Consider the following 430,755-nt stretch of genomic DNA (forward strand, 5'->3'; position numbering starts at 1 on the left):
GCGTCGCGTCCGAGCCTGGCGCGCCGTCCATGGCGAGGAACAGGAGGTCATCTTCCGGCAGGTTCACGTACCCGGGCGCATGGGATTGTCGGATTTCACCGACATGGCAGCCGCCGGCGTCACGATCGCGGGCCAGCCACTCGATCACCGGCTCTACCATTTCCGGCTCGCCTATTCCGGCTTCGAGCATGCGCATGTCGTGCTCGGTGGCGAGAGTTTCGTCGCTCTGGCGGAAGGCCTGCAGAACGCGCTGTGGTCGCTCGGCGGGGCTCCCCGCGAGCATCGCAGCGACAGCCTGTCGGCGGCGTTCCGCAACCTGGACAAGGACGCCCGGGAGGACCTGACGCGCCGCTACGACGAACTGTGCGGCCACTACGGCATGACCCCTTCCCGCAACAATCGCGGCATCGCGCATGAGAACGGCTCCGTCGAAGGCCCGCACGGCCATCTCAAGCGGGCGATCAATGACGCGCTGCTGATGCGGGGATCGAGCGATTTCGACGACCTGGCAGCCTACCGTCGCTTTGTCGACGAGATCGTCAGCCGCGTGAATGCTCGCAACTCCAAGCGCATCGACATCGAGCGGGCCGAACTCCAGGAACTGCCCGTCCGGCGCACTTCCGACTACGAGGAGGTCACCGTGCGCATAACGTCATCGGGCGGGTTCACGCTGCGCAAGGTGTTCTACACCGTGCCCTCACGCCTGATCGGCCACCGCCTCAGAGTGCGGCTCTTCGATGATCGGCTGGATATCTTCATCGGCGGCACGCAGCTCATGACGCTGCCGCGCGGGCGCGCCTCTTCAAACGGCAAGCACGACCAGGTCGTCAATTATCGGCATGTCATCCATTCGCTGCGCCGCAAGCCGATGGCGCTGCTCAACCTCGTCTATCGTGACCAGCTCTTCCCCCGCGAGGCCTACCGGCGAACCTTCGACGTGCTCATAGAGCGACTGCCTGAGCGGCAGGCCTGCCGCACCATGGTCGAGCTTCTCGCCATGGCGCACGAGCGCGGCTGCGAGAGCGAACTGGCTGATCAACTGACCGCCTCGCTACAGGCACGGCGATTGCCCAATATGGCTGCTTTGCGGGAACGGTTCGCGCCGGATCCCGCCCGGCTGCCGAGTGTCGTCGTGCGTCTTGCTCCGCTCAACGCCTATGAAGCCCTGCTTGGCGCCAACCTGACAGGAGATGCGGCATGAAGACGAACCCCGCTGTCGATTCCGCCAGGCTGGGCTTGCTCCTCAACGAACTGCGCCTGCCGGCCATCAAGGTTATGTGGCCGCAGTTTGCCGAACGGGCCGACAAGGAAGGCTGGCCGGCCGCTCGCTTCCTGGCTGCGATCATTGAACATGAACTGGCTGAGCGCGACCGGCGACGTATCGAACGCCATCTCGCCGAGGCGCGCCTCCTGCCGGGCAAGACCCTCGACACATTCGAGTTCGAAGCCGTTCCGATGATCTCCAAGGCCCAGGTGATGGCCATCACCGCCGGCGACAGCTGGCTCGAGAAGGGAGCGAACCTGCTTCTGTTTGGCCCGCCCGGCGGCGGAAAGAGCCATCTCGCCTCGGCCATCGGACTTGCCCTTATCGAGACCGGATGGCGGGTCATGTTCACCCGCACCACTGATCTCGTCCAGAAGCTTCAGGTCGCGCGCCGCGAACTCGGCCTCGAGGCCGCGATCAACCGGCTCGATCGCTTCCACCTGCTGATCCTCGACGACCTCGCCTATGTCACCAAGGACCAGGCCGAAACGAGCGTGCTGTTCGAGCTCATCAGCGCCCGCTACGAGCGGCGTTCCCTGCTGATCACCGCCAATCAGCCCTTCGGCGAATGGGGAAAGGTCTTCCCCGATCCAGCCATGACGCTCGCCGCGGTGGATCGCCTCGTCCATCACGCCACAATCTTCGAGCTGAATGTCGAGAGCTATCGGCGGCGCGAGGCCATCGAGCGAAAGCGGGGGCCAGGCAGGCCGGCGTCATATGCGACGCCCGCAAACGTCGCTCCTGATTGACGCGCCGCGACAATCAAACCGATAAAACCTCTTGCGCGCGACAATCAATGCCGAGATTATCACCATCGCCGCGACACCAGATTCTCATCCAGATTGTCGCGCGCTTCTCTCCCAGATTGTCGCGCTATACGGCTTGCGGTAGAGCGCCTCGATATCCATGCGCTTCATCAAGGTGCGCACATGCAGGCGACCCGTCTCATAGCCTTCGCGCTTCAAAAGCTTCTGCAACATGCGGCTGCCCGCGAACGGGTAATCCAGATGCAATTCGTCGATGCGCCGCATCAGCTTCAGGTCTGCCGCCGATGTCGGCTTGGGTAGGGAGTAGACGCTGCCGCGGCTGATCCCCAGTTCGGCCGCCTGCTTGGCAATCGGCAGTTCATGTTCCCGGTCGATCATCGTCTTGCGCTCCCCGACCAGCCGGCCTTGCCGAGCGCCGAGCCTAAAAAATCATTGGCCAGCGTCAGCTCTCCGATCTTGGCATGGAGGGCCTTTATGTCCACCGTCGGCTCCGATTTCTCCGCCGCGCCAAACACGTTCGAGGCCCCTTCCAGAAGCTGCTTTCTCCAATCCGTGATCTGGTTCGCATGCACATCATATTGCTGCGCCAGCTCGGCCAGCGTCTTTTCTCCCTTGATCGCCGCAAGCGCAACTTTCGCCTTGAAAGCCGGGCTGTGGTTCCGGCGTGGTCGTCTGCTCATTCGTGATTCTCCTGTTCCGGCACTCATGCCGATCTCAGGCAGAAATTCCACGTATCACCCTGTCCATTTTTGCCGAGCCACCTCTCAATGAAGCGCAAAAAGCAGAGTGGCTTCTATCCGCGCCTGGAACTTCAAAGAGACCATAACTTGTCGTCGGCCTTAGCGAACAAGATGGCGACCTGCCGACGCTTTGCTCCCGGTATGCAAGATGGCGGTCGCGAAGGATCCAGTGATTGGTGAGGTGCTGATGGTGCGATGGCGAACGGTCAGCCGGGGTCGGACTGTCAATCTTCGGCTTGGTCTGAGGCTTTTGGAATGATCGTGTCTTTGCTGAGCGGCCCGAGCGACGGCCGGCCTTCGACATGTAAGAAATGGCCTACCCGGAAAAATGACTGCGTGAGGAGAGCCGGGATCGCTCGTCTGACGCGGGATTCAGGCCGTCAGTCATGGGGCTGATCACCTTCAAAGCGGCTACGGCCCAGACTCGCATTGGCAGCTTCCGGGGCATGGTGGCTGCCTGCCTCCGAATGATGCACCTAGCCTAACTGCCATTTCATCTCGCGACCTTGCGCATATCGCTTAGTCAGGTAGATCGGCGAATGGCGCATGGCGATCATTTGACACGATTCGTCGAACTGTCGCGAGGCAATTGAGGACTTGGCCGGATACCTTCTCGTGGTTTTGATGAGTGACCGGTCATGACGATTGCAACGCCACGGATTGATGCGCATGCGCACTTCTACACAGCCAAAGACTTGACGCGCGTTAAAGGTGGACTGCCTTACACGTTACCAACTCCGAACCCTCTAAGCACATATCTTGCTACTTTGATCGATGCCGGGCTGAACCCCACCCTCCTCAACAATGTTCACTTGAGCATCCTGCCGGACTCCGAGAATGTGTTCGCGTCCTTTAACGAGCTGGCAGGTTTACAGGAGCGCGATCCCGTGCGCTACGGGAGCATCAGGTTGGTCGGAACGATCCTGGCCGATCCTCTATATGCCACCGCTGATCGATTGGCGCATCCGCAGGTTCAGGGTGTGCGTATCGTACTTCATGACGCCATTCCCGAGGCGCTCAGCCATGATGCCTATGCTAGTGCGGAGTGGCAGCAGCTTTTCGCGGGGTTGCGCGCTGACCAGCACGTGCATGTGTACGCGCAGAAAGCCGCGGTCAACTTGAAGGTGCTGCGGCAGCTTCCCAAGCGGGTTTCCGTGCTGATCGACCACCTCGGCACGTGCCATCCCGAGCGTGGCGTTGACGATCCCGCATTCGACGCTCTGCTCCGCGAGGCCAGCGAGCGTGGCAACGTCTACTTCAAGGGTCCCGGCTACCGTACAGCGATCGATACGGCCGCCGCATTACCATTCGCCGTTCGGATTGTCGAAAGGGTGGGCGCTCACAGGCTCTTGCTGGAGGCCAGCGACGCCCCCCATGTCGGCGACCGCGAGGGCCGGGCCTATGCCGATCACTTCACGCCTTTGGCCGCGTTCGACTTCGTCGCGCGGCTTGCTCGCGCCACCGCCGCGCTCACAGGTACCACGGCGGATGTACTGCTTCGTGGTGCATCCGCCGAAGTCTTCCCAACCTCCCCTTGAAAGGAAAAACATGACCAACCTGATTGAAGAAGATATCTCCTTCCCTGTGGCCTACCACGACGGCACCCATCGCCTGCGTGGACGGGTCTTCCGCCCTGCCAATCGGAGCGACGAGCAGCAGAAGCTCCCTCCGGTCGTCTTCAACTCGGGCTTCACCGGCGGCACCAGCATGTACGGCCAGTTGGTGGGCAAGGCCCTGGTCGGGCGCGGCTATCGCGTGATGACCTATGACGTCGCCGGTTTCTTCAAGAATAAGGACGTGCGCAACACCGTCAAGCGCGGCGACCTCACAATGACGAACGTCAGCCTCGAGGACCAGAAGGCCGAGGTGCTCGCTGCGACCACCTGGAGCAAGGAGCACTTTGGCCGCATGCCGGTCGTTGCTTCATGGGCGATGGGTTCGGTCGCCAGCTTGGCCGCCATTGTAGAACTGGCCCGCGCGGGCGGCGACCAGGTTCCGTACTACGTGCCGATGAACTACACCCGCATGACTTCATTGCAAAACCTTCGCGCTGACAAGACGGCCGCACACGCGGCGCTGCTGGAGTTGCCAGATGACGAACCGGTACCGTCGTTCGACACGGGGACCGAAGAGACGAGGCTTGGTTACTATCCCCTCGACTCGGCGACGCAAGCCTACGTCGATGAGCAGCTCGGCAGCTATACGGATGTCGACGGGGTTGATCGCTGGCCAGGTTGCAGCACCGTGAGTGCGAGGTCGTATAAGGAGTCCCTAGCATTTGACTCGGAGGCTGAGCTCGTTAAGGATTCAGGTCGTTTCCCGCCGACACTGATCATCCATGGGGCGGAGAACACGCTCCACATGCCCGAGGAGTCGATCCGGCTGCACCAGGTCTATCCGGGGCAGAAAACCAAGGCTCCGTTACTAATTGCCGGCATGGAGCATGGCCAGCAGATGAGCGCCGAGAACATTGTCTTCCGCTACATGATCGAGAACATCGACCTCGGAATCCGCGCGCACACCATGTAACCCTTCCGCCTCTTGAACCCGCGCGGCCCTGGCTGGAACAGGCCGCGCCCGGCCTCCTTGAGCAACATGATCCCTAAACTCCCATCCGAATCCGTCACGCTTCCGCTCTACCAAGCCTTCTGTGCCGAACTTCGGGCGCGCGGCTTTGCGGGCGAACTGTCGGCGGAGGCCGGCGACAGGACGGTCATGGCGACGGACAACTCGATCTATCAATTGACGCCGCAGGCGATTGCCTTCCCGCGCAACCGAGACGACCTAGTCCGGATTGCGAAGCTGCTCGCGGAGAATCGGTTCTCGGGCATTCGGGTCGCGCCGCGCGGCGGCGGGACCGGTACCAACGGCCAATCGCTGACGGACGGGCTTGTCGTCGATATATCGCGCCACATGAACCGGATCCTCGCGATAGACCCGGTGCGCCGTACGGCTCGGATGGAGGCGGGCGTCGTGAAGGACCAGCTCAACGCGGCCTTGAAGCGTTACGGGCTGTTCTTCGCACCCGAGCTGTCGACATCGAACCGGGCCACCATAGGCGGCATGATCTCGACCGACGCCTGCGGGCAGGGATCCTGCCTCTATGGCAAGACCCGCGATCACGTCCTGGAACTGACGACCGTCCTGCCCGACGGGACGGTTTGGGACTCTGCGCCCTTGGACGAAGAGGCGCTCACGGCCGCTAAGAGCCGCCCCGACCAAGCAGGAGCCATTCATCGCGCCGTCGACCATCTTGAGCGCGTGAACGCGGCGCTCATCACCCAGCGCTTCCCCAAACTCAATCGCTGCCTCACAGGCTACGACCTCGCTCATATCCGGCGCCCAGACGGCCGCTTCGACCTCAATGCTATCCTGTGTGGATCGGAGGGGACGCTCGGATTTCTGGCGGAGGCGACACTCAACGTCCTGCCGCTGCCGAGCCGGAGCGCGCTGGTGATCCTGCGCTACGGCAGCTTCGATGCCGCGCTCCGGGACACGCAGGCCCTCATCGCCTTCGGGGCGGCCTCCATCGAAACCATTGATTCAAAAGTGTTATCGCTCGCCCAGAGTGACCTGATTTGGGCGGGCGTCTCTAGATTCTTTCCCGAGGACGCCGGGGAACCGGCGCGTGGCGTTAACCTCATTGAGTTCGTCGGGCAAAGCGACGCGCAGGTTGAGGAGGCGCTGGGCCGGCTGACGGATGCGCTTGACACGGACAGACCCGTTGCCGGACGGCGCGGCTTCACGATCGCACGGGGGATCATCGAGGTCTCTCGCATCTGGGAGATGCGGAAGAAGGCTGTCGGACTCCTCGGTAACATGAAGGGCGACAAGCGCCCGATCCCCTTTGTGGAGGACACGGCCGTGCCGCCGGAGAACCTGGCTGATTTCATTGCGGAGTTCCGGGGGGGTGCTTGACCGGCGCGGACTCGACTACGGGATGTTCGGGCACGTCGGCGCCGGAGTGCTCCATGTCCGTCCGGCCATCGACATGAAGGCGGCGGGCGCCGAGGCGCTGATCCGGGAAGTCACGGATGAGGTCGTGGCCCTGACGCAGCGATACGGAGGGCTCCTGTGGGGCGAGCACGGCAAGGGTATGCGCTCTGAGTTCTCGCCCCGCTTCTTCGGGCCGCTCTACCCGGTTCTTCAGGCCGTCAAGGCGGCCTTCGATCCGCGCAACCAATTCAATCCCGGCAAGATTGCCGTCCCGGACGGCGGCGTGCTTCTGAGGGTCGATGGCGTGCCGACCAAGGGCCAGCACGACCGAACCATTCCGTCCGGCGTGCGGGCCGGCTACGACGAGGCGTTGCACTGCAGCGGCAACGGCGCCTGCTTCAGCTGGAACCCGGACGACGCTATGTGCCCGTCCTGGAAAGGCACGCGCGAGCGCCGGCATTCCCCGAAGGGCCGCGCCCAGCTCATGCGCGAATGGCTGCGGCGGCTCGCCGCGAAGGACATTGACCCGCTGGCAGAAGCGCGACGGCTGCGGGCCCGGCCCGGCTGGCTGACTTTTCCATCCCGGCTTCTCGCAACGCTCCGTCGGGACGACGACTTCTCGCATGAGGTCCACGAGGCCATGGCAGGCTGCCTCGCTTGCAAATCCTGCACGGCCCAGTGCCCGATCAAGGTGGACGTGCCCACGTTCCGGGCGAAGTTCCTCGAACTCTACCATGGACGCTATCTGCGGCCTCTGCGCCACCACGTGATCGGGCGGCTGGAGGCGATGCTGCCGCTCCTCGCCAGGATGCCGTCGCTCGTCAACCTGGCGACGGCCCTCGGCCTGATGCGGCCCCTCGGCCTTGTCAACACGCCGAGGCTGTCCGGGGTCGATCTCGGGCGGGAGCTGAAGGCAAGGAGCGTCGCCATGGCAACGCCGGACGCGCTCGGGGCCCTGGCTCCGCACGAACGTAGGCAGAGCGTCGTAGTCGTTCCGGACGCATTCACGACCTACTACGATACGGGAGTGCTGCTCGACACGCTCGACCTCCTCCGCGCCATCGGGATGAGGCCGTGGCTCGCGCCCTATCGGCCGAACGGCAAGCCGCTCCACGTTCACGGCTTCCTCAGTTCGTTTGAGCGCTTGGCGGCCAAGAACGCGGGTGCGCTTGGGCAGCTCGCCGCTGCCGGCGTCGACCTCGTCGGGCTCGACCCCTCTATGACGCTGACCTACCGTTCCGAGTACCCCGCAGCACTCCCGGGGCGGAAGCTGCCTTCCGTGCAACTCATCCAGGAATGGCTGGCCGCCCGGCTAGATGGGCTCCCCCGCGTCGCGGGGGCGCCCAACTACTTCCTCTTGCCGCACTGCACGGAGCGGACGAACGCGCAGGCGGCAGTGGCAGGCTGGCGCCACGTCTTTGACGCTTGCGGGATCGCACTCACCGTTCTGCCGTCCGGCTGCTGCGGCATGGCGGGCACGTTCGGTCACGAGGTCGAGCATCGCGCCTTGTCCGAGCACATCTATGCACTGAGTTGGGCAAGTCATGTGAACGCCGCCGGATCCTCGGGTCGCCTCCTCGCGGACGGCTTCTCCTGCCGGTCCCAGGTTGAGATCATCGACGGGGTTCGCCTCGCCCATCCTGTGCAGGCGCTCCTTGCCGAGCTCTCGAAATCGGCCCAAGTAAGCCAATCGGAATGCTCGGACAACCACGCCGTCGCGCCGACCGACTGGGTGTAGTTGCCCGAAGCGCGTATCGTGCCGTTGCGCAAGTGAGCTTGGTCGACGGGCGACCCGAACACCCAGTATTCGCGAGTCGGCCTGCGATAGGATGTGAATGACCAAACTTTTGCTAAAAGAGGGCAGCACGGCGACCGGCATCCCCGGGAGTGGATCCGTACCCACACGTATTGGGCTATTGGTTTTTCCGGAGTTCTGTATGCGCCGCCCACACCCCATTGATTTCGCTTGTTTCTGAACATTGAGGTTTCTGCCAGAAGGTTTTCGGCAGGAGCTGGAGATTTGGCATGGCGGATGGCGAGGGATTTGTTGGGCGATGCGAAGTTGTCGAGCCTCGTCGTGGAAACCGACGATGGCCTAATGATCTGAAGGCGCGGATTGTCGCGGAGAGCCTTCAACGCGGTGCGCGGGTTGTTGATGTTGCGCGTCGTCATGATCTCATTGCGCATCAGCTTTCGGACTGGCGACGGCAGGCGCGTCAGGGTCTTTTGGCGCTGCCTGCGGAACTGATGCCGGTGCCTTGCGAGAATAGCGGCCCATTCGAGCCTGCCTTCGTGCCCCTGGCGATTACGACGGAGCCGAAGGAGGCTGCCGATGCTTTGCCGGTTCCGGAGCCGGTCGAGATCACTTTGGGGATCATGACCGTGGAAATAGGCGCAGACCTCGTGGTGAGGGTTCCCGGCGATGTGCCGGTTGACCGGGTTGCGGCCTTGGTGCGTGCGATGCGCGGGACGGCATGATCGTCGCGGGCCAACGATTGCCGATCCTGATCGCGACGCGGCCGGTGGACTTCCGCTGTGGCCATCAGGCGCTGGCATTGATGGTGCAGACCGAGTTGAAGCTTGATCCGCATTCCGGGGTCACCGTGATCTTCCGGTCGAAGCGCGGGAATCGTGTAAAAATCCTGGTGTGGGATGGCACCGGAATGGTGCTGACCTACAAAATCCTGGAACAGGGCAGCTTTGCCTGGCCCAAAGTGCAGGATGGGACGATGCGGCTGTCGCGGGGGCAGTATGAAGCTTTGTTCGAAGGTCTCGACTGGCGACGCGTGGTAGCGCAGCGGGTAGCGCCGCCCGCTGCGGCAGGGTGACTCACCCGTTCGGTTTTGGCGTTGTTTTATTGGGCTTTTTTGCTTCGATTTGCTACGAAGGCGCATGTCTGCGCCCATTGATCTCAGCCAGTTCCCGGACCTGCCTGCAGAGGTGGTGAACGCCTTTGCGGCCGTACAGTTCGAGCTGTCGGTCGAGCGTGCGGCCCGTCAGCATGAGCAGGCGGTGGTGGCTGAAAAGGACGCCTTCATCACCGAGTTGAAGGAACTGATCGAGAAGCTGGAGAGCCAGGTTCAGGACTACCGCCGCACGAAGTTCGGGCCGAAATCGGAAAAGCTCGATCCGACGCAGATGGAACTGGCGCTGGAGGACCTGGAGACGGCAATTGCCGAAACACAGGCCCAGATCGCCTTCGTCGAGGAAAAGATCGCGGCCAGCACAGCCAATTGCGAAAAGACTGCTTCACGCAGGCAACGCAAGGCGCGTGCTCTGCCCCAGAGCCTGCCGCGCGTCGAACAGGTGATCGAGCCTGATAGCATTGCCTGCCCCTGTGGTTGCGGCAACATGGTCCGGATTGGCGAAGACCGGACGGAGCGGCTCGATCATATCCCGGCGCGCTATCAGGTGATCGTCGCGATCCGCCCGAAATATGCTTGCCCCAAGGGGCGCACGGGAGTGGTTCAGGCCAGGGCGCCGGCGCATTTGCTGGAAGGTAGCTGGCCGACCGAAGCCCTCTTGGCGCAGATCGCCGTGTCCAAGCATTCCGAACACATGCCGCTGAACCGGCAGGCCGCGGTCATGGCCCGACACGGAGTGCCGATCGACCGCACGGTCCTGGCCGACTGGCTGGGTCGGACGGGCGCCGTGATCGCGCCGGTGGTAGACCACATGGCCATGATCCTGAAACAGGGTAGCTCACGACTATATGTCGACGAGACCACGGCTCCGGTGTTGGATCCCGGGCGCGGCAAGACGAAAACTGGCTATCTCTGGGCTATTCTGCGCGACGACCGCGGCTGGAACGGATCTGCGCCGCCGGGCGTGGTGTTCCATTATCGGCCTGGGCGTAAAGGTGAATATGCCGCAGGTATCCTCGACGGCTTCAACGGCACGATCCAGGTCGATGCCTATGGCGGCTACTCCCACCTCGCAACGCCAAAACGCACGGGCGGCGATCCGTTGAGGCTGGCCTTCTGCTGGGCGCATGGCCGCAGAAAACTGATCAAGTCCCAGCCGAAGAAGGGTTTGCCCATCGTCGACGAGGCGTTGTTGCGCATCGCCGCCCTCTACAAGATCGAGGACAGCATCCGAGGTTGTGACCCCGATCATCGCCGGGCTGTCCGCCAGCACCTGTCCCGCCCCCTGGTGGACGAGTTCTTCACCTGGCTGACAGTTCAGGCCGCGCGCGTATCGCGCAAGTCCGACCTCGGCGAGGCCATGGCCTATATGCTGAAACGCCAGGTCGGCTTCCGGCTGTTCCTGAACGACGGCCGCGTCGACATCGACTCCAATCTCGTCGAAAACGCGATCAGAAGTCCGGCCATGAACCGCCGCAACGCTCTCTTTGCCGGCCATGATGAAGGCGGCCGTAATTGGGCCCGTTTCGCCAGCCTGATCGGCACATGCAAGATGAACCGCGTTGAACCATACGCCTACCTGCGCGATCTCTTCATCAGCCTCGCAAATGGCCACCTCGCCAAAGACATCGACGCCCTCATGCCCTGGGCCTATGCGCAACGGATCAGCGCATCACAATGAGCACGTCCGGGATTCCCCAACGTGCTCATAGGACCAGCTGCAAGCGCTCCACCTGACCGTTGCAACAAGAAAATCAATGGGGCGGAGACGTCGCATACGGAGTTCTCGATGATGGCGCTGGCCTCGGCAAGCGAACCTCTTCGTGCAGCCAACAGACTTTCTGGTCAATCACTCTACGAGTGGTATGTCCTATCATCGGATGGGACTCCCATTAGCTCGAGCAGCGGGCTTGAGCTACAGACCGTTTCGATCGACGACGCACCCGCGATCGATCGGCTCTTCGTAATCGCAAGCATGCAAACCGAGAAGTTGCATGATGTCCGTGTGGATCGTTTCCTCCGAAGATTGGCCGTCGCAGGTAAGCCGCTCGGTGCGCTCAGCACGGGAACCTTTGTGCTCGCCCGCGCCGGGCTGCTGGCTGGCTATCGGTGCACATTGCATTGGGAGTTGCTGCGCCAATTCGCGGAGGAGTTTCCGCTAATCGACGCCTGCCGTGAGCTCTTCGTGCGTGATCGCAACCGTTGGACATGCGCTGGGGGCACCGCCGCGATCGACCTGATGCTTGACCAGATATCCAGTGATTGCAGTGGACAGCTCGCTGCGGACATTGCTGAGCAGTTCCTCCATAGCCGCATCCGTCGGCCTCAAGAGCATCAGCGTATTGCCATTCAATGGCGCTACGGCGTGAATGACCCCCGTCTCACGGCGGGATCGCTTGCATGGAGCAGAACCTCGAAGATCTGGTCCCCATACAAGACATCGCCCAGCGTTGCAACCTGTCGCAGCGACAGCTCGAGCGTTTGTGGCACCAGCACTTCAACACAACCCCGCAGCGCTTTTACCTCGCCGTGCGCCTGAACGAGGCCCATCGGCTGCTCAAGGAAAGCACCGAGTCCATTGCCTCGATCGCGCTGCGCTGTGGCTTCGTCTCGGGTTCGCATCTTGGTAGCGCCTACCGCCACGCCTACGGGGTTAGCCCTGGTGAAGAACGTCGAAAACCAGACATGCGGTAGCAAGATAGCGAGCATCCAGGAGTTTCCACCTCCGAGGATGATATTCCACCGCATTGCCTTTTGTGCAACAGGCTATAGCAAACTGCGTCCGCCGTCTCGAACGTCGATGTCAACCTAGGCGGGCCGACTAGGTCGGCGCGTGCTCGGCGGCAATGCACCCACTGCATGCCCTAATCGAGGCGCATCCCCTCCCACCTCGTTTAAAGTCGAAGTTCCTCACGAATCGTGAAACTTCCGGTCAGTGCATCCCGATCGCCATCGCTACGACAAGGTCGCCAGCAACTCCCTTGCCGGCGTTCTCCTCGCAGCCGCAATCATCGCAATTTAGTTGAGTCACGACCTTAGCTTAGTCGACAAAACTGCAAATGAAGCGAATCTATGCAGGAAAACTGCGGCATGAGATGGAAGAGTCCGACCTTGGCAGTCGACGATCGCATAATTTGAACCTGCTCTGACCAACCAGACCTTAAGGGAACAAGGTGTGGACGGACTTCGGCACGCAGTGGATTGGTCTAAACGCAAGTCACAAATGGGAGCATCACGTGAACAGATTTAGGACGATTTTCGCATCTCTCGCTTTACTCGGCGTTGCGTCGATAGCTTTGTCGACCGAGGCCAATGCCGGCGAGGTGCTTGACCGAGTGCTTGCCACAAAGACACTGACAGCGGCAGTGGGCACCGACTGGGGGAAGGAGTCGTTCTTGAACGACAAAAGCGAGATCGACGGGCTTGATCCCGACGTCATCAAAGGCATCGCGAAATACCTGGGCGTCGAACCGAAATTTGTAACGCCGAGCTGGGAGCTTATGGTTGCAGGCGATTGGCAGGGCCGCTGGGACGTTGCTATGGGAGCGATGGTCCCGACGAAGGCTCGTGCAGAAAAACTTAGCTTCCCAGGGATATATTTCTACGCACGCTCTGTCGCCGTCGTTCACAAGGATAGTAAAGCGCAGAAGCTTTCCGATCTCAACGGCAAGACCATCGGCGCTAACGTGAGTACTACGGACGAATTCTACGTCAGACACACTCTGACGCCGGATTGGCCTGACGCAAAGCGCGTGGAATATAAGTTAAATCCAGGAGAAGTGAAGACTTACGAAAGCTATGCGATTGGATTGGCTGATCTACGCCTCGGCGATGGAGTTCGTTTGGATGCGCTTGTCGTATCAGACATAGCAGCGCAGGATGCTATTAAAGCGGGTAGCCCGATTAGGCAACTCGGAGACACCCTTTACGCGGCCCCCGGTGCTATAGCAACTCTTCACGGAGATAAAGAATTTGACGAGAAGATTGCCGCCGCGATAAAAAGCATGAGGGATGATGGGACGCTCTCGAAGTTAGCTACTAAGTGGTACGGTGTAGACGTCTCGACCGATTACTAAGGTGTCAGATGGCCCAGCTAAAACTGGGCCATCTATACTAATGGATGTTATCAATGCTCTATAGGGATACTGTCGAGTCCGAGGCGCTCGTTCATAAGTGGTGGTTTATCACCGCAATTTTTGCGGCAGTGTTTTTGATTTCTCTAGCGATTGACCTCACAGGCACTCGGATGGGCGAACTCATGCGGCCCGTGATTGGCGATCCGATAAAGAGTGGTTTGTTTGGTTCCTTCGCGATTGCATTTGTAATTGCAATTGTTTTCTGTATCAACTTGGTGCTGATCGGTTTTTCAACATTGAAAGTCCAAGTAGGCATTGTGTGGTTTGAATTGCTCCTACTTTTTCTTGCGTTCTTCAATTTGTTCGATTTGAGCTTACCGTTCATTTGGAAGAATCTGCCACGTCTGATCACCCAAGGAGTGGTAACCACAATATACATTTCTGCGATTTCGCTTGTGTTTTCGTCGATTATAGGAATAATTGCTGCAATCGCGAAGCTTTCAACTAATGGCTTCGCGTATGGGATCGCAAGCTTTTATACTTCGTTTTTCCGCGGCCTGCCCCTATTGATGCAGGTCTATATGGTATATCTTGGGTTGCCGCAGGTGGGTCTCGTGCTCGACGCGGTCCCTTCTGGAGTGTTAGCACTTTCATTGTGTAATGGTGCATACATGGCAGAGATCTTCCGCTCTGGGATCCAGAGCATCGACCGAGGTCAATGGGAGGCCTCTCGTTCGTTGGGTTTCGGCTTCGGCCTCACGATGAGAAAGATCATACTGCCGCAAGCGCTTCCGGTAATCATTCCACCAATGGGAAATTCTTTCATCGGGATGCTAAAAGACAGTTCGCTTGTCTCGGTCCTGGGAGTATGGGAATTGACGTTCCTTGGTCGCACCATCGGGGTTCCGACCTTCCAAGTGATGGAGATGTTGATAGCCGCGGCAATTTTATATTGGATTCTTTCGGTCTGCCTCGAGCTAATGCAATCCAGGCTTGAACGTTATTTTGCCAGGAGCAAGGTGCGATGACCTTCGAACGCATTGGTCAAGTGAAGGAAGGTCCAAGCTGGTACTCCAAGGCTCCTGCCTCTGTACCGTATGCTGAACCAAGTTCGGTTCGGAATTCATCGGGCGGGAGGCAAGCGGTAGTGAGTGACACGGTCATCGAAGCTAGCAACGTCTCGAAATGGTACGGCGGATTCAGAGCGTTGACTGGCGTCAACCTCAGCGTCCGCAGGGGTGAACGAGTCGTTATCTGCGGCCCCTCTGGTTCGGGCAAGTCGACACTGATCCGCTGCTTCAACCGGCTCGAAGCACATCAGGAGGGCGAGATTACAGTTAACGGGATCAGGCTGCACGGCAAAATGCGCAATGTTTCTGAGGTTCGCAAGAACGTCGGCATGGTGTTCCAGCACTTCAATCTCTTCCCGCACATGACAGTGCTCATGAATTGCATGTGTGGCCCGATGTGGATTAAAGGCATGTCCGAGCTCGAGGCTAGGAAGCTGGCTCTCAAATTCCTCGAGCGCGTGCGAATACCCGAGCAGGCCCACAAATATGCAGGTCAACTCTCAGGAGGCCAGCAGCAGCGCGTCGCGATCGCTCGTTCCCTCTGTATGGAACCTGCCGTCATGCTCTTCGACGAGCCGACCTCATCGCTCGATCCGGAAATGGTCGCTGAAGTGCTGGAGACGATGACCAGTCTCGCGCGCGACGGCATGACCATGGTGTGCGTTACGCACGAAATGGGCTTCGCACGTTCGGTTGCCGACCGAGTTATCTTCATGGACGCGGGCCAGATCGTCGAAGAAGGCAAGCCACGCGACTTCTTCACGAATCCAAAGCATGACAGAACAAAGTTGTTCCTCAGTCAGATCTTGTCGCACTAACTGGTGCTTTCCTTCACGAGAGACGCCCAACCCTTGTTCGCCATAAACGCTCATCGAAGAGCTGCGTGATTGTTCTTCCGAATAGAATGAGATCATCAGATAAATTGGACAAGCGAGCCGCTTAGCCCACCGCCAATTGCAGAGCGGCGGTGTAGCCTCCAGCTATTGCCGGTACGCCCCGCGACCGGACGAGCGGTGCCGGCGTTTCCGATGGCTGAGCGTCAAAGTGTACCGGCTAGGGAGCTTCACAATTGGTGCATCTTGCAGGAGCTAGTATCCAATGAACCGTCCATCCGACCTTCAGCATTTCCTCGACACGGCTGAACTGGCGATGTGTTTCTCACAGCGTCCGGTGGAGGAGCGCTGCGTGGTTCAGAGGGTCATTGCAAAATGCAGGAATTGGACGGGCGAGATCCATTCGGCAGGCGACTTCAGGCTGCCGGTAATGACGCATTTCGACGAGACGATTGCCCGTCGCGCCGCTGTTCCGCCGACCTGGTTAATGTTGCTGACACGCTATGCCGGCTAAATCCGCATCTTAAGTGGCAGTCTCGGAACCGTGTAGGCCCCGGAGCGAGCGACAATTTCCTCGATGGCAATGCCTCCGCCATGATCGTCGGGCCAGGCGGGTATGAGGATCGCGACGACGTGTGGATTGGTGCCAGTTTGCTCGGCCCTACGGTCACATATCCTGATCATACTCATCCACCCGAGGAAGCGTATCTTGTGTTGTCGTCAGGCTCGTTCAGGCAGAGCGAGGGTGACTGGCAGCGTAAGCGGGCGGGGGAGACCTTCCACAATCGTCCAGGCATTCTACATGCGATGCGCGCCGAAGCAGCGCCGATGCTCGCTCTTTGGTTCCTTTCAATTTGAAAGGAAGTGACTTATCTGGCATCGAACGAGCAGGATCGCTGACCAATCTACACGCCTTGGTTTGTCCTCTTAACTCTCGCTTCTCCATTGCGCAGCCCGGCGGTCATCTGCTCATCGCGACCTAATCAAAGACGTGGACGACGGAGGTGAAAGTCATGCCACGTCAAGTTCTGCCGTACCCCTCCGATGACGCTTTCGATTACCCACGTAGTCGGCGTGCCTAGGGCGATGTCATTGAGGCGGGTCAGACCGAGCCAGACAGCCATTTCTCCGGTGCGGATCTTGGTTGATTAGGTGGGCACTGCTGTTCAATGTTCTGAACAATGCACCTGCGTCGTCATCAACGCAGACCTCAGCTTCAGCGACATGCATGAAAGTCGGTCGCCTATCGGTGAAAGTTCCCTGGCGGAAATTAACACAGGCGACGAGATGAATTAGTGCACCCGTCGGTCAAGCGGCGCTGATTAGCTAGGCATATCGGCTCACGCTCCAATGAAGACGCGCGCACATCTCCTGAAACGGCTACTCGTGCTGAACAGATGCTTAAAACAGTCGCCGAGGGTCAAGAAAACGCTGGTTTCCTGCGTTGAGGCCGATCTGATTCACGCAAAGCGGCCCGGGCAACCCTGCTACATTTGATAGAATGGGCGGTGCTGCTGCGCGGTTCAGTAAACGGGGGCTATGTAGTCGCGATTTGAACCCGGCAAAGCGAAGGAGCCAGATTAACGTGTATAAATGTCAGTAAAACACGCATATTTCTTCGCCAGAGGTAACCTTGTGAGGGTGGACTGTGCTCGCAAACGCGGCCGGATTCGCTAGCCGTATATTCAACCGCGGGCTGCCGCTGCCACCACTAGTATGACAACTCTTAGGATCCAAATGAAGATAGTGACTGACTTCCCACGGAAGGTCCGTGAAATTGAGAACGTATTCATTCCGCTCTCCGACGGCACGCAACTGTCCGCACGTATTTGGCTGCCGGAGGACGCCGAAACCGATCCTGTGCCAGCTATTCTCGAATATACCCCGTATCGCAAGCGCGATTGGATATCCGCACGAGATACGGCTACGTATCGATATTATGCAGGTCATGGCTATGCCGGCGTCCGAGTCGATCTGAGGGGCACTGGCGAGTCGGACGGTTTGCTTGTCGACGAGTATGCAAAGCAGGAGCAGGACGACTGTCTAGAGGTTTTGGCCTGGTTGGCAAAACAGCCTTGGTGCACCGGCGCATGTGGTATGATCGGTATCTCATGGGGCGGTTTTAACGGATTGCAGGTTGCTGCAAGGAACCCCCCGGAATTGAAGGCGGTGGTTTCGCTGTGCTCCACCGACGATCGATATCGGGACGACATTCATTATATCGGTGGATGCCTGCTGCTTCGAAAAATCACCTGGGCAGAAGAGATGACCTCAGAGTTGACCTACGCGCCGGATCCGGCGCTGTTGGGAGAGCGTTGGCGCGAGATGTGGCTAAGGCGATTGGAAAACCTACCGCTGCTTCTCGATAATTGGCTGGAGCATCAGCGTCGTGATGCATATTGGAAGCACGGCTCGGTTTGTGAGGACTACTCCAGTATATCGTGTCCGGTCTACGCTGTTAGCGGCTGGACAGATGGATACACCAACGCGGTGCCCCGTCTACTTTCGAAGTTGAGTGTGCCCCGTAAAGGGTTGGTAGGCCCCTGGGGGCATCACTACCCGCATGTGCCTGAAGCCTTCCCGGGGCCGCAAATAGGGTTTCTGCAGGAATGCCTTAGGTGGTGGGATCACTGGTTAAAGGGCAAGGATACAGGGGTGATGGACGAGCCGATGTATCGGGCGTGGTTGTGTGAACCTGTCCGACCAAAGACATTCTACAGCGAGCGTCCCGGTCGCTGGGTCGCCGAACCCTCTTGGCCGAGTCCTCATATCCAGCCGCAACATTTCACCCTGAATGTAGGTACACTTTCCTCAACGCAGGAGCCTGAAGCCGAACTGCAAATCCGCTCACCTCTTCATACGGGTGCAGCGGCCGGTCGCTTTAGCGCGTGGGCCTATCCCGGCGACATGCCGGCTGATCAGCGCGAAGAAGACGGCAAATCTTTGTGTTTCGACAGTGAGCCGCTGGAAACCAGGATCGAGATTCTGGGGGCACCCGTCGTTGAGCTTGACGTTTCGAGCAACAAACCTGTTGCGCAGATTTGTATTCGCCTAAATGACGTAGCGCCCGATGGTGCCTCGACGCGGGTGAGTTACGGCTTGCTCAATCTTACGCATCGCGACGGACATGAAATGCCAACTGAGCTTGAACCCGGAAGGCGCTACAAGATACGAGTGCAATTGAAGGAGTCAGCTTACGCCTTCCCGCCCGGTAACCGAATTCGTGTTGCTGTGAGTTCGGCTTATTGGCCATTCGTTTGGCCAACTCCGGAACCCGCAACGGTCAGTGTTTTCGCTGGCGCGAGCAAGTTGGAATTGCCGACACGCCACCCCCGTCTCGAAGACGAACATTTGAAACCTTTTTTGCCTCCCGAAGCCGGCCCTCTCGAGCAAAGCACAGTGCACCGGGAGGGGTCGACACGTGAAACAACCACCCGCGACCTAGTGACAGGCGAAACGACGTATGTTCTCGCAAGAGATAATGGCTCTAAGACCATCGATCATATTGGACTGGAGATAGAAAGCGGCAAGCTTGACACTTTCAAGATCGGAGAAGACGATCCCCTTACTGCAACGATCGATATTGAGAATTGGCACCGCCAGGCTCGGGATGAATGGGAAGTTCACACCAAGTCTCATACCTCCTTTCGTGCCACTGAAACCGAATTTATTATCGAAGCGCGGGTAGACGCGTTCGAAGGGGGCAACCTTTTAGTTTCTCGAAAATGGAACATTAAGAAAAACAGAGATCTAATTTAAATGATGATTCAGACTTAGTTCTCCATAATGTGGAGGCCGCGAAATCACGATGTGTCGAATGCGCTTGCGGGACGTCGTCAGCGTCATACGCCATTGCCTGCGGACATTCGCAGCGTAGGAAACGATTAGATGTTTCACATAACAGAATGGGGTTGAGAATCATCAGACAAGCTAGCGAACTCGACGTTCCTTTTGGCGCTACGCCCTTGCGTAACGAGATCGTCCCCTTCCAGAGTTATCAGGTAGATGCGAAGATGCCCTTCGAAGTGCGAGAAGCCACAGTACTCGATATGCAGGCCGCCATGGCGTCAGGACAAATATCGTCTGCCGAGCTAGTGACTGCGCATATGGCGCGGATCGAGGCGTTCGATCAAAAGGGGCCGTGCCTAAACGCCATGATTTGCTTAAACCCTAACGCCGGTGAAGATGCAGTGACACGCGACGCTGAGCGACAGCGGGGGCATGTTCGAGGTCCCCTTCATGGAATCCCGGTTATCCTCAAGGACAACTACACTACAAGAGAGATGCCGACTACGGCGGGGTCAGTTTCACTCGCAACTTTGCAGACTACCGATGATGCATTCCAGGTGAAGAAACTGCGAGACGCAGGAGCGATCATCCTTGGCAAGGCGAACATGGATGACCTGTCCAACGGTTCTGTATCCATGAGTTCGGTGCGGGGGCAGACCCTGAACCCCTACGATCTGCGGTTTGTTCCTGGCGGGTCGAGCGGCGGGAGCGCGGTCTCTGTAGCGGCCAGCTTTGCCCCAATCGCATTTGGGACCGATACAGGTATCTCAATTCGGCTCCCAGCCTCCGCCAATAACCTATTTGGGCTTCGTCCGACCAAGGGACTGTCGAGTATAACGGGAATTGTGCCAAGGTCTCGGACACACGATACTGCCGGACCGATGGCCCGCAATGTAGCAGACCTGGCCATCGCGCTCGATGCTACCGTTGGATACGATCCAAAAGACCCCGCGACTAGGGCGGCGCCGAAAGGGTTGACGCCCAGGTTTTTGGCATCACTTAATACAGAAAGCCTGCGCTGTGCGAAGTTCGGACTGGTCAAGAATCTGCACGGAGCCGTAGCCTCCGAAGTGAGTGTGATAATTGCCGCTGCAACCGAAACCTTGAGAAAAGCGGGTGCTTCGACGGTTGAATTAGAATTGCCGCTTGCGGACAGCCTGAATGAAGCTACTGTTTGGAACATGGAGTTCAAGTTTGACCTCGCTGAATTCCTCGCTGGCATTCCAAGCGCCCCTGTTCAATGTCTGGCAGACATACTGGAGGGTGGCGAATATTACCTTCCTTTTGAAGAGGAGTTTCGCCTTTGTGAGACGAGCCTCAGCCTCGATACTGACACTTACCGTACGGCTCTTGCGGAGCAGGTTCGCATTCGCGCCGCCGTGGTCTCGAAGATGGACGAACTCCAAGTCGATGCTCTTGTATATCCGATCACGAGAGTTGGGCCGGTTGAGATCGGTAAGATACAGCCGGGCGACTGCAATGGTAACCTAAGCGCCGTCACGGGCTTGCCGGCCTTGGCTGTTCCGGCCGGGTTCAGCGCGACAGGGCTTCCGGTCGGCATGGAATGGTTGGGTAGACCATTCGCAGATGAGCTACTTGTGCAACTGGCCTACGGCTACGAGGTTGTTGCTCGTCCACGTCGCGTACCCAGTACGACGCCTGCCCTCTCATAGACTATTCACTTCCCAACTGCGGTCTAATCCACAATACTGGGCAAAAGGCTCATATACTCGCGGCTTGATGCGAAGTGACCTGAGACCCTGAACTTCCTCCAGATTTGGGTAGAGTGCGTCGATCACGGAGACGGACGATGCGACCATCACGGTTTACGGAAGAGCAGATCATCGGGATGCTGAAGGAGCAGGAGGCCGGCGCGAAGACGGCTGATGTCTGCCGCAAGCATGGCATCTCGGCAGCGACCTTCTACAAGTTCAAGGCCAAGTTCGGCGGGATGGAGGTGTCCGACGCCCGTCGCCTGAAGGGTAAGCGGTGCACCAAGGCACCTTTCCCGAAGCCGCCTGATGCGTGTATGGCGGTCAGCCGTTAGTCGGGGCGGCGGGGCGATCACTGCGGGTTATCATAACGGGTAACATAGTGGAGTTCGCGAAGGGCGGGGACGACGAGGGCGATATCTTTGTATGCTTCGTGCTCGATGAAGTGCGCGGTCTCGGGCCCCTGCCTGGGTTTGCCGAGGACGGGCCGCCCCTTTTTGTCGACGCAATAGATCAGGATCGGCAGCAGCAGACCGTGGTTGGGGTTCTTGAGGTCGAGTAGCCGTTTCCAGCGTTTGATGTTGAGATTCATGGCCGCGTAGAACCCCTGGCACCACGGTCGGGGGTCGATGCCGCCGGGCTTGGTGGCGAATCGGGGCGCATAATCCTGGGGTCTGTCGAAGAGCGTCTCGTTGATCCGGTTGTGGATCCTGGCGAGGCTGGCAAACACTGCGTGATCGGTTGCAGAGCCTTTGGCCAGAACGTCGCGCGGCAACCCCATGAGCGGGCACATCCAGTCTTGCGGGTCCGGGTAGCGCGGCCCGGTGACCGCCGCCGTTACGAAGCCATCCAGCGCCGACATGGTCCGCACCAGCGGGCGGGGGGCGGGCTTGACGGCCATCCAGGCATCGAGCGCCTCGTCCGACAGCGCCCTGTCATCGAGCGCGCTCATGCCGCCAAGGGGAGCGGCATCTCTTGGCGGCGCGCCCAGTTCCATGGCATCAGCTCGTCCCAGCGCGAGGCTGGCCAATCGTTTTGGATGCGCTCGGTGACATCGGCCATGTAGGCTTCGGCATCGACGCCGCAGAGCTTGCAGGTCTCGATGATGCTGAGCACGACCGCTGACCGCTCGGCCGCGGCGAAGCTGCCCGAGAAAAGCCAGTTGCGCCTGCCGACCGTAAATCCACGAATCGCGCGCTCCGCGATCAGGTTGTCGGGCTCGAGTTGGCCATCGTAGAGGAAGCGGTTGAACGCGCGCCATCGCTTGGCGCCGTAGGCGAAGGCCTTGGCAATATCGGCATGGCGCGACAAACCGTTGCCCTGGCGCATGAGCTGTCGTCGCAACGCGCGGACCAGTGGTCGGGTCCGCCTTCGTCGTGCGGTCAATCGCTCGGCGGGCGGGAGCCCCCGTATCTCTTCCTCGATCCGGTAGATCGCCTGGATACCAGCCATGGCCGTCGTGCTGAGCTCGGTCGGCTGGCTGTCGTGAACGTCGAATATCTTGCGACGCAGATGGGCCAGGCAGGCAGCTTCTCGAATGGCGCCGCCCTTGTAGATCTGGTTATAGCCGCTGAAACCGTCGGCCTGCAGCGTGCCGGCAAATCCGGCGAGCTCAGTCATCACGCTCTCGCCAGCGCGGCCCATGGTGGCGCGATACCAGGCAATCGGCGGCTCCTGCGAACCCGAGTTGCGGTCGTCGGCGACGTAAACCCAGAGCGCGCCCTTGTGTGTCTTGCCGTTGCCGGGCGCCAGGATCGGAAGCCGCGTGTCGTCGGTGTGGATCTTGGTGCGGGTACGGCCGATCTCACGGATGCGGTTGTAGATCGGATCGAGCAAGGCGGCGGCGTAGCCGGCGCTGCGCGCAAGCGTCGATCGCTCGATATCGACGCCCTTGGCGGCCATCATCTGGGCCTGGCGGTAAGATGTTGCGCACGGAATTATGCTGCGGAGGCTCCAGTTCTCCCTAAGTTCCAGGCGATTCCAGGGAATCTCCGCAACATAATTTTCTGAAGCACATCCGATGTCATGATCCAGGCGCCAACAACAAGGAGACCTGGATTATGTTTGAGGTTCTTTTTAGCCGACCGCATGCGATCGCACGGTATCGTTCCGCTCCATTGCTCAGGGAGCGGCTCCTCTATCTTGCCCATTGCAAGCAAATCGGCATCAAGCTTGAGACGCTGTGCAAGATCGCCGCCTCCCAGCTGGACCTGGTGCGCATTCTCGATTTGCACGACAACGACAGCTCGATCTTGCTCAAGGTTGGGAAAGCTTTCCGGCTTTGGTCTCTACCCGTCGAATGCAAATCACGACCTCGCGCGCGTCGACGATTCTTCGGGTACGCTGAGCGATGGATGCGCTTTATGGGTTGGCTTGGGGAGCACGAGGCGACACGCCACTCCCATACGCGCGAGGTCACTATCTTCGCGGCGCGCATGTCTTCTGAACATGGATGGGCGGATACCACGGTCGAAGGATGTTGCCGGACGATCAATTGCTTTTTCGACTGGCTGGAAGGGAGAGGCGTCGATCTAGCGTCGGTCGGGATCGACATGATCGATCAGTTTGTCGCGCGCTATCACGCACGCGGCTGCAGTCGATCAACCATCCATCTCTATGCGCAACAACTGCGTGGATTCGTTCGGTTCGCCGGACAGCAGGGCTGGTGCAAGCCGGGCTTGGCCGATGGGATCATGCCGCCGCAACGCTATCCCGGCGAGACAATTCCGAAAGGGTTGAGCCGGGACGAGGTCATCCGCCTGCTCGCCACTACTGAGGGCGACCGCCCTCATGATATGCGCGCCCGTGCCATCCTGATGCTGCTGATCACCTACGGTCTGCGCGCCGGTGAGGTTAGCGGCCTTCAACTCGGCGATTTCGACTGGGAGCAGGAGATGTTACGGGTGCGCTGCCCCAAGCCTGGACGTACGCATCTCTATCCGCTTTCACCAGGCGTGGGGCAGACGATCCTGCGTTACCTGCGCGAGGTTCGCCCCGCGCACCCCGACCGGAGGCTGTTCCTGACGATGAAGGCCCCGATCAGGCCGCTTAGCCGCGGAGTAATAAAGGGAATCGTCTGTACCCGTCTCGATAGTCTTGGGGTCACCGGCAAACGCCGCGGTCCGCATGCGCTGCGCCATGCCGCCGCCCAACACCTCCTCGATCAAGGTTTGTCGATGAAAGCGGTCGGCGACTTTCTCGGCCATCGAAGCACCGCAGCTACCTCAATCTACGCAAAGGTGCAGCTCAATATTCTTCGCGAGGTTGCGAAGATTGATCTGGAGGGGCTGCTATGATCCTCCGTGACGCGATCGACCACTATGTAGCGTGGCGGCGAGCCCATGGCGCCCGATTTTTTACCAGCGCAAACACATTGTACCAATTTTGCAAGAGCGTTCCTGAGCACCGGCGCTGCGATGCTGTTACAGAAAGCGAGGTGCGACGGTTCCTCGCCGGAACTGGTCCGCTCACCCGTTGGCGTGCTAACAAGTACGCTGCTCTCGCCGGATTTTACCGGTATGCGATCAGCCGCGGTTATGCCGCCCTGTCGCCGCTGCCGTCGGCGGACGAAGAGCCGAGAGACCCGCAATCGGCGCCGTCTTACATTTACTCTCGCGAAGAACTGGAGCGCCTGTTCGGCGCCATCGATATCAGCCGCAAGCGCGCCATTCGGCTCGATGCCGACACCTTCCGCACACTGCTGTTGATCCTGTACGGAGCTGGTCTGCGAACCAGCGAGGCGCTCCACCTGTCCATGAGCGACGTCGACTTTGCAGATGCCGTACTGACCGTACGGGACACCAAATTCTACAAAAGTCGCCTCGTTCCCGTCGCTCCGCAACTCGCCGGCGCGCTTAGTGCTTATGCCGAACGACGTTCGGACCGTCCGCTGCCACAAGGGATGGCGTCCGCCTTCCTTGCAAACCGCGATGGAACACAGGTGAGGAAGCACAATGTCGATCATGCATTGAAACGGCTGCTCGAGACCACCGGAATCGATCGCAAGGATGACGGCCGGCGCGCCCCGTGTCTGCACGCCTTTCGACTGCGGCGCGGCAATCAACGTGAGAGCGCAGCGTCAATCAGGATGAGAATGCCGGCGGATTGGAACGCAGGGAGGGCGTAGCCCGACCGGAGTTTCAATCCGCCGGCGGCGCGTTCCTTTTCGGGAGCGTTCGTCTGGTGATCACGGTCGACCGGGTATGCCGGTGGTTTTTCCTGTTGGGGAGGAATCGCTTTGTGCCCGGCCGCCACGTAACCGATCACCATATGAGGCTTTTCATGAAGTTCCGGCAGACCAATACGACGGCCGTCGCGGCGGCGAAGGCGTCGATCAGTATCGCCACGGCCTATCGCATCGAGAAGGATTCGAGACTGCCGTCACAAAAGAAGGCGCCGCGGCAACGGCGCCGTGCCGACCCTCTCGCCGATATTTTCGAAGCCGAGGTCGCGCCCATGCTGAGGGCAGCTCCGGGCATTCGGGCGATCGCCATCTTCGACGAGATGATCCGGCGTCATCCCGAGCTTGGAGCCGGCATTCGCCGCACGATCGAGCGTCGCGTCCGAGCCTGGCGCGCCGTCCATGGCGAGGAACAGGAGGTCATCTTCCGGCAGGTTCACGTACCCGGGCGCATGGGATTGTCGGATTTCACCGACATGGCAGCCGCCGGCGTCACGATCGCGGGCCAGCCACTCGATCACCGGCTCTACCATTTCCGGCTCGCCTATTCCGGCTTCGAGCATGCGCATGTCGTGCTCGGTGGCGAGAGTTTCGTCGCTCTGGCGGAAGGCCTGCAGAACGCGCTGTGGTCGCTCGGCGGGGCTCCCCGCGAGCATCGCAGCGACAGCCTGTCGGCGGCGTTCCGCAACCTGGACAAGGACGCCCGGGAGGACCTGACGCGCCGCTACGACGAACTGTGCGGCCACTACGGCATGACCCCTTCCCGCAACAATCGCGGCATCGCGCATGAGAACGGCTCCGTCGAAGGCCCGCACGGCCATCTCAAGCGGGCGATCAATGACGCGCTGCTGATGCGGGGATCGAGCGATTTCGACGACCTGGCAGCCTACCGTCGCTTTGTCGACGAGATCGTCAGCCGCGTGAATGCTCGCAACTCCAAGCGCATCGACATCGAGCGGGCCGAACTCCAGGAACTGCCCGTCCGGCGCACTTCCGACTACGAGGAGGTCACCGTGCGCATAACGTCATCGGGCGGGTTCACGCTGCGCAAGGTGTTCTACACCGTGCCCTCACGCCTGATCGGCCACCGCCTCAGAGTGCGGCTCTTCGATGATCGGCTGGATATCTTCATCGGCGGCACGCAGCTCATGACGCTGCCGCGCGGGCGCGCCTCTTCAAACGGCAAGCACGACCAGGTCGTCAATTATCGGCATGTCATCCATTCGCTGCGCCGCAAGCCGATGGCGCTGCTCAACCTCGTCTATCGTGACCAGCTCTTCCCCCGCGAGGCCTACCGGCGAACCTTCGACGTGCTCATAGAGCGACTGCCTGAGCGGCAGGCCTGCCGCACCATGGTCGAGCTTCTCGCCATGGCGCACGAGCGCGGCTGCGAGAGCGAACTGGCTGATCAACTGACCGCCTCGCTACAGGCACGGCGATTGCCCAATATGGCTGCTTTGCGGGAACGGTTCGCGCCGGATCCCGCCCGGCTGCCGAGTGTCGTCGTGCGTCTTGCTCCGCTCAACGCCTATGAAGCCCTGCTTGGCGCCAACCTGACAGGAGATGCGGCATGAAGACGAACCCCGCTGTCGATTCCGCCAGGCTGGGCTTGCTCCTCAACGAACTGCGCCTGCCGGCCATCAAGGTTATGTGGCCGCAGTTTGCCGAACGGGCCGACAAGGAAGGCTGGCCGGCCGCTCGCTTCCTGGCTGCGATCATTGAACATGAACTGGCTGAGCGCGACCGGCGACGTATCGAACGCCATCTCGCCGAGGCGCGCCTCCTGCCGGGCAAGACCCTCGACACATTCGAGTTCGAAGCCGTTCCGATGATCTCCAAGGCCCAGGTGATGGCCATCACCGCCGGCGACAGCTGGCTCGAGAAGGGAGCGAACCTGCTTCTGTTTGGCCCGCCCGGCGGCGGAAAGAGCCATCTCGCCTCGGCCATCGGACTTGCCCTTATCGAGACCGGATGGCGGGTCATGTTCACCCGCACCACTGATCTCGTCCAGAAGCTTCAGGTCGCGCGCCGCGAACTCGGCCTCGAGGCCGCGATCAACCGGCTCGATCGCTTCCACCTGCTGATCCTCGACGACCTCGCCTATGTCACCAAGGACCAGGCCGAAACGAGCGTGCTGTTCGAGCTCATCAGCGCCCGCTACGAGCGGCGTTCCCTGCTGATCACCGCCAATCAGCCCTTCGGCGAATGGGGAAAGGTCTTCCCCGATCCAGCCATGACGCTCGCCGCGGTGGATCGCCTCGTCCATCACGCCACAATCTTCGAGCTGAATGTCGAGAGCTATCGGCGGCGCGAGGCCATCGAGCGAAAGCGGGGGCCAGGCAGGCCGGCGTCATATGCGACGCCCGCAAACGTCGCTCCTGATTGACGCGCCGCGACAATCAAACCGATAAAACCTCTTGCGCGCGACAATCAATGCCGAGATTATCACCATCGCCGCGACACCAGATTCTCATCCAGATTGTCGCGCGCTTCTCTCCCAGATTGTCGCGCTATATTCGACACACCGCGGCCGTGCATCGGCTGACGTCCTGGTATCGCCAGGGCGCAGATGTGCAACGGCTGCTGCCGGCGCTCTCGACATATCTCGGCCACGCCAACTTGGACGACACAAGTGTCTACCTGTCCATGACGCCGGAGCTCCTACACGAGGCGTCGGTCTGCTTCGACCGCTACGTCAATGGAGGAGACCATGGGTGATCCCCGCACGCTCGGCCCCTGGCTCCGGCGCTTCCTGGCTGATTACATCGTCACTGAGCGCTGTCTCGCCCGCAACACGCAAAAGAGCTATCGCGACACCTTCACGCTGCTGCTGCCATTTATCAGCGCCAAGGTCCGCAAACCAGCGGACCGCCTAGATGTCGAGGATATCCATCCATCACGCGTGCTGCACTTCCTTGCCCATCTTGAGGAGGACCGCGGCTGTTCGGTGCAGACCCGCAACCAACGCTTGACAGCGATCCGATCCTTCGCCCGCTTCGTCGCCAGCCGTGATCCCGCCCGTCTCGCCTGGTGTGCGCAGATCCGCTCCATTGCAACGAAGAAGGCTGCACCGCAGCCGATCTCGTGGATGACCAGGAAGGAGATGGAGGCCCTGCTCGCGGTTCCCGACCGCCAGACGCTGCGGGGGCGGGCCGAACACGCCTTGTTGCTATTCCTCTACAACACCGGGGCGCGGGTCTCGGAGGCGACAAGACTGCAGGTCGACAATCTCCAGATCGGCCGACACCGCGACAAACATGCACTCGTCACCCTTTGCGGCAAGGGCGACAAAATCCGGCAATGCCCACTGTGGCCACGCACGGAAGAGGCGCTTGGCGAGCTCGTTCGAGGACGCGCAAACGGTGACCCCGTCTTCATCAGCCGCCATCGCAAGCGCTATACGCGGTTCGGTGTCTATCGGCTCGTCGAGCGATGCGCGGCGCGCGTACCAACGCTTGCCGCAAGAGCAATCACGCCGCACGTGATCCGTCACACAAGCGCCTGTCATCTGCTGCAGGCAGGTGTCGACCTCAACACCATACGCGCATGGCTCGGACACGTCAGCCTTGAGACCACCAACATCTATGCCGAAATCGATCTCGAGATGAAGGCAAAAGCGATGGCGCTGTGCGATGCAGCGGCTTCGGGGCCAGACCGGCCTTGGAAGCAGGACAAGGGTGTAATGGCGTTCCTGAATGCAATTTGACTTCAGAAAGTTATGTTGCGGAGATTCCCTGGAATCGCCTGGAACTTAGGGAGAACTGGAGCCTCCGCAGCATAATTCCGTGCGCAACATCTTATCGGCAGGCTCAGATCATGAGCCGAAAGGGCATTGATCTCGACAGGTCCACGCTTGCCGATTGGGTCGGTCGGGCCGCCTTCGAATTGCGTCCTGTCTTTGATACGCTGATCTCCGACCTGAAGCGTTCGAGCAAGCTCTTCATGGACGAGACCCGTGCCCCCGTGCTTGATCCCGGCTCCCGTAAAACGAAGACCGGATACTTCTGGGCCTTGGCTCGTGATGATCGTCCATGGGGCGGTGGTGCGCCACCAGGCGTTGCCTTCACCTATGCGCCAGGTCGCGGGGGCATTAATGCCGAACGGATATTGCAGGGCTTCTCGGGCATTCTGCAGGTCGATGGCTATGCCGGATACAACCGGCTGATTGCACGAGACCGGATTGGCGCGGACATTCGGCTTGCCTATTGTTGAGCCCATGCACGCCGCAAGCTGGTGGAGATCACCCGCAACGGAGCAGCACCGATTGCCGAGGACGGCGTCAAACGGATCGGCGAACTCTACCGGATCGAAGCCGAATTGCGCGGCCTTCATCCGGAGGCTCGCCTCGCCGGGCGACAGGAACGATCAGCCTCGCTGGTAGCCGAATTGGAAACATGGCTCGTTCATCACCGTGCCCGCGTCGCTGACGGCCGCATCGAAATCGACAACAACAGCGTCGAGCGAACCATCCGGCCGATAGCCCTCAATCGGAAGAATGCACTCTTCGCCGGCCATGACGCCGGAGCCGAAAACTGGGCCACCATCGCCTCGCTCGTTGAGACCTGCAAGCTCAATGCCGTTGATCCGCAGACCTACCTGGCCGCCACGCTTACCGCCATCGTCCACGGCCACAAGCAGAGCCGGATTGATGAGCTGTTGCCTTGGAAATATCCCGCCTTACAAAGCAATCCCCATCCGTCACGGCAGCCAGCCTAATCGGACGCTACCGGATTGCAGTGATAGCTACCCACGAGGTTGCCCTGCTGTCGTAAGCTCCTCCCAACCAGGACTCCATCTCGACATTGCGCCATGGTGCGGCTTCGCGCCAGACTGCGATCAATTCGTCTGCGGAAAGATAGTTGTAGTAACGGCCGAGAGCATCTGTGCCTTCACGGACTCCGGTTTTGAAGCTGGCCCAAGCGGCTCCGCCATGTGTCAAAGCTCGGTAGACTTTCTCGATTATTCCCTGGAGATTGGGTCTAGGGACATGGGTCAGAGATGCGCAGGCGTAGATACCGTCATAAGCGTCAATGGCATCAAGCTCGTCAAAGAGCATCGTTCTGACTGGCCGACCTAGTCGGCGCGTGGCTATTGCCGCGAGTTCCGAAGAGCCATCGGTGGCATCCAAGTCGAAGCCGCCTTTGATAATCGCGGCGGCATCAACGCCTCCGCCAGCTCCTAATTCCAGTACTTTGCCCGCTGCCTTGCAGCGTTGCAGAAAGGGAAACAGTCTAGGATTCGGTCCACGCTCACGGGCAGCGTAATCATCTGCATTGTCGTTGTAAAAACTTACCGTTCCGTTGGTCATCGAATGCGGGCCTGTCCTAACTCGATCTCGCTCTCAATGACGGTAACCATGAAGGCGTGACGACCGCAATTGTGCACAACTGCAGTGTCCACCAAGGCTATTACTCATCGACAACAAATCCATAATTTTATCTCCAGGTGCCAGCGGAGTACCGCTTACTGCGGATTCCGACGTGAAGCCGGCCGCCATTCCGATCAAACACCGGCCACCATTCCGGTATGAAGCCGGCCACCATTCCAACCAAAGACCGGCCGGTTTTCGGCACTGAAGATTACCTCCTGGGTCAGCAACTTTGGCATCAATTACCTCGCGATGAACGAGGACATTTTGATGCCGGCAAAGAGAAGGCTGACCATGAGACAGTTGAGACAAATGCTTCGGCTTGCCGGAAGCGGGACCAGCTCCCGCGAGATTGCGGTCGTGCTGGGAATAGCACGCAGTACGGTGCAGGATAATCTGCGGCGCGCAGCGGCAATCGGGTTGAGCTGGCCCCTGCCAGGCGAGCTGACCGATGACGCGCTTGAGAACAAACTCTTCGCTCGCAATGGCGTCAAACAGGGCACGCGGCGGCGCGCAGAGCCGAACTGGGCCGATCTTGCCGTCGAGCTCAAGAAGCCGGGCGTCACGCTCCTCATCTTGTGGGAAGAGTATCGAGGAAGTCATCCCGACGGATATGGCTACAGCCGGTTCTGCGAGCTCTTTCGCAGCTTCGAACAGCGGCTTTCGCCGACGATGCGCCAGGAACACGCCGCCGGCGACAAGGTCTTCGTCGACTATTCCGGCAAGAAGATCCCGATCGTTGATCGAGACACCGGCGAGCTCCGTGAGGCGGAGATCTTTGTGGCGGTCTTGGGAGCGTCCAGCTTCACCTATGCCGAAGCAACCTGGACCCAGACACTACCTGATTGGATTGGTTCGCACGTCAGGATGTTTCGTTTTTTTGATGGCGTTCCCCGACTGATCGTCCCCGACAATCTGAAGTCGGGTGTCAGCCGCGCCAGCTTCTACGATCCCGAGATCAATCGCAGCTACGGCATGATGGCATCCCATTATGGCGTCGGCGTTCTTCCGGCACGGCCGCGACGGCCGAAGGACAAATCGAAAGTCGAGAACGGCGTGCGTTTCGCCCAGTCATGCATTCTGGGGCGGCTGCGCAACCAGACCTTCTTCTCGCTGGCCGAGGCCAATGCCGCCATTCGCCAGGCACTCGATCGCATCAATGATCACGTCATGCGTCGGCTGGGCGTCAGTCGCCGGCAATTGTTTGAGAGCGTCGAGCGTGCTGCGCTCGCAAGCCTTCCGAGCAAAGACTACGAATTCGCCGAGTGGCGTTTGGCCCGCGTCTCGACGGATTACCACGTCGAGTTCAAGACCTTCTTTTATTCCGTGCCGCACAGCCTCATTCGCCAGCAAGTCGATCTGAGAGCAACGGCACGCACCATCGAGATCTTCCACCGCGGCAAGCGCATTGCCGTCCATCAGCGCCGCTATGGCGGCCCTCGTCATGGGACGGATCCGGATCATATGCCCAGCTCCCACCGGCGATATGCCGAGTGGACGCCGGATCGTTTCCGTCGCTGGGCCGCATCCGTCGGGCCCGAGACGGAAGGCTTGGTTGTCGCAATCCTCGCCAGCCGCCCACATCCTGAACAAGGCTTTCGGACATGCCTGGGTGTCCTTCGCCTGTTTCGCGATATCACACGCGACCGCGCCGAAGCCGTGTCAGCCCGCGCTGTCGAGATCGGTGGGCTGAACTGCAAGAGCATCGCCTCGCTTATCGCCAATCACAAGGCCGCAAGGCATTCCACCGAACCGACCGCCATCGTCGATCACGCCAATCTGCGTGGCCCCGATTACTTCCATTGAGGAGACATACCAATGCTCATCCATCCGACCATCGACATGCTGCGCGAACTCGGCCTTCATGGCATGGCCACCGCCTTCCAGGAGCTCGACGCACAATCCGAAGCACGCGGCCTCGAGCATGGCGAATGGCTTGCCATGCTGCTCGAGCGCGAGGCTACCATGCGCCGCCAGAAGCGTTTCGAAGCCCGCGCCAGGGCTGCAAAACTTCGCCATGACGCACAGATCGAGGATGCCGACTTTCGTGCCGCACGCGGTCTTGATCGCAATCTGTTCATGGCGCTCGCCGGCTGCGACTGGATCAGAAAGCATCACAGTCTTCTCATCACCGGGCCGGCGGGCGTCGGCAAGAGCTGGCTGGCCTGTGCGCTTGGCCACAAAGCTTGCCGAGAGGATTTCTCCGTCGCCTATCACCGCGTTCCCCGCCTGTTCGCCACGCTTGCCCTCGCGAGAGGCGACGGACGTTATGGCCGGATCCTCAAGCAACTCGCCAAAACCGACCTTCTCATTCTCGATGACTGGGGACCCGAAAAACTCAATGATGACCAGCGGCGTGATGTGCTTGAGATCATTGAAGACCGCTACGAACGCCGATCGACAATCGTCACCAGCCAGCTGCCCCTGGATCGCTGGTACGAGATCATTGCAAACCCAACTCTGGCCGATGCCATCCTGGACCGCCTCGTTCACAACGCCTATCGCATCGATCTCACCGGTGAAAGCATGCGAAAACAGCGCTCGCCAAGAGCCTCTGAAACAGCGCAAGCTTGACCTGAAACGAAACCCAATCCAAACATCAACGAGACCCAGGATCAGTCCGAAAAATGGCCGGCTTCAAATCGGAACACCGGCCGGAATGAAATCGGAATGACTGGCCGGCTTCAAATCGGAATCGATGGCCGGCTTCGTCGGAATACGCATAAGAACGCCTACTCTGAACATTGCCGGTGCACTGGACGCCTGTACGCCTCCCACCCAAGCGCTCGAATTTCATTCAGCACTGCGTGAGTATGGGATAGATTCGGTGGTCGTCGTCTACCCCGAGGAGGGGCATGGCGTACAAAGCTTTCCGGCCATCTTAGATTATGCGGCGCGAGTTGTTGGTTGGTTCGAGGAGCATATGCCATCCTCATCCCCTGCCGCCAAAAGATAAATGCCCTTGAGGCAAGGCACGCACAGCGCCATTTGGACGCCGCTGTGCCCCGTTTATGTATGCTTTGGGCGGGTGAAGCGACGCGCCGGCGCGGAGCTTTTGGCATTAGCGCAGCGCGAGCGAATCATCGAAGCTGACGTAGCTATAGTTTCGCCCGAAGCCGTCGGCCGGCCAATGCTCATGCTGGTGTATATCAATCTCGAACGCGATCGCACAGATATCCTTGATCGTTTCAAGCAAGCCGTTCGACGAACACCCGAGATTACGTGCGCATATAATGTGACGGGTGAAACCGATTTCGTTCTTGTAATCTCCGTAAGCGGGTATGGTGGAGTACGAGGCGTTGACCCGCCGCTTTTTTTTCGAGAATGCCGATATAAAGAAATTTAGCACGATGGTCGCTATGGAACGCACCAAGGTGCTGTGCCAATTGGCGAATAGGAGTCATGCCAATCACGCAGTTGTCTCGGATGCCAGGAGATTGTCTTCCCATTAGGCGGCATCAAATCCGGTTTGCATATTGGTCCAGTAGTGGAAGACCCGAATCAGGCAGCATTGGCGGCTGCTCGTCAAGGGAGTAGCCATGGCGCTGCCGTTTGCCGACACCGCGGCCATGCAGCTTCACCTCCACGAGATCAGCCGCCATGTGGCGCGAGGCGCACGCCGTGCTGCAGCTTACAAAAGCCGAGAAGGCACGCGCGAAGTATGAGCGCCAAACCAAGCTCGTTTGAAGTCCTCAACCGATAACGCTGATCAGAAAAAATCGCCGCTGCCGCCCTAATGTTTTATACGATACGTGATGGTTGAGCCACCCTGAAAGTATCTTCGCCCAGTATTTTTTCGACAAGGCTTAACCAGTAGGATGTCCCGTAAGCAGCCGACTCGTCATTGAAGTCAAACGACGGATGATGAAGTGCAGCGCTGTCTCCGTTACCACAGAACACGAAAGTGCCGGGCCGTACCTGTGACATTGTCGCAAAGTCCTCACCCAGGAGGGTCGGAGGGGTCTCCTCGATATTGTTGCCGACGATTTCCTGGGCAGCTGTGAGTGCAACTGCCGTCTGAGCCGGGCTATTGTAGACACATCCGTGGTCTGGCTCGAATTTCACGTCAATCCTTGCTCCGCTAGCCAGGGCGACGCCGGATGCCACTTCCCGCACCCGATTCTTGATCAGTTGATGTACATCCGGGGATAAGGTGCGCAAGCTACCACGCAGCTCCACTTTTTCAGCAATGACCCTGTGGGTGCCGCCGCCGTGTATTTCCTGAAACGTCATATTGGCGGCTTCGAGAGCATTTACATTCTGTGAGGTGATCTGCTGTAGCGAATTGAGAAGCTGAGCCGTCACCATAATGGCATCAATAGCCAGATGTGCCCTGCCCGGATGACCGCTGCGGCCTTCAATCCGTATTTCGATGCTGTCCGTTGCGGCCATTACAGCACCGGCCCTAATGCCGATCGTGCCAATCGGCAGTCCGGGCAATGTATGCATGCCGTAAATCTGCTCGATCTCAAACCGATCCATCAGGCGATCCTCGAGCATCGCGATAGCCCCTGCCCCAATCTCCTCAGCCGGTTGGAAGATCAACACAACAGTGCCCGCGAAATCTCTGTCTTGCGAGAGGCACTTTGCGGCGCCAAGCAACATAGCAGTATGCCCGTCATGACCACAGGCGTGCATTACGCCTTCATGCTTCGACGCGTAGGGCAGGTTGGTCGTTTCGTGGATAGGTAATGCATCCATATCCGCACGCAGACCTATGACCTTGGTCCTACCGTCGGGTACCGCGTGGTTGCCTCTGATAACAGCCACAACGCCGGTCTTGCCAACTCCGGTTGTCACTTCGTCGCAACCGAACGCGCGTAGCTGCTCTGCCACGAAAGTCGCGGTGCGGTTCTCCTCAAAGCCGAGTTCCGGATGGGCATGGAGGTCTCGGCGCCACTCCACGATGTCTTTTTGTATGGCGGCAACTCGGTCGAGAACTGGCATATTGGTCTAACCTTCTAATAGCGATCAGCTCATGTTCCCTCGACCGGCTGGAGCGTGCCGACCAAGGGAGATGGCGGGACCTTACAAAGCTTCAAACCTTTCGCGCGCAAGCTCGTCCATGACAGAGCGGGCAGCCATTTCTGCGATCGCGACAATCTCTTCCACTTCGCCCTTCGTCGCGACCAACGGTGGTGCGAAGCCCAGAATGTCACCGTGAGGCATGGCACGCGCAATCAATCCCCTCTCCCGGGCGGCTTTCGAGATCCGCGCGCCAATTTTCAGTGATGGGTCAAACCGCTTGCGGTTGTCACGGTCAGCAACGAACTCGACTGCGCCCATAAGCCCGACGCCTCTAACTTCTCCCACAATCGGAAGCTGCGCGAACCTTTCCTGCAACTGAGCCTGGAAGAAAGCGCCGACATCGCGGGCGTTGCCGGGCAAGTCTTCCTGCTCGACGATGTCGAGGACTGCATTGGCCGCGGCCGCGCCGATCGGATGTCCAGAGTAGGTATAACCATGGGAGAATGCTCCGACGCGGTCGGCGCCCTCTTCGAGCACCTTATAGACCTTTTCGCTGATGATCGCCGCGGAGAGCGGGAAGTAAGCTGAGGTTAAGCCCTTCGCTACCGTGATGAGGTCCGGCTTGATCCCGTAGTGGAGGCACCCGAACATCGAGCCGGTACGGCCGAACCCGGTAATAACCTCATCGGCGATCAGCAACACATCATGCTTGCTGAGTACCGGCTGAATCGCCTGCCAGTAACCTTCTGGCGGCGGCGTAATGCCGCCGGTCCCAAGCACTGGCTCAGCAATAAAACCGCCGACGTTGTCGGGTCCGAGCCGTTCGATCAGCTGGTCAAGTTCCTCTGCACGCCGCGCAGAGAATTCAAGTTCGGTTTCGCCAGGCTGGCCGCCCCAATAGTGATGCGGTACACCCGTATGGACGATTTGAGGCAACGGAAGGTCCATGTGGTCGTGGTAGAAGCTCATGCCAGTCATCGAGCCGGAAACCACGCTGCAGCCATGGTATCCGCGCTCACGCGATATGATCTTCTTTTTGGTCGGCTTGCCTCGAAGATTGTTGTAGTACCAGACAAGCTTTGCCTGAGTTTCGTTCGCGTCCGAACCCGACATGCCATAGAAGACCTTGCTCATTTTGCCGGGCGCCATTTTAACGAGCCTGTCGGACAGGATCGCAAGCTCGTCAGTGGTATGGGCGGCGTAGGAGTGATAGTACGCGAGACGGTGAGCCTGGCGTGAAATTGCATCCGCCACTTCCGTTCGGCCATAGCCGACATTGACGCAATAGAGGCCGGCAAACCCGTCGATGAGCTCGTTTCCGTGGGCGTCTTGGATTCTGATCCCCTTGCCGGTCTCCACGATTGTGGGCTCGCCCAGCTTACCGCTCGCGAAATCCTTGAGCTGTGTAAAAGGATGCAGAACGGCGTTTCTGTCCTTGCGACCAATTTCGAGGATATCCATCTCAATTCCTTTAAATGCTACCGACGATAGACTCCCCGGATCAATTTCTCGGTAGCTATCAAGTTCTTAGAGGCTAAACTGCAGCGGCGAAGGGCGGTAGAGGTATTCTGTCGGCCTCAAGCATAATTCCTGCAATTTTCGGGGTGTTTACGCATACCAAAGGTCAAAATGTCCGAATTTAGTCTCATACGCGGCGTGGGGCGCAGCTGCTAGATCAGTGCGGAATTTGGTTTCCGTAGGGCCGAGGCAGCGCGCGACTTCCTGGGCTCTCCCTGATCCCTGACCTCTTGTGCCTTCAAGAGCTTGTGGTTGCCGCGGCACCGTTCGCATCGCAGCATGGAGGCGCTGACCAGGCTGCATGCGGTCCGGCACGGTCGCCGCTCACACCATAGAAGCGTTTCTGGGAGCGAGCGTGGGCTTCGCCACCACATGTTGTCGAGCCCGAAAGCTGCTCGGGCTAAGGCCCCTCCGATGGCGCTCCCTAGCTTCTCAATGGCCGGAACCGAGGGGCCAGTCCACTCCAACGTGCTCGCCTAGGGGAGCAGTGCCTGGTATCGACCGCGATGTTGTTGTGTTCGCTGAACCCGTTTCTTCGCGGACTGGCAGCTGATGATCCGGTGAGTTCAGTCGGACGGTGATACCTATCAGAACGTAGGCTAAAACGATGACTCCCATCGCGGTTAGTCCGCTGATGTATTGCTTTGCAGAAGGTTTGGCCATAATTGGCAGTCCTTTGCGAGTTCAGGAAAGCCCGCTGTCATACAACAAGTTAGCGCGCGCCGATTTTACCCGACTACGGCTGATGCACCGGACTCCCGGCCGGAATTGCAATCCTTTGGCACGGCGATAGTGTGGCCGCCTTCCTACTGCTTTGTGTTTCTGGCGGCATGGGCGTAAAGCATATAGGAGTTTTTTCTCTTCATCGAGCAATTGCAATTTGCTGCCGCGAGGTTGAAGCAGATTACCGCGTCTGTCGGCTGAGCACTGCTTCCAAGCTATCAGATCCCGCCTATGCGGAGGTATTGCATCTCGAGGTAGTCCTCTAGGCTTGGACCTCGCGAAGAGCATCCTGCCAGCGGAGAGGAACTCTCCGGTAGGCGCGCCGTCGCGGTTTCCTTTACCACGAGCACTTTACGCTGCAGCCGCCGGTGCGTTTGTGTCAGATTCCTAGACGCCGAACACAAGCTGTGCATGATCAGTGGCGTGGAAAATAAGGCGTCGATTGCTCGGGCTTGCGAGTCTGGCCTGTGGAACGCTCGATCAAAAGCGTCTTCTGAGGTGGAAATTCGCCAATGTGCAAGTCCAGAAAACGCTTGTCCAATTCCTGATCCGCTGTCGTGAGGCGATGGTTCAGACGAAGGTAGTCTGTCCAGGTCGGCGTGCTAAATGTTTCTGTCCATTGCACGGGTCTCTGGAGGTTGCGTTGCAGTGTCCAATGCCTTGCGCCGACGCGGGTCTGCACGTGCCGACGCTCGCGCATGAGCTCCAGGAAGGCCCCGACGTTCTCTTCAGGGATCAAGTATTCTACCTTGACGACGATGGGACCGCTTCTCGGCTTAAGATGATGCGAGATTGCCGGTGCGTCGAATTCATTCAATGGATCGGGCTCGGGCCGCCGCGTTCGCGTAAAGGAAACAGGACGCCCGATGCAGCGACGAGCAACAGAGCACCTGCGGAACCCTCCAGCCCCAAGGTGAGGGAATGGTTCTGCGCCACCATACCCCACACCCAGCTGCCGGCGGCCATGCCGCCATCTGCCAAGGCATAGTAGATCGAGATGGTGCGCCCCACGACCCAGCGCGGGCTCGCCAGTTGCACACTCACGTCAAGCCCGGACCAGGCAGTGACCCAACCCGCGCCGCCCAAGGCGAGCGCAATTCCGGCCACTGCACTCGAAGAGGTCAACGCAAGGGAAAGGGAGCACGCCGCGCAGGCGACGCACGACATTCAAGTTCCGTCTCAATAGGCTATTTGAGATGCCGGCTATGACGGCGCCCGTCCCGAAGCCGGCCATTAGAGTGCCATAGGCGGGCGGTCCGCCTCCAAGCTGATCGCGGACAACCAGGGGCAGCAGCGCGAGTATGGCGACGCTCGCCAGGCCAAAGAGGGTTCCGCGGGCGATCGCCGCCTTGATCTCCGATGACATGGCCGTGAAGCGGAGCCCGTCATAGATCGCCGTCCTCATCGACTCACGCGGTAGAGGCGAGGAGCGAACCTTCCACTTGCAGTGCCATACCGTGCCTAGAGGTACCAGGTAGCTAAGTGTGGTTACGGCGAAAGCTGTCAGGAGGCCAAAAGAGGCAACCACGATGCCGCCGAGTGCCGGGCCAACGGTCCGGACAGCGTTAAAACCTACGGAGAGGAGGGTAACGGCAGCGGGAACCTCGCGTCGGCTCACCATATCGCCAACCGAGGCTAGCCAGGCGGGATCATTGAGAGCACCGCCGCACGCGATCAAGAAGGTCAAGCCGAGGATCATCCACGGACTGACAAAGCCCAGCGCCACAGCAGCGGTCAGCATCGCAGAGGCTATTACCATCAGGCAGCGGCCAGCGAACATCACCCGGCGACGGCTGAAATTGTCGGCGATGGCCCCGGCGAATACGGACAGAACGAAGGCTGGCAACGTCGATGACGCCGTAACCAGCGCTACCATCAAATCGGAAGTCGAGACCGTTGCCATCAGCCAGCTGATGGCAACAATCTGCATCAACCAGCCGAGACTAGAAACCTGGGTGGCGAGCCAGATAGAACGAAAGGTTCGATTTTTGAGCGGCGCAAGGGTCGTTGGATCCGCGTCTCGGCCCGCGAAACTGCTCATTCAATCTGCCCTTTGCTCATGTTACATTTGTCACATCGCTCTACAGCGAGGAGTTGCCGCCACTGCATGAAACCAGCCCGACAGGAGACCAAGCTCGCTGCCGGGCTGGCACGCCTTGGGAGGTGGCGTAAGTCGGGTCCTTTGCACATAAAGTCCCGGTTGTACCCGGGCAGCTTCTTGATCCTTGTCCCCCGCAACTACTCGTGCGAAACATCATTTTCGCCCCAACCGAATTTCGGGCGTACCGTCGTGACGGTCCCATTATCAGACCTTGGATCGCAACCTGCCGCCATCTGCGACGCCTCAAATCCGCTTGCAATACTCAACACAGTGTGGGTTCGACCGCGCGTAGCCGCGCATGACTGTCCGTCCACCTGGCTGCGGGGAACGAACCACTCAGCGCCCGCTTGGCGAAGATAGCAGCGTCGAACGAGCAGTTCGCGCGAATCTTCCGGGATAGACGCGGATATTCGGCGTTCGGTAGCTGTCTACGCAGAAAATCGGCATCTTCTTCGCCAACCTTAAATTAGAGCAGGCGAACACGTTGGTTCAGCCCTCTACTGCGCGAACCTGACTAATGTTGTCCCGCTAGGGTGAGCCACGCAAACTCGTATAAGGCGGTGCGGGTCGTACTCGATCCTCAATTCTTCGACGGTACGGCGTGCGGTGGCCGCGGAACAGATATCGAGGCATCCCTCGCGAAGCGGCCGTCAGGTCTTCACAAGGTGTTCTGGGCGGATTGCCTCGCACGATGTACTCCCGGTTTTCGGCCGCGATAGCTACGTGTCCGCCATCAGCAGCTGGTCGTCCGGTCGGCGAGGCATGGGGCTCCCGCGCTACCCGCATGCTGATCGCGATGTGTCCACTCACAAGTGAAGTCAATCTACTGCTGCTAAAAAACGGAACCGGCGGCCAGCACTTCCGACACGAACTCCACCCAGCGCTGGTTCGTCGAGGTACACATTGCCACGGCTCCGATGAGAGACCTGCGCCAGTGGTATAAGCCCCATTTCCGGGCGACGCGATCGATCATAGATGGCACAAAAAGAGTGCCGATCAGCGCCATCACTGAAATCACTGCATATAGCAACGACACTTGTCGCTCGCTACCCAGCAAGTCGTAAGCCTGGATCGGCATTACTTAGCACCAGCGCGCGTGACATTAGGAAGAGGGTCGCGAATGTCCGCAGTCCCCCGGTTTGACCCGGTCGATCCAAATTGGCCGTTTCACGCTGCTGGTTGCTGAGCATAAAAGCTCTCCCGCAGATCGTGCTCAGACCAGCGAGAGGTATCCAATTGGATGACGAGATTGCCTCCGCCAAGTGCGGCGGTCGTCGTGATGCTATCGAACGTAGAGCTTCCGTTCGTAGTTGGTGATCATCTCGCAGCCTGTTTCGGTTACGCGCACCGTTTCGCTGGTGCCGACATCCGCGAAGCCGAACGCCTTGACCATCGACGGAATGTGGAAGGTCATATTGGCTTGCAACAGCCGGGTCTCTCCGCGCTTGAAGGACAAAATGTGTCCTTCGCCCCAATCCGGTGGATAGTTGATACCTATCGAATATCCGGTACGCTTGAAGCGACCTTCGTACCCCCCCGCGTTGACCGTGTCAGACCAAATGCTCCAGACCTCGCCGAGCGGACGATCCGGTCGGATGCCATCGATCATGTTTTCCAGCGCGCGGCGGGAAACATCTTCCATTTTTTCCAGTTCACGGTTTGACGGACTGACTACCGAGGCGCGCATGAGCGCCGCGCTGTAACGCCTCACGGTTCCGGACAGCTCGAGGAACACCGGATCGCCTTCTCGGAGAACGCGCCCCGACCAAGTGCCGTGCGCATAGCTGGTTCGAACACCCGAAGTCACGAACGGCGGATAGCCGGGGTATTCACTACCTTTCAGCGTGACTTCTCGCTGGATCTCAGCGGCGATATCATTTTCATTGGCTCCTGCACGGATCTGACCGATGCCAGCTTTCATGCCAGCCTCCGCGATCCTGGCAGCCTGGCGGATGTACTGCAGCTCGGCGTCTGATTTGACTACACGGATCGCTTCGACGATCATTGATCCGTCTTCGAACTGAGCGTCTGGAAGTAGCGACTTGAGATTTTCATAATCCGCGATAGTGAAGAACCACGACTTTTTTTCGAACCCGATCCGTGATTTCGCATAACCCAGGTCACGGAGCGTCTGTGCAAGTAGTTCGAGCGGGACTTCGTGGTCCATGTAGCTCGCGCTTCTGTCGATCCAGGAAAAGGCCCGGACGTTAACCTCTTCGATGCCTCGGGTCAGGTGAAGCGGCTCATCGTCAATCGGGATGAGCAGGTATTGCGCCGAAGCGTAGCCCAGCGTGGTGTATCCGCTCAAGTACAGCATATTTTCGGGGACCGTCACCACGAGCAGGTCAAGGTTTCGGCTCAAAATACCTTCACGAACTGCCTTCAGGCGAGTTTGGTACTCAGTTACCGCGAACGCGAGGTCCTTCTCGACCCTAACGCTGTCAATGCCGGAGACTTTCATGGGTGCCTTTGTGGATAAATTGTTGAATTCGTAGTCAGAACAGTACCATTGGCGCCGACGCCGTCTTCAGTAAGATTGCCATATTCTTGCAGAAAAGCTGCGTTTCAGGCTAATTTTACGCATCAATGCTTAAATCTTGCTCCGATATACCGGGAAAGCATGGGGCGGGTCGCGGGCGGCTGCCTGCTGCTTTCGGGCGGGAAAAGAAAAAAGCTTGCGCAAGGACACCACCATTCCGTGTCAAAAATCGCAGCTCGTCTCGTGGTGGCCGGTAGCTTTGTCCATTACTTCCCAAGCGCGATTCGCTGAGAAAAACGATGATCAATCTCGTATTCCGCTGGATTAATCCGGCTGACTGGCCCGAGTTGGCCAACGGGCTAAGTTCTGTAGAGTGGTCGGTGGCTACCAATGCTTCAGGGAGGGGCGAAGCCGCTGAGGTGCGAAATGGGCGCGGCCCTGCGCTTTTCAGGCTGCACCCTGCTCTCCTTGATAGCAAGAGATCACTGAAGACGGGCGACCTCCACGGCGTATATCGACTATGACCCAACGAACAACCACACATCCAATCGCAAGGCATATTCCAAAGAGGCCCGCGGTCGCGAGGAAGCACCGGCGTCACCTCGTTTCGCCGCAAGGCGTTAGGTAAGGGGACCTATTCTCGAGAAAAGGTCCCCTTTGATAGCTGCTACGGCAACTCTAGCCATCTATCGGGATGGCCAGAGAGGTCTTAGTTCGGTCCATGACCACCATCGTGCTGAAACCTTTCACATCGCTGTTCTCGTAGAAAAACCGACGCGAGAAGGACTCGTACTCTGCTAAGTCGCGGACGGAAACGAGCAACACAAAGTCCGCGTTTCCAGTGACGAAATAGGCACTGACAATCTCAGGTGTCCTTCGTATCGCCTGCTTGAACCGGTCGATAATATCGTAGCGGTCGCGCTCGAGGTCGATCGACACCAGCAACATTAGTGGCCGGCCTACAGCATCTGGAGATATCACTGAGACGTCCGCCTGGATCACTCCTTCGTCACGAAGGCGCTTCAAGCGCCTTTGGCAGGCGGTTGCCGACACCCCTGCAAGACTGCCTAACTCTTCTGTCGTGAGCCGATTATTTTGCTGAACAGCGACGAGGAGTTTACGATCAATCCGGTCCAGTTCCACCCCGAAACCTCACTTATCACGACTGACACGCAGGTTTACTGCATGAGGGGAATTCTTACCGCTCGCTGCCTATTGGCGAAAGCCCAATCTGGGATGCGCTGCGGATTTCTCCTGAAAAAAACAAAGGTGGCATTTTAGGCACCGTCAACCGGAAAGGCATGGCTCTAATTCTATTAGCCGGCGCTCCAACTCATCGTATCGAGCTAAGGACTCGCGAACCACGTTTTCCAAAAGCCTTGAGATGTCGTTATCGTACTCATTGAATGGGAGACTTCCGCAGAACAGGATCGAGCCCGTCGAAAAGACAAAATTCCCCAGCTGCTTGGGAACGATGCACAAATCTGCTCGTACTTGGGCCGACTGCCACTCCGCCGTGTGGATTTCCGGCCAGAACGCCTTCTCCGGTGCGCAGAAATATTCCCCAGGAATACCTTCAGTGGTAGCAAGCACTACCGTCTCGGGAGGCGTACCGAGGCTTGCGTCGACGACATCGACCTCAAAACCTGCGGCGCCACCTCCCGAGTACCCGAAGCCACCGAATTCTTTGCTTTGGATGCCTTCGAAAAACCTTGCGAACCGCTCATCGTACGATGCCGGGGTCCGGACGAAGTGCGTACCAAGGAAGTCGCCATGCGCCGACATTCCTATTCCGAATATTCTTTGCGGAGGTCTGTCGTTCTTCAACCACAGCCCACCATTCTGGCCGTCAAATGCGTGGAAATACTCGCCCGGCTCACACTCCCATCCTCTTGCTCCAGCCTCTGCCCGTCGGATTTCAATGGCACCAGGAAACAGCTCGTTGGTTGCGATGCGCCAGTAAAAGCCATTACCTCCCAAATATCCGAAGCCTCCACCGCTGGAGATATAACTTTCGATAGCGTCGAGAGTCCTCTTCGTGTGGTATTCCGGATGCGTAACCGTGAGTACCAGCGAGTAGCCCGCTAACGCGGCCGTCCCTTCATCCTGCAAATCATGGTCCGTGACAATATCAACAGAAATGCCCTTGGCGTCGCACCAAGAAATTAGGTGCATATCAGCCGGGAAATGCCGAAGACCAGAGCCATAATGGTCTACATAGGCGAAATATCCGGGACGCATGTTGAGTTGCGGTCGAAGTATGGAACTGAACATAATACCAGTGCCATCGGCATGCAGATCATAAAGGGACCGACCGTATTGAGGATATTCCGCTGGATGGTAGGGGTATGATTTCCATTCGTCTCGGCGTTTGACATATTCGGCGCCGAAATTTGAACGAGGGTGATTTGCATAGGCAACGTAGGTGAAAGTCGAAAAAAGTATGGCAATCCTTGCCCTACAAGACTGCTTGGACGGCCGCACAAAGAATGGAATGATATCCTCGGCACCGCCGCATCTCAGTCGGATGCCGTAAACACCGCTGGGCAGGTCTGGCGCTGTATCAAAGGTGAAATCTGTGTCCCACTTCGCATCATAGAGATCGGTTTCATGGAAATGGACCGCCGCATACTCGTCGGGCGCGTGGCGCCAGCACATCTCCGTGCCCGACCAGTGCGAGCCTCGTACGGCTCTAGTGGGCAAGTTGAAAAGTTGTCCATCCAGCCTCAACGGGCCAGTGTCACGGATTGTCGGCGTCGACATTTCCAGACCAAAGTTCCAACATGCGAGCATCGCATCAGGCATTGGCTGTGTCCCGTCAAGCCTTTGCGGCAATTGAGACCCACGAAGGAGAGTAGGTGCTTCAAGCCGACCGTTGAAAAAAAATTCGAACATCGAGCAGTCAGCATCGCGCGGCGTCGCAGCCAGGACCACCTTTTCATTTGCGCTTTTCTGATTGTATCCGAAGACTTGGTGTCCGACGATTTGTAATCCGTCAGCTACATTGTACCCGACGACATCCAACGCATGGCCATGCACTGCAATGCGCAGTTCGTACCACTGGCCAATTCTTAAGCTGAGTTCCTTGAAACTCACTTGGGCTGGCGTGCGACAGACGAGCTGGGTATCTGTGATGGCGATGGAAACAGATATGCCCTCCAAGTCGGCGAAGGAGAACAAGGTCTGCGGAGACGAACGTAGCAGCCGAGGCTGAAACCGGATGGAGAACGTATTTTCCCTCAGATCTGCGCCTTGCAGAGGGATGACTCCATAAGAACCCAGCTGTATTTGCTTGGAGACCGAAGGATATGCCCCCTCAAAAGGCGAGGCAACCGGCCTTAGGTCCAAACCGGGTCCCTTTGGGTTAGGGTCTGCTGAGAAAATCCTCACTAGGTCTGCAGCGTAGTCCTGCGTAAAGCTGCTGGAAACTTTGACCTCGATGCTTTCACCCGCACGGACCGAGAGGCGGTTGGTATATCCAATCAGACAAGCGGTTTGGATATCCCCCGCGCGAGGTGAAAGCGACGCATTCATCAAAGGGTACCTGAGCCTTGCTGTGTCAACCGTACGTGTATGACAAGCGTTCTGAGTACGGTGTCTCTTCGTTCTTCAGATGTCACATTACCCAGGAATGGGTAGAACTTCGTCGGCTCTCCCGCTTTTCCAATCGGACCGCTCAAAGGCCATGATCAGCTCGTCGCGAAGCTTTCCGCGAAAAATAGAGCACCCCCGCGCCACGCTTTCAAGCTTGAAACCGATCGCCTCGTAACTTCTCCTCGCGTTCAGATTTTCGGGAAAACAACCAAGCCGAAGGCGGTCCACCAAAGATTCGGCAAATACAGTTTCGATTAGCGCAGACATCATGGCGCGACCGTACCCACCCCCTTGTTTCGTCACGGCGAGCCGCTTAACGAAAATCGAAGTTTCCGCTGCTCGCCAACCATTCGAGATCGCGAAGCCCACAGGGATGCCGTCAGATTCCGCCAGAAAATATCGATAGTCCGGATCAGCGATGGCGGTCAGATGCTGAGACTCGTTCCATTGGTCGATAAAATCCCTATACGCTGGGATCTGCTCTGTTCGGATAATGAACGAAATGTCGGTGGGCAAAGCCCGCCTGAGAAAAACGCACGGTCGCCTGTCCGCCATAGTACCCAAAGTTCCTCACCAATAGGCATCTGCGGGGTACGCAGGCTGCACCAGACGCAAGTTAGCGCCCGGTGCAACCCGTCCCTATTGAGCTGTTACAACAATGGAGCGATTTCCTGTTCCCACCGCTTTTGCCAAACGGCTTCCTGTTCAGACAGGTAGGCCCAGTCAGGGATGTAAGCATGAAGATTCATTTCCTCGCTATTGAGCGAGAATGGTTTTAACTCTTCAGAGACCACCGATTTGACGTTGGCGGGCAACCCAGCTCCTGAGATCTGGTTGAAGGTGGCGTCATTCTCCGGACTGATCGCAAAGTTGGCGAAATCGAAAGCAGCCTTCGTGTTGCCACCCTTAAGCACCGTCCATCCTTCCTGGTAGATGAACGTTCGGAAACCTGACGCTGTGTCCATCTTGTTCAAATAGTGGAGTTGGAAGTTCCTGGCGAGATCCTTAATGACAAACGCGGCTGCGAAGGCCATACTTGTTTCGCCGGTGCTTATCGAACTTGTCATGTCCTGATCGGAATTGGCGACGCGGCCGATATTACCGCTACGGGCGAGCTCTTTCACGAAATCCCATGCGGGCTCCAAGTTTCGTTCGTCGCCGCCTTTGTGAAGGGCCAGCATGACCATCTGAAGGTTTGAGCCGAGCGAGGGCACATTCCAGCAGATTTTGCCCTTCAGCCGCGGGTCTAGAAGATCTTCGACCTTCGTAATCTCAAAAGGGATGGTGTCCTTGCGGTAAATCCAGAACGTGGACGCAACGGTTCGCGGGATGTTGACGATATTGCCACCCCCGTCCTTCACGAGCAACTTAGGCGGGATGTCGGCGAGGTTGGGAACTTGTTCCAGTGTAACTGGTTCAGCCCATCCTTCTTTCGCGACCATCTGCCAAGATGGGTCCCATCCTGAAAGCAGATCGATTCCTGGCTTTGGCCATGTGGATTTGATCTTTGACATAATGACCATGGCGCCGCCCGCGTGACGCTGCCAGTTAACGTCCACATGCGTCTGCTTAGCTGCTATCGCTTGGCTGGCATCAAGATAGGTTCCCCCCCACTCTACAGCAGTGATCTTTTCTGCAGCCAAGGCTCGGCCCAGAGACAGCGGTCCTGCTGTAGACAATACAGCCGCCGATGAAGCCAGTTTGGTGAATTGACGCCGTGTCATTCTATTCATTTCAGGTTCCCTTTTTTATAGTTGATACATATTCGTAAGCGTCGATATGCTCGTCGCTTCAATGTCTTTGGGCGTATTACTGCCTCTCCTCTGCAACGAAGCAAAGTTTACGCTATCGTGTTTTAGACACGCGATCTGTCCTCCCTGCATCAATTTACTTACCGATTGCCGCTAGCATCATTCTGCAGAGCAAAGTGAGGTCGTATACTGGGAGGTTTGTGAGGCGGCGAATAGCCGGAGAAACAGCGGGGAAAACCGCACATTCGAACAAAATAGCCGCAATTTCCGGGTGCTCTTCCCGCAACTTCATCACACGCTCAGAGACGACTTTCTCCAGACCCACGACGTCAAACGGAGGCGCCGGCATCTTCAGCTCGTCGTGCCAAAACTGGCTACCCTCAATACCGCCGACAACAACCCTCGCCCGGTCTTGCGGGTCGCTCAAGCCGATCATATCTTCGCTTACGTAGTTTGAGTCGTACGTGAGAACGGCAATCTTCGCCGGCGCCGGCAGCTGCTTCAATAGCATCGGCAGCAGAAGCATGCTGGACATCGCCACCGGAACTTGGACTGAAGAGGCCACCGCACCTTGCAATCGTATTGTGAAACCGCAATTTGAACTGATGGCCACAGCGCCTTGCTCCACCAAGCGTCGCGCCGCTGCGATGTAGGAGGGCTCCAAAGCTGGGTCACCGCGCAAAACGCGCTCTCCAAAAGAACCTTCAGGCACCTCGGTGATCGTGGGGAAATCGATCGAGGCCGGGTTTTGGATAGAGCCGACTTCGTTTTCCCTGGCGGGATCGCGCGGTCCCTGGTCAAGCGCCAATACGCCAAGCGAAGGTGTGAGCTTAGATTCCATTGGTGATTAGATCCTAATCGTCGCAGTCGCCTGCCGCGATGGAGCAGCGGGGTACTGAGTATTCACGTTGGAACGATAGCAGTGGCAGTTTACGGGCAATAGACAATTTTGACCGCTTTCTGCAGGAAACCTGCATTCTCAAGCCAGCCGTGAGCGTTTTCATGCATCGAAAAGCCTACACGCAGTTTCGGGCATTATGAGCCGGAGGGTCGTCCAGCCCCAGTTGCGATAAGTGCTGAGCAAGACAACCTTGCGCGATCCCGTCACAACGGCTTTTGGCTAGGAAGTCTCCTGCGGGTTTCGACCAGCGCGTGCCAGATTGATTGTGCAAAGCTGCGTGGTGTCAAAACACTGATTCCGCCTGGTCGGCACCATAAAACCACACCGATCCCATGCAGTGGCGTCAATGCGACGCTGTCGACCGGAAAATGCTGCGGCACGAGATTCACACTCACAAACTGGTTCAGCAGTTGGGAGGCTATAGAGCTGTCGACCTGTATCGTGTGCCAGGCATGGGATAAATCCTGGACGCAGCCAATATCAGGCGGAAGGTCGGGTTTGACGTCCGGTGCGAGATCTCCGCCAACCAACCAAAGGCGTTGTGGGTGGACGCGCAGCAGGGATGCGTAGGCACCGCATACGGCCTTTCCCGGTGTTGGCGAAGTGGAAAGCTTGTACTGGGCCGCCAAAGTCCCAGCCATCTCAACATAACGTTGCGGCCAAGCATGGTATTGGACCACAGTTTGTGAAGGCTGGTAGGTGACCTCGGAAACTGTCGCCAAGCCCTCTGTTGGGTAAATGCGCTTAGCCATGGAGCCGTTTTCCTTCAGGGTCTATGAAGTGAGGCGAAACGACCTTCACGAGATAACGGACGCCGCGGATCGGATTGTCAGCCAGGAGCGTTCTACCTTCCCATTTGGAGAGGCCGCCATTCAGCATACCAATCCCGATCCAATGACCGAGAGAGGGACTTTCGATTGCAGAAGTCACCCAACCCAATCCATGGCCGCTGAGGTCCTGCTGCTGGCAGAGGATGGAGCCCACTTCAAACGTTTCACCATCCGTCACAGGCACCAATCCCACCAATTGAGCCCGGTTATCGTTGCATAGTTCGGGTCTGCGGCGCATGACGGATCCGACAAAGGGCTTTTTGCCGGATGCCATGCGCCCCAAGCCCAAGTCGTCCAGTGTTGAACGACCGTCCAGTTCGCCACCTACTATATGACCTTTTTCAATTGCCAGTGCGTCCAGAGTCTCAGTTCCGTACGGGCCTCCACCAAGACCTTTCACGCCAGTAAGCAGCAGGTTCCAGGTATTTTCCCCAAAATCCGCTGGCACGTAGACCTCATACCCGAGCTCACCCGAAAAGCTTATCCGAGCAACACGGCAGTCGACACCGTCGATTTTTCCTTCGCGGACCCCCATGAAAGGAAAGGCGTCGTTATCCAATTTCATGCCGGTGATTATCGGTTCCAACAATTCGCGCGATCGTGGCCCGGCGATAGATATGGCCGCCCACTGCTCGGTGACCGAAGTTGCGGAGGCTCGCAGGTCCGGCCATCGCGTCTCCAACAATTCTTCTAACCAAGACAAGACCTTGCCCGCGCAGGCGGTTGTGGTTGTCACAAGGTAGTCGAACTCACCAACGCGCCAGCAGGTCCCGTCGTCCATTGCCAAGCCGTCGTCGCGCAGCATGACACCATAACGTGCCTTGCCCACCGGCAATGATTTGAAGGCGTTGACATACACCCGGTTCAGAAATTCTCCCGCATCCGGGCCTTGGACCGATATTTTGCCGAAAGATGACACGTCGCAGATGCCAACGGACCTTCGGACCATTCGCATCTCCCGCTGGTAACCCGCCTCAAGGCTTTCGGCGCCTTGTGGAAAGTATTGTGAGCGCAGCCAGAAACCTGACTCTATCATGTTCGCGCCCTGGCTTATCGACGCATTGTGCACAGGAGAACGACGCGTGGGATAAAGACGTTGACCTGGGTCAGAACCCGCTAATACACCGATTGAAACCGGCGCAAACGGCGGCCTGAATGTCGTCGTTCCCACTTCACTGATCTGCCGCCCCCGCATTTTTGCGATTAGGGCTAAGGCATTGACGGCAGACGTTCGTCCTTGGTCTGTTCCCATACCCAGTGTCGTATAGCGCTTCAGCAGCTCCGGAGCGTCGTAACCCTCCGATGTGCTTAGGATAATGTCGCCCAGCGTTACGTCATTTTGGACGTCGACAAATGCTTTCCCTTTAATCGAATTCAACACATGATGGCGAATGGGGTTATCCCATCCGCCTGCTGGCGGGAAACCTGGCTTTACGATCGTTTTGCCTAGCGCAATCGCCGCCTCCGCTCCGCCAGCGCACCCAGAATCGCGGCATTCGTCATTTCCCCATACACCAGAAGCCGCGCCGACGCACCGGATAGGCTCTCGGGTCTCGCCGGGCAGAAAAGCAGCAAGCTCATCGCTCCACACGGGCCGGACGCCTCGCTGGCTAAGCAGATGTTGGGTAGGCGACCATCCGCCGGACATCCCGATAGCATCACAGCGAATGATCTCTGCATGGCCTCCGTTGGGGTCACCTATCTGTAACCCTGTGACGCCATTACGGCCTTTAGCCCTCAGCGGTACACGTCCAAAACGGACCTCGACGTCCGCGGCCAAGGCCGCATCGACCATGGAGCCGGACGCTTTCTCGCGAGCATCAACGAGGATCGTGACAATGCCCGCCTTGGCCAGATCGCGCGCTGCAATGTATGCGCTGTCATTATTCGTGACGATGACGGCGCTTTTGCCCGCAGCCACTGCCCACCGATTTGCATAGCTTCGCATCGACGAGGCCAGCATGACGCCGGGCCGGTCGTTGTTGCCGAAGATGAGGGGACGCTCGATGGCACCGGCTGCCACGACGACTCGCTTGGCCCGAATGGTCCACAGCCGTTCCCTGGCGGTATTGTCCAATTCTCCGGGGGAACGCTGCAGACGTTCAACTAAGCCGACGACCCCATGGTCATAAATACCAAAAGCAGTCGTACGCGTGAGGATACGAATATTTGGGGACGCTCGCAGATATCGTTCTCTTGACGCCAGCCAAGCCGACGCAGTCACATCTTCAATCGGGACGGTCTCCTGCAAGAGGTTTCCGCCCAGTTGAAAGTCGCGCTCCACCAATATCACATTGAGTCCGGCCCCAGACGCGACGCGTGCCGCTTCAAGACCCGCAGGACCAGCTCCGACAACGAGAAGGTCGCAAAAGCCTTCAACATTTTCATATCTGTCCGGATCAGGTTCGCGAGAGGCGCGTCCCAACCCGGCGGCCCTGCGAATGAAACGCTCGTAAAACATCCAGCTTCGCGACGTTTTGCCGGGGCCCATAAAGGTCTTATAATAAAATCCCGCGCCGAGAAACCGCGTGAACAGCTGGTTGAGGACGCCGATGTCGAAGCGAAGCGAGGGCCAGCAATGCTGGCTGTAGGCTTCCAAGCCTTGGCAAAGCTCCTCCGTGGTCGCGAGAGTGTTCGGGGTAGCGCTTGCCCCCCTTCCTACAGTCAGCAGCGCAGACGTTTCCTCAAGGCCTGCACTCATGATTCCACGTGGCCGATGATACTTGAAGCTACGGCCTACCAAGCACTCACCGTTTGCCAACAGAGCCGACGCCAATGTGTCACCCGTATAACCCTGGAGGCGGCGCCCATTGAACGAGAATTCGACCGGGCGATCCCGATCCAGCGCACCCCCAACTTCAAAGCGGAAGGCGGTCATTTCACGAGCTCCGAAATGGTGAGGCGCGCCGGCTCGACCTGGGAAATGGAGTGGGTCAAGGTATCGCGTTCGAGGACCAGCCAAATCCGGCAGCCACCAGAGTGATGCCACTTTTCGCGAAGCACACCTTTGGGATTTGACCTTATATAGACCGCGTCATTCCACTCCTCGAGTGACGCATCAAGTTCGGGAAACGTCACGCTAGCGTCGCCACCATACGTGAATTCACTGTGGTCGCGTTCGCCACAGAAAGGACAGCTGATGCGCATTAGTGAAGCCTTGGAATGGGGCCGGTGCCGGCCTCGTCGATAGTTGCGCCTCGCGCGAATCTATCGAGTGAAAATGGTGCTGACAGGCGATCATTCTCACCTCGAGCAATTAGGTGAGAAAAACACCAGCCTGACGCCGGCGTTGCCTTGAATCCGCTATAACCCCATCCACCGCTAAGATAGAGACCTTCGAGCGGTGTCTTTGAAATGATGGGCGAGCCATCCATGGTCATATCATTGATGCCACCCCAGTGCCGCACCAGACGGACCCTGCCTAGGCACGGCATTAGTGAAACCGCTAGAGAAGCTACGTCACGAACAGCCGGCAAATTGCCCCGTTGAGCGTATGAGTTGTACATGTCGAGATCGCCGCCGAATACCATCCCACCCTTATCTGATTGGCTGATGTAGAATTGACCGTGTGACACGAAGTCGATCACGTGGTCGAGAAGTGGCTTCAATGGTTCAGACACAAAGGCTTGCAGGAGATGGCTCTCTATAGGAAGCCGCAGACCGGCCATTTCGCCAAGCTGCGAGGTATGACCCGCCACCGCCATTGCCGTTTTCTTGGACAGGACGCGACCCCTGGTTGTTTCCACACCGGTAATGCGGCCGCCATCTCGGAGGAAACCGGTAACCTCACAGTTCTGAATTATGTCGACTCCGAGCTGTGATGCAGCGCGGGCGTATCCCCAGACGACCGCATCATGGCGGGCAGTCCCCCCGCTCGGTTGAAGCAACCCTCCCCAGATCGGAAAGCGTGCTGTCGGCCGATAATCCAGGTGCGGTACTAATTTCTGCATTGCCGCGCGGTCTAGCAAACGCGCATCAATGCCGTGGCGAAGCATTATGTTGCTACGCCTCACTGCCCCATCCACGTCCTCTGATGAATTCAGCAGAAGGATCTGCCCGCGCGGACTAAACATGACGTTGAAGTTCAGTTCGCTCGAAAGCGTATCCCAGAGCTTTTGAGAATGCCCATAAAACTCGGTCGAACCCGCCAGCAGGTAATTTGCCAGAATGATAGTTGTGTTCCGACCGGCATTGCCGGACCCGATGTGAGATTTTTCGAGAACTGCAACGTTACGAATACCGAATTCCTTGGCCAGGTAGTAGGCGGTGGCAAGTCCATGTCCGCCGCCGCCCACTATCACCACGTCATATTGCGACTTTGGTTCAGGATTGCGCCAAGCGCGGGACCATGGCCGACCCGAGACAGCGTGCCTTAATGATTCAAACGCAGAATAGTTTGTCATACAGCCTCAACTTGCCGCGAGCCAGCAGGCCACATACCAGGCGCACAATTGCGATGTTGTTGTCCCTGCCATCCTAACAAGGCTCAGGACGTAAAACTCGGGATTTCACCGTCCATAATGTTGAAGTCCGGCATATTTCGAGCGCTCTGCGCATGAAAGCCGCGAAGCCAAAGATTTTTCGGGTTCTTTTGCACCGAAACGGTTATGTTGGGCGGGGGCGGAGAGGACGGCGAGCTTACAACACAACTTGGTGGCGCCTAGCTGCGTCTGTGAACACCGCCGGGCGATGATTACAAAAGATCAGCAGCGTCCCTTCGCTACATTGGCCTGCGGCGCAGAAATTATGCGGCTCGCCGGCTCTCAAAGCTGCAAGACGGACGGGTGGGACGTGTAACCTGCTGGGGCCGCCCACGATGGCGTCTGGTTTGCTCAACTTTGGATTACGATCTTGAATCAAACAGTTGCGACTGAAAGCCCCCCCCCGTTTCTTGACGCCATCCGCAAAGATTTCCCGGCGACCAGTGAGTTTATCTACATGGATGTTGCGAACCAGGGCCTCATATCGCTAGCAGTCCGTGATTCCATCAATGAGCACCTTAACAACAGGCTCGTCGGCATCAATGACGAACTGCACCAGTTGGCTAAGGTAGAGGAGACCCGCGAGCTTTTCGCCCGCTTTATCGGCGCTCAGACAAATGAGATCGCCCTGACGAAAAACGCTTCGGAGGGGATTAACATCATTGCCAATGCATTCGCTTGGAAAGAGGGCGACAACATAATTCTCTGCCCGAAACTCGAACACGCCAACAACATTCTCCCATGGCTGCAATTAAAGGCTCGTCAGGGGGTTGAAGTCCGGACGATCGAGCCACTCAACGGGCAGATTGACGTCGAAGCTTTGGGTAAAGCCATCGACAGCCGAACCCGCGTTGTTACGATCGCCACGGTGACGATGGTGCCCGGCTTCCGGACCGAGGTCTCGGCAATTGCCAGGCTTTGCAACCAAAAGGGGGTCTTCCTCCTAGCAGACGCCACGCAATCAGTAGGCATTCTTGCCACTGATGTGCGCGATCTGGGCATCGATGGGCTGGCTGTCTCGACAGTCAAGGGCCTTATGGGTCTTTACGGATCCGGCTTTTTGTATTGCCGGCGGCAATGGGCCGACCGGCTTCTGCCGGCCTATCTTGCGAGATTCAGCGTAGATCTCGGCGAGGCTTTGGAATCTGCTCCGGTATCCGACACGTTTACTCTCCGCCCTGGCGCAACCCGCTTTGACATCGGGCACTATAACTTCCCGGGTCTAATCGCGGTAACAGCATCCATCCGGCAGCTGAGTGCCGTCGGAATGGAAAGGATCGAGCGCCACGTAACCGGTCTGGCGGCCCGTCTCGCAACCGGTCTTCATGGTCTGGGCATGCCTGTATGCGGGGGACTGCTTCGACCAGGCTCCAGCAGTATTGTGGCGGTAGGCGACATGTCACTGCTCGGCGGTCAATCATCACACCAGTTAGATGTGGCATCGTTGCGGGATCATCTGGCGCAGCACAAGATCATCGCATCCGCCCGCCGTGGGATGCTGCGGTTTTCACTTCATCTCTACAATACGGCCGATGAGGTCGATCAAGTTATTGACATAGCTAAGGGCTGGTTGACCCGCCCCGCCTGATCGCATTCTACCCCAAAAGAGGTCCATCATGCCTTCGCCCGATCCACAGCTGGTATCGCTCCTACAGGACTTGACGCGCATTGAGAGCGTCAACCCCTCTCTGTCCAAGACCGGGAGCGGTGAACGGGCTATGGCTCTTTACCTGCAGAAATATTGCGAGGAACGCGGGTTAGCTTGTGAGCTTCAGGAAGTGAAGGACGGGCGCCCGAATTTGGTGGCTTGGGTGCCTGGAACGGATCCCGACCGGCGCATCCTGTTCATTGCCCACACGGATACCGTGCCGGTTGAGAAATGGGAGGATAATCCGTTTTCGGGAGATATCCGAGACGGGCTTCTCCACGGCCGGGGCAGCTGTGATACCAAAGGCTCCCTCGCAGCAATGCTAAGGGCACTGTGCACGCTTGGAGCACGAAAACCGAAAGCCACGGTAGTCCTGGTGGCCAGTATTGACGAGGAATACCGCAAAATCGGCGCTCGCGCCGTAGCAGATTCCGGTGTTGCCTACGAAGCCGCCGTCGTCGGCGAGCCAACAAGCTTGGAATTGGTAGTAGCCCACAAAGGGTCAGTCCGCTGGCAGGTCGAAGTCGAAGGTATACCGGTTCATTCTTCGAGACCGCACCTGGGCGTCAACGCGATCACCGGGATGGCTCGGATCATATTAGCGCTCGAAGAGCTGAACAGGAACCTAAGCTTACGCGAAAATGCGCTCGTCGGCCCCCCTGCCCTGACCGTAAGCCTGATTGAAGGTGGGATAGAACTGACAACCGTTCCCCCGGCCTGCCGGATCTGGATCGACCGTCGACTAACTCCTGGAGAGTCTCCACAGGGAGCCATTCAAGAGGTCGAGGATATTCTCAAACACTTCCGTGAAAGCGAATACAAGATTATCGCCCGCTCACTCCTTCCGGCGCTGGAAGACCCCGCTCCCTTAAGTGCCGAAGGTAGCCGAATTGCGGAGGTGGCCTCCCTAATCTGCAAAGATGTGGCAGGAACTGGCAGGTTTACGGGTGCGCCTTGGGGAACGGATGCTAGCCAACTCGCTGGGGTATCCTGTGTAGTGATTGGCCCCGGTAGCATGGCTCAAGCCCATACCAGCAACGAGTATATTACCTTGGATCAGCTGGATTATGCTGTCCAAATCTACCAACGCATAATGCTGGAATATTGAGCTTCTGCCGGCAAAGGCGACCCATCGGTGGTTTTTTTGCGCAAGATCCCAATTTTCGCACGATGCTAAATAGTACAAGCCGATTTTTGCAGAATTTCGGCGCAAAAGACCGCAATTCAGCGACGAACGGTGAGGCGGCCTTGTTACGTTCAGCCAAGGGCAGCGCCTGACGTTTAGCGCCAGCGCCCTGTGTTCCCGGCCTTCCTTGTCTTGGGCCGGCCGTCAAAACAAGGATTCGCTATGAACAAGCCACTCACTCCCATCAATGACACGAGCCTGGAGCTATTTGATCGGCTCGAATCTGAAGTCCGCAGCTATGTCCGCTCCTTTCCGGTTTTATTCGACCACGCGTCCAACACAAAGCTGGTGGGCGCAGACGGTCGTGAGTTCATCGATTTCTTCGGTGGGGCGGGCGCTCTCAATTATGGGCATAACAATCCCGCTTTCAAACAGGCTCTGCTGGACTACATCGAGCGCGACGGCATCGTCCACAGTCTGGATCTCGCCACGACGGCGAAAAGGGCTTTCATGGAGGCCTTTGAGAAGCATATTCTCCTGCCGCGTGGGCTTAACTACAAGCTGCAGTTCCCGGGACCCACCGGCACGAATGCCGTTGAAGCAGCCCTGAAGCTCGCTCGCCTCGCGACAGGTAGATCAAACGTTGTGGCTTTCACCAACGGGTTTCACGGCGTCAGTGTCGGCGCCCTTGCGGCGACCGGCTACAAGGAGTTCCGCACGGCGGCCGGTATCTCACTCGCGAACGTCACGATGCTGCCGTACGATGGGTACCTCGGCGAAGGAATCGACACCCTAGATTATTTCGAAAACCTTCTCCTTGATCCGAACAGCGGCTTAGACAAGCCCGCTGCTGTCATTCTGGAAGCAGTTCAGGGCGAAGGTGGCATTAACATCGCCAGCACGCCTTGGCTGAAGCGGCTGCGCGAACTGACAACCCAGCATGGCATCTTGCTCATCTGCGATGAAATTCAGGCCGGTATAGGCCGCACGGGCAAGTTCTTCGCCTTTGAGACCTCCGGGATCATCCCCGACATTGTAACTCTGTCAAAGTCGCTGTCGGCTTATGGCACACCAATGTCTCTTATCCTGATGAAGCCGGAGGTCGACGTGTGGGCCCCAGCGGCACACACCGGCACGTTCCGGGGCAACAATCTGGCCTTCATCACCGCGCGCAGGGCAATTGAAGTTTACTGGTCAGACAACAAGTTTGAAAAGCAAATTGCCGAGAAATCAGCCGTATTGGCTGAATCTCTCAAAGCGATCGCCGAAGAATTTTCGGCCCTCGGACTCACCGTCCGCGGTCGTGGACTGATGTTTGGTCTTGTTTGCCAAAAACATCGCCACTTCGCATCCGCAGTGTCGAAGGAAGCTCTAAGCCGTGGCTTGGTGATTGAAACGGCGGGATCGTACGGAGAAGTGGTAAAGTTCATGACAGCGCTCACGATCACTGAAGAAGATCTCCGCCGCGGCCTTTCGGTCATTCGCGATAGTGTCGAAACCGTGAGCAAAACCCTCAACTAGGTCTTGCGTGAGGAAAACCCGTCATTTGGGTGCAAAAACGCGTTGGGGGCACGGTATGGCGTGCTCCCAATCGCAATCCCGCCGGACCTGACGGCCAACCATTAATGCGCATCGGCGACTGCCGAGACAATCCAAACATACAACGAAGGGATCGGGATACATGGCCGGCAGCGAGGTTCTTAAGAACTACATCGATGGAGAATGGCGAGACTCCTCCACCGGAGGCCGCATCGAGGTCGACGACCCCTCCACTGGGGAAGTTTTTGCAGTCGTTGCCGATGCAGGCCGTGACGAGGTCGAACTCGCCGTGAAAGCGGCCCAGCGTGTGTTCCGCGAACGGATTCTGATCGATATGCACCCCTATGATCGGGGAAGGATGCTTTTCCGCATCGCTGAACAGATTGAAAGCCGAAGTGCACAACTGGCGGAAATGCTCTGCGACGATACGGGGAAGGCCCTGAACGTAGCCGTATCGGAAGTCCAGACCACTGTAAGATATCTTCGCTATTACGGCGGCCTGGCGGACAAGCATGAAGGCCGGTCGATCCCGCGTGGCGCTAATCTTGTCGATTACACAATTCCCAGCCCGTTTGGGGTTTCAGGCCATATTGTTCCGTGGAACTTTCCACTGGAACTGACCGCAAGGTCCCTTGCCTGCGCCTTGGCTACGGGCAACTCGGTGGTCGTGAAATCGCCGGAACTTGCCCCCCTCTCGGGTGTCGCCATGGCTGTGGCCTGTGAGGCTGCGGGTGTGCCGGCCGGGGCGGTAAATGTTCTGAGCGGCTATGGGCACACTGCGGGCCAGTCATTGATCGATCATCCAGAAGTTCGGCACCTGGTCTTTACAGGTTCGATGGCCACTGGACAGAGGGTCTTGCGCGCTGCAGCAGAGCGTATCGTACCATGCATCATGGAGCTGGGCGGCAAATCAGCGGCGATTGTCCACGCCGATGCTGACCTCAATGCAGTATTGGCATCCATCCGGATCGGCACCTTCATGAACGCTGGACAGAATTGCAACGGCCTTACCCGACTATTGGTTGATCGCTCCATTGCCCAGGAACTCATCGAAAGGCTCAAGGATCGCGTTGAATCCTTGTCGGTCGGCCGAGGCCGCGACGATTGCGACATCACACCGCTGATCTCACGGAAACAACAGACTAGTGTTGCGCGAGCCTGCCAGACTGCCCAGCAACAGGGTGCTCGCACGGTTACCGGCGGAGCTGCCCTGTCGGACCGCAGCGGGTATTACGTGGGAGCCACAGTGTTCGCCGACGTCCGACCTGAAAGCGACCTCTTCCAAAAGGAGACCTTCGGTCCTGTGCTGGCGATCACAACTTTCGACGGTGCCGAAGAGGCAGTTAATTTGTCCAACGGGACTGACCAGGGACTGGCAGCAGGCGTTTTCACCCGAGATTTAGACAAGGCTCTCTGGACTGCAGAGCGGCTGTGGGCAGGGCACGTCTACGTTAATGGCTGGTACGTAAGCGGTGTGGAAACGCCCTTTGGCGGGATCAACAAATCAGGCTACGGCCGGGAAAAGGGCGTGGAAGCACTCGACGGTTACGTGCAGACCCGGAATGTGGGGATACAGGTTTCGAACCCCAATATCGTCGCCTGAGTTATCACCGGTATGAGAGGGCAGCGATCCCAGGAGCCAAATCCTCGGTCCGCTGCCCCCAATTTAGCCGTCTTGAGCTCAACGTCCAACGGGTTATCGGGTGGTCAGAAGATCGCCGTCCAATGTTGACGCCCCTTATGTAATGCGCGGCGGTCAGCGTTCGCTCGGGTGGAGCTGAGGCTGAGCCGATCTGGACCGAGGACCCGTCGTTGCCTGCGCGGCGTCAAGCTCGTCGTCTCCGATGCGCACGAAAGCCTCAAGGCCGCCGCCACCAAGCTGCTGTCGGCGACATGGACTGCCAGCAAGAGCGGCCGCAGGGTCGTCTCAGCCTTCATCGCCACCGCTCCGCCCAGGAGACGCGCGAGGCCGCGTCCGTACAATGGCGCGCCGTCGCCGACCAGCTCCGGCCGAAGGTGCCGAAGCTGGCGACAATCGGACGACGCCATGCCCGACGTGCTGGCCTATATGACCTTCCCGAAGGAAGATTGCGCTAAGCTTCACTCGACGAATCCGAACCGACCACCGCGATGGGAACCTCCATGCAAATTTTGCAGGGCCGTTAGATGCGGAGAGTATATACCGTTCCTTTGCCGGCACCAGCTGGTCACGTTTTCGCATGTGTGTGAGAGGTTCGCCCTCGACCCAGATTCACACCGCCAGGGTTTCCAAAGTCATCAACGTGCGCAGGACGGTAGTCTTGTCTGAGCCGGAGGGACCGATAACCGAGACCTTCTCGCCGCGCACCATTTAGGCGTCCTGCTTGGAGATAACCCCGGCGAGGCCGACAATCAGACGCAGCAACCTGCCCGGGACAAACTGAACAGTCCCGCCTTTAGCGCCTTAGTCTACGATTTGCACAGATCCGCTGTTTTTGTGCCATCTGGCAGATTGATTTTGGTGTAGCCGTACTTGCTGACCGCGTTCATCATCTGTTCCGTGCCCATATAGGCTTTCAGCGCGGCATTGAAAGCGTCCACGTCAGCCTGCTGGCTGGGGAGCAACGCCAGACCCGGATAGGCCCGACCGCCCGGTGCTTCGAAAGGTTCGGCGAGCTCGAGTGCAGGATCCATGTCGACTGACTCCTTGAGCGTAAAGTAGGAGCCGCTACCGGCTGAAGCGCGGCCCGACTTGACGGCCTGGACGACCTCGGGATTGCCGGCTACCTGCATCGTCCTGTCATCGGGTATGCCAGCATCTATCGCCTGCTTAACGAAGACTGATCCCGTGGCTATGACCAAGGTCAGACCCTTGTCGAGAATGTCCTTATAGGAGTGCAAGCCCTCAGGATTGCCCTTTGGCACCACCAGTGCATCAGAGAAGGTCCCGAGTGGTTCGGTGAACAGAACGTTGCGGCATCGCTCCGGGGTGATGTACATGCCGCCCGTAATCACATCAAAACGTCCGGCTTGGAGACCAGGAACGAGGGAGCCCCACTCAGTGAGGATGGGCTCCACCTTGGCCGTACCGAGCTTTTTCAGAACATCGATCGTAATGGCGTTCATAAAGCCGAGCGGCTCACCATTCTTCCCCGGGTACGCCCAAGGCAACTCGTTGGAAAATCCTATCCTGACCGGCTCGCCTTTCTTGATCTTTTCCAAAAGCGACTGCGCAGACGCCGGAAAAGCGTTTGCGACGACAGCCGCAGCCGCAATACCGGCCGCGACAAGAGTTTTGAAAAAGATGCCAGCAGCCGAGCGGGGCGACGATGTTCGCGAGCATTTTGCAGATTCCATTAATACCTCCTATTGAGTGAGCCATGAACCAAAGCGGTTTAGCCTCAACACCGATGGTATGGGCCGTTCACCGTTCCCCTCATTGCGGCGCCTACACTGGGCAGGGACGAGCATCTGTGTGCCGGGGACCAGGATGCCACCCCTATCGGTCCTTTAGCAGCGAACCTCAACGTTCAAACGCATGTTTCCTGCGTACTTTCCGGCAAATGGCCGGAAATCCGATTTTGCGGAATTCCTCTCGTCTGGGTGAGGGAAATTAAGGTCATTGCATTTGACAGGCGAGATGTCAGGACCGGTCATCGTGTCCGAGGCCTGCCGTGTTGCTGCGGGGGAAATTTCATTAGAAGCTTGCCGATCGCCAGCTTTCGCAGGCATTTTTCCCGAAATTCGCCGCAAACCTGCATGGATGTGCAAATTACGAGCTTTTTCCTTAGTCGCTCCCTGTTACCATCTCTAGAATTAGCGAGCCATTCCGAAATGCGGGCCCAGGCTTCATCGGCCGGCACGTACCAACTTCAATCTGAAAGGTAGAAGGGCTAGGCTTACGTAAAAAAATACCGTCGTTTGCTGCGAATGGGGCAGCAAGCAACCTTACGTCATTGTCATAAAAACAAACGGGAACCAAAAATGATCAACGCCGCATTCTTTTTTTGGCGAAGGCCGCAGGCTACCTGCTTACTGGCCGCCGGTGACGGGACAGACACAGCCGCGATGCCGTAAGCAAGGTTGCCGTAAGCATAGCGTCTACGCGCAGTCTTTTTCACAAGCTGATTGAGTCCTATGAAAGCCGACAAAAACCAAGGTATATTGCTTCTGCCAGCAGGGGCCCTGTTCATCTTCCTACTCGCGCTGCCCCTGGTTCTGGCAGGTGTCGAAAGCTTTCGTGAATTTACGCCTGGCCGCATCGGTTCGGTGGGTGGTGCGCCGTTGACACTTGCGAGCTATGCCGAGCTTTTGCATCCGGTTTACATCCAATATTTTGCGTTGACGTATGCACTCTCCTTTATTTCCTCCATTGTCGCCATTCTCGTCGCGTTTCCCATTGCCTACTACATAAGCCGCCGCAGCACGCCGACAGTCAGAAAAGGCGTAATCTTCATCACTGTGGGCCTGCTGTTCCTCAGTCATCTCGTTCGAATCTATGCGATTGAGCTGACGTTCGGATCGACCGGAATGTTCGCGCCACTTCTCACCGCCTTGGGAATTAGCATGAATAGCCGCGAGTACATCTACTTTATGATTGTAGCCGGTCTGCTGCAGTACTCCATACCTATGTCAATGCTCATCCTGATCGGTACCATTCAGAATCTCAATCCGCGTCTACTGGAGGCATCTCAGTCCCTAGGCACTTCCGCCTTTCGATCCCATGTCAACATCACAATACCTTTATGCGTTCGAGGCATTGTGTCTGTATTTCTAGTGTCTATGACTATGGGTATAAGCGCGTTTGCAATACCCTGGATACTCGGTCGCGGTCGCGTCCTATTCGTTTCAAACCTTATATACAGCCGATTCAATGAGGTTGCGAATTTCCCGAGCGGCGCAGCAATCTCCGTGATTATGATTATACTTTGCGTGGTTATGATCTACATTGTCTCACGTGTCGCAACACTAGCAGATCGGTCGTAATCCCATGTCACGGAAACAACTGGCTGATCGTTTGATGACGCTGGTGGTTGGACTAATTTTCCTCCTCACCGCGGTTTTCCTGATACTTCCCGTAGTGACGACGGTTCTAATGGCCTTCGACTCTCGTGATTATCTGGGTCCGTTTCCTCCTCAAGGCCTCTCGCTCCAGTGGTTCGACAAGCTATGGGATGAACAATACCTCTGGGCCGGGTTCTACACCAGCTTGATCGTGGCCTCGGCTGCGACGCTGATTTCTGCAATCGTCGGGACTCTTGCCGCCGTCGCAATGAGTAGGATGACCGGTGCAGCCCGGGACGTCTTGTCGTCCCTGTTCCTGTCGCCGCTCATCGTTCCCGGCGTGATTATCGGTTTCGCATTGCTGATGCTGTTTTCAGCACTTGGTATCGGTTCCCCCCTCATCCGACTGATCGCAGGCCACCTTGTAATCACCATTCCCTACAGCATTCGGATGGCGTTAATAGGCCTCCTCGGTGTCAAGAGCTCGTTGCGCGAAGCCGCGTTGAGCTTGGGAGCCAATGAAATTCAGGCATTTCTTACGATTAACTTTCCATTGGCCAAAAGCAGCATTGCAGCCGGAGCGGTGTTTGCGTTCGCTTTCTCCTTGGATGATCTCGCGATCAGCTTGTTTCTCAGCGATTTCAATACCTTCACCCTACCCGTCGCACTCGTTGGGCTTTTGCGGTCGAGTTTTGATCTTACCATTGCTGCGGCTGCAGTGGGTTTGATGGGCGTAACTCTCATTTTGCTGCTGGTTCTCGACCGGACCGTCGGTCTCGACCGTGTTGTCGGCCTCAGCGTTGATAAGGCGTAAATTCATGAATGTTCTTGAGCTGAAGCGGGTATCCAAGTCATACGGGAGTTTTCTGGCGGTCGATGATGTATCCCTCACTATCGAAAAGGGGGCGATACTATCGCTTCTCGGCCCCAGTGGCTGTGGAAAAACCACGACCTTGCGCATGATTGCTGGCTTTACAGCCCCTAATTCAGGCTCAGTCATCATCAACGGGTCTGATGTCGGTCATCTGAAGCCTTACGATCGCAACGTGGGTCTGGTTTTCCAGGACTACGCACTTTTCCCTCATATGACCGTGTTCCAGAACGTTGCCTATGGGATGAAGTACAGGGGGATCGCTGCCTCCGAGATTCCTGCTCGTGTTGCCAGAATGCTCGGGCTCGTAAGGCTCGGGAGCATGGAAGGGCGATATCCTCGCGAGTTGAGTGGAGGTCAACAGCAACGCGTCGCGCTGGCACGTGCCTTAGCCACTGATCCCCAGGTCGTACTACTAGATGAGCCATTGTCCGCCCTGGATGCCAAGCTGCGTTTGGAACTTCGCCTCGAATTGAAGGAAATTCTGAGGTCGGTGGAGGCAACTACAATCGTGGTGACCCACGATCAGGAAGAAGCGCTCAGTCTGGGAGACGAGGTCGTTGTCATGCGGGATGGACGAATTGCACAACGCGGATCCCCCACGGCGATTTACAACGACCCTGCGGATCGATTTGTCGCTGAGTTCGTCGGCAGATCAAATTGGTTTAACGCAAGCAACTGGCGCGACGCAGCTAATGGCTTTGTTAATTACGAAAGCGTCGCGGGCATCTCGATATGCGGCCAAGCCAAGCCAAACACATCCGGCAAGGTTGACCTTTGCATCAGGCCTGAAAACATCGACGTACTGGCCGCCGGAGAGCCGGCGACTATGGACGAAAACACCATGCCCGGTACCGTGGTCGACGTCGCTCCGTTGGGCGCCGATGTCCATATCGTCATCGATATTGACCACGGCCCAAGAGTCCTCGCCATTCAAAAGAGCGGCAGCCAACGGACAAGTTTCGGAGTAGGCCAATCCGTTAGGATCGGTTTCTCACCAGCCGATGTGCTGGTTTTCTGAACAGAGGCTGGATCTTGCGCCGGGCGAACTCCAGCCTGCCAGAAAGACTAAAATGCGGTTTTCCTGCGCATTTGATTGAATCTGCGGGATTTTTGCCCGGAGTGCTTTGCTAAAATCAGCGAGGGATCCCGCATACGCGGGCTTCCGGCCGGAAGCACGGGAGCAATGTGAATGCCTGCACAACAACTGAGTTTTGAGCTAAGTGAGTACCAGAGCCGGTTAGCGAAGACCCGTTCTGCAATGCAGAAACGGGGAATTGATACACTTCTGGTCAGCGAGCCGGCAAATATGGCTTGGTTGACCGGTTATGATGCTTGGTCCTTCTACAACCACCAAATCGTCGTTGTCCCGTCCGAAGGTGACCCCATCTGGTGGGGCCGGTGTTCCGATGAGAATGGTGCTAACCGGACTGTGTTCTTTTCGGAACAGAATGTGGTCAGCTACGTGGACGAATTCAACCAGACCCCTGACAGGCATCCGATGGAAGATCTGTGCAGGGTTCTGGGTGAGCGAAAACTCGACCGCGGGGCGATCGGCGTCGAAAAAGACAACTATTATTTCTCGGCTCTTGCCTTCGAGGTACTCCAAGCTCGGCTGCCGAACGCGAAGTTCGTTGATGCGACGGTCTTGGTAAACTGGCAGAGGGCTGTGAAAAGCCCCAGGGAATTGGACTACATGCGCCACGCGGGACGGATCGTTACCCGCATGCACGAACGAATACTGGATAAAATGGAACCTGGCTTGCGAAAGTGTGACCTGGTTGCGGACATCTATGATGCCGCGATTCGGGGCACTCCGGAAGCGGGAGGCGACTACCCGTCCATCGTTCCGATAACTCCATCTGGCGCCGATCTCTCCTCGTGCCATTTTACGTGGGATGAAAGGCCGCTGCTCAACAACGAGGTCACCTATTTCGAGATTGCCGGCGTGCACAAGCGTTACCACGTCCCGACATGCCGGACGTATTGCCTTGGCGAAGTACCTCAACATTTCATCGAAGCGGAGAAGGCCACGCTAGAAGGAATGGAGGCCGGTCTGCAGGTTGCAAAGCCAGGGGCGACCTGTGAGGATTGGTCCGAGGCGTTCTTCAAGGTTCTTAATAAGCATGGCCTGCACAAAACCACCCGCGCAGGCTACCCGGTTGGTCTGTCATATCCGCCGGACTGGGGCGAGCACACCATGAGCCTGCGGCCAGGTGACAAGACTGTTCTTGAACCGGGCATGGCATTCCATTTCATGACCGGATTCTGGTATGGCGACTGGGGATTTGAGATCACGGAAACCGTTCTCATAACTCCCGAGGGCAACGAATGCCTAGCCTCGGTGCCGAGAAAGCTTTTCGTGAAGCCTTAAATCTGTTCACACGAAACAACAAAGCCTTCCGCTGCACGTGGGAGGCTTTGTGTTTTGAGCGGCGTTTTCGTCAACTCCGGGTGACTGTCAGAAATAAATTTCGGATGGGAAAGCCGAAGTGAGCGGCCTCGACCACGGCGAACGGCTTGCGCCGTGGGCACCCTCGCACTTCGCTGCGCCGGCCGAGGCTCTAATCGCCACTGAATCAAGGTTCAGTGGCAGGTCAACTGCTCGCAAAATGAGGCGGCAAATCTCGCCAGTGCATTGCCCTCCGGCAAGATGGGGTGCTCGTGACGCTCACGGTTGATTCGCCCCTGCAAACCTATTCAGAGTTGCGGGCGCTTGTTGGCCCATGGCCTTAGCGTTTCGAAGGCTGCAGAGGCCTGTAAGACACCAAGATCATCGAAGCGCTTGCCAACGATCTGGAGACCGACAGGAAGCTCACTCTGGGTAAATCCGCATGGCACGCTTGCGGCCGGGTTCCAGGACATGTTGAACGGATAGCTGAACTCCGCCCACATAATCCAGTCCCATGGATGCGTAGGCCAGTGATCTGGCATCAGCTTCTCGGCGGGAAAGGCGGCGACCGAAACCGATGGCGTCAGCAGGAAGTCCCAGTCCTGGAACCACCGATGTATCTTCTCAACGTAGCGCATCTTCCGCTCACGCATTTCTTGATATTGCGAGATGGAGACATCCTTGGACTGCTTGATACAGGCGACTAGTCCGGGGTCCATATCGGCCTCCCATTGCGGAAGGTACCGGGCGAGGCCAGTTTGATGAGCAGACCAGAAGAAACGGATCAGCTCCGGCCCATCCTTCGCCCAAGGAGTGGCTACTTCCTCGACGATTGCGCCAAGCTCTTCAAAACGCGCGGCGGCGGCCTTCACGAGCGACGCGACTTCAGGATCGACGCGGGCGACGCCTAAATTCGGGCTGTAGGCAATCCGCCTGCCATTTACGCCGTCGTGCAGTCGCGCGAGATAGTTGGCAGGTCCCGCCTCAAGCGTCGTATGGTCCAGGAAGTGCGGACCGGCTATCACCTGAAGCATGAGAGCGCTGTCTGCAACGGTGCGCGTTATCGGTCCGACATGGGCACTGAAATCATCGACGCCGAGTGGAGAGTAGGGCACACGCCCGAAGCTGGGTTTTAGTCCAAACACCCCACAGAAGTGTGCAGGCATGCGGATTGAGCCCGCTCCGTCACCGCCTTGGTGCAACGGCCCGAAACCTGCCGCCGCCGCAGCGCCAGCGCCAGCCGAGGAGGCGCCGGCATTGTACCCGAGCTTCCAAGGGTTGCTCGTAATCCCGGTGAGCGGACTACGCGAAACGCCCGTCCAGCCGAACTCTGGTACTGTGGTCTTGCCGAGAATGATCGCACCCTCGTCCCGCAGGCGCGACACCACCTGTGTATCCTCGGCCGGCTGATGGCCGGCGAAGATCTTGCTGCCGTGCTGTGTCGGCATGTCCTTGGTGATGGAGTGATCTTTGATCGTGGCAGGCACACCGTGTAGCAGGCCGATCCTCGCGCCACTCGTCAAGGCGGCTTCAGCCTTTTTCGCGTCGTCCATTGCGCGATCTGCATCAAGATAGGCGAAGGCGTTCACCTTAGGCTCCAGCTCAGCGATACGAGCTAGCAAGGCGCTCATGTACTCTACCGGAGAAATCTTCCTGGTACGGATCAACTGGGCCAATTCGGCCGCTGGCATAAAGCCGATGCTCTTAGAGTCCATGCATTCAGTCCTTTGCTTTGCTTGTTACTTAGAAGCGCGGTTCGCCGTGTCCGCCATGTTCACAAAGCACAAGCCTTCGCGCCTTTGGTATGGTCGCCTTCAAATGCGCCGTTGGCCTGCGATCACCCCATAGCTGCGCCCGCAATCTGGTTGGGTCCTCAAAGCGCCTCTTCACATCCCGAAACTTGCAAACGATACACATGCACCTCTTCCTCAGTTCTTCCCAAGCTTCCTCCACAATTGCGCAATAGGTCCTCATGCGTGAGGAAGTGCCGAGGCTCCGGGTGCACTATCATCAACTGTTCCAAGTATATGACGATTTGAGGCGGCAAAGTCTTCGTCTTCTGTGTCGAGCTTCCAAAGATAATCTCTTTGGATTGGGTCGCCGGTGCGTCTAATCGTGACCGCTCCGAATGACGGCTCGTAAAAACCAGAAGGGTGCGTTTGGAGACGCTATACCTTAACGAAGAGCTTCCGAGGTACTTTCGATAGGCACTCATTACCATTGGGGGTGATGAGAACGGTTTCAGTGATTTCGAAACCAAAGTTGTCGTGCCAGAAACCAGTCATGAAGTGAAAGATCATGCCTGGCTTGAGTACTGTCCGGTCCCCTCGCCGCAAACTCATCGTGTGTTCACCCCAATCTGGAGGGTAAGATAGACCGACTGGATAACCGGCTCGTGTAATTTTATCCACGCCATGCTTCTCAAGGACATTGAAGAATGCCACCGCCCAGTCCTCGCAAGTTGCACCTGGCTTGGCCGCCTCGAGACCTGCGTCCATTCCCTCTAGAGTGACCTTCTCTGCATCCAAGAAATGCTGTGGCACTTCGCCAAGGCAATACGTCCGACAGAGCGGAACATGATAGCGCTTGTAGACACCAGCCACTTCAAAATAGATTCCTTCGTTGTTGCGAAGAGGTTGATCGTCCCACGTGAAATGACACGCCGACAGATTGGTGCCCGATGGAAGCATCGGCACGATGGACGGGTAATCACCTCCAAAGTCGCGCGTCCCGCGAATCGCAGCATCGTAAATGTCGGCAACAAGGTCGCATTTGCGCATACCAGGTTCAATCTTCTCCAAGATGCGCTCATGCATCAGGGTCACGATCTGTCCCGCACTACGCACGTACTCTAGTTCGCGGGGGCTCTTGATTGCTCGCAGCCAATTAACAAGCACCGTTGCATCAGCGAATTTGGCGTTGGGCATACGCGAAACCAACGTCTCAAATGCCGTTGCAGATAAATAGTAGTTATCCTTCTCGACACCGATAACGCCCTTGTCCAGCTTGCGATCGGCAAGAACTTTGCAAAGATCTTCCATCGGATGACAAACGGGAGTTTGAACGTATTTATCGGCATAGCTGAGGACATTGTCATCCGAAAAATAGACCGTGCGCCTAGCGCCGAATTCATCCGAACAACGAACCCATACGATTGGATCGCCCTCCGGGGGAACGATGACCGCCTGGTGATTGTAAAAAGACCAGCCATCATACCCGGTCAGCCAAGCCATATTCGCAGGCTCGCTAAGGATAAGAATATCAATACCGCGCCTTTGCATTTCCGACCGAGTTTTACCAAGTCGCGTCCGATATTCTTCCAAACTGAAATTCAATATTTTGTCGGCCACTTTTTAACTCCCCTATGAGACGCCCAGGGATGTCGATGCGGATCTTATAGAGTAAGGTGAGTGTCAGTGATGCTGTCCATCATCAGATGAGTCAGCTGCGGCCAAGTGACCCTCGCCAAACCCGAAAGATCCCGAAGTACGAAGCGTCTTCAACAATTCGTCTCGCGTCAACCAAACGAGCCATTCATCATCGTTTATCCCCTGCGCCGGTAAGTGCAGAATAGATCCGTGCGGCTCTCGATGCACATAGCCATAGCGATCGACTATGCCTTTTTCGATGTTCCAGCCCGCAACCAGCGCGTAAATGAAGTCTGGCGACCATTTGGCCCATGCCAATCCGAATGCAATGCGACCTATAAAGGTAGCGAGCCCGCGGCCTCTAAAGTCCTCGCGCAACCAAATGTCCCCATGATAAGCAACCAGCCCAGTGATGCTGGGAGCGCTCGGCGCGTGGCAGCGAGACGAGGAACCGGGCACGGCTTTGAGCTTCGGATCCGCGAAACAGGCTCTGAGCGATCTAAGGTGCTCAGCAAGGTTTGTGTTGTATAGATGATCAAAACGCATTGCCTGGACATGCGCTACTCTTCCTTCCGGATCCCGTCCGATGATCCAAAACGCCTTTCCAGGTGGAAGAAAAGAACAGTCGGGGCGGAAGTTTGGATAGGTCGGCGCCTTCCCGGGGAGCCTGTCGGTAATCCCCACATACTGCTCAAAATCGTCGCCCATTGTAATATGAAGGCCGGACCTGCGCCCCAGCTCCTCTGCTGCACAGATATACTTCGAAATGTGTAGCGTCGTCACGTCGCCTTGCATGCCGAGGCACCTCTTAATACGCTGGACCCATCCAGCTTCTAGGGTGTTCGGGCAAGCATCGATACTGCGCCATCTGGTAGTTGACGACCTCCGCTCGTGACCATAAGTGGCGCCCTGGCAGCCAATCAGACGCGGCAGTTGATGTCGTCGAGGAGCGCATGTCCCGACCGTCACCGCACGTAGGTTGAGCGAGAGCAGCAGCAGGATCGCACGGTCGCGGACGCCCCGCGGCGTCGTGATATCGCACCATGCAATCACCTGTCGGGTGAGGAAGCCCGCCTGGTAGGCTAAAATACTGTAACAGGAGGAAGGAATCGCTCGAGCCGCTGCTCAGTATTATCCTGCGCTCCACATGATTTCGGTGGTACTAACCCGCTACGCGATCGCGCAGCGCAAGGAGGGTGTGTGTCGACAGCGTGGTCTTGATCGAGTCTTCTGTCGCGCTGGTCATGTGTCCAACCAAGCTCCGAGCGCGTCAGCATGGAGTGGCTACTTGCAGCCCATTCCATCCGACAAAGGAGCTTGTCGTGACCCAACTTCGCCAGCGCATTAGCGAGGACATGGAGGTGCGCAACTTCGCGCTCAACACCCAGCTGTTTTATCTGCAACAGGTGTCGCTATTCGCCCGCTGTTTAGCAAGTCGCCGGACTTGCTCGGGCGCGAGGACATTCGGACCTATACGGTCTATCGACCAACGAGAAGAAGCTGGCGCCCGACTCGATCCACAATAAGACCGTATGTCCGCCTCTGCCGGTGAGGTGGCTCGCCCTACACTGCGCGTCCGAGGGTTGCTCGGGCGGTCCGAGCCGATCCTCATCACAGGAGGACGAGCCGTGGCAGATTATAGGGAAGCATTTGTCGGAATTGATGTCGCGAAGCTGAGGAACGCCATCGCAATTGCGGATTCCGGCCGGGAGGGAGAAGTTCGCTTCTTTGGCGAGGTCGACGCCTCGGATGAGAGCATGCGCCGAGTTATCCAGCGGATCGCCACCAAGTTCAACCGGGTGTATTTCTGTTACGAGGCCGGCCCGACCGGCTATGGTCTCTATCGGCTGATCCGTTCGCTCGGCCATGAATGCATGGTGGTCGCCCCGTCGCTAATCCCGAGGAAGCCTGGCGATCGGGTGAAGACGAACCGCCGGGATGCTCTTGCGTTGGCTCGACTGCTGCGCGCCGGCGAACTGACGGCAGTGTGGGTCCCAGATGAAGGTCACGAAGCGATGCGGGATCTAGTCCGCGCCCGGGCGGCGGCGGTCGAGACGCTTCGCGTCCACCGGCAGCATGTGAGCGCCTTCATGCTCAAGCACGGACGGATTTATCCTCGCAGGAAAGGCTGGTCGATGCGCTATCTGCGCTGGCTGCAGGAACAACCGTTCGATCACCCGGCGCATCAGATCGCGCTTCAGGAAATGGTTGAAGCAGTCCGCGTCTCGAAAGAGCGGGTCGAGCGACTTGAGGATGTGATCGAGGAGTTCGTTCCAACCTGGTCACTGGCGCCGATCGTGCGGGCTCTGCAGACGCTGCGCGGCGTAGAGCTGATCGTCGCCGTAACGTTCGCCACCGAGGTTGGCGACGTGCAGCGGTTCGAGAGCCCGCGCCAGCTCATGGGTTATCTTGGCCTCGTTCCCGGCGAACGATCGACCGGCGAGACCGTCAGACGGGGCGGCATCACCAAGGCAGGGAACGGTCGCGTTCGCCATATGCTGGTCGAGAGCGCATGGACCTACAGGCATCCGCCGAGGGTCGGTGCGAAGAAGCTGTACCGTCTGGAGCAGGCACCACCGAAGGTGCGGGAGATCGCCTGGAAGGCGCAGACGCGGCTGACCGCCCGCTATCGAATGTTGAGTGGACGGGGCAAGAGGACAACGGTGGTCTGCACCGCGATCGCCCGCGAACTGGTCGGCTTCATGTGGGCCGTTGCCCGGGAGGCGCAAGCAATCTGATCTGGTCGCCGCAGCGACATACATCATTCGCGCATGGGCGGAGGCGGGACCACGGCAGGGGAATGCCCGTCAGACGCTTTGTGGCCGGCAATGGCCGACGCCCGCAGTAAGATAGGAACAGCCCCGGACGCACAATCGGGAATGCGGAAGCCAACCCGCGCATCAGAGCTTGATCACCGACGTCCTTCAGTTCCGCCTCCACCCATGCGCGATCAGCAGAATGAGCAACCGTTCCTCGGATCGGTCGACCTCCTGTGTTCCAAACCTTGACAGCGGACATCAGAGCGGTGTTTCGGGACCACCTTTCGGGAGTGGTCGCGATCAGTGAGGTTGCCGGTTCTGCATTGGGATCGGAGATCGGCTTGTGTCTGGACTTGACCTTACGTTTGACCCGGAGCGGCAGCTTCGGCGTTTCGAGGTGATCAACGGTGCTGGCGGTCGGCGGCAGTGGTCGATGGATGACAAAGCGCGGATCATCGCGGAGACTGGAGCCGAATGCGATCATTTCCGAGGTCGCCCGCCCGTTAGGTCTCAGGCCGCAGCAGGTCTTCGCCTGGCGCCGCGAAGCGCGCAAACAGGTTGCTTCGGTGCAGCAAGATTCTCCTGCCTTCGTGCCGGCGGTTGTGGCGGCGCCGGAACCTGTAGCCAGGCATCCATCGAAGCAGCGGAAACGGCAAGCCACCCGAGACAGAGCGTCTGGAGCGCGCCAGGAAGTGCCGGACGAACCGCGGCGCGTTGCCACCCCATCTGCCGCGGGTGGAAATGATCATCGACATTGAGGACCATGCCTGCCCATGCTGCCGCAATGGCCTGCATCGGATCGGCGAGGACGTGAGCGAGCGGCTCGACATCGTTCCGGCGCAGCTGCGTGGCCCAAGCAAGCGTCGAGAGGCTGAGCGGCACGCCTTCGGGGGCATGGCGTTCAGCCTGGCGGCTGAGCGGCTGATGCTGGCCGAACTTCTCGAACAAGATCATCGCCAGCAAGCCGGGACCGGCCCAGCCTCGCGGGGTGGCTTGGAACGGCGCCGGAGCCTGGCTGATCGCCTCGCAGGCGGCGGCAGGTGAGCTTCTCCCGCACGTGCTGGATCACCTTCCATTGCCGCGGCACCACCTCCAGCGTCTCGGTGATATCCTTACCCCAGCTTGCGCAGCCGATTGACCGCCGCCTCTGACCATGCAGCGCCCGCTGCAGCTTCCGGATCGTCAGATGCTGATATGCTATCGGTGGCAACCATGCTCTGGAGTGCATCATAAAACGCCTCCGCTGACTCGCCTGAAATGACGCAAACAAAGCGTCTGACGGGCATTCCTGCCGTGGTCCCGCCTCCGCCCATGCGCAGGGTATACATTGACGCGCCGCGCCGATCAGGTGAAGCGTGCCTTCCCTGGGGAGCGACGGCCCACACGAGGCCGACCAGTTCGCGGACGATCGCCGTGTAGACGACGGTTGTCCGTTGTGCCCCGGGCGCTCAGCATGCGGTAGCGGGCCGTGAGGTGGACCTGACCCTTCCATGCGATCTCACGGACGTTCGGTGGTGCCTGCGTGCCTGCTCCAACCGGTACAGCTTCGCCTTACCGATCCGAGGCTGATGTCAATAGGTCAATAGGTCCGGGCGCTCTCGACAAGTATGTGGCGAACGCGGCCATTGCCCGCCTTGGTAATGCCGCCACGCCTGATTATTGTCTCTCCAGTCGACCGCTCGCCGGAAACGAGGCCGAGGCAGCCATGAGCTGGCGAGGGCTTTCAAAACGGCTCACTTCGACGACCTCGGCAGCGCGGTCACGGCGACGATCAGATTGACCCCACGCAATGTCTGGAGCGCTCGCACGATCGGGCGCCAGCGACTGTTGGGGATCTTCATTGCGAACCCAGACCACCGTCAGTTCGCCGGTGCACCGCAGCCTTGCCAATGAAAGCATCCCGGCGGTTCGTCTTCACCCGATCCGTCAACAAGTCGGCTCTGACTGGATCGGCCCCCATCAAAAAGCTCGAAAGTTGGGGCAACAAAGGCGGACTACAGCGTCGTTCGGCTGTAAACTGAGATATGACGTTTCGACCCCGCAGTGAAAGCGCCTCTCATCCAATCCCCCCAACGCTCAGCCAGCACCAGCCCTACGCATTCCGCCATTGTATCGACCTCCTGATGATAGACGTAACGAACGCGTTCTGGAAAACGTCTGACCGACGTACCGGAGAACCAGAGGACGCTTAGAAACAAGTTCTGGTTTACTGCATCGTGGATTTCCGTATTGACGAAGGTATTTTCGTTATCGACAAGCGCAGTAGTAATTTTCTGGCCGTTGACGAATCCCTCCAGGTCTGGCACACGCACCTCTAGCACCAAAACTCCGCGCTCATTTAGCACCTCGGCCGCACATCGCAGCCAAGCTATTTGCTCATCGCGGCTTAAGAGCCACATGAACGTGTCATAGACACAATAGACAAGATCGTAGCGTCGCTCTGAACTAAATTCGGCAATGTTCCCCTTCGAGGCCTTGACCATATCCGTCCGCATGGCGAGCAGTTTTAACATTTTTTCCGAGTTATCTATACCTTGGACCTTGACGCCGCGTTCACTCAACGGAATCGCCACACGCCCGTTGCCGATGCCAAGTTCAAGAGCACTCCCGCCGCGGGAATAGCGCTCAAGAAAGGTGGCGGTGGCAGCAGCCTCAGATACTCTGCCTAACTTTTCCGTATATTCTTGATATATTTGAGCAAATTCATCGTAGTATGCAACGTCATTTGCCATTTTTAATGTTCCTTCCGGCGTCGAGGTACATACCCGTTGCCCGGTCGAAAGGCCCCCAGCTTTGGTTATGCATTCTCGCGGGGTAGGACCTCTTTCTTAGATTGGCCAAAGGTCACGCAGCATTGCTGGAGTGGCAGCCTTTGCATCGTCAATCTTTGCTGCAGTCATACGGTCCGCAAATTGGGCTAGTATCGAGCGGGCAACCTCTTCCGGATCTAGTGCAGGGTCACTGTGGTCGCCAACGTGGATCCGGTCTAGAAATGAGTTCCGGCTTCTAATTATAGTTCGTCGGGCGGGATGCCAGCCCTCGTAATAAAAGCCGCGGAGTAAGGCTGGCAGCTGCGCGCCCAGGGAAACGGCCTGGTCGCGATCCACGCAATCGCGCAAGGCGTGCAGGGTCGCAATCAGGACTTGGTACACCTGCTCGCGATCATGCCAGCGAAGTCTCCACGCTAGATCGCTGATCCAATTATGGGCTCCTTGCAATGCGTTGTTGAGATCACGGCTCACGCACATGAGCATTCTCCTGTTCTCAAAGGTCTGTAAGGACCAACCTGACGCATTGCCTCAAGGAAAATGTTACCGCGCGGGTTCGTTGCCTCACCTAAAATGTTACCCGTGAAGGCGCATGTCGCCATGGTGCCTTCACTACCAGGGAGGCAACATGAAGACGAAGATGACACATGCCATGCGTATGGAACTGGCCAATGCGGTCAGGGATCGCTATGCGGCCGCAACGACCAAGGACAAGCGCCGGATATTGGAGGAGTTCATTGCGGCGACGGGGTATCACGAAAAGTCCGCAATCCGTGTCCTGAACAGCCACCCGGAGGCGAAGCACCGTCAGACCCGCCAACGCCCGTCGCTCTATGATGAGGCCGCTCGGGGCACGTTGATTGTGCTGTGGGAAGCTTCCGATCGAGTCTGCGGCAAGCGCCTCAAGGCACTGCTGCCCATTCTATTGCCGGCGCTGGAACGCAATGGACATTTGAAGCTCGAGGAGGAGATACGCCACAAGATCCTGTCGATGAGCGCCGCCACGATCGACCGCTTGCTCCAGATGCCAAGGCGCACCATGCGTACGAAAAAACCGCCAAGGGTTATGCCAGAGCCCCGGCGGCGCATCAAAATGCGCACCTTTGCTGACTGGAACGAGCCGCTTCCCGGCAGCATGGAAATGGACCTGGTCGCTCATTGCGGAGAGGCCAACCGCGGTAGCTACGTTCACAGCCTGGTTCTGACCGACATCGCGAGCGGATGGACGGAGGCCGCGCCCATCGTGGTCCGAGAAGGTACCCTCGTGGTCGAGACACTCGACCGGATCCGCACGGGCTTGCCCTTTGCCCTGAGAGCGCTGGATGTGGATAATGGCAGCGAGTTCGTCAACAACAGGCTGATCGAATATTGCCTCGGTCACGGCATCGAACTCACTCGCTCGCGGCCTTACCGTAAGAATGACCAAGCGTGGATAGAGCAGAAAAATGGTGCCGTGGTACGGAAGCTCATGGGGTATCGGCGCTTCGAGGGCTTGGCGGCGGCCAGAGCGATCACGCGCCTCTACGCGGCATCCCGGCTGTTCGTGAACTTCTTCCAGCCCTCGTTCAAGCTGGCTGCCAAACAGCGTGACGGTGCGAAGGTGGCTAAGCGCTATCATCCACCGCAGTCTCCCTGCGAGCGTCTCCTGCAGGCGGAGGCTATCCCGATGGCCGCCAAGAACAAGCTGCGCGAGATCGCCGGCGACCTCGATCCGCTGAAGCTGCTGGAGGAGATGCGAGCTGTCCAGGCTTATTTGGCGGCGCTGGCTGACGGCGAAACACCGCCACCGGCGACATCGGAACCGCCCAACCTGGCCGCGTTCGTAGCCAGCCTATCGAGCGCCTGGCATGCGGGCGAAATCCGGCCGACCTTCTCCATCGAAGCCAAACCGCGTTACCTGCGAAGTCTACAAAAGCTCTCGACACAAACCCTTATTGCGAGTCCCTCGCCGACGCTCAAACCGGTGATCCCACCCACTCCTCCCGCGACGATGCAGGAGAAGCCGAAGCCGGTCTACGCCGAGCCTGGCCAAGCCCGCGTCCAGGCGCTCCGCATGGTGTGGCCGATCGTTTGTCGCCGATTGGAGGAATTCCCCAACATCAACGCCACGCAGCTCTTCGAGGAGCTGTGCGTCCAGTTTCCAGGTCGATTTACCCGCAAGCAGTACAAAACACTCGTTCGACGGGTCAATCTCTGGCGCCAAGCGGCTCGCGCCCGCGGTGTTGTCGTTGGGCCAAAGACTTATCGTCGGCTCAACGACAAACCGCGCGGCCGACGTCCCGACATCTTTAAGGACCATTGGGAAGAGATGGCACGATGCCTTGAAGAGCGTCCGGATCAGACCGCACTTGAACTTCTCGTCGAGTTCCAGGTCCGTTATCCCGGACGATACAGCTTGCACCAGCTTCACACGTTGCAGAAGCGAGTAAGGGCGTGGCGACAACAAGCCGTGCAGCGGCTCATCGGCGAGGTCAGCAGCCTAGCGCCGTATGTCGCTTCAGATTCCGCACGTCTGGCGAGCGGGTAACATTCTTGGTGAGGCAGCCGGTAACAAAATTAGATGAGGCAACACGACACCAACCTGCTCTCCCTTGAGTTAGAGCCTGACTCGAAACTCGGTTAGGCACGACGCGGAGCTGCCCTGCGGCGAAGCATGAGGCGGATCGACGCGATGAAGATCCACGCCTCGGCGCTGGCGATGGTCGCCTCGAAGTCCTTGGCGAGCCGGCGACAACGTCCCAGCCAGGCGAAAGTTCGCTCGACGACCCATCGTCGCGGCAGCACCTCAAAGCCTTTGGCCGTGTCGGAGCGCTTGATGATTTCGATGGTCCACGTGCCCAGATCGGCCAGAGCCTGCGTCAGTTTTTCTCCGGCATAACCGCCGTCGGCGAATAGATGGCGCAACCACGGGTAAAGCTGTCGAATGGAGGCGATGACGCAGACTGCCCCATCCCTGTCCTGGATATCGGCCGTATGCACCGTCAGCCCGACCAGGTGCCCCTCGGTGTCGGTGATGATATGGCGCTTGCGGCCTTTGATCTTCTTGCCGGCGTCGTAGCCACGCAGACCGGCAACGTCCGTGGCCTTTGCCGATTGGCTGTCGATGACGCCGGCGCTCGGGCTCGCCTCGCGACCGAGGGCGAGGCGTGCCGCGGCCACCAGGTGGAAGTTGATGGTCCTCCACAGCCCATTGTCTCGCCAGGCATAGAAATAGCGTTGAACCGTCGAAACCGGCGGGAAGCGGTCCGGCAATGCCCGCCACTGGCAGCCCGTCCAGGCGATATAGAGGAGCGCGTCCACGACTGCCCGCAGCTCGGTCGTCCGCGGTCGTCCTGTCGCCTTCGCTCCAGGCATGAACGGCTCGATCAACGCCCATTCCCTGTCCGTCAACGCGTTTGCATCCCGCTGCCCCGCGCGGCAATATTGCCGGCGGGTGGCCTCCGTCCAACCCATGTCGTGATCCTGCTGATGCGATCGAGTGCCTGGCGAATGGCGGCATTGGCCTCGGCCAGCGAGAAGAAGGTCTGGTTGCGCAGCCGCCCCAGAATGCATGACTGGGCGAAACGCACGCCGTTCTCGACTTTCGATTTGTCCTTCGGCCGTCGCGGCCGTGCCGGAAGAACGCCGACGCCATAATGGGATGCCATCATGCCGTAGCTGCGATTGATCTCGGGATCGTAGAAGCTGGCGCGGCTGACACCCGACTTCAGATTGTCGGGGACGATCAGTCGGGGAACGCCATCAAAAAAACGAAACATCCTGACGTGCGAACCAATCCAATCAGGTAGTGTCTGGGTCCAGGTTGCTTCGGCATAGGTGAAGCTGGACGCTCCCAAGACCGCCACAAAGATCTCCGCCTCACGGAGCTCGCCGGTGTCTCGATCAACGATCGGGATCTTCTTGCCGGAATAGTCGACGAAGACCTTGTCGCCGGCGGCGTGTTCCTGGCGCATCGTCGGCGAAAGCCGCTGTTCGAAGCTGCGAAAGAGCTCGCAGAACCGGCTGTAGCCATATCCGTCGGGATGACTTCCTCGATACTCTTCCCACAAGATGAGGAGCGTGACGCCCGGCTTCTTGAGCTCGACGGCAAGATCGGCCCAGTTCGGCTCTGCGCGCCGCCGCGTGCCCTGTTTGACGCCATTGCGAGCGAAGAGTTTGTTCTCAAGCGCGTCATCGGTCAGCTCGCCTGGCAGGGGCCAGCTCAACCCGATTGCCGCTGCGCGCCGCAGATTATCCTGCACCGTACTGCGTGCTATTCCCAGCACGACCGCAATCTCGCGGGAGCTGGTCCCGCTTCCGGCAAGCCGAAGCATTTGTCTCAACTGTCTCATGGTCAGCCTTCTCTTTGCCGGCATCAAAATGTCCTCGTTCATCGCGAGGTAATTGATGCCAAAGTTGCTGACCCAGGAGGTAATCTTCAGTGCCGAAAACCGGCCGGTCTTTGGTTGGAATGGTGGCCGGCTTCATACCGGAATGGTGGCCGGTGTTTGATCGGAATGGCGGCCGGCTTCACGTCGGAATCCGCACGCTGGCGCAGATCATGCGCACTGGCTGGTATCGGCAGGTGCATGTCAAGAGCAGGCAGTGCCGGCTGTGGCGTTCGCTGCTGGTTGCCCGCCGCACGGTGCTGAACGAGATGCGTTCGATCGAGAACGTAGTGCGGGCGATCCTGCGCGAGGCCGGCGTCAAGCTGGGCCTGCCGTCGCGCAGCGCGTTTGCCGGCCGCGTGCGTGAATTGACGGGCGCTGACGCCGAGGTGATGGCGATGGTCGAGCCGCTGCTAGCAATCCTCGGTGTCATGTTGAGAGAGTTCGCCCGCCTGACGAAGCAGGTTCTCGACATCGTCCGCAATGAAGAAGTCTGCCGGCGGCTGAAGAGCGCGCCGGGCGTCGGGCCGATCACCGCGCTCGCCTTCCGCGCCACGATCGACCGGCCTGAGCGGTTCGGCTCGTCGCAGGCGGTGGGGGCGCATCTGGGACTGACGCCGGCACGCTACCAGTCCGGCGAAACCGACATCCAGGGAAAGGTCAGCCGATGCGGCGACGAACTTGCACGCACCGCGCTTTATGAGGCGGCCCACACACTGCTGGTGCGATCGAAGAAGTGGTCGAGCCTCAGAGCATGGGGCATGAACATCGCCAGGCGGCGCGGCATGGCACGAGCCCGGGTCGCGGTCGCCCGCAAACTGGCCGTCATTCTGCATCGCATGTGGGCCGACGCGACCGAGTTCCGCTTTGGAAAGGAGCCTGTTCACCTGGCCGCGTGAACTGAGACAGATCGAGGAGCAAGCAACACGAACAAAGCCTTCGCCCGAAAGGGCGATGCCCGGATCGTTCCCTGGGGACGATGGGCGAGGCGATCTCGTTGAGAGTCCCGAACCTGCCGGCCCAAGCGCGGCAAGGTCGTGAAACGGATTGAGACGCCTTCGCTCTCCTGACCCCATCATGCGGCGGCCCAAGCGCTGACCGCGAAGAGAAGCGAGTGACCCACGGAACGGTCCAGAAAAAAGTGCAGGAGCATCTTGACCAAAACGACCCCAATCAGAGAGGCTCTTAGATGACTCATGGAACCAGCGCTGCAACCAATAACGAAAACGCTGCATTCGTCCTTTCCGGCTTAAAGGCGCTTTGAAGAAATGATCCCGCTGGTGTGCCGTCATTGCCTCGTACGGGAGTTTGCTGGCATAACGCCGAATACCTACTGCAACTCCCGCGCGCGTCCGGCACCATTGCCCTTTTCCCATATGGACTCGTAGTTGCGCAGCATCATTTCTGCGACACTGAACGTGTTCTTGCCTTGGTGCGAAGTCAGGCGAACGTCAGTATCGGGGTAGATAAAGAAGGGAAGAGAAATGCGTTCGGCCGGACCACGGTGTACGACCTGATGCGGCGTACTCTTGAACCGGTCATCGCTCAAAGCCTGAAGCATGTCGCCCAGATTGACCACAAGACTGTCAGGGAGGCTCGGCGCCGGTATCCAACGCCCGCCGAACCATACCTGCAAAGAGCGCGTTGGGAGTTCCTCCTGCAGCAGCAACGTGAAGAAGCCGTTGTCTGTATGCTTGGCGGCCGCGCCGCCAGTAGACGGATACCGGATCACGCGTTGCAGCACCGTCGGCGGGCTGAAATGGCGTCGAAACCAGTCCTTTTCCATACCGAGTAGGTCGGCCAGCGCCATCCCGAGCTGCGGCACAACCCCGTCGAGCACGGTAGCCTGCAAAGTAAGTAGGCTTCGAGCGAAACCAGGAGCCAACTCGTCATCCGGAAGGCGGGTGCGCCCGGCAAACGGACGCCGGTCGCCTTCACTGTCGATTCCGAGGTCGAACATTTCCTTTGGATCTGGGCCGAACTCAGGATGTAACATTTCGCCGTGTAACGGACTATACCCTCGGGCGGTAGCGGGGTACACATCTTGAAAGGCGTGACCGTAACGTTCCTTGGTAGCCTGTGGTAATGCGAAGAACCGGCGGGAGGCGTCGATGGCCTGCGCAATCTGTTCTTTCGGAATCCCGTGCTCGATAAGGTAGAAGAACCCGTACTCCTCGCAGGCCAAAAGTAACCGGCGTTGCTCCTCGTGTCGCGTTTCATCAGAGGCCAGCTTCGCCAGTGATATTTGCGGTAGCGTGGTCATAATCTCTTCTCCCGTTCTTGCTTTGCCTTGATAGGGCTGCTGGAAAATTTGGTAATGTGCATTGTCTTCCCGACCTATCTGTTGTGGTCTTGACCGCTTGCTGGCGAGGGCACCGCCTTGAGCATGACCGAACCAGCTCGAGCACCCAATCTGGCCGGGCATGCCTAGGCGTGACCGCGGCAGGCCGTGATGTAATAATTGTCCATGGATCCCGCAGCGGCGGCTTTCACCAGTTTGCAAACCTCACATTCGGACTTTTTCGCAACTGGCCCATTGGTGAGAATGCCTGAATCACTTTCAAATTCCTCACCAACACGTATAATATCCTCTAGCCCAGTGGACAATATATGATGTATTAATTATATGCGAACTATTGTTATGTAGCATACGACGCTGTTTAATGTTGTTCGCCGAAATCTTTTGACGCATCTGCCTTAAGGCGACCCGGAGCTCGGTCAAAATGTCACCTGAGAGTGCGACCTGAACGTCACAGCAGTATGGCTGCGATTTTTCCTTTTTTGGTTGGGCAGGGGAATTGACCTGAGACCCTGAACTTCCTCCAGATTTGGGTAGAGTGCGTCGATCACGGAGACGGACGATGCGACCATCACGGTTTACGGAAGAGCAGATCATCGGGATGCTGAAGGAGCAGGAGGCCGGCGCGAAGACGGCTGATGTCTGCCGCAAGCATGGCATCTCGGCAGCGACCTTCTACAAGTTCAAGGCCAAGTTCGGCGGGATGGAGGTGTCCGACGCCCGTCGCCTGAAGGCTCTGGAAGATGAGAACGCCCGGCTGAAGAAGCTCTTGGCCGAGCAGATGCTCGACAACGCGATCCTGAAGGATGTTGCCGCAAAAAAATGGTGACGCCCGATGCGAAGCGGAAGGCGGTGGCTCATGCCTGCGAGGCGTATGGGGTGAGCCAGCGTCGGGCGTGCCAAGCCCTGAGGATCGATCGTGCGACGGTGCGCTACACCAGCATCCGTCCGGACGACGCTCCGTTGCGCGAGGCGATGAAGGCCGTGGCGGCAGAGCGCCGGCGGTTCGGTTACCGCAGGATCCACGTCATGCTGGACCGGCAGGGGATCGTGATGAACCAGAAGAAGCTGCGGCGCCTCTACCGGGAGGAGAAACTGCAGGTGCGCCGGCGCGGCGGCCGCAAGCGAGCGCTGGGCACACGCAGACCGATGCTCGTTCCGGATCGCGCCAACGCCCGCTGGAGCCTGGACTTCGTCTCCGACACCTTCACCGACGGCCGTCGCTTCCGGGTGCTCGCTGTGGTCGACGACTATACGCGGGAGTGTCTGGCGCTGATCGCCGACACCTCGCTGTCGGGCCTGCGCGTCGTGCGCGAGCTCGACACCATCATCCACTGGCGCGGGCGGCCCGCCATGATCGTTTCGGACAACGGCACGGAGCTGACCTCCATGGCGGTCCTGCGCTGGTGCCAGCAGACCGGCGTCGAATGGCACTATATCGCGCCGGGCAAGCCCACGCAGAATGCCTTCGTCGAGAGCTTCAACGGGCGCCTCAGGGACGAGTGCCTCAACGACACGCTGTTCTCGACGCTGTCCAACGCCCGCAACGCCATGACCTCATGGAAGGAGGATTACAACCACCACAGACCACACTCGGCCCTCGGCAACATGCCGCCGGCTGAGTTCGCAATGAAATCCACGCTGGGAAAACAGGCCGCATGAGGCCTGAAACGAAACCAGGACTCTCCCTCAAGCCGGAGGAGATTAGGGTCTCAGGTCAGAATCGAGGCGCGGAAGCAATAGCGGCTCTCGGGCTAGGACAGTCGTGTAAGCTATCGATGTCCATCCGCCTGCCCGTGGAGTCCCCAGCGTGATAAGAAACTACGGTCATGCCCTTCAGCCGCAGCGCGTCAGTGAGGGTGGTGGCTTCCCGCGGATATACCCTCCTCCAATGCTTTCATACCCACAATCAAAGATCGTCGCTCAATGACCTTCAAATCTTCAGCTCATCAAAGTGGATGATGGACTACAGTCCCAAACCGTCGTCCCATCACAATGCATCCGTCGATCGCAAGCGGCTCTAACCTCTCCGGTTTTCTTCTAAAACCACATCAGCCATCTTTTCAGCCACCATGATCGTTGGAATATTTGTGTTGGCTCGGGGGCAGAATGGCATCACCGATGCGTCGGCAACCCTCAAACCGAAAACGCCACGAACGCGGCCGGACGGATCAGTCACGGCTGCCGGGTCAGAGGCCGCCCCCATCCTGCAGCTTGATGTCGGATGCCAATTGCCGGTCACGTTCTGACGGACAAACCGATCCAGTTGCCCCTCGTCATCAATCAGTTCTGAAATGGTATGTCCATCGGTTATCAAGTGTCTGATGAGGCCACGGCGCAGCCGTGGCGAGCAGTCCATGAGCAGCGCCAACACCGATGTAAGCGCGTAATTAATGCAATTGACCTTGCTAACCTGCTTGGCTCGTGCGTTCCAAGCTGATGGGAAGGGGTTGAGTGCCACGGCCGACAGTGAATCTTGCTTCAGCAGGCGGGCGATAAAACGGAATCCCTGCTTCAATCGCGCGGCGTCCCGTTCGTCGCTCAACCAGTTGAAATCGATGTCCGGTGCAACTGCGTGTGAGCGATCCTTCAGGACGATAGTTCCTGTCGAATAGGTGCGGTTGACCCAAAAATAGAGGGAGCCCAGGCGCTTGCCAAGCGGGTGCCAGGCCGACCTGGCAACCGCCGATATTGCCATATCTGTGGAAGGGCACCCGGTGTAGCCAGACGAGTAACGAGCATGCATCTGGATGTGGCCACTCACATTGGGTGCCATGCGATCGCTTAGTTTCAAGTACGACGAAACGGCGATCCCTGGGTGTTCCTGAAGGCTGCGGCCGACACCCTTCAACTCTGTAACCACTGGAATTCCGAGCTTTGCCAGTTGCTCGGCCGGGCCGATCCCGGAGCGCATTAATATAGCGGGAGAATGGATGGCTCCGGCGCAGAGGATCACAACCGAAGCGCTATATGACTGCCGACCGCAGCTGTTCTCCGTTTCGACGCCCTTTATGGCGCGTCCCGAAAAGATGAGCCGCACAACCGTCGTCTCCGACAAGATTGTCAAATTGGGCCGTGAGCGGACACTCTCGGACAAGTAGGCCATCGCAGCAGAAACCCGCTGACCGTTGCGGTTGGTCAAGGGAACAACCGAGTATCCGTCACCAAATTCACCATTGAAGTCTGGCCTGAAATGAATACCCTCATTCTCATACGCTTTGGATACCGCTCGGATAAAGCCGGACCAGTCTGATTGCCGCACACGTGTTATAGGTAGTGGGCCAGTCTTGCCGTGGAATTCGCCCTCGAAATCAAGATCGCATTCGAGGCGGCGAAAGTAGGGTAGAACCTCCTCCCAACTCCAGCCCGCTGCACCGCTCGAAGCCCAGTCGTTGTAGTCTTCGGGACCACCGCGGTTAGCCACCTGAGCATTGATGCTGGAGCCGCCGCCCATCACCCTCGCCTGCTCGTAATGAATTGTCTTGCGGCCATCCCGGACCGTGGTCGCGTCGAGTGAAGGCCATTGATAATCAGGATTGAAGTAAGCACGTGTTGGATTGCCTTCCAGGATGTCATCAGGGACGGCATTCGGGGGCGTATCAGGCCCCGCTTCGATGAGCAGTACGCGATCTCCATCGGCGGAGAGCCTGCTCGCCATGACGGATCCAGAGGAACCGCCACCGATCACGATATAATCGAAAACCAAACAAGCCTCCCAACATCCCCATGATGCTCAGACGAGGATAAACGGGCCCTATTAGGCACCCACAGCAGAGGATCACTCGTCAGGCAGAAAAATACCTGATGGTGCCGCGGGAAATCCATACTACACCCTAGTAGTTGGTGACAGACCGAGAATCAGCTAGGGTGGACAGCGGGATGAATGCCGAGATGGCCGTGTGATGGGCGAGTCACGTAGGGACTCCTTTCTGAGATGGTAATTTGCATTAAACTCCTCAGATAGGGAAATTGCCGAAGGGCTGAGGCGAGCCCTCAACGCCGACGCACATCAAGAACGCAGCGGTTTCGCAACTGTTGTCTACGAGGCAGCGATTTCGTCAAGTTTAGCCGCTACTTCCAGCTCGCGGCGACACGTTGCGCCACCCTTGGCGAGGCCGTGTGCGCCCCGCCTTCACGGCGTGACGCTCGGACAGGCGACGATCCCGGAGCGGATCTCCTATGTTCCGTGCGCGTGCTGTCCCTCATGCTAAAAGTCTCTCCCGCCTATAAGGTCGACCGTGAACTATCCGCAAGCCGTTGATGTGGCATGTTGATTGAGGCGGAGAGCGGCTTTGGAATTGCAAGATTAGCGGTTTATGGGCGCTGTTTTCCTGCAATTCGTTTTGCGATTCCCTTGTGCTGCGGAGCGTGATTCACTCGGTTCGGCGGCGGCGAATCGAGGGGACGGCGAATGTCCAGGCCACGCGAGAAGCGCGAGACGGGAAAGCAGGATCTGTTCCGCTCCAGGCTCGATCAGATCATCAACATGAAGCACGAGCTGGTGCGGCTGGCGCAGGCGATCGACTGGCCGGTGCTGGAGGAGCGTTTTGGCGCCGTCTATTCGGACGGACCGGGCATGCCGCCACTGCCGACCCGGCTGATGGCGGGGCTGGCCATCCTCAAGCACACTTTCAACCTGTCAGATGAGGTGCTGTGCGCCCGCTGGGTGGAGAACCCCTACTTCCAGTATCTGGTATGCGACGTCTCCGCCCCATTGATTTTCTTGTTGCAACGGTCAGGTGGAGCGCTTGCAGCTGGTCCTATGAGCACGTTGGGGAATCCCGGACGTGCTCATTGTGATGCGCTGATCCGTTGCGCATAGGCCCAGGGCATGAGGGCGTCGATGTCTTTGGCGAGGTGGCCATTTGCGAGGCTGATGAAGAGATCGCGCAGGTAGGCGTATGGTTCAACGCGGTTCATCTTGCATGTGCCGATCAGGCTGGCGAAACGGGCCCAATTACGGCCGCCTTCATCATGGCCGGCAAAGAGAGCGTTGCGGCGGTTCATGGCCGGACTTCTGATCGCGTTTTCGACGAGATTGGAGTCGATGTCGACGCGGCCGTCGTTCAGGAACAGCCGGAAGCCGACCTGGCGTTTCAGCATATAGGCCATGGCCTCGCCGAGGTCGGACTTGCGCGATACGCGCGCGGCCTGAACTGTCAGCCAGGTGAAGAACTCGTCCACCAGGGGGCGGGACAGGTGCTGGCGGACAGCCCGGCGATGATCGGGGTCACAACCTCGGATGCTGTCCTCGATCTTGTAGAGGGCGGCGATGCGCAACAACGCCTCGTCGACGATGGGCAAACCCTTCTTCGGCTGGGACTTGATCAGTTTTCTGCGGCCATGCGCCCAGCAGAAGGCCAGCCTCAACGGATCGCCGCCCGTGCGTTTTGGCGTTGCGAGGTGGGAGTAGCCGCCATAGGCATCGACCTGGATCGTGCCGTTGAAGCCGTCGAGGATACCTGCGGCATATTCACCTTTACGCCCAGGCCGATAATGGAACACCACGCCCGGCGGCGCAGATCCGTTCCAGCCGCGGTCGTCGCGCAGAATAGCCCAGAGATAGCCAGTTTTCGTCTTGCCGCGCCCGGGATCCAACACCGGAGCCGTGGTCTCGTCGACATATAGTCGTGAGCTACCCTGTTTCAGGATCATGGCCATGTGGTCTACCACCGGCGCGATCACGGCGCCCGTCCGACCCAGCCAGTCGGCCAGGACCGTGCGGTCGATCGGCACTCCGTGTCGGGCCATGACCGCGGCCTGCCGGTTCAGCGGCATGTGTTCGGAATGCTTGGACACGGCGATCTGCGCCAAGAGGGCTTCGGTCGGCCAGCTACCTTCCAGCAAATGCGCCGGCGCCCTGGCCTGAACCACTCCCGTGCGCCCCTTGGGGCAAGCATATTTCGGGCGGATCGCGACGATCACCTGATAGCGCGCCGGGATATGATCGAGCCGCTCCGTCCGGTCTTCGCCAATCCGGACCATGTTGCCGCAACCACAGGGGCAGGCAATGCTATCAGGCTCGATCACCTGTTCGACGCGCGGCAGGCTCTGGGGCAGAGCACGCGCCTTGCGTTGCCTGCGTGAAGCAGTCTTTTCGCAATTGGCTGTGCTGGCCGCGATCTTTTCCTCGACGAAGGCGATCTGGGCCTGTGTTTCGGCAATTGCCGTCTCCAGGTCCTCCAGCGCCAGTTCCATCTGCGTCGGATCGAGCTTTTCCGATTTCGGCCCGAACTTCGTGCGGCGGTAGTCCTGAACCTGGCTCTCCAGCTTCTCGATCAGTTCCTTCAACTCGGTGATGAAGGCGTCCTTTTCAGCCACCACCGCCTGCTCATGCTGACGGGCCGCACGCTCGACCGACAGCTCGAACTGTACGGCCGCAAAGGCGTTCACCACCTCTGCAGGCAGGTCCGGGAACTGGCTGAGATCAATGGGCGCAGACATGCGCCTTCGTAGCAAATCGAAGCAAAAAAGCCCAATAAAACAACGCCAAAACCGAACGGGTGAGTCACCCTGCCGCAGCGGGCGGCGCTACCCGCTGCGCTACCACGCGTCGCCAGTCGAGACCTTCGAACAAAGCTTCATACTGCCCCCGCGACAGCCGCATCGTCCCATCCTGCACTTTGGGCCAGGCAAAGCTGCCCTGTTCCAGGATTTTGTAGGTCAGCACCATTCCGGTGCCATCCCACACCAGGATTTTTACACGATTCCCGCGCTTCGACCGGAAGATCACGGTGACCCCGGAATGCGGATCAAGCTTCAACTCGGTCTGCACCATCAATGCCAGCGCCTGATGGCCACAGCGGAAGTCCACCGGCCGCGTCGCGATCAGGATCGGCAATCGTTGGCCCGCGACGATCATGCCGTCCCGCGCATCGCACGCACCAAGGCCGCAACCCGGTCAACCGGCACATCGCCGGGAACCCTCACCACGAGGTCTGCGCCTATTTCCACGGTCATGATCCCCAAAGTGATCTCGACCGGCTCCGGAACCGGCAAAGCATCGGCAGCCTCCTTCGGCTCCGTCGTAATCGCCAGGGGCACGAAGGCAGGCTCGAATGGGCCGCTATTCTCGCAAGGCACCGGCATCAGTTCCGCAGGCAGCGCCAAAAGACCCTGACGCGCCTGCCGTCGCCAGTCCGAAAGCTGATGCGCAATGAGATCATGACGACGCGCAACATCAACAACCCGCGCACCGCGTTGAAGGCTCTCCGCGACAATCCGCGCCTTCAGATCATTAGGCCATCGTCGGTTTCCACGACGAGGCTCGACAACTTCGCATCGCCCAACAAATCCCTCGCCATCCGCCATGCCAAATCTCCAGCTCCTGCCGAAAACCTTCTGGCAGAAACCTCAATGTTCAGAAACAAGCGAAATCAATGGGGTGTGGGCGGCGCATACAGTATCTGTGCGGCGAGGAGTTCTTCTGCCACGCGCTGCCCTTCGACCGTTCGTCGATGACGCGCTGGCGGGACCGGATGGGCGAGGAGCGGATCGTGGCGCTCTTGCAGGAAAGCCTCAGCATCGCGGTCAAGGCCGGGGCGATGAAGCCGTCCGACACGCGCCAGGTGATCGTCGACACCACCGTGCAGCCGAAGAACGTGATGTTCCCGACCGACGCCAAGCTCATCCACCGGGCGCGTGAGCGGCTGGTGCGGCTGGCCAGGAAGACGGGGCTCAATTTGCGCCAGACCTATGTGCGGGTCGGCAAGCTGGCGCTGATCAAGCACCAGCGCTATGCCCACGCCAAGCAGTTCAAGCGGGCCAACAAGGCGCTGCGCAGGCTCAAGACCTATCTCGGCCGGACCATTCGCGACATCTCCCGCCAGGTCGCCGGCGATGCGGAACTGGACGCGCTTTTCAAATGGCCGCTCTATCAGGCCGCCACCGTTCTCGAACAGCGTCAGCGCCAGCGCGGTCGCAAAATCTACAGCCTGCACGCGCACGAGGTGGAATGCATCGGCAAGGGCAAGGCGCATATGCCCTACGAGTTCGGAGTGAAGGTGTCGGTGGCCACCACGCTGAAGCGCTCCGAGGGCGGCCAGTTCGCCCTGCATGCAAAAGCACTGCCCGGCAATCCCTATGACGGCCACACGCTTCAAAGCGTCATCCCCGACATGGAAAAGACCATCGGCAACGAGATCGGCCGCATCCTCGCCGACGCCGGCTATCGCGGCCACAACGCACCGCAGAGCCACAAGTTCAGGGTCTTCACCAGCGGTCAGAAACGCCGCGTCACCCCAGCCATCAAGCGCCAGATGCGCCGCCGCTCCGCGATCGAGCCCGTGATCGGCCACATCAAGGCCGAGCACCGTATGGGCCGCAACTACCTCGCCGGCCAGCAGGGCGACGCCGTCAACGCCATCCTGGCCGCCGCAGGCTACAACTTCTCCCTCCTGCTCAGGTGGCTGAAGGGTTTTTTGTCGCTCTTGATCGCTCTGCTTCAACTCCGGCCCAAGCCGGTCACCGCCTAGAACCCGGATTGTTCACGGGCGACTATAAGTGGACGCGTCCACTACCAGATGCCGTAGTATCGCTTTCCCGCAACCTCTAGAAGCCATGGTGTGTTCAGCGCACTGAAGGATGCATCGATATGCAAAGCAACGTTACAACCCTAGTACTACTGTGTCATAAAACTATGTTGGCAGCATGGACATCGTGGCAGACGCCGCGCCAAGGCGTGGGCGAGTCTAACCCTGACGGTGGCGATTGAATTGCTGACGTGGCGTTCGGGACGGAGCGGCGGCGCCGCGGGGTCGATAATCTTCGGGTAGCGCAGGTGCCTTGAGGAGCGGCGCTGAGCGTGGGGCTGAGGGGGGAATCAGACTCCGTTCGGAGACTAGGAATCCGTAAGCGGCGATCGCGAGCGTGGCGTGGTGATGGAAGCCGCGCCAACCTCGGCCCTCATAATGGCCAAGGCCGATCTCCTGCTTGAGTTCCTGATAATCCCGTTCGATCCGCCATCTCAGCTTGGCCTGGTCGACGAGGCCGGCGAGTTCGGTATCTTCCGGCAAGGTCGAGAGCCAATACTTGGTCGGCTCGACCTCGCCCTGCGGCCACTCGATCAGGAACCATTCCTCAGCTCGTGGCGCGGAGCGCCAGTAGTCGCGATGGGCTGGGCGGACGCGGACGGCGGCAAAGCGCGAGGCGAGCGGCGCCTTGGAGCCCTCGCGCCAGGTGACGCGGCACCAGGCGCCCTCGGGCAGCGCTTGCGCCAGGTCCTTGGCCGAAACGGGCGCGTGGTCGGCCTGGCGTCGGACGAGCGAAGGTGGGCGGCCGCGGCCGCTCCATGGCTTGGGCGGCAGCGGTTGCGTGTCCGGCGGCCACAGACGGATCGAGGACTGGACACCGACGACATAGGTCAAGCCCATCTCCGTCAGCCCGGTGCGCAAGGAGCTGTCGTTGCCATAACCGGCATCGGCCAGCACCACGCCCGGCGAGACGCCGGCCGCCAGCGCCGCCCGGATCTGCGCGAGTGCGATTTCGGGCTTGGTGCGGAAGATGACATCCTCCGGCACACCTGCCTTGGCGCGCCGGTCAGGGTCGTTGGCCCAGCCTTCCGGCAGATAGAGCTGATAGGCGACCGGCAGGCTCGCCTGTTCGGTGGCAACCGACAGACTGACCGCGACCTGGCAGTTGTCCTGCTTGCCGATCTGGCCGCAGTACTGCCGCGCCACACCCACCGAATGCTTGCCTTTCTTGGGAAAGCCGGTGTCGTCGACGATCCAGGCGCGGATCGGCCCCTGACCCTCAAGTGCCGGCAGAACCTGCGCCCGCACGACGCCAAGCACGGCATCATCCGACCAGTCCGCTTTCGCCACGAAGTGATGCAGAGACTGGTGCGCCGCCTGAACACGCCCAGGCTCCACCCGTGCCGCCATCGGCTCGACGCTCTTGCGCTCGCCTGGCAAAAGCAGCCCGGTGCAATAGGCCTTCAGCGGCGCCACCCGGTCAGCATGACCCAATGCCGAGGCGAGCGTCTCGACATAGGCCGCAAAACGCGATTCACTCGTTTCGATTCCGTCTCGGAGATTCATCGCTCCCTCCATTTGAAGCTTGAATCGCCATTCTCGCAATCAATCGTTAACGAAGTTTATGACACAGTAGTAGTTTTATGACACAGTAGTACTAGCAGGCTGTTGAAAAAGGCTCGCGACAGTCTCAGGTTCGTGATTCACTCTGACCGCGAAGATGTGGGAGTGAATCGTGGCAGTGACGGACGGACGGGCGAACTGTTCAGCTACGTGGACTTGAGGCTCGGGTTCGGCGCGATCATCTGTTGCGCCGTATTCGGGCAATTGTGAACGAGACGCTTTCGGCGCTGGAGCGGGAGTTTGCCGCGCTATCCTCGCCGATGGGCGGCCATCGTCCCGCCAGAGACGCTGCTATAGGCGTTCTATTCGATCCGCTCGGCGCGGCTGTTGATGGAGCGGCTGGAATACGACCTCTTGTTCCGCTAGTCTAGTTCGTCGGGATCGCCGTCGACGATGCGGCCTGGGATCATTGGATGTGCTCCAACAACCGCGACCGGCTGCTGGAGGGTGACATCGCTACAAAGTTCCTGAGCGCAGTGCTGGCGCAGCCCAAACCGGGAACTGAGGTTTGATTTTATAATGCAAGTGGAAAGGCCAAGAAGACCTCGGACGCGACATACTCGGACTGCGGGCCCGCCAGTTCGAGCGACGAGGAAAAAGTGGGAAGGATTGCCCGCGAGATGTTCGTCCTCCCGTCGGATTGGCGGGCGGACCAGGAGCCAAGCCCATCTTACAACTGGGTCGAACCGACTTTCGAGAAATCCTATTCACAATTATCAAGATCTAATATGTTTCACCATTTTTTGAAATTGTGTAATAAATGAATAGTAATTTCACGTTCAGATAACTCTCCTAAGGGCAACTCCGTGCTAAAGCTTTAACACCGACCTGCCAAGGACGCCGCGCCGAGCCTTAGCCGCAGCTTTGTGCGCCGTTCTGAATATTCGGTGCAAACGGTTGCGGAGAAGAAACTATGGATCACCCCCCGATCGAAGAAGTTCCCGTGCTTTCCGCAAGGGAGATAGAGTGCATACTTTGGTCAGCTAGAGGGAAATCGTCGTGGGAGATAGGACGAATACTTGGCAGGTCGGAAAACACCGTGAATTTTCATATAAAAAACGTAATGCGCAAGTTGGACACGGGCAGCAGAACGGTCGCTGTTATCAAGGCGGTAAGCCTCGGGATTATCGAACTGGAGGAAGCCCTCTGAACTGTCCTCCGGCGAGAACTTAACGAAGGCGCTTGCGCCATTAATTCCGTTGTGGTTGCCGGGGCCTCATAGTTGAGCCATGAATGCGGCCTCGCAGTGTTGAACAATACAACGAAACAACGCCGAGAGGACGTGGGGAACGCGAGTTTTTGGTCATGGCATCCTCGGGCTGGGTTTGTGTTCACATTCGCGAGGTGATCGAGACAGCCGCGGGAGGTTTTCCGCTGCAGGCGCGGTCTGAACGGCATGGCGCAACTGCCCTCAGTACGTTGGCGTCTTGGTGACGCTGCTACAGGACGCAACGGCCAAATACGATTCGGGCACAGCATCAGAGCTTACCACGCGTATCGGGGAGAGGTCTATGCCGCGCCAGCCCACGCCATATCAGTTCGATCTCAAACTGCACGATGCGAAGACCGCGCAGATGTCGCCATCGCAGGCGCTGCCCGAAGAGACGCGCCTGATGCGGACAAAGCTACCGGTGCGCCTGAACCTCGACCACGTTGGCGGAAGGCGATCCTTTATGCGCGCATCGGCGTCCGCAATCGTGAGCGGCCGCCCCCCCCCGTTCAACGGTGGGGGCGCGCCCTGATCGACGAGAAGATTCCGGCCCAACCAACTGGAGCGCCCTGCAGTATGCAATGCGCCGTCACCTAGTGGCGCTCGGCTGGTTTTGCATCGAGACGGTCTATGTCGATCTCGCCGCTCTGCTCCAGGCGGAATCGCGCGAGCGCTTTGCCCGCAACTGTCGCAGTTGGCAACAGCTCATCGAGATGTGCCGTCGATACCATGCTGATCGACGGGTCTACGCTGCGACATCCAACTTTAAGTCCACCAGAGAACAAGATCTGGTCGCGCAAATCCGAAAAAGCTGTTCAGCAGTACGCGACGCGTTCCGTTGCCTGATTGACCGGTAACCCCATGAACGAAACCGCCGTCAAGTAGCGCGATATCCCCGGCCTTGAGCTGGATTTCGCGACTAGGCACGGCCTCGAGATAAGCTGCGGAGTAGGGATATCCCGTGGTCTCCACACCCTGCGACTTTCGATCTGCGACTGTCGGCTTGTGACTCCATAGCCTCAAGTTTCCACCTTCCTCAGGCATGCTGGGATAAAAGTTGAGTGCTGCGACGGTGTTGTGCGCCACCGCAGAAAGCTCGTAATCGTTCCCAGCGCGTAAAACTTGAGCGACATCGTCGTGGGGATCCAAGGAAAATGTGCCGCTTCCGGTCCAACTGAGAGCCCGACAAACGTTAGCCCGACCGTGTTCTGAACGGGCCAGCCGCAATTCAATACCTTGTTTGTGAAGCTCGCGCTTCAATGCGTCGAATACGGCTCGGACCGGGTCAACTAAATTGCCAAAAAGGGCGTCAACGTGCGGCCGCGCATTTTCCGCCTCCTTGAAATAGGTGGCCGCATCCTTCCTGTAGTGGGATGCACCGACATATTGCCCCGGCACGCCATCTTTGCGCTCGTTGAGACCGGGACTGCCAAAAAACTTCGTAGTGATGTCCTCGGCTACTTCGGCGCTGAAAGCTTGCTTAATGTGCAGAGCCGTGATCTCACCTTTCAGAACTGAGATGATCTCCGCAGTGCTGATCGAGCCGGTTCGTTCTTTGATTATAAGAGGCGAGATGGCCGGCGTCTGAGCTACTTGGTTAGTCGCCATTTGTTTTCTCCTGTAGTGCCTGATCGAGGATGGCAATGCCGTGATCAAGTTCGTCATCTGAGATTGTTATCGGCGGAAGGACTTTGATGACGTCGCGATTTGGCCCGGAGGATTCGATCAGCAGGCCGTTTTCGAACGCGACATCGTGCACACGGCCAACAACGGCCTGTGACCGGCACTTAAGGCCGGCCATCAGACCACGGCCGCGCTTTTGTTCGATGCACTTGGGGAATTTCGCAACGAGGCGATCAAGGTGTTCTTGCAGTTTGATGGCCGTCCCCTCGACGGCCGTAGTGAACTGCCTATCGGACCACATTGTGCACATGGCCGCGGAAGTCACGAAGGCGAGATTATTGCCTCTAAAGGTCCCGCTATGTTCTCCCGGTTTCCATATGTCCATGTCGGGGCGAATCAGAACTATGGACAACGGATTGCCTGAACCGCTTAGCGATTTTGAAAGACACACGATGTCGGGCTCGATTTTCGCGAACTCGAACGAGAAGAAATCGCCCGTTCGTCCCGAACCTGCCTGAATGTCATCGACGATGAAAACAACGTCGTGCTTACGGCAAATGCGCTGAATTTCTGCGAGCCAAGGTGCGGATGCGGTGTTCATGCCGCCTTCTGCCTGGATGGGCTCCAGGATGATTGCGGCCGGCTTTTCTATCCCGCTGCCTGGGTCGCCCAACACGTGATCAATGTAACTCGCGGAATCGAAAGTTTGGTTCGGATAGTTCTCGTAAGGGACACGGATCACATCGTGGCGAGCAACGCCGCCAAGCTGTCTGGTTGACGCTGAACCCGACACCGCCAAGGAGCCGAGCGACATGCCATGGTACGAATTTGTGAAGGCCATGACACTCGAGCGGCCGGTATATTTTCGCGCCAGCGCCAACGCCGCTTCGTTAGCGTTTGTCCCGGTCGGCCCAGGAAACTGTATCTTGTAAGAAAGGCCTCGCGGCTTCAGGATCGACTCGACAAACACTTCGATGAAATCACGCTTTGCAGCTGTATACATATCAAGCGACAAGACGATATTTTGATCGGCGAGATATTGAATTGCCGGCGCAATGATATCCGGGTTGTTATGGCCGTAATTGAGCGCGCCGGACCCAACAAGGAAATCAATATAAGGTTTTCCGGACTCGTCCCAGATTGTCGCCCCAAGAGACTTTGTAAAGACTGTTGGAAAGGATCGCCCATAGCGACGAACGTTAGACTCGTAAGCTTCAAAAACGTCGATATCCATTAAGGGGCCTCTCTGTATGCTGCTTGCGATCAACGCTGCAGGTTCTATGTTCACGCAGTCCAAACCATTGATTTCGACGATTAGCTGCGGCCAATCTCTGCCTTAAAGCGAACGTATCATGGTCAGCGACTTGCATTCGCAAAGAGTCTGTAAACTTGTTTGACGAATCTGTTGCAACGCTTTGGATAGCGATAGCGTGACAGTCAATACCCGCCTTGCGGCAACGCTATCCGCGGCGTTGTTGGCGGGGGCGACTGACATAGCCGCACCGGTTTTTCCAAGCATGACTGCAACCACGATGCTTGGGTATTTCTCTATGTCGGCCGTGACGGGATTCTTGCCGACGAGTAGCTGTGACAGATAGCAATTTCTCTGCTTCGATGTGACGGCGAGACCGGTGCTCGCTCGAGTTTCGTTTTGGAACGCGGACGAGCCAGACCGCGAACTGGCGACAGAACTGGAGCTGACCGCGGCCTCTAATCGCGGCCGTGGCAGCTGGCGGTGATGGGGCCGTTCGCTGGGCGGCGCGTTGGCCAACCCCTAGCTTCGCGGCGTCTACAATGCCTCAGTCGGCCCTCGCGAGGTGACGGCCGCACTGCAGGCCACGGGCCGAGCACGCGAGTGGTGTTCGCGCCCCACGAGCTGACGCAGACGGCGCTGCTTCGAGAAGGCGCCATCGTAGCGGTATCGACAACCCCGGTGTTCGCCTCCGCACTCGTGGTGACGATGGCGCGGCTTTTGGAGCGCAGCACGACTAAGAGTTCCCACCCTTACACTGGTCAACATAAAAACGCTGGCTCTGGCGACGCCACTGGCGATGTGTCCGATGCCGCTTTTTCTACGCAAGGTTTCGCTCTGTCCGACATCCGACAATTGTTGGATGTGAGACAGGGCGTCAAATCCGCTAACCCGGTGTTTTAATCCAATCTTCCTCTCTGGCACGCTCTATGCAGCGCGACTTGCGAATGCATCAGCAAGAAAATAGTCCCATGATCACACTCACTGCAAACGCGCTCGCCGCTGTTAAGGCCGCGCTTTCCCGCGCCGACGAACCGGCGGAAGGCTTTCGCATAATGGTCGAGGCGGGCGGCTGCGCCGGCCTCAAATACCTGATGGGTCTGGAAAGCGTCTCGCGCGAGGGCGATGCCATCATGGAGACGGACGGGGTCAAGGTGTTCGTCGACGCAAACTCCCAGCTCCATCTCGCCGGCATGACCGTTGACTTTGTCACGGACCTGCAGACCTCGGGCTTTGTCTTCGACAATCCCAATGCGCGGGACAAATGCGCCTGCGGCAAGTCCTTTGGCTAGCCGCCATCACGACAAGGATCGGCGCCCATGCGGGACGACACCGACAACGTCTACCTCTTCAGCGACAAGCTCTATTTCATCAACCCGAAAAATGTCGGCGCTTTGGACACCCCCAATGCGGCCGGCGAGGTCGGCGCCGTCGCCTGCGGCGACGGGCTTAAATTAATAATGGGTTTCGACCCCAGGACCGAGACGATTACTGCCGCAACGTTCCAGACCTTCGGCCGCGGCTCGGCCATAACCGCTTGCTCGACATTTACCGAATTCATCGTCGGCAAGACCATCGATGAAGCCCTTCAGATCACCGATCGGGACATAGCGGATTTTCTCGGCGCCCTGCCGCCGCACACGATCTACTCATCGCTCGACCGCCTCATCCTGGAGCGCGGCTTGCGGCTGATGAGCGAGTTCTTCCGTGCTGTGAGACAGGCTTTCGAGGAGACGCCAGGATTCTCACGCCTCGTCCTCGTCAAGGCATCATCGCCATGAGCGACGTGATAGAGGCGTTTCTCGTGATGACAGGCTTCGAGGAGCTGGAGCACCTTCCCCGCAGCCTTCCCACGCTGAAACCTAATTCTGCGTGGGGTTCGGGCGAGTGGGTTTTCGGCAACGAGCCTCGATGGTGGAACGAGCTGCAAGACGTGCAGTGGGTAATTTCCCACCTTATGCCGTGTCTCCTAAGCCAGCAGAGATGCTCCCTTGCTCACTCGAAGGCCGCTTAAGCAATGTCATATGCGGTTAAGGAAATATTCTACACCCTTCAAGGTGAAGGACGAAATGCCGGGCGGGCCGCCGTATTTTGTCGTTTCGCCGGCTGTAACCTTTGGTCGGGACGTGAAGGCGACCGGGCAAAAGCATTCTGCGGATTTTGCGACACCGATTTCGTTGGGGTAGATGGCCCCCGTGGCGGACATTTTAACACCGCACGGGAGCTTGCGTCGGCGATCGAACAAGCCTGGCGCGGGTCGGGAGCTGGGCAGCGTTTTGTCGTGCTCACCGGAGGGGAACCCCTCCTCCAGATCGATGAAGAATTCCTGGAAGCGCTGCATTCCTTGGCGTTTGAAATTGCCGTGGAGACCAACGGGACCATTCCCACACCCGCCGGCATCGACTGGCTGTGCGTCAGTCCGAAATGCAATGCGCGCCTCGTGGTCATGGCAGGGGACGAGCTAAAGCTTGTATATCCTCAGATTGGCGCGGAGCCTGAACATTTCGAAGTTCTCGCGTTTGAGCACCTTTTGCTTCAGCCGATGGATGGGCCCGAGCGCGAGGCGAATACGGCCGCCGCAGTAGCCTATTGTCTTGCCAACCCACGTTGGCGCTTGAGCCTTCAAACCCACAAACTTCTCGGGATCCCATGAAAATTACGCAAGCTTTCACCTTCGAGGCAGCGCACTGTCTTCCGCGCGTGCCAAAGACACATCGCTGCCACCGCATGCATGGCCACTCATACCGTGTGGAACTGCGTCTGGAAGGGCCCGTCGATCCAGACACGGGCTTTGTCATCGATTTCTTCGATGTCGAGGCTGTCTTCGGACCGCTTCTGCAACGTCTCGACCATCAGCATCTGAATGAGGTTGAGGGTCTCGGCAATCCGACAGCGGAAAACATTGCGGTCTGGATCTGGAACCAAACCAAGCCGCTTCTTGGCCAAATGTGCTCGGTATCGGTCTATGAGACGCCGCTGTGCTGGGCTGAATACGAGGGTTGACCCGATGCAACGAGATCCGGGAACCGCACTCGTCCTTTTCTCCGGCGGCCAGGATTCGACAACCTGCCTGGCTTGGGCGCTGGAGAACTTCGAGCGCGTCGAGACAATCGGCTTCGACTATGGGCAGCGGCATCGGATCGAGCTCGATGTGCGGCCTTACCTGATCGAGCGCATTCGAACAGACTTTCCGGCCTGGCGTGGTCGACTGGGCGAGGACCACATGATTGACATGGCCGTACTCGGTCAAATCAGTGATACCGCGCTCACGCGCGACGTCGAGATCGCACTGAACGCGAACGGCATAACAAATACCTTCGTGCCTGGCCGCAACCTTCTGTTCCTCGGCTTTGCGGCCGCGATAGCTTACCGGATGGGCGCGAATCACCTCGTAATCGGCGTGTCCGAGACGGATCGTTTCAGCTACCCGGATTGTCGAGATGACGCAGTTAAGGCGATGCAACTTGCCCTGAACCTTGGAATGGAAACGCGTTTCGTCATTCACACACCCCTCACGCAGTGTGACAAGGCGCAGACCTGGGCGCTGGCGGATTGGCTGGGCGGCGAGGCGCTGGTGAAGCTCATCTGCGAAGGAAGCCACACCTGCTATAGCGGAGACCGCGAGCATAGACATAGCTGGGGTTTCGGTTGCGGTACTTGCGTCGAGTGTAATCTTCGCGCAGCAGGATGGGAGCAATTCCGATCCTGCAAAGAGGCACCCGTGACCGCCCATGAAATGACGTGAGCGCCAAGATCCAGGCTGACGGTGGCAATCTGTTCCATAGATCGTTTCCTTCTCTTTGTGATGTTCAGCACGACCAGGTACGCGCCTTCGATGCCGTTTCGAAGGGCTGTTCCATACCATCGACTTTGATGATCTTCGCCGTTCGCATGGTGCTGTTTCGTGGGGGAGTTCAGCACCACGGCGAGCAGGCTGCGGTTGTTATCCTTGATCCCGGTCGGATTTGATCGTGGAGCGTACTGCCAAGAAAAAAGGGGGAGGTTGTGGTTTCGACGAGAGGCAGTTGATGCCCGAGCCTGCCCTTATGTGGAGGATCGTCCATGCAGTCCATCACCAGCATGGCCGCACCACTGGCATCATTGAACGAAGAATGACGACCTCATCGGCAATCGATGCCAGCGCCTGCGTGAGCTGGCACGGGCGCAGACGCCTGCGGCGACGCGATGTTGCGGATATCCCTCCCCTGGCCCCGCCTCGGGCCAATCAAAGGATTCCTGATAGCGCCTTCGATCTGGCAATGCTCGTGCGTTCAGTGAATGCGCGCGCCGCCTTGATGGCGATCATCACAGCCTCAGTGTCGATTGACGAAATGGATCTGCTCGACCGCCGGAAGACAATCGAGCAGGTAGCCCAGCAAGGTCGACTCATGTGCCGTCGAATTGAAAGGCGGCTGCCGTCATGAAGGATACGCGCGACCGCATCAAGCGCCGGGGCAAAGCCCCCCAATGAATCAGAATGGCGAAAGTATTGATTGAGGTCCAGAAAGCAGCGCCCATTGATGTCACACAGATTGGCGCCTTCGCGTTGCAGCGCGCGACGCGGCTTCGGATCGCACAGCCGCGGCGCGGGTGGCGCCATCGGAAAAAACCGGGCTCCGATTGGGCGTCAGGCTGCGCGGAGATTCGTGCAATATGTCAGGCCTCCCTCGAAGAATCCGGAGACCTACGCCTCTTTCGCCGGTGACATGGCATTTGCACTTCGAAGGCGTCATTCACGAATCACATATGGAGGCGGCTGATGAACAGGCCAACGATCGCCGATCTGGCGAAAGCCGCGGGCGTAAGTGTTTCCACGGTCAATAGGCTCTTGCACGGAACTGGCACACTGCGACCGCAGACGGCCGACCTCGTCCTGAGCGCAGCGCAGCAGATCGGCTTCCGCAGTTCGGGGCCGCTGCACGAACGCAGGCGGGACAATCTCCCGCATCGGCGCTTGAGCTTTCTCATGCAGCAATCAAACCGGCCGCTCTGTCAGATCTGGGCCGAGGCGCTTCTCAGTGCCTGCGCGCGACGCACAGATGCGGTTATTGAGCCAGACGTTCTGTTCGAGGACGACCCTTCCCCCGAAGCGGTTGCTGCCAATCTGCTCAAGATAGGCGGAAGCGCCAATGCAATCGCGGTGATCTCGGCCGATCACCCGCTCGTCGGCCAGGCGATTGACGAGTTGCGCGTCAAGGGCGTTCCGGTGATCGCCTACGTCACCGACCTGTCCGCCGCCAGCCGGGCCGGCTTTGTGGGAACCGACAACTGGAAGGCCGGCCGCACCGCCGCATGGTTTATCAGCCAGACGTCCGGTCGGCCCGGCAAGGTCTTTCCTCTCATCGGCAGCAACCGTTATCAGTTCCAAGACATCTCGGATGCGAGCTTTCGCTCCTACATGCGCGAGCACGCGCCCGAGTTCCATGTCAGCGAAACCCTCCTGACCCATGAGACGCCGAGTAACGCCTATGCAGTCGTTCGCAGGCTGATAGCGGAGGAGCCGGAGCTCAGGGGCATCTTCGTCAATGGCGGCGGCATTTCCGGCGTTCTGCGTGCTATGCGCGAGCTCGCTGCGGAGCAGCAGTGCAAAATCCGGGTCGTCTGCCGCGACATCGGGCCCGAGACACGCAAGGAATTGAGGGAAGGCTTGATTACTGCTTCCTTGTGCCATCCCGTCGACAGGATGCCTGAAGAACTCATCGACGTAATGCTGCGAATGATCGAACGCACGGACACACGGCTAATCGAACAGCGGATTGTTCCGTTCGAGATTCTCACGCCAGAGAGCATTTGGACTTAAGAATCGGAAGAGCCATCGTCGTCCGGATAAGGTCATCCGTGCCGCTGCGAAGCGAACCGCTTCGTGGAGTAAAACTGGGGCGCAAAGGGCAGCTCGGCACTCATGATCCTCGTAGCAACCGAAATAGGCCAGGAGGACGAGGAGATAGAAATCCCCGAGGAAGACGATCTTGTCGAGAGCTGGACCCACGCTTGCGCCAATGACCAGGCTGCATCGGCCGTCGGCGCCGATTTGCGCTGCTTGTGGCGCACCACAACGTCCACCTTATAAGCGCGTCGACCGAGGCAGCGCACCGGGCGATCTATAGAGAACTTGTCTGTTCGCCCCGTGACTATCGCAGATATGTCGAGCTGTTTCATAACAAGCAATTGAGCCGATTTCGCCTGAGTGAGGCGCCGACGCACAATGATGGCGCGGATCTCACGGGCGAGCTTGGCTTTCGGGGCAATTCCTCTTCGGAATTATCAAAGCCCAAATCCGCAAACACGTTGCCGCTGGTCATTTCGCCGGTGATTCTTCAGTCATGACTGTGTTCCTTTGCCATAGTTTTCGCGATCGCGCGTCTCAGCCACCTTCAATCGCTGTAACGAGATCGACTTCGCACTTGGGCGTGTCCCTGCCCTTCTTCTGGAAGCAAAGATGCAGATCACACCAGCGAAGCGACGGCATGGACGGGCGATAAGTATCCCCGTCTAAGTCGTCGACCACCGCAAGGATTCGGCCGCCAAATCCCTTGAGGGCATTGACCGCCAGATGCTGCTCGCGATTTTGGGCGTCGTTGATTGCAACACCCATCACGATGCAGACATCGACCAATCTGACTCCGCTCAGCCACTGAAAAGAAAAGATTCGGGTCAAACAGCCGTTTTCGCCAAGTGATCCTGTTTTCCTATGAACGCATTTTGGACTGCACGGGCCGTTCCAGCTCGGCGCAAAACCCTCTCAGATACCCGTCAATCGCGCTCTGCAAATGCACCCAGTAGAGCACTTTGGCGGTGCTACATCGATAATGAGCCCAGTTTTGCTTTTTTTGAGAAGATGTCCCTCTTGCTTGGCCGCAGCGAATATCCCGCTAAAAAATTGGCGGCAGCGCATCGCGTTTAGCGCTCGCCGGGCGGAGCTGGTCCGGGTTGCGAAGCCCGGCGAGCGCGGATCGTCTTGGGCGATGTGTTGATCAGGCGCGGTTCTTGGAGCGCCAGGATTCATGTCCGATTTCGATGATCTCGCAATGATGCGTGAGAGGATCGAGCAGTGCGGTCGTTGTTCCGAAGTAGCCGCGCCCGCTGTCGCGGATGAGCGCCCGGGCGATGGCAAAGGCCAGATGCGACTTCCCGTTCCGGGGCCACCAATCAACACGCCATTGGACAAATGCCATCAAGGGCATCTCACCGCCGGGCGGCGGCGAACAAGAAGGAGAGGAAGTGATGGAACGCAGGCTTGATGACGTGATCGCAGCCCTCCCTGAGGAGCGTCGGGCGCGTGTCGATGCACGTTTCGAAGAGCTAAGGACGGAGGTCGAGAGCCTCGGCGATCTGCGCCGTGCGGCTGGCAAGGCCAGGCAGAGCTTGCCGCGACCCTCAAGATCAACCAGCCCTCTGTCTCGAAGATCGAGCAAGCAGGCCGATAATGCATCTGTCGACACTTAGAGCTACGTAGAGGCGATCGGGGGACAACTCGACCTCATCGTCGCCTCGCCTCGCGCGCGCCCCTCCGTATTGAGCGGCTCAGCGACGTCGTAGCCCCCAACCCCTCCGCACATAGTGCTAAAAGAGCGCCAAGTGGAGGAACCCGCCCGAAGGCAACGCGCCGGCTGAACGCGCCGTTTCGGTCAAATTGCCGAAGGGACGACAGTCTCGTCGACGCTCGCAATAGGTATGAGCAAGCCCTCGTTAAGCCGGATACCGACTGCCCGCTGTCACGTCGCGGGGGACGCCTCTCCCTCACCCATACTGGCCCAGTTCACCGCCGCGCTGGGGGTGTGCGGCGATGTGCTCGCCGACGACGACCCGCTCGGGCACGCTTGGTCACAGCTTCCAAACCTGCTCAAGTAGATACCTCTGCGCCTGCGCGACATCTTCGGTGGCTTACAATTTATCAAATTTAAGGCGATTATCGCCGCACCGCAAAATCACAAGAAAGTCAAACGGCCATGTCTTCTCCCTTCTTATGCGGCTCCAGGACACATTGAGCACAGGCAAATGCTGCCAAGCATGCCAGCACCACGACCCCACGTCGTGGCGGCAGTTAACAGCTGCCCGCTGAAGTTTGCCAACGGGCCTTCGGTCAAACTTGGCGCAGCACTGTTACGGCGGGCACAGCACGTGGAGGTCTGTCGAGCATCAGCCATTGCGAAAGGTGTAGCCATAACCGTTGATGGCCGGCGCGCCGCCGAGATGCGCGTAGAGTATCCTCGAGCCCTCTGGAAAAAAGCCTTTTTGGATGAGGTCAATCATCCCTTGCATCGATTTGCCCTCATAGACGGGATCGGTAATCATACCCTCGAGCCGCGCACACAGACGGATCGCCGCCTTGGTTTCCTCGGATGGAATGCCGTACCGCGGGTACGCGTAGTCTTCGAGCAGCACCACGTCATCCTCGACAGGTTCCGTTCCGAGCTCGACGAGGGTCGCTGTACGTCGGGCAATGCTTAGCACCTGCGCCTTGGTTTTTGCAGGCGTGGCAGAGGCATCGATACCGATCACCTTGCGCTGTCGACCGTCCTTGGCGAATCCGACGAGCATGCCGGCATGCGTTGAACCGGTGACCGTGCAAACGACCATGTAGTCGAAGCCAAACCCTAGCTGTTCCTCCTGGGCGCGCACTTCCTCCGCGAACCCCACATAGCCGAGGCCTCCATTCGGATGAACAGACGCCCCGGCCGGTATCGCATAAGGCCTGCCGCCCCTTGCCTTGACCTCATAGAGCGCTTTTTCCCAACTGTGCCGGATGCCGATGTCAAAGCCATCGTCGACCAGACGCACCTCTGCGCCCAAGATGCGGCTCAAGAGAATGTTGCCGACCCGGTCGTAGACGGCATCCTCATGGGGGACCCAGCTCTCGTGAACCAGGAGACATTTCATGCCGATCTTGGCGGCAACGGCTGCAACCATCCGCGTGTGGTTGGACTGCACGCCGCCGACGGTGACCAGGGTATCGGCATCCGACGCGATCGCGTCGGGGATGATGTATTCGAGCTTGCGGAGCTTGTTTCCGCCGAACGCGAGACCGGAGTTGCAGTCCTCGCGTTTGGCGTAGATCTCCACCTTGCCGCCCAGATGCTTGCCGAGCCGGTCGAGCTTCTCAATGGGTGTGGGTCCAAAGGTGAGCGGGTAACGTTCGAATTCTTCCAGCATATTCTCTCCGGCGATGATCATTCAGCTGAAATAGCCACGCAAAACTCGTTCCATAAGCGCTGCTTGGATTGGTCGGCCGCGCTCTTCGACCTGCCGTCAGAGCCTTGGCGATTTCCAGCGCTTTCCTTGCGACTGAACGAAGCGATCCACATGTCGGCATGCTGCGATGAGGCGACCATCGCCTAGGAAACCTACGACGACACGCGGTCGGCATCTGTGTTTTTGCCAGCTTTGCGAGCGCAGCTAGACCGCCAAACCAACATACTTCGATAAAAACGCAGTGGCTCTTGTTTGCGCTTGGATCGGCAGAACCGCACAGTTGCCGAGCCGAATTCTGCGAGGCGATTTTTGTGGCGCTCAACGCCTCACAGAAGTTTCAGCTGCTCGATCGAAGTACTCGTCTACCTGATCGAAACGGGTGCCAATGCCCTCGAAAGGCTGGCCTCGCCGCGGCCGTAAGTCGCCGCGTCATAGTTGACGAGCGTGTCGGTCCTGGCTGTATCCAGCAGCTGATTGGTGATTTGTGTCGGTGTTGCGGACGTGAACTTGCTGCCAAGGATGGCGGCATAGCCAGCCACTACAGGTGCCGCGAAAGACGTTCCGGATAGCCCAATCTTGTCGCTATCGACCCCCACCGTGAGGAAGTGGTTCTGCACCTCCGAATCTGAACCGGCGTAATTCGAATAGGAGGCGAGCTTCGCCTTGTTTTCGGGAGTGCCATTGCGCTCGAGCGCACCCACAAAGATTGTCGATTGCGTCCCAGTCAGCTCAAGAGCTAGGAAATCAATATCCCCTTCGGCCGGGGTACCTACCGCTACGGATTTGTTTCCGGCTGCCTTTGTGAAGACCGCGGCACCCGCCCGGGCCGCATCGACAATCGACTGCTCGAGCCGGTACCCGCTCACTGGGTTTTCAAGGGCATAGCTCAGATTAATGACATTGAGCCCCTCCTCCAGCGTCAGCGGAACTGCTTCCAAATAGTCGAGCTCGACTATCTTTGCGCCAGGCGCCACCATGCCGGCTGCTTGAGCGATCCACTGCCCATGTTGCCGCCATTGGGGGCCATAGCCGAGATCCCCAAACTCATCCATTTCACCTGTGAAGTCGTCTGCGACAGTCACCGATACGCCGGAACCGGTATAGCCCGATGCCCATGCTTCACCAATATCCAGGCTCATCCAGCAGAAGGTCCCGTCGGCATTTTGTGGGCAGCCCGAGCTACTGCTTTCCGTGGTTGGCGTTCCGGTCGTTCCTTTACCGCTGACCCGCGCATCGAGATCACCAGCAAAACCGGGTGCCGTCAGCAGGCACATGAAAAGACCGGCAACGAGTCCTACCGGGAACAATTGTGTTTTGTGCATAATAGACTTCCTGTCTGGATTGTTCTGCATCAACGAAATGTACCGCCTATGCCTTTCCCTATCTCTAGAATTCACCCCTGAACCGGAGATCGAGTTTCAATCGGCTTGGATTGATGTTTGCCATATATTTCAACGTGTCCGCAGGCCGGAGTTGCGACGCGGCCAGACGGCAATTCACTGTCTGGAAGCCGCCGACGGCGCCATAGTCAGCCGTGCAAGGTCGTTCCGTCAGGTTCCCGCCCAAAATCGAACTGACGGTGAGAGAAAGCGTCGTGGACGGTGTCGGTCGCTTTTGCAGAATAAGGCCGAGTTTCAAACCTGGCTCGATTCGGACCTTTTCGGCATGTTGGCCGGTGCTCGCGCCCCACAGGAGACCGAAATCATCCGACAGCTGCGTCAACATTTCGAATCGCATGTCGATCCATTTGCTATGGTACCACTTGTCGAAAGACACTTTGGTACCGCCCGACAGCTCGTATCCGCCTTGTTCCAGATGGTTGGCTGCCACGGTTAGCTCCGAACCCTGGTAAATGCCGACAAGGCTGGTCTCCTGTCCGTTCGCAGTTATCGGGCTGGCGAAGAATGCCATCACGAACAGGACGTAACTCGCCGACCGTATGCACATCTGCACCCCCCCTCGTTGGATCCGCCAGCAAATCATGTGATCGACACGCGTACTGCAGTCCCTTGCCGCATGTTCAACCACACGGAGGGTCCAGCCGCAGACGCATGGCCGCCAGCGGCCAACGTGTTCATTCGCAACAAATCTGTGATCTCCCGTCCTTCAATTTCGCCCGAGCCATCTCTTCGCTCTCCCTGGCAAGCAGCTCCCGCCCTCTCAACGGAAACGAGCAAAATTCATGCCGATCTAGATGACGGCGCCATAGAAGGAATAGTATGTTTGTTTTCAGCGGCTTAGACAAAACGTCCAAGACGCCGGCCAACCAAGGCCGTGTCGTCGAACCGACAAAGCCGACACAATTGCCGGATATTGACGAAAACGCTGAGCGTGACCCCTCCCGCATGGCAACACTCCCTTCTCGCTCCAGCCATGCGCCGGAGAGCCTCGAAACGGCTTTCATTTTCCATTCGACGCAATCCACTTCAGTCGGACATTGCGCCGCCCAATTTGAAGTTCTGTACGCGAATCGTCTGAAAAGGCATGCCCGGCAGAGACGGAGCTCCCTGCCGGGCCGGGTTCGCCTTGGGAGGCGGCGTAAGCTAGCGACTTTCGTGTCGGTGGGACCACTCAATCCGTGCGTTTTGCGCAATAACGAGCATCTGCCGTGCCAAGCCAAAAGCATTTAAAAACACCCGAGAGTCAGCTTCCTCTACGTTGCGTACCCGACATTGTCGGCTATCGGACAATGCCGAACGAGGCCTCTCGGCATCGACCTACACCTTAACCAGAGCGCACTCACCAGGCCGTTCGATGCCATTTCGACCTGGCGAACTGGTGGTGACCGGGTTTTAGCTCCGAACTGTTCGCAGGCTGACGGACAGGGCGTATGTTTACCTTCAATGCAGAGGGCGCGGCCACGAGAGACGGCGCGGCGAATGTGGCGGGCAGATGATCGCGAGGATCGCCACAATCGGCATGGCCGCGCCGTAGGCCAATCAGCCCCTCGGCGACCTCGCGTATGTGACGCCTCAGCAAGTGAGCCGTCGAGCCCACGAAGAACGAAGGTTAGACGCGTTTTTCCGGCTTTGGCCCAGACGTAGTTCATTGAGGCACTCGAGCGCCCTCAGGCGGTGCTTCGAAAACATCGCGGGCCAGGTCGCCTCGGCACGGAGGTAAATAGGGTGCGAGATATCCGCGCGGCAGCGGGCGACAGCAGGCCCGTCGCACGACATGGCAATGCCAAGAGCTCGAGCGGCGATACGGCGATGTCGCCGAGGATGCGGACAGCAGTTCGAGGATCAACACATCCGGCAGACTGGCAAATCAGCAGCCTGATATCTGTCCACAGGGCCGCACTCCAGATCGGCGTCCACTTATTGCCTCCGCTTGCATAGGCGCGACGAGGAGCGCTCGCCGGGCGGAGCTGGTCGGGTTGCGCAGCCCGGCGAGTGCGGATTGTTTGGGCGGTGGGCGCGTCAGGCGCGGTTCTTGAAGCTCATCATACGGCTGTGGCGAAGCCGGACATGTGCCGCCTTCACACATGTTAAGTTTTCCGGCGCTTCGTTCGCCTTCGAGATGAAGCAACCCGCGTGCCGCGCGCTGCGATCGACTACCATTGCCCGGAGAACCGAAACTGCATTCCCCTGGACGGTAGAACGATGAGAATGCCGTCGCCTTCGACCTTACCAGGGAACCTGGCCTGAATAATCAAACTTCAACAAAGGGATGAATCTGAGCTCTGATCTTGTGACGGCGCTCAAGGGAGGAGCAGCGATATGCCGAGCGTTTGATTGCGCCGTGGCACATCTTGAGTTTCATTCCAATGCTCATCGTCGCTCGACCGAACTTCCTGGGACCTATCGACAAGCTCAGCTTCTTGCCCGGCTTTGCCAGCGCAGCTGGATCGCCAAATCAGAAAGAGCACACTTGCGAAATAGCCCAGCTGAAGAAGTAGCGAACAGCCCAGCGTCGTGACGACTGCTAGACGGAACGAATGCGAGGCGAAGTAAACCGTCACAGCGTTGCCGCACAGGACCAGCCCGAGGAGCCGACAAAAGATGATGAAGCGCATGCCGTCCTCCTGATTTTGTCTCGTCAAATCATGCAGCTCATGCTGCGACCTGGTCGGCCGCAAGATGGGTCTGGCAGTTCTTTGGGCAGACGCGGCCGCAGGCTCCGCAGCCAATGCAGCGGCCGGCATGGTCGACAACCATGATCATGCGATTGAGCTCACCATCGAAATCGTCGTCATCGGCGTCGCAGGCGCCAAGGATCTCACCCGCGTCATCGACGCCGTAAAGATGCATGACCTCGCGCGAGCAGACTTTGAAGCAGCGGCCGCAGCCGATACAGATCTTGCCATCGATAGCGATCAGATATTCCGGCACCCATATGGAGCCGTCGCGGCTGATGAATGTGCTCCTCATCGCAAAGTCTTCATTTTGGCAAGCTCTCTCCTGGCACCATCCAACTCGGCATAAACGGCATGCGTTTTCTCGGCGACTTCCTCTATCTCAATCCATTTGACCGGGAGACCCTCGGCAAGGTCGCGCAAGTTCGTCTTGGCAATTGCCGCGCGCAGTTGAAGCTTTCGGACTTTCTTCGCCATCTCATCCAGGTTTGACATGATCCTTCCTCGAAAATGGGTTTCTTCACGCCCGCGCCACTTCGGGATAGGCAATAGCTGCAGTCACATCGCCGACCAGTTTCGCGGCCGGTCTCCGCGAGTTTCCGGAGAGTCTCGAAGCCGAACCGGTAGACGTCTCGACAGACGTTTGATTTCTGTTGTTGACAATGTCATCACGCCTTAGCGCTCCTCGATCGCCAGCTCCGCTACGGTCTAAAACGGATCCGGATTGGCATTGAGTGGATATTCCGGCGCAGTTCCTCGGGGACAATGAAATCGGCCAGCAGCCCGGTGTCCGATTTCCGTGGAAATCCTGAGCACGGATCAGCCGCAGGAGGCATTTGACGAACGGGCGGGCACGGGCCTCGCCATCCTTGTTGACGGCAGGGCCAAGCGCTGCGTGAGACATTTCGTTTCCTCAATTTCAGGTCTCGTCCTCAACGGAGGATTTCTGCTTTCGGTTACGCTGACTTCGTGCTCGCTTACGCAGCCGACGTCCGGCCTCGCCAGGCCGATTCCACGTAAATGCTGCCCCTGTGGCCGACCTTGAACAGGTCCTGGACTGTGACGTCTTCAACGACGGGCCAAATTCGCGTCGAATATCGCCGCCGCGGCTATTCGGTTGGAAGTCTAAGGTCCGAGCCCTGACCTGCAGCAAACGGTCCACGCTGTGCTCCATGGACATAGTTACTGCGGGCGCGCCGCAGAAAATGGGCGGATTGACCAGGGTTCCATTCCACTTGTCATCCCGACACCTTGCCGGGCTGAAAGTTCGTGAGAGGTTCGCCACGCAGCCAGTCGTCCACTTTGATCAGAGGAGCCGGGGACTCTCTACGCAACATGTTGTTCTCCATTCCCACACCTTTCCTGACGTTTATACGCGAGCTGGTTCTTCTCTCAGAACGGAACACACCGGTTAGGAGACCATCAAAGTCTTGCGTGTTCTCATGCGATCAGCCCTCATTCAGTATTGCCGATCTCAACCAGCAAACGTCATGCCAGCGCTTTGTCCGCAGTAAATGCATGATTCTCCCTCGAACCTCACAAGCCCAAGACGGCCGGTTGTTTTGAACCCGACATGTTTTCTGCCGCTGTCAGCTTTTGGACACGCATTATGCGTCAGACGCTTGAGGGCGAGAACCGCTCGTCGGCCATCGTTCGCCGCCGGCGATACGCGGGCGCGCTAGGCTGACCCAGCGCCCAAACCGCATGACCTTCTTGACCGGCTGGCAATAGGTCGGAAATTCCGCGATTCCGAAAAGTCAGCGCAGTGCAGCCCACTCGGCATTTGCCGCACGAATGGCAAGCGCCCGAAAGCTGTCAATCGAGCGATCCTCCAAGGCGAGGGCCTGCGTCTCGACGATATGATTGGTTACGGCCGGCCAGTGTTCGTGTCTATGGTCTGCGAGTGGCCTTCGGCAGCCAGTGGTAGCGAGTAAAGCTTCGGCATCATCGGCTTTGATTGCCGCCCAAAACTGGTCGAAATTCCGATAGGCTATTATGCCCCTTCCTCATCGAGAACAGGAATGTCTGCTCTGGCGTAGAAGCCTAGCACGGGTCCGAGCTCAAAGGTCGTTCCTGGCGCAAGGCGCCGGACGGACGTGGGCCATGTTTCGGTCGAGACGCCATCGATACCTCGCGCCAGCGTGCTGGCGAATCGGGGCATCAGCGGTGCGAGTGTCTGCGCCAGGATCGCAGCGGCCGTCGTCTGAAGGGCGAGCGAAGTGCGGGTGCGGGCGGGATAGAGACGTCGCGCCGCTTCATAGTTTTGCGCCTGTCGGTAGACCACACAATCGCTCACGAAACAGCAGGCTTGCGCGGCCGCGCGCCGGACCGAAAAGCCATCGTCCGAATAGGCGCGTTCCATCGCTGCGCGATGGATCTCTATCCGAGCAAAGAAAGCACGATCGGCGGGAGCCCAGTCGCCTGCGTCGGGCACACAGCCGCCAAAGTCCTGTTTGATTTCCCGGTGCAGCGCATCAAGCCAATTCAGCCAGATCCCTTGGAACACCTCGTTCTCGGTGCGGCGTAGCGCGTCCAGCGTGAAGTTCGTCCGCTCACCTTCCGGGCGTGTCAGGCCCAAATGAAGACGTACGACATCGACTGTCTTTTGGCCCAGAACCTCTTTGCCCCAGACCGCATGGCTGCGGCTTGTCGAGAACTTCTGACCGTCGAGCAGGTAGAACTCGTTCACATGATACCGGATGCGCGGCGTCCAGTGGGAGAAGACCTCAGCATAAAGCGCCGGATAAAGCAGGGCGTGGTAGAAGGAATTATCGAAGCCGAAGAAATGGACAATTTGCCAGTCCTTGCTGGGCAGGGCCGCATTCCAGTCACGACCGAGCGATGTAGCTAGCGTCTGGATGTTGTAAAGAAAGCCAAACGCCATCTCTGGCCAGACCCAGGTCACCTGCCCCGGGAATCCCTCGGCCGGTAGCCCCCAGTCCGACGGGTGGATGATGGGCACGGAAAAGTCGCCACGTTGGCGTAGACGCGCGAAGAGGTCCATGATCCGAACGGGGGCGCCCGACGCCCTTAAATGCCGGTCGATATTGTCGTAGCACCGTTCCAGCGCAAGTTCGGGACGGCGCACGGAGCCGACCACCGGCGCCTCGGCCGAGTGCCGCGACCGGACTGCATCTAGGTCGTGGCATAGGTTCGGTGCGCCGCATTCCTCGCAGATGTTGCCACCAGCGGAGCTGCCGCAATCGGGGCAGAGGCCGCTTACATCCGGCTCGTAAAGGTAGTCGCCTGTCACAGCATCGAAGAGCGCAGGGCTCTGGCGCAGATCTACCGCCGTGCTACTCAGAAGACTACGGAAACACGCGGCTTGAAACTCTGCATAAGCGCTATCGCCCAAGGTGGGGAGGAAGCTGTGGACCTCACAGTCGAGAAGCGCAAGCGTGGCTCGAATCTCGTCGGCGTAGTGGCGCGCCACCTTTCCGGGCGTCGATTGATCGGCATCGGCACGCGTGGCGACGTAGCTCTGGTAATCGTCGCTTCCAGTCAGGTGATAGGCTTCGACCCCTTTCATGCGCAGGAAACGCGTGTAGACATCGGCGCCAAGATAAGGGCCAGAAAGATGCCCCAGATGCAGATCGCCATTAGGCGTCGGCGGCGTGGAGAAGACGAAGATCGGCCCGCGGGGAATCGCGACCTGTGCAGCAGCTTCGAGGGCCGCCTTGCCGTCGCACCAGTAGACATCGACGAAGTTTAGGTTTTCGAGCCCATCGTTGTGCAGCACATGCGCTTCAAAAGGATGGAACAGAACGACATCGCCGGCTGCGACCGAGATTTCCCCAAGGTCGGTCCTGACCTTGCCCGCTCCAGACAGGACCACGAAGGCCTCGATTTCGTCGTGCCGATGGGGCTCGGATGTGACGCCTGGTGCCACCTTGCCAAATGAAAACCCGGTGCCCGCGCTTCCCGTCCCAAGCGCAGCCATGTCGATACCGAACACCCGCGACAGCTGCGTTCGAGAAAACGTGGATTTCCGCATGACGAATCTCAGCTTGTTGAAGCAGTGGTATCTTCGGCTGCCAACGCAACAGCCCCTGCTGCAAGTTGCGAAGAGAGCGGCAGCCCGACACGTTGGCCGCCTCCGTTAGAATGATCCGGCTCTGGGTGCCCAAGCGGGTGACGACGGGCGCCAGTGGGGCTTTAGACGTTACAGAAGACCCCCCGGCGACACCTGCACAATCGACATACCGAAGCGTTGTAACGGACTGCTGGCGATGCTCCAGTAGCCGGCAATCAAAACCATGCTCTCCGCGCATTTTTTGGCGGCCGATCAGTTTCGTGTGCATTCCCGCCTGGTTCCGTGAGCTCAATCGCGATAGAAAATGCCGTTTGGGGGTTTGAGGTTGTCGAGATCGGCCACTTTGCCCTCCGGCGGATTAAGGGCGCGCTTAAGCACGTTATATTCAGCGCGGGTCGGTCCACCGGTTGAAGCACGCTGGAACACCAAGTAGAGCGTCCGCCGCGAACGATTGCTTTTATTCGGCTTCGAGTAATGCGGTGCATAATCGTCGAAGATGAAGATGTCGCCAGCCTTCCATACTACGGGTTCCCAGGAGAATGTTTTGGCGACCTCAGGATCAATCACCCCGCCGGCATCCATGGGAAATACCCCCTTCTTGTGGTTGCCGGGGCTGAAGAAAAGGCCACCATTGTCCGGGTCGGAATCGTCAATGCCTATGGCAACGATCGCATGGACCATCCGGTCGGGCAGCCTGTGTGGAATGTGATAAATGTCCTGATGCGGGCGATAACCGCCGCTATCGGGATAGTGGAAGATCAGCAACTCCTTGAGTCTGCGCGAATCTTCGCCAAGCAAATCCTCGACCGCAGAGTTTATGCGCTGATCTTCTAGGAGGAGCAGACGCAATGGGTCATGGAAGTCCAGAAAATTCTCGACCTTGGAGATGATCTTCCGATTGTCCGTCGTTTTCTCGAACCACATGAGCCATTTATCGTCGCTGACATCCCAGCGTGATATGTCTTCAACAGATCTGGAAATACCTTCCAGAGTCGCGGGATCGAAGAACCTCTCGAGCCTGACGTATCCGTCTTTCTTCCACTTTTCTCTTTGTGCATCGGTCAACATGCGAAAAGCCTCCTGTTGGAAAGAGTGGTTGGTCAAACATTCCGGTTAGAGGCAGTCGGGCGCCGTCAGGGTGTGGGCCCACGGAGACGATACTCCACGGCATGCAGACGGCGACGCAAAGTGCCTTCCGCTCCGGGTGGATTGCAAGGCTTTGTTGTCCCTCCTCAATGGAGAGATCGCCCAGGCCCGTAAAGATCTATCGATCCGGTACGTCTGCATGGTAGTCACGGCCGAGCATGCTGTTGATGGTACGACTGCCCGATAAGACGACCTTTCGTGCAGCCTGACGCAACGCAAGTCGTGCGCCGCGAAAATTTTTGCGACAAGTTCCCGTTCCGGTCGGGCGATCAGGGAGGCACGTCGCTGGCATCGGGTCCATCGATGCTCCAAAAACGAGTATTGTCCGCACAAGTTCGGCGCTAGACTGACCCATCCGAGGCCAAGCCGGGTCCTCGGGTTCCCTAAGCTGGTCCCGATCACTTACCTCACCCGGTCCAGCCACCACACGCATCGCTACGGGCGGGAGGCCTCCGCTAACGGCCGACGCAGCCATGGCCGCTAGGGCCACTGGGCACTTTCGAGTGAGCGACCTTGTACGGTTTCGACGACCGTGGGGCAAATTCTCGCCCGCAGAATTAAGCGATGCGCCCATAGGTCCAAGGGCATGTTCAGTCACGATGAGTTCGGAGCGGGCTCCGGACTGCGCCGCAGCGGAGGCGGACATCATTCCTTGGATGCCACCGCCGATGATCAGTAGTCGCTGGGTCATATCCCGCTGCCCATTTCTTCGGCTACCGGGTCGGGCCAGCTCTCGACGGTGGTACGGCTGATAAAGCCAGGATGCTCAGGGTTCGCGCACGGCGCGCGCTGTAGAAGGCTGTCAAGAATGCGGCGAGCTCGCCAGGCCAGCAGGCTTAGGTTCGGATCGGCCAGCCCGCGCTGCCCGGGATTGGCGTTCTGTACGAAGATGCGTCTGTCACGCGGTCCGTCCCAGCACACCGAAAAATCCGCGTTGATGACCAACTCATTGTCGGTCTGTTGCAGCCGATCCGCCATCGGTTCCAAAAAGCTTGGCACGGCGTTCTCGTAACCGGTGGCCAGGATGACGATGTCGGCCGTGACTTCTTCGACGTCGCCCAAGCCGCGCTGCAGCGTCAAGTTGTGACCCGCGCCGGCGTTGATGCAGCGCGAAACGTTGCAACCCGGCCGCAGTGCGATGTCACATAGGTCTGGCTCAAGAAATTCGTGGCGATACAGCGCCTGGTAGACGGCGCGCAAAGTGCGATCCGAAATACCATCCGAGGCGAGCACGAAACGCCGCAGGAACAGCTTGCGCTGCGGCTCGCTCATTGCCGCGAAACGATCCGAAAAACAGGGCATGAACAACTCGTTTGTGAACGGGCTGTTGTCGAGGGGCAGGTAGTTTTCGCGCTGCGAGACCCAGGTGATCGAGGCAGGCCGCCGTTCTCTTGGCCCACCGACCAAATGCAACAGTACCTCGGCTCCCGACTGGCCTCCACCAACGACGCAAACATGTTTTTGCCGCACCTCAGGATGGATGTGCAGCAAATCGGATGAATGGAACAGGTTGCGTCCGATCCAGCCCTGAAATTGAGGTGGAATCCATGCTTGCTTGCCGATGCCGACCACCAGGTCTCTGGCACTAAGCACCGCGTCGTCCGTCCGCACCCGAAACTCGCCATCATAGCGTATTTCGCGGACGGTCTCGCCGCCGCGCACAAGTGGGTTCCTGCGGAACGCCCAGTTCAGGTATTGCTCGAACTCAGCCCTGAGCACAGCATCGAACTGTGCATTCAGGAAGTGGTACAGACGCCCGTTCTCGTGCAGGTAGTTTATGAAAGTGTAGGCGGATCGCGGATTCACCAGCGTTACCAGATCCTTGACGTGGCTGACCTGGAGTTCTGAAGAGTCGAATGCGCTGCCTGGATGCCAGCGGAAGTCAACTTGCCGATCCAAGAACAATGCCCCGTGCCCGATTTGCTCGTGTATCTGACACGCAAGGCTCAAATTGGACGGGCCAGCACCGATCCCAATGCAAGAGAGATCCAGTTGTCCTGCTCCTGCTGACGCCTCCCAATCAGGCGCTATATGCGGCGAATGTCGGCCATGGCCGCTGGGCTTGCCCTTCCCGCACGCATCGTCGACACCGCAGGACTTGCAACAGTTTGTCCGCGCGTTCGTAGTATCGGGTGTGACGCCCGCGGATGCCGGCTCCGTGATGAGATCGGCACTCATGCCGGCGATATGTTGCGCGTGGCTGGCATCGAGAATCCCGCCTCGATGACCCCCGCGTGGTCAGTGACATGCTTTCGCAGCCTATCCCTCATTGCAATTGGGCTCAGTTGCCCGCCTCGACCGTGATGAGCCGACCTTCGGCCTGCTTGGCGACCAGCGAGGGCGCGGTCATGAGTGCGGCGACAGCATTTTCCCGTGGGTTTGATCATAGAAGACATCCGCTGCTGCGTTCGGGAGGGTCTCCTGCATCGAACGTGCCAGAGCAAAACATGAGCAAAGCAACGGAAGCAGGTTTGCGATCCTGTCGAGTATCCGACATTGAGGCCGAAACCTTGCACCGGCTGCGCAAAGCCACGTGCAGTCTCCCTCGGGACCGGGAATACACCGCCAATGCCGATACGCTCGGCACGCTGCTGCTGCCGAGCGATCCGCATTCTTCGTCTCGAGAAAGAAACGCGGTTCTACCAGGCGTCAACTTCCGAACTCTTTGGTTCGGTCCAGGGCATCCCGCAGCAGGAGAGCACTCCGTTTTATCCACGCTCGATCTATGCGGTGGCGAAGGTCTACGCCTACTGGATCACCATGAACTACCGCGAGGTATACGGGCTCTATGGCATCCTGTTCAATCACGAAGGGCCGACGCGCAGCGAAACTTTCATCACGCGCAAGGTGACGCGTGCGGTGGCTCGATCATGGCCGGCAAACAGGACTGTCTCTATCTCGGAAACCTGGAAGCAAAGCGCGACTGGGGCTCGGCGCGCGCCTATGTCGAGGGCATGTGGCGCATCTCGCAGCATCAACCTGACGATTTCGTGCTTGCAACCGGCGAGACACACACGGTCCGCACCTTTGTCGGGGCTTGCCTTCAGGCGAGTCGAAAAGGAGATCGTCTGGGAGGGCGAAGGCGTTGACGAGGTGGGCCCTGAACGCATGAGTAATCAAGCGCTGATCCGGATCGACAAACGCTGTTTCGGGCCAATCGAGGTTGACCTGCTGATCGGCGATGCCTCCAAGGCAGCCGACAAAACTCGATTGGAAGCCGAAGACCACTTTCGATGAGTTCGTCTCGGAAATGGTCGAGGCTGACTGCCGCGCCTACGGGATCGTGTTAGCGTGACGTGAAAACACGATGACTTCGCGGGCATGTGCATCTTGCCGTTTCAGGGACGTCGGCATTTCAGGCCCGCCGCGGTCAGCCGGCGTCAGTCAGTTCCTATCGTTTGGATCGGCAAATTCACACATCCTGCAAAGCAGGAAACCAGCCGCTCCATTCATGCGATCGACGATTTCGCAAAAAACTGGGCTTTTAAAGAGATCGCCATATTCGTCGCATAGAAGGTTGCCCAATACGTGACGCCGCTCAAAATCCATGGAGCAGAGAGTAACCTCGCCGTTTGGAAGGAGTACATTCCGATACTGCCGTTCGTCCACGCATATCAGCGCTCCGACGACTGGCTGCCGTGGTTCTACAATCTTAGGGTCTACGCTTCCACCCCTGCTGCTCACCGGTCGCGCGCGAACTAGGGCTTGGGCAGGGATAATGTCGGCGATATCGGGATGGGGCTCACCCAAAACCACGAATCGGATCGAAGGGATGTCGGCGTCGACGAGTTGACCAACCAAATCGCGATACTTGGCTCCGACAAGGCGGCTATTCATGTGGGCGCCATCATCAAAAACATGAACCACGAATACCCCCAACCGCAGCGCCTGCAAGCGTTGTAGATCCTGCCCCTTCATTCCCACAAGCGTCGTGAAAATCCTGATGCCGTGGCCTTTGGCGGAAGCGTGCTCGACCATTTCGGTGCAATCCGGATTGAGCCATGGCTCAGAATACCCGGCAAAACTAATGTCGACGGAGGCTGGTACGCGCGCCAGACAGCGCTTGAAATCTCCAAGACTAAGATGCTTCGTATCAGATACCTTTCTTTGCCGGTCAGCGAACTTGTCCTGCGGACAATATGAACATCCCACGATGCATCCTGTGGTCGTCGTTATCTCCAAAACTCTGCCGGCTGGGATAGCAGAGCGCAGTTCCGGTAAAATCATTCGTTGTGACTCCCACTCGTCTTGGTCATGCATAACGTCCAGTATGGTGTCTTTGGCTTCATGACACCGACGGTCAAGACAGTCCGAATGAGCCCAGCCATCTCCGCCTTGGCAGCAGTCAACAGCCGGTTTCCTCAATCGGCCGAGCGGACTATCAACGAACTTTGGGCGCATCGGCGCGGCAGGGCGGCGCAACCGCAAAGTCGCGCGTCAGCCGTTGCCAAGGGTGTAGCCGTGACCGTTGAGCGAACGCGCCGCCGAGATGGCGCAGCAGACCATCAATCGTCTCGCGTTCTTATGCGGTCAGCCCCGACTCAATATTGCCGCATCTCTAGCAAAGGCCGTGCCAGCGCGCTTAGCCGCGCAACTGCACGAGTAGGCTTCGAGAAACCTCACGCCCAAGGCGGCCGGTTGTTTTGGACCAGACATGTTTTTTGTCGCTGTCAGCTTTTGGACATGCATTTCAGACGCTTGAGGACAGACTTGGCTGTCTCCCCTGCGGTAATGTTGGCGTCGGCTCATCATCTAGCATCATTCCGGCGCCAGCTGTGTGCGCGGAAGATCTACACGACCTGACCGCCGCGTGCAGCGATTGCCTGCCGGCTCATAGCTGATCTTTTCTCCTGAAGCCGGCGATGAGGCCGGGCCGTCGAGTGCGTGCTGCCGGATGCTGCGTAAGCTGTTTCGCTAGACGGCGGATACCGCGTCACCTCCATATTTTCGCGACAGAGGTTTGGTGGCGTCGCGGGCCTTGCTGCTACATCACCGCAGTGCTCGGGAATTCGTATCTGATCCGCGTGAGGCGAAGACCTTCTCTCTCGACTGGCTCGCCGAGGCCGTCTGTCCTGCTAGCCTCGAACGATTTCTCATTTGGCATGGCGCATGCGCGTCGATCCGCAAACCCCGTCGAGGAGAAATCGGACCTGGCCGCCACTCCACCTCCTCCTACCACGAGGGCAGACGGGAAGCAGCGCCTTCAAATGAGGAACAAAATCACCTTACCTCGAATCTTGCCTCCCTCGATCACAACCGGAGCCATGGAACCGTGTGCGCGACCATCGCCAATGATCGCGCCCCAAGGCAATTGCCCAGCGCAAAATGGCTACGCGCGATTACGCCATGCATCCCTTACGAGGCTGCGACAGCACCTCGGAGAGCCTCGCCGCCATCATGCAGACCGATCTAAGCCCACTTGATCCAGCACAAAGGAATTTCAAACATGCACCAAGATACCGTCCGGGCGAGCGCATTCGCCATGCCCCTGACCAGCCCGGCCTTCCCGGCCGGCCCATATCGCTTCGGCAACCGGGAGTATCTGATCATCACATATCGCACCGATCCGCAGAAACTGCGCGACCTTGTGCCGGAGCCGCTTCAGGTGTGCGAGCCTCTGGTCAAATTCGAGTTCATTCGCATGCCGGACTCGACCGGCTTTGGCGACTACACTGAAAGCGGGCAGGTCATCCCGGTCTCCTTCCGAGGCCGCAAGGGCAGCTACACCCACTGCATGTTTCTCGACGACCATCCGCCGATAGCGGGCGGACGCGAGTTGTGGGGCTTTCCAAAGAAGCTCGCTAGCCCAACGCTCCGAACCGAGACGGATACCCTTGTTGGCACGCTGGACTACGGGCCGGTCCGCGTCGCGACGAGTACCATGGGCTACAAGCACCGAGCCGCCGACCTCGCGAGCGTGAGGGCCTCGCTCGCTGAACCGAACTTCCTCCTCAAAATCATCCCGCATGTCGACGGCACGCCGCGCATCTGTGAGCTCGTGGAATATCATCTACAGGACGTCCATCTGAGGGGCGCCTGGACCGGGCCGGCAGCCCTGAACCTCTGGTCGCATGCGCTTGCCCCCGTCGCCGAACTGCCGGTGCTGGAAGTAGTCTCGGCCGTCCACTTCGTCGCAGATCTCACGCTCGCGCTCGGGAAGGTCGTCCACGACTATCTCGCGAAAGCCTAGCCTCGCCATCGGAAAGGAAGAAACCATGAACTTTTACAGTGATATCTCATTGAACCAACGCGATGGGGAGCCGGTGGCCGGCTTCTCGACAAGGTGGCGCTGATCACCGAAGCCGCGAGCGGGGTCGGCAAGGATAGCGCGGTTCGCCCGCGAGGGAGCAAGAGTGGTCCGCGGATCTTGATCACAGCGAAGTCCAACAACGGCGTCCGGGATCGATCGGTTGACAGAAAATGGTTGCCAGCGAGAGGGGCAGGTGGAAAGCAGCTGATGCAGGCGATCGAAACCTTCGGGCGCCTCGATGTCCTGGTCAGCAACGCCGGCGTCCAGAACGTAGCGCCGCTTGTCGAGTTCTGCTACCAGGCACTTCCCGCCCGTGATAGGCTCCATGTCACGGTGTCGGCGAACTCAATGCCACCAAAATCAGTGTAAGGCTCGGTCTGCTGTTCGGCGTCTGCCTCAGAGGCAGACGCTCGCCCTGTCGCCGATATCGCGTCGAGACTCGGCCTGCAGGGGAGGTGGACTACGGCCTACCTTGGACTTTGCTGCTGGCTTTTACCGTCGTCAGACGAAGCGAGCCGAATGTTGCGCCGCGGTGCTGATGAACGAAATTCTCGGCGACTCGACCTTTACCTCGCCTTTACGAGGAGGTTGCACGAAAAGCGCGGCCTTGCCCACTCGTACCACAAGAGTGACACGGGGCCGACATGGCGGCCGAAACGCTCACCTCATGCGCAACCTGGTTAAGAAGCTGGCGCAAACGGGGCCGAGCGTGGCGGAACTCGAGGGGACGAGGATGAAACGCCCAAATCCTCAAAGAGACGGCCCGCGTCGAAAAAACCCGTGCCTAGCCGAGATTGGGCAAGGGCCAGGAGCCAAGGCTACCCAGCCGTAGCGAAGCCCGTGATCACGCTTAGGCACCCAATAACGATAATGGAAAAATCTGCGCGAAACGGTCGCACCGGTATTGACATTAATTGACACACCCCGCGAACACTTGCATAAGCCACATAGCGGTAGTGACTAGGTGCATGCCGCAGCCAATTTTTTCCCTACGGGCGAGGTCTGATCTATGGCGGCACTGGCGAAATTCAGACCAGTTGATTCCGGCCAACACGACAAGGACGAACTCCGCGAGATTGTCCGTGAGCGCTCTTTTCGATTCGGACGCTACACGCTCTCGTCGGGCATAGAGAGCGACATCTATTTCAATATGAAGCCTACCATGATGGTGGCGCGAGGCGCGCAACTTGCCGCTCTTGAATTCCTAAAAATAGCTGAGCAAGTGAAAGCAGAGTACGTCGGCGGTCTTGAAATGGGAGCGGTCCCCGTAATCGGATCGATGGCGGCTGTCAGCTCGATGATGAACAAACCCATAAACACGATCTTCGTTCGCAAAGTTCCAAAGGCCCATGGCACAAGGGACGTGATTGAAGGACTTGGGCCTAAAGAAGATCTCGAGGGAAAAGTGGTCCTGATCGTTGACGACGTTGCCACAAGCGGCAAGTCGATATTGAAGGCGATTGAAGAGGTTCGCCGCGTCGGCGGCATTGTGGGTGACGCTGCTTGCCTCGTGGACCGTGACGAGGGAGCTACACCGCTGCTAGCCCAACATGGCGTCACGCTGCACTCCGTACTGCATGCGAGCGAATTTGTGGAACGCCACTGACAATCTCATACAACGTCTTTCCGGCGACCTAGCCTTAGAGGACATTCCGCCGCTTTGCAGTGAGTGCAGGCGCCTCGCGAGTAAGAGCGATTGCCCCTGCCCATCCTCCCTGCTTTTGGTGCAACATATGCTCGCTGCCGTTCACCAGCGGCTTGACGCCATTGACTACCTCTCAGAGCAAGGCGCCATAAGACTGAAGGCTTTTACCGATTATCTGGCGGCGGTCGTTCGAATAGCTTCAGAGAGCGGCGACGCGGTACCCTGGATTGATCTAGCAACCCGGTTTAGCGCTCTTTTCGGTCCCGACGAGGTTGCCCATTGATCTCGCGCTTATTGCTTTTTCGTGGAACGAGCAGCTCGTCGGCAAATGCGTCATCGATCGCCAGCGGCGTGCCGGCGCATATGCGAGCGAAAAGCGCCGAGCTGCCGGTGATGAATCTCGAACGTGACGACGCCGATTGGCGCGATGCGCGTTGGCTCGGGGCCCTCGTACCCAAGCATGGGTGCGTTCCCATTCCGCGGCATCATGCTCGCGATCCCGTCTGTGCCGTGCTCAAGCAAGCGAGCTCGAGCGAACCGCCCCGGGTTGCGGATTTCGACAATCGTTGGTGGAGTTGGCTGGCGAATTGGCGCGTTCGGCCTTCGGTTGGAAGACCGGCTTGAGGCGGGCCAACGAACGGAATTGGCGAAGCCACGCTGGAGTATGCCTTCACTGGGGTCGCGTCCCTGCACGTGCTGTAACGTAGCTTTAGCGAAGCCGCTCGCGAGCGCGCCCTCATAGCGCCGAGCGGGCGAGCGGCTTCGGGACAGGGCGCAGAGGCTGGGTAGACTTGGCCGGGCTCACCTCACCCGGTCCAGCCACGACATGCATCGCCAAAGGCAAGGAACCCGCTGACCGCGCCCGCAAGGGGGGAGATTGGCCGTCATCGCTGCTTTCGCCAATCTCCAAGGCCAGAATTATGGAGCCGCCAGGGAAGCTGCCGGTCTCCCCCCTTGCGGGGGAGATGGCCGGCAGGCCAGAGAGGGGGCTGTCCCGCCAGCGTTAGATCACATTCAATTCCCGTTAGATCACATTCAATTCCCTGAACGCCCGCCCTTCAGCGACACGGCTGTACCCAAACGCCGAGCATTCCACCGTGTCCGTAGCCGCCGTGCACGATCAGCTCGGCCAGCGCCTTGCCGACCGCCGGCGCCTGCTGCAGGCCGTGGCCGGAAAAACCATTGGCGAAGAGGAAATTCTTAACCTGCGGATGCGGGCCGATCACCGCGTTCTGGTCGAGCGTGTTGTAGTCGTAATGGCCGGCCTAGGCGCGCGTCGGCTTGATGGCTTCGAAGGCGGGAATGCGGGTCGCCAGTACCGGCCAGATCACCTCTTCGAACAACGGCCAGTCCGGCTCGAAATCGGTGGGGTCGGCCGGGCCGTCGCCTTCTTCCGGTTCGGCGCCGCCAGTGAGATAGACCGAGCCTTCCGGCCGGACATAGATGCCGGACGGATCGACCAGCAGCGGCATATCAGAATATTTGTCGCGCGCCTCGAAGACGAAGACGTTGCGCTTGCGCGGCTCGACCGGCAACACCAGCCCCGCCATGGCAGCCACCGTGCCGGCATTCGGCCCGGCTGAGTTGACGACGATGCCGACTTCCAGCCTGTCGCCATTGTCGAGGCTGACACTGGTCACGCTCTGGCCGTTCCACCTCCGCCTTGCGCATGACTGGAGAGATTTCCGGCGGGCGTCGCCTCCCGATCAATGCTTTTCATGTTCGTTACTCTTCGTAAAATCGATTATTTCGATGGAGCCCATCTACGAATGAATGCAGGCGTCACAGTAGAGCTTTGAACAGCATCGGTGCGGGTCCGGAACCGTCATCGAGCCAAAAACAGCGGCAATGGCGGCTTTTCGACTATCCATTTCGTCACGCCGCCGAAGAGCCGCTCACGCAGCCGACGGCTGCCATAGGCGCCCATGACTATCATGTCGGCAGACGTGTCGGTTGCGTGCTGCGCAAGCACCGTGGCCGCCGATTTGCCGGCACTTGGCAGGAGGTCAACCGACACCCGAGCACCGTGCCGAGTGAGATAGGCAGCGATGTCGGCTCCAGGCTCCGCCCCTTTCCCGTTGTAGTTGGCCTTCGGATCGACCAGGGCGACACGAACTTCCTCAGCAGCGCATAGGAGACCCAGCGCTTCGCGAACCGCACGGGACGCCTCTGCTCGCGAATCCCAACCGACCAGGACACGCCGTGGCCACAGCGTCGCCTCAGCACCGTTCGGCACAACAAGCACCGGTTTTCCCGTATCGAACAAGCAGCCGTTGACCACAGGAGGTCCGAGATTCTCGTCGTTGAGGAGCCCTGGTCCGATGATCGTGATGTCGGCGCAGAGCGCGCGCTGTCGTGCCACTTCACCGAGGCTGGCCGGATCGTAATAGTCGGTGTCAACGTCATAGGCGAGCGACATAGATTCCAGCAATTTCTGGATATCTCTGGAGCGTTTTCCCAGTCTGACCGCGTCCTGTGTAAATCGATCGATTTGCCGAAACCGATCGTTCAATCTGGCAATTGCCTGTCCACGTCCTACAGGCCACTCGGGGACACCATCTCCGATCCGCCGATGCGACATAAGGAGCATCGGAGCGGGTATAATCAGTACGGAAAGGTGCGCGCCGATTTCCGCACACAAGCCGGCAGCAGTTCTGACGTCCTGATCGGAATGGTCAGCGCCGGTCAAACAGAGTACCGTTTTAAAGCCCATTTTCCTGTTTCTTCCTGAGTGTTCGATGAGGGCGTTTCAGGCCGCAAGACCGACTCACAGCGCGAGGAAAAGGGAGTGGCACCAGACCCGGCACTCGATTCAGCCGTCCAGCTTCTCGAGCGAGTAGCCGGCCGACCTGACGGTACGGATGACGATACCGGTCGAGGCCGTCTCCAGTGCCTTTCTGAGCCGACTGATATGGACATCGACTGTGCGTAGACCGACATGGATATTGGCCGGCCAGGCCCCGCCGATCAGCTCGTCCCGGCTGAAGACCTTGCCGGGAGCCTCCAGCAAATGCCGCAGCACGTTGAACTCGATCGGTCCGAGATGGATGTCATGGCCATTGCCGCAAACCCGGTGGGCATCGAGCTTCATCGCAAGGCTGCCATAGGAAAGCCAGCTGTCGTTTTCGATCCCGTTTGAACCCGGCTTCGGCAGCGCCAGCCTCGTCCGCAGATAATCGAGCAGCTTGGCCGGTGCCATTGGCCGCACAAAGCTCTCGTCAATGCCGGCCTTCAACAGATCAAGGTGCTGGTTCTCGGCGCCGGGCGCGATCAGGGCAATGATGGGCAGGCCGCCGGTCCGGGGTTCCCGCTTGAGCCGGGCGCAGATTGCGGACCCGGTAAGGCTCGTTGGACCGCAGTCCAGCACCACGGCCTGGAATTCCCGTTCGTCGGCCTTTGCAAGTGCTTCCTTGGCGCCGCCTGCCGGCTCACTGACGAAGCCGTCCACCTCCAGTATGTGGCTGAGGAACAGATAGAACTCCGCATCTTGCGAACAGATCAGGACGAGTGGCTTCATCAGCGCTACCCCGAGAACCAAATTGGCCTCGACCGCGTCGGCCGCGTGGGCTGGCCATCGCGGCTCCTCAAGGCCTGACATGATCCTCTTGCTCGAAAATTGGTTTCATGCCCGTGCCACCTCGGGATAGGCGTCGATGGCTGCGATGGCATCGTCGACCAGTTTCGTACCGGCGGCGGCGAGTTTGCAGAACGTCTCGAAGCCGAACCGATGGACGTCGCGCACGGTCTTGGACAGAACGACCAGCCGCCCGGCGGTGAAAAGCACGCGCCCGAACCCCTCATGGCTCATTTCGATCATCGGCGATGCCATCAGGCCGGAGCGCTCCTCGATCGCAAGGGCGACGGCAGTGTAAAACTTGTCGAGCCTCCACAGCACGTCCGGATCGGGATCGCCGATGATTGGGATCGTACGACGCCGTTCCTTGCTGACGATGAAGTCGGCCAGCAACTCGGCATCCGCTGTGCCGTCCCATGACCCGTGGGTATCCTGAGCACGGATCAGCCGCACGAGGCATTTGACGAATGGGCTGGCAAGGGCGGCCTCGTCATCGTTGACAGCAGGGCTGATCGCGACTTCAAACATTTTGCACTTCCTCGTTTTAGTCCTCGTCCTCGAAGGAGGGTTTCTTTTCGGCGACACCAGCTTCGGCCAGCACCTTGCGCAGCCAGGGCGGAGGACACGTTCTCAGCATCATCTGCGTGCGCAACAGCACCTCTTGGATGGTTTGTGGCTGCGGCACCTTGATTGGATGGATTTTTGCCGAAATAACCTTGGCTGCCGAAGGCCCGCCGATGGCCAGACAAAACAGCAGATGGCAGCCCTTCAGCGCCTCCACCTTCGGCGTGACGCGGTCATCGCCCTCGGTCCGACGCTTCCCGCTCTCATCGGAAACGTCATCGAAGGCCACGGCTTCCACGAGATGCCACTCCTCGCGCGTCACGTCGTAGACAGCAAAGCGCTTGGCCGACCCGAAATGGGCATTGAGATTCGTCATGTCTTGCGTGGCGATGGCTACGCGCAATGCGCCTGCCCGTCGGTCCGTCATCGGTGCGTGAACCTCGTCAGTGACGAGTGAGAGGCGACGAACGGAGCTCATCTGGCATTTCTCGTTTCCGGAATGGATCAAGCGCCTCAGGCGTCGGCGCGTGCTGGTTGGCCTGAAAGATATTGGCAACATCGAAGATCAGGTCGCGGGTCCCCCGATAGAGGATTGTGAGCTTGTGCTGGCTGCCAAGCCGGTCGAAGATCGGGAAGCCGACGCGCATGAGCGGAATGCCAAGGCGTCGCGACGCCTGGCGACCGTGGGAATGTGTTACGAGAAGATCCGCGCCCGCTGCAAGAGCTTCCAAATCGCCGAGATCGCCGATCTGAACCCACTCCGCCGGTACTTTCTGCAGAATCTTCGACAGATCGGTCGTCGTGACCGCCGCCGCGATGTCACAGCCCATGCCGGTGAAGAAGGTTGCGAGTTGATAGAGTTGGTCTGGTTCAGCAGCGATCGCAATTTTCTTGCCTCCGAAATGGAAATGTCCGTCGAGCAATGCATCCTCCAATTGCGCCCGGTGACGGCGAACCCGGTCCGGCACCGCCGCGCCCGAAACCGCCGATAGCAGCGAGACGAACCGGTCGACGGCCATTAATCCGGTCAGCGACTGGAACACCGCGTAAGGCACGCCGGTCAACCCGTGCAGCGTTTTCGCCGGGTGGCGCATGTGCTCGCCGATGACGATGCATTGCACGGCCGTGCCAAGCTCGCGGATTTCCTCGACGCTGGTGCCGCCATAGGTAGTGGTTACCCAGCGGTCGGGAACCGTGCCGTCGAGTGAGCCGGAGACGTCCGGCAGGATAACCGGGTTGAGCCCAAAACTTTCAACCATGTCACGCAAATGCTCGACGTCAGCGACAGTGAGGTTGCATCCGGGCAGGATCGCGATCTTCTTCGGCTGCCGGGTCCGTGCGCCCGGCCGTGTAATCCCTTCGATCATCGCCGCGACAGCCTTGGCCCAGCCTTCTTCGATAGCGCCGCCGAAATCAGGCGTGTTGGCCAGCACAACCTCCGTACCCGTGAGCTCTTCCGCATGCTTCAGCTTGACGTTGGCGATATCACTCGCGCAGTCTTCGCCACGGGTCTCCACCAGCGCGGTCGTGCACACTCCTATCAGCTTTGGCTTCGTGCGGGTTTTGAGGTTGAGGATCGCCTCTTCCAGATGGTCCGCTCCGCCGAGTATGGTTGCCACCTCGTCCAGAGCCGTTGTCTGCAAGGGGATTGCTTCCTTGAAATGGCGCACGAAGAGCACCAGCGCGAAGCTGGTGCAGCCTTGGCTGCCGTGGAACAGGGGCATCGCGCCGTCGACTCCAAGAAAGGCGAAGGCGGCACCCAGCGGCTGTGACGACTTCAGGGGGTTGACCGCCGCTGATTTGGTATTGCGAAGGATGCGAACCATCGGATTTCCTCACCGGTCGCCGAAGCGGTGAGCCGTCGCGCCGGCGAATTCATTGAAAGCGTTCACAGTCGCTGTCCCGTTCTTCGTGCTCGCCAGATCGTCCTCCAAAGCAGGCTGGCAATCCCACGGCGCCGGCTCCCGCACCTGGCCCCAGATCGGGTTATGAATGGCGAGGTCGATCTGCCGGACAAGTTCCACCATGCCGTCATAGCCGGCATAAGGATGTTGGCGCTCCTGATTGATATCGAGCCACGGTGTCTTGGCCTTCAGAGCGATGAATTGCGTGCGCCCGCCCGACAGCATGATGTCGGCCTTCTGTTTTGAGAGCATGGCGTAAAGATCGCGCGCTGCCATCTGCTCGAACATGTGGTTTTCGTCCTTGAGGATCCGTTTGATCCGCTCCTTGTCTTCGACTGTGGATTTCTTGACCGAGGTGCCGACGATCTCCATGCCGATCTCCATCAGCGCGTGGACGACCGACCAGGACTTCACACCGCCCGTGTTGAGCAGCACGCGCTTGCCTTGAAGCCGCCGGCGGTAGGCCTCGAGGTTCTTCCACGCAATCGCCTCCTGCTCAGCAATCAGCGTCTCCGTGCGATCGAGGATCTCCGCATCGGCGCCCTTCCTCACCAGCAGCTCAGCAATGTTGCGAAGTGCTTCCGAGGTATCGGTTATGCCGTAGAAAGAGCCCTCGAAGTACGGGATGTCCCAGCGCTCCTCCATCTTGCGGGCCAGATTGATCAGTGCGCTCGAGCACACCATCATAGCCGCCCGGGCGCGGTGCGCGGATGCAACGTCGATGTAACGCGCATCGCCCGGTATGCAAGCGCGCACCCGGATGCCAAGCCGATCAAGCAGCGGCTTGACCAGCCAGAATTCGCCGGAGAGGTTGAATTCGCCAAGGATGTTGATGTCGTAGGGCCCGGCGTCGTCGGGTTCCACCGTGCCGATGACATGATCGAGCAACGCTTCGGCGGCGAGTTTGTTGCCGAGGTTCTTGGAGCCGGCCAGGCCCGGCGCATTGATCGGCACCACGGCCAGTCCGAATTTTTCGGCCGCGCGTTTGCACACGGCCTCGATGTCGTCGCCGATCAGCGCCGTCACGCAGGTCGAATAGACGAAGACTGCCGGCGGCGCATATGTTTCCTTGATCTCGCGGATCGCCTTGAATAGCTTCCGCTCGCCCTGCCCCATCACGATGTCGAGTTCGGTGAGGTCTGTTGTGAAGCTTGTCCGCCACAGGGTTGGCCCGGACGAAGCTGCGCCTCTGTTGTCCCAGGAATTGCCCTCGCAGGCGAGCGGCGCATGGACCAGGTGCGCAACGTCGGTGATCGGCTGCAGGACGATCTTGGCGCCGTCAAAGGCGCAGCCGCCGGCTGACGCCCCGGGGGTCAGCGGCTTCGAGCAGCCCTCCTTGCGCGCCTTGGCATCCTTGCCGCGGTTGGTATCGCAGGCGGGCTCGTCGAAAACGTCCTGGATCTTGGCACTGAGCGAGGTCATTGCGTCAGTCTCCGAAGTCCATCGGGCAATGGGCGGCCTCGGCGAAAGGCCGGCACGGGCTTAGCGGGTGAGGTCATAGGAATAGTCCGTCACGCCTGTTTCGCTCGTCTCGCGATCGAGCTTGTCGAATATCTTGTCGAGGATCGTCGTCAGCACGCGTAATCCACCCTGGTAGCCCATGAGGGGAAAGCGATGGTGATGGTGCCGGTCGAAGATTGGAAACATCAGCCGGATCAGCGGCGTGCCGGTGTCGCGCTCCAGATACTTGCCATAGGAATTGCCGATCAGCAGGTCCACCGGCTCTGTAAACAGCAGCGAACGCATCGCCCAGAGATCCTTGCCCGCCCAGATCTGGGCATCCTGGCCGAAGGACGAGGATGCAAGCAATTCCTTCATCTCGGCCTGCCAGGGCGATGTGCCGTTGGTCGCGAGGCAATGTGTCGGCTCGCCACCGGTCTCCATGACGAAGCGGGCCGTGGCGTAGACGAAGTCCGGATCCCCATAGATTGCGTACTTCTTGCCGTGCAGCCATGACTGGCTGTCCGCCATGGCGTCAACCAGTCGGCCGCGCTCCATCCGGATTGCCTCGGGGATCTCCTGGCCGGAAATCGCCGAGACCTTCATCAGGAATTCGTCGGTCGCCTGGACACCCAGTGGATAGTGGAAGGATGCCGTCGCTTGCCCGACCTCGTCGCAATATTCCAGCGTCTTGCGGGTGTTGTAATGCTGCAGCGACAGTGTCGCCTCCGCGTTGAGTGCGCCTTTCAAGTCTTCGATCTTCGTGCCACCGTCATACATGCGGTATTCGCCGTCAGACGGCGTGTCGAACTGGTCTGAGGCGTCTTGAATGACGGTATAAGTGACACCCATCAGGTCGAGGAGGCGCTTGAGTTCTCGGTTGTTTCCGACGCAGAATCCGTCGAAGCCTGGAATGATGTTGATGGTCCCAGCGGCTTGCGAGCGCTCGCTGCCCTTCCAGAAATGCTCCAGCACGCCCTTCACCATGCCGTCATAGCCATCGATATGGCTGCCGACGAAGGCAGGCGTATGCGCGAAAGGCACGTCGAAGTCGCTCGGGACCGAGCCTTCGTTCTTGGCGTTCTCGATGAAGCTCCGCAGGTCGTCGCCAATGACTTCAGCCATGCAGGTGGTCGAGACGGCGATCATCTTGGGGTCGTAGAGCTTGTAGGTATTGGCGAGTCCGTCGACCATGTTCTTCAGGCCGCCAAACACTGCCGCGTCCTCGGTCATCGAGGAGGAAACCGCTGACGAAGGCTCCTTGAAATGTCGCGACAGATGCGAGCGGTAGTAGGCAACGCAGCCCTGGCTACCGTGGACGAAAGACATGGTCCGCTCGAAGCCCGCGGCCGCGAACACCGCACCGAGCGGCTGGCAGGCCTTGGCGGGGTTTATGACAAGCGCCTCGCGAGCGAGGTTCTTTTCGCGGTATTCCCAAGTTTTGGTCAATTCGCCTTGATCGGTGACGATCTGATCAGGGTGAGGACATTCGAAATTCAGTTTCTTGTCGGCAAGCATTTGTCTGTATTCCGGCTCGCGGAACAGGGGAGCATGGTCGAGAACTTTTTCGGCCGATTGCGGCATGGTGGTCACCTTTTCCATCTGGCTGCGGCAAGCGGCAGCACAGAGACATCAAAGCGTTAAAGGGCATCCCGCGTGGATCGAGCGCGCCCCAAGCATTTATCGGCCTCCCTGCCAGGGAGGCAGCCAGTCCTCATTCGGCGGCGACCGCCGTCGGCGGCGCGTCCTTCATCTTTTTCCACGGCGCGCGGTAGAGATCCCAGACCGGGTTGTTGATGGCCAGATCCATGTCGCGGGCGAAAATGGCGAAGCCGTCATAGCCGTGATACGGGCCGGAATAGTCCCAGGAGTGCATCTGGCGGAACGGGATGCCCATCTTCTGTACCGGGTACTTCTCCTTGATACCGGAGCCAACGAGATCCGGGCGGATGCCTTCGATGAACTTCTCCAGCTCATAACCGGTGACGTCGTCATAGACGAGCGTGCCATTCTTCACGTAATGGCCGGTGCGCTGATAGTCGTCGTTGTGGGCGAATTCGTAGCCGGTGCCAACGATCACCATACCGAGGTCTTCGTAGGCAGTGATGACGTGACGGGGGCGCAGGCCGCCGACATAGAGCATCACCGTCCTGCCTTCGAGGCGCGGTTGGTACTTGGCGATGACGGCATCGACCAAGGGCCGGTACTTGGCGATGACCTTTTCGGTCTTCTCCTCGATTTCCGCGCCGAAGTGTTTGGCGATGTTGCGCAAGGAGGCCTCGATCTGGGAGGGGCCGAAGAAATTGTATTCCATCCAGGCGATGCCGTACTTTTCCTCCATGTGCCGGCAGATGTAGTTCATCGACCGGTAGCAGTGGATCAAATTGAGCTTGGCCTTGGGCGCGCGCTCTATCTCGGCGAGCGTGGCGTCGCCCGACCAGTTGCCGACCACCCGAAGTCCAATCTCCTCAAGCAGGATTCGCGAAGCCCAGGCATCGCCGCCAATGTTGTAGTCGCCAACGACGTTGACGTCGTAAGGGCCGGACTCGAACGCGACATCGTCCTTGTCGAAGACCCAATCGCGGATCGCATCATTGGCAATGTGGTGGCCGAGCGATTGTGAAACGCCGCGGAAACCTTCGCAGCGCACCGGTACAATCGTCTTTTCGTGCTCCTTGGCCTTCTTGCGCGACACTGCCTCGATATCGTCCCCGATCAGGCCGATCGGGCATTCGGACTGCACCGAGATGCCCCCACTGAGCGGAAACAAGTCCTCGACCTCGTCGATGATCTTTTCCAGCTTCTTGTCGCCGCCGAAAACGATGTCCTTCTCCTGGAAGTCGGAGGTGAACTGCATTGTCACGAATGTGTCGATGCCCGTCGTGCCGACGTAATAGTTGCGGCGTTGCGACCAGGAATATTGCCCACAGCCGACCGGCCCGTGCGAGATGTGGACCATATCCTTGACCGGACCCCACACCACGCCCTTGGAGCCGGCATAGGCGCAGCCGCGGATTGTCATCACGCCCGGAATGGATTTGATGTTCGATTTGACGTCGCATTCGGAAAGGCCCTTGTCCTCACCTCCGGCCTCGTCCTTGCTCGTTGCGACACTGAGGTGCTTCTTGCGACGCTTCGCCGCCTTGTCTGGATATTGGGACAGCACGTCTTCGATAAGCTTCGCATGCAAGGCGCCGTCATTCTCATAGTCGAGGCCCATGGGACCTGCCCCTTTCAAGGTTCGGGTAACGCCTCGCCGACGAGGCCTTGTTTCGTAGAAAGGGGCGTCAGGTCACGGTCTGCGCCCCCTGTCGGTAGCGGCGATTACTGAGCGACGGCCAATTTCGCTTCCTTGGCCTGAAGCTCGGCAAGCATCTGCTCGTCCGTCTTCATGATGCCGAAGTCGAGCAGCATGTCCTCGAGCTCCTCCATGGTGATTGGGGTCGGGATGGTGCCCTGGCCCGAATTGACATGGATCTTCTCGGCCAACGCGCGGTACTCCCCTGCCTGTTTGGAGTCCGGCGCATATTGGATTACCGTCATCTTCCTCAGTTCGGCGTGCTGGACGATGTTGTCGCGCGGCACGAAGTGGATGAGCTTGGAATTGAGCCTGGCGGCCAGCGCCTCGGAGAGGTCGAGCTCGCGGTCGGTCTGGCGCTCGTTGCAGATCAGCCCGCCGAGCCGCACGCCGCCCGAATGGGCGTATTTCAGGATACCCTTGGCGATGTTGTTGGCGGCATAGAGCGCCATCATCTCGCCGGACATGACGATGTAGATTTCCTGGGCCTTGTTTTCGCGGATCGGCATCGCAAAGCCGCCGCACACCACGTCGCCCAGCACGTCGTAGGAGACATAGTCGACATTGTCATAGGCGCCGTTTTCCTCGAGGAAGTTGATCGAGGTGATGACGCCACGGCCGGCGCAGCCGACACCCGGCTCGGGGCCGCCGGACTCCACGCACTTGATGTCTTTGTAGCCGATCTTGAGCACGTCCTGGAGTTCAAGGTCTTCCACAGAACCTTCTTGGGCGGCGAGATGCAGAACGGTATCCTGCGCCTTTGCGTTCAGGATCAGCCGGGTGGAGTCGGCTTTGGGGTCGCAGCCGACGATCAGGATTTTCTGTCCGAGGTCGACCAGGGCGGCTAGCGTATTTTGAGAGGTGGTGGACTTGCCGATGCCCCCCTTTCCGTAGAATGCGATCTGACGCAGACCTGACATGTTGCTTCCTTCCTTCTTTCCATCCATAGCGGTTACCGCGACTTCAATGCCGGTCGGCAGATCCCGCCGCCTCGCACCGATCGTTTCAAAACTCGTGCCAATTCGGCCGGTTGGATCGAAGAAGAAATTTTATGATTGCTTTTCAGCTGTTTAACATTTGGCAAAAATATTAAATTGGCTAAATAAACTTGTGTCGCGGCCCTGACAAAGGCGACAGGAAATGTCGGATGGCGTTGAGTGAGACGTCGGCCGCGGAGCCCGGAAAGAAGCTAGTTGTCAAAATCTGATGGAGTAGATGCCCCCTCCGACGCCATCGCAATGTGCCAGTTTGGTGATTGCCAGAATCGACCAAGACAGAGACGGCATCCATGGAAGTTACCATCATTGGAATCGATCTCGCAAAGCGGGTCTTCCAGGTTCACGGCGCGGCGAGTGACGGGAAGGTTGTCTTTCGCAAGAAGCTGTCGCGCGCAGTTGCTGCCGTTTCTCGCCGGACAGCCCCGGTGCACGGTGGCGATGGAAGCGCGACCGCCCACGACTGGGGGCGTACGATCGGCGGGCTCGGGCATGCCGTCCGGCTCCTGCCGCCGGTCTATGTGAAGTCCTTTGTAAAGCGGCACGCGGAAGCGGCCCTCAGGCCGACAATGCGCTTCGTGGCTGTCAAAACCGAGGAGCAAGAGGCGCGGTCGATGATCTTCCGCACGCGCGACCTCTTGGTGCGCCAGCGCACGCAGCTGATAAACGCCCTGCGCGGCCACCTCGCCGAAGCACGGGGTCGTCGCCCCACACGGCCCGGCCCACGTGAAGCGCCTTGCGGATGCAATCGAAGACGAGGAAGGCCTCATCCAGCCGATCGTCCGCGACGTTGGTCGTCTCTACCTCCAGCAGATCGCCATCTACAGCGAGACGATCGCCGAGCTCGAGAAGACCCTCCCTTGGCTGTAGATCATCTGGGAGCTCGTCCCGCTGGATTTGGCGCGCTGAAGGAGCGGGGATCAGCCAAATCCGCGAGCGTTCCAAGTGGATTCTGTCCACTCTATCTGAGTTTCAGCCATCTTGCCTTCGAGCCCGCTGCGCGGCTTGCCGGCCAGTTTTCCTCCTGCCATCAGCCGCGCCCAGATCAGCCCTGCCTTGTCGTCGAACGAGAGGATGCGGCCCGCAAACAGCGCCTGCGGCCCCTCAGGCCCAGAGAACCAGTTGTCGAGTGCGTCGCGTTTTTTCCCGCGCGGCTTCTCCAGAACCCTGCGAAGAATTTCCGCAACGGTCAGCGAAGCGATGAACAATCCTCGTCACGCTGTCTCGACATCCATGCCAGGAGCGATTCCGAAGGCTGCGATTTGACGACATCGCTGATGATGTTGGTATCGAGGAGGTAGCGTGTCACAGGTCGATCTTCCGCCCCTCTTCATGGGGGCGGGAAAGATCGAGGTCAGCTCCCACGAGCGGCGAACGACGCAATGCGGCGAGAATCCCGACAAGCTTGGGTGGCTCGCCGGCGATGGTCTGGCTGACAGCAGCGCGCAGGCTAGAGGCATCCGGTCCATCTTCGGCCAGGCGGCGAGCCAAAGATCGAATGAGGTCGCGATCGGCATCGCGGCCAAGCACCTCGAAGCGCGCCAAGCCGCGCTCGCTGAGGCGAGATCGATAGTTTTGAATGGCGCGTTTTTGCGAGCTGCTCATAGCTGCCTCCGACTACAACACACATACATAATACATTCGACATACATCATAACTACAACAAGAAGGAACATACAGATCTAAATAGAAAGACAGTCTTCATTTCTCATTTCCAGTAATATAACCAGAATACTTGGTTTGATCAAGGTGCAGGCAGTCCGGGCAGTGCTCTCTTTCGGTTGAATGGCATCGGTGGGGGACGCGCGATATATGTTACGCGACGGTACTTTTTGACCAGCGTCGAGTTCTTGCGCTGACAAGAGAAATATCTCGGCGCCGACCAGAGGGCGTCGGCCCCAGGACGGGCGAGGCTCGTTCGGAGAACGGCGCGAAACAGGGATTGGTCGATTCGCGCGGCGATGATTGACCACAACGCCTGCTGGACGGGTTCCGCGTGCAGCTGCCCGTCGCTGCCCGCCTTGAGAACTGTCAGAAAATCGCATACATTTCTGACAGGAGCATCCATGCAACGGTTGACCGAACAGATTCTTGCGCACGCGAAAGGGCTGCCAGAGGGCACGCCGGTCGCAGCTAAGAGCTTGCTTCACCTCGGGAATCGCGCCGCGGTGGATCAGGCATTGTCGCGTCTAGCCGAGCGGACGCAGTTGATCCGGGCGGGTCGCGGCGTCTATCTCCTTCCGGTCACGAGCAGGTTTGGCACCCGGGCTCCCTCCGTGGAGCAAGCGATCGACGCGCTTGCCAGCCAGCGCGGGGAGATCATCGTCCCGAGTGGGGCCGTTGCCGCCAACACCCTCGGTCTCACGACACAGGTGCCGGTCCGGTCGGTCTATCTGACTTCCGGCCGCACCCGGAAGATGAGCCTCGGCAAGCAGGTCGTCGAGCTTCGCCACGCGCCTCGTTGGCAGCTCGCCATGGCGCATCGGCCCGCTGGCGAGGCGGTGCGAGCGTTGGCTTGGCTTGGGCCGGAGAAGGCTGAGGCCGCCCTCCAGACACTGAAGCGGAAACTCCCGCCGGGCGCCTTCAGCGAGTTGGTCGCGGTAGCGCCGCAGCTTCCTACCTGGATGGCGCGCAGCGTGGGCAAGGCCGCACATGGCTGATCCCTTTCTCCACCTCCCGATCGAGGATCGGCGGGAGGCGCTCGGCGCGCGGCCGATCGGTCCGGCCGGCCGGCGCATCTCCTCGAGAAGGACGTGTGGGTGGTCTGGGCGCTCGCCACCTTTACGGCTCGGCGCTCGGCGAATCTGGTGTTCAAGGGCGGCACGTCGCTGTCCAAAGCCTATCAGGTTATCCAGCGGTTTTCCGAGGACGTCGACCTAACATACGACATCCGGGCGATTGCACCCGACTTGGTGGGCGACGACGGCGAAGCGTTGCCGGAGACCCGTAGCGAGGAAAAACGCTGGTCCAGCGAGGTGCGCAAGCGCCTGCCCAATTGGGTTGAAGGAAGCGTTCAGCCGATCATCGCAGATGCGCTCGCGGCTGAAGCTTTGGCGGCCGCCATCCGCGTCGAGGGCGAGAAGCTGTTCATCGATTACGAAGCCGCGACGGCTGGCTCCGGCTATGTGGCGCCGAGCGTGATCCTCGAATTCGGAGCACGATCGACGGGCGAGCCCGCGAGCTTGCGCGACATCGCCTGCGACGCGTCTGGCCTGATCGAGGGCGTGACCTTTCCCACGGCTCGTCCACGCGTGATGCATGCGGAGCGAACCTTCTGGGAGAAGGCGACGGCCATCCATGTCTTCTGCCTGCAGAAGCGCCTGCGCGGCGATCGCTTTGCTCGTCACTGGCACGATGTCGCGCGGTTGGACGAAACCGGTTTTGCCGCGTCCGCCTTTGCTGATCGCGATCTGGCGAACGCAGTGGCGCGCCACAAGACCATGTTCTTCGCCGAGAAAGCGCCCGATCGAACGCCCATCGATTACGCGGCGGCTGTCAACGGCGGTCTGCGGCTTGTGCCCGCAGGCGATGGTCTGAAGGCGCTTGAAGAGGACTACGCCCGCATGGTCGACGACGGGCTTCTTCTGGAAGACGCGGAGCCTTTCGAAGCGCTGATGGCGCGATGTGCCGATATCGCCGAGCGAGCCAATTACATCCGCGAATAGAAAAAACTGGGGGGACGGCGCCGTGCGAATTTCGCGGATCAAAATTACAAACTTCGCCAATCGGCGCGCTGCGGCCGGGAATGCTCGATGCGCTGATGGCGGCAGAGCCAAGCCTCGCCGATCAACGCGAACAGGTGGTGCGCATGTCGGCGGCGCTCGCTGTCGGCGGGCCGCTCGCCGACCTGGATCTGGCGAGCCTCGGTGGACGCGACGCGTCGCCTCTCCATCTTAATCTGTTGACGCCGCACTCGGCAAAGGGCTGCGAATATGATGTCGTGATCATGGCGGGACTCGATCTGGGCGGTTTGCCCTGGCGCAACGAGCAGCCGGCGGCGCGCCGCGAAAGCCAACGGCTGTTCTATGTTGGCCTGACGCGGGCCCGCGACGAGATCCATATGTTGTATTCCGGTTACGTCGATACCGGCCGCGGGCGAAGGTTCGGCACCCCGTCCCGTGCAAGAGCGTAGCCGTCGACAAGTGTGGAGATCAGCTCCTTTGCATTGGGAAACCGTTATTTGAGGGTCGGGTCGAGCTTATCGCGCAACCAGTCGCCGAGGACGCTAACGGCAACGGCCGTGATGACAATGACGAGGCTTGGAGCGAGCAGCATCCAGGAGGCGCGGGTGATATACTCGCGGCCGGCCGCGACCATGACACCCAGGCTGGTCATCGGCGGTTGAACGCCGAGGCCGAGGAAGGAGAGTCCGCTTTCCACCAGGACGATTTCCGGAAAGGTCACCGTCGCCGCCACGAGAAGCGTCGCCGCGCTGTTGGGCAGGATATGCCGCAGATAGACACGCAGCGGATGGGCGCCGAGTTGGCGCGTTGCGCTCGCATAGCCCTGCGCGCTGGCGGTGATTGCCAGTCCTCGTGCCAACCGCGCATTCCGCTCCCAGCCATAAAGTCCCATCAGGGCGACGAACAGCGTCAGCGAATTACCGAAACAGGCGAGCATTGCCAGCGCCACGATTAGAAATGGTAGCGAAGCCTGTACGTCGATCATTAGCAGCAGGGCATGCTCGACGAGCCCGCGGAAATACGCGGCGATGAAGCCAATCCCGGTACCGACCAACACGCTGATCGCAGTGGCGCCGAAGGCGACCAGCAAGCTGGTGCGGATCGAGTAGAAAAGACGCGAGGCCACGTCACGGCCCAGATCGTCGGTTCCCAGGACGTGTAGCATCGTTCCGCCAAAGCCGACGGGCGGCGCCAGGCGATGGCGCAGGTCGATGGAAGTGATCTCATGGGGAGCCATCAGCGGCGCGGCGAGCGCCGTGAGGAGCATGAGGAGAACCCAGCCCACAGCAAGGAGTGTCGGCAGGTCCACCGAGCGAGGCGGCGGACGGTTGGTTTTTACAGTTGCCGTTTTCATTGCGATCCTGAGTTTGTTCCACGCAAGCGCGGATCGAACACGCCATAAAGCAGGTCCATCAGTAGGTTGGCCGACGTCATGGTCAGCGCCACGAGAAGGAGGATGACCTGCACCACGGCGAGATCACGGTTCGCAACCGAAACCACCAGCAATTGGCCGATGCCGGGCCAGCCGAAGACGCTTTCCACCAGTACGGCGCCCGCGACCTGGCCGCCGAGCATCAGGCCGAACAGCGTCAGCACAGGAATGATCGCATTCGGAAAGGCATGGTGGCGAACCACCTGCCGCCACGTCACGCCCTTGGCGCTGGCCGCCACGATGTAGAGCTGCGACAGAACTTCGATCATGGCGCTACGCGTGAAGCGCGCGATAATGGCCGCCCCGCCCAGACCAAGCGTGAGCACCGGCAGCACGAAGCTTTCCGGCCGATCCGCGCCGCCGGATGGGAACAGGCCGAGCGTCACGGAAAAGATCAGGATCAGCAATAGCCCGAGCACGAAGCTTGGCACGGTGAAGCCGAACACGGTCAGCATCATCACCGATCGGTCGACCCAGGTGTCGCGATGCATGGCGGCGTAGGCGCCGACCGGAATGCCGATCAGCATCGTGAGCGCCAGTGCCGGCAGCATCAGCGCCAATGTCAGGGGCGCGCGCTCGAAGACAAGCTGCAGGGCCGGTTTTCCAGCCAGCATGGAATTCCCGAAATCGCAGTGAAGTGCCGCCAGGACATAGCGAACATATTGCACATACAGAGGCTGATCGAGTCCCCAATGCCGGCGAAACGCCTCAAGATCCGGGGCGCGGGCGCTGGGACCGAGTATCTGCAGCGCCGGGTCTCCAGAGGCCCGCAGCACCACGAATGTAAAGGTCACCACGATCAGGATCGACAGGCCGGCACGCAGGATCTTGGGGCCGGAGAAACGAAACACAGCACTCATCAATGCCTCACCAAATGGCAGGCGACCTGCCGTTCCGATCCTAGCGGCAGGAGTTCGGGCAGGCTCTGGCGGCAGACATCGCGCGCAAGTGGACAGCGTGGATGAAACGGGCATCCGCTCGGCCGATCGGTAGGGCTCGGCGGTTCGCCTGGCAACGCCACATAATGATCGAATCCGCCCGGAAGCCTCGGCATGGCCGAGACGAGCGCCTGCGTATAGGGATGGGCGGGTTGATCGATAATGGCGTCGGCGCGCCCCTGCTCGACGACGCGGCCAAGATACATGACGACGATCCGGTCGCTGACATGGCGAACGACTCGCAAGTCATGGCTGATGAACAAGAGGCCGAGCCCGAGCTCCTGCTGAACATCCATGAGCAGATTGACGATTTGCGCCTGGACTGACACGTCGAGCGCCGAGACCGGCTCATCGCAAACCAGAAGCGAGGGTTTTGGCGCGAGCGCCCGGGCAAGCACGACGCGTTGGCGCTGGCCGCCGGAAAGCTGATGCGGATAGAGCACGCCATGGTCTTCGCCGAGGCCGACGCTGTGGAGAAGCTCGGCCACACGTTGCTTGCGGCTTGCCGGATCGCCAATCCCGTGAATCGCCAGCGGCTCGGCGATGAGAGCGCTGACAGTCATTCGGCGGTCAAGCGCTGCCAAGGTGTCCTGAAAGACCAGCTGCATCTGGCGCCGCTGCGCGCGCCACTTTTTGCTGTCGATGCGCGGCAGCGGCAAACCCTGAAACAGCACACCTCCCCTGTCCGACGGCTCCAGACCGAGCGCAATACGGCCGGTGGTGGACTTGCCGCATCCGGATTCGCCGACAATGCCGGTCGTCCGGCCCATCTCGACATCCAGCGACACGCCATCGACTGCAACAAGATATTTCCGCGGTCCGTAGAATGGCGAGCCGAGGGGAAAGCGACGGGTGATGTTGTTGAGACGCAGCAGGGTCATTGATACGTGCCGGCGTCCAAACGAAGGCAACTCACCGAATGCCGCGCGGCGACCTGCCGCGGTTCCGGTCGGCTCGTGCCACATGCCGTGATCGCGTGCCGGCAGCGTGGCGCATAGGCGCATCCCGGCGGCAGATTGCGTTGTGGCGGCGCGCCGGCAATGGCGGTCAACCGCATGCGCGGACCGTGCGAGGGCGGAATGGCACCGATCAGGTCGCGTGTATAGGGGTGCTGCGGCGCGGTCAGAAGCGTGTGTTTCGGTGCCGTTTCGACGATCTGGCCCGCATACATGACGCATGCCCGGTCACAGACGGCCGCCACCGCGGCGAGATCATGGCTGATCATGACCAGCGCCATGCCTGTGTCGCGTTGAATATCTTTGAGCAGCAGCAGGATCTGCGCCTGCACGGTAGCGTCGAGCGCGGTCGTTGGCTCATCGGCGATCAGCAGTTCGGGCCGGCCGGCGAGCGCGATGGCAATCATCACCCGCTGGTTCTGGCCGCCCGACAGTTCGTGGGGGTACGCGTTGAGCCTGCTTGCCGCAGCGGCTATCCCGACCTGGTCGAGCAGGCGGCAGGCCTGGGCACGGGCGGCGGCACCGCTGAGGCCACGGTGCAGGCGAAGCGCTTCGGTGATCTGCGCGCCGATGCGATGCACCGGGTTCAGCGCGCTGGCCGGATCCTGGAAGATCATGGCGATGCGTCCGCCGCGCACCCGATCCAAAACGGATTGTCGTGCGCCCACAAGATCGAGATCACCAATCCTGGCCTCGCCCCCGATCTCGGCGGATTTCGGCAGCAGGCCAAGAACCGCCCGCCAGGTCACGGACTTGCCGCAGCCGGATTCGCCAACGATACCCAGGGTCTCGCCTTTGTTCACAGCGAGATCGACACCGTGCAGCACAGGCACATCGCCGAACGCCACCCTCAAGCCAGCAATGCTTATGGCAGGTTTGGTGGCGGAAGCCCCGATGTCATGGGCCGGCAACAGCGCGGCGCCCGCGCTGTTCTGGAAGGACTTGTGCAGCATGGAACTCAGGCCACCGGCTCAGGCGGCATCTTCGGGCCGAGATACATTTGCGGTAACGGGTTGGGCTGCCAGCTGACATCCGCCTTCTGCCCATAGATGAAGGGCATGGAATGCAGCGGCGTGATGCAAGGGTCCTCGATCTCGACAATGTCCTGCATCCGTTTGAAGGCCGCCTGGCGCTTGGCGAGATCGGTCGTCGTTTCAAGCTCGTGACCGAGCCGGTTGAACTCGGCATTGGTCCAGCCACCTGTCGACTGGAGGTCATTGGTCGGACCGATAATCTGCCACAGCATGGAAACGGGATCGGCGTAGAAGGCGCCGCCGGACGTGTCATTGATGCCGCCAATGTCGCCGACCTGCGTCCAGTTCTCACACATAATCAGCTTGACGTTGATCCCGGCAGCCTTCCACATCTCGACAAGCGCCTGGTTCTCGGCGAGCTGCATCGGATAATAGGTGCCGACGGAAGGGTAAGGGATTTCCTCGCCCCTGTAGGATGACTTGGCGAGCAGTTCCTTGACCTGCGCCGGATCATAGGACACCCCCTTGCGGTCGGGGTCGTTGATCTCGCTGAAGATCGGTAGCTGCCAGCTGGTCAGCGCTTTCGCCCGGCCGTCCCAGAGGCCGTCCGCCAGCGCACCGCGATCGATAGCGAGAGCGAGCGCGCGACGCAGATCGACATCTTTCAGGATGGGAGTCCTGAGCGGAGCAAATGTGAGAAAGCGGAACCACATGGCTTCGCCACCAACAATCGAGAGGCCGTTGACTCCCTCAATTTCGGCAATGTGGTCCGGAGTGATGTCTGTGACGATATCGTAATCGCCCGACTTCAGTCCGGCGATGCGCGCGGCGATTTCCGGCAGCCGCTTGAAGCGGATCGAGGCAAATGGCGGCTGACCTCCCCAATATTCGTCGTGCGCCACCAGCGTGATCTCGTCGCCATTGCGGACCTCGCCGATCTTGTAAGGGCCGGTGCCGATCGGCTTCGCCGCCCAGGCGTCATAGCTGCTGGCGCCAGCCCGTGCCCTGGCGCTGATGATCTGCGTGCCCCAGGCGCCGAGCCGCTGGGCGAAGACCGGATCCTCTGTCCTGGTGATCAAACGGACAGTGCGATCATTGATCTTCTGCACATCGGCAAGCGAGGAGAGGAAGTTGGCAAACACGGCCGCGCCCGGCGCTTTTTCGCCGCGCAGTCGATCCGGCCCGAGCGAGAAGACAACGTCATCCGCCGTCATTGTGGACCCGTCATGAAACTTCACATTGTCGCGCAACCTGATCTCATGGATCGTGGCGTCGATTTGCTTCAATGATGTCGCGAGCGCGAAATTCAGGCGAAAATTGTCGTTGTAGTCGGTCCGTAAAAGCTGATCGAAAATGCTGTATTGCACCCGCCAGGAAACGTTGGCGATGGAGGAGCCGTCCACCGGTTCCAGAATTGTGCGCAGGTCCTGAACGGCAATATTGAGGTTCGGCCGCCGGCCGGCTGCCGCCATGATCGTGTTCGGCAATGCTATTGCGCCAGCCGCCATGGCGCTCATGCCGAGAAATCTGCGACGTGTCGTTTGCATATCAAAATCCCCTCTCTTTCAGTCGGGATGACAATCGGAGCGAATGAAATCCGCTCCCGAGACGGGATGAGACATAGCGCGGTTATGTGACGGTTTTTTGCATGTTTGAGACGGATTGTGTTGGTTATTGAAATCAAATGGAAAAAATGTTTCACGATTGGGGCAGCCGTGCGGGCTGAAAGAAGAGGATCAAGTAGAGACCAGTGCGGGGTTGTGACGGTTTTGCGGATATAGAACTTCAACACCGGCGGCTTCGATCTTGTCCAGCATGTCCGATGCAGGCCTCCGGTCGGTGATGATCGCGGTAATCGCCGAATGGGGCAGGATGCGGTAGCGCGCCGACAAGCCGAATTTGCTGTGATCGGCGAGAATGACAATTTTCCGTGCTTGCTCGCAGAGCGTCGCAGCAAGCTCCTGTCCGACCTGTTCATGGTCGAAAACGCCATTCGGATGCACCGCATTGACGCCGATAAATGCGACGTCGATCTGCTGTTCGCGGAGTGTACGCAAGGCGGTGAATCCGCTTACGGTCCGGAAATCGACATTGAAATCGCCCCCCAGCATGACAACGCGATGCCGATGGCCTTCGGCCGCGGCGATGGCAGTATCGACCATGTTGGTGACGACGCGCATTTCCGGGAGGGCCGATATGCGGCTGGCCAACGACAGAATGGTGCTGCCGCCCCCGAAAAAGAGATTCTGACCGGACTTCAGAAGACCCAGGGCGATCTCAGCGATGGTGCTTTTTTCCGCGCGCTCGGAAACAGCTCGCGATGAGATGGCCAGCAGCTTTGGCTGTTGCGTTGCGACCGCGCCACCATGGACCCGTGCGACCAAGCCATCCTGCTCGAGCCGTTTGATATCCCGCCGCGCAGTCTCTTCTGAAATATTGAACCGCTGCATCAAATCTCGGATGCGCACTTCGCCATTCGCCTGGATGATTTCAACGAGCCTTTTATGACGATTGTAACTAAGCGACATGCTTCTCTCTCTCGCGGCATTCGAAAAAAGGCTATTCGGTTCACTGCGCAAATGTCACGTCAGGGCGTCGGTCTCAGAGGCCGTTGAGCGGCTTAAGGTGCGCCGCAGAGCTTTTGCCAGCCTTTCGTTTTCCGTCCGACTTCGAACCGTCAGGCGCAGATATCGATCTGCGTCGTTCATGGCTTGATAGCCGCATTCTCTTACGAGGACGGATTCGAACAGAACAAGGCGGCGCTTGAGCTCGGCAGCGGATAGCGAATTTTCAGGCAGCCGGCACAAGATGAAATTCGTTTGCGAAGGTACGACGTCGAGGCCCGGTACCGTCCGCAGCTCCTCGATGAACAGCTCTCTATCTTCTCGCAACATCTCTAGACTGTCTTCCAGTTCCTCTGCGAATTCGGGAAGCAGGAACAGTGTGTATTCCGCAATGCCGTTAATGTTCCACAGCGGCAGTTTCCGGCGCACGGCGGCAACGAGCGCGGGATCGCCAGCCATGAGGTAGGCGAGCCGGATTCCGCCAAGTCCGAAGACCTTTCCAAGGCTCTTCACCACGATCAAATTGTCACAGGACGGCACCAGATTCTCAACGCTGTTTGATCGGCCAGCAGCGGGGAAATCAATGAACGATTCATCCACGATCAGCCGCCGCCCTCGAGATCCTAGGGCCTCCGCCAGCCATGCCACGTCAGCATGATCAACAAGTCGACCGGTCGGATTGTTTGGATTTACAACGATTGCCGTATCCGCGCCTGTCGCCAGCACGAATTCCAGGAAAGCTCGAACGTCGAGATCGAAATAGGGCGGGGTGAGGACGAAGTTGTTCTTTTGTTCGTCATCGAGAGGTGTTTGAAAGCCGGCGAACGTCGGCACGGGAATCGCGATTGTTGGGTTCAGCGTTGAATAGAGCGCCTGGATGAGGTCGGTCACCCCGTTTCCGACTGCAATAAAGTCCGGCTGCTGCGAGGTCATCGTGCCAACAACTGAAGCGATATCGATCTGCTGAGAAGGATAGCATGTCAACACGCCTTCGAGCCTCGCCGCCAGCCGATCGTAAAAAGTCTTGGGAGGGAAGCGGGTATTGCAAAGAAGCATGTGCTCGGCGATTGGCTTGCGCCAATAACCTCCGACGCTGGTTTCCAGACGCCGCAGCACGTTCTCCTTGTCACACCGAAATTCCGCGATGGATGCGTCGACACCGTCGCAAATATCGAGCAGCTTCGAGCCAGCATTCAGCACATTGTCAGGCAACGCTACGTCCAGCTGGGACAGGCCCGCGACCAACGTGCTCAAGGCCTGATGCAGAGATACCGCGGCGCGGCTTTCGGCCAGAAGATTGCGTAGAACATCAGCACTCAATCGATAAATCCCGGTCGGCGCGTCGGGCCGCCAAGCGGAGCCGCGCAAACCTTTGTTGACATCGATACCGTCAAGAACCTCACTGTCGAAAAGCGGCGTTCCCCATATCAGAAGGGTATCGCCATTATGTTGGCAAAACTTCTCAATGAGATCGCCGTCATGCGCGTCGTGCCACGAAAGCGTATTTGTGCTGTCCTGCAGGCGGAACCCATCGAATGTGCCGCTGCTCAAGTTTTCAACGACGGTGACATCTTCAATGCCGTTTTCGACACAGGCATTGACGAGACGGTCCAAGAGCGGCTGACCGTTGATAGGAACCGACGGTGCATCGTAGCTGCCACTCCACAGATGTATTTTTGGCCCTGCGAAATCGAGGACAAAAATAGCTCGGGTCGTATCGGCCATCTCGGACTCCTTTCTTCTGAAGGAAACAAAAAGCGCGCGTAGAAGCGCCCATTCCCAAAATCAAAACGACCCACTGGCGCTCGAAGTATCCCGTGATGCGTTCATACCGGCGTCATCCGAAGCCTATAGGGGGCTTTGGTTTCGATCGGTCTCTTCCAGGTGCAACATGACCCACACCAATCCATCCAGGCCTACCGCTCGTTTTCAGACGCCTGCCTCGATAAAGCCGCGCGCTCCTACGAAAGCGATTCTGATCCTCATGGACGGCGTAAGCGCGGACTATTTCGAAAAGCACAAACATCGGTTGCCGACGCTTCTTCGTTTGGCAGGAGACGGTCTGTCCATCACTCGCCTGCGCTCAACGGTGCCGGGAACGTCGATGCCGGGGCGCGCAAGCATGCTAACCGGCGCGGCGCCTCAAGCGAACGGGATCTACGGAAACCACATTGTGCGAGATGGCTCGTTTGTCTGCGCCGACGCGTCTGATCTGCGGGTTCCGACCATTGCAAAGCTTGCCAAAAATAGCGGGCTTGATGTCGCGTCCATCGGCGCTGGGTTGATCGACCCAGCCGATTGCGATGTCTTCGTCCCGGCCTGGTGGGAACGAGGGTTTCTCCAGGGAAGCCGGTCATTTAAGAGCCTGCCCGAAAACCGCATCGCTCGCTCGCGCATGATCAAAGATCCAAACGGACGGTTGCGAGCCGCCGGCGTGCTCGATCTCTTCGGCTTCCCGTCCAGTCGTGACACCGTTGCGAGCACTCCTCTCGTTGCGGGCCTGGCCGCGGATCATCTCATGATCGGGGCTGCAGGAGCGCTGGCTTGCTCGGAGAACCCGCCTGATCTCATTTTGACCGAGATCGACATGACGGATTCGATTCAGCATCAGTTCGGATACGAAAGCGAGGCGGCACATTGGTCTATCGCCGCGGCCGACATGATGATTGGCGCTCTCATCGAAGGACTGAGGCGAGTCGGGCGGGAAGACGATTACGCGATCGTAGTCGCAAGTGACCATGGACATAGCGCCGTCCACACAACCATTTATCCGGATGCGATCATCCCTGACTTGCTTTGGGAAAGTGAAGGAGCGACGCTCCATGTCCTGGTTGACGGAGCTCATGACCGCAGAATCGCAGACGGACTGTTGGCGCGCTTCCAAGTGGAGCCGTGGTCGAGCGACCATGTTCCGGTAAATGAACGTGATTGCATAGCGACCTATGTCGCACCTCCTGGACACTCCTTCGAGGAGACCGTTGGAGCCACGCAAGAAGCTGGCCCGACGGGCAGACCTCGATACTTGTCCACCCACGGTTTTCGACCGGGCAGCGCGGAGGACGATCGGATATGCCTGTTGAGCATCCCTGGAATGCAACCTTGCAAAATTGCCTGGGGCTCCGCTGAAGAGTTCACGCCAACCATTGCTCAGATCTTGGGATTGTCCGACGCCCCGTTTTCGGCAAGGGGTCTTCTGTAAGATGCCCGCAAGCGACCGCCTGCGGTCTCGCATATTCGTCATGAGAATACCTCTTTGAAGAATATCCCAAGGTTGGCCAACAGCCAGAACTTCCGACCAAACGAGTCTGAAGGATTTCGTCGTCCGGCCTCGAACCAACGCCACAAAGCAGCAGGATCGAACAAATCTCCCAGTGGAGAGTCCTTATCAAACAGCAGCCTTCGATATTCCGTTGCTCCCTCGCCAACGGCCCACTGACCCAGTGGCAGCGGAAATCCCATCTTTTTGCGAGATAGAACAGATCTGGGCAAGACGCTCCGGTATTCCCTTCTTAAGGGGAATTTTGAGACATCGAGACGTTCGCTGAAGGAAGCAACCGGATGCCACAGTGCCTGGACCGAAGCGATTGGAGACCTCCACCTCAACCGCTGTGAGCCGGGCATCGCCATTGCGGCGGTAACGAGCTGGTGATCGGTATAAGGAACGCGAGCTTCAAGCCCAGCTGCCATTGTGGTGTTGTCAACCATTTCCAGCAATGCGGGCAAATGCGTAGAGACGAGAACATATGAGATCTTGCTAAAGAAATCTCCGCCGGCCTCTGCAAATTGAGTCGAGAAGTGATCGAACAGAGCCATCTCGTGCTCCCTTCGTATCCGCCCATCGATGGCAAGCGAGCGGATTTCATCGGTCGGGAAGTAGCTGTAACGCGCCAGGAAGAACTGCAATTGACTGCAATGGACGTCGAGTCCGAGGCGCCGGCGTGCGACCTGGGCAAGAGCACGTGGTAATGCGGCGATGATCTTGCTTCGATTGTAATCATACGGCGTACGGAACAATCGGCTGTAGCCAGCAAAAATCTCATCGGCACCCTCGCCGGTGAGGACGACCTTATGCTCCTTCGAAATCGCCTTTGCGAGCGTAAACATTGCGATTTCGTTATGCATCCCAAGCGGATGTCCGCGCAGGCGAACCAGCTCTGACACAGCGTAGATATCGGAAGGTTCTCCAATTGGGACGACCCGGTGAGTGAGCCCAAATTCTGCGGCGACCTCCATCGCATAAGCCGTCTCGTCATAATCGGCGGTCTCGACCTTGCCGGTATAGCAGATCGGACGGATTTGGGAGCGGGCGGACGCCTCATAGGCGAGGATGCTCGAGTCAAGTCCACCGGACAACAATGCGGCGACCGGTACGTCAGCCACCAGCTGACGTTCGACGGCGCTTCCGAGTAGTCTGCGTATGTCGGAGTAGTCGGGCTTACATCGCGAAATGCGCTCTGACAGATTCCACCAACGTTCGGACGTGTGTCGCCCATTTCTTATTTCGAGGAGATGGCCGGGCTCTAACTTGGAAATCCCGGCGAACAGCGTTCTGGCGCCGACAACCGCGCGATAGGAAAGAAAACTGAGCGCGCCGATCATGTCGGGTCCGCGCATGACGCCCGGCCAGCGAATGAGAGCGTTCGGCTGCGACGCAAACAGAAGCCCAACATCGCAAATCGAGTAGTAGAGGGGTTTTACCCCCAAACGATCTCGGGCGATGAGAACAAGCGATTTCCGTGGATCGAAAAGCGCGAAGGCAAACATCCCGTCAAGGCGGTTTAAGAATGACTTTCCCCAAGCAATATAGCTAAGAATTAGAACCTCGGTGTCGGACACCGTCGAAAAGGAAAAACCCATATCCCTCAATTCAGCTCTAATTTCCCGATAGTTGAATATCTCGCCGTTGTACGTCACCACCACTCCGGTATTGTCATCGCGATAGGGCTGATTGGCGCGAGAATGAGCGTCGACAATCGATAGCCGTCGATGCGCGAATGCGACCGATTGATCAATGTATAGGCCGCTGGCATCAGGCCCGCGATGAGCGAGAGCCTCAGCGCAACGCTCAACGGCCTCAGCACAAACGGGTGTTCCCTCGTTTTTGAGGACTATCCCAAAGATTCCGCACATTGGGGTCGCTCTCTTGGCACGAATAACGCCAACTACGTGCTCGGCTTTTCGCCGATCATCTGGATGCAGCCATCGCCGAACCAGAAGCGGGCCAGCGGGTGGTCATAATGACGGTACATCGGAGCGAGAAAGCGCCGAAGATTATGGAAATTTTTTGTATACCTTGAGATCCTGCGGATCTTCTCGAAGCCGCACTCGCCATACCAGCCTCGGATTTGTACCTCTGTGAAGGCGAACTCGTGATAGGTCGGCGCCTGGAAACGATCCCGGATCGTCACGAACAAATCATCGTCAAAAAGGCTCCGAAAGAATTCGTTTTCGCCGGGTATATATTCTTCCTCTTCGCCGTCCTTTATTCTCAACATCCAGTTGATGGCTTCGCGTGCGGTGGATGCGTCCAGATTGTCGATGGAACTGCGGAATTGACCGTCGCTTTGGTAGAGTTCTCGCAAGTGATTGATGCATCGGTAAATGACGCCGTTGGCGGTGCCCATAATCGTCAAAAAGAAGTTGCCGCCGGGGCGGGTTACACGGGCAAGCTCTTCAAAGCCTTTTTTCGGATTGCTGGTGTTCGGCAAAACCCCTGCGCAATGGACAAAATCGAAACTGAAGTCGTCAAACGGCAGATCGAGCACACTGCCCGCGACCAGTTCCGAGCGCGGCCCAAATCGGCTGAGGCGTTTGCGCGCGCAATCCATCCAATCATTGCTCAATTCAAGCGAAACAACGTTTCGTGCCCCCTTGTCGAGAAACGCATAGGACGCATTCGCGTTGGAGCCGCAGCCCGCGTCCAGGACATCAAGACCGCGGAAGCTACCGGTAGGCAAGCCGAAATATTCCTCCTCGATCAGAGAGACCAACCTGTCGAATATGTGGTCGTCATTCTCCTGCTGGCGCTGGTAGCGATCAAAGACGGTGCGAGTTTCGGCCTCGAAAGAGTTCTCCATGTATTCTCTTCCCTATAGCTGCAAACTGATTCACTTTGTGAGCAAGGCGACAGATCCGGCTGCGGCGAGTGTAAGGTTACCCAAGCGCAACGCACTGCCGGTACCTGGAAATTTGAAGTTTGAAAGATGCAGGACCGACAGCACAAACCCTGCACCGATCAATAGGTTGCCCAGGCCTTGCACCGGCAAGTGATGGTCGGCGACGAAGAGGAACGCCAACACGAAGAGATTATTGTTCAACGGCAATCCTCTGCCGAATCCGTCAGCGTCCAGTCCGAACGTCGAAAAATAGCTGAGGCGCAGAGCCCCTGACAGGATGAGGCAGTTGGCAGCCAACAATGCGAGAACGGAGAACGCGTTGAAGGACAAAATCAGAACCGCTGGAAAGACGGCTGCGTAGACCAAATCAAGCAGCCCGTCCAACGCGCCACCCAGCTGTGCCATCAAAGCGGACCGGTTCGGGGAACTCTTCGCGACCATGCCGTCGGCATCATCTGCCAAAAGAGCCCACAAGCCGAAACAGATGCCAATCTCGAAGCGCCCGATCAAAGCAAAGTAGATCGCCGTGGTGGCCAATATCAGCCCAAGGGCTGTAATGGCATTTGCAGCGTCGAACAGATAGCGGATCATCCTCCTACCCCCGCCACGGCGGCCGGCGCGTCGGCACTATGTCTGTGAGGTCGCTCGAAGGCGAAAATCCTTTCCGCTACCCGCAGGTCCTGTTCACTGTCGATCTCGTACCATCGCAAATCGTCACATCGCGCCGCGGCGAGTTGCAGTCCGCGCTGCTCGATGAGATGCGCGAGCAGCTCCTCGGTATAGGCTTTGATTGCGCCCGAGCCGATCAGGTCGTGGAGGACCGGGACGATCACCGTTTGGAGTTCGGCGCCAGAGAACCGGATGAGGTTCATCATCTTGAAGAGCACCGGGGTGCCTGATGCCAGATTTGCCGCCGTCTGCTTCAACCGGACTTCGGATATGAAGCCGTCGCTGGAAAGGACGGCCGCGGATCCTTCCATGGATGGATCGAAGGGCGCGACCGCAGCGGCATTGGGCGCCTCGACCCTGATCAGGTGGCGCAGTGCATCTTCTTCGAAGAAGACGTCACCTTCGAGGAGATAACAGTCGCCGGAAAGAAGCGTGTCGCGTGCCAGCCAGAGCGAGTACGCGCTCCCTGTCTTGTCGAAGACCGAGGACTCGACATAGTTGATTTCAAGTCTGCCGAAGCGTTCGCCACAGGCATGGCGAATGGCATCCTTGCGATAGCCGACAACAATCGTCACCTCTTCAACTCCCACCGTCTGAAGGTTCCACAGTGCATTGTAAAGTATCGGTGTGCCGTTGACTTCGACGAGGGGCTTGGGACACAGATCGGTCAGCGGACGCAGGCGGGAGCCGAAGCCGGCAGCGAGAATGACGGCTTTCCTGGGAGCAGCGGGAGGCATCTCATTCACCTCTTTCGTTGTGTTGCGGTGTCATTTCCAGGAGTTGAGGAATTCGACGAGCCGGGCCAGGCCGGTCGCGAGTTTTTCAGATGGAATTCCATAGGACAGGCGCAGGCCGGCGGGGTCACCGAACGCGGCGCCCGACACAGCTGCGACGCCAGTTTCGGCAAGCAGTGCCGTCACGATATCGTCGGCTGTCGTTGAGGCGCCGTCTTCCGATGCCGATCGCAGCAGATGGGAAAGGTCGAGATAGAAATAGAAGCCGCCTTGCGCCCTGGGGACCGGTACACGCGTCAACCAAGCAAGCACGTCAAGACCGATCCGTCTGGCGCTTGTGAGGCGTGAACGCAGCTTGCCTTCATAGTCCGAGCCACCCCTTTGCAAATGGGCGAGCACCGCGTGCTGGGCAATTACGTTTGGATTCGAAGTGGTGTGCGATTGCAGCGCGTTGACGGCATTGATCACCTCTTTTGGACCCGCCAGATAGCCGATGCGCCAGCCGGTCAATGCCAGCGATTTGCTGAAGGAGCTGACGATCAGCGCGCGTGCTCGAATTTCGGGGGCGACCGAGACGATCGGATGGTGGGTATGATCCTCATGCACGAAGTCGCCATAGCACTCGTCGAAAATGATCCACAGGTTGTGGCTGACCGCCAGTTGAGCGATGGCCATCAGGGTCTCAACATCGTAGACCGCACCGGCCGGATTGCTGGGCGTGTTGACGACGATCGCCCGCGTTCGTTCGGTGACCGCCTCCTTGATGTGCTCGGGGCGCGGGACGTAACCGTTGGATCTGGTGTCGACGAAGACCGGTGTGCCGCCGGCGATTAGCACCTGGGCCGGAAACGTTGTCCAGTAAGGCGCCGGGATGATGACCTCGTCGCCCGGGTTCAGCAGCACCATTGCGGCATTGAACAAGGCCTGCTTCGCTCCGGACGTCACGGCAACTTCCTCGGCCTTCCAGATCTGTCCGGTATCGAGGGAGATCTTCCGCGCCAGTGCCTCGCGCAGCTCCACCATGCCAACCGTATCGGTATAGCGATTGACGCCCTTATTGATGGCGTCGATCGCGCCGTCGCGAATCGTGGGAGCAAGCTCGCTCCAGATCTCGCCGGCGGTCAGATCGACGATCTCCTTGCCAGCATCGGCCGCCGCTTTTGCGGCAGCGCGCGCCGCGGCGGTACCCGATGTACCGAACAGGTTTGTCCGATGCGCAAGCATGTGCGCTCCCGTTTTCGTTTGCTTTCAAAGACGGGCTGGGCCTGCTACCGCACGCCGGTCGCCGTCTGCGGCAGATATTTCTCTTCCGCCGCTGAGAGTTCCTGGTAATTGAGCAGATCGAAGAGTTCGTCGAGCGTCGCCACCTCGTCCTCGATACCGGCGGTACTTTCTTCGCGGAGGATGCGGTCGCAGACCTGGCGCATGGCCGAGATCGCCGCGCGCATGTTGTGGTTCGCCCATATGACCGTGGAGATTCCGGCCGCCCGATACGCGGAGACCGGTGTGCGGTAATATTTCGTAGGCACGATCACGACCGGAAGGCGGTTCTGCCAGGCGCGCGTGAAGGCGAAAATCTGCTCAGCGTTGGACTTGCGGGAATGAATCAGAATAGCATCGGCGCCGGCCTCAGCGTAGGCTTGTGCTCGCGCCAGCGCCTCATCCTCTCCGCGGCCGGCGATGAGCGCCTCGATCCGGGCGACCAGAACGAACTCCGCATCCGGCACTTGGTCCTTCACCGCCTTAAGCCGGCCGCAGAACTCGGGAATATCGGCCAACGGGTGCCGATCACCGATGAACGAGTTCATTTTCGGGAACGCCGTGTCCTCGATACATATGCCGCTCGCGCCATGTTGGCGCAGCTTGCGGGCGACCAAACGGGCATTGTTGAAGTTCCCGAACCCGCTGTCCCCGTCGACGAGGACTGGAATGTCCACCGTGTCGGAAATTCGCTCAACGACATCGACGAGTTGGGACCAGGAAGCTTCGTTCGCATCTCGATATCCGAGACTGGATGAAATCGAGAGGCCGGACGCCCAGAGCGCCTTGAAGCCAGCGCGCTCGGCAATCGCCGCCGAAAGGCCGTCATGAGCCTCCATTGCGAAGGCGAGTTCACTGGACGCGATCATTCGGCGCAAGCTCTCTCGCGTCTGCGCACCAGACTGCCTCTCCACCATACGGTCTCACCTCCACCGACGCTGTCCAGCCGACAAGCCTGTCATCGCTGCCGACGAAGTACTTTCAGAGGCGAACCGCTCTGCCCACCGATCGGCGATCTGCCACTGTCGTGCACACATACAGAATCAATGAAGCAAGGCGCGTGCCGAATTGGCGAACCACCTGCGCCGCACCAGTTCTCCATACCGGCGGGCCAGGTCCCCTCTCGACATTTGTCGGGCTTCCGACATCCTCGTCCAACTTCGGACACAAGAGGGGTAGCGGGAGTGGCTATTCGTCTACGCCATGGCGGCCGTTCCGAGGCTGCCGATCAACGGTCTCAAGCGAGATGGACAGGGAGCGGAAGACCGGCGGTCCGTGCAGGCAAGGACGGACGACGTTGGTCTTCGATCCCGGTGATCGCCGGTCGGCTTGATTATTTATCCATGCCTCATGGACGAAGTGTCGAGCATCGGCATGCGAGATTTCAGCTCCCCCAGTGGCCGTTCCGAACTTCAAGCCTTGACCTAACCAAGCGACTTGTTGATCGATGGGATGATCTTGTCTCCCCAGAGCTCAATCTGGCGTAGCATCGTCTTTTGGTCGAAATCTCCCAATTGGGTCTGAATTGCGATCTGGTCCGGCTTCAGGATACTTATCTCTTCCAGCAGGCGATCGATGACGCGACTTACGCTGCCGATCGGCAGGTTCTGGCGCATGGTCTCGAACGACAGATCCTGCTGCGTCGGTGTTTCCTGCAGCAGATAGCCGTCCCGGCTCTGCTGGCGGCGCTGATGAAATGCTTCAGATAGCCGGCGCTGGAAGCGGGCGTTGTCGAGATAGCTGTCGATCTCCGCCTGATCGTCGCTGGCATAGCAGCAGCGCAGAAGCCCTATCTTGGCGGCGGTGACATCCTTACCCCGCGAGGCCGCTGCTGCCTCGATGGTCTCACGCAGCGTTCTTAAGTTTTCCAAGCCGTTGTGGAACGCCGTGACGAAAAGATTGTGGCCCTCACGATAGGCCCGGCACATGCTTCGCGCGGACCCGCAGGCGATCCAGATCGGTGGGGCTGGCCTTTGGATGGTGCGCAGCGAAATCGCCGTTAAAGGTATCTTCTCATACTGGCCATTGTGCTCGAAGACCTTCTGGTTAAGGCCCTTGAGAAGGATATCCAGGTATTCCGCAAACACGGCCGGCGCCTGATCGACATCGACGCCGAAGCGCTCGAACTCGAACTGCTGGTATCCCGAGCCGACGCCGAGTTCGAGGCGGCCGTTCGAAACGATCTCGGCAAAGCCGATCTCGGAGAGCAGGCGCTGCGGTTGATATAGCGGCAGCACACACACACCGGTGCCAAGGCGAATGGTGCTCGTAAGGCCAGCACAGTGCGCCACCATCATCAAGGGCGAGGGAACCAGGCTGTAATTGTTGAAGTGGTGCTCGGCGAACCAAGCGGTGTTGAAGCCAGCCTGCTCTGAAGCGATTGTCTGTTCAATGGAGTTACCGATGACGCTGTCGCACGATTGATGATAGCCTCGCTGGGCCGCCAAGATGAACGTCGCGAATTCCATGGCGTGTCCCTCGTTTACACAAAGTGGCCAATCAAGCCTTCGACTTGTGCCGATTGCGGGTGGGTCGCGGTATCGATGCGGCCTGGCGACGACGTAGTCGACGATCTTGCGCAAAGCCGCTTATCGTTCGGCGGCCGCAGGCAAGCGCCAAAACCTGGCTAGTCATTCGACCCTGATGACGAGTTTTCCGTCACCGATGAAGACGATCACTTGGCAAGCCGCGCTTGGCACGTTCCATGCAGCCGCAGTCTCAATCCTCGAACCTCGTCGGCTTCGACGAACCGCAACCCGTCGCCGGCGAACATTCCGTTGGATTTTCTTGATCGGTTGGCTGGGCGTTTCGCGCGTCAGCCAACGAGGTCAAGCCGCCGTCCACGTAGAGGGTCGAGCCGTTTACGTATGAGGCATCAGGCGAGGCCAGAAAGAACACTGCCTCGGCGACGTCTTCGGGCTCTCCCATCCGCCCCATCGGGATGCGCCGTTTGATCGCTACGGAATCGATGCAGCCGGACTCGACCAACTGAGCAATGTCAGGCGTACGGATATAGCCAAGAGCGACGGTGGCCGTTCGGATGCCGACCGACCCGAGTTCGGCCGCCATGCACCGGGTCAGAATGTTCATACCCGCCCTGGACGCCCCATAGGCATGGCGCGGCACGAAGGGCAGGAAACTATTGATCGATCCAAGATTGAGGATTACGCCGCCGGCGTCCATCGACTTGATCGCCTCGCGCGCGCAGGTGAAGGTGCCGGTGAGATTGACGTCCAGCACCCGCTCGATCTGTTGCGGGATTTCGATCCCTCGCACAAACGTATCGGCAATAGCAGCACAGTTGACGAGGACCTCGATGCGACCGAAGCGCCCCCGTATTTCCTCGAACAGCGCCACCACGTCGCTCTCGACCGCCAAGTCGACGGATTTCGCCACGTGCCTGCCGCCCAGCAAATCAGCGAGTTCTGCCGCCCCAGCACCATCTTTATCAGCAATCACGACTGTGTCGGAGTTCGCGGCAAAGCGGCGAACGACGGCGGCGCCTATACCGTTCGCGCCGCCCGTCACGACCACTGTGCGCGCGCCAGTTCGTTCGGCCGGCCGGAAGAGTTCGCCTCGAGGCGTCTCGTCGACCGGCGGGTGCGCGTCGCCCGGCTGGTTGAACGACATCCAACCGCCGTCGACCGTCAGCACCGATCCTGTGATGTAGCCCGTCTGTGCGCTGGCCAAAAAACGCACGGCCCGAGCGATCTCGTCGGGGCGCGCCATTCGCCCCATGGGCACGCGGCGGCGCACGGCCGCGAGGTCCATCTTGCCCGCACGTTCCAGTTCCGCCACCATCGGCGTGCGCACGTATCCTGGCGCTACCGCCGTTACGCGGATGCCGCGCGAGGCCCACTCGCATGCAAGCGATCTCGTGAGAGCGATCAAGCCTGCCTTCGAGCTGGCATAGGCGTTGCGCTTGGGATTGCCGAGCACGCCCGCCAGCGAAGCGACGTTGACAATGGCAGCGCCGGGCTGCATGCGCCTCGCCGCTTCGCCGGCCATGATGAAAGGCCCGATCAGATTTGTTGCCAGCACGCGTCGGAAGGCCTCGAAACCGGTGTCGATAGTCGCAGCCATGGCGGGTCCTATCGCCGCGTTGTTGACGAGAACATCGATTTTCGCGAACTGCGCTTCGATGCGGCCGTATAGGGCGACAATGTCCTCTTCTCGTGAGACATCGCATTCGAGGCCCAGATGCGGATGGCCGAGACCGCCGGCCAGTTCAAGAACGCCGCTGCCAGGAAGGTCCACCGCAACGACGATGTCTCCATCGGCGGCAACGATCTCGACCAGCGCACGGCCGATTCCGCCTGCCGCTCCCGTTATGATGACGACCCGTCCTGCCTGCTTCATATGAACCTCTCCGCAGCCAGCGTCAGAGATATCGACGCGAGTCAGCCGCAAGACCGGTCGCGGACGTCCTGGTGACGGCGAGTTTCCATACCGGGTAGACGTGTTGCGTTCCGCGACCGCTCCCGCGACGCGGCTCCGCAATTGGGAGCCTTGGAAAGCATTGTGGTGACATGCATGGCATTTTCATTTTGATGACGAGCTGCGGCGCTTCCTGAGCGCGTAAACCGGGTCATTGGGATGCGCTGCTCCGATCGGTTGCCGCAAGCCGAACCGTTCTGCCTCGGGGACCGCTGGTGGGGTCTGCTCTTCGAGCCAATCGTAAACGACGGTCCGTTCGGCAATGCGCCACGCCCCTTCCCTCTTCTGAAAAAGATCGCAGTAACGGCCGCAGAGAAGCACCTGGCGTGCTTCTCCGTCATTGTCTGGTCCGCGTTGCAGCGCGGTGAAATAGCTTTCGACCACGGCCTCCGACGGGTCGATGAATTCGATCAAGACGTTCGTGATCTGGTGGATTAAGCGCGGTCCGGTTTTGAAGAGACCAAGCGCAAACTCAAAGAAGCCCTCGGCTGAGCCGCGATAGGCACCGTGATTGTCATGCGCATCGGGCCAATATGCACTGCGCAGCGCAGCCTCATCCGCGCGGTCTATGCCGCGGCAGTACCGATAAAGGCAGTCGCGGATCGCCTCGCGGTCGCGCAGTTCGGTGATTTTTGCCTGGCCCATCGCTCTGTCGCAAATTTGAGATTGGAAGAGGCGTTTCGTGCCTCTAGGTGCGTGCAAGGTCGAACCGATCGGCAACTGAAGAAGCCAGAACGGAGACGAACTTCACGTGTCGCGTGCGTGTCATTGAGGTCTCGATGCCGGAGAGGAGGTTGGCAGGGAAGCGGCCGGACATCTTGCTTTGCGGTGTGGGGCCACGTCTCGTCGATTCCACCTAAGCTTCCCCAGTTCTTGGTTGCATGGCGGCTGGTTCGAACCGCGCTGCCGAGGTGCGATCGACTTCCAGCGCACGTTCGGGGCAGGATCGCGCGCCTTGTGACGCAAGCAGTTGCTCCCCCTCCGCAACCTGAATGTCACCGGGCAGGATGTAGCCATCGTCATCAAGCTTGAAGATGTCCGGCGCTTGCGCCCAGCATCGCGCGTGACCCTGGCATTTGGCATTGTGGACGATAATGCGCATAGCGCTGCCTCCATTGTCTTGGCATGGCTCGGCGATGGTCATGACCAGTCCAGGATCAGATTTTCGATCCCGAACACATGGCCGCCACAGGTGATGGGCGCTGTACCCTCCTTGATCCGGAAGGTCGGTATGCGCGCCAGCCATTCCTCCAGGCCAATGACAATCTCGCGCCGGGCAAGGTGTGAGCCAAGGCAACGGTGGGGACCATAGCCAAAGGCGGCGTGGCGGTTGTGATCTCGCGCCAGATCGACCGTGTTGGGGGATTCGAATTCCTCCGGGTCGCGATTTGCAATCATCGTGGCGCACGAAACATAGTCCCCCTTTCGGATCGGCGCGCCTTCGAAGTCGATATCTTTCGTAGCCACGCGGATCAACTGAATGGGCGGATAGGCCCGCAGCAACTCTTCGGTTGCGAGCAGGATGCGGGCCGGTTCGCTGCGCAGCAGTTCCTGATCCTTGAGGTTGCGCGCTAGATAAGCCAGGTCAAAGCCAATAGCTGCTGCGACAGTGTCAAGTCCCGCGACGAACACAAGCACGCCGATGCCACGGATCTCCCCGTCGGTTAGCCGGCGGCCCTCGATCTGTGCCTGCACGATGAAGGTCATGAGATCGTCGACCGGATCCTTGCGGCGATTGGTTGCAAGTTCATCGATGAAAGCCACAATCTTGCGGGCAGCCACAGGTCGTTCCACATCGTCGCCGTGGAGCAGATCTTTCGCCCAGCCGACAAATGTATCGAGTCCCTGATCCGGCAACCCCAGAAACCGAAGGAAGATGCTGACAGTGAACGGAAAGGCAAAATCCTTCATGACGTCGCAGCTCGTGGCCGATGCGGTGATCCGGTCGATCAGGGCTATCGCTCGCTCACGGACAGCCGGTTCCAGTGCCGTCACCCGCTTGGGCGAAAGCAGCGGACTGAGCAGTGAGCGAAATGCGCCATGGGCCGGTGGATCGAGCTCAAGCGGGATCGTCGGCCAGGTTTCGCCCAGTATGGAGGAGAAGATGCTGCGATGGCTGGAAAAAGTTTCAGTGTCCTGCAGCACCTTACGCTGATCTGCGGCGCGGGTGATGACCCAGGTGCCCCGGCCATCTTGCGTGTTGTAGGGGGAATAGAAGATCGGAGGCCCGTCATGGGCGCAAGCGACGGCTGCGTGTGGATCCCCGTTGGGCGTTGGTGGCATGCCTGGCGATGTGAACAGGCTGAAGTCTCTCACCATTTCGGGCGGGACATGATCTGGGACCGGGTTGATCGCCATTGCATTTCTCCTGCCGTCTAACCACTAACCAGGCCGCGCACCATGGCATCTTGGTCATCTAGAGAGCCGACGAGCGAAATCGTCGGAGACCCGGCGTTTTCCAGCTTCGAACGGCGAACCGGAATGAAGCTCTTGCTCCACAGCGGTTCGGGGTCGATCATCTCTGCGAGGATATCCGCAGCGCGGCACGCGAAAGACCGGTTGGCCGCCGAAGTGCTCGCCGGTCTCCTCAAGCGCCGGCGAGAGGGCAGGAGCAAGCACATTCTGGTCGAACCGTATCTGCAGATCGATCGGTGGCCATTGGCCGGTGCCGGGCGGTTGTGACGGTGACGCCAGTCACGCCGGTCGATATTGCATTCCGCGGGCAATGCCCGTTTCGGATAGAATCTGAACTGACGCTGACCTGACATGTCGTCTTCCTTCATTGCATTGAGCGCGATATCACTCACGAATGGACGCCAGTCGGTATCTCCTGCCGTCTCACATGAGAGCTTCAAAAGTCGTGCCAACGGCGCGGAAAGAGCCCTGCAGGAGATTTTCTACATATCATTCAACAGCTTGAACGAATGCGCAGCCGCAAGCCTGGCTGTCCCGGACATGACAAACCCGACAGCAAAGTCGCGGCAGCTTCAAAATGCTCCGAGAGCACAAGGCGGCTTTTTCCATCACCTTGGGACCGTGCCCGCCTCACGCAAGCGCGGTTCAGAAAGATCACATGGCCAGCTTGCTAATGGACGTGCTGGCTTTTTTGTACCCGTTGTCGATTTCGAAGCGGTCTCGCGAGCGTCGATAGGGCGAAGCGCGTGGGCCTGTCAGCCGTCTCAATCCTGAGAACGGAGGCCATAGGGACCCTCGTCAGGTTAACCCCGATCGACTCCTGTCCCTCGTTCCGAGTTTGAGCCCAGATTTTCGCTTCGAATACGAGCCACGTGTTCGCCGCGCCGGCGACCCGGCGACCCGGCGACCCTCCGGTCCGACTTCCGACATTTTTGTCCAGCTTCGGACAAAGAGGGTCGCGGCTTGATACCCATAAAGGGGATCCCCTCCGCCCAGAGCCCACGATCTGGTGATTATGGGCGCGCTCGGTCTCGGCGAAGGCATGGTTCTGGCCGCTCAAGGCAAAGAGGGTCGCTGCAAAAAACAGTGTGAACCCAAGCCTAAAATCAAATGGCATGGCGCTTGCGTCGTACTCGGCAGAACCCATCACAAGGTGGCCAGGAGTAAGACCATTGCTGACATCGCGACGCCCCGTACAAGCGCGTACCGTTCTCGTTGCCGCGGCAAATCGAGAGCTCGTTTCTTCAGACGCCCGTGCTTGCGAGCGGTTTTGCCATGGCTGATCCAAGGCCGACACAAAACGCGCGGCGCCCGGCCGAATTGCCGGCCGAGGTCGATGCCGTGTCAGTTTCAACCGAAAAAGCAGCGCACCAGTTTTCCTCCAGGAGCACATTGATGACCGTCAAAAAAAAGGTTCCTTTCGTCACCTTTCGCACGCGTGTTCGCGATGACTCCATCGAGGGGCCAAACCCGTACCGCTGGGAAGACAAGACATCCGACGACTATTTCCGCGGCAAGCGCATCATCCTGTTCTCGCTGCCCGGTGCCTTCACCCCGACCTGCTCGACCTTGCAGTTGCCCGATTTCGAAATGCTCTACGACGAGTTCGAGAAGGAGGGAATTGACGCGATCTACTGCGTTTCCGTCAACGATGCCTTCGTCATGAATGCCTGGGGCAAGGCCCTGGGGCTGCAGAAAGTCCAGCTCATCCCAGACGGCTCGGGCGAGTTCACCCGCAAGATGGGCATGCTGGTTGCCAAGGACAATCTCGGCTTCGGCATGCGCTCCTGGCGCTACGCTGCCGTGATCAACAATGGCGTAGTGGAGCAGTGCTTCGAGGAGGACGGTTTCTGCGACAACTGCGAGGCCGATCCCTATGGCGTATCGTCGCCGCAGAACGTCCTTGAAACGTTGAGAGCCGCCAAAGCCGTGACGGCTGCATGATCTAGACGAGTCAACGTCTCGAAAATCCCCTTGCACAAGGCGAAGGGTCGCTCGGTAGGAGTTTCACGCTAGCCATGGAGTCCTCAGCAAGCCTGCTTCAGCGTCAGAAGCAATCGTTGGTTTTGACGCCGCAAATGATGGAATCCATTCGCCTGTTGCAACTGGCGCATCCCGAACTGCATCAGTTCGTCGAGCAGGAAATCGAGAAGAACCCCTTTCTGGAACGGGCCTCAAACCGGGCGCCGAAGGACATTCCGTCGATTTCGGCCGGGAACCCGCGCATCGGGCCGACCACGGGCGGAATATCGGATCGGGCCTCGCAGTGGAAATCAATCCGCGGCAAAAACAATGTCCAACCGGGGGGAAACCATGCGTTCGAAGATTCCTGGACGTCCATCGAAACATTGCACGACCATGTCGCTCGTCAGATCGCTCTCAGCGCATTCGCGCCGCTGGAGCGGCGAATAGCTGGCGAGCTTGCCGGTCATCTGGAAGACACCGGATACCTTCCGGTGAACCTTTCGGAACTGGCCCGCAGCCTGAATGTCCGGGAGGCTGTTGTGGAACGGGTTCTCGGAACCTTGCAGCAGTTCGATCCACCGGGTATTTTTGCGCGAACTCTCAGCGAATGCCTTGAGATACAATTGCGGCAGCTAGACAGGTTCGACCCGGCAATGGCAGCGCTGGTCGCCAATCTTGAAGCGCTGGCGCGACGCGATTTTCAAACATTGAAGCGCCATTGCGGTGTCGATGAAGACGACCTTCTCGAAATGTTGCACGAAATCCGCGCGCTCGATCCCAAGCCCGGAAACCGATTCCAATCCGGAGGGCCTGAATCGATCATTCCCGACGTCTTGGTCCAGCCCTCTCCCGGAGGTGGGTGGCAAATCGAACTCAATCCAGACACGCTGCCTAGGCTGCTGATGAACCAAAACTATTTTGCCCAGGTCTCCCGCCTAAGCGCTCAAAATTCGAAAGATCAGTCATTTCTCAACGAATGCCTCCAAAACGCGAACTGGCTAATCCGCAGCCTTGATCAGCGCGCCAAGACGATCCTCAAGGTAGCGGCTGAAATCATCCGCCAGCAGGACGCCTTTTTTGAACATGGGGTCGCCCACCTGCGGCCTCTCAATCTCAGGACTGTCGCGGATGCGATCAACGTGCACCAGTCGACGGTAAGCCGGGTAACGTCGAACAAGTACATGCTGACCCCGCGCGGCGTGTTCGAACTGAAGTATTTTTTCACTGTCGCGATCGGCTCCTCCGAAGGCGGCGACGCGTACTCCGCCGAAGCTGTCCGCCATCAAATCAAGGCGATGGTTGCCGTGGAATCGCCCAACGAAGTGCTTTCAGACGACGACATTGCCACCCGGCTCAAGGAAACCGGGATCGACATTGCTCGCCGCACCGTTGCGAAATATCGTGAGGCGCTGAACATCCCGTCCTCCGCGCGACGTCGCCGGGAAAAGCGCGTGCGTCTTCGATGCCAATCAAGCCCGGTCGGCGGCGGCGACGAAAGCGGCTCTTAAGCGAGCCCGTTCTTGATCCGTGCCAAGTGGCTTTCGCCTTCCTCCGGGCCAAAACAGCTTTCGAAATCGCCGCATTCCTGACAACTGGGCGCGGTGCATAGCGAAAGGCCTTCAGCCTCGCAGAGCTTACGATAGAAATACTTCTTCCATTTCATGTTTTTGGTGTTGCCGGCCGCCAGCGCCGGGAAATGCCTGGCCATTAAGCGGCTGAGTTCGGCCCGATTGAAAAGGCCAAGGTCCTGCCACAGATGGTCATTGCGCAAACTGCGCCTGGCGATGATCTTGGCGAAGAGGGGGCTCGCCGGATCGCCTGGCCTGGCATGCCCAATAAGCAAGCCGCGCAGAAGCCCTTCCTCCATATCCGGCTCGGGATCGGTCAGCTTTTCCAGCGCGAAGGCGTTGACGGGAACAGCCGGGAAATAGCGTGTCATGACATCTCGCAGGTCGGCACGCGAAAGGCCGGTTGCTTCGGTCGCGGTCGCCTTGCCGGCCTCGACCTCCTCGAACGCGAGGTAGAAAACACAGGCAAGCACATGCCGGTCGAACGCCGCCGCCTGGTCTGTCGGCGGCCATTGGCTGGTGCTGAAACAGCCACGGTGATGGGCGAATGTGGCGCCGTTCTGCTGGTCTTGTTCCCAGCTCATGCAGCAAGCTGGTCGGCCGCAAGGTGGGTCTGGCAGTTCTTCGGGCAGACGCGGCCGCAGGCGCCGCAGCCGATGCAGCGGCCGGCATGGTCGACGATCATGACCATGCGGTTGAGCTCGCCGTCGAAGTCGTCGTCCTCGCCCGCGCAGATGCCGAGGATTTCGCCTGCGTCATCGACGCCATGAAGGTGCATGACCTCGCGCGAGCAGACCTTGAAGCAGCGGCCGCAGCCGATGCAGGTCGCGCCATCGATCGCCGTCAGATAGTGCGGCGTCCAGGGAGAGCCGTCGCGGGTGACGAAAGCGCCCGTCATTGTGAATTCTCCAACGCTGCGAGTTCTTCCTTTGCCGCATCCAACTCGGCAAAAACCTCGAAGGCTTTCCAGGCGACCGCCTCGATCTCGGTCCAGTTGACCGGAAGGTCCTCGGCAAGGTCGTGCAATTCCATCTTGGCGGCTCCCGCGCGCGACTGCAGCTTGCGGACCTTCTTCTGCAACAGCGCAAGGTCTGACATGATCCCCTTCCTCGCAAGCCGGTCGTTACGCCCGCGCCATGTCGGGACGCGCTTCGATGGCCACGAGCGCATCGCCGGCGCGCCGGCCTCGGCGGGTTTCCGGAACGTCTCGAAGCCGAACCGGTGATGCCGATGGACGCTGCAGCCAGCTTATGCAATCCCGCGCGGCGAGACGCAGGTCCGTATCCTTCGAGTTCGGCATAAGAGCGGTTGAGCGCAGACGACAATCAAGATCTTGTTCCCGACGTCGACGCGGGCGGTGAGCGCATATCGTGAGGGTGTCGATTTGGCGACGCCCCTATGCCAGAGAAGGCGGATCTCGCGTGGATCCGGCGCGTTGCTTTCCTTCGCTCCATTGATCGCATCAACCAGGATCTAAATAATCGCGAGGCGGCTGCCGCCTCAGGAGGAAGCCTCAAGCGCCGTGCCGGGAACGCAGGACGCAGCTCATAAAAAGTTGTCTTCATCCCATTCATGGGTTTGCTCAAGAGCGCGGCAGGAAGACAGGCCGGCACCAGGCGTGTCGTGGATTGGACAAGCCCGACGACAGGTTGCGGCCGCCTTTTCAGGACCGGCCCGACAGGATTGCTGGGGAGGCAAGCTGAATTCACGCCGCGTTCAACCGCGTTGCACATTGGTCTCATCCCACTCCCCCTTTGTCAGTTCCAAGGCCTGCCGCTCGAACAGGCGGCGGTAGATGCCGTCGCGACGGATCAGCGCGGCATGGTCGCCCTGCTCGGTGATGCAACCACGGTCGAAGACAAGCAGCCGGTCGAGTGCCCGCACCGTCGAAAGCCGGTGCGCAATGACGAGCGTGGTGCGCCCGACCATGAGCCGCTCCATCGCCTTCTGGATCAGCACCTCCGATTCCGAGTCGAGGCTTGATGTCGCCTCGTCCAGAATCAGGATCGGGGCATCGGCGAGGAAGGCGCGCGCTATCGCCACACGCTGGCGCTCGCCGCCTGAAAGCTTAACGCCGCGCTCGCCGACCAGCGTACCGTAGCCGTTCGGCAGGCGCGCAATAAAGTCATGCGCGCTGGCGAGCCGCGCCGCCTGCTCGACATCGGACCGAGAAGCACCCGGCCGCCCATAGGCTATGTTCTCGGCCAGCGAGCGGTGGAACAGGAGGGGCTCCTGCTGTACGATCGCGATCTGGGAGCGCAGCGAGCCCTGCGTCACCCGCGAGATGTCCTGCCCATCGATCAAGATTCGTCCAGCATCCAGGTCGTAAAGCCGCTGGATGAGCTTGACGAAGGTGGTCTTGCCGGAGCCAGAGGGGCCGACCAGACCGACCCGTGCGCCGGCCTCAATCGAAATCGACAAGTCGCTGTAGAAGGGCGACCAATGATTGCCGTAGTGGAAATGGACGCTCTCAAAATCGATGTGACCCTTCGTGATCCGGATCGGCTTGGCGCCCGGAACATCGGCCACGTCGGGCGGCTGGCTGTAGGTTTGGACCAGTTCCTCCATCTCATTTACAGAGCGCTGGATGTTGCGCACGTGTATGGAAACATCACGCAAGTACCCATACAGGACGGTGAAAGACCCGAGCACCAAGGCGATGTCACCTGGGGTAGCCTGGCCGCGCGACCACAAAAATAAGGCATAGCCGATCAAAGCCGCTCTCAGCGCAAGAAGCATGATCCCCTGGAATGCAGCACTGACCGTCCCGCGCACCCAGGTCCGGAGGGTGCGGTGCCGCCACTTGGAGATAACTTTCGCCAGGCGATGATCTTCCCGCCCCTCGGCGCCGAAGCCTTTGACCACAGCGTTACAGCTGATCGCGTCCGCAAGCGAGCCGCCAAGCCTCGTATCCCAGTTGTTGGCGAGGTTTGCGGCTGGCGCCACATAGCCGAGCGACAGGACAATGATCAGCGCCACATAGCCAACCGAGCCGCAAGCGATGATCAGCCCCATCATCGGCCAATACCAGCCGAGCAGAACGCTCGACCCCACGAGCATGATGAGCGACGGGAACAAGGCAAGAAGGATCGTGTCGTTAAGGAGGCAGAACGCCCACATGCCGCGCGTGATCTTGCGCACCGTAGAGCCGGCGAAGGTTTTCGCATGCCAATCGGTCGAAAAGCGCTGGACGCGATGGAACGCGTCGCTGGCGATGTCCGACATCATCTTCAGAATGAAGTCATTGACGGCAATGAAGGCGATGTTGCGCATGACGACGGCGCCGAGTGCGAGCGCAATCAACATTGAAAAGGCCGCAAGTGCCGCATCCCACACGACGGCGTCGGCTGCCGCTCCTTGGGCGACCGCGTTTACGAGCCGTCCGGAATAGAGCGGCGTCAGAACGTCAAGGAGCGTTGCCACCAGCACCGCGATCATAATGATCGGGAGCCGGACCGGTTGCCTGCTCCAGTGGCGCATGGTGAAGGCGAAAACGTCGCGAAAGGCGGCGCCGCGTAGATCGATGTGAAAACGCCGCGTGGCTTTGTAAGAGCGCAGCAGGCCGCTCGGTCTCAAGAAACCCGAAATGGAAGGTCTGCGTGAGGACGAAAACATCGCTCGGAATGCGGGTGGCTGATCTGGAGCTGACATGTTGGTTTCTTTCCTTCGTTCCATCGATCGCGATGTCACCCGCGAGATGAATATCGGCCGCGGGCACGCGCTGCCCTACGAGGAGAGAACCGCAAAAGCCGCGCCAAAGGCTCAGAAAGAAGCTCAGAAGAATTTTCTGCATATTCTACAATGACAAACGAGATCTCAGCAGGGCAACGGGGGCGTAACAGTGGCGTGTCGCGCACTCGACAAACCCGACAGGACGCCTCGGTCGCGCGGGCATCCTTGGCGAACGGCCCGACAGGATTACTCCTCACGCGAAGCGGAATCTACGCCCGATTCAACGGCGTTCCGCGTTGAACAATTCCCGCCGATGTCGGAAATGCGACATAGCAGTGTTAGAGCCATCATGTTGTTTTGAAATGATTCCCTTCTTTGGCACGGTCCATGCGTAGCTGTTCGCGAACGCGTCCGGCCTGAAGGAGAGACAGTCCATGATCAAGCGCACCGAGAACGCCGTGACCTAAAGACCGCGCTTGCCGGGGGCCGAGCCGGCGCAACGCTGGCGCACCAAGGTCGAGGCGGGTTGCCGCGCCGGCGCCAAGAAGCGCGCAGGCCGAATGTGGCGGCGGCAACTCCTTCGGCTGACCATCATCATCATCATGACAGACCGGGCGTGCGCCTTGTGTGATTGCGCTCAGGAGAAGGATCACATCCATGAGACCTGTTTATCTGGACAACAACGCAACGACACGGGTCGATCCGGAAGTCGTTCAAGCGATGCTGCCGTTTTTTACCGACCATTTCGGCAACCCTTCGTCGAGCCACGATTTTGGCGCTTCCGCCGGGGCGGCGGTGAGAAAGACGCGCCTGCAGGTGCAAACGCTCATCGGCGCGGAGTTCGACGACGAGATCACCTTCACCTCGGGCGGGACGGAAAGCGACAACGCGGCGATCCTTTCAGCGCTCGAGGTGATGCCTGAGCGCACAGAGATCGTGACTTCCGCAGTCGAGCATTCGGCCGTGCTGACGCTTTGCGCCCACCTGGAGAAGACGCGCGCCATCAAGGTGCATAGGATCCCGGTGGATCGCCACGGCCGGCTCGACCTCGACACTTATAAGGCCGCCCTCACCCCGCGCGTGGCGATCGTCTCGATCATGTCGGCGAACAACGAGACCGGAACGATCTTCCCGGTGGTCGAGCTTGCTGAGTTGGCCAAAGAAGTCGGCGCCCTTTTCCATACCGACGCGGTGCAAGCGGTCGGCAAGCTTGCGATCGACCTGAAATCGACGGCAATCGATATGCTGTCTCTCTCCGGTCACAAATTACACGGACCGAAAGGGATCGGCGCACTTTATATAAAGCGCGGCGTGCGCTTCTGTCCGCTGATCAAGGGGGGAGGCCAGGAGGGCAACCGCCGCGCCGGCACGGAGAATACGCCAGGCATCGTCGGCCTCGGCGTGGCAGCCGATCTTGCCTTGAACTTCATGGACGACGCGAACACACGGGTAAAGGCGTTGCGCGACCGCCTGGAGAAGGAACTTCTCCAAAGCATCCCAGACGCCTTCGTCGCCGGCGATCTGCTAAAGCGGTTGCCGAATACCGCAAACATCGCCTTTGGAGATATCGAAGGTGAGGGCATACTGCATTTCCTCAATCGCGAGGGCATTGCCTGCTCCTCCGGCTCTGCTTGCGCCTGCGGCTCGCTGGAGCCGAGCCACGTCTTGGTGGCGATGAATATCCCCAATAACGCGGCACACGGTGCAATCCGTTTCTCCTTTTCGCGCAACAACGGCGAGGAGGACGTCGACCGGGTGCTCGAGGTCATGCCCGGGATCGTGAAGAAGCTGCGTGAGCTTTCCCCATCTGCCAGCCAGGCGAGAGAACTTCAATCAACTCCAGGCCTGGGCGACAAGGCAAACCCGACAACCGTTTCCGGCCCAGGAGAATGCAATGCGCAGTTGTTTCGCTGAAAGCCGCGCCATCGATGTCACCGACATCCTCGCCCGGCTGAAGAGCCTGTCGGCTGCGGAGGAGTTCTTCGCAGTCCTTGGCATCTCTTATGATCCGAGGGTGCTCAATGTCTCACGGCTGCATATCCTGAAGCGCATGGGCCAATATCTCGCTGAAGAGGATTTCGCCGGTCTTCCCGACGGGGTGATCGCCGCGCGGGCGCGTGCGACGTTGGAACGCGCCTATGAGGATTTCGCGACATCCTCGCCACTCACCCACCGGGTCTTCAAGGTGCTCAAAGAGCACGATCCCGACAAACCGGCCACTCGGGACCACACCTTTGTCCCGTTCGAGTCGATCCTGAAGCGGTTCGGGACAGAATGAACGCGACACGAGTGCGACGCGACAATGTCGAAAAGCCGACAAACTCGGTCATCACGACGGTACCGTTCGGAAGAAAACAACCCCATGTCAAAAGGAAACAGAGCAACGCAAAGCGGTTGGCACGAATGATGCTGCGAAGGAGATGAACGCCAGGGCCGCTTGCGGATTGGAGCCGAGAAAGACGCAATGCACATTGTAATCTGTATCAAGCAGGTGCCGGACTCCGCGCAGATACGTGTCCACCCGGTGACGAACACGATCATGCGCCAGGGCGTGCCGACCATCATCAACCCTTACGACCTGTTCGCCCTCGAAGAGGCACTGAGATTGCGCGACGCCCATGGCGGCGAGGTCACCGTGCTTACGATGGGTCCGCCGATGGCAGAAGATGCGCTGCGCAAGGCGCTCACCTATGGCGCCGACCGCGCGGTACTCTTGACCGACCGCTGTTTTGCCGGCTCCGACACGCTGGCGACCTCCTTCGCGCTTTCTCGGGCAATCGTGAGAATTGGCGAGACCTTCGGCGCGCCGGACATCGTCTTCGCCGGCAAGCAGACGATTGACGGCGATACCGCCCAGGTCGGGCCCGGCATCGCCAAGCGCCTCGGCCTCCTGCAGTTCACCTATGTGGCGAAGATCGACTCTATCGATGTCGATGCTCGCGAGATCACCGTCAAGCGCCGTTCGGAAGGCGGTACGCAGATGCTGAAAAGCAGGCTGCCTTGCCTCATCACAATGCTGGAAGGCACCAACGAAATCCGCAGAGGCTCGCTCGAGGACGCCATGCGCGCCGCGCGCAGCCAGATCGTGAAATGGAGCGCGGCCGAAGCTGGCATTGAGGACCTCAACAAATGCGGCCTGCGCGGCTCGCCGACGGTCGTCAAGCGCGTTTTCGCCCCAACCACGAGGGCGGAAAAGGCGACGCAGATCGACATGACCGACAAGACGCAGCACGACCTCGCTGACGAACTGATCGCCGCAATCTTTACCCGCCAGCCAGCGCTGGAACACGAACTCGCCTTCGACGGCGGCCAGTGACGGAACGGCAAGGAGAGATGATGTCGAACGCGAACCGCGAAGCTCCTCCTTCCGCCGGCCGTGCCGGCATCAAGAGGGAATTGCCTGAGCACTTTAGGGACTATCGGCACGTCTGGGTTTTCATCGAACTGGAACGCGGCGAGGTCCATCCCGTGTCCTTCGAACTGCTTGGCGAAGGCCGCAAGCTCGCCGACAAGCTAGGCATCCAGCTTGCGGGGATCGTGCTCGGACCGCCGGGCGAGGCCACGCAGCATGCCGTTGCCGAGGCCTTCGCTTACGGCGCCGAGCTTGTCTACCTGGTCGAGGCACCGCTGCTTGCCGACTATCGCAACGAGCCTTTCACCAAGGCGATGACGGATCTGGTCAATACCCACAAACCGGAGATCCTGCTTCTCGGTGCGACCACGCTCGGCAGGGATCTCGCTGGCTCAGTAGCGACGACCTTGCTGACAGGGCTCACTGCCGACTGTACCGAACTCGATGTGGTCGACGGTTCGCTCGCCGCGACCCGTCCGACTTTCGGCGGTTCCTTGCTGTGCACGATCTATACGCTGAACTACCGGCCGCAGATGGCCACCGTACGACCGAGGGTTATGGCCATGCCACCGCGGACGGACAAGCCGGTCGGGCGTGTCATCCGGCACAAGCTGTCAATGACCGAGGAAGAGATCATCACCAAAGTCCTTGGCTTCAACCTCGATCGCCAGTCGGCAAAGGCAAATCTCGCCTACGCCGACATCGTGGTTGCCGGAGGCCTCGGTCTCGGCTCAGCGGAGAATTTGCAGCTTGTGAAGAATCTAGCGCGGGCAATCGGCGCCGAATATGGCTGTTCGCGCCCGTTGGTCCAGAAGGGCTGGATGCCTGCCGATCGGCAGGTTGGCCAAACGGGCAAGACCATCCGGCCAAAGCTTTACATAGCGGCCGGGATTTCCGGCGCCATTCAGCATCGGGTTGGCGTGGAGGGGGCTGATTTGATCGTAGCCATCAACACCGACCCGAACGCCCCGATCTTCGAATTTGCCCATCTCGGCATCGTCACCGACGCAATCCGTTTCCTGCCGGCATTGACGGAAGCTTTCACCCGGCGGCTGTCGCCGCACAGCCACGACAAGCTTGCGAGCTAAGGGAGAGGGCCATGATCGAGGAAGAATTCGACGCCATCGTCGTCGGGGCCGGTATGTCCGGAAACGCGGCCGCCTACACCATGGCAAGCCAGGGCCTGACGGTGCTGCAGTTGGAGCGCGGCGAGTATCCGGGCTCCAAGAATGTCCAGGGCGCCATCATGTACGCCGACATGTTGGAGCAAATCATTCCGGATTTCCGGGATGATGCGCCTCTCGAGCGGCATCTGGTCGAGCAGCGATTCTGGGTGATGGACGACACCTCCCACACCGGGATGCAGTATCGATCGGACGATTTCAACGAGGCGAAGCCCAATCGCTACACGATCATCCGCGCCCAATTCGACAAGTGGTTTTCGCGCAAGGTGCGCCAGGCCGGCGCGACGGTGCTGTGCGAGACGACGGTGACCGAACTTGTCCGCAATGCCAGCGGCAAGGTGATCGGCGTGCGCACCGACCGGGCTGGCGGGCCGATCTACGCGGACGTCGTCGTGCTCGCAGAAGGTGTCAACGGACTGCTCGGTACACGGGCCGGCCTGCGCAAGATGCCGAAGCCAGAAAGCGTGGCGCTCGCTGTCAAGGAAATGCATTTCCTACCCGATGAGGTCATTGAGCAGCGGTTCGGCCTCCAGGGCGACGAAGGCTGCGTGATCGAAGCGGCGGGCACGATTTCCCGCAGCATGGCCGGACTGGCCTTCCTCTACACCAACAAGGAGTCGATCTCTCTCGGCATTGGCTGCCTCGTCTCCGATTTCGCCCAGACAATGGAGAGCCCTTACGTCCTCCTCGACAACTTCAAAAACCATCCTTCGATCCGGCCGCTGATCGCGGGCTCGGAAGTCAAGGAGTATTCCGCGCATCTCATTCCCGAAGGTGGCTACAAGGCAATTCCGCAGCTCTTCGGCGACGGTTGGGTGGCGGTCGGTGATGCCGCCCAACTGAACAACGCTATTCACCGCGAGGGTTCGAACCTTGCCATGACTTCCGGTCGCATCGCGGGCGAGGCAATCATTGAGATCAAGGGCCGCAACCAGCCGATGATCAGGAGGAACCTCGCCCTCTACAAGACCATGCTGGACAAGTCCTTCGTAGTCAAAGACCTGATGAAATATAAGGACATGCCGGCCCTGATACACACCAATTCCCGCAATTTCTTCATGACTTACCCGCAGTTGATGTCGCAGGCCGCGCAGAACTTCATGCGGGTCGACGGAACCCCGAAAATCGAGAAGGAAAAGGCGACCACTGCTGCCTTCATCAAGGCGCGTTCGCGCTGGGGGCTGATCAGCGATGTGGTCCGCCTGGCACTCGCCTGGCGCTGAAGGAGAAACAGGATGACGATGGCCGTGACGAAGTTACGTGTCGAGGAGAAGCTTTATCAGAACCGCTATCTGGTCGATCCGGGCCGCCCGCATATCAAAGTGCGACCGCACGAGAGGCCGAGCGCGAACCTGCTCGCGCTGACACACATCTGCCCGGCCAAATGCTATGAGTTGAACGACAAGGGACAGGTGGAGACCACTTCCGACGGCTGCATGGAATGCGGCACCTGTCGCGTGCTGTGCGAGGCCAGCGGTGAGATCGTGTGGAATTACCCGCGCGGCGGCTTCGGCGTTCTCTTCAAGTTCGGATGACTGGCGCAAAGAGCGGGAAACGAGAGGCTCGGAATGCGGTCAAGACCGCCAATATTGTTCACAATTGCCGAAAGGCTGAAAATACTATGTTTCTGGAACTCAAAATACAAAAAAGGGCCTGGGAGGAGCACCTTGGACAACCCTTGAGGTGTTTGCATGGCTCACATGCTTCCAGATCAGGTCGGTGAAATTGTATCTCGGAACACCCCGCCTGAACCTGCGGTCGAAGCGGCGCGCAATGCGGACAGCTTGCTCGGGGGAATCTACGAGATATCGAAGATTCTGACTGCCCCGACCCGGCTGGAGATTACGCTTGCCAATGTCGCGAATATCCTCTCCTCGTTTGTGCAAATGCGTCATGGCGCAATTGTCGTCCTGGACGCTGAAGGAGAGCCGCAGATTAGCGCAACTACCGGCGGCGCTGTGCCTCAGTCAGCCATCGGCAGTGTCATACCCCAGGCCGTAATAGACAAAATCGTCGCTACTGGAGTGCCGATCGTCATACAAGACACAAGCACGTCGGAGCTGTTTCAGGCCGATCCTCAATCGACCAGCGGCACGATCGCAACTGCGTTTATCGGTGTCCCGCTAAAGGCTGAGGAAAAGATCTTCGGGACGCTGTCGATCGACCGGGTCAGGAACGGTACCACCAAGTTCCGTTACGAGGAGGACTTACGTTTCCTGGCCATGGTCGCCAATCTGGTCGGCCGGACCATCCGCCTGCATCGCACTTTGAGCACGGCTGGTCAGCGACTTATCGAGAAGCAACCGAGACCAGAGCAATCGCTCGACGAGGACAGGACCCATCCGGCCCGACATCCGCATGTCAAGATCGACGGAATCATCGGAGAAAGTCCCGCACTCAAGCAAGTGCTGGAGATCGTCTCGGTCGTGGCCAGGACCAATTCCACCGTGCTTCTGCGAGGCGAAAGCGGTACCGGCAAGGAGTTCTTTGCACAGGCCATCCATAAGCTTTCGCATCGGAGGGAGAAATCCTTCGTCAAATTGAACTGCGCCGCATTGCCCGAAAGCGTCTTGGAATCGGAGCTCTTTGGCCACGAGAAGGGCGCCTTCACCGGGGCTATCCTGCAGCGCGCCGGCCGGTTCGAATTGGCGAATGGCGGAACCCTGCTGCTTGATGAAATCGGCGAGATTTCGCCTGCCTTTCAAGCCAAGCTGTTGCGCGTCTTGCAGGAAGGAGAACTTGAGCGAGTGGGCGGCACCAGGACCCTAAAGGTTGACGTGCGGCTCATATGCGCCACCAACAAGGACCTCGAGATGGCTGTCCGGAATGGAGAGTTCAGGGCCGACCTTTATTACCGCATCAATGTGGTGCCAATAGTCTTGCCTCCCCTCAGAGAGCGGCCGGGCGATATTCCACGCCTTGCCAAAGCTCTCCTCGATAGATTCAACAAGGAGAACCATCGCGATCTTGCCTTCACGCCGTCGGCGCTTGACCTGATCTCGCAATGCTATTTCCCTGGCAACGTGCGTGAGTTGGAGAATTGTGTGCGACGGACGGCCACACTTGCGCGTTCAATGACAATCACTCCGTCGGATTTCGCCTGCCAGAACAGCCAGTGCCTTTCTTCGCTTCTGTGGAAAGGAGTCGGCCGTTCGCACGGCGCCTATGCCGTCGACGAGTTCGCACGTGGCAATATGATGCCGGTTGGATCGCCGCTGCCTGCCATGCGAGTCGGCCCCTCCCAGAATGAGGCATCGCCCGGCGAGACCTGCGACCCCAACCATCCAGCTTGCCCAGCAATCAACCAGCGTCTGACGGAACGCGACCGACTGATCGATGCGATGGAGAAAGCCGGCTGGGTTCAGGCCAAGGCGGCTCGTTTCCTCGGTCTCACGCCGCGGCAGGTCGGCTATGCTCTGCGCCGGCATCATATCGAAGTGAAGAAGTTCTAAACGTCCCTGATGACATCAAACGTGGGGGCGCGGTTGCTGCCCGCACCGGGCGTAACTGAGACAAGACGTCACTTTTCGCGTTGCTTTTGACCGTTGTCGGCGACCTGACAAAACCGTGTCGCAGGAAACGGACACAATTGGACACAAAAGGCCGACGTAAAAGCCAACATGACGGATAAGACCGCTTTTGGGGTTGGCATATCTCTTGCGCTCTGAAGTGCGATGTTCACACCACGCACGGAGCCGCTCCATGTCCGCACCGATGATTTCGCTACAGGGCCTTTCCGGCACGACAGTCTTCGATCAGTCGCCGGCGAGAGCGAAATCCGGTGGCTGCGCATCTTCATCCTGCGGCTCCTCCGCGAAGCCGCACGAGATGGACTCGGTCGTCTGGGAGAAGATCAAGGATCATCCCTGCTTTTCAGAGGAAGCGCACCACTATTTCGCGCGCATGCATGTGGCGGTCGCCCCAGCCTGCAATATTCAATGCAACTACTGCAATCGCAAATATGACTGCGCCAACGAAAGCCGGCCTGGGGTCGTTTCGGAAAGGCTGACGCCCGACCAGGCGCTGCGCAAGGTGATCGGGGTTGCCAACGAAGTGCCGCAGCTTTCCGTGCTTGGCATCGCCGGACCGGGCGATGCCTGTTACGACTGGAAGAACACAAAGGCGACATTCCAACGGGTCGCCAAGGAAATCGGCGACATCAAGCTGTGCATCTCAACCAACGGGCTCGCGCTGCCAGACCGCGTCGCCGAGCTTGCCGAAATGAATGTCGATCACGTGACGATCACCATCAACATGGTCGACCCGCGGATCGGTGCCAAGATCTATCCGTGGATCTTCTATGGCAACCGCCGTTATACCGGCGTTGAGGCCGCCACGATCCTGCACGAACGACAGATGTCGGGGCTGGAGATGCTGACGGCGCGCGGCATCCTCACCAAGATCAATTCGGTAATGATCCCCGGCGTAAACGATGAGCACCTGATCGAGGTGAATAAATGGGTCAAGGAGCGCGGCGCGTTCCTGCACAATGTCATGCCGCTGATTTCCGACCCGGCGCACGGTACGCATTACGGCCTGAGTGGGCAGCGCGGCCCCAAGGCAATGGAGCTGAAGGCCCTTCAGGATCGTCTCGAAGGCGGCGCCAAGTTGATGCGCCACTGCCGGCAGTGCCGGGCCGATGCTGTCGGCCTGCTCGGCGAGGATCGTGGCCAGGAATTCACGCTCGACCGGCTTCCCGACAAGGTCACGTACGACGCCAGCAAGCGCGAGACATATCGGGCAGTGGTCGCGCGCGAGCGGGGCGATCGCCTGGCGGCCAAGAGCGAGGCGCTCGGGATGGTCAAGACCGCAGGCTCCGGCAAATCGCTTCTGGTAGCGGTGGCGACCAAGGGTGGCGGCCGCATCAACGAGCATTTCGGCCATGCGAAGGAATTCCAGGTTTATGAGGCCTCTCCGAAAGGGATCAGTTTCGTCGGTCATCGCAAGGTCGAACAGTATTGCCTCGGCGGCCGGGCCGAGGACAAGAGCCTCGACGGCGTCATCTCTACGCTCGAAGGCGTAGACATCGTGCTGTGCGCGAGAATTGGAAATTGCCCCGAGGATCGTCTCAAGGAAGGTGGGATCCGAGCAACGGAGGCTTACGGGTATGACTACATCGAGACCGCGATCGGCGCGCTTTACGCCGCCGAGTTTGGGAGTGAGCCACTGGCTGCGACGGCCTGAGCCGCCTCATTCTAACCGAACCGGAGTTGAAAATGGCCTTTAAGATCATCGCTTCCCAATGCACCCAGTGCGGTGCCTGTGAGTTTGAATGCCCTTCGGGCGCGATTAAGTTCAAGGGCGAGACCTACGTGATCGATCCGAAAAAGTGCACCGAATGCGAGGGGACCTTCGAAACGCAGCAATGCGCCTCGGTATGTCCGGTGTCGAAGACTTGCGTCCCTGCCTGACCTCCATTTCGGCTACTGACACGGTCGAGGCGCCTCCGCAGGACCATCGACCTCCTGTTGGAAAGCTGCAGCCGAGAGAAAGGAACGGCCATGAGCCTCGGACGCGAACAGGACATCGAAATCCGTACACCCCCGCGATTCATGCCGGGTGAGCGGGTCCGCGCCACACGCCACATAAAAAATGACGGCACCTATCCGGGCAAGGAGATCGGTGAAAATCTGGTGCGCAAAGGCGACGAGGGCTATGTGCGCGACATCGGCACCTTTCTCCAGCAGTTCTACATCTATGCGGTCGAATGGGTCGATCGCGGCACCGTCGTCGGCATGCGTGCGCGTGAACTCATGAGCCTTGAGACGGCCCGGACTCCTTCCAGTGCCGAAATCGGTGCTGGGTTTGACGAAGGAACGGCCCGATGAGGGTAATGATCCGCAGGACCCGTGCTGGCTTGTCGGCATATATTCCCAAAAAGGATCTCGAAGAGCCGATCATCAAGGTCGACAACGAACACTTATGGGGTGGCGCCGTGACGCTGAAGAACGGCTGGCGGCTAGTCCTGCCCGACCTTCCGCGCGATACGCCTTTGCCGATTACCGTGGAAGCAAGGAAGATTTCCGACGAGGACTGACCTTCGGGTTGACACAAAGAGAGCGGCAAAGGGATACGAGCATGAACACAATGACCTCGGGCCATCTCGTCGTCATTCGGGACAGTTTTGCCGAAAGGCAGCTTGACCTTTTGAAGAAAGGGCTCGCGGCCGATCAGGTCATTCCCTATCTCGGCCCGGGTCTGCTTGAGATCCGCTCCGCGGGACCGCCCGTACCGCATACCCCCGAAGCCGTTGCCGCAGCGCTCAACAAGCGCGCGCCAGCCCCTTCGAAGATTCGCACCAACATGTGGTCGGTAGCGCAGTATATCGAACAGCGCCGGCACCGCCGGACGCTTCAAGTTTGGATGGCCGAAATATTCGCGGCCCCGGTGGTGCCGACCATCTTGCATGCCTGGCTTGCAACGCTGCCGCTCTCCGTGATCGTCGACAGCTGGTACGACGGTGCCATGCGCGCGGCTCTAATACAGACCCGCCGAACGGACGTCGTCGAAATACAGGGCGTAACACGGGCGCACGAGATCGGTGACATTTGGACGAAAGCCTACGATTTGTCCGGGATATTACTCGAATCCGCACCAGCGGCGAAGACGGTTCTCTACGCCCCTCACGGCGGTGCCAGGCCGGCCGCAAACTTCCTCGTCGCAGATTCCGACTACGTTGAAGTGCTGAGCGAAATCGACATCCAGACGCCGATCCCTGACCTGGTGAAGGAACGGCGAGCTAGTCGTGGTGTTTTCTTCATCGGCTGCCGCTTCAACGATCAGATGCTGCGCACCTATGCCCGGCAGATCATGAAGCGCTCCAATGGCCCACATTTTGCGGCAATCGATACAGCGACGCTGACCAAGAACGAGCGTCGTTTCCTTGCGGCAAGCGCAATCACGGTCATTGACATGCCGACGGGTCAGGCCGCAGCCCGTCTCGTCGGACTGGGCGAGACATTGCATGAAGCCAAACGGGGTATCGTTTGAGCCATTCTCAGACACCTCAACATTGCCGAAAAGGTAAAACGGGCAATTGACTTCCGGGTTTTTCAACAACTCCGAGAGGCACTCTGAAAAGCTACGACGGTTATTGCATTCGAGGCTGCAGCGGATATGGCATTCGATGCTGCGGATGAACACAGCGGCGACGGGCTCGAACCAGCCGAGCAGAGCATAGTCTGGCGCCAGGGTTGTCGCGGCGAGCGGTCGCAGCTGATCGGCTTCACTTGGCGGTAAAAGCTGTGGCACGGCGCGATGACCAGGGCCGGTTGGGGTCGATGCCAATCGAGCTAAGGCCAAGCGTGCTCACCGCATAGGCGGTCACCTGCCACTGCCATATAGGCGGTCACCTGCCACTGCCATCCCAGAGCGTCAGGATGATCGCGTTGCGCGACAGCTTGGCGCGCCGCAGACGCGAGCGATTGGTTCAGGGCAGCCCGCTTCGCCATCAACGAGACCCGCTGCTGCATGAGTTGTAACGCCCGCACCACGGCGCCGCGAATCCGCGCTTGTGGCGCCATGACCTTGAGGCGAGTGAGTTCGGCGCTAACAACGCAGACTGAACCAATCCGATCAGCCCGGCCCATGCCGGAGAGCACGGCGACCAATGCCGCCAGCTCCACCACGCAGGGGGACACGATCCCGCCTGCGGCTAAGCGCGAGTTGAAAAGCATACGTCGACGCCCGCCATTTCCGCATGCACCGCCTTGGATAAGGCCTGCCTCGAGGCATGATGCGGGCCTGGTTGGCTTTCCTGTCGATGCCAGCTTCGTAAGCAGCGGCTCCCGCGAGGTCGAGCAGTTCTAACTGGCGGCTTGAGTTGACGGCGCTCACGCACAGCCGTTCCAGGTGCGGCCAGTTATGCGGCCTTCCCCTTCCCATTTGGCTTGGGCAAGCTTCTGGGTGATCCTCTGCATCGCCGGTCGCAGAGAGGTCCGGTCTGCAAAGTCAGCACAGGCCACTATTGCGGCCGCCTCGAGATGTATGCGTCCCTCTCATCTGTTTGGCCGGACTGGGCGAGCTTGCACCCGGTCGGACATGCAGTCCAACCTGGATGCGCGCTTCCACATCAAGCCGCATGAAGGCGAAGAAAATCCTCATACGTCGCTTGCAACCCGGCACCAAGGGACGTTTTGGCTTTCCAGCCAAGGTTACGCAAGCGCGTTACGTCCAGTAGCTTGCGCGGAGTACCGTCTGGCTTCGTCGTGTCGAACACCAAATTGCCCTCCCAGCAGACCGCCGCCTTGACGAGTTCCGCCACCTCGCGAATTGTGACGTCCTCACCAACGCCAACATTAATCAGGGGCGCAGTGTCGGGGGCTGTCAAGGCGTCAAAATCCGAATCTGGCAGGCCAAGCAGGAACGCAATGGCATCGCCTACATCCGACGAATACATAAACTCTCGCCGAGGATTTCCGGATCCCCAGACCCCCACAGAGGAGTCGCCGTTCATTTTAGCTTGATGAAAGCGGCGTATCAGAGCAGGCAGAACGTGACAATTTTCGGGGTGATAATTATCGCCGGGACCATATAAATTGGTCGGCATCAACGCGAGATAGCGCGCCTTGTACTGCCGGTTGAAAGACCAGCACGATTCGACACCTGCGATTTTTGCCAAAGCGTAGGGACGATTCGTCGCTTCAAGCGGACCGGTGAGAAGGTATTCCTCCCGTATCGGCTGCGGACAGTCGCGTGGATAGATACACGAGGAGCCAAGAAAAATCATCCGTTCGACGCCGGAAGCGTAAGCGGCATCAAAAACACTGACTTGAATCGCGAGGTTGTTATGAAGGAAATCGACAGGGGAGCTGGCGTTCGCCAGTATACCACCAACCTTCGCGGCGCACATAACGACGTAATCTGGCCGCTGCGACATGAAGAACCTGCGCGTCTCGCTCCGGTCAAATAGATCCAGTTCGTCGTGAGTACGTGTTATTATCTCATAGGATCCTAACGCCTCGAGGGCTCTCATCGTGGCCGATCCAACAAGGCCGCGATGGCCTGCCACATAGACTTTCTTCATCTTTTTGTTTTCCATTGTTAACGCTCTGGGCGCTCCTTAAGAAGGCCACCATAGCACTGACAACAACCCCGCATGGCGCCGCCGTTGTCAGCATAACTCTCGTGGACTGTGTGAATAATAACCCTGATTCATCAGCACTGCTTCACGCTCCGCCATGCGCAAATCTTCCCGAACCATCTCCCTAACCAATTCGATGAAGGAGATTTTGGGCTCCCACCCAAGTTTTTCTTTCGCCTTGCGGGCATCGCCGAGAAGTGTCTCGACTTCTGCAGGACGAAAATAGCGGGGATCTACTTTTACGATCAGAGCTCCCGTCTTTGCATCGTACCCCTCTTCGTCGACCCCTTCCCCCACCCAACGAACATCGATGCCGAGTTCAGCGGCCGCGACGGTGACGAATTCGCGCACCGAATGTTGCTCACCGCTAGCGATCACAAAGTCTTCAGGTTGCTGCTGCTGCAGCATCAACCACTGCATCTGGACGTAGTCTCGAGCGTGCCCCCAATCGCGACGCGCATTAAGGTTGCCGAGGAATAGAGTGCGTTGCATTCCAAGCTTAATCCGAGTCAAGGCGCGCGTGATTTTGCGAGTTACAAATGTTTCTCCGCGCGTAGGTGACTCATGATTAAATAAAATGCCGTTACATGCATACAAATTGTAAGATTCTCGATAATTTACGGTGATCCAGTGAGCATACAATTTGGCAACAGCGTAGGGGGACCGGGGGTAGAACGGTGTCGTCTCGGTCTGTGGCGTTTCCCGCACCAGCCCGTAGAGCTCAGACGTCGAGGCTTGGTAGTAGCGCGTATGCTTGACGAGCCCCAGGATCCGAATTGCCTCGAGGATACGCAGCGCACCCAAGGCATCGGAGTTCGCGGTGTATTCTGGTTCTTCAAAGGAGACTGCAACGTGGCTCTGAGCTGCCAAATTGTAAATTTCGTCCGGCTGAACCAGTTGGATGACGCGCGTAAGGCTCGACGAGTCTGTCAAGTCCCCGTGGTGAAGTGTAAGATCAACGCCACTTTCATGAGGGTCATGATAGAGATGGTCTATACGGCCCGTATTAAAAAGAGACGATCGTCTCTTTATCCCATGCACAGAATAGCCCTTTTCTAAAAGCAATTCTGCGAGGTAGGAACCGTCTTGTCCCGTAACCCCGGTGATTAAAGCTACTTTTCTCTTTGACAAGCTTGAATCCTTTTGATTTTGACGCGCCCATGAAAACGCTCGCCTGCGGCGGGATTGCGTGGCGAGAAAGGGGCGTATTGGGCAGGCGAACGGGGGCCTCTGCGCGAAGGCAAGGGAGAGTTCGATCGGGATGCCAGCCTTTCATGGAGCCGGGGAACGTTCGAAAGTGTTGTCGATCAAGATCAAACGACGCGGGTCATTCAAATCGAATTCGACAATTCGTGGCACGAAGAGGCGGGCGTAGCGGGTGAAGGCGCTAGTCGGAGGAAAGCGAATAACAGTGTCGCATCGACCGAGGAGATACATCTCAACGAGCGCGGAAAACCCCCCGTCGGTGCCCAGTGCTGCACTGTGTAAGGGGCCGGCCTGATCCGCCTGGAAGCGTTTTGGGACGGTGAAAAGTTCGGGAAATACGCCCGACAGGTGATCAACAACCTTGGCGCTGTCTGTACACAAGAACACCCTTACAGGTCTTGAATGCGGTTGCGCCTTGGCCATACGAATGGCAGTGCATACCTGCTCTAAGGCAACCGTCGGATCAGCCCAGTAAGGTGCGTGATCCATAATATCTTCGCCGTTGCCGTGGCGGACATGGACTCCAATTATGCTGTGCCCGTCAAAATGTTCCTGGTAGAGCGCTTCAATGCGATCCTCAATTTCGACCCTCGGTGTGATGCTCCTAAATATGGTTCGCTCGGCCTTTTCATCGCAGCGCCACATCAAGCAAGCATCACACACTACCGTGTTGGCTTCACAATCATCTTGGGCCTGGAAAAGATCGTTAAGCTCGTCACGTTCTTGGAAAATCTGTTCATCCGGACGGTACACGCAGTCGATGGATGGCTTGTTCCACCACGACGGGAAGAAGGGACCAGGGAATGAGACGTGGTTGATCTGGTCATCGCAAATGACCCGTACACCACCGATATCCTCAATTGGCTTGAAGAAAGCTGGAAAGGCATTCGCAAACGGGTTGTCAAGGTAACAAGAGCCGCGCCAATCTATTGCTAAAGCTCGTCCCGTCCGATGTGCGTAGTCCCAAGCCGACGCGAGAGACCACAGGCAATCACCGAGACCCGTGCGCCGTCGAGAAACAACGAACCGATCGTTCCTTGAGCGATCAACAAGCATCTAAATTGCCTCTCTCCAGAACACCACAAGCCTCAGCTTTGCTGCTGCGTTTGAGGCAAGCGCCTGCGCAATTCGGGGAAGATTGTCGTGCTGTGCCAATGCGATGTAGCTTGCGTCTGTCGCGGAAGTGCCTGGCCGCGATGGACGCGCGCCTGGGCTGGTCTTCCGCGCAGACCAGAAAATGCTCTTCGGAGCCAACGCAAACATCAACCACTTTCCTTAAGGCTGCTACATTCTTGAATTCTTTCTATGCATCGTGCCGTAACATCGGTAAAATCGTCTGTTTCGATGAAACGCATCCACGCCATGGATGGCTAGTGACATGGGTTCCAGAGCGTTGGCTGTGAACCCTCTCGCTGTGCTCGACGCACCGCTAACCCCAGCGGAACCTCACGGTGACGGCACGCAGCATCGACCTAAGTAAGCCGGCCATGAGCGCGGGCCGCGGCCACGAAGCTTCGACTGGGCCAGGTTCTGCATGGGAGCGCCACAAAGAAAGAGGCGATGCGTCGAGCTGTAAGCGAGCCTGAGCTCGCTTTCGAAGCGCTATGCCATCAACCCCAAGACGGTCGCGAAGTGGAGGAGCGGAGTTCGACCGCCGATCTGCCCACCGGCCCCAGGGAGCCGAGATCGAAGGTTCTGTCTGCCGTAGAAGAGGACCGTTGTTGTGGCCTTCCGCCGCAACACACTGCTGCCGCTGGACGATTGCCTCTACGGCCTTGCAGCCGACGATCCCGCATCTGACGCGCTCTTCATTGCACCGATGTCTGCAGCGCAAGCATCGGCTTCTTCCACATTGATATTGCGGAGATCCCAACCGAACAGGGCAAGCTAAACATCAAGGCCTTTGTACCGCGGCACCGCCTGTCGCGAACCTTCGCGCCCCTCTGTCCCGCCGGCACCAAAGGAGACCGTCGCGGCGCCGTTGTTGCTAGATCACATTCAATTCCCTAAACGCCCGCCCTTCGGCGACACGGATGTACCCAAACGCGGAGCAATCGACCGTGCGGTAGCCGCCATGCACGAGAAGCTCGGCCAGCGCCTTGCCGACCGCCGGGGCCTGCTGCAGACCGTGGCCTGAAAAACCGTTGGCGAAGAGGAAATTCTTAACCTGCGGATGCGGGCCGATGACTGCGTTCTGGTCGAGCGTGTTGTAATCGTAGTGCCCGGCCCAGGCGCGGGTAGGCTTGATGGCCTCGAAGGCCGGAATGCGGGTCGCCAGCACCGGCCAAATCACCTCTTCGAACAGCGGCCAGTCGACCTCGAAATCCTGGGGGTCGGCCGGGCCGTCGCCTTCTTCCGGTTCGGCGCCGCCAGTGAGATAGACCGGGCCTTCCGGCCTGACATAGATGCCGGAGGGATCGACCAGCAGCGGCATGTCGGCATATTTTTCGCGCGCCTCGAAGACGAAGACATTGCGCTTGCGCGGCTCGACCGGCAGCGCCAGCCCGGCGAGAGCGGCGACCTTGCCGGCATTCGGCCCGGCGGCATTGAGGACGGTGCCTGCTTCGATCGTCTCGCCATTGTCGAGCCTGACGCTGGTGACACGGTGGCCCTGCCGCTCGATGCCGATGACCGAGGCGGTCATAAAGTCCACGTTCTTGCCGCGCAGCGCCTTGCGGAACAGCGTCAGCATCGCATGCGCGTCGAACCAGCCTTCGCCGCTGCGGCCATAGGCGCCGGCAGAAATGCCTTCGGTCGACAGCCAGGCGAAGCGCTGGGTCAACTGCTCGGCATCCTCGAGCACGATGTCGGCGCCCTCGGCGACCTGCGCTTCGTGGTTGGCATTCAGGATCGGCAGCCCGTTCTTGCCAGCGAGAATGAGAAAGCCGCCCTCGCGAAAACCGATGTCGGCGTCCGCGCCGAATTCTTCCTTCAGCCGCCGGAACAGTTTCATGGTGAACTGCGACAGGCGGATGTTCTGCGGGATCGAGAATTGCTGGCGAATGGAGGCGCAGGACAACGTCGTTGCCGCGTGCGCGAACTGCGGATCGCGCTCGATCAGCGCGATCGAGCCGGAAAACCCTTCCTCGCGCAGATAGTAGGCGATCGAAGAGCCGACGATGGCTCCTCCGATGATAACGATGTCGTAACGCACTTTTTTGTCGCCTTTCCGGTAACCGCCCGTGTCGATCACACAGCCGTCAGCATGATGTCGAAGCGCCTGCCGCGGCGGGCGCGGGCCTAGCGAGTTGAAAAGGGTTGCCGCATGCGCTTGATCCAGCGGCGCTCACGCAGCTGCCGGTCCTGCCCCACGCGGCAAGTCGTCGGCTCTGTCCGTCTTCTCCCAGGTGAACTCAGGCTCTTCACGGCCGAAGTGTCCGTATGTCGCCGTGTTGCGGTATATCGGGCGTACGAGATCAAGCATCTCGATGATGCCTTTCGGTCGGAGATCGAAAACATGCGAATCCAAACATGAGCCCTGATCCCGCCCTTGCTCGAGATCCTGCCATCGTCCTTCATCAACGCCCTGGCTGGTGTCGGGCGACTGCCCGGTGAGAGCCAGAACGACGGCGCAATTTCGACCATCAAAGCCGATGGCATCGCCAATATCGAGTATCGTATCGCGGGCGACTTGGGTGTAATCGATGTGCGCATGGCTGGTACCCTCGTCCTGCTGGCTTTGTCATTTCGCGCTCTTCGCAAATGCTGTTTGGCGGCGGAACATAAAACGACACCAGATTTCTGCCGCCACTGATCTCGAAAGTTGTGATGAGCGTACCATTGACAGCGATTTGCGCTCGCAACGATTCCATGAATTTCTTTGAAGGATCTGTTGCAACGCTAAACAACAACGCAACGAGATTGGCGGGGGCCTGGTAAGACGGCAAGCTGGAACTGGTTGGCCAAGAGGGAGGCGATCGGCGCACCTTTCCCCAGGCGACGTGCTAACTTGCATCGTGCACCTCATCCGCCATTTGCTAAATGTTTTGTCCCGGCATTTGCTGGAGCGGATTGAAAGTGAACGCTCGGGCTGGGAAGCCCATGCCTTCCAGATGAACTCGCAGGGCGTGAGGCCCTTGAGGGTCTTCAGCTTGCGGCCGGAAATTGTAGGCCGCGACGAAGTCGGCAAGATGCCGACGCAGTTGGTCGCGATCGTCGTAGTGGAAGCGCTTGACGGTTGCGTCTTGATGGTCCGGTTCATTCTCTTGACTCTTCTCGCCGGCCTGTCGCCGTCGACATCTGGCAATCGGCCGATGCTTGCCTGCAGGCAGCGGTGGGAGCGCGTCAGATGCGTGACGTCGGCTGCAACGCGTAGAGGCAATCGTCGAGCGGCAGCAGCCTTGTTGCGGCGGAAGGCCACAACAACGGTTTTCCTCGACAGACAGAACTGTCGACTCCCTGGAGCCGGTGGACAGATCGCGGTCGAATTCCGCTTCTCCACTTCGCGACCGTCTTGGGGTTGATGCCATAGCGCTCCGAAAGCGACCTCAGGCTCGCTTCACCTAGCCCATAGTGCATCCTTTGAGTCGGACGAGAATGGCGAAATTTCTTTTCCGCGACATGCAAGCAAGAAGGCTTCAGCCAATGGCGGTTTTTCGATAATCGGCCGTGTCTATCCCATGTCGTTTCAGCTTGTCGTAGAAGGTCTTGCGGGGAACTCCCAGGACTTCGATCGTGCGCCTCACGTCGCCGCCGCATTCCTGCAAGGCATCGCGGATGATAGTCGCCTCATAAAGGCTGACCTTCTCGGACAAGTGGAGGCTTGATACCGCTTGTTCCTTTCGACCTGATGCAATGGGCGTGCCCAGCCTTTCAAGTCCCAATGCAACGCGATCGGCGAAATGCACGAGTTCACGGACATTGCCGGGCCAATTGTGGCTCACGAGGCGATCGCGCACGCCAGCGCTGATGTCCGGAACTGGCCTGCTGAAGCGTTTGGAGGCGCGTTCCAGGAAATGCCCAAAGAGCATCGGGATGTCTTCGCGCCTTTCGCGAAGCGGCGGGATGCGGAGCGTCACCACATTCAGCCGGAAATAAAGGTCTTCCCGGAAATCTCCGCGGGCGGCCGGATCGCCGAGATCGGCCTTGGTAGCCGACACGACACGAAGGTCGATGCTGCGGGTTTCGTTCGTGCCAAGCGGCGTGATCTGCCGGGTCTCAAGCACCCTCAGAAGCTTCACCTGGAGTGCTGGCGGCATCGACTCGATTTCGTCGAGGAAGAGCGTCCCTCCGTTCGAATGCTCGATGCGACCGGTCCTGCGCCTCTGCGCGCCAGTAAAGGCGCCTGCCTCGTGCCCGAAAAGTTCGCTATCGATGACGCTTTCGGGCAGCGCTCCACAATTCAGGGCAACGAAGGGCTTCGTGCGTCGTCTGCTCCAGCGGTGAAGCAGATCCGCGACCACCTCCTTGCCCGTGCCCGTCTCGCCTTCCACAAGGACATCCACATCGGTATCGGCGATCTGGCGGAGAGTTTCGCGCAATCGAATCATGGTCGGTGCCTCCCCGATCAGCGGGATATCGCCCGCAGATCGGACAACCGCATCCCTAAGACGTCTGTTTTCCAGGACCAGGCGCCGTTTTTCCGAAGCGCGATGCAGCGTCACGAGAAGCCGGTCGTTCGCATATGGCTTCGAGATGAAATCGTAGGCGCCATCCTTGATGGCGGCAACGGCCAGCTCGACGTCGGCATGCCCGGTGATCAGGACAACCGGAATTTCCGGGTCGATCGCCTTCACTCGCTCGAAGAGCTGAAGTCCGTTCAGCCCGGGCATACGGATGTCACTCACGACAGGGCCATCGAAGTTCCCGTCGATTCTGGCGAGTGCGGCCTCGGCCGAACCGAACACGCTCGGTGAGAACGAGGCAAGCTTCAGCATCTGCGTGGCTGCGCGAAGCACATCCTCGTCATCGTCGATAAAAATGACCGGTCCTGATTCAGCACTCATGCCGCTCGCCTCAGCTCGACCGTGAAGGAAGTCCCTCTCCCGTGGCCGGCATCATCATGCCGCAACGAGCCGCCGAGCTCACGTGCGATCTCTTGCGAAATGACCAGGCCAAGACCGAGACCCTTTTCCTTGTTGGTAACGAACGGCATGAAGAGGCTCCTGCGAATGTCGGGGGCAAGGCCGGGGCCGTTGTCCCGAAGGGAAATAGCGACCATTTCCCCGTTTTCGGCGAGCGCTATCTCGACGCGGGGCTCCGGTTGATCCTTCAGAGCGTCAAGCGCGTTCTGGAGAAGGTTGACGAGTATCTGCTCCAGTCGCATGCGGCTTGCCATGACAATTGGAGACGGATCGATCCGCTTCCGTTCAATCGTCACCCCGGAATCGCGAATTCGGCCTGAAAGAAGCGACAGAGCGCCGTCGATCGCGTCGTCCGCCAGTATCGGTCCCATCGATCCGCTGGCGCGGCGGGAAAAGGACCTTAGCGTTTCAGTGATCGTGCCGATCCTGCCGGTCATGGCGACGATCGAGGTCAGATTCTCGGCGGTTTCTTGCGACCGGCCGATCCCTAGAAGACGCGCGGCATTTTCAGCATAGGTGCGGATTGCGGCGACCGGCTGGTTGATCTCGTGGGCGACCCCGGCCGTTATCTGTCCCAGGATTGACAAGCGGTTCGCCTGGGCGAGTTCGTCGCGCAGGCGACGCACTCTTGCTTCAGCGTTCTCTCGCTCGGCGATCTCACCGGCGAGCGCTGCGTTCGAGCTCTGGAGCTCCGCCGTGCGCAGTTCGACGCGATGCTCCAGTTCCGCATTCAGCAACACAAGCACTTCTTGCCGCTGCCGGGCCGCCCGCCGCCGTCGAACAATGATGAAAATGACGAATCCAACGAGAACGAGGGCAAGCAGCGTTGTCACGCGGGCTGTCATGACCGCCGAGGAGATCTCGGTGTCGGCGGGGATGAGCAACGACATGCGCCAGCCCGGAACTGCTTTGCCGAGATCCTGCGAAACCGCAACGAAACCGGCTGATCGACTCTCAGGAGTTGCGGTGACCAGGTTGTCGCCGCGGCGGGAAAGCGGCACCGGCTCGAAAGTCACGCCCGGTAGCTGCAGACGATCGCGAGCGGTTTGCTTCTCCTTTGCGGAAAGCGGTGAGAGAGCGCCAAAACGCCATTGGGGCACGCTCGTGGCAAGAACCACGCCTCGCTCATCGGTCGTGAAGACCACGAAGCCGCTCTCCAGCCAACGCGACTCGACGCGGTCGAGCTCCACCTTCACCACAACCACACCGAGCGGCCCCTCCGGCCCATCGACCCGGCTCGACAGATAGAGACCAGGGCGCGCGCTAACCGTGCCGAGCGCATATTGCATAGCCGCCCCATCCGCCATCGCCTCGGTGAAGTAGTGGCGAAAGCGGTAATCGCTGCCGACGAAACTGGTCGGCTCGCCGGCGTTGCTCGCAGCAACCGCTACGCCCTCAGGATTAATGATGTAGAGTATAGAAGAGCCGGCGTCGCGCGCGATGGCGCGAAGCTTCTCATCAAGCGCGGCTTCGTTGGCAGTGCTCGGACTGCGAAGCATCTCCTGAACGGCACCGTCGCGTGCCAGAACCAGCGGAATCATTCGCTGCTTCTCGATCTCTCCTTTCAAACTGTCGGCTGCAAGTGGGAACGCGGCAAGAGCACGGTCGCGTAGGGCATACTCTGCTCTGGTGCCGGCGATGCGTCCCGTTGCAAAGACGACGAAACAGAGCGCCGCACCAAGAATTGCAAGCAAAATCACAAGCCAGAGAGATCGACCGCCGGATCTACCAGGGAAGACCAATGGGGCGCGCTGGAAGGCGCCATTACCCATGTCTTCTTCTTCTGCCATCGTATTCTTAAAACCGATCATTGACGAACCATAGTGCGGGGTTCCGCCAGAAGGGAAGGCGATCCGTGCGGAAAACCGCACAATCTTGCTGCGCGATTTGTTGAAGATACCTGAGGCTCCGGCGATTTCCGCGCTCTCTTGGCTTGGCACGGCTATTGCGGTCAACAACGCAGCAGCGTTCGACCGGGGCGCCGCGATGGGAGAAGCCGCGGGGAGGAACAGCCCGCCCCAAACCGGTCAGGGAGAGAAAACTTACATGTTGACCCCACTGGCTCCAAGCGTAAAGCGCGCACCCCGCAAGACCCTTTTTGCCAAGCCTTACGTGCAGGTGCTTGTCGCAATCCTCCTCGGCGTTGCGGTTGGCCATTTTTATCCGCAAATCGGAGAAAACCTGAAGCCGCTCGGCGATGCCTTCATCAAGCTCGTCAAGATGATCATCGCGCCCGTTATCTTTCTGACCGTGTCGACTGGAATTGCCGGCATGAGCGATCTTCAGAAGGTCGGCCGTGTTGCCGGCAAGGCGATGGTCTATTTCTTCACCTTCTCGACGCTCGCGCTTATCGTCGGCCTCATCGTCGGCAATGTCATTCAGCCTGGCGCCGGCCTCAACATCGATCTGACCTCGCTCGACGTCCAAGCCGTCAATGGCTATGCCTCAAAGGCCCATGAGCAGTCCGTGACCGGCTTCCTCATGAACATGATCCCGACCACGATTGTCGGCGCCTTTGTGGAAGGCGACATTCTACAGGTGTTGTTCTTCTCCGTCCTCTTCGGCATCGCGCTGGCGATGGTCGGAGAATCGGGCAAATCGGTTCTTTCCTTCCTTCAGGACCTCACTGCACCCGTTTTCAAATTGGTCGGCATCCTGATGAAAGCCGCGCCGATCGGTGCTTTCGGAGCAATGGCCTTCACGATTGGCAAATATGGCATCGGTTCGGTAGCCAACCTTGCGATGCTGGTCGGGACCTTCTATCTCACGGCCTTCCTCTTCGTATTCGGGGTTCTCGGTGCAGTCTGTCGCTACAATGGCTTCTCGATCTTTTCTCTTATCCGCTACATAAAGGAAGAGCTGCTGCTGGTCCTCGGAACGTCCTCCTCCGAGGCTGCGCTGCCCTCTCTCATGGAGAAAATGGAAAAGGCCGGCGCCAAGCGCTCGGTCGTGGGCCTGGTTATCCCGACCGGATATTCCTTCAATCTGGATGGCACCAATATCTACATGACCCTCGCGGCCCTTTTCATCGCGCAGGCGACGAATACGGATTTGTCAGTTGGCGATCAGGTCCTGCTGCTGCTCGTCGCGATGCTTTCCTCCAAGGGTGCAGCAGGTGTCACAGGTGCCGGCTTCGTCACGTTGGCCGCTACGCTCTCCGTAGTGCCGGCAGTTCCCGTTGCTGGAATGGCGCTGATCCTTGGCGTCGATCGCTTCATGTCGGAATGCAGGGCACTGACGAATTTGGTCGGTAACGCGGTGGCATCGCTCGTCGTCGCCCGCTGGGAAGGCGAACTGGATCAGGCGCAATTGAAAGCTGCATTCTGCGGCCACCAGCCTGCCGAGACATCAACCGGCCAGCCACTGATAACGCCCGCGCCGAGCAACTCGGCAGCATCGCTGCCGGTTGAATCGCCTGGCTGGTCCCAAACGCCGGACGATCGGGCCGCGGGTTCCAAACAAACTCTCGCGGGCCGATGAAATCAACAATCCCGAAATGCAGTGGGTGCAAAATCATCTGCGCCTTGCGAAGGTCTTGCACCGGTCACGACACACAAGCCCTCGATGATGCGCTTAATGCCTCCGAAGTTTGCGACGGTTCGTCGAACCGGGCGCGGAGCTGGGTCGGAGCCGTCGGCACGGCTGAACAATTCGCCCAGGCTCTACATTTCGGCTTCTACCTCGCACCATGCCACGACCAGAATTCGGTAGCGAACAGGATCAATGCAGGAATGACAGATTTTACTGAATCGACCTTTGCCGGATTTCTTCTTGATGTCGTTTAATCAGACTCGAACAATGGCGAAGCGACCCATAATTGCTGATATCGCCCGGGAAGCCGGGGTTAGTGTTGCCACCGTTGACCGAGTTCTGAATGCCCGTCATCCGGTGCGGAAGGAGACTGCGCAGCGGGTCTTAGCGGCGGCACAGGCCATCGGATATCACGCCGCAGGTCTTATCAAGCAGCGCCTGCAGCCGGACCTGCCGCAATATCGGCTTGGCTTCATCTTGAGAAAACCGACTCACCACTTCTACCAGGGCTTCGCGCGTGAGGTCGAAGCGGCGGTCAACGCGGCGAAGTGCTTCCATGGCACTTCGCTCATCGAATTCGCGCCGTCGCACATGCCATGCGACCTTATTCCATTGCTCAAGGAATTCGGAGCGCGCTGCCACGCGATCGCCATGGTGGCGCCGGACCATCCGGCGATCACGGCAGCCGTCCAAGAACTCAAGGCAAAAGGCATCCCCGTTTTCTCGCTGCTTTCCGATTTCGCCGAAGGTGTTCGTGAGGGTTATATCGGCCTCGACAACCGCAAGGTCGGGCGGACGACAGCGTGGATGCTTTCAAAGGTCGCAAGACGGCCGGGCAAGGTGGCGGTTTTTGTCGGCAGCCACCGTTTTCAGGGGCAGGAGCTGCGGGAGGTCGGCTTTCGCTCCTATTTCCGTGAGAATGCACCGGCATTCGAGCTGCTCGATCCGCTCGTGAACCTTGAGGCACGGCAGATCACCTACGAGGCCACGCTGGATCTCATGCAACGGGAACCCGAACTCACCGGCTTCTATGTGGCCGGCGGAGGTATGGAGGGAGCGATCTCCGCGCTCCGTGAAGAAGGCGAAAGCCGGGGTCTCGTCGCGATCGTTAACGAGATCACGCCGGAGTCACGGGCTGCACTCGCAGATGGCATGATCACGATGTCGGTCGCCACGCCCCAGCGCCTGCTTTGCCAGGAACTGATGACGCTGATGGCCCAGGCCATCAAGGTCGGCACTTCGGAGACGCTCGGGCAGACTTTTCTGCCGTTTGAGATCTATCTGCCGGAAAACATCTGAAAAACTGATAAAATACTATCATGAGAGCCTAATTTCCTTTCATTCATGAAAGAAAAGCAGCGGGAGTTTGATTGACTCACCTGCCTCATTCCGGTCTCGTTTAACAACGAATGATTGCTGCGCGGCGGAAGCCAGTCAGCCGAGAACGACGACCCGCACTTCATGAAGAGAGAGGAAAGCCATGCGTCAAGCATCGCTCCGCTTTGCGATCGACCGCATGACGCCGCCCCATCTTGCCAGGGCCGCACTTGCTCGCGGCCCGGGCCTGACTGGCATCGACATTAGCTATCATCTCGATGGCAATTTCATTGCGCGCGAAAAGCCGGCTGCAGACGTCCGTCTTGCCGACGGATCAATCGTCACGACTATCTTCATCAACGCCTTTACGTGCTTCAATGAATCGCCGCGTGCAAGGGCGAGGCGAGCAAACTCGTCGATTGTGCAGCGGCCTGCGGAGCGAAGACGCCGACGAATGCGATTCGCCAAGGACATCCACGCGCTGGACAATAGGCGCACTTGCCTCGGGCATCGATTTCATGGCGCGAGATGATGATCACATGCAACACGATACTCGCAACTGCGAGCAAAGTGCCAGGCAGATCTCGTCACGCTGCATATCGCTTCCAAAAATGAAAAAGTCCAATTCGAAGTCCGAGACGAATCATGTGGTCCCTATTGTGCCGTTGCACGAGAGGGCGCCGGACATCTTTGAAACGTCGACAGCGCTCACCGCTCCCTCTGGGCTGGAAGCCACGTTGGCCAACGTCGTCGACCTCCTGCCATCGTTGGTGCAGGTGCGGCACGGCATCATCTCGCTCTGCGACGGTGCCGGCATACCGGACATGACCGTCGGCGCCGGCTGGAGCGAAGGCAGCGATGAGCGCTACCGCAAGCATCTGCCACGGGCGGCGATCGACCAGATCATAACGACGGGCATGGCGCTCGTCGCCGAGAACATAGCGTTGGATCCGGCTTTCAACGCCGCCGACAAGGACGTGCTCGGGGCGTCCGACAACATGAAAGTGTCGTTCATCGGCGTACCCATTCGCGTCGATGCGAACGTCGTGGGCACGCTGACCATCGACCGCATCCTGGACAACAAATCAGGCTCCCTCCTCGATTACGACCTGCGCCTCCTTACCACAATCGCTAATCTGGTTGGACAGACAGTGAAGCTGCATCGCCTGTTCGCGTCCGACCGCGAGCGACTGATGGCCGAGAAAATCCGGATGCAAAAGCGATTCGGCGAACTCAAGCAGCCTGGGCATCAGGGCAAACGGGCTCATGTCAAGGGGATCATTGGCGACAGCCCGGCGCTGCGCGGGCTGCTTGAGAAGGTCGCGTTAGTAGCCAGGTCCAACAGCACCGTTTTGCTGCGCGGGGAATCGGGGACCGGCAAGGAGCTGGTCGCCAAGGCCGTTCACGAGATGTCGGGACGCGCCAAGCGGCCGTTCATCAAGCTCAATTGCGCAGCGCTCCCTGAGACAGTCCTGGAATCCGAACTGTTCGGTCACGAAAAGGGGGCCTTTACCAGTGCATTCAACTCGCGCAAGGGGCGCTTTGAGCTCGCCGACAAGGGAACGTTGTTTCTGGACGAGATCGGTGAGATTTCGGCCTCGTTCCAGGCAAAGCTGCTGCGCGTGCTGCAGGAGCAGGAGTTCGAGCGCGTCGGCAGCAACCAGACGATTAAGGTCGACGTTCGCGTGATTGCCGCCACGAACAGGAACCTGGAAGACGCGGTTGCAAGGAACGAGTTTCGCGCCGACCTTTATTATCGCATCAGCGTTGTTCCCCTGCTGGTGCCGCCATTGCGCGAAAGGCGCGGTGATATTCCGCTCCTTGCCGCTGAGTTTCTCAAGAATTTCAACAACGAGAACGGCCGTATGATGGTCTTCGATGCGAGTGCGACTGAAGTGCTGATGAACTGTGCTTTTCCCGGAAATGTCCGCGAGCTTGAAAATTGCGTGCAGCGGACAGCGACCCTCGCAGCGGGAACGTCAATCGTCAGAAGCGACTTTGACTGCTCACACGGCCGATGCCTTTCCGCGATGTTATGGAAGCACGCGTCTAAGGAGACTTCGCCGAAATCGGAGCCGATCGCACCATCGCCACTGAACCCGGCTATGCAATCGTCTGGTGCTTTTGCTTCGGCCGCAATTGGGGTCCCGCATGACGACAGCGAGCAGGCACTGCCAGCGCCTGTTCGGCTAGGCCTCGTAAGCGACGCGAAGATGACCGATCGCGAGCGTCTCATCGCGGCCATGGAAAGATCCGGCTGGGTACAGGCAAAGGCAGCGCGCCTGCTTGGACTGACGCCGCGCCAGATTGGTTACGCGCTGAGGAAATACGGTATCGAGATCAAGAATCTCTGAACCTGCTGTCGGACTTCAAGCGGGGCCGCGAGATAGCGCGCGAGGCGAATAGCTGGGACAAATTAGCGTTGATTGGTACGGCTCGGACCTCCGTCGGTGAGGCGTTGCAGCCCTCCTGTTGGCGCCGGCCGCAATCCACGGCCCGCTCGACCGCACGGCGCTTGGTATCCCAGTCAAGTTGGCGCAAACGCAGCGCCGTCATGGTCGGTCCGATGGCCATGTCGCTCCGCTGGCCCCGTGCCGGATGTCTCGCCATTGAAACGGAGAACAGTACGCCGTCAACCAACCTTACCGGAGTGGTGTAGGTCGTCAGGCAGATAAGCGCCGTGCTGCCTTTCGCGCACGCATATCCGGCGGCGTGATCGCCTTTTACGATACCTCCGACGCTCAATCGACGTCTCTCCTCACCCAGCGTCACCCACGGCGAGTGTCGCGTTTGGCATATTTTTGTGCAGGTTCGAAGAGGTAAAGTCGCCACAGCGCGTGGTGTTGACGCGACGATTGGTATGATAAAGAACAGAACTAAATCGGTTTAGACAGTTCGCGCGGAGGTCTAACCCAAGTGGCTCAGGAACCATGGATCAGGCCAAAGGACCAAGGAAAGGCAGAACCATAGGCAAGACCAACAATGTCAACGCCGACCTGATCGCAGTCGTGGTCGCCGTGAACGACGCTGGACCATGTGTTCTGACCATCGAACAGGGGGCCGCTCTTCCCTCGGGCCCGTTTGAGCTCGCTCATCGTTCGCTCCAGTCGGGGCTTAGGGCATGGGTGGAACTGCAGACCGGTCAGCCTCTCGGTTATATCGAGCAGCTCTACACCTTTGCCGATCGCGATCGGGTCGGCGCCAACCAGCGCGTGATCTCGATCAGCTATCTCGCACTCACCCGCGAAGAAGATGCGGGCGCCTCGGGCAGGCGCAGTTGGGCCAGCTGGTACGACTATTTCCCGTGGGAGGATCATCGGTCCGGCAGGCCCCCGATAGTGCTGGAAGAATTGCGGCCGCGCCTTATCGAATGGGCGGACGGCGCGGACGACGGCGCGACGCGCTTCGATCGCCGACGGCGAGCGGCGGTTGCCTTTGCCTTGGACGGCCGGGCATGGAACGAAGAACTCGCGCTGCAGCGCTACGAGCTGCTCTACGAAGCCGCCCTGGTGGAGGAAGCAAAGCGCGGCGGAGTTTCGGCCATCCTCCCTTCCGTGCCGGGCAGATCGATGATCGCCGATCACCGCCGCATTCTGGCAACGGCTATTGCACGACTGCGCTCCAAAATTAAATACCGGCCTGTTGTGTTCGAACTGATGCCGCCGCTCTTCACGCTTTTGCAGCTACAGCGAACTGTGGAGGCGCTCTCCGGCAGGCTCATCAACAAGCCGAACTTTCGCCGGCTCATAGAGCAGCAGGAACTGGTTGAGAAGACCGGGGCGACGACCGCCGAGACCGGCGGCCGGCCTGCGCAGCTCTACCGCTTCCACCATACTATTCTCGACGAGAGGCCTGTGGCCGGCACAAAATTACCGCTCGCACGGGCTTGACACCCCTTATAGTCACAACGATTATATATATCTTATAATCAGATGGACTATAACTGGAGGCTCGATGAGTGCCGTCCTGCCTTCGAGCGCCTCACTGTACGACCGCGTTCGGCGCGTTATCCCACCGATCGAGTGGTCGGTCTTCGTCGAGGATATCGACGCAATCCTGAATCTGAAGCGACAGCGCAATGCGGTCATCCTGGCGCATAACTACCAGACGCCGGAGATTTTTCACTGCGTGGCTGACATCGTCGGCGACAGCCTGGCGCTGGCCCGCAAGGCGATGACAGTCGATGCCGAAATCATCGTGCTCGCGGGCGTGCATTTTATGGCCGAGACCGCCAAGCTCCTCAATCCGGACAAGACCGTGCTCATCCCGGATCTCGGCGCCGGCTGTTCGCTGGCCGAGTCGATCACCGCCGAAGACGTGCGCCTGATGCGGCAGCGTTATCCGAGCGTTCCAGTGGTGACCTACGTCAACACCTCCGCCGCGGTGAAGGCTGAATCCGACATCTGCTGCACCTCGGGCAATGCGCTCGCGGTGGTGAAATCGCTCGGCGCGCCGCGTGTGATCATGCTGCCCGATGAATATCTGGCGAAGAACATCGCGGCGCAGACCAAGGTCGAGATCATTGCCTGGAAGGGGCGCTGCGAGGTGCACGAACGCTTCACCGCGGCCGACATCCGCGAGCTGCGTGAGGCCCATCCCGGCATCAGTGTACTTGCCCATCCCGAATGTCCGCCTGAAGTGGTCGCGGAAGCCGACTTCGCCGGCTCGACGGCGGCGATGTCCGACTATGTCGCGCGGCATAGGCCGGCGCGTGTGGTGCTGATGACGGAATGTTCCATGAGCGACAACGTCGCGGTCGAGCATCCGGAAGTAGATTTCGTGCGCCCATGCAATCTGTGCCCGCATATGAAGCGCATCACGCTCGCCAACATCCGGACCGCGCTCGAGGAGAACCGCCACGTCGTCACGATCGATCCTCATGTCGCTGAACGGGCCCGCTGGGCTGTGGAACGCATGCTCTTTGTATGACGGCGGACATCCATCACATTGGCGGAGCGCCGGTCATCATCGGCGCTGGTATCGCCGGGCTCATGACGGCGCTACACTTGGCGCCGCAACCAGTCGTCCTTCTGTCAAGGACCTCGCTCGGAACCGAAGGCTCGAGCATTCTAGCCCAGGGCGGGCTCGCAGCGAGTCTGGGGGAGGACGACAGCCCCGACCTGCACCTCGCCGATACGCTTGCTGCCGGCGATGGGCTTTGCGACGAACAAATGGCCAGGCGGGTGGTAGAGGCCGCACCTCAAGCCGTCGAGAATCTCATTCGTCTTGGTACTCCTTTCGACCGCTCGCTAGACGGGAGGCTGCAGCTGGGCCTGGAAGCGGCGCATTCGCGTCGCCGCATCGTGCACGCCGCCGGCGACGCAACTGGCCGCGAGTTGTTTCGGGCGCTACTCGGCGTGGCGCGGCGAACCCGTTCGATCACGATCATGGAAGGCATGACAGCGCTTGGCTTGGTTGTCGCGGAGGGCAGCATTGTTGGCTTGCTGACTGTCCTGCATGGCGCCGTGTTCGCATTGCCCACACGCCGCGTGGTGCTGGCGACCGGTGGGATAGGCGGCCTGTTTTGCGATACAACCAATCCGCTCTCCTCATTCGGGCACGGCCTGGCGCTGGCAGCCTGTGCTGGAGCGGAACTAGCCGATCTCGAATTCGTGCAATTCCACCCGACGGCCCTCGACATTGCGCGCCGGCCAATGCCGCTTGTCAGCGAAGCAGTGCGTGGCGAAGGCGCGGTGCTGATCGATGAGCACGGCCATCGCTTCCTGGCAGACACGCCCGGGGCAGAACTCGCATCGCGCGATGTGGTCGCGCGGGCGATCTCCGATCAGCTCGCAGCCGGGCATGGCGTCTATCTCGATGCCCGACATTGTCTCGGGCAGAAATTCGCAAGACGCTTTCCGGCAATCGACGCTATTTGCAAGCATGCCGGCATCGATCCGGCGGTGGAACCCATTCCCGTGCGGCCCGCTGCTCACTATCACATGGGCGGCGTGGCCGTTGACGCCGAGGGGCGAACTTCCGTTAGCGGCCTGTGGGCCTGTGGCGAAGTCGCATGCACAGGACTGCATGGCGCCAACCGGCTTGCCAGCAACTCGCTGACCGAAGCGGTTGCAACCGCCGCCTGGGTGGCTGAAAGCGTCGCAGCTACCTCTGCGGGTGGGCAGTGGCCTAGGCTTCCGGCAACTGTTCCCATCCGGCCCGACCCTTCACCTATTCGCCCGATTGTGTCCAATGCGCTTGGCATTGTTCGGAATGGGAAATCATTATGCGACACGGTCGCGACACTGTTGCCGATCTCTGTTTGCGAGACGGCCGCGGCCGATCCGGCCCTGGTGGCATTGTTGATGGCGATCGCCGCCCTTCGGCGCGAGGAGAGCCGCGGCTCCCACTTTCGATCCGATTTCCCCGGGCGCGATGCCGCCGCCCTCCCCTCACGATTGACGCTCTGCACAGCTTTTGAGAATGCCGTCACGCTCAGATGGCAAGCATCCGAACGGAGCCGTTGACATGACTTCACTTGCACCACTTCCCCAGATCATCATGGAGCCCATCGTGCGTTCTGCCCTGCTTGAAGACCTGGGCAGAGCCGGCGACATCACGAGCGATGCGATCATCCCCGCCGATTGCAAAGCGACGCTGGCGTTGAATGCCCGGCAGGCAGGCGTTGTTGCCGGGCTCGACTTGGTCATGTTTGCCTTCCTGCTGGTCGATCCCGGGATCAGCATCCAGCTGCGGTGTCCTGAGGGCGGCAAGGTTTCGGCCGGCCAGACCATCGCGATCGTAAACGGGCCGGCGCGCAGCCTGCTGACGGCGGAGCGGACGGCGCTCAATTTCTTATGCAAACTCAGCGGCATCGCGACGGCAACGGCTACGCTCGTAAACGCGGTGAGGGGCCATAACGCAAAAATCGTGTGCACACGCAAAACGACGCCCGGCCTGCGTGTCCTGGAAAAGTATGCGGTACGAGCGGGCGGCGGTGCCAATCACCGCTTCGCGCTCGACGACGCCGTGCTGATCAAGGACAACCACATCGCCATTGCCGGCGATATCCGCACCGCAATCGAGCGGGCGCGCAGCGCCATCGGTCACATGGTCAAGATCGAGGTCGAGGTCGACAGGCTGGACCAGTTGGAGATGGCGCTGGCAGCGGGTGTCGACGCCGTGCTCCTCGACAACATGTCGGTCGAGGACCTTACGCAGGCTGTGGCTATGGTCGGTGGCCGCGCGATCACCGAGGCTTCGGGCCGGGTGACGCGGGCGAGCGCCGGGGCAATTGCGGCGACAGGCGTCGACCTCATATCGGTCGGCTGGCTTACCCACAGCGCGCCCATCCTCGACATTGGTCTCGACATGCCGGCCGACCGAAATTGCAACAGGCATCTGAACTGATGGAGAGGACATGAACCGGGATCGCAGGAACTCCTTTGGTCGCAGGCTAACCTGCGTCAGCACGTCCCAGGTTCCACCAACAGCCGACGCAAGCCTTCTCGGCGCCAGGCGACACGCTTCAACAACGGAGGCGGGAGGGACGGACCAGCAAGGCACAGAAAGCCGCGTCGCAGCCCTTGGCGTCATCATCTGCCGACTCGACGAGATGCGCCAGTTGGCGGCCTCTCACGGGCTGGAACTTCTGGGTTATCTGCTGGACGTCGCCTTCACCGAATCCTGCGACGCGATCAGAAAGGAGCATTCCTGTGCTCAGAGTAATATAACGGAAACCGTAATCCCCACGGATGACGTGAGTTGAGCCTGCGGGCAGCAGTTGGAGAGTCCGCTCAAGAGCGCCACCAGTCGCGTTTCGATAGAAGACTTCCCGCTGGCATGCGCCTGGTCTTCAGCATCCACTGCAACGCTCCAGGTCAAGGACGGAAGATTATGGAGAACAAGATTTTATGAACGAACTCAGCCCAGACCTGACCTCGGATCCAATCGGTTGGGCGCTTCCCCCTTGGACGCGAGCGGAAGCCCAAGCGCTCCACGACGCGCCATTCAACGACCTTTTGTTTCAGGCGCAGACCGTTCACCGGCAGAACTTCGATCCCAACAAGGTCCAGCTGAGCCGGCTTCTCAGCATCAAGACCGGCGGATGCCCGGAGGATTGCGGCTATTGCAGCCAATCGGCACATCACGAAAGCGGGTTGAAGGCGTCAAAGCTGATGGAGGTCCGGCGCGTCATCGCCGAGGCGACCAAGGCACGCGATGCCGGCGCCACCCGCTATTGCATGGGCGCGGCCTGGCGAAACCCGAAGGCGCGCGACATGGACGCGGTGGTGGCGATGGTCGAGGGTGTCAAGGCACTCGGCATGGAGACCTGCATGACGCTCGGCATGCTCGATCTTGAGCAGGCCGCTCGTCTGAAACAGGCCGGTCTCGACTACTACAACCACAACATCGACACCTCCGAGCGCTATTACTCAGAGATCATCTCGACCCGCACGTTTGCCGACCGGCTGGATACGCTCGCCAATGTCCGCGACAGCGGCATTAAGGTCTGTTGCGGCGGCATTGTCGGCATGGGCGAAGAGCCGGTGGACCGGATCGACATGCTGGTGACGCTGGCCAACCTGCCGGAACATCCGCAAAGCGTTCCGATCAACATGCTGATCCCGATCGAGGGCACCCCGCTGGCCGAGGCCAAACCCATCGAGCCGATCGAATTCGTGCGCGTGATCGCACTGGCGCGCATCATGATGCCGAAATCGCATGTCCGGCTTTCGGCCGGCCGCACCGCCATGACCGATGAAATGCAGGCGCTGTGCTTTTTTGCCGGCGCCAACTCGATCTTCGTCGGCGACACACTGCTGACGGCGGACAATCCCGGCGAAGACAAGGATACTCTGCTGTTCCAGCGTCTCGGCATCGAGCCGATGGAAATCGGCACGCAATGAACGAGGCACTTCTTGCCCGGTATGACGCGTCCTTGCGCGGACTGGCGCGCAAGGACCGGCTGCGCACACTTGCACCGCGCGCCGGGCTCGACTTCTCGTCGAACGACTATCTCGGGCTTGCCGCCTCCAAAAGACTTGGCGAAGCGGTCGCGGCGGCGATTGCGCGGGGGACGCCGGTCGGCGCGACCGGATCGCGGTTGTTAAGGGGCAACTCACCGGAGCACGAGGCCCTGGAGGCAGACGCCGCGGCGTTCTTCGGCGCCGAACGCGCGCTGTTCTTCGGCAGCGGCTATATCGCCAACTTCGCTCTGCTGACGACGCTGCCGCAAAAGGGCGACTTTTTGGTCCTCGACGAGCTCGCCCATGCCAGCATGCATGAGGGGGCCCGCGCTGGCCGTGCCGAGTTCAAGCTCGCCGCGCACAACGACGTCGATGCCTTCGAGGATGCGATCACGCGCTGGCGCGCCGAGGGTGGCACCGGACGCGTCTGGATCGCGGTCGAAAGCCTTTACAGCATGGATGGCGACCGCGCGCCGATGGAAAGCCTGGTCGCGCTTGCCGATCGGCACGAGGCATTCCTCGTCGTCGACGAGGCGCATGCCACCGGCATCTGGGGACCGAACGGCCGCGGGCTGGCCGCCGCTTTCGAGGGCCGCGACAACACTGTCGCACTTCACACATGCGGCAAGGCGCTCGGCGCGTCCGGCGCACTCGTCACCGGGCCGGGAACGCTATGCGACTATCTCGTCAACCGCTGCCGGCCATTCATCTACGCCACCGCGCCGTCGCCTCTGATGGCGGTGGCAGTGCGCGAAGCGCTGGCCATGCTGTCCGACGAGCCCCAACGCCGTGTCCAGCTGCAGGAGCGCGTAGCCTTCGCGGGCCGCCAATTGGCCGAGCGCTGCGGCGTGAAGCCCAGCGGCTCGCAGATCCAGTCCTTTGTCATCGGCGACAACAGGCGCACCATGGCGGTGGCGGCGGCGCTGCAGACGCGCGGCTTCGACATACGCGGCATTCGTCCGCCGACCGTACCCGAGGGCACATCGCGACTGCGCATTTCGCTGACGCTCAACGTCGACGAAGCCGACATTTCGGCCATGGTCGGGGCACTCGTCGAGGTGCTGGCCTCGGCATGACCAAGCGCATCGTCATCACCGGAACGGATACCGGCATCGGCAAGACGGTGTTTTCGGCCGGGCTCACCGGCCTGCTCGACGGCTTCTACTGGAAGCCGGTGCAATCGGGGCTCGACGAGGAGACTGACAGCCAGGTCGTGGAACGGCTCGCCGGCCTGCCGACGGGGCGGGTGCTGCCCGAAGTGTATCGCCTGAAGGAGCCGCTGTCGCCGCATCGTTCAGCCGAACTCGACGGCGTCGCGATAGACGTGGCAAAGCTCTCGCTTCCGGACTTGCCGGGCCCGATCGTCATCGAAGGTGCTGGGGGACTGATGGTGCCGCTCAACCGGCGCACCAAGTTCATCGACATATTCGCTCAGTGGCGGGTGCCGGTCATCCTATGCGCCCGTACCAGGCTCGGCACGATCAACCACACGCTGCTGTCGATCGAGGCGCTCAGAGCCCGTTCCATCCCGCTCATCGGCATTGCCTTCATCGGCGATGAGGTGGCCGATACGCAGAGAACAATCGTGGAATTCAGCGGCGTGCGCCAGCTTGGCAGGCTGCCACACATCGATCCGCTGACGAGTGAGACGCTGCGGGATGCGATGGTTGCCGGCTTCGACCTCACAGCGATCGCAGGAGGCGAATGATGCCGCAGTCCCGTGTGTGGCATCCCTTCACCCAGCACGCGCTCGAGCCCGCCATCCCTGAAATCGTCCGGACGGACGGCGCCTACCTCCACAAGGCCGACGGCACGCGCATCCTGGATGCCATTTCCTCCTGGTGGGTCGTCACCCACGGCCACCGCCATCCCCACATCATGAAGGCCATCGAAACGACCGCGGCGAGCCTCGACCAGATCATGTTCGCCGGCTTCACCCACGAGCCGGCCGAACGCCTGGCCAGGGCGCTTGTCGGCCTCGCTCCGGCCGGCCTTGACTGGGTGTTCTACTCCGACAGCGGCTCGACCTGCGTCGAGGTCGCGCTGAAGATGGCGCTCGGCTATTTCCGCAACATCGGCGCACCGCGCACGCGCATCGTCGTCATGGAGCACAGCTATCATGGCGACACCATCGGCACGATGAGCGTCGGCGCCCGCGGTGTGTTCAACGCTGCCTACGAGCCGTTGCTGTTCGAGGTCGATACCATCCCCTTCCCGGCCGCCGGGCGAGAGCAGGAGACGCTTGATCGGTTCGAGGCCGTCAGCCGCGACCGGCACGCCGCCGCGCTGATCGTCGAGCCGCTGGTGCTTGGCGCCGGCGGTATGCTGATGTATCCGGCCTCGGTTCTGACCGAACTGAAGAAGATCGCCGAAGCTTCGGGCACGCTGCTGATCGCCGACGAGGTGATGACCGGCTGGGGCCGCACCGGAACCATGTTCGCCTGCGAGCAGGGATCCATCTCTCCGGACATCCTGTGCACCTCGAAGGGGCTGACGGGCGGCGTGATCCCGTTGGCCGCCACGCTTGCGACCGATGCCATCTTCCAGGCCCACTATTCGACGGACCGGAAGAAGACGTTTTTCCACTCGAGCTCCTACACCGCAAATCCGATTGCCTGCGCGGCAGCACTCGCCAATGTCGAGATCTGGCATGACGAACCGGTGGCCGAGCGTATCGCGGCCTTGAGCGCTATGCAGTCCGCCGGGCTGCAACGGTTTCGGGACAATCCATATTTTACCGACTGTCGCGCGACGGGAACGATCGCAGCGATTGACCTCCGAACCGATTCCTCAGGTTATCTCGCCGAGATTGGTCCGAAGCTGCGCGCGTTCTTTCTCGAGCGCGGGCTGCTTGTGCGCCCGCTCGGCAATGTCCTCTATCTTCTGCCGCCTTATTGCATCACCGGCGACGAGCTGGTCGGGCTCTATGATGCCATCGAGGAGGCCGGTGAACGCTTCGGTTCGAAGCCATGAGCGCATCGTCGCGAATTCTCGGGTTTGGTCATCATGCGCCGTCGCGCAAGGTTGAGAACCCGGAAATCGAAAACTGGCTCGGGCTCGAACCCGGCTGGATCGAGCGGCGTACTGGAATCCGTTCGCGCTTCTGGGCGACCGACGAAGACACGCTGTCTGGTCTTGCCACGCAGGCTGGCGACATGGCGCTGGCGGAGGCCGGCATTGACCGCGGCGACATCGGGCTCTTGTTGCTTGCCACCTCGACGCCGGACCACCTTCTGCCGCCCAGCGCACCCTTGGTCGCGCACAAGCTCGGCCTTGGCCGCGCGGGCGCGGTCGACCTGACGGGTGCTTGCGCGGGCTTCATCTATGCGCTGATGTTCGCGGATGGATTCACCCGCCTGCATGGCAAACCGGCGCTGGTCATCGCCGCCAACATCCTCAGCCGCCGCATCAATCCGGCCGAGCGGGCCAGCGCCGTGCTGTTTGCCGATGCCGCCGGCGCCGTGGTGATTGCTCCGTGCGATAACCCGGATCGAGGCATTCTCGGTGCCTCGGTGGATTCCGACGGCTCACGCTACGGGCTGATCCAGATTCCGGCCGGCGGAAGCAACACCCCGTTCCGTTGTGGCCTCGATCTCGGGCAAACCCGCATGACCATTACAGACGGCCGCGAAGTGTTCGCCAAGGCCGTGGACATGATGACTGCATGTTCAAAGGACGCGCTCGCCGCAGCCCGAACGCAGCCGCAGGACATCGATCGGTTCGTGCCGCACCAGGCCAATGCCCGCATTTTCGATGCGGTCGGGAGGAGCCTCGGCATTGCAGATGAAGCAATCGTCAAGACGATCGCCGACTACGGCAACTCTTCGGCCGCGACGATCCCGCTCTCACTGTCGCTCGCCCATCGCACGGAACCGTTCCGGCCGGGGGAGAAGGTTCTTCTGGCGGCCGCGGGTGCGGGTCTTAGCGGCGGTGCGCTCGTCGTTGGAATTTAGCCGCGCGAACCGAACTGCCAAGACTGACCTTGAACGATGAATACAGGGACAACGACCAATGCGAAAACTAGTCGCCGGCAAGCTGCACGGCATCCACGTCACAGAAGCGAACCTCAACTACCATGGTTCGATAACGCTCGACCCCGACCACTGCGAGGCAGCCGGGATCCTGCCGATGGAATTCGTGGAGATATGGAACAAGAATTCCGGTGCGCGGATTTCGACCTATGTCATCCTCGGCGAGCGCGGCTCACGGTGCTGCATCCTCAACGGAGCGGCGGCTCGCACCTGTCAGCCCGACGACCCGATTATCGTCTGCAACTCCATCTACCTGGACGAAGCGCATATCACTTCGCTGAAGCCGCGCATCGTCACGTTCGACCAGGATAACCACATACTCGACCGCCTGAGCTACTCCGTCGATATTGACACAGACGGCCGTTACAGTTTCGCCATTCTTGACGAGGCGGATGAGCCTTTGGTCATTCCTGCCCTGGTCTCCGGGGCGTGAGCCGCGCTCCACAGATGTGCGAGCCTCGGCACTGAAGAGCGTCTGGTCCAAGACTCGACGAAGTTGCTGATGCTCAGCTTCGAAAGGCTGATGCCCACCACGCCTTGGGCACCGTGGGCCTTCGTGGGATGGCGCAATGTCTCGCAGCTGCTGATCCGCGAACAGCGGTTTGCATGTCTGACCCTTGTCTCAGGTTACTTGCGGTGGCGGCTTGCAAATTCTTGCTGCTTTCTCAAGCGCCGCGGCCGGGTCCTTGACGACCTGGCTTTTCATGATCTTTGCCGCCGTGTCGATCAAGCAGGCTACCGTCTTCCGCATCGGCAGCGGTGCCAACCATCATCGCGAATATGGCTAGCCGAACGGCCGCAAGCAGCATTGAGGTGGGCCTTCGGCAAGTGTTTCCCGCCGGCGCCAAGGCTCACCAGCCATCCGACGCCTGATCCGGTTACATATCAGGTTCGTCGATCGGTGGCTTGGCAGCAAGACCGAGCCTGGCTCGTTGGCCATCGGCGTAATTTTCGGCGGGAAACTGTGTCTTGAACCGAAGAACTGTCAGTTTGCCGTCCTCGACAATATGAACAACCCATCCCCCACCACAACGCTTGACGCGCACGTCATTAGGTTCGCCAGCCACCATTGCTGCCCCTCATTTTCGTCGCCCTTGGGCTGAGACTGGAAGTCGTTCCCGCACATCGGAAAACATAGGACCTTACGTAACGTCAAGCCCCGATTTTGGGATAGCCGATGCCTTGTCGATTTCAGGGTGACGGCGATTCTGGTCCGCAACGTCCGTGAGTGCTCAAATCGATTTAGATGCGCAGATTTGCATGTTAATTCAGCCTTGTTATCCACAGCTAATGTGAATGGGAACGCGTATTCAGTCCGAGATTACCTCTGCAAAAAATCTGCCGCTCTGGTGCCTCAGCGCGATCACCCGGCAATCGCCGGAAACAGTCTTGTCCGCCCGCCAAGCTCGGCAGCCAACATCTCGAGCTTTTCGACACGCGTGCCGTGCAGGCCGACGGTTGCGCCCTGCGCGTGCAGCGTCCGCGCCACGGCCTCGCCGATTCCACCACTTGCTCCGGTGACGAGCGCGTTGCGGCCGGTCTTCCACGGAAGCGGTCACTGGCGGCCATGCGCCTTTCAGATATTATCGGATACAGCTTTGGACAGGCCATCGAGCCGAACTCGAAGGGCTCGCTTAACCTTCCGGGTAGCGGTACGTCGACGTCGCTTCAACAGTTGAGAATTTTGCAAAGGATGGGGCCCCGGCTTGTCCAGCTTCCGCTGCCACTTGGCGCATTCACCGAGGCGGTCCAAGGGCACGTCCTTCACAATCGTGATCCGGCAAGCATTTGGAAACGAGAGATAGAGTTACTGGAGGCATCTCGCATGCCTTCTACACTTGCTTGAACGCCAGAACTGCGTTCATGCCGCCCATGGCGAAAGCGTTGCTCAGTGCCACGCGCACCTTGCGCTCGCGCGCCACATTGGGCGTGACGTCGAGATCGCAATCGGGGTCTGGCTCGCGATAGTTCGCGGTCGGCGGCACAATGCCCTCCTGGATCGCCATCACGGAGGCGATCATTTCAAGTGCGCTCGCTGCGCCCAGGCAATGCGCGTACATGGACTTGGTGGACGAGACAGACATCGAATAGGCATAGTCTCCGAAGACGCGCTTGATCGCCGCCGTCTCAGTCTGATCGTTGGCCTTGGTGCCGGTGCCGTGGGCGTTTAGGTAGTCCACGTCCTCCGCATTCAGCCCGGCGTCGGCAAGGCAAGCGCGGATCGCGGCCTCCGGCCCCTCGACAGACGGCGCGACGATGTGGAAGGCGTCGCCGGAAAGGCCGATGCCTGCGATCTCGGCAAGGATTGTGGCACCGCGCACGGCGGCATGCTCATAGCTTTCCAGCACGGCCATGCCCGCACCCTCGCCTATCACCACTCCCTTCCTGTCGGCGGAGAAGGGCCGGCACGTATCTGGAGCGAGCGCGCGCATTGCTTCCCATGCCTTCATCTGAAGGCATACGAGCGGCGCTTCGGCGCCTCCGGCAAGCATCACGTCGGCCCGGCCGAGCTTGATCTGATCCGCGGCCGAAGCGATCGCATGGTTGGCTGATGCGCATGCGGAGGCGATGGCAAAGACCGGGCCGCGCAGGCCGAGACTCATGCTGACCTGGCTGGCAGCGGCGCTCGGCAACCCCCTTGGTGCAGTGTAAATGCCAGCACGCTTCGCGCCGCCCAAAAGGAGGTCACGGTAGGTTTCTTCGACCGTTCCCCAGCCCCAGCCGCAGACGCCCACTGTCGCGCCGAAGCGATACGGATTTCCCTTATCGCAGGAAAGTCCGGCGTGCTGCATGGCTTCACGCGCTGCAAGCACAGCGAGCAAGCTGTGGCGGTCCATGGAGACGAGCTGGTTGCGGCCGATGTCGTGCTGGGGCAGCTCCTTGATCTCGGTACCGACAGTCCCCTTCATCTCATGAAGCGCGGAAGTGACCATCGGGCGGATGGCGGAGCGACCTTCGCGCATCTCTTTCCAGATAGAGGCGGCGTTGTTGCCTAGCCGCAAAGCCCCCCTATCCCAGTAATGACGACTCGCCTGTCCAATCAGACCTCCTTCGCGAGCAAACCGCGGACGGCTTCCACCATGTCGCCGACATTCTTGAGATTCGACCAGGCGTCAGCCGCGTCATGTCGATCTTGATGTCGTAGGCCTGCTCCACATCCCAGAGGAGATCCGCCAGACCCAGCGAATCGACTCCGAGCGAGGTCAGTTCCGTGGCAGTCGTTATTTCGCCGATGGTGGACACACTCTCGCCGCTTTCCGATTCGACGCGGTTCCCTGTTGCGCCGCTTTCGGTCGCGTGGCTCAGGGGCTTCGCAGCCCCGCCGGGAATGGTCATCAGCCGCTTCACGCCTTCATCCGCGAGAGCCGAGCGGGCAACATCGCGTTCCATGACCTGGAGGTGGGACCAGATGATCCGTGAGGGGAACGCCACGCCGGCCTGGCTCGCCAATGACTTCAATGCCAACCGTCGGCATAGAGCGGTCCGGTAAGCTTGGCGCCATTGTCATTGGCGAAGCCTTCGGCGAGCACCTCGATTTCGTCGAGGCCGGCCGCGATAGCCCGCTTCACCCGAGCGGGACGCAGGGCAGTGGCGTTGCGGACAAAAAAGCCCGCGGCCCGCGCCCGTCATCCCGTTTTGCCAAGCGAAATGTCGTCGAGGTCCTCTTCGATCACCCCAGCCGCGTATAGCTGATCGAGCAAGTCGGGCGACTGCAAGGACGCTCGCTCCGTCCGTGGCCCGCATAATCAGCTCCGAGGCTGTACAGTTCCCGCTCGCGATTAGATGGCCAATGGGAATCGGAACCACCCCGTCGAGCACTCGATGCTCACTGTTGCGTGAGCGGAGATGGAAGCAGTGGTCCCCTGCCTCGTATTGCAGGTCTCCGCGGAAGCGAATTGGCCGGTTGGGAGGGGGGCTTTCGAGCATATTCTCGTCGATGATGCTATCGAGACCTTCCAGGAACTCGTCGGGCGTGCTGAAGAAACGTTGAGCCACGATTCGGTACCCAAGAGGCCAGCGTTCGCTACCCGGTACCGGCGTCACCAGTTGTAAACGTCCCTGCCGCATGTTCACGAGAAAGCCAGAAACACAGGCGATTGTCGTGGGACAGCCCTCCGGCACGGCGATTGCGGCGTCTTTGCCGGCTGCCCTGAGTTTCTCCTTCCGCGCTCGTGCGCGCCCGGTGAAAGCCTTTGCGGTCGGCCCGTCCTTGCCCTGCAAGATGAGTTCGACCCCCATCAGGTCCTCGGGCGAAAACGCCGCGTGTATCTGATTAAGATGGTCCGTGCTTAGCACTGAGAAACGATTGGTCACGCGACCGTAGCGTTCGAACAGTTCGAGCACGCGGTTGGTGAGTGCCTGATCCTTGAGCGGGGCCGCCGTCGTCGTTTGTGGCAATTCGCCCGTGATCTGATGGTAGTCGAACAGAAAACGGTCGTACTCCGGGTTGTCGATCGGGTCTGTGGCCCAGTAACAGAAGCCAGTGCGGACTGCCGAACCAAACATTTCGCTCACCGCACGGAGCACGCCGCGCCAAACCTCTGCATGCTCCTCAGTGTATTCATAGTAACCTTTGAAGGTACCCGCCGAGAGGCCACAGAACCAGCAACCGACGGTGCAGCCTTCGCTCAGCTCGAAAGCGATGACAGAGTGCGCGATTGACGGCGCCAATTCGCCCATTTCGTCGTTACAGCGCCGGATTTGGCGCTCGCGCCAGGCATGAAAGCGAGGATTGATAGTCGACATTTCGCCTTGGCCGCGCAGGAGGTCGCGATGGCGCAACATCTCCCGCGTATACTCATCCCACATCATAGCCAGCGGCCACGGGGCAGACTCCGGCTTGAAGCGATACTTCAGGTAGTCACCGCACCAGAGCGGCAGCATCTCCATTGGGTCAACTTCGATGCCGTATCGCGCGGTCACTATCCGAGGGTTGTCGAGGTTCTCGGAAAGCGCCGTACGGAATTTCCCATCACCGGCCAGCCGCTCCATGAAGCGCTTGATATGTGACAAACTGCGCCGTTCCTTAGGCGTGCGCCGATCAAAAATCTGCCGCCAGCGTTCGCTCCGAGGGTAGAGATGAGCCCTTGCAGCGGTCCCTTGTCCGCCTGATGGCATTATCTCGTTGACAAGCTTTGCGATCATGTTCTCTTCAGACCGGCTCCTTCGAGCCAATGCGATCAGAGCTAGCTCGCGACAGCTACAACTATCACAACAACGACAACGACCGCGACCGCTGCAGTTTTTCCATCGACTTTAACAGGGCTCATGGACGTACACGGAGCGCAATTAGCCAACGCATTGGTGTGTACAAGGCTGGTCAAGGTCGAAACACTCGAACCACCCTTGCGGCCCGCAGTCGCGCGAAGCTTCTTGCTATTTGGTTTTTCTCGGCTGTTCGATCGGATAAAACCTTTAACCTCGTCGAGTGTGATGTTGTAGTCGAGGTCCTTTGCAAATTCTACAATCGATGCAAGCCCTCCAGCACGCCGTTTGAGGTTTTCAAGCGGACTGCCTTTTTTTCCCAACTCGTTGATGAATCGCTCTACGTCAGCTCGCGCCATAGCTAATTCCCGCCTCTGCTCAGTGTCCGAGCTATCCAGCCATCTCGCTCTCACAAGCGATCGGCTGATGTACCAGCAAGCTCCGTACCAACCTCACATCTCTGATTTTCGGCTTGGCCAGCATTTCCATACTGGCGCTGCTCCCTCTCGTCGTCCGGAATCAATTGAAGAGCGGACGGATCGTCTACGGCATTTTATTGGCGGCTTCGGCACCGGTGCTTTCATCGCGGGCATGAGCAACGGCTACCTGAGGCGAATCACGTCTCAAAACAAGCTGGTGGCGTTCGCCTCTGTCGCTTGGGCAGCATGCTCCCAAGCGACAAGCGTGTCGCGCTTGCGACAATTACGGTGCGACTTATCCTAGACGGCCGCCCACCGCCCCAGAATAATCCATTGAATTCAAGCGTGTCTTACTGGCACAGCTCTTGCCTAGAAGAGGCGAAGCGGTTCATTTCCATCGCTTCGGCTACGTTTTTCGAGGCTTTCGAAAGAGCTAACCATCAGCAGTACATCTATGAACAGCTTAATGACGGCGACGGCCTTAGCTACGGCGACCGCCATGACGGCTTCCGCCCAGCCCCAGATGACCACCATCGCCAAGGCGATCCGTTCCAACCCCAACGAGGCTCCTAACGATGCCACCGACCCCCGCGCCTATCTGAACGAGGTCGACGACGACGAGGCGATGACCTGGGTCAGGGCGCATAACCTATCGACCGTCAATAAGCTGTCGAAAGATCCGCGCTACAGAGAATACCAAGCCGACATTCTGAAGATCCTACAGGCCACCGATCGTATTGCTTCGCCCGGCCTTGCGCAAGGCGACATGATCGACAACTCTGGCAGGACGGGACGCACGTGCAAGCCTTGTGGCGGCGTGCGAACTGGGAATCCTACAGGTCAGGCAAGCCGCAATGGCGCACCATCCTCGATGTCGATGCACTGTCCAAGGCCGAGGGCAACCTGCAGGGATACGCCCGCCGTTACGCCCTCGAATACACCCACATGTCTCAAAAACTCATGGACAATAGTGCGCAAGCCTTAGGACCGTGTGGATTGAAGCGAGATGAAGCCGGCGGCGAGGGCGGAGACGTGGCGCGCACTACGGGTGGAATCGAACACCTGCACCAGATGCGCCGACCAAATCCGCCCTTCGCCAACAGCGCCCCAATAAAGCGCACCCGTGCGCGCTTCCATGGAGACTATTGTACACAGGCTAATTGGCACGACGGAAATACAAGTTGCGCCGCGACAGTTGAAGATCAGAGACATAGGAGAGCGCGGCAGGTATGGAGCTAACATCAAGATGAGAAACGGCTATGCTACAGACAAAACATAGCGAGGCGTGCCTGCCTTGGTATTTCAATTATCCAACTGCACCGCAGTTCTCCGCAGCGATCGGCGCGGAGGCCTATGGGGAATGGCTCGGCGGCCTATCGGCTAACGATCCCGTATCGCTCTATATCCATATTCCGTTCTGCCGGTCGATGTGCTGGTATTGCGGCTGCCCTACTACCATCACCCAGCGGGACCCGCCGAACCAAAATTACGTGGCGGCGCTGCGCGGCGAGATCCATTTGGTCTCAGAGCTAACGCCGCAGGCGCTGCCCGTGAGCGACGTGCACTTTGGCGGCGGAACGCCCACGCTCCTTGAGCCAACGGAATTCCTCGCCTTGACGAAGCTTCTACGCCGCCGCTTCGCGTTCAGGCAAAAGACCGCCATCGCCGTCGAGATCGATCCGCGCACGTTCACCGCGGAGATGGCCGAAGCCTTAAGTGCAGCCGGGGTGAACCGCGCGAGCCTCGGCGTGCAAAGTTTCGACCCCAGTGTTCAAAAAGCGATCAATCGTATCCAGAGTGTAGAGCAGACGGCGACTGCCGTCGAAAACCTGCGCCAGCAGGGAATAAACCGCATTAACATCGATCTCATCTACGGTCTTCCCAATCAGACGATGCAGTCCTGCGTCCAGACCGCCACGGTGGCGGTGGCGATGCGCCCGCAGCGGATTGCCGTGTTCGGATACGCTCACACGCCGTCTTCTAATAAACATCAGCGCCTCATCGAAAAGGCAGGACTACCGGACAGCGCTGCCCGCGCCGAACAAGCTGCGGCCGTCGCCGAGACGCTGGTTGCTGCCGGCTACCGAGAGATTGGGGTCGACCACTTCGCCTTGCCGGACGACGAGCTCGCATTGGCTCAGAAAACCGGTCGCCTGCGGCGCAACTCCCAAGGTTACTCTGCCGACACCTGCAAAACCCTGATCGCCTTTGGTGCGTCGGCTATCGGGCGTGTTGGAGAGGGTTACGTCGAGAACGCAGGCGCGCTGGAGGCCTATAGTCAGCATATCGCAGCTGGTCGCTTGGCAACGTCGAAGGGCTACCGTCTCATCGGCGAAGACCGCGTCCGAGGCGCAATCATCGAGCGACTGATGTGTGATCTCGAGGCCGACGTACCGGCAATCTGTGCCGCCCACGGATTTGATTGGACCCATTTTCTCGATTCAGCTGAGCGCTTGGCGATGCTGGCCGACGACGGGATAGTGGACGTCGAGAATGGCTTCATCCGCGTGCGGCATGGCCATCGCATTTTGCTTCGCTCTGTTGCTGCCGCGTTCGACGCTTATCTCGACCAATCGTAGTGAGCCACAGCGAGTCACCATGAGCGGAGGCCTGAGAAGGTCGACTGTTGCAATCCGCTGTGGATCGGAAGTCCTTTGTGTACCCGTTTTTGCAGCACCGTGATGTTCAGTGCCCTGTACGAGCAATGCCCGCGTTTCCGGATCACGAGGGGTATTTGCAGCGCTCGAACCGCCGCTTTGGTTCAGTGCGAACACGAGGAATGGTCGGCATGTTCACTTGTATAGGGGGAGATGGCCACCTTACTCTGCTCCGTGAACCCTGGGACGTCATCGCGCTTTCGGCAGGCGTTCAACGAATACGAATCCTAGGTGTTAAGGACATCCCATGGCATTCAATATTGCGATCTATCTGAATCGTATCGGCCTTGCTCGAGTGCCGACAACGGTCGACGGTCTTGTTGCCCTTCAGCAGGCTCAAATGCGCGCGATTCCCTTTGAAAACATCGATGTGCTGTTGGGTGATATACCCAATCTGACTGAGAATTCGATCTGGGCCAAACTGATCAATGCCCGGCGAGGGGGGTATTGCTTCGAATTGAACAAGTTGTTTGGCTTGGCGCTCGAAGCACTCGGTTTCACGATCCAGCCCATCCTTTGCAGAGTGCGTATGGGTGCTGCGGAGGGTGGGCCACGCACACACCAGGCATTCATCTTAACCATCGAGGGCGTCGACTGGCTCGCCGACGCTGGCTTCGGTGGTCCAGCACCGATTGCACCGCTACGGATCGATACAGAGGAACTGCAAACAGCTGGCCGTGACGTGTTTCGCCTGCGAGCTGACTCCGCCAGCGGAGAACTCGTCGTTGAACGCAAGAACGGGAATGAATGGTTCCCTCTTTATGGTTTCGATCGAGCCACCGCCTTGCCCTCAGATTTTGAGGGCGCCAACTTCATCTGCGCTCGCTGGGACCGTTCGCCGTTTCCATCCAGCCTCATGATGAGCGTGCTGACAGCCGAAGGGCCTGCGAACTTGTTCAACAAGGATTTCAGCTTGATTCGGAACCAAATTGAGGAAACAGAAACCCTCAAAACGAAGAGCGAACTGCAGCGAGTCTTGTCCGATGTTTTTCGGCTGCACCTTCCTCGGTCCACGATTGATTCGTTGTGGGAAAAGCTTGGGTCGCGTGGACGGGTATAGGAAAGAAGGCCGTCAAGCTTGCACTGCGGCGGTTTTCAGCAGTCGGATTTGCCCTTTTTGCAGGCACCGTGTGTGGCATCACTCGAAGCCCCATACGTAAATGACCCTGCTCGCTTAAGACCGCTCACCAGCCGTCAGCGGTGGCAGCCAATCGGCAGCTCTAACCATGATCTCCGAATTGGAAAGGTGAGCGTCGGTTACGGTGTCGCCACAAGCGATCAAGCATACCAGTCGACCCAGCATCAGGCTGCGCTGCCGTGTCCACCGCGCGCTACTAGCGCTCACCAGATCGGCTGGATGAGAACCTTCCATGCCCGGTCGGAGACCTATCGCGCGGCGCAAGCATGCATCACCGATGCGCACACCCGGCATCCACATTCTCGATTTTGGGGCAATGGAACGACCGCGTCATCCGATGGGCAGTTCTTTCGCGCGAGCGACCGAGCGGCGAAGCGCGGCGACGTCAATCTGCACTATGGCAGCGAGCCGGGCTCGAAGTTCTATAGCCATCTGTCAGATCAGTACGGCTACTTCAGCATCCTGCCGATCAGCCCGACCGAAAGCGAGGCAGCCTATGTGCTCGATGGGCTGTTCGACCAGGACACGATCCTCGACATCCAGGAACACTTCACCGATACGGGCGGCGCGAGCGATCACGTCTTCGGGCTGTTTGCCCTGATCGGCAAACGCTTCGCGCCGCGACTACGCAACCTCAAGGACCGGAAGTTCCGCACGTTCTCCGAAGCGATGAGCGCTCCTTTTGGCGATGCAACCCGAGGTTAGGGATGAATTGCAAAAGGCTCAAGACTGTTCGGCTGGCCGTCGATTCCGGCCGACTGCTCGGCCGTTAATTTCACATAATTTCACATTCCAAATAAGACACAAAAGTCGGCCCAAAGCTTACGGCCGAAACGCGCGTAGGCAGTGGGATTGCGCCGTAAATGGGGGTCCGGCTTCCGCGCCGATTCCACATCTTTTGCCCTCCGGTCCGTCCCCCCGCCCGTCTTGACTAAGTACGAACCTACAGCCTATCTCACGATCATCTTAGCACTCCCCAATAGCGAGTGCTAACCACCCTCCGGCAACGGAGAACCTTTCAACCTGCGCACCAGGGATAGTAAAAATGGCACAGTCGAATTTGCGGCCGCTTCATGACCGCGTGGTCGTTCGCCGAGTCGAATCCGAATCCAAGACCGCCGGCGGGATCATCATACCCGACACGGCAAAGGAAAAGCCGCAGGAAGGCGAGATCATCGCCGTCGGTTCCGGCGCCCGCGACGAAGCCGGCAAGCTCGTTCCGCTGGACGTCAAGGCCGGCGACCGCATCCTGTTCGGCAAGTGGTCGGGCACCGAAGTCAAGCTCAATGGCGAAGACCTTCTGATCATGAAGGAAGCCGACATCATGGGCATCATCGGCTAACACGCCGCTGCCTTTCATCCGTACCATCCAATCTGAATTTCGGGCGAAATGCCCAGGAGTACAAAATGGCTGCCAAAGACGTAAAATTCTCCCGTGACGCCCGCGAGCGCATGCTGCGCGGTGTCAACATCCTCGCCGACGCGGTGAAGGTGACGCTCGGCCCCAAGGGCCGCAACGTCGTTATCGACAAGTCGTTCGGCGCCCCGCGCATCACCAAGGACGGCGTCACCGTCGCCAAGGAAATCGAGCTTGAAGACAAGTTCGAAAACATGGGCGCACAGATGGTCCGCGAAGTTGCTTCGAAGACCAACGACATCGCCGGTGACGGCACCACGACCGCAACCGTTCTGGCGCAGTCGATCGTCCAGGAAGGCCACAAGGCTGTTGCCGCCGGCATGAACCCGATGGACCTGAAGCGCGGCATCGACCTCGCGGTTAGCGACGTCGTCTCGACGCTGATCAAGAACGCCACGAAGATCAAGACCTCGGAAGAGGTTGCCCAGGTCGGCACAATCGCCGGCAATGGCGACGAGTCGGTCGGCAAGATGATCGCGGAAGCGATGCAGAAGGTCGGCAACGAAGGCGTCATCACGGTTGAGGAAGCCAAGACCGCCGAGACGGAACTCGAAGTCGTCGAAGGCATGCAGTTCGACCGCGGCTATCTCTCGCCCTACTTCGTCACCAACGCCGACAAGATGGTTGCCGATCTCGAGGACGCCTACATCCTGCTGCACGAGAAGAAGCTCTCCAACCTGCAGGCGATGCTGCCGGTTCTCGAAGCCGTCGTGCAGACCTCGAAGCCGCTGCTCATCATCTCGGAAGACGTCGAAGGCGAGGCCCTGGCCACGCTGGTCGTCAACAAGCTGCGTGGCGGTCTGAAGATCGCCGCCGTCAAGGCGCCGGGCTTCGGTGATCGCCGCAAGGCCATGCTGGAAGACATCGCCATCCTCACCGGTGGCCAGGTCATCTCGGAAGACCTCGGCATCAAGCTCGAGAACGTCGGCCTTGACATGCTCGGCCGCGCCAAGAAGGTGTCGATCTCCAAGGAGAACACCACCATCGTAGACGGTGCCGGCAAGAAGGAAGAGATCCAGGGCCGCGTCGCCCAGATCAAGCAGCAGATCGAGGAGACCACCTCGGACTACGACAAGGAGAAGCTGCAGGAGCGTCTCGCCAAGCTCGCGGGCGGCGTTGCGGTGATCCGCGTCGGCGGCGCGACGGAAGTCGAAGTCAAGGAAAAGAAGGACCGCGTTGACGATGCGCTGAACGCGACACGCGCAGCCGTCGAAGAAGGCATCGTTCCCGGCGGCGGCGTTGCCCTGCTGCGCGCTTCGCTGAGCATCAACGCTGTCGGCGCAAACTCCGACCAGACCGCTGGCATCAGCATCGTGCGTCGTGCGCTGCAGGCTCCGGCCCGCCAGATCGCGGCCAACGCCGGCGCGGAAGCCTCGATCGTTGCCGGCAAGATCCTTGAGAACAAGGGCGCGACCTTCGGTTTCAACGCCCAGACCGGCGAATATGGCGACATGATCGCCATGGGTATCGTCGACCCGGTCAAGGTCGTGCGCACGGCTCTCCAGGACGCGGCCTCGGTCGCAGGCCTGCTCGTCACCACCGAAGCCATGATCGCGGAGGCTCCGAAGAAGGAGTCGGCTGGCGGCGGCGGCATGCCTGGCGGCATGGGCGGCGGCGGCATGGGCGGCATGGGCGGCATGGATTTCTAATCTAGCCTCTATCAGCTTTCGGATACCGAGAGGGCGGCACCGACGCCGCCCCCTTTCTTTGGGACGGAGCCGGTCGGAAAAGGTTTGGGCTCGCGTGATATTATCGTGCGCGCGCCTACACGGCCACACTACATCGTCGCAGTGGAGCTTTCGGGTGGCGTACTGAACAAACATGGCTTTGTGCGCGACTATCAAGACTTAGCAGCGCTTAAGCCACTACATCGATGGCACGTTCGACCATGGCGGTAGGTTTTCGATATGCCTGGTATGAGCGGCCGTGGAAGCCGCTCAAAGAATGATACCGCAGTGCTGTTGCCAACGTCGGCGATTTCGATGATCGACTCCGCCTATGCCAGCTCTTCACGAGCTCTATCCGCGCTTGCCTGTTATGGAGCGAAAGCCTTAGCGCGACTCGTGATTGAGGCTGTCATTGCTATGGGCTAATCAGTCGGGAAGCTGCGCTTGCAATGACCGAGGGCCGGAACGATCTCGTCCGATCATCTGGCACAAGTTGTGCTTATTAGTACGTTGCGAAGCTAGTAACTTAACCATGAAGGGGGACGACGGTTTGACCGTGACACAGTCGCTGACGAGACGTCTCAAAAATCCCGAGCTATTTGACGATCTGGCCGGTGTGCCTGGTCGGAAGGCGGAGCAATCCACGAGGCGTTTTTCGGTGTTCAATCCCTCAACGGGCGAGCTGTTGGCTGAGCTTCCAGATATGGATGTCCGGGACGTTTCCAAGGCAATCGATAAGGCTGAAGCTGCGCAGGAACATTGGGCGGCGCTCACCGCGCGCGAGCGCTCCGACATCTTATGGGAATGGCACCAACTGATCCTCGACCACAGCGAGGATCTTGCAGCCATTTTGACGGCTGAAATGGGTAAGCCGCTTGCAGAGGCGAAGTCTGAAATCGCCCATGCCGCAGCCTACCTCCAATGGTATGCCGAGGAGGCCAATCGCATCTATGGCGAGACGATTTCGCCGCCTTCTAACGACAGGCGTATGCTGGTAATCAAACAGCCGATCGGTGTTGTCGGCGCCATTACTCCTTGGAATTTTCCCGCCTCGATGGTGGCTCGCAAGATTTCGCCTGCGCTTGCTGCCGGCTGCGCGATTGTTCTGAAACCCGCAGAGCAAACACCGCTTGTCGCGGGTGCTATGTTCACGCTTGCCCGGATGGCAGGTTTTCCCGATGGCGTTCTAAACTTGATCTACGCATCGGAAGGCGATGCGGTTGGGCGTGAACTTTGCTCGAACCCGAAGGTCCGCAAGATCAGCTTCACTGGGTCGACCGAGGTCGGGCGGCTGCTCATGAGGGAGTGTTCGGATCAGATCAAAAGAACCAGCTTCGAACTTGGTGGTAACGCTCCTTTCATTGTTTTTGATGATGCAGACGTCGACGCTGCCGTCGATGGTGCGCTACAGGCAAAGTTTCGGAATGCAGGCCAGACCTGCGTTTCAGCCAATCGGCTTTACGTACAGTCCAGCGTGTATAATGAATTCTGCGACAAATTCACCAAGCGCGTCAGTGCATTGCGCGTCGGTGACGGTTTCGAGCCAGAAGTTGCGATCGGTCCCCTGATCGATAAGTGCGCGCTTGCAAAGATTGAAGATCATATTCGCGATGCTGTGCGGCAGGGTGGGAAGATCCGTTGCGGTGGCAACCGTATCGGCGAATCGGGAACCTTCTTCGAGCCCACGGTGATCACCGACGTCGAAAGGACAATGCGGGTCGCTCAGGAAGAAACCTTCGGACCGCTGGCTCCCATAATCCGCTTCAACGATCCCGACCAGGTGGTGCGCGAGGCGAATGACACGATTTACGGTCTTGCAGCCTACTTCTACGCTTCCAATCTAAAGCGCGTGTGGCGCGTGGCTGAAGCCCTCGAATACGGAATGGTCGGCATCAATACGGGACGCATGTCATCCGAGGCCGCACCCTTTGGCGGAATGAAGCAATCAGGGATCGGTCGTGAGGGGTCGCGCCACGGCCTCGAGGATTATCTCGAAATGAAGTACCTGTGCATGGGTGGGCTATAATCCCACAGCATCCGCGTCCCATTGACTTCGCCCTGATAATCCGCCGCGGCCATCGATGGAATGGTGGCCTTCGATCAAGGCCCAGCGTAAAACCTTGATGCTGTCATCCTTGCCTTCGGCCGCGTTCACCGATCCCTGATTGACACGTGCTTGCCATGTGCCGCTTCAATCCGCCGGGAGTGGTTTGTCCTGTCTCGGCCGCGACAGATCAGGGTGCTGGTGCGCAAAATCTCCGTCCATCCGACAGCCGGCGAGCCTTCGATCACAGTTCTACCGTCTGGTCGAATGGCGGCATCTTAAGCCTTATTGCAGTCCTAGCTTCCTCTTCAGTTCCGCGTTCTCTGTGCGTAGGCGTTCCGCGAGCAGGCTCTTCAATCGCTTGTTTTCTTTCTCGAGGGCGACCAGGTCCTTCAGATCGTCGCCATCGGATCTAGGCGCCGCGGCCTTCTTCCAGTGATAATAGGTCTGTTCCGATATACCCGCCTGCTTTACGGCGCTCTTGAGAGTGGTGCCGCCGCTGATCGACGTCTCGACCTGAGCGAGCATTTGGGCGCGCTCTTTTCCGGAGTAGACCTTCCGGGCGCTCCGCACGGCCGCTGCTGTTGCTGTTGCTTCCGCCGGGGACGCCGCATTGGCGCCATTCTTGCGACCAGGATCAGTCTTGGCCTTCCGCGAAGGTTGGGTTTTCTTCTTCGTTTCCGGCGTCCTTCCTTTGGGAGCGTGTTCGGTTGCAGCTTCTACTGATTCAGCTTCTAGGGGATTTGCCATGAGATACTCCGCTCGCGGTTTGTGGGCGTGTTCAGCATCAAGGGCTATGACATTAGAGTCAATCAGCCGACGATTTGGCAGATCCATATCTTTGAGCTCCCTTGTTGTGTCGGCTATAGCCGCGGAGAGATCGACATCGCTCCAGATGGAATGGCCCCGTTTTTGATAATTGCGCTTTTGTTTGACCTCCACAGTGAACGGTCGGGTCTGCCGCCTCATAGTTTCTTCCTTGTTAGAACGAATTGCACAGGAGGTCGCGGCTGACGATGACTGAACAACTGGCGCTTCCTCTGTTGCGCCGAGCTATATGGATGAGATAGCCCGAGAGCAAGCGGCACTTGCGGTGTGCATTGACAAATGCTCGGGCCACGTCGCTGGCTGGCCGCAGCTTTGTTTTCATATCGATGCGTTTGCAGAGCTGGAACAGCGGCTCGCGCGTCGCAACGCCATCGAGCACGTTTTGAAGGGGTGGATCTGAAGGCATCCGGTTTCTGCTGGGCGCACGCCAGCGGCTCGCGGAATATTGTCCGCGATGGCTCGATCAGGTGGTTGCGAGCTTGTCAGCGGATCTAAAGCGGGGGTAGGGGGTACATGTAACGACACATCACGACACAGTCGGCTAGTCGGAGCGTCTGATCGACGTGGCCGGCAAGGCGGGTCATGCTGTCGTGACGCAAGTGGGCGTCGACGGGTCAGGTTTTCATTTAGCGTTTCAATTGAATTCGGAAATGAAAGTCCCCCTAGCTTTCCAGTTGGATAGGCCTCGCCGGAAGTCATGATCGTCTCGTCCCAGTGAAGGTCGCAATCATTCGTGATTGCGACCTTCGCTAGCCAGCTCCGGCCAATCATTGCGGGAGGATATGCAATACAGGTCGAGGCGTTGTCGGCGTTTCGGCGGGTAAGACGGGATAGGCGACCTCCGGTACTTTTCCGGTCAGCGAATTAAGGAAGGCAACGAGCAGGTCGACTTCTTTTTCCGTCAATTCTTGGCCGAGCTGGGTGGTCCCCATAATGGCGACGGCCTGTTTCAGATCCCAAACCTTGCCCGAATGAAAGTATGGCGCGGTGAGTGCTACGTTGCGCAACGGCGCCACGCGGAAAACATAGGAATCGTCGGCTTCATGGGTCACGGCAAATCGGCCTTTGTCGTTTTCCGGCAGGACATCGGTGTTGGGCTTTTCAACGAGGCCGAATGGGGAATAGCCCTCCCCACCCACGTTGATACCGCCGTGGCAGGACGAGCAGCCTTTGTCCATGAAAAGCGTCAGGCCCTGTTTCTGTTCGGAAGTCATAGCGGCGTCATCGCCGTTGAGGAAGGCATCGAAGGGCGCCGGTGTGACCAGTGTCGCCTCAAAGGCTTCGATTGCCTTGGCGACGTTTTCGAAGGTGACGCGATCGGCTTCGCCCGGGAAAGCTGAATTGAACCACTCGACATATTGCGGCATCGACTTGAGCGTGGCGATGAGTTGACCTGGTGTGTTGGCCATTTCGACAACGGCTTGGATCGGTGCCTTGGCCTGAACCTTCAGGTCTTCAGCACGACCATCCCAGAACTGCGCTATGTTGAAGACAGCGTTCAGTACCGTCGGCGCGTTGCGCGGTCCCTTCTGCCAACCATGGCCGATCGAGCTTTCTTGATTGTCGTCGCCCCCGGTGGCCAAGTTGTGGCACGAATTGCACGACAAGACGCCTGACGCCGAGACGCGTGGATCGAAGAACATTGCCTTGCCTAGGGCTATCTTCTCCGGTGTGATCGGGTTGTTGGCGACTGTCGGCGTGATGGATGGTAGAGGCTTGAAGGTGGCCCGTGCTGTTTCTCTGAGGTATACGGGGATCGTTTGCGCAGCAAAAGCGATGGCCGGCAACGCGACAGCCACCGTAGTGAATAGGATTTTCACAAGTGATCTCCCTGCGTTTTGCACGGAAGCCATTGTTGATATGCGGTTCGTGAACGCCTTGCGCTAAAGGCGGCAATCCTCTTTGAATAAAATCGATTCTGACGCGGACCTGACATATTGTCTTCCTTCGTTGCATTGCGCGATATCACCCACGATGAACGCCAGTCGGTATCTCCTGTCGCCTCTCGAGAAGCATCAAAAGTCGTGCCAACTGAGCAGAAGGAACCTCCGGGGATTTTCTGGTCATCATTCAATAGGTTGAAGGAATTCGCAGCAAAGCGCAGCCCTACTCCGGTGTCGCGGATCTGACAGCCAACAGTCGGGCTGAAACAGAGAGATGTTGGTCCCTCAGCGTCTTGTCCGATGGGCACCCGGCCTCCTGCATGGGCGGGAGGGGACCACACGGTATTAAAGCTCAAGATGAACGCCGCCGGCAAGCATCGCTAGACAGTCCCCGCAGATACTTTGACGCTGGTCCGCGAGCTGGTGCGCCTAGTGCCCGACCGCCAGATCGCGGCTCCTCAATCGCGCCGCAAGCCGACGGCGCGTTAAAGCGGCCGCGCAATCATCGATGTGAGCGTGATGACGGCGCTGCGCACTGTGTCGTCGAATTGTGGCCACTGGAGCAATCCTCGTAAAGCGAGCCAAGGTTCTTGATCTAAACGGCGGCGGCCGCCATATTAACGTAGCGCCTCTCACACGTTCGAGAGTGATCGCATTTTTGGATGCCGCCGGCTCGGGCCGTTTCGGCATCCTATTTCAACATCGGCCGCCGCTTGTTTCGAGTCATCGAATGGCCGTTCTCTGCATTTGGAGGCAAAATGACCGCAACGCCTTTCGCGCTGCCCGAGGCAGTGCTTACCGCAATCTCAAACGGAAAACCCGTAATTCAGGCATATCGGGAACATCTTGGCTATTCGACCGAGGACATTGCCGTGACCAGCGGTCTGACAGTCGAGGAGGTCGGGCTGATCGAATCTGGCCATTGTTTCGACAAGGGCTATCGCGATCGGATCGCTCGGGCGCTTGGCTTGGCTGAGAGTATCTTCGATGAAATCTCGGGTATCCCGAACGCTGCCTGACGTCGGCCTCTGAAGATTTCCCGCCGCCTGCCAGGTCGGATCAAAATCCCAAGGGTATATCAATACCCTTACGGCGGCGGGGCGGTGGCAGAATTCTTATTTCTACGGAATCGATTCGCTCTGCGGGAGATCGGCCTCATGCTGGGCGACACGGATGTAACCTTGGCCCGCACGAGAGGCCAGATCTGTGGATAGAGAGAACCGGCTAGCCGCGTTGATGGTACGAGGGCATGTGGACAAAATATCCCTACCCGATGGTGGCGCCGAACTACGGCACAACGATCAGCGCTTGCGAAGTCGAGCGCTTAGGCGAAAGATTTCGGCGGAACCACCCGAGGCCATCAGGAAGATTCGTCACGATGAAAGCGATCCCTTGCCCGTTCTGCACAAGCTGCGAGGTTAGGCCATATGAAACGGACGAGGCGCGCGTTGTGATGAAATGCGAGGACTGCGGTGCATCGGGGCCGGTCTGCATCGACGAAGTCAACGCCGTCGAAAGCTGGAATTACCGTCCATCTGCCCAGCCCGAATAGGATTGTCCACGTGGCATGGCGATAGCGATGCGCCTACGCCTAATGGCCCCGGTCCGTCACCGGCGCGCAGGAGCGTATTATCTTCGTCAGCCGGTGCCGCGTTTCTCTTGCGAGCCCCCGCCAGTCAGGCCCGGCGCATGCTGGCCTACCCCCGTCAGAGTGCCAGGCCGCTCATGTCGCGCCTGCCGTACATGGCAACGAACCTTATCGCGCATCTGATCGACTGATATTGCCGATCACCTTCCGCAACTCGAGCGGCTGTAGCAGCGCATGCCGTTACATCGGATGCGCAAGTGTCGTCTGACAATCTCGCCGGAAAACTGCCGTCTCAACAATTCGGCCAGCCTGTCGTTTCGACATCGCTCACTAGCCATACTCATAAAACCTGTTCTGGTTTGCCTCGCCTTGCCTAGCCGCCGGTCGCCTGACAGCCCACATGCCGACGCAGGTTCGGTCTGCCAGCCACCGTAGGGCATGTGACGTTGGACTGTCACGTTCGACCGTATACGTCCTCAAGCCGCACGATGTCATCTTCGCCGAGATACTCGCCGCTTTGTACCTCGATCATCACCAGTCCGATATTGCCGGGGTTTTCGAGCCGGTGTTTGTGGCCGCAAGGGATATAGGTGGATTGATTAGTGGTCAGGAGTAGCTCCTGGTCGCCGTTGACTATTTTCGCAGTGCCGCTGACCACGACCCAGTGCTCGGAGCGGTGATGGTGCATCTGCAGGCTCAAGCGTCCGCCCGGCTTCACCTCGATGCGCTTGATCTTGAAGCGCTCGCTTTCCTCCAGAACCGTGTAGGTGCCCCAGGGCCGGTGCACGGTACTGTGAAGCAAGTGCGCTTCATGTCCCGCAGCCTTGAGTCCCTCGAAGAGTTTCTTGACGTCCTGGACGCGATCGCGGGATGCAACCAGCAATGCATCGGGGGAATCCACGATCACCAGGTCGCTGATGCCGACGGTGCCGATGACGCGTTTGTCCGAGCTTATGTAACTGCCCACGGTGTCGACCACATGGACATCGCCGCGAATCCTGTTGCCGCTCCCGTCAGCGGCGACCAGTTCGGCCATTGCGTTCCAAGATCCAATGTCGTTCCACCCCATTTCGCAGGGAACGACAGCGAGATTGTGGGTTTTTTCCATCACCGCATGGTCGAGTGAAATACGCGGCGCCATGGCGAAGTGCTCAGATGAGAGTTCGACGCTGGCAACATGTTCGCCGTGGCTGACGCGAGCATTATCATAGCTATCGAGAACGGCATCGATCACCTGCGGGCAATGCGCAGCCATTTCGTCGAGCATGACCTGCGCCTTGAAGCAGAAGATGCCGGCGTTCCAGAAGAAACGTTTGGACGCGACATAAGATTTGGCAGTCTCGGCGTTCGGTTTCTCGACGAACCGGACAACTTTCTCACCGTCGGCCTCGATGTAGCCGAATGCGGTGTCTGGCCTATCCGGGGTTATCCCCAAGGTTGCGATACGCCCCTGCAGCGCCTGTTCGATTGCCCGGTTCATGGCGGTTTGAAATGCGGGCAGATCACCAATCATATGGTCGGCGGGAAAAACACACAGAACAGCATCGGGACCCTGTGTTGCCTTGGCATGGACGGTTGCCGCAGCGACGGCGGCGGCGGTATCCCGACCCTCAGGCTCAAGCAGAAAGGTGCGTGGCAAAACAACGGAATCCAGCTCGTCGAAAACGTCTTTCGTAAGGAAGAGGTGCCCCGTGGACGTCACGGTAACAAGCTCCACGACATGCTGCATCGAAGCGGCGCGCAACACGGTGTGCTGGATGAGCGAAAGTCCATCCGCCACCTTGAGAAAAGGTTTGGGGTGCGATTGCCTTGAGGCGGGCCAGAGCCGCGAACCAGCTCCACCGCTGATGATGACCGGAACCACTTTCATCAAAGGTCCTCTATCTCGTCTGTAAGCGCGAACGCATGTGCCCCTTGCAGCGTCGAGGCGACGATCGCCATGGCCCTGCTCTCGGTCGAAGCTTCCGAGTAGCAGCGCAGTTCCGGGGCATTGCCGGAAGGCCGCAGATGTATGATCTCACCTGAAAGCATCCGCGCCCTGAGGCCATCGGTTTCGTCAATTTCGGCGACGGTCCCGAACGAGGCAAGAAAGTGCTGCAGTGCGTTCCGGCTTGCGAGATGATCCATCAATCTGCGCGAACTTTCCGCGGGGAAGTTCTGAAGCCGGTCACTGGCGCACACAGGAAGATTCCAAAGCCCGCGCAGTCGCGACAGCTTCTTTTTTGTCGACGCCATGGTACTGAGCACGGCCAAAATCGGGAGGAATGAGTCCCGCGTCGGCAGTGCAGTCAATGTCTTCCCATTCACGACACAATCCGAGCCCAGCAGAACACCACCATTGGCCTCAAAGCCGACGATGACGCCGCCGGCGCCGTGTAATGCTTCCATTGCTTCAATGACAAATGGAGACCCGACTTTCGTCCTCTGGACCGCGAAACCCAAGGCCTTCGAAATTCCCGAATTGGAGGTCACTGGCGTCACGATCGTGTCTGCCTTCAGGAAAAGAGCCGTTGCAAGCCCAACCAGGTCGCCGCGAAGAAGATCGCCATTTTCATCAGCGATGAGTGGCCGATCAGCGTCCGCATCGGTCGACACGATGGCATCGAGACCGAATTCGCGGACCCACTTCTTCAATTTTGCGATTGTTGCTGCGTCCACGGCTTCGGTATCGACAGGTACGAAGGTCCCGGTTTTCCCGACGGCGACCACGCTGGCACCGAGCGATCGAAGAACCTGTACCAACAGTTCCGCCGCGACCGAACTGTGCTGATAGACACCAAGTCTCATGCCGGAAAGTGAGCCCGGCTCCAGCATGTCATGGGCGCGCTCTCGATAAGAGGCGATCGCTTCTTCACGGTGCATAGGCCACGTCGTTCCCAGACAAGCCGTTGGTAAGCAATACGCAATTGATCTTTCGGCTACAAAGCGCGTAATCGCGGCCTCATCCGCCTTGCTGATTTCACCATTCGGGCCATAGAATTTGATGCCATTGCGATCGGCTGGAATGTGCGACCCGGTGACCATAAGAGCCGCCGCGCCGTGTTTGCATGCATATAGTGCCAGGGCAGGCGTGGGTATGGTGCCGCAATCGATCGGCTGGAAACCATTTGCGGCCAACGCCGCCATGCAATTGTTGGCTATCGCCTGACTGCTGTCACGTAGGTCGCGGCCTATGAAGACTGAACTATTCGGCTGAACCCGGCTGGAAATCAAACGCCAAGCGAAAGCTTCGGTATAAAGTCCGCTGGCCTTGCCGACCAATTCCGAAGCCAAACCTCGAACGCCGCTTGACCCGAATTTCATGATTTCGCTTTGCTAGTGGACAGGCAGGGTGGGGTAATGTTGCAATGGGCTAGTACTTTCTACTGCAAGCGCCATCGTTCTCAGGCACCTGCTGTTCAGGTATGCGGTCTCTACAACACGGTGTGGCGTAAGGACCCCTCAGAGTTCCGCCGAACAGCAGGGCATCCACTGGCACAGGGGCATCCACAGTTCTCCTTCTAATGGAATCTTTTGGCGGGCTCATCTAATGATCAAGGAAGTGGAGTGATCGATCGGTGCCTGCCGGTATTTCGCTATGCAGCATCATGACAGGTCCGTAAACTTGGTTGTTTGGATGGAACGCATCCATGGCATGGATAGGGCTAGAAAGCCGTCTCGATCAGCGCAATGGAACCCTGTGATTCTTGGGTAATGGATTAAGGTCAGCCAGAGCGCTCGCCGACCATGGCGTCGCCTAGGGCGCTGGACCCAAGCAGGAACCGATGCTTGGATCAGTTGGGGCGACGATCAGCGCCGACAATGTCTTGCCTTGCGACGCCCTTCAGAAAGTTGTTTCTGGAATTGCGTTCGATCAAGGCCCAGCGCAAAACCTTGATGCAGTCGTCGCCGCCGCAATCTTCGCCTTCGGCTTTGTCTACATCCATCCGTTCGAGGACGGAAACGGCCGCATTCACCGCTACCTGATCCACCACGTCCTTGCCATGCACAGCTTCAATCGCCGGGAGTGGTGTTTCCCGTCTCGGCCGCGATCCTGGACCAGATCGACGAGTACAGGCGCGTGCTGGAGAGCAATTCGAAGCGCCTTCTGCCATTGGTCGAATGGGAACCGACGCCGCAATTCAACGTCCGGGTGCTGAATGACACCGGGGATTTCTACCGATACTTCGATGCAACCCCGCACGCCGAATTTCTTTATGCCTGCCTTCGGCGGACGATCGAACGGTACCTTCCTTACGAAACAGCTTTTCTGCAGCGCTACGATCAATTCCGGCAACAGGTGAATGCCTTTATCGACACGCCCAAGCGGCTGATCGATCTGCTCTTCCGTTTCCTTAACCAGAATGGTGGCCCCTATCGAGCCGCGCCCTCGGAAAGGAATTCCCGGCTCTGACCAATGACGAAGCGCGGGCGGCTCGAGGCGATCTATGCGCAGACCAGAAAACGGCAAAGCACGCGGCAGAAGCCTTTCCCTGGGACTGCCGGTCGACCCTTGCGTTAGCGCCGAAACTCGGGACGTCAAGTTCTGGGGCAAACCGGACAAGCCGAAGGTGTGTCGGGAATGCTGCTGCGCCACGGCAGTGATTTCTGCATCATCTATACGCCTATATACGCAGTGCCGGCGTCAGCACCCCAGCGGTCGAAGATACGCGACAAGTCGCGTGCAAGTCATCTTGGGGACGCTGACAACAAGGTACGTGCGCTCAATCGCGTCCACCCCATTCACAAAACCGGCTCCGTGGAGTAGTGGGAACGCAGAGAAATCTCCGGTCGCAGCCTTACCCGGTCAAAACAAGGATTCAAACCATGAAAGCCCTCGTCATCTGCTCCGGCGGATTGGACTCTGTTTCGCTCGCTCACAAGGTGGCGACCGAGCAGAAACTCATTGGCCTGCTTTCGTTCGATTACGGCCAGAGGCACAAAAAGGAACTCGGCTTTGCCGCTATCTGCGCCAAGCGGCTGGCTGTTCCGCACCAGATCGTCGATATCCGCGATGTTGGCCGGAACCTGAGCGGCTCGGCGCTGACTGATAATGTGGACGTGCCCGACGGGCACTATGCCGAAGACTCCATGAGGATCACGGTGGTGCCGAATAGGAACGCCATCATGCTGGCCATCGCCTTCGGGGTTGCCGCCGCGAAGAAGGCCGATGCGGTGGCCACTGCCGTCCACGGCGGAGATCATTTCATCTATCCCGATTGCCGGCCCGCTTTTATCGACGCCTTTCAGACGATGCAGAACCATGCCCTCGCAGGCTACGCCGATATCCGCCTGTACGCTCCGTATGTGAATATGTCGAAGGCCGACATCGTCAGCGAGGGGGCAAAGTACGCCACACCGTTCGAGGCGACGTGGTCCTGCTACAAGGGCGGTGCACGTCATTGCGGTCGCTGCGGGACATGCGTCGAACGGCGCGAAGCATTCGATCTGGCCGGCATCACCGACCCGACAGATTATGAGGACGCAGACTTCTGGCTCCACGCTATCCAGACAAGGAGCGCGTGATGTTCCGCATTACCAAAGAGTTCCACTTCTCGGCCTCGCATCAGCTCACCTCCTTGCCACCAGATCATCAGTGCGCACGTCTGCACGGCCACAACTACATCGTCGTAGTGGAGCTTTCAGGTGGCGAACTGGACGAACACGGCTTTGTGCGCGACTACCAAGATCTGGCGGCGTTCAAGCACTACATCGATGGGACGTTCGACCATCGGCATCTTAACGACGTGCTGGGGCATGACCATGCCACAGCGGAATGTCTGGCCAGGCACTTCTACGACTGGTGCAAGGTGCGGCTACCCGAAACCTCCGCCGTGCGGGTGAGCGAGACGCCGAAAACCTGGGCGGAATACCGACCATGACTTGCGCGTTGCATCCCGGAATCCGGGTGAGCGAGATTTTTGGGCCGACCATTCAGGGCGAAGGCGTGCTGATCGGCTTGCCGACGGTGTTCGTAAGAACCGGCGGGTGCGATTATCGCTGTTCCTGGTGCGACAGCCTGCATGCGGTGGACCGTCGCTTCCGCCATGATTGGGAGATGATGTCTTCCGACGCGGTTTGGCAAAAGGTCATTGCACTTTCCGGCGGTCAGCCCGTGATGGTATCGCTGTCGGGCGGCAATCCGGCCATCCAGCCGCTTGGCCAGTTGATCGACCGCGGGCATGGTGAGGGCTACCGTTTTGCATTGGAAACCCAAGGTTCGGTGTCTAAGCAATGGTTCGCGGATCTCGACGTGCTGGTACTCAGCCCCAAGCCGCCCTCAAGTGAAATGACGACAGATTGGGCCGCGTTCGACGCCTGCTTAGAGGCGGCGCAGGATAAGCCGCAGACGGCGCTCAAGCTCGTCGTCTTCGACGAAGATGACTATGCCTATGCCAAAGACGCCGCGGCGCGCTACCCGCAATTACCCGTCTATCTGCAGCCCGGCAATCACACGCCGCCGCGTCCCGGCAACGAAGACGGGTTCATCGACATGGCCGGTGTGATGAGGCGCATGGAATGGCTGGTTGAAAAAGTGACCCGTGACAGGTGGTTCGAGGCGCGTGTACTGCCGCAGCTTCATGTTCTGCTCTGGGGAAACAAACGGGGCGTCTAGCCGAAGGGGAAGGATTGCCGACGACGAGCAAGACAGACCTCTATAGCAATCTCACCCAACTGGGCGGCAGCAGCGTCGTTCCGGAAAGCCCCGAAAACACCGTGCTGGAAAAGGCACCGAAATCCGCATGAGGGCTCGCCTTATTGGGGGCGCTTCACCGCTCCTCTGGAGCGTGACTTGCTCTCGATACTACCATGCTTTTCCGCTGGGTTTGTTTGGTTGCCGATCACCGCTGCGGGACGAATGCGCTTGACAAAATAGCGACGGGCCGTTCAATTCGATGCATTCACCAGGGGAGTCCCGGCAAGGGGCTGAGATACTGCTGGCTTTCGCGGCGCAGTGACCCGTTGAACCTGATCCAGTTCATACTGGCGTAGGGACGGTGCAAGCGCTTTGCGGGAGTTTACGCCCGAGGTCCTGTTTCGGCAGGCCGACCAAAGCGTCTTTTCATCCTTCCGGCACAGAACTGGGTCTCCAATGCATGAGCAAAGGAGCCTCACGATGAATGCCCTCACCCCCGCCGTGTCGACGGGACCACTGCCCGCCTCGCGGAAAATCCACAAATCCGGCGTCCTCCACCCGCAGATCAGGGTGCCGATGCGCGAAATCTCCGTTCATCCAACGGCCGGCGAGCCGCCCGTCATCGTCTACGATCCATCAGGCCCCTATACCGACCCGACAGTCGAAACCAGCATTGAAAAGGGCCTCGCCCGGCTTCGCCATGAATGGATTACCGCGCGCGGCGATGTCGAAGCCTATGACGGCCGCCATGTCCGGCCGGAAGACAATGGATTCGCGGTGGGTGAGCGCCTGACGCCGGAATTTCCCATTCGCAATCGGCCGCTCAGGGCCAGGTCAGGTAAGGCGGTGACGCAGCTTGCCTATGCCCGCGCCGGCATCATCACGCCTGAAATGGAGTTCGTCGCCATCCGCGAGAACCTCGGCCGCGAGATGCTGCGCGGCACGCTGCAACGCGACGGCGAAGCCTTCGGCGCATCGATCCCCGACCTCGTCACGCCGGAATTCGTGCGTGACGAGGTGGCTCGCGGGCGCGCAATCATTCCCGCCAACATCAATCATCCCGAGAGCGAGCCGATGATCATCGGCCGCAATTTCCTGGTCAAGATCAACGCCAATATCGGCAACTCGGCGGTCACCTCCTCGATGGCCGAGGAGGTCGAAAAGATGGTCTGGGCGATCCGCTGGGGCGCCGATACGGTGATGGACCTCTCGACCGGCCGCAACATCCACAACATCCGCGAATGGATCGTGCGCAATGCGCCGGTGCCGATCGGCACGGTGCCTCTCTATCAGGCGCTCGAAAAGGTCAACGGCATCGCCGAGGATCTGAGCTGGGAGGTCTACCGCGACACGCTGATCGAACAGGCCGAACAGGGCGTCGACTATTTCACCATCCACGCAGGCGTGCGGCTGCACTACATCCCGCTGACGGTCGACCGGGTCACGGGTATCGTGTCGCGCGGCGGGTCGATCATGGCCAAATGGTGCCTGCACCATCACCGGGAGAGCTTCCTTTACGAGCATTTCGCCGAAATCTGCGACATCTGCCGCGCCTATGACGTGTCCTTTTCGCTCGGCGACGGCCTTCGTCCCGGCTCGATCGCCGACGCCAACGACGCGGCGCAATTCGCCGAGCTGGAAACGCTCGGCGAGCTGACGAAGATCGCCTGGGCCAAGGATTGCCAGGTGATGATCGAGGGGCCCGGCCACGTGCCGATGCACAAGATCAAGGAGAACATGGACAAGCAACTCGCCGTCTGCGGCGAGGCGCCTTTCTATACGCTTGGACCGCTGACGACCGACATCGCGCCGGGTTACGACCACATCACCTCAGGTATCGGCGCCGCCATGATCGGCTGGTTCGGCACCGCCATGCTCTGCTACGTCACACCGAAGGAACATCTCGGCCTTCCCGATCGCAACGACGTCAAGATTGGCGTGATCACCTACAAGATCGCAGCACACGCCGCCGACCTAGGGAAGGGGCATCCGGCGGCGAAAGTCAGGGATGACGCCCTTTCCCGCGCGCGCTTCGAGTTCCGCTGGGAGGACCAGTTCAACCTGTCGCTCGATCCCGAAACAGCGCGGTCCTTCCACGACCAGACCTTGCCCAAGGAAGCGCACAAGCTGGCGCATTTCTGCTCGATGTGCGGGCCGAAATTCTGCTCGATGCGGATTTCCCACGACATTCGTGCCGAAGCGCAGAAGGAGGGCATGGCGGCGATGGCGGCGAAATACCGCGAGGGCGGCGATCTCTACGTGCCGGCGGACGAGACCGGCACACCGCTGGTGCCGGAGGCGCATGAGCGGTCATGAGGGTGCTGGTCAAAGGGGCCGGCGTCGCCGGTCTCACCGCAGCCTTCGAACTCGCCACGCGCGGCGCGGCGGTGACAGTTGCTGAGACAAGACATGGCCTCGGCGGCAATGCGTCGTGGTTCGCCGGCGGCATGCTGGCGCCATGGTGCGAGCGCGAAAGCGCCGAGCAACCGGTGCTGGATCTCGGACGCGATGCCGCCGACTGGTGGGAGGCGGCAACGCCCGGGCAGGTGACGCGGGCCGGAACACTGGTCGTGGCCGCGCCGCGCGATGCGGGCGAACTCGACCGGTTCGCCAGCCGCACGTCGGGTCATCGGCGCGTCGATGAGGATGAAATCGCGTTGCTGGAGCCCGACCTCGCCGGCCGCTTCCGCCGCGGACTGCTCTTCTCCGACGAAGCCCATCTCGACCCGCGCCAGGCGATGGCGGCACTTCATGACAGGCTGGCGGCGATGGGAGTCGAATTCCACTTCTGCGCCGATGCCCCGGCTGTTTCCGGGTTCGGTCGTCAAATCGACTGCACGGGAATGTCCGCCGTCGATGGAAGGCTGCGTGGCGTTCGTGGCGAGATGCTGATCCTGCGTACGCCTGATGTCTCGCTGTCGCGCCCGGTCCGGCTGCTTCATCCGCGCTTTCCGCTCTATATGGTGCCACGCACCGACCACCGTTTCATGATCGGCGCGACGATGATCGAGAGCCAGTCCACTGGACCTGTCACGGCTCGTTCAATGATGGAGCTTTTGGGCGCGGCCTATGCCCTCCATCCGGCCTTTGGCGAGGCCGAGATCGTTGAAACCGGTGTCGGCGTTCGTCCGGCCTTTCCCGACAACCTGCCCCGCGTCGAAGCGAGCGGAGACACCGTCGCGATCAATGGGCTCTATCGTCACGGTTTTCTCCTCGCCCCCGCCATGGCGCGCCAAGCTGCCGACCTGGTTTTCAATCAAGACGGAACCAAGGAACCTACTCATGAAACTGATGGTCAACGGCGAAGCGCGTGAGGTTGCCGCCACCACGCTGGCGGCGCTGCTTGCGGCGCTCGACTATGAGGGCGATTGGCTGGCGACGGCCGTCAACAGCGACGTCGTGCACAAAGCCCGGCGGGCAGAATTCCAGTTGAGCGACGGCGACCGGATCGAAATCCTCTCGCCCATGCAGGGAGGCTAGCATGCTGGAGCTTTTCGGGACGCCACTTCCCTCCCGCCTGCTTCTCGGCACGGCTCAGTATCCGTCGCCGGCCATCCTCGCCGACGCGGTGAAGGCGTCGGGGACGTCGGTGGTGACCGTCTCCTTGCGGCGGGAGATGGCAGGCGGCAGGGCCGGCGAAAGATTCTGGTCGCTGATCCGCTCACTCGGCACGAAAATCCTGCCCAATACTGCCGGCTGCCATTCGGTCAAGGAAGCGGTCACGACCGCGAGGATGGCGCGCGACGTCTTCGGTACGAGCTGGATCAAGCTCGAAGTGATCGGCAGCCACGACACGCTGCAGCCAGACGTGTTCGGCCTGGTCGAAGGCGCCCGCATCCTGTGCGAAGATGGCTTTTCGGTATTCCCCTATACCACCGACGACCTTGTCGTGGCCGAACGGCTGCTGGAGGCGGGCTGCAGGGTCTTGATGCCGTGGTGCGCGCCGATCGGTTCCGCCCTCGGACCGGTCAACATGACGGCACTGCGCTCGATGCGCGGACATTTCCCTGACGTCCCGCTGATCGTGGATGCAGGCCTCGGGCGACCGTCACACGCCGCAACGGTCATGGAGCTCGGTTTCGACGCCGTGCTCCTGAACACGGCGGTCGCCAGGGCGGCCGATCCGGTCGGCATGGCGCGTGCGTTCGGCAAGGCGGTCGATGCCGGTCGCGAAGCCTTCAGTTCAGGATTGCTCGAGCCACGCGAGGTCGCCGTGCCGTCGACGCCGATATTCGGCAGGGCGGTTTTCTCATGAAGCTCGATCCGTTCTACCTAATCGTCGACAGCGCAGCCTGGATCGAACGGCTGCTGCCGCTCGGCGTCAAGCTGGTGCAGCTGCGTATCAAGACCAAGGATGAGGCCGGGTTGCGCGCGGAAATCCGGAAGGCAACGGCCTTGTGCGCCGAGCACCAAAGCCAGCTCATCGTCAATGACCATTGGCGCCTGGCAATCGAGGAAGGCTGCAACTTCGTCCATCTCGGCCAGGAGGATTTGCAGACCGCCGACCGCGCGCGGATACGGGCAGCCGGCGTCAGGCTCGGGCTGAGCACGCATGATCATGTCGAACTGGAGACGGCCTTGTTTGCCGAGCCCGACTACATCGCGCTCGGTCCCATCTACCCAACCATCCTGAAGAAGATGAAATGGGCGCCGCAAGGGCTCGAACGAATCCGCGAGTGGAAGCGCCGGGTCGCACCTGTCCCATTGGTCGCCATTGGAGGCCTCAATCCTGACCGGCTCGACGGTGTCTTTGCGGCTGGCGTGGACAGCGCGGCCGTCGTGACCGACATCACGCTGAATGCCGATCCCGAAGCGCGCACACGAGAATGGATCGAAAAGACGGAGCGATGGCGCTGAGGCGAGAACCGCATGTGCTTGTCGTTGGCGGGTCGGACTCCAGCGGTGGAGCTGGAATTGCCCGCGATATAGAAACGGTTTCCGCCTTCGGGGTGCGAAGTTGTCTTGCCATCACCGCCGTGACAGTCCAGACGCATTCGGCTGTCGAGCACGTCAAGCTTGTGCCGTCGGAGCTTGTCGCCGCTCAGATGCGCGCCGCGTTCGCTGCCAACGCTGTCGCGGCCGTCAAGATAGGCATGATTGGGACATCGGCGGCTGTTGAGGCAGTCGGCGCTGTTTTGGTCAACCGCCAAGTGCCTGTGGTACTCGACCCGGTCTTGGCCTCTACCTCGGGACGCAATCTGCTGGCGGACGATGCCATTAATATGCTGCGCCACGATCTGATGCCGATCTGCCGGCTTGTAACGCCTAACCTGGTCGAGCTGGCTGCGTTTACCGGCTCGTCACCGGCCGCGGACGAAGAAGGGGCTTGTCGTCAGGCTGAAGAGCTATCGAGGACGGTGAGGACCGCCGTACTCGTCAAGGGCGGCCATGCACAAGGAACCCGTTGCGTCGACGTGCTTTTGCAGCCGAACCAACCTGCAGTTCGGTTCGAGGCGCCCCGCTTGCCGCGAGGGATGCGCGGAACGGGTTGCATGATGGCCAGCGCAGTCGCCGCCTCGCTTGCTCTTGGAGCGTCGCTGGAAGCGAGCGTGCGCCAAGGCAAGCAATATGTTTTCGATGCGCTTGCCGGATCGAAGGACCTCGGGCCGAAAAGCTGATCGGGCCGAACGTATCCAACGCTCCGATCAAGTCTGGCAGGCGATCGTGGGTCTACTCCTAGGACATGAAGGCCCTATCCGAGGGGTGAGAATGCGGCATACACGGTCGCTTTCGCCTATCAACAACACGCCGCTTTGAGGAGGAAGCCGCATGTCTCTGTGCCAACCGGTTGATGGGTCATCCGAAACCCGCATCTAGTCGTCGCTAGCGACCGCATGCCGCTTGGCACGTTGTTGGGTGAGCGAACGTTCGAACCGGGGTTAGCCAACTCGAGCCATAATTGCGGATTGAATCGCCGTTGCGGTATATAGGGAAGCATCTAACGACAGATTCCCAAACGCCGGTTGACAAAGGAGGTAGTTTGCACCTGCCGCTTCCAGCTGTTCAAGAAGAGCTTGTCCCGCAGAAGCTGCCGTTCCTACTACGCACAATTCCTTCTCGATTGCTGCATCGAAGGTCAGCGGCAGGTTTGGTGGAGTCGGCATGCCATTAAGATCATAAAGGAATTTAAAGCTCTTGAGCCACCGTTCGTAAGCAGGTGCGGCGAGTGAACGTGCATCTGTTTCAGAACGCCCAATCACGACCATTCGGAGCAATCCAAGAAATGGCGTTTGGTCGTCCGCCTCACTGGTGTGCTCTCGACGGAAGGCATCAGTGATTCTTCGAACGGAAGAGGAAGGTCCCACGCACGCGATGTTCACGCCATTCGCAGCGGCCCAGACTGCCGATTCCGGTCGATTGGTGGCGATCCAAGTCGGCGGATGTGGACGCTGATGAGTTCTTAGCGTCAGCGGAACGCTGTTCAACTCAAAATGGCGACCTTGATAGGATAGCGTGCCGCCCTTCAGCGCATTGATAAGAATTTCGCTGGCTTCCGCATAGTGGTTTGGCGCCGCGTCCGAGCCAATCCCGAAGTAACCCAATTCGATCGGGAGCGAGCCGCGCCCTATCCCAAGTTCGAGCCTGCCACCGCTCAATTGGTCCAGCATACAGATCTCTTCGAACGCACGTAGCGGATGATAGAGGGCAAGCAGCATTACCAACGGGCCGACACGAAGGCGCCGGGTTCGCTGGGCTACGCTCGACAAGAACAGATTCGGTGAGGGACCTCTCCCATGTGGGGTACAATGGTGCTCTGCGAGATGATATGCATAGAACCCAAGGTGATCGCACGCCTCCGCTAACATCAGGCGATCTTCGTACTGTCGGGCGATATCGGGGCCGTCCTCGTCCAGATGATCGAAGATGCCGACAGCTAGGCCTGAAGGAAAGGCCTTATCCATGATATTGTCTCCATTTTTGACGCAGAAAGTCCGGTTGCTTGCGTATTCCAAGCAATTTAAAGATTTCTCGCTCGTGTAATCGCTCGGATTATTGGCTGCGAAATGCTAAGAGCCTTAGCAACCTAATGCGGGGGTGTTGACATATTCAATATTCTGCTAATACGACTAGTGGCACGAAGAAACGCATCCATTTGCTCTTTTGTACCGATGCTGACGCGGATGTAATTTTCCAAACCTTTATCTGGAAAGACGGCAACAAGTATTTTTTGCCTTGCGAAGGCTGATTGCCACCATGAGCCGTCCTGTGCCGTTGGCACGCGGGCAAGCAAGAAGTTTGCGTGGGAAGGGATTACGGAAAATCCAAGTTGCGACAGCGCGAGCGTCACTCGCCGTCGTTCATGCCTGATGTGTCTGTGGTTGTCTGCATAGGCGGCGCGGTGCGCAAGGACGCTGATACCAACCGCCTGCCCGATCACATTCATGTTGAAGACGTTCTGGATGTTGCGTAGCCTGCCGATAATTTCAGGATGACCGAAACCGAAACCGACGCGAACGCCGGCGGCAGCATAGCTTTTCGAAAATGTCCTTAAGACCAGAAGGTTCGAATAGCGATTGATGAGGCGTAGACCATTCTCGGGTGCAAAGTCGACGTAGGCCTCATCCAGCACGATCAAGCGGTCCGATTTCGCTACCAGGCGTTCGATATCGGCCACCGGAACGAACGTTCCAGTCGGATTGTTCGGATTGGCTAGCAGAATGAACTTGGCGTCCTTTGCAGGACCGAAGAGCAATTGCTCCATCGGCAAGGAATGATCTTTGCTAAATTCGATTTCGACAAATTGAGCACCCTGCAACGTTGCAAGTTTGCGGTTGAACGAAAAGCCTGGCGACATCATCGCCACGCTATCCCCCGGGGTAAGGAATGCTCTGTAGACAAGTCCAAGCAGTTCAGACGATCCGTTGCCGGCGATCACCTGATCCATGGAGACGCTGTAGGCATTCGCGGCTGCTTCTCTCAAGCTGATGTTATCGTCTTCTGGATATAGATACTGCCGTTCGAGAGCTGCAATCGCACTTTGCATTATGATTTCCGGAAGCGGGAAGGGGTTCTCATTCGTGTTTAGTTTTACCCAACTTGAATCCGGCGCTGGTGTATCGGATGGCAGAGCATCTAACTGTCTCGCCACTTGCGAAAGAGACGACAGCACACTCTGAAGTTTTGCATCGGACATGTTTTTCTCCGTTTCAGTCGCAGAGGGAATCCGGGATGAACTGATGGTCTGAGCACATGGCCGACCAACAGTGCATTCACACCGCCGTTGTCAGCACATTGACCCCGCGAGGTCGGGCGGGCTGTCCTCCCGGGTCGGATTGGCCCGACGCTCAGTCCGCATCCACTCGTCATCGGGCCAAGGCTCCGCCAACCACCAACGCTTGATTTGTCCCTGATATTTGCCTCGGTCAGCCTTTCAAGGACGCTTGATCTGATGCCGTATTTCCTCAGCGTGTATCCAATCTGGCGCGGCGTCGGTCCAAGCAGGCGCCGCCTTTGCCTGCACCGAGCCATCTCTCCACGGCCGCGATGACACGCTCGCGATTTGACATACTCGTACCTTTAAAGAGGCTGCGCTGGCAGGCGCCAGCAGTGCCTGGTCCCTGACGACGGACGGGACCGTAGCGGCGGCCCAAGGAGCAGCCTCAGTCGGCCGCGTGGCCGGCCTTGTCTGGCATCATCGGCCCCAGTTGCAGCACCTTGGTGCCCGGTCCGCTCTTCCACGGCGTTGCGGAAAACACTGTCCGTGGCAGCAGTCAAAGTCGTTTCAGCCGATTGACGCTCCCGCTGCCAGGAACATGCGATGCAGCTTCACTGTCTGCCCAACCAGATTGGCGATTGTGGTGAGGAGGCGGAGGTCGTAATCGAGGAGGGAACCTGATTTGTTGTCCAGAATGCGGTCGATGGTCGGGGTGCCCACGACGTTCGCATCGACGCGAACGGGTACGCCGATGAACGACACTTTCATGTTGTCGGACGCCCCGAGCACGTCCTTGTCGGCGGCGTTGAAAGCCGGATCCACCGCTTGGTTGCGGATTTTGACTGGTCACGGGCAAGCGCGAAAAACGCCCTGGCCGTAAGTCGGGGCGCCGCAACGTGGTCGAGTGCACAGCGGAGCGATGCCTTGCCATGGGTTTCCTTTCATGAATCGCGACCGTCGACTGACTTCTGCACGCCGCAACCGCACGTTGATTCACGAGACCGGAATGGGGCGGGAGAGTCAATCGAGCTTTCTTTCATTCGCGAAAGGAAACTCTGCGCTCATGATAGAATTCCATCAGTTTCATATAGCTCCGGTAGATGATATCGAACGGCAGAATGTCTGCCCCGGCGTCCCCGCGGTGCCGGTGCTGATGGCCCGGGCCATCAGCCTAATCAGCTCCTGGCAAAGCTGGCACAGTGGCGTGGCGACCGCCATCGCGACGATGTCATCTACGTGGGCCGACCGCGACTCCGGCGTGATTTCATTCACAATCGCGACAAGGTCTTGACCGCGGAGCGGCTGATGGCCCCCTGCCCCGCCGACCAGCTGCGCTGCGCCGTTTCCCAAACGTCTAGGTCACATTTTCGAAGTGCGTGTTGGAATCGGTGATTCCGTATCACATTATCGCCACGTTTTAGCCGCGACGTGGTCGCAATGCCCCACCAGAAAGCCGGCGTTGCCCTGACAGTTCGGTCCGGCATCGGCTCAAACCAGCCCCCCGCTTAAGGGTCAGTGCCGGATCGAACGCTTCTTGCATCTCTTTTTGAAGGAAATCAGGTGCGACGCCCGAAAAGCATACGGCGGCCATTAGAAGCAAGCTGATCCGCTCCATTGATCGATACATGGTCCGCCAAATTGCACAGCGCGCCAAGGATCTGCAAATCAACGATGGTTTGAGGCGGCGGCTGCCAGGCGAGACACATCTCGGGCCGACAGGGCCATTCCGAGCGCCAGCGCGCGAGATGCTTCGGATCGGAAGTGTTGCGCAGCTCACTTCTCGAGGATCGATCCCGGTCGCAAAGACGCATCAGCCTCGCCGGCAACTACGCCGGGCAGCTAGAGAATGTGCAACGGGCATACCCCGGCGCAACACTCCTCCCCGATGACCATGGAGTATGGCTTCTCGCTCGCAGCCAAGTGATAGATGGCTTATCGCGAGAAGCCATATTCCTTATTGCCCTACCAGAAACGCCACCGGTCGAGCCGCGTGGATGGGCGTTCTGGCAGCAAGATGGGCAGGTCGAATGGATCGGCCCGCGACATACCAATTTCCCTGACGGCTCGGTGTGCGCTTATCACCCCATGCTCGATAAAGCTTGGTCGCCAGGCAGTGATTTGTGCACGTTGCTGGACCTTTATAGCGTATGGGCGCTTCGCCAGCTTCATTTGGTGGTGTTTGATCGGTGGCCGGGACGCCAGTATGCGATGCTGGATGAACTGGGCCAAGCTGATCCCTATTATCGGCTAACCCAGTTTAAGGAGGCCGAGCTTTGCAACTGCGGATCAAATCGGCGCTATGGCGAATGCTGCCGGCCGCATGATCTGAAGCTACCCTTCCCGTCGATTCTGCACGCCTTCAAAAGCCGTAATCTCGGTCTCGGCATCTTTGATCGAGCCCCTCCCGCCGAAATTGCAGTGTTGATCGCCGAAGGAGGACAAAATCCCCCACCCCCCATGCTAGGGGTTCACTCTACTCTGCGGGCTCATGTCGCGGACGTAAGGGGAATCCTTAGCTCTACATCCCGTAAGAGATGCTCGATCGGGTCAGAGGGAAAAGCATTCCGCTTCTGACGAAATCCCCAATGCCAGGTGCCGACGACTTCCGAGCCGTCGAACTATGTCGAGAAGTTCAGCTTCGGAAAATGCAGCAACACGCGGGCCGCCCACCATATTTTCTCAATATCGTGGTCGCCTGGACCCTTGGCCCATGGGGTCCAGCCCTTGCATAGCCGTTGCGCCAATTCGCTGTTTCGCATCTTCAATCCCACGGAATGATGGATAAAATAACGGGGTATATCCGTCGTAAGAGGGAAGTCTACGAACTGCCAGCAGGTGGAATTTACCAGATTTGTTCATCACTCTTGCACCAAATTCAACTTTAGGAGATGCTAACTCGGCCTTGGGAGGGCTGGGGGATGAGAATAAAAGCATTTGTGGCACTTGGTGCCACGGCAGCGCTGGGCGGCTGTCAAACAAGCAATCAAGCCGACTACATGCAAATAGGCTACGGGCCTAGTTTCGACGTCGCCCACGCTCAATGCGAAATGCATAAGGGGTCGGTTGACCAAGGCTATATTGCTATCGGGTCCCCGGGCTTTGTTGCGGGGGCCGGAATCGGCAATGCCCTCGGCAACTTGGCTGCCGAAGACCAGTATATGAAGAACTGCCTCATCCTAAGCGGGTGGAAGCGTGCCCCGCATGGCCAGGGTGCCACGGCAGCTCCAGCCGTTGCTGGTGGCGCGCCACCGACACCCTATGGGATCCAGCGCGCACCTGGCAGCTGGATCAATACGGCGCTGCTGGACTGGTCAGACGCGAATAACAAGTGCGTCGCCGGCGACAAGGCCGCGTGTGGGACTCGAGCGAAGCTTGGTGCGCAACTGAGAGCCGCCGGCATAAACCCGGCGCCGGTCTAGGGGCCATGCAGTGGAACCTGGCGATCTGCCTTGGCATCGTTCTGGCATTGAGCGGCTGCGCAGCGGATTATCTCAATCACTATGACAGCGTGACGCTCTCTGCCGGCGACGCCAATCGCGCCAATAGTCTCGCCCAGACAGTCGACCCGTTCAACCCGAACAATCAGAACACGCATATCGAGGGCGACGGCCAGCGAACAGCTGGAGTCATCCAGGCCTTTCGCGGAATCCCGCTGACATCGCCAGGCCAAGGTGCGCGCCAAGGTGGCGGCGGGGACTCTGGCAATCATCCATGCGATCTGCGCAATGGGGTTGACAGCCTAGGCCGGGCTTGTGGTGAACGTGCCGCCGAAGCGAAACCGGGCGGCCGCACCGGACATGAGGCGAACTAGTACTACTGTGTCATAAAACTATGTTGGCAGCATGGACATCGTGGCAGACGCCGCGCCAAGGCGTGGGCGAGTCTAACCCTGACGGTGGCGATTGAATTGCTGACGTGGCGTTCGGGACGGAGCGGCGGCGCCGCGGGGTCGATAATCTTCGGGTAGCGCAGGTGCCTTGAGGAGCGGCGCTGAGCGTGGGGCTGAGGGGGGAATCAGACTCCGTTCGGAGACTAGGAATCCGTAAGCGGCGATCGCGAGCGTGGCGTGGTGATGGAAGCCGCGCCAACCTCGGCCCTCATAATGGCCAAGGCCGATCTCCTGCTTGAGTTCCTGATAATCCCGTTCGATCCGCCATCTCAGCTTGGCCTGGTCGACGAGGCCGGCGAGTTCGGTATCTTCCGGCAAGGTCGAGAGCCAATACTTGGTCGGCTCGACCTCGCCCTGCGGCCACTCGATCAGGAACCATTCCTCAGCTCGTGGCGCGGAGCGCCAGTAGTCGCGATGGGCTGGGCGGACGCGGACGGCGGCAAAGCGCGAGGCGAGCGGCGCCTTGGAGCCCTCGCGCCAGGTGACGCGGCACCAGGCGCCCTCGGGCAGCGCTTGCGCCAGGTCCTTGGCCGAAACGGGCGCGTGGTCGGCCTGGCGTCGGACGAGCGAAGGTGGGCGGCCGCGGCCGCTCCATGGCTTGGGCGGCAGCGGTTGCGTGTCCGGCGGCCACAGACGGATCGAGGACTGGACACCGACGACATAGGTCAAGCCCATCTCCGTCAGCCCGGTGCGCAAGGAGCTGTCGTTGCCATAACCGGCATCGGCCAGCACCACGCCCGGCGAGACGCCGGCCGCCAGCGCCGCCCGGATCTGCGCGAGTGCGATTTCGGGCTTGGTGCGGAAGATGACATCCTCCGGCACACCTGCCTTGGCGCGCCGGTCAGGGTCGTTGGCCCAGCCTTCCGGCAGATAGAGCTGATAGGCGACCGGCAGGCTCGCCTGTTCGGTGGCAACCGACAGACTGACCGCGACCTGGCAGTTGTCCTGCTTGCCGATCTGGCCGCAGTACTGCCGCGCCACACCCACCGAATGCTTGCCTTTCTTGGGAAAGCCGGTGTCGTCGACGATCCAGGCGCGGATCGGCCCCTGACCCTCAAGTGCCGGCAGAACCTGCGCCCGCACGACGCCAAGCACGGCATCATCCGACCAGTCCGCTTTCGCCACGAAGTGATGCAGAGACTGGTGCGCCGCCTGAACACGCCCAGGCTCCACCCGTGCCGCCATCGGCTCGACGCTCTTGCGCTCGCCTGGCAAAAGCAGCCCGGTGCAATAGGCCTTCAGCGGCGCCACCCGGTCAGCATGACCCAATGCCGAGGCGAGCGTCTCGACATAGGCCGCAAAACGCGATTCACTCGTTTCGATTCCGTCTCGGAGATTCATCGCTCCCTCCATTTGAAGCTTGAATCGCCATTCTCGCAATCAATCGTTAACGAAGTTTATGACACAGTAGTACTAGCATGCTGCGTAGAATGCGATCGCCTCGCCGGAGGCCACTTGGCGTGGTGCAAAGGCGCCTGATCTTGGTGACAGTGGCCGCGGCTGGCGCTCTGGCTGCGCAAACGGCCATGCAACACAGCGACCACATGCCCGAGCTCCATCTGCCGAATTGGACCAGCGCGGGCCTGGCGACGATTGCCGGCGTGGCATCCGTCATCGACGGCGACACGATCGAAATCCACGGCCAGCGCATCCGCTTCAACGGCATCGACGCGCCGGAGAGCCAGCAGCTTTGTAAAAATGCGAGCGGGGCCGACTATCCTTGCGGGCGGCGATCGGCCGCCGCGCTGGACGGCTTCCTGGCAGCCTCGAAGCCGGTGCAATGCACCTTCGTGACCTGGGACCGCTATCATCGCTATATCGGCGACTGCCGGCGCGCCGATGGCGCCAGCGTTGCCGCCTGGATGGTCGAGCACGGCCAGGCGCTGGATTGGCCCCGCTACAGCCACGGCACCTACGCAGAGAAGCAGGCGACGGCCGAGGCGTCGAAAGTCGGCATTTGGGTCGGCAAGTTTCAGTCGCCGTGGGATTGGCGCACGGAGCATGCAGACGGCGCGGCTCCGTCGAGCCAGCCGCTCGGCATCAGCCGCCAACAGGTCGCGCAGAGCTATTCGTGCCAGCCACGGCGGACCTGTTCGCAGATCGGCTCCTGTGAGGAAGCCCAATGGTATCTCAGCAACTGCCCTTGGGGCCGGAAGCTGGATCGGGACGGCGACGGCGTGGCGTGCGAGACGTTGTGCTAACGCGGCGCCCTGAGTTGCGCTTCAAAGGCCCCAGCCCCATCGACATGGTCGAGACCCACATCGAGACCAGCGCCGAGGTCAGGGTCGAGCGGCGATGCTACATCTCCTCTCGCATCCTCACCGCAAAAACTTTCGCCGAGGCCGCCCCATTGGGGATCGAGAACGGGCTACGCTGGGTTCTCGATGTCCAATTCAAGGATGATCAGTCCCGCCTGCGCCGCAGCCACGGCGCCACAAACATGGCCATGGTCCGCCACCTCGCCCTCAACCTCATCCGAGCCATGTCCGGAAAACAATCCATCAAGGGAAAGCGAAAACTCGCGACCTGGGATACCGACTACCTGATTGCAGTTCTCCAATTCCGGGTGGTCGACCCATGCCAGCATAATAGGAGGATATTTGCTGCTCTTTCCTCGTCCCGCTATTGGAGGAAACGGCACCGCGACCTTGATGCAGTGTCATGGATGGATAGGGCATTATTCGGGAACCGAACCAATCCACAGAAATATTTTGTTGGTATTTTTGTTGGTCCGCGCTGCTATTGCTCCATGCCGAGGCGATTGAAAACGAATTCAAATTTCCTCTACTTGGATTCCGCCTCTGGGCACCATTTCACTTTCCCATCGCTTCTCACGACGTCTCACCAATCAATACAAATCAATGGCTTAGCCTAGTTTGTCGGTTTATGGTGACCCACCGGGTACCGTTGCAACGCATCGGTTTGTGGGTAACGATTTAGACGTTACCCATTACCCTGAAGGTCCGTTACCCATGTCTCTCTCCGACTTCTCCTGCAAAAACGCTAAGGCTAAAGACAAGCCGTATCGTCTTGCTGATGGCGACGGGCTTTATCTCCTCGTCCGGAACAACGGCTCCAAACTCTGGCAACTTCGGTACCGCTACCTGGAGAAGGAAAATATCCTCTCCTTTGGAAAATACCCGCTGGTGTCACTTCTCGACGCGAGAGGAAAGCGCGACGACGCCAAGAGGCTGTTGATCGCCGGCATCAACCCCTCCACGAAACGCAAAGAGGAGAAGACTGCCGCCATCACGGAAGCGCGCACCACCTTCGCCTTGGTCGCCGAGGAGTATGTCACGCGGATGGAGGAACGGGACGCTTCGGCGGCTACCATCACCAAAACCAAATGGCTCCTGGAAGATCTGGCCGGCCCACTCGCCAAACGCCCCATTAACGAGATCACTCCAGCCGAAATTTTCCAACTCCTCCAGAAGATCGACAAGAGTGGTCGAAGAGAGACAGCGCGGCGTTTACGCGGCGTGATAGGCAGCGTCTTCCGCTTGGCCATTGTCACCTTACGGGCAGAGGCCGATCCAACCCTACACCTCCGGGGCGCTCTCCAGCCGCCGAAAGTCAACGGTCGTGCCGCTATCACCGATGAAAAGAAGTTCGGCAAGCTCCTGATGACGGTAGACGAATACGACGGCTGGCCCACCATCAAAGCCGCCCTCCAGTTTCTTGCCCTCACCTGTGTCCGTCCCGGCGAAGTACGGGGCGCCACGCGCGACGAGTTCGACCGAAAAAAGGCCGTCTGGCATATTCCGGCCGGGCGTATGAAGATGCGTGCTCCGCACGACGTGCCACTGTCCAAACAGGCGCTTTCGGTCTTGGAAGAGGTCTGGCAGCTCTCAGAGGACGGTGGCCTGGTCTTTCCTTCGATCCGCTCCACAAAACGGCCGCTTTCCGAGAACGCCATGAACGCTGCGCTACGACGTATGGGCTACGGAAAGGACGAAGTGACCGCTCATGGTTTCCGGGTGACCGCCAGCACCATCCTCAACGCCCGCGACCACGATCCAGACGTGATTGAAGCTGTCCTGGCGCACCAGGACAAGAACGCCATCCGGCGGACCTACAACCGAGCGACCTATTGGGAGCAACGTGTCACGCTAATGCAGGAGTGGGGAGATCTGCTAGACGCGTTGAAGGCGAACCATTAGTCTTAAACGCATTCCAAGATCGGATCGCTGTCTCCGTGTTGGCGTTGATCGCTGCCGATATAGGTACCTGAGCCGTTCAACCGTGCGCCTCCAAGGCCGCGACGAGTTTGGTTGCTTCTTTCCGATGCCGCGCCACATCCGCGCGGGTAGCAGCCCGGTTTAACCGGTAGGTCGGCATATCGCCAGCAATTGCCTTCAGGTCGCGCAGAACGGATGCGATGTGCGGCCATGGAAAATCCGTCGGGTCGCCAATGTCCCGGTCGGCGCCAACAATCATTTCCAGTTTTGCCACGATACCCACGAGAGACTGAGCCGCGACGTTGGGAATCGCATCCTGAAATCGGAGTGCCTCGGTCATCGCAAACACCTCGGCCTCGCTAACCACCGCATATTCCGATCCCTCCACCGACGCGGCCACCGAAGTTCGACGCGTTTTCTGTTCTCCATCTGTCAATACCGGAATTCCGGGATTGACCATCATTCGCGTCTCCAACCGCTGCTGCACCCGACAAAGGACCAGCGACACATGCCGAGCGCGGCGCCAGTCGGCCCACAGGCTCAAAGCGGGATCACTTGCATTCTGGATGGCAGCCGCCCGAGCGATGGGCTCAGAGAACGTGGGTGTGGTCTTTGGCAGCATCGAACAACTCCTAACCAATTCCGGCACGGTCATTCGACCGGTCCGAAAATACATACTATAGTTGATAACCTTAAAGTATGTAAACGGCGAATGTGGCGCATGGATATGCGTCAACTGGTCGGAAAGAACTTTGCCCGGCTTCGGAGGGAGAAAGGCCTGACGCAGGAGCAGGTGGAAGCCCGGTCGGGCTACAGCCAGCAATACCTAAGCAGTCTGGAACGTGGTCGACGCAATCCTACTGTCATCACTCTTTTCGAACTCTCCCAGGCGTTGGGTGTCAGCCACGTCGAATTAGTAAAGCCGGATGAAGACAGCTAGCGCGGTCTAGCGTGTCGGTCATGAATCGCCCGCGCCTGGCCGCTCGCGAGCGCGCGCACAAGCAGCGCCGTAGCGAGCGGCACAGCATGCGTCGCTTCCGGCTCATCTTGGTTGGTCGCAATGGAGATGTGCGATCCTGAAACCGGCTTGGTGCACGCATTCAGAACAGCGGCTTCACGCCTCATGTAGGTCGTTAGAACTACGATGGCCGACATCCAAAAGCGGACCTTGCCTGGGAATTGTCCGAGCGTAGCTGCCTATTTTCGGCGACTGGGTTCGAATCCCACTCCCTCCGCCAAGTCAATCCCTGAAACGCTAGATAATCATGGGGGTTGGCGATTTTCGGTTAGTGACCAACTAACCAACCTACTAACCACAGATTCTGGTGAAACGAAATTTCGGGGGCAAGCGTATGGCTTAGCTCAGTCTGGTAGAGCAGTAGTTTTGTAAACTATTGATCGGGGCTTCGAGTCCCTCAGGCGGCACCATCCCACCCAACGGTATGCACACCCGAATGTTGCGACCGGAGTCACAAACCCGACTTTCAATCTTTAGATGGACAACGCCACAAACACATTCCCACCCACCATTGAGTTGGCAACGATTTTGGTTCCACCGACTGCAAGACCGTTTCGGTCGCCTTTCACTCTTAAGCCGATTGGCTCCAGATCAACCGAAGTGACTTCTGCCTCGCGATCGGATCGGGATGTGACCACCAATACGGGTCTTCCATCTGCTATGACCTGCGTGGTAGTGCCGCCCACATTCACGCGGAATTTCGGATGCCGGGACCTATTGCCTTCGACTACGTAGGACCACACCTTGCGTGTGATATCGGTCGGAGCCAAAAGCCATACCGTTGGAAACATGCCGCTTCCGATCAGAAGCGGATGGTGTCCGCTAATCTCAATGACATATTTCACGCCGTCGAGACGGTTGCCGCAAAAATTCAGCACCCGATAGGGGTGGTAGCCCGTTGGGATTTCCTCGTCTTCCATGTCAATGAATGTCCCTTTGGGTATCTAGATGCCGACTTCCTGATCACTTAGAAGATGATCAGAAATCTTCTTTTTCAGTTTGTTTCGCTGCCTATTTAGGAACCGCCCAATTGCCACAAACACCAATATCAAAAATATACCAACTCCAAAACCAATAAAATCACCAAGAGATACTTGAGTTTTGTTCACAAATTTTTGCGCCAACTCAACGATCGACTTCAGAAATATGCCAATTGAAGCGCCTATCCCTACTTGGGATACATTTATTCCATTTATGATTTGCCATTGTATGGCTGTAAGAGCCCAGAAATTGGCTGCATACTGAAGCGTGGGCGTAAATAGCTCGTCTTTGCTGAAGGTCTTCGGCTGATCCATTTGTTCGGCCGATCTCCTATGAGAATGATCCACTCGCATCCTATAACATCGTGGTCAAAATTGACAAAGGAACACGTTGAGAATCACTTGCGGGACGTGCGCGCACGGCAATCACCACATAACACGACTGCTGTCCTACTCAAAGTCGCGAGTAGACTGTTGCGCGGCACACGCTGGACGGTGTTGAATATTCCGGTTGCGGCAATCTGGTTTCGTCGCTCACGATGTCTTCGTGATCCTGAAAGCGCATCGAGCCGCTGCTGAAGGTGGCCATTGAGCACGATCATTTCCTTTAGCGGGTGTTCCGCACCAACATATTGCTGCCAATGGGCGTATTGCGGGTTGCGAATTGTGCATCAACGAATTGCACAACGCCAGTGGAGTAGAATTTACTCCGGCGCTTCCCCGCGCCGGTTGCGTTCATGTCACTATCAAATCGGTGGATTCGTTGGAAATTCGTCGTCGGTCGCAAAACCTAGCGCCTGTCTGAATGTTTGCTGCCCATCCGCGAATTGGCGCGGTGAGGCAACTCGTCACCCTCTAGTTGCAGCCGTAAGGTCCACAAGAACCACTAACTGCATTGCCGTCTGAATCAGAGCCGGAATAAAACGTTGAGTTGCCGATCCGCTGCTGCTGCATATGCCAGGTGTTCCCGTCCGCAGCAGTTCCATCAGTAATAGTGGTGTTGCCAAACGTGTTGCTGTTCTGTGACCAAGTTGACCCCGTATTGGCATTGTAGCCTGTCATGTTGGTCGTGTTGCCGAAGTGCTGCACGTTGTACGAATTTCCGTTGTCATCGGTGCATGTCTTAAATGCGTCGCTTCCAAAACACGCCGCTTGCGCGGAAACAGGAGCTAATAACAGACCGATTACGATTACCAAACTTTTCATTTCACCCTCCCAATTAGTGGACCATCATATATCGTACGGGTGCTTCATAGAAGCGTCCACAGTGATATATATACGGCGCAACGCCCCAAGGGCGGAGAACCCCTCCGCCGAAATCGTTGAATTCTAGGCGCTTTCCATCGCCACTAACCGAATCCACTAACCGCTCGACGCTAACTCGTCGTATCGCGCCGGTTTGAATGTTTGCTGCGCTATAAACTACGCGATGTCCCCGCCCAGAATGCTTCCACCACCATTGAAGGTCGGAGGTGATTGGAAATTGACGAGCCCGCGAGATTCTTCAGGGTCAAACCCAGCGCGGCGGATCGCCGCAAAGATGCGTGCTTCTACCCAATCAGCTCCTTCCTGTAGCAAGTCGAGTGAGTTTCTACCCACGAAAGGTCCGCCTCGCATTAGCAGTACCAGCTTGGCGTCGTCACCAGCCAATGCCAGTAACGACAGCCCGCCATCTCGAAATGTTCCATCAGGCTTTATCCACGTTTCATAGGCGCGCCACTGGTATTCGTGGATAATGTTGTCGCGCTCCTGCCGGAGAAATTCCCAAAATATTGAATGGTCATCTTTATTGTCTTTTATGGCTTTCCACTCGACTGCAATTTCATGCCGAAGTTCTGGAGATAGACATGACTTAGCATCGACTTGAAACAAGTCTATTGCGGTCCTTAGGAGAGCGCAGGTCCCGATCCATATGACCTTCCACTCAGACAATAGAAACGTGGCCTGTGTGATCTGGTCTCCGAGGTGATGGATGCCACTGCGGCCATCGGAGAGTGCCCGGTAAGACGAGAGGAAAAACTTCACGGGGATATAGTGGTTCGTATAGTGCGACGGGACCGTCATGTTTTCCAGAACTCCTTACCGCTAGAGCAGCCCGCCGAATGTGCATCAACACGATGCAGATCGCCAGTGGCGGAAGAACCGTTCGTCGTTCGTCGGGCAGATTCGACAATGAAATACAAAGGGTGCATGATCTATCTTGGTATCGGGGGATACTTTTATGCACTGGCGTTTGTTTTCGATCGCCGTAATTGCGGTGCTAATTTCGGGCTGCGCTGCCGATTATATAAACAACTATGACACGGTTACGCTCGCTGCCGGCGATGCAAACCGGACGAACTCGCTCCTGCAAACCGTCGATCCTTTCAATCCCAACAGCAACAACACGCACATCGAGGGTGACGGCCAACGCACCGCCGCCGTGATCCAGCAGTACAAATCGCCGGCTTCTGCCGGTGGCGGCTACTCTGGCAACTGCCCGACCGATAACAGCATGGCGGCGGACGGCTCCCATTGTGGAAAGCGGTCCGCTGAAAGCCGTCCAGGCGGTGCGATGTGATTGGCATAGACAGATCGCGCTACGACAATCGCTCTGACCAATGGCGGAAGCGCATCGGTGCGAAGCGCTCACGCGCTAGGCGATGGGCAAGCGTGCCGCTTCGCCTCGTGCTGGTGACGGTAGCCGCGGCTTCTGTCTTGGCAACGCAATTCGTCATGCACCACAGCGGCACATTATCGGAAATCAATCTGCAATACCTTATCAAGCCAAGGCCAGTAGACATTTCCGGCGTGGCGTCAGTTATCGACGGCGATACCATCGAGATCCACGGGCAGCGCGTCCGCTTCAACGGGATCGACGCACCGGAGAGCCGCCAATATTGTGACGACGCAAAGGGTTTCGAATATCCCTGCGGCCGACGTTCCGCAGAAGCGCTGGACGGCTTCCTAGCAGCATCTAAGCCGGTCCAGTGCGCATTCATCACGTGGGATCGCTACGGGCGCTTCGTTGGCGACTGCATGCGAGCTGATGGCGCCAGCGTGGCCGCATGGATGGTCGAACACGGTCAAGCGCTTGATTGGCCCAAATACAGCAATGGCGCATATGCTGCGCTACAGGCGAAAGCCGAGGCGTCAAAGGTTGGTTTGTGGGTAGGATCGTTTCAGGCCCCATGGGACTGGCGAGCGCAGCATAGCGACGACGCACAAACGCCAACTGCACCGCTTTTGGCAACCGGCAACGGCAATGCTGCCTGCAACATCAAAGGCAATATCTCGGCAGACGGCGAGCGCATTTATCATCTGCCCGGACAGAAGTTTTACAGCGTTACGAAAATCACCGAAGCCAAGGGCGAAAGGTGGTTCTGCTCGGAAGCGGAAGCCGTCGCGGCCGGTTGGCGACGGTCAAAGCGGTAAAAGATGCAGTCGGGGGAACCAATGGGTGGCGTAGAGGTCGCGTTTCTGGAGGCGATTGCGGCAGTTGTCCCGGCCGCCTTGGTATACTTTAGCGGCTGGGCATATCTATCATCATATGTGGGCGTGTTTGGCATTGACGCAACTCAGCTCGAAATCGGCGTCCCTACCGTGCTGGTGTACGCGTTCCGCCCCCTCCAATCTTGGACGCTAATTATCTTTGCTGTCATTGTGATGGCCACAGCTGCGATCGTTTATAAGTTCGGCGTGCGGAACCAACTATTCTGGTGGTCGTACATCGTCGGCATTCCAGTTGTCGCGCTTTTCGTAATTTCTTATGCTGCCAAAAATTCGGCTAACGAACTGGCTGAAAATGTCTGGCGTGGGCACAAGATTCAGGCGTTCGCAAACGTAACTTCTAGCGGCCCAACGGCTGATGAATACAAGCTATGCCAACATGATTTGCGAATGCACCAGATCATTGGATTGCCAAATCGTCTTTTCCTGCTTTGCAGAAGCGCGCAAACGCCGTGCGATCGCGGAGTAATGTACGTCGTCAATGACGACGGTCGTATAGTATACACTGCCAACGAAATTCGGAGGGACGTCAATGGGCGCCAAATTTGCTATAATTAGCTCCATTCTTGTCATACTATCATCGCAATTGGTGATGGCCGAAGAACCCGTGCAGGTTGCCAAAAAGAAAGTCACAAAGATTGTCGCCGGAGACGGCCCATTTGAAATAGTCAATGATGCAACTCTCTTCGGCTACGTGACCGAAGTCAAAGGGTCTAATGCTACTTTCCTGCCTTGTTACGGCAAGAAATTTGACGTGGATATCAGCAAGCTTCAGAGAACTAAGCACGACTGCAGCGTGGCGCCCCCGCCCGATCAGACGCCGTTCGGCGTCAACTGCCAAATCGCCGACGAAACTTGGGGGATGTTTGCACCGATATTGGCCGGCGAAAAGGTCGTTCCCGTCGGGTCGACATATGAGGCTGGCAAGGACGACGTGCAGTTGTCGGACCAAGTCATGGCTGCGATAGGCGGGGTGACGCAAATCCGAAATTGCAACCAATCAATCGTCGGTACCGACAAGGACGGTGTGGCAGTGATTCAGATATTTCTCACGCCGGACAAACTCAACGTACCCGACGCCAAGTAGTCCGAAATCACCCCTGCCAATACCCCTAGCCGCAACCGCCTTGGCTGCGGGGGTCGTTGAGCGTTTGCATCCATTGGGAATTCGTCCGCCGCTCGCCGGGTAAGCGTCTGTTCGGGTATCTGCTGCTCGTGACCCTGCCTTTCCCTTTGGCGGACAACACCTCCGCCACAGGCATTGATTTCTAATCCCTTCCCAGAGCAACCAACCTTTTCCGCTAACCATCTGGCCTTTTTGTCATTGGAGTTGGACCAGCCTCATAGTGTCTTCGCCGTGCAGCTCTGCTAGGCTGCGCCCGGCAATGCGCGGTCTACAAAACTGTTGTCCGCAGGCCGAGCCAGCCGGTTCGAGACGATCCGGGATGCGCATAAGGCTTCGCTTCCAAGCTTCGCCGAATTCATCGTCTTTCATGCCGAAGAGCAACGCCGTGGACAGGCGAAACTGCCGAATGGTCAAATGTGGAAGTTTCGAACGATACCAAGAGATCACCGCAAACACGTCTTTGTCGCAAAGTTCGAGAGTGCCGCGAATGTCGTCATAATGGGATTGGTCGCTGTAACTGCCGTGCATTCCAAGCTTTCCGGCTACGGGTGCGATCATGTGGTTAGTGCGTTCGTAAATGCACCTAATGCGCCCACTCTCTAGCTCAACGATGCAGTCCATTGGGATCACGTGAGCCGATATGGTGTTGGGGAACGATTTGGTTCCGATGTTCATTGTTGTTGCCCTACTCATCAAAATCGACGGCTGCAATGATTGGACTATCGCCTTCAAAATCGCCGAAGACGATTGCCAACCTCCCATTTGTAAAAGGTTCGCTTCCGGCTAAATTGCGCTGCTCACGGGTGCTCAGATTTTGAAGCTTGATCACCTTTCCGTCCAAGCATTCGGCTTCGATCTTTGCGTTGTTGAAATAGGCTATGCGCATCGTCATGTTTCCTTGTGCGGGTTAAATCGAATACCGAGTGACGCTGTAACGCCGGTTCCTAGACCATCGTGCAATGTCGTCGGTCCTGATCACCAACATTTTCCCGTATCGGATCGGGATCGGAAACGAATTGAACGACTGCATGTAATAGAGCCTGCTCATGTCCCATTCGAAGATGGATGCCGCAAAGGTTTCATCAACGAATTCGCAGGACGGGATTGCCATCGTCTCATTTTGCGTTGCTGCCATGGTTGCCTAGCCATTGATCATCCGACGATAGACTTCGGACGCTTCTTCATCCGATACATTTTTGGGAAGCGTAGTTGTCTGCTTGTCGTCGCTGGCGTCCTTGTGAATGGCATCCAAATTCCGGGCCTTTTCGATCGATGTCATGAGTTGGCGCAATTCCGCTGAATTGATCTCACCTTGGGAATACGCTTCGATCGGATCGCCGTTTGGGATCATGGCCGGTATGCCACCCATAGGAACGAGCATCTTGACCAGCACTGAGAGCAATTGCGCAATCGGGTTCTTCCTATTCGGAAAACCAATTGGCCAGAACGGACAGCGCGCATGGTGATTATCCTGCCCCTAGATGCGATAAAGACGGCTGCGATCAGCACAACGCGCCCTCATCTGCCAGCCAATTTTGAGGTCAGACTTGTCCTGCCTCGTCCAAGCCGCTGAAGAGGTTTCCATGATTGGCAGAAATGAGAGCAGGAGGACGAAATTGGATCGGCTGGCTTCCTCAATACCAAAGCATGAGTTCGAGTTTTTGATGAAACTAGGCAAAATGACACGACTGGAAACGTTGGAACTGATCGAAAAGCATGACGGCGACCGAACTGACATTTATGCCGATCTGGCGCGCAATACCGCTCGCCGAAGGTAAAGTTGAACAAACAACAATACCCTGCATCAAAGGCGACCGGACGAATATCCAGACCGTGCCATCGACTGCCAGGAGGCGATGGAGCCCGGCTTTCAAGCTATCGTCGACTGCATGCTGGAAGCCGCATGGTCGCGTGGTGAAACTCTGCGGTCACTTAAGCGGCTGATCGCGGCCGACAACATGACCCAGAAGGAGAACGCCAGGACGGAAACACAGCTTGCCATTGCTCGGGCCATGATGCGCGCAGGCAAGCCCTTTTAGGGACATCCGGTTTCCTAGGCAGTATGCAGTATCCATCCTAATAGAACGAACAGAGCCGCACCGAACGCTACCAGCGTATAGATTGCAAGGAGCAAAAGAACGGGGAAAATGTCACTGCGGTAGGCTGCCACGATCACACGGAGTAGAGGGTCGGCAATTTCATTGTCTTCTTTGTTTGCTCCAACTCCGCGGCTCGGAATTTTCTTCGCTTCTATCACCTCTTCTGGCTCTGATTTCGCAGTCGTCGTGGCGTTATGAGCCGCCTTTAAAAGCCTGTTGGAGATATGGGTTGCCACCAACGGATCATCAGATAGATAGTCCTGTGAGACCGGTTCGGTGAAGATTTGAACGCCCCGTGTGCGCATAGGCTACTAAGCGTCCTTTCCTGATTTTAGTTCCCTCTAATGTGTCAACTTAGCATCGGGCGTGCATTTCGGGCGTAAGATCTTTCCGTTTTGGGGGTTGGGACTTTGGTCCGATCGACGTACGACTGAAGTCCGCGCACAGGAACCATGCGGTCGGCCGAAAGTTCGGATAGCCGGCCGACAGACGATAGTGCTGTCGCCAGAAACAAAGAGGAGAAAAGTATGAGAATGCACCTAACCAGTGCCGCGGCGGCGCTTGTCCTGTTTGCTGGCGTAGGCGCAGCGGCGGCCGAGGATGTTGTCATCACACCTGAGCAGGACACCGTCGTGCGCGAATACGTGAAGAAGCAGCCGCTGGCTTCAATCAAGATTCCGGGAGTGGAACTCAACGTTGGTACAGCTCTGCCGGACACGGTCGAACTCCACGAGGTACCGAACGTCAAATATCGCTATGTGGTGGTCGACAAACACACAGTTCTGGTCGACCCGGGTACTCGCAAAATTGTGAAGGTCTATGACTGACCTGTGCCTTGCTCCGCCGCTTTGGCGGCGGAGCTGGACGGCGGCGGCCGGACCCGTGGCGACGACTTGATCGCTTCCTCTCCTCCCCGCCTTGCCAACAGCTTAATTCGACTATGCCGGCGAGAACTCCTTTCGCCCGGCAAGCGGCTAAGCGCAATCGGCCTATTTGTAGCTCGCAAAATCATTTGGCACCTCCGCGCAACTTCATTTGGCACCTCCGCGCAACTTCATTTGGCACCAGTTAGCGGCTCGGAATGCGCTCCGACCGTCAAGTGATTTGATTTGCAAACGGTCCCAGCAGGAGCGGTTTAAAAGTGGACGTTTCCACCTTGCTTTCTTTGGAGGCTGTGATGGGCAACGGGACCCCTAACGGCAAGCTCCAGCGTTGCGTTGAAGTGCTGGAAGTCTGCGGAGAATGGTTCGTCCGCGTGGTCGATGGTGATGAAGAACTTAGCCGATCGTTCGAATTGGAGTCGTTCGCCTTAGCCTTCGCAGAAGGCCAGCGAATACGTCTCGGGCTTGCTGATTTCGATCGGCTATAGCGCCGAAGGGTTTCGAGGCGCATAGTTGCCGAATGAGACGGCCCGACCCCTTACCAGAAAACGACAACGGCACCGCAGAAGATCACCGTGGCCGCAACCATCGCCCTGCACAAGGCGGTTAAAGGGCTGGATGATCCAGCGAAGGTGGTTGCGGAAATCGTAGCGGCGCCGCCCAGGCCTAAAATCATCTGAATTGCGGTTCCGGCGATTCCATTCGGGCAGAACCTCAGTTTGAACCTTGGTGAGCCATTGTAGCTGCATCGAACCGTTGCCATATTTAAATTGTCGTCCTCCCCGTCGGGCATTAGGACGCTTGGAAGTCAACTTAGGTGCTTTCGCCCAACAGGGACGAAAGCCATGTCGGGTTATTCCTGCCCCAGAGCTATGCCCAGCGTTGCCCAGCCCGGTCGCTAGATCGCGACGATCTGGCCCTTTGCCAAGAGATTTATGACCAAGTTTCAGAGGAAGCAGCCTTGGTCGGCAATCAAGTTGATGCAATCTCTCTAGCCTCAGTGATCGTGAACGCATTTCACGGCCTTGATGCGCCGGATCACACCCACTTGCTCATCATTGTACGGATGCATCGTATCGAATTCACGAGGTGACTGAGAGATCTCCGGAACGGGAGGACTATGCCCCCCTCGGCTCCGGATCGGATGTAAGGCCTATTCGGGCACGCCGGGACTGTAATGCACAATCGCATCGAGGATGGTGCGGTAGAGGCTATGGACCTCTTCGTCGATCTCGCTGCGCTTGATGCCGAGCGCCTTGGCGTCGGCGATTAGCTTGTGCGTGAGCTCGTCGACGGAGATGACATCCGCCTTCGTCGTCTCAGGCACGTTGTTGGCCAGCCATTGGTCGAGGAAGTTGATTCCGCGTGTGCTCACGACGCGATAAGCTCGCCCGCTGGGTTAAGTTCCCTTTCGGGCTGGCTTCTTCGCGGCTACTCGACGCCGCTTGACCGGAGCCGAATTATCGTCGGGTGGTTCCGCCAGAAGGCGCTGTGCTCGCAGCCGCTCCGTCTTGGCAATTCTGGCTACCCGCTCGGCCTCAATCACCAGCTTCGCCTCTCGATCGGCACGCTCGATGCGTTCATTGTTGATTTGTCGTCGGGTCAAGATAGCCCTCCCTCGGCCAACTGACCCGCGAAATGACCGCTCGCTAAAATGGTTCCTTCGTCAGTCGTCAGCGGGGAGTTTCGTGGCCTCGCCGACCGCTCTGTTCTCGCACATTCTGGACTCATCGCTTTCTAGCGACCACTACGAAATTCTGAGCATAGCGTGCCGGCACACCAGCTCTCCTGCACATCGCCTCAACAGGCCCGACCAACATTTCGCAAAGCCTTGGTAGCAGCCACCCAGGGCGCGGCAAGAAACCATAACCGATGACCTGTTCGACGACGAACCCGTTGGAGGCGAGCATCTGACGATATTGTGTGGATGCTCATCGTACTGCGCACGACGCGCCCCCGACATCGGTTGACAAAGCGGCAGACCAGCCCCGCAGGCGAGGTTGCATTCATGTGGATGTTCGAAACCAGCAACCCACCATCGTTCAAGTGCTCATAAATGGCCGCCAGCGCGTCCCGCCTGAGAGTGTCTTCAGCGTTCAGGAAGAACCGAAAAGCTGTGACCACGTCGAAACTTCTGGAAAGGGGGGCAACCGTCAGATCGGCTTCCACCAGTTGGACGTTGCCCGGAACCCGCGCGCAAGCGAGCATGGATTTAGAGACGTCGACGCCAACCACCTCACCAAACAATGGGCCTGCAACAGTTGTGACGCGGCCTGTGCCGCAGGCGAAGTCAAGGCAGCTGCGACCCGGCCCGCCAAGAGGCCTAAGAATGTTTTCAACCAGGGAGCGTTCGATACGCAACCACAAGGCAGCATAGTAGCCGGAACGGTAGGTTTTCGTGTAGTCGGCGCCGTAGCCTGGAGTCTGATGGCTCGATCGGTAATCGCTATAAGCGCTGGCCTCGAATGACCGCCTTGTCACCACATCGCCACCAGCATCCCCCATCACAAAAGCCTCCATTCTGGGGTTGCTAATAGATGTCACCAGCCCTGCTTTATCCTCGTGCATTCGCATGACGCAGATCTCACAAACATGTAGGGAATGAGCAGAAATCCGACTGTGTCGGGAGGCGGCGGGGCAATTCAGGTCGCCCATCCTTGCCCATTCACTCCTCCCGGAAATCCTGCAGTGAGGCGTGCCGCAGATCCTCTTCGCCGCGCAAGTGCTTCACGCGGCCGATGATGCCCGGCTTCACCCATTGTGTCGCCGGCCGCTTCATCCCCTTTGGTGGCGCTCCTGCATGCTGCTGAACGCGTTCCCAAAGGCGTTCGCGCATCTCGCGATTCAAGGTGATGAAGGCGCTCCCGACATATCGCCCAGTGCCACGCTCGGCCATTCCTGGTGCCGCCATCATCGATGATCAGCTGCGATCGGTAGCCGTCGAACTTCACCTCGTGAATCCAAGCGTCGCCCTCGGGAGGCTTCTCAACAAGGGTCGGCACTAGGGGGGGGGGTACGAACTTCAAACGCATGCACAAGACTCGCAAACAGCGATTCAATTAGCATGCGCTTAATTAGTTTCGGAAGATTTTAACAGTTCGTTGACCGCGCTGTCATAATTTGGAACAGCGCGGTCAAACCCCAAACCCGGGCTGCGCGGGCGGCTCCGGCATCCAAGCACCCCCGCCCAGTGTCGGAGCCGCTACCACACCATTCAAATATCAGAAATGGTTGAATTAAATGTTACCCAATGTGCTTTCCAGTGCGCTTTCCTAGTCGTTAGACTTTGATCGAACAGGGGATTCACATCGAATCCGGTTCGATCTAGAATCGAGGCATGGACACGATCTTCGATGACCTATCCCGAGCCCTCACAGCGCCTCGTGTTGACGCTTTGAGGCCATTCCGCGCCATTGCCTTGGATCTCGCCGCCAAGCTGCTCATGGGCGTTGCTATCGGCCTTGGCGTAGGCATTGGAATGGCGATCGCGGGCTGAACGTCTCGTTCGCCGGAACCACGCGCTGGTTCCGTTGGGTCAGCGAAGGATACCCGACATGGTTGACGATTTGGGCAGGCTGCCTGAGACAGTGGGCGGCGTTGTCGCGCGTCGCCTGGTGCAAGCAACCGGTATGACCGAAGCCCAAGCCAGCGACCTTGTCGCCTTGCTGGGGCCGCACAATTGGGCCTCTCTTTATAGAGAAGCACGGATACTCAAAAAGCCCTAGAGCGTTCGATCTTATCCAGCCCTAGCCGCATCCGCTGGCCTTCCGCATAGGCTAGGGCGTAGGATTCTATCTCGAAAGTCAGGGTCTTGTTTTGATTGCCGTCGACGACGCGAACGTGCCATTCGCCGCAGGCTTCGACCACTTCAACGCAAGGGTGGACCTTGCCATTCGTCTCGCCGTCCATCGCCGTTGCCTCGTAGCAATGGGGAACCAAGCAAATTTTATAGATCTGCCCCAGTCGGTGTTTCAAGCGGATTCGGTTGTACGTTCACATACCAATTTGTAAGGCCCGCTAGGCATCCATCAGCCGGCGATCAGATAAATCGTTGCCGGGTCAGGCGACAGGGCGTCGTATACAGCCTGTGTCAGTTTGGCGACGCGCTAGACGCCCGCCTTCGCCATCATCTCCACAAGGAAACGCGACTCTATCAGCATACGCTAATTTTCCCGGAACATTTTACACGAATTGAAAGTTCTAGCAGGCGTCGAAAATCAGGACGACTTTTAGGAGGGGTCAATCGAATGGTTACGCCACAACAAATCCGCAGTGCGCGCACGCTGTTAGGGTGGACACAAAAGGAACTGTCAGAGGCTGCGGGAGTCTCGGTCACTTGCGTGGCGAATCTTGACCGTGGAGCAACAACCGGCCCTCACGGAAGGACCGTTTCCGCACTTCAGCAGGCGCTTGAGGCGGGCGGCGTAGAGTTTATTGGCGAAACGACGATCATTGGACGGGGCGTTAGGCTTCGAACTTGACCACGCAAAGCACCAGTACGAAACCAGCGAAAGCGCGAGGGCGAGCCAGGCGGCCATTTCAGCCGACGATCAGATACAGGGTTGCAGGCTCGGGAGGTGACAGAGCGTCGTATTCGGCCTGGCTCATCACCCGTGCGCGCTCGAAAGCCGAGTCCACCGCGCGGGGAAATCGGCAGGCGTGATGTCGTGGCCGATGATGCCGGACTGGTTGTCGTTTAGCCATTGATCTAGGAAGTTTAAGCCGCGCGTGCTCATTGAGCACATAAGCTGGAGCTAACGGTTAAGTTCCAGCATCCGGGTTTCCGACGGCGGCTTCGTCGACTTCGGCTTCCATGTCGGAGCGGATCACCTTTGGCTTTTCAGTTCCGATCAGAGGGGCGCCGTCGAAACCTTGCAGCCAAGCGTCCGAGAGTTCCCGCCAGTACTCTGGCACGACCCGTTCCCTGCTGTCCTTTCGAGCCTGTGAGCCATACATCCATGCGTAGGTGATGCGCTCCTGGTCCTTTTTGGGAACGGCCATGTTAACCCCAGCGGCTGCTGTAGTACCTTCGTCCAGATCGATTTTGAATTGCTTCGAGGATGACCTGGAAAACGCTGCCGACCTCTTCCGAGATATCCCGTCGAGAAAGCCCCTGCTTTTCAGCAGCGGTCATCACTTGGTCGGCAAAATCCGTGATGACGGCAGGATCGTCGGTGAAGGCGTCCGGGAGATGCTCCGCCATCCAATCGTTGAGAAAATCCATGCCACGTCTGCTCATCTGCGATAAGTCCGATTTACGGCAATGGTTCCAGCTCCGCACAGTCGGAAGCTTCAGATGCGTCGGGTACTACGCGATTGTGCGCATAGGCTAAGAGCAGAAGCTCTCCATCTTTGCGAGATACCTGAAAAGCCGGCAACAGCCTCACGGCGGCAGGGCGCCAGAACGCCGACCCCACCGGCTAATTCCCGCGGCATGACAAAGCTATCAGACCTTGGGCCGCCGATCCCGGGCAGGCGCGACGGCACCGAGCTACGGGAAGAGGACAATTTCTACCCCTGTCCGAACTGCCGTCAGATGGTCGACCAGCGCGATTTGCGCCAGGTAATTTACCACGAGCACCCAGCGCACGAGCCGCTGGAGCCCGAGGATAGCGCCAAGATCATTATGTTCCCGGGCGTCCGAAAATAACAACAGTGTGCGGGCTCGAAATCATTAGTTCCGCAACCAACCAGAAACCGACAGCCATGAAAAGCAGGACCACCAAGCCGACAAGAAACAGTCTCATTAGCCAAGGTACCACGCTTAAAACGAAAAGTCCGCCTTACGCCCGCGTGTCACCGTCGGCGCCCTGTAGGGAGCTTCTCACCTTTGGCGAGGCTATCTAACACGACCACGATAGCCTTCGCCGCTTCTGATTTGCAGGAATAGTAGCGTCGAACTCCATCTGCGCGCGGTTCCACGATGCCTTCCTTGGTTAGAAGCGCGAAGTGCTGTGATAAGGCCGATTGGGAATGACCAATCAGAGCGGCCAACTCCCCAACCGTTTTTTCACCGCCTATCAAGTGGACGACTGCCAAGAAACGGTAGCGATTACCGAGAACCGCAAGCCACCGTGCCAATTTAGCCGCCTGGTTGCGGAAGCTGAGGGGTTTGGCTGGTTTGCGCCGCAATGCAGGATTGGCCTTAATTTCTGCGAGCCGCTGTTTGACATAAGATTCCATCGTCAGCCTTATGGACTGCGCTACCGGAAAGCCCGCCACTGCGTCGGCAGTGACGGGCTCTTGTTGCCGCTCGGTCCGAGGGGCGTCCGAGCGGATGATGAACCTCGTGAGGACTAATTGGTTCCAGACAGTTGGTGAGCAATAGCGCCGTTGCCAGAATTGCGAGCCATCATTCGGTCTGCCGATGCCCCAGCCGATCACTGCCAGCAAAAGGCCGCCTAAAAGCATCCCAGACAGGCATCGCTACAGCTCGCCCTCTGATTGGTGATGTTCTTCATCTTCATGGGCAGTGGCCCGCGACATCTCGGGATGCGCGGGCCGACCATGGTTTCCCTTGGACAAGCGACCGCGCCGCTGAAACGCCGGCCGCCGCATGCACCAACAATTGATACCAAGCTTTGTTCCGGAAATAAAAAGCCCGCCGCTCTGAGGGGAGAGCAGCGGGCCAGGTCACGGAGTGCTGGGATCAACCAGCATGGGTCAACGGGCGGCGGAGGGGTTGGTTGCGGCCGGCGCTTACTCCGGAGTTCGTCCCGACGTTTGAAGTCGGCGGCTTGCTGATCAAAGCCGCGGTTACGGAGCGAATGCCCGTGCACTCCGGTTCGATTCTGCTCTGAGAATGTGTCCCGTTTTCGGCCAACTTGAGCTGGCATCGCTATTGCTACGCAATGGGATGGCCCATAACAAACCGTCTACCCCAGCTGTAGAAATCAGCCAATCCTTGGGCGAGTGGGTTGTTACGATCGTAGGAGCGGGCGGCAACACATATTCCAGAGTCTTCGAACGTGAGCCAGATGCCGTCGCCTTCGCCGAAGATCAGCGTTTGCGTCTTGGATTGCAAGTTTCGACGCCGCGACTAGCCACCTCGCAGCACGCGCCAGATATCTGACCAGTAGGCGGTGACTAGCGAAGCTAGCGCCGCCGCCGCCATACCGGTGACACCCAAAGCCCCAAGGCCCATCAGCTTCCATCGCGTCACCTCAGCCGTCACTTCCTTGACGCTGGTCATGTCGGCATTGAGCTTGCTGACCGCGCTTTCGGTGGCGCTCACGCGTTCAACCAGCTCATCGGTCTTCTGATACATTTTCGCGCGGCTGGCGGCGGCGCGCTGTTCGGATTGCTCGTAGCTCAGCGCGGCCCTCGCATCGCTGTCTTTGATGTCGCGACGGATTTCGGTGATGTCCCGCTGCATATCCTGCGTGGCTTGCAGCAGGCCGCCGATCATCATTTCCAAGCTTTGCGTTCCTGATGTCGGCATCATCCCCTCCCCGATGCTAGCGCCAGCAGCAACGGCGCTGGCCGTTGCGGTCGTTGCCCAGCACGCGCTCATAGCTGGGCCGATCGGCGTCGATCAGCGCCACCCTGCCGGCCGGGCTAAGGCTTGCCTTCAGGAAGCCCGCGCAGCTGCTCGCAGGCGTCGACTGGTATGCCACGACCGCAATCGCCTGCTAGGCAAGTGCGATCGAAACAACACCCGGGCGTCCTCATATTCGCCAATGGCCGGATCGCCGCAGCGGCTGAAGGCGATCACCCCAGCGGCGGTCTTAGAGCATGGACGGCTATGAAACCTGATGAACAGAAAGCGGTGTTGAAAGATTGCGGCGATGGACGGCTGATCCTAGGCCGGGCGTCGCCTGCTAGGCCACGCCACGCGAGCTTGTTGTGTTCAAGCCGACTCGGAAAAATACGACCCCACCCCTGGAACCAATATCCACACGGGCTGTTGAGCTGTGCTGGTACAAATGTTCCGCGGTACATTTCCACCCGATTGGCGTGCTCGACACACGAAGTCAAAGCGAGAAGCCGCCTGTGGGAAACGATATGAAATTCGTTAAGGTTGCAGCGCCGTTGGCATTGTTTTGCGCGCTTGGTGTCAGCCCGGCGTTCGCTGTATGCAATATCTCCGATGCGAAACTTGAGGAGGCCGTGCTCAAGAGCCCGGAGTTGCGCAAGCCAGAAAACCGATACCTGGTTCATGACCTGCGCACTTTGAGGGATGCGGCGTTCATTCTATGGACATACGGTTTGCACGACGATTGCGAGCGCGTGCTCGCCAATATCCGCCAACTGATCGCCGCGCCGTCAATGGCCAAGCTCGCGGGTAATGATGAGGATCTTGCCGATGAACAATTGGCAGCAGGCGAACCTAAGCAGCATGAAGGCGGGGATATCCAAGGCAATCGTGACGCCCCAGACGCCCGCCCGCTCATCAATCTTGACGACCTTGGACCTGGCCTTCGCGTCGACGAGATCGTCGGCTCCGAGGTCCGCAGCTCGGATGACAAGATCGTTGGCGAAGTTCGAAATGTCGTGATTGGCACGAAGGACCGATGGGACTACGCAGTCGTTGCCTCCGGTGGGTTCTTTATCGCCGGGAGGGACAGCATCGTCGTCCCGCTACGTTATCTTCAAGTGAACGAAGAGCGGACAAGCTTCTACCTCCGCATCTCCAGCGCCGATGTCAAAGCCGTGCCGTTGATGCCCGACCAGAAATATCTGTGGCTTGCGGATGAAGCGTGGCGAGCGAAGAACGATGCGATCTTCCAGAAGTTGATTCCGGACCCGGTTCGCTCTGGAACCCCGTCGGTCCCACAAGCCAATACCGACTCCAAGTGAAAGATCGAGCCAAGCCAGCTCGTTCTTTGGCGGTCAGCGTGTTGCCGTAGGCTGTCACGCGGACGGTCCATTTTTTGTCGCGAATTATTTCGACTGCGTGCTCGGGCGATCCCATGTGTCCTCCCACGATCACCAAGTGAGGGCACGTAGATAGCGTCGCAAAAGTCGTTTGAATGCAAACAATTCGAAACGTCGGTGTCGTAATGGCGTTGGTCCGGTCAAATGGCCTGTTGCCCATGCTCCGGATGGTGCGTCTAGCCGTTCGGCTTCTGCCCACTGGATATGGACGCGCTCACTCGTGCGTAATATGGATGGGGAATGGTCTGTTATGGCGCTTTCGTCGCCAAATGCAGGCTATGATGACGTTCGATCAATGACGCTGTGCCGGCCGGATTGACCTTTCGATCTGACGCCGTCCTGTAAAGTGTCGATACCGGGGGACCTAGTCATGAGCGACAATAAGCCGACTGTAGACGTTACCAAGGACTGGCAAGCATCGCAGGGCCAGAAGTCCGGTGCAACGCGCCTTCGCCTTTTCGCAGTGCTGTCGTGGGTCGTTGCCATTGGCGGCGAGATCGCCGGCATTGTTCTACTCTACCGGCACAAATTCGACCAGGGCAACCTGCCGCTTCTGATCGGCATTCTGATCGGGATCGCGATTTTTGCCATCGCCGGCAGCCTGCTTTGGAAGGCGGCCAACAGGCAGGACCCGGCTCGCGAATCCGAGCCATTCAAGTTCTTCGTCCAGAACCAGCTAGGCGCGATCATCACGCTTATTGCCTTCTTGCCGCTGGTTCTGCTGATCCTCAACGACAAGAGCATGGACCCGAAGAGCAAGAAAATTGCCGGCGGCGTCGGCGCGGTGCTCGCCGTGCTGGCGACGCTGATCGGGGTGAGCTACCAACCCCCGTCGGTGGAGCAGTACACGCAGGACATGAACGCGTGCGCCTCGCAAATCAAGGCGGGGCAGCCGACCACAGCCTGTTCGCCCGAGGTCGCCGCCCAGGCGCAGGCGATCGCCACCGACTCCACCACGGTGGCTGCTGCCACGAAAGACTCGGCACACCCCAATGGCCAGGATATCGTCTATTGGATCGCGCCGGAAAACGGCGCCGCCAAGTCCGAGACAGAGCATGTCTTCCACCTCTGCGCAGCCGTCAGTCCGCTGAAGGACAAGACCGTGAACAGCGGTACCGTGACGGAGGCCTACGCACAGAACGCCATCCGCATCACCAAGCAGATCGAGATGGAACAGAAGCAGTGCGGGTTCACGACCACGACCCCATAAATCCGCGATGAACTGGCCGTGCGAGGCGAGTATCTGGCTTGCGCCCCCGCGATGCGGTTCATTGAGGATACCGTCGTTCGAATACCGGAGCGCGTGAACCAGATCGCCACAGCGCAGTTGCGACTGAACGACGCCGGGCCGACTTCGCTACCCTTGCGTTGAAGTGGTCGAAGCCTGCGGCGAAAGGCACGATCGCGTCGTCGATGGCGATCAAAACAGGACCCCTTATCCGACTCTGCACGGCATCTCGGCACCAAGAAACCTGAACACAGGCGAAGGGCAATAGGGAAGGCCACCACGTTTCCACGATGACGAGACTGGATTTCGCGATAAAGCATCACAGACAACACCACTTCAGCGCTGCCTGCGGCTATTACAGCGGGTAGCGAATCCAAAAGTCTTTCGAGAGAAGCGTCGTTCATTTCAGAAACTTGGGAGTTCATGTCTTCAATGCACTCGACGAGGGTAGCCAGCAGTTCCGCAGGATATTTCTTCGCGTGTTTGAAGACATCAAACCTACCGTATAGAAGCTAGCGAATTATATGGGCAACTCTCATGCCGAGGCCGACCGTGAATTCGCCATGGTTAGCGGCGAAGTCCCACCCAAAAAAACCTGCCCAGCTAAAAAGCAGAATCGAAAAACGCATAATCGATTTCTAAATTAGACAACTTGAATAATAATTAAGCGATGGCTTGCGAACAAACGTTCGCCCTTCGATGTCAGAGGCAAAATATAACCGTTTGTGACTGTCCCGTCGTCGCTGGTACATCCGCAGTTCGACGACGTAAACGCAATGGACCAGTCGGGCGGAGGAAAGCAACGGCTCGGCGTTCAGTGGCGTACAAGGAGACCATAAGCGTCGTCCGACAAGAGTGCCCCTTCGAGGCTGGGCGGCGATTGAAGCCTGATTTAGACCCGTCGCCCCATTCACGGCAGCGACGAGCGTCCCAGGGGTAGCTGGGCGGCGATTGAAGCCTGATTTACACCCGTCGCCCCATTCACGGCAGCGACGAGCGTCCCAGGGGTAACGGTCGCGGAGCTTGCCGACGCGGGTCAGCCTCGGTCACATCAGAAACTATAAGCGGCCCCTAATGTTCATCTCAGACCGTCAACGCTTCTTAGGCGTCGGCGGAATGATCTCCTCGACCTGCTCCGTCGTGGGTCTATAGGCGAACAGTTCGAGCTGCCCCGACAATCTGAAGGCGGGTAGCCTGCCATGCGCCGAACGGGATATAGCGACCTCGTCAAGGCCTAGCCGTTAGGATGAGGATGCATGAGCCTGGTGCCGATTGCATGGACGTATTCACCGTCGGGCCGAGCCGTCGCCGAAGTCCCTTGCGGTCAGCACACCTTGTCGATTTCACCGAGACACCTCGCCGTCTTCACGACGAACCCTAAATAAAGAGTTGGACAACCATGACTGTTGCCGCCGCTCCCATCACCGCTGTCGCAAGCCACCCGATTAGCCGCATCCACCGAGGCACAGTCGCCTCACCCATTATGTCGCTTCTGACCGTCATTAGCATCATGACAGCCATGACGGGCGCGGCGACGACGCCGTTGACCACGGCGCTCCAGTAGAGCGCCTTGATCGGATTGATAGGCGTGAAATTCAGGCATGCTCCAACTAGGGTAGCGATCGCGATGGTCGCATAGAAAGCCTTGGCTTGCAGCGGTTCACGCTCCAGGCCCACCGGCCACTTGCGGGCCTCGCCCAATGCATACCCGGCGGAGCCGGCCAGGACCGGAATTGCCAGCAGTCCCGTTCCGATGACGCCAAGGGCGAAGATGGCGAAAGCGAAGACGCCTGCGACTGGCCGAAGAGCTTCGGCGGCCTGGCTGGTAGACTGAATGTCCGTGGTTCCGTTGGCATGGAGTGTCGCGCCGGCCGTGATCATGATGGCGAGGGCGACGATATTCGAAAATGCCATTCCAACGTAGGTATCCAGACGGATGCGCTCGATCGCGCTCTCGGCCTGTTCAGGCGCCTTTTTCAGGGGTTTACGTCGCGGCTTGGCCTTCTGGTCCTCGACCTCCTGTGAAGCCTGCCAGAAAAACAGGTATGGGCTGATGGTGGTGCCGAAAATAGCGACCACTGCTGTCCAGAACGAAGCATCGAGCGAGAGCTTGGGAATGAACAAGCCTTTTGCCACCTCGCTCCAGGGCACATGAACAAACAGCACCGTGCCGAAATAAGCGAATAGGGAAAGCGTAAGCCACTTCAACACAGAAACATAGCGGCTGTATTTGAGGAAAATTTGAAGTACGACGGAGATAGTACCTAACAGCACCACATAGAGGAGCGCTGGGCCGCCGATGATGAGCTTCAGCGCATCACCCATAGCGCCAAGATCGGCACCGATGTTGATGATGTTGGCGAGGATCAGCAGGACGACGACCGATTGCAGTAACCAATTCGGATAGTACTTCCGCATATTACCAGCGATGCCGCTGCCAGTGGTTCGGCCAATGCGGGCACTGATCTCCTGTACGACCGACATCAATGGATAGGAAAACAGCATGGTCCAGGTGAGCCCGAACCCGAATTGAGCCCCGGTCTGCGAATAGGTGGCGATACCACTCGGATCGTCGTCAGAAGCGCCCGTGATCAGGCCAGGTCCAAGAACCCCAAGCAGTCGCGGCTTGGATGGCCCAACAACTGGATTTGTAGCCTTCGCGCCCACGATGAAACCCCGCCCGATGAGAAAACGATCTGCTAACGTTCGGAATCGCTAAAAGGTCCAATTTTCAAAATCGGCCGATGGATGGCCCGGAAGCAATCTCTTGACAACCAAGGCGGCTATGGTGCCGGTCAGAGAAATCGCCAGCCCCACGCCTGTCAGGAAAATAATCTTCTGGAGGTTTGAGTCACGGCTCACTTCGCGCCCTCCCTTCAATAATGTCGCCTATCCCTCGCACCCGTTTTCCGGGGTATGTCCAATGCCGAAACAAGATCCTGAGACTTACGTTCCTCATCCACCCCGAAGCCCCCTCAATGTCGTGCCAGTATGCGGTCGCTGATTTCGGCTGTGACTCAGTTTGGCGTAACCCTCCCGACGCGGATGCATAACCTTTGGCAGACCAGATGCGCCATCGGTGGGTCAAGAACCATCCTATCGGAACCGGTAAGCCCGGTCGGCTGACGGTGCCAATGTGCATCGATCCTGCGGCAACGGCCGACAAGTTGCCCCGTCGGAGCGCTTGCCAGCTTGTTCTTGAGAGAACTCCGGCATTGCTCAAGCGATGAAAGAACCACAGGGGTATCGATTGGTTTGCAGACAAAGGGCTCGCTTGAGCTGCACGAAAGCAAAGTCATCACTGCCGCAGTTGCCGGGTCCATCGTTTATGCTCCCGATATTGGGCGACCATCAACGCCGAGCAATCAACCTCCAGCACTTCAGTCCGGCTGCTTCAAAAAGCCCGTCCCAGGTCGACCCGGGACGGGTATGAAAGTGCGCCAGAGAGCGCTATCGAATTATTTGCAATCAGCCAGGAGCTTCAACGCTTTGTCGGCGTCGCCCTTAGTCGCGTAGGTTTTTTTGCCGGCATCCATCAACTTCGTGCCGTCCGGCTTTTTCGTAACGACTTCACACTTCTTCGTGGCGGCATCCTTTGCCACCCAGTATTCCGTGGCAGCGAAAGCGGGCAGACTGCAAACGGTTACGATTGCAGCGGCAACGGCTACTTTGCGAAACATCCTCATTCCTCCATTAAGCGAACTTGTCCCTCCACTCCCAAGTTCCTGAACGACTTTGACGCCATCGTGGCGATAAGTTTACAAAACCGTATGGAACTGGGCCGCAGAGCCTACCGTGGCGGATAAGAGCGCCCGGCAGGCTCCTGACCAGTGCAGGCGAACGAGCACCCCCATCTCTTGTGCAACATGGGCAGGCAGCTGGATTTTTGTTTAGTCCTGATCGTCACGCTTCGGCATCGAAGGTAGTCGCGATTGTTTTGGTCGCAGTCGCTACGAGACCGGCAACGGCTCGACGCATAGCCACGCCCTCGCAAGTGAAGTGACCGTGCCGGTATAAGCCGTGCGCTGCCCCTCTTGGCGCCCCGCCGCCGGCCCCGTGAAATCGGCAGACACGATGCCCGCGTTTAGCCGGAGCCTTGACGGTGATCTTCAGGCCATGCGGCATGATTGGCGACTGGCAGAGGTAGCGGCGCCAGACGTGGTGGTGGCCGGCAACCATGCAGCGAAGGCGACTGAAATAGCTTTCCACCATGTTGGTGTGCTTGCCGGCGTGCCGATATCGTGTGGTGCGGCCTGCCGAGCCGTCGGACCGGCTCGTCTGCGCATGTCTCCAGTTATGCTGGATGAGGTCGGCACTGCCTTGCGCGCTGAAATGGTGCTGCGCTAGGACTGGGTAGCAGCCGGAAACTTGAGGCCGATCGAGCGCAAAGTGTGGCCTGTGAACGCCGAGCTCTTCGCCTCCTTCATCGCTTGCGCAGTCGCGCTAAGAGGCCGCGAAATCCGAACGGCAGCCGAACCGTCTGGATATCAATATGATCTGACCCAAATGCGCTCCGTTGCAGGAAATCCCCTAGTCCCTTCCGATCAAATGTCTGCTGGGTTTCAGGGCCAATGAACTGCAACCATCTCATGGAAGAGCAATCGGTCGCATAGATCGACATTGCTCCGCCGGGGCGTAGAACCCTGCGGGCTTCCGCTAGTGCTGTTCCGTCTGGGGAACAGAAATAGATCACGTTGACGGCTAGAACTTTGTCAACGGATGCGCTTTCCAGCGACAGGCACTCGAAGGTGCCCTGGATTAGCTTCAGTCTTCCCGCGTTGAATTGCCGCTCGGTTTCGCGTCTGGGCCTGACGGAACATTGTAGGCGACCGGTCTACCCCGGTAATCCTGCCGGTCCGCGCGAGCTGCGACATTTTCCTGAGCGCTAAGCCAGGCCCAAATCCTATTTCGAGCACGTCATCGTGTTCCGCGATGTCCAACAGTTCGATGGCTCGTTTGTTTGGCAAGAGATTTATCAGGCCCATTACCGCCCCGGTCAAACGTCCGAACGTGCCTTCCGGCATGGAAAACTGTTGGGAGATGAAGTCATGCAGGCCTAGGGCGCCCATGCCTTCAATTGTTTTCTCGATTAGCTCAGGCTGCAGGAGCGACATGCGAGGGGCTAGGAGTAAGTCAGGCACTACTGGCGTTAAGGGCGCCTCCTGGGCAATTTCATCGTACATTCGGTTTTTGCTGCTTCTGGTTAGCAACCGGCAAAATCTGTCACTGGCCTTCAATAATCGAAGCCACAGCTTGCGGGTATTTCGGTTGGCGGGTCTCGTGAGGAATTGCGCCAACGTGGCCTTTTTTCATTCACTCGATCCAAGATTCTGGCTTAGTGGAAGATAGGCCAGACACATCTCACCCGCGACTTACAGATTCGTATTGTTGGGAAGCCGCTGGAAGCGCGGGCACGCAAGACCCGTCGTGGTGCGGACAGCACTGCAGTGATATTGTCGTGCCGCCAAGAGTGAGGGAGCGATGACCGAGACGCTCGCAACTGACGACGACCGCGAGGAACTGGATCTGCTTCTGCGCGGATTTCAGGTGTCGCGCATGCTCAGGCTGATCGCCGATCTCGGGATAGCGGACAAGATCCCTGCGGATGGGCAGGTCATGGTGAAGGATATTGCCGCCGCTTGCGCCGTGCTGCCCGAGCCCATGCTGCGCGTTCTGCGCGCGTTAGCCGCCTTTCGAATCTTCGAGGTTGCAGCCGACGGCTCTGTCTCGCATACGCCGCGCTCGCGCCTGCTGCGGACGGACACGCCGAACAGCCTGCACCACGCGGCCCGCTTCTGGACCGGGCCTGGTTCATGGGGTGCCTGGAACAAGCTGGACGTTGCGATGACTGGCGGCACGCCGCATGAGGCAGCCTGGAGCATAGGCCGCTTCGCCTATCTCAAACAGCATCCGGACGAAGCCCGCCTGTTCGACGCGATGATGGCGAATTTCCCGGACAATCGGCACGCCGCCGTGGCCGCTGCCTATGATTTCTCGGGCGCAGGTCTCATCGCCGATATCGGCGGCGGCAATGGCGCGGCGCTTCGCCAGATCCTCACGCGCTTCTCCACGCCGCGCGGCCTTGTCTTCGACCGCGAGGACGTCATCACAGCCGTCACTCCCGACGATCTGATGGAAGGCCGTATCACTGCCCAGGGCGGCAGCTTCTTCGACCAGGTGCCGGCCGGGGCCGACATCTACATGCTGATTCGGGTTCTGCATGACTGGCCCGACGAGGATTGCCTGCGCATCCTTCGGGTTTGCCGCGCAGCGATGGGGGGCCCGCAGGCGCGGTTGCTCCTAGGCGAACAGATCCTGGAACCGGATCCTGCACGCGGCCGGGCGACCGGCTATCTCATCGACGTTCAGATGATGACGATGTTCGGGCACGCCCGCGCACGCAGCGTGGCCGAATTTCGCGATCTGTTCGCTCAATCCGGTTTCTGGTTGCGCCAGGTCATTCCAACAGCATCACCGGTTTCGATCATCGAGGCCGCGCCGATCGCTGACCCTTTCTAGGGCACGGACGAGTTGTGAGTATATTGGCTACCCGAAGGTCCGCTTCCCCTTTGCTATCATTTGGCCTCCGCTAATCTGGCGGGCTGTCTAGGCATTTGGAACGATCCAGCCGGTGACGAGGCAAACATCCGCTGGGCGCGCGGCCTGTGGAATGCGGTCAGACCATTTTCAACCGGCGGCGTTTATGCCAACAATCTTGGTGATGAGTGTGACGAGCGCGTGCGGGGTGCCTACGGCGCTAATTATGCGCGCCTTGCCGCTATCGAGAAGCAATACGTGCGATTGAATCAGAATATCAGGCCTGGATAAATCGAAAATCCGTGGGGGAACCGTGCGCAGTCGCTGGACGATCCTTGCTGTCCTGTTTGCCGCGCGCGCAGCAATGGCGTTTCAGTTTCAGAGCGTCGGCGCCGTCGCGCCTCTTATCAGCGGTAGCGTCGGTGCGAGCCTGGCCGACATTGGCATTTTAATCGGCCTCTATCTTGCACCGGGAGTCGCATTGGCCCTGCCTGGCGCGACCATCGGCGAGCGCTATGGCGACAAGGCGACCGTTCTCGCCGGTCTCCTGATGATGCTGGTGGGTGAAATGCTGATGGCGGCATCGCCTTTGTGGACCCTGCAAGTCGGCGGCCGTTTGATAAGCGGCACTGGCGGCGTTCTCCTGAACGTCCTGATGACCAAGATGGTCGCCGACTGGTTTGCCGGCCGGGAAATCGCAACCGCCATGGCCATCTACATCAACTCGTGGCCAGCGGGCATCGCCATTGCACTCGTGGTGCTGCCGCCAATCGGAACAACATTCGGGGTAACCGCCGTGGGCATTGCCGTTTCGGTCCTGGTCATCGCCGCCATCGGCCTGATAACGTTCATCTATCGCACCCCGGAGGGATCGCCCGCCAGTGGTGTCGAACGCGCTGGCATTTCGGCGGGGACAGCCTATGCCCTCATCGCCGCCGGCCTGATCTGGTGCCTCTACAATGTCGGCTTCGCAATGGTCTTCAGCTTCGGTCCGTCGATGCTCGTCGAGCGCGGGTGGTCAAACGCCGCAGCGGGATCGACGATCAGCGTCGTGCTTTGGCTCGCGACCCTTTCGGTCCCTCTGGGTGGCTTCCTGGCCGATCGCACCAAACGCAGCGGCGCTGTTCTAGCCATAGGCTGTTCAGGCTTTGCATTCCTGGTGCTGCTTCTGTCGCGAAACGGACCGGCGCTGCTCCTCGGCATTGCTATGGGGATCGTGTGCGGCTTGCCTGCCGGCGCGATTGTGAGCTTGCCCACGCGGGTGCTCGAGCAGAAGACGCGATCGATCGGGATGGGAGTGTTCTACACCGTCTACTATGCCGGCATGCTGGCTGCGCCGGTGATCGGCGGCAAACTTGCAACCTGGGCCGGCACGGCGGCCGCCGCGCTCGCTTTCGGCGCTGCCGCTCTCTTCCTTTGCCCTCTCCTTCTTTGGTCATTTTACCGGATCAGCCGCCTCTCACGGCCGATGGTGGCACCATCCAGGCAAGGCGGCTAGTCGCACCGATATTGCTGGTAACGCGACATCAGCACGGTTTCCCGGCTCCCGGTCTGACCGATCCTATGGCACTACTCTGGCACTACCGGGGCGGCAATCGAGACAATCCGCGCGGAATAGATTCCGTCAGCGCCCACGGCGTCCAGCATCACGATGTTACCGCTCTGTTTTGAAAAATCGAGCGGAACAAGAGGTGCGCCCGGGCTGCCCGACGAGACCGAGACCTCGAGGCTCACCAGCTGTTGGCTTTCGACGAGAGCAAAACCAGCAGTGTGCCCTCCGCCCTGATGTAACCAACATAGCAATCCTTTGCGACCAGGGCGAGCACAGCTTCGGTCCGGTATTCCGCGGACTAGGAAGCGCCATTCGAGACCGACAAGGCACTCGCTATGGTGATGAGACATTTACCGGCCGTCTTGTAGGGCTTGGCCATACGTGTCCTCCCTCTCTTGCGGCGGAAAGTGACCAGGCCACCCGTTCAAACGTGAATAATTTCCAATATAAACATTACGGTACTCTGATAGTATGGCCAATTTCTCACAGAATTGTAATTTCGGCAGAAGTAATAACCTCAAATTGGCTCATGCTACCTCGTGTAACACCTACCTGAAGGGAGAATGCATCGGTTAAGGTGTTTTCCCGGCACCGCAGTCAACATACAGCATTTAACGCACGCGGACGGATTTATTACAAAACTGTAACTCGCCAGACAGGTTGAGGTGAAGTCAGCGCCCTATGCTGCTGATGTCGGCTGCTTCAGCTGACATACGATGAACCATGAGCCGGCAGACCGGCTCCGAAGAAGGAAATCACGCATGAAGAATCTGACCCTCGCCCTTGCTCTCGGCACGCTTGCTCTTGCCGTTCCGTTGTCATCTGTGTTCGCGGCCAATGTGCCTTGCGAGGAAATGCTCAAGACGTTGCGCGCAACCGAAGCCACCGCAAAGACGAGCGACGCGGATAAGGCCAAGATTGCCGATCTTGAGACCAAAGGCATCGAGCGGTGCAATGCTGACGACGACAAGCGTGCGGACGACTTCTTCACCCAGGCCATGAAAGTCATGGGCAAGTAGGCCAGCCGACAACAATCAACGCCTCGATCACAGGACACCATCATGCCGCTCTCAAGCTATCAACCGGTCCAACGGGCCGCAAACCGTGTACCGGACGTCACCGTGGATTTCTGGCTGATCAAACTCATGGCCGTGACCATGGGTGAAACGGCGGCGGACTACCTCGCCGTCAACCTCGGCCTCGGGCTGACGATGACATCGCTGATCATGACTGGTGTCCTGCTGGTCGCCCTGGTCTTCCAATTCGCCCAAAAGCGCTACATTCCTTGGGCCTATTGGCTAGCTGTTGTGCTGATCAGCGTCGTGGGTACGCTGGTTACCGACAATCTCGTCGACAATTTCGGCGTGCGCCTGGAAACGACAACGGTGGCGTTCAGCGTCGTTCTCGCTGCGACATTTGCCGTCTGGTACGCCAGCGAAAGAACACTGTCGATCCACACCATCTACACGACCAAACGTGAAGTCTTCTACTGGCTGGCAATCCTCTTTACGTTCTCGCTGGGAACGGCCGCAGGCGATTTGGTCGCCGAAACATTCAACATGGGCTATCTGACGACCGGCCTTTTGTTTGGTGGCGTGATCGCCGTGATCGCCCTGGCCTACTATGTCTTCAGGCTGAATGGGATCCTCGCTTTCTGGCTTGCGTATATCCTGACAAGGCCATTGGGCGCCTCGTTTGGTGACTTGCTGTCGCAACCCCTTGAATATGGTGGCTTGGGTTTTGGCACGACCTTAACGAGCGTGATCTTCCTCGGCTGCATAGCCGCCCTTGTCTTCTACATGAGCATTAAGAGGCGCGATGTGCCGCTCGGCGAAGGCTTGGTCGAGACAGATTAATCGACTTGGGTTGGTGAATATCTTGCTCCGACATGGAAGCCGTAACGGCTCAGCAAAAGGTATGAGCAACAAGATCGTGGTCCAACCACAAGCGGCTGGCGATGTGTCGCTAGCCGATATACTATGTTGATATTCATGTGGGCAGGGGACGACTGGCAATACGAATTCTTATTTTAGAGGACGACGCTAGAACGTCACAATATATCGCCAACGGTCTGTCGGAGGCCGGTCACGTCTGCGATATCTTGGTCAACGGACACGACGCCCTGTTTGCTGCAACAAGCAGTACTTACGACGTGATCGTCGCCGACAGGATGGTTCCTGGCCTCGACGGCCTGTCGATGATCAAGGCAGCCCGCGCCGCCGGTGTGCGCACGCCCGCTATTTTCCTGGCGTCGGTCGGTGGCCTCGACGACCGCGTCGAAGGACTGGAAGCGGGCGGCGACGATTATCTCGTGAAGCCATTCGCCTTTTCCGAGCTACTCGCCCGCGTCAACGCCCTGGGTCGCCGGCCGGCGGCTCAAGACCAGAAGACCACCTTTCGGGTCGCGACCTCGAGATGGACCTGATCATGCGCCGTGTTACGCGCGGTGGCCAGACCATCGACCTCCAGCCACGGGAATTCGGCCTGCTTGAGGTACTTCTGCGTGGCGAAGGGCGGGTCATCACAAGGACCATGCTCCTTGAACGTGTCTGGGACTTCCATTTCGACCCCAAAACCAGCGTGGTCGAGACGATATCAGTCGGCTGCGAAAGAAAATTGCTAAGCCTTTCGAAACCTAACTAACTACAGGCTTTTTCGGAGCACGCCTTTTCGGCTTGCGTTGACGTTTGCATTCCTGTTCGTGCTCGCTTTCATAGTCTCCGGCGGTATCGTGTATCGCCTGATGAGCCTCGACTTGGCCGACCGTCTAGATGAGTCTATCCGGGAAACCTACTCTGTCGTCGCGGCAACCTACGGCGCAAACGATCTTGATGATCTGATCGCCACGGTCGACAGCCATTCCAAGATCAGCACCAAGAAAGAACAGCTCTATTCACTCACAGGCTCGAACGGCAAGCATCTCGCCGGCTACTTCATCGCGACCGCCCTTCCCGAAGGATTCTCAATCGTCAGTACCCAGACGCTGGAGATAACGTCAGACGCGCGGTATCGGGCCTATTCAGGCTTGGTCGGGGGAAACAACCTGACAATAGTCTTCAGCCTGCCCGAAACCGAGGAGCTGGAGACCATCGTCCTCATGAGTTTTGGCTGGGGAACACTCATCGTCAGAGGCCTCGCTGTGATCGGAGGTGCCCTGCTCGCATCCCGCGTCCAGCGACGACTGGACGGGATTGCCGCGACGATGGTGGACGTATCACACGGCCGGCTCAGCGCCCGCATTCCACTGACCGGAAATGGGGACGACATCGACGTGGTTTCCGGCCAGGGTAACGCCGCGCTTGATCGTCTTTCAGCCCTCGTTGACGGTATGAAACAGGTCAGCACCAACATCGCGCACAACCTGAAAACCCCACTGAACCGGCTGCAGATGATATTGGGTACAGCGATCCCAAAGGCCGAACAGGGCCAGGCCGTGACCGAATAGCTCGCCGAGGCCCGGCCGAGGGCCTCGAGATCAATGAAACGTTCGACGCACTGCTTCGTATCGCCCAGATTGAGGCTGGCGCACGCAAGGCGCGGTTTTAGGACCTGGATCTCAACAGCGTTGTTGACGCTATTGTTGAGGTCTACGCCGACGTTGCGGAGGATGACGGCAAGTCGCTGTTGGCAGCACCACTACAAGTCGGGGGAGCCCCCAATGATGGAGATAGGGAGCTCCTAACCCAGATGTTCGCGAACTTGGCGGAAATGCCCTGAGACACTGTCCCGAAGGCACGCTACCGGTTATCGACAGCGCGGCGGTCGGGTCGCATCCTCGCGACGGTCCGCGACACCGGGCCAGGCATTCCCGCCGAAGAGCGCGAAAAGGTCTTCCAGAGGCTTTACCGACTTGACACCAGCCGGTCCACGCCAGGGAGCGGTCTCGGACTAAGCCTTGTGAGGGCAATAGCAGACTTACATGGCGCGACCATAGCGCTTGAAGACTCTGGACCCGGCTTGGCAGTTATCGTGGCTTTCCAGCAGCCGATTAATCAACTGTGCAGGCGCGAAGGCTGCCTTGGGAAGCTTACCGATCCGTATAGGTGCGGCGACCTCGCTGTAAGTTTGACGCGGTAGATTGAACGCACTGTCTGTTCAATTGGAAAGGCCGCAACAATTATGACACGTATTTCTTCAACGACCCGCACTCTGCCTACTTTGACGCTCGCCATGGCCTTGGGAGCCATGGGGGCATTTCTTCCAGCTATCGGCGGCCAGGCCGCGGCCGCTGAAAAGGCTGTCCCTGCGGAAAAGAACCCTCCCGGCGATATCCCGGACTCCCAAGTCTTCATCGACTACGCATCCTCACAGGGTTTTACGATGAAGGTGCCGGAGGGCTGGGCGCGATCGGATCGTGCCGACGGCGCAAGCTTCATTGATAAGCTCGACGGCGTTGTTGTCTCTGCGTCCAAGGCGGCCACCGCGCCGACGGTCGAGAGCGCCAAGGCAACGTCTGTTCCGGAGCTGGAGAAGGCCGAACGCGCCGTGAAGGTTACCGCAGTCAAGGAGGTCAAGCTGCCGGCAGGTCCAGCCATCCGCATCGTTTACACATCCAATTCCGAACCCAATGCCGTCACCAACAAGCAAATCCGGCTCGAGAACGAGCGCTACCTCTATTTCAAGGATGGCAAGCTGGTCACGCTTGAACTCTATGCGCCCAAGGGCGCGGACAACGTCGATCAATGGCAGCTGATGTCCAACTCGTTCACGTGGAAGTGACATGCCTATCCTTGAAGCGCATGAGCTCTACCGGTTCTTCCACATCGGGGATGACGAGACCGCCGCATTGCGCGGCGTTAGTTTTCAGCTCTCCGCCGGCGAGATCGTTGCATTGACGGGGCCGTCGGGGAGCGGCAAGTCCACGCTTCTATCCTGCCTAACCGGGCTGGACGAGCCTGATGGCGGCCATGTCGAAGTGTCCGGGATGCGTTTGACCCGGCGATCGGAGGCTGAACGCACACGCATCCGCGCCGCCAGTTTCGGCATCCTCCTGCAGTCTGGGAACCTGTACGGACATCTGACCGTCGAACAGAACCTTCGCTTCCAGATGCTCCTGGCCGGAAAACCGGACGAGAAGCGACTAGCCGCCCTCCTGGAGGGGGTCGGCTTGTCGCACCGTGCAACGGCATTTTCCACCCAGCTGTCCGGTGGCGAAACGGCGCGTGCGGGCCTCGCCGTGGCCTTGGCCGCCGACCCTCCCATTCTGGTTGCCGATGAACCCACTGCCGAAGTCGATCGCGAGACGGAATCCAGGCTCATTGGCCATTTCGAGGCGAGGCGCGAGGCGGGATTGGCAACCCTCCTGGCGACGCACAGCGAAGCGCTGGCGCACCGAGCCGACCGGATTGTCAGGCTGAAAGACGGGAGGATCGTCAGTGAGTGAAACACTCGTTGTTGGCAAAGGCCTCGGCCGAGACTTCCACGACGGCAACGCCGGCCTGGTCAGGGTCTTGAGCGACGTCGACTGCGAGATCGTCAGCGGTGCGCGCATTGCCCTGGTTGGCCCCTCCGGAAGCGGCAAGTCCACCCTGCTGCATATTCTTGGCGGACTGGATAAGCAGACAGCGGGCACAGTGGAATGGCCTGGCCTCGGTTCGTTCGAGGAACTGAGGCCGCGTCACATCGGATTCGTATTCCAGACCCCTAGCTTGTTTCCAGCGCTCACAGCGGTTCAGAATGTCGAATTGCCGCTGATATTGGGCGGCAAAGTCCCCACGGACAACGCCACAGCGATGTCGCTACTTGAGGCCTTTGGCCTTGCCGAGGTCGCCGATAAATTGCCGGAGGAGTTGTCAGGAGGACAGGCACAGAGAGTGGCAATGGCCCGCGCGCTTGTAATTGGGCCAAAACTCATTCTGGCGGACGAGCCGACAGGGCAGTTGGACAGCGTGACGGCGCAACTCTTCTTTGACGTCCTTCTCAAAGGATTGGAAGGCACAGACGTGGCCCTCGTCATCGCGACACATGACGAGGCTGTGGCCGCCCGGATGGCGACGCGCTGGACAATGGACCATGGACGCCTTGTTTGTGGTCGTCGCAGAAACGAGGCGGCATGATGTATTTCCTCTGGGTCCGTGGGATACTCGCCCGCCGCTCTCTCCGTGTCGCCGGCTCGACCGCCGGCGTGGCCCTGGCAGTGATGCTCCTTGCCGTGGTGGGCCTGTTCCTCGTCAACGCCGGAAACTCCATGACGGCCCGCGCCATCTCGGCCGTTCCAATCGATTGGCAGGTGCAGGTGATCCCAGGAGCCGATCCCGACCTTGTCGGCAAGGCCTTAAGTGACGCCGCAGGGGTTAAAACTGTCCACCGCGTCCGCTATGCCGATGTCGCAGGTTTTGAGGCGCAGACCGGAGGCACAACACAGACCACGGGACCCGGGCAGGTCGTGGCCTTTGACAGCGGCTACGTGAAGGACTTCCCGGCGGAAGTGCGGCCGCTTGCCGGGGATACTAACGGTGTGCTCATTGCCCAGCAAACGGCGGCCAACCTACACGTCGGCCCTGGCGACATGATCTCGATCAAGCGGATCGGGCTGCCTTCGGCAAACGTCAAGGTCGCCGGCGTGATTGATCTGCCCGATGCGGATTCCCTGTTCCAGGCGGTGGGCTTGCCGCCCCAGGCAGCCCCCCAGGCCCCACCGGACAACGTGCTGATCATGCCGCCGCAGGATTGGCAGCAATTGTTTGAAGCTCAGCAGAAAATGCGCCCTGACACCGCCAGGCTGCAGTTGCATGTGCGACTTGATCACACCACGCTGCCGCCCGACCCGGTCTCGGCATACAATTTCGTTACTGGCGCGGAGAAGAACTTTGAAGCGAAGGTCGCGGGTCAAGCCCTGGTCGCCAACAATCTCGGTGCGCGCCTTGACGCCGTCCGCCAGGACGCGCTCTACGCCTCCGTCCTGTTCCTTTTTCTTGGCCTGCCCGGTATCGCACTGGCCGTGGTCCTCACCTTTGCCGTGACATCGTCAGGCGCCGCACGCCGGCGCATCGAACAGGCCCTGCTCCGAGTTCGTGGCGCCACCACCGGCACAATCATGTCCTTGTCAGCCACCGAAGCTGCGATAGCAGCGCTTGGCGGCACCGCGATCGGTCTTGCTGGCACCGTGCTCTTCGGCATTCTGGTTCCCGGTATGCTCGAAACGTCATCCGTCAGCGTTCCGATGCTGGTTTTTGTCGTCGGCGTGGGATTGTTGCTGGGCTTCACTGCCTTTCTGTGGCCGGCCTGGCGCGACGCACGTTGGATCACGGTAAGTTCTGCCCGTCACGTTGTCGTCCGCACGAGAACGCCCCTTTGGCAGCGCCTGTGGCTGGACTTGATCCTGCTGGCCGCCGCCGGACTCTTCTTCTGGCAGTCGGCGAGCACCGGATATCAGATCGTACTCGCCCCTGAAGGCGTCGCCGCGACAGCGGTCGACTACAAGGCGTTCATCGCGCCGGCGCTGTTCTGGCTCGGCCTAGCCCTGCTTACCATCCGTCTGTCGGCGTCGATCATCTCGCGCAACGGCGTCATGTTGCGCGGTATCGTGAGGCCGGTCTCAGGGCCTCTGGCTTCCGTCGTGTCGGCGGCCTTGTCGAGACAGCAGCAGCGCTTGACCATCGGCATCGCGATGACCGCGCTGGCGATATCATACGCCACGTCAACCGCCATCTTCAACACCACTTACAACGCACAGGCCCGCGTCGATGCCGAACTGACCAATGGCTCCGACGTCACCGTGTTCGGGACTTCGGATAGGCCGGCGGGGAAACAACTGAGCCTTCTGGCGACGTCGCCAGAAGCTGCCGCGGTCGAACCCATGCAGCATCGCTTCGCCTACGTTGGAGCCGATCTGCAGGATCTCTACGGCATCGACCCTCTCCGCATCGAACGCGCGACAAACCTGTCCGACGCTTATTTCAGCGGTGGCAGTGCGGCCGCCATTTTGCACCGGCTCGCTTCAACACCCGACGGCGTGCTCGTGTCGGAGGAGACGGTCCAGGACTTCCAGCTCCAGCAAGGCGACACGATCAATTTGCGCCTCTTGAGCGCGGGCGACCACCAGTATCATCCAGTTCCATTCAAATTCATCGGTGTGGCGCGCGAATTTCCGACGGCGCCGAAGGATTCGTTCCTGGTCGCCAACGCGGCTTATGTCGCCCGCATGACAGGGTCGAATGCCTTCGAATACGTGTTGATGAGAGCAAAAGGCGATCCCGTCGCACTAGCACGACAGGTCTCGTCGGCAGTCGCGCAAGATCCGTCGTTGAAAGTTTCCGATATCAGCCAGGCGAAGCACCTTATCGGTTCGAGTCTCACCGCAGTCGACCTCGGCGGATTGACGACGATCGAACTCGGGTTTTCTGTGGTCATGGCGGCAGCTGCGGCCGGGCTGATGCTGGCGTTGGGATTCATTGAAAGGCGCCGGAACTTCGCCATTCTCAGTGCCGTCGGTGCCAAGCCCCGGCAATTGGCCGCATTCCTGTGGAGTGAGGGGCTCCTCGTTGTTGCCGGCGGCATCGTGTTCGGTCTGGCATCGGGTCTCATGACCGCTTGGATGCTGGTCAAACTGCTGACCGGGGTGTTCGATCCTCCGCCCGAGGCGCTTTCGATTCCATGGACCTACCTGGCGATCGTACTCAGTCTTGTGATCGCATCGGTCGTCATCGCGGTCCTGTCCGCGAGGCCCTCGCCGGGGCACGACGCAGAGCACTTGCGGGATATCTAAAAGCCTAGGCTTACCTAATTGTAAAGCCACGGCCATTCCCCCGAAAACTCTGAAGCCTAGGCTGATGCCATCTTCTCAAGGTGAGAGAGATGATCCGGAGGCCAAGCTTCTCCGGATCGCCCTAGCTGCCGCGCCGGGCTCGAGGCCCCTTTGCGGCACAAACAACCCTACAAGGAATTGAAAATGAAGAAATCAATCATGGCTACTGCAATGGTGCTGGCCGTCGCCACTTCCACCGGCGCGTTCGCCAAGGCAACCACCGGCACGATCACCAGCGTCGACAAGAATGGCGACTCCATCACGTTGTCCGACGGGCAGACCTTTACCCTCCCGGAAGGCATCGAAGCCGAGACGCTCAAAGTCGGTGAGAAGGTAAGTGTCACCTACACTGTCAAGGCCGGCAAACTGTCGGTTTCGAGCATTCACCAAGCCAAGTAGGTTCGCAAACGGACCGGGTCGGCTGTGCCGATCCGGTCCTTCAATCGGGCGGATGCCCAGGTCGGGAATTAAGATCGGCTTACAGGATCCCTGTTGCAATCCGGTCAAGCCGGTTCCCCTCCCGGTAGAGCACGGACACCAGCCCAGCGGCGCAGATGCCCATGAGCGCTCCGCCAAGGACGTCCGTCATATAGTGGGTTCCGACGTAAACCCGGGACCAGGCAACCAGAACCGCCATTAAGCCGAAGATGATAGCTCTTCGGGGCAAGGCCTGAACCGCGAAAGCGGCAACGATCGCGAAGGCGGCCGTCGCGTGATCCGAAGGAAACGACCAGTCGGCACTCGTAGGGATGATGAGGTGGGTGATTCCAGCCTCATACGGGCGCGTGCGGTGTACAAAAAGCAGGATGATCTGGTTGGCGCCAAGCCCGATCAAGAACGCCAGTCCCGCCACGATCGTCGCATGGCGAACATGCACCCGGTCCGTCTTGCTCCACCATTGAAGGGCTACGCAGGCGATGAGAAGCGGAACCCCTAACGTCGTCACCCCGACCATCATTCTGTCCAGCACAGGGTTGGTTCCCGCTGCCGCGTTGATCCATTGCGTAATCGCCACGTCCATGAAATTGCCTTATCGTTGTTTGTTACCAATCAGGAGACCCGTGAACGAGCATCGCGTCCATCAGATTTTCGAGGTCAGCCTGTTGCTCAAGGGCGCACACGCGCTCATTGAGTGTGTAGGCGGCATCGTACTGGCGTTCGTCAGCACCAACACGATCGTTTCCCTGGCCAATAGGCTGACACAGGATGAGCTTGTTGAGGATCCCCATGATTTCATCGCCAGCCATTTGATGATGCTGGCCAGCAACTTCTCCGTCAGCACTCAGCATTTTTACGCATTCTATCTTCTCAGCCATGGGATCGTGAAACTGGCCCTCGTCGTTGCTTTGCTGAAAAACAAGCTATGGGCATACCCGTCATCCTTGATCGTCCTGGGGTTGTTCGAACACACCGCTGCCGAGACGAATTTCTATTCGGTTAAGAGGCCAGATGGCGAGTACATCGATTTGATCGAAGACTGGTTGGCTGAAATCGAATCTGCCGCCGCTCTGCGAGACTTCAAGATTTAAGAACCTAGCATCGACCGCAGGCGCGACAGCGGGCGCACACCGCTATGTTCGTAAACCATTAGGCTCTTCAATCCGCGCCGTTGCGAGCGCCGCTTTCGCCTTTTCGACCCACAGCACCCGCGCGTGTTCTCCACCTTCGCTTTTGAGCTTGGCGGCGATCCAAAGCAACGCTCCGTAGATGATGGCGCGATCGTCGTTGGTTAGATCAACGATGCCTGCCTTGACGACAAGACCGCCGAGTTCGATCAGGTGTCGGGTACGCTTGCGGCGGCCGATCTGCCAGGTGCGCATGTCATGCCGAGCCAGAGCCGCTTGCCGGCGATTGTGTGCTGCCTGGTTGCGCCGAAGCGCTGCGAGGGTTGCGCTGAGATTCCGGAGCAGTTCGCCGGGCCCGGCTCTCGAAAAACATCACTCCACGCTTGGCCCATGCCTCACGCTTTCCGGTATCCTTCGTTTCAACGATGGCGACCAGCGCGCCGGCCAGCTCGTCGCTGCTGAGCTGATCGGCACCGGTGGCGATCACCAGCTCGCCAAGCTGCTGCACCTTTCGCGTTTTGAGCTCTCGCGCTTTTTCTTCCAGCGCCTTCAGTTCTGCGTCGAAATCGCGTGGTTTGCGCATGGCTGTCTCCATCGGTTGTCGATCGGAGGATGATAGGGGAGCGGCTGCCGGAAGGCTTCAGGGTTGCCGAGACAGCCCGGGACGGGCTGGTCCATCCCGAGATTTTTTCGAGGGAGGGCGCGCTTATACGTCGTGCCGACGTGCGCTTTGACGTGCAAATGATCCTGTCGCGATGGCGATCTATCATCTTCACGTCAAGGTCATTGGCCGCAAGGCAGGCTCAAGCGCTGTCGCGTCGGCCGCCTACCGCTCGGCTTCGCGGCTGCGTGACGAGCGCATCGAACGCACTCACGACTTCTCGGCCAAGCGTGGCGTCGTCCATTCCGAAGTAATGCTGCCGGAGAATGCGCCGGAAGCCTGGCGCGACCGCGAGCGGCTGTGGAACGATGTCGAGGCGGTCGAGGTACGCAAGGATGCGCAGCTTGCCCGCGAGGTCGAGTTTGCGCTCCCGCGTGAACTCAGCCAGGCGCAAGGGATCGAACTGGCGCGCGATTTTGTTCAGGCCGAGTTTGTCAGCAAGGGCATGGTCGCCGATCTCAATGTGCACTGGGACAGGGCAGAGGATGGCAGTCCCAAGCCGCATGCTCATGTCATGCTCACTATGCGGTCCGTGGACGAGAATGGTTTTGGGTCAAAGGTTCGAGATTGGAACCGCACCGAACTGGTCGAGCGCTGGCGCGAGCGATGGGCGGAACTGGCCAATGAGCGCCTGGCCGAGCTGGACATCGATGTCCGCATCGATCATCGCAGTCTGGAAGCGCAGGGCATAGCGTTAGAGCCGCAAACCCAGATTGGTGCACCAGCCCAGCGTCTTGAGAATGGCGGCCTTGCTGCCGGCAGTGAAGCCGATCGCGCCGAACTGCATCGCGAGATCGCGCGCAACAATGGTGCGCGCATCATTGTCGATCCATCCGTGGCGCTGGATGCCATCACCCATCAGCAATCGACATTCACCCGAAAGGACATCGCGAAGTTTGCGCATCGCCACAGCGATGGAGTGGAGCAGTTCAACACGGTGGTGGCAGCCATCAGCAACGCACCCGATCTGCTCGAACTCGGCAAGGACGGACGCGGCGAAGACCGTTTAACGACAAGGCAGATGATCGAGACCGAACAGCGCCTTCACCGCGCGGCGGAGCGTATCGATTTGGACGAGCGCCACGCGGTGAGTGACGCACATCGCGAGGCAGCGCTGGCGCGGGCTGCGCAAGGCGGTCTTATCCTTTCGGGCGAGCAGACCGATGCGCTTGCGCATATCACCGATGGTCACGGTCTTGGTGTCGTTGTCGGCTTTGCCGGGACGGGCAAGAGCGCCATGCTGGGTGTCGCGCGCCAGGCATGGGCAGCGGCGGGTTATGAGGTTCGAGGCGCGGCACTCTCCGGCATTGCCGCCGAGAATCTGGAAGGCGGATCAGGCATCTCGTCACGTACCATCGCCAGTATGGAGCATAGCTGGGGACAGGGCAGGGATCTTCTCACCACGCGCGATGTCCTGGTGATCGATGAGGCCGGCATGGTCGGCACGCGCCAGTTGGAGCGCGTGCTCTCCCATGCGGCGGACGTTGGCGCGAAAGTCGTCCTCGTCGGTGATCCCCAGCAGTTGCAGGCGATCGAAGCCGGCGCTGCATTCCGCTCCATCCATGAGCGTCATGGCGGCGTCGAAATCGGTCAGGTGCGTCGGCAGCACGACGACTGGCAGCGCGATGCCACGCGCGACCTGGCAACCGGCAGGATCGGCGCCGCGATCAGCGCCTATGACGCGCAAGGCATGGTGCATCAAGCTGCAACGCGCGATGAAGCGCGAGCTGAACTCGTCGAGCGCTGGGATCGCGACAGGCAGGCGCATCCAGAGGCAAGCCGGATCATTCTCACCCACACAAACGACGAGGTGCGCGCCCTGAACGAGGCAGCGCGCGAGCGCATGCGCGCTGCCGGCGATCTCGGCGACGATGTTCAGGCAAGCGTCGAACGAGGTGCAAGGGCCTTCGCCAGCGGCGACCGGGTCATGTTCCTGCGCAACGAGCGCGGGCTTGGCGTCAAGAACGGCACGCTTGGCCTGATCGAAGAGGTCACCACACAGAGCATGACGGTTCAAACCGACGACGGCAAATCTGTTCGCTTCGACCTGAAAGACTACGCGCACATCGACCACGGCTATGCGGCGACCATTCACAAGGCGCAGGGCATGACCGTCGACCGGACCCATGTGCTCGCAACGCCGGGCATGGATGCGCATGGCAGTTACGTCGCGCTGTCGCGGCATCGAGACAGGATGGACCTGCACTACGGCGGCGGCGACTTCAACACGCGGGAGCGGCTGGACCGTACGCTGTCACGGGACCGCGCCAAGGACATGGCGTCGGATTACGAGCAGGTCGACCCGGCGCAAGACTATGCAGAGCGGCGCGGGATCTCCTTCCGAAAGCGCGTGGTCGAGATCGTGCGCCGGATCGTTCCGGAGAAGCTGCGCGACAGGATCGGCGGATTGCTGGACGGGTTGCGCTCGCCCGGAGATGGCGAGCCCCTGCAGGAAGGTGGACCTGGGCCGGTAAGGGAGAGTGTCGGGGCGCAGATCGGAGATGCACGGCCCATGCTCGGCGGAGAAAATCTCGCCACCGGCGTGTCGCGCGACACGAATGTGCCGGTGGACGCTGAAGCCGCGTTGCGCAGCGCTCGTACGAAGGCGCTTGTTCGTCACGCGCGCGCTCTCGACGCGATCCTCAGTACTGGAAATGCGGACGGGCAGGGGACTCCCGAGCAGATGGGCGAATTGAGAGATGCGCGCAACGCTTTTGAGAAGGTTCGGCCTCATGGTTGGCGCGATGCCGAAGCGGCTTATGTGAAAAATCCCGAACTCGTTCGTGAAGCGAGCGCCGGCCGCGTCAGCCGCATCGTGCTTGCTCTCCAGCTTGAAACGGAAATCCGCACCGGACTGGACATCGATCCCGGCCGCCGCGCCGACCGGTTCGTCGAACGCTGGCAAAGGCTCGACCGGACGGGACGGGAGCAATATCAGGCCGGCGACATGTCCGGCTACGAGTCAACGCGTTCGGCAATGTCCGATATGGCCAAGAGTCTTGAACGCGACCCTCAACTTGAATCTCTACTGGCCAATCATAAGAAGGCGCTCGGCATTCAGATCGAATCCGGCCGTCGTCTCGGGGCGGAACTCGCCTTTAACCACGGCATCGGGCTCGGCCGAGGCAAAGGCATCGGAATCTGACTATCCGATTTGCCGCCGTTTCCGCGCCACATCGCGGTGGGGCGGGAATGAGTCTTGCCTGACCGATGCAGCCTGTTTCGTGTGAACCATCAGATATCAGAGGCACTCAGGAGGAGACAGGCGAGCCATGCCCGAACCCGATCGCATCATCCGCAGCAGAACTGTCCTTGCCCGGACCGGCCTGTCTCGCTCAACCATGTATCGCAAGATCGCCGAAGGCACGTTCCCGGCTCAGATCAAGATCAGCATCAACGGTGCGGGCTGGCGCGAATCCGATATCAATCGGTGGGTGGAAGATCCGGTATCTTGGAGGCCGAGGCGAGAGGGTGATTAAACCCGAAAAATCCGGTTGCGAGCGCTGGTGAAATGATAGCATCTATATCAACTTGCCATGCTTTTTCTGTGGATAATGGAACCGAAGCACCGGTATGATTTTAGATTGGGTAATTTTGAGGGTATCGATCAATATCCTCACTGAGGATTTCTCATTAAATTCAAATACATAGCTTACACTTCGATTCCGCCTCTGGCACCATTCTTTTTAAGCACTTAGATCGCCGTCCCATTCATGTTGCAGCCGTGTTGGGACTGAAATAGGTTGGATTCCAACGGTTCTAGCCGGCACGCGGCCTAGCGGACGCGACATGGTATGCGAAATGATCGACGACTTCGGATAGGCCACGGAAGAGCGTTAGAACGGTGTATTGGGGGCCGCCGCCTATATCGTGGCGAAACACGGTCGGCCTATCCTTCAGCGGAGCGCGAGCTGGAAGCCTTGCAGCCGCGTGATCGATTTGCAACTGCACCCCGGTTCATGACGGACGAACAGTTCCGCGCGTATTTTTTCGGCTTGACGGAGCGCGCCTTGACCCGACTGCGGCTGAGAAAGGGTTTCCCCCACAAAGACGCGCTGCTCAACAAGACCGACAGGAAGGCCGTCGATCGACACTTCGATGTTCGGGCCGGTCTCAAAAAAGCGCGATGCCCTTGTGGTTGAAGACGGGCTAGAGAACTTTGACTGACAAAGAAGGGCCACTCCGAAGGAGCGGCCTCATTCATCTCGCCAGACTACCCATCCCATCGGCTGATCTGCGGCCAGGATTGCTGCAATCGGCTTTCCCGAACTCAGGAAGCCACCTCCCAGCATTCCGCCGTGCTAGGACGTCCCGTTGCCGAAGACAAATGAGGAGCCGCGCCGCACGGAGACCGTGCCCGCCCTGTATGTCGATGTCATTGCGCCTATCTGCCAGTAGCCTAGGATGAAGAAAGAAGATTCGAGCAGACGGGGGCGCTTTGGAGACGATTTATGTCACAAAACACTGCAAACCGGCCGATCGCGAATACATGCTTTCGGGAAGCTTTCGGATTGGCACTCATTCCGGTTTCTACAGTGGCGAAAGCACTCTGTATGACGATCGAGATGAGGGAAAAGGCGAGAGCAATTTAACCGGCGACGTTTTCAATTTATCTGGCAGTATAGGTAACATAGTACACATGTCCGGTGTTACCGTCGTTAACATCAAAAATGCCGTTTCATATCAGCACAATGTCGATTTCAACGTATTTTGCAGCTCAATTGGGCCATACTCAGAAATTCGTCACCGGCTTCTTATGGATGGGCGAGGAGCATACACTGGCAGCAAGAGCATGACGGCTTGGCTAGTACTAGACGTTGCAAAGTTGAGAATCGCTCTTGAGGCCGTCGCAACGCATTGCTTCGCGCGCACGATCGTAATCGAGAAGCCGGTTAGCTACGGCAGACGAACACGCGAGTTCAGTCAGAGCACAATTGGAGCAAATTTTGCGACGTCAACCTTGCTGTCTCGCGATATAGAGTTCGCCTTTGTCAAACCATCGCTATTCAGCGTGGAGGAGGAATACCGCCACTGCATGATACCCGTTGGTGCCCCTCCTGAGCCAATCCTGACCAATCGGCTGCCCCGATATATTCGCCGCCTGTTTGTCCAAGCGATACATGACCCGGGCGGGATTGTGATCTAAAGCCGGCGCGCGAAACCTTGCTATCGCGCAGTGAGCCGCGAATGGTGATGTTTGCAGAGAGACCTGAAGTTGCACCAAACGGGGCTGCAGATGTGGATGGGAGCGCACGCTCAGATGTGATCGACCTCGCTGGCGCGATCATGCAGCCGAGATGCGAGCACATAGGATTTGTCGCGAGGAACCGGCGCGCGGGCGGCGCGCCAGGCGGCGTAGCCGCAGTTGTGCGAACTACCGCGCTGGCGCTCGCGATCGGCCCTGGCCGTCGCCTGGCATGGGCAGAGCATGCCCACCGATCCTGGAGCCATTCACCGTTTCAAGGAAACGGCAGCCTGCTCGAACTCTTTGTTTCAATGCAATACCGCAACGGAAAGCGCTATGCGCTTTCCCGGGGGCCGCCGGCGCGCTGGCGCGCGCCGGCCGATCTTGGCGTCAGGCGTGGCGGATCTCGGTTCCCAGCACCTTCAGGCATTCGCGGATGAACGCGGCAAGTGCTGTCCAGCCCTTGGCGGACACCATCGTCCCGTCCACATAAGCATCGGTGGGAGACAGGTCGATGTAAGTGCCGCCGGCAAGCGTCACCTCCGGTTCGCAAGCCGCGAGAGCACCAACCTTCTTGCCACGGACGACACCGTCGACCGCGATCAGAATCTGGACGCCGTGGCAGATCGTGAAGATCGGCTTCTTGGTTTCGTGGAAATGGCGCACGATCGCCTGCACGCGCTTGTCGGTCCGAATGTATTCCGGCCCGCGGCCGCCCGCGCAGTAGACGGCATGATACTGGTCGAGCTGTCTTTCGGCTTCCGAGAACGTCTTGTTGATCAGCGCGTAGTGGCCGAGCTTTTCAGTGTAGGTCTGGTCGCCCTCGAAATCGTGCAGCGAGGTCTTGATCAGGTCTCCGGCGTTCTTGTCCGGGCACACGACGTGAACCGTGTGGCCCACGGCCTCCATCGCCTGCTGGTAGACGAAGATCTCGTATTCCTCGGTGAACTCACCAGTCAGCATCAGTATTTTCTTGCCTGGCATGGCTCTTCCTCCTCAATGTTTTGGGCTGGGCAAGGCGCGGTTCGCGCCCTGCGGTTGCGTGAAATGGGACAGGGTCAGAACGGCGATTCCGGGAAATAGTATTCCTTGGCATTGGCCTGGGTGATCAGCGGCGCGTCGAGCTTGACAGTGCCGCGGACGGGTGCCTGGCCGATCAGGTTCGCGACGGTCATGTAGATCGCCGTCTTGATCATCGACGGCGGGTACGGCGTCTCGACCGGTGTCATCGCGTCGCCGTCGATCACCTTCTTCACGATGTCCTTCATGCCGTTGCCGCCAAGCGCCAGTTTGATGTCGGTCCGGCCCGACTGCTTTACGGCCTCCAGCACGCCAAGCAGCATGTCGTCGTCATTGGCCCACACCGCATCGATATGCGGATATTTGGCCAAATAGTCCTGCATCAGCTTGAAGGCCTCGTCGCTGTTCCAGTGGGCATACTGAATGTCCAGCACCTTCAGTCCGGTGCCCTTGATCGTGTCCTGGAAGCCTTTGATGCGCTCGTCATCGATGACGGTCGGAATGCCGCGCAGCACGACGAGGTCGCCCTTGCCACCCAGCTTGTCGATCATGAACTTGGCGGTATTGGCGCCCACCGCGATGTTGTCGCCGGCGAGATAGAGGTCCTGGATCGAGGAGTCCGTCAGGCCCCGGTCAACGACGGTGATGAAGGTCCCCGCACCCTTGATGGCCTTGACCGGCTGGGTGAGTTCCTCCGAGCTGTACGGCAGGATGACCAGGGCATCCAGCTTGCGGCTGGCGGACAGATCCTCGAGTGCGCTCACCTGTTCGGCTGCCGACGGCGACGTCTTGACGACCACTTCCACGTCCGGGAAAGCCGCATTGATTTCCTTGGCGGCCTGCTGGGCGTGGTATACGACACCCGCGGTCCAGCCATGGTCGGCCGCCGGTATCGACACCGCGACGACCTTCTTGTCTTGCGCCATGGCCTGTCCGGCCAGGAGCAGCGAGCCAAGGGCGGCAGCCGCGATCCATTTTCTACTCAACATTCTCTTCTCCCATTGGACCTGCAAAAACCGGCTCCCGTGTGGTCCGGACACGGGGCTATTTCGAATTGGAAAACCGCTGGATGAGCATGGCGATGATGATGATGACGCCCTGAACGGCGGCAACGAGGTATTCGGAAACGAAGTCCGACAGCACCATGAGGTTGGCGATCAGCTCCAGGATGACCGCGCCGGCGACCGTTCCCCACACATGACCCTTGCCGCCCCGCAATGCGGTGCCGCCGATCACCACGGCGGTGATCACCTGCAATTCCCAGAGCTGTCCGGTTGTCGGCGTGGCGGCGCCCAGGCGCGGTACGTAGCAGATCGCGGCGATCGCCACGCAGGCGCCCTGGACGATATAGGCAATGGTGCGGGTCTTGATGACCGAGATGCCGGAGTAGCGCGCGACATCCTCATTGGCGCCCACGGCCGCGCATTTGCGCCCGTACTTCATCTTGTAGAGGATGAAGGATGCGACGGCGGCAACCGCGACGGAAATCAGGATCGGGATCGGAATGCCGGCGACCGTGCCGAAATAGACAGGCCGGTAGGCTTCGCGCAGCGACCGGTCGATCGGTATCGTGCCGCCGTCGGTCAGATAGGTGATCAGCGCCCGGAAAATCCCCATCGTGCCGAGCGTCGCGATGAACGGTTCTATCCGCCCCACTGTCACGATCAGCCCGTTGGCCAGCCCGCACAGCAGGCCGACCAGGATTGCCACGACCATCCCGGCGGGAATCGCCCAGAGGCCGGCATGCGGCGCCGCCGCGTTCATGAACATGATGGTGATGCCGGTGACGAAAGCGGCCATCGAGCCGACGGAAAGATCGAGCCCTCCCGACGAGATCACGAACGTCGCACCAACCGCTATGATCGCGATGAAGGCGCTGCGGGTGATCACATTGGCAAGGTTGGTGGCCGAGAGAAAGTCCGGATTGACAAGGAAGCCCGCCACGAGCAGGGCAGCCAATGCCAGGAAGGGCCCGACATCGGTCCAGGTGAGGTTCAGATCGCTGATCCGGCGTGCGGATGGGGATTCGGTCATGACAGCCATTCTGTTCCTCCCTCGGCTTCTGGCCTCGGCTTGGAGCCGCTGGTCGCCAGCAGCGCCACATTGCTTTCAGTCATTTCGGCGCCACTGACCTCACCGGTGACGTGGCCCTCACGCATTACCAGGATGCGATCGCACAGGCCGATCAGTTCCTGCATCTCCGATGAGATGACGATGCAGGCCTTGCCCTTGGCGACCAGCCCGTGGATGAAGGCGTAGATCTGCGCCTTGTTGGCGATGTCGATGCCGCGCGTCGGCTCGTCGATGATGACCACCGACGGGTTGGTCAAAAGAACCTTGGCCAGCAGCAGTTTCTGCTGGTTGCCGCCCGAGAGCTGGGCCGCATTGGCGCCCGGGCTCTTCACCCTGATGTCATAGGTCTCGACGGCCTTTTCCAAGGCCTCCGTTTCGCGGCGGCGGCCCATCGAAAGGCCGGGATGGAACACATCCAGCGCGGACAGCGTCAGATTGGGCGCCAGGCGCTCCTGCAGCAGCAGTCCCTTGCCCTTGCGGTCCTCGGTCAGGTAGCCGACGCCGGCGTCGATCGCGGCGCGCTGCGAATGGAAGTGGACCGGCTTGCCCTCGAGCTCGACCGTCGCGGTTGCCGGACGCAGTCCGGTGATGCCCTCGAACAGTTCGGTCCGGCCGGCGCCAACCATGCCGGCAAAGCCGAGGATCTCGCCCTTGTGAACCGTGAACGATACGTTCTGGGCATAGCCGGCAACGGTGGCGTTCCTGACGCTCAGCATCGGCACATCCGACGGCGCCACCCGCTTTTCAGGATAGAGCGCGGCCAGTTCGCGGCCGACCATCAGGCGCGCCATGTCCATCTGATTGAGGGTCTTGCCTGGATAGGTGCCGACCATCTTGCCGTCGCGCAGCACGGTCACCTTGTCGGCAACACGCTGCACCTCGTCCAGCCTGTGGCTGATATAGAGCACGGCGGTGCCGTGAGCCTTCAGCTGCAGGACAATTTCCAGCAGCCGCTCGACTTCGCCGCCGGTCAGCATGGCGGTCGGTTCGTCGAAGATCACCAGCTTGAAGTCGTCGAGCAACGCGCGGGCGATCTGCACCATCTGCCGGTCGGCCAGCGAGATGTCGCGCACCAGTGCCGTCGGCGATACGAAGCAGCCGATCCCCGCCAGCTTCTCGGCCGCCTGACGCCGCATCGTCCGGTCATCCACGAAGGGGCCGCGCGAAAGCTCGCGCCCGAGAAACAGATTGTCCGCCAACGTCAGCGCCTCGGCGAGCAGGATTTCCTGATGCACCAGCGCGATGCCGGCATCCTGTGCCTGGCTGGGCTTGGTGAACCTCACCGGCTGGCCATTCATCGACAAGGTGCCGGCCGTAGGCTCGATATAGCCGGACAGCAGCCGCATCAATGTCGACTTGCCGGCGCCGTTCTCGCCGATGATGGCGTGGATCTCGCCGGGCAGGACGTCGAGCACGACATCCGACAGGACCGTCACCGGGCCGTATTGTTTCGACAGGCGCTCGGCCCGCAGCACCGGTTCGACGGCGCCCGGCACGCCACCAAAAGGCAACGTGCCTCCTCCCTCTCCGGCGATGTTGGCGGCAATGGACATCAGTTCCGATCTCAATCGAAGGCCGGAAGCAAGCGATCGCGCGAATGCTCGATATGGATGCGCATCGCCTTTTGGGCGGCATCGGGATCGGCGGCGCCGAACGCGGCGAGGATCGCCTCGTGTTCGTCGAGCGCCTCCTCGGTCACGCGGGCATGATACATCAAGCGAAAGATATGGAAGTGGGTGTGCTGGTGGCTCAACGTCTGCCGGATGAGTTCGTTTTCGGAAAACTCCATGATCTTGTCGTGGAAGATCGCGTCCTGCCGGGCGAAATTCGAATAACGCAGGCGCTCGTCCTTGCCTTCGCGCCGTGACATCACGCCGGCCGCTTCCAGCAAGATGTTGAGCTTGGCTTCGTCCATGGCAGCGGCGGCTTTCGCCGCGGCATGCGGCTCAAGCAGAAGGCGCATCTCGTACAATTCGTCGAAGCGGCGCCGCGTGATTTGCGGTGCCGCGCGATAGCCGATCAGGTGCGTCTTGAGCACAAGGCCTTCGCCTTCGAGGCGGCCGAGCGCCTCGCGGATCGGGGTGTGCGAGACGTTGAATTCCTTGACCAGGCTGTCGACGGTGATGCGCGAACCCGGCGCGATCTTCAGCGCCATCAACTGCGCGAAGATCGCTTCGTAGACATCCTCGACCAGGCTGTTGGAGCGCTGGATGCGACCGCCGAGGGCGGTGGTTTCGGTCGTGTCGGTCGGGTTCGCGATCTGCATCTTTTTACCTCTTGACAGTGTGGACTGCTAACACGATGCTCCAGCAGATGCAATCCTATATCCTATACGATTTTAAAGCGGATATGTTTTTCGGGTCGTTACATGGGTGCTGTAGGGGCGACCAGGCGCCGTTGCGGACAGATGGCGGATCCGTCGCGATAACCCCTCCAGTTTAGCCGCCGTCAAAGGACAAAAGATCATCATGAGCCTCTTCGCCGCCCTCCGGCTTCCGCGTGAAATCCTTTTCGGGAAAGGCCAGCGCCATGCGCTGCCGACAGTCGCCGGCAGGTTCGGCCGGCGCGCCCTGGTCTGTACCGACGAGCGTTTCGCCGGCACGGCGGTGTTCGCGGAAATCGTCAAATCGCTCGAGGACGCCTCGATCGAGGTGCTGGTGCATGACCGCGTGCTTCCCGACGTGCCGCGCGACAGTGTCGGCATTTGCGTCGACGAGGCCAGGAAATTCCGACCCGAGATGGTGATCGGCATCGGCGGCGGCAGTTGCCTCGACTTCGCCAAATGCGCCGGCTTGCTGCTCAGCCATGGCGGCAAACTCCAGGACTATTATGGGGAGTTCAAGGTGCCCGGCCCGACGTTGCCGCTGATCGCGGTGCCCACCACGGCGGGTACAGGCTCCGAGGTGACGCCCGTCGCGGTGATCTCCGATCCCGACCGGACGCTCAAGGTCGGCATATCGAGCCCCTATCTGATCGCGGCGGTTGCCTTGTGCGACCCGGAACTGACGATGACCTGCCCCCCTGCCCTGACCGCGATAGCCGGCGCCGATGCATTGACCCATGCGATCGAGGCCTTCACCGCGAAACAGCGCGGTGAAGATCCAAGCCTGCCGCAACAGCATGTCTTCATCGGCAAGACGGCGCTGACAGACCATTTCGCCCTGCTGGCCATAAAACTGCTGGGCCGCAGCCTGGAGAAAGCCTGCGCCGACGGCACCGATGCCGATGCGCGCGCCGATGTGATGATGGGCGCGCTGGCGGCGGGCTGCGCGTTCGGTACCGCCGGAACGGCGGCGGCGCATGCCGTGCAATACCCGGCCGGCGCCCTCACCCACACCGCGCACGGATTGGGCGTGGCGACGATGATGCCTTACGTCATGACCTATAACAGCCGCGTGGTCGCCGCCGAAATGGCCGAGATCGGCGGGGCGCTTGGCCTCGAGGCCAAGGGACGGAGCGTCGAGGAGATGGCGGACGCCACCATCAAGGAAATCCGGCGGTTATTCACGGCGATCGGCATCACGCCGACGCTGGCCGACCTCGGCCTTCCCGCCGACAAGCTCGACTGGACCGCCGATCAGGCGCTCGGCATCGACCGCCTGATCAAGAACAACCCGCGCTCCTTCGATCTCGTCGCCATGCGACGCCTGGTTCAGGCAGCCCATGACGGCGACCTCGCAGCCTGCGCCATGTGATCCACGGAACAAGATAATGAACCTTCCTCCCAATGCGCTGCGGATCGACCAGGACGGCTATGACGTTCGCGGCTTCTCGCACGGACTTTACATCGACGGCAGATGGCGACCATCTTCCGATGGCCGGGTCATTGACGTCGTCGATCCCTCGTCGGGGTCTGTGATTGCAGCGGTCCCCGACGCGACGCTTGAGGATGCCTTGGCCGCCGTCGATGCGGCTGGCAAGGCGGCGACGGCATGGCGGGAGACGGCGCCACGCAAGCGCTCGGAAATCCTCAGGCGCTGTTTCGAACTCATGGTCGAACGGTCGGAAACGCTTGCCATGCTGATCTCGCTGGAGAACGGCAAGGCTCTGCGCGACGCGCGCGGCGAGGTTGCGTACGCCGCCGAGTTCTTCCGCTGGAACGCGGAAGAAGCGGTTCGCATCACCGGCGAGTTCGGCACAGCGCCGTCCGGCACCAACCGCATCGTGGTCGACTACGAGCCGATCGGCATTTGCGTGCTGATCACGCCCTGGAATTTTCCTGCCGCGATGGCGACACGAAAGATCGCGCCGGCATTGGCCGCCGGTTGCACGGTGATCCTGAAGCCGGCCAGCGAAACGCCGCTGACGGCCTATGCGCTGGCCGCGCTCTACAACGAGGCCGGCGTCCCGGCGGGCGTCGTCAACGTGCTCACCACGACCAGTCCCGGTCCGCTGACATCGGCCATGCTGGCCGATCCGCGGGTCAGGAAGCTTTCTTTCACCGGTTCGACAGGCGTCGGACGAAGCCTGCTTGGCGAAGCCGCCAGGCATGTGGTCTCCTGCTCGATGGAACTCGGCGGCAATGCACCCTTCGTCGTCTTCGACGATGCCGACCTCGATGCCGCGCTCGACGGCGCCATGATCGCAAAGATGCGCAATGCCGGCGAGGCCTGTACGGCCGCCAATCGCATCTATGTTCAGTCGGGCATCCATGACGCATTCGCCGACGGCCTTCGCAAGCGCATGGCAGCTCTCAAGGTCGGACCAGGCATGAGCGCGGATACCGAGTGCGGACCGATGATCACCAGAAAGGCGGTCGACAAGATCGACCGCCTGGTCAAGGACGCCGTGGCCCGGGGAGCCAAGGTGCTTTGCGGCGGCTCGATCCCGGAAGAGGAAGGCTTCTTTTACCCGCCGACGGTCCTGTCGCAGGTTTCGCCCGACGCCGACATGGCGCATGAGGAGATTTTCGGGCCGGTAGCGCCCATCACGCGATTCGAGACCGAGGCCGAAGCCATCATGCACGCCAACAACACGGAATACGGTCTTGCCGCCTACATCTATACGCGCGATGTAGGCCGGGGATTGCGTGTGGCATCGAGGATCGAGGCCGGCATGATCGGCCTCAACCGGGGGCTGATGTCGGACCCCGCGGCACCCTTCGGCGGCGTCAAGCAGAGCGGCCTGGGTCGCGAGGGCGGCCAGCATCACGGCATCGCCGAGTTCATGGAGGCGAAGTACATCGCCGTGACCTTCTGATCATGCAGAAAGATCCCTTCCGCACCCGCGACCACGTCGCCGACTTCGACGACATCGTGGCCGATATCGTGGCGCGCAGCGCTGCCACCCGGGCGACGCTGCCCATGGTGGCTGATGTCGCCTATGGCAACAGCGCGGCCGAGAGGCTCGACCTGTTCTTTCCGCCGGGCGGGCGCAAGAATCTGCCGGTTCATATTTTCATCCACGGCGGCTACTGGCGCATGTTTTCAAGGAGCGACCATTCCTATGTGGCGGAGACAGTCACCAAAGCCGGTGCGATCGCGGTCATCGTCGATTATGCGCTGATGCCCGGGGTCAGGATGGCGGCGATCGTGGAACAGGTCCGGCGCGCCAAACAATGGGTGCTGGACAACGTCGTCGACCATGGCGGCGATCCCGGCCGGATAAGCGTCAGCGGCCATTCGGCCGGTGCGCACCTGGCCACATTCCTCTTCGAAAAGGCGCCAATGCCATCATGCGTCCGAGCGGCGCTGCTGCTGGGCGGCCTCTACGACCTGAAGCCCCTGCAGAAATCCTTCCTCGAGCCGCTGATCGGCATCACCGACGAGGAGACTGCCGCCTTCACGCCAATGACCCGCTTGCACGACCCCAAGACGGCAGTGACCATTCTCGTCGGGGACCATGAAACGCCGCCCTTCCACCAGCAAGCGGCCGACTTCGGAGCGCTCCTGCGCGCCCGGGGGCACAGTGTGCGCGATCTCCGCCTGAATGACCGGAACCACATGAACAGCTTGCGGGATCTGGGCATCATCGGCACACAGGCTGGGGACTGCCTGATGCAGACGATTGAAGCAACCCTCGCCTAGCGCCCAGCGAAACAGCTTTGCTCTCATTGGCCATTCAGCGGATTCGATTTGCTTGGTGATCCCCCACCCTTAGGGCAAACTCCCTGCCGGGGCTGCAGGAGGTGAAATGAGAGCACGCGCAGCAACGCTCGGGGATCTCGAGGATGTCTTTCATGGCCTGTCCAAGCGGATGTCGGAGGAGTACGCGGCGGCCGGCAAGGACAGCAAGATCGCCTACGACAATCTGATGATGAATTTGAAGGAAGGCCGGGCGCACGCGCTGGTCGAGGGCGAGAAGGCCGTGGCGATCATCGCCTGGCATGAGAACAGCGACGCCGCCGATACGCTGTTTGCCGCCCAGGAGGACTTCTTCCGCCCCTCGACGGTGCGCTTCTGCAAGCGGCATATCAGGCACATCCAGGCGCTCGCCGGCAACCTTCCCATCCACTCGCGCAGCTGGCTGCAGGGGCCTGATGTCGCCCGATGGTTCGGCATTATCGGCTATGTCGAGCGCGGCCGGGAGAATGGCGCCAACCTGTTCGAACTGCCGCCGGCTCGTGCCGCATAGAGCGGTGGATGGCTTGCTGGCCTGCGCAAAGAGTTGGAGCTCTTCGCCGTTTCCATGACACGGTGAAACGTTCTAGCGCCCGAATATGGCGTTCATCAGCGGCAGCCTGAAGCGGCCACCCGAAGGACGTCGGGCGGCCTCTTTCGCAATCCCGCGGCGCTTCTCCTGCGCGATGGACTCCAACTCCCGGAACAATCCAGCGTCATAGAACCGAAAGGCCTCGACCTTTCGGAACGCCTTGACGCCGGCATTCGAGATCCACTCCTCGCCGCCTTGCTTGGTGACGACGACGTGGGTTTCGTTCTTCACAATGCGCGCCAGGCGCTTTTCATCGGGTTTCTCTCCCGGCGCAAAGAACGGGATGACCTTCCTCAAGGTCCCTTGCGGGTCGGACACAAAATCTTCGTACTCCACCAGCAGACGCTCGAATTTAACCCGGCTGTCCACCCACTTTGCCATGAAGCCAGCCCATCCATCGGCTCGGATGAGCGCGAATTCCTTAAAGCTTTCCTTGGTGTCCGCGCCGCCGTCGAGGAGATACAGTTCAAAGTCCGAGACCGTTGCAGGCATGAACGACCGATGCTGGACCAGATAAGGAACATCCGGCAGGATCCGCCCCGATAGATCGAAATCATGGTTCTTCGAGAATTTGACCCCCGGCCGGATGCACGGAAAGGTGCGGCAACAATCAGGATTATCAGAGGGATAAAACAGGCAGTAATTGAAATCGTTGCCGAAATAGCTCAGGGCGAGCCGATGCATCAGGTGATGTCCACTGCGCGGCCAGCTTATGCCGGCGACGTATCTGATTTTCACTTTGGACGATCCTCGAGTCAGCCCTCTTTTGATATCGATTAGCTAGCGGGCGAACCGGGAGAAGTCTACCGACTTTGACGGGTACCAACCGACATTCAGAGCCGCCTTACGGACTGCCCCAGCAAGCGGCTTGCGCAGGGCAACGATTGGCGGGATGTTACTGGACGGGCAACCGGGGCCAAACCGGCAGGCCGAGATCGATATGGCTGCTGGAAAATGTCGCGAGCTTGCTTTGCCTTTCTTGCCTTTGTCGTCTTGCTGACGCCGGTTGAGGCAAGCGAGCGCATGTCTCATCTGCTTGACCGCTCCAACTTGCCGATCGCCTATTTTCGCGAACCAGATCTTGTGACCGCATACACGACTGCAATGGCGCGCTTCCGTTTGCAGTTCACAGGGCGTCCCGGCGAAACCAATCTTGCGGTCTCTCTCGAACCATCGCTTTTGCGGGCGGAGTTCCGTGCGCGGACATGGCGCTCTGCGGACGGCAGCTTGTTGCAAGGCTTCGCCGGCAAGGGGGGCTTCCGATTGACTATCGGTAACTGCCTGGCGCGCATCTGCGCCGCCAGCGAATGCAGCGACGCCGGTTGGCCGGTTTACGCCTGCAGCGACGGACGCAAGCGCAAGATGTCCGTCACGGATTTTGTGACGGCAAGCTTCGATGGCGTCCCCTATCGTCGATTGAGCGCTTCCCCTTCACAGGAATAATAGCGCGAGGTGCCTACCGAGGCAGGCGGTCGGCAAAGGCGGTATTCCTTTCCCTCACCGCAAATGCCGCCTGCACCGCACGGTTGACCGTTACGGGCAGGATCGACATGTGGTTTTCGCCGGCGTGCAGTTCGAAGCTGGCGCGTAGCCCGGGCAGCGCGCCGAGGCGCTCGGCCATCGCCCGCGCGAATTCGTCGGTGCGTATAATTTTCTTCTGCTGCAGGCGCTTTTCCTCGTCCTCCGCGCCGATTTGGAACGGCGCCAGCTTTTCTGTCTCATACTCGCCGGCCGACAGGATCACATCCGCCGTTAGGCCATCAGGGACGGCCACCTCGAAGTCTTCGAGAAAACGGTCGATGGCGCGATCCTCCCAATAGATGGCGGGGCTGGCGGCGATGAATGTCCCGAACGCGCGCGGGCGGGTGAACAGAGCGTAGAGCGCGAACAGGCCGCCGAAGGAATGGCCGTAAAGCGCCTGGCGCGTCTCGTCGATCCTGGTCCGGCCGGCGACCCACGGCTTCAGCTCATCCTCGATGAAGGCCAGGAAATCCCTTGCCCCGCCGGTCCTGACTTCAGGCGTGCCCTCATAGAAGGGCGGATAGGACTTGCCCGGCGGCGGGCCGAGGTCCCACGAGCGGCGCAGCGGGTCATAGGCGCCATCGACCGGATAGCCGATGGCGACGATGACGCCCCAACCGACATTGGTGCCTAAGGGATAGAAAGCCTGCGCGCGCATGGCGTCGACCGCCGTGCCGATGACGGCGTTGCCGTCGGTCATATAGAGCACCGGCCAGCCGGCCTTGGGCGCCGGTCCGGACGGCACGTGGATGAAGACCCGCCAGGGGTCGCCACCCACATTCGCACCAAGATCATGGACAGTGGTGTCGGCGATCAACGCGGGCGATGCGTTCGGCGGGGCGGTCATGACTATCTCCGGGGCAAAACTCAGCGGCGCCGTAACAGCCACATCAGCACCGGCCCGCCGATCAGCGTGGCGACGATGCCGGCCGGGATCTGGCGCGGGAAGATGGCGGTACGGCCGATCCAGTCGGCGCAAACCATGATCAGTGCACCGGCGAGCACCGCGCCGACGGCTTGCGGCAGCGCGCGCGACAGGCCGAGGCGGCGGGCAAGGTGCGGCGCCATCAGGCCGATGAAGGTCAGCGGCCCGACCACAAGTGTCGAAGCGGCGGTGAGTGCTGCCACCATCAAAAGCACCAGAAGCCGCGTTGCCCGCAGATTGACGCCGAGGCTTTGCACCGCGGCCGATCCGAGCGGCAGCATGTCTAGCCAGCGCATGTAGAGCGGAGCGAGCAGGAACAGGCAGAGGGCAGTCGACGAGGTCAAAAGCGCCGAGTTCGCGTCGACGCCATAGGTCGAACCGGTGAGCCAATTGAGCAGAAGCATGGCGCGCGGGTCGCCCGTGGCGGTGAGCACCAGGATCAACGCGTCGAACAGGGCCGTCAGCGCGACGCCGGCAAGCAGCAGCCGTTCCGGCGCATAGGCGGCGCGCCTGCCGATGGCCAGCGTCACCAGTAAGGCGGCGAAAGCGCCGATGGTGGCGGCTGCAGTCTGCGCGGGACGGCCGGCATCGGACAGCGAAAACAGCGCCACCATCATGCCGAGCGCGGCACCGGCGCTGATGCCGAGCACTTCTGGGCTGGCCATCGGATTGCCGGTCAGCCGCTGCATCATCAGTCCGGCCAGCGCCAGCATGGCGCCGGCGGCCAGTGCGGCACATACGCGAGGCAGCCGCCAGGACAATAAGGGTTGCAGCTGGTCGCCGGATGCGAACGTCCAGCCATGCGGCCCTGGCGCGTAGAGCAGGGCCAGCCCGACGAGCAGAAGCAGGAGGCCGCCGATCGCCGCCAGCACCAGACCAGTATTATGGACGCGCGGCAGCTGCTGCGACCCGAATACCGGCGTTTCCAGGCCGAGCGCCAGGCGCGGCAGCAGCCACAGCAGCAGCGGCGCGCCGAGAAGTGCTGTCATCGCGCCGGTCGGCAACAAGTCGCCTTGCGGTCCGGTCGCGACCTGCACGCCCTGGTCGGCCGCCCACAGCAAGGCGCCGCCGATGAGCGGCGCCATTACCAATTGCTGGCCGAGCCGCCGGGCGCCGCCGATACGGGCAAGGGTCGCGGCGGCGAGGCCGACGAAACCGATGACGCCGACGGCAGCGACGACAAAGGCAATCAGCGCGACCGCTGCCGCCAGTCCAGCGAAGCGATAGGCGCCGAGCGGCACGCCGAGGCTGCGCGCGCCTTCATCATCGAGGCCGAGCAAGGTCAGCGGCCGCACCATCAGGCCGATCAGCAGCGCGGCGGCGCCCAGGCGCGGCAGGAGCCACAGTGTCGTCGACCAGTCCTGCTGGCCGAGCGACCCGGCGCCCCAGATGAACAGGCTGGCCAGCCATTCATGCCGCAACACTACCAGGGCGGCACCGATGGCGCCGGCATAGAGGCTGACGACAAGCCCGGCGAGCACCACCGAAAGCGGCGACAGGCCCTTGTGCCAGGACAGCGCGAAGACCGCGGCAAGGGCGGTGAAAGCGCCCGCAAGCGCCACCCATTCGCGGCCGAAGGCAAGCAGCGACGGCGCAAGCAGCGTCGCCAGCGCCAGCGCCAGATAGGCGCCGGCCGAGACGCCGACGGTTTCGGGCGCGGCAAGCGGGTTGCGCAGAACCTGCTGCAGCACCGTGCCAGCCAGACCGAGGGCGGCGCCGCAGAGAAGGCTGACCGCAAGTCTGGGCAGGAAGGCGTAGTGGACGAGCACCTGCCGCATATCGTCGATATCAGGGCTTGCAAGCGCGTCGAGCCAAAGCGCCGGCGGCAACTGCACTGTCATGTTGGAGACGGTCGCGACGGCGGCGGCACCCAGAAGCACGACGCAAAGCAGGATCGCGCCCAGGGGATATCTGTCTGATAGGCGAGCCGTCGACCGACGATCGGAGGCGAGGCTGGCGTCGTCGGACAGGCTTGCTTGCTGCTCAGCCACCGGCGCGCTCCGCCGTCAGCGCCTGGGCCAGCAGCCGGGCAAAGCGGCTCGCCGAAGGCAGAGTGCCGAACATCAGCACCGGGGGCAGGCGCATGATCGAGCGGTTGCGCACGAAAGGCATGGCGCTCCAGACCGGGCTTTCGATCAGCGTGCCACCCGCCCCTTCGGGCAAGGGTTCGAGATAGGCAAGGCGGGCATCATCAGACGTCGCCAGCCCGTCGATGCCGACGGTTGCAAATCCCCAGTAATTGGTCTCGCCGGTCCAGGCGTTGCGGATGCCGATGCGGTCGAACACCGCCTGAAACAGACTTTTTTCGCCATAGACGCGCACATTGCGCGGGTCGAGGAAGCTGACGACGTAGATCGGCCGCGCCGAAAGCGGCTCCAGCCTCTGCCTGACATCAGAGAAATAGGCCTGCGTCGCGGCGACCAGCGCCTCGCCCTCGCTTTCCTTGCCGACCAGTGCCGCGAGCTGCCGGGTCGCCTCGATGGCGCGCCGATAGGGCTGGCCGTCCGGCGTGTAGATGCCGATCGTCGTCACCGGCGCGACGCGCTCGAGCAGCGGCTTGATGCCGTCGAGATAGGGGATGGAGAGGATGATGTCGGGGCGAAGCTGCTGCAGGAATTCGAGATTGGGCTCCAGGATCGTGCCGATATCGGCAATTTCGGGCGGCAGCTTCGGCTCGACCACCCACTTCTCCCAGACCTCGCGGTCGGCGACGGCGACCGGCGTGACGCCGAGCATGAGCAAGGTCTCCGCCAGCCCGTCGTCGAGGCAGACGATGCGCAACGGCTTCGCCCCGGCTGCTCGTGGCATGAATGCGGCCAAAGGCAGCCCGAACAGCGCCAGCGCGCCGCGCCGCGTCATCCAACCGCCGGAGCGATTGGCCGGCTCTGCTGGGGTGATCTCGTGATCTGTTTCCAATTTGGCGTGCCTGTCTGCGGACTCCGGCCTCGATCGGCCTATGCCGGTTGACTATGAAACATGACTTTCATAGTCAACATTTAAGATGTACGCGGGAGTCAACAATCGGGCTGACCCACGTCTGGCGCTGCGACTCCCCGCCGCAGCCGCAAGGCGTGCTGGCGCTGAATTGATCGGCGAACACGGTCCAAATAGAATAGGATGGTCGCGCGCCATCCGAGCGCGGATGCTTGTTGCATTCGAGCCGGTGGCCGAAAAACCGGTGACAAGCGCCGCCGGAACGTGTTGAAGATGACGGCCGACGCGGTGAGGGGCGTGCGATCGGGTTGCACTCGGCAAGTGTTGATGGTTTGTTGCCGGTCTGCGGAGAATGAGTGATGCGAGAATCGATCGGTCAAGACGAATATGGGTCGGCGAACCCCTTCGATCCGGACGACCTGCCCAATCTGAATGCGATCGGGCCAGGGATCGGCAACAATGATTTCGAGAAATACGCGGTCGCCGTGATCATTGTGTTCGGTGCCCTGATCATCGGCGGGCTGATGGCCGCGTCGATGACCTTCGGTCATCGCAACGGGTTCCTCTTTGCGCTTGGCGGCGCCACCTCGGCCTGGATTTCCGGAAACGCGCTTCTGCTCGACCGGCCGCGCATCTATGCGCTGTTCGTCGGCATCGCCGCCCTGATGCTGATCGCATCAACCGTCACATTGATTACCTGACGGCCGTCGCCGGGCCGTGAACCGGCGCCTGTCCAAGAGACCCGGCATTCAATATCCGAGCGCCTCGCCCGAGGCCGCGCGGCTGTCGATGGCGCCATTGTAGCGCGCGCCGCCGCCCTTCTCGATCTCCGCCAGGCTCTTGCCACCAACGAGAATGCCGGCCGCCTGCCCCCAGGTCTGGTCACTCAAATCGAGATGATAACCCATGCCGGCCAGTAGTCTTTCGGTGTCCAGCGACAGGCCGAACGGCTCGACATAGACCTTATCGGGCAGCCATTGATGATGGATGCGCGGCGCGTCGATCGCCTCCTGGATGTTCATGCCGTGGTCGATGACGTTGACGATCGCTTCCAGCGTGATGGTGATGATGCGCGAGCCGCCGGGGCTGCCGATGACCATGAACGGCTTGCCGTCCTTGGCCACGATGGTCGGGCTCATCGATGACAAAGGCGTCTTCTTCGGCTGGATGGCGTTGGCCTCGCCCTGGACCAGACCGTAGAGGTTGGGCACACCGGGTTTCTGGGTGAAATCGTCCATCTCGTTGTTGAGCAGGATGCCGGTACCGTCGGCAACGACGCCGGCGCCGAAGGAGCCGTTCAGCGTATAGGTCACCGCGACCGCGTTGCCGTCCTTGTCGATGATCGAATAATGCGTCGTCTCCTTCGACTCGCCAAAGCCTTTCGGCATCAGATCCTGTGATACGCCGGCCCGAAACGGGTCGATCTTGTCGCGGATATCCTTGGCATAGGCTTTATCAAGCAGCTTCGAGACCGGATTGTCGACGAAATCAGGATCGCCGAGCGCCGAGTTACGGTCGACATAGGCATGGCGCATCGCCTCGACCATGACATGCACCGTCTCGGCCGAGCCGATGCCGAGATAGGACAGCGGGTAGCCTTCCAGCACGTTGAGGATTTCGCAGATGATGACGCCGCCGGAACTGGGCGGCGGCGACGAGGTGATCTCATAGCCGCGATAGGAGCAGGTCACCGGCTTCAGTTCGCGCACCGCATATTGCTCGAAATCGGCCTTGGCCAGGATGCCGCCCTTGGCGCCGCTCGCCTTGACGATCGCGTCGGCGATGGCGCCCTTGTAGAAGGCCTCGGGGCCTTTGTCGGAAATCGCCGAGAGCGAGGCGGCAAGGTCTGGCTGGGCGAGCCGCTCGCCGATGCCATAGGGCTTGCCGTCGGGTTTCAGGAAGGCTGCAGCCGCCGCCGGGTCCTTCGCCAACCTTTCAGCGCTGCCGGCGAATGAGGCGGCATCGCCCTGAGTGAGGATGAACCCGTCCTTGGCATAGGTGATCGCCGGCGCCATCAGATCCTGCCTGGACAGCGTGCCGTATTTCTCGCGCGCCATTTCGAGACCGGCCACCGAGCCCGGCACGCCGACGGCGAGATAGCCGTCGAGGCTGGCGCCCTTCACCGGATTGCCGTCCTTGTCGAGATACATGGTCTTGGTCGCCGCCAGCGGCGCTCGCTCGCGAAAGTCGAGGAAGGTCGATTTGCCATCGGCGAAACGGATGGTCATGAAGCCGCCGCCGCCGATGTTGCCGGCATTGGGGTAGACGACGGCCAGCGCGTAGCCGACGGCGACCGCCGCATCGACGGCATTGCCACCCTTCTTCAAGACCTCGACGCCGACTTCCGAGGCCAGATACTGAGCCGTGACCACCATGCCGTGCTCGCCCTTGGCCGGCGCGGGCGACGCGGCGAAGACGCTGGTCAACGGCGCGAGGACGAAGGTGACGGAAAGACTGGCGGCGATCAGTGTCCGACGGGTGACGTGCATGGCGGGTTCTCCTGGCGCGGATGCCTAGAAGAACCCGTTGCAGTGGCCGAGTCCACCATCAACGGTGGGCCAGACGCATCAATTCAGATGTCAGGCGTGTCAGACAATTCCGCCCGATCCGCCGGCGACAGCCGGGCGCTCGGCCGCGACCTTGGCGCGGTAGCCTGCCGCCCGGTAGGCGGCGACCGGATCGATGGCGCCGCCGGTGTTCAGCCGTGCCATGGCCAGGATCGGCTCGACATCGGTGCGGTAGGCGCTTTTGAGCGTCTGCGTCGCCATCAGCGCGTCGTTGGCCTCCTGGAAACCTTCCAGCGCCTTGCGGTCGACCAGCAGCGCCTGTGCATAAGCGCGCTGCACCTCGACCGCCGACAGCATCAGGCTTTCGATCGGATCGGTGACGTTGTGGCTCTGGTCGAGCATGTGGGCGGGATCGAACCCCTCGGCGCCGGACAGTTCGGCATCGACGAGTTCGTTGAAGACCAGGAACAGCCGGTAAGGATCGATCGAACCGGCGTCGAGATCGTCGTCGCCATATTTCGAATCGTTGAAGTGGAAGCCGCCGAGCTTCTTGAACTGGATCAACCGCGAGACGATCATCTCGATGTTGACGTTGGGCGCGTGGTGGCCGAGGTCGACGAGACAGAACGCCTTGTCGCCCAATTCCTTTGATATGAGGTAGTTGGTGCCCCAATCCTGCACGACCGTGGAATAGAAGGCCGGCTCGTACATCTTGTGTTCGGTGAACAGCTTCCAGTCGGCGGGCAGCCCGGCATAGACCTCCTTCATGGCGTCGAGATAGCGCTCGAACGCCTTGGCGAAATTGACCTGGCCGGGAAAGTTCGAGCCGTCGCCGATCCACACCGTCAGCGCCTTGGAGCCGAGCGTCTTGCCGATCTCGATGCATTCGAGATTGTGCTCGACCGCCTGACGACGTGTGCCGGCATCGGCATGCGACAGCGAGCCGAATTTGTAGGAGAGTTTCTGGTCCCTGGCGTCGGAGAAGGTGTTGGAATTCATCGCATCGAAGCCGAGGCCGAAGCGCGAGGCCGCCTGCTTCAGCCGGTTCGGATCCGCCTTGTCCCATGGAATGTGCAGCGAGACGGTCGGCGTCGCCTGCGTCAACTGGCTGATGACGGCGCAATCCTCGATCTTGTCGAAGATGTCGCGCGGTTCGCCGGCGCCGGGAAAGCGGGCAAAGCGCGTGCCGCCGGTGCCGACGCCCCAGGAGGGGATGGCAACGGCGAATTTCTCGACCTTGCCGCGGATGGCGTCGATGGCGATGCCGCGACGGTCCAGGCGTTCGCCAAGCGAGGCATAGTCGCGCTCGAGGTCGGGCTTGCGGGCGGCGTTGTGGCTGGCGACGACGTCGGCGGAGATGATGGTTTCGGACAAACTGCTATTCCTCCCAATATGTTCGGGCCGCTGCCCCTCACCGCCTGCCGGCCCTTCTCCCCGTATAGTGACGGGGAGAAGGGCGAAGCGTCTATCGCGTAAAGCTCTGTGCGTTGCCGGCGTCGACGTTGATGATGTTGCCGGTCGATTTGGCCGACATGTCGGAAGCGAAGAAATAGATCGCTTCGGCGATGTCTTCCGGAAAGACCGAGCGCTTCAGCATCGAGCGCGAGCGGTAATGCTCCTCCAGATCGTCGGTCGACATCTTGTAGGCGGCGGCGCGCTGTTCCTTCCACTCGCCAGTCCAGATTTTTGAGCCGCGCAGCACCGCGTCCGGATTGACGACATTGACCCTGATCTGGGCTTCCGCGCCTTCCAGCGCCAGACAGCGGGCGAGATGGATCTCCGCGGCCTTTGCGGTGCAGTAGGCGGCGGCGTTGGGCGAAGCGGCAAGGCCGTTCTTGGAAGCGACAAAGACGACATTGCCGCCGATCTTCTGCACCCTGAACAGCCGAAAGGCTTCCCGCGAGACCAGGAAGTAGCCGGTCGACAATATGTCCATGTTCTTGTTCCACAGCGCCAGTGTCGTCTCCTCGATCGGCGCCGAGGAGGCGAGACCGGCATTCGACACCAGAATGTCGATGCCGCCGAACTCGACCGCCGTCTCGGCAAAACCGGCAACGACCTGATCCTCCGAGGTGACGTTGATGACCACAGGGCGGACGAAATCCTTGCCATAGGCCTTGGCCAGTTCCTCATTGGCGCTGGCGAGCGCTGTTTCATCGATGTCGGCCAGCACGACGCAGGCGCCTTCGCGCAGCAGGCGGTTGGCGGTCGCCCGGCCAATGCCACCGGCGCCACCGGTGACCAACGCGATCTGGCCGGCGAGCGACTTCGGCTTCGGCATGCGCTGCAGCTTCAGATCCTCGAGCAGCCAGTATTCGATGTCGAAAGCTTCCTGCGCCGGCAGGCCGACATAGGACGAGACGGTCGAGGCGCCGCGCATTACGTTGATGGCGTTGACATAGAATTCGCCCGAGATGCGCGCCGTCGCCTTGTCGCCGGCGAAGGTGAACATGCCGACGCCGGGCATCAGATAGACCACGGCGTTGGGGTCGCGGATGGCCGGCGAGTCCGGATGCTTGCAGCTGTCGTAATAGGCCTGGTAGCCGACGCGGTATTCGGCGATGTCGTCGGCGAGGCGCGCGATGACCGCATCGACATCAGGCTTTGCCGGATCGAACTCGATGACCAGCGGCCGGATCTTGGTGCGCAGGAAATGGTCGGGGCATGAGGTGCCGAGTGCCGCCAGCGGACGCAGATCCCTAGAGTTGACGAATTCGAGCACGGCGGCGGAGTCGTCGAAATGGCCGAGCTTGTGGCTCTTTTCCGAGATCAGGCCGCGGATTTTCGGCATCAGTTTCGCAGCGATGGCACGTCGTTGCTTGACATCGAGCGACTTGACCACTTCGCCGCCGAAAATGGCGAGGCCCTCGGAGCGGCGCTCGAACCACTCGATCGCCTGGTTGATCACCGAGATCGTCGTCTCGTAGCACTCCTTGGGCGTGTCGCCCCAGGTGAACAGGCCGTGGCTTTCCAGAATGACACCCTTGGCGGCGGGATTTTCCGTGCAGAATTTCTCCAGCCACAGGCCAAGCTCGAAGCCCGGCCGCTTCCACGGCAGCCAGCCAATGGCGTCGCCGAAGATCTCGTTGGTCAGCGCTTTGGAATCCTTCGCGGCGGCAATCGCGATGATGGCATCGGGATGCATGTGGTCGACAAAAGGCCTGGGCACATAGGCGTGAAGCGGCGTGTCGATCGAGGCCGCGCGCGGGTTGAGATTGAACGTGCAGTGGGGCAGATATCCCACCATCTCGTCCTCATGCTCGACGCCGCGATAAAGGCCCTTCAGCGCCCGCAACTTGTCCATGTAGAGCGTGGCGAAGCCGTCGAGCTTGATGGAGGCGCTGTCGCCGCCGGAGCCCTTGACCCACAGCACTTCGACGGTCTCGCCGCTGAGCGGGTCCTTCTGCCAAATCTTGGAGGAGGTGTTGCCACCGCCATAGTTGGTGACGCGCTTGTCGGAACCCAGCGTGTTCGAGCGATAGACCAGAAGCTCGGGATCGCTCATCCCCTTGGCTTTCGCATCATCCCACAGATTGGCAAGGCGCGAGCCGGAGCGCTTGTCGAGCATAGGTATCCTCCCTGGGACGCAAAAAACCGCGGTCCGTTTTGCCAGGAATGTCTACGCACGCAGGCTGATTGTCAATCACAAACGATCAAGATCAATCATATTGCACTGCACAATGAAATTACATGATCGGAAATGATTGACACTGCTTGTTTTGAGTGCCTAGATGGCCAGGCAGGGAGGAACCATGCACGAAAAAGAGCGCCACAGGATCATTCTGTCCGCCGTCCAGGAAAAGCCTGTGGTGACGGTGCAGGAGATGGTCGACCTGACGGAGTCGTCCGAGGCGACGATCCGGCGCGATATCGCGGCTCTCCATGTCCAGAAGCGCCTGCGCCGGGTGCGCGGCGGCGCCGAGGCAATCTCGCCGCCGCAGTTCATCGGCCTGGCCGGCCGGCCGTTTTCCGTCAACGAAACGATCAACGCTTCGCAAAAGCGGGCGATCGCCCGCGAAGCGGTCGAGCTCTGTGGAGATGGCGAGCCGATCATCATCAATGGCGGCACCACCACCTTCCAGATGGTGCATTTCCTGACCGGTCGCCGCATGCCGATCTTCACCAATTCATTCCCCATCGCCGAGCATCTGCTCAAGCACTCCAAGAACACGGTGATGCTGTCGGGCGGCACCATCTATCGCGAGCAGAACATCATCCTGTCGCCCTTCGACAATGACGTGACTCGCAATTTCTACGCGCGCCGGATGTTCATGGGCGCGCAGGGACTGGGACCGCTTGGCCTGATGGAAGGCGACCCGCTGTTGATCCAGGCGGAGCAGAAACTGATCGACCAGGCCGACGAGCTGGTGGTGCTGGTCGATTCCTCGAAATTCCGCAAACGCTCCAGCCTGATCCTGTGCGGCCTGTCGCGCATCGCCACCGTCATCACCGATGACGGCATCGAGGATCGCGAAGCCAAGATGTTGGAGACCGCGGGCGTGACGCTGATCGTCGCCCGCAAATCGGCGAAGGAAGAATCTTCGCTGCAGGCCTGAGACGCCCGCAGCGGCGATGGAAATGCAACGCTCAAGGGAGGATATACGATGAGTTTTCTGAAGAAATTGATGGTGACGGCCGCGTTCTCGGCCGCCATGTTCGTGAATGCCGCCTATGCCGAGAACGTCAAGATCGCACTGGTGGTGAAGTCGCTCGGCAACGGCTTCTTCGACGCCGCCAACAAGGGCGCCGAAGAGGCGGCCAAGGAACTCGGCGATGTCGACATCATCTACACCGGCCCGACCAAGGCGACCGCCGAAGCGCAGATCGAAGTGGTCAATTCGCTGATCGCGCAAAAGGTCAACGCCATCGCCATTTCGGCCAATGACGCCGACGCACTGGTGCCGGTGCTGAAGAAGGCCATGGAGCGCGGCATCACCGTGATCTCCTGGGATTCCGGCGTCGCCAAGGAAGGCCGCCAGCTTCATCTCAACCCGTCCGACACCGGCCTGATCGGCGAGACCATCATCAAGCTTGCCGCCGACTATCTGCCGGAAGGCGGCGATGTCGCCATCCTGTCGGCCTCCTCGACCGCGACCAACCAGAACGCCTGGATCGACGCGGCCAAGAAGGTGCTGCCGGAGAAGTTCCCCAAGATCAAGCTGGTCGCCACCGTCTATGGCGATGACGATTCGGCCAAGAGCACCGACGAAGCCAAGGGCCTGCTGAAGTCCTACCCGAACCTCAAGGCGATCATCGCGCCGACCACCGTCGGCGTCGTTGCCGCGGCCCAGGTGGTCACCGACGAGAACCTGATCGGCAAGGTCAATGTCACGGGCCTTGCGCTGCCTTCCGAGTTCAAGAAGTTCATCGACAACGGTGCTTCACAGGCCGTGGCTCTTTGGAACCCGATCGACCTCGGCTACTCCGCCGTCTACCTCGCCCACGACCTGGCGGTGAAGAAGGAAGAGGCCAAGCCCGGTGCGACGCTGTCGATCGGCCGCGTCGGCAAGGTCACGCTCGACGACTCGAACTCGGCTGCGATGGCTCCGCCCTTCCAGTTCGACAAGACCAACATCGAGAAATTCTCCAAGATCTATTGATCTGAGACCCGCTCAAGCTGTCGCGGCGGGGCTCACGTCCCGCCGCGACTTTAAACGGACCTTGTTTCAGGGCTTGATACTGATATGGACACGACAGCCCAGCACGGCACGGTGAAGGAGAGGCCAGCGGCCTCCACGCCACGCCTGACGCTGTCCGGCATCTCGAAAAGCTTTCCCGGTGTGCGCGCGCTGCACAATGTCAGCCTGTCGCTCTATCCCGGCCAAGTGACGGCACTGATCGGCGAGAACGGTGCCGGCAAGTCGACGCTGGTCAAGATCATGACCGGTATCTACCAACCGGATTCCGGCACGATCAGCATCGACGGCCAGGCGGTCACGCTGCCCAGCGCGCATGCCGCCTTCGGCCACGGCGTCACCGCCATCCACCAGGAAACCGTGCTGTTCGACGATCTCAGCGTCGCCGAAAACATCTTTCTCGGCCACGCGCCGCGCACGCGTTTCGGCACCATCGACTGGCGCACGATGCGCAAGAATGCACGCGAAGTGCTCGACACCATGCATGCCGGCCACATCGACGCCGATGCGCGACTGAAGGATCTCGGCATCGCCAACAAGCATCTGGTCGCCGTGGCCCGCGCCATGTCGATCGACGCCCAGATCGTCATCATGGACGAACCGACCGCCGCGCTGTCGATGAAAGAGATCGAGGAGCTGTTTTTGCTCATCGAATTCCTCAAGGAGGAAGGCAAAGCGATCCTGTTTATCAGCCACAAGTTCGACGAGATCTACCGCATCGCCGACCGCTACACCGTGTTCCGCGACGGCGAGATGGTCGGCGAAGGCCTGATCAAGGATGCCGGCCAGAGCCAGATCGTGCGCATGATGGTCGGCCGTTCGGTCGACCACATCTTCCCGCAGCGCAAGGCCGAGATCGGCGCGCCGGTGCTCTCCGTTGCCGGCCTGTCGCATCCGACCGAATTCAGGGATATCGGCTTCGAACTGCACAAGGGCGAAATCCTCGGCTTCTACGGCCTCGTCGGCGCCGGCCGCAGCGAGGTGATGCAGGCGATATCAGGCATTACCCGCACATCGGGCGGGACGATCACGCTGGACGGCAAGGCGATCGCGCCGAAGTCGGCGGCGGACTCAATCGAGGCCGGCATCGTCTACGTGCCCGAGGAACGCGGCAAGCAAGGCGTGGTGATCGGCCTGCCGATCTTCCAGAACGTCTCGCTGCCGTCGCTCAACCGCACCTCCAAGTCCGGTCTGCTGCGGCTGGCGGAAGAGTTTTCGCTCGCCCGATCCTACACCGAACGGCTCGACCTCAGGGCCTCTTCGCTCAGCCAGGATGTCGGCACGCTGTCGGGCGGCAACCAGCAGAAGATCGTCATCGCCAAATGGCTGGCGACCGCGCCCAAGGTGATCATCCTGGACGAGCCGACCAAGGGCATCGACATTGGTTCCAAGGCCGCTGTGCACGGCTTCATGGCCGAACTGGTGGCGCAGGGCCTGTCGGTGATCATGGTGTCGTCGGAACTGCCGGAGATTCTCGGCATGTCCGACCGTGTCGTAGTCATGCGCGAAGGCCTGGTCGCTGCGGTCTACGACAATAAGGGGCTGGACGCCGAGACGCTGGTCCGGACGGCAGCGGGGATCGCGGCATGAGGGCTTTCCTGAAATACCGCGAGATCTGGCTGGCCGCGGCGATCGTCGTTTTGATCGGCCTGATCTCGACGCGTTTTCCCGCCTTCGCCGATCCCGGCAATCTGCGCCAGGTGTTCAACGACACCTCGATCCTGATGATCCTGGCGCTCGGCCAGATGGTGGTGATCCTGACGCGATCGATCGACCTGTCGATGGCCTCGAACCTGTGCTTCACCGGCATGGTGGTGGCGATGCTGAACGCAGCACACCCGGCGATCCCGATTCCGCTGCTGATCGTCATCGCACTCGCCGTCGGGCTGGTGCTCGGTGCCATCAATGGCCTGCTCGTGTGGCGGCTGAACATCCCTTCGATCGTCGTCACATTGGGTACGCTCACCATCTATCGCGGCGCCACCTTCGTCCTGTCCGGCGGCGCCTGGGTGAATGCCGACAAGATGAGCCCTGAGTTCATCGGCTTCCAGCGCGCCGCCTTCCTCGGCATTCCGGTGCTGTCGTGGATCGCCATTCTGGTCATCGCGCTGTTCTTCGTGCTGATGACGCGGACGGCACTCGGCCGCTCTATCTATGCCATCGGTGTCAACCCGACAGCATCGGTCTATACCGGCATCGATGTCGGCCGCACGAAATTCATCGTCTTCTGCATCTCCGGCATGATCGGCGGCCTTGCCGGCTACCTCTGGATCTCGCGCTATGTGATCGCCTCGGTCGAGGTCGCCAGTGGCTATGAGCTCAACATCATCGCCGCCTGCGTCATCGGCGGCATCTCGATCGCAGGCGGTATCGGCTCGGTCGGCGGCGCGGTGCTCGGCGCGCTGTTTCTCGGCATCATCTCCAACGCGTTGCCGGTCATCAACATCTCACCGTTCTGGCAGATGGCGATTTCGGGCAGCGCCATCATCCTGGCCGTCGTGCTCAACGCGCGCGGCGAACGCCAGCAGGGGCGCATCATCCTGAGAAAGATGGAGGCGGCATGAGCGACATCCCTGCCCCGCGCCACATCCCCGATCGGCTCGACAAGCCGTTCCGCTCGGCGATCTTTTCCTGGGAGGCGCTGCTGGTCGTGGTGGCTGTCGCCATCTTCGCCATCAACAGCTTCGCCTCGCCTTATTTCCTCGACCCTTATTCGCTGTCGGACCTGACCTTCAATTTCACCGAGAAGGGTCTGATCGCCTTTGCCATGGCGTTGCTGATCATTTCGGGCGAGATCGACCTGTCGGTTGCGGCTATCATCGCTCTCGCCTCGACCATGATGGGCATGGCCGTGCAGGCAGGCGCCGGCACACCGGTGCTGGTGGCGATCGGCATCTTCGTCGGGCTTGGCTGCGGCGCCTTCAACGGGCTCTTGGTGACCAGGCTTGGGCTGCCGTCGATCGTCGTCACCATCGGCACGATGAGCCTGTTTCGCGGCATCGCCTTCATCATCCTCGGCGACCAGGCCTATAAGGGTTATCCCTCGAGCTTCGCCTTCTTCGGCCAGGGCTATGTCTGGTGGGTGGTGTCGTTCGAGCTCGTGCTCTTCCTCATCGCGGCCGTTGTCTACTGGTTCCTGCTGCACCGCACGAGTTTCGGCCGCCGTGTCTTCGCCATCGGCAACAATCCGGTCGCGGCACAGTTTTCCGGCGTGCGCGTCGGGCGTATCAAATTCATCCTGTTCTGCCTGACCGGGCTGATGTCGGGCATCGCCTCGGTGCTGATCACTTCGCGGCTCGGCTCGACAAGGCCGTCGATCGCGCAGGGTTATGAGCTGGAAGTCATCACCATGGTGGTGCTCGGCGGCGTCAGCATCCTCGGCGGCGCCGGCAGCATTCTCGGCGTCGTGCTCGCCGCCTTCATCATGGGGCTGGTGACGTTCGGGCTCGGCCTGCTCAACGTGCCCGGCATTGTCATGTCGATCTTCATCGGCCTGCTGCTGATCATCGTCATCGCCCTGCCGATCGTCTGGCGGCGGCTGCGCGGGGGGCACTGATGCCGGAAAAGTACGCGTTCAAGATGAAGCTCAAGCCCGGCATGAAGGCCGAGTACAGGAAACGTCACGACGAGATCTGGCCGTCGCTGGTTACGCTCTTGAAACAGGCCGGCGTGTCCGATTACTCGATCCATCTCGATGAAGAGACCGACATCCTGTTCGGCGTGCTGTGGCGGCGCGACGATCACGGCATGGGTGAATTGCCCGGACATCCGGTGATGCAGCGCTGGTGGGCACACATGGCCGACATCATGGAGACGAAGCCGGACAACGAGCCGGTGGCCGTGCCCTTGGAAACTGTGTTCCACATGGCATGAGTGCTCTGCGCCACATCGCCGTCATCGACATCGGCAAGACCAACGCCAAGGTGGCGCTGGTCGACCTCGCGACCTTGAGCGAGGTGGCGCTGCGCAGGATGGCCAATGCGCCGCTGCGGCAGGCGCCCTACCCGCATCACGATGTCGAGGCGCTGTGGACATTCATCCTCGACAGCCTGGCCGGCCTCAACCGCGAACAGCGCATCGACGCCATTTCGATCACCACCCATGGCGCAACCGGCGCGCTGGTCGATGCCGCGGGCGACCTTGTGCTGCCTGTGCTCGACTATGAGTTCGATGGTCCCGACAGGCTGGCGGCGGAGTATGAGACGGTTCGCCCGCCCTTTTCCGAGACCGGCACGCCGCGCCTGCCGCTCGGTCTCAATCTCGGCGCACAGTTCTTCTGGCAGCAGAAAACCTTCCCGACGGAATTCGCCAAGGCCGCCACGCTGCTGATGTACCCGCAATACTGGGCGCTGCGCCTGACCGGCATCGCGGCCAACGAGGTAACCTCGCTTGGTTGCCACACCGATCTGTGGAACCCGTGGACCGCTGACTTTTCGTCACTGGTCGATCGGATGGGTTGGCGCCGCCTGATGGCACCGGTGCGGCCGGCCGGGGATAGCCTCGGCCCTATTCTGCCGGCGCTTGCCGCGCGAACCGGGCTCGATGCGCAAACCCCTGTGTTCTGCGGCCTGCACGATTCCAACGCTTCGCTGCTGCCGCATCTCCTGTCCGACGCGCCACCTTTCTCGGTCGTCTCGACCGGGACCTGGGTGGTGTCGATGGCGGTGGGCGGCAGGACGGTCGACCTCGATCCGGCGCGTGATACGTTGGTCAACGTCAACGCGCTCGGCGCCTCCGTCCCTTCGGCTCGTTTCATGGGTGGTCGCGAATTCTCGCTGCTGACCGAAGGGCAGCCGGAGAACTGGACCGAAGACGATATTGGCGCCGTGCTGGCGCAAAAGACGCTGCTGCTGCCTTCGACCCAGCAAGGATCAGGTCCATTCCCACACCAGGCCGCGACCTGGCTTGATGCCGACGGCATCAACAATGGCCGGCGCTTCGCCGCCATCTCGTTCTATCTGGCGCTGATGACGGCGACCTGCCTCGAGCTGATCGGCGCCGATGGCCCGACCACGGTCGAAGGACCTTTTGCCCGCAACCGGCTCTTCGTCGGCATGCTGGCGGCAGGCACAGGCCGCACCGTCATCGCCTCCGAGGCCGCCACCGGAACCAGCATCGGCGCGGCACTGCTGGCGTCCGATCAGGTCGCGACGCATGGCAAGGGGGAAAGAATAGAACCGCCGACCGACCCGGCCTGGGCCGGCTATGCCAGCGCCTGGCGCGCGGCGGTCGAAGCACGGGGCTGATCAGAGGATCCGCTTGCCGAAGGCCGACATGACGAAGTTCACGGTGTCGGCGCCAATCCTGGGCTCCAGATCAGCGGTCAGGCCCGAGACATCCATCGACAGCAGGCCGCCGGAGAGTGCGATCGCCTCCATCGCCTGATGCGTCTCGCGCACGGTCAGCCCGCCGGAGCCGGCCGCCCAGCCGGCGAATTCGGTGGCCGTCAGGGAATAGCTGACATGAAAGCCTTGTGTGCCCGATGTGGCGATGCGAATCGCCTCATGCATCAGGTCGCGCATGCCCATGGCGTCGATATCGGTCATGGTGAAGGCCGATACGCGCGAATCCTTCAGCACCCGCGCTTCGGCCGGATCGGCATGTCGCAGGCCGACGATGACGACATTTTCCGGCGACAGCTGCGGCTGCAGCGCGCCGGCCTTGTGGTCGAGACCGAGCGCACGCGCCAGAACCGAACCCTCCGGCAGGTCGATGCCCTCCTCGTCCTCGGGCATCAGCGCGGCGATGGAATCGATCCAGATCAGGCCGAAGGAGTGCGTCGCGCGCGCGGTCGCCGTCAGCGCCTTGTGGGCGATGCGGCGATCGGCGCCAGCGGCGAGTCGGATCAACCCTGAAGGCGGCCGCTCGACATCGGCGAGTTCCACGACGTCGAAATTCATCGCCTCCAGCCGCGCGCCGGTTCCCTCGCGGGCGAGGATGCCGGCGGCTTCCTGCTCGGCCGAGATCGACACCATCTTGCGGCCGGAAAAGTCGGCGACGTCGTGCATCGGCGCCTTCTCGACATATTCCGACGTCATCGCCAGGAGCATGGCGCCGTAGCTCATGCGGAAGGCGACGCGGTCGCCGACGGCGGGCCGCGGGTCGGCATCCTGCACGTCGAGCAGCAGATGATCGCTGGAGGCGCCGAGCACGCGAATCCCCTTGGCGATCGGCGTCAGCCCCTCGACCAGCACATCCTCGCGGCCGATATTGGCGATGGCGCGCAGCCTGTCGCCCTCGTCGGGAAAAACCGGCTGGTTGCCGAAGGCGTCGTAGCCGGACTCGCCGATCGGCCGTGACGGCTTCAGCTTGACCTCGATGATGTCGCTGGTCAGGCGGCAGGCATCGGGTTCGAGTTCGGCCCATGGCACATCGCGGAAGGTCTCGACGCCGCCCTGCAGGATCGCCTCGCCGACCCTGAGATTGTTGATGCCGGCCGGCAGCTTGCCTTCGAGCAGCAGCGTGAGCGATGACGAGGCACCGCCCGAGATCCAATCGAGGCTTTTGCCCGACAGACGCTCGGTCTTGTAGGCATGGGCGACGAGCTGGCCGAGATTCTCCGGCGTCGGCATGATGGCGCCGAAACAGCCGAGATTGGTGCCTATGCCGGCGATTCGCACGCCCTTGAACTCAAGGATTCGCTCGACGGTGGGGATCAGGTCGCTCGGCCAGATGCCTTCGCGGAGATCGCCGAGATCGATCATCAGCATGATGTCGTGGACGCGGCCCATGCGCTCGGCGATGCGCGAGATCTCGCGGATTGTGGCGAGTTCCGACTGCAGGCTGATGTCGACGGTGCGCACAACCTCCTCGACGCGCGCCATGGGCGGGCTGCGCAGCAGCATGATCGGCGCATTGATGCCGCTGTCGCGCAGCCGGCGGATGTTTTCGAAACGCGATTCGGCGATGCCGGCGACGCCGCCACGCAGCATGGCGCGCGCCACTTGCGGCATGCCGCACATGCCCTTGGTGACGCCGAACACCTTGATGCCAGACGATGCGCAGCGGTCGACGATGGTTCGGGCGTTGCGCTCGATGCGGCCAAGGTCGATGGCGACTTGCGGTCCCGACATTTTTTCACTCAGCGTTTGTAGAATCTGTCTGCCAGATGCATCTTCCAGATCGTCGCCCAATGCTTGTCAAACGTAGCGCAGTGACGGTCTCAATGTTGGAAACCAGAGCAATTGTATGTGGCCATGTCTTTCGATCGGAGAGACCAGTGACACTGGTCATTCATCATTCCGATGGTGAGTGGCAACTGACGTGCGGTGAACATGATCACCCCGCAGACTGCGGGGATTTCGAAGTCGTCGGTCTCCGCCATCTGACCGCCAGGCAGGATAACTTGGCACAGATTGGGCAGCTTGAGCGGGGGTGGCTTGCCGAATGGATGCAGGGCGAATGGACTCGGTGCCAACACGACGACTAGTGCTCCTCAGTTCACGTAGATCAACCCTTGCGGATCGATTTCAGGCTTTCGCCCGGCAACGATGTCGGCCAGGAATTTTCCGGAGCCGCAGGCCATCGTCCAGCCGACATGGCCATGGCCGGTGTCGAGATAGAGGTTTTTGTAGCGCGCCTGGCCGATGACCGGCACGGAGTTCGGCATCATCGGCCTGAGCCCCGCCCAGAGCACGGCTTTCTTCTCGTCGAACGCGCCAGGGAAAAGATCCCTGGCGGTCCGGAACATGGTGGCGAAGTCGCTGGGCTTGTGGGTTCGGTCGAAGCCGGTGAATTCGGCGGTGGAGGCCAGCCGCAGCCGGTTGCCGAGCCTGGAATAGGCCATCAGCTGGTCCTCGTCGGCGCCGCCCATGGTTGGGCCCTTGCTCTCGTCTTCCAGCGGAATGGTCGCGGTATAGCCCTTCACCGGATAGACCGGCAGGTCGATGCCGTAACGGCGGCCGAGCAGGCCGCTTTCCGGCCCCATCGAAATGACCACGGCGTCGCCTGCAATCGGACCGGCCGAGGTCATCACCGCGCGCACGCGGTCGCCGTCGATATCGAGGCCTTCGACGGTGGTATCGAACAGGAATTTGACGCCAAGCTTTTCGCTGGCATAGGCGGCGAGATTGTCGACGAACATTCTGGAATCGCCGGTCTGGTCGATCGGCGAATAGACGCCGCCGGCGATCTTTTCCTTCACGCCGGCAAGGCCCGGCTCAAGCTCGACCAGCCGGTCGCGGCCGACGATCTCGATCGGCAGGCCATGCTCGGCGAGGTAACGGTAATTGTCGGTGCCGGTGTCGAGGCTGTGCTGCGAGCGGAAGAAGTAGAGGATGCCTTTCTTGCGCTCGTCATAATGGATGCCGGTGTCGGCCGAGATGGCATTGATGCAGTCGCGCGAATAGAGCGCCAGCCGCAGCTTGACCTCACTGTTGGCGCGCAGCCGAGCCACCGTGCATTGACGCAGGAAACGCAGGCTCCAGGCAAGGAAATAGGGATCGAAGCGCAGCCTGACCTTGATGCCGAGGTCATGGTTCCAGAGCGCGCGCAAAAATGTCTTCAGAGCTGCCGGCGAGGCCCAGGCCGTGGCATCGCCCGGCGAGACCAGCCCGGCATTGGACTGGCTGGTGCCGCGCGCCGGCGCTGGATGCCGCTCGATCACGGTGACCTCGTGACCGTCGGCCGCCAAGTAATAGGCGGCGGCCGTACCGACAACGCCGGCGCCGAGCACAATTATCTTCATGCCATCCCCCTAAGCTCTTCGCGGCGAGGCGCCTCCACGCCGTGTCGCGACTGCTTCCATAGCGCGTCACCACGCGCCTTGCGAGCCCTTGGGGGCTTGGCTTCAGCCGCGCGCGGAGTTCTTGCTGGTCAGGATACGCTCCCAGGCGAGCGCATCGGCAACGATCTGGTCGAGGTCGTCGCGTTGCGGGGTCCAGCCGAGTTCAGCCCGGGCAAGGTCCGAATTGGCGACAACAGCGGCGGCGTCACCGGCGCGGCGGTCGCCCATCTTCACCTCGAAATCGCGGCCAAAGGCACGCCGAACGCTGTCAATGACCTCGAGCACCGAATAGCCATGGCTGTAGCCGCAATTGGCGACAAGGCTCCCGCCCCCGGCGCGCAACCGCTCCAAGGCCAGCCGATGCGCCGCCGCGAGGTCGCTGACATGGATATAGTCGCGCATGCAGGTGCCGTCCGGCGTCGGGTAGTCGGTGCCGAACACCTGCATGAACGGACGCTTGCCGAGCGCGGTCTCGCAGGCAACCTTGATGAGATGCGTGGCGCCCGGCGTCGACTGGCCGGTGCGGCCCCTGGGGTCGGCGCCGGCAACGTTGAAATAGCGCAATGCGGTGTAGCGGATATCGTGCGCAAGGCCGGCATCACGCAACATCCACTCGCTCATCAGCTTGGACAGACCGTACGGCGATTCCGGCGCCAGGCGGGCATCCTCGCGCACCGGCTCCAGCCCGGCGCCGCCATAGACGGCGGCAGTCGAGGAGAAGATGAAATGCGGCACGCCCTCACGCACCGCGGTTTCGATCAGCGTGCGCGTCTTCGAGGTGTTGTTTTCGTAATAGGCGAGCGGGTCGGCGACCGATTCCGGAACCACGATGGAACCGGCAAAATGGATGATCGCGTCGACCTTATTGTCCCTGATGATCGAACCGACCAATTCCTTGTCGGCGACATCGCCGACAACCAGCTTTGCCTCCGGCGCCACCGCCCATTCGAAGCCGGTGGAAAGCCGGTCGAGAACGACCACGCTTTCGCCCGCGTCCAGCAATTCCCAGACCATGTGGCTGCCTATATAGCCGGCACCACCTGTCACCAAAACCGTCATCCGCGTCCTCGCATTATCCAAGATTTATCGGAAACTGTCTCAAACCCCGCTCTACTGGAAAGCCTGCCGCATGGCCATTAGAACCCTCGGTAACCGGCGTTCACCAAATGTGGCATCATGCTGAAACAAAAGCGATCCACAGAGCGTGTCGTGGAATGGGAATAGGCCACGATCCGCCATCGTTAGGAACAGGTGCGGGGCGTGGCATTTTGACCAAAACGGCCCGGTGGACGACCAATAGGCCAATGACTATGATCCCGCGCAAAATTGGGAAGCCGACATGAACTACCAGCGGTTCTTCGAAGAAGCGATCGACCAGCTCCATGCGGAGCGTCGCTATCGTGTCTTCGCCGACCTCGAGCGCATCGCGGGCAAGTTTCCGCGCGCCATATGGCGTTCCAACGGCCGCGCCGAGGAAATCACCGTCTGGTGCTCCAACGACTATCTCGGCATGGGCCAGCACCCCGACGTCATCGCCGCGTTCCAGGACGCGGCCGGCAAGATGGGGTCGGGCGCCGGCGGCACCCGCAACATTTCCGGCACCTCCAACCCCCTGGTGGAACTCGAGCATGAGCTTGCCGACCTGCACGGCAAGGACGCGGCCCTGGTCTTCACCTCCGGCTTCGTCTCCAACGAAGCCTCGATCTCGACCATCGCCCGGCTCTTGCCCAATTGCCTGATCATCTCGGACGAACTGAACCACGCCTCGATGATCGAAGGCGTGCGCCGCTCCGGCGCCGAGAAGAAGATCTTCCGGCACAATGACGTCGCGCATCTGGAAAGCCTGCTTCAGGCGGCGGGCCGCGAACGCGCCAAGCTGATCGTGTTCGAAAGCGTCTATTCGATGGATGGCGACATCGCACCGATCCGGGAGATCGTCGAGCTCGCCGAGCGCTACAATGCCATGACCTATATCGACGAGGTCCATGCTGTGGGCATGTACGGGCCGCGCGGCGGCGGCATCACCGAGCGCGAGGGCCTGGCCGACCGCATCGACATCATCGAAGGCACGCTGGCCAAGGCATTCGGCACGCTGGGCGGCTATATCACCGGCACCAGTGCGGTGATCGACGCGGTGCGCTCCTATGCGCCGGGCTTCATCTTCACCACGGCGCTGCCGCCGGCGATCGCGGCCGCGGCCACCACCTCGATCCGCCATCTCAAGAACTCTCAGGCCGAGCGTGACGCCCAGCAGCAGCAGGCAGCGCGGACCAAGCAGATCCTGTCTGCGGCCGGCCTGCCGGTGATGGAGTCTCCGACCCATATCGTGCCGGTGCTGGTCGGCGATCCCGAACTCTGCAAGATGGCCAGCGACCGCCTGCTCGGCGTGCACGGCATCTACATCCAGCCGATCAACTACCCGACCGTGCCGCGAGGCACCGAACGCCTGCGCATCACGCCGACGCCATTCCATTCCGACACGCTGATCGCGGGACTGCAGGACGCGCTGGTCGAGACCTGGGATGCGCTCGGCATCCCCTACGGCTCCACAGGACGGCCCGCCGTGGCCAAGAGCGATCGGATCGTTCCGCTCCTGGTGCCCAAGTCGGGCGGCTGAAGCCCGTTTGAAACTCTACTCCGGCGGCCATCTGACGCGGGTTTCTGCGCTTCTACAGCGCCGCGCGTCCATCGGACGCGCAAAGGACGCTGTAGCAATTTCCATTTGGCGCATGACCCTTTTCAAAGATCGAACCCGATCTTCGGCGTCATGCGCGTGCTCACGGACCTGAATGTCCGCTGCGCGCCGGTTCTCGAAACCCACGCCAGCTGACTCGTCGGAGCGATTTTCAATTCGGGTTTCGGCGGCGGCTCGGCTACACAGTCTTCATCCATTTCGCCAGCCGGTGCGCGGCCTCCCCGAGCTGGTCGAGGCGGCGGTGGAAGCATAGCCGCAGGAAGGCTTCGCCGCCGGGGCCGAAGGCGGTGCCCGGCGCCAGGCCGACATTGGCCTTGTCGACGATGTCGAAGGCCGCGGTCCGGGAATCGGTGATGCCGTCGACGGTGAAGAACAAGTAGAAAGCGCCCTGCGGCACGGTAAACCGCGCACGGCCGGTGGCGCCGAGAATGCCACAGACCAGGTCGCGCGCTTTCCTCGCCCGCTCCACCTGCTCGGCGACGAAACCATCGCCCTCATCGAGCGCGGCAACAGCACCGCGCTGCATAAACTGGGCAACGCCGGAATTCGAATACTGGATCAGGTTCTCGAACACCTGCTGGAGGCTCGGATGCGTCTTGATCCAGCCGACGCGCCAGCCGGTCATCGCCCAGTTCTTGGAAAAGGAGTTGACGAACAGGATGCGGTCTTCCTCCGTCGCGATGTCGAGGAAGGATGGCGCACGGCCATGGCCATAGTGGAACAGCGAATAGATCTCGTCGGCAATGATCCAGATGTTCCTGGCGCGCGCCAGGTCAAGGATCGCCTGCAAGGTCTCGTGATCGGCGGTCCAGCCGGTCGGGTTCGACGGCGTGTTGATGAACAGCGCCCTGGTGCGCGACGTGATCGCCGCGGCGATCTTCTCGACGTCGCAGGACCAGCCATTTCCGGAATGATCGAGCGTGACCGGTACCGGAACGGCGCCTGACAGGGCGGCGGCGGCGTCGAAATTCGGCCAGGCCGGCGACAGATAGATCACCTCGTCGCCGGCGCCGGCGAGAGCGGTAAGCGACATCTGGATGGCATGCATGCCGGATCCGGTGACGATGAACTGCTCCTCCGGGAACGTCTTGCCAAAGTGCCTGGCGTAATAGCGCGCCAGCGCCTGCCTGAGATCAGGGATGCCCCTTTGCCAGGTGTAGAACGTCTCGCCGCCGGCCAGCGCCTTCGACGCGGCATCGGTGATGAAGGCGGGAGTCGGCAGATCCCCCTCGCCGGCCCACAGCGGGATCAGGCCCTCACGCAGGCGGCCGTAGTTGACGACGGCGACAATGCCGCTTTCCGGCGCGGCGCGGGCTTCGGCGCGAAAGCTATCGATCAGGCTCATGGACAGATCCGTTTTCCCTTGGAGTTGCCGCTCTTTACCAGATACGAAAACAGAAAACCCCAGCCGCGAACGACCGGGGTTTTGGTCCAGCAATGGTTGGCTGAACTATCGTTTCGCAAGCAGATCGCGGATTTCGGTGAGCAGCGCGACATCGGCGGGCGGCGGTGCGGCCGGGGCAGCCGGCTTTTCGCGCTCGAGCCGCCGGCGTAGATTGTTCACCGCCTTGACCATCAGAAAGATGATGAAGGCAAGGATAATGAAGTTCAGTACGACAGTGATGAAGCTGCCATACGCAAAAACGGCGCCCTGCTTTTTGGCGTCAGCAAGCGATGTCGCGTTGACGGCAGAGGACAGCCCAAAGAAGTAGTTGTTGAAGTCCAAGCCGCCCAAAATCGCGCCGATGATCGGCATGATGATGTCGTTGACAAGGGAATCGACGATCTTGCCGAAAGCCGCGCCGATGATGACGCCGACGGCCAAGTCCATCACATTGCCCTTGGAAATGAATTCCTGGAATTCTTTCAGCATTCGACCCTCCTTGTCATGACCGGCCGCGCTGCCGTTCCGTCCTTGCGGCATCGACCCGGCGACAACATAACAAAAACCTGAAGTTGCAACATGGGCAAAAAGGAGAAAGCAACCGCTTTCTCCTTCCGTCACGGCAATACGAACTTCCTCCTGAATCTTGCGCCCGCTCATGCTGCCAAAGCCGCAATGGACATAGGGCTCAAGCTGTGATTGCGTTCGCATAAGCCGGACAAAAAACGGCAAAGGAGGAAATTCCGGGCGTGCAAGGCTTGTTCATCGTCATCATCGCGATCGCCTATGTGACGCTGCTGTTCGCCATCGCCAGCCTGGGCGACCGCCGCTCGGCCATCTCAGGGCCCGGCCGGGCACGGCCGTTCATCTATGCGCTCAGCCTGGCGATCTACTGCACCTCGTGGACCTTCTTCGGCTCGGTCGGGCTCTCCTCAGAGCGCGGCCTGGAGTTCCTCGGCATCTATACCGGCCCGGTTTTGGTGTTCGTGTTCGGTTTTCCGCTGCTCAACCGCATCGTGCGGCTGGCCAAGACCGAGAAGATCACCTCGATCGCCGACTTCCTCGGCGCGCGCTACGGCAAAAGCTTTACCGTCGCGGCGATCGCCACGCTGATCGCCACCATCGGGGCGGTGCCCTATATCGCGCTGCAGCTGAAGGCGATTTCCGGTTCGGTCAGCCTGATGGTCGAGCACTATACGGGATCGCCACCCTCCTTCGATCCGTTCGTCAGCGACATTTCGCTGGTCGTCGCCATGCTGCTGGCCCTATTTGCGGTGCTGTTCGGCACCCGCCATGCCGACGCCACCGAGCACCAGGATGGGCTGGTGCTGGCGGTGGCGGTCGAAACCGTGGTCAAGCTCGCCGCCTTCCTGGCGATCGGCCTGATGGTCACCTTCCTGATCTTCGGCGGCCCGGGCGACATGTTCGCCAAGCTGGCGCAGAATGCACAGGTGCGCGAGGCGATGGGCTACAACACCTCGCTCGCCACCTGGCTGGTGCTGACGGGGTTGAGCGGCTTTGCCATCATCATGCTGCCGCGGCAGTTCTACGTCACCATCGTCGAGAATCGCGGCGAGGCTGAGCTGCGCACCGCGACCTGGGTGTTTCCGCTCTACCTTGTGGCGATCAACCTGTTCGTGCTGCCGATCGCCTTCGCCGGCCTGTCGCTGGTCGGCACCGGCACCAGCAGCGACCTCTACGTGCTGTCGCTGCCCCTGTTCAGCGGCCACGACGTACTCGCCATGGCCGCCTTCATCGGCGGGCTGTCGGCGGCAACGGCCATGGTCATCGTCGAAAGCGTGGCGCTGTCGATCATGATCTCCAACGACCTCGTCATTCCGCTGTTCGTGCGCCGCCTGCTCAAGACCTCGACCTCCGAGAACGAGGACTGGTCGACGCTCATCCTCAATGTGCGGCGCGGTGCGATCTTCATCATGTTGTTCATCGCCTTTCTCTACTATCGCGAGAGCACCAACTCAGCGCGGCTGTCGTCGATCGGCCTGATGTCCTTCGCGGCCATCGCGCAGTTCGCGCCGGCGTTGATCGGCGGGCTGATCTGGCGCGGCGCCAATGGCAGGGGTGCCGCACTCGGCATGGTCGCCGGCATCCTCGTCTGGGGTTACACGCTGCTCCTGCCCTCGCTTGTCGCGCCCGACACCGACATCGTCGTGCACGGCCTGTTCGGCTTCGAGGCGCTGCGGCCGCAAGCGCTGTTCGGCACGGTGGCCGAACCGCTGAACCACGGCGTGTTGTGGAGCCTGTCGATCAACACGCTGTTCTTCGTCCTTGGCTCGCTGTCGCGCGCGTCGGTGCCGCTGGAGCGCATCCAGGCGTCGATCTTCGTGCCGCGCGACGCCGGCCCGATGCCGAGCCTGCGCCGCTTCCGTACCGCCATCACCGTCAACGACCTCAAGGACACGATCTCGCGCTATCTCGGCGTCGAGCGCACCGAGCGCTCCTTCCAGTCGTTCGAGAAGACCAACGGCGCCTCGCTGCACGGCAAGGAGCAGGCGAGCATGGACGTCATCCGCTTCTCCGAGCAGCTTCTGGCCAGCGCCGTCGGCTCCTCCTCGGCGCGGCTGATCCTGTCGCTGCTGTTCCGGCGCCACGACCGCGAATCCCGCGATGCCTTCCGTCTGCTCGACGACGCCACCGAGGCGCTGCAGCACAACCGCGACCTGCTGCAGATCGCGCTCGACCAGATGGAGCAAGGCATCACCGTCTTCGACCGCGATTTCCGGCTGATCTGCTGGAACCGACAGTACCGGACGCTGTTCGACCTGCCCGACGAGATGGGCCAGGTCGGCGTCTCGCTCGACCAGATCCTGCGCCATCTCGCCGAGCGCGGCGACATTCCCGCCGACCAGCGGGTGACGATGCTCAACCGGCTGACCAGTTTCGTCAGCCCCTGGCAGATGGAGCTGAAGACCAGCGGCCGCATCCTGGAATTGCGCTCCAACGAGATGCCGGATGGCGGCATCGTCGCCACCTATGCCGACATTTCCGGACGCGTCGAGCAGGATCTGGCGCTGAAGCGCGCCAATGAATCGCTGGAGCAGCGCGTGAAAACCCGCACCATCGAGCTGACCCGGGTCAACGAAGAACTGGCGCAGGCGCAAATGCTTGCCGAGGAGGCCAATCTCGGCAAGACGCGCTTCCTTGCAGCCGCCGGCCACGACATCCTGCAGCCGCTGAACGCCGCCCGGCTCTATTGCTCGTCGCTGATCGAGAAGGCCGGCAAGGGTCCGGCCGGCAAAGCGGCGGTCAACATCGAATCCTCGCTGGAATCGGTCGAGACCATTTTGGGCGCCGTGCTCGACATCTCGCGCCTCGATGCCGGCGCGATGAAGCCGGACGACACCGCCTTCAGCCTCGACGGATTGCTGCGCCAGATCGGCAATGATTTCCGGCCCATGGCCGCGGAGAAAAGGCTCGGCCTGACGATCATGCCATCGTCGCTGACGGTGGTGACCGACCGCAATCTGCTGCGCCGCCTGATCCAGAACCTCGTCTCCAACGCGATCAAATATACCCGCCGGGGCCGCATCCTGGTCGGCGTGCGGCGTCGCGGTGAACTGGCGGAAATCCAGGTGATCGATACCGGCATCGGCATTGCCGGCGAGAAGCTGAACACGGTCTTCCACGAGTTCACGCGGCTGGATGAAGGCGCGCGCGAAGCAGAGGGCCTTGGCCTCGGCCTCTCCATCGTCGACCGCATCGCCCGGGTGCTCAGGCTCGAAATTCGCATTTTCTCAAATCCGGGCAAGGGCACGCGCTTTTCCGTCATCCTGCCCGTCGCGGCGGTGCAGGAGCCGCGACGCGAGGTCGAAACCAAGGCTCCCGCCCGTACCACGGCTTCGCTGGCCGGGCTGCATGTGCTCTGCATCGACAATGACGCTCGCATCCTCGAAGGCATGCGGCTCCTGCTCGAAGGCTGGGGATGCAACGTCGACACGGTATCCGGCTCGCGGGACCTGGAGAAGGCCGCACCCCACCGCCCGGACATCGTGCTTGCCGACTACCATCTCGACGGCGAAACCGGTCTCGACATCATCGCACGGCTGCGTGCCATCCATGGCGACGACCTGCCGGCGGTGCTGGTCACCGCCGACCGCTCCAACGAAGTGCGGGCGGCGGCAGGAGGGCTCGAGATTGCGGTGATCAACAAGCCGCTGAAACCCGCGGTGCTGCGCTCGATGATGGCCAGGGTCAGGCTGCTGGCATCTGCCGCCGAGTGACGTCAACGGGCCGGCCGGACGAAGCCGGCGACGTCAGCCCTGTGGCCCAGGCTTCCCAAGTAGGCGCAGAACATGTCGGCCATCGCATCGGCATAGGTCTCGATCTCGGCTGGTGTTCGCGGGCTTTCCGAAAAATCCTTCCCCACCGCGCTGAGTGTCGTTTTGATCAGATCGCCGGCCAGGGCGCGGACGGCCTCCGGGGCCTCGGGCAATGCCTCCCGCAGAAAGGTCTGGACGGTTCGTTCCCCCGAGGCTCTGGCTTCGTGCGCCTCCGGTGCGTCACGATAGAGAGGTGCGGCGTCATTGAGCGCCACGCGCACCGCGGCCTCGTCGCACTCCGAGCGGATGAAGGCATGGACAAGGGCACGCAGCCGTTCAAGCGGAGGTCGCTGGTCGTCTTCGAGTATGGTGCGCAGCAGGCCACCTGTCTGGCGCCATTCATCGCTCTGCAGCCTGAACAGAAGTGCGGCCTTGTTGGGGAAATATTGATAGAGCGACCCAACGCTGACGCCGGCCTTTTCCGCCACCCGGGTGGTGGTGAAACGCTGTGCGCCTTCGCTCGCCAAAACCTGAACAGCCGCCTGCAAAATCGCCTCGACAAGGTCTGCGGCGCGAGCCTGCTTTGGCTGTTTCCGTGAGGAAATCGAGTGGCTTAGGCGTCCCGTCATGTGTTGGCTCGGCAATGCGAATTGGAAACCTGAAGGATTATTCGTATTTTCAGCATGACACAAGCATGCAGCCATTTTCGACCGGAGAGTTTTCATGACAACGCTGACCGACGCCCCGCTGGCACCCCTGCTCGCTCGCCTCTTCGAAGAAGCCAATGCCGCGACCAGTTCCGCAGCGGCCGCACTCTCGCACGAGGAGCGGGCGCGCCTGCTCAACAGCAAGACCGAATATGTCGATTTCTACGGGCGGCTGAAGGACCTCTGGCTGGCGATCTCGCCGGAGACCGGCACGCTGCTCTACATGCTGGCGCGCAGCAGCGGCGCGCGCATCATCATCGAGTTCGGCACCTCGTTCGGCATCTCGACGCTCTATCTTGCGGCAGCGCTCAGGGACAATGGCGGCGGCCGCCTGATCACCACCGAATTCGAACCGTCCAAGGTGATGCGGGCCAAGGCCAATCTGACCGAGGGCGGCCTCATGGACCTGGTGGAGATCCGCGAGGGAGACGCGCTTGAAACGCTGAGCGGCGACCTCCCCGAGACGATCGACCTTTTGCTGCTCGACGGCGCCAAGGCGATCTACCCGGAGATCCTCAGCCTGGTCGAGAGCCGCTTGCGGCCAGGCGCCCTGGTCATCGCCGACAATGCCGATCTCTCGCCCGAATACCTGGAGCGGGTGCGCTCGCCGGCATCGGGCTACATGTCCACGCCGTTTGGCGAGGACGTCGAACTGTCCGTGCGGCTCAGTTGAACGCTTCCATCGCCGCATGGGTTTCAACCATGCGGCTCAAATCTTCCTGTCGCTCCAGGCGACCGTAGGCGTTTACGTCAACCAACGCGCAACCCCCCTGGCCTTCGACAATGACAGTCGAGGCCACCATGCGCAGGTGACGTCATGATCGACACGCTTCTTTCCTTCTTTCGCGCTGCCCCGCGCCCAGCCCTGTTGGGGCTTCTGCTTTTCTTCTGTGCCGGTTTCGCCGATGGCGCGCTGATGCCTTTCTTTCCGCTCTGGGCAAGCAGCGAGGCTGGCATTCCCGTCGGCGCGATCGGCCTGCTGTTCGGCTGCTATGCCGGCGGCGAACTGCTGGCGGCACCGCTGATCGGCGGTATTGCCGACCGGATCGGCCGGCGACCGGTGCTGATTGCCTCGTCGCTCGGCGTCGGCGCAGGCTTCCTGGCGCTGTTCTTCGTGCATGGCGTCGCCGTTACCGCGATCGTGCTGCTTCTGACCGGCATGTGCGAATCCGTGCTTCATCCAACGATCCTGACCGCGATCGCCGATGTGACCGCGCCATCCGCACATCCACGCTGGTTCGGCCTGGCGCGCGTGAGTTCAAGCGCCGGGCAGATCTTGGGACCGGCCTGCGGCGCCCTGCTTGCGCTCGTGTCGCTGCGCAGCGTTTTCCTCGCTGGCGGCACGATGCTTGCGCTGGGCGGCATCGTGATGCTCTTCGCCCTCAACGAGACGATCGGCATCGGCCGCGCTGCCGGCGACGATCGCCACGACGAAGAAGGCGATGAAGACGAGGAGGAAGGTCTGTCCGCGCTGCTTCCGGCGTTCCGCGACGGCCGGCTGGCCAAGCTGCTGCTTTGGGTCGTGCTGTTCGAGGTCGCCGGCAACTGGATCGAGGCGGTGATCCCGCTTTACGCGCAGGATGCCGGGACTTTGACGCCATCCGGCGTCGGCGCGCTGTTCGCCTATGCCGCCGCCCTGACGGTCGGCCTGCAGATGCTGGTCAGCCGCATGGTCGAGGCACGGTCAGCGCTGTGGCTGACCGTCGGCGCCGGCCTTGCGACGATACTTGCCTTCGCGCTGCTGGCCGCCTCGCCGGCGATGCTGGCGTTGATCGGAGCCGTCAGCCTGTGCTCCATCGCGCAGATGCTGGTCGGGCCACTGGTGCCGACCGCCGTCAATGCGCTGGCACCGCCCGCACGGCGCGCCTCCTACATGGCGGCTTCGTCCGTGGCGGTCGACCTCAAGGACTCGCTTGGGCCTTCGATCGGGACGGCGCTTTACGCGCTGGCACCGCGCCTGCCCTGGATCGCCGGCATCCCGCTGGTGGCGATCGCATCGCTTGGCCTTGGCGCGGCCATCGGCCGGGCGCGCAATCCTTCGCGGCCGACCGAGGATGATGCCACGCCGCAACAGGGCTCAGCCGTCGAAAACTATCGCTGAGATATTCGGCGTCATTACACAGACGCGGGTCGACTGCCTCAGACGGGGCTGTCGACCATCTGCGAATTGCGGAACCGGGGCTTCGCGCCGTTGGCCGCGGGCGACGGACGATGCTCGCGAAACGCCATGGCAAGGGTGCGCAATGCATCGCGCGATTGAGCGTCCGAGAGCGTGGACAAGAGCATGATCTCCGACGCCGGCAGCGGCGGCAGGCCGAATTTACGGCTGACCTCGATGGTGCCGGGCGGAACCAGGCGAGACGAGAAGGCCCCGGCGGCGAGGCCGGCGGAAACGGCCTCGGCAACGGCGAAGGAGCCGCAGCCGAGGAAAACCTGCGTCCACGGTATTCCTACCGCATCGAGCGTGCCGGTGATGACGTCGCGGATGCTGCAGGAAGGCGCGGAGGCGGCCAGCCGCAGCGGCTCGCCGGCGCGGTAGACGAAATCCGGCGTGGCGTACCAGCCGAAATGTTCGGGTGCCAGGACCTCGCCGTCGCGGCGGTCGTCCTCGCGACGGACGATCGCGGCATCGATGTCGCCACGATCGAACGCCGCGATCAACTCGCGCGTATCATCGAGCCGCACCTCGATGGTCAAGGCCGGATCATGCGCATTGAGGCGCGCCAGCAAGGTCGGCACTTCGGCCCCGCCGACATGGGTGGCAATGCCCAGCCGAAAGTGGCGGCGAACAGCGGCGAGGCTGGCGACGGCCCGGTCGTGCGCGGCGAGGAAGTCGCGCGCCGGTTCGAGGAACACGGCACCACGCGCTGAAAGGCGCACCAGCCGCGGCGTCCGCTCGATCAGCTTCTGCCCCACCCGATCCTCCAGCCGCTTCAGCTTGACACTGATTGCGCCTTGCGTGCTGCCCAATGCCTCGGCCGCGCGGGTGAAACTGCGTAACTCGGCGACGGCGACAAAGGCCTTCACCGCATCTACGTCCAACGTCATGTCAGCTATCTCACTTTGTTGTCTCTGAAATAGCCAATCATGCAATTCCAAAATGATCAAGCCTCGCCTACCGTGGCGCTTCGGCACCAGCGAGCAGCCCTTGCAGGCCTGCCGGTAGCGTCCACAGAGCGAAAGGTTTGATCATGCCCACTGCCCTCACCCGTCGAGGCATCGTCGTTCTGTTGGCCGCCTGCCTGGCATGCCTGATGTTCGGGCTGGAGATTTCAAGCGTGCCCACCATCCTGCCGACACTGGAGCAAGAGCTGCACGCCGATTTCAGGCAACTGCAATGGGTGATGAACGCCTACACGATCGCGGTCACCACCGTGCTGATGGCGGTCGGCACCATCGCGGACCGCTACGGACGCAAGCGCGTCTTCCTGGTCTCCATCGCTGCCTTCGGCCTGATGTCGCTGATCTGCGGCCTGGCGGACGATGTGTCGACCCTGATCATCGCCCGGTTCCTGCAGGGCTTGAGCGGCGGCGCGATGCTGATCTGCCAGCTCGCCGTGCTGTCGCACGCATTCAGGGAAGGGCGTGAGCGCGCCGTCGCCTGGGGCTGGTGGGGCGTCATCTTCGGTGTCGGCCTCGGCTTCGGGCCTATCATCGGCGGTGGCATCGTCGCGGCCTCGAGCTGGGAATGGGTGTTCCTCATCCATGTGCCGGCAGCGGCCGTGGCCTTCGTGCTGGCTTTGACCGGTGTCCATGAATCGAAGGACCCGCAGGCGGGCAAGCTCGACCTGGCGGGCATCGTGACACTGGCGCCGTCGGTCTTCTGCCTGGTCTTCTACATCACGCAGGGGCCGGACCTTGGTTTCGCCAGTCCGGCCGCGCTGACGATCCTCGGCATCTCGGCCGCGAGCTTCATCGCCTTCCTCATCGCCGAGCGGGTCAGCAAACGGCCGATGTTCGATTTCTCGGTCTTCCGCATCCGGCCGTTCTCCGGCGCGATCGTCGGCTCGGCCGCCATGAACCTCTCCTACTGGCCGTTCATGATCTACCTGCCGATCTGGTTCCATGCCGGACTGGGCTATGACAGCGTCTCCACCGGTCTTGCCTTGCTTGCCTACACGCTGCCGACGCTCGTCATGCCGCCCCTGGCGGAGCGGCTTTCGCTGCGCTACCAGCCCGGCATCATCATTCCGGCCGGGCTCGCCATCATCGGCGTCGGCTTCATCGTGATGAAGCTCGGCAGCGCCGCCGGGCGGCCGGATTGGCTGACGATGCTGCCCGGCTGCCTGATCGCCGGAGCCGGTCTTGGCATCACCAACACGCCCGTCACCAACACGACGACCGGCTCCGTTTCGAGCGACAGGGCGGGCATGGCCTCGGGCATCGACATGAGCGCCCGCATGGTTTCGCTGGCGGTGAACATAGCGGTGATGGGCTTCATCCTGGCGAGCGGCGTGCTGGCGTATCTGGGCACAGCACTGCCCGACCTCGACGCCAGCCAGCTGCGTCTCTTCGCCGACGGGATCGCGGCCGGAAATCCCAACCCCGGTCTTGCCGATGCAGTCGTCCACGATGCGCTGCGCAACGGCTTTGGCTTGGCGATGCTCTATGGCGGCATCGGCGTCTGGATCATGGCCGCCATCAGCTTTGTAAGCTTCAACGCCCGAAGGGTCCAGACAGAGGTTCAGTGTCCCGATTGAACGGGCGACGCCGGCACTCAGTTGTTGGTCTGCAACGGGTCGCTGCCGATCTTGGACAGGAGGATCACCGCCTGGGTGCGGCTGTCGACGCCGAGCTTCTGCAGGATGGCCGAGACATGCGCCTTGATGGTCGCCTCGGAGACGCCTAGCTCATAGGCGATCTGCTTGTTGAGCAAGCCTTCGGCCAGCATGCCGAGCACGCGGGTCTGCTGCGGCGTCAGCGCCTGCAGCCGCTTGATCAGGTCCGATATTTCGGGATCGCGCTCGACGCCGAGATCGACGCCGACAGGCGCGGCGATGTCGCCGGCCAGCACCGATTGCACGGCGTTGCGGATCTCCTCCATGCTGGCCGATTTGGAGATGAAGCCGGATGCGCCAAGATCGAGTGCGCGCCTGATGGTCGCCGGATCGTCATGCGCCGAGACCACGATAAGCGGCACCGCCGGATGGATGCCGCGCAGCGAAATCAGGCCTGAGAGGCCGCTGGCGCCCGGCATCGACAAATCGAGCAGCACCAGATCGACATCCTCATTAGCCACAACCAATGCCTTGGCGCTTTCGAAATCGCCGGCCTCGTGGATGGCCGCGACATTGCCGATGCCGGCAAGCGCTTCGCGCAGCGCACCGCGAAACAGCGGGTGATCGTCGGCGATAACGAAAGAATAGCCTGACGGCAAATGTTCCTCCCCGAATCCCGTCGATGATTTTTAAGCTTTTCGGGACCAGTCGGACGATTATGAGGGGCCGCGCGCTGTTTTCAAGCGGCAAAACCAGGGCGCCGTGTTTTCCCTTGCCTATGGCCCTCAGGTCTTCTGCGAATTGAGCTGCGCGCCGTTGCCGTTATCCTTGTCCATTTCCTTGACGATGCCCATGAAGCCCTTCAGGAAGCGCTCCATGTAGCTCATCGTCTTGTTGAAATCCTCCTCGCTCGGCAGTTTCGATTCCAGCCGGGCGGAGAGCGAATTCTCGAGCTTGGTGACGCGCTCGTCCATTGCTTTCACCGAGGTCTGCAGGCGGTCGATTTCGTCCTGGAAAGCAGCGCGTTCGTCGGCCGCCACCTTGCAGACGAGCTGGCCCGAACGTTCCTCGCAGATCGACATCGCGCCGGTCTGGGTATCCATGCGGACATAGCCGTTGGCGGACTTTTCCAACCGGTAGCGGTCGGTTTCTTCCGAATAGGCGGAGGCCGCTACCAGTGAAACGAGCGCGGCGGGGATCAAGATGTGTTGCAGACGCATGTTGTCCTCCATGGCCAAAGCCTGAAATATCGCATGTTTGCGCCGGAAATGGGGAAGACCCTTGGCGTGGCCTTCCCCGCACGACTGGTTCGGACTATAGCGCAACCATGTCTCAGTTTATCTACAAGATAACCCCGCAAGCACTTTGGCGCGAGGCCGAAGCGAATGGCCGCTTCACCGGCGCGCCGATCGACGTCGCCGACGGCTTCATCCACTTCTCCACGGCAGCGCAGGTCCGGGAAACCGCGGCAAAGCATTTTTCCGGCCAGACAGACCTTCTGCTGGCCGCCATCGACGACGCCAGCCTGGGCGACGCCCTGAAATACGAGGTTTCGCGCGGCGGAGCGCTGTTTCCGCATCTCTATGGCGTGCTGGAGTTGAACGCCGTGCTGTGGGTCAAGCCGCTGCCGCTTGGCGCCGATGGCGTGCATCAATTCCCGCCGCTGGAGGATGAATGAGCGTGCTCGACCGGTTCGGCCAAAAACTGCTGTTTGCCTTCGATCCGGAAACCGCACATGGCCTGTCGATCGCGGCGCTGCGATGCGGCCTGCCAGCCGGCGCGCGGACGGTGCGCGACACCAGGCTGAAGATCAGCCTTTGCGGCCTCGATTTCCCCAACCCGCTCGGCATGGCAGCTGGCTACGACAAAAACGCCGAGGTGCCCGATGCACTGCTTGGCCTCGGTTTCGGCTTTGCCGAGGTCGGCACGATCACGCCGCTGCCGCAGGCCGGCAACCCGAAGCCGCGCATCTTCCGGCTGACGGCGGATGAGGCGGTGATCAACCGGCTGGGCTTCAACAATGAGGGCCATGCGGCGGCCGAAAAACGCCTTGCCGGCCGCAAGGGGCGCCCTGGCATTGTCGGCGTCAATATCGGCGCCAACAAGGACAGCACCGACCGCATCGGCGACTATGAGCGCGGCGTCGCGCTTTTCGCGCGCTACGCCAGCTATTTGACCGTGAACATCTCCTCGCCCAACACACCCGGCCTGCGCAACATGCAAGCGCGCGAGCAGCTCGGCGAACTTTTGTCGCGAGTCATGGCTGCGCGTGCGTCGGCCGCGGCCCAACCGCCGGTCTTCCTCAAGATCGCGCCGGATCTGGTCGAGGCCGAGCTGGAGGACATCGCCGCCGAGGTCGTTGAAAAACGGATCGACGGCGTCATCGTCTCCAACACCACCATTTCGCGGCCGCCGCTGCGCAGCGGCAATGCGGCGCGCGAAGCCGGCGGGCTTTCGGGAAAACCGCTGTTCGAACGCTCGACCATCGTGCTGGCGAAGATGCGCAAGCTGCTTGGTCCGGACATCGTCATTGTCGGCGTGGGCGGCGTCGATTCCGCGGAGGCTGCGCTGGAGAAGATCCGTGCGGGTGCGGATCTGGTGCAGCTCTACACCGGCATGATCTATGCCGGACCCGCACTGCCGGGCCGGATCGTCGCCGGCATGGCGCGCTTTTGCGAGACGGAGCGGCTGAAATCCATCCGCGAGTTGCGCGACAGGCACCTCGATCGGTGGGCATCCAAGCCGCTCAGCTGAACGCCGTGCGCACCCGAAATTGCAGAATCGTCAGCAGGCTGAAGCCGCGCGCCAGCAGGAAGACGTGCAGCGCCGCCCACAGGCCGTGATTGCCGAAGGCAGGGGCCAGCGTCAGCAGCGCGACGGCAAAGACCAGGAACGACAGCAGCATCATGTTGCGCATGTCGCGCGACCAGGTCGCCCCGATGAAGACGCCATCCATCTGGAACGCCAGCACGCCGCTGAGCGCCGTGAACGCCGCCCAGGGCAAGTAGGTGTCGGCCACCGAGCGGACCTCCTGTGACGTCGTCACGATGGCGACCAGATTGGCGCCGGCCGACAGCAGCACCAGCGTCGCGGCGCCGGCCAGCCCGAATCCCCAGAACAGGGTCAGCCTCACCGCCTGTCGGAAGGGCTGCTCGGCCCGCGCGCCGACGGCGCGGCCCGCGAGCTGTTCGGCGGCGGTGGCAAAACCGTCGAGGAAATAGCCGGCGACGAGGAAGAAATTCATCAGCACCGCATTGGCGGCCAGCGTCACCGTGCCGAACTGCGCGCCCTGGCGGGTGAACAGCGCGAAGGCGGCAAGCAGTGAGAAGGAGCGGATCATGATGTCGCGGTTGAGCGACAGCATGCGCAGGAAGGCCGTCATGTCGAGCAGCCGATGGCGCGGCAAGGGCGGGGCCGCGCGGAAGCGGCGGACCACTATGGCGAGACCCAGCAGCATGGCCAGGAATTCGCCCGTCACGGTTGCCCATGCGACGCCGGCGACGCCCCAGCCAAGTTCCAGGCCAAACAGGAAACAGAGCCCGATGTTGATGCCGTTGAGCACCAGCTGCAGCACAAGGCCGAGCCCACCCTCGCCGCGCCCCAGCACATAGCCGAGAATGGCGTAGTTGATCAGCGAGAACGGGGCGGCGAGCAGCCTGATCCTGATGTAGACGCCCATCGCCTCGCTGACGCGCGGTTCGGCGCCCATGAACCACTGGCCGCCGACGGCGATCAGCGGCGAAAGCGCCGCCAGCACGATGCCGGCGACGACCGCGATCAGCACGGCGCGCCAGAATACGGCCTGCTCCTCGAGCGCGTCGCCACGCCCGAAAGCCTGGGCGACGAGGCCGGTGGTGCCCGAACGCAGGAAATTGAAGCTGGTGAAGACGACGTCGAAAACAAGCGCGCCCGCCGCAAGGCCGCCGAGCAAAGCCGCGTCGCCGAACTGCCCGACAACAGCCGTGTCGACCAGGCCAAGCATCGGCGTCGTCAGATAGGCGAGCGTCATCGGCACCGCTATGGCGAGCACGGAACGGTTGGTGACGACAAAAGATCTGGCGTCGACTGGAATTGCGCCCTTGTCCAAGGGATTGCTGCCTTGCGGATTTGCGGCTTGATCGAAGAGCCGATGTGCCCCATTTTCCGGCCACCGCGCAATCATTCTTCCCACGATGGCCAACCGAAATTCCGGTCTGGCGCGAAGCCGCTGGATTCCGTTCATGGCCCTGCAGATCGTCCACCATCCCGACTACGACGCCGGCTTTGCCAGCAACCATCGCTTCCCGATGAGCAAATACCCGCTCCTGATGGAGGCCTTGCGCGCACGCGGCCTGGCCGGGCCCGGGGCGCTCAACACCGCGGACCCGGCACCGGCATCATGGCTCAGCCTTGCCCACGCGGCCGACTATGTCGACCAGGTCATCAGCTGTTCGGTGCCGGAAAAAATCGAACGCGAGATCGGCTTTCCGGTCGGCCCGCGCGTTTCGCTGCGCGCACAGCTTGCCACCGGCGGCACGATGCTGGCGGCGCGGCTCGCCTTGCGCCACGGCATTGCCTGCAACACCGCCGGCGGCAGCCATCATGCTCGGCGCGCGCAAGGCGCCGGCTTCTGTACCTTCAACGATGTCGCCGTCGCCTCGCTGGTGCTGCTCGACGAGGGCGCCGCACAAAACATCCTGGTCGTCGATCTCGACGTGCATCAGGGCGACGGCACCGCCGACATTCTTGGCGACGAACCAGCTGTGTTCACCTTCTCCATGCATGGCGAGCGCAACTATCCCGTGCGCAAGATCGCCTCCGATCTCGACATCGCGCTTCCCGACGGCACAGGCGATGCCGCCTATCTGGAGAGGCTGGCCACCATCCTGCCGGAGCTGTCGGCGCGGGCGCGCTGGGACATCGTTTTCTACAATGCCGGCGTCGACGTCCATGCCGAGGATCGGCTTGGCAGGCTGGCGCTTTCCAATGACGGCCTGCGCGCCCGCGACGAGATGGTCATCGGCCATTTTCGCGCGCTCGGCATTCCCGTCTGCGGCGTCATCGGCGGCGGCTATTCCAACGATGTGCCGGCCCTTGCCGCGCGGCACGCCATCCTGTTCGAGGTCGCGTCCAGCGTGGCTTGATGCACCATGTCTTCGACCTGAAGCTCGCGAGCCGAAGACGTAGTTTACAAGCTTCTGAGGAATGTCAGGCTGGGAGCAAAAAAGTACTCGCCTCCCTGCATCTTGACGAAACCCTGAAATGACAGCGTTGCGTCTCCAGCAGCCAGGTTGTCCCACTCTTTTTGCCAATGTTGCCCAGCGACGGGGCCCTGGCCAATGATGGGGTCGAGCTTCGACGGTTGCCCGCCCGCGGGAAAGGTAGGGTTGTTGGCCCAAGTCTGCTGCGTGAATTCGAACTGCGTGGCCAGTTCGCGATTATAGGCCATGAAGAGAAGCCCCACCTCGCCGGTTGGCAGTAGCGGACCTACCTTCGTATCAAATTCCGCGAGCGACTTGCTGTCAGGAATATCCGAAGGGTGAACCTGCCGGGGAACATCCTCATATGGGATACCGCGGCGCGGCATCAGATGCTTGCGTTCGTTTTCCGGCGTTTCAAAGCCGCCGGTGCCGCGCGGATTGACCTTGCGGATATGAGCCTGGAACGGACACCGGGCACCTTGGTCATTGTTATAGTTGAAGTCGTTGGGCGGATTGACCGCCTTTGCTTCGTCCGAGAGCGTCACAGGGGTGCCGTCCTCGAACCGCCCCACCACCATTGCTCCGGCCAATTCACGATCTTCACCGGTGAAGCCCAGTGCGGTTGCCAATTCCTGCTCTTTGCGTTTGAACAGGCGGACGTTTTGATCCAGCTTGCGGAAGATGAAGTAACTTCCAAAACTTATTCCGTCGGCGGAACCTGGGTCCGGGACAAGGGCAACGTCGAGAGGGGCCTCAGGATCCCATTCGGCGATTCCTGCGTCGCGCGCTTCCTTGGCGCTGTCTTCCACAAGCATCAAAGGCTGGCTACGACCATCCACATAACCGAAATGCTCGATGCCATCATTGGCCTTGTTGAAAATGGCTTTGCCGTGCTGCTCCTTGACGATCGTGGCTCCCGCGCCCGTCAAGAGCGTCGCGATCGCATCACGTTTCAGCCGCAGGGCCGTATCATTTTCGCTGCCCACAAGAACCATTCCATCGATCTTGCCTCGGAACGGCGCCTCCCAGGAGGCAACAGGCGGATCGCCCAATACGGCCGCCTTCATGCCTGTTCTGAAACCCGGATCGGATGGTACGGCGCCGGAGGCCACTCCAAGCGCGGAATAGCCGGTGGCGGAAAGGAAAACCGAGACAAACGGCTTGCCCGACTTGCCGGTTGCGTGAAAATTATCGGCTTCGAGCAGCTGCTGGTAGGCGCTGGTGGCGTGATAGTTGGCGATCTCACGCAGTGCAGCTCGCATCTCGCGCTTCTTGGGGGCTGCTATCTTGAAAAAGATGTTCACGGTAGCGGACCGACCGTGACCTTTCAGGATATTACCCTGCAGCGCAGCAAGCATCCGCTGCTCGTCGTGGCTGGCGCTCTTCCATGAGAGCGGCTTCGTAAGATCTATTGCCATGGTTTCTTCCCTCCACCCGAATTGAAAAAACGTGGCGAAAAGCAAGACCTGTCCTATCGCCGATCGCCACTCATCAAATTCATTCTGCGCACCCTGCGAGTCCGATGGGAAACAATTGCTTCCAATTTTCTGAAAGTTCCGATTAAGGCCTATCTCTGCAGACCTTACTCCGCCTGGCCACTGATGATGCTCTCATCTGCCTGAAAACACAATAGTACACCAAATAGTTATGAAATCTATTCAGTCATATTATCAGAATTTATGGATATCCTCTTGGAATCTTCTGATTTTCCTCACCGGGGAAAATGGTTATGATCTGAACGATGTGATCGCGTTTCAGCCAACGATCCAGAAGATGCCTACGGTGATTGCGCTATGCCGGGATAGCCCGTTGCGGGGCATGAGAGGTCTCGGCCCCGGCCGCATACGGCGCACTTCGCAGGCTGTCGGCTTTTTGAGGATGGATAGAACGCCGCCTTGACAGCGCTACTTCCGATAGTTGGCGATCCTGAGCAGGATGAAAGCCGGCACGACGATCGCGGCACCAAGCAGGATGTAGCCGAGGAAACGGTCAACGGCGTGGAAGCCCAGGTTCCACAGGTCGATGAAGAACTTCTGGATGCCGTAGAAGACATCCATCGGCGACCAGCCGAAGGCATTCATGACAAGGCCGACGAGGAACGACACCACCAGCAGCTTCAGGATCACCCTGAGCGGGGAGTCGCCGAGAAAGCGCGTCAGTGTGGACAAGGTCGTCTCCCCATTGAGATGCCCGGACTCAAGGGCACGCCCAGAGATACGTGCTTGGCGGCCATCCATCAAGCCGGCGCGGTTTGCACCCGGGAAAACCCGCAACAGGCGATCGAGACCGCGAGCTTCAGACGGCCTGAAATTCTTAAATATAGGTAAACAGAATCATTTCAATTTGTTGAAAATAAAGCACAAAACCGTCATTTTCCAATTTTGCGCAATGTGCGTGCAATTTTCACCTGCGAGACAGTCGGCGTCTTTCAGGTGATTGGTTGCGCGGCGCTCCGACCCCCTACCACCAGCTGGCGAACGCCAGCTTCAGGACCGTGCAGCCATCCCTGGAAGACACCAAACCGGAGCCCGGCCACCCCAAGGCCAAGCTCCCCGGGAGTTAACCTGCGTGTCGATTGCTGGATGCGCGTTTGTGCTGGAGTAATGCTGTGTCCTCTCGAGTAAAGATCGTCCTGACGGCGGCGAGCCTCGCCTTTTGCCTTCTCGGGCCGGCGATGGCCGCCGACCTTTCACCCACCTACAATGACCCGCCCGCCTTCCAGTGGAGCGGCGCCTATGTCGGCGTCCACGGCGGCACGGCATTCACCGGAATGCCAAACCCGTTTGCGGGCCGGAATGGCTTCAGCGGCGGTGTCCAGGCCGGCTACAACCAGCAGATGGGTCCCGCCGTTCTCGGCGCCGAGATCGAAGGCTCCTATCTGGGCGGCGCCGAACACGACGTCCAGGGCGGCAAGATCAAGGAGAAATGGCGCGGCGCCGCCAAGGCCAAGGCAGGATTGAGCTTCGACCAGACGCTGCTGTTTGGCACCGGCGGCGTTGCCCTGACCAAATTCGACAAGAGCGACAACGTCAGCAGCGCCGATGGATGGAAGGTCGGCTACCTGCTGGGCGCGGGCATCGAGCAGGGCTTCGCCGGCGGGCTGTCCGCCAAGGTCGAGTACGACTATGTCCGCACCCCCGGGGTCGAGACGACATCGGCTCTCGGCACGTCGAAGACGACGATCGGCAGCCATGAACTGAAGGCCGGCATCAACTACCGGTTCTAGATCAGGCGAACCGGATCGCGCGATGCCGCCGTGCATCGCGCGATCCGGTGTCCCGATATGCGCCGGCCAGGCCGGCCGGCTTTTTCCGCAATGGCGCTGTTTCCCGCGCCTCGCTGCAATGTCGATGCAATCTTCGCGATCTAGGTCCGCGCGTGAATTTTCACTCTGGGAATCTGTTCCGATATGTCCACGCCTGGCGCCAGCCTCCTGATACGGGCCTCGAAGGTCTTCTTCATCGCAATCGCGCTCGCAGGCTGTGCCTCAGACATCATGAAAAACTATGTCGGGCAGCCGGTCGAATCGGTCGTCCTCGATTATGGCCCGCCAACGGCGATCGTCGATCTTGGCCAAGGCCAGCGCGCCTATCAGTGGCGCAAGGTGTCGACGTCGGCTGTTTCCGGGACTTCGAGCGGCGAGGTTCGCGAGACAAAACACGGAACCGTCTATGAAGAGACCGAGACGCCCGGCTATATCGAGCGTCAGGAATGCTTCTACACATTCTACGCCCGCGCTTCCGGCGGCCGGTGGTTCATCACCAATTTCCGCCAGCCAAAGCTGGAATGCGAATGAACTGCCGCGGCCCTAGGCCCAGACAGGCCGCGGATAAAGGAGAATACGCATGCGCGTCCTGTTGATCGAGGACGAACCGGAAATGGCCTCCGTGCTGAAGGCCGCTCTCGAGCGTGTGGACATCATCGTCGACCATGCCGTGACATTGGCCGACGCCGAGGCGGTGGCCCGTCTGGGCTATCACGACGCGGTGGTGCTCGACCGCAGGCTGCCGGATGGCGACGGTCTCAGCCTCATACCGCGCCTGCGTGCCTTGCATCTGGATGTGCCAGTCATCGCCCTGACGGCGATGAGCGGGTTGGACGACCGGGTCGCCGGGCTCGATGCCGGCGCCGACGATTACATGGTCAAGCCCTTCGCCACGGTGGAACTCGTCGCACGGCTTCATGCCTTGCACCGGCGCGCGTTCACCTCGCGCGCCAACCACACGATGGTCGGCCGCCTGACCTATGATTTCCGCCACCGCGAGGCGCTGGTCGAGGATCGAACCCTTGATCTGCCGCGGCGTGAAAGGCTGGTGCTCGAAACGCTCATCCGCCGGCCGGGGCGGACCGTCATGCGCAGCGCGCTGGAGGAGGCCGTCTACGCGCTCGACGACGAGATCGGGTCGAATGCGCTCGATGCACACATTTCGCGGCTGCGCCGCAAGCTCGACGATGTCGCCGCCGGCATCGAGATCCGGGCGATCCGCAACCTTGGCTATCTCTTGCGGGCGGCCTCGTGAAAAAGCCGCGCACGCGCTCGCTGCAATGGATCCTGGTCCGGCGGCTGATCCTGCTGCAGGCGGCGACGCTGCTCATCTTCATCGTGCTGTGCGCGGCAGCATTGTGGATCGCCAATCCGCGCCTTTTGATCGACAACGAGGCAGCCGTTGCCGCCATCAAGGGAGCGGTCAGCCGTGACGGCAACGGCAAACTGATCGTCCAGGAGACCGAGGAGCTTGCCAGCTTTCGCGAGGGCTTCCCCAATGTCTGGTACATCGTTCGCGACGACAGCGGCCAGAGCGTGCGCTTCGGCAATGTACCTGACGTCTACGCCAGGAATTTTGGCGAGCTGCTGGGCGAAGCCGATCACGCCACCATCGGATTTTCCGAAGATGATCTGAGGCCCGAGGCCTATCTCGAAAAGGCCGCGACCAGGGCCGGCACCGTACAGATCATCGCCGGAACGAGGTCGTCGCGAGAAACTGACGGGCTCGAGCTCAGCATTTCGGCCACTGTCGACGTCGCCAGGAATCCCGACGGCAGCAGAAACTGGGAAAAGGCGCTGCCGGCTCTCGCGGTCATCATCATCATCCTGCTCTTGCCGATCGTCCTGGTCATGGGAGCCACGACCCTGGTGACGACGCCGGCCGTGGTGCGCCGCTCCTTTGCCGGCCTTGTCGAAACGGTCCGCCAGGCGACGCGCATCGATATCGGCACCCGCGCCATGCAGCTGCCGGTCAAGAACGTGCCGCAGGAAATCGCGCCGCTGGTGCATGCCTTCAACGAGGCGCTTGGCCGCCTCGCCCAGGGCTACGACCGCCACAACCGCTTCCTCACCGACGCGGCGCATGAACTGCGCACGCCGATCGCCATTCTGCGCACACGCGCCGAACTCTTGAAACAGGAGCCGCAAAGCGCGCGGCTGCTGCGTGACATCGAACGCCTGTCGCATCTTGCGCAGCAACTGCTCGACCATCAGTTGCTCGACCGGCCGTCGGACCAGCGCCAGATCGTCGATCTTGCCGACCTGGTCAGCCGGGTCGCCGCCGACTTCGCCCCGCTCGCCATCGAGGCCGGCTATGACCTTGCCTTCGAGCCATCGCCTGGCAAGGCACATGTCGAGGTCAATGTGCTGCAGATCGAGCGAGCGCTCGCCAACCTCGTGCGCAACGCAATCGAGCATGGCGGCGGCAGCGGCACGATCACGATCGCCATCGACGGGATAGGCGGCATCGAGGTGCGCGACGAAGGCCCGGGCATTCCCGCGGAAGAGCGCGAGAACGTCTTCGAGCCCTTCTACCGCTTGCAGCCGCAGTCGCGCGGCGCGGGGCTGGGACTGAACCTTGCCCGGCAGATCGCGCTGCTGCATGACGGGACGATCCGCATCCTGACGGGCTCATGGCGCGGGGCCCGCATCCGCATGGAATTGCCGGTGCGTTCGTGACGGTGCCGAGCCCATTGCGGTCGGCCCGGCAGTCCCCATCCGATTTATCTGTTTTCTAACCAATTGCCGCTATTGCCATTGCAAGAGCGGGAGCCAGGGTTTGGTGGGAACGGGAAAAATCGGCGCGCACCGCGCGGTCAAGCTGTCGGTCGTCGTGCCATGCTACAACGAGCGCGACGGCGTGGCCGAGCTTCATCGACGCGTCAGCGCCGTATGCCTCGAGCATAGCCCTTCCTACGAGATCGTGCTTGTCATCGACGGGGCGACCGACGGCACCCGCGAGGCCATTTTCGAACTGGCCGAAAAGGACGACCATGTGGTCGCCATCGACCTTGCCCGCAACTACGGCCACCAGATCGCCTTGAGCGCGGGGCTGGAGTTCTGCCGCGGCGAGCGCATTCTCATTCTCGACGCCGATCTCCAGGATCCGCCCGAACTGCTCGGCGCGATGATGGCGAAGATGGATGAAGGCTTCGATGTCGTCTATGGCCAGAGGATAAAGCGCGACGGCGAAAGCTGGTTCAAGCTGGCTTCCGCCTCGATATTCTACCGCCTGCTCGGGCGAATGGTCGATGTCGAGATCGCGCCGGACTCCGGAGACTTCCGGCTGATGAGCCGCCGGGCGCTCGACCATCTGAACGCGATGCCCGAACGCTACAGGTTCATCCGCGGCATGGTGAGCTGGATCGGGCTGAGGCAAGTCGCCTTCCCTTATGAAAGGCAGCGGCGCTTTGCCGGCACCACCCACTATCCGTTGAGGAAGATGGTTCTTCTGGCCATCGACGCGATGACCAGCTTTTCGATCGTGCCATTGCGGTTTGCCTCGCTGCTGGGGATGATGTTCGGTCTGCTCGGCCTGGTCGTGCTCGGCTATACGCTGCTTGAATGGTCCAGGGGCAACGTGGTGCCCGGCTGGACGAGCCTTGCCGCGATCATGCTGATCCTGGGCAGTGTCCAGCTTCTGGTGCTCGGCATCTTCGGCGAGTATCTGGGCCGCATGTACATGGAGACCAAGCGGCGGCCGCTGTATTTCGTCAACGAAATCGTTTCGCGCGACCAGCCGGCCAAGGACGGCGACCTGCCCGTCCATCGCCTGCAGGAGATGGCGAAAAGAGCCGCGCGTGGCTGAGGCGAAGGTCGAGCGGATGCAACGGGAACGGCATGGGCAGGATGCGGTCGGCTCTTCCGTCTGATCTCTCGCGGATGCTGCGCTTTGGCGCCGTCGGGCTTCTCAACACGGCGCTCGGCTATACGCTGATCCTGGCCGGGCTGGCGCTGGGCCTCGGCGATATCGTCTCCAATGCGGCGGGCTATGCCGCGGGCCTTACCCTCGGCTTCTTCCTCAATCGCCAGTGGACGTTCGGACGAGCCGGTGGTTTTCGCCCCGGTGCTGTCGCTCGCTACGCGATCACCTTTGTCGTCGCCTACGGCGCCAACCTCAGCGTCGTGATCGCCGCCATGTCCGCCGGATTCATCGAAAACCCGTTTGTCCATCTGGCGGGAAATTGCCTCTACTCGGTGATCTTCTATGTCGGCTCGGCCCGGTTCGTCTTCGTTGGCGGCGCGGATGCCTCCGACGCCGCGAAATGGCCAGGAACCGCGACATGAACCAGGCCACAGCAATAGCGACGGCGACGCCGTCGCTCGGAGCCGCGACATGAACCAGGCCGCTGCAATAGCGACGGCGACGCCGTCGCTCGGGGACGCGCTACGCATCAGGCTGATGCTCTGCCTTCTCTGCGCCTGCCTGGTGGCCTATCTGCTCGCCACTTTTGCCAGCGCGATGCTTCAGGATCCCGACAGCTGGTGGCAAGTGAAGGTCGGACTGGACTTTCTGGGAAACCGGACGTTTCCCGTCGTCGACCCCTATTCCTATACATTCGGCGGCCAACCCTGGATCGCCAAGGAATGGCTGGGACAGCTGCTTCTGGGCCTCGCCTATCGCGCGGGCGGCTGGAATGGCGTCGTCACACTGATCATCGCCACGGTCGGCCTCACCGTCTTCCTGACGGGATGGTTCCTCAGCGCATGGCTGAAGCCGATACTGGCGATAGCGCTGGCCTTCGCCGCGGCTTTCCTGATCGCCCCGATCTATACGGCGCGCCCGCATGTCTTCACCTTGCCGATCATCGTCGTCTGGACGGCAATGCTGTTTCGCGCCGCACAAGAAGAGAGGGCCCCGCCGCTGTGGCTCCTCACGCTTGTCGTCTTATGGGCCAACCTGCATGCCACGTTCACCCTGAGCTTCGTCATCGCTGCCTTTGCCGGGCTCGATCTGCTGGCGCGTTCGGGCCTGTCGAAACCGGCCTTGCTGGCAAAATGGGTCGTTTTCGGCCTGCTCTGCCCCCTGGTCAGCCTGATGCATCCCTATGGGGTGAAAGCCATACTGGCGACGTTCACCGTGGCCTATGGCAACGAGGCGGTGCCACTCATCCTGGAGTGGCGGGCGTTCAATGCCCAGGAGCAGATCTTCCAGGAAGCGGCGATGTTGCTGGCGCTTTTCGGACTTTTGATATCGCGGCTGCGGATCGGCTGGGCCAAGGCGTTGTTCATCGTCTTCACCTTGCATGTCTATCTCGCCCATTTGCGGTTCGTCTACCTGCCCTTCCTGCTGATCCCCCTGGTGATCGCGGTCGAGGTCGCCCGGCAATACCCCTCGCTCTCGACCACGACCTGGCTCGCGGATAAGCGTGACGGACTGGAAAAGCTCCTCGCCAGCCGGTTCTACGCGATCTGCGGCGCGATGGCTGTCCTGCTGGTCGGCGCGGTCTTCATCCTCGGCAATGCCTACCAGGTTGCGCCAAGCCCGAAGACAGCGGCCAGCGGTGCGCTGGCATATGCAAGGGATCACCAGCTTTCCGGCAACGTGCTGAATTCCTACAATTTCGGCGGCACGCTGATTTTCCATGGCATCAAGACCTATGTCGACGGGAGGACGGACCAGCTGTTCCTGGGCGGCTTCACGAAAGCCGACGACGCGACGGGACACAGCGACGGAAAACCGCTGCTCGAGGCCCAGTTGAAGAAATACGCCATCGGCTGGGCTCTGCTTACGGCCGACGACACCCGCATCCCCTTCTTCGCGGAGTTGGGCTGGAAACGGGCCTATGCGGACGACGATGCCGTGATCTACCTGCCTCCCGGCGCCTGATTTACAGCGTCCGAACGGTTTCGTCAGCGCTCGAAGGTCTGGCATCCGGCTTGACACGGATATTGCAGTGCAGCAAACTTATGCTGCAGAGCACAGTCCGTGAAACCCACGAGCCACGATTTTTCGAACGACGGGGACATCGCCGCATGAGGAGCATGTCAGGTTCCGCCGCACGGCTGCCACGGGCCGCGGCCTACGGACCGGCCGAATGAACTACAGGCGCGATATTGATGGCCTGCGGGCCATTGCAGTGCTGCCCGTCGTACTCTTCCATTTCGGCGTATCGGCCATTCCCGGCGGTTTCACCGGCGTCGACATCTTCTTCGTCATATCGGGCTATCTGATCAGCGGCAGCCTGCTCGACGATCTCGAGCGCGGCCAGGTCTCGATCGGCCGCTTTTACTGGCGCCGCGCGCGGCGCATCCTGCCGGCCCTGACCTTCGTCATCGTGCTTGCCAGCATCGCCGCCTGGTTCATCCTGCTGCCCTCGGATCTCCACGAGTACAGCCTCAGCGTGATCGCGGCCTCGACCTTCTGGTCGAACATCTATTTCTGGAAAACGACCAACTATTTCTCCATCGACGCGGAACTGCGGCCGCTGCTGCACACATGGTCGCTGTCGGTCGAGGAGCAGTATTACATCTTCGCGCCGATCCTGGTGTATCTGATCTACCGATACGCCTCGAAGCGCTGGCTGACGATATTGCTGCCGATCGCCATCGGCAGCTTTGCCCTGGCGGTCATGGCAACCACGCTGGCGCCGACCGCCGGCTTCTACCTCTTGCCGACGCGCGTCTGGGAACTGGCGCTGGGCGCCATGCTGATGCTGCGAAGGCCGCCGGCGCTTGCCAGCCGTCCGCTGACGGAACTGATCGGGCTGGCCGGTTTCGGCCTGATCGCCTACGGCTTCCTGACGATTTCGGAGAGCGATCCGTTTCCGGGCTACAATGCCCTGTTTCCCTGCATCGGAACGGCGCTGCTCATCTATGCGGGCCAGCCCCATGCGGACAGGCCGGTCCCTGTCGCCACGCAGGTGCTGCAGCTCACCCCGCTGGTCTGGATCGGCCTTATCTCCTATTCGCTCTACCTCGTTCACTGGCCGATCAATTCGTTCGTCCACTATCTCTCGCTCAAGGCCATCGGCGTACCGACGATCATGGCGATGATCGTGGCCAGCGTCGCGCTGGCGACATTCTCGTGGAAATATGTCGAGCAGCCCTTCCGCCAGAAGCGGGCCTTCACGGCCCCTCTGCCCATTTTCGCCTTCTCGGCGACGGCGATCGCCCTGCTGTGCGTCGGCGGCCTGGCCGGCGCGCTGGGCAAGGGCTTTCCGCAACGGTTCCCGGACTTCTCGACGGAACGGGTGCTGGTGGGTGACTGGCGCAACGGCGTCTGTTTCAACGAGGGCGCGAGCCGGATCGACAACTGGAACCTGGCCGACTGCACCCGAACGCATGGCTTTCCCACCAATGTGCTGCTGTGGGGCGATTCCTTCGCCGCGCACTATGTGTCGGGGCTGGAAGCCAATGCTGAAAAAATCCAGGCCAACGTCATCCAGTACACCTATGCCGGCTGCCCGCCCAATCTGAGCTACTTCTCCTATGCCCGGCCGGCCTGCACGCGCTTCAACGAGCGGGCGCTGTCGATCATCCGCGATGCCAACATCCAGGCGGTGATCCTGAGCGGCCGATGGACCGACTACCAGGCAAGGGGCTTCGACGGCCTGCAGAAGACAGTCGACCGGCTGCGCGACATGGGCGTCAAGGTCTATGTCATCGGCCAGTCTCCGGAGTTCATCGCCGACGTCCAGAAAATCGCTTTCTTCGCAAGACGCGAGCACGTCGCGAACACATCCTGGCCGATGGCGATGGATCCGGACATCAACAAGCAGGTGCTGCCCTTCGTCAAAGGGGCAACTTTCATCGACCCGCTGGCCTATCTGTGCGACGGCGCCGGCTGCTCCTATGCCGACGCGGGAACCAGGCAGTTCCTCTACTTCGACTACGGTCATTTCTCGTCCGCCGGCGCGACGCTCGCCATCTCGAAATACTGGCCAAGCTTCGCCGCCAGCAACAAGGTCGCCAAGGCAAAATAGGAATCGCGGCCAGCGCCGAGGGAAGCGTGAAAGCGTTTGTTCGAGGCATCGCTTTGCGATTGCCCGAAGGCCGAACCTCATGGTAACGAGGGCACGCGCGGGTATGATGTAATGGTAGCCTGTCAGCTTCCCAAGCTGAACGCGCGGGTTCGATTCCCGCTACCCGCTCCAGCTTGTGTCCAAGGGTTTTGACCCTGATTTTACGACCTATCAAATTGAGCCGTTTTACACCGAGTTTTACACGATCGGTCCCCGTCTGTTCTTTATCGTGGGGCTGATTTGGGGCCAGCCAGTGCCTTCCTCACAGCTTTTGCACATGTTGGAGGAAGGCAGGGTGAAATTGTAAGGGGCTTGACTGGTGCTCTCATATCTATGCTGCTATTGCTGCCCAATTGGTGGGCCGCCTGGAATAGCTACAGTATAGGCTATCGATAATTTATTTTTAGGTCGCGGGGGCGACAATGAAATGTTTGGTCATTAATCTTGACCGATCTGTTGATCGGCTGGCCGCGGCTACAGCGGAATTTTCTCGTATTGGGATTGATTTCGAGCGCGTCGCTGGTGTCGACGCCATGAACGGGGTTCCGTTTACCTCCCCGCCGCTAACCGAAACGGAAATCTGTTGCTTTCTCAGTCACCGCCGCTGCTGGAAGGCCATCGCGGATGGTCCCGACCAATATGGCGCGATCTTCGAGGACGACGTTGTTTTTAGCCACGACGCTGGCGGCGTTCTGGCCGATGATACCTGGATCCCGCCAGGCGCTGATATCATCAAGCTGGAAACATTCTTCAGCCGAGTGAGGCTTGGGAGCCGGCATGTTCCCGTCAGAAACGGGTACTCAGCAAGGCGGCTTCTCGGGCAACACTTAGGTTCGTGCGGCTACGTGATTTCCAAAAGAGCCGCCCACAGCCTGTTCAGAAACACGGGACGCTTTAAGGCGCCAGTCGATGTCGCCCTTTTCAGCCCAAATCAGATGACTGCCGCGCGCAACACGATCTACCAATTGATGCCGGCTCTCTGTGCCCAAGCAGTTTTCGTTGGGACGGAGAAACCTTTGAGCTTGATCCAGCTTACGCCCAGACCCCATGTAAACAAGCGAATGGCCGACAGGATCCACTCAGAGGCGACGCGCATTTTCTGGTACTTGCGTAACAGGAATTTCCTGTCGACAGAGAAAGTTGACGCTGTGCGCCTAGGCGGCCCGTCAGTTTACCCCAGATAAAACCGGTAGCTTACGACTATGTTTGCATTTCCAAGCAGCTTTTTTGAAATGTGGTTGAGGTGGCATGCCTACAGGAAATACAAGCGCCGTAGCCGCCATTCGTTTAATCGGGCGTGCTTCAAGCTCATATCTCTGATGCGGCGCCTGCCGGCCAATTCCCTCATTATCGATGCCGGTGCCAATGTCGGCGATGTAACGGCATATTTCGTAGGCCAGGGCATGCGAGTGATCGCATTTGAGCCGGACCCGACAGCGCTGGCGATTCTTCAAAGAAGGTTCTCCGGCAACGACAAGGTGACCATCGAAAACAAGGCGGTCGGCGCGAGAGCCGGCCACGCACCTTTCTTTCAAACCGCAGCCGTCAGAACAGGTGCCATCTATCAAACAGAATGGTCATCGCTTGATCGGCGCAACGTGCACGATGAAGCCACAACGAGCGTCGAAGTTGTTGACCTTGTGGCCTACATCAATGCACTGCCGCAGAAGGTTTCCATCCTTAAACTCGACATCGAAGGAACAGAGGCTGAGGTGTTGGAGGCTATTCTTGATGCTGGGGTGGAGACAAAAATAGACCTGATCGTCGCTGAGACACACGAGCGCTTTTCGCCAGAATTGGCGATGAGGATTGGCGCGTTGAAAGAGCGGATTGCGGCAAGGCCGATAAGCAACGTCGAACTCGGATGGCGCTGACCAGTTAGGGCTGGCGCTGGCCGGAATGTGAGCGGCGGAACCCTTAAGCTTCCCATAAACGCCTGCGACAATCAGCGAAATGCCATTGTGCGTCAGTGTCAACATGCCGGCGAATGTCAGGACGGGTTCAACTCCCGGCGACTTGGCCGGACGGCGACCTGCATTTCCATGACCTGCGCGCCCCGCGGCGACCGAGTTCTGTCTCGTCGGCCTACGCGAGCGAGAGATCGCCTGGATGATGGCTTGAGACGAGGTCGTTGATCGTCAAGCGCTATGTAAGCCGTTCGGCCGCCATCCGCGAGCGCATCCACGCCGCGGTGGCCGGCCTTTCGTCAACGGTTCGTCACAGCCAGACCCCGAGCCACACGCGCTCGCGCCAGCAACGCACATGACGGCGGCCATGGCGCCAGTAGCGACGGCAAACCCGTCTCCAGCCGCGACGGCGCCGTCTGCCTCCATAATAGCGATCTCCGTCGTAGCGATGATGCCAACGACGGTGGGAGACCTGCTCGACTTCGACGCCGTCATCGCCTTCCAAGACAGCCGCATCCTGCTTGTCCAGCTCATCGAGAATTCCATTGCCCTGGGGAACGCCGGCAACCGCGCGGCCGGGTCCGGCTAGGCTCGCAAACGCCGCGGCCCCCGCAACGCCTAGCATTCCAGTGAGAAACAACCGACGTTCCATCAAAACCTCCCGAGTTGTTGACACCGGCACCTCGTTCCCTCGCCCAAAACGGGCTCCAGCGAGCATGCCGATTTGGCTGAACGCGCGACTGCACTTCTTGTTCCATCACCCCACTTCGCGCAGGATGAAGTCGTGCAGCATCTTGGCGGCGGGTGACAGCGCGCGATTCCTGACCGTGATCAGGCTGTAGGGCCTGACTTCGATGTCGAATTCGGTCTGGACGACGTCGATGGCGCCGGCGAGTCCGTCGGGATTCTGGATGAATTTCGCCACCTGCACCGAGACCGGCGCGATGGCATCGGACTGCGCGACCATGACCAGCGTGAGGAGCAGCGAACTGGTGTTGAGGATCCGGTCCGGCAGCGCGATGTTGCGGTTGAGGAAATTGCTCTCCATTGCCTGACGCAAGGGCGAGCCGCCCGACTGGAAAACCCAGTCATAAGCGGCGGTGTCTTCCAGCCGCACCACGCTGCCCATGGTCAGCGGGTGGCCCCGACGCACGATCAGGCAGGCTTTCTCGACACCGATGACACGCGATTCGAACAGCCGCGGATTGAGATCGTCGGGGATGCGCGCAATGATGAAATCGTGGCGCGTGGCGATCAGCTCGCGCGCCAGCACATTGGAGGTCTCGACCTGCATGGTGATCTCGATGCGTGGATAGATGCGGCGGATTTCGCGAATCGCCGGCACCGCCAGTTCGATCGCCGGCGCCGTAACGGCACCGAGAAACACCGAACCGCCCTTGCCTGCCTTGAGCTCGGAAATCTCGCGATCGACCTCGCGCATCTCCAGCAGGATCGAACGCGCACGCCTGGCCAGCGCCTTGCCGTAGGGCGTCAGCGTGATGCCGCGCGGCAGCCTCTCGCACAGCTTGACCTCGAGCACCGCCTCCATCTCGGCGATCATGCGCGATGCCGCAGGCTGCGAAATGTTCATGACCTGCGCCGCCGCGCTCACCCGGCCATGATCGTCGAGCGCGACGATCATGCGCATATGGCGCAGGCTGAGACCGCTGCGCAGCAGGGTTTCGCCATCGCCTGGAGTCTCGTTGTAACCATTTGAACCCGCAGCCGGATTCCGTAACGCCGCCATGGTTTTTCCTTGCCTCTGCTCGCGGCCCCGCTGGCGTCTGCCAGCCACCCGCCACACGTCATAACATATACCACCTGCGGTATAGCAACCATCAAAGATCGCATTTGACAGTTATGGCAAAAGGGCGGCAACGTCAGCCCGTTCCGAGACGCAACGGTCGCCGACGATAAAATCGTATCGATTGAAATCAGCGGCTCGGGGCCATGGGAGGATACCGGAGATCGATATGACGGCAGCAGTGCCTTGGCGCTTCTGCACGATTGCGCGGCCCGCGACCCCCGGGGTCTGCGTCCATCAACCAGGGAGAGTTACGTGAAAATCATCAAGACACTGGCCGCAGTCGCGGCGCTTGGCATCGCTGCCATGACCTATTCGGCGCACGCGGCCGACAAGGGTCTCGTCGGCGTGCTGATGCCGACCAAGACTTCGCAGCGCTGGATCAATGACGGCGACGCCGTCAAATCCCAGCTCGAGGCTCTCGGCTACACCGTCGACCTGCAGTATGCGCAGGACGACATCCCCAACCAGCTCAGCCAGCTGGAAAACGAAATCACCAAAGGCCCGAAGGCGCTGATCATCGCCTCGATCGACGGCACCACGCTCTCGGATGCGCTGCAGAAGGCCGCTGACGCGGGCGTCGTCGTCGTCGCCTATGACCGCCTGATCAAGAAGACCAAGAATGTCGACTACTACACCACCTTCGACAATTTCGGCGTCGGCGTGATCCAGGCGAATTCGCTGGTCAAGGGCCTCAAGGAACGCTTCCCGAACACCAAGCCGTGGAACGTCGAACTGTTCGGCGGCTCGCCCGACGACAACAACGCCTTCTTCTTCTACAACGGCGCGATTTCCGTCCTGCAGCCGCTGATCGACGACGGCTCGATCAAGATCAAGTCCGGCCAGATGGGCATGGACAAGGTCGGCACGCTGCGCTGGCTCGCCGCCACCGCCCAGGCGCGCATGGACAATCTGCTGTCGGCCAACTACTCGGACGGCAGCCGCGTCGATGGCGTTCTGTCGCCCTATGACGGCCTGTCGCGCGGCATCACCGCCTCGCTGCGCGCCGTGGGCTACGGCACGGCCGCTCAGCCCTGGCCGATCGTGACCGGTCAGGACGCCGAGACCGCCTCGGTCAAGCTGATCATCACGGGCGAACAGTACTCGACCGTGTTCAAGGACACGCGCGACCTGGCCAAGGCCACAGTCGGCCTGGTCGACAAGGTGCTGTCGGGCGGCAAGCCGGATGGCCTCGACGAAAAGACCTACAACAACGACGTCAAGGTCGTTCCCTCGATCCTGCTGACGCCGCATGAAGTCGACAAGTCGAACTACCAGAAGCTGGTCGTCGACTCCGGCTACATCAAGGCCGAAGACCTGAAGTAATCTCTGTTATAAAGTTGGGGGTCCTGCGTGACGCAGGGCCCCTTTTCGTTCACAAGCGACCCCGGTATTGTTTCTGCCGGCCTAGAGCAATTCCAGGAAAATTGCGTAGCGGTTTTCCAAAGCGTAGCGCCCCTGGGAATTGCGTAAAAACAAGAAAGTCTAGGAGCTTGCCCTGATGACATCGACGATTTTGGAGATGCGCGACATCACCAAGACGTTCCCCGGCGTGAAGGCGTTGTCGAACGTCAATCTCAGCGTCCAGGAAGGCGAGATCCACGCCGTGGTCGGCGAGAACGGCGCCGGCAAGTCGACGCTGATGAAAGTGCTGTCGGGCGTCTATCCCGCAGGCACCTACGACGGCCAGATCATTTTTCAAGGCCAGGAATGCCAGTTCAAAGGCATCCATGACAGCGAACACAAGGGCATCGTCATCATCCATCAGGAGCTTGCCCTGGTGCCGATGCTGTCGATTGCCGAAAACATCTTCCTCGGCAACGAACACGCCAAATTCGGTGTGATCGACTGGGACGCCAACGAGGCGCGCACCAGCGCGCTGTTGAAGAAGGTGGGCCTCAAGGAGGACCCCAAGACACTGATCACCAATATCGGCGTCGGCAAGCAGCAGCTGGTCGAGATCGCCAAGGCGCTGAGCAAGGAAGTCAAGCTGCTGATCCTCGACGAGCCGACCGCGTCGCTCAGCGAGAAGGACAGCCAGGCTCTGCTCGACCTTCTGCTCGAATTCAAGCGCCAGGGCATGACCTCGATCCTGATCTCGCACAAGCTCAACGAGGTGAACCGGGTCGCCGACAAGGTTACGGTCATCCGTGACGGGCGCACCATCGAGACGCTGGCCAGGCAGGACATTTCGGAGGACCGGATCATCACCTCGATGGTCGGCCGTTCGCTAGACGACCGCTATCCGCCGCGCGAGCCCAACATTGGCGATGTCGTATTCGAAGTGAAGAACTGGTCGGTCTATCACCCGATCCATGCCGAGCGGCAGGTGATCAAAGGCATAGACATCAACGTGCGCAAGGGCGAGGTGGTCGGCATTGCCGGGCTGATGGGCGCCGGCCGCACCGAATTCGCCATGAGCCTGTTCGGCCGCTCCTATGGCCGTCGCATCACCGGCGAGGTTCAGCTCAAGGGCAAGCCGATCGATGTCTCGTCCGTGAGCAAGGCGGTCGAACATGGCATCGCCTACGTGACCGAGGACCGCAAGACTTACGGTCTCAACCTGATCGACCATATCAAGCACAACATAACGCTTGCCAATCTCGGTGGCGTGTCGCGTCACAGCGTGATCGACGATTTGCGCGAACTCGCCGTTGCCAATGATTATCGCAAGAAGACCAATATCCGTGCTTCGAGCGTCTATCAGATGACGGGCAATCTTTCCGGCGGCAACCAGCAGAAGGTGGTGTTGTCGAAATGGCTGTTCGCCGACCCGGAGGTTCTGATCCTCGACGAGCCGACGCGCGGCATCGATGTCGGCGCGAAGTACGAAATCTACACGATCATCGCGCGTCTGGCCTCGGAGGGTAAGGCAATCGTGGTCATCTCGTCGGAAATGCCGGAATTGCTCGGCATCACCGACCGCATCTACGTCATGAACGAAGGCCGCATCGTCGGCGAAATGCCCGCGGCGGACGCAAGCCAGGAAAAAATAATGCGTGCCATCGTTCGGGGAGAAGGAAAAGCAGCATGAGCACCGAAAGCGCCCCCGCCCCGCAGGGCAATGTCGCCGAAGAACAGCGTCCACGCATTGCCGTCTCGGCGCTGACGACGAACCTGCGCGAATACGGCCTGATCATCGCGCTGATCGTCATCATGCTGTTCTTCCAGTTCACCACGTCTGGAACGCTGTTCAAGCCGGTCAACCTCAGCAATCTTGTGCAGCAGAATTCGTTCATCATCGTGATGGCGCTCGGTATGCTGCTGGTCATCGTTTCCGGCTATATCGACCTCAGCGTCGGGTCGGTCGCCGGTTTCATCGGCGCGCTGGCGGCCAACATGATGGTCATCTGGCAACTCGGACCGCTCAGCAATCCGCTGGTGGTTTCGATCGTCTGCCTCATCGTGGGCGGCCTGATCGGCGCGGCGCAAGGCTATTGGATCGCCTATCACCGGATACCGAGCTTCATCGTGACGCTTGCGGGCATGCTGATCTTCCGCGGCATCTGCCAGGCGCTGCTGGGCGGCGGGTCCTCGGTGGGCCCACTTCCCGACGACTTCAAGGCACTGAGCTCCGGCTTCATCCCGGACTTGATCGGCCCGCTGACGCTGATCCCGCCGACGGTGAATGCCGCCGGCAAGACCATCATCGGCAGCGGCCTGACGCTGCACATGACGACGATCGTGCTCGGCCTCATCGCGGTGGTTGCCTATGCCTATTTCGGGGTGAGGACGCGACGCAAGCGCGAACGCCATGGCTATGAGGCCGAGCCGTTCCCCCTGTTCGTCGTCAAGACGCTGGTCGCCAGCGCGCTGGCGCTGTTCCTTGTCTATGAATTCGCCAGCTACCGGGGCCTGCCGGTGGTGCTGCTCGTCATGGGCGTGCTGATCTCGCTGTTCGTCTTCGTCACCAAGCGCATGACGATCGGCCGTCGCATCTATGCCATGGGCGGCAATCCCAAGGCGGCGCAGCTGTCGGGCATCAACACCGAGCGGCTGACGCTGCTGGTGTTCATCAATATGGGTGTGCTGTCAGCGCTGGGAGGCCTGATCATCGCGGCGCGTCTCGGCCAGGCCGTGCCGGCGGCGGGTCTGGGCTCGGAGCTCGACGTCATCGCCGCCGTCTTCATCGGCGGCGCCTCGGCAATGGGCGGCGTCGGCCAGGTCATCGGCGCCGTGGTCGGCGGCTTCATCATGGGCGTGATGAACAACGGCATGTCGATCATGGGCGTCAACGTCGACTGGCAGCAGGTGGTCAAAGGCCTCGTGCTGCTCGGCGCCGTGATCTTCGACGTCTACAACAAGAACAAGGCCTGAAACAAAATACCGGGAGCGGGCCGAACCGCTCCGGCGAGGCAACGAGGAAGGCATACGGGTCACATCGCGGCGCTGCCGGCAACCAGCAGGCACGAAGAAGTTCCCTCAAGGAACCAAGCCCCGCGAGCGCAATCCGAACGGAGAATTTCACCCGTGGCATGGGCGACGTCCCAGCCGCGCTTGGGAAGGTTTGCCGCGGCGGCAGCCATGCCAAGGCACATGAGAGAGGATTGATCATGCTGATCTCGCAGATTCTCGATGACGCCGAGACCATCCGCGTCGTTGCCCGCAATGGCGGCAAGACCCGGATCATCAACGGCGCCCGCAGCGTCTATTCGCTGGCGATGGAGGCGGCCCGCACCGGCGTCGGCCTCGCCACCCTGATCGAGCGCAAGGGGCTCGGCGAGACGGTCGATCTCGATGCCGCCTACAAGAAGGGGCGGCTGTTGTCGCCGATCAATCACCCCGATCCGGCGCACCTGCATCTCACCGGCACCGGCCTGACGCATCTCGGCTCGGCCGCAACGCGCGATTCCATGCACAAGAAGCTCAGCGCCGATGGCGAGGAGCAGCTCACCGATTCCATGAAGATGTTCCGCATGGGTCTGGAGGGCGGCAAGCCCGCCAAGGGCCAGGTCGGCGTGCAGCCGGAATGGTTCTACAAGGGCAACGGCACGATGGCCGTGGCGCCGGGTGCCGCGCTCATGTCACCGGCCTTCGCCAAGGACGCCGGCGAGGAACCCGAAATCGCCGGCATCTATGTCATCGGCGACGACGGTGCCGCCTTCCGCGTCGGCTTCACGCTGTCGAACGAGTTTTCCGACCATGTGACCGAGCGGGTGAACTATCTCTTCCTCGCCCATTCCAAGCTGCGCAACGCCTCGTTCGGGCCCGAGATCCTGATCGGCGACCTGCCTTCCGACATCCGCGGCACCTCGCGCATCGTGCGCGACGGCAAGACGCTGTGGGAAAAGCCGTTCCTGTCGGGCGAAGCGAACATGTCGCACACCATCGCCAATCTCGAACACCATCACTTCAAATATTCGGCGTTCCGCCAGCCCGGTGACGTGCATGTGCATATGTTCGGCACCGCGACGCTGTCCTTCGCCGACGGCGTCAAGACCGAGGCCGGCGATGTGTTCGAAATCGAGGCCGGCGATTTCGGACTGCCGCTGCGCAACCCGCTCGAGATCGAAAAGCCGGTGAAGGTGGCGGTGAAGGCGCTTTGAGAGCGTGATCTCCCCGCTTCTTGGGGAGATGGCCGGCAGGCCAGAGGGGGGGCGTTGTCCCGCCAGCGTAGCAATGGAAGCAACTGTGCCTTCCGCTATTCCTGACGCTCTTAGGAGAGGTCGCGATCCTTGCGCCTCCCTCTGCCCTGCCGGGCATGTCCCCCACGAGGGGGGAGATATTGGCAGCTTCTCAATAAATATCGAAGTCGAAATACTTGGCCTGGATCTTCTAGTAGGTGCCGTCGGCGACGAGCGCATCGATGGCTGCGTTTAGCTAGTCGCGCAGGGGCGGTGTCGTCGAGGCGCACGGCAATGCCGGCTTGCGTTTCGGTGCCCTTGACGTCGCCGACCAGCTTGCAGCAGCCGTCGCTCGACTTCTTCAGCCAGTCCACCAGCACGAACTTGTCCGAAATCACGGCATCAAGCCGGCCGTTGGTCAGGTCGGTGATCGCCTCTCCCGGCGCAGGCAAGTATCTTGCCCGGCGGCAATCGGCGCTCAGCGTGCGGCGCGGAAGTGCTTGGAGAGCTTCAGGCCCTGTGCCTGGTAGTTGGAGCCGAGATCCGTGCCGTAGAGCGACTGCGGCCGTTTCAGCATGTGCTCGTAGACCAGCCGGCCGACGATCTGGCCATGGTCGAGGATGAACGGCACTTCGTGGCTGCGCACCTCAAGCACCGCCCGGCTGCCGGTGCCACCAGCCGCCGAATGGCCGAAACCCGGATCGAAGAAGCCGGCATAGTGGACGCGGAATTCACCGACCAGCGGATCGAAAGGCGTCATCTCGGCGGCGTAGAGTGGTGGCACATGCACCGCTTCCTGGCTGACGAGGATGTAGAATTCGTCGGGGTCAAGCACCAGCTCGCCGGCGCCGCTCTTGTGGATCGGTTCCCAGAAATCGACGACATCCTGCGCGGCGCGCTTGTCGACATCGACAAGACCGGTGTGGTGCTTGCCGCGATAGCCGACCAGCCCGTCACTGTCGCCGTTGAGATCGATCGACAGCGCGATGCCGCCGCCCGAAATATTCGGCGGTTCGGTGGCGACCAGCATCTGCGCGCGATGCAATTCATTGAGTTCGGCTTCGGCGAGCAAAGCGTTGCCGGTGCGGAAGCGGATCTGCGACAGGCGCGAGCCGGTGCGCACGACGATCGGGAAAGTGCGCGGGCTGACCTCGAGATAGAGCGGACCGTTGTAGCCGACGGCGATCTTGTCGAACTCGTGGCCGCGGTCGGTCATGACACGGGTGAAGATGTCGAGCCGCCCGGTCGAGCTCTTCGGGTTGGCCGAAGCGGAAATCTCTGCCGGCAAGGCAAGGCTTTCGAGCAGCGGCACGATGTAGACGCAGCCAGTCTCCAGCACCGCGCCTTCGGCCAGATTGATCTCGTGCAGCTTCAGCCTGTCGAGCTTTTCCGAAACCTTATGGTTGGGACCCGGCAGGAAGGACGCGCGCACCCGCCAGGCCTTGTCGCCGAGCCTGAGATCAAGGCTGGCCGGCTGGATCTGGTCGGGATCAAGAGCACGTCGCGACTTCAGCGCACCGGACTGGAACAGCGCCGCGATGTCCTGATCGGGAAGAATGCCTGTCTGCCGCAAAGCTTCGCTCCTGGGCGACCATTTCTTGGCGCAGGTTCTTGTCGCAAACCGTGGGACACTTTTGCGAAACCTGCTTGGTACAAACCTCTTAATGAAGCCGGCAATTGACGCAAGCGTGGTACGGGTCTAAAGGATCGTTATCCCGTGGTGATTTGGCCGGTCGGCTTGCAGCCACGTTAAACAAGTCGCTAAAGGACCGTTGGCCGTGAGGCCGTATGGACCGGTTGCGACTTTCGTGACCGGTTTTTTTGTGTCTGGAAACAAAAGCGATGAGCAGCAACAAGCGCAACTGGAAGCCTCAGACAGCCCTCGTTCATAGCGGAACCCTGCGTTCCGGCTTCGGCGAGACCTCGGAGGCGATGTACCTGACCCAGGGCTATGTCTACGAAACGGCGCAGGCGGCGGAAGCCCGTTTCAAGGGCGAGGAACCCGGTTTCATCTATTCGCGCTACGCCAATCCGACCGTCGACATGTTCGAAAAGCGCATGTGCGCGCTGGAAGGCGCCGAAGACGCACGCGCCACGGCATCGGGCATGGCCGCGGTGACGGCGGCCCTTCTGTGCAGCGTCAAGGCCGGTGACCACATCGTGGCGGCGCGCGCGCTGTTCGGCTCCTGCCGCTGGGTTGTCGAGACCCTGGCGCCGCGCTACGGCATCGAGGCGACACTGGTCGACGGCACCGACATCGCCAACTGGGAAAAGGCGGTCAGACCCAACACCAAGCTGTTTTTCCTGGAGAGCCCGACCAATCCGACATTGGAAGTGGTCGACATCGCCGCCGTCGCGTCGCTGGCCAACTCGATCAGCGCGCGGCTTGTCGTCGACAATGTCTTCGCCACGCCTTTGCAGCAGAAGCCGTTGCAGCTCGGCGCGCATATCGTCGTCTATTCGGCGACCAAGCACATCGACGGCCAGGGCCGCTGTCTCGGCGGCGTCATCCTGTCGGACAAGAAATGGATCGACGAGAATTTGCACGACTATTTCCGCCACACCGGCCCCAGCCTGTCGCCCTTCAACGCCTGGACGCTGCTGAAGGGCCTGGAGACGCTGCCGCTGCGCGTGCGCCAGCAGACGGAAAGCGCCGGCAAGATCGCCGATTTCCTGGCCGAGCAACCGCAGATCGCCCGCGTCATCTATCCCGGCCGGGCCGACCATCCGCAGGCTGAGATCGTCAAGAAGCAGATGTCGGGCGGCTCGACGCTGATCTGCCTCGACGTCAAGGGCGGCAAGCAGGCGGCCTTCGCCTTGCAGAACGCGCTCGACATCGTGCTGATCTCCAACAATCTCGGCGATGCCAAGAGCCTGATCACCCATCCGGCGACGACGACGCACAAGAATTTGAGCGAAGAGGCGCGCGCCGAACTCGGCATCGGACCGGGCACGCTCAGGCTGTCGGTCGGCCTGGAGGACGCCGACGACCTGCTGGAAGACATCGCGCAGGCGCTGAAAGCGGCAAAATAGTAGATGTCTTTGGCTTTCAGGCGCGCGACGAAGCCTCTTCCAGCTCCGTAGCCTTGGTGCCGATGGTCATTGCATTGCCGCGCCAGTCGACCGCGCCGCCGAGCCAGCCGCGTGCCCACATGGCTGGCAACATCAAGTCCCGCGCGATCATCGCCGCGACCGTGCGCGGCGACAGGTGCCAGCCCTTGGACCAGGCCAGGGCGCATTCCGGAAGGTAGAAGGCCGCCAGCACGGCGATGGCCGTCAGCAGCAGGCTGACACCGGCGCTGGCTGCCGCAAGCAGCGCAAATGCCAGCGGCACCACCGCGCCGGTCAGGATTTCCGGCGTGAAGAACAGCGGGAAGGTGACGCGGCGCAGACGCGCCCAGCGGGCCTGGCGCGACCAGACCGTGCCAAGCGTGCGCCTGCCAAGCGGCTGCTCGAAGGGTGCCGCGACAAGATTGACGCGCAGGCCAATCGCGCTCACCAGCTTGGTCGCGGCGGCGTCCTCGGCGGCTTCGGCGGCCAGCGCGCGGATGCCGCCATTGGCATCCAGCACCGGCTTGTTCAATAGCATGCTCTTGCCCTGGGCAAAGCCAAGGCCGAGCGCCTCGCCGGCATACTGCCAGCGGGCCTGCAGCGTGTTGAGGAAGGCGCATTCGACCTCGGCCCAGAAGCCCTCCGGCCGCGAGCCGATCGGCGTCGAGCAGACAAGGCCGGTATCCGTCCGCCAAGCCGCCATCAAATGCTGGATGTAGTCTCTCGGCATCAGCACGTTGGAGTCGGCCAGGACGACCCAGTTGTGCCGCGCGGCTTCCCAGCCCTTGGCGCAATTGTTGAGCTTGGGATTGGCACTGAACCGGTCTTCGCCGATCAACAGCCGGGCCGGCACTTTTGGGAAACGGTCAATGGCGGCGCGGATCAACCTGACCACCGGGTCGTCTCCATGGGCAACGCAGAAGATCAACTCATAGCGTGGCCAGTCGAGCGAAAAGGCGCGCTCCAGCGTCTCCTGCGTGAACGGCTCGACGCCGCGCCAGGGTATGACGACCGACACGGGCGGCGATTTGCCGGCTGGCCGTGCGATCGTGGTGCGCCGTTTCAGCTGTGACGCGGCGAGCAGGATGCTGGCGGCATTTGAAAGGATAAGAGCAGTCGAAAGCGAGGCCGCTATGAGAGTGAGTTCCATCGAGATCTGGTCACTCCAGGTGAGACAGCCCGTGTATGGCCGTTTTCAACAGTTCGACAGAGCGCCGAGTCGCCCGGTTCGTGCACACCACCATTGTCATGTGTCACTTAAATGACATTCTTTGCCGGCACCTGCGTTTCAAGGCCAGGCGCGACAAGACGCGCACGTTGACCTGCTCGCCGGGAGCGCCGAAAGGTATGGGACTGTTTTGGAGCCGCCTATGTACCGCGCCGTCACGCGCAACATCGAAGTGCAGGTCAGGCCGTTCTACCTCGAGGATCGCTCGGATCCTTCGGAGAACCGCTATGTCTGGGGCTATCAGATAACGATCGACAACCAGTCGGACGAATTCGTGCAGCTTCTGTCGCGCTATTGGCATATCACAGACGGCGCCGGCCGGGTCGAGGAAGTGCGCGGCCCGGGCGTCGTCGGCGACCAGCCCGAACTCAATCCCGGCGACAGCTATCAGTACACGTCCGGCTGCCCGCTCTCGACGCCGTCAGGCATCATGGTGGGGCACTACACGATGCGCAACAAGCGCGGCGAGACCTTCGACATCGCCATCCCAGCGTTCTCGCTGGATCTGCCGGGAACCAGGCGGACGGTAAATTAGCGTCTTTCTCTCCGTCACTATACCGGGAGTTGAGGAATGGTCCGCGCAGCGGACGAAAAGCCAATTGCTTGGCTTTTCGAATGACGAACGCCCGGCAGGGCAATGAGGGGCGGCGCCAGCCTTCCTGAGATGTCGTCCATGACGGGATCTGCGCGCGGCCAATCGCCGAAGTTCGCGCCGCCCCTCATCCGCCCTTCGGGCACCTTCTCCCCGTGAAACGGGGAGAAGGCAAGGAGCTTCACTGCGCCGCGAATTCCGCCGGGTCGAAGTCGTACTGCTTCGAGCAGAATTCGCAGGCGACATGGATGCCGCCGTCCTCGGTCGAGTCCTTGATCTCCTGCGCGGAGAAGCCCTCGAGGATACCGCGGATCTTGTCGCGCGAGCATGAGCACTGGTCGGCGACGGGAACGCCGCCGAAGACGCGCACGCCATGCTCGTGGAACAGGCGATAGAGCAGCCGTTCGGCGCCGATCGTCGGGTCGATCAGCTCGGTCGGCTCGATCGTGCCGAGCAGCGCCAGCAATTCCTGCCAGGAATTGTCCGCCGGATCATGGATCTCCTCGCGCGGATCGCCGTCGCCGCCCGGCAGGTCCGGAATGCGCATGCGTTCGGGCGACTGCGGCAGGAACTGCGCCAGGATGCCGCCGGCGCGCCATTGTTCGCGCGCGCCGCCAGGGCCTGGCGTCAACAGCTTGGCCACGGACAGCCTGATATCCGTCGGGATCTGCTCCGACTGGCGGAAATAGGTGCGCGCCGCATCTTCCAGCGTTTCGCCATCGAGCTGGACGATGCCTTGATAGCGCTGCGTATGGGCGCCCTGGTCGATGGTCAGCGCCAGCACGCCGCTGCCGAGCAGCGTCTGCTGGGACGTTTCGCCTGCAGCGATCAAGGCCTCGAGCCGATCGGCATCGAAGCGCGCATAGGCGCGCAGCGCCGACGGCGTCGAAAAATCCGCCACCAGCATGTCGACCGGCCCGTCGGTGCGGGTCTGCAGGATGAACTTGCCCTCGAATTTGAGCGAGGTGCCGAGCAGCACCGTCAGCACACAGGCTTCCGCCAGCAGGCGGGCGACCGGCTCGGGATAGTCGTGGCGGCTGAGGATGGCGTCGAGCATCGGCCCGAGCTGGACGGTACGGCCGCGCACGTCGAGCGGGCCGACCTCGAACGGGACGACATGGTCGTCGCCGGCATAGCCGAACTCGCCGAGTTTGGGGTGATGTTCAGTCACTTGATGCGTTTCCAACATGACAAAGCTCCAGGGCGCGGCCATGCCGCCCCCTGGGGTGCATGCGTCCAAACGCGCTTGATTTGCGTGATGCGGCGCAGATAGGCATCGCGCCCCCGCAGATCAAGCGCCCAGACCTTTCAAAGCCCAAGCCACCTCAAGCCCCAAGACACCAGGCAAGCACCGCCTTCTGGGCGTGGAGTCGGTTCTCGGCCTCGTCGAAGACCACCGAATGGGGTCCGTCGATAACCTCGTCGGTCACTTCTTCGCCGCGATGCGCCGGCAGGCAATGCATGAACAGCGCGTCCGGTTTGGCATGCGCCATCAGCTTGGCATTGACCTGATAGGGCGAGAAGACGTTGTGGCCGCGGGCGCGATGCTCCTGGCCCATCGACACCCAGCAGTCGGTGACGACGCAGTCGGCCTGGTCGACGGCTTCCTCGGGCGAGCGGGTGAAGAGCAGCTTGCCGCCATGCGCCTTGGACCAGTCGATGTGCTTCTGCGCCGGCTCGCTGCCTTCGGGCACGGCGACGTTGAGGTTGAAGCGGAACCGCGCCGAGGCTTCGAGCAGCGAATGCAGCACATTGTTGCCGTCGCCGGTCCAGGCGATGGTCTTGCCGGCCACCGGACCGCGATGCTCCTCGAAGGTCATGATGTCGGCCATCAGCTGGCAGGGATGGGTGTCGTCGGTCAGCCCGTTGATCACCGGAACCGTGGCATTCTCGGTCAGCTCCAGCAGCCGCTCATGCGAAGTGGTGCGGATCATGATCGCATCGACATAGCGCGACAGCACCTTGGCGGTGTCGGCTATGGTTTCGGAGCGACCGAGCTGCATTTCGGTGCCGGTCAGCATGATGGTCTCGCCGCCAAGCTGGCGCATGCCGACGTCGAAGGAGACGCGCGTGCGCGTTGACGGCTTGTCGAAGATCATCGCCAGAACCTTGCCTTCGAGCGGCCTGGTGCGCTCGCCGGCCTTGAGGCGCGCCTTTCGCACCACCGCGTCGTCCAGCATGAAGCGCAGGTCGCCCTCGGAAACGGTGGACAGATCGGTGAAATGGCGAACTGACATCGGCAATTTTCCGGAATTACTTCGCGGCGGCCACGGCGATGGCATCCGCCAGGCCTTTGGCACCGGCGCGGATGCGGTTGAGCGCTTCGTGGATCTCGGCGTCGGTGACCGTGAGCGGTGGTAGCAGGCGAATGACGTTGTCACCAGCCGGAACCGCCAGCAAATGCTGGTCACGCAGCGCCATGTTCACCTTGGTGTTGGGCATGGCGCATTTGAGCCCAAGCATCAGCCCGGTTCCCCTGATGTCTTCAATGACATCGGGGAATTCGTCGGCGATCGCCGCCAGGCCCTGCTTCATCAGCAATGCCTTGCGCTGGACATCCTCGAGGAAGCCGTCCTCCAGCACCACATCGAGCACGGCGTTGCCGACAGCCATGGCCAGCGGATTGCCGCCGAAGGTGGTGCCGTGCACGCCCGACGTCATACCGACCACGGCCTCGTCGGTGGCCAGGCAGGCGCCCATCGGGAAGCCGCCGCCAATACCCTTGGCGATCGCCATGATGTCGGGCGTCACGCCTGACCATTCATGCGCGAACAGCTTGCCGGTGCGGCCGATGCCGCACTGGACCTCGTCATAGATCAACAGCAGGCCGTGCTGGTCGCAAAGCTGCCGCAGCCGCTTCAGCGACTGCGTCGGAACCGGGCGGATGCCGCCCTCGCCCTGCACCGGTTCGATCAGGATCGCGGCGGTCTCCGGCGTGATCGCCTTCTCGGCGGCATCGATGTCGTCGAAGCCGACCTGGTCGAAGCCTTCGACCTTCGGGCCGAAGCCTTCGAGGTATTTGTACTGGCCGCCGGCCGCGATGGTGGCCAGCGTGCGGCCATGGAAGGCGCCTTCGAAGGTGATGACGCGGAAGCGCTCGGGATGGCCCTTGACGAAATGGTAGCGCCGCGCCGTCTTGATCGCGCATTCCAGCGCCTCGGCGCCGGAATTGGTGAAGAACACCTTGTCGGCAAAGGTGGCGTCGGCCAGGCGCTCGCCCAGCCGGCTCTGTCCCGGAATCTCGTAGAGATTGGAGACGTGCCAGAGTTTTCCCGCCTGCTCGGTGAGAGCCGCGACCAGGTGCGGATGGCTGTGGCCGAGCGAATTGACCGCGATGCCGCCGGCAAAATCGAGATATCGCTCGCCTTTGTCGGTAACCAGCCAGGTTCCTTCCCCATGGTCGAAAGCCAGGGGAGCGCGAGCAAAGGTCTCGTAAAGCGCCGAACCGCTCATTATATGCGTCTCCGGTACCGGAAAATCAAAAAAGCCGCCAAAGCGGCGGCCTTGTGCGGCTTATCGTGTTTTTCGGCCATGAAGTCAACGAAAACGTCGCGTAGTGGCACGCGATAAGCCCCCTAACTCGACGCCGGCTCATGAGCGACCGGGCAAGTTGGGGAAAACCGAAAAAACCGATTCGTGTTGCACTTGGGACTCTTGTCACCGAGTCAGCGCATAAGGTAATTGTAGTCGAGAAATAACTAGATTTCGTGCGGCGGACCTAATCACCAGATATATGTGGTGTCTGCCCCAGCAAGGTTGCTGGGTCGGGAAGGGATTCCGATTGCGCACGGTTAGCAGGAGCGCGGTCTCATGAACTGGACTGACGAGCGGGTCGAACTTCTCAGGAAACTGTGGTCGGAGGGTCTGAGCGCAAGCCAGATTGCTGCCCAGCTTGGAGGGGTGAGCCGAAATGCCGTCATCGGCAAGGTGCATCGACTGAAGCTGTCGGGCCGCGGCCGTGCAACGGCAACGCCGGCACGCCAGAAGAAGGCCACACAGGGCTCGACCGTCCAGAAGTCGGTGGCGCGCGCCGCAAGCACGGCCCGCCACGTCACGACATCGATCGGCGCGACCGCCCTTCAGACGCAATTCGACGCCGAGCCGGTGGTGCGGCACTATATCCGTCCGGTCGAGAACGTCGTGGTACCGATCTCACGGCACCTGCAGCTCGTCGAGCTGACCGAGCGGACCTGCAAATGGCCGAACGGCGATCCGCTGTCGGAAGACTTCAACTTCTGCGGCAACGAGGCTGCCGAAACGGGGCCTTATTGCAAGTATCACGCGCGTGTGGCCTTCCAGCCGGCGGCGGAGCGGAGACGCAATCGCTGAAGGGAATAGGGCAGTAAGGCAGTAGGGCAATATGTTTTGAGCCGCGCTGATGAGCGCCTTATCTCAACCTACTGCCCTACTGCCCTACTGCCCTACTGCCCTACTGCCCTACTGCCCTACTGCCCTACTGCCCTACTGCCCTACTGCCCTACTGCCCTACTGCCTACCCTCACAGCCACCCATTCTTGCGGAACCGCCAGTAGAGAAACGCGCAGATCGCCGCGATGGTGGCGAGCACAATCGGGTAGCCATATTCCATCTTCAGTTCCGGCATGTCGGTGAAGTTCATGCCGTAGATGCCGGCGAAGGCCGTCGGCACCGCCAGTATGGCCGCCCAGGAGGCGAGTTTCTTCGAGATCGCCGTTTCCTGGCTTTGACCGACCAGCAGGCTGGCCTCGAAGGCAAAGGCCAGCACCTCGCGCAGACTGTCGATCTTTTCCTGGACGGTGCGGATGTGGTCGGTCACGTCGCGGAACAGCGGATGCATGGCTGAATGGATCTGCGGCAGGTCGGCGCTGGTCAACCGGCGGCAGACTTCCACCAGCGGAAGTGCCGCGTTGCGCAGGCGCAGCAGATCGCGGCGCAGCATATAGAGCCGCTCGATGTCAGGACCGGTCATCGGCTTCAGAAGAACCCTGTCCTCGATCGCCTCGACCTCGTCCTCGATCTGCTCGAGCACGGGCATGTAGTTGTCGACGATGAAATCGAGAATGGCATAGAGGACGAAATCCTCGCCCTTGGCCAGCGAATGCGGGCAGCTTTCCCAGTGCTGGCGCACGGCGGCGTAGGACGTCGATGGGCCGTGCCTGACGCTGACGATATAGCCCGAACCGACGAACAGATGCGTCTCGCCGAAAGTCACCCGTCCTTCGATCAATTGCGCGGTGCGGGCGACGATGAACAGCGCATCGCCATATTGCTCGATCTTCGGCCGCTGGTGTGGATGCTCGGCATCCTCGATCGCCAGCTCATGCAGATGGAACTGCGCCTGGACGCGCAACAGGAGCTCGCGATCGGGTTCGAGCAGCCCGATCCAGACGACGTGTCCCGATTTCTTGGCCCATTCGCCGGCTTCCTCGATCGGAATGTCGGCGATACGCCGCCCGGCCGTGTACACGCTGGAGGCGATGATGCCTGATGTCGGCGCCGCGGGCTTGAACTCTCGGACATATTCCATCGCAGCCTCCTGGACGCAGGACCTTATCAAGGCCTGAGAAGCTTAACGCCGGGATAGTTTAGCGCAATATGATCTAGCGTTCGAGTGGACGAACGTTCATTTCGCCGGAAGCGGCGCCGAAAGGCTGATCTTGTCCGTCTTGTCGCCTTTCGGCCGCTCGGCCGGCATCTGGTCGCCGGTGACGATGTAGTAGATGGTCTCGGCGATGTTGGTGGCATGATCGCCGATGCGTTCGATGTTCTTGGCGCAGAACAGCAGATGCGTGCAGGGCGTGATGTTGCGCGGATCTTCCATCATGTAGGTTAGCAATTCGCGAAACAGCGACGTGTACATCGCATCGATCTGGTCGTCACGGTCGCGCACGAAGCCGATCTTGTCGACCGAGCGCGAGGCGTAGACGTCGAGCACTTCCTTGAGCTGGGTCAGCGCCAAATTGGCCAGGGCCTCCAGGCCGCGGAACAGGCTGGTCGGCTGGCGGCCGTCGGTGACGGCGACCACCCGCTTGGCGACGTTCTTGCCGAGGTCGCCGACCCGTTCGAGGTCGGCCGAAATGCGGATGGCGCCGACGATCTCGCGCAGGTCCGTCGCCATCGGCTGGCGCTTGGCGATGATGATGATCGCCTTGTCGTCGATCTCGCGCTGGCCGTCATCCAGCACGGCGTCGTCGTTGATGACCTTCTGGGCCAGCCCCGGATCGGCATTGACGAGAGCGGCGACCGCCTGCTCGACCATGCGCTCGGCATGGCCGCCCATCGCCGCGATACGCTTCGACAGGTATTTCAGCTCCTCGTCATAGGCGCTCATTATGTGCACGGACTGCATGGATGAAATGCCTTCCCACGGGTTCTTGATCTTGAGTCGTTTCCTCGAATCCCCGCTGATACGCTAGCCGGATGACAGAAAAAAGAAACGGTTCCAGGGAAAACTAGGGCAGTATCAGTGCGTCGGCAAATGAACCGCGAAGGCGGCGCCCTTGCCGACCTCGGATTTGATCGTCAGCCTGGCATTGTGGCGCGTCAGGATGTGCTTGACGATCGACAGGCCAAGGCCGGTGCCTTTCTGGGTCCGGCTGGTTTCGACGTCGATGCGGTAGAAGCGCTCGGTGATGCGCGGAATGTGCTCCTCGGGAATGCCGGGGCCGAAATCCCGGATGGTGACGTCGATGCCGGGTTCGGAACCGTCATCGGCATGCGTGATCGACACCACGACGCGGCCGCCGGACTGGCCGTATTTGCAAGCGTTTTCCAGCAAGTTCTCGAACACCTGGAACAGCTCGTCACGATCGCCGGGCACATTGAGAGATCCCTTGGCGAAATCGCGCTCGATGACGACGCTGTTTTCACGGGCAAGCGGAGCCAGTGAATCGATGACGCTGTCGACGGTCTGGCGCAGGTCGACCTCGGTTCCCGGCTTCAGATAGGGCTTCATCTCCAGCCGGGACAACGACAGGAGGTCATCGATCAGGCGCGCCATGCGGCCGGTCTGGTTCTGCATGATCTGCAGGAATTGGTCGCGCGCCGCCGGATCGTTGCGGGCCGGTCCGCGCAGCGTTTCGATGAAACCGGCGATCGAGGCGAGCGGAGTGCGCAATTCGTGGCTGGCATTGGCGATGAAATCGGCGCGCATGCGGTCGATCCTGCGCGTTTCGCTCTGATCCTTGAACACCAGCACATAGAGGTCGGTGCCGTGCCCGACCGAGGACGCGCTGACCCGGTAGGCCCGTTCGACCGGCAGCTTCTCGGTATAGTCGACGACATCGGAGGCGATCGTGCCCGACAGCACGCTGTCGAGCAGGGACTGCATTTCCGGCGCCCGGAATTTCAGCGGCAGCGACAGGCCCGGTGCGATGCCGCCGAAAGCCGCAAAGGCGGCGGCGTTGGCATGGACGATGGTGGCGGAGCGGTCGAAAATGATCAGCGGGTCGGCGACGGCCGCCGCCAGATATTCGCCCGACAGGCGCTGCAGGCCGATCGCCTCGATCGCCGCGATATTCTCGCCGTACTGGCGCAGGCCCGCGGCCGGCAGCATCGCGGCGAAGAGCAACAGGAGCAGCGCCGGCACCAGCACGTAGGCGGAAATATTGGCAAAGGCAAAAGCTGTCAGAACCGCGACGACACCGGCCGCAAGCAGCCAGCGGCTGTGCCATAGCCGGATGGCCATGGCTTGCGCCACACTTGCCTGCTCTGCGCTTTGCTCAGCCATCCGCGCGTCCTATAGCCCTCTCGGGCGCTGTCCGGCCGTATGGCAACTTCCTGCTAGACCGGCATGGAGGCTCCCAATAGCATGAGTCCGTAAGCTGAAAAGGGTTCGTCGCGATGAAAAAAGCCAAGGAAACTCCCGCAACACCGACGTCAGGTCCGTTGAAGATCAAGATCGACGGCAAGGAGCGGGAGTTCGACATCGAGAATCCCGAGCTTCCGGACTGGGTGGAGGCCAACAAGCTGACCGCGGGCGGCTACCCATACGACAAGAAGATGAAGAGCGACGAGTATGACGAGACGCTCGAGAAATTGCAGATCGAACTGGTCAAGGCGCAGGCATGGCTGCAGGCGACCGGCAAGCGGGTGATGGCGCTGTTCGAGGGCCGCGACGCCGCCGGCAAGGGCGGCACGATCTTCGTGGTGCGCCAGTATCTCAACCCGCGCACGGCGCGCAACGTGGCGCTGACCAAGCCAACCCCGACCGAACTGGGACAATGGTACTACCAGCGTTATGTCGATCATTTCCCCACGGCGGGCGAATTCGTCACCTTCGACCGTTCCTGGTACAACCGCGCCGGCGTCGAGCCGGTGATGGGCTTCTGCACGCCGGAGCAGCATGAGAAGTTTCTCGACGAGACGCCGCATTTCGAACGGATGATCGTCAACGACGGCATCCACTTCTTCAAATTCTGGCTGAACATCGGCCGGGAAACGCAACTCGAGCGCTTTCACGATCGCCGCTACAGCCCTCTGAAGAGCTGGAAGTTCTCGCCCATCGATATCGCCGGTATCACCAAATGGGACGACTACACCAAGGCGCGCGACAGCATGTTCGAGCGCACCCACAAGGAGTTCGCGCCATGGATCATCGTGCGGGCCAATGACAAGCGCCGCGCCCGGCTGGCGGTGATGCGGCGGATCCTGCTGTCGCTGCCCTACGAGGGGCGCGATCTCGATATCGTCGGCAAGGAAGACAAGAAGATCATCGGCGAAGGGCCGTCATTCCTCGGCAAGCAAGACTGACGCTTACTGCGCCGCGGGGCCAATGGGCAGCGCGGCGCAGATTCTTCCGGATCGTTCAGGCTGCCAGCCGGGCGATCCGCTGCAGGCGACGTAGCGTGGTGTCGTCCTGCAACGCCTGCTGAAACAGCGATATCTCCTGGTCGATGCGGTCGCACAGCGCGCCGGTGTTGCCCTTGAGCAGGCCGCGGGTCTGCAGCAAGGCGGCGACCGGCTTCTTGGCGAGTTGCCTTGCGCGGCCGAGTGTCGCCTCTTCCACGCCGTCATGCACGATCTCGGCGACGAGGCCGAGTGCCCTCGCGTCCTCGGCGTGGAGCGTGTCGCCGAGACAAAAGAAGCGGAAGGCGCCGGCATAGCCGAGCTTCTGTGGCGCCAGGATGCTGGTCGCCGCGTCCGGCACAAGGCCGAAATCGACGAACGGCACCCGGAACGTGCTTTCATTCGAGGCGATCACCATGTCGCAGTGGAACAGGATGGTGCAACCGACGCCGACGGCATCGCCGTCGACGCAGGCGAGGATTGGCTTGGGGAACGTCGCCAGCGTGCGGAACATGTCGGTGACGGCGGCGATCAGCTTCTGATGCTTGGTGGCGTCGAGGAATTCGGAAAAGTCGCCGCCAAGGCAGAAGCAGCCTGCCAGGCCACGCAGCACGACGACACGCACCTCGTCATTGTCGGCGGCTTCATGGAATGTCCTGGCAAGGCTCTCATAGGCCCTTCTGTCGAGCACCGGCCGGCCGTCATTCGACGACACGGTGACGATCAGCGTGTGGTTGCGCAGTTCCGGTTGCGGGTGCGGGTTCATGGCGGTGTCCAACGTCATGACGCCCTCCTCTGGCCGAACATGTCGGGATATCCCCGGGCCAGGACAGGAGCATGGTGATTGCGGCGCGAACGCACCACGTCCAGCGTATGCTCGTTGAAGGAGAGCAGGGTCGCCACGACCTGCTGATTGCCGTAGGTGCGCTGATAACCCAGCGGCGTCGCCAGGAAATGCAGCTGCAAGGCGCGCAACACCCACATCGGCTCGAACTCGATGATCACCTTGTCGACGCCGCGCTTCAGCCCCCACTCGACGAAGCCGGCGATCAATTCGGTGCCGACGGTCGAGACGCCGCGACGGCCATCGCGAAAACCGGCAGCCACCGCATAGCGGGTCAATTCCCAGATGTTGGGGCCCGATGGCGGCGTTCCTTCGGAAAGGTCGGACAAGACCTCGGTCAGCAGATGGGGCCGCGTGGTCGGCAACATCCGTTGATAACCGGCGACTTCGTTGCCTCTGATGACGATCTGATGCACCGCCTCGTCATGGTCGAACTGATCGACCTCGAATCCGTCCGGGCGCCGCAGGTCCTCCCACCCCATCTCTTCGACAAATATCTGGTAGCGCAGACGATGGACGGCCTCCCAAAGGTCGGGGCGTTCCATCAATTCTTGAGTAGTAAGACAAAAAAGCATGCCGTCGTCTCCTGGGTTTAAGAGGAAGATACGGCCGTGCTTCAACGAGAAAATTGCGTGATCACGTAGGCAAGAAATTCCAGGTCGGCACGGCCGACCTAGCTAATGTAGCCGCGCCTTATCGCTTCGGCGACCGCCTGGACCCGGTTGACGGCACCGAGTTTGCTTTTGGCGTTAAGAAGATGTTTCTCCGACGTGTGTTCGGAGATGCCGAGAATTTGCGAAATCTCCCATTCCGACTTGCCGACGGCGGCCCATTGCAGGCATTCGCGCTCGCGCGGGGTCAGTTCGATATGGTCAATGGTCTTGGTCGCCATGGTGTGGATTTGCATGGCGCGGCCCACGGCATAGGTCGAGACCAGCGACACAAGGCCGAACTCGGCCGCCGACAGCTGCACGGCCTCGCCACCCAGCGACACCATGACGATCTGGCCATCGAGCGTGATCAGCGGGAAGGCCAGCCCGTCGCGCAGCTTGAAGGCGCCGGCATCGCCCATCACCTCGTCGCTGCTCTTGTCGAAGCTAATGCCCTGGGCGGCTTCGCGCCACTGGAACGGCGCCTGCAGCTGCTTCATGTGGCTGACCACCGGATCGTGGTCGACATAGTTGCGCGCCACGTAGCGCTCCAGCCATTCGACAGGCCAATCGCAAAGCAGCACATGCTGCTTTTGCTGCCCGGTCGGCGTGCCTGGCTGCGGAACGGTTCCCGCCATCAGCGCGGTCAGGCCGAAATCCGAGGTTATGCCCAAAAGTTTCTCGCAGACCGCCGCCGCCGTTCCGGCGTGCTGCAGTTGGTCTATGTATTCCAGCGTACGATCGAATTGACCCATCGCAACATCAACCCCATGTTGCCTCTTGCATTGAGATCAATGGTCCATGCGTTGTCTGCATTTGGCCACCGACCACGGATTGCAACGCGCAAATTCTCGGTTGTGGTTCTCGACCCCGGTCCCCAACCAAGGCGGCCACCGCTGTTTGCAAACGTGCTAAAGCATAACCTGAAATTGGCGCGTTGAAATCAAAAACCATTGTGCCTGTACCATTTTCGTACCAAAACCGGTGCGAACAAGAGTGCGGCGGAGTCTATCGTGGCGTTCCAATGGAGGTTCCCGGTCCTGGCGTCGCTGTTGATCGCGGCGCTGCCATGGGCTCCCGGGGCGCGCGCGGCCGAACCGCAGGTCCCGGTGTTGTGGGACGCCAAGGAACGGTTGCCGAAGCCCGACCTTTCGGCATTGCCACGGCTGCGATTCCTGACGACCACGGATTTTCCACCCTTCAACTTCCTCGACGGCGCGGGAAAGCTTTCCGGTTTCCACATCGACCTGGCGCGCGCCATCTGTGCCGAACTCGGCATTGCCGACAAATGCCAGATCCAGGCCCTGCCTTGGGGCGAACTCGAAGGGGCACTCGAGAAAGGCGAAGGCGAAGCCATCATCGCCGGCATCGCCGCGACGCCGCAATCGCGCCAGACATACGCCTTCTCGCGCTCGTATCTGCAGTTTCCGGCGCGTTTCATCACGCCGAAGAACAAGGCGCTTGCCGAACCGGTCTTCGACAAGCTGCGCAGCAAACGCGTCGGCGTAATCGCCGGCTCGGCGCATGAGCGCATGCTGCGCGACTATTTCAACACGGTCCAGATCGTCTCCTTCGACGGACCGGAAGCCCTCTACGGCGATCTCAAGGCGGGCAAGATCGACGCCGCCTTCGGTGACGGCATGCGTTTCGCCTTCTGGCTGGGCGGCTCGGATGCGGCCGGCTGCTGCCGTTTTGCCGGCGGTCCCTATCTGGCGCCCGAATATCTGGGCACCGGCATGGCCATCGCCACAAGGGCGGACAACCCGACGCTGGCCGCGGCGATCGATTACGCGCTGCAGGAGATTTCGATGAAAGGAACCTTCGCCGAATTCTACCTGCGCTATTTCCCGGTCAGTTTTTTCTAGGGGCCAAGCAGATTTTCTCAGGTCAGCGTGCGCAGCCGCGCCTTGGCCGCGCGGCCGATGGCGGCGACGGTCAGCGTGTCGAGATCGAGCTGACGGCGGATCAACTGCAGCACCCGCACTTCCTCCAGCCGCATTTCGAGATCGACGGCGGCAACTTCGAAGGCCGCGGCATAGGCGGTGTCGCGCAGGCGCTCCGGCAGGGCTTCCGCCACCTGGGCCAGCACACCCTCCAGGCCATCCTTCTCGTGCAACTGCTTTTGACAGGCCTGGGCGACTGGAACCAGCCGATCCTGCTTGAAATCCTCGAACACCGGCCATGAGCGGACAACGTCGCCGATCCTGGCCAGTTCGACGTCGGTCATGTCGCGGTCGGAGGCAGAGGTGATGACCATCAGGTAGATCAGGGCTTCATGCGGGGTCGGCAACGGCATTCTTTACTCCTTGAACGGGTTTCGAAGGTAGGAACGGGGGTCGAAGGCCGCAAGGAAAAAGCGCTGCACGCGTTGACGCTCCGGCCATGCGCGCCTAGAGGACCGATTGAAAATCGACATCTGCGGCCGAGCCAGCGAACAATCCGGCCGGCGAACAATTTGGAAAACAGGACATGGCGGGATCAAACATAATCGATCTCAACCCCGAACTGCTGGCGGCCGCGGCCGAGAGCAAGGCGTGGCCGTTCGAGGAAGCCAAAAAGATCATCGAACGCTACAAGGGCAGCGACTTTCCCGAAACGATCCTGTTCGAGACCGGCTACGGTCCATCCGGCCTGCCGCATATCGGCACGTTCGGCGAGGTGGCGCGCACCTCGATGGTGCGCCATGCGTTCCGCGTGCTCACGCAGGACAAGGTCGCGACCAAGCTCTTGTGCTTCTCCGACGACATGGACGGCATGCGCAAGATACCCGACAACGTGCCGGATCGCGCAGCACTTGAACAGCATCTGCACAAGCCGCTGTCTTCGGTTCCCAATCCGTTCGGCGGCGACTATGCGAGCTTCGCCGACCACAACAATGCGATGCTCTGCCGCTTCCTCGACACGTTCGGCTTCGACTACGAATTCGCCAGCGCGACGCAGTATTACAAATCGGGCCGTTTCGACGCGATGCTGCTGCGGGCCGCCGAACGCTACGACAAGATCATGGCGGTGATGCTGCCGACGCTTGGGGCCGAGCGGCAGGCGACCTACAGCCCGTTCCTGCCGATTTCCCCGAAGAGCGGCCGGGTGCTTTACGTGCCGATGAAGCATGTCGACGCCAAGGCCGGCACCATAACCTTCGACGACGAGGGCACCGAGACCACGCTTTCGATCACTGGCGGCCGGGTGAAGCTGCAGTGGAAGCCGGACTTCGGCATGCGCTGGGCAGCGCTCGGCGTCGATTTCGAAATGTTCGGCAAGGACCACCAGACCAATGCCGTGGTCTATGACCGCATCTGCAACATACTGGGCGGGCGCGCGCCCGAGCATTTCGTCTACGAGCTGTTCCTCGACGAAAACGGCCAGAAGATCTCGAAGTCGAAGGGCAACGGCCTGACCATCGACGAATGGCTGACCTATGCCCCGACCGAGAGCCTCGGGCTCTACATGTACCAGCGGCCGCGGCAGGCCAAGAAGCTCTATTTCGACGTCATCCCGAGGGCGGTGGACGAGTATTACACCTTCCTTGCCGCCTACCCCAGGCAGGACTGGAAGGAGCGGCTGGGCAATCCGGTCTGGCACATGCATGACGGCAACCCGCCTGATATCGACATGCCGGTGCCGTTCTCGCTGCTGCTCAACCTGGTCAGCGCCTCCAATGCTCAGAACAAGGACGTGCTGTGGGGCTTCATCTCGCGCCATACCAAGGATGTTACGCCGAAGACGCACCCGGAGCTCGACCAGCTGGTCGGCCATGCGATCCGCTATTTCGACGATTTCGTGCGGCCGACGAAAACCTTCCGCCCGGCCGACGAGGTCGAGCGCGAGGCGCTCAAGGCCCTGGACGCAGCACTTGGCACGCTTCCGGCTGACGCCGGCGGCGAAGCGATCCAGAACGCTTCGCTCAACGTGGCGCGCAAGATCGAACGCTATCAGGATCACTCCAAGCAGAGCCCGGAGGGCGGCCCGGGCGTTTCGGGCGCCTTCTTCCAGATGATCTACCAGGTACTCATCGGCCAGGAACGCGGCCCGCGCTTCGGCTCGTTCGCCGCGCTCTACGGCGTGGCCGAGACCCGCGCGCTCATTCAGCAGGCGTTGGCTGGTCAGCTGGCTTGAGGGCGCCGTCGACCTCTTCCAGGATCGAGCCCGGCGCCTGAGGCGCCGGGGCCGGTGCGTCCGGCACCGCCGAGATGCCGGCAAGGTTCGGCGCCGATCCGAAAATGCCCTTCTTGGCGCTTTGCGCCTTTTCGCCAGCCTCGACATAGGGGCCGCCCTTGGCGGCACGCGCCCAGCCATTGTCGACCAGCCATCGGCCGACGTCCTGCTTGCCGATCCGGCATTCCGCCGCGATGCGGTCACGTCCGCCTTCGGGCGGCACGGTGCAGACCACCGCGCGGCCGCGCAGGAAGGCACGGAACGCCGTGCGGGCGCGGATGCCGCACGGCCAGGATTTGCCGTCGGTGGTGCAGGTTTCGTCTTGAGGAACCACGTCGATGCCGGAAATCGCGACCGAATAACCTTTCGCCTCGATCAGCCCAGCGGCTGTCGCGACCGGCTGGAACAGCTTCGTGCCATTCCAGTCATCGGGCATCTTCGGCTTGGGTGGCATGGCCAATGCCAGCTTGCTCAGCGGCTCGCGCGGCTCGACCCGCTCGAGTTCGCCTGCGGGCAGTTCCGGCGGAGCGACGACATCCGGATCGATCGCGCGCGAATGCACCACCGGCTTTGGCGGCGGCGGAGCTGGGGGCGCGGGAATGGCTGACGTGGCCGGTTCGCCAGGCCCGGCATCGGCGCCGGCTTGAGAGATCGTGTCCACCCCGGGATCGATCTGGTCCACGGTGACGGTGCTTTGGCTTCCTTTCAGCGTGCGGCCGCCGGCAATGACCAGGGCTGCCATCACCGGGACCATCACAACCGCCAGAATGAGATAGGGAAACCGCACCAGCCCGACCTACTGGCTTGCCCAGACGATCCGCGCCACCCATTCGACCTCGCGCATGGGAATGTCGCGGTCAGGGTGATCGGGATTGAGCGAGACCAGCGCGATCGACTTGACGGTCTGGCGCTCGAGCACCTTGGCCATCACCTCGCCCGATGTGGTCTTGACGACGACGCGATCGCCCTTGCGGGTGATAGCGCCCGGCTCGACGATGAGCACATCGCCATTGCGGTAGAGCGGCAGCATGGAATCGCCTTGCACCTGCAGCGCATAGGAGCTCTCGGTCGATTGCGCCGGCAGTTCGACCAGATCCCAGCCCTGCCCGGCGGGAAAGCCGGCATCGTCAAAGAAGCCGCCGGCGCCGGCCTGGGCAAAGCCGAGAAGCGGCACGGATCTCCGGTAAGCGGGTGCCGTACCGATGCGGCCTTCGATCAGCCCGGTGAATTCGTCGAGCGAGGCACCCGTCGCCTCGATGATCTTGGCCAGTGATTCGGTCGAGGGCCAGCGCGGCCGGCCGTCCGAGGATAGGCGCTTGGACTTGTTGAAGGCAGTCGAATCGAGGCCCGCGCGCCTTGCCAGACCTGACGCCGAAAGCGAATAACGCTCGGCAAGAGCATCGATGGCAGCCCAGACGCGGTCGTGCGAGAGCATGTCGTGCTCTCCTTCGAGAGAGGAAAAAATGCCTTTCCCTTCTAGTCTCTGCATCCCGGTTTGTCCACCGGACGTACTCTGACGGCACACCCTTCGTGAAGGCTGCGGGAATGATGATCTCCGCTGCTCAGCCGGCCCCTTTGGTCAGGCCGCGCAGCCCCTGATGCGACGTCATGAAAATCCGCTCGGCCTCGGTCGGCGGACGCGGATTCACCGAGCGACCAAGCGCGGCGACGACCTCGTCGATATCGAGGAAGCGGCGCGCCTTGCGATCGTAGACGCCGGCCGTCGTCAGGATCAAGGCGGCCGTCTCGCCATTGTCGAGGACGAAACGATGCTTGCCGATGACCTGGCTGCCTTCCCAGGTCTCGATCGAGGAGACCACTTCGAAGCGGCGCCATAGCCTGATCTCGCGCGCATAGACCGCCTGCAACCCGCCCATCATCGGCGCCCAGCCATTCTTGCGCGCCAGCGAGATCAGCCCGGCGCGGACGAACAGGTCGATGCGGCCGAGATCGGCCAGCATCATGTAGCGCGCATTGTTGAGATGGACGTTGAAATCGATGTCGGTCGGCAGGCAGCGAAAGGCCAGCCGGCTTTCACCGCCCATCAAATAGGGGCCACGGCTGCGCGCCGTGGCCAGCATGCGCGCCATGCGCGCCCAGACGTACATGGCCTTTCGTCAGGCGGCCTGCTTCACGTCGCCCTTGGCGTAGGGGTCGAAGCGCTGGTAGAAGGTTTCGCCCTTTTCGGCCATGTCGATGAGCAGCTTGGGCGCCTTGAATTCGGCGCCGTATTTCTTCTGCAGCCCCTTGGCGATCTTGACGAATTCCTTGGCGCCGATGCCGTCGATATAGGACAGCGCGCCGCCCGTATAAGGCGCGAAGCCGAAGGCCAGGATCGAGCCGACATCGGCCTCACGTGGATCGGTGACGATGCCTTCCTCCATCACGCGCGCCGCTTCCAGCGCGATGGTGACCAGCAGGCGCTGCTGCAGTTCCTCATAGTCGACCTTGTCGGGCGCAAGCTGCGGATAGAGGTCCTTCAGACCCGGCCAAAGCTTCTTCTTCGCTGGCTTGGCCGGATAATCGTAGAAACCCTTGCCGTTCTTGCGGCCGAAACGGCCATGGTCGTCGACCATGGTGTTGATCAGCGCCATCTGCCTGGGGTCGACGGCCTTGCCGCCGAGATCCCTGATGGTCTGCGTCATGATCTTCTGGGCAAGGTCGATCGCCGTCTCGTCGGTCAGCGCCAGCGGACCGACCGGCATGCCGGCGGCCTTCGCCGCATTCTCGATCATCGGAGCGGGAACGCCCTCGATCAGCATCTTGTAAGCTTCCGACATGTAGCGCAGCACGCAGCGGTTGACGTAGAAGCCGCGCGTGTCGTTGACGACGATCGGCGTCTTCTTGATGGCGCGGACGAAATCGATCGCGGTGGCCAGCGCCTTGTCGCCGGTCTTCTTGCCGAGGATGATCTCGACCAGCATCATCTTGTCGACCGGCGAGAAGAAGTGGATGCCGACGAAATTCTTCGGCCGGGCCGAATTCTTCGCCAGCGCGGTGATCGGAATGGTCGAGGTGTTCGACGCGAAGATCGCGGACGACTTCAGCACGGCCTCCGCCTGTTCGGTGGCTGCCTTCTTGACGGCCGAATCCTCGAACACCGCCTCGACCACGAGGTCGCAGCCGGCAAGGTCGGCATAGTCGGCTGTCGGCGTGATCAGCGACAGAAGCTTGTCCTTCTCCTCCGGCTTGGCGCGGCCCTTCTTGACCTGATCCGAGACCAGGCTGTCCGAATGCGCCTTGCCCTTTTCGGCCGACTCCATGTCGCGGTCGAGCAGCACCACGGGAATACCGGCCTTTGCCGTCACATAGGCAATGCCGGCGCCCATGAAGCCGGCGCCGAGAATGCCGATCTTCTTGAATTTGGTTTCCGGCACGCCGGCCGGGCGGCGGGCACCCTTGTTCAGTTCCTGCAGCGACACGAACAGCGAGCGGATCATCGCCGCCGCTTCCTTGGTCCGCATGATCTCGGTGAAATAGCGCTGTTCGATCCTGAGCGCGGTGTCGAACGGCACGAGCAGGCCTTCATAGACGCATTTCAGGATGGCGGCGGCCGCCGGATAATTGCCATAGGTCTCGCGACGCAGGATGGCGATGGCCGGCGGCCAGAGATTGGCGCCCGCGGCCGAGTAGACCGGGCCGCCGGGCAGCTTGAAGCCCTTCTCGTCCCAGGGCTGGACGGCTTTCAGGCCGTTCCTGATCATGGCCTTTGCCGTCTCGACCAATTTGGCCGGCTCGGCGATCTCGTGGATCAGGCCCATGGCCTTCGCCTTCTGCGGCGACAGATTCTGGCCGGAGGTCAGCATCTGCAGCGCCTGCTGCTGATCGGTCAGCCGCGGCACGCGCTGGGTGCCGCCGGCGCCGGGGAAGATGCCGACCTTGACTTCCGGCAAGGCCATCTTGACCTTGTCGGAGTCAGCGGCGACGCGGCCGTGGCAGGCCAGCGACAATTCGAAGGCGCCGCCCATGCAGGTGCCGTTGATCGCCGATACCCAGGGCTTGCCCGATGTTTCGAGCTTGCGCCACAGGCCGCCCATGCGGCCGGCATTGTCGAACAGCAGTTTTGCCGCCTTCTCCGGATCCTTGGTCTTTTCCTTGGCGAAGACGGCAAGCATCTTCTGCAGCATGGTGAGATCAGCGCCGCCGGAGAAGCTGTCCTTGCCCGAGGTGATCACCGCACCCTTGATGCCGGCGTCGGCCATCACCTGGTCGATGATCTTGTCGAGTTCGCCCATCACCTCCTCGGTGAACACGTTCATCGAGCGATCCGGCATGTTCCAGGTGACGAGCGCGATGCCGTCGGCGTCGGTGTCGAGGGTGAAATTGATGTAGCTCATTGTTCTCTCCCCGTCAGACGCGTTCGATGATGGTTGCCGTGCCCATGCCGGCGCCGATGCACAGCGTCACCAGCGCGGTGTTGAGGTCGCGGCGCTCGAGTTCGTCCAGCACCGTGCCGAAGATCATCGCGCCGGTGGCGCCGAGCGGATGGCCCATGGCGATGGCGCCGCCATTGACGTTGATCCTGTCGTGCGGAATGTCGAAGGCCTGCATGTAGCGCAGCACCACCGAGGCGAAGGCCTCGTTGAGCTCGAACAGGTCGATGTCCGACAGCTTCATCTTGGCGCGCTTCAGCAGCTTCTCGGTAACGTCGACCGGGCCGGTCAGCATCAGCACCGGCTCGGAGCCGATATTGGCGAAGGTGCGGATGCGGGCGCGAGGCTTGAGCCCCATCGCCTTGCCGGCCTTCTTCGAGCCGAGCAGCACGGCCGCCGCGCCGTCGACGATGCCCGACGAATTGCCGGCGTGATGGACGTGGTTTACCTCTTCCACCTCGGGGTGCTTCTGCACCGCGACCGCGTCGAAGCCGCCCATTTCGCCGGGCATGACGAAGGACGGGTTGAGCGAAGCCAGCGACTGCATGTCGGTCGAAGGCCGCATGTGCTCGTCATGATCGAGGATGGTCAGGCCGTTCTGGTCCTTGATCGGGATCACCGAATTCTTGAAGCGGCCATCGGCCCAGGATTTGGCGGCGCGCTTCTGGCTCTCGACCGCATAGGCGTCGACGTCGTCCCTGCTGAAGCCGTATTTGGTGGCGATCAGGTCGGCCGAGATGCCTTGCGGCACGAACCAGCCGGGCAGGCCGACCGAAGGGTCCATGAACCAAGCGCCGCCGGACATGCCCATGCCGACGCGCGACATGGATTCGACGCCACCGGCGATGACGATCTCGTCGGCGCCCTGCGCGATCTTGGCGGCGCCGAAATTGATGGCGTCGAGACCCGAGGCGCAGAAGCGTGAGATCTGCATGCCGGGCGCCTTGGTGTCGTAGCCTGCCTCGAAAGCGGCGGCGCGCGGAATGACCGAACCCGCCTCGCCGACGGGATCGACGCAGCCGAAGATGATGTCGTCGACGGTGCCGGTGTCCAGCCCGTTGCGGTCGCGCAGCGCTTCCAGCGTCTTGGCGGCGAGCCGCACCGCCGGCACCTCGTGCAGCGATCCGTCCTTCTTGCCCTTGCCGCGCGGCGTGCGCACGGCGTCATAGACATAAGCCTCAGCCATTTTCGTGCTCCTTGGGTTTGCCGGTCGCCGCTCTCAGAGCGAGCGTCCGATCAGCAATTTCATGATCTCGTTGGTGCCGCCGTAGATTCGCTGGACGCGGGCGTCGCGGAACATGCGGGCGATCGGATATTCATTCATGTAGCCATAGCCGCCATGCAATTGAAGGCATTCGTCGACGACTTTGCCCTGCAGGTCGGAGAGCCAGTATTTCGCCATCGAGGCCGTCACCGGATCGAGCCCGCCATTGATGTGGCGGGTGACGCAATCATTGTAGAAGACACGGCCGATGGTCGCCTCGGTCTTGAGTTCGGCCAGCTTGAACTGGGTGTTCTGGAAATCGATGATCGCCTTGCCGAAGGCCTTGCGTTCCTTGACGTAATCGATGGTCAACGCCAGCGCCCGCTCGATCATGGCGATGGCGCCGGTGCCGATCTGCAGCCGCTCCTGCGGCAATTGCTGCATCAGCTGGATGAAGCCCTGGCCTTCCTCGTGGCCGAGCAAATTGGAGGTCGGCACGCGCACGTCGTTGAAGAACAGTTCGGACGTGTCGTTGGCCTTGAGCCCGATCTTGTCGAGGTTGCGGCCGCGCTCGAAACCCTCGACCTCGTCGGTCTCGACGACGATCAGCGAGGTGCCCTTGGCGCCCTTTTCCGGATCGGTCTTGGTAACGACGATGATGAAGTTGGCGAGCTGGCCGTTGGTGATGAAGGTCTTGGAGCCATTGATCTTGTACTGGTTGCCGTCCTTCTGCGCCCGCGTCTTGACGCCTTGCAGGTCGGAGCCGGCGCCCGGCTCGGTCATGGCGATGGCGCCGATCAGTTCGCCGGTGGCGAGCTTGGGCAGCCACTTCTTCTTCTGCTCTTCAGAACCGTAGTGAAGGACGTAAGGCGCGACGATCGAATTGTGCAGGCCGATGCCGAAACCGTCGACACCGACATGGCCGATCGCCTCGATGATGGCGCTCTCATGCGCGAACGTGCCGCCGGAACCGCCATATTCCTCCGGCATCGAGGCGCAGAGCAGACCGGCAGCACCCGCCTTCAGCCAGCTCTCGCGATCGACCATCTCGTTCTTCTCGAACTCGTCGTAGCGCGGTGCGATCTCCTCCGACATGAAGCGGGCCGCCATGTCGTAGAGCATGCCGACCTCGTCCGCCGCCCAGGCGGGTTTGGGGAGGCCAAGGATTTCGGCGGGGTTGGTCATGTGGATATGATACTCCTCCCAGAGCGCATCGTCGGAGTTGAGGCCAACGCACGTCACGCTGGCCTCAACCGACCCTCCCCTCGATGGGGAGGGCAACCATCTTTAGAACGCTTCCGCGGGCAGGGCCATCAGCGTGTCCGCGCCACTCGAAATGCGGGCGAGATGCGCCGACGTCTCCGGCATGATCCGCTCCATGAAGAAGCGCGCCGTCACCACCTTGTTGTCGTAGAAAGACTGCGAGCCGTTGGCGCCGGTCTTGCCCTGCGCCGCCTTGGCCATCTGCGCCCACATGTAGCCGAGCGCGACAAGGCCGAAGAGATGCATGTAGTCCGTCGAGGCCGCACCGGCATTGTCGGGCTTGGCCATGCCGTTCTGCACGAGCCACATGGTCGCCGCCTGCAGGTCATTCAGGCCCTTCTTCAACCCCTTGGTGAAGGACGCCATCTTTTCGTCGGCGCGGTTCTCCTCGCAGAACTCGCCGACTTCCTTGAAGAAGGCCTGGATGGCGCGGCCGCCATTCAGGCCGAGCTTGCGCCCGACGAGATCGAGCGCCTGGATGCCGTTGGCGCCTTCATAGATCATGGCGATGCGGGCATCGCGCACGAACTGGCTCATGCCGTGCTCTTCGATGTAGCCGTGACCGCCGAACACCTGCTGGGCCATGACGGCGTGATCAAAACCCTTGTCGGTGAGCACGCCCTTGACCACGGGCGTCATCAGCCCGGTGTAGTCGTCGGCGGCCTGGCGATCCTTGTCGTCGGCGGAGCGATGGGCGATGTCGGACTTGATCGCCGTCCACAGCGCCAGCGCGCGGCCGGCCTCGTTGAAGGCCTTCATGGTCATCAGCGAGCGGCGGATATCGGGATGGACGATGATCGGGTCGGCCTTCTTGTCTGGCGCCTTGGCGCCCGAGAGCGAACGGCCCTGCAAGCGGTCCTTGGCGTAGGCGACGGCGTTCTGGTAGGCGATCTCCGACAGCGACAGGCCTTGCAGGCCGACGCCGAGACGCGCCTCGTTCATCATCGTGAACATCGCCTTGAGGCCGCCATTCTCCTCGCCGAGCAGCATGCCTTCGGCCTCGTCATAATTCATGACGCAGGTCGAATTGCCGTGGATGCCCATCTTCTCCTCGATCGAACCGCAGGAGAGCGTGTTGCGCTCGCCCGGATTGCCCGATGCGTCGAGCTTGAGCTTCGGCACGATGAACAGCGAGATGCCCTTGACGCCTTCCGGCGCGCCCTCGATGCGGGCCAGCACGAGATGGACGATGTTGTCCGACATGTCGTGCTCGCCGGCCGAGATGAAGATCTTCTGGCCTGAGATCTTGTAGGTGCCGTTGCCGTTCGGCACTGCCTTGGTGCGCAGCAGGCCGAGATCGGTGCCGCAATGCGGCTCGGTCAGGTTCATGGTGCCGGTCCAGGAACCCTCGACCATCTTCGGCAGCCATTTTGCCTTCTGTTCGTCGGTGCCGTGGGTGATGATCGCAGCGATCGCGCCCTGGGTCAGGCCCGGATACATCATCAGCGACATGTTGGCCGAGACCATGTATTCGGCGACGGCGGTGTGCACGGCATAGGGCAGGCCCTGGCCGCCGAACTCAACCGGTGCGGCCAGCCCCATCCAGCCGCCTTCGCGATATTGGTCGAAAGCCTCCTTGAAGCCTTTGGGCGTCGTCACCGAGCCGTCGTCGTGACGCACGCAGCCTTCCATGTCGCCGACACGGTTGAGCGGATGCATGACGTTTTCGGCGAGCTTGGCGCCTTCGGCCAGGATCGCCTCCAGCACATCGGGCGTGGCGTCGGCAAATCCGGGAAGGTTCGAGTAGCGCTGATAGCCCAGCACCTCGTTGAGTACGAACAGCGTATCCTGGACCGGAGCCCTGTATGTCGGCATGCTTCTTCTCCACCCTGCGAACCTGGTCTCGAATGCCCCCGAATTCATGTCAGGGCAGCGTACGGACCCGTGTTGAAGCCGGGATAGCAAAAATTGACGTTTGCGTAAACGTCAATTTTTTCGCTGCGACAAGATTTCCGGCCCAACTCCTGCTTGGTGACGCTAGCGGCGCGACGTCATGCGGACCAGCACCGAGGGACCATCAGGCAGGTGCAGGCAACAAAAAAGCCGCACGGCAGAGCCACGCGGCTTTTGATCGTCAGAAATTCGGCAGACTTGCCTAGCTCGCGACGCTCGCCTGCGCCGTGCGTTCGGTCAGCATCTGGCGCACCGCCGACATCGAGCCCGAGAGCTCGTTGATGGCATCGTCGATCAGGGCTCGCTGCTTCTGCAGGCGGGCAAGCTGCTTCTCCGACTTGTCCAGCGCCAGCCGCAGCTGCTTGGTGTTGGAGCCGGTCGGATCGTAGAGATCCATCATCTGCTTGACGTCGCGCAGCGAGAACCCGACCTTGCGGCCGAGCAGGATCAGCTTCAGCCGGGCCTTGTCACGGCGCGTGTAGAGACGGGTGGAACCGTCGCGCTGCGGGTTGAGCAGGCCCTTGTCTTCGTAGAAACGCAGCGTGCGCAGCGTCACACCGTATTTCTTGGCCATTTCGCCGATGCGGGCGAGGTCCTCACCGGCTTCGACAGATACATTATTGGTATTGGCCGCGGTCTCGCCGGCCGAGATAAGCTTCATGGTCACTGGCTTTCCCCGTCTGGTGGCGTCGCGGTCCTGGACCATGCGTCGCCTGACTGGAAGCGGGGGCGTGCTTCCGGCCGTGGTTTCGACAAACAAAATCGCAAACAGCACACTCAAATGCGCCTTTTACGTTTACGTCAATTCTATACCGATAGCCGCCTCATGACGCAAGGGGCGTTCTGTGAAGGTGCTTTATGCCGCACCGTGGCGGCGACAGCGAACTTCCTTCCAACTTCTTAAGCTTGGTTAACGCGTTGTTTACCACGTTGGGGGAAATGTGGGCGCGTCGGCTACCCGTGTTTATCCTGTATCGAATTTTTCACGGTTTTTCGGAGCGCGGGTGAAAACCCGGGAGGCTTGCCTTCCACCGTGAAAGCGCGGTCGCCTTCGTTCCGGCAGGGACTTGGGGAGCTGGTCGCAAGCCGGCCAATCTGAAAGACGGACGCACCGATGAACAGCAAGCGGTCCTATCTCGATACACTCAACGCCGGCAGGCAGCGCAGGCCGCGCACCACGCTCGAGCAACTGAATCGCTCGCTGGAGACGCTGGAACAGCGGCTGGGGCAGTCCCGTGAGGAGGTGACGGCACGTCCGGCTCCGCGCCAATACGGTGCCGACCCGCGCTATCCAGCCACCGAGCCGCGCTATCCCGCCACCGAGCCGCGCTATCCCGCCGTCGACCCGCGTTATCCCGCCGCCCAGCCAGCCGGCCAGCAGCGCTGGTATGAGGATCCGAGGCCGGCGGCACGCCCGCAGAACCCGGCGCCGGCGCCCAGCTTCGACCAGAACTACCAGGCCATCGCCCGTGACATCGACCGCGTGCGCGGCCAGGAAGACAGCGTCGCCATGGTCGGCAAGATCGCCGGCGAATTGCGCGGCATGCGCGAGGAACTGCGCCACCAGATGACATCGGGCCTGCAGCGCGAATTCGATGCGCTGCGCAAGGATATCGACCGCGCCTTCCAGGCCAACGCCAGACCCGGCGCGGCAGGCAAGGGCAGCGCCGAACTCGGTGTCGAATTCGAACGGCTTTCCGGCGCCATCAAGTCGCTGTCGGAAAAGAGCGACGACAGAAGCGTCAACATGCTGCGGCTGGAGCTCGAGCAGGTGAAGGCCGCGCTCGACACGCTGGCGCGCGAGGAAAGCGTGCAGAAGGTCGACCGCCGCTGGGACGATTTCGACCGCCGCTGGTCGGCTTTCGAGGATCGTGTCGACGCCGATCACCGCAAACGTTCCGACGATCCCGCCCTTGCGGGCCTGACCGATCGGCTGGAGCAGATCAGCAACGCCGTCAACAATCTGCCGGAATCGCTGTCGCTGCGCTCGCTGGAGGAAAAGGTCCGCACGCTGGCCGGCGCCGTCGAGCATTTCGCGGGCCAGCAGGACAATCGCGGTGGCGACACGCTTGCCATGATCGACGAGCGGCTGGACGAGATTTCGCGCGCCATCGTCGCCTCGACCGTGGCGGCACAGGCCAATACCGTCGACCACGAAGCCTTCGACCGTATCGAGAAGCGCATCGACTCGCTCGCCCGGCAGATCGAGGAAGGGGCGCAGGATCGCCCCGGCAACGCGGTCATGGATCGCCTGAGCACGCTGTCGAGCCGGGTTGATGAACTCGCCGGCCGCGCCAATTTGCCCGAACAGGCGATGGAACGGCTGGCCAAGCAGATCACCCTCATCGCCGACAAGATCGACCAGGCGCCGGCCATGCCCGACGCCGACTACATCTTCCACGGGCTCGAGCAGCGCTTCGACGTGCTGTCCAGCATGATGGAACGCCGCCAGGGCGACGCCATTGAACAGGGCAACATGCTGTTTCGCGATCTCGAGCGCCGTCTCGACGAGGTTGCCGACCGGCTCGACCAGCGCCTCGTGCCGCAGATCGACAGCGCCGGCATCATGGAAGCCATCGACGCCCGCTTCACCGCACTTGCCACGCGCATGGAGACACGCGCCGCCGATCCTGCAGGCGAAGCGGCAATCCGCGGACTGGAAAGCCGGCTCGAGGACATTTCCAGCCGGCTCGACGCATCGGCGGCCCAGGTGGCCGGCATTGATCCGGCGCTGATCCGCAGCCTGGAGGCGCAGGTCGCCGGCCTGTCCGCCCATCTTTCCAAGCCCAGCACGCCGCTGCCGGAATTCGAGGATATCAGCCCGCGCCTCGACGAGATCGAGAAGGCGCTGGCCGGCACCCGCGATTCCATCCTCGGCGCGGCACGCGACGCGGCCGAGAACGCGGTGCGTTCGCTGGCCGGGTCGGACGCCAACGCGTCGGCTGTTTCCGGTCTCGCGCAGGACCTCAAGACTCTGGAGACGCTGACGCGGCGTTCCGACGAGCGAAATTCGAGAACCTTCGAAGCCATCCACGACACGCTGCTCAAGATCGTCGACAGGCTGGGTTCGCTGGAGACCAGCGACCCGTCCGAAGCGGTGAGCGAGCTTCTGGACACGCATCAGGACGAGGCCTTCGGCAAGCGCCACGCGCGGACTGCCAAGATGGCTGTCGCGGCGCCGTCCCTGGATATTGACGAGCCGATGCCGCTGACCGGCGACATGGCCGATCTCGACGGCCGCGCCGCCGCCATAATGCGCAACGAACAGGGCGTACGCAGCGACCTGGGCACGCGCTCGCCGGCGGAAGCCGCCGCTGCCGCAGCGATGGCCGCCCTCGGGTCCGACACCATCGCCGAGAAGGATCAGCCGGCAGGCCGCAAATCGATGTTCGGCGGGCTGGCCCGCGCCTTCAAGGGCAAGAAAGCCGCTGATCTTCCGCCGCTGGCCGGCTCGGCGCCGAGCAGCGACATTCCGACTGTCGATCTCGACGAGCCGCTCGATCCGAAGGTGGCCAACCGCCCGCTGGAGCCCGGCTCCGGCGCGCCCGACCTCAATGCCATCATGAAGCGCGTGCGCGACGAACGCGGTCAGCCGGCAAAGCCCGGCGAAGGCGATGCCGCGAAATCGGATTTCATCGCAGCCGCGCGGCGCGCGGCGCAGGCCGCCGCCGCCGAGGCCGACGCCTTGAAGCGCCAGTCGACGGTGAAAGGGCCGGTAAAGGCGCTCCGGATCGGCGACCTGCTCAAGGCGCGGCGCAAGCCGATCCTGATGGCGGCGGCAGCGATCATGCTGGCGCTTGCCGGCCTGCAACTCGGCAAGGCGTTCCTCTCGGATCCCGCCCAGGTGGCCAGCAACGACGCCGCACCGATCGTCGCCGCACAGCCGGTGCAGACGGCATCCGTCGACACGGCGAGTCAGCCGAAGATGGAAGCCCAGCCGGCGGCGACAGACAGCGCGCCGGCCCGTGCCGTCAGGCAGGCCGAGCAATCCGCTCCCCCGGTGAAGGACGACATGGTGGCGCAGACCGCCCTGGCGATGCCGTCGGACACGGACGCAATGGCGAATACGGCGCCGGTCGCGGAGCCCGCTGCTACGCCTGCTGCTTCCACTGCCGCTTCCGGCCCGACATCTGCCGCTTCAGACGCAATGGCTTCGGCCGCTCCGGCGCCGGCTGCGCCCATTGCCACGACTCCGATGGATGCGACGGCTTCCGAGCCGGCCGCTGTCGCCGGCGGTGCGCAAGCGACGACCACCGATACCCAGCCGGCAGCGGCTGCTCCAACGGTGGCCAACGACGGCATCGCCAAGGACACCACCGGCGCCGTTGCACCGGCAGGTGCCCCCGCGACGGCAGCCGCGGCCAAGTTCGACATTCCGGCCGATGCCGGCCCGGCCGCGCTGCGCGATGCCGCCGCTGGTGGCGACGCCAAGGCGCTGTTCGAGATCGGCTCGCGCTACGCCGAATCGCGCGGCGTCAAGGAAGACATGGCGGCAGCCGCCAAATGGTACGAGAAATCGGCGGAACTCGGTTTCGCGCCGGCCGAATACCGCATCGGCAATTTCTATGAGAAGGGCATCGGCGTCGCCCGCGACATCAAGAAGTCGAAGACCTGGTACCAACTCGCCGCCGAACAGGGCAATGCCAGCGCCATGCACAATCTGGCCGTGCTGTTCGCCATGGCCGCCGATGGCGTGACCGACAATGAATCGGCCGCGCGCTGGTTCCAGGAGGCCGCCGACCTCGGCGTCAAGGACAGCCAGTTCAATCTCGGCATCCTCGCCGCCAAGGGCGTCGGCATGAAGCAGAACCTGGAGGAGTCCTACAAATGGTTCGCGCTCGTCGCCAAGACCGGCGACAAGGACGCCGCCGCCAAGCGCGACGAGATCGCTAATGCGCTGCGGCCCGAGCAGCTCGAGCGGGCGCGCGCGGCGACCGAACTGTGGAAGGCCAAGCCGCTCAACGCGGCGAGCAATTCGGCCGACATTCCCGAATCCTGGCAGGAAGGCACGCCGCAGACGACCGCCGGCATCGACATGAAGAAGGCGGTCAAGAACATCCAGCTCATCCTCAACAAGAATGGCTATGACGCCGGCGGCGCCGACGGCGTCATGGGCGACAAGACCAAGAACGCGATCATCGCTTTCCAGACCGACAACAAGCTGCCGGCGACCGGCGCCGTCGATGAAAAACTGGTCAGAGCGCTGCTGGCGCGCAAATAACAAGAAGAAGCGTCGTTTCCACGACGCTGTTGCCACACATTTGCCTGTTAACTGATTGAGATATTTTTTGTTTCGGCGCGGCGACGGGGTTTGACCCCGCCGCCGCGTCGGCGCAAGGAAAAATTGGCTTTTCGGTGCGAGACTGCCGAGAATGGCTGTATTCGCCGACAGGCAAACTGATCGAGACTGACGGGTGGGCATCTATCTCCCGATTGCGGAAATTTCCGTCAACGTCTTCGTGCTGCTGGCCATGGGCGCGGCGGTGGGCTTCCTGTCGGGCATGTTCGGCGTCGGCGGCGGCTTCCTCATCACCCCGCTTCTGATCTTCTACAACATCCCCCCGGCGATCGCGGTCGCCACCGGCGCCAACCAGGTCATCGCCTCTTCCGTCTCCGGCGTGCTGTCGCACATGAAGCGGGGCACGCTCGACTTCAAGCTCGGCGGCGTGCTCCTGGCCGGCGGCATCATCGGCTCCACCGCCGGCATCTACGTCTTTGCCTTCCTGCGCCGGCTCGGTCAGCTCGACCTGTTCATCTCGCTGCTTTATGTCGTGCTGCTCGGCACGGTCGGCGGGCTGATGCTGGTCGAAAGCATCAATGCGCTGCGCGCCACACGCAGCGGCGCCGCCCCGGTGCTGAAGAAATCCGGCCAGCACAACTGGATCCACCGGCTGCCGCTGAAGATGCGCTTCAGGGCGTCGAAACTGTTCGTCAGCGTCATCCCGGTGCTGGGCCTTGGCGCCGGCATCGGCTTCCTGTCGTCGATCATGGGCGTCGGCGGCGGCTTCATCATGGTGCCGGCGCTGATCTATCTGCTCAAGGTGCCGACCAATGTCGTTATCGGCACCTCGCTGTTCCAGATCATCTTCACCTCCGCCTACACCACGCTGGTTCACGCCACCACCAACCAGACCGTCGATGTCGTGCTGGCCTTCCTGCTGATGGCAGGTGGGGTGGCCGGCGCGCAATATGGCGCCAAGGCCGGCCAGAGGCTGCGCGGCGAGCAGCTCAGGGCGCTGCTGGCCTTGCTGGTGCTGGCCGTGGCGATCCGGCTCGCCATCGATCTCTTCGTCACCCCGCCCAATCTCTATTCGCTGTCCAGCGTGGGCCTCAACTGATGGCGGGCCCGAAAGCATTCGCAGCCGCCATCCTCCTGTCACTGCTTGCGGCCACCGCGCCGGCGAAGGCACAGACGCCACTGACGGAAGGCATCCAGATCGGTCTCTCCACCGACAACGTCTCGATCACCGCCGGTTTTTCCGGCGCCGACCTGACCATCTTCGGTTCGCTGGAAAATCCCGACCCGCTGGTTGCCCGCCAGGGCCGCTACGACGTCATCGTCGTGCTCGAAGGGCCACCCAAGCCGGTCGTGGTGCGGCGCAAGGACCGGGTGCTCGGCGTGTGGGTCAATCTGGATTCCGAAACCTTCGAGAACGTGCCCGTGTCCTATTCGGTGGCGACGACGCGGCCGCTGCAGGACATCACCGAACCCAACAGCTACAAGCAACTGTCGCTCGGCGCCTCCAACCTCTACATGCAGCCCGCCGACGCCGGCGACAGCCCGGCGACGATCGAGGAATTCACCGCTGCATTGCGTGAGCGCAAGGGCGCGGCTGGCCTCTACAGCGAGAATGTCGGCGGCGTGCAGTTCCTGTCGCAGAACCTGTTCCGCGCCACTGTCAGGCTGGCGCCGAACGTGCCGGTTGGCACCCACAAGGCCCGCGCGTTCCTGTTCAAGAGCGGCCTGTTCATCAAGGAGAGCTCGGCCCAACTCGAAATCCGCAAGTCCGGCTTCGAACAGTCGATCTTCCGCGTCGCCCACGACTACTCCTTCCTCTATGGCGTCTTCGCCATATCGCTGGCCATGCTGACGGGCTGGCTCGGCAGGCTGATCTTTCGCAAGGACTGAGACGTCCAAAGGGGGTTTCCCTTTCCCGCGCCATGCTATAGACCGCACCTCCCCGCCCAACGGGCAAGCACGCACAATTCAATTCGGCAGAGCGGTCCGGTCGCCCGGAACCACAGCGCACGCTTCTCCCGCGAGCGCCGATCCGTTGTCTGCCGCCAATGACAGGAGGCTGCTTTGCGACCAGCATTCGCCGGTATCGATTTCGGCACTTCGAACTCCACGGTCGGCGTGGTCCGCAATGGGCAGCCCCACCTCGTCGCGCTTGAAGGCGGCCAGGTCACGCTGCCCAGCGCAGTGTTCTTCAATTTCGAGGACGGCCGCATCTGTTTTGGCCGCCAGGCCATCGCCAACTACACCGACAGCGTCGAGGGCCGGCTGATGCGCTCGCTGAAGAGCGTGCTGGGCAGCTCGCTGGCGCATGAGAAGACGCGCATAAAGGCGCGCTCGATCGGCTTCATGGAAATCATCGGCCTGTTCCTCGGGCATCTCAGGAAGAAGCTCGAAGAGGACGGCGGCGATCTGGTCGAGACCGTGGTGCTCGGCCGTCCGGTGCAGTTCGTCGATGACGACCCGCAAGCCGACGCGAACGCGCAGAACGACCTGGAAAAGGCGGCGCACGCCCAGGGCTTCAAGCACATTGCCTTCCAGTTCGAGCCGATTGCCGCGGCGCTCGATTATGAGCAGAGGGTGACGCGCGAGGAACTGGCGCTTATCATCGACATGGGCGGCGGCACGTCCGACTTTTCGGTCGTGCGCGTCTCACCGGAGCGCGCCCGATCCCTCGACCGAAAGGACGATATCCTGGCCAGCCGGGGTGTTCACATCGGCGGTACGGATTTCGACCGGCTGCTCAGCATCGCCCATGTCATGCCGCAGCTCGGCTATTTGACCCCGACCAAGGACGGCAAGCGCAATCTGCCGGCCAGCTACTTCATCGATCTCGCGACATGGCAGCGCATCAACCTGGTCTACACCGCCAAGGCGATGACGCATCTGCGCCAGATCCGCTACGAGGCCGCGCGCGCCGACCTTGTCGACCGCTTCATCCACATCGTCGAGCATCGTTACGGGCACGCGCTGGCGGCATTGGTCGAAAAAGCCAAGATCGAGCTTACCGACCAATCATCGGCCGAAGTCGCGGTGAGCCTATCGGACGTGGCGTTCGCCGCCGCGATCACGCGCGACGGGCTGGACGCCACCATCGCCAGGGACATCGAGCGGGTCACCGCAACGGTGGCTGACACCATCCGCGACGCCGGGGTCAAGCCGTCCGACATCACCGCGGTGTTCCTGACCGGCGGCTCGACCGCGATCCCGCTGGCAAGACGGGAAATCCTGTCGCTGGTGCCGCAGGCTTCCGTCATCGACGGCGACATGTTCGGTTCGGTCGGGCTTGGCCTGGCGCTGGACGCCCAGCGCAAGTTCGGCTGACCGGTCCGTTGATATTCAGGTGATGCCGGCCTGCAAATGGCCGTTTCCTGTGCTTCCGGTACTCGCGTACCCGAACGTACGCTCCGTTCCGGTTCTCGGAACCAACCATTTTCGGCACGGCCTGACCTGAATCTCAGCGAACCTCACCCGTGGTCTGCTGACGCGCCGAGATGCGCCTTGAGCGCCATCTGGGCCAGGCTTGCCTGGCGCTCGCGATGCGTGATCATGGCGAAGTCGCGCTTGGGTAATTCGATCGGCACGGAGCGCAGGCTGCCTTCGGCGACGGCGCGTCCGACGACGAGTTCCGAAATGATGGTGGCGCCGGCGCCCGCCTCGACCGCCTGGCGAACCGCCTCGTTGCTGGGCAGCACCAGGAACACCTGCAAATCGGCAAGCGAAATCCCCTCGCGCCGCGCCAGATCCTCCAGCACCTCGCGCGTGCCCGAACCGCCCTCGCGGATGATCCAGCGCAGGCCCTTGATGTCGGGACGGCCCGGTGCGGTTTCGACGATCTCGGGATGTGACGCGGCAACCACCAGCATCAGCCGGTCGGTGTCGACCTTGGCGCGACGCAATATGTCGGACTCGGTGCGCCCCTCGACCAGGCCGAGATCGGCGGTTCCATCCAGTACGCTGGCCTCGACCTGCCTTGTGTTGCCGATGCTGACGCTCAGCCGCACCGCGGGGTAGGCTTCGTGGAAGGACGCCAGCCGGCGCGGCAGCCAGTAGCTGGCGATGGTCAGGCTGGCGGCGATGGAGAGGCTGCCGGCGACCGTCTGCGAGACATGTTCCAGCACATTGCGCGCGGCAGCGGCCCGCTCCAGAACGGCCTTTGCCTCCGGCAGGAACCGGTGGCCGGTCTGGGCAAGCTCGATGTTGCGACCGACGCGGTTGAACAGATGGACGCCGTGCTGCTCTTCAAGCGCACGGATGGCGGCCGACGCGGCCGACTGTGAAATGCCCAGAAGCTCCGCCGCCTTGGTCATGTGGCCGCGCTCGGCGACGGCGACGAAAATGCGCAACTGATCCAGGGTCATAGGCCCATTAAGAACCAATATCGATCGAATTTACAAGAACAACTGATTAGACGGATCGATAGCTTCATTCTACATTTTCGCGCGAAGTTAGAAAAAATTCGCCAGCGGATGGCAGAGACTAAAATGATCGGGCGGTTCAAGTCCCTTCTCGCGCATTGGACCCGCGGCATCCGCAGACGGCTGGCCGGCGATCGCTACCACCCGGAAGAGCATTACATGCGCGGCCCCGGGCCGAAGACGCGAGCCAAAGCGGCCGGCCGCACGGGCACATCCGGATCATGACGCATCCACCGCCGCGCGGCGCGAATTCGGCACCATCGCAACGCCCGCTTGCCGACACGCGCGCACCCGATGAAGGCGACGGCGTCGACACCTCGCCAAGCGTTTCGGACAGCATCGCCAAGACCACCTGCTATATGTGCGCCTGCCGCTGCGGCATCGACGTGCACATCAAGGACGGCAAGGTCCGCTACATCAACGGCAACAAGGACCATCCGGTCAATCGCGGCGTGATCTGCGGCAAGGGCAGTTCCGGCATCATGCAGCACTACAGCCCGGCAAGGCTTAAGAAGCCGCTGCTGCGCAGCGGGCCGCGCGGCTCAGGCGAGTTCCGCGAGATCGAGTGGGAGGAGGCCTTTTCGATCGCAACCGAACGGCTCTCCGCCATCCGTCGCACTGATCAGAAAAAACTCGCCTTCTTCACCGGACGCGACCAGTCACAGTCGCTCACCGGCTGGTGGGCGAGCCAGTTCGGCACGCCGAACTTCGCCGCCCATGGCGGCTTCTGTTCGGTCAACATGGCGGCCGGCGGGCTCTATTCGATCGGCGGCTCGTTCTGGGAGTTCGGCGAGCCCGACTGGGACAACACACGATATTTCATGCTGTTCGGCGTCGCCGAGGACCATGATTCCAATCCGATCAAGATCGGCCTCGGCAAGCTCAAGGCGCGCGGCGCCAAGGTGGTGTCGATCAATCCGTGCCGCACCGGCTACAATGCGATTGCCGACGACTGGATCGGCATCCGGCCAGGCACTGACGGCCTGTTCGTGTTCGCGCTCATCCATGAACTGCTGAAAGCCGGCCGCGTCGATCTCGACTATCTGCTGCGCTACACCAACGCCCATGTCCTCGTCGTGCAGGAGCCCGGCGCTTCCGACGACGGGCTGTTCGTGCGGGACGCCGACGGCAATCCGCTGGCCTGGGACAGGGTGGCGAACACCTCCGTCCAGGCAGCCGACCCCGAAGCGAGGCCAGCGCTGACCGGCAGCTTCGAAGTCGGCGGCCGCCGTTGTACGCCGGTGTTCCAACTGATCGCCGACCGCTATCTTGATGACAGCTATGCACCGGATGCGGTGGCGGAGCGCTGCGGCATTCCAGCCGATACGATCCGCCGGATCGCCGCCGAACTTGCCCATGTCGCCTTCGAACAGACGATCGAACTGCCCATCGCATGGACCGACTGGGCCGGACGCCGGCACGAGACGATCAAGGGCCGGCCGATCTCGATGCATGCCATGCGCGGTATATCAGCCCATTCGAACGGTTTTCACACCTGTCGCGCCATCCACCTGCTGCAGGTGCTTCTGGGCACGGTGGATGTTCCCGGCGGCTTCCGCTTCAAGCCGCCCTATCCCCGATCGGCGCCGCCGGGGCCGAAGCCCGCCGGTAAGACCGTCAAGCCGATGACGCCGCTGGACGGCATGCCGCTCGGCTTCGTCTGCGGGCCTGACGACCTGCTGGTCGATGAAGACGGCACGCCGACCCGCATCGACAAGGCCTATTCATGGGACGCGCCGTTGGCCGCGCACGGCCTGATGCACACCGTCATCCGTAATGCCTGGGCCGGCGATCCCTACAAGATCGACACGCTGATGATGTACATGTCGAACATGGCCTGGAATTCCTCGATGAACACCGTCGAGACCATTGCCATGCTGACCGAACACGATGAGGCGGGCAACTACAGGATCCCCTTCATCATATATTCCGATGCCTACTATTCCGAGACGGTGCCGTTCGCCGACCTCGTGCTGCCCGACACCACCTATCTCGAGCGGCATGACTGCATCAGCCTGCTCGACCGGCCGATCAGCCATGCCGACGGGCCGGGCGACGCCATCCGCCATCCCGTCGTCGAGCCGGACCGCGACGTCAGGCCGTTCCAGTCGGTGCTGATCGAGCTCGGCGCGCGGCTCGGCCTGCCCGGCTTCGTCAATGACGACGGATCGGCCAGATATGCCGACTATGCCGACTACATCGTCAACCATGAGCGCATACCGGGCATCGGACCGCTGGCCGGCTGGCGCGGCAAGGACGGGACGTCGGTCGGCAAGGGCGAGGCCAATCCGGACCAGTTGCAGCGCTACATCGACAATGGCGGCTTCTGGCATCACGACTTCGCCGACGACCAGCGCTACTACAAGATGGCCAACCGCTCCTATCTCGATTTCGCGGTGCAGATGGGTTTCATCCCGAAGGCGGAGCCGATCATCTTCCAGCTCTATTCCGAGCCGTTGCAACGCTTTCGGCTTGCCGCGCGTGGCCATGGACGCGTGCTGCCGCCGGAGGCCGAGCGTCAGCGCATCGAGACTTATATGGACCCACTGCCGTTCTGGTACACGCCCTTCGAGGAAGCGGTGGTCGACCTCGAAAAATATCCGCTGCACGCGCTGACGCAGCGGCCGATGCACATGTATCATTCCTGGGGTTCGCAGAATGCGTGGCTGCGGCAGATCACCAGCCAGAACCGGCTGTTCGTGCATCACCGCACGGCCGCCGGCCTCGGTCTCGCCGACGACGACTGGGTGTGGATCGAAAGCATCAATGGCCGGGTGAAGGGGCAGATCAAGCTGGTCGACGGGGTGAACGAAAGCACGGTCTGGACCTGGAACGCGATCGGCAAGAGGCGCGGCAGTTGGGGGCTGAAGGACGATGCCGCCGAGAGCAATCGCGGCTTCCTGCTCAACCACATCATCGGCGACCAGACCTCGGCCGACGCGCAGGGCAAACGCTATTCAAACTCCGATCCGGTCACCGGCCAGGCGGCATGGTTCGACCTGCGCGTACGCATCGTCAAATGCGAGGCGGAGGAAGCCGGCTTCACCGAGCCGCAATTCGAGCGTTTCCACCAGCCGCCGCATTTCGGGCCCTCGCCCGACAAGCTGAGCTTCGGCGCCGAATTCCGTCGGGCAAGAGAGGCCGCGGAATGACCTGCCTGCCAAGCCAAAGCGGCAAGAAACTCGGTCTTGTCATCGACCTCGACACCTGCGTTGGCTGCCAGGCCTGTGTTACCGCCTGCAAGGAATGGAACACCGGCGGCCACATGGCGCCGCTGACCGACATCGACCCCTATGGCGGCCATGTCGACGGCGTCTGGTTCAACCGCGTGCACAGCTATGAGCACACCACCGAGCTGGGCGGGCGCACGGTCAACTTTCCGCGCTCCTGCCTGCATTGCGAAACACCGGCCTGCGTCACCGTCTGCCCGACCGGCGCCTCCTACAAGCGAGCCTCGGACGGCATCGTGCTGATAGACGAGGACAAATGCATCGGCTGCAAATTGTGCAGCTGGGCCTGCCCCTATGGCGCGCGCGAATTCGACACCGATGTCGGCGTGATGAAGAAATGCACGCTCTGCGTCGACCGCATCTACAACGACAATCTGGCCGAGGAAGACCGCGTGCCGGCCTGCGTCGCCGCCTGCCCGACCAGTGCCCGGCATTTCGGCGATCTCGGCGATCCGCTGTCCGCCGTCTCGCAGCTGGTGGCGGAGCGCGGCGGTGTCGACCTGATGCCGGAACTCGGCTATCAGCCGACCAACAAGTACCTGCCGCCGCGCGCCCATACGCAGCGCGCCGCATCGGTGCCCGCGAAGGCGCTGGAGCCGGTGCGGGCCGAAGGCGGATTCCTCGGCTGGGTCGACCGCATGCTTTCGAACTGACCATGCATCCAGCCTTTTCCGTCGTCTTCTTCACCACCGCCACCGGGGCCGGCTACGGCCTGCTGGCGCTGCTTGGCGCGCTCGGCGGGTTGCAGATCATCCCCGCCGACTTTTGGCTGGGCCTCGTCGGCCTGGGCCTGGCGCTCGGCCTGATCGCGGCGGGACTGTTGTCCTCGACCGGCCATCTCGGCAGGCCGGAGCGCGCCTGGCGGGCGTTCTCGCAATGGCGCAGTTCGTGGCTGTCGCGCGAAGGCGTGTCGTCGGTCGTCACCTTCATCCCGGCGGGACTCTTCGGCATCGGCTGGGTGTTCTTTGGCCGCACGGATAGCTGGGTGGCCATTGCCGGACTGCTGGCCGCCATTGGTGCGATCGTCACCGTCTGCACAACTGGGATGATCTATGCCTCGCTGAAGCCGATTGCCCAGTGGCACAGCCGCTATACTTTGCCCGGCTATCTCATCTTCTCGGCGATGAGCGGCGGCGTGCTTCTGAACGCGCTGCTGCAGGGTTTCGCGCGCGGCTCGACGATCCTGCTTGTGGCAGCGATATTGCTGACCTTGCTCGGCTGGGCCTGGAAGCTGGCGACCTGGCGCCACAACGATAGGCTTGAAATCCCCACCAACGCGAACACCGCCACCGGGCTCGCCGGCGGCACGGTGCGCTCGCTGGAATGGCCGCATACCGAGGAAAATTACCTGCTCAAGGAAATGGGTTTTCGCATCGCCCGCAAGCACAGCGCGAAGCTGCGGCGGATCACGCAGGCTCTCGCTTTCGCGGCGCCAATCGCCCTGCTCATCCTGGTCTTCGTGGCGCCATGGCCTTTGGCGATAGGAGCATCCGTGCTGGCGGCGATCGTGCAATTCGGCGGCATTCTGGTAGAGCGCTGGCTGTTCTTCTCCGAGGCGAAGCACACGGTCACGCTATATTACTGACGATAAGCACCTGAAATTACCTTCAGCCAAGTTTCTGGACGCCCGTACGATCCAATATTACGGTACGGGGCGAACTTAGTGCCCTAGCATGTTTCTGCTCTCACTGGTCGATCAAGGCGATGAACCTCACTGCTAAGTACCTTCCGACTTGTCTCGCACGAGCATTTTTCGTTGCCTGTATATTTATCTGCCAGCCTCAGGTTTTGATGGCGGGCGCGCTCGATGCCGAAGCTGCCTTTCAGGCGAAGAATTATACGGAAGCGTACAAAGAATGGATGGCTCTTGCGCAAAAGGGCGATGCTGCCGCGCAATTTAATGTCGGATTTCTGTATTCTAGCGGACTTGGTGTTCCATTGGATTATTCCAAGGCTGCCGAGTGGTGGGACAAGGCGGCGGATCAGAACATGGCAGTAGCTGAGTTGAAACTTGGACTTTTATATTCCTGGGGTAAGGGCGTTCAACTGGATGATACCAAAGCGGCGGAGCTATGGCGCAGGGCGGCGATGCAAGGTTTGTCAGAAGCTCAGCAATATCTTGGATATGTGTATTCCGTCGGGAAGGGAGTGCCCCAAAGTGGGGCGGACGCGACTCTTTGGTTAACCAGAGCAGCGGAGCAGGGTAACGTCGATGCGCAAATTAATCTCGGCGCCGCTTATCTGACCGGCGAAATTGTGGATAAAAACCCCAAGCTGGCCTTTCATTGGTACGAAAAGGCTGCGCAACTGAACAATGGCAAGGCCCAATTCAACGTGGGATTGATGTATCTCAAAGGCGTTGGAGTTGAGCAGAATGCAGACGTTGCGGTCCAATGGCTGAAACGCTCGGCAGCCCAGGGATACCGTGGCGCGGAAGAAGCTCTTGATCGCATCCAAGCTGCGCTTAAGAAGACTTGAGTTCCCACCCAAGACCCGGCGACAATCCTCAGCCCGGCCGCAGCATCGAGCGGGAGATGGCGAAGATGCGGTCGGCGCCAAGCATATAGGCCATCAGCGACTCCAGCCGGAACAGCCCGGTATAGGCGCGGTCGAGCACGTTGAGCGAACCGGTATAGGCGCCGAAGGCCGGCATGATCATGCGGCCACCATCGCCGGCAAAGCAGCGCCGCCGCACCGAACGGCCACGCTGGACGATGCGCGCGCAGGGATGAAGATGGCCCGCGATCTCGCCCTCGACGCGCACTTTCGATGGCTCATGCCGGAACAGCAGTGAGCCGATGGCGAGTTCCCGCACCGTTTCGCCGGGCAGATCCGCCGGCGCTTCCGGATCATGATTGCCGGCGACCCAGAACCAGTCGCGGCCCGCCATCAGCGCTTCCAGCCGCTCGCGAAAACTCGCATGCATGCGCTCGGCGCCGCCGCCATCGTGAAAGGAGTCGCCCAGGCTGATGACGATCGACGGCTGGTAGTCCGATATGACCGCCTGCAGCCTGAGCAAGGTCGCGCCGGTGTCATAAGGCGGGATCAGCGTGCCGCGCCTTGCCAGCGACGAGCCTTTTTCCAGATGCAGGTCGGAGACCGCCAAAAGCCTGAGTTCCGGGAAAAAGAGCACGCCGCGCGGATCGCAGACCGCGCGCTCGCCAGCGATGCCGATCATGTCGGCCTCGGCAACCAGCGATGCTCGTGTCAGCGAGAAATTCATTCCTCTACCATTCCCGGCCCCATGGCCTCCTCGACGAGTGTCGCCGCATCCATCAGCAGTGTTTCATCGGCTTCGCCATTCACCGGCATCTTGCCGATCTCGAGCATGATCGGCACGGCTAACGGCGAAATCTGCTCGAGATTCTTATGCATGATTCGACCCCGGACGCGCGAGAGCATGTCGGCAAGTCTGCTGACATCGAGCAGACCGGCCGCCGCATCGGCACGCGTCGCCTGCAGCAGGATATGGTCAGGCTCATGGCTGCGCAGCACGTCGTAGATCAGGTCGGTCGACACGGTGACCTGGCGGCCGCTTTTCTCCTGGCCCGGATGGCGTTTCTCGATCAGTCCCGAAATCAGCGCGCAATTGCGGAAGGTCCGCTTGAGAAGCCAGCTGTCGGCCAGCCAGGCTTCGAGGTCGTCGCCCAGCATGTCCTCGTCGAACAGCGCGCCGAGCGACGGCTTCCGGGCTTTGAACATCGCGCCCATATCGCCCAGCGACCATATGGCCAAGGCATAGTCGGTGGCGACAAAGCCGAGCGGCCTGGCGCCCGCTCTGTCGAGACGGCGGGTGAGCAGCATGCCCAGCGTCTGGTGCGCCAGCCTGCCTTCGAAGGGATAGGCGACCAGATAATAGCGGTTGCCGCGTGGAAAGGTCTCGATCAGCAGATCATCGCGCTTCGGCAATACCGATTTCTCGGCCTGGAATCGCAGCCAGTCAGCCACCTGCTCCGGCAGCTTCTTCCAGCGCTGCGGATCGTCCAGCATCATGCGAACCTGCTCGGCAAGGTAGGTCGAAAGCGGGAACTTGCCGCCGCCATAGTAGGGCACCTTGGCGTCGCTGCCGGGCGCATTCGACACGAAGCATTCATTCTCGCGAATGCCTTCGAAGCGCAGCACCTTGCCGGCGAACATGAAGGTGTCGCCATGGGTGAGCGTTTCGAGGAAGGCCTCCTCGATCTTGCCGAGAACGGCGCCGCCACGCGAAGCGGCGCCCTTGCTGCCAGCTTTGACGTAACGCACGTTGAGCGCCGGCACTTCGATGATGGTGCCGACATTCAGCCTGTATTGCTGGGCAATGCGCGGATTGGAGACGCGCCACAGTCCGTCCTTGTTCAAGCGGATGCGGGCGTAGCGCTCGTAATTCTTCAGAGCATAGCCGCCGGTGGCGACGAAATCGATGACGCGGTCGAAGGTCGGCCGATCGAGGCTGGCATAGGGTGCCGCCGTTCGCACTTCCTCGAATAGATCATCGGCGCGGAACGGTGCGCCGCAGGCACAGCCGAGCACATGTTGCGCCAGCACATCGAGGCCGCCATTGACCAGCGGCGGCGTGTCCTGCGCACCGAGATAGTTGGCGTCGAGCGCTGCCCGGCACTCCAGCACTTCGAAGCGATTGGCCGGGATAAGGATCGCCTTGGACGGCTCGTCCATGCGGTGATTGGCGCGGCCGATGCGCTGCGCCAGCCGGCTGGCGCCTTTCGGTGCGCCTACATGCACGACCAGGTCGACATCGCCCCAGTCAATGCCGAGGTCGAGCGTTGAGGTGGCGACGATGGCACGCAGAGCATTCTCACCCATCGCCTTTTCCACTCGGCGACGCTGACCGACATCCAGCGAGCCATGATGCAAGGCGATCGGCAAGGTGTCCTCGTTGACCCGCCACAATTCCTGGAACAACAGTTCCGCCTGGCTGCGGGTGTTGACGAACAGCAGGGTCGTCTTGTGGCGCTTGATCTCGCGATAGATCTCCGGCGTGGCGTAGCGCGCCGAATGTCCTGCCCAGGGGACGCGCTCCTCGGAATCGAGGATGGAAATATCAGGCTTCGCGCCGCCGGTGACGACGATCAATTCGGACATGTCGCCGGGTGGGTTCTGGCTGACCAGCCAGCGCCGTAACTCGTCCGGTTCAGCCACAGTCGCCGACAGGCCGATTGTCTGCAGGTCGGGCACAAAACTGCGCAGCCGCGCCAGGCCGAGCGCCAAGAGATGGCCGCGTTTCGACGTCACCAGCGAATGCAACTCGTCGAGCACGACATAGCGCAGATCCTCGAAGAAGCGTCTGGCATCGCCGGCCGCGATCAACAGGGCGAGCTGCTCCGGCGTGGTGAGCAGGATGTCGGGCGGCGCCAGCTTCTGTCGCTGGCGCTTATGGGAAGGCGTGTCGCCGGTGCGTGTCTCGATGCTGATCGGCAACCCGATCTCTTCGACCGGCTTGCCGAGATTGCGCTCGATGTCGACGGCCAGCGCCTTGAGCGGCGAGATGTAGAGCGTATGGATGCCGCGATGCGCCTGGCCGGGCTTGCGCCTCGGCCTCACCGCCAGTTCGGTCAGCGATGGCAGGAAACCGGCCAGAGTCTTGCCGGCCCCGGTCGGGGCGATCAGCAGCACCGATTGGCCGCTTTGAGCCTTCGCCAGCAATTCGATCTGATGGGCGCGCGGCGACCAGCCTTTCTCGCCGAACCATCTGATGAATGGTTCGGGCAGGGCCATGGTGGCATTCTGCTCGGCAAGGCGCGGCTCAACTGTCACGCGCCAGAGGTAGCGCGGTCACAGGCAATCGCCAAGGAGAATCGGAACAAAAGGGGATCGCAGCGTTCCCCGCCCCGTTTACGGGGAGAAGGAACAGGCTTACGGCCTGCGAAACCCCGTCGGGCCGCCATAGAGATAGCCGATGCGGGCGATCGCCTCTTTCAGCCCTTCGCGCGAGACCAGCATGGTGTGGCCATTGGCGTGGATCATGGTCTCGGCGTCGGTCATGACAGCGACATGGCCTTTCCAGAAGACGAGGTCGCCCCGGCGCAACCCGGCATAGTCCGGGCCAGGCTCAAGCGGTTCGCCGATGCTTGCCGCCTGCATGTCGGAATCGCGCAGCACGTTCTTGCCGACCATGCGCATTGCCAGTTGCACCAGGCCGGAACAGTCGATGCCGAAACCGGACGCGCCGCCCCAGAGATAGGGTGTGCCGAGAAACGTCTCGGCGACCGCGACATAGTCAGCGGCAATTTCGCCGATTGGCCTGAGATGGCCCGCGATGACAGCCTCGCCGGAGGGCAAGACCGCATAGTGCGTGCCGCGCGTCTCGGCGGTGCCCGTCACCGTCACTGTCGATCCCATCGACAGCTGTCCGGCGATCGGAAAGCGCAGGTCGGGGCCGGGATAGAGAAAGGTGCGGGGGACCGAAACGATATGGGTAGGCGCATTGTCGCGTCCGCTCAACTGCGTTGAGCCGACATAGCCGACATAGCCGTCGCGTTCGGCCTGGATCCAGGCCCAGCCCTCGGCATCCTCGAAAACCAGCACGTCGTCGCCGAACACGGCTTGTGTGTTGATGCCCGCATCCGGCCTAGGCGCCTTGCGGATGTCGGCCACCGCTGCCGAAATCCGCGCCGGCCGGCCGGTGACAAAACGCTCAGCAGTAACCTCACCTTTCAGCCTTGCGTCGGCAAGATCGGATCGGAAGGCGTGGAGGCGTGCATCGTGAGCAGTCAAATCGGCAACCCTGTCATATGGGCAAACGGTCAAATTGGCAGTTCGTGCGCCCTGGCGATGATACCATCGCCGAAGCGCTCGACAAAGAGCGCGCCCTCGACCGTGCGCTTTATCAGCACGTTGCGCTTGTCGAGTTCGTCGCGATGGCGCGACACCAGCTTCAGCGCGCCCATCGTGTCGAGCGCGCGGGTGATGACCGGCTTGGTGACGTTGAGGCGGGCGGCGAGCCCGCGCACCGTGTGCGGCGGCGGATCGAGATAGATGGTGAACAGGATCGCCGTCTGGCGCATGGTCAAGTCTGGCGCGTCGTCGCGCACCTGCGACAGCATGACTTGCTGCCACAGTCGCAAGGCCTGGCTCGGGCGCATCGCAATCGACATCGCGCCAGCATGACGGCAAATTGTTTCGGTTCCGTTTCAGTTTTAGCGATTTGCCGGCTGAGCCTGCCGTCAGCCAAAGCGTGTCGAGATGATCCGCTCAAGCGCGCGAATGCCTTGCGCCTCGCCGCCGGCGGGACCATGCGCACGATCGGCGGGGTTCCAGGCAAAGATGTCGAAATGCGCCCAGCTCGCCGTCTTCTCGACAAAACGCTTGAGGAACAGCGCCGCCGTGATCGATCCAGCAAAACCGTCCGTGGTGACATTGTTGATGTCAGCGATCTTCGACGACAGTTTCGCGTCGTAAGGCCGCCACAGCGGCATGCGCCACAGCGGATCCTCGACCGCCAGCGAGGCCGCCGCCAGATCCGAGGCCAGCGCTTCGTCGCTGGTATAGAAAGGCGGCAGATCGGGGCCAAGTGCGACACGTGCTGCCCCGGTCAGCGTCGCCATGTCGACCAGCAGCTGCGGTTCCTCGTCATCGGCCAGCGCCAGCGCGTCGCCGAGCACCAGCCTGCCTTCAGCATCCGTGTTGCCGATCTCGACCGTGATGCCCTTGCGGCTCGCCAGCACGTCACCCGGTCTGAAAGCATTGCCGGCAATCGAATTCTCGACGGCGGGGATCAGCACGCGCAGCCGCACATTCAGCCCGGCGGCCATGATCATCGAGGCCAGGCCAAGCACATTGGCCGCACCGCCCATGTCCTTCTTCATCAACAGCATGCCGGACGACGGCTTGATGTCGAGACCGCCAGTGTCGAAGCAGACGCCCTTGCCGACCAGCGTCACCTTCGGCGCGCCCTCTTGCCCCCAGACCATGTCGATCAGGCGCGGCGCGCCCGACGAGGCGCGGCCGACGGCGTGGATCATCGGGAAGTTCCGCGTCAGCAACTCGTCGCCCTTGATGACGGAGACGTCGGCCTTGTGAGTCGCGGCCAGGGTGCGCACCGCCTTCTCCAGATCATCCGGCCCCATGTCGCTGGTCGGCGTGTTGACCAGGTCACGGGCCAGGAAGACGCCATCGGCGATGCGGCGAACGCGCACCGCGTCGACACCGGCCGGCACGTGGAAACGCAGCGCCTTGCCCGGCTTCTTGCCGTAACGGGCAAAGACATAACCGCCGAGCGCCAGCGCGATTACCGCGAGTTCCGGCTCGGCCGGCGCCGAGGCGAAATGCCAGTCGCCTTCCGGCAGGGTTTTCGACAGCCCGCCGAGCGCCAGCGCGCCTTCGCCATCGCCGATGCCGAACAGCGCGCCGGCAAGCGCGCCGTTTTCGCCGGGCAGGGCGAGCGTCCTGCCTGCCTCGCCGGAAAAGCCGTTTACTCTGGCCCAGCTGACAACAGATGGCGCAAGGCCCGCGGCCTCCAGACCGTCTCGGGCCACCAGATGCACCGGCAGCGCACCTTGCAATTTCGTCTCGACGAGTTCGACAGGCATTCGATGTTCTCCTGCCGACCCGAGCCCCGAGTCGGCGTTTCTTAACTCTCCGTTAGGGTTAACAGAATATTTCTGCGGGAGGGAAGATGGCCACGCAATGGCCGCGCGCATGAATGGAGGCTAGGTGCCGATGCCGACCAACCGCACAGTGAATGCCAGGGGAAAACGGCTAGTCACCACGGCCCTCATGCTGGCGCTCGCGGCGGGGGTCGCCGGGTGCGGAACCAGCAGGATGACCACCGGCTCTATCGGCCGCAGCGGCGGCAAGCCGCTGGAGACCATGTCGGCGGGAGAAGTCCACAATGCCACGGCCGCCCTTGGGCAGTCCTACTCCAAGAATCCCAACGACAAGCGAATTGCAACCAACTTCGCGGCCGCGCTGCAGATGGACGGCGATGCCGACCAGTCGCTTGCCGTGATGCGCAAACTGGCGATCGCCTATCCCAAGGATCGCGACGTGCTGGCCGCCTATGGCAAGGCGCTGGCCGCCAATGGCCAGTTCGACGCAGCGCTCGACGCCGTGCGCCGCGCACAGACACCGGAATATCCGGACTGGAGGCTGGTGTCGGCGGAAGCGGCCATCCTTGACCAGCTCGGCCAGAAGGACGATGCACGCCAGCTTTACCGCAAGGCCCTCGAACTGAAGCCGAACGAGCCCTCGGTTCTCTCCAATCTCGGCATGTCCTATGTGCTGGAAGGGGATCTGCGCACTGCGGAAACCTACATGCGTTCGGCCGCCCAGCAGCCCAACGCCGACAGCCGTGTACGCCAGAACCTGGCATTGGTCGTCGGCCTTCAGGGCCGCTTCGACGAAGCCGAAAAGATCGCCTCGCAGGAGCTCTCGCCCGAGCAGGCGCAGGCCAATGTCGCCTATCTCAGGCAGATGCTGGCGCAGCAGAATGCCTGGAGACAGCTCAAGGATCAGGACAAGTCGAAGACGGCAACCAACTGAGGCGGCGAGCTACAAAGGCCCCGATTGAACGAAAAGCCGCGCTGAATTCAGCGCGGCTTTTCGTTCAGGTTGGCGTGCCTCGCTGCTACTTGGCCGATGACGATCCCGAATGATCGCCGAAGATGCCGCGCTGGCTGACCTGGATGCCGGCAGGACCCAGGATGATGGCGAAAAGCACCGGCAGGAAGAACAGGATCATCGGCACGGTGAGCTTGGGGGGCAAGGCGGCCGCCTTCTTCTCGGCGGCGTTCATGCGCATGTCGCGGCTTTCGGCGGCAAGCACGCGCAACGCATGCGCCACCGGTGTGCCGTAGCGTTCGGCCTGGACGAGCGCCTGCGACACTGATTTGACCGATTCCAGACCGGTACGGTTCGCAAGATTCTCATAGGCCTGCTTGCGTTCCTGCAGATAGGAGAGCTCGGCGTTGGTCAGGATGAATTCTTCCGCCAGAGCCACAGACTGCGCGCCGATCTCGTCGGCGACCTTGCGCAGCGCGGCTTCGACCGACATGCCCGACTCAACGCAGATCAGCATCAGGTCCAGCGCATCCGGCCACGCCATCTGGATCGACTGCTTGCGCTTGGTGGCGCGATTGTTGACATAGAGAACCGGTGCGTAGAAGCCGCCATAGGCGACGAGGATGCAGACGAACATCCGGATGACCAGGGGTTTGTCGGGCAATCCTCCGAGCACGAATATGTAGACCAGACCCAGCGCGAAGCCGACAAAAGGCAGCACGAGGCGGAAGAAGAGAAACCGCGTCAGCGGGTTCTGTCCGCGAAAGCCGGCCACCTTGAGCTTCTGCAAGGTGCTCTCGTCGGCCAATGCGCGCCGCAGGTCGAGTCTATCGACGATGTTGCGCATGCCGACCGACTGTTGCTCGCGCAGGCCCTTGCGGCGGCGATCAGCCTCGGTCGCAAGCCGTGCGCGCTGCTTGGCGCGAAGCTCGTCGCGTTCCAGCGCGACCGACTTCATGCGCGACTTGAGCTGGTTTCCGCCGAATGCCGGCAGCAATGTAAAGACCGTCGCGAACACGGCGATGCCGACCAGCAGCGCTATCAGCAGGCTGGGGTCCGTCAGAGATTTGATGACTTGTTCGGTCATGCCGCGGCCCTAGACTTCGAAGTTCATCATCTTGCGCATGACCAGGATGCCGATCGACATCCAGACAGCGGCACAACCCAGTATCAGATTGCCGACGCTGGTGGTGAACAGCGGCATCAGATAGTCGGGACTGGAAAGATAGACGAGAAAGGCAACGATGAAGGGCAGTGCGCCGATGATGGCGGCGGACGCCTTCGCCTCCATGGACAGCGCCTGCACCTTGGCCTTCATCTTCTTGCGATCACGAAGCACGCGTGAAAGGTTGCCCAGCGCCTCGGAAAGATTGCCGCCGGCCTGCGACTGGATCTGGATGACGATGCCGAAGAAACTCGCCTCGGTGCATGGCATGGTTTCGGGCATACGCAAGGCGGCATCGGGGATCGACAGGCCCATCTGCTGCGAATCGACGATGCGGCGAAACTCCATCTTCACCGGCTCGGGGGATTCGTTGGCGATCAGGCGCACGGCGTCGTTCAGCGGCAGGCCGGACTTGACCGCGCGCACGATGATGTCGAGCGCGTTTGGAAATTCGTTGAGGAACGCCTTGACCCGGCGCGTGCGGCGAAACGATACGAACCAGCGCGGCAGGCCGAGCGCGCCGGCCAACAGCACGCCTGGCAAGACAAGCATCGGCGCGCCGGCCACGAATGCGACCACCGTCAGGGCGAGACCGCATATGGCGGAATAGATGTAGAAACGCTCGATCGAGACCTTCATCCCGGCCTGCCGAAGTTGCGCCTTCAGCGGCGGCTTCTTGACCGCGCTGTCCTTGGTCTTCTGCTTCTCATCGAGTTCCTTCAGCGAATCCTGCACGGATTTCCGGCGTTTGGCCGCATCCGTCGCGCGGTCGCGGGTGGCCTTGACGATGGACCGGTCCGTCTCGGCGGCCTTGATCGTTTCCAGCCGCTTGCCAGCCTGTCTCTCATTGCTGATCTGGTTGAACAGGAATGCATAGGCGACCGCGCCGGCGCTGAAGCCGGCGAGTACGACAAACGCCAATACGGTGCCGTCAATTCCAAACATCGACCAGAACCCTCAACGCCGCGTCAGTCAGCGCGTTTCTCCATTGCCTCTAGCGCAACGGCGAGGCGCTGCTCCTCGCCGTAGTAGCGAGCCCGGTCCCAGAAATGCGGGCGGCCGATGCCGGTCGAGACATGCTCGCCCAGCAGCCTGCCGTTGGCGTCCTCGCCCTTGATGTTGTAGAGGACGATGTCCTGCGTGATGATGACGTCGCCTTCCATCCCGATCACCTCGGTGATGTGGGTGATGCGACGCGATCCGTCGCGCAGACGCGCCGCCTGGATGATCACGTCGATGGAACCGACGACGATTTCACGCACGGTTTTCTGCGGCAGCGAATAGCCGCCCATGGCGATCATGGATTCGATACGGTTCAGGCATTCGCGCGGGCTATTCGAGTGGATCGTTCCCATCGAGCCGTCATGGCCGGTGTTCATCGCTTGCAGAAGGTCGAACACTTCGGGTCCGCGCACTTCGCCGACGATGATGCGCTCGGGCCGCATGCGCAGGCAGTTCTTGACCAGGTCGCGCATCGTCACCTCGCCTTCGCCTTCAAGGTTGGGCGGACGGGTTTCCAGGCGCACGACATGCGGCTGCTGCAGTTGCAGTTCGGCCGAGTCCTCGCAGGTGATGACGCGCTCGTCGCGGTCGATGTAGTTGGTCAGGCAGTTGAGCAATGTCGTCTTGCCCGAGCCGGTGCCGCCCGAGATGACGATGTTGCAGCGAACGCGACCGATGATCTTGAGGACTTCGGCGCCCTGCGGCGAGATGGCGCCGAACCTGACCAGCTGGTCGAGCGTCAGCTTGTCCTTCTTGAATTTGCGGATGGTGAGTGCGGTGCCGTCGATGGCGAGCGGCGGCGCGATGACGTTGACGCGGGAGCCGTCGGGCAGGCGGGCGTCGCAGATCGGGCTGGATTCATCGACGCGGCGACCGACCTGACTGACAATGCGCTGGCAGATGTTGAGAAGCTGCTGATTGTCACGAAAGCGAATGCCGGTCTGCTCGACCTTGCCGTTGACTTCGATGTAGACGTTCTTGGAACCGTTGACCATGATGTCGGCGATGTCGTCGCGGGCGAGCAACGGCTCGAGCGGCCCATAACCAAGCACGTCGTTGCAGATGTCCTCGAGCAGTTCCTCCTGCTCGGCGATCGACATCGCGAAGTTCTTGATCGCGATGATGTCGTTGACGATGTCGCGGATTTCCTCGCGCGCGGTCTCCGGGTCGAGCTTGGCGAGCTGCGACAGGTCGATCGTGTCGATGAGCGCCGAGAAAACCTGGCTCTTGGTGTCGTAGTAAGTTTCGCTTTTTTCGCGCTGGGGCCGCTTGGCCTCCGGCGCGATGGGCGGCGCCTCGACGGCGCGGCGAGCCGGCGGCGCCACAGGTGCGCTTGGCTGCAGCGGTGCCGCGGGCCGGGCCAGAACCGCCGTATCCGCCGAACCCGCCGGCGGCGGCGCGGCCGGCGCCGGTGCTGGCTGGCGGAATTCCGGCGTAAACCGGTTGCCGTCGTCGTTGCCTCTTTTACCGAACATGATCGACTACCGGTTCCAAAAGCGTCACTTCTTGTTGCGCGAGAGCTTGCCGAGGAGGCTGCCCAGGCCAGCCTTCTTCTTCGAGCGGATTTCGCTTCGCCCGGTCAGCACATGGGCAATCTCGTTGATGATCGCGACAACCGGGTTCTTGGCATCCATCTCGCCGAGCATACGCCCGTTGTTGGCGGCATTGCCGAACAGCAATGGATCGAAGCCGATGACCGACATCGGCGTCAGGCCGAGCGGCTCGGCGAAATCGGACGGCGAAATTTCCGGCCGCTTGGGAACGCCGGCCTGGTTGATGATCAGCTTCGGCGGCGGGTCGTTGGGACGAAGCCGCTTGAGCATGTCGACCATGTTCTTGGTGTTGCGCAGATTGGCCAGTTCCGGCGTCGCGGTGATGACGATCTCGTCGGCCTTGACCAGCGTGTTCTTGGCCCAGCCGGTCCAGACATGGGGGACGTCCAGCACCAGAAGCGGCACGCTGCGCTGCGCAGTATCGACGAGCTGCGCAAAGGCATCGGGGTCGAAGTCGTAGACGCGTTCCAGCGTCGAGGGCGCCGCGAGCAACGACAGATGCTCGGCGCACTGCGTCAGCAGCCGGTCGAGATAGACCTCGTCGACGCGCTCGGGCGAGAACACCGCCTCGGCGATGCCCTGTGCCGGATCCTGGTCGAAATTGATGTTGGCCGTGCCGAAGGCGAGATCGAGGTCGGCGACGACGACCTCGGATTTGAACAAGGAAGACATTGCCCAGGCGACATTGTGGGCGATGGTGGAAGAGCCGACGCCGCCCTTGGCGCCGACAAAGGCGATCGAACGGCCAATCGGTTCAGCCTCCGGATCGACGAAAATCGACGACACGACACTGACGATGTCGGCCATCGACACTGGCGCGATGACATATTCGGAGATGCCCGAGCGGATGAGCTCGCGATAGAGACCGACATCGTTGTAATGGCCGATCACCACCACTTTCGAGGACGGATCGCAGTATTCGGAGAGCTGGGCGAGTTGCTCCAGCAATTGCTTGGGTTCGCTGCGCGACTCCAATAGGATCAGGTTCGGCGTCGGCGCCGACTGATAGAACTCGATTGCCGTGGGAACGCCGCCCATATGGACCTTGAGATGCGCCTTGGTCATACGGCGGTCCTCGCCGGCGCGCTCGACCGGATTGGCAACGCCCTCGGTCTCGCAGAATGCCTGGATCGAGATGCGCGGAACCGGCCGCAACGCCTGCATCGCGGCGATGTCCTGCGGTGATGTATCACCGCCGTCCACGGTGGCGTCATAGGCAAGATTGCTCATGGTCATGCTCTTTTCCGTGGCTTCTCTTTCCTCGAGGGCTCGGCTCAGTACGTCACTTCCGAACTGCCGAGGAATTCAGTCGAAATGCCCCTGCTGCGATAGACATCGATCACCGCGCCGCGATTTTCCGCGTCGATGGTGGTCTGTTTACGCGGTCCGAGCAGGTCGGCCGGGTTCGCCATCTGGGCGGCGAGATTGTTCTGATAGGAGCAACCGAAGTCGGCATAGTGCTTGTTTTCCGACGTCTCGACCAGATCCGCGGGCCAGCGTCCGCATTTGTCGGTCTGGGCTCTCACCGCGATATAGGAGACGCGGATCGGGGCCGAAGCCTCGCCAGATCCAGCCTGATAGGAGACCACGACGATCCGGTTGCGCTTGATGCCGCTGGCGACCGCGAGCCTGGCGAAGTCACGGCCGGCCGCCGCCGCGGCGACCTCGTTGGCCGACCCGCTCGGAATCTGGATCGTCAATGTCGGCGCGGCACTCTTGTCATAGCCGTCGAGGAAACCGAGCAGCGTGTCGCGCTGCGAACCGGTCATGCCGCGGTCGCCGGCGCCGACGGGCAGGTCGATCTTCTGATTCTTCTCGGCAATGACGATCGGATGGTTGGTGCGATAGTCGTCCGGAATCGCGCCGACTGTGACGCTGTCGCGCTGGGCACAGCCGGCCAGCAGCGCGGTCATCGCGACCGCCAGAACCGGCAGCATCCGCAGGCCAGCCCGCAAGTGGCTGGCGCGCATCGTCGTGGCGATGGTCCTGGTCTTCAACGCTGACTGAGACATGTCCGCTTCCCCATTCACTTGTAGATGTAGCCGACAACGCCGTGGTACCGGCCGTTGGGCTTGTCGGTCTGCATGGTGCCGTAGACGCGATTGACCTTGCCAAGGAACATGGCGGCGCCGTCGCTGGCAGCGTTGAAATTGTCGTCCGGCTTGGCGAGATCGTTGCGCGCCACCGGCTTCACCAGATAGGGCGTGATGATGATGACGAGTTCGGTCTCGTTGCGCACGAAATCCCTGCTGCGGAAGAGCGCGCCGAGCACCGGGATCTTCGTCAACCCGGGTAACCCATTGACGGCTTGCCTGACATCGTCGCGAACCAGGCCGGCGATCATCATGGAGCCGCCCGAGGGCAGTTCGACTGTCGTGTCCGCAAGACGCTTGCGCAGTGACAGGGCATTCATGCCGATACTGGTGTTTGACGTGGATGCCGAGGTGGATCCTTCGGTTGTCGGTTCGGAAACCGAGGTTCTGACTTTCAGGCTTATGCGACCGGGCGACAAAACCACCGGCTGGAATTCCAGGCCGATGCCGTACTCGATCTTGTCAACGGAATAGTTCTTCAGGCCGGTCTGATTGCCGGTGGACACGTTGGCGCTGACCGAGGTCACCATATTGTATTCGCCGCCGACCTTGAAGGTCGCCTTCTCCCCAGACACGGCGGTCAAGGTCGGCTCGGCCAAGGTCTTCATGACCCCCGACTGCTCCATTGCGTTGATATAGGCCTGCAGCCCCGACGCGCTGATATTGAAGCCGGCATTCGACAACGGCTTGCCGAGGCCGGTGAAAGGGTCGCTGAGCGCGCCGTAGCTGATGCCATTGCTGCCGCCGGTGCCGACCATGTTGACGGCGAGCTGCTTCATCACCGAGCGGCTGACTTCGGCGACCGTCACCTTGAGCGTGACCTGGTCGTCGCCGATGATCTGCAGAAGATTGACGATCTTCGAGACGCGGCGTTCCTGGTCGGGGTTGTTGATGTCGACACCGCCTTGAGCTGAGCCGCCAGCCGCGGTCTGCGAATACTGCCCGGTCGTTGCTTCACCGCCGGAGACGAAGATCGTCGCCAGGTCGACCGCCCGCTTTGCGTCCAGCGGCGTATCGACCGTTCCGGTCAAGACGACGTTGTCGTTCAGCAGTTCCACCTTGACGGCCGAGGTCGGCAGGAAGCGCCTGATGTAGTCTTCCAGGCCAGCGACATCGCGTTCGACGGCCAGATCCAGACTGGCGATCTGTTCGCCGTTCGGACCGAAGACGAAAATGTTGGTCTCGCCGACCGACTTGCCGAACAGATAGATGCGCCTTGCGGTGCGGGTTACCGCATCGGCGACGCTCGGGTTGGCGACGAGAATGTCATAGGCATCGCTCGGCAGATCTATGACCACCGATTTGTTGAGGCCAAGCTTGACGCGCTGGTTGGCTGTCGTGGCCGTCACCTGCGTGCTCTTCGCCTCGACAACGCCCTGCACATTCGTTCCGACGAGCAGCAGGCCGAATGCCGCGGCCACGATTGCCGGCAGTTTACCGCTTAGCCTCATTTCCTTGCCCCTACTTCGGAAACTTCGCCCGACTTGATCAGTCTCACCGTTCCCTTGCGACCATTGCCGGAAACGAGATAGTCGGCCTCGCCTAGATTCTTTTCCTGGGTATCCGCGACCGCGCGCAACGCCAGCGTCAGGCGATCCGCCATCTGCTGTGCGACGGTGATGATCTCCGCCTGCTTGGGCGTCAGCTCCAGGGTGGCGGTCTGGCCTACCCTGGTCTTCTTGCCGTCCTCGTCTTCCTGGATCGTCTGGTCGATCGCCAGGACGCGGATGTTCTTGAGGATGGTCTCGGTGTTGAAACCGGTGCTGCCGCTGTTGGCATCCGCCCTGCGGGTCATGATGACGTCGACGAAATCGTTTGGAAGGATGAAGCCGCCGGCCGAAGTGTCAGCCGATATGGTCGTGGCGACAGCCCGCATCCCGGAAGGCAGGATGGACGACATGAAGCTCTGCCCCTCGCCGATCAGCTTGGAACGCCGCACGGGCTCACCCGCATACATCGGCACGCGAGCGATCGACGCCTTCAATTTCTCCAGGGCGTCGGGAGCGTTGGCCTTGGTGATGAAATTCGGGTTGACGCCGTCGGCCGGCCAGGATTGCCAGGAAATGTTGTTTTGAAGTGCGTTGCCCATCGCGACATCGCCCGAGAGCACAAGCACGTCCTGCAGGGGCACGGCGGGAGCCTGGGGGCCGGAATCGACCACGATCTGGGGCGGTGGCGCGGCGACCATGTTTTTCGCCACATAGCCAGCGCCACCCGCCGCGGCCACCGCCACGCTCAGAATAATAAGTCGGGATGCTGGCATCTGTCCGAACCTCGCCCTTGGCAAACCACGTAGCCAGGCCGGACTTTGCAGCGGCAATCGTCAAAACAAGGTTAATGTAATGCTTACGATCGTGATTAATTTAAGGTTTACATAAATTAGACGGATCGCGCCGCCACGGGCTAAAGAGACCTTGCCGAGGCTCTTTCAAACCGGTCGGGCAATGCGGTCAGGGAAACGGAAATCAGATCGTGTTCAGCCGGCAAGCCTGGCCAGTGCCCACACCATCAATGGCGAATCCGGATAGGTCAACAGCCCGCCAAGACCGAGCGCGATCCCGTAGGGAATTCCGACCGACTCTTCCGCGAAATGGCGCAGGAACGGATTGCGGCCGGTGATAACCGCCAGCGGCGACTTCCGGTAAAGCAGAATGGCGATCGTCAGCAGGCCGCCGATGAGCGTCGAGACAACAAGGTATTCGACGAGGTGGATGTTCAGCCCCATCCACACGGCCGTTGCCGCCAGCAGCTTGGCGTCGCCGCCACCCATACCACCCATTGCGAACAGGCCGAACGTCACGGCAAGGACCAGGGCGCCGGCGGCGAAATGCCAACCATAGGCTGCCCATTCCATACCCGTCAGCGGCGCGACCAGCGCGAAGACGACGACAAGCAGCACCGACACGCGGTTGGCGATTGTCATCGACAGCATGTCGGAGATCGCCGCAAACAGCATGCAAAACGGAAAGACGACGAAGATCAGGGCTTCAAGCATCGGCGCCATGCCTATTGTTTACTGGCTCAATCTAGGATGGATCGATTAACGATTGATGAGGCCTGAAAAGGACATACGGCTCTGTCAGCCGCGACATCGACAGGCAACAATAAACAGGGGCCGCCCGTGAGGCGGCCCCTGTCCGAAAGACAATCTGAACGTTCAGCAGTAAGCCGATTAGCTGCCGCTTGAGTTCAGGGTGTTTCCGATGGTGGAGAACTTGGCGTTGATTGCATTGCCGAGAGCGCCGGCGCCGGTGATGATGGCGAGCGCGATGAGGGCGGCGATCAGACCATATTCGATAGCGGTCGCGCCGGATTCGTCCTTCACGAAACGTGCAAAAAGGTTAGACATTCGAGAGCTCCTACTCCACGTGTTACAGCACTTCCGTCAACTTCTGTGATGGTTGATCGGATGCTGCCAATCTAGGGAGAAGCTCTTTCGATCGGCTTAATAAACAGCCTTACCGATTCCTTTCCCGGCTCGAACGGAATGCGTGGTTAACTCGACGCTAAGCGCTGGCTAATGTACTGTTTCGCAAGCCGATGCGGCAAAAGGCAAGGGCCTCGGGAAAGCCTGCGACCGGCCCGGATCCGGGCCATGCGGGCGGCCACGCCGACTGCTACATCCGGCGCAGGCAAGCCGACTTAACCGTTGGTTCACCAATCTCGTTCATGTTCCGTTGAACAGTTTGCTTGCGGGAGCGCATCGATGGCCGTGCAGAGATCTTCAATCCTGATTGCCGTGCTTCTTGCCGCCACGAGCGTGATCACGCCGGCCATGGCCGCCGCCGATATCGAAGTCACGATGAATCAGGCCAAGATCGTTAAATTGTCGCGCCCGGCAGATACGATCGTCGTCGGCAATCCGGCAATCGCCGATGCCTCCGTCCAGGACGCCTCGACGATCGTGCTCACCGGCAAGGGTTTCGGTGTCACCAATCTCGTCGTCCTCGACCAGGAGGGCAGCCCGATCGTCGACGCGCAGGTTACCGTCGTGCGGCAGGCTGCCTCGACGGTTCGCATTTACCGGCGTGCCGAGGTGCAGACCATGTCCTGCACGCCCTATTGCGAAAGCTCCTACAAGAGCGAGGCTGAAAAATCCTCCGAGGCCGAGATGAGCGCAAGCAAATAAGCTGCGCCCCCGGCGGCCGTCCAGGTTACCGGCCGGTTAAGGCGCCGGCGCCGACTTTAACGATCATTCAAACCGGGCCTCAATTGGTTTGCGCTAATACACCCTGTCGGAACCGTCCAGGGGTGGCAGGAACAGGGCATGGGCAACGAAGTCAGGTCGACAAGTCAGCACAAGGCGGAGCGCACCGGGTTTCTGACGCGCTTCGTTCGCAATCGCCGTGGCAGCACGGCCATCGAATTCGCGATACTTGCATTGCCGTTCGCCCTCCTCGTATTCGCCATCCTTGAAAGCTGCATCTCGTTTGCCGGGCAGGAGGTGATGGCCAACATCACCGACGACGTCGCTCGCCAGTTGCGCACCGGCCAGTTGCGGCCGGCCGATGTCGCGGGGGGCAAATTGACGACCTTGATCTGCGGCAGGCTGCAGATCATCGTCTCCTCCACGGATTGCCCGCAACAACTGCTCGTGGATCTTCGCGAGTATCCGACTTTCGCGGACGCGGCCACCGCGACCTTCAAGATCCAGGGCGGCAAAGTCGTGCTGATGCAAGGCACGAACTCACAGGATTTCGCAAACACGCCTGGCCTGGCGGAATCGAAGAATATGCTGCGGGTCTTCTACGCATGGCCTGTCATGACCGATCTGATGGCCAAGTCGATGGCCAATCTGAATGGTGGCAGGACGCTGCATTTTGCATCGGTGACCTGGCAGAACGAGCCGTTCGACAATTGAGTTCGCAACGACCAGCAAGAAAAAAGGCAAATGCCATGATGCGTGCGGGGGCACATCTGAAAATTGCGGAGTCCTGGAGCAGGACGATCGGATTCTGGTCCAATCGCAAGGGGGTCGCGGCGGTCGAGTTCGCGCTTATCGTTCCGATCCTGCTGGTCATGTACTTCATGACCATGGAGGCTTCGCAGGCCATCGAGACCAGCAAGAAGGTCAGCCGCATCGGCAGCATGGTTGCCGATCTCGTCACCCAGCAGCCGACCATCGTCAAGGCGGATCTCGACGCCATCATGAAAATCGGCACCTCGACCATTCAGCCCTACAATCGCTCGACGCCGAACATCACCATCACGGCAATACAGGTCACCACCGATACGCCGCCCAAGGTGAACGTGGTTTGGTCGCGCAAGGTGGTCAATGGCGTCTACAGCATCGCCACCACCCTGCCCGCAACCACCACGGTTCCGGCAACGCTGAGGGTCGCCGGCACCTTCCTTATCCGTGTCGAGAGCAATCTGGCCTACGCGCCGATTATCGGCTGGACGACGGACACCCAACAAAAGCTTGGACTGACCAAATCCCTCACCGCCACGATCCCGATGGGTGAGACCTACTATCTGCGCCCGCGCAGAAGCCTGACCATCCCCTGCAGCGATTGCTGAAGACTTCTACCGCTGGCCACCATCGGCCGACAGCAGGCGCACGATAGCCTCCGCCGTCGCATAGTCCTTTAGGCCCACGGTCAGAAAGCCGCCGGAGTGTTTCGATTCCAGCAGATCGTAGACGTCCGGCGTCGTCGATTTGAGATTGGTGAGGAACACGCTCAGCCGGCGTTTGGCTTCCGGGTCGAGATCGCTGCGCACGGCATGGGGACCGTATCTCAGCAAGCTCGACATCCAGACCACCTGGACGGCAGACGGCGAAAGGCCGGCCGCTTCAAGCCTGGCCTGCGTGCCGCCGGATAGCAGCGACTGGCCGTCGGCCGCGGCCCTCACCCAGCCGAACGAGGCGTCGGCCTGACCGTCGACGAGCATGGTTTCCGCCGCGGATGCCGAGCCGGCATGGATCAGAAACGGCGCATCTTCGGCGATCTTGACGTGTTCGGCGGCCAGTTCCGCCAGCGGCAAGAGCGAGCCTCCGACGCTGTCCGGCGGCGGCATGGCGATCCGGTGCGTCTCCATCGCCGCCAGGCCGGACAACTTGCCGTCCCGTGTCAACAGCACGGAGCGGATGCCGGCCGCACCATCGGAATCGACGGGAGCGACAAGCGGCTCGATGCATCCACAACGCTGCAGCGCCGTCGCATAGGCCGTGGCCGAATAGATGGCGTACTCGATCCGGGCGTTGGCCTGCGCCTCGATCAGTGCCGCGTAATCGCGCGCAACGACGAACTCCACCTTCATGCCAAGCGCATTGGTAAAGGACTGCGTCAACAGCGCCAGCCCCGGAACGGTGTTGCCGGCGCCAGGCTCGGCGACGATGCCGATGCGGAATGTGCCGATATCATCGCGCCAGTCGGCCCGCGCCGGATCACAGAAGAGCGCGCCGTGCATGACCACAAGGGCAGCACAGGCCTTCAGCGTGGCGTTCATGACAAGACCGTCCTGCGTTTCCTTCGATCCATGCCCAAGCCCGGTGCTTCGTGACGCTTTGTATCTCTGATTGTGCCTGTCGTTGTCCCAAAGCCGCTACGCAATTCTAGACGACATGGGGCTCTCAGCTCGTGCATCTCGTTGCCCCAAAACCGCTGCGCACTTTTGGGCGACATGCACTCTTGGCTTGTGCGTGTCGTTGCCCCAAAACCGCTGCGCACTTTTGGGCGACATGCACTGGACTATCGCGCCAAGCCGTTGCCGTTTGGTTTCCGAATTGCCAATGCCGCCATGGAACCCTATGTCTGGGCGTCCAAACTGGCAACAATGACCCGATGGCGCGTGCTTTTCTCTTCGTCCTGGACTCTTTCGGCATCGGTGGCGCGGCCGACGCCGAACGCTATGGCGACGCCGGCGCCAACACGCTCGCGCATATAGCCGAAGCTTGCGCCGAAGGGCGCGCGGACCGCGAACGGCTTCGACAAGGGCCGCTGTTCGTCCCGCACATGGCATCGCTCGGGCTTGGCAAGGCGGCCGAGACGGCGACAGGATTGGGTTTTGCCCATTTCGGGACGGATCTGGCCGCCAATGCCTTCCATGGCGCGGCGCAGGAAGTTTCGAGCGGCAAGGACACCCCGTCCGGCCACTGGGAGATCGCGGGGCTGCCGGTGCTTTTCGACTGGGGTTACTTTCCCGATACGGTTCCCGCCTTTCCGGCTGATCTGACCGCGGCGATGATCCGCGAGGGCGAGGTGCCAGGCATTCTCGGCAACTGCCATGCGCCGGGCACCGAGATCATCGAACGGTTCGGCGAGGAACACATCCGCACCGGCAAGCCGATCTGTTACACCTCCGTCGACTCGGTCCTGCAGATCGCCGCCCACGAAGTCCATTTCGGGCTCGAGCGGCTATATGAATTCTGCCAGGTGGTGCGCCGGCTGGTCGATCCGCTCAGAATCGGGCGCGTGATCGCGCGGCCGTTCGTCGGCGAGACCGCCGCCACCTTCCAGCGGACCTACAATCGCCATGACTATGCGGTGCCGCCGCCGGAGCCAACCTTGCTCGACCGGCTGACGGCGCGGGGAAGCCGCGTCATCGCTGTCGGCAAGATCGGCGACATCTTCGCCCATCGCGGGATTTCGGAAGTGCGCAAGGCCGCCGGCAACATGGCCATGTTCGACAAGGCGCTCGGTGCGATGGACGATGCCGGCGAAGGCGATCTCGTTTTCGCCAATTTCGTCGATTTCGACACTGAATTCGGCCATCGCCGCGATGTCGCCGGCTATGCCGCCGCGCTGGAGGCCTTCGACCGGCGGCTGCCGGAAGCATTCGCGAAGCTGCGACAGGGCGACCTTCTCATGCTGACGGCCGACCACGGCAACGATCCGACCTGGCGAGGGACCGATCACACGCGTGAGCGCATCCCGGTGATCGGCATGGGACCGGGTCTGGCAGGTGGCGATATCGGACTGAGAACGACATTCGCCGATATCGGCGAAACCGTCGCCGAACACCTCGGGCTGGCGCCCGGCCGCCACGGTACTTCTTTCCATGCGATGATTGGCGGCCATGCCTGAATTGCCCGAAGTCGAAACGGTCCGGCGTGGCCTGCAGCCGGTCCTGGAAGGTGCCCGTCTGGCCAAGGTCGAGGCGCGACGTCCAGACCTCCGGTTTCCCTTTCCCGAACGCTTTTCGGAAAGGCTGACCGGCAGGACCATAACGGCGCTTGGTCGCCGGGCCAAATATCTGACCATGCATGTGCAGGACGGCCCGGTGCTGATCTGCCATCTCGGCATGTCGGGTTCGTTTCGCATCGAGACCGACGACGACGGCGGGACACCGGGCGTGTTCCACCACGAGCGCTCGAAAAGCACGGCGCACGACCATGTCGTGTTCGATGTCGTCGCCGCTAACGGCGCCCGGTCCCGCGTGATCTTCAACGACCCGCGCCGCTTCGGTTTCATGCTGTTTGCGGAAGGATCGCCGGAAACGCATCCGATGCTGGCCGGACTGGGCGTCGAGCCCACGGGCAACACGCTGGACGGCGTGCTGCTCGCCTCGTTGCTGAAAGGCCGCGGATCGCCGCTGAAGGCAGCGCTGCTTGACCAGAAGCTGATCGCGGGGCTTGGCAATATTTATGTGTCGGAGGCGCTTTGGCGCGCCGGCCTGTCGCCCCTGCGCGAGGCGGGCACCATCGCCAAGCCCGGCAAGAAGGCCAGACAACAAAGCGAACGCCTGGCCGAGGCGATCCGCTCGGTCATATCGGATGCCATCGCCGCCGGCGGGTCGTCGCTGCGCGACTACGTGCACACCGACGGATCGCTGGGCTATTTCCAGCATTCCTTCGCCGTCTACGACCGCGAGGGCGAGCCCTGCCCGAAGCCCGGCTGCGGCGGCCATATCGAGCGCGTCGTGCAGAGCGGACGCTCCACCTTCTATTGCCGGACCTGTCAGAGCTGAGTTAGAGCAATTCCAGGAAAAGTGGGAACGGTTTTCCCGGGAAAAGCGCATAACGCTTTCCCTTGGGAATTGCGTCAAAACAAAAAGATGGACCGGGGTCGAGCGAGGAGAAGCAGCCATGGCTTATGAAACGATCATCACCGAGACGCGCGGCAAGGTCGGGCTGGTCACGCTGAACCGGCCAAAGGCGCTCAATGCGCTGAATTCCCAGATCCTTGCTGAACTCGTCGCAGCCGTGAACGGTTTCGGCGCCGATCCCGGCATCGGCGCCATGGTTCTTACCGGTTCCGACAAGGCCTTTGCCGCAGGTGCCGACATCAAGGAGATGCAGGCGATCTCCTATGTGGACGCCTATAGCCAAGACTTCTTCGCAGGTTGGGAAGAGCTCACACGCACTCGAAAGCCGATCATTGCGGCGGTCGCTGGCTATGCGCTGGGCGGCGGATGCGAGCTGGCGATGATGTGCGACTTCATCATTGCCGCCGACACCGCCAAATTCGGCCAGCCCGAAATCACACTCGGCGTCATTCCCGGCATGGGCGGGTCGCAACGCCTGACCCGGTTCGTCGGCAAGTCGAAGGCGATGGACATGTGCCTGACCGGACGGATGATGGATGCAGCGGAAGCCGAGCGCTCGGGCCTGGTGTCGCGGGTCGTGCCTGCCGCCGAGCTTGTCGAAGAGGCGGTCAAGGCAGCGGCCAAGATCGCCGATTTCTCGCTGCCATCGGTGATGATGGCGAAGGAAGCCGTCAACCGTTCCTACGAGACGACGCTGGCCGAGGGATTGCGGTTCGAACGTCGTCTGTTCCACTCGCTTTTCGCGCTCGAAGACCAGAAGGAAGGCATGGCCGCCTTCGCCGAAAAGCGGAAGCCGAATTTCGCCAATCGGTAGGGCGTTGCCGGCACGCGACCGAAACCCTGTGGCGTCGGCCAAAAAGAACGCCAGGCAGCGTTGACGCGCCGGAAAAGCTGAACTATAAGCCGCACCAACCGAGGCGGCCCTGTGGCTGCCCGTTTGTTTTTTGCGCCCTGCGGCACGCCGCATGCGCCGACCAGATCAGAAGAGAGGCATCATGGCCAACACATCCTCGGCCAAAAAGGCAACGCGCAAGATCGCCCGCCGCGCGGCGATCAACAAGAACCGCCGCTCGCGCGTGCGCACCTATGTCCGCCAGGTCGAGGAGGCGCTCGCCTCCGGTGACAAGGCTGCCGCGCAGGCCGCCTTCAAGGCCGCCGAGCCGGAATTGATGCGCGCCGCGACCAAGGGCGTCATCCACAAGAACACAGCGTCCCGCAAGGTGTCGCGTCTGGCCGCACGGCTCAAGGTGCTGTCGGCCTGACATCGCCTTTACAGACTAGCTTCTCTAAAACCCGGCCGATCGTGCCGGGTTTTTTTCGTTTGCCGGCAAGTACTTAAAAAGAATGCTCGGAAACGGCGCCCAAGGCGGATTCCAAGCTTCGAAATGCTTTGCCGGCACATGCATGCCCGCTGACGGTTGATATGCTCAAAAAATGCCGCCTCAGAAATTCTCAACTATCACAAATAAGCGATATTTTTCAGCTACTTAGCCATGGTCATCCACAGCCTGTCCACAGACCCCCGAGAGGACGGGAGGACAACTGCCTGTCAAGCGAATTATTTCAGAATATTTCGCGCCGGCCCGGCTTTTTCATATTCGCCGGAAAAGGGTTTGAATCACAATGGCTTTGTCAAAATATGCCGTAACGGCATGACGTCCGAAGGGGCGCGAGGTAACCAGATTCCTTAAAAATCCGTTAGACGTGGCCTTGCCCTATCCACAGCGATTTCGGTAATGTCGATCTATCGAAAGGGACGGGCCTCTGGCCCTAACCCAGCCTGACGCAGCCAGCTTAAATTGGCGGGATTTGCGACGCGGATCAAGTCCGCGGACGGCTTTGGTTTGCTCTTTTTCGATACGGTAGGGGACTGGCGTAACGACACATGGCAGGTTGACAGCGCGCCGGCGTTTTTCGCCGGACGATGTTGTATTGCCCTGACATACCCAACGCGGACTGGCTTCCATGGGCCGGCACCGGTTCCCTCCGAATAGTGGGCGACGTTCATTGCCGGCGGCGGCAACGGGCATCGTGGCGAAGACACAGTCGCTGGAAACAAGGATGCAGGAGGCGCATCCCCGGCGGAAAAA

Annotated in this window: 381 protein-coding genes, 1 tRNA gene, 34 pseudogenes and 2 riboswitches (1 of these 418 cut by a window edge); of the genes and pseudogenes, 212 read left to right on the plus strand and 204 right to left on the minus strand. The window is 60.4% G+C overall.

Translation table 11 applies throughout. The annotated features are described in order from the left end of the window. A protein-coding gene (gene istA, locus JG746_RS32095) for an IS21 family transposase (protein WP_010913869.1) crosses the window boundary here: on the plus strand, positions 1–1,201 show its 3' portion. It extends 314 nt beyond the left edge of the window; 1,201 of the gene's 1,515 nt are visible here — the last part of the coding sequence; its start codon lies off the left edge, out of view; it ends in the stop codon at positions 1,199–1,201. Continuing rightward, positions 1,198–2,013, plus strand: a complete 816-nt coding sequence (gene istB, locus JG746_RS32100) for an IS21-like element helper ATPase IstB (protein ID WP_202324153.1) — start codon at positions 1,198–1,200, stop codon at positions 2,011–2,013. The genes istA (JG746_RS32095) and istB (JG746_RS32100) overlap by 4 nt, the downstream gene beginning before the upstream one ends. 129 nt (positions 2,014–2,142) lie before the next feature. Here istB (JG746_RS32100) and JG746_RS32105 read toward each other — a convergent pair. Then, positions 2,143–2,711, minus strand: a pseudogene (locus JG746_RS32105) (IS3 family transposase); the annotation flags it as partial. Positions 2,712–3,409: 698 nt separating this feature from the next. Between JG746_RS32105 and JG746_RS32110 the strand changes: the two are divergent. The 7 genes and pseudogenes from JG746_RS32110 to JG746_RS37905 all read left to right on the plus strand — a co-directional run. Beyond that, complete coding sequence (locus JG746_RS32110) at positions 3,410–4,309, plus strand: amidohydrolase family protein (protein WP_202324203.1); 900 nt, start codon at positions 3,410–3,412, stop codon at positions 4,307–4,309. Positions 4,310–4,319: 10 nt separating this feature from the next. Further along, entirely contained in the window at positions 4,320–5,300 is a 981-nt protein-coding gene (locus JG746_RS32115; RefSeq protein WP_202324205.1) for an alpha/beta hydrolase, read from the plus strand. 66 nt (positions 5,301–5,366) lie between these two features. Beyond that, a pseudogene (ydiJ, locus tag JG746_RS32120) lies at positions 5,367–8,445 on the plus strand (D-2-hydroxyglutarate dehydrogenase YdiJ). Between the two features lie 287 nt (positions 8,446–8,732). Next, entirely contained in the window at positions 8,733–9,185 is a 453-nt protein-coding gene (gene tnpA, locus JG746_RS32125; protein WP_202324126.1) for an IS66-like element accessory protein TnpA, read from the plus strand. After that, a complete protein-coding gene (tnpB, locus tag JG746_RS32130; protein WP_127420643.1) occupies positions 9,182–9,535 on the plus strand; it encodes an IS66 family insertion sequence element accessory protein TnpB in 354 nt (117 codons plus the stop codon). The genes tnpA (JG746_RS32125) and tnpB (JG746_RS32130) overlap by 4 nt, the downstream gene beginning before the upstream one ends. Before the next feature lie 64 nt (positions 9,536–9,599). Continuing rightward, positions 9,600–11,252 carry an IS66 family transposase gene (gene tnpC, locus JG746_RS32135; RefSeq protein ID WP_202324128.1) on the plus strand — a complete coding sequence of 551 codons (1,653 nt, stop codon included), beginning with the start codon at positions 9,600–9,602 and terminating at the stop codon, positions 11,250–11,252. Positions 11,253–11,363: 111 nt separating this feature from the next. After that, positions 11,364–11,762 (plus strand): annotated as a pseudogene (locus JG746_RS37905) (AraC family transcriptional regulator); the annotation flags it as partial. On the opposite strand, the gene JG746_RS32140 reads toward JG746_RS37905, so the two are convergent. Then, positions 11,730–11,879, minus strand: a complete 150-nt coding sequence (locus JG746_RS32140; protein WP_202327625.1) for a hypothetical protein — start codon at positions 11,877–11,879, stop codon at positions 11,730–11,732. The pseudogene JG746_RS37905 and the gene JG746_RS32140 sit on opposite strands and share 33 nt — an antisense overlap. 92 nt (positions 11,880–11,971) lie before the next feature. Here JG746_RS32140 and JG746_RS32145 point away from each other — a divergent pair, with 92 nt between their 5' ends. From JG746_RS32145 to JG746_RS32180, 9 genes and pseudogenes are all read left to right on the plus strand, one after another. Then, entirely contained in the window at positions 11,972–12,265 is a 294-nt protein-coding gene (locus JG746_RS32145; protein WP_202324208.1) for a helix-turn-helix domain-containing protein, read from the plus strand. A 542-nt stretch (positions 12,266–12,807) separates the two neighbouring features. After that, entirely contained in the window at positions 12,808–13,647 is an 840-nt protein-coding gene (locus JG746_RS32150; RefSeq protein WP_202324210.1) for a transporter substrate-binding domain-containing protein, read from the plus strand. A 53-nt stretch (positions 13,648–13,700) separates the two neighbouring features. Further along, positions 13,701–14,675, plus strand: a complete 975-nt coding sequence (locus JG746_RS32155; RefSeq protein ID WP_202324213.1) for an amino acid ABC transporter permease — start codon at positions 13,701–13,703, stop codon at positions 14,673–14,675. Continuing rightward, positions 14,672–15,535: an amino acid ABC transporter ATP-binding protein gene (locus JG746_RS32160; RefSeq protein WP_202324215.1), complete on the plus strand. Its 864-nt coding sequence runs from the start codon at positions 14,672–14,674 to the stop codon at positions 15,533–15,535. The genes JG746_RS32155 and JG746_RS32160 overlap by 4 nt, the downstream gene beginning before the upstream one ends. 280 nt (positions 15,536–15,815) lie before the next feature. Further along, positions 15,816–16,064, plus strand: a complete 249-nt coding sequence (locus tag JG746_RS37355; protein ID WP_244730965.1) for a hypothetical protein — start codon at positions 15,816–15,818, stop codon at positions 16,062–16,064. Continuing rightward, positions 16,031–16,408: a dimethylsulfonioproprionate lyase family protein gene (locus JG746_RS32165; protein WP_244730952.1), complete on the plus strand. Its 378-nt coding sequence runs from the start codon at positions 16,031–16,033 to the stop codon at positions 16,406–16,408. Before JG746_RS37355 ends, JG746_RS32165 begins: the two co-directional genes overlap by 34 nt. 879 nt (positions 16,409–17,287) lie before the next feature. Further along, positions 17,288–19,309, plus strand: a complete 2,022-nt coding sequence (locus tag JG746_RS32170) for a CocE/NonD family hydrolase (protein ID WP_202324219.1) — start codon at positions 17,288–17,290, stop codon at positions 19,307–19,309. A gap of 206 nt (positions 19,310–19,515) precedes the next feature. Then, positions 19,516–21,012 (plus strand): amidase family protein, encoded by a 1,497-nt coding sequence (locus tag JG746_RS32175; RefSeq protein WP_202324221.1) that lies wholly within the window; start codon positions 19,516–19,518, stop codon positions 21,010–21,012. 137 nt (positions 21,013–21,149) lie between these two features. Further along, a pseudogene (locus tag JG746_RS32180) lies at positions 21,150–21,320 on the plus strand (transposase); the annotation flags it as partial. Positions 21,321–21,403: 83 nt separating this feature from the next. Here JG746_RS32180 and JG746_RS32185 read toward each other — a convergent pair. Beyond that, entirely contained in the window at positions 21,404–22,048 is a 645-nt protein-coding gene (locus JG746_RS32185; protein WP_244730585.1) for a UPF0149 family protein, read from the minus strand. Next, a complete protein-coding gene (gene tnpC / locus JG746_RS32190; protein ID WP_342215834.1) occupies positions 22,000–23,085 on the minus strand; it encodes an IS66 family transposase in 1,086 nt (361 codons plus the stop codon). Before tnpC (JG746_RS32190) ends, JG746_RS32185 begins: the two co-directional genes overlap by 49 nt. A 26-nt stretch (positions 23,086–23,111) precedes the next feature. Here tnpC (JG746_RS32190) and JG746_RS32195 point away from each other — a divergent pair, with 26 nt between their 5' ends. From JG746_RS32195 to tnpC (JG746_RS32220), 6 genes and pseudogenes are all read left to right on the plus strand, one after another. Further along, positions 23,112–24,347: a tyrosine-type recombinase/integrase gene (locus JG746_RS32195; protein ID WP_202324224.1), complete on the plus strand. Its 1,236-nt coding sequence runs from the start codon at positions 23,112–23,114 to the stop codon at positions 24,345–24,347. Next, positions 24,344–25,177 carry a tyrosine-type recombinase/integrase gene (locus JG746_RS32200; protein ID WP_202324226.1) on the plus strand — a complete coding sequence of 278 codons (834 nt, stop codon included), beginning with the start codon at positions 24,344–24,346 and terminating at the stop codon, positions 25,175–25,177. The genes JG746_RS32195 and JG746_RS32200 overlap by 4 nt, the downstream gene beginning before the upstream one ends. 113 nt (positions 25,178–25,290) lie before the next feature. Continuing rightward, positions 25,291–26,805 carry an IS21 family transposase gene (gene istA / locus JG746_RS32205; RefSeq protein ID WP_010913869.1) on the plus strand — a complete coding sequence of 505 codons (1,515 nt, stop codon included), beginning with the start codon at positions 25,291–25,293 and terminating at the stop codon, positions 26,803–26,805. After that, complete coding sequence (istB, locus tag JG746_RS32210) at positions 26,802–27,617, plus strand: IS21-like element helper ATPase IstB (RefSeq protein WP_202324153.1); 816 nt, start codon at positions 26,802–26,804, stop codon at positions 27,615–27,617. The genes istA (JG746_RS32205) and istB (JG746_RS32210) overlap by 4 nt, the downstream gene beginning before the upstream one ends. 324 nt (positions 27,618–27,941) lie before the next feature. Beyond that, positions 27,942–28,937 (plus strand): tyrosine-type recombinase/integrase, encoded by a 996-nt coding sequence (locus JG746_RS32215; RefSeq protein ID WP_127248644.1) that lies wholly within the window; start codon positions 27,942–27,944, stop codon positions 28,935–28,937. A 92-nt stretch (positions 28,938–29,029) separates the two neighbouring features. Next, positions 29,030–29,947 (plus strand): annotated as a pseudogene (gene tnpC, locus JG746_RS32220) (IS66 family transposase); the annotation flags it as partial. 7 nt (positions 29,948–29,954) lie between these two features. Here the strand turns inward: tnpC (JG746_RS32220) and JG746_RS32225 are convergent. After that, a complete protein-coding gene (locus JG746_RS32225; protein WP_202324228.1) occupies positions 29,955–30,539 on the minus strand; it encodes a class I SAM-dependent methyltransferase in 585 nt (194 codons plus the stop codon). Positions 30,540–30,893: 354 nt separating this feature from the next. Here JG746_RS32225 and istA (JG746_RS32230) point away from each other — a divergent pair, with 354 nt between their 5' ends. The 4 genes from istA (JG746_RS32230) (at position 30,894) to JG746_RS37770 (ending at position 33,945) form a co-directional block, all read left to right on the plus strand. After that, complete coding sequence (istA, locus tag JG746_RS32230) at positions 30,894–32,405, plus strand: IS21 family transposase (RefSeq protein ID WP_446720276.1); 1,512 nt, start codon at positions 30,894–30,896, stop codon at positions 32,403–32,405. A 12-nt stretch (positions 32,406–32,417) separates the two neighbouring features. Next, positions 32,418–33,173 (plus strand): IS21-like element helper ATPase IstB, encoded by a 756-nt coding sequence (gene istB / locus JG746_RS32235; protein WP_202324181.1) that lies wholly within the window; start codon positions 32,418–32,420, stop codon positions 33,171–33,173. 124 nt (positions 33,174–33,297) lie between these two features. Next, positions 33,298–33,555 (plus strand): alpha/beta hydrolase family protein, encoded by a 258-nt coding sequence (locus tag JG746_RS37910; protein ID WP_202324231.1) that lies wholly within the window; start codon positions 33,298–33,300, stop codon positions 33,553–33,555. Between the two features lie 180 nt (positions 33,556–33,735). Beyond that, entirely contained in the window at positions 33,736–33,945 is a 210-nt protein-coding gene (locus JG746_RS37770; protein ID WP_342215835.1) for an Lrp/AsnC ligand binding domain-containing protein, read from the plus strand. 395 nt (positions 33,946–34,340) lie between these two features. Here the strand turns inward: JG746_RS37770 and JG746_RS32250 are convergent, their stop codons facing one another. The 14 genes and pseudogenes from JG746_RS32250 to JG746_RS32315 all read right to left on the minus strand — a co-directional run bounded on the left by JG746_RS32250 (position 34,341) and on the right by JG746_RS32315 (position 53,867). Continuing rightward, positions 34,341–35,546, minus strand: a complete 1,206-nt coding sequence (locus JG746_RS32250) for an amidohydrolase (protein WP_051355523.1) — start codon at positions 35,544–35,546, stop codon at positions 34,341–34,343. Between the two features lie 81 nt (positions 35,547–35,627). After that, positions 35,628–37,028, minus strand: coding sequence for an aminotransferase (locus JG746_RS32255; RefSeq protein WP_446720277.1), 1,401 nt, complete (start codon positions 37,026–37,028; stop codon positions 35,628–35,630). Positions 37,029–38,223: 1,195 nt separating this feature from the next. Then, positions 38,224–39,849 (minus strand): annotated as a pseudogene (locus tag JG746_RS32260) (MFS transporter). A gap of 892 nt (positions 39,850–40,741) precedes the next feature. Then, positions 40,742–40,987 (minus strand): hypothetical protein, encoded by a 246-nt coding sequence (locus JG746_RS32265; RefSeq protein WP_202324233.1) that lies wholly within the window; start codon positions 40,985–40,987, stop codon positions 40,742–40,744. Between the two features lie 204 nt (positions 40,988–41,191). Then, the gene (locus JG746_RS32270) at positions 41,192–42,370 is read right to left on the minus strand and encodes a M24 family metallopeptidase (RefSeq protein WP_027056470.1); all 1,179 of its coding nucleotides are present in this window, start codon (positions 42,368–42,370) and stop codon (positions 41,192–41,194) included. A 696-nt stretch (positions 42,371–43,066) separates the two neighbouring features. Continuing rightward, positions 43,067–43,531 carry an Lrp/AsnC family transcriptional regulator gene (locus tag JG746_RS32275; RefSeq protein WP_027056471.1) on the minus strand — a complete coding sequence of 155 codons (465 nt, stop codon included), beginning with the start codon at positions 43,529–43,531 and terminating at the stop codon, positions 43,067–43,069. A gap of 144 nt (positions 43,532–43,675) precedes the next feature. Next, positions 43,676–45,922 (minus strand): N,N-dimethylformamidase beta subunit family domain-containing protein, encoded by a 2,247-nt coding sequence (locus JG746_RS32280; RefSeq protein ID WP_202324236.1) that lies wholly within the window; start codon positions 45,920–45,922, stop codon positions 43,676–43,678. A gap of 87 nt (positions 45,923–46,009) precedes the next feature. Beyond that, positions 46,010–46,537, minus strand: a complete 528-nt coding sequence (locus tag JG746_RS32285; protein ID WP_202324238.1) for a GNAT family N-acetyltransferase — start codon at positions 46,535–46,537, stop codon at positions 46,010–46,012. 95 nt (positions 46,538–46,632) lie between these two features. Continuing rightward, positions 46,633–47,715: an ABC transporter substrate-binding protein gene (locus tag JG746_RS32290; RefSeq protein WP_202324240.1), complete on the minus strand. Its 1,083-nt coding sequence runs from the start codon at positions 47,713–47,715 to the stop codon at positions 46,633–46,635. 154 nt (positions 47,716–47,869) lie between these two features. Beyond that, entirely contained in the window at positions 47,870–48,574 is a 705-nt protein-coding gene (locus JG746_RS37360) for a hypothetical protein (protein WP_027056473.1), read from the minus strand. Positions 48,575–48,837: 263 nt separating this feature from the next. Beyond that, positions 48,838–49,386, minus strand: coding sequence for a hypothetical protein (locus tag JG746_RS32300; RefSeq protein WP_202324243.1), 549 nt, complete (start codon positions 49,384–49,386; stop codon positions 48,838–48,840). Beyond that, positions 49,379–52,342, minus strand: a complete 2,964-nt coding sequence (locus JG746_RS32305) for a sarcosine oxidase subunit alpha family protein (protein WP_202324245.1) — start codon at positions 52,340–52,342, stop codon at positions 49,379–49,381. Before JG746_RS32305 ends, JG746_RS32300 begins: the two co-directional genes overlap by 8 nt. Then, positions 52,339–52,611 (minus strand): sarcosine oxidase subunit delta, encoded by a 273-nt coding sequence (locus tag JG746_RS32310; RefSeq protein WP_202324247.1) that lies wholly within the window; start codon positions 52,609–52,611, stop codon positions 52,339–52,341. Before JG746_RS32310 ends, JG746_RS32305 begins: the two co-directional genes overlap by 4 nt. Continuing rightward, positions 52,611–53,867: a sarcosine oxidase subunit beta family protein gene (locus JG746_RS32315; RefSeq protein WP_202324250.1), complete on the minus strand. Its 1,257-nt coding sequence runs from the start codon at positions 53,865–53,867 to the stop codon at positions 52,611–52,613. The genes JG746_RS32310 and JG746_RS32315 overlap by 1 nt, the downstream gene beginning before the upstream one ends. Positions 53,868–54,315: 448 nt before the next feature. On the opposite strand from JG746_RS32315, the gene JG746_RS32320 reads away from it, so the two are divergent. The 5 genes and pseudogenes from JG746_RS32320 to JG746_RS32340 form a co-directional block, all read left to right on the plus strand. Continuing rightward, positions 54,316–55,533 (plus strand): aminotransferase class V-fold PLP-dependent enzyme, encoded by a 1,218-nt coding sequence (locus tag JG746_RS32320; RefSeq protein WP_244730587.1) that lies wholly within the window; start codon positions 54,316–54,318, stop codon positions 55,531–55,533. Between the two features lie 28 nt (positions 55,534–55,561). Further along, positions 55,562–56,701 (plus strand): M20 family metallopeptidase, encoded by a 1,140-nt coding sequence (locus tag JG746_RS32325; RefSeq protein WP_202324252.1) that lies wholly within the window; start codon positions 55,562–55,564, stop codon positions 56,699–56,701. 240 nt (positions 56,702–56,941) lie between these two features. Then, positions 56,942–58,240 carry a diaminobutyrate--2-oxoglutarate transaminase gene (gene ectB / locus JG746_RS32330; RefSeq protein WP_202324256.1) on the plus strand — a complete coding sequence of 433 codons (1,299 nt, stop codon included), beginning with the start codon at positions 56,942–56,944 and terminating at the stop codon, positions 58,238–58,240. Between the two features lie 160 nt (positions 58,241–58,400). Next, the gene (locus tag JG746_RS32335; RefSeq protein WP_027056479.1) at positions 58,401–59,861 is read left to right on the plus strand and encodes an aldehyde dehydrogenase family protein; all 1,461 of its coding nucleotides are present in this window, start codon (positions 58,401–58,403) and stop codon (positions 59,859–59,861) included. Positions 59,862–60,028: 167 nt separating this feature from the next. Further along, positions 60,029–60,374: pseudogene (locus JG746_RS32340) on the plus strand (transposase); the annotation flags it as partial. A gap of 332 nt (positions 60,375–60,706) precedes the next feature. Here the strand turns inward: JG746_RS32340 and ehuB are convergent. Next, positions 60,707–61,594, minus strand: coding sequence for an ectoine/hydroxyectoine ABC transporter substrate-binding protein EhuB (gene ehuB / locus JG746_RS32345; protein ID WP_202324258.1), 888 nt, complete (start codon positions 61,592–61,594; stop codon positions 60,707–60,709). A gap of 780 nt (positions 61,595–62,374) precedes the next feature. Here ehuB and JG746_RS32350 point away from each other — a divergent pair. The 4 genes from JG746_RS32350 to doeA (JG746_RS32365) all read left to right on the plus strand — a co-directional run bounded on the left by JG746_RS32350 (position 62,375) and on the right by doeA (JG746_RS32365) (position 66,486). Next, a complete protein-coding gene (locus tag JG746_RS32350) occupies positions 62,375–63,223 on the plus strand; it encodes an ABC transporter permease (protein ID WP_027056482.1) in 849 nt (282 codons plus the stop codon). 34 nt (positions 63,224–63,257) lie between these two features. After that, on the plus strand, positions 63,258–64,055 hold the full coding sequence (locus JG746_RS32355) for an ABC transporter permease (RefSeq protein ID WP_244730588.1): 798 nt from the start codon (positions 63,258–63,260) through the stop codon (positions 64,053–64,055). Positions 64,056–64,059: 4 nt separating this feature from the next. Next, entirely contained in the window at positions 64,060–65,133 is a 1,074-nt protein-coding gene (locus JG746_RS32360) for an ABC transporter ATP-binding protein (protein WP_202324264.1), read from the plus strand. Between the two features lie 171 nt (positions 65,134–65,304). After that, complete coding sequence (doeA, locus tag JG746_RS32365; protein ID WP_202324265.1) at positions 65,305–66,486, plus strand: ectoine hydrolase DoeA; 1,182 nt, start codon at positions 65,305–65,307, stop codon at positions 66,484–66,486. A 326-nt stretch (positions 66,487–66,812) separates the two neighbouring features. Here doeA (JG746_RS32365) and JG746_RS32370 read toward each other — a convergent pair whose 3' ends face one another. The 3 genes from JG746_RS32370 to JG746_RS32380 form a co-directional block, all read right to left on the minus strand. Beyond that, entirely contained in the window at positions 66,813–68,219 is a 1,407-nt protein-coding gene (locus JG746_RS32370) for an amidase family protein (protein ID WP_027056486.1), read from the minus strand. Positions 68,220–68,672: 453 nt separating this feature from the next. Beyond that, entirely contained in the window at positions 68,673–69,854 is a 1,182-nt protein-coding gene (doeA, locus tag JG746_RS32375) for an ectoine hydrolase DoeA (protein WP_202324266.1), read from the minus strand. A 63-nt stretch (positions 69,855–69,917) separates the two neighbouring features. Then, complete coding sequence (locus tag JG746_RS32380; protein WP_202324268.1) at positions 69,918–70,667, minus strand: hypothetical protein; 750 nt, start codon at positions 70,665–70,667, stop codon at positions 69,918–69,920. 527 nt (positions 70,668–71,194) lie between these two features. Between JG746_RS32380 and JG746_RS37365 the strand changes: the two are divergent. The 4 genes and pseudogenes from JG746_RS37365 to JG746_RS32395 form a co-directional block, all read left to right on the plus strand. After that, positions 71,195–71,393 (plus strand): annotated as a pseudogene (locus JG746_RS37365) (phage integrase N-terminal SAM-like domain-containing protein); the annotation flags it as partial. 107 nt (positions 71,394–71,500) lie between these two features. After that, positions 71,501–72,610, plus strand: a complete 1,110-nt coding sequence (locus JG746_RS32385) for an IS110 family transposase (RefSeq protein WP_202327589.1) — start codon at positions 71,501–71,503, stop codon at positions 72,608–72,610. 458 nt (positions 72,611–73,068) lie between these two features. Continuing rightward, positions 73,069–73,389 carry a transposase gene (locus JG746_RS37915; protein WP_202327592.1) on the plus strand — a complete coding sequence of 107 codons (321 nt, stop codon included), beginning with the start codon at positions 73,069–73,071 and terminating at the stop codon, positions 73,387–73,389. Continuing rightward, positions 73,325–73,480 (plus strand): annotated as a pseudogene (locus JG746_RS32395) (IS66 family transposase zinc-finger binding domain-containing protein); the annotation flags it as partial. The gene JG746_RS37915 and the pseudogene JG746_RS32395, both read left to right, overlap by 65 nt. On the opposite strand, the pseudogene JG746_RS32400 reads toward JG746_RS32395, so the two are convergent. From JG746_RS32400 to JG746_RS32415, 4 genes and pseudogenes are all read right to left on the minus strand, one after another. Next, positions 73,433–73,748: pseudogene (locus tag JG746_RS32400) on the minus strand (IS66 family transposase zinc-finger binding domain-containing protein); the annotation flags it as partial. The pseudogenes JG746_RS32395 and JG746_RS32400 overlap by 48 nt on opposite strands. A gap of 235 nt (positions 73,749–73,983) precedes the next feature. Then, a pseudogene (locus JG746_RS32405) lies at positions 73,984–74,445 on the minus strand (transposase); the annotation flags it as partial. A gap of 180 nt (positions 74,446–74,625) precedes the next feature. Further along, a complete protein-coding gene (locus tag JG746_RS32410; protein WP_202324270.1) occupies positions 74,626–75,363 on the minus strand; it encodes a class I SAM-dependent DNA methyltransferase in 738 nt (245 codons plus the stop codon). Between the two features lie 96 nt (positions 75,364–75,459). Beyond that, entirely contained in the window at positions 75,460–75,885 is a 426-nt protein-coding gene (locus JG746_RS32415) for a DUF2267 domain-containing protein (RefSeq protein ID WP_342215819.1), read from the minus strand. 142 nt (positions 75,886–76,027) lie between these two features. Between JG746_RS32415 and JG746_RS32420 the strand changes: the two genes are divergently transcribed. Then, positions 76,028–77,926 (plus strand): integrase catalytic domain-containing protein, encoded by a 1,899-nt coding sequence (locus JG746_RS32420; protein WP_202324275.1) that lies wholly within the window; start codon positions 76,028–76,030, stop codon positions 77,924–77,926. A gap of 92 nt (positions 77,927–78,018) precedes the next feature. Here JG746_RS32420 and JG746_RS32425 read toward each other — a convergent pair whose 3' ends face one another. Next, positions 78,019–78,852 carry an IS5 family transposase gene (locus JG746_RS32425; RefSeq protein WP_202324277.1) on the minus strand — a complete coding sequence of 278 codons (834 nt, stop codon included), beginning with the start codon at positions 78,850–78,852 and terminating at the stop codon, positions 78,019–78,021. Next, a complete protein-coding gene (istA, locus tag JG746_RS32430; RefSeq protein ID WP_244730590.1) occupies positions 78,786–79,772 on the minus strand; it encodes an IS21 family transposase in 987 nt (328 codons plus the stop codon). Before istA (JG746_RS32430) ends, JG746_RS32425 begins: the two co-directional genes overlap by 67 nt. Positions 79,773–79,921: 149 nt before the next feature. Between istA (JG746_RS32430) and JG746_RS32435 the strand changes: the two are divergent. Continuing rightward, a pseudogene (locus JG746_RS32435) lies at positions 79,922–80,665 on the plus strand (IS110 family transposase); the annotation flags it as partial. 431 nt (positions 80,666–81,096) lie between these two features. Here JG746_RS32435 and JG746_RS32440 read toward each other — a convergent pair. Further along, positions 81,097–82,029, minus strand: a complete 933-nt coding sequence (locus tag JG746_RS32440; RefSeq protein WP_027056493.1) for an isopenicillin N synthase family dioxygenase — start codon at positions 82,027–82,029, stop codon at positions 81,097–81,099. Positions 82,030–82,627: 598 nt separating this feature from the next. Between JG746_RS32440 and JG746_RS32445 the strand changes: the two genes are divergently transcribed. Next, a protein-coding gene (locus JG746_RS32445; protein WP_446720347.1) for an IS3 family transposase occupies positions 82,628–83,727 on the plus strand; the annotation gives its coding sequence in 2 pieces (ribosomal slippage) (positions 82,628–82,877 and positions 82,877–83,727; 1,101 coding nt in all). 358 nt (positions 83,728–84,085) lie between these two features. On the opposite strand, the gene JG746_RS32450 is transcribed toward JG746_RS32445, so the two are convergent. Further along, positions 84,086–85,771 carry a GMC family oxidoreductase gene (locus JG746_RS32450; protein ID WP_202324283.1) on the minus strand — a complete coding sequence of 562 codons (1,686 nt, stop codon included), beginning with the start codon at positions 85,769–85,771 and terminating at the stop codon, positions 84,086–84,088. Between the two features lie 705 nt (positions 85,772–86,476). Here JG746_RS32450 and JG746_RS32455 point away from each other — a divergent pair. Continuing rightward, positions 86,477–86,758 (plus strand): annotated as a pseudogene (locus tag JG746_RS32455) (transposase); the annotation flags it as partial. Positions 86,759–86,856: 98 nt separating this feature from the next. Here the strand turns inward: JG746_RS32455 and tnpC (JG746_RS32460) are convergent. The 3 genes from tnpC (JG746_RS32460) to tnpA (JG746_RS32470) form a co-directional block, all read right to left on the minus strand. Then, positions 86,857–88,509 (minus strand): IS66 family transposase, encoded by a 1,653-nt coding sequence (gene tnpC / locus JG746_RS32460; RefSeq protein WP_202324128.1) that lies wholly within the window; start codon positions 88,507–88,509, stop codon positions 86,857–86,859. Between the two features lie 64 nt (positions 88,510–88,573). Continuing rightward, on the minus strand, positions 88,574–88,927 hold the full coding sequence (tnpB, locus tag JG746_RS32465; protein ID WP_127420643.1) for an IS66 family insertion sequence element accessory protein TnpB: 354 nt from the start codon (positions 88,925–88,927) through the stop codon (positions 88,574–88,576). Then, a complete protein-coding gene (gene tnpA, locus JG746_RS32470; protein ID WP_202324126.1) occupies positions 88,924–89,376 on the minus strand; it encodes an IS66-like element accessory protein TnpA in 453 nt (150 codons plus the stop codon). The genes tnpB (JG746_RS32465) and tnpA (JG746_RS32470) overlap by 4 nt, the downstream gene beginning before the upstream one ends. 89 nt (positions 89,377–89,465) lie before the next feature. Between tnpA (JG746_RS32470) and JG746_RS32475 the strand changes: the two are divergent. Then, positions 89,466–90,539, plus strand: a pseudogene (locus tag JG746_RS32475) (IS5 family transposase); the annotation flags it as partial. Between the two features lie 216 nt (positions 90,540–90,755). Here the strand turns inward: JG746_RS32475 and JG746_RS32480 are convergent. Continuing rightward, complete coding sequence (locus JG746_RS32480) at positions 90,756–92,102, minus strand: IS701 family transposase (RefSeq protein ID WP_202323969.1); 1,347 nt, start codon at positions 92,100–92,102, stop codon at positions 90,756–90,758. A gap of 162 nt (positions 92,103–92,264) precedes the next feature. Here JG746_RS32480 and JG746_RS32485 point away from each other — a divergent pair. From JG746_RS32485 to JG746_RS32495, 3 genes and pseudogenes are all read left to right on the plus strand, one after another. Continuing rightward, positions 92,265–92,653, plus strand: a pseudogene (locus JG746_RS32485) (transposase); the annotation flags it as partial. A gap of 443 nt (positions 92,654–93,096) precedes the next feature. Beyond that, a pseudogene (locus JG746_RS32490) lies at positions 93,097–93,309 on the plus strand (helix-turn-helix domain-containing protein); the annotation flags it as partial. A gap of 361 nt (positions 93,310–93,670) precedes the next feature. After that, entirely contained in the window at positions 93,671–93,901 is a 231-nt protein-coding gene (locus JG746_RS32495; protein ID WP_202324290.1) for a hypothetical protein, read from the plus strand. 233 nt (positions 93,902–94,134) lie between these two features. On the opposite strand, the gene JG746_RS32500 is transcribed toward JG746_RS32495, so the two are convergent. Both JG746_RS32500 and ectB (JG746_RS32505) read right to left on the minus strand, forming a co-directional pair. Beyond that, positions 94,135–94,977 carry a 2OG-Fe(II)-dependent halogenase WelO5 family protein gene (locus JG746_RS32500; protein WP_202324292.1) on the minus strand — a complete coding sequence of 281 codons (843 nt, stop codon included), beginning with the start codon at positions 94,975–94,977 and terminating at the stop codon, positions 94,135–94,137. Next, on the minus strand, positions 94,967–96,226 hold the full coding sequence (ectB, locus tag JG746_RS32505; RefSeq protein WP_202324294.1) for a diaminobutyrate--2-oxoglutarate transaminase: 1,260 nt from the start codon (positions 96,224–96,226) through the stop codon (positions 94,967–94,969). Before ectB (JG746_RS32505) ends, JG746_RS32500 begins: the two co-directional genes overlap by 11 nt. Before the next feature lie 621 nt (positions 96,227–96,847). On the opposite strand from ectB (JG746_RS32505), the gene JG746_RS32510 reads away from it, so the two are divergent. The 9 genes from JG746_RS32510 to JG746_RS32550 all read left to right on the plus strand — a co-directional run bounded on the left by JG746_RS32510 (position 96,848) and on the right by JG746_RS32550 (position 102,044). Further along, positions 96,848–97,147, plus strand: a complete 300-nt coding sequence (locus JG746_RS32510) for a hypothetical protein (RefSeq protein ID WP_202324296.1) — start codon at positions 96,848–96,850, stop codon at positions 97,145–97,147. A gap of 68 nt (positions 97,148–97,215) precedes the next feature. Then, complete coding sequence (locus JG746_RS32515) at positions 97,216–97,536, plus strand: HesB/IscA family protein (protein WP_202324299.1); 321 nt, start codon at positions 97,216–97,218, stop codon at positions 97,534–97,536. 27 nt (positions 97,537–97,563) lie between these two features. Next, complete coding sequence (locus JG746_RS32520; protein WP_202324301.1) at positions 97,564–98,025, plus strand: iron-sulfur cluster assembly scaffold protein; 462 nt, start codon at positions 97,564–97,566, stop codon at positions 98,023–98,025. A gap of 236 nt (positions 98,026–98,261) precedes the next feature. Further along, positions 98,262–98,897 carry a 7-carboxy-7-deazaguanine synthase gene (queE, locus tag JG746_RS32525; protein ID WP_202324303.1) on the plus strand — a complete coding sequence of 212 codons (636 nt, stop codon included), beginning with the start codon at positions 98,262–98,264 and terminating at the stop codon, positions 98,895–98,897. After that, positions 98,894–99,247, plus strand: a complete 354-nt coding sequence (queD, locus tag JG746_RS32530) for a 6-carboxytetrahydropterin synthase QueD (RefSeq protein ID WP_202324305.1) — start codon at positions 98,894–98,896, stop codon at positions 99,245–99,247. The genes queE (JG746_RS32525) and queD (JG746_RS32530) overlap by 4 nt, the downstream gene beginning before the upstream one ends. 4 nt (positions 99,248–99,251) lie before the next feature. After that, positions 99,252–99,989: a 7-cyano-7-deazaguanine synthase QueC gene (gene queC, locus JG746_RS32535; protein WP_202296260.1), complete on the plus strand. Its 738-nt coding sequence runs from the start codon at positions 99,252–99,254 to the stop codon at positions 99,987–99,989. Then, positions 99,986–100,213 (plus strand): hypothetical protein, encoded by a 228-nt coding sequence (locus JG746_RS32540; protein WP_202324307.1) that lies wholly within the window; start codon positions 99,986–99,988, stop codon positions 100,211–100,213. Before queC (JG746_RS32535) ends, JG746_RS32540 begins: the two co-directional genes overlap by 4 nt. Before the next feature lie 2 nt (positions 100,214–100,215). After that, complete coding sequence (locus tag JG746_RS32545; protein WP_202324309.1) at positions 100,216–100,668, plus strand: hypothetical protein; 453 nt, start codon at positions 100,216–100,218, stop codon at positions 100,666–100,668. 335 nt (positions 100,669–101,003) lie between these two features. Then, positions 101,004–102,044, plus strand: coding sequence for a LacI family DNA-binding transcriptional regulator (locus JG746_RS32550; RefSeq protein ID WP_202324311.1), 1,041 nt, complete (start codon positions 101,004–101,006; stop codon positions 102,042–102,044). A 32-nt stretch (positions 102,045–102,076) separates the two neighbouring features. On the opposite strand, the gene JG746_RS32555 is transcribed toward JG746_RS32550, so the two are convergent. The 12 genes and pseudogenes from JG746_RS32555 to JG746_RS32610 form a co-directional block, all read right to left on the minus strand. After that, positions 102,077–102,448 carry a helix-turn-helix domain-containing protein gene (locus tag JG746_RS32555; RefSeq protein WP_244730591.1) on the minus strand — a complete coding sequence of 124 codons (372 nt, stop codon included), beginning with the start codon at positions 102,446–102,448 and terminating at the stop codon, positions 102,077–102,079. Between the two features lie 160 nt (positions 102,449–102,608). Then, a complete protein-coding gene (locus JG746_RS32560; RefSeq protein ID WP_244730592.1) occupies positions 102,609–102,860 on the minus strand; it encodes a type II toxin-antitoxin system RelE/ParE family toxin in 252 nt (83 codons plus the stop codon). Positions 102,861–103,218: 358 nt separating this feature from the next. Next, positions 103,219–103,305: pseudogene (locus JG746_RS32565) on the minus strand (ATP-binding protein); the annotation flags it as partial. A 1,078-nt stretch (positions 103,306–104,383) separates the two neighbouring features. Beyond that, positions 104,384–105,397, minus strand: coding sequence for a 1-aminocyclopropane-1-carboxylate deaminase (locus JG746_RS32570; protein ID WP_202324314.1), 1,014 nt, complete (start codon positions 105,395–105,397; stop codon positions 104,384–104,386). A gap of 401 nt (positions 105,398–105,798) precedes the next feature. Then, entirely contained in the window at positions 105,799–106,758 is a 960-nt protein-coding gene (locus JG746_RS32575; protein WP_202324317.1) for a S8/S53 family peptidase, read from the minus strand. Between the two features lie 64 nt (positions 106,759–106,822). Next, on the minus strand, positions 106,823–107,419 hold the full coding sequence (locus JG746_RS32580; protein WP_202327595.1) for a hypothetical protein: 597 nt from the start codon (positions 107,417–107,419) through the stop codon (positions 106,823–106,825). Positions 107,420–109,136: 1,717 nt separating this feature from the next. After that, positions 109,137–109,451 carry an exopolysaccharide production repressor protein gene (locus tag JG746_RS32585; protein WP_096453668.1) on the minus strand — a complete coding sequence of 105 codons (315 nt, stop codon included), beginning with the start codon at positions 109,449–109,451 and terminating at the stop codon, positions 109,137–109,139. A 37-nt stretch (positions 109,452–109,488) separates the two neighbouring features. Next, complete coding sequence (fdxB, locus tag JG746_RS32590; RefSeq protein WP_096453666.1) at positions 109,489–109,806, minus strand: ferredoxin III, nif-specific; 318 nt, start codon at positions 109,804–109,806, stop codon at positions 109,489–109,491. Further along, a complete protein-coding gene (locus tag JG746_RS32595; RefSeq protein ID WP_027033222.1) occupies positions 109,803–110,006 on the minus strand; it encodes a CCE_0567 family metalloprotein in 204 nt (67 codons plus the stop codon). The genes fdxB (JG746_RS32590) and JG746_RS32595 overlap by 4 nt, the downstream gene beginning before the upstream one ends. Positions 110,007–111,504: 1,498 nt before the next feature. Further along, on the minus strand, positions 111,505–113,505 hold the full coding sequence (locus JG746_RS32600) for a class I tRNA ligase family protein (protein WP_202324320.1): 2,001 nt from the start codon (positions 113,503–113,505) through the stop codon (positions 111,505–111,507). 327 nt (positions 113,506–113,832) lie between these two features. After that, positions 113,833–114,612, minus strand: a complete 780-nt coding sequence (locus JG746_RS32605; RefSeq protein ID WP_202324322.1) for a phytanoyl-CoA dioxygenase family protein — start codon at positions 114,610–114,612, stop codon at positions 113,833–113,835. A 765-nt stretch (positions 114,613–115,377) separates the two neighbouring features. Next, a complete protein-coding gene (locus tag JG746_RS32610; RefSeq protein ID WP_202327596.1) occupies positions 115,378–116,682 on the minus strand; it encodes a SidA/IucD/PvdA family monooxygenase in 1,305 nt (434 codons plus the stop codon). 529 nt (positions 116,683–117,211) lie between these two features. Here JG746_RS32610 and JG746_RS32615 point away from each other — a divergent pair. After that, positions 117,212–117,985 (plus strand): annotated as a pseudogene (locus tag JG746_RS32615) (GDP-mannose 4,6-dehydratase); the annotation flags it as partial. 89 nt (positions 117,986–118,074) lie between these two features. Here JG746_RS32615 and JG746_RS32620 read toward each other — a convergent pair. Then, positions 118,075–118,917, minus strand: coding sequence for a radical SAM/SPASM domain-containing protein (locus JG746_RS32620; RefSeq protein ID WP_244420599.1), 843 nt, complete (start codon positions 118,915–118,917; stop codon positions 118,075–118,077). Positions 118,918–120,136: 1,219 nt separating this feature from the next. Here JG746_RS32620 and JG746_RS32625 point away from each other — a divergent pair. The 3 genes from JG746_RS32625 (at position 120,137) to pyrE (ending at position 122,546) form a co-directional block, all read left to right on the plus strand. After that, the gene (locus JG746_RS32625; protein WP_202324328.1) at positions 120,137–120,880 is read left to right on the plus strand and encodes an acetoacetate decarboxylase; all 744 of its coding nucleotides are present in this window, start codon (positions 120,137–120,139) and stop codon (positions 120,878–120,880) included. Between the two features lie 267 nt (positions 120,881–121,147). Then, the gene (locus JG746_RS32630) at positions 121,148–121,309 is read left to right on the plus strand and encodes a hypothetical protein (RefSeq protein WP_202324330.1); all 162 of its coding nucleotides are present in this window, start codon (positions 121,148–121,150) and stop codon (positions 121,307–121,309) included. Positions 121,310–121,949: 640 nt separating this feature from the next. Beyond that, positions 121,950–122,546 carry an orotate phosphoribosyltransferase gene (gene pyrE, locus JG746_RS32635; RefSeq protein WP_202324333.1) on the plus strand — a complete coding sequence of 199 codons (597 nt, stop codon included), beginning with the start codon at positions 121,950–121,952 and terminating at the stop codon, positions 122,544–122,546. A 1,063-nt stretch (positions 122,547–123,609) separates the two neighbouring features. On the opposite strand, the pseudogene JG746_RS32640 reads toward pyrE, so the two are convergent. The 10 genes and pseudogenes from JG746_RS32640 to nifH all read right to left on the minus strand — a co-directional run. Continuing rightward, positions 123,610–124,234 (minus strand): annotated as a pseudogene (locus JG746_RS32640) (NAD(P)/FAD-dependent oxidoreductase); the annotation flags it as partial. 176 nt (positions 124,235–124,410) lie between these two features. Continuing rightward, positions 124,411–125,298, minus strand: a complete 888-nt coding sequence (locus tag JG746_RS32645; RefSeq protein WP_202324335.1) for a universal stress protein — start codon at positions 125,296–125,298, stop codon at positions 124,411–124,413. Positions 125,299–125,397: 99 nt separating this feature from the next. Continuing rightward, complete coding sequence (locus tag JG746_RS32650) at positions 125,398–126,183, minus strand: response regulator transcription factor (RefSeq protein ID WP_202324337.1); 786 nt, start codon at positions 126,181–126,183, stop codon at positions 125,398–125,400. A 24-nt stretch (positions 126,184–126,207) separates the two neighbouring features. Further along, complete coding sequence (locus JG746_RS32655; protein ID WP_010913614.1) at positions 126,208–126,687, minus strand: NifX-associated nitrogen fixation protein; 480 nt, start codon at positions 126,685–126,687, stop codon at positions 126,208–126,210. A 16-nt stretch (positions 126,688–126,703) separates the two neighbouring features. Then, positions 126,704–127,201 carry a nitrogen fixation protein NifX gene (gene nifX, locus JG746_RS32660; protein ID WP_010913613.1) on the minus strand — a complete coding sequence of 166 codons (498 nt, stop codon included), beginning with the start codon at positions 127,199–127,201 and terminating at the stop codon, positions 126,704–126,706. Further along, positions 127,167–128,549, minus strand: coding sequence for a nitrogenase iron-molybdenum cofactor biosynthesis protein NifN (gene nifN, locus JG746_RS32665; protein WP_202324342.1), 1,383 nt, complete (start codon positions 128,547–128,549; stop codon positions 127,167–127,169). The genes nifX and nifN overlap by 35 nt, the downstream gene beginning before the upstream one ends. A gap of 9 nt (positions 128,550–128,558) precedes the next feature. After that, positions 128,559–130,049: a nitrogenase iron-molybdenum cofactor biosynthesis protein NifE gene (gene nifE / locus JG746_RS32670; protein ID WP_202324346.1), complete on the minus strand. Its 1,491-nt coding sequence runs from the start codon at positions 130,047–130,049 to the stop codon at positions 128,559–128,561. Positions 130,050–130,109: 60 nt separating this feature from the next. Then, a complete protein-coding gene (nifK, locus tag JG746_RS32675; RefSeq protein WP_202324350.1) occupies positions 130,110–131,651 on the minus strand; it encodes a nitrogenase molybdenum-iron protein subunit beta in 1,542 nt (513 codons plus the stop codon). A gap of 130 nt (positions 131,652–131,781) precedes the next feature. Beyond that, positions 131,782–133,287 (minus strand): nitrogenase molybdenum-iron protein alpha chain, encoded by a 1,506-nt coding sequence (gene nifD, locus JG746_RS32680; protein WP_202324352.1) that lies wholly within the window; start codon positions 133,285–133,287, stop codon positions 131,782–131,784. A 104-nt stretch (positions 133,288–133,391) separates the two neighbouring features. Next, entirely contained in the window at positions 133,392–134,285 is an 894-nt protein-coding gene (gene nifH, locus JG746_RS32685) for a nitrogenase iron protein (protein WP_006331760.1), read from the minus strand. A 368-nt stretch (positions 134,286–134,653) separates the two neighbouring features. On the opposite strand from nifH, the pseudogene JG746_RS37370 reads away from it, so the two are divergent. Beyond that, a pseudogene (locus JG746_RS37370) lies at positions 134,654–135,212 on the plus strand (IS110 family transposase); the annotation flags it as partial. 134 nt (positions 135,213–135,346) lie between these two features. Here the strand turns inward: JG746_RS37370 and JG746_RS32695 are convergent. Together JG746_RS32695 and JG746_RS32700 are read right to left on the minus strand one after the other, a co-directional pair. Then, positions 135,347–135,669: pseudogene (locus JG746_RS32695) on the minus strand (PIN domain-containing protein); the annotation flags it as partial. Further along, entirely contained in the window at positions 135,666–135,965 is a 300-nt protein-coding gene (locus JG746_RS32700; protein WP_202324357.1) for a hypothetical protein, read from the minus strand. The pseudogene JG746_RS32695 and the gene JG746_RS32700, both read right to left, overlap by 4 nt. Before the next feature lie 461 nt (positions 135,966–136,426). Between JG746_RS32700 and JG746_RS32705 the strand changes: the two genes are divergently transcribed. The 3 genes and pseudogenes from JG746_RS32705 to JG746_RS32715 all read left to right on the plus strand — a co-directional run bounded on the left by JG746_RS32705 (position 136,427) and on the right by JG746_RS32715 (position 138,492). Continuing rightward, positions 136,427–137,020, plus strand: coding sequence for a DUF6088 family protein (locus JG746_RS32705; RefSeq protein WP_096453638.1), 594 nt, complete (start codon positions 136,427–136,429; stop codon positions 137,018–137,020). After that, positions 137,013–138,025, plus strand: a pseudogene (locus tag JG746_RS32710) (nucleotidyl transferase AbiEii/AbiGii toxin family protein). Before JG746_RS32705 ends, JG746_RS32710 begins: the two are co-directional and overlap by 8 nt. An 80-nt stretch (positions 138,026–138,105) precedes the next feature. Beyond that, positions 138,106–138,492: a 3'-5' exonuclease gene (locus tag JG746_RS32715; protein WP_244730598.1), complete on the plus strand. Its 387-nt coding sequence runs from the start codon at positions 138,106–138,108 to the stop codon at positions 138,490–138,492. Between the two features lie 44 nt (positions 138,493–138,536). On the opposite strand, the gene JG746_RS32720 is transcribed toward JG746_RS32715, so the two are convergent. The 7 genes from JG746_RS32720 to JG746_RS32750 form a co-directional block, all read right to left on the minus strand. Continuing rightward, on the minus strand, positions 138,537–139,397 hold the full coding sequence (locus JG746_RS32720) for an ABC transporter permease (RefSeq protein WP_010913601.1): 861 nt from the start codon (positions 139,395–139,397) through the stop codon (positions 138,537–138,539). Further along, positions 139,394–140,335: an ABC transporter permease gene (locus JG746_RS32725; protein ID WP_096453632.1), complete on the minus strand. Its 942-nt coding sequence runs from the start codon at positions 140,333–140,335 to the stop codon at positions 139,394–139,396. Before JG746_RS32725 ends, JG746_RS32720 begins: the two co-directional genes overlap by 4 nt. Further along, positions 140,335–141,294, minus strand: coding sequence for an ABC transporter ATP-binding protein (locus JG746_RS32730; RefSeq protein ID WP_096453630.1), 960 nt, complete (start codon positions 141,292–141,294; stop codon positions 140,335–140,337). The genes JG746_RS32725 and JG746_RS32730 overlap by 1 nt, the downstream gene beginning before the upstream one ends. Further along, positions 141,291–142,322, minus strand: coding sequence for an ABC transporter ATP-binding protein (locus tag JG746_RS32735; protein WP_202324365.1), 1,032 nt, complete (start codon positions 142,320–142,322; stop codon positions 141,291–141,293). The genes JG746_RS32730 and JG746_RS32735 overlap by 4 nt, the downstream gene beginning before the upstream one ends. A 5-nt stretch (positions 142,323–142,327) precedes the next feature. Beyond that, the gene (locus tag JG746_RS32740; RefSeq protein ID WP_202324368.1) at positions 142,328–143,890 is read right to left on the minus strand and encodes an ABC transporter substrate-binding protein; all 1,563 of its coding nucleotides are present in this window, start codon (positions 143,888–143,890) and stop codon (positions 142,328–142,330) included. Positions 143,891–144,079: 189 nt separating this feature from the next. Next, on the minus strand, positions 144,080–144,871 hold the full coding sequence (locus tag JG746_RS32745; RefSeq protein WP_202324370.1) for a DeoR/GlpR family DNA-binding transcription regulator: 792 nt from the start codon (positions 144,869–144,871) through the stop codon (positions 144,080–144,082). A 54-nt stretch (positions 144,872–144,925) separates the two neighbouring features. Further along, the gene (locus JG746_RS32750) at positions 144,926–146,632 is read right to left on the minus strand and encodes a pyridoxal phosphate-dependent aminotransferase (protein ID WP_202324374.1); all 1,707 of its coding nucleotides are present in this window, start codon (positions 146,630–146,632) and stop codon (positions 144,926–144,928) included. Positions 146,633–146,798: 166 nt separating this feature from the next. Between JG746_RS32750 and JG746_RS32755 the strand changes: the two genes are divergently transcribed. Continuing rightward, entirely contained in the window at positions 146,799–148,106 is a 1,308-nt protein-coding gene (locus tag JG746_RS32755) for an alkaline phosphatase family protein (RefSeq protein ID WP_202324376.1), read from the plus strand. A gap of 38 nt (positions 148,107–148,144) precedes the next feature. Here JG746_RS32755 and asnB read toward each other — a convergent pair whose 3' ends face one another. The 13 genes from asnB to JG746_RS32820 all read right to left on the minus strand — a co-directional run bounded on the left by asnB (position 148,145) and on the right by JG746_RS32820 (position 161,944). Then, the gene (gene asnB / locus JG746_RS32760; RefSeq protein ID WP_202324380.1) at positions 148,145–150,037 is read right to left on the minus strand and encodes an asparagine synthase (glutamine-hydrolyzing); all 1,893 of its coding nucleotides are present in this window, start codon (positions 150,035–150,037) and stop codon (positions 148,145–148,147) included. A 32-nt stretch (positions 150,038–150,069) separates the two neighbouring features. Beyond that, positions 150,070–150,984 carry a class I SAM-dependent methyltransferase gene (locus JG746_RS32765; protein ID WP_202324382.1) on the minus strand — a complete coding sequence of 305 codons (915 nt, stop codon included), beginning with the start codon at positions 150,982–150,984 and terminating at the stop codon, positions 150,070–150,072. A gap of 30 nt (positions 150,985–151,014) precedes the next feature. After that, entirely contained in the window at positions 151,015–151,614 is a 600-nt protein-coding gene (locus JG746_RS32770; protein WP_199201497.1) for a phosphatidylcholine/phosphatidylserine synthase, read from the minus strand. Then, positions 151,611–152,429: a phosphocholine cytidylyltransferase family protein gene (locus JG746_RS32775; protein ID WP_202324385.1), complete on the minus strand. Its 819-nt coding sequence runs from the start codon at positions 152,427–152,429 to the stop codon at positions 151,611–151,613. Before JG746_RS32775 ends, JG746_RS32770 begins: the two co-directional genes overlap by 4 nt. A gap of 30 nt (positions 152,430–152,459) precedes the next feature. After that, complete coding sequence (locus JG746_RS32780) at positions 152,460–153,650, minus strand: aminotransferase class I/II-fold pyridoxal phosphate-dependent enzyme (protein WP_202324388.1); 1,191 nt, start codon at positions 153,648–153,650, stop codon at positions 152,460–152,462. 44 nt (positions 153,651–153,694) lie between these two features. Then, a complete protein-coding gene (gene aepX / locus JG746_RS32785) occupies positions 153,695–154,603 on the minus strand; it encodes a phosphoenolpyruvate mutase (protein WP_010913588.1) in 909 nt (302 codons plus the stop codon). 507 nt (positions 154,604–155,110) lie between these two features. Then, positions 155,111–156,154, minus strand: a complete 1,044-nt coding sequence (locus JG746_RS32790; protein ID WP_202324391.1) for an LLM class flavin-dependent oxidoreductase — start codon at positions 156,152–156,154, stop codon at positions 155,111–155,113. 250 nt (positions 156,155–156,404) lie between these two features. After that, a complete protein-coding gene (locus tag JG746_RS32795; protein ID WP_202324393.1) occupies positions 156,405–158,045 on the minus strand; it encodes an SDR family oxidoreductase in 1,641 nt (546 codons plus the stop codon). A gap of 183 nt (positions 158,046–158,228) precedes the next feature. Continuing rightward, positions 158,229–158,768 (minus strand): nuclear transport factor 2 family protein, encoded by a 540-nt coding sequence (locus JG746_RS32800; protein ID WP_010913584.1) that lies wholly within the window; start codon positions 158,766–158,768, stop codon positions 158,229–158,231. A 211-nt stretch (positions 158,769–158,979) separates the two neighbouring features. Then, positions 158,980–159,225 carry a ferredoxin gene (locus JG746_RS32805; RefSeq protein ID WP_027056547.1) on the minus strand — a complete coding sequence of 82 codons (246 nt, stop codon included), beginning with the start codon at positions 159,223–159,225 and terminating at the stop codon, positions 158,980–158,982. Between the two features lie 38 nt (positions 159,226–159,263). Then, on the minus strand, positions 159,264–160,481 hold the full coding sequence (locus JG746_RS32810) for a cytochrome P450 (RefSeq protein ID WP_010913582.1): 1,218 nt from the start codon (positions 160,479–160,481) through the stop codon (positions 159,264–159,266). A gap of 17 nt (positions 160,482–160,498) precedes the next feature. After that, positions 160,499–160,930, minus strand: coding sequence for a hypothetical protein (locus JG746_RS32815; protein ID WP_010913581.1), 432 nt, complete (start codon positions 160,928–160,930; stop codon positions 160,499–160,501). Between the two features lie 852 nt (positions 160,931–161,782). After that, positions 161,783–161,944 (minus strand): hypothetical protein, encoded by a 162-nt coding sequence (locus JG746_RS32820; protein ID WP_202296339.1) that lies wholly within the window; start codon positions 161,942–161,944, stop codon positions 161,783–161,785. Between JG746_RS32820 and JG746_RS32825 the strand changes: the two genes are divergently transcribed. Further along, positions 161,934–162,482, plus strand: coding sequence for a peroxiredoxin (locus tag JG746_RS32825; RefSeq protein ID WP_096458527.1), 549 nt, complete (start codon positions 161,934–161,936; stop codon positions 162,480–162,482). The two genes, JG746_RS32820 and JG746_RS32825, sit on opposite strands and share 11 nt — an antisense overlap. 74 nt (positions 162,483–162,556) lie before the next feature. Beyond that, entirely contained in the window at positions 162,557–164,011 is a 1,455-nt protein-coding gene (gene rpoN, locus JG746_RS32830; RefSeq protein WP_096453603.1) for an RNA polymerase factor sigma-54, read from the plus strand. On the opposite strand, the gene JG746_RS32835 is transcribed toward rpoN, so the two are convergent. The 4 genes from JG746_RS32835 to JG746_RS32850 form a co-directional block, all read right to left on the minus strand. Continuing rightward, a complete protein-coding gene (locus JG746_RS32835; protein ID WP_202324397.1) occupies positions 164,008–164,655 on the minus strand; it encodes a nitrogen fixation protein NifQ in 648 nt (215 codons plus the stop codon). The two genes, rpoN and JG746_RS32835, sit on opposite strands and share 4 nt — an antisense overlap. After that, complete coding sequence (gene fdxB / locus JG746_RS32840; RefSeq protein ID WP_096453599.1) at positions 164,652–164,969, minus strand: ferredoxin III, nif-specific; 318 nt, start codon at positions 164,967–164,969, stop codon at positions 164,652–164,654. Before fdxB (JG746_RS32840) ends, JG746_RS32835 begins: the two co-directional genes overlap by 4 nt. Then, positions 164,966–165,169 (minus strand): CCE_0567 family metalloprotein, encoded by a 204-nt coding sequence (locus JG746_RS32845; protein ID WP_027033180.1) that lies wholly within the window; start codon positions 165,167–165,169, stop codon positions 164,966–164,968. The genes fdxB (JG746_RS32840) and JG746_RS32845 overlap by 4 nt, the downstream gene beginning before the upstream one ends. A gap of 618 nt (positions 165,170–165,787) precedes the next feature. Continuing rightward, positions 165,788–167,686, minus strand: coding sequence for an ABC transporter ATP-binding protein (locus JG746_RS32850; RefSeq protein WP_244730954.1), 1,899 nt, complete (start codon positions 167,684–167,686; stop codon positions 165,788–165,790). Positions 167,687–167,720: 34 nt separating this feature from the next. On the opposite strand from JG746_RS32850, the gene JG746_RS32855 reads away from it, so the two are divergent. The 13 genes from JG746_RS32855 (at position 167,721) to JG746_RS32915 (ending at position 179,269) form a co-directional block, all read left to right on the plus strand. Next, on the plus strand, positions 167,721–167,876 hold the full coding sequence (locus JG746_RS32855) for a hypothetical protein (protein ID WP_171903241.1): 156 nt from the start codon (positions 167,721–167,723) through the stop codon (positions 167,874–167,876). Positions 167,877–168,400: 524 nt separating this feature from the next. Further along, complete coding sequence (gene nifS, locus JG746_RS32860; protein WP_199201488.1) at positions 168,401–169,657, plus strand: cysteine desulfurase NifS; 1,257 nt, start codon at positions 168,401–168,403, stop codon at positions 169,655–169,657. After that, a complete protein-coding gene (nifW, locus tag JG746_RS32865) occupies positions 169,638–170,021 on the plus strand; it encodes a nitrogenase stabilizing/protective protein NifW (RefSeq protein WP_199201487.1) in 384 nt (127 codons plus the stop codon). The genes nifS and nifW overlap by 20 nt, the downstream gene beginning before the upstream one ends. 186 nt (positions 170,022–170,207) lie before the next feature. After that, positions 170,208–171,059 (plus strand): electron transfer flavoprotein subunit beta/FixA family protein, encoded by an 852-nt coding sequence (locus JG746_RS32870; RefSeq protein WP_202324399.1) that lies wholly within the window; start codon positions 170,208–170,210, stop codon positions 171,057–171,059. A 20-nt stretch (positions 171,060–171,079) separates the two neighbouring features. Then, on the plus strand, positions 171,080–172,183 hold the full coding sequence (locus tag JG746_RS32875) for an electron transfer flavoprotein subunit alpha/FixB family protein (protein WP_202324402.1): 1,104 nt from the start codon (positions 171,080–171,082) through the stop codon (positions 172,181–172,183). Positions 172,184–172,194: 11 nt separating this feature from the next. After that, positions 172,195–173,502: an FAD-dependent oxidoreductase gene (locus JG746_RS32880; protein ID WP_027056558.1), complete on the plus strand. Its 1,308-nt coding sequence runs from the start codon at positions 172,195–172,197 to the stop codon at positions 173,500–173,502. Positions 173,503–173,514: 12 nt separating this feature from the next. Further along, on the plus strand, positions 173,515–173,814 hold the full coding sequence (locus tag JG746_RS32885) for a ferredoxin family protein (protein WP_006333856.1): 300 nt from the start codon (positions 173,515–173,517) through the stop codon (positions 173,812–173,814). A gap of 156 nt (positions 173,815–173,970) precedes the next feature. Further along, entirely contained in the window at positions 173,971–175,731 is a 1,761-nt protein-coding gene (gene nifA / locus JG746_RS32890) for a nif-specific transcriptional activator NifA (RefSeq protein WP_044548983.1), read from the plus strand. Between the two features lie 250 nt (positions 175,732–175,981). Beyond that, positions 175,982–177,463, plus strand: coding sequence for a nitrogenase cofactor biosynthesis protein NifB (gene nifB / locus JG746_RS32895; RefSeq protein WP_202324405.1), 1,482 nt, complete (start codon positions 175,982–175,984; stop codon positions 177,461–177,463). A gap of 32 nt (positions 177,464–177,495) precedes the next feature. After that, a complete protein-coding gene (locus tag JG746_RS32900) occupies positions 177,496–177,690 on the plus strand; it encodes a 4Fe-4S binding protein (protein WP_010913566.1) in 195 nt (64 codons plus the stop codon). Between the two features lie 90 nt (positions 177,691–177,780). Continuing rightward, on the plus strand, positions 177,781–178,107 hold the full coding sequence (locus JG746_RS32905; RefSeq protein ID WP_096453587.1) for a nitrogen fixation protein NifZ: 327 nt from the start codon (positions 177,781–177,783) through the stop codon (positions 178,105–178,107). Beyond that, on the plus strand, positions 178,104–178,316 hold the full coding sequence (gene nifT, locus JG746_RS32910; protein ID WP_010913564.1) for a putative nitrogen fixation protein NifT: 213 nt from the start codon (positions 178,104–178,106) through the stop codon (positions 178,314–178,316). The genes JG746_RS32905 and nifT overlap by 4 nt, the downstream gene beginning before the upstream one ends. Positions 178,317–178,357: 41 nt before the next feature. After that, positions 178,358–179,269 carry an SIR2 family NAD-dependent protein deacylase gene (locus tag JG746_RS32915; protein ID WP_202324408.1) on the plus strand — a complete coding sequence of 304 codons (912 nt, stop codon included), beginning with the start codon at positions 178,358–178,360 and terminating at the stop codon, positions 179,267–179,269. A gap of 302 nt (positions 179,270–179,571) precedes the next feature. On the opposite strand, the gene JG746_RS32920 is transcribed toward JG746_RS32915, so the two are convergent. The 4 genes from JG746_RS32920 to JG746_RS32935 form a co-directional block, all read right to left on the minus strand. Next, positions 179,572–179,955, minus strand: coding sequence for a hypothetical protein (locus tag JG746_RS32920; RefSeq protein WP_069091040.1), 384 nt, complete (start codon positions 179,953–179,955; stop codon positions 179,572–179,574). Positions 179,956–180,350: 395 nt separating this feature from the next. Further along, positions 180,351–181,319, minus strand: coding sequence for a GDP-L-fucose synthase family protein (locus JG746_RS32925; protein WP_027033168.1), 969 nt, complete (start codon positions 181,317–181,319; stop codon positions 180,351–180,353). A 72-nt stretch (positions 181,320–181,391) separates the two neighbouring features. Then, positions 181,392–182,492 carry a GDP-mannose 4,6-dehydratase gene (gmd, locus tag JG746_RS32930; RefSeq protein ID WP_202324410.1) on the minus strand — a complete coding sequence of 367 codons (1,101 nt, stop codon included), beginning with the start codon at positions 182,490–182,492 and terminating at the stop codon, positions 181,392–181,394. Positions 182,493–182,633: 141 nt separating this feature from the next. Then, complete coding sequence (locus tag JG746_RS32935) at positions 182,634–183,623, minus strand: nodulation protein NodZ (RefSeq protein ID WP_202308797.1); 990 nt, start codon at positions 183,621–183,623, stop codon at positions 182,634–182,636. 462 nt (positions 183,624–184,085) lie between these two features. Between JG746_RS32935 and JG746_RS32940 the strand changes: the two are divergent. Further along, positions 184,086–184,481, plus strand: a pseudogene (locus JG746_RS32940) (IS481 family transposase); the annotation flags it as partial. 73 nt (positions 184,482–184,554) lie between these two features. Here JG746_RS32940 and JG746_RS32945 read toward each other — a convergent pair. Together JG746_RS32945 and JG746_RS37375 are read right to left on the minus strand one after the other, a co-directional pair. After that, positions 184,555–185,721 (minus strand): NAD(P)/FAD-dependent oxidoreductase, encoded by a 1,167-nt coding sequence (locus tag JG746_RS32945; RefSeq protein ID WP_202324412.1) that lies wholly within the window; start codon positions 185,719–185,721, stop codon positions 184,555–184,557. A gap of 132 nt (positions 185,722–185,853) precedes the next feature. Next, positions 185,854–185,991, minus strand: coding sequence for a methionine adenosyltransferase domain-containing protein (locus tag JG746_RS37375; protein WP_446720348.1), 138 nt, complete (start codon positions 185,989–185,991; stop codon positions 185,854–185,856). A gap of 66 nt (positions 185,992–186,057) precedes the next feature. On the opposite strand from JG746_RS37375, the gene JG746_RS37380 reads away from it, so the two are divergent. Beyond that, entirely contained in the window at positions 186,058–186,321 is a 264-nt protein-coding gene (locus JG746_RS37380) for a hypothetical protein (protein ID WP_244730967.1), read from the plus strand. A gap of 223 nt (positions 186,322–186,544) precedes the next feature. On the opposite strand, the pseudogene JG746_RS32955 reads toward JG746_RS37380, so the two are convergent. The 3 genes and pseudogenes from JG746_RS32955 to JG746_RS32965 form a co-directional block, all read right to left on the minus strand. Beyond that, positions 186,545–187,085, minus strand: a pseudogene (locus tag JG746_RS32955) (IS3 family transposase). A gap of 59 nt (positions 187,086–187,144) precedes the next feature. After that, a complete protein-coding gene (locus JG746_RS32960) occupies positions 187,145–188,512 on the minus strand; it encodes a sigma-54-dependent transcriptional regulator (RefSeq protein ID WP_096453581.1) in 1,368 nt (455 codons plus the stop codon). Then, positions 188,509–190,380 carry a sensor histidine kinase gene (locus JG746_RS32965; RefSeq protein ID WP_244730600.1) on the minus strand — a complete coding sequence of 624 codons (1,872 nt, stop codon included), beginning with the start codon at positions 190,378–190,380 and terminating at the stop codon, positions 188,509–188,511. The genes JG746_RS32960 and JG746_RS32965 overlap by 4 nt, the downstream gene beginning before the upstream one ends. Positions 190,381–190,636: 256 nt before the next feature. Between JG746_RS32965 and JG746_RS32970 the strand changes: the two genes are divergently transcribed. From JG746_RS32970 to panD, 14 genes are all read left to right on the plus strand, one after another. Then, positions 190,637–192,070, plus strand: a complete 1,434-nt coding sequence (locus JG746_RS32970; protein WP_096453579.1) for a dicarboxylate/amino acid:cation symporter — start codon at positions 190,637–190,639, stop codon at positions 192,068–192,070. A 318-nt stretch (positions 192,071–192,388) separates the two neighbouring features. After that, positions 192,389–193,420, plus strand: a complete 1,032-nt coding sequence (locus JG746_RS32975) for a LacI family DNA-binding transcriptional regulator (RefSeq protein ID WP_010913552.1) — start codon at positions 192,389–192,391, stop codon at positions 193,418–193,420. A 557-nt stretch (positions 193,421–193,977) separates the two neighbouring features. Further along, entirely contained in the window at positions 193,978–195,792 is a 1,815-nt protein-coding gene (nifA, locus tag JG746_RS32980) for a nif-specific transcriptional activator NifA (protein WP_202327599.1), read from the plus strand. A 576-nt stretch (positions 195,793–196,368) separates the two neighbouring features. After that, complete coding sequence (locus tag JG746_RS32985) at positions 196,369–197,328, plus strand: NUDIX hydrolase (RefSeq protein WP_010913550.1); 960 nt, start codon at positions 196,369–196,371, stop codon at positions 197,326–197,328. A gap of 64 nt (positions 197,329–197,392) precedes the next feature. Continuing rightward, positions 197,393–198,367 (plus strand): quinolinate synthase NadA, encoded by a 975-nt coding sequence (gene nadA / locus JG746_RS32990; RefSeq protein ID WP_006333927.1) that lies wholly within the window; start codon positions 197,393–197,395, stop codon positions 198,365–198,367. Next, positions 198,364–199,905 (plus strand): L-aspartate oxidase, encoded by a 1,542-nt coding sequence (locus JG746_RS32995; RefSeq protein WP_202324415.1) that lies wholly within the window; start codon positions 198,364–198,366, stop codon positions 199,903–199,905. Before nadA ends, JG746_RS32995 begins: the two co-directional genes overlap by 4 nt. A gap of 1 nt (position 199,906) precedes the next feature. Beyond that, the gene (gene nadC / locus JG746_RS33000; protein ID WP_202324417.1) at positions 199,907–200,788 is read left to right on the plus strand and encodes a carboxylating nicotinate-nucleotide diphosphorylase; all 882 of its coding nucleotides are present in this window, start codon (positions 199,907–199,909) and stop codon (positions 200,786–200,788) included. A 10-nt stretch (positions 200,789–200,798) separates the two neighbouring features. After that, complete coding sequence (locus tag JG746_RS33005) at positions 200,799–201,146, plus strand: hypothetical protein (RefSeq protein ID WP_044548973.1); 348 nt, start codon at positions 200,799–200,801, stop codon at positions 201,144–201,146. A 145-nt stretch (positions 201,147–201,291) separates the two neighbouring features. Beyond that, entirely contained in the window at positions 201,292–202,287 is a 996-nt protein-coding gene (gene bioB, locus JG746_RS33010; RefSeq protein ID WP_202324419.1) for a biotin synthase BioB, read from the plus strand. Then, positions 202,284–203,423 carry an 8-amino-7-oxononanoate synthase gene (locus JG746_RS33015; RefSeq protein WP_202324421.1) on the plus strand — a complete coding sequence of 380 codons (1,140 nt, stop codon included), beginning with the start codon at positions 202,284–202,286 and terminating at the stop codon, positions 203,421–203,423. The genes bioB and JG746_RS33015 overlap by 4 nt, the downstream gene beginning before the upstream one ends. Then, complete coding sequence (bioD, locus tag JG746_RS33020; RefSeq protein ID WP_010913545.1) at positions 203,420–204,055, plus strand: dethiobiotin synthase; 636 nt, start codon at positions 203,420–203,422, stop codon at positions 204,053–204,055. The genes JG746_RS33015 and bioD overlap by 4 nt, the downstream gene beginning before the upstream one ends. After that, positions 204,055–205,320, plus strand: coding sequence for an adenosylmethionine--8-amino-7-oxononanoate transaminase (locus JG746_RS33025; RefSeq protein WP_202324424.1), 1,266 nt, complete (start codon positions 204,055–204,057; stop codon positions 205,318–205,320). Before bioD ends, JG746_RS33025 begins: the two co-directional genes overlap by 1 nt. Then, positions 205,317–206,300, plus strand: coding sequence for a beta-ketoacyl-ACP synthase III (locus JG746_RS33030; protein ID WP_202324427.1), 984 nt, complete (start codon positions 205,317–205,319; stop codon positions 206,298–206,300). Before JG746_RS33025 ends, JG746_RS33030 begins: the two co-directional genes overlap by 4 nt. Before the next feature lie 58 nt (positions 206,301–206,358). After that, positions 206,359–206,811 carry an aspartate 1-decarboxylase gene (gene panD, locus JG746_RS33035; RefSeq protein ID WP_010913542.1) on the plus strand — a complete coding sequence of 151 codons (453 nt, stop codon included), beginning with the start codon at positions 206,359–206,361 and terminating at the stop codon, positions 206,809–206,811. A gap of 445 nt (positions 206,812–207,256) precedes the next feature. Here panD and JG746_RS33040 read toward each other — a convergent pair whose 3' ends face one another. After that, entirely contained in the window at positions 207,257–207,448 is a 192-nt protein-coding gene (locus tag JG746_RS33040; RefSeq protein ID WP_010913541.1) for a hypothetical protein, read from the minus strand. A gap of 305 nt (positions 207,449–207,753) precedes the next feature. Next, a pseudogene (locus JG746_RS33045) lies at positions 207,754–207,918 on the minus strand (SDR family NAD(P)-dependent oxidoreductase); the annotation flags it as partial. A 162-nt stretch (positions 207,919–208,080) separates the two neighbouring features. On the opposite strand from JG746_RS33045, the pseudogene JG746_RS37920 reads away from it, so the two are divergent. Then, a pseudogene (locus tag JG746_RS37920) lies at positions 208,081–208,224 on the plus strand (LysR family transcriptional regulator); the annotation flags it as partial. Here JG746_RS37920 and JG746_RS33050 read toward each other — a convergent pair. The 4 genes and pseudogenes from JG746_RS33050 to JG746_RS33065 form a co-directional block, all read right to left on the minus strand. Then, positions 208,211–209,418 (minus strand): annotated as a pseudogene (locus JG746_RS33050) (beta-ketoacyl-[acyl-carrier-protein] synthase family protein). The pseudogenes JG746_RS37920 and JG746_RS33050 sit on opposite strands and share 14 nt — an antisense overlap. Continuing rightward, positions 209,419–209,714, minus strand: a pseudogene (locus JG746_RS33055) (acyl carrier protein). It lies immediately after the preceding pseudogene. A 168-nt stretch (positions 209,715–209,882) separates the two neighbouring features. Next, complete coding sequence (locus JG746_RS33060; RefSeq protein WP_244730602.1) at positions 209,883–211,523, minus strand: radical SAM family RiPP maturation amino acid epimerase; 1,641 nt, start codon at positions 211,521–211,523, stop codon at positions 209,883–209,885. A gap of 41 nt (positions 211,524–211,564) precedes the next feature. Next, positions 211,565–211,942, minus strand: a complete 378-nt coding sequence (locus JG746_RS33065; RefSeq protein ID WP_199201475.1) for a hypothetical protein — start codon at positions 211,940–211,942, stop codon at positions 211,565–211,567. A gap of 104 nt (positions 211,943–212,046) precedes the next feature. On the opposite strand from JG746_RS33065, the pseudogene JG746_RS33070 reads away from it, so the two are divergent. Then, a pseudogene (locus JG746_RS33070) lies at positions 212,047–212,306 on the plus strand (MFS transporter); the annotation flags it as partial. Positions 212,307–212,371: 65 nt separating this feature from the next. On the opposite strand, the gene JG746_RS37390 reads toward JG746_RS33070, so the two are convergent. Then, complete coding sequence (locus tag JG746_RS37390; RefSeq protein ID WP_193364021.1) at positions 212,372–212,557, minus strand: hypothetical protein; 186 nt, start codon at positions 212,555–212,557, stop codon at positions 212,372–212,374. Between JG746_RS37390 and JG746_RS37395 the strand changes: the two genes are divergently transcribed. From JG746_RS37395 to JG746_RS33110, 7 genes and pseudogenes are all read left to right on the plus strand, one after another. Further along, positions 212,526–212,987, plus strand: coding sequence for a hypothetical protein (locus JG746_RS37395; protein WP_244730956.1), 462 nt, complete (start codon positions 212,526–212,528; stop codon positions 212,985–212,987). The genes JG746_RS37390 and JG746_RS37395 overlap by 32 nt on opposite strands. Before the next feature lie 274 nt (positions 212,988–213,261). Next, a complete protein-coding gene (hemN, locus tag JG746_RS33080) occupies positions 213,262–214,581 on the plus strand; it encodes an oxygen-independent coproporphyrinogen III oxidase (protein WP_202324430.1) in 1,320 nt (439 codons plus the stop codon). Between the two features lie 325 nt (positions 214,582–214,906). After that, a complete protein-coding gene (locus JG746_RS33085) occupies positions 214,907–215,719 on the plus strand; it encodes an arylamine N-acetyltransferase family protein (protein WP_010913531.1) in 813 nt (270 codons plus the stop codon). Between the two features lie 267 nt (positions 215,720–215,986). After that, positions 215,987–216,478 (plus strand): annotated as a pseudogene (locus JG746_RS33090) (Tn3 family transposase); the annotation flags it as partial. Positions 216,479–216,842: 364 nt separating this feature from the next. Beyond that, complete coding sequence (gene groES, locus JG746_RS33095; protein ID WP_010913529.1) at positions 216,843–217,139, plus strand: co-chaperone GroES; 297 nt, start codon at positions 216,843–216,845, stop codon at positions 217,137–217,139. Between the two features lie 65 nt (positions 217,140–217,204). Beyond that, positions 217,205–218,863, plus strand: a complete 1,659-nt coding sequence (gene groL / locus JG746_RS33100; protein WP_096453558.1) for a chaperonin GroEL — start codon at positions 217,205–217,207, stop codon at positions 218,861–218,863. Between the two features lie 550 nt (positions 218,864–219,413). Then, entirely contained in the window at positions 219,414–220,907 is a 1,494-nt protein-coding gene (locus tag JG746_RS33110; RefSeq protein ID WP_010913527.1) for an NAD-dependent succinate-semialdehyde dehydrogenase, read from the plus strand. Between the two features lie 303 nt (positions 220,908–221,210). Here the strand turns inward: JG746_RS33110 and JG746_RS33115 are convergent, their stop codons facing one another. Together JG746_RS33115 and JG746_RS33120 are read right to left on the minus strand one after the other, a co-directional pair. Beyond that, complete coding sequence (locus tag JG746_RS33115; RefSeq protein ID WP_080511922.1) at positions 221,211–221,894, minus strand: transposase; 684 nt, start codon at positions 221,892–221,894, stop codon at positions 221,211–221,213. A 626-nt stretch (positions 221,895–222,520) separates the two neighbouring features. Next, positions 222,521–223,606 carry a cytochrome-c peroxidase gene (locus tag JG746_RS33120; RefSeq protein WP_010913525.1) on the minus strand — a complete coding sequence of 362 codons (1,086 nt, stop codon included), beginning with the start codon at positions 223,604–223,606 and terminating at the stop codon, positions 222,521–222,523. A 788-nt stretch (positions 223,607–224,394) separates the two neighbouring features. Here JG746_RS33120 and JG746_RS33125 point away from each other — a divergent pair. Continuing rightward, positions 224,395–224,655: a transcriptional regulator gene (locus tag JG746_RS33125; RefSeq protein ID WP_006333988.1), complete on the plus strand. Its 261-nt coding sequence runs from the start codon at positions 224,395–224,397 to the stop codon at positions 224,653–224,655. A 1,023-nt stretch (positions 224,656–225,678) separates the two neighbouring features. On the opposite strand, the gene JG746_RS33135 is transcribed toward JG746_RS33125, so the two are convergent. The 3 genes from JG746_RS33135 to JG746_RS37775 form a co-directional block, all read right to left on the minus strand. Beyond that, the gene (locus JG746_RS33135; RefSeq protein ID WP_010913522.1) at positions 225,679–227,094 is read right to left on the minus strand and encodes a mannose-1-phosphate guanylyltransferase/mannose-6-phosphate isomerase; all 1,416 of its coding nucleotides are present in this window, start codon (positions 227,092–227,094) and stop codon (positions 225,679–225,681) included. Further along, complete coding sequence (locus JG746_RS33140; protein WP_202296399.1) at positions 227,094–228,527, minus strand: phosphomannomutase; 1,434 nt, start codon at positions 228,525–228,527, stop codon at positions 227,094–227,096. Before JG746_RS33140 ends, JG746_RS33135 begins: the two co-directional genes overlap by 1 nt. Before the next feature lie 470 nt (positions 228,528–228,997). Then, on the minus strand, positions 228,998–229,213 hold the full coding sequence (locus JG746_RS37775) for a hypothetical protein (RefSeq protein WP_244673249.1): 216 nt from the start codon (positions 229,211–229,213) through the stop codon (positions 228,998–229,000). Here JG746_RS37775 and JG746_RS37780 point away from each other — a divergent pair. The 11 genes from JG746_RS37780 (at position 229,121) to JG746_RS33190 (ending at position 237,458) form a co-directional block, all read left to right on the plus strand. Beyond that, positions 229,121–229,363 carry a Fic family protein gene (locus tag JG746_RS37780; protein WP_244673241.1) on the plus strand — a complete coding sequence of 81 codons (243 nt, stop codon included), beginning with the start codon at positions 229,121–229,123 and terminating at the stop codon, positions 229,361–229,363. The two genes, JG746_RS37775 and JG746_RS37780, sit on opposite strands and share 93 nt — an antisense overlap. Further along, positions 229,357–229,617 carry a hypothetical protein gene (locus tag JG746_RS37785; protein ID WP_342215820.1) on the plus strand — a complete coding sequence of 87 codons (261 nt, stop codon included), beginning with the start codon at positions 229,357–229,359 and terminating at the stop codon, positions 229,615–229,617. Before JG746_RS37780 ends, JG746_RS37785 begins: the two co-directional genes overlap by 7 nt. Before the next feature lie 413 nt (positions 229,618–230,030). Further along, a complete protein-coding gene (queC, locus tag JG746_RS33150; protein WP_202324436.1) occupies positions 230,031–230,729 on the plus strand; it encodes a 7-cyano-7-deazaguanine synthase QueC in 699 nt (232 codons plus the stop codon). Next, positions 230,729–231,085 carry a 6-carboxytetrahydropterin synthase QueD gene (queD, locus tag JG746_RS33155; protein ID WP_044548957.1) on the plus strand — a complete coding sequence of 119 codons (357 nt, stop codon included), beginning with the start codon at positions 230,729–230,731 and terminating at the stop codon, positions 231,083–231,085. Before queC (JG746_RS33150) ends, queD (JG746_RS33155) begins: the two co-directional genes overlap by 1 nt. Further along, positions 231,082–231,819: a 7-carboxy-7-deazaguanine synthase QueE gene (gene queE / locus JG746_RS33160; RefSeq protein ID WP_202324439.1), complete on the plus strand. Its 738-nt coding sequence runs from the start codon at positions 231,082–231,084 to the stop codon at positions 231,817–231,819. Before queD (JG746_RS33155) ends, queE (JG746_RS33160) begins: the two co-directional genes overlap by 4 nt. Before the next feature lie 281 nt (positions 231,820–232,100). After that, a riboswitch (TPP riboswitch) is annotated at positions 232,101–232,217 on the plus strand. A 103-nt stretch (positions 232,218–232,320) separates the two neighbouring features. Then, entirely contained in the window at positions 232,321–234,156 is a 1,836-nt protein-coding gene (gene thiC / locus JG746_RS33165; protein ID WP_202324441.1) for a phosphomethylpyrimidine synthase ThiC, read from the plus strand. Continuing rightward, entirely contained in the window at positions 234,153–235,154 is a 1,002-nt protein-coding gene (gene thiO / locus JG746_RS33170; protein WP_202324443.1) for a glycine oxidase ThiO, read from the plus strand. The genes thiC and thiO overlap by 4 nt, the downstream gene beginning before the upstream one ends. Further along, the gene (thiS, locus tag JG746_RS33175) at positions 235,123–235,320 is read left to right on the plus strand and encodes a sulfur carrier protein ThiS (RefSeq protein ID WP_202324446.1); all 198 of its coding nucleotides are present in this window, start codon (positions 235,123–235,125) and stop codon (positions 235,318–235,320) included. Before thiO ends, thiS begins: the two co-directional genes overlap by 32 nt. 1 nt (position 235,321) lies before the next feature. After that, positions 235,322–236,095: a thiazole synthase gene (locus JG746_RS33180; protein ID WP_202324448.1), complete on the plus strand. Its 774-nt coding sequence runs from the start codon at positions 235,322–235,324 to the stop codon at positions 236,093–236,095. Then, positions 236,092–236,697, plus strand: a complete 606-nt coding sequence (locus JG746_RS33185) for a thiamine phosphate synthase (RefSeq protein ID WP_096453536.1) — start codon at positions 236,092–236,094, stop codon at positions 236,695–236,697. The genes JG746_RS33180 and JG746_RS33185 overlap by 4 nt, the downstream gene beginning before the upstream one ends. Beyond that, complete coding sequence (locus tag JG746_RS33190; protein WP_010913510.1) at positions 236,688–237,458, plus strand: hydroxymethylpyrimidine/phosphomethylpyrimidine kinase; 771 nt, start codon at positions 236,688–236,690, stop codon at positions 237,456–237,458. Before JG746_RS33185 ends, JG746_RS33190 begins: the two co-directional genes overlap by 10 nt. Positions 237,459–237,719: 261 nt before the next feature. Here the strand turns inward: JG746_RS33190 and JG746_RS33195 are convergent, their stop codons facing one another. From JG746_RS33195 to JG746_RS33205, 3 genes and pseudogenes are all read right to left on the minus strand, one after another. Further along, positions 237,720–238,742, minus strand: a complete 1,023-nt coding sequence (locus JG746_RS33195; RefSeq protein WP_096453534.1) for an LLM class flavin-dependent oxidoreductase — start codon at positions 238,740–238,742, stop codon at positions 237,720–237,722. Between the two features lie 122 nt (positions 238,743–238,864). Further along, positions 238,865–239,974 (minus strand): histidinol-phosphate transaminase, encoded by a 1,110-nt coding sequence (hisC, locus tag JG746_RS33200; protein WP_202324451.1) that lies wholly within the window; start codon positions 239,972–239,974, stop codon positions 238,865–238,867. Positions 239,975–240,589: 615 nt separating this feature from the next. After that, positions 240,590–240,832 (minus strand): annotated as a pseudogene (locus tag JG746_RS33205) (GAF domain-containing protein); the annotation flags it as partial. Positions 240,833–240,938: 106 nt separating this feature from the next. Here JG746_RS33205 and JG746_RS33210 point away from each other — a divergent pair. The 3 genes from JG746_RS33210 to JG746_RS33220 all read left to right on the plus strand — a co-directional run bounded on the left by JG746_RS33210 (position 240,939) and on the right by JG746_RS33220 (position 243,806). Further along, on the plus strand, positions 240,939–241,286 hold the full coding sequence (locus JG746_RS33210; protein WP_167434505.1) for a hypothetical protein: 348 nt from the start codon (positions 240,939–240,941) through the stop codon (positions 241,284–241,286). A 473-nt stretch (positions 241,287–241,759) separates the two neighbouring features. Next, positions 241,760–242,569 (plus strand): SEC-C metal-binding domain-containing protein, encoded by an 810-nt coding sequence (locus JG746_RS33215; protein WP_202356171.1) that lies wholly within the window; start codon positions 241,760–241,762, stop codon positions 242,567–242,569. Positions 242,570–243,419: 850 nt separating this feature from the next. Then, the gene (locus tag JG746_RS33220) at positions 243,420–243,806 is read left to right on the plus strand and encodes a hypothetical protein (protein ID WP_096453526.1); all 387 of its coding nucleotides are present in this window, start codon (positions 243,420–243,422) and stop codon (positions 243,804–243,806) included. A 72-nt stretch (positions 243,807–243,878) separates the two neighbouring features. On the opposite strand, the gene JG746_RS33225 is transcribed toward JG746_RS33220, so the two are convergent. Beyond that, a complete protein-coding gene (locus tag JG746_RS33225; protein WP_202323969.1) occupies positions 243,879–245,225 on the minus strand; it encodes an IS701 family transposase in 1,347 nt (448 codons plus the stop codon). A gap of 143 nt (positions 245,226–245,368) precedes the next feature. Between JG746_RS33225 and JG746_RS33230 the strand changes: the two genes are divergently transcribed. The 3 genes from JG746_RS33230 to JG746_RS33240 all read left to right on the plus strand — a co-directional run bounded on the left by JG746_RS33230 (position 245,369) and on the right by JG746_RS33240 (position 248,044). Beyond that, positions 245,369–246,085: an excalibur calcium-binding domain-containing protein gene (locus JG746_RS33230; RefSeq protein ID WP_244730957.1), complete on the plus strand. Its 717-nt coding sequence runs from the start codon at positions 245,369–245,371 to the stop codon at positions 246,083–246,085. A gap of 14 nt (positions 246,086–246,099) precedes the next feature. Next, positions 246,100–246,759, plus strand: coding sequence for a transposase (locus tag JG746_RS33235; protein WP_202356172.1), 660 nt, complete (start codon positions 246,100–246,102; stop codon positions 246,757–246,759). Between the two features lie 97 nt (positions 246,760–246,856). Then, positions 246,857–248,044, plus strand: coding sequence for a tyrosine-type recombinase/integrase (locus tag JG746_RS33240; protein ID WP_202356173.1), 1,188 nt, complete (start codon positions 246,857–246,859; stop codon positions 248,042–248,044). A gap of 76 nt (positions 248,045–248,120) precedes the next feature. On the opposite strand, the gene JG746_RS33245 is transcribed toward JG746_RS33240, so the two are convergent. Further along, positions 248,121–248,684: a hypothetical protein gene (locus JG746_RS33245; RefSeq protein ID WP_244730605.1), complete on the minus strand. Its 564-nt coding sequence runs from the start codon at positions 248,682–248,684 to the stop codon at positions 248,121–248,123. A 99-nt stretch (positions 248,685–248,783) separates the two neighbouring features. Here JG746_RS33245 and JG746_RS33250 point away from each other — a divergent pair, with 99 nt between their 5' ends. Further along, positions 248,784–249,002: a helix-turn-helix domain-containing protein gene (locus tag JG746_RS33250; protein ID WP_202356174.1), complete on the plus strand. Its 219-nt coding sequence runs from the start codon at positions 248,784–248,786 to the stop codon at positions 249,000–249,002. A 551-nt stretch (positions 249,003–249,553) separates the two neighbouring features. Here the strand turns inward: JG746_RS33250 and JG746_RS33255 are convergent. The 4 genes from JG746_RS33255 to JG746_RS33270 form a co-directional block, all read right to left on the minus strand. Continuing rightward, entirely contained in the window at positions 249,554–250,000 is a 447-nt protein-coding gene (locus JG746_RS33255) for a hypothetical protein (protein ID WP_202356175.1), read from the minus strand. A gap of 24 nt (positions 250,001–250,024) precedes the next feature. After that, positions 250,025–250,375: a hypothetical protein gene (locus JG746_RS33260; protein ID WP_202356176.1), complete on the minus strand. Its 351-nt coding sequence runs from the start codon at positions 250,373–250,375 to the stop codon at positions 250,025–250,027. A gap of 540 nt (positions 250,376–250,915) precedes the next feature. Further along, positions 250,916–251,266, minus strand: coding sequence for a hypothetical protein (locus tag JG746_RS33265; protein WP_202356177.1), 351 nt, complete (start codon positions 251,264–251,266; stop codon positions 250,916–250,918). Positions 251,267–251,482: 216 nt separating this feature from the next. After that, positions 251,483–251,932 (minus strand): hypothetical protein, encoded by a 450-nt coding sequence (locus JG746_RS33270; RefSeq protein ID WP_202356178.1) that lies wholly within the window; start codon positions 251,930–251,932, stop codon positions 251,483–251,485. A 349-nt stretch (positions 251,933–252,281) separates the two neighbouring features. Here JG746_RS33270 and JG746_RS33275 point away from each other — a divergent pair, with 349 nt between their 5' ends. The 4 genes from JG746_RS33275 (at position 252,282) to JG746_RS33290 (ending at position 254,636) form a co-directional block, all read left to right on the plus strand. Beyond that, entirely contained in the window at positions 252,282–252,620 is a 339-nt protein-coding gene (locus JG746_RS33275) for a hypothetical protein (protein WP_202356179.1), read from the plus strand. A 92-nt stretch (positions 252,621–252,712) separates the two neighbouring features. Next, positions 252,713–253,474, plus strand: a complete 762-nt coding sequence (locus JG746_RS33280; protein ID WP_244730606.1) for a thermonuclease family protein — start codon at positions 252,713–252,715, stop codon at positions 253,472–253,474. Positions 253,475–253,495: 21 nt separating this feature from the next. Next, entirely contained in the window at positions 253,496–254,107 is a 612-nt protein-coding gene (locus JG746_RS33285) for a hypothetical protein (protein WP_202356180.1), read from the plus strand. Next, positions 254,082–254,636 (plus strand): hypothetical protein, encoded by a 555-nt coding sequence (locus JG746_RS33290; protein WP_202356181.1) that lies wholly within the window; start codon positions 254,082–254,084, stop codon positions 254,634–254,636. The genes JG746_RS33285 and JG746_RS33290 overlap by 26 nt, the downstream gene beginning before the upstream one ends. A gap of 234 nt (positions 254,637–254,870) precedes the next feature. On the opposite strand, the gene JG746_RS33295 is transcribed toward JG746_RS33290, so the two are convergent. The 3 genes from JG746_RS33295 to JG746_RS33305 form a co-directional block, all read right to left on the minus strand. Further along, complete coding sequence (locus JG746_RS33295; protein ID WP_202356182.1) at positions 254,871–255,350, minus strand: hypothetical protein; 480 nt, start codon at positions 255,348–255,350, stop codon at positions 254,871–254,873. A 10-nt stretch (positions 255,351–255,360) separates the two neighbouring features. Beyond that, positions 255,361–255,561 carry a hypothetical protein gene (locus JG746_RS33300; protein ID WP_202356183.1) on the minus strand — a complete coding sequence of 67 codons (201 nt, stop codon included), beginning with the start codon at positions 255,559–255,561 and terminating at the stop codon, positions 255,361–255,363. 255 nt (positions 255,562–255,816) lie between these two features. Further along, the gene (locus JG746_RS33305) at positions 255,817–256,068 is read right to left on the minus strand and encodes a hypothetical protein (RefSeq protein ID WP_202356184.1); all 252 of its coding nucleotides are present in this window, start codon (positions 256,066–256,068) and stop codon (positions 255,817–255,819) included. Between the two features lie 406 nt (positions 256,069–256,474). Here JG746_RS33305 and JG746_RS33310 point away from each other — a divergent pair, with 406 nt between their 5' ends. After that, on the plus strand, positions 256,475–256,714 hold the full coding sequence (locus JG746_RS33310; RefSeq protein WP_202359546.1) for a hypothetical protein: 240 nt from the start codon (positions 256,475–256,477) through the stop codon (positions 256,712–256,714). A 14-nt stretch (positions 256,715–256,728) separates the two neighbouring features. Here the strand turns inward: JG746_RS33310 and JG746_RS33315 are convergent, their stop codons facing one another. Then, positions 256,729–257,079 carry a hypothetical protein gene (locus tag JG746_RS33315; RefSeq protein WP_202356185.1) on the minus strand — a complete coding sequence of 117 codons (351 nt, stop codon included), beginning with the start codon at positions 257,077–257,079 and terminating at the stop codon, positions 256,729–256,731. Positions 257,080–257,301: 222 nt separating this feature from the next. Here JG746_RS33315 and JG746_RS33320 point away from each other — a divergent pair, with 222 nt between their 5' ends. Both JG746_RS33320 and JG746_RS33325 read left to right on the plus strand, forming a co-directional pair. Next, a complete protein-coding gene (locus tag JG746_RS33320; RefSeq protein WP_202356186.1) occupies positions 257,302–257,601 on the plus strand; it encodes a DUF1236 domain-containing protein in 300 nt (99 codons plus the stop codon). A gap of 314 nt (positions 257,602–257,915) precedes the next feature. Further along, positions 257,916–258,143 (plus strand): hypothetical protein, encoded by a 228-nt coding sequence (locus JG746_RS33325; RefSeq protein ID WP_446721131.1) that lies wholly within the window; start codon positions 257,916–257,918, stop codon positions 258,141–258,143. A gap of 665 nt (positions 258,144–258,808) precedes the next feature. Here the strand turns inward: JG746_RS33325 and JG746_RS33330 are convergent. From JG746_RS33330 to JG746_RS37925, 3 genes are all read right to left on the minus strand, one after another. Beyond that, a complete protein-coding gene (locus JG746_RS33330; protein ID WP_202356187.1) occupies positions 258,809–259,030 on the minus strand; it encodes a DUF768 domain-containing protein in 222 nt (73 codons plus the stop codon). A 425-nt stretch (positions 259,031–259,455) separates the two neighbouring features. Beyond that, positions 259,456–260,229 (minus strand): class I SAM-dependent DNA methyltransferase, encoded by a 774-nt coding sequence (locus tag JG746_RS33335; RefSeq protein WP_244730610.1) that lies wholly within the window; start codon positions 260,227–260,229, stop codon positions 259,456–259,458. A gap of 91 nt (positions 260,230–260,320) precedes the next feature. Further along, positions 260,321–260,551 (minus strand): hypothetical protein, encoded by a 231-nt coding sequence (locus JG746_RS37925; protein WP_446721133.1) that lies wholly within the window; start codon positions 260,549–260,551, stop codon positions 260,321–260,323. A 441-nt stretch (positions 260,552–260,992) separates the two neighbouring features. Between JG746_RS37925 and JG746_RS33345 the strand changes: the two genes are divergently transcribed. Continuing rightward, positions 260,993–261,151 carry a hypothetical protein gene (locus JG746_RS33345; protein WP_202356188.1) on the plus strand — a complete coding sequence of 53 codons (159 nt, stop codon included), beginning with the start codon at positions 260,993–260,995 and terminating at the stop codon, positions 261,149–261,151. A 215-nt stretch (positions 261,152–261,366) separates the two neighbouring features. On the opposite strand, the gene JG746_RS33350 is transcribed toward JG746_RS33345, so the two are convergent. Both JG746_RS33350 and JG746_RS37930 read right to left on the minus strand, forming a co-directional pair. Further along, positions 261,367–261,564 (minus strand): hypothetical protein, encoded by a 198-nt coding sequence (locus JG746_RS33350; RefSeq protein WP_202356189.1) that lies wholly within the window; start codon positions 261,562–261,564, stop codon positions 261,367–261,369. Positions 261,565–261,683: 119 nt separating this feature from the next. Continuing rightward, positions 261,684–261,752, minus strand: a pseudogene (locus tag JG746_RS37930) (phage upper tail fiber protein); the annotation flags it as partial. 150 nt (positions 261,753–261,902) lie between these two features. Here JG746_RS37930 and JG746_RS33355 point away from each other — a divergent pair. Then, on the plus strand, positions 261,903–262,136 hold the full coding sequence (locus JG746_RS33355; protein WP_202356190.1) for a helix-turn-helix domain-containing protein: 234 nt from the start codon (positions 261,903–261,905) through the stop codon (positions 262,134–262,136). Between the two features lie 58 nt (positions 262,137–262,194). On the opposite strand, the gene JG746_RS37935 is transcribed toward JG746_RS33355, so the two are convergent. From JG746_RS37935 to JG746_RS33385, 6 genes are all read right to left on the minus strand, one after another. After that, on the minus strand, positions 262,195–262,359 hold the full coding sequence (locus JG746_RS37935) for a phage upper tail fiber protein (protein ID WP_446721134.1): 165 nt from the start codon (positions 262,357–262,359) through the stop codon (positions 262,195–262,197). A gap of 57 nt (positions 262,360–262,416) precedes the next feature. Then, positions 262,417–262,656 (minus strand): hypothetical protein, encoded by a 240-nt coding sequence (locus JG746_RS33365; RefSeq protein ID WP_202356192.1) that lies wholly within the window; start codon positions 262,654–262,656, stop codon positions 262,417–262,419. 1 nt (position 262,657) lies between these two features. Continuing rightward, positions 262,658–262,879, minus strand: a complete 222-nt coding sequence (locus tag JG746_RS33370) for a hypothetical protein (protein ID WP_244730612.1) — start codon at positions 262,877–262,879, stop codon at positions 262,658–262,660. 572 nt (positions 262,880–263,451) lie between these two features. Continuing rightward, positions 263,452–264,039: an ArsR/SmtB family transcription factor gene (locus tag JG746_RS33375; RefSeq protein WP_244730958.1), complete on the minus strand. Its 588-nt coding sequence runs from the start codon at positions 264,037–264,039 to the stop codon at positions 263,452–263,454. Between the two features lie 655 nt (positions 264,040–264,694). Next, entirely contained in the window at positions 264,695–265,066 is a 372-nt protein-coding gene (locus JG746_RS33380) for a DUF1515 family protein (RefSeq protein WP_244730959.1), read from the minus strand. A gap of 46 nt (positions 265,067–265,112) precedes the next feature. After that, positions 265,113–265,271 (minus strand): hypothetical protein, encoded by a 159-nt coding sequence (locus JG746_RS33385; RefSeq protein WP_202356195.1) that lies wholly within the window; start codon positions 265,269–265,271, stop codon positions 265,113–265,115. A 340-nt stretch (positions 265,272–265,611) separates the two neighbouring features. On the opposite strand from JG746_RS33385, the gene JG746_RS33390 reads away from it, so the two are divergent. Both JG746_RS33390 and JG746_RS33395 read left to right on the plus strand, forming a co-directional pair. After that, positions 265,612–266,454, plus strand: coding sequence for a PRC-barrel domain-containing protein (locus tag JG746_RS33390; protein ID WP_202356196.1), 843 nt, complete (start codon positions 265,612–265,614; stop codon positions 266,452–266,454). A 448-nt stretch (positions 266,455–266,902) separates the two neighbouring features. Further along, on the plus strand, positions 266,903–267,742 hold the full coding sequence (locus JG746_RS33395) for a hypothetical protein (RefSeq protein WP_202356197.1): 840 nt from the start codon (positions 266,903–266,905) through the stop codon (positions 267,740–267,742). A 1,395-nt stretch (positions 267,743–269,137) separates the two neighbouring features. Here the strand turns inward: JG746_RS33395 and JG746_RS33400 are convergent. The 6 genes and pseudogenes from JG746_RS33400 to JG746_RS33425 form a co-directional block, all read right to left on the minus strand. Further along, positions 269,138–270,427 (minus strand): NRAMP family divalent metal transporter, encoded by a 1,290-nt coding sequence (locus tag JG746_RS33400; protein ID WP_244730613.1) that lies wholly within the window; start codon positions 270,425–270,427, stop codon positions 269,138–269,140. A 48-nt stretch (positions 270,428–270,475) separates the two neighbouring features. Next, entirely contained in the window at positions 270,476–270,622 is a 147-nt protein-coding gene (locus JG746_RS33405) for a hypothetical protein (RefSeq protein WP_202356198.1), read from the minus strand. Between the two features lie 596 nt (positions 270,623–271,218). Further along, positions 271,219–271,440, minus strand: coding sequence for a hypothetical protein (locus JG746_RS33410; protein WP_044551197.1), 222 nt, complete (start codon positions 271,438–271,440; stop codon positions 271,219–271,221). Positions 271,441–271,856: 416 nt separating this feature from the next. Further along, positions 271,857–271,993: pseudogene (locus JG746_RS33415) on the minus strand (IS1595 family transposase); the annotation flags it as partial. 190 nt (positions 271,994–272,183) lie between these two features. Continuing rightward, positions 272,184–272,528, minus strand: coding sequence for a methyltransferase domain-containing protein (locus JG746_RS37940; RefSeq protein WP_202359550.1), 345 nt, complete (start codon positions 272,526–272,528; stop codon positions 272,184–272,186). Next, entirely contained in the window at positions 272,473–272,943 is a 471-nt protein-coding gene (locus JG746_RS33425) for a class I SAM-dependent methyltransferase (protein WP_202356199.1), read from the minus strand. The genes JG746_RS37940 and JG746_RS33425 overlap by 56 nt, the downstream gene beginning before the upstream one ends. A gap of 298 nt (positions 272,944–273,241) precedes the next feature. Between JG746_RS33425 and JG746_RS33430 the strand changes: the two genes are divergently transcribed. From JG746_RS33430 to JG746_RS33480, 12 genes and pseudogenes are all read left to right on the plus strand, one after another. Then, positions 273,242–274,279, plus strand: a complete 1,038-nt coding sequence (locus JG746_RS33430; RefSeq protein ID WP_202356200.1) for a methyltransferase — start codon at positions 273,242–273,244, stop codon at positions 274,277–274,279. Positions 274,280–274,610: 331 nt separating this feature from the next. Continuing rightward, positions 274,611–275,795 (plus strand): MFS transporter, encoded by a 1,185-nt coding sequence (locus tag JG746_RS33435; protein WP_202356201.1) that lies wholly within the window; start codon positions 274,611–274,613, stop codon positions 275,793–275,795. Positions 275,796–276,610: 815 nt separating this feature from the next. Beyond that, a complete protein-coding gene (locus JG746_RS33440) occupies positions 276,611–276,868 on the plus strand; it encodes a hypothetical protein (RefSeq protein WP_202356202.1) in 258 nt (85 codons plus the stop codon). A gap of 42 nt (positions 276,869–276,910) precedes the next feature. Further along, positions 276,911–277,705 (plus strand): COG4705 family protein, encoded by a 795-nt coding sequence (locus tag JG746_RS33445; protein WP_202356203.1) that lies wholly within the window; start codon positions 276,911–276,913, stop codon positions 277,703–277,705. Between the two features lie 158 nt (positions 277,706–277,863). Beyond that, positions 277,864–278,488, plus strand: a pseudogene (locus JG746_RS33450) (response regulator). Between the two features lie 41 nt (positions 278,489–278,529). Further along, positions 278,530–279,294, plus strand: a complete 765-nt coding sequence (locus tag JG746_RS37400) for a hypothetical protein (protein WP_244730614.1) — start codon at positions 278,530–278,532, stop codon at positions 279,292–279,294. A gap of 359 nt (positions 279,295–279,653) precedes the next feature. Continuing rightward, the gene (locus tag JG746_RS37405) at positions 279,654–279,926 is read left to right on the plus strand and encodes a sensor histidine kinase (protein ID WP_244730960.1); all 273 of its coding nucleotides are present in this window, start codon (positions 279,654–279,656) and stop codon (positions 279,924–279,926) included. Between the two features lie 93 nt (positions 279,927–280,019). Further along, positions 280,020–280,568 carry a hypothetical protein gene (locus tag JG746_RS33460; RefSeq protein WP_202356204.1) on the plus strand — a complete coding sequence of 183 codons (549 nt, stop codon included), beginning with the start codon at positions 280,020–280,022 and terminating at the stop codon, positions 280,566–280,568. A 1-nt stretch (position 280,569) separates the two neighbouring features. After that, positions 280,570–281,232 carry an ABC transporter ATP-binding protein gene (locus JG746_RS33465; RefSeq protein WP_202356205.1) on the plus strand — a complete coding sequence of 221 codons (663 nt, stop codon included), beginning with the start codon at positions 280,570–280,572 and terminating at the stop codon, positions 281,230–281,232. Then, positions 281,225–281,905: an ABC transporter ATP-binding protein gene (locus JG746_RS33470; RefSeq protein ID WP_202356206.1), complete on the plus strand. Its 681-nt coding sequence runs from the start codon at positions 281,225–281,227 to the stop codon at positions 281,903–281,905. The genes JG746_RS33465 and JG746_RS33470 overlap by 8 nt, the downstream gene beginning before the upstream one ends. Then, positions 281,902–284,556: an ABC transporter permease gene (locus JG746_RS33475; RefSeq protein ID WP_244730615.1), complete on the plus strand. Its 2,655-nt coding sequence runs from the start codon at positions 281,902–281,904 to the stop codon at positions 284,554–284,556. The genes JG746_RS33470 and JG746_RS33475 overlap by 4 nt, the downstream gene beginning before the upstream one ends. A 183-nt stretch (positions 284,557–284,739) precedes the next feature. Beyond that, positions 284,740–284,994: a DUF1344 domain-containing protein gene (locus tag JG746_RS33480; RefSeq protein WP_202356207.1), complete on the plus strand. Its 255-nt coding sequence runs from the start codon at positions 284,740–284,742 to the stop codon at positions 284,992–284,994. A gap of 79 nt (positions 284,995–285,073) precedes the next feature. Here JG746_RS33480 and JG746_RS33485 read toward each other — a convergent pair whose 3' ends face one another. Then, positions 285,074–285,616, minus strand: a complete 543-nt coding sequence (locus JG746_RS33485) for a phosphatase PAP2 family protein (RefSeq protein WP_202356208.1) — start codon at positions 285,614–285,616, stop codon at positions 285,074–285,076. A 40-nt stretch (positions 285,617–285,656) separates the two neighbouring features. On the opposite strand from JG746_RS33485, the gene JG746_RS33490 reads away from it, so the two are divergent. Beyond that, positions 285,657–286,124 carry a DUF2127 domain-containing protein gene (locus JG746_RS33490; protein WP_244730616.1) on the plus strand — a complete coding sequence of 156 codons (468 nt, stop codon included), beginning with the start codon at positions 285,657–285,659 and terminating at the stop codon, positions 286,122–286,124. A gap of 42 nt (positions 286,125–286,166) precedes the next feature. Here the strand turns inward: JG746_RS33490 and JG746_RS33495 are convergent, their stop codons facing one another. Both JG746_RS33495 and JG746_RS33500 read right to left on the minus strand, forming a co-directional pair. Next, on the minus strand, positions 286,167–286,415 hold the full coding sequence (locus tag JG746_RS33495) for a conjugal transfer protein TraD (RefSeq protein WP_202356209.1): 249 nt from the start codon (positions 286,413–286,415) through the stop codon (positions 286,167–286,169). 1 nt (position 286,416) lies between these two features. Then, a complete protein-coding gene (locus tag JG746_RS33500; protein ID WP_202356210.1) occupies positions 286,417–286,743 on the minus strand; it encodes a conjugal transfer protein TraD in 327 nt (108 codons plus the stop codon). Positions 286,744–286,915: 172 nt separating this feature from the next. Between JG746_RS33500 and traA the strand changes: the two genes are divergently transcribed. Beyond that, positions 286,916–289,966 (plus strand): Ti-type conjugative transfer relaxase TraA, encoded by a 3,051-nt coding sequence (gene traA, locus JG746_RS33505; RefSeq protein ID WP_202356211.1) that lies wholly within the window; start codon positions 286,916–286,918, stop codon positions 289,964–289,966. A 127-nt stretch (positions 289,967–290,093) separates the two neighbouring features. After that, the gene (locus tag JG746_RS33510) at positions 290,094–290,300 is read left to right on the plus strand and encodes a helix-turn-helix transcriptional regulator (RefSeq protein ID WP_202356212.1); all 207 of its coding nucleotides are present in this window, start codon (positions 290,094–290,096) and stop codon (positions 290,298–290,300) included. A 417-nt stretch (positions 290,301–290,717) separates the two neighbouring features. Here JG746_RS33510 and JG746_RS33515 read toward each other — a convergent pair whose 3' ends face one another. Next, entirely contained in the window at positions 290,718–290,915 is a 198-nt protein-coding gene (locus JG746_RS33515; protein WP_202356213.1) for a hypothetical protein, read from the minus strand. Positions 290,916–291,259: 344 nt separating this feature from the next. Here JG746_RS33515 and JG746_RS33520 point away from each other — a divergent pair, with 344 nt between their 5' ends. Further along, on the plus strand, positions 291,260–291,967 hold the full coding sequence (locus JG746_RS33520; RefSeq protein WP_202356214.1) for a hypothetical protein: 708 nt from the start codon (positions 291,260–291,262) through the stop codon (positions 291,965–291,967). A gap of 110 nt (positions 291,968–292,077) precedes the next feature. Here the strand turns inward: JG746_RS33520 and JG746_RS33525 are convergent, their stop codons facing one another. From JG746_RS33525 to JG746_RS33550, 6 genes are all read right to left on the minus strand, one after another. Continuing rightward, entirely contained in the window at positions 292,078–292,251 is a 174-nt protein-coding gene (locus JG746_RS33525; protein ID WP_202356215.1) for a hypothetical protein, read from the minus strand. Between the two features lie 145 nt (positions 292,252–292,396). Beyond that, the gene (locus JG746_RS33530; RefSeq protein WP_010913455.1) at positions 292,397–292,990 is read right to left on the minus strand and encodes a DJ-1/PfpI family protein; all 594 of its coding nucleotides are present in this window, start codon (positions 292,988–292,990) and stop codon (positions 292,397–292,399) included. Positions 292,991–293,064: 74 nt separating this feature from the next. Continuing rightward, positions 293,065–294,015, minus strand: coding sequence for a substrate-binding domain-containing protein (locus JG746_RS33535; protein WP_202356216.1), 951 nt, complete (start codon positions 294,013–294,015; stop codon positions 293,065–293,067). A gap of 55 nt (positions 294,016–294,070) precedes the next feature. Next, positions 294,071–295,069, minus strand: a complete 999-nt coding sequence (locus tag JG746_RS33540; protein WP_202356217.1) for an ABC transporter permease — start codon at positions 295,067–295,069, stop codon at positions 294,071–294,073. Further along, on the minus strand, positions 295,057–296,652 hold the full coding sequence (locus tag JG746_RS33545; RefSeq protein WP_202356218.1) for a sugar ABC transporter ATP-binding protein: 1,596 nt from the start codon (positions 296,650–296,652) through the stop codon (positions 295,057–295,059). Before JG746_RS33545 ends, JG746_RS33540 begins: the two co-directional genes overlap by 13 nt. An 11-nt stretch (positions 296,653–296,663) precedes the next feature. Further along, positions 296,664–297,365, minus strand: coding sequence for a GntR family transcriptional regulator (locus JG746_RS33550; protein WP_202356219.1), 702 nt, complete (start codon positions 297,363–297,365; stop codon positions 296,664–296,666). 202 nt (positions 297,366–297,567) lie between these two features. Between JG746_RS33550 and JG746_RS33555 the strand changes: the two genes are divergently transcribed. From JG746_RS33555 to JG746_RS33570, 4 genes are all read left to right on the plus strand, one after another. Beyond that, entirely contained in the window at positions 297,568–298,794 is a 1,227-nt protein-coding gene (locus tag JG746_RS33555; RefSeq protein ID WP_202356220.1) for an iron-containing alcohol dehydrogenase, read from the plus strand. A gap of 16 nt (positions 298,795–298,810) precedes the next feature. Continuing rightward, positions 298,811–300,298 (plus strand): NAD-dependent succinate-semialdehyde dehydrogenase, encoded by a 1,488-nt coding sequence (locus JG746_RS33560; RefSeq protein WP_202356221.1) that lies wholly within the window; start codon positions 298,811–298,813, stop codon positions 300,296–300,298. A 2-nt stretch (positions 300,299–300,300) separates the two neighbouring features. Beyond that, on the plus strand, positions 300,301–301,125 hold the full coding sequence (locus tag JG746_RS33565) for an alpha/beta hydrolase (RefSeq protein WP_202356222.1): 825 nt from the start codon (positions 300,301–300,303) through the stop codon (positions 301,123–301,125). 106 nt (positions 301,126–301,231) lie between these two features. Continuing rightward, positions 301,232–301,672, plus strand: coding sequence for a hypothetical protein (locus tag JG746_RS33570; protein WP_202356223.1), 441 nt, complete (start codon positions 301,232–301,234; stop codon positions 301,670–301,672). A gap of 72 nt (positions 301,673–301,744) precedes the next feature. On the opposite strand, the gene JG746_RS33575 is transcribed toward JG746_RS33570, so the two are convergent. Further along, positions 301,745–302,488, minus strand: coding sequence for a hypothetical protein (locus JG746_RS33575; protein WP_202356224.1), 744 nt, complete (start codon positions 302,486–302,488; stop codon positions 301,745–301,747). Positions 302,489–302,773: 285 nt separating this feature from the next. On the opposite strand from JG746_RS33575, the gene JG746_RS33580 reads away from it, so the two are divergent. Further along, entirely contained in the window at positions 302,774–303,193 is a 420-nt protein-coding gene (locus JG746_RS33580; protein ID WP_202356225.1) for a hypothetical protein, read from the plus strand. A gap of 13 nt (positions 303,194–303,206) precedes the next feature. Here the strand turns inward: JG746_RS33580 and JG746_RS33585 are convergent, their stop codons facing one another. Genes JG746_RS33585 through JG746_RS33595 form a run of 3 tightly spaced genes read right to left on the minus strand, consistent with a single transcriptional unit; the run spans position 303,207 to position 307,055 of the window. After that, a complete protein-coding gene (locus tag JG746_RS33585) occupies positions 303,207–304,118 on the minus strand; it encodes an alpha/beta hydrolase (protein ID WP_202356226.1) in 912 nt (303 codons plus the stop codon). 20 nt (positions 304,119–304,138) lie between these two features. Further along, on the minus strand, positions 304,139–306,187 hold the full coding sequence (fhuB, locus tag JG746_RS33590) for a Fe(3+)-hydroxamate ABC transporter permease FhuB (RefSeq protein ID WP_202356227.1): 2,049 nt from the start codon (positions 306,185–306,187) through the stop codon (positions 304,139–304,141). Further along, complete coding sequence (locus JG746_RS33595; protein WP_202359552.1) at positions 306,180–307,055, minus strand: ABC transporter substrate-binding protein; 876 nt, start codon at positions 307,053–307,055, stop codon at positions 306,180–306,182. Before JG746_RS33595 ends, fhuB begins: the two co-directional genes overlap by 8 nt. Positions 307,056–307,489: 434 nt before the next feature. On the opposite strand from JG746_RS33595, the gene JG746_RS33600 reads away from it, so the two are divergent. Further along, positions 307,490–307,831, plus strand: a complete 342-nt coding sequence (locus JG746_RS33600) for a hypothetical protein (RefSeq protein ID WP_244730617.1) — start codon at positions 307,490–307,492, stop codon at positions 307,829–307,831. 48 nt (positions 307,832–307,879) lie between these two features. On the opposite strand, the gene ggt is transcribed toward JG746_RS33600, so the two are convergent. The 3 genes from ggt to JG746_RS33615 all read right to left on the minus strand — a co-directional run bounded on the left by ggt (position 307,880) and on the right by JG746_RS33615 (position 313,205). Continuing rightward, a complete protein-coding gene (ggt, locus tag JG746_RS33605; RefSeq protein WP_202356228.1) occupies positions 307,880–309,619 on the minus strand; it encodes a gamma-glutamyltransferase in 1,740 nt (579 codons plus the stop codon). Positions 309,620–309,718: 99 nt separating this feature from the next. After that, positions 309,719–311,011, minus strand: a complete 1,293-nt coding sequence (rhaI, locus tag JG746_RS33610; RefSeq protein WP_202356229.1) for an L-rhamnose catabolism isomerase — start codon at positions 311,009–311,011, stop codon at positions 309,719–309,721. Positions 311,012–311,102: 91 nt separating this feature from the next. Beyond that, positions 311,103–313,205: a bifunctional rhamnulose-1-phosphate aldolase/short-chain dehydrogenase gene (locus JG746_RS33615; RefSeq protein WP_202356230.1), complete on the minus strand. Its 2,103-nt coding sequence runs from the start codon at positions 313,203–313,205 to the stop codon at positions 311,103–311,105. A gap of 184 nt (positions 313,206–313,389) precedes the next feature. Here JG746_RS33615 and JG746_RS33620 point away from each other — a divergent pair, with 184 nt between their 5' ends. The 7 genes from JG746_RS33620 to JG746_RS33650 all read left to right on the plus strand — a co-directional run bounded on the left by JG746_RS33620 (position 313,390) and on the right by JG746_RS33650 (position 320,519). Then, entirely contained in the window at positions 313,390–314,193 is an 804-nt protein-coding gene (locus tag JG746_RS33620) for a DeoR/GlpR family DNA-binding transcription regulator (protein WP_013897232.1), read from the plus strand. A gap of 48 nt (positions 314,194–314,241) precedes the next feature. After that, positions 314,242–315,237: a rhamnose ABC transporter substrate-binding protein gene (gene rhaS / locus JG746_RS33625; protein ID WP_115144808.1), complete on the plus strand. Its 996-nt coding sequence runs from the start codon at positions 314,242–314,244 to the stop codon at positions 315,235–315,237. Between the two features lie 84 nt (positions 315,238–315,321). Then, positions 315,322–316,863, plus strand: coding sequence for a sugar ABC transporter ATP-binding protein (locus JG746_RS33630; protein ID WP_202356231.1), 1,542 nt, complete (start codon positions 315,322–315,324; stop codon positions 316,861–316,863). Further along, positions 316,860–317,837, plus strand: a complete 978-nt coding sequence (locus tag JG746_RS33635) for an ABC transporter permease (RefSeq protein WP_202356232.1) — start codon at positions 316,860–316,862, stop codon at positions 317,835–317,837. The genes JG746_RS33630 and JG746_RS33635 overlap by 4 nt, the downstream gene beginning before the upstream one ends. Beyond that, the gene (locus JG746_RS33640; protein WP_202356233.1) at positions 317,834–318,829 is read left to right on the plus strand and encodes an ABC transporter permease; all 996 of its coding nucleotides are present in this window, start codon (positions 317,834–317,836) and stop codon (positions 318,827–318,829) included. The genes JG746_RS33635 and JG746_RS33640 overlap by 4 nt, the downstream gene beginning before the upstream one ends. Continuing rightward, positions 318,829–319,146: an L-rhamnose mutarotase gene (rhaM, locus tag JG746_RS33645; protein ID WP_202356234.1), complete on the plus strand. Its 318-nt coding sequence runs from the start codon at positions 318,829–318,831 to the stop codon at positions 319,144–319,146. Before JG746_RS33640 ends, rhaM begins: the two co-directional genes overlap by 1 nt. Further along, a complete protein-coding gene (locus JG746_RS33650) occupies positions 319,143–320,519 on the plus strand; it encodes an FGGY-family carbohydrate kinase (protein ID WP_202356235.1) in 1,377 nt (458 codons plus the stop codon). The genes rhaM and JG746_RS33650 overlap by 4 nt, the downstream gene beginning before the upstream one ends. Here JG746_RS33650 and JG746_RS33655 read toward each other — a convergent pair whose 3' ends face one another. From JG746_RS33655 to galE, 3 genes are all read right to left on the minus strand, one after another. After that, positions 320,520–322,346, minus strand: a complete 1,827-nt coding sequence (locus JG746_RS33655; RefSeq protein WP_202356236.1) for an alanine racemase — start codon at positions 322,344–322,346, stop codon at positions 320,520–320,522. A gap of 362 nt (positions 322,347–322,708) precedes the next feature. Continuing rightward, a complete protein-coding gene (locus JG746_RS33660; protein ID WP_202356237.1) occupies positions 322,709–323,959 on the minus strand; it encodes a D-amino acid dehydrogenase in 1,251 nt (416 codons plus the stop codon). Positions 323,960–324,061: 102 nt separating this feature from the next. Continuing rightward, a complete protein-coding gene (gene galE / locus JG746_RS33665; RefSeq protein ID WP_202356238.1) occupies positions 324,062–325,057 on the minus strand; it encodes a UDP-glucose 4-epimerase GalE in 996 nt (331 codons plus the stop codon). Between the two features lie 280 nt (positions 325,058–325,337). Here galE and hemA point away from each other — a divergent pair, with 280 nt between their 5' ends. Next, positions 325,338–326,615, plus strand: coding sequence for a 5-aminolevulinate synthase (gene hemA, locus JG746_RS33670; RefSeq protein WP_202356239.1), 1,278 nt, complete (start codon positions 325,338–325,340; stop codon positions 326,613–326,615). Between the two features lie 256 nt (positions 326,616–326,871). Here the strand turns inward: hemA and JG746_RS33675 are convergent, their stop codons facing one another. Further along, on the minus strand, positions 326,872–328,038 hold the full coding sequence (locus tag JG746_RS33675; protein WP_202356240.1) for a pyridoxal phosphate-dependent aminotransferase: 1,167 nt from the start codon (positions 328,036–328,038) through the stop codon (positions 326,872–326,874). 105 nt (positions 328,039–328,143) lie between these two features. Next, positions 328,144–328,566 (minus strand): large conductance mechanosensitive channel protein MscL, encoded by a 423-nt coding sequence (gene mscL / locus JG746_RS33680; protein ID WP_202359554.1) that lies wholly within the window; start codon positions 328,564–328,566, stop codon positions 328,144–328,146. Positions 328,567–328,826: 260 nt separating this feature from the next. Between mscL and JG746_RS33685 the strand changes: the two genes are divergently transcribed. Then, the gene (locus JG746_RS33685; protein WP_202356241.1) at positions 328,827–332,315 is read left to right on the plus strand and encodes a PAS domain-containing hybrid sensor histidine kinase/response regulator; all 3,489 of its coding nucleotides are present in this window, start codon (positions 328,827–328,829) and stop codon (positions 332,313–332,315) included. Positions 332,316–332,317: 2 nt separating this feature from the next. Here JG746_RS33685 and JG746_RS33690 read toward each other — a convergent pair whose 3' ends face one another. Next, positions 332,318–332,983 (minus strand): TetR family transcriptional regulator, encoded by a 666-nt coding sequence (locus JG746_RS33690; protein WP_202359555.1) that lies wholly within the window; start codon positions 332,981–332,983, stop codon positions 332,318–332,320. A 94-nt stretch (positions 332,984–333,077) separates the two neighbouring features. Here JG746_RS33690 and JG746_RS33695 point away from each other — a divergent pair, with 94 nt between their 5' ends. After that, on the plus strand, positions 333,078–333,734 hold the full coding sequence (locus JG746_RS33695) for an O-methyltransferase (RefSeq protein WP_202356242.1): 657 nt from the start codon (positions 333,078–333,080) through the stop codon (positions 333,732–333,734). Positions 333,735–333,878: 144 nt separating this feature from the next. Continuing rightward, positions 333,879–335,162 (plus strand): MDR family MFS transporter, encoded by a 1,284-nt coding sequence (locus tag JG746_RS33700; RefSeq protein WP_244730618.1) that lies wholly within the window; start codon positions 333,879–333,881, stop codon positions 335,160–335,162. A gap of 38 nt (positions 335,163–335,200) precedes the next feature. Here JG746_RS33700 and JG746_RS33705 read toward each other — a convergent pair whose 3' ends face one another. Then, positions 335,201–336,109: a LysR family transcriptional regulator gene (locus JG746_RS33705; protein ID WP_202356243.1), complete on the minus strand. Its 909-nt coding sequence runs from the start codon at positions 336,107–336,109 to the stop codon at positions 335,201–335,203. Between the two features lie 143 nt (positions 336,110–336,252). Between JG746_RS33705 and JG746_RS33710 the strand changes: the two genes are divergently transcribed. After that, positions 336,253–337,761, plus strand: a complete 1,509-nt coding sequence (locus JG746_RS33710; RefSeq protein ID WP_202356244.1) for an MFS transporter — start codon at positions 336,253–336,255, stop codon at positions 337,759–337,761. A 17-nt stretch (positions 337,762–337,778) separates the two neighbouring features. Here JG746_RS33710 and JG746_RS33715 read toward each other — a convergent pair whose 3' ends face one another. Continuing rightward, entirely contained in the window at positions 337,779–338,438 is a 660-nt protein-coding gene (locus JG746_RS33715) for a response regulator transcription factor (RefSeq protein ID WP_202356245.1), read from the minus strand. A gap of 126 nt (positions 338,439–338,564) precedes the next feature. Continuing rightward, on the minus strand, positions 338,565–338,999 hold the full coding sequence (locus JG746_RS33720) for a hypothetical protein (RefSeq protein ID WP_202356246.1): 435 nt from the start codon (positions 338,997–338,999) through the stop codon (positions 338,565–338,567). Positions 339,000–339,106: 107 nt separating this feature from the next. On the opposite strand from JG746_RS33720, the gene JG746_RS33725 reads away from it, so the two are divergent. Together JG746_RS33725 and JG746_RS33730 are read left to right on the plus strand one after the other, a co-directional pair. Continuing rightward, entirely contained in the window at positions 339,107–339,457 is a 351-nt protein-coding gene (locus JG746_RS33725) for a DUF952 domain-containing protein (RefSeq protein WP_202356247.1), read from the plus strand. Then, a complete protein-coding gene (locus JG746_RS33730) occupies positions 339,454–340,533 on the plus strand; it encodes a quinone-dependent dihydroorotate dehydrogenase (RefSeq protein WP_202356248.1) in 1,080 nt (359 codons plus the stop codon). Before JG746_RS33725 ends, JG746_RS33730 begins: the two co-directional genes overlap by 4 nt. Here JG746_RS33730 and JG746_RS33735 read toward each other — a convergent pair. Next, positions 340,526–341,866, minus strand: a complete 1,341-nt coding sequence (locus tag JG746_RS33735) for an MATE family efflux transporter (RefSeq protein WP_202356249.1) — start codon at positions 341,864–341,866, stop codon at positions 340,526–340,528. The two genes, JG746_RS33730 and JG746_RS33735, sit on opposite strands and share 8 nt — an antisense overlap. Positions 341,867–341,999: 133 nt before the next feature. On the opposite strand from JG746_RS33735, the gene JG746_RS33740 reads away from it, so the two are divergent. Next, positions 342,000–342,902, plus strand: coding sequence for a histone deacetylase family protein (locus JG746_RS33740; RefSeq protein WP_202356250.1), 903 nt, complete (start codon positions 342,000–342,002; stop codon positions 342,900–342,902). A 44-nt stretch (positions 342,903–342,946) separates the two neighbouring features. Here JG746_RS33740 and JG746_RS33745 read toward each other — a convergent pair whose 3' ends face one another. Next, positions 342,947–344,377: a Dyp-type peroxidase gene (locus tag JG746_RS33745; RefSeq protein WP_202356251.1), complete on the minus strand. Its 1,431-nt coding sequence runs from the start codon at positions 344,375–344,377 to the stop codon at positions 342,947–342,949. Between the two features lie 486 nt (positions 344,378–344,863). Further along, the gene (locus JG746_RS33750) at positions 344,864–345,127 is read right to left on the minus strand and encodes a DUF6460 domain-containing protein (RefSeq protein ID WP_202356252.1); all 264 of its coding nucleotides are present in this window, start codon (positions 345,125–345,127) and stop codon (positions 344,864–344,866) included. A 440-nt stretch (positions 345,128–345,567) separates the two neighbouring features. Between JG746_RS33750 and JG746_RS33755 the strand changes: the two genes are divergently transcribed. From JG746_RS33755 to JG746_RS33810, 12 genes are all read left to right on the plus strand, one after another. After that, a complete protein-coding gene (locus JG746_RS33755; RefSeq protein WP_202356253.1) occupies positions 345,568–346,185 on the plus strand; it encodes an outer membrane protein in 618 nt (205 codons plus the stop codon). 183 nt (positions 346,186–346,368) lie between these two features. After that, entirely contained in the window at positions 346,369–346,755 is a 387-nt protein-coding gene (locus JG746_RS33760; protein WP_202356254.1) for a hypothetical protein, read from the plus strand. A gap of 49 nt (positions 346,756–346,804) precedes the next feature. Next, positions 346,805–347,479 (plus strand): response regulator transcription factor, encoded by a 675-nt coding sequence (locus JG746_RS33765; protein ID WP_202356255.1) that lies wholly within the window; start codon positions 346,805–346,807, stop codon positions 347,477–347,479. After that, positions 347,476–348,903 (plus strand): sensor histidine kinase, encoded by a 1,428-nt coding sequence (locus tag JG746_RS33770; RefSeq protein ID WP_202356256.1) that lies wholly within the window; start codon positions 347,476–347,478, stop codon positions 348,901–348,903. Before JG746_RS33765 ends, JG746_RS33770 begins: the two co-directional genes overlap by 4 nt. A 103-nt stretch (positions 348,904–349,006) precedes the next feature. Next, a complete protein-coding gene (locus JG746_RS33775; protein ID WP_202356257.1) occupies positions 349,007–350,032 on the plus strand; it encodes a glycosyltransferase family 2 protein in 1,026 nt (341 codons plus the stop codon). 32 nt (positions 350,033–350,064) lie between these two features. Continuing rightward, the gene (locus JG746_RS33780; protein WP_202356258.1) at positions 350,065–350,511 is read left to right on the plus strand and encodes a GtrA family protein; all 447 of its coding nucleotides are present in this window, start codon (positions 350,065–350,067) and stop codon (positions 350,509–350,511) included. 49 nt (positions 350,512–350,560) lie between these two features. Next, the gene (locus tag JG746_RS33785; RefSeq protein ID WP_202356259.1) at positions 350,561–352,054 is read left to right on the plus strand and encodes a hypothetical protein; all 1,494 of its coding nucleotides are present in this window, start codon (positions 350,561–350,563) and stop codon (positions 352,052–352,054) included. Positions 352,055–352,262: 208 nt separating this feature from the next. Continuing rightward, on the plus strand, positions 352,263–354,149 hold the full coding sequence (locus JG746_RS33790) for an acyltransferase family protein (protein ID WP_202356260.1): 1,887 nt from the start codon (positions 352,263–352,265) through the stop codon (positions 354,147–354,149). 97 nt (positions 354,150–354,246) lie between these two features. Continuing rightward, positions 354,247–354,320 (plus strand) — tRNA-Gly (locus JG746_RS33795). Between the two features lie 290 nt (positions 354,321–354,610). Further along, positions 354,611–355,372: a glycosyltransferase family 25 protein gene (locus JG746_RS33800; RefSeq protein WP_202356261.1), complete on the plus strand. Its 762-nt coding sequence runs from the start codon at positions 354,611–354,613 to the stop codon at positions 355,370–355,372. Between the two features lie 18 nt (positions 355,373–355,390). Continuing rightward, positions 355,391–356,062, plus strand: a complete 672-nt coding sequence (locus JG746_RS33805) for an FkbM family methyltransferase (protein ID WP_202356262.1) — start codon at positions 355,391–355,393, stop codon at positions 356,060–356,062. Between the two features lie 388 nt (positions 356,063–356,450). Beyond that, positions 356,451–356,684 carry a hypothetical protein gene (locus JG746_RS33810; RefSeq protein WP_202356263.1) on the plus strand — a complete coding sequence of 78 codons (234 nt, stop codon included), beginning with the start codon at positions 356,451–356,453 and terminating at the stop codon, positions 356,682–356,684. A 168-nt stretch (positions 356,685–356,852) separates the two neighbouring features. On the opposite strand, the gene JG746_RS33815 is transcribed toward JG746_RS33810, so the two are convergent. Further along, on the minus strand, positions 356,853–357,842 hold the full coding sequence (locus tag JG746_RS33815; protein ID WP_202356264.1) for a LysR family transcriptional regulator: 990 nt from the start codon (positions 357,840–357,842) through the stop codon (positions 356,853–356,855). A gap of 312 nt (positions 357,843–358,154) precedes the next feature. Here JG746_RS33815 and chvE point away from each other — a divergent pair, with 312 nt between their 5' ends. The 4 genes from chvE (at position 358,155) to araD1 (ending at position 363,445) form a co-directional block, all read left to right on the plus strand. Continuing rightward, on the plus strand, positions 358,155–359,225 hold the full coding sequence (chvE, locus tag JG746_RS33820; RefSeq protein ID WP_202356265.1) for a multiple monosaccharide ABC transporter substrate-binding protein: 1,071 nt from the start codon (positions 358,155–358,157) through the stop codon (positions 359,223–359,225). A 175-nt stretch (positions 359,226–359,400) separates the two neighbouring features. Next, positions 359,401–360,933, plus strand: a complete 1,533-nt coding sequence (gene mmsA, locus JG746_RS33825) for a multiple monosaccharide ABC transporter ATP-binding protein (RefSeq protein ID WP_202356266.1) — start codon at positions 359,401–359,403, stop codon at positions 360,931–360,933. Further along, on the plus strand, positions 360,930–362,216 hold the full coding sequence (mmsB, locus tag JG746_RS33830) for a multiple monosaccharide ABC transporter permease (RefSeq protein WP_202356267.1): 1,287 nt from the start codon (positions 360,930–360,932) through the stop codon (positions 362,214–362,216). The genes mmsA and mmsB overlap by 4 nt, the downstream gene beginning before the upstream one ends. A 236-nt stretch (positions 362,217–362,452) precedes the next feature. Continuing rightward, positions 362,453–363,445, plus strand: a complete 993-nt coding sequence (gene araD1 / locus JG746_RS33835; protein ID WP_202356268.1) for an AraD1 family protein — start codon at positions 362,453–362,455, stop codon at positions 363,443–363,445. A gap of 110 nt (positions 363,446–363,555) precedes the next feature. On the opposite strand, the gene JG746_RS37945 is transcribed toward araD1, so the two are convergent. Together JG746_RS37945 and JG746_RS33845 are read right to left on the minus strand one after the other, a co-directional pair. After that, positions 363,556–363,915 carry a hypothetical protein gene (locus JG746_RS37945; protein WP_446721137.1) on the minus strand — a complete coding sequence of 120 codons (360 nt, stop codon included), beginning with the start codon at positions 363,913–363,915 and terminating at the stop codon, positions 363,556–363,558. 26 nt (positions 363,916–363,941) lie between these two features. Beyond that, the gene (locus tag JG746_RS33845) at positions 363,942–365,036 is read right to left on the minus strand and encodes a 2'-deoxycytidine 5'-triphosphate deaminase (protein WP_202356269.1); all 1,095 of its coding nucleotides are present in this window, start codon (positions 365,034–365,036) and stop codon (positions 363,942–363,944) included. 134 nt (positions 365,037–365,170) lie between these two features. Next, positions 365,171–365,248, plus strand: a riboswitch (SAM riboswitch). A gap of 57 nt (positions 365,249–365,305) precedes the next feature. Here JG746_RS33845 and JG746_RS33850 point away from each other — a divergent pair. Beyond that, entirely contained in the window at positions 365,306–366,496 is a 1,191-nt protein-coding gene (locus JG746_RS33850; protein WP_202356270.1) for an O-succinylhomoserine sulfhydrylase, read from the plus strand. A 16-nt stretch (positions 366,497–366,512) separates the two neighbouring features. On the opposite strand, the gene JG746_RS33855 is transcribed toward JG746_RS33850, so the two are convergent. Then, positions 366,513–367,664 (minus strand): ceramide glucosyltransferase, encoded by a 1,152-nt coding sequence (locus JG746_RS33855; RefSeq protein ID WP_202356271.1) that lies wholly within the window; start codon positions 367,662–367,664, stop codon positions 366,513–366,515. Positions 367,665–367,884: 220 nt separating this feature from the next. Between JG746_RS33855 and apaG the strand changes: the two genes are divergently transcribed. After that, positions 367,885–368,277: a Co2+/Mg2+ efflux protein ApaG gene (gene apaG / locus JG746_RS33860; protein ID WP_010913396.1), complete on the plus strand. Its 393-nt coding sequence runs from the start codon at positions 367,885–367,887 to the stop codon at positions 368,275–368,277. Between the two features lie 238 nt (positions 368,278–368,515). On the opposite strand, the gene JG746_RS33865 is transcribed toward apaG, so the two are convergent. The 3 genes from JG746_RS33865 to JG746_RS33875 all read right to left on the minus strand — a co-directional run bounded on the left by JG746_RS33865 (position 368,516) and on the right by JG746_RS33875 (position 371,787). Next, positions 368,516–369,547 carry an Hsp33 family molecular chaperone gene (locus tag JG746_RS33865; protein WP_202356272.1) on the minus strand — a complete coding sequence of 344 codons (1,032 nt, stop codon included), beginning with the start codon at positions 369,545–369,547 and terminating at the stop codon, positions 368,516–368,518. 112 nt (positions 369,548–369,659) lie between these two features. Beyond that, on the minus strand, positions 369,660–370,571 hold the full coding sequence (argF, locus tag JG746_RS33870) for an ornithine carbamoyltransferase (protein WP_202356273.1): 912 nt from the start codon (positions 370,569–370,571) through the stop codon (positions 369,660–369,662). Between the two features lie 16 nt (positions 370,572–370,587). Next, a complete protein-coding gene (locus JG746_RS33875) occupies positions 370,588–371,787 on the minus strand; it encodes an aspartate aminotransferase family protein (RefSeq protein ID WP_202356274.1) in 1,200 nt (399 codons plus the stop codon). 357 nt (positions 371,788–372,144) lie between these two features. Here JG746_RS33875 and JG746_RS33880 point away from each other — a divergent pair, with 357 nt between their 5' ends. Then, complete coding sequence (locus JG746_RS33880) at positions 372,145–372,663, plus strand: GcrA family cell cycle regulator (RefSeq protein ID WP_202356275.1); 519 nt, start codon at positions 372,145–372,147, stop codon at positions 372,661–372,663. Between the two features lie 169 nt (positions 372,664–372,832). Here JG746_RS33880 and JG746_RS33885 read toward each other — a convergent pair whose 3' ends face one another. The 3 genes from JG746_RS33885 to JG746_RS33895 form a co-directional block, all read right to left on the minus strand. Next, complete coding sequence (locus JG746_RS33885; protein WP_202356276.1) at positions 372,833–373,840, minus strand: magnesium and cobalt transport protein CorA; 1,008 nt, start codon at positions 373,838–373,840, stop codon at positions 372,833–372,835. A 96-nt stretch (positions 373,841–373,936) separates the two neighbouring features. Continuing rightward, positions 373,937–374,662 (minus strand): phosphate signaling complex protein PhoU, encoded by a 726-nt coding sequence (gene phoU / locus JG746_RS33890; protein ID WP_202356277.1) that lies wholly within the window; start codon positions 374,660–374,662, stop codon positions 373,937–373,939. Positions 374,663–374,776: 114 nt separating this feature from the next. Next, complete coding sequence (locus JG746_RS33895; protein ID WP_202356278.1) at positions 374,777–376,042, minus strand: ATP-binding protein; 1,266 nt, start codon at positions 376,040–376,042, stop codon at positions 374,777–374,779. A 113-nt stretch (positions 376,043–376,155) separates the two neighbouring features. On the opposite strand from JG746_RS33895, the gene ppk2 reads away from it, so the two are divergent. Beyond that, positions 376,156–377,064 carry a polyphosphate kinase 2 gene (ppk2, locus tag JG746_RS33900; RefSeq protein ID WP_202356279.1) on the plus strand — a complete coding sequence of 303 codons (909 nt, stop codon included), beginning with the start codon at positions 376,156–376,158 and terminating at the stop codon, positions 377,062–377,064. A 55-nt stretch (positions 377,065–377,119) separates the two neighbouring features. Here the strand turns inward: ppk2 and JG746_RS33905 are convergent, their stop codons facing one another. The 3 genes from JG746_RS33905 to JG746_RS33915 all read right to left on the minus strand — a co-directional run bounded on the left by JG746_RS33905 (position 377,120) and on the right by JG746_RS33915 (position 379,349). Beyond that, positions 377,120–377,884 carry an enoyl-CoA hydratase-related protein gene (locus JG746_RS33905; RefSeq protein ID WP_244730619.1) on the minus strand — a complete coding sequence of 255 codons (765 nt, stop codon included), beginning with the start codon at positions 377,882–377,884 and terminating at the stop codon, positions 377,120–377,122. Beyond that, positions 377,881–378,519: an acyl-homoserine-lactone synthase gene (locus JG746_RS33910; RefSeq protein WP_202356280.1), complete on the minus strand. Its 639-nt coding sequence runs from the start codon at positions 378,517–378,519 to the stop codon at positions 377,881–377,883. The genes JG746_RS33905 and JG746_RS33910 overlap by 4 nt, the downstream gene beginning before the upstream one ends. Positions 378,520–378,617: 98 nt before the next feature. Continuing rightward, positions 378,618–379,349, minus strand: a complete 732-nt coding sequence (locus tag JG746_RS33915) for a helix-turn-helix transcriptional regulator (RefSeq protein WP_095771882.1) — start codon at positions 379,347–379,349, stop codon at positions 378,618–378,620. A gap of 297 nt (positions 379,350–379,646) precedes the next feature. Between JG746_RS33915 and JG746_RS33920 the strand changes: the two genes are divergently transcribed. Then, positions 379,647–380,459 carry a transporter substrate-binding domain-containing protein gene (locus JG746_RS33920; RefSeq protein ID WP_446721227.1) on the plus strand — a complete coding sequence of 271 codons (813 nt, stop codon included), beginning with the start codon at positions 379,647–379,649 and terminating at the stop codon, positions 380,457–380,459. 17 nt (positions 380,460–380,476) lie between these two features. Here the strand turns inward: JG746_RS33920 and JG746_RS33925 are convergent, their stop codons facing one another. Continuing rightward, on the minus strand, positions 380,477–380,890 hold the full coding sequence (locus JG746_RS33925; RefSeq protein ID WP_202356282.1) for a tellurite resistance TerB family protein: 414 nt from the start codon (positions 380,888–380,890) through the stop codon (positions 380,477–380,479). Positions 380,891–381,063: 173 nt separating this feature from the next. Between JG746_RS33925 and JG746_RS33930 the strand changes: the two genes are divergently transcribed. Further along, on the plus strand, positions 381,064–382,710 hold the full coding sequence (locus JG746_RS33930; protein WP_202356283.1) for a lysine--tRNA ligase: 1,647 nt from the start codon (positions 381,064–381,066) through the stop codon (positions 382,708–382,710). On the opposite strand, the gene JG746_RS33935 is transcribed toward JG746_RS33930, so the two are convergent. The 8 genes from JG746_RS33935 to JG746_RS33970 all read right to left on the minus strand — a co-directional run bounded on the left by JG746_RS33935 (position 382,676) and on the right by JG746_RS33970 (position 392,143). Next, positions 382,676–383,503 carry a thermonuclease family protein gene (locus JG746_RS33935; protein WP_202359557.1) on the minus strand — a complete coding sequence of 276 codons (828 nt, stop codon included), beginning with the start codon at positions 383,501–383,503 and terminating at the stop codon, positions 382,676–382,678. The two genes, JG746_RS33930 and JG746_RS33935, sit on opposite strands and share 35 nt — an antisense overlap. Before the next feature lie 42 nt (positions 383,504–383,545). Next, on the minus strand, positions 383,546–384,184 hold the full coding sequence (locus tag JG746_RS33940; RefSeq protein ID WP_202356284.1) for a S24 family peptidase: 639 nt from the start codon (positions 384,182–384,184) through the stop codon (positions 383,546–383,548). 127 nt (positions 384,185–384,311) lie between these two features. Further along, on the minus strand, positions 384,312–384,857 hold the full coding sequence (locus tag JG746_RS33945; RefSeq protein WP_202356285.1) for a thioesterase family protein: 546 nt from the start codon (positions 384,855–384,857) through the stop codon (positions 384,312–384,314). Positions 384,858–384,866: 9 nt separating this feature from the next. Further along, positions 384,867–387,086, minus strand: coding sequence for a 3-hydroxyacyl-CoA dehydrogenase NAD-binding domain-containing protein (locus tag JG746_RS33950; protein ID WP_202356286.1), 2,220 nt, complete (start codon positions 387,084–387,086; stop codon positions 384,867–384,869). 13 nt (positions 387,087–387,099) lie between these two features. Beyond that, entirely contained in the window at positions 387,100–388,308 is a 1,209-nt protein-coding gene (locus tag JG746_RS33955; protein WP_202356287.1) for an acetyl-CoA C-acetyltransferase, read from the minus strand. 33 nt (positions 388,309–388,341) lie between these two features. Further along, positions 388,342–389,511, minus strand: coding sequence for an acyl-CoA dehydrogenase family protein (locus JG746_RS33960; protein ID WP_202359558.1), 1,170 nt, complete (start codon positions 389,509–389,511; stop codon positions 388,342–388,344). Between the two features lie 102 nt (positions 389,512–389,613). Next, positions 389,614–391,404 (minus strand): acyl-CoA dehydrogenase, encoded by a 1,791-nt coding sequence (locus JG746_RS33965; RefSeq protein WP_202356288.1) that lies wholly within the window; start codon positions 391,402–391,404, stop codon positions 389,614–389,616. 280 nt (positions 391,405–391,684) lie between these two features. After that, positions 391,685–392,143, minus strand: a complete 459-nt coding sequence (locus JG746_RS33970; RefSeq protein ID WP_202359559.1) for a MerR family transcriptional regulator — start codon at positions 392,141–392,143, stop codon at positions 391,685–391,687. A 453-nt stretch (positions 392,144–392,596) separates the two neighbouring features. On the opposite strand from JG746_RS33970, the gene JG746_RS33975 reads away from it, so the two are divergent. The 4 genes from JG746_RS33975 to JG746_RS33990 all read left to right on the plus strand — a co-directional run bounded on the left by JG746_RS33975 (position 392,597) and on the right by JG746_RS33990 (position 400,042). Further along, a complete protein-coding gene (locus JG746_RS33975) occupies positions 392,597–396,703 on the plus strand; it encodes a peptidoglycan-binding protein (protein WP_202356289.1) in 4,107 nt (1,368 codons plus the stop codon). Positions 396,704–396,896: 193 nt separating this feature from the next. Further along, positions 396,897–397,820, plus strand: a complete 924-nt coding sequence (locus JG746_RS33980; protein ID WP_202356290.1) for a sulfite exporter TauE/SafE family protein — start codon at positions 396,897–396,899, stop codon at positions 397,818–397,820. Beyond that, the gene (locus tag JG746_RS33985) at positions 397,820–398,611 is read left to right on the plus strand and encodes a TIGR02186 family protein (protein ID WP_202356291.1); all 792 of its coding nucleotides are present in this window, start codon (positions 397,820–397,822) and stop codon (positions 398,609–398,611) included. Before JG746_RS33980 ends, JG746_RS33985 begins: the two co-directional genes overlap by 1 nt. A gap of 174 nt (positions 398,612–398,785) precedes the next feature. Then, complete coding sequence (locus JG746_RS33990) at positions 398,786–400,042, plus strand: Hsp70 family protein (RefSeq protein WP_202356292.1); 1,257 nt, start codon at positions 398,786–398,788, stop codon at positions 400,040–400,042. Between the two features lie 143 nt (positions 400,043–400,185). Here JG746_RS33990 and JG746_RS33995 read toward each other — a convergent pair whose 3' ends face one another. After that, positions 400,186–401,079, minus strand: a complete 894-nt coding sequence (locus tag JG746_RS33995; protein ID WP_202356293.1) for a LysR family transcriptional regulator — start codon at positions 401,077–401,079, stop codon at positions 400,186–400,188. A gap of 278 nt (positions 401,080–401,357) precedes the next feature. On the opposite strand from JG746_RS33995, the gene JG746_RS34000 reads away from it, so the two are divergent. The 4 genes from JG746_RS34000 to JG746_RS34015 all read left to right on the plus strand — a co-directional run bounded on the left by JG746_RS34000 (position 401,358) and on the right by JG746_RS34015 (position 406,844). Continuing rightward, positions 401,358–404,288, plus strand: coding sequence for a molybdopterin oxidoreductase family protein (locus JG746_RS34000; protein ID WP_202356294.1), 2,931 nt, complete (start codon positions 401,358–401,360; stop codon positions 404,286–404,288). Continuing rightward, on the plus strand, positions 404,285–405,019 hold the full coding sequence (locus JG746_RS34005; protein WP_202356295.1) for a 4Fe-4S dicluster domain-containing protein: 735 nt from the start codon (positions 404,285–404,287) through the stop codon (positions 405,017–405,019). Before JG746_RS34000 ends, JG746_RS34005 begins: the two co-directional genes overlap by 4 nt. Before the next feature lie 2 nt (positions 405,020–405,021). Next, positions 405,022–405,951 (plus strand): dimethyl sulfoxide reductase anchor subunit family protein, encoded by a 930-nt coding sequence (locus tag JG746_RS34010; RefSeq protein ID WP_202356296.1) that lies wholly within the window; start codon positions 405,022–405,024, stop codon positions 405,949–405,951. Positions 405,952–406,070: 119 nt separating this feature from the next. Continuing rightward, complete coding sequence (locus tag JG746_RS34015; protein ID WP_202356297.1) at positions 406,071–406,844, plus strand: tetratricopeptide repeat protein; 774 nt, start codon at positions 406,071–406,073, stop codon at positions 406,842–406,844. A 28-nt stretch (positions 406,845–406,872) separates the two neighbouring features. On the opposite strand, the gene pdeM is transcribed toward JG746_RS34015, so the two are convergent. The 5 genes from pdeM to JG746_RS34040 all read right to left on the minus strand — a co-directional run bounded on the left by pdeM (position 406,873) and on the right by JG746_RS34040 (position 412,894). Further along, complete coding sequence (gene pdeM, locus JG746_RS34020) at positions 406,873–407,589, minus strand: ligase-associated DNA damage response endonuclease PdeM (RefSeq protein WP_202356298.1); 717 nt, start codon at positions 407,587–407,589, stop codon at positions 406,873–406,875. Further along, complete coding sequence (locus tag JG746_RS34025; RefSeq protein WP_202356299.1) at positions 407,586–410,120, minus strand: ligase-associated DNA damage response DEXH box helicase; 2,535 nt, start codon at positions 410,118–410,120, stop codon at positions 407,586–407,588. Before JG746_RS34025 ends, pdeM begins: the two co-directional genes overlap by 4 nt. 99 nt (positions 410,121–410,219) lie before the next feature. Next, positions 410,220–411,080 carry a C40 family peptidase gene (locus JG746_RS34030; protein ID WP_202356300.1) on the minus strand — a complete coding sequence of 287 codons (861 nt, stop codon included), beginning with the start codon at positions 411,078–411,080 and terminating at the stop codon, positions 410,220–410,222. Between the two features lie 29 nt (positions 411,081–411,109). Then, positions 411,110–411,460, minus strand: a complete 351-nt coding sequence (locus tag JG746_RS34035; RefSeq protein ID WP_010913361.1) for a MarR family winged helix-turn-helix transcriptional regulator — start codon at positions 411,458–411,460, stop codon at positions 411,110–411,112. A gap of 69 nt (positions 411,461–411,529) precedes the next feature. Continuing rightward, positions 411,530–412,894, minus strand: a complete 1,365-nt coding sequence (locus tag JG746_RS34040; RefSeq protein ID WP_202356301.1) for a leucyl aminopeptidase family protein — start codon at positions 412,892–412,894, stop codon at positions 411,530–411,532. A gap of 130 nt (positions 412,895–413,024) precedes the next feature. On the opposite strand from JG746_RS34040, the gene JG746_RS34045 reads away from it, so the two are divergent. Beyond that, positions 413,025–413,846, plus strand: a complete 822-nt coding sequence (locus JG746_RS34045; protein ID WP_202356302.1) for a tetratricopeptide repeat protein — start codon at positions 413,025–413,027, stop codon at positions 413,844–413,846. Positions 413,847–413,931: 85 nt separating this feature from the next. Here JG746_RS34045 and JG746_RS34050 read toward each other — a convergent pair whose 3' ends face one another. From JG746_RS34050 to JG746_RS34090, 9 genes are all read right to left on the minus strand, one after another. After that, the gene (locus tag JG746_RS34050) at positions 413,932–414,951 is read right to left on the minus strand and encodes a type II secretion system F family protein (protein ID WP_202356303.1); all 1,020 of its coding nucleotides are present in this window, start codon (positions 414,949–414,951) and stop codon (positions 413,932–413,934) included. 9 nt (positions 414,952–414,960) lie between these two features. Next, a complete protein-coding gene (locus tag JG746_RS34055) occupies positions 414,961–415,974 on the minus strand; it encodes a type II secretion system F family protein (protein WP_202356304.1) in 1,014 nt (337 codons plus the stop codon). Between the two features lie 23 nt (positions 415,975–415,997). After that, on the minus strand, positions 415,998–417,506 hold the full coding sequence (locus JG746_RS34060; protein ID WP_202356305.1) for a CpaF family protein: 1,509 nt from the start codon (positions 417,504–417,506) through the stop codon (positions 415,998–416,000). Between the two features lie 24 nt (positions 417,507–417,530). Next, positions 417,531–418,820: an AAA family ATPase gene (locus tag JG746_RS34065; protein WP_202356306.1), complete on the minus strand. Its 1,290-nt coding sequence runs from the start codon at positions 418,818–418,820 to the stop codon at positions 417,531–417,533. Between the two features lie 38 nt (positions 418,821–418,858). After that, positions 418,859–419,596: a CpaD family pilus assembly protein gene (locus tag JG746_RS34070; RefSeq protein WP_202356307.1), complete on the minus strand. Its 738-nt coding sequence runs from the start codon at positions 419,594–419,596 to the stop codon at positions 418,859–418,861. Positions 419,597–419,610: 14 nt separating this feature from the next. Next, entirely contained in the window at positions 419,611–421,128 is a 1,518-nt protein-coding gene (locus JG746_RS34075; protein WP_202356308.1) for a type II and III secretion system protein family protein, read from the minus strand. Further along, entirely contained in the window at positions 421,125–421,940 is an 816-nt protein-coding gene (gene cpaB, locus JG746_RS34080; protein WP_202356309.1) for a Flp pilus assembly protein CpaB, read from the minus strand. The genes JG746_RS34075 and cpaB overlap by 4 nt, the downstream gene beginning before the upstream one ends. Before the next feature lie 213 nt (positions 421,941–422,153). Then, positions 422,154–422,672, minus strand: coding sequence for an A24 family peptidase (locus tag JG746_RS34085; RefSeq protein ID WP_202356310.1), 519 nt, complete (start codon positions 422,670–422,672; stop codon positions 422,154–422,156). Between the two features lie 177 nt (positions 422,673–422,849). Next, positions 422,850–423,026: a Flp family type IVb pilin gene (locus tag JG746_RS34090; RefSeq protein WP_202356311.1), complete on the minus strand. Its 177-nt coding sequence runs from the start codon at positions 423,024–423,026 to the stop codon at positions 422,850–422,852. Positions 423,027–423,383: 357 nt separating this feature from the next. On the opposite strand from JG746_RS34090, the gene JG746_RS34095 reads away from it, so the two are divergent. The 3 genes from JG746_RS34095 (at position 423,384) to JG746_RS34105 (ending at position 425,197) form a co-directional block, all read left to right on the plus strand. Then, entirely contained in the window at positions 423,384–423,806 is a 423-nt protein-coding gene (locus tag JG746_RS34095) for a pilus assembly protein N-terminal domain-containing protein (protein WP_202356312.1), read from the plus strand. 138 nt (positions 423,807–423,944) lie between these two features. Continuing rightward, positions 423,945–424,538 carry a TadE/TadG family type IV pilus assembly protein gene (locus tag JG746_RS34100; RefSeq protein WP_202356313.1) on the plus strand — a complete coding sequence of 198 codons (594 nt, stop codon included), beginning with the start codon at positions 423,945–423,947 and terminating at the stop codon, positions 424,536–424,538. Between the two features lie 35 nt (positions 424,539–424,573). Next, positions 424,574–425,197: a TadE/TadG family type IV pilus assembly protein gene (locus tag JG746_RS34105; protein ID WP_202356314.1), complete on the plus strand. Its 624-nt coding sequence runs from the start codon at positions 424,574–424,576 to the stop codon at positions 425,195–425,197. A gap of 6 nt (positions 425,198–425,203) precedes the next feature. Here the strand turns inward: JG746_RS34105 and JG746_RS34110 are convergent, their stop codons facing one another. Then, a complete protein-coding gene (locus tag JG746_RS34110; protein ID WP_202356315.1) occupies positions 425,204–426,127 on the minus strand; it encodes a phosphate/phosphite/phosphonate ABC transporter substrate-binding protein in 924 nt (307 codons plus the stop codon). Positions 426,128–426,462: 335 nt separating this feature from the next. Here JG746_RS34110 and JG746_RS34115 point away from each other — a divergent pair, with 335 nt between their 5' ends. The 4 genes from JG746_RS34115 (at position 426,463) to rpsT (ending at position 429,927) form a co-directional block, all read left to right on the plus strand. Beyond that, positions 426,463–427,704 (plus strand): phosphopentomutase, encoded by a 1,242-nt coding sequence (locus JG746_RS34115; RefSeq protein ID WP_202356316.1) that lies wholly within the window; start codon positions 426,463–426,465, stop codon positions 427,702–427,704. Next, entirely contained in the window at positions 427,697–428,587 is an 891-nt protein-coding gene (mutM, locus tag JG746_RS34120; RefSeq protein WP_202356317.1) for a bifunctional DNA-formamidopyrimidine glycosylase/DNA-(apurinic or apyrimidinic site) lyase, read from the plus strand. The genes JG746_RS34115 and mutM overlap by 8 nt, the downstream gene beginning before the upstream one ends. A 118-nt stretch (positions 428,588–428,705) precedes the next feature. Further along, the gene (locus JG746_RS34125) at positions 428,706–429,479 is read left to right on the plus strand and encodes an enoyl-CoA hydratase (RefSeq protein WP_202356318.1); all 774 of its coding nucleotides are present in this window, start codon (positions 428,706–428,708) and stop codon (positions 429,477–429,479) included. A gap of 181 nt (positions 429,480–429,660) precedes the next feature. Next, positions 429,661–429,927: a 30S ribosomal protein S20 gene (gene rpsT / locus JG746_RS34130; protein WP_010913342.1), complete on the plus strand. Its 267-nt coding sequence runs from the start codon at positions 429,661–429,663 to the stop codon at positions 429,925–429,927. Positions 429,928–430,755: the final 828 nt, after the last annotated feature.

The sequence above is a fragment of the Mesorhizobium sp. 113-3-3 genome (assembly GCF_016756495.1).
Taxonomy (GTDB): Bacteria; Pseudomonadota; Alphaproteobacteria; order Rhizobiales; family Rhizobiaceae; genus Mesorhizobium.

Coding starts and splice junctions, on each gene's coding strand:
- istB (WP_202324153.1), top strand. CDS start 1,198: ATGAAGACGAACCCCGCTGTCGATTCCGCCAGGCTGGGCTTGCTCCTC.
- JG746_RS32110 (WP_202324203.1), top strand. CDS start 3,410: ATGACGATTGCAACGCCACGGATTGATGCGCATGCGCACTTCTACACA.
- JG746_RS32115 (WP_202324205.1), top strand. CDS start 4,320: ATGACCAACCTGATTGAAGAAGATATCTCCTTCCCTGTGGCCTACCAC.
- tnpA (WP_202324126.1), top strand. CDS start 8,733: ATGGCGGATGGCGAGGGATTTGTTGGGCGATGCGAAGTTGTCGAGCCT.
- tnpB (WP_127420643.1), top strand. CDS start 9,182: ATGATCGTCGCGGGCCAACGATTGCCGATCCTGATCGCGACGCGGCCG.
- tnpC (WP_202324128.1), top strand. CDS start 9,600: ATGTCTGCGCCCATTGATCTCAGCCAGTTCCCGGACCTGCCTGCAGAG.
- JG746_RS32140 (WP_202327625.1), bottom strand. CDS start 11,879: ATGGAGGAACTGCTCAGCAATGTCCGCAGCGAGCTGTCCACTGCAATC.
- JG746_RS32145 (WP_202324208.1), top strand. CDS start 11,972: ATGGAGCAGAACCTCGAAGATCTGGTCCCCATACAAGACATCGCCCAG.
- JG746_RS32155 (WP_202324213.1), top strand. CDS start 13,701: ATGCTCTATAGGGATACTGTCGAGTCCGAGGCGCTCGTTCATAAGTGG.
- JG746_RS32160 (WP_202324215.1), top strand. CDS start 14,672: ATGACCTTCGAACGCATTGGTCAAGTGAAGGAAGGTCCAAGCTGGTAC.
- JG746_RS37355 (WP_244730965.1), top strand. CDS start 15,816: ATGAACCGTCCATCCGACCTTCAGCATTTCCTCGACACGGCTGAACTG.
- JG746_RS32170 (WP_202324219.1), top strand. CDS start 17,288: ATGAAGATAGTGACTGACTTCCCACGGAAGGTCCGTGAAATTGAGAAC.
- JG746_RS32185 (WP_244730585.1), bottom strand. CDS start 22,048: ATGGAACTGGGCGCGCCGCCAAGAGATGCCGCTCCCCTTGGCGGCATG.
- JG746_RS32195 (WP_202324224.1), top strand. CDS start 23,112: ATGTTTGAGGTTCTTTTTAGCCGACCGCATGCGATCGCACGGTATCGT.
- JG746_RS32200 (WP_202324226.1), top strand. CDS start 24,344: ATGATCCTCCGTGACGCGATCGACCACTATGTAGCGTGGCGGCGAGCC.
- istB (WP_202324153.1), top strand. CDS start 26,802: ATGAAGACGAACCCCGCTGTCGATTCCGCCAGGCTGGGCTTGCTCCTC.
- JG746_RS32215 (WP_127248644.1), top strand. CDS start 27,942: ATGGGTGATCCCCGCACGCTCGGCCCCTGGCTCCGGCGCTTCCTGGCT.
- JG746_RS32225 (WP_202324228.1), bottom strand. CDS start 30,539: ATGACCAACGGAACGGTAAGTTTTTACAACGACAATGCAGATGATTAC.
- istA (WP_446720276.1), top strand. CDS start 30,894: ATGAGACAGTTGAGACAAATGCTTCGGCTTGCCGGAAGCGGGACCAGC.
- istB (WP_202324181.1), top strand. CDS start 32,418: ATGCTCATCCATCCGACCATCGACATGCTGCGCGAACTCGGCCTTCAT.
- JG746_RS37910 (WP_202324231.1), top strand. CDS start 33,298: ATGGCCGGCTTCGTCGGAATACGCATAAGAACGCCTACTCTGAACATT.
- JG746_RS37770 (WP_342215835.1), top strand. CDS start 33,736: ATGCTGGTGTATATCAATCTCGAACGCGATCGCACAGATATCCTTGAT.
- JG746_RS32250 (WP_051355523.1), bottom strand. CDS start 35,546: ATGCCAGTTCTCGACCGAGTTGCCGCCATACAAAAAGACATCGTGGAG.
- JG746_RS32255 (WP_446720277.1), bottom strand. CDS start 37,028: ATGGATATCCTCGAAATTGGTCGCAAGGACAGAAACGCCGTTCTGCAT.
- JG746_RS32265 (WP_202324233.1), bottom strand. CDS start 40,987: ATGCCGATCCAGGCTTACGACTTGCTGGGTAGCGAGCGACAAGTGTCG.
- JG746_RS32270 (WP_027056470.1), bottom strand. CDS start 42,370: ATGAAAGTCTCCGGCATTGACAGCGTTAGGGTCGAGAAGGACCTCGCG.
- JG746_RS32280 (WP_202324236.1), bottom strand. CDS start 45,922: ATGAATGCGTCGCTTTCACCTCGCGCGGGGGATATCCAAACCGCTTGT.
- JG746_RS32285 (WP_202324238.1), bottom strand. CDS start 46,537: ATGGCGGACAGGCGACCGTGCGTTTTTCTCAGGCGGGCTTTGCCCACC.
- JG746_RS32290 (WP_202324240.1), bottom strand. CDS start 47,715: ATGAATAGAATGACACGGCGTCAATTCACCAAACTGGCTTCATCGGCG.
- JG746_RS37360 (WP_027056473.1), bottom strand. CDS start 48,574: ATGGAATCTAAGCTCACACCTTCGCTTGGCGTATTGGCGCTTGACCAG.
- JG746_RS32300 (WP_202324243.1), bottom strand. CDS start 49,386: ATGGCTAAGCGCATTTACCCAACAGAGGGCTTGGCGACAGTTTCCGAG.
- JG746_RS32305 (WP_202324245.1), bottom strand. CDS start 52,342: ATGACCGCCTTCCGCTTTGAAGTTGGGGGTGCGCTGGATCGGGATCGC.
- JG746_RS32310 (WP_202324247.1), bottom strand. CDS start 52,611: ATGCGCATCAGCTGTCCTTTCTGTGGCGAACGCGACCACAGTGAATTC.
- JG746_RS32315 (WP_202324250.1), bottom strand. CDS start 53,867: ATGACAAACTATTCTGCGTTTGAATCATTAAGGCACGCTGTCTCGGGT.
- JG746_RS32325 (WP_202324252.1), top strand. CDS start 55,562: ATGCCTTCGCCCGATCCACAGCTGGTATCGCTCCTACAGGACTTGACG.
- ectB (WP_202324256.1), top strand. CDS start 56,942: ATGAACAAGCCACTCACTCCCATCAATGACACGAGCCTGGAGCTATTT.
- JG746_RS32335 (WP_027056479.1), top strand. CDS start 58,401: ATGGCCGGCAGCGAGGTTCTTAAGAACTACATCGATGGAGAATGGCGA.
- ehuB (WP_202324258.1), bottom strand. CDS start 61,594: ATGGAATCTGCAAAATGCTCGCGAACATCGTCGCCCCGCTCGGCTGCT.
- JG746_RS32350 (WP_027056482.1), top strand. CDS start 62,375: ATGAAAGCCGACAAAAACCAAGGTATATTGCTTCTGCCAGCAGGGGCC.
- JG746_RS32355 (WP_244730588.1), top strand. CDS start 63,258: ATGACGCTGGTGGTTGGACTAATTTTCCTCCTCACCGCGGTTTTCCTG.
- JG746_RS32360 (WP_202324264.1), top strand. CDS start 64,060: ATGAATGTTCTTGAGCTGAAGCGGGTATCCAAGTCATACGGGAGTTTT.
- doeA (WP_202324265.1), top strand. CDS start 65,305: ATGCCTGCACAACAACTGAGTTTTGAGCTAAGTGAGTACCAGAGCCGG.
- JG746_RS32370 (WP_027056486.1), bottom strand. CDS start 68,219: ATGGACTCTAAGAGCATCGGCTTTATGCCAGCGGCCGAATTGGCCCAG.
- JG746_RS32380 (WP_202324268.1), bottom strand. CDS start 70,667: ATGCAAGGCGACGTGACGACGCTACACATTTCGAAGTATATCTGTGCA.
- JG746_RS37915 (WP_202327592.1), top strand. CDS start 73,069: ATGACAAAGCGCGGATCATCGCGGAGACTGGAGCCGAATGCGATCATT.
- JG746_RS32410 (WP_202324270.1), bottom strand. CDS start 75,363: ATGGCAAATGACGTTGCATACTACGATGAATTTGCTCAAATATATCAA.
- JG746_RS32415 (WP_342215819.1), bottom strand. CDS start 75,885: ATGCTCATGTGCGTGAGCCGTGATCTCAACAACGCATTGCAAGGAGCC.
- JG746_RS32420 (WP_202324275.1), top strand. CDS start 76,028: ATGAAGACGAAGATGACACATGCCATGCGTATGGAACTGGCCAATGCG.
- JG746_RS32425 (WP_202324277.1), bottom strand. CDS start 78,852: ATGGGTTGGACGGAGGCCACCCGCCGGCAATATTGCCGCGCGGGGCAG.
- istA (WP_244730590.1), bottom strand. CDS start 79,772: ATGAACGAGGACATTTTGATGCCGGCAAAGAGAAGGCTGACCATGAGA.
- JG746_RS32440 (WP_027056493.1), bottom strand. CDS start 82,029: ATGACCACGCTACCGCAAATATCACTGGCGAAGCTGGCCTCTGATGAA.
- tnpC (WP_202324128.1), bottom strand. CDS start 88,509: ATGTCTGCGCCCATTGATCTCAGCCAGTTCCCGGACCTGCCTGCAGAG.
- tnpB (WP_127420643.1), bottom strand. CDS start 88,927: ATGATCGTCGCGGGCCAACGATTGCCGATCCTGATCGCGACGCGGCCG.
- tnpA (WP_202324126.1), bottom strand. CDS start 89,376: ATGGCGGATGGCGAGGGATTTGTTGGGCGATGCGAAGTTGTCGAGCCT.
- JG746_RS32480 (WP_202323969.1), bottom strand. CDS start 92,102: ATGAATCTCCGAGACGGAATCGAAACGAGTGAATCGCGTTTTGCGGCC.
- JG746_RS32495 (WP_202324290.1), top strand. CDS start 93,671: ATGCCGCGCCAGCCCACGCCATATCAGTTCGATCTCAAACTGCACGAT.
- JG746_RS32500 (WP_202324292.1), bottom strand. CDS start 94,977: ATGGCGACTAACCAAGTAGCTCAGACGCCGGCCATCTCGCCTCTTATA.
- ectB (WP_202324294.1), bottom strand. CDS start 96,226: ATGGATATCGACGTTTTTGAAGCTTACGAGTCTAACGTTCGTCGCTAT.
- JG746_RS32515 (WP_202324299.1), top strand. CDS start 97,216: ATGATCACACTCACTGCAAACGCGCTCGCCGCTGTTAAGGCCGCGCTT.
- JG746_RS32520 (WP_202324301.1), top strand. CDS start 97,564: ATGCGGGACGACACCGACAACGTCTACCTCTTCAGCGACAAGCTCTAT.
- queE (WP_202324303.1), top strand. CDS start 98,262: ATGTCATATGCGGTTAAGGAAATATTCTACACCCTTCAAGGTGAAGGA.
- queD (WP_202324305.1), top strand. CDS start 98,894: ATGAAAATTACGCAAGCTTTCACCTTCGAGGCAGCGCACTGTCTTCCG.
- queC (WP_202296260.1), top strand. CDS start 99,252: ATGCAACGAGATCCGGGAACCGCACTCGTCCTTTTCTCCGGCGGCCAG.
- JG746_RS32550 (WP_202324311.1), top strand. CDS start 101,004: ATGAACAGGCCAACGATCGCCGATCTGGCGAAAGCCGCGGGCGTAAGT.
- JG746_RS32570 (WP_202324314.1), bottom strand. CDS start 105,397: ATGCTGGAAGAATTCGAACGTTACCCGCTCACCTTTGGACCCACACCC.
- JG746_RS32575 (WP_202324317.1), bottom strand. CDS start 106,758: ATGCACAAAACACAATTGTTCCCGGTAGGACTCGTTGCCGGTCTTTTC.
- JG746_RS32580 (WP_202327595.1), bottom strand. CDS start 107,419: ATGATTTGCTGGCGGATCCAACGAGGGGGGGTGCAGATGTGCATACGG.
- JG746_RS32585 (WP_096453668.1), bottom strand. CDS start 109,451: ATGCGCTTCATCATCTTTTGTCGGCTCCTCGGGCTGGTCCTGTGCGGC.
- fdxB (WP_096453666.1), bottom strand. CDS start 109,806: ATGAGGAGCACATTCATCAGCCGCGACGGCTCCATATGGGTGCCGGAA.
- JG746_RS32595 (WP_027033222.1), bottom strand. CDS start 110,006: ATGTCAAACCTGGATGAGATGGCGAAGAAAGTCCGAAAGCTTCAACTG.
- JG746_RS32600 (WP_202324320.1), bottom strand. CDS start 113,505: ATGCGGAAATCCACGTTTTCTCGAACGCAGCTGTCGCGGGTGTTCGGT.
- JG746_RS32605 (WP_202324322.1), bottom strand. CDS start 114,612: ATGTTGACCGATGCACAAAGAGAAAAGTGGAAGAAAGACGGATACGTC.
- JG746_RS32620 (WP_244420599.1), bottom strand. CDS start 118,917: ATGATTTTACCGGAACTGCGCTCTGCTATCCCAGCCGGCAGAGTTTTG.
- JG746_RS32625 (WP_202324328.1), top strand. CDS start 120,137: ATGCACCAAGATACCGTCCGGGCGAGCGCATTCGCCATGCCCCTGACC.
- JG746_RS32630 (WP_202324330.1), top strand. CDS start 121,148: ATGCAGGCGATCGAAACCTTCGGGCGCCTCGATGTCCTGGTCAGCAAC.
- pyrE (WP_202324333.1), top strand. CDS start 121,950: ATGGCGGCACTGGCGAAATTCAGACCAGTTGATTCCGGCCAACACGAC.
- JG746_RS32645 (WP_202324335.1), bottom strand. CDS start 125,298: ATGGGCTTTAAAACGGTACTCTGTTTGACCGGCGCTGACCATTCCGAT.
- JG746_RS32650 (WP_202324337.1), bottom strand. CDS start 126,183: ATGTCAGGCCTTGAGGAGCCGCGATGGCCAGCCCACGCGGCCGACGCG.
- JG746_RS32655 (WP_010913614.1), bottom strand. CDS start 126,687: ATGTTTGAAGTCGCGATCAGCCCTGCTGTCAACGATGACGAGGCCGCC.
- nifX (WP_010913613.1), bottom strand. CDS start 127,201: ATGAGCTCCGTTCGTCGCCTCTCACTCGTCACTGACGAGGTTCACGCA.
- nifN (WP_202324342.1), bottom strand. CDS start 128,549: ATGGTTCGCATCCTTCGCAATACCAAATCAGCGGCGGTCAACCCCCTG.
- nifE (WP_202324346.1), bottom strand. CDS start 130,049: ATGACCTCGCTCAGTGCCAAGATCCAGGACGTTTTCGACGAGCCCGCC.
- nifK (WP_202324350.1), bottom strand. CDS start 131,651: ATGCCGCAATCGGCCGAAAAAGTTCTCGACCATGCTCCCCTGTTCCGC.
- nifD (WP_202324352.1), bottom strand. CDS start 133,287: ATGGGCCTCGACTATGAGAATGACGGCGCCTTGCATGCGAAGCTTATC.
- nifH (WP_006331760.1), bottom strand. CDS start 134,285: ATGTCAGGTCTGCGTCAGATCGCATTCTACGGAAAGGGGGGCATCGGC.
- JG746_RS32700 (WP_202324357.1), bottom strand. CDS start 135,965: ATGAGCAGCTCGCAAAAACGCGCCATTCAAAACTATCGATCTCGCCTC.
- JG746_RS32705 (WP_096453638.1), top strand. CDS start 136,427: ATGCAACGGTTGACCGAACAGATTCTTGCGCACGCGAAAGGGCTGCCA.
- JG746_RS32715 (WP_244730598.1), top strand. CDS start 138,106: ATGCTCGATGCGCTGATGGCGGCAGAGCCAAGCCTCGCCGATCAACGC.
- JG746_RS32720 (WP_010913601.1), bottom strand. CDS start 139,397: ATGAAAACGGCAACTGTAAAAACCAACCGTCCGCCGCCTCGCTCGGTG.
- JG746_RS32725 (WP_096453632.1), bottom strand. CDS start 140,335: ATGAGTGCTGTGTTTCGTTTCTCCGGCCCCAAGATCCTGCGTGCCGGC.
- JG746_RS32730 (WP_096453630.1), bottom strand. CDS start 141,294: ATGACCCTGCTGCGTCTCAACAACATCACCCGTCGCTTTCCCCTCGGC.
- JG746_RS32735 (WP_202324365.1), bottom strand. CDS start 142,322: ATGCTGCACAAGTCCTTCCAGAACAGCGCGGGCGCCGCGCTGTTGCCG.
- JG746_RS32740 (WP_202324368.1), bottom strand. CDS start 143,890: ATGCAAACGACACGTCGCAGATTTCTCGGCATGAGCGCCATGGCGGCT.
- JG746_RS32745 (WP_202324370.1), bottom strand. CDS start 144,871: ATGTCGCTTAGTTACAATCGTCATAAAAGGCTCGTTGAAATCATCCAG.
- JG746_RS32750 (WP_202324374.1), bottom strand. CDS start 146,632: ATGGCCGATACGACCCGAGCTATTTTTGTCCTCGATTTCGCAGGGCCA.
- JG746_RS32755 (WP_202324376.1), top strand. CDS start 146,799: ATGACCCACACCAATCCATCCAGGCCTACCGCTCGTTTTCAGACGCCT.
- asnB (WP_202324380.1), bottom strand. CDS start 150,037: ATGTGCGGAATCTTTGGGATAGTCCTCAAAAACGAGGGAACACCCGTT.
- JG746_RS32765 (WP_202324382.1), bottom strand. CDS start 150,984: ATGGAGAACTCTTTCGAGGCCGAAACTCGCACCGTCTTTGATCGCTAC.
- JG746_RS32770 (WP_199201497.1), bottom strand. CDS start 151,614: ATGATCCGCTATCTGTTCGACGCTGCAAATGCCATTACAGCCCTTGGG.
- JG746_RS32775 (WP_202324385.1), bottom strand. CDS start 152,429: ATGCCTCCCGCTGCTCCCAGGAAAGCCGTCATTCTCGCTGCCGGCTTC.
- JG746_RS32780 (WP_202324388.1), bottom strand. CDS start 153,650: ATGCTTGCGCATCGGACAAACCTGTTCGGTACATCGGGTACCGCCGCG.
- aepX (WP_010913588.1), bottom strand. CDS start 154,603: ATGGTGGAGAGGCAGTCTGGTGCGCAGACGCGAGAGAGCTTGCGCCGA.
- JG746_RS32790 (WP_202324391.1), bottom strand. CDS start 156,154: ATGGAATTCGCGACGTTCATCTTGGCGGCCCAGCGAGGCTATCATCAA.
- JG746_RS32795 (WP_202324393.1), bottom strand. CDS start 158,045: ATGAAGCAGGCAGGACGGGTCGTCATCATAACGGGAGCGGCAGGCGGA.
- JG746_RS32800 (WP_010913584.1), bottom strand. CDS start 158,768: ATGGGCCAGGCAAAAATCACCGAACTGCGCGACCGCGAGGCGATCCGC.
- JG746_RS32805 (WP_027056547.1), bottom strand. CDS start 159,225: ATGCGCATTATCGTCCACAATGCCAAATGCCAGGGTCACGCGCGATGC.
- JG746_RS32810 (WP_010913582.1), bottom strand. CDS start 160,481: ATGGCGATCAACCCGGTCCCAGATCATGTCCCGCCCGAAATGGTGAGA.
- JG746_RS32825 (WP_096458527.1), top strand. CDS start 161,934: ATGACCGTCAAAAAAAAGGTTCCTTTCGTCACCTTTCGCACGCGTGTT.
- rpoN (WP_096453603.1), top strand. CDS start 162,557: ATGGAGTCCTCAGCAAGCCTGCTTCAGCGTCAGAAGCAATCGTTGGTT.
- JG746_RS32835 (WP_202324397.1), bottom strand. CDS start 164,655: ATGAGCTGGGAACAAGACCAGCAGAACGGCGCCACATTCGCCCATCAC.
- fdxB (WP_096453599.1), bottom strand. CDS start 164,969: ATGACGGGCGCTTTCGTCACCCGCGACGGCTCTCCCTGGACGCCGCAC.
- JG746_RS32845 (WP_027033180.1), bottom strand. CDS start 165,169: ATGTCAGACCTTGCGCTGTTGCAGAAGAAGGTCCGCAAGCTGCAGTCG.
- JG746_RS32850 (WP_244730954.1), bottom strand. CDS start 167,686: ATGTTTTCGTCCTCACGCAGACCTTCCATTTCGGGTTTCTTGAGACCG.
- JG746_RS32855 (WP_171903241.1), top strand. CDS start 167,721: ATGTTGGTTTCTTTCCTTCGTTCCATCGATCGCGATGTCACCCGCGAG.
- nifS (WP_199201488.1), top strand. CDS start 168,401: ATGAGACCTGTTTATCTGGACAACAACGCAACGACACGGGTCGATCCG.
- nifW (WP_199201487.1), top strand. CDS start 169,638: ATGCGCAGTTGTTTCGCTGAAAGCCGCGCCATCGATGTCACCGACATC.
- JG746_RS32870 (WP_202324399.1), top strand. CDS start 170,208: ATGCACATTGTAATCTGTATCAAGCAGGTGCCGGACTCCGCGCAGATA.
- JG746_RS32875 (WP_202324402.1), top strand. CDS start 171,080: ATGTCGAACGCGAACCGCGAAGCTCCTCCTTCCGCCGGCCGTGCCGGC.
- JG746_RS32880 (WP_027056558.1), top strand. CDS start 172,195: ATGATCGAGGAAGAATTCGACGCCATCGTCGTCGGGGCCGGTATGTCC.
- JG746_RS32885 (WP_006333856.1), top strand. CDS start 173,515: ATGACGATGGCCGTGACGAAGTTACGTGTCGAGGAGAAGCTTTATCAG.
- nifA (WP_044548983.1), top strand. CDS start 173,971: ATGGCTCACATGCTTCCAGATCAGGTCGGTGAAATTGTATCTCGGAAC.
- nifB (WP_202324405.1), top strand. CDS start 175,982: ATGTCCGCACCGATGATTTCGCTACAGGGCCTTTCCGGCACGACAGTC.
- JG746_RS32900 (WP_010913566.1), top strand. CDS start 177,496: ATGGCCTTTAAGATCATCGCTTCCCAATGCACCCAGTGCGGTGCCTGT.
- JG746_RS32905 (WP_096453587.1), top strand. CDS start 177,781: ATGAGCCTCGGACGCGAACAGGACATCGAAATCCGTACACCCCCGCGA.
- nifT (WP_010913564.1), top strand. CDS start 178,104: ATGAGGGTAATGATCCGCAGGACCCGTGCTGGCTTGTCGGCATATATT.
- JG746_RS32915 (WP_202324408.1), top strand. CDS start 178,358: ATGAACACAATGACCTCGGGCCATCTCGTCGTCATTCGGGACAGTTTT.
- JG746_RS32920 (WP_069091040.1), bottom strand. CDS start 179,955: ATGCTTTTCAACTCGCGCTTAGCCGCAGGCGGGATCGTGTCCCCCTGC.
- JG746_RS32925 (WP_027033168.1), bottom strand. CDS start 181,319: ATGGAAAACAAAAAGATGAAGAAAGTCTATGTGGCAGGCCATCGCGGC.
- JG746_RS32935 (WP_202308797.1), bottom strand. CDS start 183,623: ATGCTTGTTGATCGCTCAAGGAACGATCGGTTCGTTGTTTCTCGACGG.
- JG746_RS37375 (WP_446720348.1), bottom strand. CDS start 185,991: ATGCTTGATCTCGTACGCCCGATATACCGCAACACGGCGACATACGGA.
- JG746_RS32960 (WP_096453581.1), bottom strand. CDS start 188,512: ATGAGTGCTGAATCAGGACCGGTCATTTTTATCGACGATGACGAGGAT.
- JG746_RS32965 (WP_244730600.1), bottom strand. CDS start 190,380: ATGGCAGAAGAAGAAGACATGGGTAATGGCGCCTTCCAGCGCGCCCCA.
- JG746_RS32970 (WP_096453579.1), top strand. CDS start 190,637: ATGTTGACCCCACTGGCTCCAAGCGTAAAGCGCGCACCCCGCAAGACC.
- JG746_RS32975 (WP_010913552.1), top strand. CDS start 192,389: ATGGCGAAGCGACCCATAATTGCTGATATCGCCCGGGAAGCCGGGGTT.
- nifA (WP_202327599.1), top strand. CDS start 193,978: ATGCAACACGATACTCGCAACTGCGAGCAAAGTGCCAGGCAGATCTCG.
- JG746_RS32985 (WP_010913550.1), top strand. CDS start 196,369: ATGGATCAGGCCAAAGGACCAAGGAAAGGCAGAACCATAGGCAAGACC.
- nadA (WP_006333927.1), top strand. CDS start 197,393: ATGAGTGCCGTCCTGCCTTCGAGCGCCTCACTGTACGACCGCGTTCGG.
- JG746_RS32995 (WP_202324415.1), top strand. CDS start 198,364: ATGACGGCGGACATCCATCACATTGGCGGAGCGCCGGTCATCATCGGC.
- nadC (WP_202324417.1), top strand. CDS start 199,907: ATGACTTCACTTGCACCACTTCCCCAGATCATCATGGAGCCCATCGTG.
- JG746_RS33005 (WP_044548973.1), top strand. CDS start 200,799: ATGAACCGGGATCGCAGGAACTCCTTTGGTCGCAGGCTAACCTGCGTC.
- bioB (WP_202324419.1), top strand. CDS start 201,292: ATGAACGAACTCAGCCCAGACCTGACCTCGGATCCAATCGGTTGGGCG.
- JG746_RS33015 (WP_202324421.1), top strand. CDS start 202,284: ATGAACGAGGCACTTCTTGCCCGGTATGACGCGTCCTTGCGCGGACTG.
- bioD (WP_010913545.1), top strand. CDS start 203,420: ATGACCAAGCGCATCGTCATCACCGGAACGGATACCGGCATCGGCAAG.
- JG746_RS33025 (WP_202324424.1), top strand. CDS start 204,055: ATGCCGCAGTCCCGTGTGTGGCATCCCTTCACCCAGCACGCGCTCGAG.
- JG746_RS33030 (WP_202324427.1), top strand. CDS start 205,317: ATGAGCGCATCGTCGCGAATTCTCGGGTTTGGTCATCATGCGCCGTCG.
- panD (WP_010913542.1), top strand. CDS start 206,359: ATGCGAAAACTAGTCGCCGGCAAGCTGCACGGCATCCACGTCACAGAA.
- JG746_RS33040 (WP_010913541.1), bottom strand. CDS start 207,448: ATGGTGGCTGGCGAACCTAATGACGTGCGCGTCAAGCGTTGTGGTGGG.
- JG746_RS33060 (WP_244730602.1), bottom strand. CDS start 211,523: ATGATCGCAAAGCTTGTCAACGAGATAATGCCATCAGGCGGACAAGGG.
- JG746_RS33065 (WP_199201475.1), bottom strand. CDS start 211,942: ATGGCGCGAGCTGACGTAGAGCGATTCATCAACGAGTTGGGAAAAAAA.
- JG746_RS37395 (WP_244730956.1), top strand. CDS start 212,526: ATGACCACCATCGCCAAGGCGATCCGTTCCAACCCCAACGAGGCTCCT.
- hemN (WP_202324430.1), top strand. CDS start 213,262: ATGCTACAGACAAAACATAGCGAGGCGTGCCTGCCTTGGTATTTCAAT.
- JG746_RS33085 (WP_010913531.1), top strand. CDS start 214,907: ATGGCATTCAATATTGCGATCTATCTGAATCGTATCGGCCTTGCTCGA.
- groES (WP_010913529.1), top strand. CDS start 216,843: ATGGCACAGTCGAATTTGCGGCCGCTTCATGACCGCGTGGTCGTTCGC.
- groL (WP_096453558.1), top strand. CDS start 217,205: ATGGCTGCCAAAGACGTAAAATTCTCCCGTGACGCCCGCGAGCGCATG.
- JG746_RS33110 (WP_010913527.1), top strand. CDS start 219,414: ATGAAGGGGGACGACGGTTTGACCGTGACACAGTCGCTGACGAGACGT.
- JG746_RS33115 (WP_080511922.1), bottom strand. CDS start 221,894: ATGAGGCGGCAGACCCGACCGTTCACTGTGGAGGTCAAACAAAAGCGC.
- JG746_RS33120 (WP_010913525.1), bottom strand. CDS start 223,606: ATGGCTTCCGTGCAAAACGCAGGGAGATCACTTGTGAAAATCCTATTC.
- JG746_RS33125 (WP_006333988.1), top strand. CDS start 224,395: ATGACCGCAACGCCTTTCGCGCTGCCCGAGGCAGTGCTTACCGCAATC.
- JG746_RS33135 (WP_010913522.1), bottom strand. CDS start 227,094: ATGAAAGTGGTTCCGGTCATCATCAGCGGTGGAGCTGGTTCGCGGCTC.
- JG746_RS33140 (WP_202296399.1), bottom strand. CDS start 228,527: ATGAAATTCGGGTCAAGCGGCGTTCGAGGTTTGGCTTCGGAATTGGTC.
- queC (WP_202324436.1), top strand. CDS start 230,031: ATGAAAGCCCTCGTCATCTGCTCCGGCGGATTGGACTCTGTTTCGCTC.
- queD (WP_044548957.1), top strand. CDS start 230,729: ATGTTCCGCATTACCAAAGAGTTCCACTTCTCGGCCTCGCATCAGCTC.
- queE (WP_202324439.1), top strand. CDS start 231,082: ATGACTTGCGCGTTGCATCCCGGAATCCGGGTGAGCGAGATTTTTGGG.
- thiC (WP_202324441.1), top strand. CDS start 232,321: ATGAATGCCCTCACCCCCGCCGTGTCGACGGGACCACTGCCCGCCTCG.
- thiO (WP_202324443.1), top strand. CDS start 234,153: ATGAGGGTGCTGGTCAAAGGGGCCGGCGTCGCCGGTCTCACCGCAGCC.
- thiS (WP_202324446.1), top strand. CDS start 235,123: ATGAAACTGATGGTCAACGGCGAAGCGCGTGAGGTTGCCGCCACCACG.
- JG746_RS33180 (WP_202324448.1), top strand. CDS start 235,322: ATGCTGGAGCTTTTCGGGACGCCACTTCCCTCCCGCCTGCTTCTCGGC.
- JG746_RS33185 (WP_096453536.1), top strand. CDS start 236,092: ATGAAGCTCGATCCGTTCTACCTAATCGTCGACAGCGCAGCCTGGATC.
- JG746_RS33190 (WP_010913510.1), top strand. CDS start 236,688: ATGGCGCTGAGGCGAGAACCGCATGTGCTTGTCGTTGGCGGGTCGGAC.
- JG746_RS33195 (WP_096453534.1), bottom strand. CDS start 238,742: ATGGATAAGGCCTTTCCTTCAGGCCTAGCTGTCGGCATCTTCGATCAT.
- hisC (WP_202324451.1), bottom strand. CDS start 239,974: ATGTCCGATGCAAAACTTCAGAGTGTGCTGTCGTCTCTTTCGCAAGTG.
- JG746_RS33210 (WP_167434505.1), top strand. CDS start 240,939: ATGAATCGCGACCGTCGACTGACTTCTGCACGCCGCAACCGCACGTTG.
- JG746_RS33220 (WP_096453526.1), top strand. CDS start 243,420: ATGCAGTGGAACCTGGCGATCTGCCTTGGCATCGTTCTGGCATTGAGC.
- JG746_RS33225 (WP_202323969.1), bottom strand. CDS start 245,225: ATGAATCTCCGAGACGGAATCGAAACGAGTGAATCGCGTTTTGCGGCC.
- JG746_RS33240 (WP_202356173.1), top strand. CDS start 246,857: ATGTCTCTCTCCGACTTCTCCTGCAAAAACGCTAAGGCTAAAGACAAG.
- JG746_RS33245 (WP_244730605.1), bottom strand. CDS start 248,684: ATGCTGCCAAAGACCACACCCACGTTCTCTGAGCCCATCGCTCGGGCG.
- JG746_RS33250 (WP_202356174.1), top strand. CDS start 248,784: ATGGATATGCGTCAACTGGTCGGAAAGAACTTTGCCCGGCTTCGGAGG.
- JG746_RS33255 (WP_202356175.1), bottom strand. CDS start 250,000: ATGGAAGACGAGGAAATCCCAACGGGCTACCACCCCTATCGGGTGCTG.
- JG746_RS33260 (WP_202356176.1), bottom strand. CDS start 250,375: ATGGATCAGCCGAAGACCTTCAGCAAAGACGAGCTATTTACGCCCACG.
- JG746_RS33265 (WP_202356177.1), bottom strand. CDS start 251,266: ATGAAAAGTTTGGTAATCGTAATCGGTCTGTTATTAGCTCCTGTTTCC.
- JG746_RS33275 (WP_202356179.1), top strand. CDS start 252,282: ATGCACTGGCGTTTGTTTTCGATCGCCGTAATTGCGGTGCTAATTTCG.
- JG746_RS33285 (WP_202356180.1), top strand. CDS start 253,496: ATGGGTGGCGTAGAGGTCGCGTTTCTGGAGGCGATTGCGGCAGTTGTC.
- JG746_RS33290 (WP_202356181.1), top strand. CDS start 254,082: ATGGGCGCCAAATTTGCTATAATTAGCTCCATTCTTGTCATACTATCA.
- JG746_RS33295 (WP_202356182.1), bottom strand. CDS start 255,350: ATGAACATCGGAACCAAATCGTTCCCCAACACCATATCGGCTCACGTG.
- JG746_RS33300 (WP_202356183.1), bottom strand. CDS start 255,561: ATGCGCATAGCCTATTTCAACAACGCAAAGATCGAAGCCGAATGCTTG.
- JG746_RS33315 (WP_202356185.1), bottom strand. CDS start 257,079: ATGCGCACACGGGGCGTTCAAATCTTCACCGAACCGGTCTCACAGGAC.
- JG746_RS33320 (WP_202356186.1), top strand. CDS start 257,302: ATGAGAATGCACCTAACCAGTGCCGCGGCGGCGCTTGTCCTGTTTGCT.
- JG746_RS33335 (WP_244730610.1), bottom strand. CDS start 260,229: ATGCGAATGCACGAGGATAAAGCAGGGCTGGTGACATCTATTAGCAAC.
- JG746_RS37925 (WP_446721133.1), bottom strand. CDS start 260,551: ATGGCCGAGCGTGGCACTGGGCGATATGTCGGGAGCGCCTTCATCACC.
- JG746_RS33345 (WP_202356188.1), top strand. CDS start 260,993: ATGGACACGATCTTCGATGACCTATCCCGAGCCCTCACAGCGCCTCGT.
- JG746_RS33350 (WP_202356189.1), bottom strand. CDS start 261,564: ATGGACGGCGAGACGAATGGCAAGGTCCACCCTTGCGTTGAAGTGGTC.
- JG746_RS33355 (WP_202356190.1), top strand. CDS start 261,903: ATGGTTACGCCACAACAAATCCGCAGTGCGCGCACGCTGTTAGGGTGG.
- JG746_RS37935 (WP_446721134.1), bottom strand. CDS start 262,359: ATGGCTAAACGACAACCAGTCCGGCATCATCGGCCACGACATCACGCC.
- JG746_RS33365 (WP_202356192.1), bottom strand. CDS start 262,656: ATGGCCGTTCCCAAAAAGGACCAGGAGCGCATCACCTACGCATGGATG.
- JG746_RS33370 (WP_244730612.1), bottom strand. CDS start 262,879: ATGGATTTTCTCAACGATTGGATGGCGGAGCATCTCCCGGACGCCTTC.
- JG746_RS33380 (WP_244730959.1), bottom strand. CDS start 265,066: ATGATGATCGGCGGCCTGCTGCAAGCCACGCAGGATATGCAGCGGGAC.
- JG746_RS33395 (WP_202356197.1), top strand. CDS start 266,903: ATGAGCGACAATAAGCCGACTGTAGACGTTACCAAGGACTGGCAAGCA.
- JG746_RS33410 (WP_044551197.1), bottom strand. CDS start 271,440: ATGTTTCGCAAAGTAGCCGTTGCCGCTGCAATCGTAACCGTTTGCAGT.
- JG746_RS33425 (WP_202356199.1), bottom strand. CDS start 272,943: ATGTACGATGAAATTGCCCAGGAGGCGCCCTTAACGCCAGTAGTGCCT.
- JG746_RS33430 (WP_202356200.1), top strand. CDS start 273,242: ATGACCGAGACGCTCGCAACTGACGACGACCGCGAGGAACTGGATCTG.
- JG746_RS33440 (WP_202356202.1), top strand. CDS start 276,611: ATGAAGAATCTGACCCTCGCCCTTGCTCTCGGCACGCTTGCTCTTGCC.
- JG746_RS33445 (WP_202356203.1), top strand. CDS start 276,911: ATGCCGCTCTCAAGCTATCAACCGGTCCAACGGGCCGCAAACCGTGTA.
- JG746_RS33460 (WP_202356204.1), top strand. CDS start 280,020: ATGGCCTTGGGAGCCATGGGGGCATTTCTTCCAGCTATCGGCGGCCAG.
- JG746_RS33465 (WP_202356205.1), top strand. CDS start 280,570: ATGCCTATCCTTGAAGCGCATGAGCTCTACCGGTTCTTCCACATCGGG.
- JG746_RS33475 (WP_244730615.1), top strand. CDS start 281,902: ATGATGTATTTCCTCTGGGTCCGTGGGATACTCGCCCGCCGCTCTCTC.
- JG746_RS33480 (WP_202356207.1), top strand. CDS start 284,740: ATGAAGAAATCAATCATGGCTACTGCAATGGTGCTGGCCGTCGCCACT.
- JG746_RS33485 (WP_202356208.1), bottom strand. CDS start 285,616: ATGGACGTGGCGATTACGCAATGGATCAACGCGGCAGCGGGAACCAAC.
- JG746_RS33495 (WP_202356209.1), bottom strand. CDS start 286,415: ATGCGCACCTGGCAGATCGGCCGCCGCAAGCGTACCCGACACCTGATC.
- JG746_RS33500 (WP_202356210.1), bottom strand. CDS start 286,743: ATGCGCAAACCACGCGATTTCGACGCAGAACTGAAGGCGCTGGAAGAA.
- traA (WP_202356211.1), top strand. CDS start 286,916: ATGGCGATCTATCATCTTCACGTCAAGGTCATTGGCCGCAAGGCAGGC.
- JG746_RS33510 (WP_202356212.1), top strand. CDS start 290,094: ATGCCCGAACCCGATCGCATCATCCGCAGCAGAACTGTCCTTGCCCGG.
- JG746_RS33525 (WP_202356215.1), bottom strand. CDS start 292,251: ATGCTCTGCCCATGCCAGGCGACGGCCAGGGCCGATCGCGAGCGCCAG.
- JG746_RS33530 (WP_010913455.1), bottom strand. CDS start 292,990: ATGCCAGGCAAGAAAATACTGATGCTGACTGGTGAGTTCACCGAGGAA.
- JG746_RS33535 (WP_202356216.1), bottom strand. CDS start 294,015: ATGTTGAGTAGAAAATGGATCGCGGCTGCCGCCCTTGGCTCGCTGCTC.
- JG746_RS33540 (WP_202356217.1), bottom strand. CDS start 295,069: ATGGCTGTCATGACCGAATCCCCATCCGCACGCCGGATCAGCGATCTG.
- JG746_RS33545 (WP_202356218.1), bottom strand. CDS start 296,652: ATGTCCATTGCCGCCAACATCGCCGGAGAGGGAGGAGGCACGTTGCCT.
- JG746_RS33550 (WP_202356219.1), bottom strand. CDS start 297,365: ATGCAGATCGCGAACCCGACCGACACGACCGAAACCACCGCCCTCGGC.
- JG746_RS33555 (WP_202356220.1), top strand. CDS start 297,568: ATGAGCCTCTTCGCCGCCCTCCGGCTTCCGCGTGAAATCCTTTTCGGG.
- JG746_RS33560 (WP_202356221.1), top strand. CDS start 298,811: ATGAACCTTCCTCCCAATGCGCTGCGGATCGACCAGGACGGCTATGAC.
- JG746_RS33565 (WP_202356222.1), top strand. CDS start 300,301: ATGCAGAAAGATCCCTTCCGCACCCGCGACCACGTCGCCGACTTCGAC.
- JG746_RS33570 (WP_202356223.1), top strand. CDS start 301,232: ATGAGAGCACGCGCAGCAACGCTCGGGGATCTCGAGGATGTCTTTCAT.
- JG746_RS33580 (WP_202356225.1), top strand. CDS start 302,774: ATGTCTCATCTGCTTGACCGCTCCAACTTGCCGATCGCCTATTTTCGC.
- JG746_RS33585 (WP_202356226.1), bottom strand. CDS start 304,118: ATGACCGCCCCGCCGAACGCATCGCCCGCGTTGATCGCCGACACCACT.
- JG746_RS33595 (WP_202359552.1), bottom strand. CDS start 307,055: ATGACGCGGCGCGGCGCGCTGGCGCTGTTCGGGCTGCCTTTGGCCGCA.
- JG746_RS33600 (WP_244730617.1), top strand. CDS start 307,490: ATGCGAGAATCGATCGGTCAAGACGAATATGGGTCGGCGAACCCCTTC.
- ggt (WP_202356228.1), bottom strand. CDS start 309,619: ATGCACGTCACCCGTCGGACACTGATCGCCGCCAGTCTTTCCGTCACC.
- JG746_RS33615 (WP_202356230.1), bottom strand. CDS start 313,205: ATGCTCGACAAGCGCTCCGGCTCGCGCCTTGCCAATCTGTGGGATGAT.
- JG746_RS33620 (WP_013897232.1), top strand. CDS start 313,390: ATGCACGAAAAAGAGCGCCACAGGATCATTCTGTCCGCCGTCCAGGAA.
- rhaS (WP_115144808.1), top strand. CDS start 314,242: ATGAGTTTTCTGAAGAAATTGATGGTGACGGCCGCGTTCTCGGCCGCC.
- JG746_RS33630 (WP_202356231.1), top strand. CDS start 315,322: ATGGACACGACAGCCCAGCACGGCACGGTGAAGGAGAGGCCAGCGGCC.
- JG746_RS33635 (WP_202356232.1), top strand. CDS start 316,860: ATGAGGGCTTTCCTGAAATACCGCGAGATCTGGCTGGCCGCGGCGATC.
- JG746_RS33640 (WP_202356233.1), top strand. CDS start 317,834: ATGAGCGACATCCCTGCCCCGCGCCACATCCCCGATCGGCTCGACAAG.
- rhaM (WP_202356234.1), top strand. CDS start 318,829: ATGCCGGAAAAGTACGCGTTCAAGATGAAGCTCAAGCCCGGCATGAAG.
- JG746_RS33650 (WP_202356235.1), top strand. CDS start 319,143: ATGAGTGCTCTGCGCCACATCGCCGTCATCGACATCGGCAAGACCAAC.
- JG746_RS33655 (WP_202356236.1), bottom strand. CDS start 322,346: ATGTCGGGACCGCAAGTCGCCATCGACCTTGGCCGCATCGAGCGCAAC.
- JG746_RS33660 (WP_202356237.1), bottom strand. CDS start 323,959: ATGAAGATAATTGTGCTCGGCGCCGGCGTTGTCGGTACGGCCGCCGCC.
- galE (WP_202356238.1), bottom strand. CDS start 325,057: ATGACGGTTTTGGTGACAGGTGGTGCCGGCTATATAGGCAGCCACATG.
- hemA (WP_202356239.1), top strand. CDS start 325,338: ATGAACTACCAGCGGTTCTTCGAAGAAGCGATCGACCAGCTCCATGCG.
- JG746_RS33675 (WP_202356240.1), bottom strand. CDS start 328,038: ATGAGCCTGATCGATAGCTTTCGCGCCGAAGCCCGCGCCGCGCCGGAA.
- mscL (WP_202359554.1), bottom strand. CDS start 328,566: ATGCTGAAAGAATTCCAGGAATTCATTTCCAAGGGCAATGTGATGGAC.
- JG746_RS33690 (WP_202359555.1), bottom strand. CDS start 332,983: ATGACGGGACGCCTAAGCCACTCGATTTCCTCACGGAAACAGCCAAAG.
- JG746_RS33695 (WP_202356242.1), top strand. CDS start 333,078: ATGACAACGCTGACCGACGCCCCGCTGGCACCCCTGCTCGCTCGCCTC.
- JG746_RS33700 (WP_244730618.1), top strand. CDS start 333,879: ATGATCGACACGCTTCTTTCCTTCTTTCGCGCTGCCCCGCGCCCAGCC.
- JG746_RS33705 (WP_202356243.1), bottom strand. CDS start 336,109: ATGACGTTGGACGTAGATGCGGTGAAGGCCTTTGTCGCCGTCGCCGAG.
- JG746_RS33710 (WP_202356244.1), top strand. CDS start 336,253: ATGCCCACTGCCCTCACCCGTCGAGGCATCGTCGTTCTGTTGGCCGCC.
- JG746_RS33720 (WP_202356246.1), bottom strand. CDS start 338,999: ATGCGTCTGCAACACATCTTGATCCCCGCCGCGCTCGTTTCACTGGTA.
- JG746_RS33725 (WP_202356247.1), top strand. CDS start 339,107: ATGTCTCAGTTTATCTACAAGATAACCCCGCAAGCACTTTGGCGCGAG.
- JG746_RS33730 (WP_202356248.1), top strand. CDS start 339,454: ATGAGCGTGCTCGACCGGTTCGGCCAAAAACTGCTGTTTGCCTTCGAT.
- JG746_RS33740 (WP_202356250.1), top strand. CDS start 342,000: ATGGCCCTGCAGATCGTCCACCATCCCGACTACGACGCCGGCTTTGCC.
- JG746_RS33745 (WP_202356251.1), bottom strand. CDS start 344,377: ATGGCAATAGATCTTACGAAGCCGCTCTCATGGAAGAGCGCCAGCCAC.
- JG746_RS33760 (WP_202356254.1), top strand. CDS start 346,369: ATGTCCACGCCTGGCGCCAGCCTCCTGATACGGGCCTCGAAGGTCTTC.
- JG746_RS33765 (WP_202356255.1), top strand. CDS start 346,805: ATGCGCGTCCTGTTGATCGAGGACGAACCGGAAATGGCCTCCGTGCTG.
- JG746_RS33780 (WP_202356258.1), top strand. CDS start 350,065: ATGGGCAGGATGCGGTCGGCTCTTCCGTCTGATCTCTCGCGGATGCTG.
- JG746_RS33785 (WP_202356259.1), top strand. CDS start 350,561: ATGAACCAGGCCGCTGCAATAGCGACGGCGACGCCGTCGCTCGGGGAC.
- JG746_RS33790 (WP_202356260.1), top strand. CDS start 352,263: ATGAACTACAGGCGCGATATTGATGGCCTGCGGGCCATTGCAGTGCTG.
- JG746_RS33800 (WP_202356261.1), top strand. CDS start 354,611: ATGAAATGTTTGGTCATTAATCTTGACCGATCTGTTGATCGGCTGGCC.
- JG746_RS33805 (WP_202356262.1), top strand. CDS start 355,391: ATGTTTGCATTTCCAAGCAGCTTTTTTGAAATGTGGTTGAGGTGGCAT.
- JG746_RS33810 (WP_202356263.1), top strand. CDS start 356,451: ATGACGGCGGCCATGGCGCCAGTAGCGACGGCAAACCCGTCTCCAGCC.
- JG746_RS33815 (WP_202356264.1), bottom strand. CDS start 357,842: ATGGCGGCGTTACGGAATCCGGCTGCGGGTTCAAATGGTTACAACGAG.
- mmsA (WP_202356266.1), top strand. CDS start 359,401: ATGACATCGACGATTTTGGAGATGCGCGACATCACCAAGACGTTCCCC.
- mmsB (WP_202356267.1), top strand. CDS start 360,930: ATGAGCACCGAAAGCGCCCCCGCCCCGCAGGGCAATGTCGCCGAAGAA.
- araD1 (WP_202356268.1), top strand. CDS start 362,453: ATGCTGATCTCGCAGATTCTCGATGACGCCGAGACCATCCGCGTCGTT.
- JG746_RS33850 (WP_202356270.1), top strand. CDS start 365,306: ATGAGCAGCAACAAGCGCAACTGGAAGCCTCAGACAGCCCTCGTTCAT.
- JG746_RS33855 (WP_202356271.1), bottom strand. CDS start 367,664: ATGGAACTCACTCTCATAGCGGCCTCGCTTTCGACTGCTCTTATCCTT.
- apaG (WP_010913396.1), top strand. CDS start 367,885: ATGTACCGCGCCGTCACGCGCAACATCGAAGTGCAGGTCAGGCCGTTC.
- JG746_RS33865 (WP_202356272.1), bottom strand. CDS start 369,547: ATGGCCGCGCCCTGGAGCTTTGTCATGTTGGAAACGCATCAAGTGACT.
- argF (WP_202356273.1), bottom strand. CDS start 370,571: ATGTCAGTTCGCCATTTCACCGATCTGTCCACCGTTTCCGAGGGCGAC.
- JG746_RS33875 (WP_202356274.1), bottom strand. CDS start 371,787: ATGAGCGGTTCGGCGCTTTACGAGACCTTTGCTCGCGCTCCCCTGGCT.
- JG746_RS33880 (WP_202356275.1), top strand. CDS start 372,145: ATGAACTGGACTGACGAGCGGGTCGAACTTCTCAGGAAACTGTGGTCG.
- JG746_RS33885 (WP_202356276.1), bottom strand. CDS start 373,840: ATGGAATATGTCCGAGAGTTCAAGCCCGCGGCGCCGACATCAGGCATC.
- phoU (WP_202356277.1), bottom strand. CDS start 374,662: ATGCAGTCCGTGCACATAATGAGCGCCTATGACGAGGAGCTGAAATAC.
- JG746_RS33895 (WP_202356278.1), bottom strand. CDS start 376,042: ATGGCTGAGCAAAGCGCAGAGCAGGCAAGTGTGGCGCAAGCCATGGCC.
- ppk2 (WP_202356279.1), top strand. CDS start 376,156: ATGAAAAAAGCCAAGGAAACTCCCGCAACACCGACGTCAGGTCCGTTG.
- JG746_RS33905 (WP_244730619.1), bottom strand. CDS start 377,884: ATGACGTTGGACACCGCCATGAACCCGCACCCGCAACCGGAACTGCGC.
- JG746_RS33910 (WP_202356280.1), bottom strand. CDS start 378,519: ATGCTTTTTTGTCTTACTACTCAAGAATTGATGGAACGCCCCGACCTT.
- JG746_RS33915 (WP_095771882.1), bottom strand. CDS start 379,349: ATGGGTCAATTCGATCGTACGCTGGAATACATAGACCAACTGCAGCAC.
- JG746_RS33925 (WP_202356282.1), bottom strand. CDS start 380,890: ATGCCGTTGCCGACCCCGCATGAAGCCCTGATCTACCTGATGGTCATC.
- JG746_RS33930 (WP_202356283.1), top strand. CDS start 381,064: ATGGCGGGATCAAACATAATCGATCTCAACCCCGAACTGCTGGCGGCC.
- JG746_RS33935 (WP_202359557.1), bottom strand. CDS start 383,503: ATGGTCCCGGTGATGGCAGCCCTGGTCATTGCCGGCGGCCGCACGCTG.
- JG746_RS33940 (WP_202356284.1), bottom strand. CDS start 384,184: ATGCTCTCGCACGACCGCGTCTGGGCTGCCATCGATGCTCTTGCCGAG.
- JG746_RS33945 (WP_202356285.1), bottom strand. CDS start 384,857: ATGTACGTCTGGGCGCGCATGGCGCGCATGCTGGCCACGGCGCGCAGC.
- JG746_RS33950 (WP_202356286.1), bottom strand. CDS start 387,086: ATGAGCTACATCAATTTCACCCTCGACACCGACGCCGACGGCATCGCG.
- JG746_RS33955 (WP_202356287.1), bottom strand. CDS start 388,308: ATGGCTGAGGCTTATGTCTATGACGCCGTGCGCACGCCGCGCGGCAAG.
- JG746_RS33960 (WP_202359558.1), bottom strand. CDS start 389,511: ATGACCAACCCCGCCGAAATCCTTGGCCTCCCCAAACCCGCCTGGGCG.
- JG746_RS33965 (WP_202356288.1), bottom strand. CDS start 391,404: ATGCCGACATACAGGGCTCCGGTCCAGGATACGCTGTTCGTACTCAAC.
- JG746_RS33970 (WP_202359559.1), bottom strand. CDS start 392,143: ATGAAGCTTATCTCGGCCGGCGAGACCGCGGCCAATACCAATAATGTA.
- JG746_RS33975 (WP_202356289.1), top strand. CDS start 392,597: ATGAACAGCAAGCGGTCCTATCTCGATACACTCAACGCCGGCAGGCAG.
- JG746_RS33985 (WP_202356291.1), top strand. CDS start 397,820: ATGGCGGGCCCGAAAGCATTCGCAGCCGCCATCCTCCTGTCACTGCTT.
- JG746_RS33995 (WP_202356293.1), bottom strand. CDS start 401,079: ATGACCCTGGATCAGTTGCGCATTTTCGTCGCCGTCGCCGAGCGCGGC.
- JG746_RS34000 (WP_202356294.1), top strand. CDS start 401,358: ATGACGCATCCACCGCCGCGCGGCGCGAATTCGGCACCATCGCAACGC.
- JG746_RS34005 (WP_202356295.1), top strand. CDS start 404,285: ATGACCTGCCTGCCAAGCCAAAGCGGCAAGAAACTCGGTCTTGTCATC.
- JG746_RS34010 (WP_202356296.1), top strand. CDS start 405,022: ATGCATCCAGCCTTTTCCGTCGTCTTCTTCACCACCGCCACCGGGGCC.
- JG746_RS34015 (WP_202356297.1), top strand. CDS start 406,071: ATGAACCTCACTGCTAAGTACCTTCCGACTTGTCTCGCACGAGCATTT.
- pdeM (WP_202356298.1), bottom strand. CDS start 407,589: ATGAATTTCTCGCTGACACGAGCATCGCTGGTTGCCGAGGCCGACATG.
- JG746_RS34035 (WP_010913361.1), bottom strand. CDS start 411,460: ATGTCGATTGCGATGCGCCCGAGCCAGGCCTTGCGACTGTGGCAGCAA.
- JG746_RS34040 (WP_202356301.1), bottom strand. CDS start 412,894: ATGCCTGTCGAACTCGTCGAGACGAAATTGCAAGGTGCGCTGCCGGTG.
- JG746_RS34045 (WP_202356302.1), top strand. CDS start 413,025: ATGCCGACCAACCGCACAGTGAATGCCAGGGGAAAACGGCTAGTCACC.
- JG746_RS34050 (WP_202356303.1), bottom strand. CDS start 414,951: ATGACCGAACAAGTCATCAAATCTCTGACGGACCCCAGCCTGCTGATA.
- JG746_RS34055 (WP_202356304.1), bottom strand. CDS start 415,974: ATGTTTGGAATTGACGGCACCGTATTGGCGTTTGTCGTACTCGCCGGC.
- JG746_RS34060 (WP_202356305.1), bottom strand. CDS start 417,506: ATGTTCGGTAAAAGAGGCAACGACGACGGCAACCGGTTTACGCCGGAA.
- JG746_RS34065 (WP_202356306.1), bottom strand. CDS start 418,820: ATGACCATGAGCAATCTTGCCTATGACGCCACCGTGGACGGCGGTGAT.
- JG746_RS34070 (WP_202356307.1), bottom strand. CDS start 419,596: ATGTCTCAGTCAGCGTTGAAGACCAGGACCATCGCCACGACGATGCGC.
- JG746_RS34075 (WP_202356308.1), bottom strand. CDS start 421,128: ATGAGGCTAAGCGGTAAACTGCCGGCAATCGTGGCCGCGGCATTCGGC.
- cpaB (WP_202356309.1), bottom strand. CDS start 421,940: ATGCCAGCATCCCGACTTATTATTCTGAGCGTGGCGGTGGCCGCGGCG.
- JG746_RS34085 (WP_202356310.1), bottom strand. CDS start 422,672: ATGCTTGAAGCCCTGATCTTCGTCGTCTTTCCGTTTTGCATGCTGTTT.
- JG746_RS34090 (WP_202356311.1), bottom strand. CDS start 423,026: ATGTCTAACCTTTTTGCACGTTTCGTGAAGGACGAATCCGGCGCGACC.
- JG746_RS34095 (WP_202356312.1), top strand. CDS start 423,384: ATGGCCGTGCAGAGATCTTCAATCCTGATTGCCGTGCTTCTTGCCGCC.
- JG746_RS34100 (WP_202356313.1), top strand. CDS start 423,945: ATGGGCAACGAAGTCAGGTCGACAAGTCAGCACAAGGCGGAGCGCACC.
- JG746_RS34105 (WP_202356314.1), top strand. CDS start 424,574: ATGATGCGTGCGGGGGCACATCTGAAAATTGCGGAGTCCTGGAGCAGG.
- JG746_RS34110 (WP_202356315.1), bottom strand. CDS start 426,127: ATGAACGCCACGCTGAAGGCCTGTGCTGCCCTTGTGGTCATGCACGGC.
- JG746_RS34115 (WP_202356316.1), top strand. CDS start 426,463: ATGGCGCGTGCTTTTCTCTTCGTCCTGGACTCTTTCGGCATCGGTGGC.
- mutM (WP_202356317.1), top strand. CDS start 427,697: ATGCCTGAATTGCCCGAAGTCGAAACGGTCCGGCGTGGCCTGCAGCCG.
- JG746_RS34125 (WP_202356318.1), top strand. CDS start 428,706: ATGGCTTATGAAACGATCATCACCGAGACGCGCGGCAAGGTCGGGCTG.
- rpsT (WP_010913342.1), top strand. CDS start 429,661: ATGGCCAACACATCCTCGGCCAAAAAGGCAACGCGCAAGATCGCCCGC.